The sequence below is a fragment of the Pseudoduganella sp. GW821-FHT12E03 genome (assembly GCF_058807115.1).
In genome coordinates this window covers 44,330-462,982 of record NZ_JBXAQJ010000007.1, presented here as the reverse complement: position 1 = coordinate 462,982, position 418,653 = coordinate 44,330, and the positions used below count along the sequence as shown (strand labels likewise).

At 62.5% G+C, this 418,653-nt stretch carries 349 protein-coding genes, 6 tRNA genes, 1 other RNA gene and 2 pseudogenes; 175 read left to right on the top strand and 183 right to left on the bottom strand.

Going from position 1 to position 418,653, the window contains the following annotated elements:
* From AC1RRC_RS20160 to cysC, 3 genes are all read right to left on the bottom strand, one after another.
* Positions 1 to 101, bottom strand: a 101-nt coding sequence (locus AC1RRC_RS20160) for an NAD-dependent epimerase/dehydratase family protein (protein ID WP_493057320.1), incomplete at its 3' end; no start/stop codon positions are given.
* A gap of 75 nt (positions 102 to 176) precedes the next feature.
* A complete protein-coding gene (gene cysQ, locus AC1RRC_RS20155) occupies positions 177 to 977 on the bottom strand; it encodes a 3'(2'),5'-bisphosphate nucleotidase CysQ (protein ID WP_493057303.1) in 801 nt (266 codons plus the stop codon).
* On the bottom strand, positions 974 to 1,591 hold the full coding sequence (gene cysC / locus AC1RRC_RS20150; protein WP_493057302.1) for an adenylyl-sulfate kinase: 618 nt from the start codon (positions 1,589 to 1,591) through the stop codon (positions 974 to 976). Before cysC ends, cysQ begins: the two co-directional genes overlap by 4 nt.
* A gap of 198 nt (positions 1,592 to 1,789) precedes the next feature.
* On the opposite strand from cysC, the gene AC1RRC_RS20145 reads away from it, so the two are divergent.
* Together AC1RRC_RS20145 and AC1RRC_RS20140 are read left to right on the top strand one after the other, a co-directional pair.
* Positions 1,790 to 3,163, top strand: a complete 1,374-nt coding sequence (locus tag AC1RRC_RS20145) for an FAD/NAD(P)-binding protein (protein WP_493057301.1) — start codon at positions 1,790 to 1,792, stop codon at positions 3,161 to 3,163.
* Positions 3,164 to 3,255: 92 nt separating this feature from the next.
* Complete coding sequence (locus AC1RRC_RS20140) at positions 3,256 to 4,299, top strand: phytanoyl-CoA dioxygenase family protein (RefSeq protein ID WP_493057300.1); 1,044 nt, start codon at positions 3,256 to 3,258, stop codon at positions 4,297 to 4,299.
* A 115-nt stretch (positions 4,300 to 4,414) separates the two neighbouring features.
* On the opposite strand, the gene AC1RRC_RS20135 is transcribed toward AC1RRC_RS20140, so the two are convergent.
* Positions 4,415 to 5,131, bottom strand: coding sequence for a pseudouridine synthase (locus AC1RRC_RS20135; protein WP_493057299.1), 717 nt, complete (start codon positions 5,129 to 5,131; stop codon positions 4,415 to 4,417).
* 127 nt (positions 5,132 to 5,258) lie between these two features.
* On the opposite strand from AC1RRC_RS20135, the gene AC1RRC_RS20130 reads away from it, so the two are divergent.
* Positions 5,259 to 5,546 (top strand): hypothetical protein, encoded by a 288-nt coding sequence (locus AC1RRC_RS20130; protein ID WP_493057298.1) that lies wholly within the window; start codon positions 5,259 to 5,261, stop codon positions 5,544 to 5,546.
* 175 nt (positions 5,547 to 5,721) lie between these two features.
* Here the strand turns inward: AC1RRC_RS20130 and AC1RRC_RS20125 are convergent, their stop codons facing one another.
* From AC1RRC_RS20125 to AC1RRC_RS20110, 4 genes are all read right to left on the bottom strand, one after another.
* Positions 5,722 to 6,783 carry a S49 family peptidase gene (locus AC1RRC_RS20125; protein ID WP_493057297.1) on the bottom strand — a complete coding sequence of 354 codons (1,062 nt, stop codon included), beginning with the start codon at positions 6,781 to 6,783 and terminating at the stop codon, positions 5,722 to 5,724.
* A gap of 10 nt (positions 6,784 to 6,793) precedes the next feature.
* Positions 6,794 to 7,168, bottom strand: a complete 375-nt coding sequence (locus AC1RRC_RS20120) for a Rieske (2Fe-2S) protein (RefSeq protein WP_493057296.1) — start codon at positions 7,166 to 7,168, stop codon at positions 6,794 to 6,796.
* Positions 7,168 to 7,827, bottom strand: coding sequence for an HAD-IIIA family hydrolase (locus AC1RRC_RS20115; protein ID WP_493057295.1), 660 nt, complete (start codon positions 7,825 to 7,827; stop codon positions 7,168 to 7,170). Before AC1RRC_RS20115 ends, AC1RRC_RS20120 begins: the two co-directional genes overlap by 1 nt.
* Before the next feature lie 74 nt (positions 7,828 to 7,901).
* The gene (locus AC1RRC_RS20110) at positions 7,902 to 8,891 is read right to left on the bottom strand and encodes an RluA family pseudouridine synthase (RefSeq protein WP_493057294.1); all 990 of its coding nucleotides are present in this window, start codon (positions 8,889 to 8,891) and stop codon (positions 7,902 to 7,904) included.
* Positions 8,892 to 9,495: 604 nt separating this feature from the next.
* On the opposite strand from AC1RRC_RS20110, the gene AC1RRC_RS20105 reads away from it, so the two are divergent.
* From AC1RRC_RS20105 to moeA, 5 genes are all read left to right on the top strand, one after another.
* The gene (locus tag AC1RRC_RS20105; protein ID WP_493057293.1) at positions 9,496 to 12,828 is read left to right on the top strand and encodes an Rne/Rng family ribonuclease; all 3,333 of its coding nucleotides are present in this window, start codon (positions 9,496 to 9,498) and stop codon (positions 12,826 to 12,828) included.
* 124 nt (positions 12,829 to 12,952) lie between these two features.
* Positions 12,953 to 13,417 carry a hypothetical protein gene (locus tag AC1RRC_RS20100; RefSeq protein ID WP_493057292.1) on the top strand — a complete coding sequence of 155 codons (465 nt, stop codon included), beginning with the start codon at positions 12,953 to 12,955 and terminating at the stop codon, positions 13,415 to 13,417.
* Between the two features lie 39 nt (positions 13,418 to 13,456).
* Positions 13,457 to 13,579: a hypothetical protein gene (locus AC1RRC_RS20095; protein ID WP_493057291.1), complete on the top strand. Its 123-nt coding sequence runs from the start codon at positions 13,457 to 13,459 to the stop codon at positions 13,577 to 13,579.
* A 142-nt stretch (positions 13,580 to 13,721) separates the two neighbouring features.
* A complete protein-coding gene (moaA, locus tag AC1RRC_RS20090) occupies positions 13,722 to 14,828 on the top strand; it encodes a GTP 3',8-cyclase MoaA (RefSeq protein WP_493057290.1) in 1,107 nt (368 codons plus the stop codon).
* A gap of 77 nt (positions 14,829 to 14,905) precedes the next feature.
* Positions 14,906 to 16,795 carry a molybdopterin molybdotransferase MoeA gene (moeA, locus tag AC1RRC_RS20085; protein WP_493057289.1) on the top strand — a complete coding sequence of 630 codons (1,890 nt, stop codon included), beginning with the start codon at positions 14,906 to 14,908 and terminating at the stop codon, positions 16,793 to 16,795.
* Positions 16,796 to 16,972: 177 nt separating this feature from the next.
* Here the strand turns inward: moeA and AC1RRC_RS20080 are convergent, their stop codons facing one another.
* The 3 genes from AC1RRC_RS20080 to AC1RRC_RS20070 are packed head-to-tail and all read right to left on the bottom strand — an operon-like array spanning position 16,973 to position 19,567.
* Positions 16,973 to 18,247 (bottom strand): DNA recombination protein RmuC, encoded by a 1,275-nt coding sequence (locus AC1RRC_RS20080; RefSeq protein ID WP_493057288.1) that lies wholly within the window; start codon positions 18,245 to 18,247, stop codon positions 16,973 to 16,975.
* A 12-nt stretch (positions 18,248 to 18,259) separates the two neighbouring features.
* Positions 18,260 to 18,646, bottom strand: coding sequence for a group II truncated hemoglobin (locus tag AC1RRC_RS20075; RefSeq protein WP_493057287.1), 387 nt, complete (start codon positions 18,644 to 18,646; stop codon positions 18,260 to 18,262).
* A gap of 27 nt (positions 18,647 to 18,673) precedes the next feature.
* Positions 18,674 to 19,567, bottom strand: coding sequence for a LysR family transcriptional regulator (locus AC1RRC_RS20070; RefSeq protein ID WP_493057286.1), 894 nt, complete (start codon positions 19,565 to 19,567; stop codon positions 18,674 to 18,676).
* A 100-nt stretch (positions 19,568 to 19,667) separates the two neighbouring features.
* Here AC1RRC_RS20070 and AC1RRC_RS20065 point away from each other — a divergent pair, with 100 nt between their 5' ends.
* Complete coding sequence (locus AC1RRC_RS20065) at positions 19,668 to 20,450, top strand: NAD(P)H-dependent oxidoreductase (protein ID WP_493057285.1); 783 nt, start codon at positions 19,668 to 19,670, stop codon at positions 20,448 to 20,450.
* A gap of 127 nt (positions 20,451 to 20,577) precedes the next feature.
* Here the strand turns inward: AC1RRC_RS20065 and AC1RRC_RS20060 are convergent, their stop codons facing one another.
* Positions 20,578 to 23,100, bottom strand: a complete 2,523-nt coding sequence (locus tag AC1RRC_RS20060) for an ABC transporter permease (RefSeq protein ID WP_493057284.1) — start codon at positions 23,098 to 23,100, stop codon at positions 20,578 to 20,580.
* Between the two features lie 124 nt (positions 23,101 to 23,224).
* The gene (locus AC1RRC_RS20055; protein ID WP_493057283.1) at positions 23,225 to 24,238 is read right to left on the bottom strand and encodes an adenosine deaminase; all 1,014 of its coding nucleotides are present in this window, start codon (positions 24,236 to 24,238) and stop codon (positions 23,225 to 23,227) included.
* A 476-nt stretch (positions 24,239 to 24,714) separates the two neighbouring features.
* On the opposite strand from AC1RRC_RS20055, the gene AC1RRC_RS20050 reads away from it, so the two are divergent.
* The 19 genes from AC1RRC_RS20050 (at position 24,715) to AC1RRC_RS19960 (ending at position 47,301) form a co-directional block, all read left to right on the top strand.
* Positions 24,715 to 26,637: a PrkA family serine protein kinase gene (locus AC1RRC_RS20050; RefSeq protein ID WP_493057282.1), complete on the top strand. Its 1,923-nt coding sequence runs from the start codon at positions 24,715 to 24,717 to the stop codon at positions 26,635 to 26,637.
* 119 nt (positions 26,638 to 26,756) lie between these two features.
* Positions 26,757 to 28,025 (top strand): YeaH/YhbH family protein, encoded by a 1,269-nt coding sequence (locus AC1RRC_RS20045; protein WP_493057281.1) that lies wholly within the window; start codon positions 26,757 to 26,759, stop codon positions 28,023 to 28,025.
* Between the two features lie 32 nt (positions 28,026 to 28,057).
* Entirely contained in the window at positions 28,058 to 29,587 is a 1,530-nt protein-coding gene (locus tag AC1RRC_RS20040; RefSeq protein ID WP_493057319.1) for a SpoVR family protein, read from the top strand.
* Positions 29,588 to 30,184: 597 nt separating this feature from the next.
* Positions 30,185 to 30,847: an energy transducer TonB gene (locus AC1RRC_RS20035; protein ID WP_493057280.1), complete on the top strand. Its 663-nt coding sequence runs from the start codon at positions 30,185 to 30,187 to the stop codon at positions 30,845 to 30,847.
* Between the two features lie 91 nt (positions 30,848 to 30,938).
* A complete protein-coding gene (locus AC1RRC_RS20030) occupies positions 30,939 to 31,850 on the top strand; it encodes a MotA/TolQ/ExbB proton channel family protein (RefSeq protein ID WP_493057279.1) in 912 nt (303 codons plus the stop codon).
* Positions 31,851 to 31,856: 6 nt separating this feature from the next.
* Entirely contained in the window at positions 31,857 to 32,285 is a 429-nt protein-coding gene (locus AC1RRC_RS20025; RefSeq protein WP_493057278.1) for an ExbD/TolR family protein, read from the top strand.
* 55 nt (positions 32,286 to 32,340) lie between these two features.
* Positions 32,341 to 32,772 (top strand): ExbD/TolR family protein, encoded by a 432-nt coding sequence (locus AC1RRC_RS20020; protein WP_493057277.1) that lies wholly within the window; start codon positions 32,341 to 32,343, stop codon positions 32,770 to 32,772.
* A 64-nt stretch (positions 32,773 to 32,836) separates the two neighbouring features.
* Positions 32,837 to 34,054, top strand: a complete 1,218-nt coding sequence (locus tag AC1RRC_RS20015; RefSeq protein WP_493057276.1) for a tetratricopeptide repeat protein — start codon at positions 32,837 to 32,839, stop codon at positions 34,052 to 34,054.
* A gap of 164 nt (positions 34,055 to 34,218) precedes the next feature.
* On the top strand, positions 34,219 to 35,190 hold the full coding sequence (locus AC1RRC_RS20010) for a bifunctional riboflavin kinase/FAD synthetase (protein ID WP_493057275.1): 972 nt from the start codon (positions 34,219 to 34,221) through the stop codon (positions 35,188 to 35,190).
* A gap of 81 nt (positions 35,191 to 35,271) precedes the next feature.
* The gene (gene ileS, locus AC1RRC_RS20005; RefSeq protein WP_493057274.1) at positions 35,272 to 38,130 is read left to right on the top strand and encodes an isoleucine--tRNA ligase; all 2,859 of its coding nucleotides are present in this window, start codon (positions 35,272 to 35,274) and stop codon (positions 38,128 to 38,130) included.
* Positions 38,131 to 38,267: 137 nt separating this feature from the next.
* Positions 38,268 to 38,780, top strand: a complete 513-nt coding sequence (gene lspA, locus AC1RRC_RS20000) for a signal peptidase II (RefSeq protein WP_493057273.1) — start codon at positions 38,268 to 38,270, stop codon at positions 38,778 to 38,780.
* A gap of 10 nt (positions 38,781 to 38,790) precedes the next feature.
* Positions 38,791 to 40,020 carry a bifunctional phosphopantothenoylcysteine decarboxylase/phosphopantothenate--cysteine ligase CoaBC gene (gene coaBC / locus AC1RRC_RS19995; RefSeq protein WP_493057272.1) on the top strand — a complete coding sequence of 410 codons (1,230 nt, stop codon included), beginning with the start codon at positions 38,791 to 38,793 and terminating at the stop codon, positions 40,018 to 40,020.
* 39 nt (positions 40,021 to 40,059) lie between these two features.
* A complete protein-coding gene (gene dut, locus AC1RRC_RS19990) occupies positions 40,060 to 40,509 on the top strand; it encodes a dUTP diphosphatase (RefSeq protein ID WP_493057271.1) in 450 nt (149 codons plus the stop codon).
* A gap of 12 nt (positions 40,510 to 40,521) precedes the next feature.
* Positions 40,522 to 41,625, top strand: a complete 1,104-nt coding sequence (locus AC1RRC_RS19985) for a M48 family metalloprotease (protein ID WP_493057270.1) — start codon at positions 40,522 to 40,524, stop codon at positions 41,623 to 41,625.
* Positions 41,625 to 42,047: a surface-adhesin E family protein gene (locus AC1RRC_RS19980; RefSeq protein WP_493057269.1), complete on the top strand. Its 423-nt coding sequence runs from the start codon at positions 41,625 to 41,627 to the stop codon at positions 42,045 to 42,047. The genes AC1RRC_RS19985 and AC1RRC_RS19980 overlap by 1 nt, the downstream gene beginning before the upstream one ends.
* Before the next feature lie 187 nt (positions 42,048 to 42,234).
* The gene (locus AC1RRC_RS19975) at positions 42,235 to 44,205 is read left to right on the top strand and encodes a DUF4214 domain-containing protein (protein ID WP_493057268.1); all 1,971 of its coding nucleotides are present in this window, start codon (positions 42,235 to 42,237) and stop codon (positions 44,203 to 44,205) included.
* Between the two features lie 77 nt (positions 44,206 to 44,282).
* Positions 44,283 to 45,299, top strand: coding sequence for an XdhC family protein (locus tag AC1RRC_RS19970; RefSeq protein WP_493057266.1), 1,017 nt, complete (start codon positions 44,283 to 44,285; stop codon positions 45,297 to 45,299).
* Between the two features lie 98 nt (positions 45,300 to 45,397).
* Positions 45,398 to 46,288 (top strand): DMT family transporter, encoded by an 891-nt coding sequence (locus tag AC1RRC_RS19965; protein ID WP_493057265.1) that lies wholly within the window; start codon positions 45,398 to 45,400, stop codon positions 46,286 to 46,288.
* A complete protein-coding gene (locus AC1RRC_RS19960) occupies positions 46,288 to 47,301 on the top strand; it encodes a DNA-3-methyladenine glycosylase family protein (protein ID WP_493057318.1) in 1,014 nt (337 codons plus the stop codon). Before AC1RRC_RS19965 ends, AC1RRC_RS19960 begins: the two co-directional genes overlap by 1 nt.
* 60 nt (positions 47,302 to 47,361) lie before the next feature.
* On the opposite strand, the gene AC1RRC_RS19955 is transcribed toward AC1RRC_RS19960, so the two are convergent.
* The 3 genes from AC1RRC_RS19955 to AC1RRC_RS19945 all read right to left on the bottom strand — a co-directional run bounded on the left by AC1RRC_RS19955 (position 47,362) and on the right by AC1RRC_RS19945 (position 50,574).
* Entirely contained in the window at positions 47,362 to 49,614 is a 2,253-nt protein-coding gene (locus AC1RRC_RS19955; protein WP_493057264.1) for a hypothetical protein, read from the bottom strand.
* Positions 49,611 to 50,369 (bottom strand): hypothetical protein, encoded by a 759-nt coding sequence (locus tag AC1RRC_RS19950; protein ID WP_493057263.1) that lies wholly within the window; start codon positions 50,367 to 50,369, stop codon positions 49,611 to 49,613. The genes AC1RRC_RS19955 and AC1RRC_RS19950 overlap by 4 nt, the downstream gene beginning before the upstream one ends.
* A 128-nt stretch (positions 50,370 to 50,497) precedes the next feature.
* Positions 50,498 to 50,574: transfer RNA gene (locus tag AC1RRC_RS19945), tRNA-Met, on the bottom strand.
* A gap of 174 nt (positions 50,575 to 50,748) precedes the next feature.
* Between AC1RRC_RS19945 and AC1RRC_RS19940 the strand changes: the two genes are divergently transcribed.
* The 5 genes from AC1RRC_RS19940 to AC1RRC_RS19920 all read left to right on the top strand — a co-directional run bounded on the left by AC1RRC_RS19940 (position 50,749) and on the right by AC1RRC_RS19920 (position 55,145).
* Positions 50,749 to 51,321, top strand: a complete 573-nt coding sequence (locus AC1RRC_RS19940) for an NUDIX hydrolase (protein ID WP_493057262.1) — start codon at positions 50,749 to 50,751, stop codon at positions 51,319 to 51,321.
* Between the two features lie 3 nt (positions 51,322 to 51,324).
* Positions 51,325 to 52,041 (top strand): leucyl/phenylalanyl-tRNA--protein transferase, encoded by a 717-nt coding sequence (gene aat / locus AC1RRC_RS19935; protein ID WP_493057261.1) that lies wholly within the window; start codon positions 51,325 to 51,327, stop codon positions 52,039 to 52,041.
* A 146-nt stretch (positions 52,042 to 52,187) separates the two neighbouring features.
* The gene (locus tag AC1RRC_RS19930; RefSeq protein ID WP_493057260.1) at positions 52,188 to 52,919 is read left to right on the top strand and encodes an arginyltransferase; all 732 of its coding nucleotides are present in this window, start codon (positions 52,188 to 52,190) and stop codon (positions 52,917 to 52,919) included.
* Between the two features lie 72 nt (positions 52,920 to 52,991).
* A complete protein-coding gene (locus AC1RRC_RS19925) occupies positions 52,992 to 54,035 on the top strand; it encodes a quinone-dependent dihydroorotate dehydrogenase (RefSeq protein ID WP_493057259.1) in 1,044 nt (347 codons plus the stop codon).
* A 63-nt stretch (positions 54,036 to 54,098) separates the two neighbouring features.
* Positions 54,099 to 55,145, top strand: coding sequence for an aldo/keto reductase (locus AC1RRC_RS19920; protein ID WP_493057258.1), 1,047 nt, complete (start codon positions 54,099 to 54,101; stop codon positions 55,143 to 55,145).
* A 10-nt stretch (positions 55,146 to 55,155) separates the two neighbouring features.
* Here the strand turns inward: AC1RRC_RS19920 and AC1RRC_RS19915 are convergent, their stop codons facing one another.
* The 9 genes from AC1RRC_RS19915 to AC1RRC_RS19875 form a co-directional block, all read right to left on the bottom strand.
* Positions 55,156 to 56,859 carry a methyl-accepting chemotaxis protein gene (locus AC1RRC_RS19915; protein WP_493057257.1) on the bottom strand — a complete coding sequence of 568 codons (1,704 nt, stop codon included), beginning with the start codon at positions 56,857 to 56,859 and terminating at the stop codon, positions 55,156 to 55,158.
* A gap of 147 nt (positions 56,860 to 57,006) precedes the next feature.
* Complete coding sequence (locus tag AC1RRC_RS19910; RefSeq protein ID WP_493057256.1) at positions 57,007 to 57,939, bottom strand: CysB family HTH-type transcriptional regulator; 933 nt, start codon at positions 57,937 to 57,939, stop codon at positions 57,007 to 57,009.
* Complete coding sequence (locus AC1RRC_RS19905) at positions 57,936 to 59,009, bottom strand: sulfate/molybdate ABC transporter ATP-binding protein (RefSeq protein ID WP_493057255.1); 1,074 nt, start codon at positions 59,007 to 59,009, stop codon at positions 57,936 to 57,938. The genes AC1RRC_RS19910 and AC1RRC_RS19905 overlap by 4 nt, the downstream gene beginning before the upstream one ends.
* Before the next feature lie 14 nt (positions 59,010 to 59,023).
* Entirely contained in the window at positions 59,024 to 59,911 is an 888-nt protein-coding gene (gene cysW, locus AC1RRC_RS19900) for a sulfate ABC transporter permease subunit CysW (protein WP_493057254.1), read from the bottom strand.
* A 1-nt stretch (position 59,912) separates the two neighbouring features.
* Positions 59,913 to 60,725, bottom strand: coding sequence for a sulfate ABC transporter permease subunit CysT (gene cysT / locus AC1RRC_RS19895; RefSeq protein WP_493057317.1), 813 nt, complete (start codon positions 60,723 to 60,725; stop codon positions 59,913 to 59,915).
* Between the two features lie 347 nt (positions 60,726 to 61,072).
* Positions 61,073 to 61,846, bottom strand: coding sequence for a sulfite exporter TauE/SafE family protein (locus AC1RRC_RS19890; RefSeq protein ID WP_493057253.1), 774 nt, complete (start codon positions 61,844 to 61,846; stop codon positions 61,073 to 61,075).
* Positions 61,847 to 61,994: 148 nt separating this feature from the next.
* A complete protein-coding gene (locus tag AC1RRC_RS19885; RefSeq protein WP_436264513.1) occupies positions 61,995 to 62,633 on the bottom strand; it encodes a peroxiredoxin in 639 nt (212 codons plus the stop codon).
* Positions 62,634 to 62,768: 135 nt separating this feature from the next.
* Entirely contained in the window at positions 62,769 to 63,782 is a 1,014-nt protein-coding gene (locus AC1RRC_RS19880) for a sulfate ABC transporter substrate-binding protein (protein ID WP_493057252.1), read from the bottom strand.
* A 109-nt stretch (positions 63,783 to 63,891) separates the two neighbouring features.
* A complete protein-coding gene (locus AC1RRC_RS19875; RefSeq protein ID WP_493057251.1) occupies positions 63,892 to 64,287 on the bottom strand; it encodes a diacylglycerol kinase in 396 nt (131 codons plus the stop codon).
* A 138-nt stretch (positions 64,288 to 64,425) separates the two neighbouring features.
* Here AC1RRC_RS19875 and AC1RRC_RS19870 point away from each other — a divergent pair, with 138 nt between their 5' ends.
* A complete protein-coding gene (locus tag AC1RRC_RS19870; protein WP_493057250.1) occupies positions 64,426 to 65,205 on the top strand; it encodes an IclR family transcriptional regulator in 780 nt (259 codons plus the stop codon).
* Between the two features lie 108 nt (positions 65,206 to 65,313).
* On the opposite strand, the gene AC1RRC_RS19865 is transcribed toward AC1RRC_RS19870, so the two are convergent.
* The 3 genes from AC1RRC_RS19865 to AC1RRC_RS19855 all read right to left on the bottom strand — a co-directional run bounded on the left by AC1RRC_RS19865 (position 65,314) and on the right by AC1RRC_RS19855 (position 68,118).
* Entirely contained in the window at positions 65,314 to 66,429 is a 1,116-nt protein-coding gene (locus tag AC1RRC_RS19865) for a serine hydrolase (protein ID WP_493057249.1), read from the bottom strand.
* Between the two features lie 117 nt (positions 66,430 to 66,546).
* Positions 66,547 to 67,242, bottom strand: coding sequence for a nitroreductase (locus AC1RRC_RS19860; protein ID WP_493057248.1), 696 nt, complete (start codon positions 67,240 to 67,242; stop codon positions 66,547 to 66,549).
* Between the two features lie 6 nt (positions 67,243 to 67,248).
* Positions 67,249 to 68,118 carry a DMT family transporter gene (locus AC1RRC_RS19855; RefSeq protein WP_493057247.1) on the bottom strand — a complete coding sequence of 290 codons (870 nt, stop codon included), beginning with the start codon at positions 68,116 to 68,118 and terminating at the stop codon, positions 67,249 to 67,251.
* 401 nt (positions 68,119 to 68,519) lie between these two features.
* Between AC1RRC_RS19855 and AC1RRC_RS19850 the strand changes: the two genes are divergently transcribed.
* Positions 68,520 to 69,077 carry a phasin family protein gene (locus AC1RRC_RS19850; RefSeq protein ID WP_493057246.1) on the top strand — a complete coding sequence of 186 codons (558 nt, stop codon included), beginning with the start codon at positions 68,520 to 68,522 and terminating at the stop codon, positions 69,075 to 69,077.
* Between the two features lie 159 nt (positions 69,078 to 69,236).
* Here the strand turns inward: AC1RRC_RS19850 and AC1RRC_RS19845 are convergent, their stop codons facing one another.
* From AC1RRC_RS19845 to AC1RRC_RS19810, 8 genes are all read right to left on the bottom strand, one after another.
* Positions 69,237 to 70,115 carry an alpha/beta fold hydrolase gene (locus AC1RRC_RS19845; protein WP_493057245.1) on the bottom strand — a complete coding sequence of 293 codons (879 nt, stop codon included), beginning with the start codon at positions 70,113 to 70,115 and terminating at the stop codon, positions 69,237 to 69,239.
* Complete coding sequence (locus AC1RRC_RS19840; RefSeq protein WP_493057244.1) at positions 70,112 to 71,137, bottom strand: M14 family zinc carboxypeptidase; 1,026 nt, start codon at positions 71,135 to 71,137, stop codon at positions 70,112 to 70,114. The genes AC1RRC_RS19845 and AC1RRC_RS19840 overlap by 4 nt, the downstream gene beginning before the upstream one ends.
* A 140-nt stretch (positions 71,138 to 71,277) precedes the next feature.
* On the bottom strand, positions 71,278 to 72,000 hold the full coding sequence (locus tag AC1RRC_RS19835) for an ABC transporter ATP-binding protein (RefSeq protein WP_493057243.1): 723 nt from the start codon (positions 71,998 to 72,000) through the stop codon (positions 71,278 to 71,280).
* Positions 72,000 to 72,782 (bottom strand): ABC transporter ATP-binding protein, encoded by a 783-nt coding sequence (locus AC1RRC_RS19830; protein ID WP_493057242.1) that lies wholly within the window; start codon positions 72,780 to 72,782, stop codon positions 72,000 to 72,002. Before AC1RRC_RS19830 ends, AC1RRC_RS19835 begins: the two co-directional genes overlap by 1 nt.
* A gap of 7 nt (positions 72,783 to 72,789) precedes the next feature.
* Positions 72,790 to 74,007, bottom strand: coding sequence for an ABC transporter permease subunit (locus AC1RRC_RS19825; protein WP_493057241.1), 1,218 nt, complete (start codon positions 74,005 to 74,007; stop codon positions 72,790 to 72,792).
* A 10-nt stretch (positions 74,008 to 74,017) separates the two neighbouring features.
* Positions 74,018 to 74,947, bottom strand: coding sequence for a branched-chain amino acid ABC transporter permease (locus AC1RRC_RS19820; protein ID WP_493057240.1), 930 nt, complete (start codon positions 74,945 to 74,947; stop codon positions 74,018 to 74,020).
* Between the two features lie 377 nt (positions 74,948 to 75,324).
* Positions 75,325 to 76,272, bottom strand: coding sequence for a 4-hydroxy-3-methylbut-2-enyl diphosphate reductase (gene ispH / locus AC1RRC_RS19815; RefSeq protein ID WP_493057239.1), 948 nt, complete (start codon positions 76,270 to 76,272; stop codon positions 75,325 to 75,327).
* Between the two features lie 9 nt (positions 76,273 to 76,281).
* A complete protein-coding gene (locus tag AC1RRC_RS19810) occupies positions 76,282 to 76,737 on the bottom strand; it encodes an FKBP-type peptidyl-prolyl cis-trans isomerase (protein ID WP_493057238.1) in 456 nt (151 codons plus the stop codon).
* Positions 76,738 to 76,916: 179 nt separating this feature from the next.
* Between AC1RRC_RS19810 and radC the strand changes: the two genes are divergently transcribed.
* The 3 genes from radC to rpmG all read left to right on the top strand — a co-directional run bounded on the left by radC (position 76,917) and on the right by rpmG (position 78,179).
* Positions 76,917 to 77,591 (top strand): RadC family protein, encoded by a 675-nt coding sequence (gene radC / locus AC1RRC_RS19805; protein ID WP_493057316.1) that lies wholly within the window; start codon positions 76,917 to 76,919, stop codon positions 77,589 to 77,591.
* Positions 77,592 to 77,760: 169 nt separating this feature from the next.
* Positions 77,761 to 77,997 carry a 50S ribosomal protein L28 gene (gene rpmB, locus AC1RRC_RS19800; RefSeq protein WP_093559101.1) on the top strand — a complete coding sequence of 79 codons (237 nt, stop codon included), beginning with the start codon at positions 77,761 to 77,763 and terminating at the stop codon, positions 77,995 to 77,997.
* Between the two features lie 14 nt (positions 77,998 to 78,011).
* On the top strand, positions 78,012 to 78,179 hold the full coding sequence (gene rpmG, locus AC1RRC_RS19795) for a 50S ribosomal protein L33 (protein ID WP_154371792.1): 168 nt from the start codon (positions 78,012 to 78,014) through the stop codon (positions 78,177 to 78,179).
* Between the two features lie 56 nt (positions 78,180 to 78,235).
* Here rpmG and AC1RRC_RS19790 read toward each other — a convergent pair whose 3' ends face one another.
* From AC1RRC_RS19790 to AC1RRC_RS19765, 6 genes are all read right to left on the bottom strand, one after another.
* On the bottom strand, positions 78,236 to 79,048 hold the full coding sequence (locus tag AC1RRC_RS19790) for an SPFH domain-containing protein (RefSeq protein ID WP_493057237.1): 813 nt from the start codon (positions 79,046 to 79,048) through the stop codon (positions 78,236 to 78,238).
* 209 nt (positions 79,049 to 79,257) lie between these two features.
* Positions 79,258 to 80,457 (bottom strand): DesA family fatty acid desaturase, encoded by a 1,200-nt coding sequence (locus AC1RRC_RS19785; RefSeq protein WP_493057315.1) that lies wholly within the window; start codon positions 80,455 to 80,457, stop codon positions 79,258 to 79,260.
* Between the two features lie 151 nt (positions 80,458 to 80,608).
* On the bottom strand, positions 80,609 to 81,925 hold the full coding sequence (locus tag AC1RRC_RS19780) for a mechanosensitive ion channel family protein (RefSeq protein WP_493057236.1): 1,317 nt from the start codon (positions 81,923 to 81,925) through the stop codon (positions 80,609 to 80,611).
* A gap of 55 nt (positions 81,926 to 81,980) precedes the next feature.
* The gene (locus tag AC1RRC_RS19775) at positions 81,981 to 83,288 is read right to left on the bottom strand and encodes an RsmB/NOP family class I SAM-dependent RNA methyltransferase (protein WP_493057235.1); all 1,308 of its coding nucleotides are present in this window, start codon (positions 83,286 to 83,288) and stop codon (positions 81,981 to 81,983) included.
* Positions 83,289 to 83,300: 12 nt separating this feature from the next.
* Complete coding sequence (gene purN / locus AC1RRC_RS19770; protein WP_493057234.1) at positions 83,301 to 83,909, bottom strand: phosphoribosylglycinamide formyltransferase; 609 nt, start codon at positions 83,907 to 83,909, stop codon at positions 83,301 to 83,303.
* An 80-nt stretch (positions 83,910 to 83,989) separates the two neighbouring features.
* The gene (locus tag AC1RRC_RS19765; protein WP_493057233.1) at positions 83,990 to 84,388 is read right to left on the bottom strand and encodes a barstar family protein; all 399 of its coding nucleotides are present in this window, start codon (positions 84,386 to 84,388) and stop codon (positions 83,990 to 83,992) included.
* Positions 84,389 to 84,654: 266 nt separating this feature from the next.
* Between AC1RRC_RS19765 and AC1RRC_RS19760 the strand changes: the two genes are divergently transcribed.
* The 4 genes from AC1RRC_RS19760 (at position 84,655) to AC1RRC_RS19745 (ending at position 88,012) form a co-directional block, all read left to right on the top strand.
* Entirely contained in the window at positions 84,655 to 85,170 is a 516-nt protein-coding gene (locus AC1RRC_RS19760) for a glycine zipper 2TM domain-containing protein (RefSeq protein WP_493057232.1), read from the top strand.
* A gap of 78 nt (positions 85,171 to 85,248) precedes the next feature.
* Complete coding sequence (locus AC1RRC_RS19755; RefSeq protein ID WP_493057231.1) at positions 85,249 to 86,085, top strand: spermine/spermidine synthase domain-containing protein; 837 nt, start codon at positions 85,249 to 85,251, stop codon at positions 86,083 to 86,085.
* A gap of 18 nt (positions 86,086 to 86,103) precedes the next feature.
* The gene (tfpB, locus tag AC1RRC_RS19750) at positions 86,104 to 87,873 is read left to right on the top strand and encodes a type IV pilus assembly ATPase TfpB (protein WP_493057230.1); all 1,770 of its coding nucleotides are present in this window, start codon (positions 86,104 to 86,106) and stop codon (positions 87,871 to 87,873) included.
* Positions 87,874 to 87,936: 63 nt separating this feature from the next.
* Positions 87,937 to 88,012 (top strand) — tRNA-Lys (locus AC1RRC_RS19745).
* A 59-nt stretch (positions 88,013 to 88,071) separates the two neighbouring features.
* On the opposite strand, the gene AC1RRC_RS19740 is transcribed toward AC1RRC_RS19745, so the two are convergent.
* The 3 genes from AC1RRC_RS19740 to AC1RRC_RS19730 all read right to left on the bottom strand — a co-directional run bounded on the left by AC1RRC_RS19740 (position 88,072) and on the right by AC1RRC_RS19730 (position 92,010).
* Positions 88,072 to 88,821 (bottom strand): substrate-binding periplasmic protein, encoded by a 750-nt coding sequence (locus tag AC1RRC_RS19740; RefSeq protein WP_493057229.1) that lies wholly within the window; start codon positions 88,819 to 88,821, stop codon positions 88,072 to 88,074.
* Between the two features lie 12 nt (positions 88,822 to 88,833).
* Complete coding sequence (locus AC1RRC_RS19735) at positions 88,834 to 91,098, bottom strand: TonB-dependent receptor (RefSeq protein ID WP_493057228.1); 2,265 nt, start codon at positions 91,096 to 91,098, stop codon at positions 88,834 to 88,836.
* Between the two features lie 147 nt (positions 91,099 to 91,245).
* Positions 91,246 to 92,010 carry a substrate-binding periplasmic protein gene (locus tag AC1RRC_RS19730; protein WP_493057227.1) on the bottom strand — a complete coding sequence of 255 codons (765 nt, stop codon included), beginning with the start codon at positions 92,008 to 92,010 and terminating at the stop codon, positions 91,246 to 91,248.
* 192 nt (positions 92,011 to 92,202) lie between these two features.
* On the opposite strand from AC1RRC_RS19730, the gene AC1RRC_RS19725 reads away from it, so the two are divergent.
* Positions 92,203 to 94,356: a dipeptidyl-peptidase 5 gene (locus tag AC1RRC_RS19725; RefSeq protein ID WP_493057226.1), complete on the top strand. Its 2,154-nt coding sequence runs from the start codon at positions 92,203 to 92,205 to the stop codon at positions 94,354 to 94,356.
* 10 nt (positions 94,357 to 94,366) lie between these two features.
* On the opposite strand, the gene AC1RRC_RS19720 is transcribed toward AC1RRC_RS19725, so the two are convergent.
* The 12 genes from AC1RRC_RS19720 to AC1RRC_RS19665 all read right to left on the bottom strand — a co-directional run bounded on the left by AC1RRC_RS19720 (position 94,367) and on the right by AC1RRC_RS19665 (position 110,494).
* Positions 94,367 to 95,524, bottom strand: coding sequence for an ABC transporter substrate-binding protein (locus AC1RRC_RS19720; RefSeq protein ID WP_493057225.1), 1,158 nt, complete (start codon positions 95,522 to 95,524; stop codon positions 94,367 to 94,369).
* A gap of 11 nt (positions 95,525 to 95,535) precedes the next feature.
* Entirely contained in the window at positions 95,536 to 98,433 is a 2,898-nt protein-coding gene (locus AC1RRC_RS19715) for an NHLP bacteriocin export ABC transporter permease/ATPase subunit (protein ID WP_493057224.1), read from the bottom strand.
* Positions 98,426 to 100,645, bottom strand: a complete 2,220-nt coding sequence (locus AC1RRC_RS19710; protein WP_493057223.1) for an NHLP family bacteriocin export ABC transporter peptidase/permease/ATPase subunit — start codon at positions 100,643 to 100,645, stop codon at positions 98,426 to 98,428. The genes AC1RRC_RS19715 and AC1RRC_RS19710 overlap by 8 nt, the downstream gene beginning before the upstream one ends.
* Before the next feature lie 3 nt (positions 100,646 to 100,648).
* The gene (locus tag AC1RRC_RS19705) at positions 100,649 to 101,917 is read right to left on the bottom strand and encodes an NHLP bacteriocin system secretion protein (RefSeq protein WP_493057222.1); all 1,269 of its coding nucleotides are present in this window, start codon (positions 101,915 to 101,917) and stop codon (positions 100,649 to 100,651) included.
* 27 nt (positions 101,918 to 101,944) lie between these two features.
* Positions 101,945 to 103,465, bottom strand: a complete 1,521-nt coding sequence (locus AC1RRC_RS19700; RefSeq protein ID WP_493057221.1) for a TolC family protein — start codon at positions 103,463 to 103,465, stop codon at positions 101,945 to 101,947.
* Positions 103,466 to 103,518: 53 nt separating this feature from the next.
* The gene (locus AC1RRC_RS19695) at positions 103,519 to 104,907 is read right to left on the bottom strand and encodes a radical SAM protein (RefSeq protein ID WP_493057220.1); all 1,389 of its coding nucleotides are present in this window, start codon (positions 104,905 to 104,907) and stop codon (positions 103,519 to 103,521) included.
* Between the two features lie 88 nt (positions 104,908 to 104,995).
* A complete protein-coding gene (locus AC1RRC_RS19690) occupies positions 104,996 to 105,172 on the bottom strand; it encodes a hypothetical protein (protein ID WP_493057219.1) in 177 nt (58 codons plus the stop codon).
* A 73-nt stretch (positions 105,173 to 105,245) separates the two neighbouring features.
* Positions 105,246 to 106,193 carry a YfgM family protein gene (locus AC1RRC_RS19685; RefSeq protein ID WP_493057218.1) on the bottom strand — a complete coding sequence of 316 codons (948 nt, stop codon included), beginning with the start codon at positions 106,191 to 106,193 and terminating at the stop codon, positions 105,246 to 105,248.
* 109 nt (positions 106,194 to 106,302) lie between these two features.
* On the bottom strand, positions 106,303 to 106,488 hold the full coding sequence (locus AC1RRC_RS19680) for a hypothetical protein (protein ID WP_493057217.1): 186 nt from the start codon (positions 106,486 to 106,488) through the stop codon (positions 106,303 to 106,305).
* An 87-nt stretch (positions 106,489 to 106,575) separates the two neighbouring features.
* Complete coding sequence (locus AC1RRC_RS19675; protein WP_493057215.1) at positions 106,576 to 107,595, bottom strand: ABC transporter substrate-binding protein; 1,020 nt, start codon at positions 107,593 to 107,595, stop codon at positions 106,576 to 106,578.
* A 23-nt stretch (positions 107,596 to 107,618) separates the two neighbouring features.
* Entirely contained in the window at positions 107,619 to 109,655 is a 2,037-nt protein-coding gene (locus tag AC1RRC_RS19670; protein WP_493057214.1) for an MFS transporter, read from the bottom strand.
* A complete protein-coding gene (locus AC1RRC_RS19665) occupies positions 109,652 to 110,494 on the bottom strand; it encodes a hypothetical protein (RefSeq protein WP_493057213.1) in 843 nt (280 codons plus the stop codon). Before AC1RRC_RS19665 ends, AC1RRC_RS19670 begins: the two co-directional genes overlap by 4 nt.
* 434 nt (positions 110,495 to 110,928) lie before the next feature.
* Between AC1RRC_RS19665 and AC1RRC_RS19660 the strand changes: the two are divergent.
* Together AC1RRC_RS19660 and AC1RRC_RS19655 are read left to right on the top strand one after the other, a co-directional pair.
* A pseudogene (locus AC1RRC_RS19660) lies at positions 110,929 to 111,313 on the top strand (IS1595-like element ISJsp4 family transposase); the annotation flags it as partial.
* A 117-nt stretch (positions 111,314 to 111,430) separates the two neighbouring features.
* On the top strand, positions 111,431 to 111,652 hold the full coding sequence (locus tag AC1RRC_RS19655) for a hypothetical protein (RefSeq protein ID WP_493057212.1): 222 nt from the start codon (positions 111,431 to 111,433) through the stop codon (positions 111,650 to 111,652).
* Positions 111,653 to 111,685: 33 nt separating this feature from the next.
* Here AC1RRC_RS19655 and AC1RRC_RS19650 read toward each other — a convergent pair whose 3' ends face one another.
* A complete protein-coding gene (locus AC1RRC_RS19650; protein WP_493057211.1) occupies positions 111,686 to 112,729 on the bottom strand; it encodes a lysozyme inhibitor LprI family protein in 1,044 nt (347 codons plus the stop codon).
* Between the two features lie 129 nt (positions 112,730 to 112,858).
* Between AC1RRC_RS19650 and AC1RRC_RS19645 the strand changes: the two genes are divergently transcribed.
* The gene (locus AC1RRC_RS19645; RefSeq protein WP_493057210.1) at positions 112,859 to 113,302 is read left to right on the top strand and encodes a hypothetical protein; all 444 of its coding nucleotides are present in this window, start codon (positions 112,859 to 112,861) and stop codon (positions 113,300 to 113,302) included.
* Positions 113,303 to 113,378: 76 nt separating this feature from the next.
* Here the strand turns inward: AC1RRC_RS19645 and AC1RRC_RS19640 are convergent, their stop codons facing one another.
* The 5 genes from AC1RRC_RS19640 to AC1RRC_RS19620 form a co-directional block, all read right to left on the bottom strand.
* The gene (locus AC1RRC_RS19640; protein WP_493057209.1) at positions 113,379 to 114,680 is read right to left on the bottom strand and encodes an MFS transporter; all 1,302 of its coding nucleotides are present in this window, start codon (positions 114,678 to 114,680) and stop codon (positions 113,379 to 113,381) included.
* Between the two features lie 148 nt (positions 114,681 to 114,828).
* On the bottom strand, positions 114,829 to 115,557 hold the full coding sequence (locus AC1RRC_RS19635; RefSeq protein ID WP_493057208.1) for a BON domain-containing protein: 729 nt from the start codon (positions 115,555 to 115,557) through the stop codon (positions 114,829 to 114,831).
* Positions 115,558 to 115,681: 124 nt separating this feature from the next.
* On the bottom strand, positions 115,682 to 116,368 hold the full coding sequence (locus AC1RRC_RS19630; RefSeq protein ID WP_493057207.1) for a hypothetical protein: 687 nt from the start codon (positions 116,366 to 116,368) through the stop codon (positions 115,682 to 115,684).
* A gap of 129 nt (positions 116,369 to 116,497) precedes the next feature.
* Entirely contained in the window at positions 116,498 to 118,198 is a 1,701-nt protein-coding gene (locus AC1RRC_RS19625; protein WP_493057206.1) for a dipeptidyl-peptidase 3 family protein, read from the bottom strand.
* 96 nt (positions 118,199 to 118,294) lie between these two features.
* On the bottom strand, positions 118,295 to 118,894 hold the full coding sequence (locus AC1RRC_RS19620) for a short chain dehydrogenase (RefSeq protein ID WP_493057205.1): 600 nt from the start codon (positions 118,892 to 118,894) through the stop codon (positions 118,295 to 118,297).
* Positions 118,895 to 118,997: 103 nt separating this feature from the next.
* On the opposite strand from AC1RRC_RS19620, the gene AC1RRC_RS19615 reads away from it, so the two are divergent.
* Positions 118,998 to 119,918 carry a LysR family transcriptional regulator gene (locus AC1RRC_RS19615; RefSeq protein WP_493057204.1) on the top strand — a complete coding sequence of 307 codons (921 nt, stop codon included), beginning with the start codon at positions 118,998 to 119,000 and terminating at the stop codon, positions 119,916 to 119,918.
* A gap of 13 nt (positions 119,919 to 119,931) precedes the next feature.
* On the opposite strand, the gene AC1RRC_RS19610 is transcribed toward AC1RRC_RS19615, so the two are convergent.
* Genes AC1RRC_RS19610 through AC1RRC_RS19600 form a run of 3 tightly spaced genes read right to left on the bottom strand, consistent with a single transcriptional unit; the run spans position 119,932 to position 124,230 of the window.
* Positions 119,932 to 121,386, bottom strand: coding sequence for an efflux transporter outer membrane subunit (locus tag AC1RRC_RS19610; protein WP_493057203.1), 1,455 nt, complete (start codon positions 121,384 to 121,386; stop codon positions 119,932 to 119,934).
* 18 nt (positions 121,387 to 121,404) lie between these two features.
* On the bottom strand, positions 121,405 to 123,000 hold the full coding sequence (locus AC1RRC_RS19605) for a DHA2 family efflux MFS transporter permease subunit (RefSeq protein WP_493057202.1): 1,596 nt from the start codon (positions 122,998 to 123,000) through the stop codon (positions 121,405 to 121,407).
* Positions 123,001 to 123,027: 27 nt separating this feature from the next.
* Positions 123,028 to 124,230, bottom strand: coding sequence for an HlyD family secretion protein (locus AC1RRC_RS19600; RefSeq protein ID WP_493057201.1), 1,203 nt, complete (start codon positions 124,228 to 124,230; stop codon positions 123,028 to 123,030).
* Between the two features lie 218 nt (positions 124,231 to 124,448).
* Here AC1RRC_RS19600 and AC1RRC_RS19595 point away from each other — a divergent pair, with 218 nt between their 5' ends.
* The 4 genes from AC1RRC_RS19595 (at position 124,449) to AC1RRC_RS19580 (ending at position 127,099) form a co-directional block, all read left to right on the top strand.
* The gene (locus AC1RRC_RS19595) at positions 124,449 to 125,108 is read left to right on the top strand and encodes a TetR/AcrR family transcriptional regulator (protein ID WP_493057200.1); all 660 of its coding nucleotides are present in this window, start codon (positions 124,449 to 124,451) and stop codon (positions 125,106 to 125,108) included.
* Positions 125,109 to 125,198: 90 nt separating this feature from the next.
* The gene (locus AC1RRC_RS19590; RefSeq protein WP_493057199.1) at positions 125,199 to 125,381 is read left to right on the top strand and encodes a hypothetical protein; all 183 of its coding nucleotides are present in this window, start codon (positions 125,199 to 125,201) and stop codon (positions 125,379 to 125,381) included.
* A 99-nt stretch (positions 125,382 to 125,480) separates the two neighbouring features.
* Positions 125,481 to 126,719 carry an RNA polymerase sigma factor gene (locus tag AC1RRC_RS19585; RefSeq protein ID WP_493057198.1) on the top strand — a complete coding sequence of 413 codons (1,239 nt, stop codon included), beginning with the start codon at positions 125,481 to 125,483 and terminating at the stop codon, positions 126,717 to 126,719.
* 86 nt (positions 126,720 to 126,805) lie between these two features.
* Entirely contained in the window at positions 126,806 to 127,099 is a 294-nt protein-coding gene (locus tag AC1RRC_RS19580) for a DUF3144 domain-containing protein (RefSeq protein WP_493057197.1), read from the top strand.
* 108 nt (positions 127,100 to 127,207) lie between these two features.
* On the opposite strand, the gene lpdA is transcribed toward AC1RRC_RS19580, so the two are convergent.
* The 3 genes from lpdA to aceE are packed head-to-tail and all read right to left on the bottom strand — an operon-like array spanning position 127,208 to position 133,387.
* Positions 127,208 to 128,980: a dihydrolipoyl dehydrogenase gene (lpdA, locus tag AC1RRC_RS19575; protein ID WP_493057196.1), complete on the bottom strand. Its 1,773-nt coding sequence runs from the start codon at positions 128,978 to 128,980 to the stop codon at positions 127,208 to 127,210.
* 10 nt (positions 128,981 to 128,990) lie between these two features.
* Positions 128,991 to 130,670, bottom strand: a complete 1,680-nt coding sequence (aceF, locus tag AC1RRC_RS19570) for a dihydrolipoyllysine-residue acetyltransferase (protein ID WP_493057195.1) — start codon at positions 130,668 to 130,670, stop codon at positions 128,991 to 128,993.
* A 20-nt stretch (positions 130,671 to 130,690) separates the two neighbouring features.
* Entirely contained in the window at positions 130,691 to 133,387 is a 2,697-nt protein-coding gene (gene aceE / locus AC1RRC_RS19565; RefSeq protein ID WP_493057194.1) for a pyruvate dehydrogenase (acetyl-transferring), homodimeric type, read from the bottom strand.
* Between the two features lie 241 nt (positions 133,388 to 133,628).
* On the opposite strand from aceE, the gene folD reads away from it, so the two are divergent.
* The 7 genes from folD (at position 133,629) to AC1RRC_RS19530 (ending at position 140,751) form a co-directional block, all read left to right on the top strand.
* Complete coding sequence (folD, locus tag AC1RRC_RS19560) at positions 133,629 to 134,474, top strand: bifunctional methylenetetrahydrofolate dehydrogenase/methenyltetrahydrofolate cyclohydrolase FolD (protein ID WP_493057193.1); 846 nt, start codon at positions 133,629 to 133,631, stop codon at positions 134,472 to 134,474.
* A gap of 67 nt (positions 134,475 to 134,541) precedes the next feature.
* The gene (locus tag AC1RRC_RS19555) at positions 134,542 to 136,626 is read left to right on the top strand and encodes a M3 family metallopeptidase (protein WP_493057192.1); all 2,085 of its coding nucleotides are present in this window, start codon (positions 134,542 to 134,544) and stop codon (positions 136,624 to 136,626) included.
* Positions 136,627 to 136,631: 5 nt separating this feature from the next.
* A complete protein-coding gene (locus tag AC1RRC_RS19550) occupies positions 136,632 to 137,258 on the top strand; it encodes a glutaredoxin family protein (RefSeq protein ID WP_493057191.1) in 627 nt (208 codons plus the stop codon).
* Positions 137,259 to 137,341: 83 nt separating this feature from the next.
* Positions 137,342 to 137,767 (top strand): DNA polymerase III subunit chi, encoded by a 426-nt coding sequence (locus AC1RRC_RS19545; RefSeq protein WP_493057190.1) that lies wholly within the window; start codon positions 137,342 to 137,344, stop codon positions 137,765 to 137,767.
* Complete coding sequence (locus AC1RRC_RS19540; protein ID WP_493057189.1) at positions 137,764 to 138,183, top strand: DUF2486 family protein; 420 nt, start codon at positions 137,764 to 137,766, stop codon at positions 138,181 to 138,183. The genes AC1RRC_RS19545 and AC1RRC_RS19540 overlap by 4 nt, the downstream gene beginning before the upstream one ends.
* Positions 138,184 to 138,362: 179 nt before the next feature.
* Positions 138,363 to 139,505 (top strand): branched-chain amino acid ABC transporter substrate-binding protein, encoded by a 1,143-nt coding sequence (locus AC1RRC_RS19535; RefSeq protein WP_493057188.1) that lies wholly within the window; start codon positions 138,363 to 138,365, stop codon positions 139,503 to 139,505.
* Positions 139,506 to 139,629: 124 nt separating this feature from the next.
* Entirely contained in the window at positions 139,630 to 140,751 is a 1,122-nt protein-coding gene (locus AC1RRC_RS19530; RefSeq protein WP_493057187.1) for a branched-chain amino acid ABC transporter substrate-binding protein, read from the top strand.
* A gap of 104 nt (positions 140,752 to 140,855) precedes the next feature.
* On the opposite strand, the gene AC1RRC_RS19525 is transcribed toward AC1RRC_RS19530, so the two are convergent.
* Positions 140,856 to 141,167 carry a c-type cytochrome gene (locus AC1RRC_RS19525; protein ID WP_493057186.1) on the bottom strand — a complete coding sequence of 104 codons (312 nt, stop codon included), beginning with the start codon at positions 141,165 to 141,167 and terminating at the stop codon, positions 140,856 to 140,858.
* Positions 141,168 to 141,307: 140 nt separating this feature from the next.
* Between AC1RRC_RS19525 and AC1RRC_RS19520 the strand changes: the two genes are divergently transcribed.
* The gene (locus AC1RRC_RS19520) at positions 141,308 to 141,529 is read left to right on the top strand and encodes a TIGR04438 family Trp-rich protein (protein WP_493057185.1); all 222 of its coding nucleotides are present in this window, start codon (positions 141,308 to 141,310) and stop codon (positions 141,527 to 141,529) included.
* Positions 141,530 to 141,572: 43 nt separating this feature from the next.
* On the opposite strand, the gene ilvD is transcribed toward AC1RRC_RS19520, so the two are convergent.
* A complete protein-coding gene (gene ilvD / locus AC1RRC_RS19515) occupies positions 141,573 to 143,435 on the bottom strand; it encodes a dihydroxy-acid dehydratase (protein ID WP_493057184.1) in 1,863 nt (620 codons plus the stop codon).
* 144 nt (positions 143,436 to 143,579) lie between these two features.
* Between ilvD and AC1RRC_RS19510 the strand changes: the two genes are divergently transcribed.
* Both AC1RRC_RS19510 and lgt read left to right on the top strand, forming a co-directional pair.
* Positions 143,580 to 144,467: a LysR family transcriptional regulator gene (locus tag AC1RRC_RS19510; protein ID WP_493057183.1), complete on the top strand. Its 888-nt coding sequence runs from the start codon at positions 143,580 to 143,582 to the stop codon at positions 144,465 to 144,467.
* Between the two features lie 15 nt (positions 144,468 to 144,482).
* Positions 144,483 to 145,289: a prolipoprotein diacylglyceryl transferase gene (gene lgt, locus AC1RRC_RS19505; protein ID WP_493057182.1), complete on the top strand. Its 807-nt coding sequence runs from the start codon at positions 144,483 to 144,485 to the stop codon at positions 145,287 to 145,289.
* Positions 145,290 to 145,407: 118 nt separating this feature from the next.
* On the opposite strand, the gene AC1RRC_RS19500 is transcribed toward lgt, so the two are convergent.
* The 5 genes from AC1RRC_RS19500 to AC1RRC_RS19480 form a co-directional block, all read right to left on the bottom strand.
* Positions 145,408 to 145,851, bottom strand: a complete 444-nt coding sequence (locus tag AC1RRC_RS19500; protein WP_493057314.1) for an EVE domain-containing protein — start codon at positions 145,849 to 145,851, stop codon at positions 145,408 to 145,410.
* Between the two features lie 85 nt (positions 145,852 to 145,936).
* Positions 145,937 to 146,115, bottom strand: a non-coding RNA gene (gene ssrS, locus AC1RRC_RS19495) — 6S RNA.
* A 47-nt stretch (positions 146,116 to 146,162) separates the two neighbouring features.
* Complete coding sequence (locus tag AC1RRC_RS19490; RefSeq protein WP_493057181.1) at positions 146,163 to 146,474, bottom strand: cell division protein ZapA; 312 nt, start codon at positions 146,472 to 146,474, stop codon at positions 146,163 to 146,165.
* Positions 146,471 to 146,704 carry a hypothetical protein gene (locus tag AC1RRC_RS19485; RefSeq protein ID WP_493057180.1) on the bottom strand — a complete coding sequence of 78 codons (234 nt, stop codon included), beginning with the start codon at positions 146,702 to 146,704 and terminating at the stop codon, positions 146,471 to 146,473. Before AC1RRC_RS19485 ends, AC1RRC_RS19490 begins: the two co-directional genes overlap by 4 nt.
* A 157-nt stretch (positions 146,705 to 146,861) precedes the next feature.
* Positions 146,862 to 151,763, bottom strand: coding sequence for a beta strand repeat-containing protein (locus AC1RRC_RS19480; RefSeq protein WP_493057179.1), 4,902 nt, complete (start codon positions 151,761 to 151,763; stop codon positions 146,862 to 146,864).
* Positions 151,764 to 151,904: 141 nt separating this feature from the next.
* On the opposite strand from AC1RRC_RS19480, the gene AC1RRC_RS19475 reads away from it, so the two are divergent.
* From AC1RRC_RS19475 to AC1RRC_RS19455, 5 genes are all read left to right on the top strand, one after another.
* Positions 151,905 to 152,585, top strand: a complete 681-nt coding sequence (locus tag AC1RRC_RS19475; RefSeq protein WP_493057178.1) for a response regulator transcription factor — start codon at positions 151,905 to 151,907, stop codon at positions 152,583 to 152,585.
* Positions 152,582 to 154,006 (top strand): sensor histidine kinase, encoded by a 1,425-nt coding sequence (locus AC1RRC_RS19470; RefSeq protein WP_493057177.1) that lies wholly within the window; start codon positions 152,582 to 152,584, stop codon positions 154,004 to 154,006. The genes AC1RRC_RS19475 and AC1RRC_RS19470 overlap by 4 nt, the downstream gene beginning before the upstream one ends.
* Positions 154,007 to 154,172: 166 nt before the next feature.
* Positions 154,173 to 154,463 (top strand): co-chaperone GroES, encoded by a 291-nt coding sequence (groES, locus tag AC1RRC_RS19465; RefSeq protein WP_056393686.1) that lies wholly within the window; start codon positions 154,173 to 154,175, stop codon positions 154,461 to 154,463.
* A 51-nt stretch (positions 154,464 to 154,514) separates the two neighbouring features.
* Positions 154,515 to 156,161, top strand: a complete 1,647-nt coding sequence (gene groL / locus AC1RRC_RS19460; RefSeq protein WP_493057176.1) for a chaperonin GroEL — start codon at positions 154,515 to 154,517, stop codon at positions 156,159 to 156,161.
* A gap of 138 nt (positions 156,162 to 156,299) precedes the next feature.
* Positions 156,300 to 156,842 (top strand): hypothetical protein, encoded by a 543-nt coding sequence (locus AC1RRC_RS19455; protein ID WP_493057175.1) that lies wholly within the window; start codon positions 156,300 to 156,302, stop codon positions 156,840 to 156,842.
* Positions 156,843 to 156,905: 63 nt separating this feature from the next.
* On the opposite strand, the gene AC1RRC_RS19450 is transcribed toward AC1RRC_RS19455, so the two are convergent.
* Together AC1RRC_RS19450 and AC1RRC_RS19445 are read right to left on the bottom strand one after the other, a co-directional pair.
* Positions 156,906 to 158,144 (bottom strand): MFS transporter, encoded by a 1,239-nt coding sequence (locus AC1RRC_RS19450; protein ID WP_493057174.1) that lies wholly within the window; start codon positions 158,142 to 158,144, stop codon positions 156,906 to 156,908.
* Positions 158,145 to 158,153: 9 nt separating this feature from the next.
* Complete coding sequence (locus tag AC1RRC_RS19445) at positions 158,154 to 158,690, bottom strand: PadR family transcriptional regulator (protein ID WP_493057173.1); 537 nt, start codon at positions 158,688 to 158,690, stop codon at positions 158,154 to 158,156.
* Between the two features lie 130 nt (positions 158,691 to 158,820).
* Between AC1RRC_RS19445 and AC1RRC_RS19440 the strand changes: the two genes are divergently transcribed.
* On the top strand, positions 158,821 to 159,561 hold the full coding sequence (locus tag AC1RRC_RS19440; protein ID WP_493057172.1) for a hypothetical protein: 741 nt from the start codon (positions 158,821 to 158,823) through the stop codon (positions 159,559 to 159,561).
* A gap of 5 nt (positions 159,562 to 159,566) precedes the next feature.
* Here the strand turns inward: AC1RRC_RS19440 and AC1RRC_RS19435 are convergent, their stop codons facing one another.
* From AC1RRC_RS19435 to AC1RRC_RS19405, 7 genes are all read right to left on the bottom strand, one after another.
* Positions 159,567 to 159,968 carry a nuclear transport factor 2 family protein gene (locus AC1RRC_RS19435; RefSeq protein WP_493057171.1) on the bottom strand — a complete coding sequence of 134 codons (402 nt, stop codon included), beginning with the start codon at positions 159,966 to 159,968 and terminating at the stop codon, positions 159,567 to 159,569.
* Positions 159,969 to 160,057: 89 nt separating this feature from the next.
* Positions 160,058 to 160,429 carry a hypothetical protein gene (locus tag AC1RRC_RS19430; RefSeq protein WP_493057170.1) on the bottom strand — a complete coding sequence of 124 codons (372 nt, stop codon included), beginning with the start codon at positions 160,427 to 160,429 and terminating at the stop codon, positions 160,058 to 160,060.
* A 9-nt stretch (positions 160,430 to 160,438) separates the two neighbouring features.
* On the bottom strand, positions 160,439 to 161,026 hold the full coding sequence (locus AC1RRC_RS19425; protein WP_493057169.1) for a GNAT family N-acetyltransferase: 588 nt from the start codon (positions 161,024 to 161,026) through the stop codon (positions 160,439 to 160,441).
* Complete coding sequence (locus tag AC1RRC_RS19420) at positions 161,010 to 161,615, bottom strand: MSMEG_1061 family FMN-dependent PPOX-type flavoprotein (protein ID WP_493057168.1); 606 nt, start codon at positions 161,613 to 161,615, stop codon at positions 161,010 to 161,012. The genes AC1RRC_RS19425 and AC1RRC_RS19420 overlap by 17 nt, the downstream gene beginning before the upstream one ends.
* A 125-nt stretch (positions 161,616 to 161,740) precedes the next feature.
* Positions 161,741 to 162,181, bottom strand: a complete 441-nt coding sequence (locus AC1RRC_RS19415; protein ID WP_493057167.1) for a hypothetical protein — start codon at positions 162,179 to 162,181, stop codon at positions 161,741 to 161,743.
* Positions 162,182 to 162,195: 14 nt separating this feature from the next.
* Complete coding sequence (locus tag AC1RRC_RS19410; protein WP_493057166.1) at positions 162,196 to 164,067, bottom strand: glucokinase; 1,872 nt, start codon at positions 164,065 to 164,067, stop codon at positions 162,196 to 162,198.
* A 237-nt stretch (positions 164,068 to 164,304) separates the two neighbouring features.
* Positions 164,305 to 165,927, bottom strand: a complete 1,623-nt coding sequence (locus AC1RRC_RS19405; protein WP_493057165.1) for an alpha-amylase family glycosyl hydrolase — start codon at positions 165,925 to 165,927, stop codon at positions 164,305 to 164,307.
* Positions 165,928 to 166,221: 294 nt separating this feature from the next.
* Between AC1RRC_RS19405 and AC1RRC_RS19400 the strand changes: the two genes are divergently transcribed.
* The 6 genes from AC1RRC_RS19400 to AC1RRC_RS19375 all read left to right on the top strand — a co-directional run bounded on the left by AC1RRC_RS19400 (position 166,222) and on the right by AC1RRC_RS19375 (position 173,815).
* Complete coding sequence (locus tag AC1RRC_RS19400; RefSeq protein WP_493057164.1) at positions 166,222 to 167,802, top strand: POT-type proton-dependent oligopeptide transporter; 1,581 nt, start codon at positions 166,222 to 166,224, stop codon at positions 167,800 to 167,802.
* A 165-nt stretch (positions 167,803 to 167,967) separates the two neighbouring features.
* Positions 167,968 to 168,939 (top strand): ABC transporter substrate-binding protein, encoded by a 972-nt coding sequence (locus tag AC1RRC_RS19395; RefSeq protein WP_493057163.1) that lies wholly within the window; start codon positions 167,968 to 167,970, stop codon positions 168,937 to 168,939.
* A 12-nt stretch (positions 168,940 to 168,951) separates the two neighbouring features.
* On the top strand, positions 168,952 to 169,770 hold the full coding sequence (locus AC1RRC_RS19390) for an ABC transporter permease (protein WP_493057162.1): 819 nt from the start codon (positions 168,952 to 168,954) through the stop codon (positions 169,768 to 169,770).
* 1 nt (position 169,771) lies between these two features.
* Positions 169,772 to 170,581 carry an ABC transporter ATP-binding protein gene (locus tag AC1RRC_RS19385; protein WP_493057161.1) on the top strand — a complete coding sequence of 270 codons (810 nt, stop codon included), beginning with the start codon at positions 169,772 to 169,774 and terminating at the stop codon, positions 170,579 to 170,581.
* Positions 170,582 to 170,654: 73 nt separating this feature from the next.
* Positions 170,655 to 172,409, top strand: a complete 1,755-nt coding sequence (locus tag AC1RRC_RS19380) for a sensor histidine kinase (RefSeq protein WP_493057160.1) — start codon at positions 170,655 to 170,657, stop codon at positions 172,407 to 172,409.
* Positions 172,406 to 173,815, top strand: coding sequence for a sigma-54-dependent transcriptional regulator (locus tag AC1RRC_RS19375; RefSeq protein ID WP_493057159.1), 1,410 nt, complete (start codon positions 172,406 to 172,408; stop codon positions 173,813 to 173,815). Before AC1RRC_RS19380 ends, AC1RRC_RS19375 begins: the two co-directional genes overlap by 4 nt.
* Positions 173,816 to 174,029: 214 nt before the next feature.
* Here AC1RRC_RS19375 and AC1RRC_RS19370 read toward each other — a convergent pair whose 3' ends face one another.
* Together AC1RRC_RS19370 and AC1RRC_RS19365 are read right to left on the bottom strand one after the other, a co-directional pair.
* Positions 174,030 to 174,335, bottom strand: a complete 306-nt coding sequence (locus AC1RRC_RS19370; RefSeq protein WP_493057158.1) for a HigA family addiction module antitoxin — start codon at positions 174,333 to 174,335, stop codon at positions 174,030 to 174,032.
* 47 nt (positions 174,336 to 174,382) lie between these two features.
* Positions 174,383 to 174,652, bottom strand: coding sequence for a type II toxin-antitoxin system RelE/ParE family toxin (locus AC1RRC_RS19365; protein WP_493057157.1), 270 nt, complete (start codon positions 174,650 to 174,652; stop codon positions 174,383 to 174,385).
* 241 nt (positions 174,653 to 174,893) lie between these two features.
* On the opposite strand from AC1RRC_RS19365, the gene AC1RRC_RS19360 reads away from it, so the two are divergent.
* Positions 174,894 to 177,638 carry an alpha-1,6-glucosidase domain-containing protein gene (locus AC1RRC_RS19360; RefSeq protein ID WP_493057156.1) on the top strand — a complete coding sequence of 915 codons (2,745 nt, stop codon included), beginning with the start codon at positions 174,894 to 174,896 and terminating at the stop codon, positions 177,636 to 177,638.
* Here the strand turns inward: AC1RRC_RS19360 and AC1RRC_RS19355 are convergent.
* Together AC1RRC_RS19355 and AC1RRC_RS19350 are read right to left on the bottom strand one after the other, a co-directional pair.
* Positions 177,635 to 178,276, bottom strand: coding sequence for a PEP-CTERM sorting domain-containing protein (locus AC1RRC_RS19355; RefSeq protein WP_493057155.1), 642 nt, complete (start codon positions 178,274 to 178,276; stop codon positions 177,635 to 177,637). The two genes, AC1RRC_RS19360 and AC1RRC_RS19355, sit on opposite strands and share 4 nt — an antisense overlap.
* A gap of 149 nt (positions 178,277 to 178,425) precedes the next feature.
* Positions 178,426 to 179,262, bottom strand: coding sequence for a DUF2306 domain-containing protein (locus tag AC1RRC_RS19350; protein ID WP_493057154.1), 837 nt, complete (start codon positions 179,260 to 179,262; stop codon positions 178,426 to 178,428).
* 143 nt (positions 179,263 to 179,405) lie between these two features.
* Here AC1RRC_RS19350 and AC1RRC_RS19345 point away from each other — a divergent pair, with 143 nt between their 5' ends.
* Complete coding sequence (locus AC1RRC_RS19345; protein ID WP_493057153.1) at positions 179,406 to 180,455, top strand: sensor histidine kinase; 1,050 nt, start codon at positions 179,406 to 179,408, stop codon at positions 180,453 to 180,455.
* Positions 180,428 to 181,201 carry a LytR/AlgR family response regulator transcription factor gene (locus tag AC1RRC_RS19340; RefSeq protein WP_493057152.1) on the top strand — a complete coding sequence of 258 codons (774 nt, stop codon included), beginning with the start codon at positions 180,428 to 180,430 and terminating at the stop codon, positions 181,199 to 181,201. The genes AC1RRC_RS19345 and AC1RRC_RS19340 overlap by 28 nt, the downstream gene beginning before the upstream one ends.
* Before the next feature lie 16 nt (positions 181,202 to 181,217).
* On the opposite strand, the gene AC1RRC_RS19335 is transcribed toward AC1RRC_RS19340, so the two are convergent.
* The 3 genes from AC1RRC_RS19335 to AC1RRC_RS19325 all read right to left on the bottom strand — a co-directional run bounded on the left by AC1RRC_RS19335 (position 181,218) and on the right by AC1RRC_RS19325 (position 186,034).
* Complete coding sequence (locus AC1RRC_RS19335) at positions 181,218 to 182,903, bottom strand: alpha-amylase family glycosyl hydrolase (protein ID WP_493057151.1); 1,686 nt, start codon at positions 182,901 to 182,903, stop codon at positions 181,218 to 181,220.
* A 19-nt stretch (positions 182,904 to 182,922) separates the two neighbouring features.
* Positions 182,923 to 184,566 (bottom strand): alpha-D-glucose phosphate-specific phosphoglucomutase, encoded by a 1,644-nt coding sequence (locus AC1RRC_RS19330; protein WP_493057150.1) that lies wholly within the window; start codon positions 184,564 to 184,566, stop codon positions 182,923 to 182,925.
* Positions 184,567 to 184,684: 118 nt separating this feature from the next.
* A complete protein-coding gene (locus AC1RRC_RS19325) occupies positions 184,685 to 186,034 on the bottom strand; it encodes an MFS transporter (RefSeq protein WP_493057149.1) in 1,350 nt (449 codons plus the stop codon).
* A 201-nt stretch (positions 186,035 to 186,235) separates the two neighbouring features.
* Between AC1RRC_RS19325 and AC1RRC_RS19320 the strand changes: the two genes are divergently transcribed.
* The 12 genes from AC1RRC_RS19320 (at position 186,236) to AC1RRC_RS19265 (ending at position 197,453) form a co-directional block, all read left to right on the top strand.
* The gene (locus AC1RRC_RS19320; protein ID WP_493057148.1) at positions 186,236 to 188,650 is read left to right on the top strand and encodes a glycoside hydrolase family 31 protein; all 2,415 of its coding nucleotides are present in this window, start codon (positions 186,236 to 186,238) and stop codon (positions 188,648 to 188,650) included.
* 13 nt (positions 188,651 to 188,663) lie between these two features.
* Positions 188,664 to 189,572, top strand: a complete 909-nt coding sequence (locus AC1RRC_RS19315; RefSeq protein ID WP_493057147.1) for an alpha/beta hydrolase — start codon at positions 188,664 to 188,666, stop codon at positions 189,570 to 189,572.
* Positions 189,573 to 189,702: 130 nt separating this feature from the next.
* Entirely contained in the window at positions 189,703 to 189,894 is a 192-nt protein-coding gene (locus AC1RRC_RS19310; RefSeq protein ID WP_493057146.1) for a hypothetical protein, read from the top strand.
* A 91-nt stretch (positions 189,895 to 189,985) separates the two neighbouring features.
* Positions 189,986 to 190,264, top strand: a complete 279-nt coding sequence (locus tag AC1RRC_RS19305; RefSeq protein WP_493057145.1) for a DUF3649 domain-containing protein — start codon at positions 189,986 to 189,988, stop codon at positions 190,262 to 190,264.
* Positions 190,261 to 191,823: a PepSY-associated TM helix domain-containing protein gene (locus AC1RRC_RS19300; RefSeq protein ID WP_493057144.1), complete on the top strand. Its 1,563-nt coding sequence runs from the start codon at positions 190,261 to 190,263 to the stop codon at positions 191,821 to 191,823. The genes AC1RRC_RS19305 and AC1RRC_RS19300 overlap by 4 nt, the downstream gene beginning before the upstream one ends.
* Complete coding sequence (locus tag AC1RRC_RS19295) at positions 191,820 to 192,161, top strand: DUF3325 domain-containing protein (RefSeq protein ID WP_493057143.1); 342 nt, start codon at positions 191,820 to 191,822, stop codon at positions 192,159 to 192,161. The genes AC1RRC_RS19300 and AC1RRC_RS19295 overlap by 4 nt, the downstream gene beginning before the upstream one ends.
* 85 nt (positions 192,162 to 192,246) lie before the next feature.
* A complete protein-coding gene (locus AC1RRC_RS19290) occupies positions 192,247 to 192,651 on the top strand; it encodes a GFA family protein (RefSeq protein WP_493057142.1) in 405 nt (134 codons plus the stop codon).
* Between the two features lie 78 nt (positions 192,652 to 192,729).
* Positions 192,730 to 194,580, top strand: coding sequence for a M2 family metallopeptidase (locus tag AC1RRC_RS19285; protein ID WP_493057141.1), 1,851 nt, complete (start codon positions 192,730 to 192,732; stop codon positions 194,578 to 194,580).
* A gap of 155 nt (positions 194,581 to 194,735) precedes the next feature.
* Complete coding sequence (locus tag AC1RRC_RS19280) at positions 194,736 to 195,578, top strand: hypothetical protein (protein WP_493057140.1); 843 nt, start codon at positions 194,736 to 194,738, stop codon at positions 195,576 to 195,578.
* 125 nt (positions 195,579 to 195,703) lie between these two features.
* Complete coding sequence (locus AC1RRC_RS19275; protein WP_493057139.1) at positions 195,704 to 196,138, top strand: hypothetical protein; 435 nt, start codon at positions 195,704 to 195,706, stop codon at positions 196,136 to 196,138.
* 196 nt (positions 196,139 to 196,334) lie between these two features.
* The gene (locus AC1RRC_RS19270) at positions 196,335 to 197,018 is read left to right on the top strand and encodes a PEP-CTERM sorting domain-containing protein (protein ID WP_493057138.1); all 684 of its coding nucleotides are present in this window, start codon (positions 196,335 to 196,337) and stop codon (positions 197,016 to 197,018) included.
* 45 nt (positions 197,019 to 197,063) lie between these two features.
* Positions 197,064 to 197,453 carry a hypothetical protein gene (locus AC1RRC_RS19265; protein WP_493057137.1) on the top strand — a complete coding sequence of 130 codons (390 nt, stop codon included), beginning with the start codon at positions 197,064 to 197,066 and terminating at the stop codon, positions 197,451 to 197,453.
* A 73-nt stretch (positions 197,454 to 197,526) separates the two neighbouring features.
* Here AC1RRC_RS19265 and AC1RRC_RS19260 read toward each other — a convergent pair whose 3' ends face one another.
* The 3 genes from AC1RRC_RS19260 to AC1RRC_RS19250 form a co-directional block, all read right to left on the bottom strand.
* Positions 197,527 to 200,253: a TonB-dependent receptor gene (locus tag AC1RRC_RS19260; RefSeq protein ID WP_493057136.1), complete on the bottom strand. Its 2,727-nt coding sequence runs from the start codon at positions 200,251 to 200,253 to the stop codon at positions 197,527 to 197,529.
* A 290-nt stretch (positions 200,254 to 200,543) separates the two neighbouring features.
* Entirely contained in the window at positions 200,544 to 201,515 is a 972-nt protein-coding gene (locus tag AC1RRC_RS19255) for an alpha/beta hydrolase (RefSeq protein WP_493057135.1), read from the bottom strand.
* A gap of 121 nt (positions 201,516 to 201,636) precedes the next feature.
* Entirely contained in the window at positions 201,637 to 202,749 is a 1,113-nt protein-coding gene (locus tag AC1RRC_RS19250) for an RNA-guided endonuclease InsQ/TnpB family protein (protein ID WP_493057134.1), read from the bottom strand.
* A gap of 122 nt (positions 202,750 to 202,871) precedes the next feature.
* Here AC1RRC_RS19250 and AC1RRC_RS19245 point away from each other — a divergent pair, with 122 nt between their 5' ends.
* Positions 202,872 to 205,484: an alpha-amylase family glycosyl hydrolase gene (locus tag AC1RRC_RS19245; protein ID WP_493057133.1), complete on the top strand. Its 2,613-nt coding sequence runs from the start codon at positions 202,872 to 202,874 to the stop codon at positions 205,482 to 205,484.
* A gap of 13 nt (positions 205,485 to 205,497) precedes the next feature.
* Here the strand turns inward: AC1RRC_RS19245 and AC1RRC_RS19240 are convergent, their stop codons facing one another.
* The 4 genes from AC1RRC_RS19240 to AC1RRC_RS19225 all read right to left on the bottom strand — a co-directional run bounded on the left by AC1RRC_RS19240 (position 205,498) and on the right by AC1RRC_RS19225 (position 209,094).
* Positions 205,498 to 207,099 (bottom strand): methyl-accepting chemotaxis protein, encoded by a 1,602-nt coding sequence (locus AC1RRC_RS19240; protein WP_493057132.1) that lies wholly within the window; start codon positions 207,097 to 207,099, stop codon positions 205,498 to 205,500.
* Positions 207,100 to 207,284: 185 nt separating this feature from the next.
* Positions 207,285 to 207,794 (bottom strand): GNAT family N-acetyltransferase, encoded by a 510-nt coding sequence (locus AC1RRC_RS19235; protein ID WP_493057131.1) that lies wholly within the window; start codon positions 207,792 to 207,794, stop codon positions 207,285 to 207,287.
* A gap of 32 nt (positions 207,795 to 207,826) precedes the next feature.
* Positions 207,827 to 208,585 (bottom strand): LytR/AlgR family response regulator transcription factor, encoded by a 759-nt coding sequence (locus tag AC1RRC_RS19230; RefSeq protein ID WP_493057130.1) that lies wholly within the window; start codon positions 208,583 to 208,585, stop codon positions 207,827 to 207,829.
* Positions 208,582 to 209,094 (bottom strand): sensor histidine kinase, encoded by a 513-nt coding sequence (locus AC1RRC_RS19225; protein ID WP_493057129.1) that lies wholly within the window; start codon positions 209,092 to 209,094, stop codon positions 208,582 to 208,584. The genes AC1RRC_RS19230 and AC1RRC_RS19225 overlap by 4 nt, the downstream gene beginning before the upstream one ends.
* Positions 209,095 to 209,115: 21 nt before the next feature.
* Here AC1RRC_RS19225 and AC1RRC_RS19220 point away from each other — a divergent pair, with 21 nt between their 5' ends.
* Both AC1RRC_RS19220 and AC1RRC_RS19215 read left to right on the top strand, forming a co-directional pair.
* A complete protein-coding gene (locus AC1RRC_RS19220) occupies positions 209,116 to 209,244 on the top strand; it encodes a hypothetical protein (RefSeq protein ID WP_493057128.1) in 129 nt (42 codons plus the stop codon).
* Between the two features lie 24 nt (positions 209,245 to 209,268).
* Positions 209,269 to 209,541 (top strand): hypothetical protein, encoded by a 273-nt coding sequence (locus tag AC1RRC_RS19215; RefSeq protein ID WP_493057127.1) that lies wholly within the window; start codon positions 209,269 to 209,271, stop codon positions 209,539 to 209,541.
* Positions 209,542 to 209,587: 46 nt separating this feature from the next.
* Here the strand turns inward: AC1RRC_RS19215 and AC1RRC_RS19210 are convergent, their stop codons facing one another.
* From AC1RRC_RS19210 to AC1RRC_RS19200, 3 genes are all read right to left on the bottom strand, one after another.
* Complete coding sequence (locus tag AC1RRC_RS19210) at positions 209,588 to 210,634, bottom strand: RNA-guided endonuclease InsQ/TnpB family protein (RefSeq protein ID WP_493057126.1); 1,047 nt, start codon at positions 210,632 to 210,634, stop codon at positions 209,588 to 209,590.
* Positions 210,635 to 210,712: 78 nt separating this feature from the next.
* A complete protein-coding gene (locus tag AC1RRC_RS19205) occupies positions 210,713 to 211,018 on the bottom strand; it encodes a hypothetical protein (protein ID WP_493057125.1) in 306 nt (101 codons plus the stop codon).
* Positions 211,019 to 211,138: 120 nt separating this feature from the next.
* Entirely contained in the window at positions 211,139 to 212,407 is a 1,269-nt protein-coding gene (locus tag AC1RRC_RS19200) for an amidohydrolase family protein (protein ID WP_493057313.1), read from the bottom strand.
* Positions 212,408 to 212,680: 273 nt separating this feature from the next.
* Between AC1RRC_RS19200 and phaP the strand changes: the two genes are divergently transcribed.
* The 4 genes from phaP (at position 212,681) to AC1RRC_RS19180 (ending at position 219,432) form a co-directional block, all read left to right on the top strand.
* Positions 212,681 to 213,355, top strand: coding sequence for a TIGR01841 family phasin (gene phaP / locus AC1RRC_RS19195; RefSeq protein WP_493057124.1), 675 nt, complete (start codon positions 212,681 to 212,683; stop codon positions 213,353 to 213,355).
* A 231-nt stretch (positions 213,356 to 213,586) separates the two neighbouring features.
* On the top strand, positions 213,587 to 215,356 hold the full coding sequence (locus AC1RRC_RS19190) for an ABC transporter ATP-binding protein (RefSeq protein WP_493057123.1): 1,770 nt from the start codon (positions 213,587 to 213,589) through the stop codon (positions 215,354 to 215,356).
* 22 nt (positions 215,357 to 215,378) lie between these two features.
* The gene (locus AC1RRC_RS19185; protein WP_493057312.1) at positions 215,379 to 217,139 is read left to right on the top strand and encodes an ABC transporter ATP-binding protein; all 1,761 of its coding nucleotides are present in this window, start codon (positions 215,379 to 215,381) and stop codon (positions 217,137 to 217,139) included.
* 220 nt (positions 217,140 to 217,359) lie between these two features.
* Positions 217,360 to 219,432 carry a tetratricopeptide repeat-containing diguanylate cyclase gene (locus AC1RRC_RS19180; RefSeq protein ID WP_493057122.1) on the top strand — a complete coding sequence of 691 codons (2,073 nt, stop codon included), beginning with the start codon at positions 217,360 to 217,362 and terminating at the stop codon, positions 219,430 to 219,432.
* Positions 219,433 to 219,489: 57 nt separating this feature from the next.
* Here the strand turns inward: AC1RRC_RS19180 and AC1RRC_RS19175 are convergent, their stop codons facing one another.
* Complete coding sequence (locus AC1RRC_RS19175; protein WP_493057121.1) at positions 219,490 to 219,843, bottom strand: apolipophorin; 354 nt, start codon at positions 219,841 to 219,843, stop codon at positions 219,490 to 219,492.
* A gap of 113 nt (positions 219,844 to 219,956) precedes the next feature.
* Here AC1RRC_RS19175 and AC1RRC_RS19170 point away from each other — a divergent pair, with 113 nt between their 5' ends.
* Positions 219,957 to 222,167 (top strand): molybdopterin-dependent oxidoreductase, encoded by a 2,211-nt coding sequence (locus AC1RRC_RS19170; protein WP_493057120.1) that lies wholly within the window; start codon positions 219,957 to 219,959, stop codon positions 222,165 to 222,167.
* Positions 222,168 to 222,176: 9 nt separating this feature from the next.
* Here the strand turns inward: AC1RRC_RS19170 and AC1RRC_RS19165 are convergent, their stop codons facing one another.
* Entirely contained in the window at positions 222,177 to 223,364 is a 1,188-nt protein-coding gene (locus tag AC1RRC_RS19165) for a DesA family fatty acid desaturase (protein ID WP_493057119.1), read from the bottom strand.
* 232 nt (positions 223,365 to 223,596) lie between these two features.
* On the opposite strand from AC1RRC_RS19165, the gene AC1RRC_RS19160 reads away from it, so the two are divergent.
* The 6 genes from AC1RRC_RS19160 (at position 223,597) to AC1RRC_RS19135 (ending at position 229,140) form a co-directional block, all read left to right on the top strand.
* On the top strand, positions 223,597 to 224,670 hold the full coding sequence (locus tag AC1RRC_RS19160; protein ID WP_493057118.1) for a GGDEF domain-containing protein: 1,074 nt from the start codon (positions 223,597 to 223,599) through the stop codon (positions 224,668 to 224,670).
* 148 nt (positions 224,671 to 224,818) lie between these two features.
* Complete coding sequence (locus AC1RRC_RS19155) at positions 224,819 to 225,169, top strand: DUF6404 family protein (RefSeq protein ID WP_493057117.1); 351 nt, start codon at positions 224,819 to 224,821, stop codon at positions 225,167 to 225,169.
* A gap of 3 nt (positions 225,170 to 225,172) precedes the next feature.
* Entirely contained in the window at positions 225,173 to 225,559 is a 387-nt protein-coding gene (locus tag AC1RRC_RS19150; RefSeq protein WP_493057116.1) for a GntR family transcriptional regulator, read from the top strand.
* Entirely contained in the window at positions 225,552 to 226,397 is an 846-nt protein-coding gene (locus AC1RRC_RS19145) for an ABC transporter ATP-binding protein (RefSeq protein WP_493057115.1), read from the top strand. The genes AC1RRC_RS19150 and AC1RRC_RS19145 overlap by 8 nt, the downstream gene beginning before the upstream one ends.
* 11 nt (positions 226,398 to 226,408) lie before the next feature.
* A complete protein-coding gene (locus AC1RRC_RS19140; protein WP_493057114.1) occupies positions 226,409 to 227,752 on the top strand; it encodes a hypothetical protein in 1,344 nt (447 codons plus the stop codon).
* A 17-nt stretch (positions 227,753 to 227,769) separates the two neighbouring features.
* Complete coding sequence (locus AC1RRC_RS19135; RefSeq protein WP_493057113.1) at positions 227,770 to 229,140, top strand: hypothetical protein; 1,371 nt, start codon at positions 227,770 to 227,772, stop codon at positions 229,138 to 229,140.
* On the opposite strand, the gene AC1RRC_RS19130 is transcribed toward AC1RRC_RS19135, so the two are convergent.
* The 8 genes from AC1RRC_RS19130 to AC1RRC_RS19095 form a co-directional block, all read right to left on the bottom strand.
* On the bottom strand, positions 229,124 to 229,834 hold the full coding sequence (locus tag AC1RRC_RS19130; RefSeq protein ID WP_493057112.1) for a hypothetical protein: 711 nt from the start codon (positions 229,832 to 229,834) through the stop codon (positions 229,124 to 229,126). The two genes, AC1RRC_RS19135 and AC1RRC_RS19130, sit on opposite strands and share 17 nt — an antisense overlap.
* A 10-nt stretch (positions 229,835 to 229,844) precedes the next feature.
* Complete coding sequence (locus AC1RRC_RS19125) at positions 229,845 to 231,407, bottom strand: hypothetical protein (protein WP_493057111.1); 1,563 nt, start codon at positions 231,405 to 231,407, stop codon at positions 229,845 to 229,847.
* 20 nt (positions 231,408 to 231,427) lie between these two features.
* The gene (locus AC1RRC_RS19120; RefSeq protein ID WP_493057110.1) at positions 231,428 to 235,156 is read right to left on the bottom strand and encodes a tubulin-like doman-containing protein; all 3,729 of its coding nucleotides are present in this window, start codon (positions 235,154 to 235,156) and stop codon (positions 231,428 to 231,430) included.
* A 14-nt stretch (positions 235,157 to 235,170) separates the two neighbouring features.
* A complete protein-coding gene (locus tag AC1RRC_RS19115) occupies positions 235,171 to 235,632 on the bottom strand; it encodes a hypothetical protein (protein ID WP_493057109.1) in 462 nt (153 codons plus the stop codon).
* Positions 235,633 to 235,651: 19 nt separating this feature from the next.
* Entirely contained in the window at positions 235,652 to 237,226 is a 1,575-nt protein-coding gene (locus tag AC1RRC_RS19110) for a hypothetical protein (RefSeq protein WP_493057108.1), read from the bottom strand.
* On the bottom strand, positions 237,223 to 238,890 hold the full coding sequence (locus AC1RRC_RS19105) for a hypothetical protein (protein ID WP_493057107.1): 1,668 nt from the start codon (positions 238,888 to 238,890) through the stop codon (positions 237,223 to 237,225). Before AC1RRC_RS19105 ends, AC1RRC_RS19110 begins: the two co-directional genes overlap by 4 nt.
* A gap of 215 nt (positions 238,891 to 239,105) precedes the next feature.
* Positions 239,106 to 239,588, bottom strand: coding sequence for a cache domain-containing protein (locus AC1RRC_RS19100; RefSeq protein WP_493057106.1), 483 nt, complete (start codon positions 239,586 to 239,588; stop codon positions 239,106 to 239,108).
* A 124-nt stretch (positions 239,589 to 239,712) separates the two neighbouring features.
* A complete protein-coding gene (locus AC1RRC_RS19095; RefSeq protein WP_493057105.1) occupies positions 239,713 to 240,171 on the bottom strand; it encodes a hypothetical protein in 459 nt (152 codons plus the stop codon).
* A gap of 186 nt (positions 240,172 to 240,357) precedes the next feature.
* On the opposite strand from AC1RRC_RS19095, the gene AC1RRC_RS19090 reads away from it, so the two are divergent.
* Entirely contained in the window at positions 240,358 to 241,416 is a 1,059-nt protein-coding gene (locus tag AC1RRC_RS19090; protein WP_493057104.1) for a M29 family metallopeptidase, read from the top strand.
* On the opposite strand, the gene AC1RRC_RS19085 is transcribed toward AC1RRC_RS19090, so the two are convergent.
* Positions 241,413 to 242,333 (bottom strand): LysR family transcriptional regulator, encoded by a 921-nt coding sequence (locus AC1RRC_RS19085; protein WP_493057103.1) that lies wholly within the window; start codon positions 242,331 to 242,333, stop codon positions 241,413 to 241,415. The two genes, AC1RRC_RS19090 and AC1RRC_RS19085, sit on opposite strands and share 4 nt — an antisense overlap.
* A gap of 109 nt (positions 242,334 to 242,442) precedes the next feature.
* On the opposite strand from AC1RRC_RS19085, the gene AC1RRC_RS19080 reads away from it, so the two are divergent.
* Positions 242,443 to 243,276, top strand: a complete 834-nt coding sequence (locus tag AC1RRC_RS19080) for a phytanoyl-CoA dioxygenase family protein (protein WP_493057102.1) — start codon at positions 242,443 to 242,445, stop codon at positions 243,274 to 243,276.
* Between the two features lie 5 nt (positions 243,277 to 243,281).
* Positions 243,282 to 244,109, top strand: coding sequence for a sugar phosphate isomerase/epimerase family protein (locus AC1RRC_RS19075; protein ID WP_493057101.1), 828 nt, complete (start codon positions 243,282 to 243,284; stop codon positions 244,107 to 244,109).
* Here the strand turns inward: AC1RRC_RS19075 and AC1RRC_RS19070 are convergent.
* The 3 genes from AC1RRC_RS19070 to AC1RRC_RS19060 all read right to left on the bottom strand — a co-directional run bounded on the left by AC1RRC_RS19070 (position 244,097) and on the right by AC1RRC_RS19060 (position 247,743).
* Positions 244,097 to 246,112 (bottom strand): CHASE domain-containing protein, encoded by a 2,016-nt coding sequence (locus tag AC1RRC_RS19070; protein WP_493057100.1) that lies wholly within the window; start codon positions 246,110 to 246,112, stop codon positions 244,097 to 244,099. The two genes, AC1RRC_RS19075 and AC1RRC_RS19070, sit on opposite strands and share 13 nt — an antisense overlap.
* 157 nt (positions 246,113 to 246,269) lie before the next feature.
* On the bottom strand, positions 246,270 to 247,364 hold the full coding sequence (locus tag AC1RRC_RS19065; RefSeq protein ID WP_493057099.1) for an HD-GYP domain-containing protein: 1,095 nt from the start codon (positions 247,362 to 247,364) through the stop codon (positions 246,270 to 246,272).
* A 97-nt stretch (positions 247,365 to 247,461) separates the two neighbouring features.
* Positions 247,462 to 247,743: a hypothetical protein gene (locus AC1RRC_RS19060; protein ID WP_493057098.1), complete on the bottom strand. Its 282-nt coding sequence runs from the start codon at positions 247,741 to 247,743 to the stop codon at positions 247,462 to 247,464.
* Between the two features lie 129 nt (positions 247,744 to 247,872).
* Here AC1RRC_RS19060 and AC1RRC_RS19055 point away from each other — a divergent pair, with 129 nt between their 5' ends.
* The 6 genes from AC1RRC_RS19055 to AC1RRC_RS19030 all read left to right on the top strand — a co-directional run bounded on the left by AC1RRC_RS19055 (position 247,873) and on the right by AC1RRC_RS19030 (position 252,752).
* The gene (locus tag AC1RRC_RS19055) at positions 247,873 to 248,346 is read left to right on the top strand and encodes a MarR family winged helix-turn-helix transcriptional regulator (RefSeq protein ID WP_493057097.1); all 474 of its coding nucleotides are present in this window, start codon (positions 247,873 to 247,875) and stop codon (positions 248,344 to 248,346) included.
* Positions 248,347 to 248,402: 56 nt separating this feature from the next.
* The gene (locus AC1RRC_RS19050; RefSeq protein WP_493057096.1) at positions 248,403 to 248,723 is read left to right on the top strand and encodes a hypothetical protein; all 321 of its coding nucleotides are present in this window, start codon (positions 248,403 to 248,405) and stop codon (positions 248,721 to 248,723) included.
* A gap of 86 nt (positions 248,724 to 248,809) precedes the next feature.
* Positions 248,810 to 249,541 carry a 2OG-Fe dioxygenase family protein gene (locus AC1RRC_RS19045; protein WP_493057095.1) on the top strand — a complete coding sequence of 244 codons (732 nt, stop codon included), beginning with the start codon at positions 248,810 to 248,812 and terminating at the stop codon, positions 249,539 to 249,541.
* Between the two features lie 105 nt (positions 249,542 to 249,646).
* Positions 249,647 to 250,999 (top strand): hybrid sensor histidine kinase/response regulator, encoded by a 1,353-nt coding sequence (locus tag AC1RRC_RS19040; RefSeq protein ID WP_493057094.1) that lies wholly within the window; start codon positions 249,647 to 249,649, stop codon positions 250,997 to 250,999.
* Between the two features lie 11 nt (positions 251,000 to 251,010).
* Positions 251,011 to 251,805 carry a response regulator gene (locus AC1RRC_RS19035; RefSeq protein ID WP_493057093.1) on the top strand — a complete coding sequence of 265 codons (795 nt, stop codon included), beginning with the start codon at positions 251,011 to 251,013 and terminating at the stop codon, positions 251,803 to 251,805.
* Between the two features lie 305 nt (positions 251,806 to 252,110).
* Entirely contained in the window at positions 252,111 to 252,752 is a 642-nt protein-coding gene (locus AC1RRC_RS19030) for a PEP-CTERM sorting domain-containing protein (protein WP_493057092.1), read from the top strand.
* 30 nt (positions 252,753 to 252,782) lie between these two features.
* Here the strand turns inward: AC1RRC_RS19030 and AC1RRC_RS19025 are convergent, their stop codons facing one another.
* The gene (locus tag AC1RRC_RS19025; protein WP_493057091.1) at positions 252,783 to 254,114 is read right to left on the bottom strand and encodes a DUF1501 domain-containing protein; all 1,332 of its coding nucleotides are present in this window, start codon (positions 254,112 to 254,114) and stop codon (positions 252,783 to 252,785) included.
* 2 nt (positions 254,115 to 254,116) lie between these two features.
* A complete protein-coding gene (locus AC1RRC_RS19020; RefSeq protein WP_493057090.1) occupies positions 254,117 to 255,520 on the bottom strand; it encodes a DUF1800 domain-containing protein in 1,404 nt (467 codons plus the stop codon).
* A gap of 198 nt (positions 255,521 to 255,718) precedes the next feature.
* On the opposite strand from AC1RRC_RS19020, the gene AC1RRC_RS19015 reads away from it, so the two are divergent.
* From AC1RRC_RS19015 to AC1RRC_RS18995, 5 genes are read left to right on the top strand one after another with little or no spacing between them, the layout of a single operon-like run.
* Positions 255,719 to 256,393, top strand: coding sequence for a TetR/AcrR family transcriptional regulator (locus tag AC1RRC_RS19015; protein ID WP_493057089.1), 675 nt, complete (start codon positions 255,719 to 255,721; stop codon positions 256,391 to 256,393).
* Positions 256,390 to 257,973 carry a TolC family protein gene (locus tag AC1RRC_RS19010; RefSeq protein WP_493057088.1) on the top strand — a complete coding sequence of 528 codons (1,584 nt, stop codon included), beginning with the start codon at positions 256,390 to 256,392 and terminating at the stop codon, positions 257,971 to 257,973. Before AC1RRC_RS19015 ends, AC1RRC_RS19010 begins: the two co-directional genes overlap by 4 nt.
* Before the next feature lie 15 nt (positions 257,974 to 257,988).
* The gene (locus AC1RRC_RS19005; protein ID WP_493057311.1) at positions 257,989 to 259,164 is read left to right on the top strand and encodes an efflux RND transporter periplasmic adaptor subunit; all 1,176 of its coding nucleotides are present in this window, start codon (positions 257,989 to 257,991) and stop codon (positions 259,162 to 259,164) included.
* 12 nt (positions 259,165 to 259,176) lie between these two features.
* Positions 259,177 to 262,311, top strand: coding sequence for an efflux RND transporter permease subunit (locus AC1RRC_RS19000; protein ID WP_493057087.1), 3,135 nt, complete (start codon positions 259,177 to 259,179; stop codon positions 262,309 to 262,311).
* A 9-nt stretch (positions 262,312 to 262,320) separates the two neighbouring features.
* On the top strand, positions 262,321 to 262,785 hold the full coding sequence (locus AC1RRC_RS18995) for an AraC family transcriptional regulator (protein WP_493057086.1): 465 nt from the start codon (positions 262,321 to 262,323) through the stop codon (positions 262,783 to 262,785).
* On the opposite strand, the gene AC1RRC_RS18990 is transcribed toward AC1RRC_RS18995, so the two are convergent.
* The 7 genes from AC1RRC_RS18990 to AC1RRC_RS18960 all read right to left on the bottom strand — a co-directional run bounded on the left by AC1RRC_RS18990 (position 262,778) and on the right by AC1RRC_RS18960 (position 274,180).
* Complete coding sequence (locus AC1RRC_RS18990) at positions 262,778 to 264,271, bottom strand: efflux transporter outer membrane subunit (RefSeq protein ID WP_493057085.1); 1,494 nt, start codon at positions 264,269 to 264,271, stop codon at positions 262,778 to 262,780. The genes AC1RRC_RS18995 and AC1RRC_RS18990 overlap by 8 nt on opposite strands.
* A complete protein-coding gene (locus AC1RRC_RS18985) occupies positions 264,268 to 265,461 on the bottom strand; it encodes an HlyD family secretion protein (RefSeq protein ID WP_493057084.1) in 1,194 nt (397 codons plus the stop codon). The genes AC1RRC_RS18990 and AC1RRC_RS18985 overlap by 4 nt, the downstream gene beginning before the upstream one ends.
* The gene (locus AC1RRC_RS18980) at positions 265,461 to 267,089 is read right to left on the bottom strand and encodes an MFS transporter (protein WP_493057083.1); all 1,629 of its coding nucleotides are present in this window, start codon (positions 267,087 to 267,089) and stop codon (positions 265,461 to 265,463) included. The genes AC1RRC_RS18985 and AC1RRC_RS18980 overlap by 1 nt, the downstream gene beginning before the upstream one ends.
* Positions 267,090 to 267,192: 103 nt before the next feature.
* Positions 267,193 to 269,484: a catalase gene (locus AC1RRC_RS18975; protein ID WP_493057082.1), complete on the bottom strand. Its 2,292-nt coding sequence runs from the start codon at positions 269,482 to 269,484 to the stop codon at positions 267,193 to 267,195.
* Between the two features lie 99 nt (positions 269,485 to 269,583).
* Complete coding sequence (locus AC1RRC_RS18970; RefSeq protein WP_493057081.1) at positions 269,584 to 270,687, bottom strand: hypothetical protein; 1,104 nt, start codon at positions 270,685 to 270,687, stop codon at positions 269,584 to 269,586.
* A 17-nt stretch (positions 270,688 to 270,704) separates the two neighbouring features.
* Positions 270,705 to 271,115 carry a hypothetical protein gene (locus AC1RRC_RS18965; RefSeq protein WP_493057080.1) on the bottom strand — a complete coding sequence of 137 codons (411 nt, stop codon included), beginning with the start codon at positions 271,113 to 271,115 and terminating at the stop codon, positions 270,705 to 270,707.
* Positions 271,116 to 271,294: 179 nt separating this feature from the next.
* Positions 271,295 to 274,180, bottom strand: a complete 2,886-nt coding sequence (locus AC1RRC_RS18960; RefSeq protein WP_493057310.1) for a glycosyl hydrolase 115 family protein — start codon at positions 274,178 to 274,180, stop codon at positions 271,295 to 271,297.
* 169 nt (positions 274,181 to 274,349) lie between these two features.
* Between AC1RRC_RS18960 and AC1RRC_RS18955 the strand changes: the two genes are divergently transcribed.
* The 4 genes from AC1RRC_RS18955 to AC1RRC_RS18940 all read left to right on the top strand — a co-directional run bounded on the left by AC1RRC_RS18955 (position 274,350) and on the right by AC1RRC_RS18940 (position 279,985).
* On the top strand, positions 274,350 to 276,836 hold the full coding sequence (locus AC1RRC_RS18955) for a coiled-coil domain-containing protein (RefSeq protein WP_493057079.1): 2,487 nt from the start codon (positions 274,350 to 274,352) through the stop codon (positions 276,834 to 276,836).
* Positions 276,837 to 276,968: 132 nt separating this feature from the next.
* On the top strand, positions 276,969 to 277,757 hold the full coding sequence (locus AC1RRC_RS18950; protein ID WP_493057078.1) for a substrate-binding periplasmic protein: 789 nt from the start codon (positions 276,969 to 276,971) through the stop codon (positions 277,755 to 277,757).
* 216 nt (positions 277,758 to 277,973) lie between these two features.
* Complete coding sequence (locus AC1RRC_RS18945; protein WP_493057077.1) at positions 277,974 to 278,570, top strand: PEP-CTERM sorting domain-containing protein; 597 nt, start codon at positions 277,974 to 277,976, stop codon at positions 278,568 to 278,570.
* A 284-nt stretch (positions 278,571 to 278,854) separates the two neighbouring features.
* Entirely contained in the window at positions 278,855 to 279,985 is a 1,131-nt protein-coding gene (locus tag AC1RRC_RS18940; protein WP_493057076.1) for a branched-chain amino acid ABC transporter substrate-binding protein, read from the top strand.
* Here AC1RRC_RS18940 and AC1RRC_RS18935 read toward each other — a convergent pair.
* From AC1RRC_RS18935 to pepN, 5 genes are all read right to left on the bottom strand, one after another.
* Positions 279,979 to 280,233 carry a hypothetical protein gene (locus AC1RRC_RS18935; protein ID WP_493057075.1) on the bottom strand — a complete coding sequence of 85 codons (255 nt, stop codon included), beginning with the start codon at positions 280,231 to 280,233 and terminating at the stop codon, positions 279,979 to 279,981. The genes AC1RRC_RS18940 and AC1RRC_RS18935 overlap by 7 nt on opposite strands.
* 358 nt (positions 280,234 to 280,591) lie before the next feature.
* Positions 280,592 to 281,380, bottom strand: coding sequence for a PEP-CTERM sorting domain-containing protein (locus AC1RRC_RS18930; RefSeq protein WP_493057074.1), 789 nt, complete (start codon positions 281,378 to 281,380; stop codon positions 280,592 to 280,594).
* Between the two features lie 230 nt (positions 281,381 to 281,610).
* A tRNA-Thr gene (locus tag AC1RRC_RS18925) sits at positions 281,611 to 281,686 on the bottom strand.
* Positions 281,687 to 281,808: 122 nt separating this feature from the next.
* Positions 281,809 to 282,810 (bottom strand): class 1 fructose-bisphosphatase, encoded by a 1,002-nt coding sequence (locus tag AC1RRC_RS18920; protein ID WP_493057073.1) that lies wholly within the window; start codon positions 282,808 to 282,810, stop codon positions 281,809 to 281,811.
* Positions 282,811 to 282,864: 54 nt separating this feature from the next.
* Complete coding sequence (pepN, locus tag AC1RRC_RS18915; RefSeq protein WP_493057072.1) at positions 282,865 to 285,510, bottom strand: aminopeptidase N; 2,646 nt, start codon at positions 285,508 to 285,510, stop codon at positions 282,865 to 282,867.
* Between the two features lie 226 nt (positions 285,511 to 285,736).
* Between pepN and AC1RRC_RS18910 the strand changes: the two genes are divergently transcribed.
* The gene (locus AC1RRC_RS18910) at positions 285,737 to 286,390 is read left to right on the top strand and encodes a DUF4136 domain-containing protein (RefSeq protein WP_493057071.1); all 654 of its coding nucleotides are present in this window, start codon (positions 285,737 to 285,739) and stop codon (positions 286,388 to 286,390) included.
* A 35-nt stretch (positions 286,391 to 286,425) separates the two neighbouring features.
* Here AC1RRC_RS18910 and AC1RRC_RS18905 read toward each other — a convergent pair whose 3' ends face one another.
* The 5 genes from AC1RRC_RS18905 to AC1RRC_RS18885 all read right to left on the bottom strand — a co-directional run bounded on the left by AC1RRC_RS18905 (position 286,426) and on the right by AC1RRC_RS18885 (position 290,575).
* On the bottom strand, positions 286,426 to 286,557 hold the full coding sequence (locus AC1RRC_RS18905; RefSeq protein WP_493057070.1) for a hypothetical protein: 132 nt from the start codon (positions 286,555 to 286,557) through the stop codon (positions 286,426 to 286,428).
* Positions 286,558 to 286,568: 11 nt separating this feature from the next.
* Complete coding sequence (locus AC1RRC_RS18900) at positions 286,569 to 287,543, bottom strand: quinone oxidoreductase family protein (protein WP_493057309.1); 975 nt, start codon at positions 287,541 to 287,543, stop codon at positions 286,569 to 286,571.
* Positions 287,544 to 287,571: 28 nt separating this feature from the next.
* Positions 287,572 to 289,176: an alpha/beta hydrolase family protein gene (locus tag AC1RRC_RS18895; protein ID WP_493057068.1), complete on the bottom strand. Its 1,605-nt coding sequence runs from the start codon at positions 289,174 to 289,176 to the stop codon at positions 287,572 to 287,574.
* 79 nt (positions 289,177 to 289,255) lie between these two features.
* Complete coding sequence (locus AC1RRC_RS18890) at positions 289,256 to 289,639, bottom strand: methylglyoxal synthase (protein WP_493057067.1); 384 nt, start codon at positions 289,637 to 289,639, stop codon at positions 289,256 to 289,258.
* Positions 289,640 to 289,666: 27 nt separating this feature from the next.
* On the bottom strand, positions 289,667 to 290,575 hold the full coding sequence (locus AC1RRC_RS18885) for a DMT family transporter (protein WP_493057066.1): 909 nt from the start codon (positions 290,573 to 290,575) through the stop codon (positions 289,667 to 289,669).
* 137 nt (positions 290,576 to 290,712) lie between these two features.
* On the opposite strand from AC1RRC_RS18885, the gene AC1RRC_RS18880 reads away from it, so the two are divergent.
* A complete protein-coding gene (locus tag AC1RRC_RS18880; RefSeq protein WP_493057065.1) occupies positions 290,713 to 292,959 on the top strand; it encodes a DUF4214 domain-containing protein in 2,247 nt (748 codons plus the stop codon).
* Between the two features lie 56 nt (positions 292,960 to 293,015).
* Here AC1RRC_RS18880 and AC1RRC_RS18875 read toward each other — a convergent pair whose 3' ends face one another.
* A complete protein-coding gene (locus tag AC1RRC_RS18875; protein ID WP_493057064.1) occupies positions 293,016 to 295,550 on the bottom strand; it encodes an alkaline phosphatase D family protein in 2,535 nt (844 codons plus the stop codon).
* A gap of 231 nt (positions 295,551 to 295,781) precedes the next feature.
* Between AC1RRC_RS18875 and AC1RRC_RS18870 the strand changes: the two genes are divergently transcribed.
* The 8 genes from AC1RRC_RS18870 to rng all read left to right on the top strand — a co-directional run bounded on the left by AC1RRC_RS18870 (position 295,782) and on the right by rng (position 303,060).
* Entirely contained in the window at positions 295,782 to 296,507 is a 726-nt protein-coding gene (locus AC1RRC_RS18870; protein ID WP_493057063.1) for a YebC/PmpR family DNA-binding transcriptional regulator, read from the top strand.
* Positions 296,508 to 296,578: 71 nt separating this feature from the next.
* A complete protein-coding gene (gene purD / locus AC1RRC_RS18865) occupies positions 296,579 to 297,847 on the top strand; it encodes a phosphoribosylamine--glycine ligase (RefSeq protein ID WP_493057062.1) in 1,269 nt (422 codons plus the stop codon).
* 158 nt (positions 297,848 to 298,005) lie between these two features.
* Positions 298,006 to 298,917 (top strand): oxygen-dependent coproporphyrinogen oxidase, encoded by a 912-nt coding sequence (hemF, locus tag AC1RRC_RS18860; protein ID WP_493057061.1) that lies wholly within the window; start codon positions 298,006 to 298,008, stop codon positions 298,915 to 298,917.
* Positions 298,914 to 299,555 carry a nicotinate-nucleotide adenylyltransferase gene (gene nadD / locus AC1RRC_RS18855; protein ID WP_493057308.1) on the top strand — a complete coding sequence of 214 codons (642 nt, stop codon included), beginning with the start codon at positions 298,914 to 298,916 and terminating at the stop codon, positions 299,553 to 299,555. The genes hemF and nadD overlap by 4 nt, the downstream gene beginning before the upstream one ends.
* 2 nt (positions 299,556 to 299,557) lie before the next feature.
* A complete protein-coding gene (gene rsfS, locus AC1RRC_RS18850; protein WP_493057060.1) occupies positions 299,558 to 300,307 on the top strand; it encodes a ribosome silencing factor in 750 nt (249 codons plus the stop codon).
* A gap of 18 nt (positions 300,308 to 300,325) precedes the next feature.
* On the top strand, positions 300,326 to 300,796 hold the full coding sequence (gene rlmH / locus AC1RRC_RS18845) for a 23S rRNA (pseudouridine(1915)-N(3))-methyltransferase RlmH (protein ID WP_493057059.1): 471 nt from the start codon (positions 300,326 to 300,328) through the stop codon (positions 300,794 to 300,796).
* Positions 300,797 to 300,847: 51 nt separating this feature from the next.
* Positions 300,848 to 301,468, top strand: a complete 621-nt coding sequence (locus AC1RRC_RS18840) for a Maf family protein (protein ID WP_493057058.1) — start codon at positions 300,848 to 300,850, stop codon at positions 301,466 to 301,468.
* A 128-nt stretch (positions 301,469 to 301,596) separates the two neighbouring features.
* Positions 301,597 to 303,060: a ribonuclease G gene (rng, locus tag AC1RRC_RS18835; protein ID WP_493057057.1), complete on the top strand. Its 1,464-nt coding sequence runs from the start codon at positions 301,597 to 301,599 to the stop codon at positions 303,058 to 303,060.
* Between the two features lie 19 nt (positions 303,061 to 303,079).
* Here rng and AC1RRC_RS18830 read toward each other — a convergent pair whose 3' ends face one another.
* On the bottom strand, positions 303,080 to 303,550 hold the full coding sequence (locus AC1RRC_RS18830) for a hypothetical protein (protein ID WP_493057056.1): 471 nt from the start codon (positions 303,548 to 303,550) through the stop codon (positions 303,080 to 303,082).
* 76 nt (positions 303,551 to 303,626) lie between these two features.
* Here AC1RRC_RS18830 and AC1RRC_RS18825 point away from each other — a divergent pair, with 76 nt between their 5' ends.
* Both AC1RRC_RS18825 and AC1RRC_RS18820 read left to right on the top strand, forming a co-directional pair.
* The gene (locus tag AC1RRC_RS18825) at positions 303,627 to 305,162 is read left to right on the top strand and encodes a helix-turn-helix transcriptional regulator (RefSeq protein WP_493057055.1); all 1,536 of its coding nucleotides are present in this window, start codon (positions 303,627 to 303,629) and stop codon (positions 305,160 to 305,162) included.
* A gap of 63 nt (positions 305,163 to 305,225) precedes the next feature.
* Positions 305,226 to 305,939 carry a pyridoxamine 5'-phosphate oxidase family protein gene (locus AC1RRC_RS18820; RefSeq protein WP_493057054.1) on the top strand — a complete coding sequence of 238 codons (714 nt, stop codon included), beginning with the start codon at positions 305,226 to 305,228 and terminating at the stop codon, positions 305,937 to 305,939.
* Between the two features lie 32 nt (positions 305,940 to 305,971).
* On the opposite strand, the gene AC1RRC_RS18815 is transcribed toward AC1RRC_RS18820, so the two are convergent.
* Entirely contained in the window at positions 305,972 to 307,534 is a 1,563-nt protein-coding gene (locus AC1RRC_RS18815) for a GGDEF domain-containing protein (protein ID WP_493057053.1), read from the bottom strand.
* Positions 307,535 to 307,594: 60 nt separating this feature from the next.
* Positions 307,595 to 308,635 (bottom strand): lipopolysaccharide heptosyltransferase II, encoded by a 1,041-nt coding sequence (waaF, locus tag AC1RRC_RS18810; protein ID WP_493057052.1) that lies wholly within the window; start codon positions 308,633 to 308,635, stop codon positions 307,595 to 307,597.
* A 131-nt stretch (positions 308,636 to 308,766) separates the two neighbouring features.
* Between waaF and AC1RRC_RS18805 the strand changes: the two genes are divergently transcribed.
* Positions 308,767 to 310,047: an O-antigen ligase family protein gene (locus tag AC1RRC_RS18805; protein WP_493057051.1), complete on the top strand. Its 1,281-nt coding sequence runs from the start codon at positions 308,767 to 308,769 to the stop codon at positions 310,045 to 310,047.
* 27 nt (positions 310,048 to 310,074) lie between these two features.
* Here the strand turns inward: AC1RRC_RS18805 and AC1RRC_RS18800 are convergent, their stop codons facing one another.
* Entirely contained in the window at positions 310,075 to 310,674 is a 600-nt protein-coding gene (locus tag AC1RRC_RS18800; protein WP_493057050.1) for a response regulator transcription factor, read from the bottom strand.
* A gap of 32 nt (positions 310,675 to 310,706) precedes the next feature.
* The gene (locus tag AC1RRC_RS18795; RefSeq protein WP_493057049.1) at positions 310,707 to 312,269 is read right to left on the bottom strand and encodes a sensor histidine kinase; all 1,563 of its coding nucleotides are present in this window, start codon (positions 312,267 to 312,269) and stop codon (positions 310,707 to 310,709) included.
* A gap of 134 nt (positions 312,270 to 312,403) precedes the next feature.
* Here AC1RRC_RS18795 and AC1RRC_RS18790 point away from each other — a divergent pair, with 134 nt between their 5' ends.
* Positions 312,404 to 313,357 carry a DUF535 family protein gene (locus AC1RRC_RS18790; RefSeq protein ID WP_493057048.1) on the top strand — a complete coding sequence of 318 codons (954 nt, stop codon included), beginning with the start codon at positions 312,404 to 312,406 and terminating at the stop codon, positions 313,355 to 313,357.
* Between the two features lie 106 nt (positions 313,358 to 313,463).
* The gene (locus AC1RRC_RS18785; RefSeq protein ID WP_493057047.1) at positions 313,464 to 313,694 is read left to right on the top strand and encodes a DUF6139 family protein; all 231 of its coding nucleotides are present in this window, start codon (positions 313,464 to 313,466) and stop codon (positions 313,692 to 313,694) included.
* Between the two features lie 42 nt (positions 313,695 to 313,736).
* Here AC1RRC_RS18785 and AC1RRC_RS18780 read toward each other — a convergent pair whose 3' ends face one another.
* Both AC1RRC_RS18780 and dnaE read right to left on the bottom strand, forming a co-directional pair.
* A complete protein-coding gene (locus AC1RRC_RS18780) occupies positions 313,737 to 316,151 on the bottom strand; it encodes an Ig-like domain-containing protein (RefSeq protein WP_493057046.1) in 2,415 nt (804 codons plus the stop codon).
* An 86-nt stretch (positions 316,152 to 316,237) separates the two neighbouring features.
* Positions 316,238 to 319,783 (bottom strand): DNA polymerase III subunit alpha, encoded by a 3,546-nt coding sequence (gene dnaE / locus AC1RRC_RS18775; protein WP_493057045.1) that lies wholly within the window; start codon positions 319,781 to 319,783, stop codon positions 316,238 to 316,240.
* Between the two features lie 142 nt (positions 319,784 to 319,925).
* Here dnaE and AC1RRC_RS18770 point away from each other — a divergent pair, with 142 nt between their 5' ends.
* From AC1RRC_RS18770 to AC1RRC_RS18740, 7 genes are all read left to right on the top strand, one after another.
* The gene (locus AC1RRC_RS18770; RefSeq protein ID WP_493057044.1) at positions 319,926 to 321,539 is read left to right on the top strand and encodes a hypothetical protein; all 1,614 of its coding nucleotides are present in this window, start codon (positions 319,926 to 319,928) and stop codon (positions 321,537 to 321,539) included.
* A 30-nt stretch (positions 321,540 to 321,569) separates the two neighbouring features.
* A complete protein-coding gene (locus AC1RRC_RS18765) occupies positions 321,570 to 322,385 on the top strand; it encodes a glycosyltransferase family 2 protein (protein ID WP_493057043.1) in 816 nt (271 codons plus the stop codon).
* A complete protein-coding gene (locus AC1RRC_RS18760; protein ID WP_493057042.1) occupies positions 322,382 to 323,248 on the top strand; it encodes a lysylphosphatidylglycerol synthase domain-containing protein in 867 nt (288 codons plus the stop codon). The genes AC1RRC_RS18765 and AC1RRC_RS18760 overlap by 4 nt, the downstream gene beginning before the upstream one ends.
* On the top strand, positions 323,248 to 324,717 hold the full coding sequence (locus AC1RRC_RS18755) for a hypothetical protein (RefSeq protein WP_493057041.1): 1,470 nt from the start codon (positions 323,248 to 323,250) through the stop codon (positions 324,715 to 324,717). The genes AC1RRC_RS18760 and AC1RRC_RS18755 overlap by 1 nt, the downstream gene beginning before the upstream one ends.
* On the top strand, positions 324,704 to 325,093 hold the full coding sequence (locus tag AC1RRC_RS18750) for an HAD family hydrolase (protein WP_493057040.1): 390 nt from the start codon (positions 324,704 to 324,706) through the stop codon (positions 325,091 to 325,093). Before AC1RRC_RS18755 ends, AC1RRC_RS18750 begins: the two co-directional genes overlap by 14 nt.
* A complete protein-coding gene (locus AC1RRC_RS18745; protein WP_493057039.1) occupies positions 325,090 to 325,839 on the top strand; it encodes a glycosyltransferase family 2 protein in 750 nt (249 codons plus the stop codon). The genes AC1RRC_RS18750 and AC1RRC_RS18745 overlap by 4 nt, the downstream gene beginning before the upstream one ends.
* A 100-nt stretch (positions 325,840 to 325,939) precedes the next feature.
* Positions 325,940 to 326,824 carry a sulfurtransferase gene (locus tag AC1RRC_RS18740; RefSeq protein ID WP_493057038.1) on the top strand — a complete coding sequence of 295 codons (885 nt, stop codon included), beginning with the start codon at positions 325,940 to 325,942 and terminating at the stop codon, positions 326,822 to 326,824.
* A gap of 51 nt (positions 326,825 to 326,875) precedes the next feature.
* Here AC1RRC_RS18740 and AC1RRC_RS18735 read toward each other — a convergent pair whose 3' ends face one another.
* The 8 genes from AC1RRC_RS18735 to AC1RRC_RS18700 form a co-directional block, all read right to left on the bottom strand.
* A complete protein-coding gene (locus AC1RRC_RS18735; RefSeq protein WP_493057037.1) occupies positions 326,876 to 328,009 on the bottom strand; it encodes an acyltransferase family protein in 1,134 nt (377 codons plus the stop codon).
* A complete protein-coding gene (locus AC1RRC_RS18730) occupies positions 328,006 to 328,212 on the bottom strand; it encodes a DUF6447 family protein (protein ID WP_493057036.1) in 207 nt (68 codons plus the stop codon). The genes AC1RRC_RS18735 and AC1RRC_RS18730 overlap by 4 nt, the downstream gene beginning before the upstream one ends.
* Complete coding sequence (locus tag AC1RRC_RS18725) at positions 328,212 to 329,546, bottom strand: TolC family outer membrane protein (protein ID WP_493057035.1); 1,335 nt, start codon at positions 329,544 to 329,546, stop codon at positions 328,212 to 328,214. Before AC1RRC_RS18725 ends, AC1RRC_RS18730 begins: the two co-directional genes overlap by 1 nt.
* Positions 329,547 to 329,550: 4 nt before the next feature.
* Positions 329,551 to 330,909, bottom strand: a complete 1,359-nt coding sequence (locus AC1RRC_RS18720; RefSeq protein WP_493057034.1) for an HlyD family type I secretion periplasmic adaptor subunit — start codon at positions 330,907 to 330,909, stop codon at positions 329,551 to 329,553.
* Between the two features lie 3 nt (positions 330,910 to 330,912).
* The gene (locus tag AC1RRC_RS18715; protein WP_493057033.1) at positions 330,913 to 332,838 is read right to left on the bottom strand and encodes a type I secretion system permease/ATPase; all 1,926 of its coding nucleotides are present in this window, start codon (positions 332,836 to 332,838) and stop codon (positions 330,913 to 330,915) included.
* Positions 332,839 to 333,076: 238 nt separating this feature from the next.
* Complete coding sequence (locus tag AC1RRC_RS18710) at positions 333,077 to 334,621, bottom strand: class I SAM-dependent methyltransferase (RefSeq protein ID WP_493057032.1); 1,545 nt, start codon at positions 334,619 to 334,621, stop codon at positions 333,077 to 333,079.
* A 201-nt stretch (positions 334,622 to 334,822) separates the two neighbouring features.
* Positions 334,823 to 338,998 carry a hypothetical protein gene (locus AC1RRC_RS18705; protein ID WP_493057031.1) on the bottom strand — a complete coding sequence of 1,392 codons (4,176 nt, stop codon included), beginning with the start codon at positions 338,996 to 338,998 and terminating at the stop codon, positions 334,823 to 334,825.
* A gap of 364 nt (positions 338,999 to 339,362) precedes the next feature.
* Positions 339,363 to 340,766, bottom strand: a complete 1,404-nt coding sequence (locus tag AC1RRC_RS18700) for a FecR family protein (protein ID WP_493057030.1) — start codon at positions 340,764 to 340,766, stop codon at positions 339,363 to 339,365.
* A 181-nt stretch (positions 340,767 to 340,947) separates the two neighbouring features.
* On the opposite strand from AC1RRC_RS18700, the gene AC1RRC_RS18695 reads away from it, so the two are divergent.
* From AC1RRC_RS18695 to AC1RRC_RS18640, 12 genes are all read left to right on the top strand, one after another.
* Positions 340,948 to 342,819 (top strand): CHASE2 domain-containing protein, encoded by a 1,872-nt coding sequence (locus tag AC1RRC_RS18695; RefSeq protein ID WP_493057029.1) that lies wholly within the window; start codon positions 340,948 to 340,950, stop codon positions 342,817 to 342,819.
* A complete protein-coding gene (locus AC1RRC_RS18690) occupies positions 342,816 to 344,048 on the top strand; it encodes a tetratricopeptide repeat protein (RefSeq protein WP_493057028.1) in 1,233 nt (410 codons plus the stop codon). The genes AC1RRC_RS18695 and AC1RRC_RS18690 overlap by 4 nt, the downstream gene beginning before the upstream one ends.
* A complete protein-coding gene (locus AC1RRC_RS18685; protein WP_493057027.1) occupies positions 344,045 to 344,413 on the top strand; it encodes a VanZ family protein in 369 nt (122 codons plus the stop codon). Before AC1RRC_RS18690 ends, AC1RRC_RS18685 begins: the two co-directional genes overlap by 4 nt.
* 40 nt (positions 344,414 to 344,453) lie before the next feature.
* Positions 344,454 to 345,200 (top strand): Crp/Fnr family transcriptional regulator, encoded by a 747-nt coding sequence (locus AC1RRC_RS18680; RefSeq protein WP_493057026.1) that lies wholly within the window; start codon positions 344,454 to 344,456, stop codon positions 345,198 to 345,200.
* A gap of 174 nt (positions 345,201 to 345,374) precedes the next feature.
* Positions 345,375 to 346,175, top strand: a complete 801-nt coding sequence (locus tag AC1RRC_RS18675; protein ID WP_493057025.1) for an ABC transporter permease — start codon at positions 345,375 to 345,377, stop codon at positions 346,173 to 346,175.
* The gene (locus AC1RRC_RS18670) at positions 346,175 to 347,398 is read left to right on the top strand and encodes an ABC transporter ATP-binding protein (protein ID WP_493057024.1); all 1,224 of its coding nucleotides are present in this window, start codon (positions 346,175 to 346,177) and stop codon (positions 347,396 to 347,398) included. Before AC1RRC_RS18675 ends, AC1RRC_RS18670 begins: the two co-directional genes overlap by 1 nt.
* Positions 347,399 to 347,413: 15 nt before the next feature.
* Entirely contained in the window at positions 347,414 to 348,751 is a 1,338-nt protein-coding gene (locus AC1RRC_RS18665) for an FkbM family methyltransferase (protein WP_493057023.1), read from the top strand.
* A gap of 2 nt (positions 348,752 to 348,753) precedes the next feature.
* Positions 348,754 to 353,124 (top strand): glycosyltransferase, encoded by a 4,371-nt coding sequence (locus AC1RRC_RS18660; protein WP_493057022.1) that lies wholly within the window; start codon positions 348,754 to 348,756, stop codon positions 353,122 to 353,124.
* A 31-nt stretch (positions 353,125 to 353,155) separates the two neighbouring features.
* The gene (locus AC1RRC_RS18655) at positions 353,156 to 354,622 is read left to right on the top strand and encodes a UbiA family prenyltransferase (RefSeq protein WP_493057021.1); all 1,467 of its coding nucleotides are present in this window, start codon (positions 353,156 to 353,158) and stop codon (positions 354,620 to 354,622) included.
* 10 nt (positions 354,623 to 354,632) lie between these two features.
* Positions 354,633 to 354,974 carry an SMR family transporter gene (locus AC1RRC_RS18650; protein WP_493057020.1) on the top strand — a complete coding sequence of 114 codons (342 nt, stop codon included), beginning with the start codon at positions 354,633 to 354,635 and terminating at the stop codon, positions 354,972 to 354,974.
* Between the two features lie 13 nt (positions 354,975 to 354,987).
* On the top strand, positions 354,988 to 356,925 hold the full coding sequence (locus AC1RRC_RS18645) for a hypothetical protein (protein WP_493057018.1): 1,938 nt from the start codon (positions 354,988 to 354,990) through the stop codon (positions 356,923 to 356,925).
* 59 nt (positions 356,926 to 356,984) lie between these two features.
* A complete protein-coding gene (locus tag AC1RRC_RS18640; protein ID WP_493057017.1) occupies positions 356,985 to 358,985 on the top strand; it encodes a hypothetical protein in 2,001 nt (666 codons plus the stop codon).
* Between the two features lie 122 nt (positions 358,986 to 359,107).
* Here AC1RRC_RS18640 and AC1RRC_RS18635 read toward each other — a convergent pair whose 3' ends face one another.
* A complete protein-coding gene (locus AC1RRC_RS18635) occupies positions 359,108 to 360,547 on the bottom strand; it encodes a DEAD/DEAH box helicase (protein WP_493057307.1) in 1,440 nt (479 codons plus the stop codon).
* 465 nt (positions 360,548 to 361,012) lie between these two features.
* On the opposite strand from AC1RRC_RS18635, the gene AC1RRC_RS18630 reads away from it, so the two are divergent.
* Positions 361,013 to 364,207 (top strand): diguanylate cyclase domain-containing protein, encoded by a 3,195-nt coding sequence (locus AC1RRC_RS18630; protein ID WP_493057016.1) that lies wholly within the window; start codon positions 361,013 to 361,015, stop codon positions 364,205 to 364,207.
* A complete protein-coding gene (locus AC1RRC_RS18625; RefSeq protein WP_493057015.1) occupies positions 364,204 to 364,395 on the top strand; it encodes an oxidoreductase-like domain-containing protein in 192 nt (63 codons plus the stop codon). Before AC1RRC_RS18630 ends, AC1RRC_RS18625 begins: the two co-directional genes overlap by 4 nt.
* A gap of 169 nt (positions 364,396 to 364,564) precedes the next feature.
* Here the strand turns inward: AC1RRC_RS18625 and AC1RRC_RS18620 are convergent, their stop codons facing one another.
* Complete coding sequence (locus AC1RRC_RS18620) at positions 364,565 to 366,301, bottom strand: methyl-accepting chemotaxis protein (protein ID WP_493057014.1); 1,737 nt, start codon at positions 366,299 to 366,301, stop codon at positions 364,565 to 364,567.
* Positions 366,302 to 366,447: 146 nt separating this feature from the next.
* On the opposite strand from AC1RRC_RS18620, the gene AC1RRC_RS18615 reads away from it, so the two are divergent.
* A complete protein-coding gene (locus AC1RRC_RS18615; RefSeq protein WP_493057013.1) occupies positions 366,448 to 367,746 on the top strand; it encodes an NRAMP family divalent metal transporter in 1,299 nt (432 codons plus the stop codon).
* Positions 367,747 to 367,806: 60 nt separating this feature from the next.
* Positions 367,807 to 368,121 (top strand): hypothetical protein, encoded by a 315-nt coding sequence (locus AC1RRC_RS18610; protein ID WP_493057012.1) that lies wholly within the window; start codon positions 367,807 to 367,809, stop codon positions 368,119 to 368,121.
* A 19-nt stretch (positions 368,122 to 368,140) separates the two neighbouring features.
* On the opposite strand, the gene lpxO is transcribed toward AC1RRC_RS18610, so the two are convergent.
* Complete coding sequence (lpxO, locus tag AC1RRC_RS18605; protein ID WP_493057011.1) at positions 368,141 to 369,040, bottom strand: lipid A hydroxylase LpxO; 900 nt, start codon at positions 369,038 to 369,040, stop codon at positions 368,141 to 368,143.
* 178 nt (positions 369,041 to 369,218) lie between these two features.
* Between lpxO and AC1RRC_RS18600 the strand changes: the two are divergent.
* Positions 369,219 to 369,482 (top strand): annotated as a pseudogene (locus tag AC1RRC_RS18600) (polyphosphate kinase 2); the annotation flags it as partial.
* 215 nt (positions 369,483 to 369,697) lie between these two features.
* On the opposite strand, the gene AC1RRC_RS18595 reads toward AC1RRC_RS18600, so the two are convergent.
* The 8 genes from AC1RRC_RS18595 to ybiB all read right to left on the bottom strand — a co-directional run bounded on the left by AC1RRC_RS18595 (position 369,698) and on the right by ybiB (position 378,774).
* A complete protein-coding gene (locus tag AC1RRC_RS18595; RefSeq protein ID WP_493057010.1) occupies positions 369,698 to 370,540 on the bottom strand; it encodes a nuclear transport factor 2 family protein in 843 nt (280 codons plus the stop codon).
* Between the two features lie 166 nt (positions 370,541 to 370,706).
* Positions 370,707 to 370,785 (bottom strand) — tRNA-Ile (locus AC1RRC_RS18590).
* A gap of 94 nt (positions 370,786 to 370,879) precedes the next feature.
* Entirely contained in the window at positions 370,880 to 373,069 is a 2,190-nt protein-coding gene (rpoD, locus tag AC1RRC_RS18585; RefSeq protein ID WP_493057009.1) for an RNA polymerase sigma factor RpoD, read from the bottom strand.
* A 478-nt stretch (positions 373,070 to 373,547) separates the two neighbouring features.
* Positions 373,548 to 375,347, bottom strand: coding sequence for a DNA primase (gene dnaG, locus AC1RRC_RS18580; RefSeq protein ID WP_493057008.1), 1,800 nt, complete (start codon positions 375,345 to 375,347; stop codon positions 373,548 to 373,550).
* 131 nt (positions 375,348 to 375,478) lie between these two features.
* Positions 375,479 to 375,928 carry a GatB/YqeY domain-containing protein gene (locus AC1RRC_RS18575; RefSeq protein WP_493057007.1) on the bottom strand — a complete coding sequence of 150 codons (450 nt, stop codon included), beginning with the start codon at positions 375,926 to 375,928 and terminating at the stop codon, positions 375,479 to 375,481.
* A gap of 138 nt (positions 375,929 to 376,066) precedes the next feature.
* Positions 376,067 to 376,279, bottom strand: a complete 213-nt coding sequence (gene rpsU, locus AC1RRC_RS18570) for a 30S ribosomal protein S21 (protein ID WP_005665410.1) — start codon at positions 376,277 to 376,279, stop codon at positions 376,067 to 376,069.
* A gap of 191 nt (positions 376,280 to 376,470) precedes the next feature.
* A complete protein-coding gene (locus AC1RRC_RS18565; protein WP_493057006.1) occupies positions 376,471 to 377,685 on the bottom strand; it encodes a BaiN/RdsA family NAD(P)/FAD-dependent oxidoreductase in 1,215 nt (404 codons plus the stop codon).
* A gap of 132 nt (positions 377,686 to 377,817) precedes the next feature.
* Entirely contained in the window at positions 377,818 to 378,774 is a 957-nt protein-coding gene (ybiB, locus tag AC1RRC_RS18560; RefSeq protein ID WP_493057005.1) for a DNA-binding protein YbiB, read from the bottom strand.
* A 108-nt stretch (positions 378,775 to 378,882) separates the two neighbouring features.
* Here ybiB and AC1RRC_RS18555 point away from each other — a divergent pair, with 108 nt between their 5' ends.
* Together AC1RRC_RS18555 and tsaD are read left to right on the top strand one after the other, a co-directional pair.
* The gene (locus AC1RRC_RS18555; RefSeq protein WP_493057004.1) at positions 378,883 to 379,941 is read left to right on the top strand and encodes a 3-deoxy-7-phosphoheptulonate synthase; all 1,059 of its coding nucleotides are present in this window, start codon (positions 378,883 to 378,885) and stop codon (positions 379,939 to 379,941) included.
* 146 nt (positions 379,942 to 380,087) lie between these two features.
* The gene (gene tsaD, locus AC1RRC_RS18550; RefSeq protein ID WP_493057003.1) at positions 380,088 to 381,128 is read left to right on the top strand and encodes a tRNA (adenosine(37)-N6)-threonylcarbamoyltransferase complex transferase subunit TsaD; all 1,041 of its coding nucleotides are present in this window, start codon (positions 380,088 to 380,090) and stop codon (positions 381,126 to 381,128) included.
* A 171-nt stretch (positions 381,129 to 381,299) separates the two neighbouring features.
* Here tsaD and AC1RRC_RS18545 read toward each other — a convergent pair whose 3' ends face one another.
* The 5 genes from AC1RRC_RS18545 to AC1RRC_RS18525 all read right to left on the bottom strand — a co-directional run bounded on the left by AC1RRC_RS18545 (position 381,300) and on the right by AC1RRC_RS18525 (position 386,308).
* Positions 381,300 to 382,100, bottom strand: coding sequence for an ABC transporter ATP-binding protein (locus AC1RRC_RS18545; RefSeq protein ID WP_493057002.1), 801 nt, complete (start codon positions 382,098 to 382,100; stop codon positions 381,300 to 381,302).
* Between the two features lie 3 nt (positions 382,101 to 382,103).
* Positions 382,104 to 383,024 (bottom strand): nitrate ABC transporter permease, encoded by a 921-nt coding sequence (gene ntrB, locus AC1RRC_RS18540; protein WP_493057306.1) that lies wholly within the window; start codon positions 383,022 to 383,024, stop codon positions 382,104 to 382,106.
* Positions 383,025 to 383,039: 15 nt separating this feature from the next.
* Positions 383,040 to 384,269: a CmpA/NrtA family ABC transporter substrate-binding protein gene (locus AC1RRC_RS18535; RefSeq protein WP_493057001.1), complete on the bottom strand. Its 1,230-nt coding sequence runs from the start codon at positions 384,267 to 384,269 to the stop codon at positions 383,040 to 383,042.
* A gap of 201 nt (positions 384,270 to 384,470) precedes the next feature.
* The gene (locus AC1RRC_RS18530; RefSeq protein ID WP_493057000.1) at positions 384,471 to 385,403 is read right to left on the bottom strand and encodes a LysR family transcriptional regulator; all 933 of its coding nucleotides are present in this window, start codon (positions 385,401 to 385,403) and stop codon (positions 384,471 to 384,473) included.
* Positions 385,385 to 386,308 carry a LysR family transcriptional regulator gene (locus AC1RRC_RS18525; protein WP_493056999.1) on the bottom strand — a complete coding sequence of 308 codons (924 nt, stop codon included), beginning with the start codon at positions 386,306 to 386,308 and terminating at the stop codon, positions 385,385 to 385,387. The genes AC1RRC_RS18530 and AC1RRC_RS18525 overlap by 19 nt, the downstream gene beginning before the upstream one ends.
* A gap of 113 nt (positions 386,309 to 386,421) precedes the next feature.
* Between AC1RRC_RS18525 and AC1RRC_RS18520 the strand changes: the two genes are divergently transcribed.
* Complete coding sequence (locus tag AC1RRC_RS18520; RefSeq protein ID WP_493056998.1) at positions 386,422 to 387,279, top strand: oxidoreductase; 858 nt, start codon at positions 386,422 to 386,424, stop codon at positions 387,277 to 387,279.
* Positions 387,280 to 387,286: 7 nt separating this feature from the next.
* Here AC1RRC_RS18520 and AC1RRC_RS18515 read toward each other — a convergent pair whose 3' ends face one another.
* From AC1RRC_RS18515 to ybaK, 7 genes are all read right to left on the bottom strand, one after another.
* Positions 387,287 to 388,198, bottom strand: coding sequence for an ion transporter (locus AC1RRC_RS18515; protein ID WP_493056997.1), 912 nt, complete (start codon positions 388,196 to 388,198; stop codon positions 387,287 to 387,289).
* Positions 388,199 to 388,352: 154 nt separating this feature from the next.
* Complete coding sequence (locus AC1RRC_RS18510) at positions 388,353 to 389,585, bottom strand: metal-dependent hydrolase (RefSeq protein WP_493056996.1); 1,233 nt, start codon at positions 389,583 to 389,585, stop codon at positions 388,353 to 388,355.
* Positions 389,586 to 389,707: 122 nt separating this feature from the next.
* Positions 389,708 to 390,649, bottom strand: a complete 942-nt coding sequence (locus tag AC1RRC_RS18505) for a GGDEF domain-containing protein (RefSeq protein WP_493056995.1) — start codon at positions 390,647 to 390,649, stop codon at positions 389,708 to 389,710.
* Between the two features lie 98 nt (positions 390,650 to 390,747).
* Entirely contained in the window at positions 390,748 to 391,800 is a 1,053-nt protein-coding gene (locus AC1RRC_RS18500) for a GGDEF domain-containing protein (protein WP_493056994.1), read from the bottom strand.
* A 95-nt stretch (positions 391,801 to 391,895) separates the two neighbouring features.
* Complete coding sequence (locus AC1RRC_RS18495) at positions 391,896 to 392,543, bottom strand: DsbA family oxidoreductase (protein ID WP_493056993.1); 648 nt, start codon at positions 392,541 to 392,543, stop codon at positions 391,896 to 391,898.
* A 74-nt stretch (positions 392,544 to 392,617) separates the two neighbouring features.
* Entirely contained in the window at positions 392,618 to 393,250 is a 633-nt protein-coding gene (gene plsY, locus AC1RRC_RS18490) for a glycerol-3-phosphate 1-O-acyltransferase PlsY (RefSeq protein WP_493056992.1), read from the bottom strand.
* 88 nt (positions 393,251 to 393,338) lie between these two features.
* Positions 393,339 to 393,830 (bottom strand): Cys-tRNA(Pro) deacylase, encoded by a 492-nt coding sequence (gene ybaK, locus AC1RRC_RS18485; protein ID WP_493056991.1) that lies wholly within the window; start codon positions 393,828 to 393,830, stop codon positions 393,339 to 393,341.
* Between the two features lie 142 nt (positions 393,831 to 393,972).
* Between ybaK and AC1RRC_RS18480 the strand changes: the two genes are divergently transcribed.
* Positions 393,973 to 394,962: an endonuclease/exonuclease/phosphatase family protein gene (locus AC1RRC_RS18480; RefSeq protein ID WP_493056990.1), complete on the top strand. Its 990-nt coding sequence runs from the start codon at positions 393,973 to 393,975 to the stop codon at positions 394,960 to 394,962.
* Positions 394,963 to 394,984: 22 nt separating this feature from the next.
* On the opposite strand, the gene AC1RRC_RS18475 is transcribed toward AC1RRC_RS18480, so the two are convergent.
* Complete coding sequence (locus AC1RRC_RS18475) at positions 394,985 to 397,069, bottom strand: putative bifunctional diguanylate cyclase/phosphodiesterase (RefSeq protein ID WP_493056989.1); 2,085 nt, start codon at positions 397,067 to 397,069, stop codon at positions 394,985 to 394,987.
* Positions 397,070 to 397,356: 287 nt separating this feature from the next.
* Here AC1RRC_RS18475 and AC1RRC_RS18470 point away from each other — a divergent pair, with 287 nt between their 5' ends.
* Entirely contained in the window at positions 397,357 to 398,595 is a 1,239-nt protein-coding gene (locus tag AC1RRC_RS18470) for an efflux RND transporter periplasmic adaptor subunit (protein WP_493056988.1), read from the top strand.
* Between the two features lie 3 nt (positions 398,596 to 398,598).
* Entirely contained in the window at positions 398,599 to 401,718 is a 3,120-nt protein-coding gene (locus tag AC1RRC_RS18465) for an efflux RND transporter permease subunit (RefSeq protein ID WP_493056987.1), read from the top strand.
* A gap of 139 nt (positions 401,719 to 401,857) precedes the next feature.
* On the opposite strand, the gene AC1RRC_RS18460 is transcribed toward AC1RRC_RS18465, so the two are convergent.
* The 4 genes from AC1RRC_RS18460 to AC1RRC_RS18445 all read right to left on the bottom strand — a co-directional run bounded on the left by AC1RRC_RS18460 (position 401,858) and on the right by AC1RRC_RS18445 (position 404,975).
* A complete protein-coding gene (locus tag AC1RRC_RS18460) occupies positions 401,858 to 402,037 on the bottom strand; it encodes a hypothetical protein (RefSeq protein ID WP_493056986.1) in 180 nt (59 codons plus the stop codon).
* A 61-nt stretch (positions 402,038 to 402,098) separates the two neighbouring features.
* Complete coding sequence (xerD, locus tag AC1RRC_RS18455) at positions 402,099 to 403,001, bottom strand: site-specific tyrosine recombinase XerD (protein WP_493056985.1); 903 nt, start codon at positions 402,999 to 403,001, stop codon at positions 402,099 to 402,101.
* Positions 402,977 to 403,438 (bottom strand): methylated-DNA--[protein]-cysteine S-methyltransferase, encoded by a 462-nt coding sequence (locus tag AC1RRC_RS18450; RefSeq protein ID WP_493056984.1) that lies wholly within the window; start codon positions 403,436 to 403,438, stop codon positions 402,977 to 402,979. Before AC1RRC_RS18450 ends, xerD begins: the two co-directional genes overlap by 25 nt.
* A gap of 541 nt (positions 403,439 to 403,979) precedes the next feature.
* Entirely contained in the window at positions 403,980 to 404,975 is a 996-nt protein-coding gene (locus AC1RRC_RS18445) for a TRAP transporter substrate-binding protein (RefSeq protein ID WP_493056983.1), read from the bottom strand.
* 125 nt (positions 404,976 to 405,100) lie between these two features.
* Between AC1RRC_RS18445 and AC1RRC_RS18440 the strand changes: the two genes are divergently transcribed.
* Both AC1RRC_RS18440 and AC1RRC_RS18435 read left to right on the top strand, forming a co-directional pair.
* Positions 405,101 to 407,092: a PAS domain S-box protein gene (locus tag AC1RRC_RS18440; RefSeq protein WP_493056982.1), complete on the top strand. Its 1,992-nt coding sequence runs from the start codon at positions 405,101 to 405,103 to the stop codon at positions 407,090 to 407,092.
* 11 nt (positions 407,093 to 407,103) lie between these two features.
* Positions 407,104 to 407,691, top strand: coding sequence for a response regulator transcription factor (locus tag AC1RRC_RS18435; RefSeq protein WP_493056981.1), 588 nt, complete (start codon positions 407,104 to 407,106; stop codon positions 407,689 to 407,691).
* A gap of 1 nt (position 407,692) precedes the next feature.
* On the opposite strand, the gene queG is transcribed toward AC1RRC_RS18435, so the two are convergent.
* Positions 407,693 to 408,790: a tRNA epoxyqueuosine(34) reductase QueG gene (gene queG / locus AC1RRC_RS18430; protein ID WP_493056980.1), complete on the bottom strand. Its 1,098-nt coding sequence runs from the start codon at positions 408,788 to 408,790 to the stop codon at positions 407,693 to 407,695.
* Positions 408,791 to 408,854: 64 nt separating this feature from the next.
* On the opposite strand from queG, the gene tsaE reads away from it, so the two are divergent.
* From tsaE to AC1RRC_RS18415, 3 genes are read left to right on the top strand one after another with little or no spacing between them, the layout of a single operon-like run.
* Entirely contained in the window at positions 408,855 to 409,340 is a 486-nt protein-coding gene (gene tsaE / locus AC1RRC_RS18425) for a tRNA (adenosine(37)-N6)-threonylcarbamoyltransferase complex ATPase subunit type 1 TsaE (RefSeq protein ID WP_493056979.1), read from the top strand.
* Positions 409,304 to 410,797 (top strand): N-acetylmuramoyl-L-alanine amidase, encoded by a 1,494-nt coding sequence (locus tag AC1RRC_RS18420; RefSeq protein ID WP_493056978.1) that lies wholly within the window; start codon positions 409,304 to 409,306, stop codon positions 410,795 to 410,797. Before tsaE ends, AC1RRC_RS18420 begins: the two co-directional genes overlap by 37 nt.
* Before the next feature lie 8 nt (positions 410,798 to 410,805).
* Positions 410,806 to 411,603: a D-hexose-6-phosphate mutarotase gene (locus AC1RRC_RS18415; RefSeq protein ID WP_493056977.1), complete on the top strand. Its 798-nt coding sequence runs from the start codon at positions 410,806 to 410,808 to the stop codon at positions 411,601 to 411,603.
* 306 nt (positions 411,604 to 411,909) lie between these two features.
* On the opposite strand, the gene AC1RRC_RS18410 is transcribed toward AC1RRC_RS18415, so the two are convergent.
* Both AC1RRC_RS18410 and AC1RRC_RS18405 read right to left on the bottom strand, forming a co-directional pair.
* Positions 411,910 to 412,989 (bottom strand): carbonic anhydrase, encoded by a 1,080-nt coding sequence (locus AC1RRC_RS18410; protein ID WP_493056976.1) that lies wholly within the window; start codon positions 412,987 to 412,989, stop codon positions 411,910 to 411,912.
* A gap of 124 nt (positions 412,990 to 413,113) precedes the next feature.
* The gene (locus tag AC1RRC_RS18405; protein WP_493056975.1) at positions 413,114 to 413,773 is read right to left on the bottom strand and encodes a VTT domain-containing protein; all 660 of its coding nucleotides are present in this window, start codon (positions 413,771 to 413,773) and stop codon (positions 413,114 to 413,116) included.
* An 89-nt stretch (positions 413,774 to 413,862) separates the two neighbouring features.
* Between AC1RRC_RS18405 and AC1RRC_RS18400 the strand changes: the two genes are divergently transcribed.
* The 3 genes from AC1RRC_RS18400 to miaA are packed head-to-tail and all read left to right on the top strand — an operon-like array spanning position 413,863 to position 417,868.
* On the top strand, positions 413,863 to 414,780 hold the full coding sequence (locus tag AC1RRC_RS18400) for a peptidylprolyl isomerase (protein WP_493056974.1): 918 nt from the start codon (positions 413,863 to 413,865) through the stop codon (positions 414,778 to 414,780).
* A 60-nt stretch (positions 414,781 to 414,840) separates the two neighbouring features.
* Positions 414,841 to 416,895: a DNA mismatch repair endonuclease MutL gene (gene mutL, locus AC1RRC_RS18395; RefSeq protein ID WP_493056973.1), complete on the top strand. Its 2,055-nt coding sequence runs from the start codon at positions 414,841 to 414,843 to the stop codon at positions 416,893 to 416,895.
* A gap of 10 nt (positions 416,896 to 416,905) precedes the next feature.
* Positions 416,906 to 417,868, top strand: a complete 963-nt coding sequence (gene miaA / locus AC1RRC_RS18390; RefSeq protein WP_493056972.1) for a tRNA (adenosine(37)-N6)-dimethylallyltransferase MiaA — start codon at positions 416,906 to 416,908, stop codon at positions 417,866 to 417,868.
* A 15-nt stretch (positions 417,869 to 417,883) separates the two neighbouring features.
* Here miaA and AC1RRC_RS18385 read toward each other — a convergent pair whose 3' ends face one another.
* A complete protein-coding gene (locus AC1RRC_RS18385; protein WP_493056971.1) occupies positions 417,884 to 418,309 on the bottom strand; it encodes a VOC family protein in 426 nt (141 codons plus the stop codon).
* A 132-nt stretch (positions 418,310 to 418,441) separates the two neighbouring features.
* On the opposite strand from AC1RRC_RS18385, the gene AC1RRC_RS18380 reads away from it, so the two are divergent.
* Both AC1RRC_RS18380 and AC1RRC_RS18375 read left to right on the top strand, forming a co-directional pair.
* Positions 418,442 to 418,518: transfer RNA gene (locus tag AC1RRC_RS18380), tRNA-Met, on the top strand.
* Between the two features lie 59 nt (positions 418,519 to 418,577).
* Positions 418,578 to 418,651 (top strand) — tRNA-Met (locus AC1RRC_RS18375).
* Positions 418,652 to 418,653 lie beyond the last annotated feature (2 nt).

Genomic DNA, 418,653 nt, shown 5'->3' with positions numbered 1-418,653 from the left:
GTCAGTTTGTCGTAATTTAAAACTGATTCGTCCGATTGCGCCAGCCAGTCGAGCACGAAATTCGAGCCGATAAAGCCAGCTCCGCCGGTCACAAAAATCATGTCATTCTCACCATATCAACCAACAAGGGATCTTATTTTAATGGAAATTATCAATACCAGTAAGAAATGTAAATATTAACTACATTGTTGCAAGAAATAATTCACATTTAGTTCATGACCGACCATGAAGTGGCTGTTAAGAATCGGCCGCGACACACCGTACCTCAAGGGCGAGCCATCCAACGCGACCACGACACCGCCAGCAAGGTTCACAACGCAATGCGCCGCAGCAGTGTCCCATTGGCTGGTCAGGCCAAAACGCGGATACACATGCGCCTTGCCTTCCGCAACACGGCAGAATTTCAGCGAGCTTCCTGCCGCAACGAATTCGCACGGCCCTGGCAGCTTACGAAGCCATCCATTCAATTCCTCCGCACCGTGCGAACGGCTCCCAATCACTTGCAACGCCATCGGCGGCTGCCATTGCGCCATTCTTAATTGGCAAAGCCCTTCACTATCGCGCCGCCACGCCCCCAAGCCCTCACCGGCATAATAAATGGCGGACAATGCGGGGGCGAAAACCACCCCGGCCACTGGCGCGCCATCAACAATCAGCGCAATGTTGACTGTGAACTCGCCATTGCGTTTAATGAACTCCTTGGTGCCGTCGAGTGGATCGACCAGGAAAAACACTGCGTCAGCCGCAGGGGGCTGCCCGGATGACCGCGACTCTTCCGACAAGATATAAACGTCGGGAAACGCACTTTCCAGGCGCGCCCGGATAACCGCATCCGCCCGCGTGTCGGCAACCGTCAGCGGGGATTGATCGGTTTTTTCGATTGCCTCGAAATCGCCCTCATACACATCCAAGATGGTGCGCCCCGCCTCTTCCGCAATGGCGCACAGCATGTCCAGCAACGCCTGGGTGACCTTCAATTCGCAAACTCCGGTACATTAACGACTTGACGCTCGTGCAATATGGCTAAAACGGTGCCGACACACTCATCCAGCGAAAGCATCCCCGTATCCACCACCAAATCCGCCGCGAAAGGCGCCTCGTAGGGTGAAGAAATGCCAGTGAAGTGAGGTATCTCGCCAGCCCGGGCCCGTTTGTACAAGCCTTTTACATCCCGCTGCTCACATACCTGCAGCGGGCACTTACAGTAAACCTCAATAAAATCTTCTTCCCCAACGAGTTTGCGCACGCGCTCGCGATCCCCTTCAAAAGGCGAAATAAACGCCGTCAACACCACCACGCCCGCTTCCACAAACAGTTTGGCAGCCTCGCCAACACGACGGATGTTTTCCGTACGCGCCTCATCGGAAAATCCCAGGTCCGCGCACAAGCCGTGGCGGACATTGTCGCCGTCCAGAACGAAGGTACGGCAAGCCGCCTGGTGCAACCGTTCTTCAACGGCATGCGCCAGCGTGGACTTGCCGGAGCCTGAAAGGCCCGTGAACCAGATGATGGCGCCTTTGTGCCCGTTGAGCTTTTCACGCCGGGCGCGGGTGACCGTCGCGCTATGCCACACAGTGTTGCTAGATTTCATATATTTGAGGAGCAGATGATTGCACGAATCGCAACCGCAACGGGGAATGATGACATAGCGGGCAGTCGATTACCAGAGAATAAGTGTTTTTCGTACTTGAAAAGCCTAAGATTCGGCAACTATGCCTGCCGGCCTACCCGGGGCGATTTGCCCATCATATAATTCAAAAAAGTAATAAACATATTCAGATAAAGCATAATGAAAACAATTCTGATCGTGGGCGCCGGCTTCTCCGGGGCTGTGACCGCCGCCCGCCTATTGCAACAGAATCAACATCCATCCTTGCGCATCATTCTCGCCAACGGCAGCGGCCGGGTCGCCAGGGGTATGGCCTATGGCACACAAAGTCCAGACCATACGCTGAATGTTCCTGCGGGCAACATGAGTGCTTTTGATGATGCCCCCGGGCACTTCCTCGAGTTCGCACGCAAACGTGATCCCGGCATTGATAGCGGCAGTTTTGTATCGCGCGGCATTTATGGCGATTACCTCGAATGGTTGCTCGCACATGCCGAACAGCTAGCCCGCCCGGGAACAACACTGGAGCGCCTGTACCAGCATGTCACCCGCATCACACCTGCCGGTTCATCTGTGATCGTGACATTGGGATGTGGAGAAACAATGCAAGTGGACAAGGTGGTACTGGCATTAGGCCATTTCCCATCAAGCAATCCACGCATTGCCGACACGGCTTTCTACGGCAGCCGGCATTACATCCGCGACCCATGGGATAACAGCAAGCTCGACAGTATTAACCCAGATGATCCTGTACTTCTATTAGGCACCGGCCTCACTGCCGTGGACATTGCGATGACGCTATTAAACCGCAATCCACAGCGCCCGATCACGGCACTCTCCCGGCGCGGGCTACTGCCCCAGCATCATCGCCATGGCGGACACCCGCCGGCGGCAGGGCAAGGGGCAGACGCCATCTGGGGCAACGCCTCAACAGTAAGGGAACACCTTAGGGGTTTTCGCAACTACAGCCGGCAACTGGCAGGGGATGGCAGGGACTGGCGCGAAGGCATGGCACTGCTACGCCCGGTGACAGCGGAAGTCTGGCTCGCTTATACGGAAAAAGAGCGCAAACGCTTCCTGCGCCACGTGCAGCCATATTGGGATACCCATCGCCATCGTCTCGCTCCTGCGGTCTTTGAAAAGTTCGACGCGGCATTGAAGGCAGGGACAATCCAGACCATCGCCGGGCGGCTGCGCGGCTTTGACGAAAGCAACACCGGTGTGATCGCCACCATACAGCCACGCGGCGTATTACAGACGAAAAATGTCCGCACGGCCTGGGTCGTCAATTGCACGGGGCCATGCGCGGACCCCTATGGCACAGGGAGTGCGCTGGTCAATCAACTGTTGAATGACGGCTTAATCCGCAGGGACAATTTAGGGCTGGGATTGGATATTGGGGAAGACTGCGCCGTCCTGGATGCGCATGGGAATACATCGGATGCGATTTACTATATCGGGCCATGGCTGAAGGCAAACTATTGGGAAGCCACCGCCGTACCCGACCTGAGGCGCTTTACCCAAGCGCTGGCAAATCGTTTACTGGCTTCATAACGGCTTGCAGCACAAAAAGTGCAACAGCCGTCGCGCAGTATTCGTGAAGGCAGTTACAATGCAGAACGATTAATGATTTACTACGCATTTCCATGAAGAATCTCCTGCCCGGCGTCCCGCACGTCGAGTCCCCTTTCTTCCAACAAATCTTCAGCGACCCGGCTATCGATGACCATACCCGCCGGATCGCCCTCGAACTGGCGGTCAAGGGTTATGCTGTCCTGGACTTCCCCGACCCGGATTTTGATAGCAAGGCCGAAGCCATCAAAGCCGACCTGCACCCGCACTATGACCTCGAAGGCTGGCGGCGAAGCGGCCATCAGCGCGGCATCAGCTTGCGCGTGCAGGATGCTTGGCAATTCAACGGCAACGTCAAGAGCATCGCCTGTAACCCGCAAATCCTTGACCTGCTCTGCAAACTGTACGGCCGCACGGCCTGGCCATTCCAGACCCTGAACTTCCCGGTAGGTACCCAACAGCATATCCATACCGACTCCATTCACTTCAGCTCCAATCCGGAACGCTTCATGTGCGGCGTCTGGGTGGCGATGGAAGACATCAACGACGAAAACGGTCCGCTGGTGTATTACCCTGGCAGCCACCGCTGGCCCATCTATACGAATGAACATATCGGCCGCTGTGTGGCGCTGATGGAGGGATCACCGACGCAAGGCTTGTATGAGGAAATGTGGCGCGCGCTGGTGGAGTCGCATGGCGCGCAACCCGAGTATTTCCATGCAAAGAAAGGCCAGGCCCTGATCTGGGCCGCCAACCTGATGCATGGCGGCTCGCGCCAGGCCAATCCGTTGCGCACCCGCTGGTCGCAAGTCACCCATTATTACTTTGACGATTGCTCCTACTACACGCCGATGGCGTCGGACCCGTTCTACGGCAAGATCGACTTCCGCAAACTGGTCGACATCGGGACAGGCAAAGAGAAAGCCCATCACTATGCGGGCAATCCGGTGCCGCAAGGATTCGTCGACACTTGCTCCGCCCAAGGCAGCCATAACTGGGACAATTTTGATGGCGCACTATACCTGGCGGCCAACCCCGACGTCGCAGCGGAAGGCCGTAACCCATATGAGCACTACCTGAAGCACGGCCGCAAGGAAAAACGCCGCCTGCGGCCGTAACCACGGAACATGTCCTGCCTGGGGTACCGCTGCCGGGACTGCCGCTTTCCCGGCGGATGGCCGACGATCCGGCGCTGCATGGCGGCGTAAGGGAGGAAGTTGCGGCCCTGCGTTGTTATGCCGGCGCCAGCAGGGCCAACTGTTCCTCATTCAAATAACACCATTCCCCTTCCGCCAATCCCAGCGACGCCAGCTCCAACCCGCCAATCGCCGACCGGTGCAGTGCGCTGCAATGATTGCCGGCGGCCGCCAGCATGCGCTTGACCTGGTGGTATTTACCCTGCTCCAGCACGATTTCCAGCAAGTGTTCGCCCTTCTGTTCGCACACCAGCGCCGCCAGCGGCGCCGGCTCATCGTGCAATTGCACGCCGGACAGTAGCTGGGCCACCAATTCCGGCGTCACCGGCTCGGCCGTGGTGGCCTGGTACACCTTGGGCACGTGGCGCTTGGGCGACGATTGCGCGTGGATGAACGGACCATCGTCGGACATCAGCAGCAGCCCGGTGGTGTCATGGTCGAGGCGCCCAACCGGCTGCACATCGCGCCACGTGCATTGTTCCGGCAGCAAGGTCAACACACCCGGGTGGTGGCTGGGCTTGCGCGAACATTCATAATTCGCCGGCTTGTACAGCGCGATATAGACGTGCTCGCGGACCACCCACTCTTCGTCGAATACCGTCAGCACCAGGCCGCCGGTTTCCAGGGTTTCCTTGTAATTGTCATGGACTACGCCAGCAATGCTGACTTCGCCATCTTCGATAAGGGCACGGCAATATTTGCGGGTGCCAAAGCCCTGCGATTGCAGGATGCGGTCTAAAGATAATTTGCTCATTCGCGAGACTTTACCAGATGCATCTTCCACAGGCCATTTGATATAGATCAACCATGACCCTACCCGCAGGATTACACTGAATTAATCGTAGGAATCCACCTAACCGCTGTAAGAATCAGGAGGGCACATGACCCAATCTGCATTCCACTTCATGGCGCAGCACACTGGCGAGCTGATCCTCATCCAGGCGCGCGCCAATCCCGATACAGCGCAGGCGGCATGGCGGCTGGCGACTCAAGGACAATTCCTGGACTGGCTGGGCGCTGGCGGCTTCCATTCGGAAGCCGAAGAACTGCATGCACAAAGCACAAATGAAAACAGCGGCACTGCTGCCGCCGTTCTCCAGTCCCATCCCGGGACTCAATGCGAGGAACTGAAATTCACTCGAGTCCGCATTCACGATGCGGTTAAGTAGTTCGTTTCTGACAGTGCAGACAACGAGTTAGGTTGTTTTGCGGCCTCCCTTGGAATGAACTACACCACCAATATAGTCCACCCCCGGGAGATTGCAAGGACCGAAAAGGCATAAATGCCAACATGGTTCTGTGCACGAGCGCACTGATGCGCAACAACTCTACTATATGTTTTTCCTAGCGAATTTCGCGTCCCGCATTGCGAACCGCCGCCTTCACCGCGCCCTCGCCCATGGCTGCGCCAAATTTCTTCAGCACCCGCTCCGGCAAGCCTTCATGTTGCGTGTAGTCCACAATGTCTTCCGCATGGATCACATCGCGCGCCACCGTGTCCACCGTGCCAAAGCCATCGGCCAGGCCCATCTTGATGGCGCGCTCGCCGGTCCAGAACAGGCCAGAGAACGTTTCCGGTGTTTCCTTCAGGCGTTTGCCACGCCCCGCGCGCACCACGTCGATGAATTGCTGGTGAATTTCATTGAGCATGGTTTGCGCATGCTGGCGGTGCTTGTCGGACAGCGGCAGGAACGGGTCCATGAACCCTTTATGTTCGCCCGCCGTCAGCAAGCGGCGTTCCACGCCGGCTTTCCCCATGATGCCGGTAAAGCCAAAGCCTTCCATCAACACGCCGATCGACCCCACCACACTGGCCTTGTTGACATAGATCTGGTCGGCCGCCGCGGCAATGTAATAGCCGCCGGACGCGCAAATCTCGTTGACCACCACATACAGTTGCTTGTTGGGATAACCTTTGCGCAAGCGGTGGATTTCGTCGACGATCATGCCGGCTTGCACCGGGCTGCCGCCCGGGCTGTTGATGTGCAACACCACCGCCACCGAGCCATTGTCGGCAAACGCTTTATTCAATGCGGGAATCACGACAGCCGCCGAACCACTGCCTTCGGACTCGATATTGCCGTCCACTTCGATCAGCGCCGTGTGACGCCCCAGCGCTTCGCCATCGCCGCCGGGCCATGAAATATCAAAATACGCGGCCACGGCAAAGAAAATCAGCACCAGGGTCAGCAGCTTGAAAAAGATGCCCCAGCGCCGGTGCGCGCGCCGTTCGCGCACGGTGGACAACACCAGTTTTTCCAGGACTTCCCGCTCCCAGTTCAGGCCGCCCACTTCACGCGGCGGCGCCGTTGGCGCTGAAGTCGGCGCCACGGTCGGCGCGGAGGTCGGAGCCGGCGTGGGCGGAAGGTCCGCGCCGGGCGTGCTATCGCTTGTGTTTTCGCTCATTGTTCGTTATTCAGGCGCGCGCCGGACGAATGAATTCATCCGGTTGCCAAAAGAGTTGCTGGTCGCGTTCCACCACCTTGATCGGACGCAGCCGGCCGCCACGGCACGGGCCGCCGGCGCAAAAGCCGCTGTCCGGCACGTAAATCGCGCCGTGGGTGGAACACATAATATAGAGTTTGCTGGACTCGAAAAATTCCCCCTGCACCCAGTCCAGCTCGATCGGCACATGGGCGCAGCGGTTCAGGTAGGCGTAGGCCACGCCGCCATGGCGCACGACAAATCCCGTTGCATCGTCGCCAAAAGCGGTCACCGGGAAACGCACGCCCCGGCCGCCCTCTTCCACGTCGGCCGCCGCGCAAATCAGGATGTCCTGCACTGCCTCCATCAGGCGTGCTCACTGAGCCACTGATGCAGTTCCTGCACGGTCTTGGCGGAATACATCGGGTTGCACGCGTGCAACTGATCGGCCGGATGGGCGCCATATTCCACGGCAACACCGGCCGCGCCGGCATTGTTCGCCATCAGGATATCGTGACTGGTATCACCGATCATCACCGTGCGCTTCATGTCCTGCCCCAGTTCGCGGGTCAGTTCCTGCAACATGGCGGGATGGGGTTTGGAGAACGTTTCATCGGCACAGCGGGTCGCATCGAACATCGACAGCAAGCCGGCTTCCGCCAGCGCGCGATTCAAGCCAACGCGGCTCTTGCCCGTTGCCACGCCAAGGAAGTAAGCGCTCGCTGACAACTCTTGCAACATCTCCGCCACACCGTCAAATAACGTCAATTCATGGTCTTTTGACAGGAAGTGGTAGCGATAGCGCTCCACCATGCGCGGATAATACTTCGGGTCGACATTCGGCAGCACCGCTTGCATGGCTTCATACAAGCCCAGGCCAATCACGTGTGACGCGGCATCTTCCCCTGGCACTGGCAAGCCCAGGTCGCGCGCTGACGCCTGGATACATTTGACGATCGTCGATGTGCTGTCCATCAACGTCCCGTCCCAGTCGAAGACAATCAGATCAAATTGCTTTCTTGGCATGACACCCGGCGCATTGGCGCCGGCTCCTCTATTAGAAACTTGGGTGCCGGGGCTTTAGGCCGGGCACCCACATATCAATTCACTGGTTTGCCCAAGCTTACCAAGAATCGCTCGCATTCGGCGGCCAATGGCGCCCGCAGGGTCATGACCTTGCCGGTTTCCGGATGGGTAAACGTAATCTGGTGCGCATGCAGGAACATCCGCTTCAGCGCGCCGCGTGTCGCGTCGGCTTTCTGCAGCGCCTTGTTCAACGCAAAATCGCCGTATTTGTCATCACCTGCAATAGGGAAGCCAGACGATGCCAGGTGAACACGAATCTGGTGCGTTCGCCCGGTTTTCAGTTCCGCTTCCAGCAAGGCAAAGTCCTGATACTTTTTCAGCAGCGAAAACACCGTGTGCGATGGCAAGCCATCTTCGGAAACCGATACGCGGCGCTCGCCATCCGGCGTGGAATATTTACGCAATGGCAATTTAACATGCTGACGGGCGTTCTTCCAATCACCCACTGCCAAGGTCAGGTATCGCTTATCCGTATGCCCGTCGCGCATTTGTTCATGCAAGTTGGTCAGCGCCGAGCGCTTCTTGGCCAGCAACAGCAAACCGGAGGTGTCGCGGTCCAGGCGGTGTACCAGTTCCAGGAACTTCGCGTCCGGGCGGGACGCCCGCAACTGTTCGATGACGCCAAATGACACACCGGAACCGCCATGCACGGCGACGCCGGCCGGCTTGTCGATCACCAATAATTGGGCATCCTCAAAAATAATATCGAATTCACACGGCGGCACGACGGATTCCGCTTTTTCCGCCAGGCGGATCGGCGGCACCCGCACGAGGTCCCCCTCCTTCAGGCGGTAAAGCTGGTCGATGCGGCCTTTATTGACGCGCACTTCTCCGGACCGCAAGATGCGGTAAATATGGCTTTTCGGCACCCCTTTGCAGATCCGCAACAGGTAGTTATCTATCCGTTGTCCGGCTTCTTCTTCGGCGATTGTCAGGAATTGTGCTTGCGGCAGGACCTGTGCGGGGGAAGCTTGCGGGCCATTTTCAGGCGTTTTCTTATTCATCTTCCCAGAAATCTCTCTAAGTCCTTCATTTTGAATATATAATCTTTTCGCTGCGGGTAACCCTGCTGCAGGTGTAAGAATAAAAGCACATTTTACACAGGGGCGTATCCACTGGCCTCGCCTGATTGCAAATTCAGTGGAAAAAAACGTATACGCACACTCGTGCGCATATCAGGGTGGCAACCGCTGTTGTCATCGGGTAGAGGGCACGGGTGTTGGGATTAGATTGGCTGGATAGTTAGGATGAGTCTGGCGAGCAAGCCCATAGTCGTTGCTCGCCGGTTTGATGAAGCTGATAACGCTGCCGTTTTCGCCAGGCGCTGTTGCGCTGGCTCGACGATTTGCGCACGCCTGCATGGCCCCGCCCCCTCCCCGCAGATTGCAACTGCCCGGAGCCGCGCGGATGAGCTTGCAGGCAGTGCGCGCACTCGGCATGACGATTGGTTTCATGCGCCCTTTGCGGCGGCCAGGGTCAACACGACCCCTGCTGCACCGCATGTCGAGGCATTTTCCACAGCCTCCTTACTCCCGCGTATATCCCATGTACTACGCCGTTCCCACGGGAGCGGCTTGATGGCCTATGGGGCCGCGGAGTTAATAAAAAATGAAACGCATGTTGTTTAATGCTACGCAGCAAGAGGAATTGCGGGTAGCGATTGTTGATGGTCAGAAGCTGATCGATATCGACATCGAAACCGCCGGCCGCGAGCAGCGTAAATCCAATATCTACAAAGGCGTCATCACCCGGATCGAACCCTCGCTCGAAGCCTGCTTCGTCAGCTACGGCGAAGACCGCCACGGTTTCCTGCCCTTCAAGGAAGTGGCGCGCAGCTACTTCCGCGAAGGTGTCGATGTGCGTAACGCGTCCGTCAAGGAAGCGCTGCGCGAAGGCCAGGAAATCATGGTGCAGGTGGAAAAGGAAGAGCGCGGCAATAAAGGCGCCGCCCTCACCTCGTTCATCTCGCTGGCCGGCCGCTACCTGGTCCTGATGCCGAACAACCCGCGCGGCGGCGGTGTATCGCGCCGCGTCGAAGGCGAAGAGCGCCAGGAATTGCGCGAAACCATGGACAAGCTGGACTTGCCGCAAGGCATGTCCGTGATTGCCCGCACCGCAGGCATCGGCCGCACGGTCGAAGAACTGCAGTGGGACTTGAATTACCTGATGCAACTGTGGCGTGCCATCGAAGGCGCGTCGAAAGGCGCATCGGGCGCGTTCCTGATTTACCAGGAATCGTCGCTGGTGATTCGCGCCATCCGCGATTACTTCCAGCCGGACATCGGCGAAATCCTGATCGACACCGACGACATCTACGAGCAGGCTCACCAGTTCATGAGCCACGTGATGCCGGACATGGTGCACCGCGTGAAACGCTACAGCGACGACGTGCCGCTGTTCTCCCGTTTCCAGATCGAACACCAGATCGAGACGGCCTACAGCCGTACCGTGCCGCTGCCATCGGGCGGCGCCATCGTGATCGACCATACCGAAGCACTGGTGTCGGTCGACGTCAACTCGGCCCGCGCCACCCGCGGTTCCGACATCGAGACCACCGCCTTTAATACCAACCTGGAAGCGGCCGAAGAAGTGGCGCGCCAGTTGCGCCTGCGCGACCTGGGCGGCCTGATCGTGATCGACTTCATCGACATGGAAGTGTCGAAGAACCAGCGCGAAGTGGAACAGCGCCTGAAGGACGCGCTGCACCACGACCGCGCCCGCGTTCAAATGGGCAAGATTTCCCGCTTCGGCCTGATGGAACTGTCGCGCCAGCGCCTGCGTCCGTCGCTGTCCGAAGGTTCGCACGTGACGTGCCCGCGCTGCTCCGGCACCGGCCACATCCGCGATACCGAATCGTCCGCCCTGCAGGTGCTGCGCATCATCCAGGAAGAAGCGATGAAGGAAAACTCGGCCACCATCCACGTGCAAGTGCCGGTGGATGTCGCTGCCTTCCTGCTGAACGAAAAACGCGGCGAAGTGCTGAAGATCGAGAACCGTCACCGCATCACCGTGATCCTGATCCCGAACAAGCACCTGGACACGCCGCACTACAAGCTGGAACGCATCAAGCACGACGATCCGCGCCTGGAAGACCACGCCGCCAGCTACACCCTGGCCGAGTCCGCCGAAACCGACATGGCTTATGCAAAACGCCAGAAGGAAGAAGCCAAGCCGCGCCAGGAAGCCGTGGTGAAAACCATTACGCCGGAACAGCCGGCGCCAATGGTGGACCGCAAGGCCGCCGAAGCGGCGAAACCGGCCGTCGCGCCGGTCGCCGCGCCAGCCCCTGCGCCAGCGGAAAAAGGCTTCTTTGCCCGCCTGTTCTCGTTCTTCTCCAGCAAGGAAGAAGCACCTGCGCCAGTGGCGCCGGTGGCGCCAACCATCGTCACGACGAAACCAGCGGGCGACCGCCAGGACCGCAATGCCCGTGGTCAACGCGGCCGCAATCGCAATGAACGCAACGAGCGCAATGGCAAGCCAGTCCGCGAAGAACGCGAACCCGGCGTGCGCGCCGCTGGTGACGAAGGCGCGAAACCGGCAGCCGATGCGCAAGGTCGTCCACCGCGTCCACCGCGTCCGCCACGCGAACCGCGTGAAGCCCGCGAAGGCGCGCCAGCGGAAGCGCAAGGCCAACGTCCGGAACGTGCTGAACGTCCCGAGCGTGCCGAGCGCCCAGAGCGTGCTGAACGTGGCGAGCGTCCGCAACGCCCACCGCGTGAACCGCGTGCCGACAAGGCGATTGAAGTCAAAACCGACGAGGCGGCGGCAGTCCTGGCCGCCGGCGCGGTCGCGCTGACGGCCGCCGCACCGGGCGCGCCAGCCCTGGCCCCGGTGGTCGAAGCTCCGCAGAAACTGGCGGCCAATGCCGGTCCGGAAGGCGATGACGAAGGTGCGGAAGGCGGCGACGAGCCGCGCCGCCGCCGCCGTCGTGGCGGCCGCAACCGCAACCGCCGCGAGCGTGAAGAGGGTGCCGAGGGTGTTGACGGCGCGGAAGGCGCGGAACGCAGCCCGGTGATCAGCTTCACCGTGGCGCCAGCGGAAGGTGCGGAAACCGCGCCGGCCGCCGTGGCGGCGCCGGTGGTTACCGAATCGGCGCCGGCTGCTGCCGCCGCGTCGCCTGTCGCGGAATCGGCTCCAGCCGCTCCTGCTGCCGCGCCAGTCACGGAAACCGCTGTTGTTGCCGTGGCGGCCGCTCCTGCTCCTGCCGAAGTGGCGCCAGCCGCTGCGGTGGACGTTGCGCCAGTTGCTGCTCAAGTTGAGGCCATGGCGCCGGTTGCGGAAATTGCACCGGTCGCTGAAGCCCCTGCCGCCGCGCCGGTGGCAGTAGCTGCCGCAGCTACCGCTGTTGCGCCGGCTGCTGAAGTTGCCGAAGTTGCACCGGTTGCTGCCGCGCCAATGGCGGAAGCCGCGCCTGCCGCCGAAGCAGCGCCAGCCGTTGTTGCTGAAGTGGCCGCTCCGGCTGCCGACGTGGCGCCAGCAGTCCAGGCGGCACCGGTCGCGGAAGCCGCTCCGGCGGTGGAAGCAGCCGCCCCTGCCGCTGCGCCTGCTTCGATCATCGAGCAAGCAGTTGCCGTGGCGCAAGCCGCACCAGTCGTACCGGAACCTGCTCCTGCAGCCGAGTACGCCTTCACGGCGCCGGCGGTTGAGCAAGCTGCCGCGGCAGTGGCAGCACCGGTGGCCGAGGCAGCGCCTGTTGCCGCTGCGCCAGTGGCGGAAACCGCACCGGTTGCAGCGCCAGCCCCGGCGGCAAAGTCGCCAGCGGACTTGAACGCGGTACTGGAAGCGGCCGGCCTGACCCTGGCGGCGACCGACCCGGCCAAGCTGCGCGCGGCCCAGGAAGCGGCGGCCCAGGTAACGGCGCCAGCCCGCGTGCCACGCGAACGCAAGCCGCTGCCACCGCAGTCGACTGAACCGCTGGTGCAAGTCAACACCCGCCGCTGATCCAACAGCGCGGTGACCAAAGAGGGAGGCTGCGGCCTCCCTCTTTGACGTTCAGCACATCATCGGCGGCAGCGCGATGGTATCAATACTGGGATGCAGCTTGCTCTTCTTCCCTGGCCTCGCGATGCCCGAACTCCTGTCCTCATTGCTTCAGTTCATAGTCAGCAATGCGCTATGGCTTTCCATCAACATTGCAGTGCCGGTATTACTTCCCTATTTGATGCTGTTACTGATCGCCATCGACCAGGCGACTCATACCGCAACGGGAAGCGGGGCCACCACATGGCGGACGCTGTTGCGCAAGTCGGTCGATACCGGGCAACTGTTCTGGACCGCCATTTCGATGCTTGCAGCCACGGCCTATGATGCCGTCGCCGCCTGGGATAAACATCCGGACTTGCACGCCAGCATAGGCTGGACTGTCGGCGTGTGTATCGTGATGGGATTCGTCTGCACGGTCCTGGTCGGGTTCAGCACGCTGCGGACCGCGACGAGCGGCACCACCAACTGGTACGTGATCGGCCTGTCGATCCTGATCACGCTGGGCCTTTGTGTGCTCTATCCCGCCGTGCACTTCAAGTTCGCCTAGTGTGCTACACTCATTCGCTAGGAAAACAGGAGTTCTATTATGTTGCAGTTAATGCAAACCATCACCAACGATGACGCCAAATTCGCCAAAGCCATGGTGTGTCTCGGCCTGGTATTTGCAGCTGCGCTCATCACAGGATTGACCATCGTTGCGACGCTTTAACGCGACTTGAAAGATACAGGCACGACCAATGACAGGCCGCACTTGCGGCCGTTTTTATTTCGCCGGCACTATGCACGCCGGCGTACAACGACAATCCACTCTGCCGCCGGCGAGGTGGCTGGCGTCGTGCTATCGTAGCTGTATGTCTGAGAAAATCATTGTGTTTACCGACCAGCGGGCCCAGGCTGCCTTTGTGCCCGACGTGTTGCAGGCCCCCACCGGCAGCCTGCGTGACCAGCTTGACCGTCCGCTGCACGACTTGCGCATTTCCGTCACCGATCGCTGCAACTTCCGTTGCGTGTATTGCATGCCCAAGGAAGTGTTCGACAAGGATTACAGCTACCTGCCCCACTCCTCCCTGCTGAGCTTTGAGGAAATCACCCGCATTGCGCAAATCTTTATCGAGCACGGCGTGGAAAAACTGCGGCTGACGGGTGGCGAGCCGCTGTTGCGCAAGAACATAGAAAAACTCATCGAGATGTTGTCGCGCCTGAAAACCGTGCACGGCAAGCCGCTTGACCTGACCCTGACCACCAATGGCTCGCTGCTGGCCCGCAAGGCGCAGGCGCTGAAAGATGCGGGTTTGCAGCGCGTCACCGTGTCGCTGGACGCGCTGGATGATACGGTGTTCAAGCGCATGAATGACGTGGATTTCGCCGTCAGCGACGTGCTCGACGGTCTCGCTGCCGCGCACCAAGTGGGCCTGGGGCCAATCAAGGTCAACATGGTCGTCAAAGGCGGCATGAATGACCAGGAAATCCTGCCGATGGCGCGCTATTTCAAGAACAGCCCGTTCATCCTGCGCTTCATTGAATACATGGACGTCGGCGCGTCGAATGGCTGGAAACTCGATGAAGTCGTGGCGTCAAGCGAAGTGGCGCGCCGTATCGGGGCCGAGATGCCGATTGAACCGGTGGCTGCCAATTACACCGGCGAAACCGCCGAACGCTGGCGCTATCTCGATGGCGGCGGGGAAATCGGCCTGATTTCCAGCGTGACGCAAGCGTTCTGCAAGGATTGTTCGCGCGCGCGCCTGTCCACCGAAGGCAAACTGTATACCTGCCTGTTTGCCACCCGGGGCCATGATTTGCGCGCGCTGCTGCGCAATGGCGCCACCGATGCGCAGATCAGCGGCGCCATCAGCCACCTGTGGCAGGGGCGTGGCGACCGCTACTCGGAATTGCGCACCAGCCAGACCACCCTGCCCGCCGCCGCGCGCAAAGTGGAAATGTCTTATATCGGCGGCTAATCCTTTTGCCGGATCGACATCCCCCGCGCCGCCGGATAGACTGGCAGCTTACCAGCGTGTAATTCAAGGGGGATGGTTTGACTTTCAAGCACAAGATGACCGGCATGATACTGGCCGGTGGCCGTGGCACCCGGATGGGCCGCGTCGACAAGGGGCTGCAACCATTCCGTGGCGGTCCGCTGGCCGCCCACGTCCTGCAGCGGCTGGCGCCGCAAGTGGCGCAGTTGGCCATCAACGCCAACCGCAACCACGCCGCCTATGCCTCCATTGCCGTGGCCGCCAATTCCGATGCGCCGGTCTGGCAAGATGACCTGGCAGGTTTCGAAGGTCCGCTGGCCGGCTTGCAGACCGGCTTGCGCCGCTGCGGCACGGACTGGCTGCTGACGGCGCCGTGCGACTCCCCCCTGCTGCCCGAAGACCTCGGCCAGCGCCTGGCCGAAGCGCTGCTGCGCGACGATGCCGACCTGGCCGTCGCCGTCACCATGGACGCCGATGAAAGCGGGGATGCGTACCGCCGCGTGCATCCGGTGTTCGCGCTGATGAGAAAATCCGTGCTGCCCAGGCTCGAGGCTTACATGGAAACCGGCGGGCGCCGCATGGACGGCTGGTATGGCGCCATCAAGGTTACCGAAGTCCTGTTCCAGGACGCCGGCGCATTTCGCAATATCAATACGCTGGCCGACCTGAAAGACATGGAAAAGCAGGCGGAACCCGGCGCCAGCGGCTTTGGCCGCAAGGCATCGCTGTCCGCCAGCGAAGCGCAGCGCATTATCCGCGACGCCATCACACCGGTGGCCGCCGTGGAAAAAGTCGCGCTGCGCCAGGCGCTCGAGCGCGTGCTGGCCAACGATGTGATTTCCCCGATCGACGTGCCGGCACATGACAACTCCGCCATGGACGGCTATGCCTTCCGTGGCGCCGACCTGGCGCCAAGCGCCCCCACCACCCTGCGCGTGGCCGCGACGGTCTATGCCGGCCGCCCGTCCGGCGTGCACATCGCACCGGGCGAATGCGTCCGCATCATGACGGGCGGCGTCATGCCGGACGGACTCGACACCGTGCTGCCGCACGAACTGGCGGCCGCCATCGGCGCCGACAGCGTCACCATCGCCCCCGGCGCCATCCAGACCGGCGCCAACCGCCGCTTCAAAGGCGAAGACCTGGCGGCCGGCAAACCCGCGCTACACCAGGGCAAAATCGTCACCCCCGCCGACCTCGGCCTGCTGGCGTCACTGGGCCTGGCGGAAGTGCCGGTGCGGCGCCGCCTGCGCGTGGCATTCTTTTCCACCGGCGATGAATTGCGCTCGATCGGCGAAGCACTGGAACCGGGCTGCATCTATGACAGCAACCGTTATACCTTGTACGGCATGCTGGTGCGGCTGGGCTGCGATGTGATCGACATGGGCGCCGTGCGCGATGACCGGGCCGCACTGGAAGAAGCGCTGCGCACGGCGTGCGGCAGCGCCGATGCCGTCATCACCAGCGGCGGCGTGTCGGCCGGCGCGGCCGATTACATCAAGTCCATCATGGCGGAGTTGGGCGACGTGGGTTTCTGGAACCTGGACATGCGCCCGGGACGCCCGATGGCGTTTGGCCGCATTGCCTCAGAAGGCCGGCAGTCATGGCTGTTTGGCTTGCCGGGCAATCCGGTCGCGGCCATGGTCGCGTTTTATTTCTTCGTGCGGCCGGGACTGATGAAAATGATGGGCGCCACGGCCAGCCATTTCACGGTGCGCGCCCGCAGTTCAGTGGCCCTGCGCAAGAAACCGGGCCGCACGGAATACCAGCGCGGCATCATTTATATCGCCCCCAGCGGCGAGCGCGAAGTGCGCATCACGGGATCGCAAGGGTCCGGCATTTTACGGTCGATGTCGGAAGCCAATTGCATGGTGATCCTGCCACATGAGCAGGGCGATGTGGCGGCGGGGGAACTGGTGGAAGTGGTGATGTTCGAGGGCCTGATTTAATACCGGTGGCCATGGCATGCGGCACGGTGGCACATGCATGGCGGCTCGTCAGCGATCCTCCCTACGCATTTCGGGATAACAGGACCAGCCAGTACGCCGGGCCGCAACGTAGCACAAGACCAGCGGCGTTATTCCGTAGGGGGGATTCGCGCAGCGAAACCACCAATGCATGCAGCATCACGCCGCGTCAGAGTCTTCCGTGCTGTCCGCCTGTCCCAGCAACTGCTGCGACGCCCCCTCCGGCAGCGCCTCGACCGATTTCAACTTGCGCGCCATTTGCCGGCTGCGCACTTCGGCGGTTTCGATATTGCGCGCCGCCTTTTCCAGGGTCAGGCGGGTGGTCGCCAGCACGTCGCCGAACTTGGCGAATTCCGTCTTGACGGCACCCAGCACTTGCCACACTTCCGACGAGCGCTTTTCCAGCGCCAGCGTACGGAAGCCCATCTGCAAACTGTTCAGCAACGCCATCAGGGTCGACGGGCCGGCGATGCTGATGCGGTGCACGCGCTGCAATTCATCGGCCAGGCCGGGACGGCGCATGACTTCCGCATACAGCCCTTCGGTCGGCAGGAACAGGATCGCGAAGTCGGTGGTGGCGGGCGGCGCCAGGTATTTGTCGGCGATGGTTTTGGCTTCGGTGCGCACGGCGCGTTCCAGTTCGCGCCCGGCCAGGGCGACGCCATCGGCATCGGCCCGCTCGGCCGCGTCGAGCAGGCGTTCGTATTGCTCTTTCGGGAATTTGGCGTCGATCGGCATCCACACGGGCACTTCGCCATCGCGCTGGCCCGGCAATTTCAATGCGAATTCCACGCGCGCATTCGAGCCCGCCACGGTTTCCACGTTTTTCGCATACTGGTCCGGCGTCAGCACTTGCTCCAGCAGCATTTCCAGCTGCACTTCGCCCCAGGTGCCACGGGTTTTCACGTTGGTCAGTACGCGTTTCAAGTCGCCCACGCCCAGCGCCAGCTGCTGCATTTCGCCCAGGCCCTGGTGCACCCGCTCCAGCCGTTCCGACACTTGCTGAAACGACGCGGACAGGCGCTGCTCGAGGGTCGCATGCAGTTTTTCGTCCACGGTCTTGCGCATTTCCTCCAGCCGCGCGCCATTGTCGGCTTGCAGTTCGCGCATTTTGACTTCCAGGGTGGCGCGCACTTCCAGCAGGCGGCGCGCGGACGTTTCCGTCAAGGTTTCAATCTGGCGCCGCATCACGTCCAGTTGCTGGACCGTGGCGGCATGGGATTGCGCCAGCAATTGCGCGTTTTCCTGGCGCGTCGCCTGCGCTGTCGCCTGCAATTGCAAGCGCACTTCGCGTTCGACCCGCTCCAGTCCGGCCGCCAGTTCCGCCATGCCTTTGTCTTGCTGCGGCGCGCGGGCGCGCAGCAGGCTGACCACCTGCAGCGCCAATACCGCGCCGCCCAGCGCCAGCAATACCCAGAATTCCATGGAGCCCATTAATGTGGATGCTTAGTGTGGATGATTCCGCATCCAGTCCGCCGTCTGGTAAAACGACTGCATCAGCCGTACCCGCAATTCTTCCTGGATGCCAACCTCCTCCATCGCCCACGCCATGGCGCGCAGCCACTGGTCGCGCTCCGTGGTGCCGATCGGGAATGGCAAGTGGCGCGCCCGCAGGCGCGGGTGGCCGAAGCGTTCGACAAACGCATCGGGCCCGCCCATCCAGCCGGACAGGAACCAGAACAGCTTGTCGCGCGAACCTTCGGTGGTGGGGGGATGCAGGGCGCGGATCACGGCAAATTCCGGCTCCAGCTCCATCAAGTCATAAAAGCGATCGACCATCTCGCGCAACTTGAGTTCGCCGCCGATGGCTTCATAAAGTGTTTGTTCAGTCATGATACCTGGCATGATACCACTGTGGATTCATACAGAGGCCGCAATGTGACCGCGCAGCCACTGGTGGGCGGGATCGCGGTGGCTGCGCTCATGCCAGACCATCACCATGTCATAGCCGCGCACGGCCACCGGCGGCGGAACCACGCGCAAGCCGGGAACGCCCCGCACCAGCCGCGCCGGCAACATCGCCACCAGATCGGTCGACAGCAGCGCGGCCCGCACGAACAGGAAATGCGGCACCGACAGCACCACCTTGCGCTGCAAGCCCTGCTGCGCCAGCGCCTCATCGGTCACGCCATAAAAAGCGCCGCCGGCCGTCGAAACGATCACATGTTCCAGCTTGCAAAACTGCGCCAGCGTTGGCGGACGCCGCAAGCGCGGATGGCCGCTGCGTCCCGCCAGCACATAGTGTTCGCTGAACAGGGTTTGCCGGTGCAGGCCGTCCGGCACGCCTTCGGCCGTATGCAGCGCGAGGTCGATCTCGCCCTGCTCCGCCAGTTTGCCGATGCGCGCCGGTTCCAGCTGCACCACGGCCAGCCGCGTGCCCGGCGCCGCCTGCCTTAGCCCAGCCAGCGCCGGCAACAGCACTGCGGTTTCGCCATAGTCGGCAGCGGCCACGCGCCATGTATGGTCGGCCGTGGCGGGATCGAACGCCTTGCTGGGCTGCACCGCCTGCGACAATGCTGCCAGCGCCTGGCGCAGCGGCGCCCGCAACTCTTCCGCACGGGCCGTCGGCTGCATGCCGCGCGGACCGGGCAACAGCAGCGGATCGCCAAAGATGCCCCGCAATTTCGCCAGGTGCACGCTGACCGACGGCTGCGAAAAATGCAGCCGCTGCGCGGCGCGCGTGACGTTGCGCTCGGCCAGCAAGACATCGAGCGTGACGAGCAAATTCAGGTCCAGCCGGCGCAAGTCATTCATCAGCAATTAACTTTCAATATACCTACAATTTCAACTATTCATTTCAACTATACCGCAGCATTGCCTATCCTGACGGCTCCACTTACCTTGCGAGCCACACATGAAGATCCTGATCGTCTACGCCCACCCGGAACCCAAGTCGCTGAACGGCGCCCTCAAGGACTTTGCCGTCCAGCGCTTGCAGGCGCAAGGCCATGCCGTGCAAGTGTCGGATTTATATGCGATGGACTGGAAAGCCCCGATCGATGCCGCCGACAGCATGGCCGCGCCGGTCGGCCCGCATTTCCACCCGTCGCTCGATTCGAAACACGCGTTTGCCCATGGCGTGCAAAGCGCCGACATCGCCGCCGAGCAGGACAAGCTGCGCTGGGCCGATGCCGTGATCCTGCAATTTCCGCTGTGGTGGTTTTCCATGCCGGCCATCCTCAAAGGGTGGATCGACCGGGTCTATGCCTATGGCTTTGCGTACGGCGTGGGGGAACATTCGGACCAGCGCTGGGGCGAACGCTATGGCCAGGGCGCAATGTCCGGCAAGCGCGCCATGCTGGTGGTGACCACCGGCGGCTGGGAATCCCATTACAGCGCGCGCGGCATCAATGGCCCGATCGATGATTTGCTGTTCCCGATCCAGCACGGCGTGCTGCACTACCCGGGCTTCGACGTGCTGCCGCCGTTCGTGGTGTACCGCACCAGCCGCATGGACGCGGCGCGCTTTGCGGATGTGCGGTCGGCGCTGGGACAGCGGCTCGACAGCCTGGCGGTGACGCCGCCGATCCCGTTCCGCAAGCAGAATTTGGGGGATTATGCGATCCCGGCGCTGACCTTGCGCGACGAGATCGCGCCGGGCCGGGAAGGCTTTGCGGTGCACCTGGACGTGGCATAAACCGTGCCGCGGCGCAAAATCCGTAGGGCGGTTTCCGCGCCAGCGGAAGCCGCCATGCATGCGCCGCCACCAGCACCAGCAGCACCTGCCTGCAAACACGGCGGCTTTATGCAAGCCGCCCTACGCCTCAAGCGTTGCGCAGGGTCTGCAATGGCGGGTGCTTCAATACGCCGCGCAAGCCCAGGTAGCCGCCTGCAATCGCGCACAGCGCGCCGGCCGCCAGGCCCGCGCCCCACACACCCGGATTAAACACCCAGTCGAACTTGAACTGATACGTCGCCAGCCCCCATCCCATGGCTGCCGCGCCAGTGGCCGCCAGCAAGCCGGCCAGTGCGCCCACCAGCAGGAATTCAATCAATTGCGCGCGCGACAGTTGCTGGCGCGTGGCGCCCAGTGCGCGCAGCAGGCCCGCTTCACGGGTACGTTCATCCTGCGACCCCATCAGCGCGGCATACAGCACCAGCACGCCGGAAATCAGGGTAAAACCAAACAGGAATTCCACCGCCACGATGACCTGGTCCAGCACAGCCTGCACCTGGCGCAGCACGGCGCCGACATCGACCACGGTCAAATTCGGATACGCGCGCGCCAAGGTATTGCCCATGGCCGCGTGCTGCTTCGGCAGGTGGAACGCCGTGATCCAGGTTTGCGGCGTGTCCGCCATGGCTTTCGGGTTGATGACGACAAAGAAATTCACGCGCATCGAGCCCCACTCCAGCTTGCGCAAGCTCGTGATCGTGGCCTCCACGGGCGACCCGGCGATATCGAAGCGCATGCGGTCGCCCAACTTCAGGCCCAGGGTTTTCGCGATGCCCTCTTCCACCGAGGCTTCCGGCTTGCCTTCCTCATCCGCATACCACTTGCCGGCCACGATCTTGTTTTCCGCGGGAATATCAGCCATGGTCGACAGGTTGAATTCCCGTTCCGCCAACCCTTTGGCCCGTTCCTCCGTGTACGTCGAAGATGTGATTGGCTTGTCGTTAATGGCGGTCAGGCGGCCCCGGATCATCGGATACATCGGCACGCTGGCGACGTCGGCCGCTTTCAGCCGGTCGGTAATCGGGTCTTTCTGGTCCGGCTGGATATTGATGATGAAACGGTTCGGCGCATCGTGCGGCGTGGCATTGCGCCATGCGGTCATCAAGTCGCCCCGCACCACCGTCAGCAGCAGCAACGCCATCAAGCCCAGCGCCAGCGACACCACTTGCACCACGGTGGCGCCCGGGCGCCGCTGCAGCGACGTGACGGCAAAGCGCCACGCCTGGTGGTTCACGGCGCCACGCAGCGGCTTCAATGCCTTCAGCCCCAGCCAGCCGATCAGCGCGAACAGGCCGAACGCGGCCAGGAAACCCAGCCCGGTCAGCGACGCCAGCTTCACATCGCGCGCCTGCCACAGCAGCAGGGCGAAGAAGCTGGCCAGGCCCAGGCCATAGGTCGCCAGCGCCATCGGTTGCGGCGCGGCCGCTTCGCGCCGGATCACGCGGTTGTGCGGGACATTGCGCAGTTGCAGCACGGGTGGCAAGGCAAAGCCCGCCAGCAACAGCAAACCGACCGCCAGGCCCTGCAGCGCCGGAGCGATGGTGGCTGGCGGCAAATCCGCCGCCACCAGCGCGCCCAGCGATTCCAGCAGCACGAAGTGGCTGACAAAACCCAGCGCCACGCCCAGCGCGCTGCCGACCAGGCCAACCAGGCCGAATTCAATCAGGTACAGCGTGGTCACCTGGTTTTGCGTCAAGCCCAGGCAGCGCAACATGGCGCACGCATCGAGGTTGCGCGCCATGAAACGGCGCGCCGCCATCGCCACGGCCACCGCCGCCAGCATGGCGGACAGCAAGCCCACCAGCGACAGGAAGCGGTCGGCGCGGTCCAGGGTGGCGCGCATTTCCGGGCGGCCCGCTTCCAGCGATTCCAGCCGCACATTGCGCACATTGCCGGTCTTGATGGCGGCTTGCAGCCAGTCATTGAAGGCTTGCACGGCTTTCATGTCGTCCCCCGCCACCAGCATGCGGTAGGTGATGCGCGCACCGGGCTGCACCAGTCCCGTGGCCGCCAGCTCGTCTTCCCGCAACATCACGCGCGGGGCGAAATTCATGAACGACGCGCCCCGGTCCGGCTCGGCCGCGATCAGGCGCGCAATGGTGAACGATTTGTCGCCCAGGCGGATCACGCCGCCCACCCGCGTATCGAGCGCCGGCAGCAAGCCGGCATCGACCCACACGGTACCGGCGGCGGGGATGCCGGCGGCCGGGTCGCCCAGGCCGTCATTGGCCTGGTCCGGCGAATTCGCCACGCGCACGCGGCCGCGCAGCGGATACGCGCTGGTGACGGCCTTGATCGACGCCAGCTGCGACAGCGACGCTTCGCCTTCGCCGGCCTGCGCCATGCTGGGGAACACCACGGTGGACGCTAGCCGCAAGCCGCGTTTGGCCGCTTCCTCGCGCCAGTTCGATGGCGCGGGCTGGTCGGCCGTGATCACCATGTCGGCGCCCAGCAACTGGTGGGCGTCGCGGTCCAGCGCGGCGCGCAGGCGGTCAATGAAAAAACCGGAAGCGGACAAGGCGGCCACCGCCACCACCAGCGCCACCAGCAGGAAACGCAACTGGCCGGCGCGCCAGTCGCGCAAAGTCATGCGGATTGCTTGTGCAAACATCGGGTTCCCTGGTGGACAAAGTTGACCAAGGTTAAAGCATGACGGGGATTTGTTAAGGGTGCCTTAATACTTGAATGGCATGCATGGACCATCCATGCATGCCATCGGCGGGACGACGGGGAACTTACGCCGGCAATGCCGCGAAATACGCGTCGACTTCCGCCAGGAATTTTTGCTTTTGCGCTTCCGGCAAGAATGCCGCCACAAAACTGTTGCGCGCCAGGCGCTGCGCATGCGACAAGCCCAGCGGCAGCGCTTCAAACACGGCCAGGAAGTTATCGTTCATGTAGCCGCCAAAGTAAGCCGGGTCATCCGAATTGACGGTCGCCACCAGCCCCGCGTCCAGCAATTGCACCAGGTTGTGGTCTTTCATCTGGTCAAACACGCGCAGCTTGGTATTGGACAGCGGGCACACCGTCAGCGCAATGCCTTCGCGCGCCGCGCGCTCCGTCAGCGCCTGGTCTTCCAGGATGCGCACGCCATGGTCGATGCGCTCGACTTTCAGCACATCGAGCGCGGATTGAATGTAGGCCGGCGGGCCTTCTTCGCCGGCGTGCGCGACAATGTGCAGCCCCAGGTCGCGGCAGCGGGCAAACACGCGGGCAAATTTTTCCGGCGGATGCCCCACTTCGGAAGAATCCAGGCCAACACCGATGAACTTGTCGCGGAACGGCAGCGCCTGCTCCAGGGTTTGCAGCGCATCCTCTTCGGACAAATGGCGCAGGAAGCACAGGATCAGGGTGGCGGACACCGGGCTGTCCTGGCATGCCTGGTAAATGCCGTTGATCACGGTGGCCATCGGCACGCCGCGTGCCGTATGGGTTTGCGGGTCAAAGAAAATCTCGGTATGGCGCACGTTATCCGCCGCGGCTTTTTTCAAATACGCCGCCGTCATGTCGTAGAAATCCTGCTCCTGCAACAGTACGCTGGCGCCCGCGTAATAGATGTCGAGGAACGATTGCAAATCCGTGAATGCATAGGCCTGGCGCAATGCCTCCACCGACGGGTACGCCAGCTGGACGCCATTGCGCTTGGCCAGCGAGAAGATCAGTTCGGGTTCCAGCGACCCTTCGATATGGATGTGCAGTTCGGCTTTCGGCATCGCTTGCACCACCGTGCGTAACTGATTGTTCATCATGGCTGTTCTTTCATGGTTGGACAGGATCCGCGCAGTTTATCGCACGCCTGTCATTCCATGCGTGCAGGCATGATTGGCTCAGCCATGCTAATGTGGCGAAAAGGCAGCGGCGAGGCCTTGAACAGCGTTGAAAAACACATCGGAAACTTATATTTTCCGATTTAAATTCAACGCCTTACAGAATCCTATTAACGATATTGCGACATATGTTTTGACTTCCTGAAGCAGTGGAGCAATAATTAATTTCATCTACGTAAGATGCGTTATACAGAGCGCAAAACTATGCCGGCAAACATCCTCCGCACGGCCCAACAACACAGCACCGCGGCACGGGCAATCCGTGCCTCCGCAGGTCGCTGGATGCACACCACAACAAGAACAATACGATAGGGAGAAACACACTCACCACAGCAAAGGCCAGCAGGCACCACTGCCGACCAAGTGACTAGCAGGTTTATTCATCAAAGGACATTCAAATGACCATTTTTGACAACTACGCAGCACGGTATGAACGCACCAGGGAAGAGGAAATGTCCATGTCCGAATACCTGGCGCTTTGCAAGAAGGATCGGCTCACTTACGCTTCCGCCGCGGAACGCATGCTGGCTGCCATTGGCGAACCTACGCTGGTCGATACGCGCAACGATACGCGCCTGTCCCGCATCTTCGCCAACAAGGTCATCAAGATCTACCCGGCATTCCGCGAGTTCTACGGTACCGAGGAAGTGATTGAACAAGTGGTGTCTTTCTTCCGTCATGCCGCGCAAGGCCTGGAAGAGCGCAAGCAAATCCTGTATCTGCTGGGCCCGGTCGGTGGCGGCAAATCGTCCATCGCTGAAAAACTCAAATCGCTGATGGAGCAAGTGCCGTTCTATTGCCTGAAAGGCTCGCCCGTCAATGAATCGCCGCTGGGCCTGTTCAATGAACAGGAAGACGGCACCATCCTCGAAGAAGACTACGGCATCCCCCGCCGCTACCTGCGCAATATCCCGAGCCCATGGGCCGTCAAGCGCCTGCATGAATTCAATGGCGACATCAACCAGTTCCGCGTGGTGCGCCGCTACCCGTCGATCCTGAAACAGGTCGCCATCTCGAAAACCGAACCGGGCGATGAAAACAACCAGGACATTTCGTCGCTGGTCGGCAAGGTCGATATCCGCAAACTCGAAGATTACGCGCAGGATGATCCGGATGCGTACAGCTACTCCGGCGGCCTGTGCCTGGCCAACCAGGGCCTGATGGAATTCGTCGAGATGTTCAAGGCCCCGATCAAAGTGCTGCACCCGCTGCTGACCGCCACGCAGGAAGGCAACTACAAGGGCACGGAAGGCTTTGGCGCGATTCCCTTCGACGGCATCATCCTGGCGCACTCGAATGAGTCGGAATGGAAAGCGTTCAAAAACAACCGCAACAATGAAGCATTCCTTGACCGGATCTACATCGTCAAAGTGCCGTATTGCCTGCGTGTGACCGACGAGATCAAGATTTACGACAAGCTGCTGGCCAACTCGTCGCTGGAAAAAGCGCCTTGCGCGCCGGGCACCTTGCGCATGATGGCGCAGTTCGCGATCCTGTCGCGCCTGAAAGATCCGGAAAACTCATCGCTGTTTTCCAAGATGCTGGTGTACGACGGCGACAACCTGAAGGACACCGATCCGAAAGCCAAGTCGATCCACGAGTATGTGGATTATGCCGGGGTCGATGAAGGCATGAACGGCTTGTCGACGCGCTTCGCGTTCAAGATCCTGTCCAAGGTCTTCAACTTCGACAATACCGAAGTGGCGGCCAATCCGGTCCACCTGCTGTATGTGCTGGAGCAGCAGGTCGAGCGCGAACAATTCCCGCCGGAGACGGAACAGAAATACCTGTCGTACATCAAGGAACACCTGGCGCAGCGCTATGTCGAGTTCATCGGCAAGGAAATCCAGACCGCCTACCTGGAAAGCTATTCCGAATATGGCCAGAACATCTTCGACCGCTATGTGACGTTCGCGGACTTCTGGATCCAGGACCAGGAATACCGTGATCCGGACACCGGTGAATCGTTCGACCGCGAATCGCTGAACAATGAGCTGGAAAAAATTGAAAAGCCGGCCGGCATCAGCAATCCGAAAGATTTCCGCAACGAGATCGTCAACTTCGGCTTGCGCGCGCGCGCCAATAACGGCGGCAAGAATCCGGCCTGGACCAGCTATGAAAAGTTCCGCACTGTGATCGAGAAGAAAATGTTCTCGAATACGGAAGAGCTGCTGCCGGTGATTTCGTTCAATGCGAAAGCCTCCGCCGAGGACGCCAACAAGCACGCGGACTTTGTGGCGCGCATGGTGGAGAAAGGCTATACGGCGAAACAGGTGCGGTTGCTGTGCGAATGGTACCTGCGCGTGAGGAAGTCATCGTAAGAGGTGCATAATCAGGCGTAGGGCGGTTTCGCCATGGCGGCTTGCGCACAGCGGAAACCGCCCTACGAAACCCGGCAGCCGTTCGCGGCAATAACGCCGGAATAGAAGCAGGAGGCACTTTGACTCACCTCATCGATCGTCGTTTGCAGGGTAAGAACAAGTCCGCGGTCAACCGCGAACGGTTCCTGCGGCGATACAAGGGCCAGATCAAGGATGCGGTAGGGCGCGCCATCAAGGGCCGCTCGATTACCGACGTCGAGAATGGCGAAAAAGTTTCAATTCCCGTCAAGGACGTGAACGAACCCACATTTGGCCACGCCCACGGCGGCGTATGGGAAGTCATCAATCCCGGCAACCAGGAATACCTGAAAGGCGACCAGATCAACCGCCCCAAGAGCGGCGGCGGTTCCGGCCGTGGCAAGGCCGGCAACAGCGACCAAACTTCGGAAGATGATTTCATCTTCGAGCTGTCGCGCGAAGAATTCATGAATTATTTCTTCGAAGACCTTGAATTGCCGCACATGGTCAAGACCCAGCTGACCGCCACCACGGAATTCAAAAACCAGCGCGCCGGCTATACCGTGTCCGGCACCCCATCGAATATCCACGTGCTGCGCTCGCTGCGCGGCGCACTGGGCCGGCGCATTGCCGTCGGCGGCAGTTCCCGCAAGCGCCTGACGGAAGCGGAACACGAAATGTCCGCCCTGCTGGAAGCCGGCGCCCCGCTGGATGATCCTTATGTGCTGGAATTAAAGAAGCTGATCCACCACTTGCACACCCGCCTGCTGGCGATCCCGTTTATCGATCCGTTCGACCTGCGCTACAGCAACCGGATCAAGGTACCGAAGCCCATGACGCAAGCTGTGATGTTTTGCATCATGGACGTGTCCGGGTCGATGGATGAAAGCCGCAAGGATACCGCCAAGCGCTTCTTCATCCTGCTGTACCTGTTCTTAAAACGTGTGTATGAAAAGATTGAAGTGGTGTTTATCCGCCACCATACCGCGGCGGCCGAAGTCGATGAAAACGAGTTCTTCCATTCGCGTGAGTCGGGCGGCACCGTGGTGTCGTCGGCGCTGCACTTGCTGAACAAGATCATCGACGAACGCTATGGCAGCGGGTCGTGGAACTCTTACGTGGCGCAAGCCTCGGACGGCGACAACTGGGATAACGATTCGGTGCTGTGCAAGCAATTGCTGATCAACAGCATCATGCCGAAAGTCCAGTACTACACCTACGTGGAAATCACGGACGGTCCACCGCAAAACCTGTGGGAACAATATGCGCTGGTGCCGGACCACCACCCGCACTTTGCGATGCAAAAGATCGTCACGCCGGCCGATATCTATCCGGTGTTCCGCGAACTGTTCAAAAAGCAGCCGAAGTAGGCAGCCTCTATATAGAGTGTCTTATGAACCAGATGACCAAACGCGTTCCCCACCCGCGCGCCCTGCCCGAACAATCCGAATGGACGTTCGAGCTGATCGAGCAGGCGCATGAAGAAATCCGCCGCGTGGCCGAAAGCTTCGGCCTGGACACGTATCCAAACCAGCTGGAAATCATCACGGCCGAGCAAATGATCGACGCCTACACGTCGGTTGGCATGCCCGTCTCCTATAACCACTGGACCTTCGGCAAGCACTTCCTCAGCACGGAAAAAGGCTATAAACGGGGCCAGATGGGCCTGGCGTATGAAATCGTCATCAATTCGAATCCCTGCATCGCCTATTTAATGGAAGAGAACAGCCTGACCATGCAGGCGCTGGTGATCGCGCATGCGGCGTATGGGCACAACTCTTTCTTCAAAGGCAACTACCTGTTCCGCACCTGGACCGATGCGGAAGCCATTATCGATTACATGGTGTTCGCCAAGAATTACATTACCGAGTGCGAACAGCGCCATGGCATCGATGCGGTGGAACTGTTATTGGACTCGTGCCACGCGATCCAGAACTATGGGGTGGACCGCTATAAACGCCCGGCCAAGCTGTCGCTGGCGCAGGAACAGTTGAAGCAAAAGGAACGGGAAGAATACCTGCAGTCGCAAATCAATGACCTGTGGCGCACCCTGCCACGCCGCGAGGAAGAGGAAATCGACCGCCCGCCGCCGCGCTTCCCGCAGGAGCCGGAAGAAAACCTGCTGTACTTTATAGAGAAGTACGCGCCGCTGCTGGAACCATGGCAGCGCGAGATGGTGCGCATCGTGCGCAAGATCAGCCAGTACTTCTACCCGCAGCGCCAAACCCAGGTGATGAACGAGGGCTGGGCCACGTTCTGGCACTACACGATCCTGAACCAGTTGTATGACGAGGGCGTGGTCGGTGATGGCTTCATGATGGAATTCCTGAAGAGCCATACCAACGTGGTGTTCCAGCCGCCAGTGCACAGCCCCTATTACAGTGGCATCAATCCGTACGCGCTGGGCTTCGCGATGATGCAGGACATCCGCCGCATCTGCGAAAACCCGACCCAGGAAGACAAGGAATGGTTCCCGGACATTGCCGGCAGCGACTGGCGCAAGACCCTGGACTTTGCCATGCGCAATTTCAAGGATGAGAGTTTCATTGCGCAATACCTGTCGCCCAAGCTGATCCGTGAATTCCACTTCTTTGCCGTGCTGGACGACGACAAGAATGAAAAGCTGGCGGTGTCCGCCATCCACGATGAACTGGGCTACCGCTACCTGCGCACGCAGTTGGCGGAACAGTACAACCTGGGCAACCGCGAACCGAATATCCAGGTCTGGTCCGTCAATACGCGCGACGACCGTGCGCTGACCTTGCGGCATACGCAATTCAACCGCCGGCCGCTGAACCAGCAAGCCAATGAAGTCTTGAAACATGTGGCGCGGCTGTGGGGCTTCGATGTCCACCTGGAAACCGTCGACCCGCACGGCAACGTGATCAATTCCATGGAGGTCAAGCGCGAAAAGCGCAATCGCGGCATTTGATGCCGCTTGCGGGCGGGCAGTCATCCTTCATCGTGATAAGGGTCATCGATTGCAGTGATGATGTCCACCCGGTTTAAGGCGGATTTCAGGTCCGTATGCATGAAAGAACTTTCCGCGACCGTAGGACGGGCCCTGAAACCCGCCGAAAACATGCCGGTTGCATAACATTAGAAGAAAATTCAGCCCTGGCCCGCGGGTCGTTGTCTGCGAAATTCTTCTATACTGCTTATATGGCAAGAGGCTTGCAGTTGCAGAGCAGCAACGGCAAACACCAAACTTTTGCGATGACAATGCCGCATCCGTCGTAATGAAATTCCGTTTTTTCGCGGCAAAGAAAACTTCATCAAGGAAGGCCTACTCAGCCATGCAAATTGCACCTGAAAAGCTTGCTTTTTGAACTAGAAAGGTGCAGGCCTCGCCCCCCAAAAGGGCCTAAGCACATGAAATTTAACCGGTTTTAGGAGCCAAATTTCTATGTAATTCTGAGAATTCGTATGTATAATTCCGCGACGTCCCGGATGCGGCCCAGTAGCTTTCACGGTCCGTCTTGACGGGGTTCAAGTAGTACAAAGAGAGTTGGTATTGGAGAAAGCAGGCATGAATTTCACGCATAACGAGAAAGATACCGGGAAGAACTACACAGGTATTACCATCGTCATCCTGTTGCACATCCTGATTGGCTATGGGATCGTAACGGGCTTGGGCAAGCGGCTGGTCGCTAAAATGATCGAGCCGGTTGAAACCAAGATCATCGAAGAAGTTGCACCACCTCCGCCTAAAGAGCTGCCACCACCACCACCACCACCAGAAATGAAGGCGCCACCACCGCCATTCATTCCTCCGGTTGAGGTGAACGTGCAGACCCCGCCGCCGGCGCAAAACGTTATTTCCAACGCGACTAACGTGAAGCCTGCAACGACGGAAATCCAGAAGGCTCCGCCAGCTGCCGCACCGCCGGCACCGCCAGCGCCTCCTGCAAAAGCGGCGCCAACCCTGGCAAAGGGTGACTTGGAAAAGTGCAAACCAGAATGGCCTAAATCGTCACTGCGTAACGAAGAGACCGGCACGGTTACCGTGGCGTTCCTGGTTGGCGTGGACGGCCGTGTGGTTGAAGCGCGCATTGATAAATCCAGTGGCTTCCGCGACTTGGACAAAGCAGCGCAAAATGGTCTGAGCAAGTGCCAGTTTAAACCTGCCACTGCAGACGGCCATCCGGTGCAAGAATGGACCAAAGTACAGTACGTCTGGACGCTGGAATAAAAACCGAGACAATTCATCGTCTCTATTAAGTAGTAGCATTTCGCTGAAATACAATCCAGCGAACTGATTATTTTATCAATTTGGAGGAAGCATGTTTAAGAATACCCGTTTGTCCGCTGTACTGGCCGCAGTGCTGTTCTCGCTGACCGCAGCCACCGCCCTGGTGAGCGCCCCGGCAATGGCTGACGCGCCTGCATCGGCTGCCGCTTCGGCACCTGCAGCGGCTCCGGCGGACGCAGCAGCTGCACCAGCAGCTGACGCTGCAGCACCAGCTCCTGCTGCACACGGTGGCAAAGCAATGGAAGAAGTGGAAAACCCATTCGGCTTCCAGGCTGTGTGGAATGGCGGCTTCGTGCCACGTGCAACCCTGATCATCCTGGCCCTGATGTCGATGGGTTCGTGGTACATCATCATCACCAAACTGATCGACCAGCAAAAGATCTTCAAGCAGTCGAAAGAAACCGCTGCCAAGTTCTGGAAAGCTTCCTCGATCGCTGCCGGTTCGTCGCAGCTGACCGAAGGTTCGCCATTCCGCTTCATCGCTGAAACCGGCACCAAGGCAACCGCCCACCACGACGGCGCCCTGCTGGAACAAATCGACCTGTCGACCTGGGTGACCATGTCGATCCAGCGCGCTGTTGAAAAAGTACAGTCCCGCCTGGCTGATGGCCTGTCGTTCCTGGCAACCGTTGGTTCGACCTCCCCGTTCATCGGTCTGTTCGGTACCGTTTGGGGTATTTACGGCGCGCTGACCAACATCGGTATGACCGGTAACGCATCGATCGACAAAGTTGCAGGTCCAGTGGGTGAAGCACTGATCATGACCGCGCTGGGTCTGCTGGTGGCAGTTCCTGCCGTTCTGGGTTACAACTGGCTGGTTCGCCGCAACAAAACCGCAATGGAAGACGTTCGTTCGTTCTCCGCTGACGTGCACTCCGTGCTGATTTCCGGCGCAATGTCGACCTCCCAGGCTGGCGCTGCTGCTGCTAAAAAGATTGGTTAATTAATCATGGGTATGTCCGTAGGCTCCGATAGCGGAGATGAAGACGCCGTCCTGTCAGAGATCAACACCACGCCCCTCGTGGACGTGATGCTGGTTCTGCTGATTATCTTCCTGGTGACCAGCCCGGTTGTGCTCAAACTGCAGCAGATTACACTGCCGAAAGAGACCAACCAGCCGATCCAGGCCAAGCCGGAAAACGTCAACATCGTTGTTAACAAGGATGGCGACATTTACTGGAATCAGAAACGGATGGCTGACACGAATGAGTTGTTCGATTTTCTGAAGGAACAGGCGGTGAAAGTGCCTCAGCCTGAGGTTCATGTGCGCGGCGATGGCGGTGCACGCTATGAATCGATCGGCAAGGTGATCTACACCACCCAGCGTGCTGGCATCCAGAAGGTCGGCTTCATTACCGAGCCGCCTGACAGGGGCTAACACCTCTTCGTCCGGATGGACTCCATCCGGACGAGTTTCTAGAAAGGAATAACTCATGGGTATGAATGTCGGTGGCGGTAGCGCCCCTAGCGCCGATCCGGAACCAATGATGGAAATGAACATGACGCCGCTGATCGACGTCATGCTGGTGCTGATCATCATGCTGATTATCACGATTCCAAAAGCTAACCACTCTGTGAACTTGAACATGCCGGTCGGCACCCCGCCGCCGCCAACCAAGGAACCAGTGGTGGTGACGATTGACGTGGACTTCGACGGCACGATTCTCTGGGATAACCAGGTCGTTCCTGACCGTGGCACGCTCGAAGCGAAGCTGATGAACGTGGCGGCGCAAGCCGACCAGCCTGAAGTTCACCTGCGTCCGAACAAGCTGGTGCAGTACGACGCAGTGGCAGGCGTGATGGCTTCGGCCCAACGCCTGGGCGTCACCAAGATTGGCCTGGTCGGTAACGAGCAGTTCCAGTAATCCGTACGTATCTACAATAGGCAGGTGATCCTGCCTATTGTTTTTTAAGAAAGAACACTTCCTTATGACCAAGTTTCGTCTCGCGCATCTCGGCCTGGTGATGGCCGCCATCGGCTTCAACGCCGCTGCTCCCATGGTCGGCATGTCGTCGGTCGCCTACGCTGCGGATGCGGTCCGTCCAGAAGTCGGCAAACCACTGCAGGAAGCACAGAAACTGGCGGGAGCTGGCAAGAATAAAGATGCGCTGGCCAAGCTGAGGGAAGCCGACGCAGTCGGCGGCAAAACCGATAACGAGAAATACCTGATCGAGCGCACCCGTGCCTCGGCCGCTGCAGCAGCCGGCGACAATGAAACCGCTGCCCGCGCCTTCGAAGCCGTGATCAACTCCGGCAAACTGTCCGCTGCGGAAGCACCAAAATTCACGCAATCCCTGGCCAGCCTGTATTACCAGGCCAAGGATTACCCAAAAGCCATCACCTGGATCCAGCGCGCGCTGAAAGACAATCCGGGCAACCAGCAGCTGCAGGAATTGCTGACCCAGACCTACTACGTGTCGGGCAAGTACGCCGAAGCGGCCAAGGAATTGCAAGCCAATGGCAGAGCATCCGAATCCCAGTTGCAAATGCTGGCCAACATCCAGCTGAAGCAAAACGACAAGGCAGGCTACGTCAACACCCTGGAACGCCTGGCCGGCAACTACCCGAAAACCAGCTACTGGGCTGACCTGCTGCAGCGCGTGGTGGCCAAGCCTGGCTTCTCGAGCACGCTGAACCTGGACATCCTGCGCCTGAAACTGGCGCTGGGCCTGCTGGCCAAGCCAAACGATTTCATGGAAATGGGCCAGCTGTCGCTGCAAACCGGCAATCCGGCTGAAGCGCTGAAGATCATTGACGAAGGCTACAAAAAAGGCGCACTGGGCCAGGGCACCGATGCGGAACGTCACAAGCGCCTGAAAGACCTGGCGCTGAAGAACGAAGCCGAATTCGCCGCCAAGCAAGCGACCACGCTGGCTGAAGCCGAGAAGAACAAGGACGCCGACGCCATGTTCAACCTGGGCTTTGCACTGGTTTCCGCCGGCAAGGCCGACCAGGGCCTGAAGCTGATGGACCAGGCCGTCAAACTGGGCACCGCCAAGCGTCCGGAAGAAATGAAGCTGCACTACGGTATCGGCCAGATCAACGCAGGCAAGAAAGCCGCCGGCGTATCGACCTTGAAATCCGTCAAAGGCACCAACGGTGAAGCCGATGTGGCCCGCTACTTCGTGCTGCAGAACCGCGGTTAATTTCATCCGGCTCTGTGAAAACGCTGCCCATCGGCAGCGTTTTTTCGTTTTGGCGTAGCGCAAAAATGGTGCGCTGCGGCCCGCTGTGGCCTTAACTTAGGTCAAATCCGCTGTCAGAACGTATAATCCTTCATTTAAGCCTAGTTTTTTAGCGCAAAACTCCTATGAAGGTATTTCGCGGACTTCCCAATGCTGCAGCGCGCGCGCCGTGCGCATTGACTATCGGCAACTTCGACGGTGTCCACCGTGGCCACCAGGCGTTGCTGGCGCGCGTACGGGCTGCCGCCGACCGGCTGGGCCTGGAAGCGGCCGTGATGACCTTTGAACCGCATCCGCGTGAATTCTTTGCGCAAAAGTCCGGTGACCTGTCGAAAGCGCCGGCGCGTATCGCGAACTTGCGCGACAAGCTGCAATCGCTGTCGAACAATGGCATCGACCGGGTCATCGTCGAACATTTCAATACGCCGTTTGCGTCCCTGAGCCCGCAGGCATTCACGGAAAACGTGCTGGTCGATGGCTTGCACGTCAAATGGCTGATGGTGGGCGGCGACTTTTGCTATGGCGCCCGGCGCGCCGGCAATGTCGAAATGCTGATGGAAGCCGGCCGCAAATATGGCTTTGAAGTCGACATCTTGCCAACCGTCATGAACGGCGACCACCGCATTTCCAGTTCCGCCGTGCGTGTCGCGCTGTCCAATGGCGACTTCGAACACGCGGAACAATTGCTGGGCCATCCCTATTCGATTTCCGGCCATGTGATCCACGGCGCCAAACTGGGCCGGACGATCGGCTTCCCAACCCTGAACTTGCGGGTGCCGCACCGCCCTGCCCTGGGCGGCATTTTTATCGTGCAGGTACATGGCCTGGCGGACCAGCCGCTGCCCGCCGTGGCCAGTCTCGGCGTACGTCCCACGGTGGAAGACGCCGGCCGTGTGCTGCTGGAAGTGCATATCTTCGACTTCAACCGCGCCTGCTACGGCGAGAACGTGCGGGTGGAATTCCTCAAGAAGATCCGCGACGAGGAAAAATTCATCGACTTGCCGACGCTGACGGCAGCCATCGAACAGGATGCCGTCGAAGCCCGCGCGTGGTTTGCCCAGCGCAGCGGCGCCGTCACGGCGACCGACCGAATTTGAGCGCTGTCACCGCCCTGCTGAATATCGGCGCCGCCTGCCAGGCCGGCGCCTGCCAAAACACCCAACATTAAAGAATGATCCATGTCTGATAACAAGAAGGCCCCCAGCAAGTATCCGGTCAATATGACTGAAACCCCATTCCCGATGCGCGGCGACCTCGCCAAGCGCGAACCGAACTGGGTCAAGGATTGGCAAGACAAGCAGATTTACCAGCGCATCCGCAAGGCGGCCAAAGGCCGTCCGAAATTCGTGCTGCATGACGGCCCGCCGTACGCCAACGGCGACATCCACATCGGCCATGCCGTCAACAAGATCCTCAAGGACATGGTGGTGAAATCGCGCACCATGGCCGGTTTCGACGCGCCGTATGTGCCGGGCTGGGATTGCCACGGCATGCCGATCGAAATCCAGATCGAAAAACTGCATGGCAAGAACTTGCCAACCGCCGACGTGCTGACCAAGGCGCGCGCCTATGCGCACGAGCAGGTCGAGCGCCAGAAGAAAGACTTCATCCGCCTCGGCGTACTGGGCGAGTGGGAAAACCCGTATCTGACGATGAACTTCGGCAACGAGGCGGACGAACTGCGCGCGCTCGGCAAGATGCTGGAAAAAGGGTATGTGTACCGTGGCCTGAAGCCGGTCAACTGGTGCTTCGATTGCGGTTCGGCGCTGGCCGAAGCGGAAGTCGAATACAAGGACAAGCGCGATCCGGCGATCGACGTCGGCTTTGCCTTTGCCGAGCACGACAAGCTGGCCGCCGCCTTTGATTTGCCGAAATTGCCGACCGAGAACGGCTTTATCGTGATCTGGACCACCACGCCATGGACCATCCCGTCCAACCAGGCGCTGAATGTGCACCCGGAAGTCAAATACGCGCTGGTGGAAACCAATCGCGATGGCCAGCCATTGCTGCTGATCCTGGCGCAAGACCTGGTGGAATCGTGCCTGGCGCGCTACAAGCTGGAAGGCACGACCATCGGCACCGCGACAGGCGCCGCGCTGGCCGGCATCCGCTTCAAACATCCGCTGCATGCGCGCGATGCCTTCTTTGACCGCTATTCGCCAATGTACCTGGCCGAATACGTGACCACCGAGAGCGGTACCGGCGTGGTGCACTCGGCGCCCGCCTACGGCCTGGACGACTTTATCTCGTGCAAGGCGCACGGCATGAAGGACGATGAAATCCTGAAACCCGTGATGGGCGACGGCAAATACGTGTCGACCCTGCCGCTGTTTGGCGGCATGACGATCTGGGAAGCGTCGAAACCGATCTGCGACGCGCTGCGCCAAGCCGGCGCGCTGTTCGAACTGAAAATGTTCGACCACAGCTATATGCACTGCTGGCGCCACAAGACCCCGATCGTCTACCGCGCCACCTCGCAATGGTTTGCCGGCATGGACGCGCATCCGAAAGACGGCGGCCCGACCTTGCGCCAGGCCGCGTTGAAAGGCGTGGACGCCACCCGCTTCTTCCCGGACTGGGGCCAGGCGCGCCTGCACGGCATGATCGCCAACCGTCCGGACTGGACCCTGTCGCGCCAGCGCCAGTGGGGTGTGCCGATGGCCTTCTTCATCCACAAGGAAACCGGCGAACTGCATCCACGCACGCCGGAATTGCTGGAACAGGTGGCACAGCTGATTGAAAAAGGCGGCATCGACGCCTGGCAGGCGCTCGACCCGGCCACCTTGCTCGGCGACGACGCGGCCCACTATGAAAAAAACAAGGACACGCTGGACGTGTGGTTCGATTCCGGCACCACGCACCAGACCGTGCTGCGCGGTTCGCACCAGGAACAAAGCCACTTCCCGGCCGACCTGTACCTGGAAGGTTCGGACCAGCACCGTGGCTGGTTCCACTCGTCGCTGCTGACCTCGGCCATGCTGAACGGCTCGGCGCCATATAAAGCGCTGCTGACGCACGGTTTTGTCGTCGATGGCGAAGGCAAGAAAATGTCCAAGTCGGTCGGCAACACCGTGTCGCCGCAAGATGTGTCGAACAAGCTGGGCGCCGACATCCTGCGCCTGTGGGTGGCCTCCACCGATTACACCGGCGAACTGTCGATCTCGGACGAGATCCTCAAGCGCGTGACGGAATCGTACCGCCGCATCCGCAATACCCTGCGCTTCCTGCTGGCCAACACCTCGGACTTCGACCACGCGAGCAACGCGGTGCCGGTGGCGGAACTGCTGGAAATCGACCGCTATGCGATGGCCGCGACTGATGCCTTGCAACAGGAAATCGCCGCGCATTACGAAAACTATGAATTCCACCCGGTGGTGTCCAAGCTGCAGAACTTCTGCTCGGAAGACCTGGGCGGCTTCTACCTCGACATCCTGAAAGACCGCCTGTACACGTCGGCGGTGGATTCGCACGCGCGCCGCTCGGCACAAACTGCCCTGTGGCACATCACGCAAAGCCTGCTGCGCGTGATGGCGCCGATGCTGTCGTTTACGGCCGAGGAAGCCTGGGCCGTCTTTGCCGGCAAGGATACCTTTGCCGCCAGCGATGAAACCATCTTCACGCAAACGTACTGGGAATTCCCGGCTGTTGCCGATGCGCAAGCACTGCTGGCCAAGTACGACGCGCTGCGCGCCGTGCGCGCCGACGTGACCAAGCAGCTGGAAGAAGTGCGTGGTTCCGGCGCGATCGGTTCGTCGCTGCAGGCGGAACTGTCGATCAAGGCGTCCGGCGACAAATACGCGCTGCTGGCCAGCCTGGATGACGACTTGAAGTTCGTCTTCATCACGTCGCAGGCAGAAGCCGTGCAAGTGGCGTCCGAAGCGGAAGAAACCGTGGAAGTGAAGGCGTCGGAAGCGGCCAAGTGCGAGCGTTGCTGGCACTACCGCGCCGATGTGGGTACCCACGCGGACCATCCGGGCCTGTGCGGCCGCTGCCACAGCAACCTGTTCGGCGCGGGCGAGCGGCGCAAATTCGCGTAGTTCCCCCCGGTCATTTCCACGTAGGGCGGGTTCTACGAACCCGCCTTGCATGCATCGCGGCGGCGCCTCGGCGGCTTTGACTCGGCGTCCCCGTCAAAGCCGCCCTACGTTGTCCGTACCACCTTATTTGGACGTTCATGGCTAAATCCAAACCAATCGCAATGAAATCATCCTCGTCCGGCGGCGGACTGGCCCCGTGGCTGGGCATTGCCACCATCATCATCTTGCTGGACCAGATCACGAAAATCACCGTCAACAAGACTTTCCGCTATGGCGAAGACTTGCTGGTGACGTCGTTCTTCAACCTCACGCTGGCTTATAACAAGGGCGCCGCGTTCAGCTTCCTGGGCAACGCCGGCGGCTGGCAACGCTACCTGTTTACCGGGATCGGCATTGCCGCCGCGCTGTTCATCATTTACCTGCTGCGCAAGCATTCCACCCAACGCCTGTTTTGCTGGTCCATGACCCTGATCCTGGGCGGCGCCGTCGGCAACGTGATCGACCGCCTGCTGTATGGCCACGTGGTGGACTTCCTGGATTTCCATTGGCCAGGCATCGGCCACTTCCCCGCGTTTAACATTGCCGATACGGCGATCTGCATTGGCGCGGGTCTGATGATCCTCGATGAACTGCGCCGCGTGAACAAATAAAGGAGCGCTGATGGAACTCGAAGGCAAAAAAATCGTCCTGGGCCTGTCCGGCGGCGTCGCCTGCTACAAGGCGGCGGAGCTGTGCCGTGCCCTGACGCGCGAAGGCGCCTCCGTGCAAGTGGTGATGACGGACGCGGCCGAACATTTCATTACGCCCGTGACCATGCAGGCGCTGTCGGGCAAGCAGGTCTACAGCAGTCAGTGGGACCCGCGCGTGGCCAACAACATGGCGCACATCGACGTGACCCGCAATGCGGACGCGATCCTGGTGGCGCCCTGCTCGGCCGACTTCATCTTCAAGCTGGCGCACGGCGCCTGCGACGATTTGCTGTCGACCATGTGCGTGGCGCGTCCGCGCCATGTGCCGCTGCTGGTGGCGCCCGCGATGAATGTGGAAATGTGGCAAAACCCGGCCACGCAACGCAACGTGCATCAACTAAGGGAAGATGGCATCGTCATCTTCGGTCCGGCGGCCGGCGAACAGGCCTGCGGCGAAGTGGGCCTGGGCCGCATGCTGGAAGCGGAACAGTTGCTGGCGGAACTGGTGGCGGCGTTCCAGCCGAAAGTCCTGGCGGGCAAGCGCATACTCGTGACAGCCGGCCCGACCTTTGAAGCGATCGATCCGGTGCGCGGCATTACCAACCTGTCGTCCGGCAAGATGGGCTATGCGGTGGCGCGCGCCGCGCGCGAAGCGGGGGCGGAAGTGGTGCTGGTGTCCGGCCCGACCGCATTGGCCACGCCGTTCGGCGTGCAGCGCATCAACGTGCAAAGCGCGCAGCAAATGTATGACGAAGTCATGCGCTCGGTGCACGGCCAGCACGTGTTCATTTCCGTCGCCGCCGTGGCGGACTGGCGCGTGGCCAACCCGAGCACGCAAAAGATGAAAAAGACCGGCGACGGCACCGTGCCGGATTTGAAGTTCGAACAAAATCCGGACATCCTCGCCACCGTGGCCCAGCGCACCAGCCTGGCCGGCTATCCGTATTGCGTGGGCTTTGCCGCGGAATCGGAAAACCTGCTGGAATACGGCGCCGCCAAGCGCGAAAAGAAAGGCATTCCGCTGCTGGTCGGTAACATCGGCCACCACACCTTCGGCCAGGACGACAACACCATCATCCTGTTCGATGAAAACGGCCACACCATCCTGCCGCGCGCCGACAAGCTGACCCTGGCGCGCGCCTTGATTTCGGAAATCTCCAAGCGGATCGAACAACACTCGCTGTTTTCACCGCAGTCGTAACCCATCAAACCTGTAAGTACAAGTAAGAATCGTAAGCACATGAAAACCGTAGACGTCAAAATCCTCGACCCGCGCATGCAAGAACTGCTGCCGGCCTATGCAACCCCGGGCAGCGCCGGCCTCGACCTGCGCGCCTGCATCGACGCGCCGCTGGTGATCGAGCCGGGCCAGACCGTGCTGGTGCCCACCGGCCTGGCCATCCACATTGCCGATCCGAGCTACGCCGCGATGATCTTGCCGCGCAGCGGCATGGGCCACAAGAACGGCATCGTGCTGGGGAATCTGGTAGGCTTGATTGACTCGGATTACCAGGGACAACTAATGGTTTCCACCTGGAACCGCGGACACAATACGTTTACGCTGAACCCAATGGAACGGCTGGCCCAGTTGATCATTGTGCCGGTGCTGCAAGTGGGCTTCAACGTGGTGCAAGAATTCGGCAATTCCGAACGCGGTGAAGGCGGCTTCGGGAGTACCGGCAAACATTAAGAGGACTGTGCAATGGCTGGCAAGGTAATGCGTTTGACGATGGTGTTCACTGCGGCAGGCGCCGCGACCTTGTTGGCAGGCTGTTCCACCATCTGGCCGGGCAAACCCGGCCCGGCCTCCACCGATGCGCCCGCGCCCTATGCGCCGGCGGCGCAGGAACCGCAGCCAGGCTTGTCCGCCCGCGCCGTCGCGGCGCAAGAAACCCTGAAGAACATGGTGGCGCTGCAAGACCGCCTGTCGCGCGTGTCCGCGCCCCTGTTGATCAATAATGCCGACCTGTGCCGCACACAGGCACGCAACCTGCTCGGTTTCACCGCGCAAAACCGTTACTCGTATCCCGGCGAATACAGCGAAGCGGCAGCCGCCGTGCTGGGCTATGGCGACCGCCTGCAAATCAGTTCGGTGCTGGCCGGTAGCGGCGCCGCCCGCGCCGGCTTGCGCAAGGGCGACAGCCTGATTGCCGTCGAAGACAAAGCCCTGCATGGCGGCCCGGACGCGGAAGCACAGGCGGCCGAAGTGCTGGGACCGCTGGTCGGCAACCGCGCCGCGCTGAACCTCACCATTGGCCGCAGCGGCCTGTCGCAGACCATGAGCGTGCCCGTCACGCGCGCCTGCGCGATCCGCATCCAGCTGGGCAACGCCGACAACATCAATTCCTATGCGGATGGCCACCGTGTCGCCATCACGCGCGGCATGATGAACTTCGCGCAAAGCGATGAAGCGATTGCCTACGTGCTGGCGCGCGATATCGCCCACAACGTGCTGGGCCACGCCGGCGCCATGCGCCAGACCAGTACCCAGGGCAGCATGATCGACAACCTGGTGCGCGCCAAACCCGACACGTCGCTGCTGATCGGCGGCGGCGGCATCAAACCGGTGCCGCAAGACCTCGACGCGGCAGCCGATACCCTGGCGATCTACATGTTGCAGCGGGCCGGCTATAACATCGACCGCGCCAAACCGTTCTGGCAGCGCCTGTCGAGCCAGTATCCGGCCACCGTCCTGAATGGCTATACAGCGTCGCACCCGGCGATTGCCGTGCGCATGGCGGCGCTGGACCGGGCCGTCACCGACGTCAAGGCCAAGCTGGCGGCGAAAAAACCGCTGGTGCCGTAATGCGCGCCATCTCTTCCGCACTGCTGCTGGCGGTATCGGCCAGCGCGCTGCCTGCGGCGCACGCGGCGGAATGGACCCGCATCGGCCGCGCCGCCAATCCCGCCGTGTACATCGACCTGGCGTCCGTGAAAGAAGATGAAGGCGGCCGCAGCGCCTGGGTCTTGCGCAGCTACAGCAAAGGGCAAACCGCGCCGGACGGCAAGCCTTACCGCTCGATGCGCGCGCAGCATTTATATGCGTGCAAAGACCACACCGCCACCTTGCGGGCCCAGGCGTTTTATCCGGAAGCGATGGGCCAAGGCGAAGCAGTCGGCAATTTCAAATACGAACAGTATGACGCGGAAAAAATCGCCGCCGGCAGCGTCATGGACAACGTGTCGAAGCGCGTGTGCCGTAAAAAATTGCGTCCATCGCGGCGCTGATGCAATGGCTGCCTTGCGATCCGGCAGCCTGGAAGACTGCGCCGCAGTGACGCGCCCCGGATATAACTTCTTGTTTTTCTTTACACTTTTTCTTTGCCAGCCGGCCGGGCCGCTTACCGGACACCAGCGCCAACTCAGCATTGCAATATAAGCAATAATTGTGCTTCATCCATCACATGGAGCCGCAATGACTTCTTCCACTTCTCCCTGGCCTCAACCGGGCGGACTTGCCCACGGCAGCGTGATGACCTTCGACTTTGGCATGCGCATTACGCCAGGTCCTGGCGCCATCAAGATCTTCAGCGATGACGCCAGCAATACGCTGCTCTACGTGTTCAACAAATCCACCCTGGTCTTTGGCGAGACGTCCGTGTCATTGACCCTGCCGGCCACGCTACCGTACGGAAAACAGTTCCAGCTGCAACTCGAGCGCACCCTCGTGATGGAAGAAGCAGCTTTTCCTCATGGTGCGGCCACCACGTATTTTGAACTGGAAGAGCGGCCCGCACCGGCGCCTGTCCAGTGGAGTGGCACGGTATCCGCCGATACCTTCCATGGCAGTAACGGCGTGGATTTGCTGCAAGGAGGCGACGGCGACGATGCGTTGTACGGACACGCCGGCAACGATGTCGTGCTGGGCGGCGCCAGTGGCGCGCGCGGCGATACCTTGTATGGCATGGATGGCAACGATGCGCTGTTCGGGCAGGAGGGGGCCGACACCCTGTATGGCGGCCATGGCAACGATTATCTCGATGGCGGCGAGGGCAATGACACGCTCGAAGGCAACGATGGCGACAATGAACTGCATGGCGGCAATGGCAACGATGCGCTGATGGCCATCGGCGGAACATACGATCTCCTGTACGGCGAGGATGGTTATGACAGCTTGTACCTGTGGGGCGGTGGCGGCGAGGCCTACGGCGGCAGCGGCCAGGATTACATCGGCATCCAGGCATCGAGGTTCGCGCCTGCCACGGCCCGCGTGATAGCCGATGGCGGCGATGGCAATGACTACATTCATGTTCAGGGCCGTCCGGATGCCGGCGGCGTGATGGTCAGCGGCGGCGCCGGCACGGATACGTATTCCACCTTCCTGTTCTTTGACGGCGAATACATGCCGTCGCAAATGATCGTCACGGATTTTGTTCCCGGCGCCGATGGCGATGTGATTTCCATCGCCGGCATGATTCCCGACGAGTATGCGGGCGGCAATCCGTTCGGGACGGATGGCATCCTGCGGCTGCTGCAGCAAGGCGCGGACACGCTGCTGCAGCTCGACCGCGACGGCCGTTCCGGTCCGGCGGGATACGACAACCTGATGGTGCTGCAAGGGGTGCGGCGTGCGGCGCTGACCGCGGCGAACTTCGGTGGCCTGGCGCCCGATGGCGGCCATGCCGGACTGCCCGGCGATGGCATCGGACCGTTTACAGGCACGCTGGCCGACGATATCCTGCGGGGCACCGCGGCCCCTGATCACTTGGCCGGCCTGAACGGTAACGACGTCCTGTACGGCGGCGAAGGCAACGATGAATTCAAGGGCGGCTATGGCGCCGACACGCTGTACGGCGGCGCAGGCACCGATACGGCACGCTATGATTTCTACATTGACAATCCCTACACAGTGACCGCCGGCGCCGGCGGCGTTATCGTGGCCGACAGCCGGCACCCGGACCACATCGACCGGCTCGACGGCGTGGAACGCATCCTGTTCACGCGCGACCATCGCATCACCACCGGGATCGCGCTCGATGTCGACGGTGCCGGCGGCGATGTTTTCCGCCTGTACCTGGCGGCGTTTGGCACGCAGCGGGACAGCGAGACCACCAAGCACGACCTCGGCCTGGCGCTCCACCAGACTGACCACGGCGCCTCACTCGGCGCACTGGCGCGCGGCATTGTCGCGTCCGGCGCATTTACCGAAACGTATGGCGCCCATCCCGGCAGCGCGGAACTGGTGGCGGCGCTGTACCGCAACGCCTTGCATCGCGAACCGGATGCGGCCGGACTGCAATACTGGACCGGCCTGCTGGACAGCAAGGCGATCGATGCGGGCGGCTTGCTGGCCTCGGTGGCCGGCAGCGCGGAACACCGTGCCATTGCGGCAACCATCATCGGATCGTCATTCGAGTACCTGGCTCCGTTCGCCCAGCAGTGGTAACACGGCAACGTAGCGCGCGATGACCGGTATATGCCGGCGCCGGAGCAGGGTTCCGCGCGCCGGTGTATAGTTTCGCGATGGACAGCATCGACCTCGAAGTACTGAAAACCAGCGCCGCCTGGATCGCCGCCGGCCACAAGGCCAAACTCGTCACCGTCATGAAAACCTGGGGCTCCAGTCCCCGCCCGATTGGCGCCACGCTGGCCATTTGCGACGATGGCACCGTCGTGGGCTCGGTTTCCGGCGGCTGCATCGAAGATGATTTGATTGCCCGCGTGCGCGACCATGGCATCACGCGCGACAAGCCGGAAGTGGTCAGCTATGGCATCACGGCCGATGAGGCGCACCGCTTTGGCCTGCCCTGCGGCGGCACCATCGAACTGGCGCTGGAACCACTGGGGCCGCACAGCCGCATCGCGGAATTGCTGGACATGCTGGAACAGCGCCGCCTGGTCGAACGGCGGCTGGACCTCGACACCGGCACCGTCACCCTGGCGCCGGCCGTGGCTGGCAATATCCTGGAACGGGTGGGCAATACCCTGGTGACCCAGCATGGTCCGCGCTGGCGTTTGCTGATCATCGGCGCGGGCCAGTTGTCGCGCTTCCTGGCGCAAATCGCCACCGCGATGGAATACCACGTGACGGTGTGCGACCCGCGCGAAGAATACCGGCAAGGTTGGCATGTCGACAATGTCCGGCTGGTGCATGCGATGCCGGACGACCTGGTGCTGGAAATGAAACTGGATCACCGCAGCGCCGTGGTCGCACTGACGCACGATCCCAAGCTCGATGACCTGGCGCTGATGGAAGCATTGAAATCCGATGCGTTTTATGTCGGGGCGATCGGCTCGCGCCTGAATAACAGCAAGCGGCGCGAACGGCTGGTGCAATTCGACGTCACACCTGAACAGATGGACCGCCTGCACGGTCCGATCGGCCTGTACATCGGCAGCAAGACACCGGCGGAAATCGCGATTTCCATCCTCGCGGAAATGACAGCCGTGAAAAACGGCGTGCCGTCCAGCATGCAGGTGAACCATGCCGCCGCGCCGCTGCCGCCGTCCGACAATGGCAGCACGTGCATGGTGCGCTGACGCCCGGGCAACTTAAAAGCAATTTGAAAGCAAGATTCGGCCTGCAGACATTGGCCGGCTCGGCCACAATAGCGGTTCAACTTGCCAAGTGACCCGCTATGAGCACCGCCAACCTGCTGCGTCTTATTTTGCTGGCCTCGATCTGGGGCGGCTCTTTCCTGTTCATGCGCATTGCCGCCCCCGTGCTCGGGCCGGCCGTGCTGATCGAATACCGGCTGGTGTTTGCCGCCGGCTTCCTGGCCGTGGTCGGCTTTGCCATGAAAAAGCCGCTGGACTGGCGCATCCACTGGAAGCATTACTTCATCCTCGGGCTGTTCAATTCCGCGATTCCCTTTGTGCTGTTTGCCTACGCGGCGCGCACCCTGCCCGCTTCCGTCCTGTCGGTGCTGAACGCCACCGCGCCGATGTGGGGCGCGCTGATCGGTGCGGTATGGCAGCGGCAAATGGTGTCCGGCCGCGTCCTGGCCGGGCTGGTGCTGGGTACTTGCGGCGTGGCGCTGCTGGTGGGACTCGACCACACCACCGCGCGCGCCGGCGCCGGCCTGGCGATTGCCGCCGCCCTGCTGGCGTCGTTCAACTATGGCATCGCCAGCACCTATGCGAAAACCGCGCAATCGGTGGAACCGTTTGCCAATGCGCACGGCAGCATGTGGGCGGCAGCACTGCTGACCTTGCCGCTGGTGCCCTTGATGCCCGCGCCCGGCACGCCGACACCCGGCATCATGGCGGCCGCCTTTGCGCTGGGCGTGCTGTGCAGTGGCGTTGCCTACCTGATTTACTACAAGCTGATCCGCGACGTTGGTGCCACTTCGGCCCTGACGGTGACGTTCCTCAGCCCCCTGTTCGGTATCCTGTGGGGCGTCCTGTTCCTCGGTGAAACGGTGGGCTGGCATACCCTCGCCGGTTCCGCCATCGTGATTGCCGGCACCGCCCTGGTAACGGGCTTCAAGCCGAACGTCGGCTGGCTGCGCCGCACGGAGTCCGCATGATGGCGCAACTGGAGTGGACCATTGCGCTGCCGGCAGGCTACCGGCTGGACGATGTGCTGACGTTTCACCGCCGTGATACGGAACACGTGGCCGAGCAGGTGACGCCAGATCGTTTGCGCAAAGCCGTGGTGCTGGCCGGTGTGCCGGTGTTGCTCGACATTGCGTTCGATGGCGCGGCTGGTGACTCGGCCGGTGGCACAGCAGGTGGCACCGTGGGTGGCGCTGTGGTTGGCACTGCTTGCGCCGCACCTGATGGCGCAGCGGATGGCGCAGCCCGTGGCGCCGTCGCCCACTGCACTGCCCTGGCGGACGGTCCGGCCACCGAAGCGCTGCGCGCCGCCATCCACGACGCACTGCTCAACGTGCTGGGCTTGCGTATCGACCCGCAGCCGTTTACCGCCTTGGTGGCCGGCGACGCATTGTTCGGCCCACTGGCGCGGCGCCAGCCCGGCTTGCGCATCGTGCAATCAGCCACCGTGTTTGAAGCGCTGACGTGGGCCATCATCGGCCAGCAAATCAATCTCGCCTTTGCCATTGCGCTGCGCCGCACGTTTATCCAGCTGGCCGATATCCGCCACAGCAGCGGCTTGTGGTGCTATCCGGACGCCGCCAATGCGGCGCGACTGGACGTCGACACGCTGCTGTCGCGTAAATTTTCACGCGCCAAGGCGGAAACCCTGCTGCGCTTTGCGCGCCTGGTCGACAGCGGCGAACTGGATTTGATGGTCTCCGGGCGCAACCCGATCGAGACCATCAGCGACGCGCTGCTGGCGGTCAAGGGCATCGGCCCGTGGACCGTCAATTACGGCTTGTTGCGCGGCTACGGCCATGCCGATTGTTCACTGCACGGCGACGTGGCGATCCGCGCCGCGTTGCAAGCGCTGCTGGGTGAAGACAGCAAGCCCGACATGCGCCGCACCGAACAATTCCTGCAGCGTTATGCGCCGCACCGGACCATGGCGGCGGCGCATCTGTGGGCCAGCTTGTCGCCCAAGGGCGATGGCAACGGCTGACGACTCGCTGCGCGCCGCAGGCCGGGATGTCCCTGCCGCCGCGTTGCGGGCCGCCATGCGTCAGAAATGGTACTTGGTCGCCTTCGCCCACTTGCTGCCAGGCCAGTTCTTGTGCAGCAGCGTGAACGCTTCCTTGGAATAACGGGCCCGCAATTGCTCCTTTTCTTCCTTGTCCGTGCCGTACGGGCACTCCATGCGCGTGGACGCCACCAGGAAGTGCAGCGCCTTCGGCGCTTCGTCATCGGCCGGTTTGGCTTTCGCCCACGCCAGCAGGGCCGGCGCCATGAATTCACTGCGCAGCGGCAGTTTTAAGAACGCTTGCTGCTCTTGCGCGGCCGCCGCCAGCTGCTCGGCGCCCAGGTAGCGTGGCGGCTGTGCCGGTGGCGGCGCCTCCTCCTTTTTCGCACCGTAGGCGCAGCCCCATTCACGGCTGGCGCCAAACGCATCATAGACTTTCGGATTGAGTTCCGGCGTATTCACCAGCAGCAGCGCGCCGGCCAGCTTGCGCTCGTCGCCCGGCTTGGCGTTGCGGTAGCGCGCATACAGGTGTTCGGTGGTCTTGCGGCCCCGGGCCAAGGCATCCATCAGTGACAAGGCTGTCGCTTCATCGTTCAGGATCAGCGCCCGCGCCAGCATGGTTTCCTGCAGCGGCGCTTTCCAGCGGGCCGGCAGGCGCGGATGCGCCTGCAGCGTTTTCAGTTCCGCCAGCGGCAGGTAGCGGAATACCGCCAGCGGGAAGTCGTCGTCCGTGTCCCCTTCCTGCGCCTTGGCGTCGATGGCGACACCCTGGTCGACGCCATCGGGCTTGCGCTGCGCCGCCTGGACGAATTCATCGAGCGAGCCGGCCGATGCCATTTTCAGGCCGAGAAAACGGTTATGGGTGGCGACCGACATCGATTTGCCATAAGTGGCCAGCAAGCGGTCGATGTCCTTGTCCGCCTGCGCGCCCTGTTTTTCCGCCAGCGCCAGCCGCGCCAGGTGGTATTGCACGGTCTGGTACAACGGATGTTTTGCCGGCACCGCGTGCGCCGCCTTGCGTTCCGCCTCGCTCAACTCGCCGGGCCCGGCCAGCACCACCAGCGGCGCCAGCCACATGGGATCGGCGGCGCCGGCCTTCAGCCAGCGCTGGCGCAAGCCATCGAGGCCATGCTTGCGCTGCTCGCGCACCTCGGGGCTGTGCGGGTCTTCATATACATCGGCCGGCACATTGGCCTGCATGGTGGCGATCCAGGCCGTCATGGGTTCTTTCGCGGCCAGCAGCGCAGTGCGCGGCTGCTTGTCCATCAACACCAGGTAATCGCTGAGCAGGCGCGGCGTTTCGGCTCCGAACGGTTCACTGTCAAGCTGGCGCGCCAGCGCGGCAATCCGCGCCAGCGGATCGATGCGCGCATCGACCAGCGGCAGCAACTGGCGCGCCGGCGCAAACGTGGGCGCCAGCGCTTCCAGTTCCTTGCGGGCCTGCTGCAGTTTGGCGGTCTTGGCGGCGCCCTTGCCCTCGTCATCGAGCGTCGCGCTGCGGACCAGGCAGCGCGCGGCCAGGTAGGCGCCCAGGTGTTTCCACGGCGATTTCGCATCCTGCGCCACGGCCTGGAATTGCTTGCGCGCCTGCTCGAAATTGCGCGCATAAAAATGCGCGGCGCCGGCCTGGTACGCATAATCGGCCTTCAGCCAGTCCGGCGCGTTGGCCGCCGGCGCCGGCGGCAATTGCGTGACCCGCTTCGGCAGCGGCTTGCCATACTCGTGCGGCGGTTCCGCGCAATTGGCAAACACCGCATCCTGGCCCTGCAGCCAGGCCTTGTGCCACGCATCGGGCTTGCCGCCCGCGCCCAGCGCGGCGCGCGCTTTCAACGTGACGGCGGCTTGTTTGAAGGCATCGATATGGCAATTGACGTAACTGGCGTTGTCGGTCTCGCCCATCACATCGAGCTTCATATCGACCGGCAAGCCCCATTGCTTCGCATACGCGGCGCGCTCCTTGAGCCAGCCGCCGCTGCCATTCAATTCCGCTTCATAGGCGTAATCCCAGGTGCTGCCTTTGCCGATGCGCCATTCATTCAGTTCCAGCGCCGCCAGTTGCTGCTGCGTCAGCGGCTTGCCTTTCGCCGCCTGGTACGCCAGGTAGTGGAACACGCGCCAGTAACTGCCCGCCACCACGCCGAGATTGCCGCCAGCGTATTGTTGCAGGAAGGCCGGCGCCACCTGGTATTCGGAAGCAAAGCGGTTGGCCATGAAGCCGTCGCCGCCGCTGCCGGACGCGGCAAATGGCAGGGCAAGCGGTAACGCAATCAATAACGCGGTCAGCGGTCGTTTCATGAAGTACTCCGGTCAAGGACGGCTTGCCAGCGTTCCGCCGTCCACGGTTTGGGGGAGAAATAATAGTTGCGCGGCGCATGCGAACGCAGCGCCGGTTCATCGGTGGCATGACCCATCGCCGCGCGGCAGTAGGGCCGCGCAAAACCATGGCCATCGAGCCGGTCGCGCAGCGCCTGTTCACCATCGCCCATGCGGAACGCCATCGGCACCACTTCATCGGCATGGCTGGCGGGCAGCCAGTGGTCATCCAGGCACCACGACGCCAGCGCCGTCATCGACAAGGCGAAATTGGGCGGCAACTGGCGGCGGATATCGGCCATCACCTGGCCCAGGAATGGCCGCTGCGAACGGCGCACTTCGAAATCAAGCTGCACCACGCGGCGGTTGCCGCGCTGGGCCACCCGCAGCATTTCGCGCACGATGCGCTGCTGCTGGGCGGCGGTCAGCTTGGGCGGCTTGCGCCACGAGACATCGACGTGCAGCACCGGCACCACGGCGGTGTAGTCCGGCACGAACAGCGGCGCGGTGCGGGACCGCACCAGCGCATCGTCCCCTTGCAGCATGATGGATGACGCCACGTAGGCAACGCCGATATCGGGCGGCAGCCACCTTAAATCTTCCGGCCGCTCCCAGGCCCATACCATGCGCGCAGGCAGGCGCGCCAGCGCGGGATGGCTGCCGGGCAAAGCCTCATCGCCGCACAGCGCCACGCCGGCGCCGAATGCCGCCAGTAACAAAAACAGGATGCGGATCATATTGCCAGCATAAAGGAAGCCGGAAAAAGTTGCCAACTTGCCACGTCTGGTGCGTCGCATTCGCCACAGGGGCCGGGCTGAAATGGAAAAAGCCGCTGAACCTTGCGATTCAGCGGCTTTTCGAATTCTGGTTGCGGGGACAGGATTTGAACCTGTGACCTTCGGGTTATGAGCCCGACGAGCTGCCAGACTGCTCCACCCCGCGTCTGATGTATGTATTATAGGACAGGTGCGGGGTTTAGGCAATATCAATCTTAAAAAGCCCAACAATAGAACTTATATATCTGGCACGATAAGTGCATAACGCTGGCGCGCGCTTCGCGCCAGCCATACATTAGGTGTAAAGTACAGTTCACGTTCCTGATCAATGCCGCCACCCATGAAATTCTGTTCCGAATGCGCCCATCCCGTCGAGTTGATGATCCCGGCGGGCGATAACCGGCCGCGCTACGTGTGCACGTCATGCACCACCATTCATTACCAGAACCCGAAAATGGTGCTGGGGTCGATTCCGGTATGGGAACAGGATGGGCAACTGCAAGTGTTGCTGTGCAAGCGCGCCATCGAGCCACGCTATGGCTACTGGACCCTGCCGGCGGGCTTCATGGAAAACAATGAAACCACCGGCGAAGCGGCGCTGCGCGAAACCGCGGAAGAAGCCGGCGCCAATATCGAACTCGGCCCCTTGTTTACGCTGATGAACGTGGCGCGCGTGCACCAGGTCCACATGTTTTACCTGGCCACCCTGCGCGACCTGGATTTCGCCCCGGGCGAAGAAAGCCTGGACGTGCAAATGTTTACCGAAGATCAGATTCCCTGGGAAGACCTGGCGTTCCCGACCATCCGCTCCACGCTGGAACTGTTCTTTGCCGACCGCGCCCGTATGCGCGACAGCGGCGGCACGTATGGCTTCCACACCATGGATATCGTCAAGCCGATGCGCGGCGGCTGAGTAATGATCCCCTGGCTGGACGCGCATACGCCCTTCCCCGACGTCGCCGAGGCGCTGACGGCCGATGCGCCAGGCCTGCTGGCGGCCGGCGCGGATTTATCGCCGCCGCGCCTGCTGGCCGCGTATCAGCGCGGCATCTTCCCCTGGTTTTCCGAAGGCCAACCCATCCTGTGGTGGAGCACCGATCCGCGCATGGTGTTGCTGACCAGCCGCTTCAAGGTCGCCGACAGCCTCAAAAAGTCCATCAAGAAGGTGCAGCGCAGCATGGCGGACAACGGCCCGTGGCAAGTGCGCTTCGACAGCGCCTTCGAACAGGTGATGCGCGGCTGTGCCGCGCCACGGCGCGACGGCCCCGGCACCTGGATTTCCGACGACATCATTGCCGGCTACACCGGCTTGCACCGTCTGGGCTATGCACATTCGTCGGAACTGTGGCATGACGGCGAACTGGTCGGGGGCGCATACGGTGTGTGCATCGGCCGCATGTTTTATGGCGAGTCCATGTTTGCCCGCGTGCCGGACGCGTCCAAGATCGCGCTGGCCTACCTGGTCCACTTCCTGCGCACCAACGGCGTCGAGATGATCGATTGCCAGCAAGAGACCGGCCACTTGAAATCACTGGGCGCGGCCCCGATTCCCCGCAGCGATTTCATCGCCCACCTGCGCCACGCCATCACCTTGCCCGCCATCCGCGACTGGCAGCCGTTGCCGCCGTATTGAAACACCGCAGGTGCGCTGCACCACAGTATCCCGCATGCGATTTCACATATTCCGCCAAGCCGCGTTATGATAGGGACACTCACTGATACGTGGGTGCCAGGCCTGGCGGCCCGGCTCCCAGAATCCGGCATTGATGGGATACGTGCATGACCCACTTGAATGACCTGCCTTTTGCGACGCTGCAGTTTTATACGACAGCGCCCTATCCTTGCAGCTACCTGGACGACCGCCAGGCCCGCTCGCAAGTCGCCACGCCGTCCCACCTGATCAACGCGGACGTCTATTCCGAACTGGTTCGCAACGGCTTCCGCCGCAGCGGCATCTTTACTTACCGACCCTATTGCGACGGGTGCCAAGCTTGCATCCCGGTGCGCGTGGTGGCGGGCGAGTTCATCCCGACGCGGGGCCAGCGGCGCGCCTGGATGAAGCACGGGAACCTGCAGGCGGGCGTGGCCACCTTGTCGTTCTCGGACGAACACTATGACCTCTACCTGCGCTACCAGAGCACGCGCCACGCGGGCGGCGGCATGGACCAGGACAGCCGCGACCAGTATGCGCAATTCCTGCTGCAAAGCCGCGTCAATACACGGCTGGTGGAATTCCGCGAACCGGACGGCACGCTGCGCATGATTTCCATTATCGATGTGCTATCGGATGGCTTGTCGTCGGTGTATACGTTCTTCGATCCGGACGTGCCGGGCGCCTCGTATGGCACCTACAACATCATGTGGCAAATTACACAAGCCCAGGAACTGGGACTGCCTTACGTGTACCTCGGCTACTGGATCAACGACAGCCAGAAGATGTCGTACAAGATCAACTTCCAGCCATTGGAAGCGCGCATCAAAGGCGCATGGGCTGTGATGCCACGGACGTAAGGCTTGCCGCGCAGGGTAAAATACGGGCAAATCTTATTTGCCCCATATTGACCCGTCTTTTCCGGCCCCTTCATGTCCAACAAATTCCTGTACTCCCTCGCCCGTCCCATGCTGTTTTCCATGGATGCGGAAGATGCCCACCATTTCACCCTGCCGGCACTGAAGCGCGCCGCATCGCTGGGCCTGACGCGTGCGTTCACGTGCCAGCCGAAAGCCGACCCGCGCACGGTGATGGGCCTGACGTTCAAGAATCCGGTCGGCCTGGCCGCCGGCCTGGACAAGGATGGCGCCTTCATCGATGCGCTGGCCGACCTGGGTTTCGGTTCGATCGAAGTGGGCACCGTCACGCCGCGCGCGCAACCCGGCAATCCCAAGCCGCGCATGTTCCGCCTGCCCGCCGCGCAAGGCATCATCAACCGCATGGGGTTCAATAATGGCGGCGTCGATGCCTTTGTCGCCAACGTGCAATCGTCGCGCTTTTACCAGAACAAGGAAGGCATCCTGGGCCTGAACATCGGCAAGAATGCCGATACGCCAATCGAGCGTGCGTCGGACGATTACCTGCACTGCCTGGAAAAAGTGTATCCGTACGCCAGCTATGTGACAGTCAATATCTCGTCGCCCAACACGAAAAACCTGCGCCAGTTGCAGGGTGGCTCGGAACTCGACGGCTTGCTGTCGCAACTGAAGGAAGCGCAGCAGCGCCTGGCCGACAAGCACAAGCGCTACGTACCGCTGGCCCTGAAGATCGCACCGGACATGGATGGCGACCAGGTGAAAAACATTGCCGACGCCCTGCTGCGTCACCGCATCGATGGCGTGATCGCCACCAATACCACGCTGTCGCGCGCCGCCGTGGAAGGCATGCAGCACGGCGCGGAAGCGGGCGGCCTGTCCGGCGCGCCGGTGTTTGAACTGTCGAACAACGTGATCCGCCTGCTCAAAGCGGAACTGGGCGATGCGCTGCCGATCATCGGTGTGGGCGGCATCATGAAAGGCGCCGACGCGAAAGTAAAAATGGACGCGGGCGCGCAGCTGGTGCAGTTGTACAGCGGCCTGATTTACGCGGGCCCCGCCCTGGTGCGCGACTGCGCGGACGCCATCCGCAAGGCTTGAAGCCCGGACTCATGAGCTCTGACTGCGCGGACGCCATCCGCAAAGGATAACCAAGGATAATCCATGGAATACACCACGCTCGGGACCAGCGGCCTGAAAGTCAGCAAGGTATGCCTCGGCACCATGACGTTCGGCGAGCAAAACAGCGAAGCGGATGCGCACCGCCAGCTCGATTACGCGCTCGAGCGTGGCATCAATTTCGTCGATACGGCGGAAATGTATCCGGTGATGCCCAGCCCCCATACGCAAGGCAGGACGGAAAGCTACCTCGGTTCGTGGCTGGCCAGGCCGGGCAACCGCGCCAGGGTGGTGCTGGCTTCCAAGGCGGCCGGCCCGAACCCGAACATGGTGTGGGTTCGCGGCGGCAAGCAGAATTTCGATGAAGCGAATTTGCGCGCGGCGGTCGAGAGCAGCCTGAAGCGGCTGCAGACCGACCATATCGATTTATACCAATTACACTGGCCCAGCCGCAACGTGCCGGTGTTCGGCGCGTCCGTGTTTGACCCGGCCAAGGAGCGCACGTCGGTGGCGATTGAAGACACGCTGGCGGCATTGGGCAAGCTGATCGACGAAGGCAAGATCGGCCACATCGGCGTGTCCAACGAAACGTCGTGGGGCGTCAGTGAATGCATCAAACAGGCGGAAGTAAAAGGCTTGCCGCGCATTGCGACGATCCAGAACCTGTACAACCTGAGCGCGCGCCATTTTGAAACGTCGCTGCTCGATGAAACCTGCTACCGCGACCAGGTCAGCCTGCTCGCGTACAGCCCGCTGGCGTTTGGCCAACTGTCCGCCAAATACGTGGACAACCCCAAGGCACATGGCCGGCTGACGATCTTCCCGGCCAACTGGAGTCCCCGTTATGTACGGCCAGGCGTGTTTGAAGCCGCCGCACGCTATGCGCAGCTGGCGCGCGCCGCCGGCATGACGCCGGCACGCATGGCGCTGGCCTGGTGCTATACGCGCTGGTTCGTGGCGTCCACCATCATTGGCGCCACCACCATGGCGCAATTAAAAGAAAACATCGACGCCTATGGCACGGTGCTGCCGCCGGACCTGGTGGCGGCCATCGACGCGGTGCATGCGCAGGGGCCGAATCCGGGCCAATAAGCCCGGCGCGTCAGAACTCTTCCCACCCATCGTCCTGCGTCGCCGGCGCTGTGCGCTTGGGGACGGCCTTCGGTTCCACTTTGACCAGCGCCCGCGCTGGCGCTCTTGCCACCGCAGCCCGCACCGGCGCCGCCACCTGCGCCACCTGATACTGATGCCCCGCGATCCGGAACACGCTGACCGCTTCGGCCAGCAATTGCGCCTGGTCGCGCAGCGATTGCGCGGCGGCGGCCGCTTCTTCCACCAGCGCCGCGTTTTGCTGCGTGGCGTCGTCGATCTGCACAATCGCTTCGTTCACTTGCGCAATGCCGGAACTCTGCTCCTGGCTCGCGGCGGAGATCTCCGTCATGATGTCCGCCACCTGCTTGACGGCGGTGACGATGCCATCCATCGTCGCACCCGCTTCATCCACCAGCCGCGCGCCGGTATCGACGGTTTCCACCGACTGGTTGATCAACGCCTTGATTTCCTTGGCGGCCGCCGCCGAGCGCTGCGCCAGCGCCCGCACTTCCGACGCCACCACCGCAAAGCCCCGGCCCTGCTCGCCGGCGCGCGCCGCTTCCACGGCCGCATTCAACGCCAGGATATTGGTCTGGAAAGCGATGCCGTCGATGACGGCAATGATGTCGACAATCTTGTTGGAACTTTCCTTGATGGCGCCCATGGTGGTCACCACTTCGCCCACCACCTTGCCGCCCTTGGTCGCGAAGTCCGATGCCGCCACCACCAGCGACGTGGCCTGGCGCGCATTGTCGGCGTTTTGCGTCACGGTGGACGTCAGCTCTTCCATCGATGACGCGGTCTCTTCCAGGCTGGAGGCCTGTGTCTCGGTGCGGCTCGACAAGTCCATATTACCGGACGCGATTTCATTGGTGGCGGTGTTGATGGTGTCCGAGCCGGAACGCACCCGTCCCACGGTATTGACCAGGCTTTCATTCATGTTGCGCAAGGCACGCAACAACTGGCCGGTTTCATCCTGCGTGTCGGACTCGATCTGCATGGTGAGGTCGCCCCCGGCCACCGCTTCCGCCACGCCCACGGCACGGTTCAGCGGCCCGGTGATGCTGCGCGAAATCCAGTACAGCACCAGCGACGCCAGCGCGGCGGCAATCACTGTCAAGGCAATCATCATGTTGCGCACCGACACATACGTCGCGTGGGCATCGGTGGCGGCCTTGTCCACCGCGCCGATCTGGTATTTCACCAGGTCCTGCAAGGCATTCATGTAGGCGGTCTGTTCCTTGCGCACCGTGGTAAGCAGGTACACCACATTGTCATCGCGCTTGTCCTGGTCCGCGGACTTGGTGATGAACATCGATTGCACCACCAGGTAGCGCTCTTTCGCGTCCAGCACGGCCTTGAGTTTCGCCTTGCTTTCCTGGTCTTCATCGTCGGCAATCAATTTCGACAATTTGCCCAAGTGGCCATCGATTTCCACCTTCTTGTCCTCGACCCGCTTCAATTCCTTCTTGACGGTCTCGGGGTCGGTCGACAGCATGGAATTGCGCATCGCGCGCGCAATGTCGTTGACGCCGCCAATCGCTTCATAGGCCCCGATCACCTTGGGCACCTTGTCGGTATCGAGGTCCCTTGTGGCCTCATCCACCTTGCCCAGGTTGGTAACGCCGATGACGGACATGCCGATCATGAACACCAGCGACAGCCCTAAACCGGCGGCCAGGCGCGCACCGATTTTCCAATTTCCAATGCCCATGTGACGCTCCTTCTTCGAAGAAAGATGTTGCGAGTCCGGGATGCAATGAAGATTACAAGATGGAATTCAGTATATGGCGGAATCGGCAATGTCATCAGGAAATTGTGGCGGACTGACATTTCCGCCACAGATGTCGTGGACAGTTTGTTAAGCCGCCTCTTCGCCCGCCAGTGTGCGTTCGATTTCCCGGCGGCTCAGTTCCGGCGCGAATTGCTGGATGAATTCCTGCGCATAGGCGCGCAGGTAGGCGCCACGGCGCACCGCCAGCCGCGTGGTGTTGGCGGCGAACAGGTGCGACGCCTCCACCGCGCGCAAGCCCTTGTCGCGGCCATGGTCAAAGGCCATCGATGCCACAATGCCAACGCCCAGGCCCATCGCCACGTATTGCTTGATGACGTCGGAATCCATTGCCGTCAAAACAATGTCTGGGCGCAGGCCGGCGCGTTCAAAGGCGGCATCGAGGTGGCCACGGCCGGTGAAGCCCACGTCATAAGTAATCAGCGGGAATTCCGCCAGGTCTTCCAGGTGGATCGGCGAACGCGACAGCAGCGGATGGTTGTCCGGCACCACGATCAGGTGGCTCCAGCGGTAGCACGGGAACGACACCAGGTCGGGGAATTGCGACAAGCCTTCAGTGGCGATGCCGATGTCGGCCTTGCCGGACAAGACCCATTCCGCAATATGTTCGGGCGAGCTTTGCTGCAAGGCGATGCGCACGTCCGGGAACGCGGTACGGAAGGTTTGCACCACTTTCGGCAAGGCATAACGCGCTTGCGTGTGGGTCGCGGCGATGGTCAGGGTGCCGCTGCTCTGGCCCGCGTATTCCAGGCTGGCCTGCTGCAGGTTTTCCGCTTCCACCAGCAAGCGTTCGACGATTTTCAAGATGCCCTTGCCCGGCTCGGTCAACCCCGTCAGGCGCTTGCCGTTGCGCTCAAAGATGACCACGCCGAGTTCGTCTTCCAGCTCGCGGATCTGGCGCGACACGCCAGGCTGCGACGTGTAGAGCGCGTTGGCGACTTCGGTCAGGTTGTAGTTGCGGCGGGCCGCTTCGCGGATCGAGCGTAATTGTTGGAAGTTCATATGGCGGTACCTTCATCGACAAACACATGCAAACGTTTCGGGCGCACCACCAGGGTTTCGCCATCCTTTAAACCCAACTGGCGGTAGCGCTCGTTGGGGATCACCGCCTCGATCAGTTCAGCGTTATCGGCGCGCTCCAGGTCCAGCTGGGCCAGCGGGCCGATCGCGTGCGCGCGGCGCAATTTCACGACGATGCCATCGGCGTCCGGCGTGTAGCGGTCAACATCGAGGTCGTGCGGGCGGACATAGGCGGTGCCTTTGCTGTCCTGCACCGCGCCGTGGGTTGGTATATCGAGCGCGATGTCGCCGCTGGTGATGACGCCTTCGTGCACGCGGCCGTGGAACACGTTGACGTTACCCAGGAAGCCGTAGACGAACGGCGATTGCGGGTGGTTGTAGACTTCGTCCGGCGCCCCCAATTGTTCGACTTTGCCCTTGTTCATCAAGACCACCTGGTCCGCCACTTCCAGCGCCTCTTCCTGGTCGTGCGTGACGAAAATCGACGTCACGTGCAATTCATCGTGCAGGCGGCGCAGCCAGCGGCGCAATTCCTTGCGCACTTTCGCGTCGAGCGCGCCAAATGGTTCGTCCAGCAACAGCACGCGCGGCTCGACTGCCAACGCGCGCGCCAGGGCGATACGCTGGCGCTGGCCGCCGGACAATTGCGGCGGATAGCGGTCGGCCAGCCAGTCCAGCTGCACCAGGCCCAGCAAGTCCATGACTTTCTTGCGGATTTGCGTTTCCGATGGACGCTCGGCGCGCGATTTCACGCGCAGGCCGAACGCCACGTTTTCAAACACGGTCATGTGCTTGAACAGCGCATAGTGCTGGAACACGAAGCCCACCTGGCGCTCGCGCACGTGGCGGTCCGACGCGTCGCTGCCGTCCAGCAGGACCTGGCCGGAATCCGGATGTTCCAGGCCGGCGATGCAGCGCAACAAGGTGGTTTTGCCGCAGCCCGACGGGCCCAGCAGCGCCGTCAGTTCACCGGTCGGGAAATCCAGCGACACGTTGTTCAGGGCGACGAAGTCGCCGAAGCGTTTGTTGATGTTTTTAACCGCGATGGTCATGGCTGTACTCCGTCTCAGTGTGCATTGTCCGCGCCGGCATAGTCTTCATGGAGACGCCACGCGATAAAGGATTTCAGGGCCAGGGTCACCAGCGCCAGCAAGGCCAGCAGCGAGGCGACGGCAAAGGCGGCCGCGAAGTTGTATTCGTTGTAAAGAATTTCCACCTGCAGCGGCACCGTATTGGTTTCACCGCGGATGTGGCCGGACACCACGGACACGGCGCCGAACTCGCCCATGGCGCGGGCGTTACACAAGATCACGCCATACAACAGGCCCCACTTGATGTTCGGCAGGGTCACGCGGAAGAAGGTTTGCCAGCCCGACGCGCCCAGCACGATGGCCGCCTCTTCTTCCTCACTGCCCTGCGCCTGCATCAGCGGGATCAGTTCGCGCGCCACGAACGGGAAGGTAACGAAGATGGTGGCCAGCACGATGCCCGGCACGGCAAACAGGATCTTGATGTCGTGTTCCTGCAGCCAGGGACCGAACCAGCCCTGGGCGCCAAACAGCAGCACGTAAATCAGGCCGGAAATCACGGGAGACACGGAAAACGGCAAGTCGATCAGGGTCAGCAGCAGGCTCTTTCCCGTGAATTCAAACTTGGCGATACACCACGAAGCGGCCACGCCAAAGATCAGGTTCAGCGGTACGGCAATGGCGGCGGTAATCAGGGTCAGCTTGATGGCGGCGATCGCATCGTCTTCGCGGATCGCCGTGAAATACGTTTCCCAGCCTTTTTTCAGCGCTTCGGTAAACACCGCCACCAACGGCACGAACAGGAACAGCGTCAAAAAGATCAGCGCCACGGTGATCAACGCCACCTTGACCCACGCGGGTTCCAGCGCATTGGTTTGCTGCGGCAGTTCGCCCCGGCGCACGGGTGTTACAGGTGCTCCACTCATCTTATTTCCCCTTGCCGGATTTGCCGCGGGCCCAGGCCTGCAACAGGTTAATGGCCAACAGCAGCACAAACGAAATCAACAGCATCACCACGGCAATCGCGGTGGCGCCCGCATAGTCGTACTGCTCCAGCTTGGTGATAATGAACAGCGGCGTGATTTCCGACACCATTGGCATGTTGCCGGCGATGAAGATGACCGAACCGTATTCACCGGTGGCGCGGGCAAACGCCAGGGCAAAACCGGTCAGCAGCGAGGGCAGCACGGTCGGGAACACCACGCGGGTAAAGGTTTGCCAGGCGCTGGCGCCCAGGCTGGCGGCGGCTTCTTCCAGTTCGCGCTCGGCATCTTCCAGCACCGGCTGGACAGTACGCACCACGAACGGCAAGCCGATGAAGGTCAGCGCCACCATGACACCGATCGGCGTAAAGGCGATTTTCAAACCCAACTTGGCTTCAAGGATGGAACCGAACCAGCCGTTAGCCGAATACAGCGCCGTCAAGGTGATGCCGGCCACGGCGGTGGGCAGGGCAAACGGCAAGTCCACCAGCGCGTCGACGATGCGTTTGCCGGGGAACTGGTAGCGCACCAGCACCCAGGCCACGATGAAGCCGAACACCGCATTGATGCTGGCGCCGATCAGCGAGGCGCCAAACGTCAGGCGGTACGACGCCATCACGCGGTCGGACGTCACGGTGCGGACGAAATGGTCCCAGTCCATCGTGAACGTTTTCAGGAACACGGCCGATAACGGGATCAGCACGATCAGGGTCAGGTACAGCAGGGTGAAGCCCAGCGACAGGTTAAAGCCCGGCATCACGCGGTATGGCGCCGGCCGCCTGGCCGGGTGTGGCGCCGCTGTGACCGCAGAGGTGGCCGCTGAGGAGGCCGATTGTGCGTAGGTTGCAGACATGGGTAAGCCCTTATTACAAATCCTTCTATGAGGGCGCCATATTCGCACCCATTCCGCATACGACAAACGAATGATTAATCATTTGCATAGTCGCTTACGCTATATAAGAATTGCCGAAAAGCAGGTCAATTGGGCTTTTCCCCAGTAGCGGCGCGGCTTGCACGGAAAAAGCAACAGGGCGGCGCGCCTTCCGGCACTGCCGCCCTGCATATATGGATATAACGAATATATTGGTACGCGCTGAGTGTCGGCTATGCGATCAGCTTGGCGGCGACACCCATCAGTGTCATGGCCAGCAAGGCGCGCAGGATGCGTTCCGGTACGGCGCGGGCAAACCACGAACCGATCGTGATGCCGGGCACCGAGCCGACCAGCAGGGTCACCAGCAGCATCCAGTCGATCGAACCGAGCCACCAGTGGCCGATGGCGGCAATCGCCGTCAGCGGCACGGCGTAGGCAATGTCGGTGCCCGCCACTTCGGCGGCGCTCAGGCGCGGATACATCATGACCAGCAGGGTGGCGCCAATGGCGCCGGCGCCGATCGACGACACCGTGACCAGCATGCCCAGCACGGCGCCGGCCACGATGGTGGAAATGTCGAGCGCGCGGCCCTGCAACTGGCGCTCAGGGTGGGCCGTGATCCAGTCCAGCATTTTGCGCTTGAACAGCAGCGCCACCACCGTCAGCATGACGGAGCCGGCAATCGAATAACGGATGATCTGGCCGATTTCCTTGTCCAGCGCGCCAAACTGCTTCAGTCCAATGGCGGCCACGACGGCGGCAGGCAACGCGCCATAGCACAGCAGGCGCACAATATCCCAGCGCACGGTGCCCCGTACGCGATGCGTCACGGTGCCGGCGGTTTTGGTAATGGAAGCGAAGGCCAGGTCGGTGCCCACGGCCACGGAAGGCGACACGCCAAACACCAGGGTCAGCAACGGCGTCATCAGCGAGCCCCCACCCACACCGGTCATACCCACCAGGATACCGACCGCGAAACCCGAAATGACAAACGATATATCCATGCAATTCTCCCCTAGAGTTCGCAAGGGTACGGGAGGTTGCATATACGCCAAACAACAGAGTGCTTATTTGCTTATGCGGAAGCGATGTATTTGGATATGCGGAAAATGACGATAGACAAAAAAAATGGGGCTTGCGCCCCATTTCCTGTTACTTGTTCGGCTGTGGCGTCACGCGCAGGTATGGGCGTTCGGCTTTGAAACCTTTAGGGTATTTCTGTTTCAGGACGTCCGGATCTTGCACGGTCAGCGGGATGATCACGTCATCGCCATCTTTCCAGTTGCCCGGGGTGGCCACGGTGTAGCCATCGGTCAGTTGCAAGGCGTCGATCACGCGCAGCACTTCGTCGAAGTTACGGCCGGTGCTCATCGGATAGGTGATGGACAGGCGGATTTTCTTGTTCGGGTCGATCACGAACAGGGTGCGCACGGTGGCGGTGGCCGACTGTTCCGGGTGGATCATGTCGTACAGGTTGGCGACTTTCTTGTCGGCGTCAGCGATGATCGGGAAACCCACCACGGTTTTCTGGGTTTCTTCGATATCCTTGATCCATGCCGTGTGCGATTCCACCGGGTCCACCGACAGCGCGATGGCTTTGACGTTGCGCTTGTCGAATTCCGGTTTCAGCTTGGCGGTCAGGCCCAGTTCGGTGGTGCAGACTGGCGTGAAATCGGCTGGATGGGAGAACAGGACCACCCACGAATTACCAGCCCACTCATGGAATTTGATCGGGCCGATGGAGGATTGCTGCTCGAAATCTGGGGCGGTGTCGCCCAGGCGCAGGGTCATACGTATCTCCTGAAAAGTTTAATCAATGATCATGTTGCCGAATGCGCATTGTGCGCCTGATCTGGCCGCATTGGCAACATGGTCATATTGTGACTGGTATGGGGAAGCCCGGCCCGCAGGCCAGGCGTCCCTGTGTTACTTGCCTGGCTGATAAATCTGATCGAACAGGCCGCCATCGGCGAAGTGCGTGTTATGCGCCTTGGCCCAGTCACCCGACACTTGCGCCAAGGTGAACAGTTTCACGCTCGGGAATTGTGCGGCATATTTCTTCGCTTCTTTTTCCACCGTTGGACGGTAGTAATTCTTCGCGATGATTTCCTGCGCTTCGTCGGTGTACAGGTAGTTCAGGTACGCCTCGGCCACTTTGCGGGTGCCGCGCTTGTCCGCGACTTTATCGACCACGGCCACTGGCGGTTCCGCCAGGATGGACACGGATGGCGCGATGATGTCGAACTTGCTTGGCCCCAGTTCCTTGACCGCCAGCAGTGCTTCGTTTTCCCACGCCAGCAGCACGTCGCCGATGCCGCGCTCAACGAACGTGGTGGTCGAACCGCGGGCGCCGGAATCGAGCACCGGCACGTTTTTGTACAGCTTGGTCAGGTAATCCTTGGCGGTGGCCGGGGTGCCGCCTGGCTGGCGCAGCGCGTAACCGTAAGCGGCCAGGTGGTTCCAGCGGGCGCCGCCGGAGGTTTTCGGATTCGGCGTAATCACCGACACGCCGGGTTTCACCAGGTCGCCCCAGTCCTTGATGCCTTTCGGGTTGCCCTTACGGACCAGGAACACGATGGTCGAGCTGTATGGGGTGCTGTTGTGGGTCAAGCGTTTTTGCCAGTCCTGGGCCAGCAGCTTGCGCTCGGCAATGGCGTCAATGTCATACGCCAGCGCCAGGGTCACGACGTCCGCTTCCAGGCCATCGATGACGGCGCGGCCCTGTTTGCCGGAACCGCCGTGCGATTGCTTGATTTTCACGGTATCGCCGGTCTTGGCCTGGTAATACTTGGCAAAGGCGGTGTTGACGTCCTGGTACAGTTCCCGGGTGGGGTCGTACGATACATTGAGCAAACTGAATTCTGCAGCCATTGCTGGTGCTACAGGAGCGATTGCGACAGCGGAAACAGCCAGTGCAGCGAAAAGTTTCTTGTACAGCATCTTATTAACCCCGTTTTGGTTGAACTTTGGAAGCTCTAGATTACGGGGCGCGCTTATACTTGAGAACTAAGCATTTCAAGCATCCATATGCATTGAAAGCATAAACGGCTTACGCGAACCGCTGTACCAGTATCGTGGCCCAGACGGCCGCTGCCAGCAGGCCAGCCAGCAATACAGCGGCGCTGCCAAAGTCCTTGGCGTTTTTCGACAATGGATGGCGCTCCAGTGAAACGCGGTCGACCACGGCTTCGATCGCGGAATTGATCAACTCGACAATCAGCATCAGCACAATCGAACCCAGCATGGCCAGCCGCTCAAAGGCCGACACCGGCAAGGCAAACGCCGCCACCGTCGCCGCCGCCAGCAACATCAATTCCTGGCGGAACGCATGTTCGGACTGCAACGCCGTCTTCAATCCATCAAACGAGTAAAACAATGCGGAGACGATCCGCTTGAAGCCGCTTTTGCTTTTGAATTCGCTGATGGGTTGATCCGGTTGGGCCATAGCACAAAATGATAGAAGAGTCACTGACACGGTGCGCCATTATGCCCGCTTCATAGCGCACGCGCGTGCCGGAATTCCCATTTTTTTCACATCATGGTATAAATTGGGTATCTGATACTGCATTGCACCAACCATAATATGAAAATCGAACCTATTCCAGAGCAAAAGACGACCATTCAGGTCATCGAGCGCATGGTGGCCTTGCTCGACGCGTTGGCCAAGTATCCGGACCCGGTGAGTTTGAAGGAACTCTCTAAAGTGTCCGGATTGCACCCCTCGACTGCCCACCGCATCCTCAACGACATGGTGATTACCCGCTTTGTCGACCGGATCGAGCCCGGCACTTACCGCCTCGGCATGCGCTTGCTGGAGTTGGGCAATGTGGTGAAAAGCCGCTTGTCGGTGCGCGAAGCGGCGCTGGACTTCATGCGCACCCTGCACAAGAAAACCCAGCAGACCATTAACCTGTCGGTGCGCCAGGGCGACGAGATCGTGTACATCGACCGCGCGTTTTCCGAACGCTCCGGCATGCAGGTGGTGCGCGCCATCGGCGGCCGTGGTCCACTGCACCTGACGTCGACCGGCAAGCTGTTCCTGTCGGTCGATGATCCGAAAGCCATCCGCGCCTATGCCACCCGCACCGGACTGGCCGGCCACAACAAGAATTCCATCACGGACCTGGCCAAGCTGGAACGCGAACTGAGCCTGGTGCGCGCCCGGGGCTATGCGCGGGACAACGAAGAACTGGAGCTCGGTGTGCGCTGCATGGCGGCCGGCATCCGCGACGATTCCGGCAAGCTGGTGGCCGGCCTGTCGATTTCCGCCCCGGCCGACCGGCTGCAAGATGAATGGCTGGAAGACCTGATTAGCACTGCCAACCAGATTTCCGCCACCTTGGGCTATACCCATCAAGAGTGATCCCCCGCATGTCACACCTTGGGGTCTGACCCCGGCGTGTGACATTGCATGAGATGACGCAAGTAAAAAGGCCGGCGAATTGCCGGCCTTGCTGTTTGCGGGTACAGGTTACATGCCCGACGAATACGCCTGGGGCGCCGCGGCGCCACTGCCGACCGAAGTGCTGGCGCCAATGATGCTGGACGGCTTGATGGCTTCCAGCCATTTGCGCACGCGGCCCGCATCCGCGGCGCGGGCCGCGGAACCTTTCGCATCGAGCAGCACCATGATGACGGCGCGGCCCTGGATCACCGCTTGCATCATCAGGCAGCGCCCCGCCTCATTAATAAAGCCGGTCTTTTGCAGCCCGATTTCCCAGCCCGGCGTGGCGATCAGGCGGTTGGTGGTGCCGAAGTGCATCGGACGGCCACTGGCTTCCACCACGGCTTTCGGCGCCGTCGAATATTCCCGCAACACCGGGTGCTGGTAAGCGGCCATCGCCAGTTTCGCCAGGTCGCGGGCGCTGGCCATGTTGCGCTTGGACAAGCCGCTGGAATCCACGTAATAGGTATCGGACATGCCCAGCGAACGGGCCTTGGCATTCATGGCATCGACAAACGCCGGCAAGCCGCCCGGATAATTGCGGCCCAGGGCCGAGGCGGCGCGGTTTTCCGAACTCATCAGCGCAAGTTGCAGCATCGATGCCCGCGTCAGCTGGGTGCCGACTTTCAGGCGCGAACCCGTGTGCTTTTCCTGGTCGATGTCGTCATCCGTGATGGCCAGCACTTCATCCATGTCCTGGTTGGCTTCCACCACCACCAGGCCGGTCATCATCTTGGTGATCGAGGCGATTGGCAAGGCCACATTGGCATTTTTTTCAAACAGCACTTCAGAATTGGCCTGGTCCAGCACGTACGCCACATTCGATTGCAGCGCCAGCGCGTCCGGCGTCAAGCCCAGCCCGGCCAGTTCACCCATGGTGGGCGACGCCAGCGCCGGGGCGGCGGTCAGGATGCGCTGGTACACGACCTTGCGCTTGCCATTGACGGTGATGACGCGGCGTACTTTACGTTCGGCGTCCGGTGCAGCGGCGACGCGCAGCGGCAGCCTGGCGGCCTTGGCTTTGCCTTCCCCCTTGACCTTCTTGACCGACGTTTTGCGCGCACCTTCCTTGGCCTGTACCGCCGTCACGGGTAACGTGACACACAAAGCCGTTAACAACGCGCCAATAGCAAATTTGTTCATTCCAATCCCCACAATGCAGTGTGACTACTCCCGTTGCAGTGTAGCAAAACGTTGGCCGCCCGCAAGCATCCGGCAGCGCATTTTTTCATTCTGCGCGGCCGGCAAACCACAGCTTGTCTAGTCCACAAATTTTACGAAGTTGGCTAACGATTCACGTTCAGTGACCAGCGTGTTTTCAATCTTATTATGGTCGGCGTAGCCCAGCGACATGCCACACACGACCATTTCATTATCCGGCAAATCCAGCACCGCACGAATAATAGTGTGGTATTGCGTAAACGCTGCTTGCGGACAGGTGTCCAGGCCCCGTCCGCGCGCCGCCACCATGATGTTTTGCAAGAACATGCCATAGTCCAGCCACGAGCCCTGCTCCATCACCCGGTCGATGGTAAACATCAGGCCGACCGGCGCATCGAAGAAGGCGTAATTGCGGCCGTGCTGGGCAGCCATGCCGGCCTTGTTGTCGCGGGCCAGGCCCAGCAACTTATATAAATCCCAACCGACTTTGCGGCGCCGGTCGATGTATGGCGACTGCCATTCCCGGGGGTAGTACGCATATTCTTCGGTGTGCTGCTGCGCCAGCGCCGGATCCGCATGGGCGGCCAGGATACGCGACGTCAGTTCCTGCTTTTTTTCGCCCGTCAGCACATACACTTTCCATGGCTGGGTATTGGTCCCGGAGGGGGCGCGCGCCGCCACATCGAGGATTTTTTCAATGTCTTCCCGTGCCACCGGAGTGGGCAGGAAAGCGCGGATCGAGCGGCGGGATGTGATGGCGGCATCCACCGCCTGCTGGTCGGGTGTGGAAATCATAGAGTTTTATTTAGTTTGTTTCACGACAAAGAACACCCCGGTCACGGCCAGCGCCATGCCGGCCACGCCCAGGACGCTGAACGCTTCGCCAAACATCAGCCAGGCCATCACGGCCGTGGTTGGCGGGGTCAGGTACAGCAGGCTGGTGACCTTGGTGGCGTCGCTGCGGCGGATCAGGGCAAACAGCAGGAAGATCGCGGCAATAGACAGCGCCAGCACGGCCCAGGCCAGCGCGCCCAGGAAGCGCGGCGTCCATTGTATGTCAGAGAATTCCTCAAAGTACACGGCAAACGGCCACACCACGATGAACGACGCGGCAAACTGGATGATGGTGCCGGTGCGTAAATCAAATTGCGGGCAAAAGCGGCGCTGGTACATGGTGCCGGCCGTGATCGACAGCAGTGCGAACACGCACAGCGCAATTGCGGCAAACGACAGCCCGATCATGGTGATCTTGGCATACACCACCAGCGCCACGCCAGCCAGGCCGAATACCAGCCCCAGCCACTGGCGCGGCCGCACCGATTCGCCGATCAGCCGCGCCGACACCGCCGTCAAAATCGGCTGCATGCCCACGATCAGCGCCGTGACGCCGGCCGGCATGCCCAGCTTAATGGCGACCCATACGCCCGACAAATAGCCGGCCTGCAACAAAATACCGGCCAGCGCCACATGGCCGACCTGGCCGGCCGGCCACGGCGCTTTCATGATCAGCACGGCCGGCCCCAGCAGCGCCAGCACACCGGTAAAGCGCAGCAGCAGGAACATCAGCGGCGGCGCATAGGGCAAACCAAACTTGGCGACAATGAAACCGGTGCTCCACAAGAACACGAAAAAGACGGGAATGGGCGAAAAGAAGGAGGCAGGCCGGGACATGTGCAACCAGGAGTGTGAAAAAGGACGATGCAGCGGGAATGACAACACCGGGGGGATGAGTCTAGCATGGGGGAAAAATCGGCGCGGATTGCCGCAGCAAACCACATTGCAACACAATCGTCATTTCCATGCTGCAAGTGCAGCATGACCGTTCTATTTTTTGCAACACCACATGGCGCCAAGGCCGCGCCATTGCTTGCACTCGGCAAGCTTCACGCCCTTAAAATTGTGCTCAGTAGATACCTTTGTGCAACGCACAAAAATCGCTTGACTTAAAAATTGAAGTCCGTAAAATCGGCCTTGTTGCGATGCACCATTCACTACCCCCGGCCTGAATCACCAGACGTAAAGTTGTTGACTACAGGTATAACCGCTTGATCCACTCAAAACTGGAGATTTACATGTTTGCTATTCCTGAGCAATTTTCCAATGCCACCAAAGCTAATTTCGAAAGCCAATTCGCGATCTTCTCGTCGCTGACCAACAAAGCGTTCGAAGGCGTGGAAAAACTGGTGGACCTGAACCTGAGCGCCGCCAAAGCGTCGCTGGAAGAGTCGTCGATCGCCGCCAAGCAACTGCTGGCCGCCAAAGATCCACAAGAATTCTTCTCCCTGACCGCTGCCCAAGCTCAGCCGACCGCTGAAAAAGCCATCGCTTACGGCCGTCACCTGGCAGCGATCGCTTCCGGCACCCAAGCTGAATTCACCAAAGCCGCTGAAACCCAAATCGCAGAAACCAACCGCAAAGTCATTTCGCTGGTTGACGAAGTGAGCAAGAACGCCCCAGCCGGCACCGAAAACGCGATCGCCCTGCTGAAATCGACCCTGGGCAACGCCAGCGCCGGTTACGAGCAGTTCACCAAAACCGCCAAGCAAGCTTCGGAAGCCATCGAAACCAACCTGAACGCCGCTGTGAACCAGTTCGCCGCTGCCGCCGCCAAGGTTACGCCGAAGAAGTAATTGAATGAAGCTTCCGGCCCCTGCCCTGCAGCAGGCGGCCGGATCCGCTGACGCAAGGTCTCCTCGGCATCCGTGGTGTCCTCTCAAGCGGATGTCCTTCACTGCCCCGGCTTCGTCCGGGGCTCTTTTTTTGTGCGCGCGGTTTTTGGTGGACGCCCGTCAGGGGACACCTTTCGCGGCCGCCATCCAGCCGGCCACCTGCTCCGCCACCCACGCTCCCTCATCAAGCGGCAAATCATGCCCGGCCTCCGGGTGCGACCGCAAGGTCACCTGCCATGCCTGCGCCAGCCGTTCCGAGCAACGCGGATCGACCAGCCGGTCGCGCGCGCCATTCAAGATCAATAACGGTCCCCCATTGCCCGTAACCGGCGCGCGATAGCGGCTGGCCGCCAGCAACTGGCGCAGCGCATTGACGCGCGTGACCGGGCACTCCCGCTGCCAGGCCTGCCATTGCCGCCGCAATGCCGCATCGTCGCCATGGCGCGCGCTGGTCAGGCGCAAAATCAGCGCTTCGCGGCTGGCAGGATCGCCGAACGCCAGTTCGCGCACGATGGCCGGGTAATTACGCCAGCGCAGGCGCTGATAGAACGGACTGAACGGACGCATGCTCGTGTTGATCAGTACGCAGTGGGCGATTTCCTCCGGATAACGTGCACGCCATTGCGTGGCCACCATGGCGCCCAGAGATAATGCCAGCACATTCACCGGGCCGCTGATACCACGAGCCTGCAAATCCGCGCGCAATGCCGCCACCATGCCATCGACCGTGGCCGGACTGATTTCATGACTGCGGCTGCCATTGCCGGGCAGATCCGGCGTGAGAATGACACTGCCCGGCAGCGCCGCCCGCAATTGCGCGGGAAAGCCACCCCAGTGGCGGCGTTCGCGCACCAGGCCGCGCAACAGCACCCAGACGTGCGCACTGCGCGCCCCGGCCTGCTGCGCGCCGGGATCATGCGGCATGCCGCGCACGGCGGCGCTGTCCGCCGGCATGCGGCCGGCGCCATCGGCCCGGGCCGGTCCAAGTGCGGTCGTCATCCGGCGCCCACCCCGTACCACCGCGCCAGGGCCCGCTTGCGCTGCGCCAACCGCCCCAGGTCATCGGGCAGCCAGCGCGCATGCGCCGCCACCGCCCGCATCAAGAACTCGAACCACATCAGGTGGCTGCGCAAGACCCGCTGCTGGCGGTGCAGCAAGGTGGGATTGAACGCGCCCAGCCGGGAAAACAGCTGGCGCGGATTCTTTTTCACCCACAGCCACGATCCCATTTCCAGGGTCAGCGGCAAGAACAGCGTTTCCGCCCGGCGCGCCGCTTTCAGGTACAGGTAATCCCACAAATCGCCATGAGTGCGGTATTGCAGGCTTTGCGGCTCGAACGTGTACGGATGGTGCGGATAGCTGCCGGTGAATAACTCTTCCAGCGCGGCGATTTCCGGCAAATGGGTGATCGGCGTGCGGGTATGGGCATGGGGGAACCAGATACGGTCGCGCAAGCCGAAGCCGGAATGGCAATCGAGCGTCAGGCTGAAGCGGCGCGGCAGCAATTCGCGCTCGACCACCGCACACACGGCGCGGCTCTCGGCTTCCATCCGCGCGCCAAAGCGGCCCCGGTACCACGGCAAGTGGGATGACAGGCGCTGCCCTCCCAACAGCATGGGCACCCGTTCGCTGGCCTGCACCGGCGAGTTGCGCATCAAGTCGACGCCTTGCGGATTGGCGCGCGTGGCCAGGTACATGCCGCCCGGGTTCACCAGCGGCATCAGCACCAGCCGGATTTCCGCCAATTGGCGCTGCAACACCTCATCCCAGCGCAGGCGCGCCACCAGCGATTGCAGGAAAGACAGGATGACCTGGGTGCCGATGCGCTCCAGGCCGTGGATGCCGCCAAACAGGCCCAGGGCGGGCGCGTTGGGATCGGTGCTGCCGAGCGTCAGCACATGGACGGGAAACTGCCGGCTGTCGGCGGCCACCGTGCAAGCGGTTTCCACCGTCAGCCATGGCCTGCCCTCGTCGATCAACTGTTCCAGCAAGTCCAGTTCGGGCAGGGATTTGACGGGCATGGCCGGCGCTTCTCCATCGGAGGGGAAGCGCCAGTATAGAGGAACCGCCGCCATTCCCGCACCGAACTTTGGGGCCTGGCCCCTTTAGCACTATCGTGCGATGTAGTGGCGATAGCAAAGAACCCGGATGAAAGCGTACTTTATTCGCCCAGGTAGGCGGCTTTCACGCGCGGGTCGTCCAGCATGTCTTTCGCGTTGCCCGTCATCGTCACCAAGCCCGATTCCATCACGTAGCCACGGTGCGCCGCCTGCAGCGCCAGCTTGGCGTTTTGCTCCACCAGCAGGATCGTGATGCCCTCTTTCGAGACATTGCGGATCACTTCGAAGATCTTGTCGACCATAATCGGCGACAAGCCCATCGACGGTTCATCGAGCAACAGCAGGGTTGGATGGCACATCAGCGCGCGCGCCATCGCCAGCATCTGCTGCTCGCCGCCGGACAAGGTGCCCGCCAGCTGGCCGGCACGCTCTTTCAGGCGCGGGAAGATGTCGAACCACTTGGCGATATCGGCCTCGATGCCCGCCTTGTCATCGCGGGTGTAGGCGCCCATCTGCAGGTTTTCCACGATGGTCATGCGGGTGAACACGCCGCGGCCTTCCGGCACCATCGCCAGCTTTTGCTCGACCAGGTGGAACGATTGCGTCCCCTTGAGTGACTTGCCCAGGTACGACACCGTGCCTTCGACCTTGCAGGCCGGCAGGGTGCCGGTAATGGCTTTCAGGGTGGTGGTCTTGCCGGCGCCGTTGGCGCCGATCAGGGTGACCAATTCCCCCTTGTTGACTTCCAGGTCGATGCCCTTGACGGCCTTGATGCCGCCATACGCCACCTTCAGGCCCGAAACCTTCAATACATTGTCCGACATCAGTGCGATCCTCCCAGGTAGGCGTCGATCACCGCCTGATTGCTTTGTATTTCCGCCGGCAAGCCTTCCGCAATGCGCTTGCCGTATTCCAGCACCGTGATGCGGTCACACAGGCTCATCATCATCTTGACGTCGTGCTCGATCAGCAGCACGGTCTTGCCCTGGGCCTTAATTTTCACCAGCAATTCCTTCAGCGCCAGCTTTTCCGTCGCATTCATGCCGGCCGCCGGTTCATCGAGCGCCAGCAATTGCGGGTCGGTCGCCAGCGCGCGGGCGATTTCCAGGCGGCGCTGGTCGCCATACGACAGGAACTTCGAGGTGCGGTTGGCAAACGCGCCGATGCCGACGAAGTCCAGCAATTCCTGGGCGCGGGCACGGATCGACGCTTCTTCCTCGCGCGCCGCCTTGTGGCGGAAAATCGCGCCAAACACGCCCTGATGCGAGCGCACGTGGCGGCCCACCATGACGTTTTCCAGCGCCGTCATTTCACCGAACAGGCGGATGTTCTGGAACGTGCGGGCGATGCCCGCTTTCGCCACTTCATGCGGCGCCGACGGCGAATACGGTTTGCCGGCCAGTTCAAAGGTGCCGGTGTCAGGCTGGTACAGGCCGGTGATCACGTTGAAGAACGTGGTCTTGCCGGCGCCGTTCGGGCCGATCAGGCCATAGATCTGGCCCTGCATGATCTTGATGCCGACATCGGTCAGCGCCTGCAGGCCGCCAAAGCGTTTATTCACGCCGGCGATATTCAACATTACTTGCTCATTGTTCTGCATGCTCATTACTTCCTCACGCTGGCATCACGCCGGACGATTGCTCTTTGGTGTCCGAATCGCCGTCCGGACGGTCTTCGTGCTTGGGCGACGGCCACAGGCCAGCCGGGCGCGTCAGCATGATCACCACCATGGCCAGGCCGTACAGCAGCTGGCGCAGCACTTCCGCTTCGATGATCACGTGGCCGAACAGCTTTTGCTGCAGCGGCTCCACCACGTGGCGCAAGACTTCCGGCAGCGCCGCCAGCAAGGCGCCACCCATGATCACGCCCGGGATGTGGCCGATACCGCCCAGCACCACCATCGCCAGCACGGCAATCGATTCGGTCAGCGAGAACGATTCCGGCGACACAAAGCCCTGGAACGAGGCAAACATCGCGCCGGCAATGCCGCCAAACGAGGCGCCCATCGAGAACGCCAGCAGTTTCACGTTGCGGGTATTGATGCCCATGGCCTTGGCCGCGATTTCATCTTCGCGGATCGCCACCCAGGCGCGGCCCAGGCGCGAATGCTGCAGGCGACTGGTCACGAACACGATTGCAATGGTCAGCACCAGGAACAGGAAGTAATACGCGTTCACGGACGGCATGCCGAAGCCGCCAATAAAGACCGTGGCGCGCGAGCCCGCCTCACCGGCCAGCGACACGCCGAACACGCGGATCGGGTCGATCAGGTTGATACCCTGCGGGCCGTTGGTGAAGTTGATCGGCTCATTCAGGTTATTCATGAAGATCCGGATGATTTCACCGAAGCCCAGGGTCACGATGGCCAGGTAGTCGCCGCGCAATTTCAGCGTCGGGGCGCCGAGGATGGCGCCAAACAGCGCCGCCAGCGCCGCGCCCAGCGGAACGATCACCCACACCGACAGGTGAATGCCGTTGGTGCGGATGTCCTCGCCGAACAGGGCGACCAGCGCATTGCCCAGCGGTTCATAGTTATTGATGACCGATTCCAGCAAGGTCGCAAATTGCGGCGACGCCAGCATGCCCGTCATGTAGGCTCCCACCGCGTAAAACGCGATGTAGCCCAGGTCCAGCAAGCCGGCAAAGCCGACCACGATGTTCAGGCCCAGCGCCAGCATGATGTACAGCAGCGCCAGGTCGACAATGCGCACCCACGAGTTGCCAAATGGGGCCGCCGCGAACGGGAACACGATCAGCAAGGCCAGCACGATGGCCATGCTGGTGTAGGCTTTTTTCGGATCTTTTTGTACGTCGAAATTCAACAGTGCCATGGTGTTCTCCTTACGCGCGGTCCGCCACGCGCTCACCCATGATGCCGGACGGACGCACCGTCAACACCAGGATCAGCACCACGAAGGCGAAGATATCCTGGTAATGCGACCCCAGGAATCCGCCGGTCAGGTCGCCGATGTAACCGGCGCCCAGGCTTTCAATAATGCCCAGCACAATGCCGCCGATCATGGCGCCATAAATATTGCCGATGCCGCCCAGCACCGCGGCCGAGAAGGCTTTCAGGCCCGGCACGAAGCCCATGGCAAACTGGATCGACGCGTAATTCGCGCCCCACATCACACCGGCCACGGCCGCCAGGCCGGCGCCGATGGCAAAGGTGGCGACAATCACGCGGTTCGAATCGACGCCCATCAAGCCCGCCACGCGGGGATTTTCCGCCACGGCGCGCATGGCGCGGCCCATCTTGGTTTTTTCCACCAGCATCACCAGGCCAAACATCGCGCAAGCCGCCAGCACCAGCAACAGCACCTGGGTGTGCGAAATCACGGCGCCGCCCAGCATGATCGGGTCGGACGACAGCATTTGCGGGAATGGCAGCGGGTTGCGGCCCCAGATCATCATGGCGAATGTTTGCAGCAGGATCGACACGCCGATGGCCGTGATCAGCGGCGCCAGGCGCGGCGCGTTGCGCAGGCGGCGGTACGCGACGCGCTCGATGACGATGTTGACGATCATGCAGACGGGAATCGCGCCCAGGATGGCAATGGCCAGCTTGACGAAGCCGGGCAGGTCAGGCGCCACATGGTTCAGCAGGTTCAGGATCGTCAAACCCGCCATGGCGCCGATCATCAGCACGTCGCCGTGAGCGAAGTTGATCAGGTTCAGGACACCGTACACCATGGTGTAGCCCAGCGCGACCAGCGCATACATGCTGCCCAGCACCAGGCCATTGATTATTTGTTGGATAAATGTATCCATCGGGGATTGCCTCTTTGTTCGCGTTATATGAGCATCTACTAAGGAGCCGCTACCTAAGTTGCCGCCTAAGCGCCGGCGCATAACAAAAACGGCACCCGGGGAAACAGTCCCCGCGTGCCGCCGTTGATCAGACGCTGTGCGTCTATCTACTGCGTATGCATGTTGCCAAGCGTCCGCAATGATAGCGATGTTTAACAAAAACTAATATCGGAAAAAAATTAAGTTCACAGAATTTAATTTATGTCCAGAGGCGAATCGCGCAAAAAATCACTCAAAAATTGGAAAGACAGCGATTTGCTGGTCCAATCCCTTGGAATTGACGCGGAAATCGGCATAAACGCGCCACGACGCGGCGCGCTTCGTTCCATTTTTTTACATTAAACTGTTGCGTTTTTACCACCTTCGAGCCCCTTGGGCAGAGGGAACGTCACCGCTTCCTGCACGCCATCGAGTGCCCGCACGCTTTTTACACCCAGTTCTTTCAAGCGGTCGATCACGGCTTGCACCAGCACTTCCGGTGCCGAAGCCCCCGCCGTCACGCCCACGCGCAGGCGGCCTTCCAGCCAGGCCGGATTGATGTGGGTGGCATTGTCGACCATGTACGCCGGGGTGCCCATCTTGTCCGCCACTTCGCGCAGGCGGTTCGAGTTCGAGCTGTTCGGGCTGCCGACCACGATCACCACTTCGACTTGCGGCGCCATGAATTTCACGGCTTCCTGGCGGTTGGTGGTGGCGTAGCAGATATCGCCCTTCTTCGGTTCGATAATGTTCGGGAAACGCAGTTTCAAGGCCGCGATGATGTCGGTTGTGTCATCCACCGACAAGGTGGTTTGCGTTACGTACGCCAGCGCATCCGGATTCCTGACCTGCAGCGTTTGCACGTCTTCCACGGTTTCCACCAGATACATGCCCTCTTCGGTCTGGCCCATGGTGCCTTCGACTTCCGGGTGGCCATCGTGGCCGATCATGATGATTTCGCAACCCTGCTTGCGCATCTTCGACACTTCCACGTGCACCTTGGTCACCAGTGGGCAGGTGGCGTCAAAAATCGACAGGCCGCGCGCTTCGGCTTCGGCGCGCACGGCTTTCGAGACGCCGTGGGCGGAAAACACCAGGGTGTTACCGGCCGGAACATCGTCCAGCTCTTCAATGAAAATCGCGCCCTTGCTGCGCAAATCGTTGACCACATACGCGTTATGCACAATTTCGTGGCGCACATAGATCGGGGCGCCAAACTGGGCCAGCGCGCGCTCGACGATTTCAATGGCGCGGTCAACACCCGCGCAAAAGCCACGCGGCTGCGCCAGTAACAGTTCTTTATCCATCTTGAGTCCTTACAGAACCGAAATTAATTTGACTTCAAATTTTACCGGCTGGCCGGCCAGCGGGTGGTTGAAGTCGAAAATCGCATCGTTGTCGCGCAATTCGCGCAAGACACCGGCAAAGCGGCCGCCGCCCGGCGCGGCGAAATCCACCAAGTCGCCGATCTTGTACTCTTCGCCTGGCGGCGAATTCGCTTCCAGGGTGGCGCGCGTTACGGGGCGCACCAATTCAGGATTGCGCGGACCGAAACCGACGCCCGGTTCCAGGTCAAAAGTCTTATGCGTTCCTTCCGGCATGCCCAGCAACAATTCTTCCAGCACAGGGGCCAGTTGCCCCTGGCCCAGCATCAGGGTGGCCGGCGTGCCGTTGAAGGTGGTGACGATATCGGTCCCCTCGACGGTGGCGAGGCGGTAGTGCAAGGTCAGGTAAGCCGACGGCGTAACTACGTTGGGTTGCTCGTTAGACATGATATTTCAAGGTGATTGCCAGGGAATCCGACATTGTAAGCCACCTTGGGCCGCAGCGCCCCGCCGCCGTGGTGGCCAACGCCCTTGCCGCCGCACGCGCCGCCGCGCTGATCTGCTGCAAGCCGGTGTGCGGCGGCGCTCGCCATAATGAAGGCCTTTCTCCCCGCGCGAGGTTCAGCATGGGCATTTCCAACTGGCCACTTCACCAGCGTCCCCGCGAACGGCTGATCCGCGAAGGCGCCCACACCCTGTCCGATGCCGAATTACTGGCTGTTTTCCTGCGCGTCGGCGTGCGCGGCAAGGACGCCATCGCGCTGGCCTATGACGCAGTGGGCCACTTCGGTTCGCTGCAAGGCTTGCTGTCGGCCGGCGTCGACGATTTTTCCGCCATCCACGGCCTCGGCGCCGCCCGTTTTGCCCAACTGCAAGCAGTGCTGGAATTATCACGCCGTGCACTGGTCGAGCAATTGCAAACCGGCATCGCCCTGCACTCCCCGCACGCCGTTAAACAATACCTGCGGCTATCGTTGTCGCACCAACCTTACGAATCGTTTCACGTCCTGTTCCTCGATGTGAAGAACCGCCTGATCGACGCCTGCGAACTGTTCCGGGGCACCCTGTCGCACACCAGCGTCTATCCGCGCGAAGTGGTGCGGGAAGCGCTGCAGCGCAATGCGGCCAGCGTGATGCTGGCCCACAACCATCCGTCCGGCGCGCCGGAACCCAGCGACGCGGATTTGCTGCTGACCCGCGCACTGGGCCAGGCGCTGGCGCTGGTCGATGTGCGCATCCTCGACCATTTTGTGGTGGCCGGCCACCAGGTGCATTCATTTGCTGAACATGGCCAGCTGTGAAGTTGCTTGTTCGTTAGGCAGTTTACCTATGTAAAACAAGAGCTTGCGCCAATTGTTAAATTTCTTAAAAATAGATGACACAGTTGTTTTACGCAAGTCGTTGAAAAACCTAAGTTTTTTCGCTATACTCTCGTTTTTCCAATTTTGGAAGTAACTCAAGGAGTGCGCCATGGCACGTGTTTGCCAAGTCACTGGGAAGAAGCCGATGGTCGGCAACAATGTTTCCCACGCTAACAACAAAACCAAGCGTCGTTTCCTGCCTAACCTGCAGAACCGCCGCATCTTCGTAGAATCTGAAAACCGTTACGTAACCCTGCGTCTTTCGAACGCCGGTCTGCGCACCATCGACAAGGTAGGCATCGACGCCGTCCTGGCCGACATGCGTGCTCGTGGCGAGAAAGTTTAATAGGGAGCTAGATCATGGCAAAAACCGGCCGCGACAAAATCAAACTGGAATCGACCGCAGGTACGGGTCACTTCTACACGACCGACAAGAACAAGCGCACCATGCCAGCTAAAATGGAGATCATGAAGTTCGATCCTAAAGCTCGCAAGCACGTTCTGTACAAAGAAACCAAGATCAAATAATTGATCCTTGTTTCAAAAAGAAAAGCCGCTCACTGAGCGGCTTTTTTATTTGCTACTTATTTACCGTTAGTATTCGCCGGCAAATTAATAAACGGCACCGCTCCACCAGCCATGGTATTCGGCAACTTCCCATCCCATTTCTCAATGGCTTTCGCCTGGTTTTCAATTTCCCGCAAGCGCAGCAACTCCGCTGTCACTTGCTGGCGTTGCATTGCCAGTGATTCGGCCTCGGCTTTGGCACGGGCGATTTTCTGCTGCGCCTCCACTTCAATCCGCTGCAAATCCCGCTCGGCTTTCATTTTCAATTGCTCCGCCGTGGTTTTCGCTTCAATCGCTTCATCAAACGTTTTACTGAAGTTGAAGCTGATAATCGAGAATTCATCGATGACCAGTCCGTGCCGCGCCATACGTTCACGCAATGCCGCCACGATATCGTCACGCACGCCGGCCCGCTTGGAAATCAATTCTTCCGCGGTATAACGGGCCGTCACGGCTTTGACTGCTTCCTGCACCGCTGGAACGATAATCCGTTCGCCAGGTTTATTACCGAGGTCGCGATACACATACACGACCGATTCCGGCTTGACGTGATAATTGATGGCAATGCGCGTGGTCACCCGCTGCAAATCACGGGAAGCCGCATCGCCCTCGCCTTCGCCTTTTTCAATGGCAACGCCAACCAAATGCATGGTTTGCGCCAATGGCCAGCGGAAGTGAATACCTTCGCTATAAACCTGTTCCGACGGTTTACCAAAGGTGGTTATGACACCGCGGTGGCCTGGAGGCACGATCGCAAACGGTGTCAGCATAAATAACACGGCGATCACCACCACGGCCAGCACCAGTTTTTTAATCCATCGGAATTGCATATCTTCTCCATTTCAAAAAAGGCAATGTCTTCATGGTAGCAGAACGATGCGCGCAGGCAATGGTAAAACACGAGGCGTTTAACCGTATTTTAAGTAAGAAATGAGCATGATCGCGCTAATAATTAGCTTAAACAAGGCGGTTGGCCAAATAAAAACGGCCCCGCAGGGCCGTTTTCAAGGAAGCGTTTTAACGCTCGGGGTTTTAATGCTCAGGCATAGCTGCGCAGGCGCAGTGAGAATTCCTGCAGCGATTTAATGCCGGATGCTTCGGCGCGGTCGCACCAGTCTTGCAGCTTGGCCAGTAATTGATCACGGGTGAAATGCGAACGTTCCCAAATCACACCCAGTTCCACCCGCATCGTGTGCATGGTTTCCAGGACTTTGCTGTGCTCAAACAATTCCACCAATTGCTGCTTTTGTGGCGCTTCCAGTTTAGCTGGTTCACGCTGCAGCAATTTACGGGACGATTTCAGGAAACGTGCCTCCAGTTCCGCCTTGTTCAAATGCTGCATTTCATCTTTCCATGCCGCCTTGATGGATTTAGCGTATTTCGCCATCACATCATAACGGTTGGCAATCACGGATTGCAGGGTTTCCAGATCCGCTTCCATTTTGCCTTTCTGGAATTTCGGCTCTGGCGCGACTTTCTTAACTTTTGCCAGGCCCAGGGTTTCCAGAATGCGGATATACATCCAGCCAATATCGAACTCATACCATTTCGACGACAGTTTTGCCGACGTGGCAAACGTGTGGTGATTATTGTGCAGTTCTTCGCCACCAATAATCAGGCCCAATGGAATGATATTGGTTGCCGCATCGGCGCAATCGTAATTACGATAGCCCCAGTAGTGACCAATGCCATTGATAATGCCGGCCGCCGTGACGGGAATCCAGATCATTTGAATGGCCCAGACGGTAATACCAATAACGCCGAACAGCATTACGTTTACTACCAGCAAAGCGGATACGCCCGCGGCGCTGTATTTGGTATACAGGTTACGCTCGATCCAGTCATTCGGCGTACCGTGGCCGTATTTCTCCAGCGTTTCCTTGTTTTTGGATTCAGCGCGATACAGTTCTGCGCCTTCCCAGAATACTTTTTTAATGCCGCGGGTAACCGGGCTGTGCGGATCTTCTTCGGTATCGCATTTCGCGTGATGCTTGCGGTGAATCGACGCCCATTCCTTGGTGACCTGGCCGGTCGTCAGCCACAGCCAGAAACGGAAGAAATGCGAAGGGATCGCATGCAATTCCAATGCACGGTGCGCCTGGTGGCGGTGCAAATAAATCGTGACGCTGGCAATGGTGATATGCGTCACTGCCATGGTATAGGCAAAAACTTGCCAACCGGACAGGCCCAACAGGCCCGAATCGAGGAAGGCCAGCACTGCTTGTAAACTAGGGATCATTACTGCTCCAGGTAGGGGGATATCGTTCGCGAACTGTTCCAATTGAACAGGCGCGACTTCTCATGTTGGGCGATATTGTACGCCGAAACCGCCCCCCTTGACGATGGATTGCCTGTCAGTACTGATTATTTTTTAGGCGACACGCACTCCATCATGACCCTTCCGGCAACCTTGCAGGACCGATAATGCGCATTTCCCGTTGCGGAAACGGGACGGATATCTGGTGTTCCTGCAACAATTTCCAGATTGCACGATTGACGTCGGAAATCACGCCACCCCGGCCATTTTCCGGATCGGAAATCCACCAGCTGACTTGCAAGTCCAGGCCGTCGGCGCCGAAATTCACCAGGTTGGCTGATGGCGCCTTGTCCTTGACGACCCGCTCCACCGTCAGGGCCGCCTGCTCCAGCAAGCCCAGCGCCAAGTCCAGGTCGGTGTCATAAGCAACAGAAACTTTTGCGCTGAGCAAGACGCTCTTGTTGGTCAGCGTGGAATTCTGCACCGCGCCGGACACCAGCATTTCATTCGGCACAATCGATTCCACGCCATCGAGGCCTTGCAGTACGGTGTAGCGGGTATTGATTTGCATCACGCGGCCACTGAACTTATCGACGGTAATCATGTCGCCGATGGTCAGGCTGCGGTCCAGCAAGATAATGAAACCGGAAACGTAATTGCTGGCAATTTTCTGCAAACCCAGGCCCAGGCCCACGCCCAGCGCCCCGCCAAACACCGACAACACCGTCAAATCGATGCCCACCGCGGACAGGCTCAGCAACACCGCCACGACAATCAGGACCGCGCGGCCAAAGCGCGCCATCACCACCCGCAAGCTCGAGTGCATGGATTCCACCTTCATCAGGCGGTCTTCCATCACGGCACCAACCCACAGCGCCAGCATCAGCATCAGCGCCACGGAGATGGCGGCGCCCAGCACGTCGGCAATCGATACTTTATGTTTGCCCAGCGGCACTTGCGTCTGGTCCAGGTATTGGTACAGGTCACCCCAGGTACCAGTGATGTACAGCACCATGCCGGCCCACACCAGCAACTGGAAAATCTTTTCAAACGTCAGCAAGGTCTGGCCGATCTGGCCATGGCGCGCAAAAATGCGGCGCAACAGTACAAAGGTGAAGCGGATCAGCGCCAGCGACATGAAAATCGGCACCGCCACCTTCAGCAAATGCACTTTTTGCCACTGCCCCAGCGTCCATTGCGCGCTGAACAGTACCGCCACGATGGCAAGCGGCCATACGACGCGCGAAAAGCTTTCCACGCCAAAGGTGGCCATTTCGCTGTCCGGCGCCGCATCCCCCATCCGGGCCGCGACGCGGGCCCGCAGCAGGCGGGAAATCAACCAGCCCAGCAGGATCGCAGTCACCAGCGCACCCAATTGCCACATCAGGCCAGGGTCGCGCATGTCATTGAATAAGTCGGAAATCAGGTTTTTTAGCGGTTCTTGCTTCATTGGCAATGATCAGGATAATAAAAAGGCCGGCTCCAGGCCGGCCTTGCAGGATAACTTATTCCGCGTCGTCCGATTCGTCCGACTCGTCCGCCTTGGCAGGTTTCACCATTTTCTTGCGCTCAAACACGGCGGCAAAGAAGCCGTCGGTCTGGTGCTTGTGCGGCAACAGTTTCAGGTAATCGCCCATTTCCAGCGCGATCTTCTGTTCCGCCAGGACTTTGCTCATCGGCACCAGCTCGAAGTCCGGGTGCGATGCCACGAACGCAGCGGCCACGTCGTCATTTTCTTCGTTCAAGAAGCTGCAGGTCGCATACACCAGGCGGCCGCCACCCTTGACCAGGCGCGACGCGCCGTCCAGGATCGCCAATTGCTTGTCGTGCATTTCCGCAATCGCGCTTTCTGGCTGGCGCCATTTGACGTCCGGGTTGCGGCGCAACGTGCCCATGCCGGAGCATGGCGCATCGACCAGCACGCGGTCGATCTTGCCGGCCAGGCGCTTGATCTTGGCATCGCGTTCATGCGCGATCAAGACTGGATGCACGTTCGACAGGCCGCTGCGCGCCAGGCGCGGCTTGAGTTTGGCCAACCGCTTTTCCGACACGTCGAACGCATACAAACGGCCGGTGTTGCGCATGTGCGCGCCCAGCGCGAGGGTCTTGCCGCCCGCGCCAGCACAAAAGTCCACCACCATTTCGCCGCGCTTGGCGCCGAGGATCTGGGCCAGCACCTGGCTGCCCTCGTCCTGCACTTCGATCGCGCCACTCTTGAACAGCGGCAGGTTTTGCAGCGCCGGCTTCTTGTGCACGCGCAGGCCCAGCGACGCGAACGGCGTCGGGCTGGCGTCGATCGGCGCTTGCGCCAGCTCCGCCACCACGTCGTCGCGGTCGGCCTTCATCGCATTGACGCGCAAGTCCAGCGGCGCCGGCGTATTCAGCGCGTCGGCCAGCGCCAGCGCTTCCTCTTCGCCAAACTGGGCCACCAGCTTTTCGTACAACCATTTCGGCATGTTCGAACGCATCGACTTGTGCAACAGCTTGCGGTCGATATTGACCGCGCGTTCCAGCCACGCGGTTTCTTCCGGCGTCAGGCTCGGCAATGCTTCCAGGCCGACGGCATCCATCATGCCCAGCAACACCAGGCGGCGCATGTCAGGACCGCTGCCCGACGCCGAGAAATCCGTGAAGAAGGCTTTGTTGCGCAGCACGGCGTACACGCACTCGGCGATGGCGCCGCGTTCACGGCCGCCCAGGCGCTGGCGGTCTTTAAAAAAGCGCGACAACGTGGTGTCGGCCGGCGCGGCAAAGCGCAAAATCTCGCGCAACACTTCTTCAGCGTTGGCGAGCACCATTGGTGGCAATCGCATAGTATTCCTTTATTAAGTCTGGTCGATCAAGACCTTGCCGTCTGCAATCGTCAGCCGGTCTTCAACAAACCAGCGGATCGCGCGCGGATATAACTGATGTTCCTGCACCAGCACGCGGGCTGCCAGCAGTTCGGGGGTATCGCCGTCCAGCACCGGGACCGTTGCCTGGCCCACCATCGGGCCGTGATCCAGTTGCGCCGTCACAAAGTGCACGGTGGCGCCGTGTTCTTTCACGCCGGCTTCCAGTGCCTGTTCATGCGTATGCAAGCCAGGGAACAGCGGCAGCAGCGACGGGTGAATGTTCAGCATGCGGCCTTCATAATGGTTCACGAAGCCCGGCGTCAGGATGCGCATGAAGCCGGCCAGCACCACCAGGTCCGGCTCGAAGCGGTCGATTTCCACTTGCAGCGCCGCGTCGAAAGCTTCGCGCGACGGGTAATCCTTGTTGGACACCACGGCGGTGGCAATGCCATGGCTGGCCGCAAATTGCAGGCCGCCCGCATCGGCACGATTGCTGATGACGGCGGCGATACGGGCTGGCCATTGTTCGGATTGGGCGGCGCGCACAACGGCTTCCATGTTGCTGCCACGGCCGGAAATAAGGATGACGATGTTTTTCATCGGGGTGCAGGGGAGGACATCAAAAACCCTCTATTGTACCGGTTTCGCACTCTACCGGCCACAGCAACCTCCGGCGGGGTTTACTCGAATGAATAAAATACGCGGAACGGCACGTTCTTTTCAGCCCAGTAATCGGCCGCATCGCGGAACACATCGAGCAGCGTTTCACGGGCTTCGCGGTCGAACTTTTGCGTGTTGGGCAATTGCTCGAGCACGGTGAGAAAACCCGTTTGCTGGCCTGCCTGCTCCATGGTATCGGTCAGGCACACGCGCAAGGCTTCGAAATTCTTGCCGCAAGGTTTAGGAAACAGGAACGATTCCGCAATGATGCCAAGCACTTGCTGTTTGGTGAGCCCGGCATTGCAGTGGGCATAGAGGAAATGCTGCCCAAGGCGGGCTGCCTCGTCTTGCAGGTCGGGCACCCGGAAAGCCCGGATCGACTGCACGAGATTGGGCGGCACAGTGGTCAACAAACTCATATATTTTTGGATAGCCCGCGGCAGTAAAGTTTCTCTCAGTCAATCTAATTCCATACACGTGTTAGGGTAACGTGTTGTATGTCTCTAATCAACTCGATTGTGGTTTCAGAGGGAGGATTTGTTAGAAATAGAACATTTCCTCTGGATTTATGCGCGCATGATAGGGACTGGTTACATTTTGTTGCCATCCGTTGCAACTATTAAGCGGAGGCGGGATTACCATGCTTCAATACAACGCGTATTTGACCAGATCAAGAGGTAACACTATGAACCTGCCAACCAAATTGATTGCATCCCTGCTGTGCCTCGGCGCCCTGCCGCTGGCGCAGGCACAGCGTCCCGACTTTGAAGATTTCGGCCGCGTGGTGCGGGTACAACCCCGGATCGAGCAAGTCAACCGCCCCCGCCAGGAATGCCGCACGGAATATGTGCAAGTCCAGCAGCCGTCGCAGCGCAGTGCGGGCGGCTCCATCGTCGGCGGCATCGTTGGCGCGATTGCCGGCAGCCAGATCGGCGGCGGCCACGGTAAAACCGCCGCCACCGCCGCCGGCGCGATTGCCGGCGCCGTGATTGGCGACCGCGTCGATAACCAGAATGTGCAAGCGGGCGCCGTGACGGAGCAAGCCGTCAAGCAATGCCGCATGGTCGACAACATTGAAGAACGCACCAACGGCTACGATGTGTCGTATGACTACCGTGGCCGTACTTACAACATTGTCATGCCCTACGATCCGGGCCAGCGGGTCCGCCTGCGCGTGCAGGCCGATCCAATCCTGAATTAAAGCCCCACCGCCCACGCCGGCTTGCCATGCAGGAAGCCGGCGCGGGATAATACGGCGTTCATCCCTCCGGCCGTATTCATGCTCATCAAACGCAAATCCATCGAAAAAGTCGAATCATCGCGCCCCGCCGCGGCGAAGTCGGCCAAAGGCGCGGCCGCTAAAGCGCCAGCCAAACCCCGCAAACCGAAATTCGCTCCCGTCACCCTGTCGGAACAGGAAGGCGTGCGTTACCTGCATTTCGGTACCGAATGGGTGCAGGGTGCGATGCGCCTGCGCAAGCCGGACTGGCCGGAACTGGAATATGCGCAGCAAATGAATGCCTGGCTGCTGTGGCTGGCCGAACCGCGCGGCATCGCGCAACTGGGCCTGGGCACGGCGACCCTGACCAAGTTTTGTTATAAACAGTTTCCGCAAGCCGATGTCACGGCGGTGGAACTGAATCCGCACGTGATCGCGATTTGCCAGTCCATGTTCAAGCTGCCGCCCGATGACGAGCGCCTGCAGGTGCTGGAAATGGATGCGATGGATTTCGTCAACGACAAAGCCAACTATGAAGCGCTCGACGTGCTGCAGGTGGATTTGTATGACGCCACGGCGCGCGGCCCGGTGCTCGACACGCCCGAGTTTTACCAGTCGTGCGCGGCCTGCCTGACGGACAACGGCATCATGACCGTCAACCTGTTCGGCGACCACCCCAGCTATGCGAAGAACATCAAGGCCATGAAGTTCGCTTTCGATCAGGTGGTGTGTCTGCCGCCGGTCCATGATGGCAATGTGGTGGCGATCGCGTTCAAGCAAAAGCGCGCGCTGGATATCCCGGCATTGAAGGAGCGCGCCGCGCAGATCGTCACCGACACCAAGTTGCCCGCCAAGTCGTGGGTCAAGGGTATAGAAGCCACCCTGAAAAAAGACTGACCAGGAGACCAGCGCCAGATGAATAAAGCACTCGACCTGCAACAAATCTTCACCTGGCTGCTGGCGGACGGCATGGTCGACAAGGCCCATGTCAAAGCCCACTTCGCGCAGGCGCAAGGCATCCTGCGCAACACGGTCGGCTCGATGCACCCGCTGTGCGCGGTGGCGCACTGCAAGCTGGTCTCCGTCAATGCGCCGCACAAGCACCTGACGCTGGACTACCTGACGGAGTGGCTGGCGGGCCATGTGCACTTGCCGTTCTACCGCATCGATCCGTTAAAGATCGACTTCACCCGCGTGGCCGACGTGATGTCGGCCAGCTATGCGGCGCGCTTCAATATCCTGCCGGTCGAGATGACGCTCGACACCCTGGTGGTGGCCACCGCCGATCCCTTCGCGCTGGAATGGGAAGCGGAAATCGCCAAGATTTCGCGGCGCGTAATCCGCCGCGTGATTGCCAATCCACTCGATATCGCGCAATACACGTCGCAATTCTTCAGCCTCGCCAAATCGATCAAGAAGGCCAATAAATCAACCGGCCAGGATCTCGCGCTGCGCAACAACTTCGAACAGCTGGTCGAACTGGGCAAGGCCAACCGCCAGGTCGACGCCAACGACCAGCACGTGATCAATATCGTCGACTGGCTGTGGCAATACGCGTTCGAACAGCGCGCCTCGGACATCCATCTGGAACCCAAGCGCGACATGGGCACCATCCGCTTCCGCATCGACGGCGTGCTGCACCAGGTATACCAGGTGCCCGCTGTCGTCATGATCGCCATGACGGCGCGCATCAAGCTGCTGGGGCGCATGGACGTGATTGAAAAGCGCCGCCCGCAGGATGGCCGCATCAAGACCCGCACCGCCGGCGGCCAGGAAATCGAATTGCGCTTATCGACCTTGCCGACCGCCTTTGGCGAAAAGCTCGTGATGCGTATCTTCGATCCGGAAGTGGTGGTGAAAACCCTGCCGGAACTGGGCTTCCCGGATGACGACGCCCTGCGCTGGGACATGCTGACCAACCGCCCGCACGGCATCATCCTCGTCACCGGCCCCACCGGTTCCGGCAAGACCACGACCTTGTACACCACCCTGAAAGCGCTGGCCACCTCGGAAGTCAACGTGTGCACGGTGGAAGACCCGATCGAGATGGTGGAAGCCTCGTTCAACCAGATGCAGGTGCAGCCCGGCATCGACCTGACCTTTGCCGATGGCGTGCGGGCGCTGATGCGGCAAGACCCGGACATCATCATGGTGGGCGAGATCCGCGACCTGGCCACGGCGGAGATGGCGATCCAGGCCGCGCTGACGGGCCACCTGGTGCTGTCCACCCTGCACACCAATGACGCGCCATCGGCAGTGATGCGCCTGCTGGAGCTCGGCGTGCCGTACTACCTGCTGGAAGCGACCCTGATCGGCATCATGGCGCAGCGCCTGGTGCGCACCCTGTGCCCGGATTGCAAGTCGCCCGATGGCGCCATCAGCGACGAAGTGTGGCAAGCCATCGTCGGCGGCTGGGACTTGCCCAAGCCTGCCACCGTGTACCGTCCAGTGGGTTGCCCCGAGTGCCGCCAGACCGGCTACCGTGGCCGCACCGGCATTTATGAACTGCTGACCGTGACGGAAGCCTTCAGCACGCTGGTGCAGGAAGAAACCGATATCGGCGCGCTGCGCCGCCAGAGCATCGCCGACGGCATGAAGCCGCTGCGCATCGCCGGCGCCCACAAGATCCGCGAGGGTTACACCAGCGCCGAGGAAGTCTTGAAGGTCACGTCCTCGTTAATATGACAGGAAGGTTTCAAAAAACACTTGGCAACCCCGTTTTGACCTGTATATAATACGGCCTCTTTCGGGTCGTTAGCTCAGCTGGTAGAGCAGCGGACTTTTAATCCGTTGGTCGCAGGTTCGAATCCCGCACGGCCTACCAAGTTTCATCAAAAACGCCATCCTTCGGGATGGCGTTTTTGTTTTGCCTGCCGGTTCATGTTACCTGCCCTGCTGCAGGGCGGCCCGTCGCACCAGTTCCAGCCGCTGCTCAAATGCCGCCTGGCGTTCGGCCAGATAACCGCTGCGCTGCATGGCCTGCAATACTGACGTCAGCAGCGGCACCAGGTCGGCATGCGCCTTGTGCACATAGTGGAACAGCGGCCAGCGCTGCATGACCTTCACTTCCCGCAAGCCCTTCAGCTCAACCAAATCCACTGCCAGCCATGCCGACGATGGCACCACCATCACGTCGCAGCGCCCCAGGCGCACCATGCGCATGATGTTTTCATACTGGCTGACGATGGAAACACGGCTCAGCTTTTCCGTGGCGCCTTCGATCGCCTTGATGCCGCGCCGGATGCACACCGTGTAGGGCTCCAGTTCAGTCCAGCCGGCCGGCGCCGGCTGGGGCCAGTCGCTGCGGGCAATCAGCGCGGCATCCGTATGGATGACCGGCACGGGAATGCGCAACAAATTCGTATAGCGCAACTCCAGCCCTGCGATATGCATGACGTCACCCGTGTACTCGCCCGCGTTCAGCGCCTGCACCGAACGCTCTCCCGGCAATGTCCGGTCGATCGCCTCGATGCCGATGCGCCGGTACGCTTCACGCACGATCTCAAAAGCCGCATCGATCAGCGGTTCGTTTTCCGTGCGCGCCAGCTCGGCAATCAGCGGCGCCGCCACGCTGCCGGCCGCCGATACGGCGACAGGCGCCAGCAACAGCAAACGGCGCAGGTGTCTGCTCATCCCACGTCCTCCTCAATACCGCACGCTGTACTGCACGCTGACCGCGCGCGGCGGCAAGGTCGCCACTTGCGGCAATGGCGTCTTGCCATCGGCTTCGAAGCGCAGGTAGCCCAGGTACCCAAGGTCGCCCAGGTTGACGCGCGCATCGCCCAGGTTCCGGATCTGCAGCGCCAGCTCCGAACGCTGCCAGCGCACGCCGAAGCGCGCGTTGACCAGCGTATAAGCGGGCCGCCGCAGCGCCTGCGTGGTGGCGTTCGACGAGATGCTGGCGCCGGTATGGCTGGCGTCCATGCTGGCAAAGCCCGTCATGCCGGGCGCCAGCAAGGTGCTGTAGGCGGCGCCCAGTGTGGCATTCCATTCCGGCACCTGCTTGATGCGTTCCCCCACCAACTGGCGTGACGAGCCCTGTTCCGTGATGCGCGCGTCGGTATAGCCTGCGCCAGCGCGCAGCGACAGCCCCTTGCCGATCCGTCCCGTCGCTTCCAGCTCGGCGCCACGGATGCGCGCGGCGCCCGCATTGCCCAGCAGGTAAAAGAAGCAGGTGGGAATGAAGGCCGGCTGCTGGATACGGTCCCAGTCCACCTGGTACAGCGCACCGGTCACCAGCAATCCCGTGTCCGGCATCAGCAGCTTGCCGCCCGCTTCAACACTCCACAGGGTATCGCTGTCGACCCGGGCCAGCCGGCGCGCATCGTCCGCCGAAACACAGCCGCCCAGCAACGGCGTCAGGTCGGCCTGCGCCCCGCCGGCGCGAAAGCCTTTGGCGGCCGAGACATACAGCATGCGGTTGCCATCGGGCTGATACGACAGCGCGATTTTCGGGCTGTTGCCGCTGGTTTTGTTCGAAGTCGCGGACCGTACCGGCACGCCATAAATCGCACCATCGAAGAAGGTGTCATCCTGTTGCGCCAGCCGGTACCAGCGCCCGCCCACGGTCAGCGTGAACTGGTGCGGCAGCTTGGCATACAGTTCGCCAAACAGCGACGTATCGCGCTGCCGGTTGCCATTGACGTACTCCCACAGCAGCACCTCGCCCGGCATGCCCAGCACATTGCGCCCCAACAGCGGCGGCGTATCGCGCAAGGTGCGCAGCGTCGAATAATGAATGCCGGCGATGCCGCTGAATGGACCGGCGCCATCGAACGCCACGCGGGTTTCATGGGTCCACTGGCGGCTGCGCCGGTGCGCGGTCCACGCGAACGGTTGCGGCGGCACCGGATAGCCATAGGTCGCCAGGTATTGCGCCGTGCCTTCCGTGCTGTCTTCCACATCTTGTGCCAGCCGCGTGAAATAACCGGTCGAACTGCTCAGACGCCAGCCCTGCCCCGCGTATGTCAACGCCAGCGTGCGCAAGGTCCAGCCGTCGGCCGCCATCGGCTGCACATTGGCCGTGCGCACCACGCCATCCGCCGGACGGAACGCCGGCAGCGGCGCATACACGGCGGCGATGCCATGATCACGCCGGTATTGGCGCAGCACGCGCAAGGTGACATCGAATTGCGGCGACAGCCGCAGCAGTGCGGTCGCGGAACCGCCGGCGCCGCGCTGTGCAGCCTGGCCACCCACGGTGACCAGCGGCGAAGCGGGCCGCGCGATATCGCTCAGATATGAACGCGCCAGGTAGCCGCCCTGGTCATCACCAAAGCCCGTGATCCGCAGCGCCGCCTGCCCCGGCGACAGGACGATATTGGCCGTCCCGGATACGCCCCAATCCGCGCCGGCCGCGCCCCGGGTATGCCCGGCATCCAGTTGCGCGCGCCCGCCACCAGCGTGCAAGTCCGGCGCATGGGACAGCAGCCGCACATTACCACCCATCGAACTCTCTCCATACAGGGTGCCTTGCGGTCCTTTCAGGACTTCGATGCCGCGCAAGGCCAGCACGCGCGCATCGATGGCGCCGGGCAGCGGCGTGTCGTCGATGTAATACGCCGTGGTGCGCGCGCCGGCCACGCCACGGATCGCAATGGTGCGGGCATTGGCCAGCCCGGTGCCGGTTTCCCCCGCGCTGGCGCCATTGCCATAGCCATACGACAGGCCGGGCACTTTGGCGGCATAGTCGGCAAAGTTGCGGATGCCGTAATCGGCCAGCGCCTGTTCATTGAACACGGTGACCGCCAGCGGCGCTTCGACAATGGTTTCATCGCGCTTGCGCGCCGTGACCTGCACCACCGGCACGGCAGCGGTGGCGGCCGGCTCGGATTCCACCTGGCCGGCTTCGCCACTGGCGGCGCCGGGCCCGCAGTGCACCGCCCCCATCAGGCTCAGCGCAACGGCCATGCAAGACTTTCCCGTCAGCTTCGCGCGCATCGGCAACTCCTGTCCGGCAGTGAGCTTTCCATGGTACGCCTGGGCCCGCGATGGCGCAGAAAAAAGCCCGGCGGCATGACGCCGACGCAACAATTGGCGGGAAAACTATCGGGGAAACTACCGGGGAATATGCCGCCCCATGATACGGGCGGCGGCGCCCTGTTGCTCCATGCGTTCGACGCCCCGGTCCAGCAGGCGCAGCAAGTCCCATGCGTAGGGCGCCTTGCGGCTGACGCCGACATGCATGCGGTACGTCGGCACCCACGACATCGGACGGTAGTCGAGTCCTTCGGCCAGCGCCTGGTCGCCCAACTGCTGCATGCCATGCAGCAGCTCCAGGTCATACAGCATCACCTGGCAACGCCCCGCGCGCAGCATGCTCATGGCGCCGGCCGCCGTGGATGGCGCCGAGGCGGGCACGCTGGCCGCCTCCAGGCCGGCGCCGGAATAATCCCAGCCCAGCACATCGCAGCGCGTCAATTGCGCCAGTTCCTTCGGCCCGGACAATGGTGGCGGCGGGCGGCGCCGGTCAAACAGGATAATCGGTGTCACCGAGTAATGCGAGCGGGCCAAGTGGAACTGCCGCTGGCGCTCCGGCGTGCCGGCGGCATCGAACACCAGGTCGAATTTGCCCCCCATGACATCGGCCAGGCAACGCTTCCACGGCAACCGCGTGACGCGCAGCGACCGTCCCGATGGCGCCAGCAATTCCCGCAGGTAGTCGGCGTTATAGCCCGCCACTTCCTTGCCGCCCCTGCGCGACGTGTAGGTATAGGGCGCGAATTCATTGACATCCGCACAGGCGCGCAACTGCTTTGGCACCTCGGCGGCGACGGCCGCCCCCGGCAACAAGACGGCAGCGGCATGCCACAACGAAAACAAGATCCAGCGCATCGGATGAATAATAAATATGGGTTTCCCGAGCCTATCATGGTTTAAGCGACAACTTGAATCGCCATGCGCGGCTGATACATTTGCATAACATATGGCCGATTGACATCTGGCAAGGTTTTATCCGACCATAATCGGCTTCGCATGACCGCATTACCGCTTAACCTTCCCCCACAGGCCACCATGAAACTGATTCCTTACTCCGTCACCGCCCTGCTGCTGACCGCTGCCACGGGCGCCATGGCCAACGGCGCCACCACGCCGGCCACTGCCGGAACCGCAGCAACGCCGGCCGCCAGCGCCAAGCATGCGATCACCCACGAAGACGTGTGGCTGATGAAGCGTGTCGGCGCGCCCTCAGTCAGCCCGGATGGCCGCTGGGCCGTGTTTTCCGTGACCGACCCGGCCTACGACAGCAAGGAACAATGGGCCGACCTGTGGATCAAATCCCTGCAGGATGACAGCGCGCCGCGCCGCCTGACGTATTCGAAAGGTGGTGAATCGGGTGTCAACTGGGCGCCGGACAGCAAATCGCTGGTGTTCGTGGCCAAGCGTGACGGCGACGACGCCGGCCAGATTTACCGCATCGATATCGCCGGCGGCGGCGAAGCACAACGCCTGACCACCCTGACCCTGGGCGCCCGTTCGCCCCGTTTCAGCCCGGATGGCAAGCAGTTGCTGTTCGTATCCGATATTTTCCCCGGCGCGGCCGACGAGGAAGCCATCAAGAAAGCGGCGAAGGAACGCAAGGACCGTAAATACACGGCGCGCGCCTATGAAACCTTCCCGCCGCGCTTCTTCGATAAATGGCTCGATGATAAAAAAGTGCGCCTGTTCGTCATGGACGCCCAGGCCGGCGCCGTGCCGCGCGATATCCTGGCGGGCTCCAAACTGGCGGCCATGCCGGGCTTCGGCGGCGGCCAGGGCGATGAAGGCCAGTCGCTCAACGCCATCTGGGCGCCGGACGGCAAGTCCGTGGTGTTCGCCGCATCGACCAACCGCGATGAACTGGCGCGCGCCTCCGCCTTCACGCAAATCTTCACGGTGCCGGCCACGGGCGGCGAAACGCAGCAATTGACGAAAGACACACACAGCTACGGCTCGCTGCAATTCGCGCCCGATGGCAAGACGCTGTTCGCGCTGACGCAGGATGAAACCCCGAACAAGGTGTATGACCTGGACCGCCTGGCCAGCTTTGCGTGGCCGTTCACGTCGCCACAGCGCAAGGTGCTGACCGCCACGCTGGACCGCTCGGTTTCCCGCTATGCGCTGCCGGCCGATGGCAAGCGCATTTACTTCACCTACGAGCACGCGGGCCTGGAACAGCTGCACTCGATGAATTACGCGGGCGGCGATGTGAAGACGGAAGCCAACCATGCGACCGGCAGCATCAATTCACTGTCGGTCGGCGGCAAGACGCTGGCGGGCGTGTGGGAATCGTCGGTCAATCCGCCGGAAATGCACACCTTTACCGCGCAGGGCCCGAAACGCCTGACGGCGTTCAACGTGGACAAGGCCGCCGCGATTGACTGGCAGGCGCCGGAACACTTCTGGTTCAAGACGCCGGACGGCCGCCAGATCCACAACATGGTCGTCAAGCCGGCCAACTTCGACCCGAATAAAAAGTACCCGCTGTTTGCCGTGATCCACGGCGGCGCCGCCAACATGTGGCGCGACCAGTTCGTACTGCGCTGGAATTACCACTTGCTGGCCAAGCCGGGCTACATCGTGCTGCTGACCGACTACAAAGGTTCGACCGGCTATGGCGAGGAATTCGCCCGTTCGATCCAGTTCGATCCACTCAAGGGCCCGGGCGATGAAGTCAACCAGGCGGTCGATGAAGCCATCAAAAAATACAGCTACATCGACGCCAACAAACTGGCGGCCGGTGGCGCCAGTTACGGCGGCCACCTGGCCAACTGGCTGCAAGCGACCACCACCCGCTATAAAGCCATCGTGTCGCACGCGGGCGAAATGGACCTCGTCATGCAATGGGGCACCAGCGACAGCATCCATGGCCGCGAAGTCAATGCCGGCGGTCCGGTGTGGAGCAACTTGCCGGTGTGGCGCGAGCAAAGCCCGGTGATGCAGGCCGGGAACCATGAAAAAGGCACCGGCTTCAAGACCCCGATCCTGATCACGGTGGGCGAACTCGATTACCGCGTCCCGGTCAACAATGCGCTGATGAATTTCGCGACCCAGCAGCGCCTCAATGTGCCGAGCAAGCTGGTGGTCTTCCCGGATGAAAACCACTGGATCCTGAAAGGGGAAAACAGCCGCTACTTCTACAACGAAGTGCACGGCTGGCTGGGCAAGTACCTGAACGACGGCCGCTGATCTCCCGCCGTCAGGTGCCTCCGCCTGGCAAATCGAAATACTCGAACTTGCCATGGCGGACCACGACCTTGGCCAGCCGCTTGGCAATCGGGTTGCCCTGCTCGTCAAAGGAATGGACGCCGGTCACGCCGCGCCAATCGCGCGTGGCGCGCAACTGCTGCGCAATCCTGGCGGGATCGGCGCTGCCGGCGCGTGTCATGCCGTGTACCAGCAATTTGAGCGTGTCATATCCTTGTGCCGCCGTGCTGTCGGGCAGCACGCCATGGCGGGCCCGGTAGCGCTCGCCGAAGGCATGCACTTCCGGACGCTGCTCGCCGGCGTTAAACAGGGAAAACACGACAGTGCCCTCCACGCTGTCGCCCCCCTTGCGTATCAGCTCCGGCGAGTCCAGCCCGGCGCCGCCAAACACCGGCACTGTCAACCCGGCGTTGCGCACCGCGCGCAGGATTTCCGGGCTTTCCGGCAGCGAACCGACCAGGAAAATGCTGTCGATATTCAGGAATGACGCCCAGTCGGCCAGGATTGCCGCATAGTTGTCGCCGCCCATGCTGTACGAACGGCGATCCGCGACGGTAATTCCCAGCTCCCTGGCCCGCTGTTCGAAGCAGTTGGCCAGGTCCACGCCATAGTCATTCTTGATGTAATAAATCGCCACATTGCGGTATCCGCGCGCCGCGGCATAGTCGCCGATCTGGCGCGCCTGCTCGCGGTTTTGCGGCAGGCTGCGGAACGTCAGTTTGCCGCCCTGCTCCGTCACCTTTTGTCCGCTGGCGCCCGGCGTCATCATCAACAAGCCGGCGCGCTCATAAATCTGCGCCGCCGGTGCGGCGATATACGAATTCAGGTGCCCGATCACGGCGGCCACTTGCGGATCATCGGCGAGCTCCTGCGCCACCATGCGGCCCGTATTCAGTGAGCCGGCGTCATCTTTCATGACCAGCCGTATCTTGCGGCCGCCCAGGATGCCGCCGGCGCGGTTGATTTCCTCGGCCGCCAGCTCGACGCCCTGCACCAGCGTCGCCTTGCTTGACTTGAGCGGCCATGCCACCGCAATCACCACGTCATCCCTGGTCGTGCGCTGGTATTCCGCGCGGCGCTCTGCCTGCGTACGGGTATCGCACGCACTGACCAGCAGCGTGGCGCACAGCGCCAGTATCCAACGATTCATTGTTCTCCCTTTCAAACCATCTGGCGCCGCGCCAGTTCGGCAAACAAGCCTTCCTGGCCGACCAGTTCCGTGTAAGTGCCGCTTTGCACCAGCTTGCCTTTGTCCAGCACGTAAATCCGGTCGGCATTGATGATCGTACTGAGACGGTGCGCAATCACCACCCGCGTCGCCTTGAGCTTTTCCATGCTGGCGCTGACGATGGCCTGGCTCTGGTTGTCCAGCGCACTAGTGGCTTCGTCGAAATACAGGATACGCGGCTGGTGCACGATGGCGCGGGCAATCAGCAGGCGCTGACGCTGCCCGCCCGACAAGCCGCCGCCGCCGTCACTGACCAGCGTGTGCATTCCCATCGGCATGGCCTTGATGTCCGCATCCAGCCCGCAAGCGGCAGCCGCTTCCCATGCCTGCGCCACGGTCAGCCCCGTCGAGCCGACGATATTCGAGTAGATATCACCGCTCATCAGCTTGCCGCTTTGCAGTACCACGCCCAGTTGGCGCCGCACCGCGCCGACATCGATTTCATCAAGGTGGTGTCCGTCGTAGTAAATGCCGCCCTGGCCGGGTTGTTCGAAGCCCAGCATCAGGCGCAGCAAGGTCGATTTACCGGAACCGGATGAACCAACCAGCGCCACGAATTCGCCCGCCCGGATCGACAGCGAAATGTCATCCAGCACCAGCGGCGTGGCGGGCGAGTAGGAAAACGACACATTGCTCAACTCGATCGCACCCGTCAGCGCGCCCGGGTGCGCCTTGCTCTGGTCGACTTCCGGCACCGCCTCCAGCAACGGCCTGGCCCGTTCATAGGTGGTCCGCACCGACGCCAGGCTGATCGCCGTCTGCACCAGCGCCAGCGCCGCGCCCAGGAAAATACTCCAGGCCGCGCAAAACGCAATGAACTCGCCGGTCGACATGCGCTCGGCGCCCGGCTGGCGCGCCAGCAAGGCGAACATCAGCGCATTGCCCAGCAAGGGCAAGACCGCGCCGGCGGCGGCGCTGGCGCCGGCCAGCACGTCGGAACGCATCGCCAGCCGGCGCTGCTCCGCATAGCCTCCGGCCCAGCGTGCAAAGGCGCGGGTTTCCGCCCCCGTCATGCGCAGCTTGGCAATACCGCTCAGGTATTCCAGCACGGCGCCGGTGATGGCGCCGTTCAATTCCGCCGTGGCGCGGTTCACGCGCGTCATGCGGTAACCCAGCAGCGCGTTCAAGCCCACCGCCAGCAACGTCACAGCGACCGCCGCCAGCGCCAGCCTGGCGCTGAAATAAAACAGCAGCAAGCCGTTCAACAGCGCAAACACATTGCTGACCAGCGAAACAATGACCGGCCCGGACAGCGCCTGGCGGATTTCATTGATGCCATTGATGCGCATGGCCAGGTCGCCCGCCGAATAGTCGCGGAAAAACGGCATCGGCAAGGCCAGCACGCGGTCCCACACCGCCGCCTGCAATTCACTGCCGGCCTTGCCTTCGATGCGCAGCATGGCCAGCCCCCGGGTGGCTTCGAACAGCAGCGTGGCGACGCTGGCAATGAACAGCACCGCGATCGTCTGCGCCATCTGCCCATGGTCGGCCGCAGGAAAGACGCTGTCGAACAAATGGCCGCTGGCCAGCGGAATCAGCAGCGCCAGCATGGCGCTCGCCAGCCCGGCCAGCAGCACCACCGCGATGTCGTTCCGGCACGCCGACGCAATAAAGGCGGCGATATCGGGCAGCCGCAGTGGCCGCGCCGGCAAGGGCCGATAAAACATCTGGCCAAATGGCCGCAGCGATTGCGCCACCTCCGCCGTGACGGTGGCGGCGTCGCCAGTGGCGGGATCGACCACCAGGTAGCCATCGCGTTGCGGCAACAATGCCACCGGCACGTTGTCGCGAAACCCCAGCAGCGGCCCGTTATCCTGGCGCCACCAGTTGCCCTTCAGCGCCACGGTGCGCGTCCGGACAGCAGACGCCTGGGCAATTTCCCGCACTGGATTGCCGCGTCCGCCGGCGGCGCTGGCATCCGGCGCGGCCTTGAACACGATCCCCTGCCGCTCACCAATCAGCTTGCAGGCGGCCAGCACGCCGCTCTGCCCCGCCGCCGCGCCCACGGCCTGGCGCGGCCCCAGCAACGCGGCAAAACGTCCCAGCGCATCGGCCATTGCAGAACGGCCCAGTTCGCTCTTAACGTTCAGCCGCAGCAGTTCGTCATGTTCATCCTGGCGGCAGCGTTCGATGATGCAGTCATGCATCATCGCCAGGTAGCGGTCATAAGCCCGCGCCATGGCATCGCCGCCTGCGTGCGCCAGCAACGCCGGACCATCGCTGCATGCCGCCACGCTGTCCGCCGCCAGCACAATCCACGTCCGGTCCGGCAGCGGCACCGGTTCCCCCTGCGCCAGCGGGGTCTGTCCGGCGTACAGGGCGCTGCCCCGCAATAGCGTGGCCCAGCAGCCGGCCGTGCCCGGCGCAAGATGCTGCGCGGCGTCCGTGCAGGCCAACTCCCTGCCGGGCAAGATTGCCGTGGCGCCGGCCGGCGCCGTACCCGGCAAACTGGCCGCCATCGCCCTGGCCTGCCGCTCCAGCAATGCGCTCGCCTCGCCATGCCAGGCGGGGTCGTCCAGCACACCGATCCAGTCCCGGCGCGCAATCGCCCGCCAGCCGGATTCCGGCGCCGGCGCGGCGGCCCACTGCCAGGGGCTGTCCAGCGGCGCCGTGGGGAACACCAGCAACTGGCCCGCGCAGGCCGTCATCACATGGCGGCGCGCGCCATCCAGTCGCCCCTGGCGGCCCGCCACCACGAACAGTTCGATACTGCCCTGCTCGACGTACCATACGCTGCCGTCCAATGGCGCCGGCGCCAATCCCTCGTCACGGCATGCGCCGCCCATTTGCGCCAGCCTGTCTTGCAGGCTCAGCTTGAGAATGTCATTCATTGGCAATCAGCCTTGCATATCTGCCGTCCAGCGCCATCAATTGCTGGTGCGAACCGCGTTCAATGACCTTGCCCTTGTCGAGCAGGATGATTTCATCGCAATCCCGGATGGAACTGAGACGGTGTGCGACGATCAGGCAACTACAGCCGCGCTTGCGCAAATTCGCATCGACGGTCTTTTCCGTCAGCGGATCGAGCGCACTGGTGGCTTCATCGAGCACCAGCAGGCGCGGGTTCATCGTCAAGGCACGGGCAATTTCCAGGCGCTGCCGCTGGCCGCCGCTGAAGTTCGCGCCGCCTTCCGCCACCACGCTGTCATAGCCGCCGGGACGCGCGGAAATAATGTCGTGCACGCACGCATCCCTGGCGGCATGCACCATCACGGCATGCGGTAGCGTGTTGTCCCACATGGCCAGGTTGTCGCGCACGCTGCCGGAAAACAGCGCGATATCCTGGTCCACCGAGGCCAGTGAATTGAGTAATTGACGCCGCGGCCATTCAGTGCGCGGTTTGCCGTCAAACAGCACGTCCCCCTGCCACGGTTCGTACAGCCCGGACACCAGCTTGGCAATGGTCGACTTGCCGCAGCCGGACGAGCCGACCAGCGCGATCCGCTTGCCCGGCGCCAAGGTCAGCGAGAAATTCTCCAGCAACGGCGCCTCCAGCCGGCTGTAGCCGAACGTCACGTTGCGCAACTCCAGATGGCCATCCAGCTTGGCCGCCGTGACGGGGGCATCGGCCTTTTCCAGCGCGGCGAGGTCTTCACAGGGATAGCGCATCACGTCGTCGAGCCGGTCCATGTCGCCCTGGAAACCCTGGATCTTGCCGCCCAGCGCCACCAGCGCGTTGACCGGCGTGACGAAACTGGCCACCAGCGCTTGGAAGGCCACCAGCGTTCCCATCGTCATTTCTCCCTGCATCACGCGCATGCCCCCCATGGCCAGGATGACCGTGCTGTTCAGCGCAGTGAGCAGGCGCGGCAGCAAATCCAGCGCGATCGATGCTTGGCTGGCCTGTTGCAGCGAATTCATCAGGCGTGCCTGGAACCCCGCCCAGCGCGTGAAGAAATCGGATTCCGCTCCAGCCGCCTTCAGCGATTCGATCAGCATCAGGCCGTTCATCGAGGTGCCGATTACCTTGCCGCGATCGATGGCCAGACGCTGATTGAGCTCGGTGCGCCGCGCCGACACCAGGACCAGCACCAGCACATTCACCCCGGCGATGGCGATCGTGGCCAGGCCCATGGCCCAGTCGTAAAACAGCATGACCAGCGCAAAAAATGCCGACGTGATCGTACTCAGCACCACCGCCGCCACGTCCGACGACAGGATGTTGGCGATACGCTCGTTGAGTCCGACCCGCGCACCGATGTCGCCGGGCGAGCGCTGCTGGAAAAACGATACCGGCAGGCGCAGTACGTGCCAAAAAAACGATGCCGACGTCGTCAATGCAATCCGCGTCTCCAGCTTCATCAGGTAATAGCGCTGCAGCCAGTTCAGCAGCGCCACCAGCGCCGCGGTTGCCACCATGCCGGTAATCAGCGGGACCGCCCAACTGTCCAGCCCGCCCACCAGCACACGGTCGATGAAGACCGAGGTGAACGCCGGAATGGCCAGGCCCGGCAGCACCAGCGCCAACCCCGCCAGCACCAGGTACGCCAGCGCCGTATGCGATCCTGTCAGCCTGCGCCGCAATCCCGCCACCAGGCTGGGCGGCTGGCCGGACGGCTGGAAACCCGCGCCCGGTGCGAAGGTCAGCACCACGCCGGTGAACGATTGATCGAATTCCTCGTCGGTCACGGCCCGCCGTCCCAGCGCGGGATCATTCAGCAAGACCTTGCCTTCGGAAAAACCGTCAACCACCAGGAAGTGGTTGAAGTTCCAGAACACGACAAACGGCAACCGCATTTGTTTCAGGTCGGCCGGTTCCTTGCGCAAGCCCTTCGCTTCCAGTCCGAATTCACGGGCCGCGCGCACCACGTTGAGCGCCTTGCTGCCATCGCGCGATACGCCGCAGGCAATTCGCAGCGCTTCGAGCGGGATGAACTTGCCGTAATGCGCGAGGATCATCGCCAGCGACGCGGCGCCGCACTCCACTGCTTCCATTTGCAGGATCAGCGGTGTCCCTGCGCGGCGCGCCGGCGCGGGCAGGCGCAACAGCGAGCGCAGGCGCGCCAGCACGGCGCGGGCAATGCGTTGGATGGATTCACGCATCGCTCAATCCAGCCCGATCAGTTTTTTCATGACCGGCAGCACCAGCTCGATCGGGCGCTGCTCCGACAAGGTGATCGAGGCCGAACAGGTGGTGCCGCTTTGCAGCGAAAACGGCGGGCCTTCGCGCGTCGACCACGCATAGCCGCTGCTGTTGGACGGCGAGGGTTTCAGCGATGCGCGCACCTGGATCGGAGCGGCGGCGCCGGATAACTGTTGCACCAGCTTGTCGTTGCCAAAGACGCGCATCAAGCCCTGGTCGGTGGACGGATAGTCCGCCACCGCCGCCACGAACGCCGGCATGAAGCCGAATTCCTCGCGCCGCGCCGTGCTGGGGCTGATTTCCATTTTCATGCCGCCATGGATTTTCTTGCCGTCCGCGGCCGGCAGATACACAAACGCCTCCAGCTCATTGACGTCCACCCCCGACGATTCGATGCTGACCAGCGCTGTGCCGCGTTCCACCAGTTGGCCCTCGCTGGCCTTCACTTCCAGCACGCGGCCGCTGTAAGGACTGACGATCGACGTGGAATTCTTGGCTTCGCGCGCCATCAGGCCGAGCTGGCGTTTGACGTCTTCCAGCTGATTGAGTGTGGCCTGCACTTCGTTATCGCTTTGCTTGCGGCGCTCCAGGCGGGACAACTCCAGCTGCTTGATCTGGCCCTTGACGTTTTCGCCCTCGAGCTGCACCGCAGCCAATTCCAGCTCCGAGCCGATCAGCGTCTGCCGCGTGATCAGGCCCTGGTCGTACAGCGCACGCTGGCTCTCGATCCGCTCCTTGAGCAACTTGCCGCGCTGTCCCGTGGACGCCAGTTGCGTGGCCAGGAAGCGCGCCTGCTGGTCACTGCTGGCATCGCCCAGCGACGCGCTGCGCGCGGCAACCTGCAGCGCCTGGTCATACTGGGCCTGGGCCTCGCGCTGGCGCGCCTCGCTGGTCTTGATCTTTTGCAGCAACTCGAATGGCTCGAGGCGGCCAATGATCTGCCCGCGCATGACGGTGTCGCCCGGCTCGACCGCCAGGTCGGACAAGCGGCCGCTGACCGACGACGTCATCGCATTGACGCCACCGTTCTTGACCAGGATGCATTGCTGCCCGGTCAGCTTGGTGGGCAGACGGCCCAGCACCGACCAGGCCAGCGCCGTGCCGATCAGCAGCAGCGCGCCACCCAGCGCGATCCAGCCACGCGGCGAGGTGACCCGCAGCAGCACGTCGAGTTCATCGGGCGACGACAGGCGGTTGACAGCGGTTTGCCGGAACAATTCCTTGTTTTTCATTTTCAGACTCCGAACATATCGCGCCGCCTACCGGCGGGAGGGGGCCAGCAGCGCGCGCAGCGGCCCCGGCCCAGCCAGTTCCCCCACGTCCAGCGCCAGGCGATCTTCCCCCCCAACGCCATCCGGCGAAGCGGGCAGCAAAGTGCCACTTTCATAACGCAGCCGCGCCAGCGCTTGCGCATACGCCAATTGCAGTTGCAGCACATTGATTTGCGCGCTGACGTACCGGCCCTCGACATTGATGACATCGATCAGCGTCGCAATGCCATTGCGCTGCTTGGTAATTTCCTGCCCGACGGCTTGCTCATACAGGGCCAACGCGGCTTTCGCATTCATGAACTGCGCCCCCGCGCGCGACAGGTTTTGCAACGCAACGCCAACGCCCGAACCGACGCCCGCCGTTAAATCGCTGCGCTGGACTTCCAGTTGCGTCAGCAGGGAACGACGCTCAAGCAACACACCTTTGGCCTGGCTGTTTTCAACAGGGAATTGAAAATTCAGGCTGGCCCGCACGGACGGCGAGGCAACCCGGCCATGCTCCCCCGGGAAGCCGAAGCGCGAGCCCCCCTCGGATGCTTTGGCGGTTCCCGCCCCCAGTTTCAAGTCCACCAGCGGCTTCAAGTCATCGCGCGCCGCATGGACCTGGCGCTCCGCGGCTTGCAGCTTCAGCGCCAACGCCTGCACATCGGGGCGCAACGCCAACGCAGCCTGCTGCAACGCCGTTGCGCGTTCCGGCGCGAGCGGGGCAAACGGCTCGACAGCGGGCAAGGCGTCGGCAGGCGCCGGCAACGCGGCGATCCCGGCCGCATCCAGGCCCAGCAAGCGTCCCAACTCCTGCCGCGCATCCGTTACGGCCACCGCCGCGGCTTCATAGGCCGCCTGTTTGTCGGCATGGTCGGCACTCAGCAGAACAAGGTCTCCCCGTGGCCGCTCTTGCGCGTCGACCAGCAACTGGATTGACTGCAGCAGGCGCGCACTACGCTCGACGCTGCTGGCGGCGACGCGTTCCAGCGCAATCCGGGATTCATAGCGCCAGTAAGCCTGGATCACTGACGAAAGCGTACGAGCCAGTTGATCCCGCAAATCAAGGTACGCAGCTTGCACACTCAATCGCGCAGCGTCTTCGTAGGCAGTCACCGCCTTGCCATCCCGTCCACGTGCGAGCGGAACGGTCAGCGCAAGGTCGAACCGGATCTTGTTTTGCTGTTCCGCAGCCTGGCTGGCATAGTCCTGCACTCCGGCGGCATCCGCTGTCACAACCGTACTCATGCCACTGCGCCATTGGCGGCCGGCACTCGCCTGATAACCAGCCGTTATGATGCGGACCGCATTGTCTTCCCTGCCAGCAAACGGCAGCGGCGTCACGGTCCTGTCGTATTTTGCCGCCGCCCCGGCCACCCAGTCGAATTGGCTCGCAGCTTGCAAATGCTGGCCTTTTGCCGCATCAACGCGCAAGCGCTGCAGGCTGACCTGGGCATTGCGCGACAGTGCGGCCTGGACTGCATCAGCAAGATACAGCTCCGCACCAGCGGCTTGCGTCGCAGCCAACAACGCCCCCCACCACGCATGGAGGCAAATATTCCTCATCATTGGCAGTGGCGTCAGGAGGCAACAGACAGGTCTGTTAATTGCGACGCAAAATTGCCGTCTTTATTGATCAGGTAATCCAGTATCAGCTTGTCCTTGATGTTGACCTTGTAAGAAGGACATGCCCATTCACCGTTGTACCATTGCTTGGGGCAACCGCCGCCGCACACCGGGAACAGGTTGCAGCTCTTGCATGGCGCAATGTCCGACTTGATGTCGACAAACCATTTCTTGGTCACTGCCGCATCATTGCGCACCTGGTCAATCGTGTCGACATGGCCGATCTGGTATTCGGGGCTTTCATATTTGGGCGTGTAGGGGTACTCATAGCAGGGATAAATGTTGCCCGCCACGTCATACACCTCGGAATCCGGTTTGACGACCATGCACGGCCCCATTTTCTTGTTGGGAACGACGCGGCCAAACTTGAATCCTTTTTTGATCGCATACATGATCCAGTCGATCTCGGCGGAGCCAAAGCGTTCCGCTGTCAGGCTGTTTTCCTGCGCATTATTACCGCCCCAATCGACGATCGGGGAAAAGTCAACCACAACCCGGCGCTCGTGCAGGCCGAGCTCAGCCAACCGGTCTATCAGTTTGAAGATCGTCTTGACGCTCTGGTGATTCACATTGATCCGCACCGTAATACGGCATTTGCGCGCCATGTATTCAGGCAGGCTGCTGACTTCCACAATGTTTTTCAGGATGATATCGAAAGTCTTCTTTCCTTCCTTCGTGATGCGCATCAGGTCATGCGTCTGCCCAAGGCCATCGAGCGTAATCTGATAATGCGTGATGTCTTGCTCGAGCAGCTTCTGGAAGACGGCCGGCTTAAAGCTGAGGCCATTGGTGATCATGCGGGCGTCATAGCCAATACCGTGTTCCTTGCAGAAGCCGGTCAGCCTTGTACTCATGTTCAGGATTTCGCTGAAAGCCATCAGCGGCTCGGCGCCAAACCATTCCACTGACAAGTGTTTATAGCCACCACGCAGCAAATTAGCGCCAATGCGATTGGTAATCTTGATACCGGTTTCCGTGTCGACATTTTTCTTGGCATGAACCTGGCCACAATAACCACAACCCAGCTGGCAATTGGCGGTCGGCTGTATGGTCACATCGAGCACCGTTGAATCCTGCAAGGCCAGTTCATTTTGCATCAGGACGGTTGAAAATTCATCTTCGTCCGCCGGGACGATCGCCTCCATTTTCATCAGGTTGGTCAAGTACGCGGCGTCGACCTGTGAAAATTCACTCTTTACCAGATGCTGATAAATCCGCTCTTTTAACAGTATGGAGATGCCTGAGCGCGTGGAGAAAAATATACGGGACGGATCGTTCGTTACCTGCGCGTCAATCAAATCAGTGACTACCACGTAGTTTGAGAGCTTGTATTTATTGTTCATTGCTATGGAGGTGTGTGCGTTTCAGGAATGACCTTGTCACGGTGCGGCCAGGGTTGCCAGCCGCACTGTTTCTTTTACAACCAGGTGCTTAGAACAGGCCGCACGCCATGCCTTTGCAGCCAGGCTCTGCCGCGTCCATGTCCATCATGACGCCGCCGGAAATAACGTTCAGCTCATCGTTGTTCAACGCCGCTTCGCCTTCAGCAGCCGGCACCTCGTTCTCAACGGCGTTGGCCAGCGCGTCCTTCAGGTTTGGGTTGGTCATTTTCTTCTCCTATAAATTAATTAACTCGTAGTTTTAAGACATCAAGCATTGATCGGTCTTATTTGATCCAACTTCACAGGTTCAAATTAAAATTCCTGAGGCGCTTGTATTCCCAATATCCAGAGCAGTATTGCTCAATGACATCCAGCTCCCCGGCAGACAATGGGTGCTTTGCCCTGTATGCCGTCAGCAGTAAATGCTGCAATGTAAAGGGCAGCTCGGGCAAAAGGACTTCGGCCATGAAATTTCGGTCCAGGTCCGCACTGCCATCAACCATGCCGTACCAGCGCATCCAGGCGTATTTGATGTCGTCGTTACGCCATGAGCCCATACCCGACCGGATACGTTCAAACATGCTGCCGATAATCGCGCGGTCCCCGGTTCCGAGTATCTTCATCAACAGGGCATCGAAGAAGAAATTCACAATGGAACGCCGCTCTACGGCGGTAAAAAACTGGTCCATGTCAATATTTCGGCCCCGCAGCCGGCCGTTTTGGCCCAGCAGAAAATCGATTGCTCCGAGGGTGACATCCAGCGCCTGGTTCAATTGTCCCCGCGCGACCAAGACGCGCACAATGTTCAATTGCTGGTCCACCATGGCCATCGCAACACGGTGAAAACCATCGTCATACAGCACATCGAAGGCATCCAGCGCGCGCTGCAAGCCAGCGATGGCTTCATCGAAATCGCCTTGCACATAGGCGCGGTATGCCACCACTGCCGAGTACAACCCGGCCATCCCGCTGATTGCCGCTTCGGATGTCAATTGCAGGGGCTTGCTGTCAATCGCGTTAAACAAATAGTCCGTCTGGGCCTGGCCCCCCTTGAGCATGGCCGACATGCATTTCTGGTACTGGTTGAAGGCGAACATCATGTCCATCCGTCCTTCGCTGGATTCTTTAACGCCGCAGTACTCCAGGATGGCGTGAAAAATATGCTGACGCTGAAACGGATCAGTCGGCCTTTGGGCTCCCCGTAATTGAACAATTACGGAAGCATCACTGGAATGCACTAAATTCATGAGTCGTCTCCGACGGTTTCGCTGTATTGAGTCGGGACAGGGGCACAACCTTGTGCACCTGTCTCCGGCGAACGGCAGGCGACTGCCGTTCGCATTCAATCGCCGTGCGTCAGAACACGCCGCAGGCCATGCCCTTGCAAGTTGGCTCAGCTGCGTCCATGTCCATCATCAAGCCGCCGGAAATCACTTCCAGCTCGTCAGCGCCCAGTTCATCTTTTTCAGCGACTTCGCTTTTCTTCACCAGGTTTTGCTCGATGGCATTGGTCAGAACTTCTTTCAAGTTTTCGTTGCTCATGTTTTCAACTCATTCCAAACAGGTTAATAGCTCCTAGTTTTAAGACATCAAGCAAACCATCGGTCTTTTTGCTGCAGCAAAGTCGAGTTATTCCCTGGCGTCGACAGCATCTTGTCCGCCGATCATTTCAGCGATCTTGACCACTGACAGGGGCGGATACACGCCCAGCTTTTTCGCCGCACGCATATTGACCAGATAAGTAAACCGGTTCAGCGATTCGACCGGGAGGCGCGCCGGCGACACTTTCTTGGTCAGTATCTGCACCGCCTTGTGGGCGGCCAGTTCACCGACATTGAAATACGTGCTTACCAGCCCGAGCAGTGCGCCGTCATTACGGATCGGCGCCTCAGTTGCGGCAAACACGGGAATGCGGGCCGCCTGCGCCGCCTGTACCACTTCGTACGCGTTCTTGATCAGGTAGGAATCCGAGGGCAGATAGATGAATTGCGGCTTTTGCGCCACCAGCTCTTGCATGGCCCCCACGACGCCGTCCGATGCCGGCTTGCCCTGTCCATCGAGGCGCAACGGCACAGCCTTCAGGGTCAGGTTAAACTTGGGCGCCAGCGCTTCAAGCTGCTGCACCGCCAGCATCGAGTTTTTTTCCTGCGGGTTGTAAACCACGCCCAGCGTCTGCACCTGACGCATGGTTTGCAGCGCCTGCAACTGGGCTGGCAATGGCACCAGGTGCGAAACGCCGGTCAGGTTGCGTTCCGACGATTTCAGGTCGCGCACCAGGTTGGCGCCGACCGGGTCGGCCACCACATTGAACACCACCGGAATGTCGGTGATGTGCTTGTCACGGTCGACATGCCCTAACTGGCCAACCACTTCCGCGGTGACCGTGGTGCCAAATGTGTAGATCAGGTCGGGTTTGAGTTCGCGTGCTTCCTTGACGAATTCGGCGACTTTGCTGCCATCGGCCTGCGCATCGCGGATGATGTATTCGACCGGCACCTTGTGCCGGCTCATGTAGTCGGTGAAACCTTTTTCCGCATCCGTGGCGCCACGGTACAACAGCATCATGATGCGGTAAGGCTTGGCCTCCGCCAGCGGGGCATGGATCGCGGCACACATGCCGGCGGCCAGGATCAGACTGCGCAAAAACATGGGAAATTTTTCCTTTCTCAGCGTTAGACGGAGGCGTTGGAAAGTCGTGTGCGCTCGAAGCGCACAAACATGACCGACAGCGTGCTGGCGCATACGAACGACAGGACACCGATTCCGAGAAACGCGCCTTTGAATCCAAACTGGGCGATCAGCAAGCCGGCCACCATCGGGCCAAGCACGTTGCCAAACCGCTCAATCAGTCGGAAGATGCCGGTTGCCGTTCCGGTCCCGACTTCCTGCATCACTTCCTTGCAAAAATCATTGATCAGCGACAGCTGCGGTGAGACGCCGATCGCATGGGCAACGCCCAGCAGTGTGATGCTGGCCAGTGTTCCCGCCGTGCTGTCAAATGCATAGATCACAAACATGGCCATAGCCGAAGCAAAACCGCCAATGCTGACAAACCAGCGCAACTGCCCCATACGATCGGCCAGGCGCGCCACAGAAGGCGAAAGCAGGATGATGGCCAACCCGTAGGCCATCATCACGCGGCCCGTCGTCGATTGGTTATTCCCCAGGAATTTGAGGTACAGCGGCGCGCTGTAATACAGGAAGCCGGTCAGCGCGATCTTTGCCGGCACAGCGGCGAGGAACGTGACGGCCACAAATTTGGGGTTCCGCAACAATAAGGAAAAGTCCTTCCAGCCCAGTGCTTTGCGCGCGCTGGCCGCCGTTGCCGAACGCAGGAAGCGCAACACGAACCAGGCCGCCGCCGCGCTCAGCAATGCCGACAACATGATGGTGGGGCTGTAGCCAAGCCGGTCCGCCAGGATGCCGCCGATCGCCGAACCGGACAGCGAGCCGGCAAAAAAGCTGGACAGGAATACCGCCATACCGCGTGTGCGTTGATCCGGCGGCGTGTTATTGGTCACATAGCCTTGTGCGGTAATGAAGACCAGGCCGTAACCAAGGGCAGTCAGCGAACGCCACAGCAGCAAGTCATACAGCGAATGGGCACAGGCTGTCAGTGCCAGTCCGGCGGTCGTCACGGCGGCGCCCACTGCAAACGCCTTGCGGTGGCCAATCCTGTCACTCCACATGCCGGCCCATGGCATGGACAGCGCCCAAGTGAACATGAAAATGGAAATCGGCAGGCCGATCGCCAGCGTGCGGGAAATGCCCATGCCGGGCTCATAGAACTGGCCGACGAACATGGGGAAGAACGACAGTGACAGCGAGTCGGAAAATACCAGCAGGAAGAACGGCCAGCGGATATGGTCAAGTGCAGCCCCATACAGGACGGTATGCTGTCCCGGCGTATGGAAACGGTACTGCCCGAGCCGCTCCCGGACCCGGGTGAGCGTGGCAGCGCCGCCGGCTGCGGCCAGGTTTTCCAGCGCGCGGTAACGCTGGTTGATGGCCGCCATGACCTGGTTGAAGCGCCCGCTCAGCTGGAAAATGCCGCCCAGTTGGTCGAACGGCAGGTAACAGCTGAAATCGCCCTGGCGCACCCGCATCAGGAAGGCGCGCGCCACCTCGACCGGCGTGGCGATCACGAAGGTCAGGACGAAGCGCATCAACTCCAGTGCGATCAAACACGCCACCACCAGCACGGTGATCACGTCATAACTCACTTCGCGCAACGTTTGCTCGACGAACGACACCGGTTGCCCCAGGTGCAAGGTGGCGACGCGGACATTACGGAACACCAGCGGCACACTGGTATTGAAATACGCGCCGGCCTGGGTGGTGCCCGGGCTACCCGACGCAGTAGTCAACAGCCGCTGCAATGCGGCATCCGCCTCCGCTGCTGCGTAGCCGCTCTGATATAGCATATGGCCATTCAGATCGGCAATCGCCATGTAGGCAACCGATGGATTGTCGCGCCGCACTGTACCCAGGAATTCTTCCACACCGACCATCTGTTCAAACGGCACGCCGTTCACATAGGCTTTCTCCAGCACGGCGCTGGCCGAGCGGCTGACCACGGCGACCGTTCGCGCCATTTCAGGCGGCAATTCTTCCTTGAAGTGGCGCAGGGCCAGGCCGGACAACAGCACCGCGGACAACACCAGCAGCGCCGCGACCAGCAAGACCAGGCGGGTTTGCAAGCGCTTCATGGCGTTTCCTTGCCGGCGGCTGCCTGGGCCGACACCACGTCGCGCTCGGCCAAGGCCAACTGCTCGGCAACCAGCGCGGCATGACGGGAAAACTCTTGCACGTCGGCCACCATGGCGCTATCGAACAGGCTGCCATCAGCGGCGCCGCCGGCCGGCGCTGCAGCAGCGTCATCCATTGCCAATGCCACGTTTTCCAGGGTCTGGGCAAAGCCACGCATCAACAGGTAGACCCCGCCCATCGCGCCCACCGCCAGGACAGCCAGCGTCAACAACATGTCCATGCCCAGCCTGGGCAACATTTGCTCTATGTGGTATTCGGCTTCCCGGCGATCATAGGCAATGATAATGGCGCCGGATTTAATACCAAAATTATTCGTGAATGGCACACCTAACTCGGCCACATCCGCATTCATTACCTGCCAGGGGGTATCGATGGAAGTTTTATCCAGTTGCGCATTCCATTTTATTTCGGCTTGCAATGGCATAACGCCATCACTGACGGCAACATCGCGCTCATCCAAGATGCCGATATAACGAATGCTTTTATCCTGGCTTAAAATCTCATTAATCATCGGCGCCAGCCGCGTATTCGCAGAAGGGCGCAAGCCGATATTCAAACCCGCTTCCACGCTCTGCCGCAGGTCTTTGCCGATGACCGAATAGCGGGAATGCGTCAGGTCCAGGAAAGTTTTCCGGTAGTTGGAGAAATTCAGAAAAGAGATCAGTAACAAAACAAAGGCCATCACCAGCACCAGCAAAATACCAATGCGCCACCAAAGCGTCGATGGTTTTTGCAATGTATCTGTTTCGCGTGTTTCAAATACAGCCAATGCGCTCATTTTCGTCTCTCCGTATAGCGCCTTAAAACAAGGAAATCCCGCATTGTTGGAAATCCAAGAAGCGCTCTTGCGTGCAACGAAATATATTGCGAAATATTAAATAAATGAACCCCTAAAAAATTTAACAATGTCCAAAATGAGACATTGACAAATTAAAAATACCACTCAAACCAGCATGTTTTCATTGGATTTCCATGAAAGCAATTTCAGCAAGCTAGCCACGTGGTAAGAATTTTTATTATTGAAATGTTGCTCAAAAAATACAATCACCGCTGAAGCAGCGCAGCAGCGACAGGAGCAGTGCGCTTTCCTGCCCTTGCGGCACGGCTATCATCGCCTGCTCAATGTCAAAAAACAGGAATGTCCATGGTCTGCCGCCTCGCCACAGCCGCCATGCCGATGCGCGGCTATGGCTGAAGGAACCCCTGATCGACGCGGCGGCGCGCCTTGGCGTGCACCGCAACACCAGCTTCCGCTGGCGCCACCGCTTCCTGGCGCTGCCCCGGACCGACCGCGCGCCGCTGCTGCATGGCATTGCCGAGGCCGATGAAATGTTCTTGCTGGAATCGCAGAAGGGATCGCGCCACCTGTCCCGGCCGGCGCGCCGGGCTGCGCACCCGTGGCACGCTGCATGTGCAAAACGTCAATGCTTACCACAGCCGCTTCCGCAATTGGCTGCATCGCTTCCACGGCGTCGCCACGCGCTACCTGTCAAACTACCTTGGCTGGCGCTGCGTGCTTGATGCGCGTCGTATCGATACGCCCGAAGGCATGCTTAAAGCAGCGATAGGACACTTTCCACGGTTCCTGGTGACATAGCCCAATATTATGGACAGGCCTATGTCCACCGGCTCGGGCAGCGCCTGCGCGTGCAAGTCAGCATTGTGGATACGCCGGGACCCGGCACCAAAGGTGGCGCGGTGCAAGGCCCCCCTGGTGTACACATTGCGCTGCCAGCAGTTCGAGGGCGACCATCAGGCCAAACGCACGGTCCTGATGCGGCAGGTCGCGCATGAAATGGCGCGCATCTGGCAACTGAGCGGCGACCATATCAGCGTCGATGACACCTTGCGCGAACGGAGCGTGCGCGAGCACCTGCCAATCGGCGCCGCTGTGTTCGGCGACGCGGTCAAGCAGCCGGGATTGTCGCAGCGCTGAGGCAGCGCAGCCCGGACTTGCGATCCAAGCTGGTTACGGCTCAAACTCCGCCAGCTGTTCGATCCGGCGCTGCGTCAGCAGCGCCTTCCACGCATGGGGCGCCGCGTTGGGATAACGGGCCGCCCCCAGCGCCACCCACGCATCGCGGTACGCTTGCCACGCCTGCTGCGTGGCGCGCAAACCGTCCTTGGTCACGGTGCCAAAGCCCACCAGGTGCGCCCCCGGCTTGCCCGCGCCGCGCGCCATCAGGCGTTCGAACAGCTCGCCCATCTTGCGTTCCAGCTGCTGGTATTGCTGCGGCGTGTAACGCGGCAGGCGGCCCTTTTCCGCTTCCTGCAAATCGCGTGCAAACTGGTCCAGTTCAAAGCTGCGCGCTTCGATCGCCAGCGCGGCGCGCAAGCCGCCGCTCATGTCGGTTTCCTGGTCGGCGCGGCTGGCGGCAAACACTTCCAGCGCCGCCTGCAATTTCGCCGCCACCGCTTGCTGCGCCGGCGGCCAGCCTTTGATCACGGCGCTGACCTTGCCATTGCGCTGGCGATTATCGAGGCGTTCCTGGATCGCGGCGCAATAGTTGCCCATATGGCTGCTGGTGACGTCGTCGCACTGGTCGAAAATCGCCGGGTCATGGCGGCCCACGCGCTCATTCAAGTGCGCCACGCGCGCATCCATTTCCGCCGGCGCGGCCGGCATCGAACAGGCAAATTTCAGCGCCAGTTCATCGTGGCGCGAGACGCCATAGCCATTCGCATACACCATCATCAGCACGGCCGAATCATGCTCTGCCAGCGCGCAATGGCGCACCTGGTCCCATGCGGCCGGACTGGCGGCCACGCGCTGGCGGGTATCGTAGTAACGGTCTTGTGCACCGCAGTTGCGCAACCCGTGCAGCGCACTGGCGGCCGGCAAATCCCGCGCGGGCGGCTGCACTTGCTGAACCGCCATGCACTGGCGGTACCATGTGGTACTGGTGTCGCCCATGCTGCCCATGGCGGAAGTATTCGGGTATTCGGGCGGCTGCGCCATGGCCGGCAACATCACCATCAAACCCGCCGCAGCACTGACCATCGCTCGCTTCATCGACACTCCCATTCGACACAAATTCGACACAATATTGACAGTATATAAGAACGCTACTGTTACAAAAAAAATACTTAGTTTCCGTACGGACAAGTTAGAATAACCACTCACTTATCCACGGGAGTCCTGATGAAGCAGGTATCTGTCTTGTTGTCCATTGCCTTCCTGTGCGGTTCGGCCATGGCAGCCGGGGCTGAAATCGACCCCAGGCAAAACGCAGAATGCCCGCAACCGGATTTCCCTTCCCGCTCGACGTCCACCGAGAGTGTACGCCGGGTTGAGAAATCGTTGAAAGCATGGCGCACGTGTTTCCGCGCCGCGGTGGGACAACAACAAAGTGTGGATGAGATGGTGGCGGCGTCGCGTGAATATCAGCAAGTCAAAGCCCGGCATGAAGCCTGGGTCGCCGCGACGATCCAATACAGCAATGGCCAGGCGTATGGCCGCCTGGCGTCGGCCCGCGTGGAGCGGGATTTTTGGGAAAACCTGATGGCGAAGAACGGCGGTGCACGCACCGCGGCCCGCCGCCCCGATGAGACGATCATTCAGCAAATGGCGGTCAGCGGCAATTAGTGGATGCCCGGACTGAATGCACGGCACCCAGGGCTATTATGTGGATGCCCGGCCTGAAGGCCCGGCACCCAACTTTTTAGGCGGCCTTGCGCTCCACGGTCGCCGCCTCCTCCCTGCGGCGCACCGCCAGCGCCAGCAACGCCGCCACCAGGCAAGCAGCGCCTGCCGCAAACAATGCCGGGTTATACGTGAACAGCAAGGTACGCACCTTGCCCGCGCCAAACGCCGCCACCGCCGCGCCCAATTGGTGGCTCGCGAATATCCAGCCAAACACCATGCCTGCCTTTTCCCGCCCGAACGTGGCAGCCGTCAGCCGCACCGTCGGTGGCACGGTGGCGATCCAGTCCAGCCCATAGAACATGGCAAACAGTGACAAGCCATACAAGGTGAATTCCGAATACGGCAGCCACAGCAGCGACAGGCCGCGCAAGCTGTAATACCAGAACAGCAGCTTGCGGTTGTCATAGCGGTCCGACAGCCAGCCGGACAAAATCGTTCCGACCAGGTCAAAGAGCCCCATCATGGCCAGCACCGATGCGGCCGGCACGGCAGCCAGTCCGGCATCGCCGCACAGGGAAATGAAGTGGGTCTGGATCAGGCCATTGGTGCTGAGGCCGCAAATGAAGAAGGTGCCGGCCAGCAGCCAGAACGTACGGTGCGCCGCCGCTTCCCTCAGCACGGCAAAGGGCGTGCCCAGGGTGAGGCGCACCGGCGCCGCCGGAACCGCCGCGGACGCCACATCGGGTGGCAAGCCGTACGGCGCCAGCCCGACGTCGGCAGGCCGGTCGCGCATCAGCAGGTAGGCCGCCATGGCCACCACCGCGCACGCCACAAACACCGGCCACACCGCCATGCGCCAGCCATACTGTTCGACCAGCCATGCGCCGACCGGCAGGAAGGCCAGCTGGCCGGTGGCGGCACTGGCAGTCAGCACCCCCACCACCAGGCCGCGCCGGGTTTCAAACCAGCGGTTCGACACCACCGCCGACAACACCAGCGCCGTCATGCCGGACGCCACGCCCAACATCACGCCCCACAGCGCCACCAGGTGCCAGAACGCGGTCATCCGCGTGGCCAGCAGCGAGCCGGTGGCGATCAGTCCCAGCGCCGTCACCACCACGTTGCGCAAGCCAAAGCGCTCCATCAGGATCGCCGCAAAGGGCCCCATCAAACCGAACAATGCAAAGCGTACCGCCAGTGCGGACGAAATCGCGTCCACGCTCCAGCCGAATTCCTTCGCCAGCGGCTGCAGCAGCGCGCCCGGCAAGCCCAGGGCGGCCGATGACGCCAGTCCGGTCATAAACGTCACGGCAACGATCACCCACGCGTAGTGGATACCCCGGCGTTCGAGCCGGCGGGACAATGAAGCAGACAACATGGCGCTCTCCAGGCTTAAAAGATGGAAAGCAGTTTAAATTATGAACATCATTTAAACAACCAAAATTTTGCCCCGTGCGAAACGGGGCAATGGAAGGCCCGCACAATGGCGGGCCTGGGTCAGGCTGCGGTAAGGCTTACTTCACCGCTTATTTCTTCACCTGGATCGAGCTTTTCACTTCCGTTACGCCTTTCACACCGCGTGCCAGTTGCACGGCTTTATCGGCTTCGGCTTTCGACGGTACGAAGCCGCTCAGCATGACCACGCCCTTGACGGTTTCCACGTGCACATCAAGCGCTTTGACACCGGGATCGGCGGCCAGGTCAGCCTTGACCTTGGTGGTGATGACGGTATCGCTCATCGCATCGCCAGTGGCGGCGGTGGCATTGCGCGTCGTGTCGGTGGCCGTGGCGGTGGCTGCCGTGGTGCGGTCACGGGTGGTATCGACCACTGCGGCGGTGCGTTCAGCCACAGTCGGGGTCGGGTCGGCCCGTTTTGCATCCGCAATCGCGGATTCCTTGGCCGCTTTGGCATCCAGCTTGCAGGCCTTTTTCGCATTGCCGCTCTGGTCGTCGCATTTTTCCTTGGCCAGGTCATACTCGGCCTTGGCGACATCTTCCCGGGCTTTGCGCAAGTCTTTGACATCGCCGGTTTTATGCTGAGCCACGGCATCGGCTTCGGTGCGGGCACGGGCGACTTTGGCTTCCTCGATGCAGATGTCCTCGGCATTGCCTTTCAACGTCTTGCACTGCGCTTTGGCGGCCTTGTAATCGGCAGCAGCCCGGTCTTTCGCGGCATCAAAGGCAGCCTTGTCATTGTCGGCGGCATAAGCATTGCTGAGAGCCCCGGCCAGTGCCAGGATCAGGAATTTGTTCATGGTGCGTCCTCCCTAAGTGATGGTGTACGCAGCCATTAAACGCCTGACAAGGAATACCCTCTGTACGCTACCCAACATATGCTTTGTCGGGTTCGCACAACAGCACATCAGCTCACTGCACAGCTCACTCGGCTGTCAGCATCGCCTTATTCCACAAGGAATTTGCTTGCTCAAATGGAGCATTTCCAACCAGCACGCGGCCATTGGCGGCCAGTTGCAGCCAAGCTTGCGTGTCATGCGACACATGGGTGTCCGGTTGCGCTGCACGCACCTGGTGCAGCCACTGGTAGACCGCACTGTAATCGGCGGGACGGCGTTGCTGTATCCACGCCAGCGCCGCCAGGTCGGCATACCCTTCTTCGCGCTGGGTGTCGCGTAATTGCCGGGTGATTTCGCGGGTGTCCGACGGTGCGGACGGGGCGGCGGCAGGTTCCTGAAAACCCGCCGGCGCCGCATGCCAGTTGCCCTGCGCATGGCGCCAGCAGTGGCCGATTTCATGCGCGGTCATGGCTTCGATCATCAGCGCCTGGCGTTCCGCCGGCACACCTTTCAGCACATCCTCAGCCGTGTCATTGCCACGCATGGAGAACACCAGCTTGCAGCGGCCGCCGTCAAAGCCCATTGCCAACGGCACCGCGCCAGGCGCCGCCTGCGGCTGCACCACGATATCCACCGGCAACTTCAACTGTCCCTTCGCGTAGGCCAGTACGGGCGCGCCGGCTTGCAGCCAGCGCGTTTCCATTTCCGTCAACTGCGCGGCCCCCGCAGGCGCGGCGATCGTGATCAACAACAGGGTAATGACTTTCGGCATGGCGTTCTCCTTGGAGAAACTATACATGCCTAGCGTTAAGATGTAACCAGATAGCCGGGGCTGTTACAAAATATTTCCTTGTAAAATCAATACTTTATAGAACAACCAACAACTTTCCGGCGCCATGATTTATCGCTTCAACAACGCCTCCGCCGTCGGAAATGACGGACGGATATCATTCGGCACGGTTTTCATCTTGTCCAGCGCCTTTTGCACTTCCGGACGGATCACCACATAGCGGGTCATCATGTCTTTCGCGCGCGCATAGTCACCGGTGGCTTCGATGGTCAGGAATTCACGGTCCAGGTCCAGCACCGCCTGCTTGATCTTCTTGAAATCGACCGAGAACACGCCATCGCCGTGCGCAATAAAACCGCCCTTGTCGAGCAGGTAATTGACCTGGATCGCCATGCCGCGCGCGTGCGAATCCGTCAGGCCGAAGTGCAGGGTGCGGAAGGCCGAGGCCAGGAACGTCGTGTGCAGCTTGCGCTCCGCCTCCTCGCCCTGCCCCAGCGAGTTTTTCAACTGGCCCTTGTCCATCATGTACATCAGCGCATACAGGCCGGTGATGTCGGCTTTGGCTTCTTCGATGGTGGAATACGCTTCCTTCAAATCCTGGCGCGGCGTCGATGGCTGGCCATTGACAGTGGTGGCGTGCGGGCCCAGGCCGTGCATGATTTCATGCGCGAGGATGTGGGTGAAGAAGGAATCGAAATCCAGGTCTTTCTGGTCTTGCGGGCGCAGCACCAGCTTGGAAATCGGCGTCAGCGTCGCCTTGAATTTTTCTTCCTGCACGTTCTTCAGCATCACGCGCTTGGAGCCGCGCTGGCTGATCACGCGCTCGTCGTTCGGCAAGTTATAGGCGGCGGTTTGCACGCCCATGTTGCCGTCGCCCGCGCCATACACCTGGTTGACCACCACCATCGGCGCCAGCGCGCCGACTTTCGGGTTGCGGTATTGCGCGTCGAGCGGCAGGTTGTCTTCCAGTTCCTGCATGTGCTGCGCAAAGAAATTCAGCTTGTCCGTTTCCTTCTGGTCGCGGATGCTGACGTACGCTTCAAACGCCGCCTTGTAGCCGAACAGTTCATCGTTGTACGTCTCATACGGGCCGATCGTCACATCGACCGGCGAATCGAGGTCCATCCACGCGAAATCGGAGGCCAGGTAATCGTTCGACAGGAAAGCGTCGGCGCGCAGGCCGAGGAATTTTTTCAGCGACGCGTTATCGGTGGCGGCCGCCGCCTCCTTCAACAGCTTGGCCAGCTTTTCCAGTTCCGGCCGGTATTCTTCCGAATACTTGACGGCCTTGAACTTCATGTCCGCGCCGGCACGGATGGTGGTGAAGAACCACTGCGCCTGCTCCTTATCCGCAGCCGGCAAGCCGTTGATCCACATTTCCAGCGCCTCTTTCGACACGCCGGCCGGGTAGAAATTCGCGCCTTCCGGCTTCTTGTCGGGAATCGCGATGCCGCCAACGTGCTGCGGCAGGAACGAGGTATGGCCATCGAGGATGGACCACGGCCCCTTGTTCAGCCAGAAGTAATCGAGGCGGGCCTTGCCCAGCGGCGTCTTGTCTTTTTGCAGCGCGCTCCACAGCGCTTCATTGCCGGCCCAGCGCTGGCGCAACTGCAGCACATCGATGACCTTGGCCGCTTCGATCAGTTTGGCGATGGCGCGCTTGTCGCCGGCCGACAGTTTCGCGGCATCCGCCTTCAGCGCCACGGGCGCGTAGCGTTTGGTCATCTTGTGCAATTCATCGACCGTGGCGAGGGCCGCGGTGGCGGCGTTACCCATCATGGCCAGCAGCAGGGGCAGCAGCAGTTTTTTCATTAGACGCCTTTCTTGTTAGAGGATCCCAGGTGCCGGGCCTTCAGGCCGGGCATCTCGTTCTGGAAAGGCGTCAATTGTGACATTGCCGTTTGCGCCTTACCAGACTTTATAGGTCTGGCCGGTCTGCGCCCCGTCCACGCTGCGGCTATAAGCCAACGCCACCCGCGAGGCCGGCGCGGTTTCAAAGCCGATAAAGTACTCGCCATACGTTTCCAGCGATTCCGTCAGCAGGGTCGGACTGACGACATTGATGCGGATGCCGCGCGCAAGTTCAATCGCGGCGCCACGCGCAAAACCGTCCAGCGCGGAATTCACCAGCGACGCGTTGACGCCATTGCGGATCGTCATCTCCGATACGCAGCCGCTGGTCAGCGTGATGGACCCGCCATCGTTCAACGCATGCTGCGCCACCAGCGCCACGTTGACCTGGCCCATCAGTTTGCTGTCCAGGCCGACGCGCATTTGCTCCGGGGTGAATTCCGCCAGCGGCGCAAACGCCAGCGCGCCGGCGGTGACCACCACCGCATCGGCCTTGCCGATGCGTTCGAACAGTGCGCGCACCTGGGCAATGTCCGAGATATCCGCCTGGTATTGGCCACTGTTGCTGCCAACGGTAATGATTTCATGGCGCTGGCCCAGTTGTTCCACGACGGCTTTGCCGATGGTGCCGGTGGCGCCGATCACGATGACTTTCATGCTGTTTCTCCTTGAGGGGTTAAAGTGCAGCCAGTATCGCTTCCGTCACAAAAAGAATAAATGCGCTAGGATTTACAACATTCCAAACTATGGATTAGTAATCATGGATAAATTGCGCAGCATGGAAATCTTTGTCGCCGTCGTCGATGCCGGCAGTTTTACGCAGGCGGCGGAAGCGTTCCGCATCTCGCCCGTGATGGTGGGCAAGCACATCAAGGCGCTGGAATCCTTGCTGGGCGCGCGGCTGCTGGCGCGCACCACGCGCCGCCAGAGCCTGACGGAAATCGGCCGCCAATACGCCGACCAGTGCCGCGCCATCCTGGCGCAGATACGGCAGGCGGAAAGCGGCGCGGAAGCCATGCGTGCCGCGCCCCGGGGCAAGCTGAAAATCACGGCGCCGGTGTCGTTCGGCAGCGAATGGGTCAGTCCCGCCATGACGGATTACTTGCGCGCGCACCCGGAAGTGAGCCTGGATTTGAATTTGAACGACCGCGTCGTCGACCTGGTCGAAGAAGGTTACGACGCCGCGATCCGCATCGGCGACCTGGAAGATTCCGCCATGGTGGCGCGGCCTTTGCGCCCGTATGCGATGGCGATTTGCGCCTCGCCGGCCTACCTGGAGCAGCATGGCGTGCCGCGCACGCCGGCCGACCTGGCGCACCACGAGTGCCTGGACTTCATGCAATGGACGCCGCAAATGCGCTGGCGCCTGCGCGAAGCCGATGGCGAGCGCAGCACCGCGCGGCCGCGCGAGAGCCGCTTCCGTTCCAGCAGCGGCCAGGCGTTGCGGACGGCGGCGCTGAACGGTTTTGGTCTGGTGCTGCAGGCGGAATTATTGCTGGCGCAAGATATCGCGGCGGGACGGCTGGTGCCGGTGCTGGCCGACTGCCTGCCCGTGCCCCGCCCCATGCATTTGATTTACCCGCGCGACCGCCAGCCGACACCGAAGCTGGCGACGTTTATCGACTTTATGCTGGAACGCTTCGGGCCTGCGGCGCCAGTGCCACAGGCCTCGCCAGCGTAACCTTTGTGATGCATTAACGCACCGCGGCCTGGCCCACTTGCGCCAGCGCCTGCGTCGGCTGCCATCCCGCGCCCAGCGCGCGCGCCACGGCGACAGTCGCCAGCAAACGCTGGGTGGTGATTTGCGCGGCGGCGCGGTCGGCGGCCAGCGCGCTGCGCTGCGCATCCGTCACGTCCAGGTAAGTCGACAGGCCACGCTCATAGCGTGCCCGCGCCACCTGGTAGGCGCGGGTGGCCGCTTCACGCGACTGCGCCTGCACCTGCTGCTGTTGCTGCTTTTGCTGCACGTCGGACAACGCGTCTTCCACTTCGCGCAGCGCGGTCAGCAAACGGCCTTCGTGGTTGGCCAGCGCTTCTTCATAGCGGGCCTTGGCCAGTTTCAAATTGGCGTCGTTGCGGCCGCTGTCGAAGACCGGCAGCGACAAGGCCAGGGGGCCGATGCTGAACTGGCGCGAGCCGCCTTTAGTCAAGTCACCGAGGCTTTCCGAGGCAAAGCCGAAATTGCCGGTCAGGCTGATCGATGGATAAAACGCCGCTTCCGCCACGCCGATCTGCGCATTCGACGCGCGCAATGCCGCCACGCTGCCGGCCAGGTCGGGGCGCTGCGACAGCAGGCTGGCCGGCAGGCCGACCGGGATCGCCGGCGGCTGCGGCAGCGCACTGCCGGCGGCAAGCAACCGCATCGACGATGGCGAGGCGCCCGTCAGCACGGCCAGCGCATGTTCCAGCGTATTCCTCTGGCGCACGGCTTCCTGCAAGTCCGCTTCCGCATTGGCGCGTTCGATGCGGGCGCGCGACGTATCGAGTTCATTCGACAGGCCCGCATTGAAGCGCGCGTTCACCAGTTGTTCCGATTCGCGGCGCGTATCGAGCGCGCCATTCAAGATCGCGATTTCCGTATCCAGGCCGCGCAGCTGCCAATAGTTGGACGCCACTTGCGCCGACAACAGCAGCAGTACGCCATCGCGGTCGGCTTCAGCGGCCTGTGCCTGGGCGTCGGTCGCTTCCACCAGGCGGCGCACGCGGCCCCACAAGTCGACTTCATACGACAGCGATGCGCCCACCGAGAAATTGTCTCCGTGAATCGAGCGATGGCCCAGTGCGAGGCCCTGCGAGGTGTTGGCCGAGGTGCGGGAATTCGAGACGCCGGTACTGACATTGACGGCCGGACCCTGGCTCGATTTCACCACGCCCAGTTGCGCCTGCGCCTGCAATAAACGCTGGGCGGCGGCTTTTACGGTCGGGCTGTCGCGCAAGGCGCTTTGTTCCAGGCGGTTCAGGGTGTCATCGCCATACACGCTCCACCATTGCGCCGGCAGGCGCGCTTCCGATGCGGCGCCCGGTGCATGGCGGAAGCTCGCTTCCGCCACATTGTTTGGCGCGGAAAATTCAGGGCCCACGGTGGCGCAACCTGTCAGCGCGAACATCGCGGCAGTGACAGCGGCAGCCAGAGTAATACGTTTGAACATGGTGCTATCCTTTTTCTATCAGTGTGCGCCGGCGCCGCCGCCGGAAGGGGATTTCACTTCGTCCGACAGCCACATCACAGCGATGCACGCCATCAGGATCGCGCTGACAATAAAGAAACCGTCGTTATAGGCCATCACATACGATTCGCGCCGCACAATGCTGTCGATGGCTTTCAGCGCTTTGTCGGCGGCATTGGCGGGATCGATGCCCTTGGCGATAAATGCCTGCGTCATGCTGGCCAGGCGTTCCTGCACCGCCGGCGAGAACGACGTGATGGCTTCGCCCAAGCGCTGCGAGTGGAAGTGTTCGCGCTGCGTCAGCGACGTGGCCAGCAGTGCGATGCCAACCGAACCACCGAGGTTGCGCGTCATGTTGAACAGGCTCGATGCGGACGGCATGTCTTGCGGCGCAATGCCCTGCATCGCGAAGTTCGACAGGGTCAGCATGACGAAAGGCTGGCCCAGTGCGCGCACCACTTGCGACAGCAGCAGCTGGTCATAGCCGGTCGATGCATCCATATACGCATTCATCAGGCACGACACGCCGAACATGAACAGGCCGAACGAGCACAGGATGCGGTTATCGACTTTCGACGACAGCTTGGCCACGAACGGCATGATGAACAGTTGCGGCAAGCCGGCCCACATGATGACTTCACCGATCTGCATCGGCGTGTAGCCGGCGATCTGGCCCAGGTACAGCGGCAGCAAGAATGACGAGCCGTACAGCGCCATGCCGAACACCGCGGACAAGGCGGTCGCCACCAGGAAATTGCGCTGGCCATACAGGCGCAGGTTGACAAACGGATCGGCGCGAGTGGCGCTGGTGACGATCCAGCCCAGCAGGCCGATCAGGGCCAGCGCGGCAAACGCCACGATGAAGCCGGAATCAAACCAATCCTTGCTATTGCCCTCTTCCAGGAAAATCGTCAGCGCGCCCAGGCCCAGCGCCATGAAACCGATGCCGATCCAGTCAGCCTGGAACAGCTGGTGCAGCTGGCTCTTTTCCTTGTCGAGACCATAGGCGATACCGCAGATCAGCAGGATGCCCGGCACCCAGTTGATGTAAAAGATCGAAGGCCAGCCATACAGTTCGCTCAGGTAGCCGCCCAGGGTTGGGCCCATCGACGGCGCCAGCGTGGCAGTCAGGCCGAACACCGCCATGCCGATCGCGCGCTTGGACGGCGGCAGTTTGGCCATCACCAGCGTCATCGCCATCGGAATCAAAGCGCCGCCGCTAAAGCCTTGCGCCATGCGGAACACGATCATGCTTTGCAGGTTCCACGCGGCGCCGCACAGGGTCGAGAAAAGCAGGAACAGCGCGGTAGTGCCGATCATGTAGCGGCGCGCGCCAAACACGCGGGTCAGCAGCGCGGTCAGCGGAATGACGATGATTTCCGCCACCAGGTAGGCGGTGGAAATCCACGACCCTTCTTCCTGCGTGGCGTTCAGGCTGCCGAGAATGTCTTTCAGCGACGCGTTGGTGATCTGGATGTCGAGCACCGCCATGAAGGCGCCCAGCATGCCGGCCGCCACCGCGATCCAGGTGCGGGCGTCGACCTTCTGGCCTTCCAAGGCCAGTTGCGGCGCCCTGTCGAGGGTTGCACTGCTCATTGCGGACTCCCTTGCGAAGCGGCCGGATTAATGGGCAGTTTTCTGCGCGTTGGCGTGCGCGGTGGCCTGCGCTTTTTCAGCGGCGGCCGTCTCTTTCAGCGACACTTCGGCGATCACCGACATGCCCGGCACCAGGCGGCCCTGCAGGGCTTTCAAGTCTTCCTGTTTAAAGGTGATTTTCACCGGCACGCGCTGCACGATCTTGGTGAAGTTGCCGGTCGCGTTATCGGCCGGCAACAGCGCGAATTGCGCACCCGACGCCGGCGCGAAACTATCCACACGGCCAACCAGTTCCTTGCCCGGCAAGGCGTCCACCGACAGGTGCACCGGCTGACCCACTTTCAGTTCCGCCAGCTGGGTTTCCTTGAAGTTCGCCGTGACCCACACGTTATCCTGCACGATGGCCGTCAATTGCTGGCCGGCCTGGACCCGCTGGCCGACTTCCAGCGTGCGCTTGCCGATCCGGCCCGTGACCGGCGCCGTGATGCGGTTATACGCCAGTTGCTGCTGCGCGTCCTTCAACTGCACTTTCAAGACATTGGCTTGCGCCTTCAGCACTTCACGCGCGGCGGTGGCGGAGCCGATTTGCGCCTTGGCGGCAATGGCGTTGTCCTTGCGGGCGGCCAGATCGGCCGTGGCGGCGGCGCGGGCCGCGTTGGCCGCGTCCAGTTCGGCTTTCGACACGGCTTTCATCTGGCTCGAATACAGCTGGCCGTAACGCTCGGCATCTTGCGACGCGCGCAGCAATTGCGCCTGCGACTGCGCCACTTGCGCGCCGGCGGCGGACGCCTGGGCATTGACTTGCGCGATTTGCGCATCGGCTTGCAACACTTGCTGTTCGATGGCGGCGATTTGCGCCTCGATCTGTTCCACGCGCACCCGCTGGTCGAAGGGATCGAATTCGGCGATCACGTCGCCTTCCTTGACCAGCTGGTTATCTTCGATCAGCACCTTGCTGACCACGCCGGCAATGCGGCTCGACACCGGATGCACGTGGCCGGCAACGTAAGCGTTTTCCGTCTCGACGAAGTTATGGCTGCGGTACCACATGCGGCCACCGGCGCCAACCGCCGCCAGGGCGATCAGGCCGGCGATCAGCAGCACGCGGGTATTCGAGGGCGGCGCACCGGCGGCTAGGGTCTGGGATGGGGACTGAGCCGGATGATCGGGGCTGTGGCTTGGGACGGCGCTGAGCACTTTTTGCTCTGCTTGGCTGTGCTGGGTCGGCATGTCGGCGCTCCAAATAATGAAATGGGATAGGTGCATTATTCGCCAAGCAATCGGCCAAGTCAAGAAATGAAACGATTGCATTTCATTTTATTTTGGACTAAAGTCCCCATCTGATAAGATGCCATCTGTCTTCCAGCCTGCACGCCATGTCGAAAACCATTACCCAGGAATTGCTTTCCAAACAAGACCTTAGCTTCCCCTGCCCGGGAGAGCACATATTGCCGTGCCAGCAAAAAACGCAGGGCCGGCCGAAAGCCGCCGACGCGGAAGCTCGCGTCCAGGAACTGGTGATCACGGCAGCCCAACTGTTCATGGACAAGGGCTACAACAAGGTCAGCCTGGAAATGATTGCCAAACAGGCGCGGGTGGCGGTGCGCACTATTTATGTGAAATTCGGCGGCAAGGCCGGCTTGTTTGCCGCCGTGATCGCGGCTGGACGCTCCCATTTCTTTGCCGACATGGACGACGTCGACACCACCACGCGGCCGCTGCGCGACGTGCTGTTCGACTTCGGCCTGCACTTGATGTCCCTGCTGACTTCGCCGGCGGCAATTGCCCTGCACCGCATGGTGATCGCGGAAGCGCAATCGAATCCGGAACTGGCGCAAGCGTTTTTTGACGTCGGCCCCGGCCAGACCCGCGCCCACCTGATCCGCCTGTTTTCCCGCCCCGACATCCGCGCCCAGTTGCGCGACGACGTGCCGCTGGACATGCTGACTGTGCAATTACTGAACTGTTTGATGGGCGACCAGATCCGGCGCTACCTGTTCCAGCCGGCAGGCTTGCCGCCCATGGAAGATATCCACCGCCAGCTCAACATCGGGCTCGACATGTTCCTCGGCGGCGCCCTGCGCCGTCCGGCCACCCCGGCCACTTGAGTTGCCCCGCCGACAGATTTAAATGTGCGGCACCGTACTGAGCATTCTCCCGTGCAGGCGCATCCTGTACCTTTCGATAAGGGAGGTTATATGAGCAAGGTGGATCGGCTCGAATGGAGCAGGAAGGTGGCCTCGCTGAATGAGCGTATCAAGGGTTTTCAATCCAACCCGACCGAGGAGCAGCTCGATGCAGCCATCAATGAATTACGCGCCTATGCCGAGGCGGCGCGATCGGGCGGGATTGAAATCCCGTCACGGTTCATCGCCAGCTAAGAACATGTCACGAACGCTGAAACCGGGCCACTGCCCGGTTTTTTGTTACCCTGACGCAAAGGTGTGTTTTCCACAGCGCAATCTGAGGTAAGCTGAGCCATGGGCCATCGCGAACATTCCATCAGCGACATCATCCATGCCACCCTGTCCGCCACGCGGCCGCAGGCGATGGCGGCGCTGTTACGGCATTTCCGCGACCTGGACCTGGCCGTCAACGCCCACAAGCAAGCCAGCCTCGGCGCCTTGCAGTTATGGCCGCGCACTGGCCTGCCGCGCGATCCGCTGGCCTGGCTGGTCACCACCGGACGCAATACCGGCCAGGAAGCGCTGGGCAGCCGCTATGCCGCGCTGGCCCTGCCCGATGCGGAATTGCTGTTTGGCGCTGGCGCCGACATGCTCGATCCCGACAGCCACATTCCCTACCGCGACGACACCCTGCGCCTGCTGTATATCTGCTGCCACCCGGACTTGCCGCCCTCGCACCAGATGGCGCTGGCCCTGCGCCTGGTGTCCGGCGTCCCGGTCGCCGCCATCGCCCATTCATTCCAGATCCGCGAAGCGGCGATGGTGCAGCGTATTTTGCGCGCCAAGCACCGCGTGTCGGAAGCCGCCACGCCGTTTGACGACATCCTTGAGCACCAGCGCGCCGAGCGCCTGGTGGCCGTGTCGACCCTGATTTATCAGCTGTTCAATGAAGGTTATTCGACCAGCAATGGCCGCCACGGCATCCGCTCGGAATTGTGCGACGAAGCCATCAAACTGGCGCGCTTGCTGGCGCGGCTCTATCCGTATGACAGTGGGACGCTGGGCCTGGCCGCCCTGCTGATGCTGCAACACGCGCGGGCCAATGCCCGGATCGATACCCATGGCGCGCTGGTGCCCCTGGCGCAGCAGGACCGCAGCCGCTGGGACCATGCACTGATCTCGGAAGCGCTGCCGCTGGCGCAGCGCTCCGCCAATTGCAAACCGCTGGGGCCGTACCAGATCCAAGCCTCGGTCGCCGTGGTGCATGCCCAGGCCGCCAGCGCGCGGCGCACCGACTGGGCGGAAATCGACCGTTTATATGGCGTGCTGGAAACCGTGCACCCCTCGCCCATCGTCACCCTGAACCGGGCCGTGGCGGTCGAACATTTGCGGGGACCGTCCGCCGCGCTGCGCATGCTGGAACCGCTGGAACACGACTTGGCCGGCTACGCGTATTACTTCAGCCTGCGCAGCCTGCTGTTCCGCCGCCTGGGCCGCAATACGGAAGCGCGTGCCGCCCTGCAAAAGGCCCGTTCGCTGGTGCGCAGCGCGCCGGTGGCCGATCAGATCGATATGACGCTCAATTTGATTTGAAGTGATTTGATAAAACAACAGCCAAGTTGTTACATCCACCGATTCATGGCAGGATGCCAATCTCACCAACCCAAGGCGTTTTAAATATGAGCACTACTCCTACCACCGACGAACAGTTCATGCAGCTGGTTGATACCTTCATCACCACCGCGAACGAAAAGGCCCAAAACATGGACCGCAACGTCATCGGCCCCGCACTGATGTTTGCGGCGACCCGCTTCAACGCCTACATGCTGGCCATGGCCACCCGCAACGTGGAAGAATTCACGGCGCAGTCCGAACCCGCCCGCAAGTACTACCTCGAGCAGCATGAAAAAATGCTGGCCGATAACTTCAAGGATTTCGAAGCCAACTTCGACAAATACCGCAGCGGTAACTAAGACTATCGCCTGCTAAGCGAACGATAGTACTTTTGGGGCCAGGCCCCGAAATGTCGAGTAAAAAAAAGCCCGGATGATTCCGGGCTTTTGCTTTTACAGCTTGCCTGCTTAACGCTTGCGCGGTGGCGGCAAGTCGGTGCAGACGCCTTCATAGGCTTCCGCCGCCATCCCGATCGATTCACCCAGGGTCGGGTGCGGGTGGATGGTTTTGCCGATGTCGACGCCATCGCAGCCCATCTCGATCGCCAGCGCGATTTCACCAATCATGTCGCCGGCATGCGTGCCGACAATGGTGCCGCCGATGATGCGGTGCGTTTCCGCATCGAACAGCAGCTTGGTGAAGCCTTCCGCGCGGCCATTGGCCACTGCGCGGCCCGACGCGGCCCATGGGAAGTGGCCCTTCTCGACCTTGATGCCCTTGGCTTTGGCTTCGTCTTCGGTGATACCGGCCCACGCCACTTCCGGATCCGTGTACGCGACGGATGGAATGATCTTGGCGTCAAAGTAGGCTTTCTCGCCGTGTGCCGCTTCCGCCGCCACGTGCGCTTCATGCACCGCCTTGTGCGCCAGCATCGGCTGGCCGACCAGGTCGCCGATGGCGAAGATGTTTGGCACGTTGGTGCGCATCTGGCTGTCGACGTTGATGAAGCCGCGATCGGTCACGATCACGCCGGCCTTGTCGGCGGCGAGTTTCTTGCCGTTCGGGCTGCGGCCAACGGCCACCAGCACCATGTCGTAGAGTTGCGGTTCCGGTGCGGTGACACCAGCTTCCGCCGCCTCGAACGTGACCTTGATGCCTTCCGGCAGGGCTTCGACGCCCACCGTCTTGGTCTTGGTCATGATGCGGTCGAAGCGTTTCTCGTTGAACTTCTGCCATACCTTGACAGCGTCACGGTCCGCGCCCTGCATCAGGCCGTCCAGCATTTCCACCACGTCGATGCGTGCGCCGAAGGTCGAGTACACCGTCGCCATTTCCAGGCCGATGATGCCGCCGCCAATGACCAGCATGCGCTTAGGAATCTGGCGCAGTTCCAGCGCGCCGGTCGAATCCACGATACGTGGATCTTCCGGCACGAATGGCAGTTTCACGACCGACGAACCGGCGGCGATGATGGCCTGCTTGAACTGCACCACTTTCTTGCTGCCATCCTTGGCCGTCACTTCGATGTGATTGGCGCTCAGGAACTGGCCGACGCCGACCACGATCTGCGTTTTGCGCGCCTTGGCCATACCGGCCAGACCGCCGGTCATGTTCTTGATCACGCCTTCCTTGTACTTGCGTACCTGGTCGATGTCGATCGTCGGCTTGGCGAAAGTGACGCCAGTGTTGGACATGTGCGCCGTTTCATCGATCACGGAGGCCACGTGCAACAGCGCCTTCGACGGAATGCAGCCCACGTTCAGGCACACGCCGCCCAACGTTTCGTAGCGCTCCACGATCACGGTATTCATGCCCAGGTCGGCAGCGCGGAAGGCAGCCGAATAGCCGCCAGGGCCACCGCCCAGCACCATCATGTCGCAATCGATGTCGATCTGGCCGCTGTAGCCGCCAGCGATCGGCGCCACGACAGGAGCGGCAGGCGCTGCGGCCGGAGCCGCGGCAGCCGGTGCAGGAGCGGCCGCTGCCGGAGCAGCAGCGCCGGCGCCCGCGCCTTCTTCGATCAGCAACACCAGCGAACCTTCGCCCACCTTGTCGCCCACTTTGACCTTCAATTCCTTGACCACGCCAGCGTGGCTGGAAGGAATTTCCATCGACGCCTTGTCGGATTCGACGGTCACCAGCGACTGGTCAACCTTGATGGTGTCACCCACCTTGACCATCACTTCGATGATCTCGACTTCCTTGAAGTCGCCGATATTCGGTACTTTAACTTCGGTCATCCAGGGCTCCTTACAGCAAGATCTTGCGCAGGTCGGCCAGCACTTCAGCCAGATAGGCGTTGAAGCGTGCACCCAGGGCGCCGTCGATCACACGGTGATCGAACGACAGCGACAGCGGCAGCATCAGGCGCGGCTGGAATTGCTTGCCATCCCACACCGGCTCGATGGTGGACTTCGACAGGCCCAGGATCGCGACTTCCGGCGCATTGACGATCGGCGTGAAGGCCGTACCGCCGATGCCGCCCAGCGACGAAATCGTGAACGTGGCGCCCTGCATGTCGGCGGGTTTCAGCTTGCCTTCGCGCGCTTGCAGCGACAGCTCACCCATTTCGCGGGCGATCTGCGACACGGATTTCTGGTCGGCGTTTTTCACCACCGGCACCACCAGGCCATTCGGCGTATCGGCGGCAAAACCAACGTTGAAGTACTTCTTGATGATCAGGTTTTCACCTTTTTCATCCAGCGACGAGTTCACCACAGGGAACTTCTTCAGCGCGGCCACGGAAGCCTTGATGACGAAGGCCAGCATGGTCAGCTTGGCGGCATCCTTGTTCTTCGCGTTGGCGGCGTTCGAGTCCACGCGGAACTGTTCCAGGTCCGTCACGTCGGCCTTGTCGAAGGTCGTCACGTGCGGGATCTGTACCCAGTTGCGGTGCAGGTTCGGGCCGGAAATCTTCTTGATACGCGCCAGCGGCAGCAATTCGGTTTCGCCGAATTTGCTGAAGTCCAGCGATGGCCATGGCAGCACACTGAAGTTGCCGCCACCGCCAACACCACCACCCGCAGCCACCGGGGCAGCGGCAGGCGCCGACAGCACGCCCTTGACGAAGGCCTGGATGTCCGCTTGCGTGATGCGGCCTTTCGGACCGGTACCGCCGACTTTGCCCAGGTCCACGCCCAGTTCACGGGCGAACTTGCGGATCGATGGCGAAGCGTGCGCCAGCTTGCCGGTTTGTACCGAGCTTTGCGACGCCGCAGGTGCGGCGGCAGCGGCTGGTGCGGCTGCGGCAGGAGCAGCGGCTACCGGAGCTGCAGCAGGCGCGGCAGCGGCGGCCGCTGGGGTAGCTGCAGCAGCTGGAGCGGCAGCGCCACCGGCAGCTTCAATCACCAGCACCAGCGAACCTTCAGCAACCTTGTCGCCGACCTTGACCTTGATTTCCTTGACCACACCGGCGTGGCTCGATGGAATTTCCATCGATGCCTTGTCCGATTCCACGGTGATCAGCGATTGCTCGACCTTGACGGTGTCGCCCACTTTGACCAGCAGTTCGATGACTTCGACTTCCTTGAAGTCGCCGATGTCCGGGACTTTGACGTCGACGGGGCCAGCGGAAACGGGGGCTGCGGGGGCCGCAGCTGGAGCCGCCGGAGCGGCAGCGGTTGGCGCCGGTGCGGCGGCGGCCGGAGCCGGCGCTGCGGCGGCGGGAGCGGCGACAGGCGCGGCGCCCGCGTTCGCATCTTCCACCAGCAGCAGCAGCGAACCTTCGGACACCTTGTCGCCGATCTTGATCTTGATTTCCTTGACCACGCCGGCATGGCTCGACGGGATTTCCATCGACGCCTTGTCCGATTCCACGGTCGCCAGCGACTGGTCCACCTTGATGGTGTCGCCAACCTTGACCAGCAATTCGATGACTTCGACTTCCTTGAAGTCACCGATGTCCGGTGTCTTAACTTCCACAATGCTCATAGCGTTCGCTCCGTATTCTCTCATTGGGTCACCGGATTAGGTTTGTTAGCGTCGATGCCGTATTTGGCAATCGCCTGCTCCACGGTGGCAACAGGTACTTTGCCTTCGTCGGCCAGCGCTTTCAGCGACGCTACGACGATATAGTAACGGTTCACTTCAAAGAACTCGCGCAGTTTCGCGCGGCTGTCGGAACGGCCGTAACCGTCGGTGCCCAATACCTTGTAGGTACGGTCTTTCGGGATGAACGCGCGGATCTGTTCCGCGAACGCTTTCATATAGTCGGTGGTTGCCACGATCGGACCGGTGGTGTCTTTCAGCAGGCCCGTGACGTACGGTACGCGCTGCTCTTTGGACGGGTTCACCAGGTTCCAGCGTTCGCAATCCTGGCCATCGCGCGCCACCAGGGTCAGCGATGGTGCGGACCAGACGTCGGCAGCGATGTTCCAGTCGTTCTTCAGCAGTTCCGCCGCGAAGATCGATTCACGCAGGATGGTGCCCGAGCCGACCAGCTGTACGCGCTGCTTGGCGGCTTTGTCGCCTTCCTGCAGCAGGTACATACCTTTCAGGATGCCCTCTTCCTGGCCGGCTTTCAGGCCTGGGTGGGCATAGTTCTCGTTCATGATGGTGATGTAGTAGTACACATCTTCCTGGTTGGTCACCATGCGGCGCAGGCCGTCATGGATGATCACTGCCACTTCGTGCGAGAAGGTCGGGTCGTACGGTACGCAGTTCGGGATGGTTGCCGCGATCAGGTGGCTGTGGCCATCTTCGTGCTGCAAGCCTTCGCCGTTCAGCGTGGTACGGCCGGCGGTACCAGCCATCAGGAAGCCGCGAGCGCGCATGTCGCCTGCCGCCCATGCCAGGTCGCCAACGCGCTGCAGGCCGAACATCGAGTAGTACGTGAAGAATGGAATCATCACGCGGTTGTTGGTCGAGTACGACGTTGCCGCCGCGATCCACGAGCTCATGCCGCCTGCTTCGTTGATACCCTCTTGCAGGATCTGGCCGGCCTTGTCTTCGCGGTAGTACATGACCTGGTCTTTGTCGACCGGCTCGTACAACTGGCCTTGCTGGTTGAAGATACCGATCTGGCGGAACAGGCCTTCCATACCGAAGGTACGGGATTCGTCGACCATGATCGGCACCAGGCGCTGGCCCAGCGACTGGTCGCGCAGCAGCGCGGTGATGATACGCACGTAGGCTTGCGTGGTCGAGATTTCACGGCCTTCCGGGGTTGGCTCCAGCGCGGCCTTGAACGTTTCCAGCGGTGGCACCACCAGGGTTTCATCGGCTTTCACGCGGCGCGACGGCAGGTAGCCGCCCAGCGCTTTGCGGCGCTCGTGCAGGTACTTGATTTCCGGTGCGTCGTCGGATGGCTTGTAGAACGGAATCTCGGCCAGCTTGTCGTCCGGGATAGGAATGCTGAAACGGTCGCGCATTTCGCGGATGGCTTCGTCGTCCAGTTTCTTGGTCTGGTGCGCGGTGTTGCGCGCTTCGCCGGATTTGCCCATGCCAAAACCTTTGACGGTTTTGACCAGCAGCACGGTCGGCTGGCCTTTGGACTCGTTGGCCAATTTGAATGCAGCGTAGATCTTGTGTGGATCGTGACCGCCACGGGTCAGGCGCCAGATGTCGTCGTCGGTCAGGTTGGCCACCATTTCCAGCAGCTTTGGATGCTTGCCGAAGAAGTGCTTGCGCACGAACGCGCCATCCTTGGCCTTGTAGTTCTGGTATTCGCCATCGACGGTTTCCATCATGACTTTTTGCAGGATGCCGTCTTTGTCTTTCTTCAGCAGCGCATCCCAGCCCGGGCCCCAGATCACTTTGATCACGTTCCAGCCGGCGCCGCGGAAGTCCGCTTCCAGTTCCTGGATGATCTTGCCGTTGCCGCGCACCGGACCGTCCAGGCGCTGCAGGTTACAGTTGACCACGATGACCAGGTTGTCCAGCGATTCACGCGCGGCCATGCCGATCGCGCCCATCGATTCCGGTTCATCCATCTCGCCGTCGCCGCAGAAGGCCCAGACTTTACGGCCGGTGGTGTCGGCAATGCCGCGTGCGTGCAGGTACTTCAGGAAACGCGCCTGGTAAATCGCCATCAGCGGGCCCAGGCCCATCGACACGGTCGGGAATTGCCAGAAGTCCGGCATCAGTTTCGGGTGCGGGTACGACGACAAGCCTTTGCCGTCGACTTCCTGGCGGAAGTTCAGCAACTGGTCTTCGGACAGGCGGCCTTCCAGGAACGCGCGCGCATAGATACCAGGCGACGAGTGGCCCTGGATGTACAGCAGGTCGCCACCGTGGTTTTCCGACGGGGCTTTCCAGAAGTGGTTGAAGCCGATGCCCAGCATGTTGGCCAGCGAAGCAAAGGAAGACAAATGGCCGCCCAGGTCGCCGTCCACGCGATTGGCCTTCACCACCATCGCCATCGCATTCCAGCGCATCCACGAACGCAGCTTCTCTTCGTACTCCAGGTTGCCCGGGCAGTGCGCTTCGATGTCAGCAGGGATGGTATTGATGTAAGCGGTGTTGGCGGAGAACGGGATGTCCGCGCCATTGCGGCGGGCCAGGTCGATCAGGCGCTCCAGCAGGTAGTGGGCACGATCCGAACCTTCGGTTTGCAGGACGGCTTCCAGCGCATCCAGCCATTCTTTGGTTTCCTGCGCGTCAGGATCGAGGGCGGTTAGTGCCGTGACCTGGTCGAGTTGAGCTGCCATTTATTGAGTCTCCTAGTGTGAGACGCCCACCCGATTCACCGATCGCGAGGGCGGTGCTGCGTGTTAATTTACTAAGACTTCGAAACTTGGACTTCTGGTGTTACTGAATTAGTGAAAGGATTCTAACAGTGTTTTCAGCGTTTTTCAAATTACGATAAAGCATTTCATATTGTGGAAATTACTTAATGCAGTGACGCTTTATAATGTGGTCTTTCTTCCCACCCTCCCCCCAAAAGCAATCATGTCTGCTCAATTGATCGACGGTATCGCCCTCTCCCAGAAACTGCGCACGGAAATCGCCGCGCGCGCCGCCACCCTGACCGCCCAGGGCAAACAGCCCGGTTTGGCTGTGATCCTGGTCGGCGAAGACCCGGCCAGCCAGGTCTACGTCCGCAACAAAGTCAAAGCGTGCGGCGACGTCGGCATTCATTCCGTGCTGGAGAAATACGAGGCCGACCTGACCGAGCAAGCGTTGCTGGACCGCATCACCGCACTGAACAACGACCCGGCCATCCACGGCATCCTGGTGCAAATGCCGCTGCCGAAGCACATCAACCCGCATAAAGTCATCGAAGCGATTGCCACCTCGAAAGACGTGGACGGTTACTCGGTGCTGTCGGCCGGTGAAATGATGACCGGCCTGGACGGCTTCCGCGCCTGCACGCCGTATGGCTGCATGAAACTGATCGAATCGACCGGCACCGACTTGCGCGGCAAGCACGCGGTGGTGATCGGCCGCAGCAACACGGTCGGCAAACCCATGGCGCTGCTGCTCTTGCAAGCCAACGCCACCGTCACCATCTGTCATAGCACCACCCCGGACCTGGGCGTGTTCACCCGCCAGGCGGATGTCGTGGTGGCCGCAGTCGGCCGCCGCAATACGCTGACTGCTGATATGGTGAAGCCTGGCGCGATCGTGATTGACGTGGGCATGAACCGCGACGACAACGGCAAGCTGTGCGGCGACGTCGATTTCCACGGCATCAAGGAAGTCGCTTCGCACATCACGCCGGTGCCAGGCGGCGTGGGCCCGATGACGATCACGATGCTGCTGATGAACACCATCGAATCGGCTGAGCGCAAGTAACTCATTTAAGATGAGGATGCCCGGCCTGAAGGCCCGGCACCCATTATTGATTAACACATTGGACAACATGACCCTCGACACCACCAACCCGCTGCTGGACTTTTCCGGACTGCCACGCTTTGACCTCATCAAGCCTGAACATGTCACTCCCGCCATCGACCAGTTGCTGGCAACCAGCAGCGAAGTGGTAGCGCAACTGGAAACACCTTCGGAATCGGTCACGTGGGACAACTTCGTGGCGCCGCTGGAAAGCGCCACGGAATTGCTGGGCCGCGCCTGGAGCATCGTCAGTCATTTGAACAATGTGGTCGATACGCCGGAATTGCGTGCCGCGTACAACGACAACCAGCCGAAGGTGACGGAATTCTGGACCGCGCTGGCCCAGAATGAAGCGCTGTTCGGCAAGTACAAGGCGCTGCGCGCCAGCAGTGGCTTTGACAGCCTGGCGCCGGCCCGCAAGCGCATCATCGACAATGCGGTGCGCGATTTCCGCATGGGTGGTGCGGAACTGCCGGACGACAAGAAAGCCCGCTTTGCCGATATCCAGGAAGAGCACGCGAAAGTGTCGACGCGCTTCTCTGAAAACGTGCTTGACGCCACCAATGACTATAAATTGACGGTGGAAAACGAAGCGGACCTGGCGGGTTTGCCGGACGACGTCAAACATGCCGCCAAATCGCTGGCTGACAAGGAAGGAAAAGCAGGCTGGATGTTCTCGCTGCACTTCCCGTCGTATTACCCGATTTTGCAATTCGCGGACAACCGCGCGCTGCGTGAAACCGTCTACCGCGCCAACGCCACCAAGGCGTCCGAACAGGGCGACGTGTTCAGCCAGCGCGACGAGTGGGACAACACGCAAAACATCGTGACCCTGCTGAAGCTGCGCGCGGAAGAAGCCGCCCTGCTTGGTTACAAGAATTTCGCCGAAGTATCGCTGGTGCCGAAAATGGCGCAATCGCCGGAACACGTGATTGCCTTCCTGGAAGACCTGGCGCAGCGCGCCCGCCCGTACGCGGAAAAGGACTACGCGGAATTGCGCGCCTTTGCCAAGGATGAACTGGGCCTGGACGATTTACAGGCGTGGGACTTGCCGTATGCCTCGGAAAAACTGCAGGAACGGCGCTATGCGTTTTCCGCGCAGGAAGTGAAGCAGTATTTCCCGGAACACAAAGTTGTCGATGGCTTGTTCCGCCTGATCCAGTCGCTGTTTTCCGTCACCATCGCCCAAGACGTGGCCCCCACCTGGCATCCCGATGTGCGCTTCTTCCGCATCGAGCGCGACGGTAAATTGATCGGCCAGTTTTACCTCGACCTGTACGCCCGCGCCGGCAAGAGCGGCGGCGCGTGGATGGATGACGCCCGTGGCCGCCGCCTGCGCGCCGACGGCGACGTGCAAACGCCGGTGGCTTACCTCACGTGCAACTTCACGGAACCGGCCACCATCGATGGCAAGGTGCAGTCATCGCTGTTCACCCACGATGAAGTCATCACCCTGTTCCACGAATTCGGCCACGGCTTGCACCACATGCTGACCCTGGTCGATGAAATCGGCGTGTCCGGCATTGCCGGCGTGGAGTGGGATGCGGTGGAATTGCCTTCGCAATTCATGGAAAACTTTTGCTGGGAATGGGATGTGCTGTCCCACATGACGGCGCACGTGGACAGCGGCGAACCGCTGCCGCGCGCACTGTACGACAAGATGCTGGCCGCGAAGAATTTCCAGTCCGGCATGCAGACCCTGCGCCAGGTGGAATTCTCGCTGCTCGACATGCATTTGCACTTCGACTTCGACCCGGCCGGGCCGCAGTCGGTGCAAGACATGATCGATGGCGTGCGCCGCAAGTTTTCCATCGTGGTGCCGCCCGCCTTCAACCGCTTCCAGAATTCGTTCGGCCACATCTTTGCCGGTGGTTACGCGGCAGGCTACTACAGCTACAAGTGGGCCGAGGTCCTGTCGGCCGACGCCTATGCCGCGTTTGAAGAAGCAGCGGCATTGGGCAACGGCGTGCTGTGCACGGAAACCGGCAAGCGCTTCCAGCAAGAGATCCTGGCCGTGGGCGGTTCCCGCCCGGCGCTGGAATCGTTCACGGCCTTCCGTGGCCGCGAACCGTCGATCGACGCGCTGCTGCGCCACAGCGGCATGGCGGCGTAAGCATCATGAAACCGCGCGCCGCCCTCCCGCTTTGGCTGATGCTGCTGATGCTGGCGGTGGGAACGGCCGGCGCGCAAGTCTACAAGTGGAAAGATGAAAAAGGCGTCACTCATTTCTCCGACACGCCCCCGCCCGCCACGGCCCGGCAAGCGGCCGAACTGAAAACCTATGCCACCGGCGCCGCCGCGCCGGTGCTGCCGGCCGAACTGCAAGCCGTCGTGCGCGACCATCCCGTCACCCTGTACACGACGGCCGAATGCGACGCCTGCAACCTGGGCCGGGCGCAATTGCGCAAGCGGGGCATCCCGTACAGCGAAAAAACCGTGCTGACCGCCGCCGACATGGAAGCGCTGAAGCGCGCCGGCAGCAACGGGCGCTTGCCGCTGCTGGTGATCGGCCGCGCGCGCCAGGTTGGCTATGACCAGGTGACGTGGGATGAGGCATTGAGCGCGGCCGGCTATCCGGCGCAAAACCTGCTGCCGCCGGGTTACGCGTATGGGGCGCCGGCATCGGCCGCGCCACCGCCTTCGCCCACCGATGCGGAGCGGGCCGCCGCGGCGGAAAACAGGACGCCTGCCGCCGAAGTGCGGCCCGCCCCCGCCGCCAACACGCCGCCCGGCTTCCGGTTCTGAAAAAGCGGCGCCGGTTTTTCCCGTCGCCCCACCGCAAGCAGCGGTTACAATAATGGCAGTTAGAACCGTTCCCCACTGCCAGCATGACCCGCGTCGATTTCCATACCAATGTGCCTGACAAACTTGCCTACGCGTGCCGCCTGGTGCGCAAGGCCAGCGCCGCCAATAACCGTATTGTGCTGCTGACGGACGACGCGGCGCAGCAGCAGGCGCTCGATGCGCAATTGTGGTCGTTCGTGCCCACTGAATTCCTGCCGCACGTGGCGGCGGGCGACGCGCTGGCGGCGCAAACGCCCATCATCCTGACCTGCGACGATGGCGCGCCGCTGCCACACACGGATTTGCTGGTCAACCTGTCGCGCCGCATGCCGGCCGGTGTCGAGCGCTTCAACCGCGTGATCGAAGTGGTGTCGGCGGAAGAAAACGACGCGGCGGCGGGCCGCCAGCGCTACAAAGCCTATAAGCAGCAGGACTATCAACCCACCCACTTCGTCGCGAATAAATCATGAGCCCCGCGCATCCCTTTGACGCTTCGATCCCCGTCCTGACGGAAGTCCTGCCCGAGGCCGCGCCGGAGGCGCCGGTCCTGCCTGCCGCCCCCACCGCGATACATCCTCAGCCGCAGCCGCACCACGCGCACTTCCCGGCCGCCGCCGCGCACCAGGCGGAAGACGGCCACGTGCTGGACGAGGCGCAATGGGCCGCGCTGGAGCGCCGCCTGTCGGAGCGGGTGCTGCAGCAATTGCAGTCGCGCGTGGATTTTGTGCTGGAACAGCGCATCCGCGATAGCATGGAAGAGGCGCTGAATCAAGCGATCAAGGGATTGACGTCGGAAATTCGCCACGGCTTGCATGAAGCGCTGGGCGCCATCGTCAGCCGTGCAGTTTCGCAGGAGTTGCTGCATCTGCAAGCGCAAAAGAAGTGAATTAATCCAAAAAGCCATACTGCGTCCCGTCTACCGGAACAGCTTCCCATACGTTTACTGAAAAAACCGCCAGCGACTGCTTTGCAGTGTTGTCATTTTGTTGTAACTTCACGCCGTGGCCTTTGTTAATGGCGCAGCAATGTTGCGCGCCGCCGTCATCAATTTTTCGGAGAACGTCTATGCAGTTCAACACCAAGCTGATCCCCTTCGCAATTGCCCTGGCCTTTGCCGGCAGCGCCAGCGCGCAGGACATCGTCAAGATCGGCCATGTCGGCCCAGTCTCCGGCCCTTCGTCCCACCTGGGCAAGGACAATGAAAACGGCGCCAACATGGCAATCGCCGACCTGAACGCCAAAGGCGTCAAGATCAACGGCAAGCCAGTCAAATTCGTCATCCAGCTGGAAGACGACGGCGGCGACCCGAAACAGGGCACGACGGTCGCGCAAAAGCTGGTCGATGCGCACGTCCAGGGCGTGGTTGGCCACCTGAATTCCGGCACCACCATCCCGGCCTCGAAAATCTACATGGACGCCGGCATCCCGCAGGTTTCTCCTGCCGCCACGTCGCCTGACTACACCAAGCAAGGCTTCAAGACCGCGTTCCGCGTGGTCGCCAATGACAACAAGCTGGGTGGCACGCTGGGCGCCTATGCCGTACAAAAATTGGGCGCGAAAAAGATCGCCGTGATCGATGACCGTACCGCGTACGGCCAGGGCGTGGCCACGGAATTCGTCAAGGGCGCGAAGAAAGCCGCACCGGGCGTGCAAGTGGTGGCCAAGGAATTCACCACCGACAAGGCCACCGACTTCAACGCGATCCTGACCTCGATTAAAGCCAAGAACCCGGACCTGGTCTTCTTCGGCGGCATGGACTCCGTCGGCGGTCCGCTGCTGCGCCAGATGAAGGCGCTGGGCATCAAGGCCAAGTACATGGGCGGCGACGGCCTGTGCACCGACGCGCTGCCGCGCCTGGCCGGCGATGCCGCCGCCAACGGCGTGGTGACTTGCGCGGAAGCGGGCGGCGTGACCGCCGACCTGCAAAAGAACATGGACGACTTCCGCGCCCGCTACAAGAAGCAGTACAACCAGGAAGTGCAGCTGTACGCGCCATACGTGTATGACGCGGTGATGGTGATCGCGCAAGCCATGATCGAAGCCAAGTCGTCCGATCCCGCCAAGTACCTGCCATTCCTGGCCAACATCAAGTACCAGGGCGTGACGGGTCCGATTTCGTTCGACTCCAAGGGCGACATCAAGGATGGCACGCTGACCCTGTTCACCTATACCGATGGTAAGAAAACCAAAATGGAAGTGGTCAAATAACCACTATCGGCCAACGCTGATATAAGCAAATAAACAAACAATCGCAGACTGCATAGCACGCAGATGAGATCATTCAAGGTCATCCGTTTTCCAGGATGACCTTTTTTATTTTGGAGCAGGCACGATGCATAAGAAGTTCATTCCTGTGGCGCTGGCCATGGCTTTCGCGGCCGCGGGCGCCCAGGCGCAGGAAATCGTCAAGATCGGCCACGTGGCCGCCACGTCCGGTCCTTCCGCCCACCTGGGCAAGGATGACGAAAATGGCGCCAAGATGGCGGTGGAAGACTTGAATGCGCAGGGATTCAAGATCAATGGCAAACCGGTCAAGTTCGTGCTCTTGCCGGAAGACGATGCGGCCGACCCGAAACAAGGTACGGCGGCGGCGCAAAAACTGGTCGACGCCAAAGTCAACGGCGTGATCGGCCACCAGAATTCGGGCACCACGATTCCCGCCTCGAAGATTTATTACGATGCGGGCATCCCGCAAATCTCGGCCTCGTCCACCAGCCCGGTATACACGCACCAGGGCTATAACACGGCCTTCCGCGTGGTCGCCAACGACAACAAGCTGGGCAGCGTGCTGGGCAAGTATGCCGTGCACAAGCTGGGCGCGAAGAAAATCGCCATCATCGATGACCGCACCGCCTATGGCCAGGGCGTGGCCACGGAATTCGCCAAAGGGTCGAAAGGCGCGCAAATCGTGGCCAAGGAATTCACCACCGACAAAGCCACCGACTTCAACGCCATCCTGACGTCGATTAAAGCGAAAAACCCGGACCTGGTGTTCTTTGGCGGCATGGACGGTGTCGGCGGCCCGCTGCTGCGCCAGATGCGCTCGCTGGGCATCAAGGCCAAGTACATGGGCGGCGACGGCATTTGCACTGAAGGCTTGCCGAAACTGGCGGGCGGCGCCGATGAATCGGTGACCTGCGCGGAAGCGGGCGGCGTTCCGGCGGCGCAGAAAAAACAGCTCGATGAATTCTCCGCGCGCTACAAGAAAAAGTTCAACATGGACGTGCAGATTTACGCACCGTACGTGTATGACGCCGTGATGGCCATGGCCACCGCCATGCAGCAGGCCAAGTCGGCGGAACCGGCCAAGTATTTGCCGTTCCTGGCCAAGGTGCACTACCAGGGCATCACGGGCACCATCGCGTTCGACAAGTTTGGCGACATCAAGGATGGCGCGCTGACCCTGTACACGTTCAAGGACAACCGCCGCGAAGTGCTGGAAATCGTCAAATAATCCGACACCATGTCACCCCCTGGGGTCAGACCCCCGAGTGTGACACCGCAGTAAATAAAAAAGGGGCCTTGCGGCCCCTTGATCGCTTTTGCAAGCGCGTTACATCATTTCTGCGTCAAGATCCATTTCACTAGGGTCTTGGCTTCCGCTTCGCTCACTTGCGGATTGGCTGGCATTGGGACCGCGCCCCAGGCGCCGGAGCCGCCCTTGACGACTTTGGTCGCTAGCTTGGCTTCCGCGTCTTTCTGGCCTGCGTATTTGGCCGCCACGTCCTTGAATGCCGGACCCACTACTTTATTGGCAACCGCGTGGCAAGCCATGCAATTCTTTGCTTTGGCCAGGTCGGCATTGGCCATGGCGCTTTGTGCTGCGAAGGCCGAAACGGCCGCGATACCAACCATCAAGATACGTTTCATCGTTTTCTCCATAGTAACTACAACTATTCTACCTCGTTCTTACAACGCGGGGATCATAGCCCTGGTTGACCCTCGCAACAATATCGTACCCGGTATAGGGCTTTCTTTTGTAAGATGATGTATCCGAGGGGGAACTGCTTATGCCGATTATTATCCTGATTGTTGCTTTAGTGGGACTACGCTACTTCGAAGTCTGGCGTTTTGCCGAAATTTCATGGTGGTACATCGTCGGCCTGATGGTGGCGGCGTTCGTCTGGTTCGAGTTCCTGGAACCGATGCTGGGCCTGGACAAGCGCAAGGCGCACAACGTCGATGAGCAGCGCCGCAAGGACCGCGTGAAGAAGAACTTCGACAAGAAATGAAAAAAGCCGGCAGATGCCGGCTTTTTTATTAAAACACTGGCAATCAGCGCTTCAGCTGCGACAGGTCGCGCACTGCGCCGCGGTCGGCCGACGTGGTCAGCGCGGCATACGCTTGCAGCGCCTGCGACACCACGCGCTCGCGGTTGACCGGCTGCCAGGCGTCAGGGCCTTTCGCTTCCATCGCCGCGCGGCGCGCCGCCAGCGTTTCGTCCGACACGCGCAGCGCGATGGTGCGGTTCGGGATGTCGATGTCGATCATGTCGCCCTCTTCCACCAGGCCGATCGCGCCGCCTTCCGCCGCTTCCGGCGAAGCGTGGCCGATCACCAGGCCCGACGAGCCGCCCGAGAAGCGGCCATCGGTGAACAGCGCGCACGCCTTGCCCAGCCCCTTGGATTTGATGTACGAGGTCGGGTACAGCATTTCCTGCATGCCCGGGCCGCCTTTCGGGCCTTCATAACGGATGATGACGACGTCGCCTTCATGCACGGTGTCGCCCAGGATGGCTTCCACCGCCGCGTCCTGGCTTTCAAACACGCGCGCCTTGCCGGAGAACTTCAGGATGCTTTCATCGACACCTGCCGTCTTGACGATGCAGCCCTTTTCCGCCAGGTTGCCGTACAAGACCGCCAGGCCGCCGTCTTTCGAATACGCGTGTTCCAGGTCGCGGATGCAGCCCGCGCTGCGGTCCAGGTCCAGCGCGTCATAGCGTTCCGCTTGCGAGAACGCGACCTGGGTCGCCACGCCGCCCGGCGCCGCGCGGAACAGCTGGTGCACGGCTGGGTCGTCGCTGCGCTTGACGTCGTTTTGTTCGATCGCGTCGCCCAAGGTTTTCGCATGGACCGACGACACCGAGGTGTCGAGCAGGCCGGCGCGCGCCAGTTCGCCCAGGATGCTGATGATGCCGCCGGCGCGGTGCACGTCTTCGATGTGGAACTTGTCGGTCATCGGCGCCACTTTGCACAGGCATGGCACCTTGCGCGAAATGCGGTCGATGTCGGCCATCGTAAACGGCACGCCCGCTTCGTGCGCCGCCGCCAGCAAGTGCAGCACGGTGTTGGTGGAGCCGCCCATCGAAACGTCCAGCGCCATCGCGTTTTCAAAGGCCGCCATGGTGGCGATATTGCGCGGCAGGATCGAGGCGTCGTCCTGTTCATAGTAACGCTTGGCCAGGTCGACGATCAGGCGGCCGGCGCGCAGGAACAGTTCCTTGCGGTCGGCGTGGGTCGCCACGATGGTGCCGTTGCCCGGCAGGGACAGGCCCAGCGCTTCGGTCAGGCAGTTCATCGAGTTGGCGGTGAACATGCCGGAGCACGAACCGCAGGTCGGGCAGGCCGAGCGCTCGATTTCCGCCACGTCGGCGTCGGACACGGTGGTGTCGCCGGCCTTGATCATGGCGTCCACCAGGTCCAGCTTGATGATTTTCTGGTTGCCGTTGACCACCTTGACGACCTTGCCCGCTTCCATCGGGCCGCCCGACACGAACACCACCGGGATGTTCAGGCGCATGGCGGCCATCAGCATGCCCGGCGTGATCTTGTCGCAGTTGGAGATGCAGACCATGGCGTCGGCGCAGTGCGCGTTGACCATGTATTCGACGGAGTCGGCAATCAGGTCGCGCGACGGCAGCGAATACAGCATGCCGCCGTGGCCCATGGCGATACCGTCATCGACCGCGATGGTGTTGAATTCCTTGGCAACGCCGCCCGCCGCTTCGATTTCACGGGCCACCAGCTGGCCCAGGTCTTTCAGGTGCACGTGGCCCGGCACGAATTGCGTGAACGAGTTCACCACGGCGATGATCGGCTTGTCGAAATCGCCATCTTTCATGCCGGTGGCGCGCCACAGCGCGCGCGCGCCGGCCATGTTGCGGCCGTGGGTGGTGGTACGGGAACGGTATTGCGGCATGATGGGCTCCTCTATTCTGAAATGCGGATAACTTTATGCGGATTACGCCAGAGTGCCTTTCCCATGCCCACAAGTCAAATATGGTTTTTACGCCCCTGTGATACGCTATACATATCACAGAACTAAATTGCGAACGATTCTCATATGAACCTGGAATTACGGCAGCTGCGCTACTTCGTCACGGTGGCGGAAGAGCTGCACTTCGGCAAAGCCGCACAGCGCCTGCACATGACGCAGCCGCCGCTGTCGCAAGCGATCGCCCAGCTGGAAGACTTGCTGGGCGCGCCCCTGTTCGACCGCAACCGCCGTGGCGTGGCGCTGACGCCCGGCGGCGCCGCGCTGTTGCCGGAAGCGCGCCGCCTGCTGTCCCAGGCGCAGGAATTGCCGGCCCTCGTGCAGCGCGCCGCCAGCGGTGAAAGCGGCCGCCTGGCGCTGGCCTTTGTGTCGTCGGCCGATTACAGCGTATTGCCGCCGTTCCTGCGCGCCTACCGCGCGGCCTACCCGCAAGTGCAAATCGTGCTGCAGGAAGCCACCTCGGACTTGCAGCTGGAAGACTTGCTGCACAACCGGATCGATGCCGGCCTCCTGATTCCGCCGTTGCCGGACAAGGCGAAAACCGGCCTCGATTATTTGCCGGTACTGAAGGAACCCCTGGTGCTGGCCGCGCCGCTGGGTTTAATCACGCGGCGGGGAAAGGTGGCGCTGAAAGACTTGCCTCCGCTGCCGCTGATCATCTTCCCGCGCGCGATTTCCCCCGGGCTGTACGACGCCATCCTGTCGGTATTCCGCGCGGCGGGACTGACGCCCGCGATCGGGCAGGAAGCGATCCAGATGCAAACCATCGTCAGCCTGGTCTCGGCTGGCATGGGCATCGCGCTTGTGCCACAATCCGTGTCGAATTTAATGCGCCCCGGCGTAGAATACCGGACGCTGGCCGACCCGACACCATTGGTCGAAACCGGCCTGGCCTGGCGCCGCGACAATCCGTCGCCCGTGCTGCAGGGCTTCCTGAATTTATTACGAAATTTCTAAGGACACTGACTCCCCATGCTGATACACCCGCTGCCCGATCCCGTCGCCTTCGCGCTGGGTCCAGTCAAGATCCACTGGTATGGCCTGATGTACGTGGCGGCGTTCGCGCTGTTCATCCTGCTGGGCCGGGTGCGCATCAGGCAGCCGCACATTGCCCGCCAGGGCTGGACCAACCAGCACCTGGACGACATGCTGTTCTACGGCATGCTGGGCGTGGTGCTGGGCGGTCGCCTGGGGGAAGTACTGTTTTACCGTCCCGAGTATTTCTTCCACAACCCGCTGCAAATCTTCGCGGTGTGGAATGGCGGCATGTCGTTCCACGGCGGCTTCCTCGGCGTGCTGTTCGCCATGTGGCTGTGGGCGCGCAAGCAAGGCTTCAATGTGCTGGACGTGTATGACTTCATCGCGCCGCTGGTGCCGCTCGGTTATGCGTGTGGCCGCCTGGGCAATTTCATCAACGCGGAATTGCCGGGCCGCCTGGCCAGTCCGGAGCTGCCGTGGGCCATGGTCTGGCCTGGCGTCGAAGGCCTGCGCCATCCGTCGCCGATTTACCAGATGGTGGTCGATGGCTTGCTGGTGTTTGCCATCGTGTGGCCCTTCGCCCGCAAGGCCCGCCCACGCCTGGCGGTCGGCGCGCTGTTCGTGCTGCTGTATGGCTGCGCGCGCTTCTTCACGGAATATTTCCGCACCCCGGACTGGAGCATCAACGTGGCGGGGTTGGACATCTCTTCGGGCCAAATGCTGTCCCTGCCGATGATCATCGGGGCGCTGCTAATGCTGGCGTGGTCATACAAAATCTACCCCGGGGCGGCTGGCAAATAAAGCCCCGACGCCATTCCGTAGGGCGGTTTCCGCAACGCGGAAGCCGCCATGCATGCAGGCCGATATGGCGGGCGCCGATGGCTACACACGCATGGCGGCAAGCCTCCGGCTTACCGCCCTACATCAGCAGCTTTTGCAAGGTCTTCCACTGCGCCGGCGTGACCGGCGTGATCGACAGGCGGCTGCCCTTTTGCAGCACCACCATGTCTTCCAGTTCCGGGACCGTGCGCAACTCCGCCAGCGACAGCAGGCGTGTCTTGCGCACCGCCTTGACGTCGACCATCAGCCAGCGCGGCTCTTCGCGCTTGGACTTCGCATCGTAGTAATGGCTGTTGGGATCGAATTGCGTGTCGTCCGGATACGCGGTGCTGGCCACTTCGGCCAGGCCGGCAATGCCCGGTTCAGGGCAGCTGGAGTGATAAAACAGAACGCCATCGCCGGTCTGCATGCCATCGCGCATGAAGTTGCGGGCCTGGTAGTTGCGCACCCCGAACCACGGCACGGTCTGATGGGGCGCCGCCAGCGCATCATCGATGCTGACTTCATCGGGTTCGGATTTCATCAACCAGTAAGCCACGTGTTTTCCTTCGGCTGAATTAAAAAAAGCGGAGGCGCATGAGAAATGCGCAACCGCTTTTTATCGGAATGAGTGCCCCGCCTGTGCCGCTATGCCGGCATCCCGAACCTAACGGCTCAGGTGGTCACAGTTAGTTCAATTTCGGGTTCATCGGGCTAGCGACGCTCACTCCCATCAAACAAATTCCCGCGACCGGTGCAAACAAATGGTTCAAGGAATATAAGGCATCCACGAACACCGCAGGGTGAGTCGCAGTTTACTCCTCCTTGCGTGTTCGGGAAAGAGGAAAAACGCGATCAGAACAGAATTTCTTGCGGCGTCAGTGCACTGTCGAGCACTTTATGCATGGCCGCGATCTTTTCCTGTACTTCCAGCATGGACATGGCCGACAGCGGGCCCGATGGCGCTTTGGACGACAGGAATTCCGCCGCCATGCTGAGCGCGGCCATCACGGCGATGCGGTCGTTACCTTTGACTTTACCTGCGTCGCGGATACCCGTCATCTTCTTGTCGAGGAAGGCTGCCGCCTCGCGCAGCGCACGCTCTTCCTCATCCTTGCACGCCAGCCGGTATGGCAGGCCCATGATGGTCACGTCAATCTGGATCACTGGGGTTCACCCTGGGGTTGCGGCGCGGCTTCGGCCGGATCGGGCGGAATTTGTTCCAACAATGCCGATACCCGGCGCGACGCCTCCGCCAGGCGCAACTGGTAAGCATGCGCCTCCGCCGCCAACGCCACATTACGCTGGCGCAGTTCCGCGTTTTCGCGGCGCAGCGCCATCGTCATTTCGGCCAGTTGGTCGATCTTATCGGAAAGTTCTTGGAATTCTGAAATCATCCCGCCACTATAGGACGCCTTGCAAAGCCGCGTCAACCGTCACACGTGCATGACGCGCATATTCGAACCTTCATTCGAATAACTAAGCAAAATGATAATGGAAAATGCACCACCCCGCCGGGGCGGGATGGTGCACCGTTCAACCGCAGCTGGTGATTTAGCTGCTGACGCCGACCAGCGCGACCCCGGCGGCGCCGCCGGTAATCGATGCCTGCAGCAGATCGGCGAACGTGTGCAGCCGGTCCACGGTCCACACCGACGCCATGTCATACGGGCTGCCGCCCTTGTCCGCCTGCGCGATCAAGTCCGCAAACGCCAGCGCGGCGACCTGTTTGCCGGAAGCGTCCACCAGGTCCAGTTCACTGAAACTGCCTTTCGCATAATCCTCGACCGTGAATTGTGCATACGACTTGCCGCCGCTGACGTAATTGATGACGAGGTTGCTGCCATCGATGTTCGCCTTCACATCCGCGGCGCTCATGGTCACGTTCGAGAACAGTTTGTTGGCGGTGAACTTCAGCACCTCGCCGCTGCCCGAGGTGTCATGGATCACGTCCTTGCCGTCGCCCATCGACATCACATAGGTATCCTTGCCGGCGCCGCCATGCAAGTCGTCATTGCCCATGCCGCTATACATGGTGTCGTCGCCCGCACCGCCCCACAGGCGGTTATTGCCCGCATATTTGTAACCCAGCGTATAGGCCAGGAAACCGGCGATGAAGAAGTCCGCGCCCTTGAACTCGGACAGGTGGGTATCGATGCCCAGGTATTTGCCCAGCCAGTTGATACCGCTGCCGCTGGCGTTCGATGCGGTCTTCAGCGCATCGCCCAGCCAGTCCACGGACGTGCCCAGGGCGCTGCCCACGTCCACGTCGGCCACATAATTCACGCCGCTGGTGACGCCATCGATCGCGGTGTTCAGGCCGGACTTGCCTTCCTTGAGGGCGGTCTTCAACGGCGAGGCGATGTCGAAGTCCGCCGACGACAGGCCGGTGGCGCCGGTAATCGCCGATACCGCCGAGTTGCCCGCATCGCTCATGCCGTCCACCAGCTTGCCGGCATTGGCCGTGGCCTTCGCCAGTTCCGACTTCATCGAAGCGGCAATGCCATTCCAGCCCTTGCTGATTTCATCGGTCATCGTGGTGTTCAGATACTGGGTAATGGCGTCAAAACCTTTGCCCGCATCGGTCCATGCCGCGTTCAAGGTATTGGCATTGCCGACCAGCAGATGGTCGATCACGCCCCAGCCCATGCCCATCATGATGTCATTGCCATTGCCGCCGCCCACATAGGTGCCGGCATTGGTGGCGAAGATGGTGTCGTTGCCGTCGCCGCCAACGATCACATTGCCCACCAGGTTCAGCTTCGACAAGTCGCCCTTGGCCAGCGCGTTGTATTGCGAACGGATGAAGTTCGCGTTCATGGCCGCGCCGACCCAGTCGCCTGCGGATTCATAGTCGTTCTCCACCAGCGCTTCGGCCGCGTTGAACACCGTGATTTCCGCCAGGCCGATGATGGTGTCATTGCCCGCGCCACCCACCGCGATATTGTTCTGGCCCGACGAGACGATCAGGTCGCTACCCGCGCCGCCCATGCCGATGGTGGTGGTGCCAGCCAGGATCATGGTGTCGTTGCCGTCGCCGGCGTGCACGAAGTTCATGCCGGTGTCGATGTTGACCTTGGTGCTGCTGGTGGTCTGCGACTTGTCCGAACCTTCGATGGCCTGGGTGGTGGTGCTGCTGTACGACAGCTTGCTGCCCGCGTTCACGACCACCAGGAAGTCATTGCCGCTGTCGGCCAGCACCACGTTGTGGTCGCCATAGACCACGGCCGTGTCGTTGCCCGCGCCGGTCCAGCCCACGTTCAGCTGCACGCTGCCGGTGGTGTTGCTGGTGGTGGTTTGCTGCGAACCTTCCGGCTGCGTGGTGGTGGTCTTGGTGTTGGAGCCGCCATACGACACCATCACCAGCACGTCCTTGCCGCCGCCGCTGATGACGCCATTGTCGACGCCGACCGTGGTGATGACGTTGTTGCCGTCACCGGCCACCACCAGGTTGCCGTTGGCATTGACCGACTTCGCGGCCGAGCCGAACGCCAGCGCGGTCAGCACATCGTCACCGCCGCCGCCCTCGATGATGTTGGCCTTGCCCAGCGCCGTCACCACGTTGTTGCCCTCGCCCGCCACGATCACGTCATAGGTGCCGATTGCCGTCACCACGTCGTTGCCCGCACCGCTGACGATGCCGGCCTTGCTGCCGACCGACGTCACCACGTCGTTCGACGCGCCAGTCACGATCAGGTTGTTGACGCCCAGCGCGGTGGCCGTGGTGGGGGCGCTGCCGCCCACCAGCACATTGTTCTTGCCAAACGCCGTCATGGTGTCGCGGCCGGTTTGCGTCGATGCCGCGCCGGACAGGCCTGCTTGCGACACCAGGTCGGTGGCGGCCACGCCGGCCGCGATGGAATCGACCAGGCCGACCGCGGTGGCGCCAACTTCCAGGTAATTACCAGACACCAGCAGGTTGTTCGCGCCCGCAGCGGTAATCGCATCGGCGCCCGCATCGCCCCACAGCACGTTGCGCGCGCCGATGGCGGTGATGACGTCATTGCCGGTACCGCTCCACACCACGTTGTTGGCGCCGATGGTGGTGGCCACGTCATTGCCGCCGCCGGTATACACCACGTTGGTCGAGCCGATGCCCGTCACCACGTCGTTGCCGGCCGTGTTGGCCAGCGTATTGCCGATGAACGTGGTCACGGCCTTGGTGGCGCCGCCCGCAGCGCTGCCCAGCTTGGCCGTGACATCGGCCACGCCTTCGCCCAGGCCCGTCACGAGGACGTTGTTGGAACCGGCCGCCGTCACCACGTTGCTGCCTGCCGTGTTGACGACGATGTTGTTGGCGCCGATCGCGGTGGTGATGTTGTCGCCGCCGTTGGCCAGCACGATGTTGTTGCCGCCCGCCGCCGTCACGATATCCTTGCCGGCGCCGGTGTAAATCACATTGTTGCCGCCTACGGCCACCACGGTGTCGGCGCCGGCGCCGCTATTGATGGCGGCGGTCAGCTTGGCGGTGGCATTGGTCACGGCCTTGGCCGCGTCCTTGCTTGGCATGACGTCGGCCAGCACTTTGCCGAGGCCGCCGGTGGCGGCCTTGACCATGCCGCCCAGTTCCGTCAGCACCACGTTGGCGCCGCCGACCGCGACGGTGGTGTTGCCGCCGATCGCGGTGGCGATCAGGTTGCCCGCGCCCAGGCCCAGCGTGGTGTTGCCGCTGCCATTGGCGATGACGATATTGTTCATGCCGACCGCAGCCTGCAGGTTGCCGCCCTGGTTGCTGATCAGCGCATTGGTGTTGCCCAGCGCGCCGATCTTGTTGTTCGCACCGCCGGTGTAGACAATGTTGACCGCGCCGCCCGCGACCACGGTGCTGCCGCCGCCGCCATCGACGATGACGTTGGCGCCGCCGCCGGCGATGATGGTGTCGTTGCCGTCATTGGCGTTGACGCCGTTGCCGCCGCCCAGCGCCAGCACGGTGTCGTTGCCATCGGCGGCATTAACCACGTTCAGGCCACCGATTGCCGTGACACTGTCGTTGCCTGCGCCGCTGTTGATGACATTCGAGCCGCCCTTGGCGTCAACCTGGTCGGCGCCATTGCCGGTGGTGACCACGTTGGACGCCGCCCCCACGCTCACATTGTTGTTGCCGTTGCCGACATTGATGACATTCGATGCCGCTTTGGCGACCACACGGTCGGCGCCGTCGCCGGCGTTGAGCACATTGCTGGCGCCGTTCAGGGTCACATTATTGGCGCCATGGCCGGCATTGATCTCGTTGGAGACGCCGTCAGCCGTGATGGTGTCGTCGTGGCCGCCAGCCGTGATCTTGTTGCGGCCGCCTTCAGCGTTGATGGTGTTGTTGCCGTCGCCGGCATTGATCTGGTTGTTCGCGGCCTTGACGGTAATGCGGTCCGCCCCGCCATTGGTATTGATGACGTTGCTCGCTCCATCCGCGGTGACGGTATCGTCCCAGTTGCCGGTGTTGATGACGTTCGACGCGCCGCCGGCGGTCACCGTGTTGTTGCCGTGGCCCGCATCGACGGTGTTGGCGCCGCCGTTGACCGTGAAGTTGTCATGGCCGTCGCCGTAGGCGGTGACTTTATTGTTGCCGCCGTTGGCGACCACGGTGTTGTTGCCGTCGCCGACATTGATCTGGTTGTTGGCGGCATTGACCGTGACGCGGTCATGGCCGCCGGCCGTGTTGATGATGTTGTTGACGCCATCGGCCGTCACGTTGTCGTCCCAGTTGCCGGTGCTGATGTTGTTCGACGCGCCGCCGGCATACACGGTGTTGTTCCCGTGGTCCGCATTGACGACGTTGGAGCCGCCTTTGACGGTGATGTTGTCATGGCCGTCGCCGGTGGTGGTGACCTTGTTGGAACCGCCGTTGGCGACCACGGTGTTGTTGCCGCCGCGCAGTTCGATATCGTTCCAGCCACCGTTGGCGGTGACGTTGTCGTTGCCGTTGCCGCCGTCGATCTCGTTGTAGGCCGAATTGACCGACAAGGTGTTGTTGCCTTCGCCCAGGTCGACGTCGGCTGCCGCGCCGGCGGCCACGGTGATATTGTCGTCGCCGCTACCGCCCGAGACCTTATTATAGATACCGACGTCAATCCGGATCGTATCGTTGCCGTTGCCGCCGTCCACCACGTTGTAGCCGCCCACCTTGATGGTCAGCGTGTCGTTGCCGTCGTCGCCGTAGATATTGTTGTAGGCGCCCGCAGTGACGCTGATATTGTCGTTGCCGCCATCGCCATGAATGATGTTGGCGCCAAGGGAACTGGCGGTGTAACCATTGTCGCCGTTGCCCAGGCTCTTCTTGGTATAGCCCAGTTCGGTAATTTTCTTGGCAGCGGCGGCCATGTCCTTGCCGACTTCCTCAAAGGCGCTGCCGATGCTGTTGAAGTCGTTGCCCATGTCCTTGACGGCATCCCCGACCTTGTCCACCACCTTTGCGATGGGTTTTACGACGTTTTTATTAATCCAGCTACCCAAGCCCATTGTTGTCTTCCTTTCCGAAGGTTTTAATACACTTGCATTAAAACAATCGAAAATGACAAGTAGCATTACAAGAAGATTACAGCTTTGTAATTTTTACCGGGTCACGTTGACGCCCCTCCCCCGCAACCGGACAATGTCGCAATGAAAGCCCTATTAATAGAAGATGAACAGCGCATCGCCAGCTTTGTCTGCGCCGGACTGCGCGAACACGGCTTCCTGGTCGACCACTGCGACGATGGCAACCAGGGCTACGACTGCGCGCTGAGCCGCGATTACGACGTGGTGCTGCTCGACATCATGCTGCCCGGCCGCGACGGCCTGTCGATCCTGAAAGCCATGCGCCGCGAAGGGCGCGACACGCCCGTGATCCTGCTGACCGCCCGCAATGAACTGGACGACCGCCTGCAAGGCTTGAACCTGGGCGCCGACGATTACCTGGCCAAGCCGTTTTATGTGGAAGAGTTACTGGCCCGCATCCACGCCCTGCTGCGCCGGGTCAGCGGCGAACGGCAAAACATGCTGGCCGTCGGCCCGGTGCGGCTGGACCGGCTGAGCCGCGTGGCCGAAGTCGATGGCCGTTCGGTCGAGCTGACCAGCCGCGAATTCAATTTAATGGAATACCTGATGCGCTCGCCGGGGCGCGTCTACACCCGCACGCAAATCCTCGAACACGTGTGGGGCTACGATTTCGAGCCGCAGACCAATATGGTCGACGTCTGCATCCAGCGGTTGCGCAAAAAGCTGGAATTGCCGGACGACGTGGCGATTGAAGCGGTGCGCGGTGTCGGCTACCGGCTGCGCAAGCCGGAAGGCGCGGCGTGACCGGAGCCGCGCGCGGCAGCCGGCTGGTCGCGCGCCTGCTGGCGCGCTGGCCGCAATTGCGCTCGTTCCGCCTGCGCATCGCGCTGGTCTCCACGGTCATCGCGCTGGTCGCCATCACCGCGCTGTACGCCTCGACCGGCTACATCATCGTGCACCGGCGCGCCGGCATCATCGACCGCATGCTGGCCGCCCAGCTCTCCGGCCCGCTGTTCCAGCTGCAATTGCAAGCGCCCTGGTCCGCCATCGATGCGCACGTCAACGCCAGTTTCAGCGGTTTCGCTCCGAAGGAATCCACCGAGGGCTTTGCCATCCTGCGCGTGCACCATGCGCAGGCGGGTGAACTGTACCGCAGCAGCGACTGGCCGCTGGAATTGACGCCCGGGCGGCTGCCGTCGCCGGCGCAAGGCTTGCAAACCCTGGAAAGCGTTGACCGCAGCTGGCGCGTTGGCGTGGTGGTCAACGGACCGGTCACGGTGTGGATCGGCGTCAACCGCAGCCTGTCCAATGTGCAGCTGCGCGCCACGTTCGGGCGATTCGCCGGCGCGCTGGTCATCATGGTGGCCCTGATCGGCATCCTGTCCTGGTATCTGGCGGGGGGCGCGATGCGTCCCGTGGAGCGGCTGACCCGCGTGATGGTGCGCATCAATGCCATGGACCTGGACCGGCGCGTGTCGACCCAGCAGGAAGACCGCGAATTCGCCGAACTGATCGCCGTGTTCAACGCCATGCTGGACCGGCTGCAGCGCAGCTACCAGCAAGCCGTGCGGTTTTCCGGCGACGCGGCGCATGAATTAAAAACCCCGCTGACGATCTTGCAGGGCGAGCTGGAGCGCAGCTTTGCCCGCGCCGCCAGCGACCCCGTGCTGGAACAGGGCCTGGCCAACATGCTCGACGAAGTGCGCCGCCTCGACTCGATTGTCCGCAAATTGCTGTTGCTGGCGCGGGCCGACGCGGGCCAGCTGCACATTCCGATGGCGCGTGTGAACCTCGGCCCGCAGCTGGAAGAACTGGCGGAAGATATCAGCCTGATGGACGACAGCCGCGCAGTGCGGCTGGACCTGCCGGCGCAGCTGGTGGTCAATGGCGATGCCGAATTACTGGGCCAGGTTTTGCACAACCTTGTCAGCAATGCCATCAAATATGGCACGGCGGGCGGCTGGATCGCACTGGCCGCCCGCACCGAAGGTCAATATTGGCAAATTGACATTTCCAATGCGTCGGATGGCATTGCCGCCGAGCATTGGGACCGTTTATTCGACCGCTTTTACCGCGCCGACCAGGCCCACAACCGCCGTGTTTCCGGCGTGGGACTGGGTTTGTCGCTGGCGCGCGACATCGCCCGCGCCCATGGCGGCGCGCTGGAATTGGCCGACCCTGGCCCCGGAAAAGTGTGCTTCCGCCTGACCTTGCCGACCGCATAAACAAAATACTTTTGTCATCGCGCCTTGAAATACCAAAACACCATCCCTATAATTGGCACTCGTTAGCCGAGAGTGCTAACAAGAATTTTGGGAACAGGGCCAGGCGCGTGCGCCGGCCACGGTTCCAAAAGCACCAAATCCATTGCCCTATCTAAAGGAGTTTTGTATGAATCTGCGTCCATTGCACGACCGCGTAATCGTTAAGCGTCTCGACCAGGAAACCAAGACCGCATCCGGTCTGATCATCCCTGATGCTGCCGCTGAAAAACCAGACCAGGGCGAAGTCCTGGCCGTGGGCAACGGCAAAGTGCTGGACGACGGCAAAGTACGTCCGCTGGAAGTGAAAGTGGGCGACCGCGTTCTGTTCGGCAAATACTCGGGCCAGGCTGTCAAAGTGGACGGCGATGAGCTGCTGGTAATGCGCGAAGAAGACATCATGGCTGTTGTCAATAAGTAATTAATTTACTTATACAACCCCCACATACTGAACTGAACACTGGAGAAACACATGGCAGCTAAAGACGTAGTATTCGGCGACGCAGCGCGCGCCAAGATGGTTGAAGGCGTTAACATCCTGGCCAACGCCGTTAAAGTCACCCTGGGCCCGAAAGGCCGCAACGTGGTGCTGGAGCGTTCGTTCGGCGCCCCAACCGTCACCAAAGACGGTGTATCGGTCGCGAAAGAGATCGAACTGAAAGACAAGCTGCAAAACATGGGCGCGCAAATGGTGAAGGAAGTTGCTTCCAAAACCAGCGACAACGCCGGTGACGGTACCACCACCGCAACCGTGCTGGCCCAGGCCATCGTGCGCGAAGGCATGAAGTTCGTTGCCGCCGGCATGAACCCAATGGACCTGAAGCGCGGTATCGACAAAGCGGTTGCTGCCACCGTTGAGCAGATCGCTACCCTGGCCCGTCCATGCACCACCACCAAGGAAATCGCCCAGGTTGGCGCGATCTCGGCCAACTCCGACTTCTCGATCGGCGAGCGTATCGCTGAAGCGATGGAAAAAGTCGGCAAGGAAGGCGTCATCACCGTGGAAGACGGCAAGTCGCTGAACGACGAGCTGGATATCGTTGAAGGTATGCAGTTCGACCGCGGCTACCTGTCGCCATACTTCATCAACAACCAAGAGAAACAAGTTGCAATCCTGGACAATCCATTCGTCCTGCTGTGCGACAAGAAAATCTCGAACATCCGTGACCTGCTGCCAGCCCTGGAGCAAGTAGCGAAAGCCGGCCGTCCACTGCTGATCATCGCCGAAGACATCGAAGGCGAAGCACTGGCGACCCTGGTGGTCAACAACATCCGCGGCATCCTGAAAACCTGCGCAGTGAAGGCACCTGGCTTCGGCGACCGCCGCAAAGCCATGCTGGAAGACATCGCCATCCTGACCGGCGGCCAGGTTGTTGCTGAAGAAGTCGGCCTGACCCTGGACAAAGTCACCCTGGCGGAACTGGGCCAAGCCAAGCGCATCGAAATCGGCAAAGAAAACACCATCGTGATCGATGGCGCCGGCGAAGCGTCGAACATCCAGGCGCGCGTTAAACAGATCCGCGTGCAGATCGAAGAAGCGACCTCGGACTACGACCGTGAAAAACTGCAAGAGCGCGTAGCCAAGCTGGCTGGTGGTGTTGCCGTGATCAAGGTTGGCGCTGCCACCGAAGTCGAAATGAAAGAAAAGAAAGCACGCGTTGAAGACGCGCTGCACGCGACCCGCGCTGCCGTGGAAGAAGGCATTGTGCCAGGCGGCGGCGTTGCCCTGCTGCGTGCCCGTGCTGCGATCAGCAACCTGAAAGGCGACAACCCGGACCAGGACGCAGGTATCAAGATCGTTCTGCGCGCCATGGAAGAGCCACTGCGCATGATCGTTCAAAACGCCGGCGAAGAATCGTCCGTCGTGGTGAACGCAGTGCTGGCCGGTTCCGGCAACTACGGCTACAACGCCGCCAACGGCACCTACGGCGACATGGTGGAAATGGGCGTTCTGGACCCAGCCAAAGTGACCCGTTCGGCCCTGCAAAACGCAGCGTCCGTGGCCAGCCTGATGCTGACCACCGACTGCATGGTGGCTGAAGTGGTGGAAGACAAGCCAGCCGGCGGCCACGGTATGGGCGGCATGGGTGGCATGGGCGGCATGGACGGCATGATGTAATAGCCGTCTAGCTTCCAAGCTGACAAAGCCTGCAAGGTTCGCCTTGCAGGCTTTTTTAATTTCAGCCCTGGATGCCGGGCCTTCAGGCCGGGCATCCACATGTTAGTATGCCCCCACCCTTAGCTAACAGGTTTTCCCATGGCAGCACGCAAGAATTCATCGACCTCCGCCGCAATTGCCGGCACCCTGGCCGGGCTGTTGGCCGCCGGGTTACTGGGGTATTACCTGTACTGGAACAAGCAGCCGGAACCGCAGGAGCGCCCCGCGCCCATGGCGGCCGTGCTGGCCGACGCGATGCAGGCCTCGGTCGCCGCCCAGGCCGCGGCCCACGCCACCCCGGCCCGCAAAGGTTCGCTGAGCCGTGACCAGGCGGTGGCCACCCTGATGGCCTTGCCGGAATTGCAGGCGTGGTCGAAGCAGATTGAAAAAGCATCCGGTGGCAAGGCGCACGGCGCCATCATGGAATACGACGACCAGTTGCGCGAACATGGCGGCAAGCGCTATTACCAGCTGAGCTTTATTGAAAACAGCGACGACGCGGCCCAGCGCTGGGAAAGTTTCCTGGTCGGCCAGTCCGATGGCGACATCCTGGTCGATGACGATATCGATGGCACGGTCTTGAGCCTGGCGCAGTGGCGCGAAACAAAAAAGCCGCTGCAACGCAGCGGCCCGGGCACTTAACATCTGAAAAACAGCGGTCAGCGAATACCGTAGGGCGGCATTGTCACTGCCGCCCTACGGGACTCAGGCAACTCCTTTAGCTGGCTGCGCGGCCGGCATGCCCTGTACCCTCCCCACCCACAGCAACGTCACCACCGACAACCCCGCCGCCACCCACCCGATCGTGCCATACCCTTCGATACGGCCCGCCGCGTCGGTCGACAGCATCAATCCCCCCAGCATGGCGCCGCAACCGGTGCCGATCTGCATCAGCGCCGCATTCGCACTGAGGAAGGCGCCACGGCGCGACGGATGCGGCACGGTGGTCAGTAGCGCCTGCAACGGTATGCCGCGCCCCGACACCACCATCATGAACAGCGGGAACAGCAGCACCAGTCCCCACAGCGGCCAGTGCGGCAAGTGCGTCAGCATCAGCATCGGCACGACGGCGAAGCCGGCCAGGCAGCGGTACACGTGGTGTTTGCCGGCGCGGTCCGACCAGGCGCCGATCACACGGGCCGACACCAGGGTCGCCAGGCCACCGGCCAGGTAGACCCACGTGACCTCGGCCGGCTTGACGCCATAGTTCGCCACCAGCACCGGCGAGATGAATGGGATGATCAACATGCCCGACACCATGTTCACGCCCGACAGCGCAAACGCCTTCAAATGCGCCGGCACACGGAACATGCCCACCAGTTCCGGCAATACTTGCGACAGTGGCGTCGGCACGGCCTTCAAATGGCCGGTCAGCGAAGGCAGCACGCTGGCCGCCACGAACCAGATCGGCACGGAAAACAGCACCAGCAAATAAAACGCGGTAGCCCAGCCGAAATGCGCCGACAGCATGACGCCGGCCGGCACCCCTGCCACGGCGGCCAGGCTGAAGGACGTCATCACGATGCCCGTCGCGGCGCCGCGGCGGTTCGGCGGCACCAGGTCGCTGATGATAGCCATGCCGATCGCGCCCAGCACGCCACCGCTCAGCCCGGCAAACGCGCGGGACAGCACCAGCACGTGGAAGTTCGGCGCCATGGCGCACGCCAGGTTGGACAGCGAAAACAGCGCGAACATCACCAGCATCAGGCGCTTGCGGTCAAAGCGGTCAATGTACGCCATGGCCAGCAAGCCGGAAGCACCGGCGCACCACGAATAGATCGACACGGCGCCCGACACCTTGGCGGGGCCAATCTGGAACGCCGCCATCATTTGCGGCGCCAGCGGCATCATGACCATGAAGTCCATGATGACGGTGAACTGGATCAGCGCCAGCAGCCACAGGATGATGCGCTCGCGCGCGGGAGTGAGTTCAGTGGTAGACATGGACCTCCTTTAATCGAGTGCATTGATATCGGCGGCGGCTTTGCGCAGGATAGCGCGGATCGCCTCGAGCCGTGTTTCCGTGACGGAGCCATCGCGTGCGCGGCCGATGACGGCTTCCTTCAGCGCATGCATCAAGGTGCGCAAATCCCCGCCCCCCTCGGCCGGCTCCGACAGCCGCGCCAGCACGGCATCGACCATTTGCCGGTTGTCATCGAGGAAGGCTTGCCCTTCCGGTGTGATCGTGTGCAGCTTTTTCGCGCCTTCATGGGAAATCGAGACGTGCCCCATGTCATACAGCATGGCCATCAGCGGATAGATCGCACCCGGGCTGGGCGTATAGCTGCCGCCGGTGCGGGTTTCCAGCTCCTTGATGATTTCATAGCCATGGCGGGGCTTTTCCGAAATCAATTGCAGGACGACGTAGCGCATGGCGCCGGAATCAAACATTTTCGGACCGCGCCCGCCTCCGCCGCGGTGATGGCCGAAAAAGCCATGGCCGTGCATGTGGGGATGGAAATGGCGGTGTCCTTTGAACAAGTGGAACATGGAAAGTCTCCATAAGATATATCGAAGTAAGATATATCTTAAACTATTTCATTCCTGTTTCAAGGACTTTTTTTCACTTTCTTCAGCTTGCCGTATCATGGTGATGATTCCACGCATGCTTTGATAACCGATGTTCAAGAAATTGCTCGCCCTGCTGGGTTTCAAGTCCACGCCGGCTGCCGCCGATAGTGGCGCGCCCACGCCTGCCCAGAATGGTCCGGCAAGCGCCGCCGCGCCCAGCGGGTGGACGCCCGCCCCCATCGCGCCCTATGCGCGCGAAGACCTGAACCTGGTCTACAACTTGCTGTTCTGCGACGACGCGGCACTGTTCAAGACCACCGATGACGCCACCCGCTCGTTGTTTGCCGATGGCACGGAACCAACCGTGGTGCGCGCCATTGCGGACGACCGCGACGAAGAAAGCCGCGTACGCATGCTGGCGTATAACTGGCTGCATGAAAACGCGCAGCCGGTGCCGCCGAAAGAAACCCTGGGCGTGGTGATCGAAGTGCCACTGGAACAGGGCCTCGACGTGCTGGCCGCCTATGCCGACGGCACGGTGCGCTACATCAACCACATGGGTTCGATCAGCGTGTATGAAAGCCACCCGGCGGAAATCGCCGCTCAAGCCAAGGAAATCGTGGAAACCGCGCAGGGCATGGTGAAACAGCAGCCGGTCGGCACCCGCCGCCGCCAGGCGCCGCCCACCCTGGGCGACGTGCGGCTGACGGCGCTGGTGTCCGATGGCCTGTATGTGGGTCAGGGCGCGTTTGAAGCAATTGCCACCGGCAAGCAGACCGCGCCCGTGCTGCAGGGCGCGCAGAAGCTGCTGGATCTGATCGTGCGCCAGGGGCGGCCGAAAGCGGATTAATAACGTTAATGGGCGACGCCGGACGGATCGTTCTGTTCAGGCGTCTCGGTATGGGCGGAAGCTACCCACCGGCCATCCTTCTTGACCCAGGTGGTGGTGTCATACACGACCATTTCATGGCGCTTGCCATCCATGGTGAACGATTGCTTTGCCTTGTAGGAAGCGATCGCCACTTCCGGGACAGGAAAAATGACCCGCTCGTCGAAGAATTCAAATGACGTAATGCGCGCAGTGTCCGATTGCGCCATCTCGCGGTATTCCTCCGGCTTGAAGTAATGAATACCGTGCGCGCCGGCAGCGCTGGATTGCTCATCCAGAAGAGACACAGCGGTATCGACATCCATGTCCACCATGGATTGCCAGAACTTGCGTTCCAGACTCATGATTTCAGCTTGCGTAGTCATCATGCACCTCTCGCTTGTGAAAAAGAGGAACGTAGCATGACGAGAATTTAAGCAGCGCCCGCCTGTGTGAAGAGTCCGACGTCGCCGCGATCTTATTCGTACTCGCGAATCTTGGTGGCCAGGAACGAAACGATATCCGACGGAATGCTTGTCCCATAGGTCAACAGCAGCTGAAGTATCTTCTCAATGTCAGGCTTCCCGTCGGCATGCAGCACCGGCGCCGCCTTATATTTCGATTTTGAAAAACTCTCCCCATCATCGACTTCATCGTGAACAAAGCCGCGTTCCGGTTTCCAGGTCAGTGCCCGTTCCCTGCGGCCTTTGTCATACGTGAATTGAAATCCCACGGGGATGCCGGACTCGCCACACCAGACGAATAGATCCAGTGTCGGCGAAGTAAACCACCGGCGGTGTGGTTCGCCGGGAAATTGGCGGACCTCAGGTATTTCGCGAAGCTTGGTCATCGTTAAATTTCAGGTATCAGGAATTACATACGGCAGCGAGCGGGTACGGAACAGTCCATGGCGCTTCTCGGAGAAATGCAAGGTCAACTCAACCAGTGTCCCCATTTGCGCGGACTGGGACAACCCGGAAACGTGAAAGCCCGCTTGCAGCTTGGCGATGATGACAGGGTTGTTCAGTACCGAGTGCTGTGACCGCATGGCCACCGCGCCATTGGCGCTGGCGTGGTCCCGCATGGCTGCCAGCAGCAATGAATAGATGCCCTTGCGCCGATGAGACGGCACCACGCCGCTATTGGCCATGTAGAAGACGTTACCCCGCTCCATCCAGCCGCACGACCATCCTATCAATTCTTCTCCCAGGTAAGCGCCAAGGCGATACATCGGCGGGTGGGCCAGGCCACCGGCGGCGCTGGCGGAGGCTTCCTCGGCAAGGATAGACGCAAGCTCGTCCGATGGCCGCTGGACGTCTGCGAAGACCACCCGGCTCAGCCGTGCAAAGTCGGGCTCAGGGAACTTCTCGACTTGACGAATGAGGATCGAATTCACGCTTAACGCCCGCTTGATGGAAGGCTCAGGCCACTCAGAGGTCAGGTGCATAGCGCATGGCCATCGCCTCCCGCGTTTCTGCGGGAGCGTCAATGCCGGTCTGATCGCTGATCATTTCCGAAGCGGAGGGAAGCGCCGAGCGGTCGACGAAGGAATCAGGCTCCCACAGCCTGGAACGCATGAATGCCTTGGCACAATGAAGGTAAGCAGCCTCCACCGATACCCGAACCACGAGCTTCGGCGCGCGCCGCTCGGTGGTGCAAGCGGCAATGTCTTCCGCAGTCATGGAAAGGATGGCCGATCCATTGACCCGCAGCGTTTCGTCAACGCCTGGGATCATGAACAGCAGTCCGACTTTCCGAGTGGAGACGATGTTTTCGAAGGAATCGAGCCGATTGTTGCCCGGCGAGTCTGGAATGAGCAAGGCGCCGCAGTCACTGACCTTGACGAATCCCGGCTCCCCTCCGCGGGGAGAAGCGTCCATGTTGTGCTCGTTATCAGACGTGGCAAGGATCAGAAAGGGCGACAGCGCAATGAACCGCTTGCAGTGGACGTCCAGATGCGGGATCTGCTTCTTGACTGCACGGTCCTTGGGTTCGGAATATAGCTGGCGCAATGCAGTGAGGGAATTGATGGTCATTGGATGAGGGCTATTAAGGTGCTTTGCGCAGCAGGACGTCAACCAAACTAGCATTAAGGAGTGGGCCGCCCCTTCATAACATGATCGACTACTTCGCTGCCGGCACGGCCGACTCGTGTGTCATGTCAGGACAGCGCGAGAACCGAATGTATGATCTTGTAGCCTAGCGTGCGGGCACTGGGCGAATCATAATAGGCAGAGATCTGCGCATATCCACGACTTGAAATGACATAGCCTGAAATAGAACGATATTCCGCATTGGCGCGCTCTGGATCAATTTCAGTTAGCTCATAGGTGAGGCGGGTGATAACGCCGCCCCGATCAATTTGCTCGTCGCTCCGATTATCGCTTGCACTGTTCAGTATCGCGTTAAGTTGTTGATCAACGGTAAGCTGATTATCGTTATTCCACACATTAATCCAGAACGTCAGCTCGGGTCTCCAAAGCACCAGGCTTCCGTCTTCGATACGGCGATTGAACTCTTCGGGCAATGAGACACGCCAACCGGTCGTCATAAGATAGTCCCCCGACACCACGGGGAAGTCAGGATGCAAATCAGCCGTCACAGCGTCTATTCCCTTTACAAATCCAGGTGCGAAATCAGCAAGCGCCGGCTATCCTGCACATCCCCCGCCTTGTGCTCCAGCACCAGCGACGCATTTTGCTCGTCGAGCGAAATCCCCACCGACAGGATGTCGATCAGCAGCAATTGCAGGATGCGGGAAATCATCGACAGGAAGGTCGAACTGTCTTCGCTATGATCGACCGCCAGGCACACGGTGGCTTTCTTGGCCAAGGCGGACTGGCTGGTGGTAATGGCGATCACGTCCGCGCCTGCGGCGCGGGCCGCGTCCACGGCCTCCAGCAATTCCGGCAACTTGCCGGAATTGGAAATCGCAATCACCACGTCGCCCGGTTTCAGCAACTCGGCCGCCAGGGTGAACAGGTGCGAATCGCCGTAGGCTGCGGTCGGGATGCGGAAGCGGAAGAATTTGTGCTGGCCGTCCAGCGCCACCACGCGTGAATTGCCCATCGCGTAAAACTCGATGCGCTTGGCTTTCGCCACCAGGGCAATTGCCTTGTCCAGCGAGCGCACGTCGAGCTGGTCGCGGAATTTCAAGATCGCCGACACGGTGTTGTCGATGACTTTCGCGCTCAGGTCGTGCGTGCTGTCGGACACCCGCACCTGGCTGTGGCGCACGGGAATCGCGCCGGTCAGGCTGCTGGCGAATTTGAGTTTGAAGTCGGCCAGGCCGGAAAAACCCATCGAGCGGCAGAAGCGGATCACGGTCGGCTGCGACACGTCGGCCAGGCGCGCGATGTCGGCAATCGGTTCGTTCAGCACCAGGCGCGGCTGCTCGATCACCAGGTGCGCGACGCGCTGCTCGGCCGGCGTCAATTCATGCTGCAAATGCTGCACGCGCTCCATCAGGGTATTGGCGCCGCTGCGGCCACGCAGGTGCTCGGACAAGATCGTCGCCACGCCATAGAACGCCGGGTTCGGCGTGGTGATGACATAGGTCGGGATTTCCGCCAGGTAGCTGGTGAAACGGCCCTTGGCTTCGAAGCGCGCGCGGAATGGGGATTGGGCGAACCATTCGCCCATGCGCGGCACGATACCGCCGCCGATAAAGATGCCGCCAAACGCGCCCAAGGTCACGGCCAGGTTGGCGCTGGCGCCGCCCAGCATGGCGCAGAAGCATTCCAGCACTTCCATGCACAGCGGGTCTTTGTCGGTCAGCGCGCCGGACATGATTTCCTGCGCATTCAAGTCGCGCACGTTGCGGCCGTTGCGCTTGGCCAGCGCCTTGTAGATGATTTCCATGCCGGGGCCGGAAATCAAACGCTCGGTCGAGACGTGCGGCCAGGTTTGCCAGGCATATTGCAGGATCGCGATTTCACGCTCGTCGGCCGGCGCGAAGTTGGTGTGACCACCTTCAGAACCCAGCGTGACGAAGCCGTCCACGGTCGGGATCACGCCCGACACGCCAAGGCCGGTACCCGGTCCCAGCACGCCGATCACGGAATTGCTGGCCGGCTTGCCGCTGCCCACCTGCATCAGGTCAGCAGGTTTGAGGCCCGGCAGGGACATCGCCAGCGCGGTAAAGTCATTGACCACCAGCAGCGTATGCAAGCCAAGGATACGGCGCACTTCGTCGGTGGAGAATTCCCAGTCGCGGTTGGTCATGCGGACGTAGTCGCCGCTGACCGGGTTGGCCACCGCCAGCGCCGCGTGGTTCAGGGTGATGCCCTGGTGGTCGGCCAGGTAAGTGCGCAGCAGCGGCACGATCCCGGTGAAATCGTCGCACTTCAGGACGCGTACGGCGCGGAACTCGGATGGCCCCGTCTGGAGAGCAAAACGCGCATGGGTGGCCCCGATATCGGCCAGCAGGCGCGGACCGTCGGCAAACGCGGTGCGGCTTGTTTTTTGGTCAGCTTCAGCTTGTTTCATCGTCTCGATTAGTTCTCATGCCGGGAATGCCCTTGAAGCCGGCAAGGATACCCGATTTATACGGCGGACAACATAGGGGTGCGGCATGAAGCCCCACGCCCCTCGCAAATCATCACGCGACCTACCTGGCGTAGGGCGGTTTCCACGCCAGTGGAAGCCGCCATGCATGCAGCCCGGTGTTGCCAGCGCTGGCGGCAACGCTGGCATGGCGGCTCGCAAGCGAACCGCCCTACGCACTTATTGCACGTAGCCGAACCAGGCGCCGTAGGCCGGCAAACTCACCGTACCGTCCGCCGCCACCGCCCCCGGCAAGCCCGGTTCGGTGATCGTTTGCGCCCCCGCCGCCTGCGGCAGCGGCAAGGTTACCGCATCGCGCCCCAGGTTGAACACCGCCAGCACGCTACGCTCGCCGTCCGCGTCGCGGCGCAGCGCCAGCACCGGTTCCGGCGCGTCGAAGAACGTGATGTCGCCGCGCGTCAGTTGCGGCATGGTGCGGCGCCAGGCGATGAAGTGACGGGCAAACGCCAGTGGCGATTGCGGGTCGCGTTCCTGCACCGACGCGGCGCGCGCAATATGTTTTTCATCGACCGGCAGCCATGGCTTGCCTTCCGTGAAACCGCCATTGGTGGCGGCGTCCCACGCGATCGGCGTGCGGCAGCCGTCGCGGCCCTTGAATTCCGGCCAGAACGTGATGCCATACGGGTCTTGCAGCAGCTCGAACGGCACGTCGCTTTCGGTAAACGCCAGTTCATCGCCCTGATACAGGCATGGCGTGCCTTTCAGCGACAACTGCATGGCCAGCACCAGCTTGGCGAATTCCGGGTTCGGCTGACCGCCGCCCCAGCGCGTCATGACGCGCACGGCGTCATGGTTGCCGACCGACCACGACGCCCAGCCATCCTTGACGCGGGCGCCGAATTGTTCGACCTGGGTGCGGATGTGTTTTGCCGAGCATTGCGGCGTCAGCAAATTGAAGCTGTAGGCCATGTGCAGCTTGTCGCCGCCTTCCGTGTATTCGGCCATCACGGCCAGCGAATCGTCGGCGCCGACTTCGCCAATGGCGACGGCGCCATATTCATCGAGCAGCTGGCGGATGCGCTTCAGGAACGCCACGTTTTCCGGGCGGGTCTTGTCGTAGATGTGCGCCTGCATGCCGTACGGATTGACGTCCGACACGGTGGCCGTGTCGCGCACCAGCGCCGGCGGGTTGCTGCGCAGTTCCTGGTCGTGGAAATGGAAATTGCACGCATCCATGCGCACGCCATCGACGCCGCGCTCGAGCCAGAAGCGCAGGCAATCGAGGTGCGCCTGCTGCACTTCCGGGTTGTGGAAGTTCAAGTCCGGCTGGCTGACCAGGAAGTTATGCAGGTAATACTGGCGGCGGCGCGTATCCCACTGCCACGACGAACCGCCAAACACCGACATCCAGTTGTTCGGCGGGTTGCCGTCCGGCGCCGGGTCGGCCCAGACATACCAGTCGGCTTTCGGGTTGTCGCGGCTCTTGCGGCTTTCCTCGAACCACGCGCACTGGTCGGAGGTATGCGACATCACCTGGTCGATCATGATTTTCAAGCCCAGGCTGTGCGCCTTGGCGATCATCGCGTCGAAGTCCGCCAGGGTGCCGAACAGCGGGTCGACGTCGCAGTAATCGGCAATGTCATAGCCGAAGTCTTTCATCGGCGACTTGAAGAACGGCGAAATCCAGACAATGTCCACGCCCAGTTGCGCGATGTAGTCGAGCTTGGCGGTAATGCCGGGGATATCCCCCACGCCATCGCCATTGGTATCGTTGAAGCTGCGCGGGTAAACCTGGTAGATGATCGCTTCGCGCCACCAGTTCGGGGACAGTTGTTTGGTCATGGGTCGTCCATAGAGTTGGGGTTTGTAGAGAATATACATCAATAATTTAGTTTATTCAAATCGGTTTGAATTCACTTAATTACATCTATATCTTTTGTTTTCAACGAGTTACATAACAAAACAAGTAAAGCACCGCTCTCCGACTAGTAGTCAAACTACACAAAAGCCACAAACCGTAGCGTTCCTGCAACTTGCATATACCGGTTGCCAACGGCAACCCATCCGGCATAGCATCGCGGTCAGTTGAAATATGGAGGTTATATGGCCAACCCTGCTGTACAAACAGCGCCCGCTATGGATCAAGAGTCCGGCAACGGACCGCTGCCCCGCCAAATCCCGTTCATCATCGCCAACGAGGCATGCGAACGGTTCAGTTTTTACGGGATGCGCAACATCCTGACCCCGTTCCTGGTCAGCACTTTATTACTGTTCCTGCCGCTGGCCGACCGCGCCAGCGAAGCCAAGCACGTGTTCCACACGTTCGTGATCGGCGTGTATTTCTTCCCGTTGCTGGGCGGCTGGCTGGCCGACCGCTTCTATGGCAAGTACAACACGATCTTCTGGATGAGTCTGATTTATGTGGCCGGCCACGCCTGCCTTGCCATCTTTGAAGACAACCTGAATGGCTTTTATTTCGGCCTGTTCCTGATCGCGCTCGGCGCGGGCGGCATCAAGCCGCTGGTGTCGGCCTTTGTCGGCGACCAGTTTGACAAGACCAACAAGAAGCGCGCCAAGGTGGTGTATGACGCGTTTTACTGGTCGATCAATTTCGGCTCGTTCTTCGCATCCCTCTTGATGCCGCTGTTCCTGAAGAATTACGGTCCGGCCGTGGCCTTCGGCATTCCCGGCCTGTTGATGGCGATTGCCGCCGTGATTTTCTGGGCCGGTAAAAACCGCTATGTGCACGTGCCGCCGGCCGCGCCAAATCCGGATTCGTTTACCCGCGTGGCGCGCACCGCGCTGCTGGCGCACAAGCCTGGCCAGGGCCGTCCCGGCCTGGTGGTGGCCGTGATCGGCGTGATCGGCGCGGTCGGTTCGCTGTGCATGGCGCCATCGTGGGGCTTCGTGATTTCCGCCTGCCTGGCCCTGGTGCTGCTGCTGGCGTTTGGCGGCATCGGCACCGGCATGCAGCTGGAACGGGCGCGCGGCCTGCATCCGGATGTCGCGGTGGAAGGCGTGCGCGCGGTATTGCGCATCCTGATCGTGTTTGCGCTGGTGACGCCATTCTGGTCGCTGTTCGACCAGAAGGCATCGACCTGGGTCTTGCAGGCAAAAGAGATGGTCAGCCCGATGCTGTCCGTGTTCGGCTTTGAATTCCAGCTGCTGCCGGCACAAATGCAGGCGGTCAATCCGATCCTCGTGATGCTGCTGATCCCGCTGAACAACGTCGTGCTGTACCCGATGCTGCGCAAGATCGGCATCGAACCGTCGCCGCTGCGCCGCATGACAGCCGGCATGGTGTTCAGTGGCGCCGCCTGGATCGTGATCGGCTGGGTGCAGCTGCAAATGGATGGCGGCACGCCGATGTCGATCCTGTGGCAATTGCTGCCCTACGCGCTGCTGACCATGGGTGAAGTGCTGGTCTCGGCCACCGGCCTGGAATTCGCGTACAGCCAGGCGCCGGCGTCGATGAAGGGCTCCATCATGAGCTTCTGGATCTTGACCACCACGGTTGGCAACCTGTGGGTGTTGATCGTCAACTCCAGCGTGAAGAACGACGTGGTGCTGGGCCATATCGCCAGCAGCGGCTTTGGCCTGATCACGTTCCAGATGTTCTTCTTTGCCGGCTTCGCGCTGCTGACGGCGCTGGTGTTCGGGTATTACGCGACCAAGTACAAGATGGTCGATAACTACCGGACGGAAAAGCTCGGGTAAACCGCGCCCTCGGCGGAAAACCGCACGCCTGATTCTGGTTTTCCGCCCTGCCCGCACCGTCCCTCCCGGTGCGGGTCTTTATAAATCAAAGACTTAACATTCCACACTGCGCTGGCACACTTGCTGCTCTAAGGCTGGTTATACCAACCACAAAAGGAGACCAGCATGTCACGCATTCGTCTTTCCCTCCTCGCGGCCGCCCTCGCCGCCACCGCCACCTCCGCCAGCGCGGAAGACGTGGTCCGCCTCGGCAACCTGAAGTTCGCGCATTACGGCGCCGTCTCCTATATCAAGGAAATCGCCCCCAAGTGCGGCATCAAGGTCGAAGAACACATCTTCGCCAAGGGCCCGGACGTGATGCAAGCGATCCTGGCCGGCGAGCTCGACGTCGGCGCCACCGCGTCGGAAGCGGCGATCCAGGGCCGCGCCAACGGCGCCCCGATCTACGTGGTGGCCGGATTCGCCAAGGGCGGCGCACGCCTGGTCGCGCGTCCCGACAGCAACATCAAATCCATCAAGGATTTGAAAGGGAAAAAAGTCGGCGTCACGCGCGGCGGCATCCATGAAGTCTTGCTGATCGCGGAACTGGCGCAGGCCGGCCTGTCCGCCTCCGACCAGCCGGGCAAGGACGTGCAACTGGTGTTCCTCGCGTTTGCGGACTTGAACCAGGCGCTGATGGGCAAGAACCTCGACGCCATCATGCAAAGCGAACCGCAATCGTCGCAAGCCATCAACAAGGGCTATGGCGTGGAAGTCATGAAACCGTACGACACGCCGATCGGCGAACCGGTGCGCACCATGGTCATGAGCGAAAAGTTTTATAAGGACCGCCGCGCCGTGGCGGCCCGTTTCATGAATTGCTTCGTGCTGGCCACCAAGACCTTCATCGACAGCAAACCGACCGCGGAAAAATACGTGCGCGAGACCCTGTTCAAGAACCAGATCACGTCCGACGATTTCCAGGATGCGATCGCCAACTCGCCTTACACGTATGACGTCACGGCGCAGCACATCCAGATCACCACCGACGTCATGGCCCGCTATGGCACAGGCAAGATGCGCCTGCCGCCCACCGCGAAAGACTGGGTCAAGCTGGACTTGCTGGACGAAGCCAAGAAAAGCCTCGGCATCAAATAAGGAGACGGGATCATGATCAAAGATTGGAAAGGTGTCGCCACCGGCACCGTGGCGCCGGTGGTCATCATCGCGCTGTGGCAGGCTGCCGCCACGCTGGGACTGGTCAATCCGCAAGTGCTGCCGTCGCCCCTGGCGGTGGTGCAAAAGTGGATCGAATACGCATTGCCGCTGCAAGCGTACGACGCCACGCAAAGCTCGTGGCTGATGTGGGCCGTGTCCGGCGAACTGTGGGCCGACACGCTGGGCAGCATGTACCGCGTGCTGCTGGGCTTTGCCATCGGCGCCGGCCTGGCGCTGCCGTTCGGCCTCGTGATGGGCGCCAGCAAGCGCGCCTATGCATGGTTCAACCCGCTGCTGCAAGTGCTGCGCCCGATTCCGCCGATCGCGTATATCCCGCTGTCGATCCTGTGGTTCGGCCTCGGTAACGCCCCGGCCGTGTTCCTGATTGCCATCGGCGCCTTCTTCCCGGTGCTGATGAACACCATTGCCGGTGTGCGCCAGGTGGACGGCATTTATATCCGGGCCGCGCGCAACCTCGGCGTCGGCCAGCGCGCCATGTTCGTGCGGGTGATGCTGCCGGCCGCCGTGCCCTATATCCTGTCCGGCGTGCGGATCGGCATTGGCACCGCCTTCATCGTGGTGATCGTGTCGGAAATGATCGCCGTGAACAATGGCCTGGGCTTCCGCATCCTCGAAGCGCGTGAATACTTCTGGTCCGACAAGATCATCGCCGGCATGATCAGCATCGGCTTGCTGGGATTGATGATCGATATCGGCATGAACAAATTGAACAACCATTTGCTGCGCTGGCACCGCGGCCTGGAGAACTGACATGAGCAAGATGGATTCCTTTAACCATATTCAGGTCCGTGGCGTGAATAAAGTGTTCTCGACCGGCGGCCGCGACGTGGTCGCGCTGAAAGACATCAACCTGGAAATCCCGCAGGGCCAGTTCGTCTGCCTGCTGGGGCCATCGGGCTGCGGCAAGTCCACGCTGCTCAACGCCATCGCCGGCTTCTCGCTGCCTTCGACCGGCGAAATCATGGCCGATGGCCAGCTGGTGACCGGTCCCGGTCCCGAGCGCGGCATGGTGTTCCAGGAGTACGCGCTGTTCCCCTGGATGACAGTGGAAAAGAACATCGCCTTCGGCCTGGAAATCAAGGGCATGGCGCCACAGCGCATCAACGACACCGTGGACCAGTTGCTGCGCATGCTGTCGCTGACGGACTTCCGCCACCGCTATCCGAAAGACCTGTCGGGCGGCATGCGCCAGCGGGTCGCGATTGCCCGCGTACTCGCGCTCGATTCGCCGATCATGCTGATGGATGAACCGTTTGGCGCGCTCGACGCGCTGACGCGGCGCAACCTGCAAGATGAATTGCTGCGCATCTGGGCGGAACTGAAAAAAACCATCATTTTTGTGACGCACAGTATCGAGGAAGCGATTTACCTGGCCGACCGGATCGTCGTCATGACCTACCGTCCCGGCACGGTCAAGCGCGACATGATGGTGGAGCTGCCGCGCCTGCGCGACCCGTCGTCGTCCGACTTCAATGCCTTGAAGCGCGAACTGGGCATGCTGGTGATGGAAGAACAGCAGCGCCACCACAACGATGAGATGCGAATGGCGGCGGTGGACTAAGGCGCGCGTTTTGCCCATGTACAATCAGCGCATGCGCACAAAATCGCACCTATCGCACATATCGCTCATCTCATTGACGCTCCTTGCCGCCCTGCTGCTGGTGGCGGGCGCGTATGCACTGGGCGCATTGCGGGCGCGCGCTGATTTGCTGGAACAGGGACGGCGCCAGCTGGAATTGATGGCGCCCGACCTGCAGTCGGCCATGGATAAATATGAAACCCTGCCCTTCGTGCTGGGTTTCCAGCCCGACCTGGCGGACGCCATTGCCCGCCCGTCGGACGCCGCGGTGATCACGCGCCTGAACCGCACCCTGCAAACCATCCAGCGCCAGTCGCAGGTCGGGGCGATTTATTTGATGGACCGTTCAGGCCTGACGCTGGGTTCCAGCAACTGGGACCAGCCGACTTCGTTCGTCGGCAAGAATTTTTCCTACCGCCCGTATTTCCGCGAAGCGCAGCAAGGACGGCCCGGCCTGTTTTACGGCATCGGCACGGCCACGGCGGAAGCAGGCTACTTCATTGCGCAGCCGGTGTACCGCGACAGCACCGACGGCGGCCCGGTGGCCGGGGTGGTGGCGGTGAAAATCAGCCTGGCGGAGTTTGAACAGACCTGGCGTTCCAGCGAACACACGATTGCCCTGGCGGACCGGCATGGCGTGATCTTCCTCAGCAACCAGCCGGACTGGCGCTACCGCAGCCTGCGCCCGCTCGATGCCGGCGCGCGGCAGGAACTGGCGCAAACGCAGCAATACACCGGGCGGCAGATCGCGCCGCTGGCCCAGGCGCTGCCGGAATACGCCATGCGCCCGGTCGGCAAGCTGGGATGGCAATTGATGCTGTTCCCGTCGCAAGTGCGGGTGCAGCGCGCCGCGTTGCTGTCGGCCGCCGGCATGGCGCTGTTGCTGGCCTGCGCAAGCGCCTTGTGGTGGGCGCTGCACCAGCGCCGCCGCCGCCTCGAAGAGCAGCGCGAATCGCGCGCGGCCTTGCGCCAGGCAGCCCATGAACTGGAGCAGCGCATTACCGAACGCACCGCGCAGCTGCAAGCAACCAATACCGACCTGGAAAACAAGTACGTGACCCTGCAGCAAACGGAGCACATGCTGCGCACCACGCAAAATGAACTGGTCCAGGCAGGCAAGCTGGCCATGCTGGGGCAAATGGCGGCCGGCATCACGCATGAACTGAACCAGCCGCTGGCCGCGATCCGCGCCTTTGCCGACAATGCCCGCACCTTCCTCGAACGCGGCCGCCCCGAGCAGGCCGAGGCCAACCTGGGCCACATCAGCGACGCCAGTGCGCGCATGGGCGCCATCATCGGCCAGTTGAAAGGCTTCGCGCGCAAGGACCAGGCGATCACCCAGGTCAACCTGGCGCGTTCGGTGCAGGCGTCGGCGCTGTTGGTGGAGAACGATTTCAAACGGCGTGGCGTGGTGCTGGATACCAGCGGCATCGGCGGCAGTGAACTTACTGTCGCGGGCGACGCCGTGCGCATTGAACAGGTGCTGATCAACCTCTTGCGCAATGCGCTGGACGCCGTGGCCGCGATGGACGAATCCCGTCCGCGCACCGTCACGGTGGCGCTGGAACGCCTGGAAGGCTGGGCCGAAGTGCGCATCAGCGACACCGGCCCCGGCATCCCGGAACAGGTGGCGGCGCATCTGTTCGAACCGTTTTATACGACCAAGCCGTCCGGCCAGGGTCTCGGCCTGGGGCTGGCGATTTCTTCCTCGATTGCGCAAGCCATGAATGGCCAGCTGGCGGCGCACAATCTCCCGCAGGGCGGCGCGCAATTCATTTTGCGCCTGCCGCTGCAGGCCAACGAACCATGACCATGCAAGCAATCCTGATAGAAGACGAAGCCGCGCTGCGGCTGGCGACACAGCAAACCCTGGAACTGGGCGGCTTCACCGTGCAAGCCGTGGCCAGCGCGGAAGCGGCGCAGCCGCTGCTGCGCGCCGATTACGACGGCGTGATCGTCACCGACGTGCGCCTGCCCGGCAAGTCCGGCCTCGACGTGCTGGCGCAAGTGACCGCGCTCGATGCGGAATTGCCGGTCATCGTGGTGACGGGCCATGGCGATGTCGAGATGGCGGTGGCGGCCATGCGCGCGGGCGCCTACGACTTCATTGAAAAACCGTTTGCCGCCGAGCGCCTGATGGATGCGGTGCGGCGCGCGCAAGAGCGGCGCAATCTGGTGCTGGACAACCGCCGCCTGCGCTCGGACCGCGCGCTGCATCCGGACACGCCGGACCTGATCGGCCGCTCAGCCGTCATGGAACGCCTGAAAACCCTGGTGCGCAATGTCGGCCCGGCCGGCGTCGATATCCTCATCAACGGCCAGACCGGCACTGGCAAGGAAGTATTGGCGCGCGTGCTGCACGCGGCCAGCGGCCGCAAGGGCAATTTCGTCGCCATCAATTGCGGCGCGCTGCCGGAATCCGTGTTTGAAAGTGAAATTTTCGGCCATGAAGCGGGCGCCTTCACCGGCGCGCAAAAACGCCGCATCGGCAAGCTGGAATATGCGCAGGGTGGCACGGTGTTCCTCGATGAAATCGAAACCATGCCGCTGGCGCTACAGGTCAAGTTGCTGCGGGTGCTGCAGGAGCGCAAGCTGGAACGCCTGGGCGGCAACGACGGTATCCCGCTCGACTGCCGCATCATCGCGGCCAGCAAGGCGGACTTGCTGGCGCTGTCAAGCCAGGGCTTGTTCCGCGAAGACTTGTATTACCGCATCGGCGTGGTGACATTGGACATGCCGCGCCTGCGCGACCGGCGCGACGACATCCCGCTGCTGCTGGCGCACTTCGTGCGGGAAGCGGCGCTGCGCTACCAGCGCCCGGCGCCCGACTGGTCGGCCGAACAGATGACGGCCTGGCAAGCGGCCGACTGGCCCGGCAATGTGCGCGAACTGCGCAACTTTGCGGAGCGGCTGGTACTGGGCGTGGTGCAAACCGTGCCGTCCGCACCGCTGGCGGCGCCGGCGTTTGTCACGGCGGGGTTGCCCTTCCCGGCCGCAGCCGGCAGCGCCGCGCCTGAACCGCCTGTTGCTGCGGAGGCTGGGGACCATGCAGCCACGTTGCCGCAACAAGTCGACGATTTCGAACGCGCCCTGATCGAACGGGCGCTGGCCACCGCCGGCCACAACGTGGCGCTGGCGGCGGACAACCTGGGCGTGCCGCGCAAGACGCTGTATGACAAGTTGAAGAAGTATCAGATCGGGACGGGACGGAAATAAAACTGACGGATATGAACCAAGTCGCACGACTAACCTTCATAGCGACGCCCATTCATGCTCGGCTCATCTTTTTTCCTCGATCTCAGTATGCATTCGGGCCAATTAAATCCCGGCACATGCCAGGAACGCTTTGCCAGAGATCGACTCGACATCCTTCCCCTTTCCGTCACTTATCTCGAAGCGCTTGTCGAAACTCTTCCTTTTTTTCCAAAACTCAAACTGCCATCGCGAGAGGTTTAATCTCTTTGGCGATTGCCTTCCCAACCGAGATCTCGGCGACACGAAGTTCATACGCGCTTTGCAAGTTCAGCCAGCCTTGAGCCTCACTACCAAAATAACGCTCGAGACGAAGAGCGGTATCAGCCGTAACGCCTCGCTCGCCCTTGGTAATCTCGCTGAGGCGTGAGTATGGGACGTTCAGGGCCAGAGCCACAGCGCGCACGCTGACGCCCATAGGCTTGATGTAGTCTTCCAGCAAGATTTCGCCGGGATGGACAGGACGCATTCCGTTTTTGAACATGATGCCCTCCGTGGCTGTTCATAGTTTCGAATTGGGCAAAGCCCGGTTCAGTGCGGGTCTTCTATCAGTACATCATAGGGACCATTCACACCCCACTTAAAGGTTAGCCGCCATTGATCGTTGATCCGCACATGCCAAGCACTGTCATACTCCTTCAGATCGTTGCCCGGTGGAGCCTTCATAAAGTTCACCGAGGGTGCCGCATCGAGTTGGGCCAGTTTACGCTCAGCTACGCCTTTAATGTTGACAAAGCGACGACTCTTACCCGTGGTAAAAAGGGCCTCAGTATCGGGGCAAGAAAAGGATTGGATTGGCATGCGCAGACATTATCCGTTAACCGGTTAACAGTCAACTATTTTGAATAGAGATTTATCGCGCTGAACGCAATCCTTGTACTGGCTGACATCCACTAGCACCGCGCAACTCATCGTACGATTGCCAAAGGGAAGAATACGACGCTCGTTAAAACGTAGTAAAGCTACACAAATTGATTTACCATATGACGAGAATTCCACGTGAATACTGGAAAATTTGTAGCAATACTACTAGGAGACACAGATGCCGGCATCCCCGCAGCGCGCCACCGCGCCCTTTTCCCGACTGACACTGGGCGCCGCGCTGGTGCTGTCCGCCTTTGGCGCGCAGGCGCAACAGCCGATCCCCCAGTCGGCCTGCGAGGCGCCGCACCAGACCGTGCTGCAGGCCGCCGCCGTCCAGTATGACGCGCGCGCCGTGTGGCTGGACCGCACGCTGCTGAAATGGCCGGGCGCCGATGCCGGCGCCACTTATCAACTGTATTACTCGGTGGCGGGCGCCGTGAACGCCACGGCGGGTGGCAAGATATCCGGCGCGGACGGCTCCGTGGCGCTGGCGCGCCACAGCGGCCAGCTCGACGCCACCACCGCGCAACGCTTCAAATATGTGGCCGATGGCGCGGTCCTCGCGCTGCCGGCCGGCGCCAACGCCGCCGACCTGCTCAAGCAGCAATTGGTGCTGGTGCAGCAGGGGCCGGACGGCACCGTGATTGATGCCACCACCATCCAGGCGGCCGGTGCGCTGGACGACCTGTATGCGGCGGCGGAAAAAGTCCCGGACCTGGGCGCCACGCCGGCGCGCGGCGCCACCCGCTTTAAAGTGTGGGCGCCCACCGCGCATAACGTGGCGGTCTGCACCTATGACAATGGCTATGCGAAAGCGTCCGCCATCGAACCGATGCGCTTCGATGCCGCCACCGGCGTGTGGAGCACCAGCCGCCATGCCGACCTGTCCGGCAAGTACTACACCTATGTGGTCGACGTGAACGTGCCGAATACCGGCCTGGTGCGCAATCTCGTCACCGACCCGTATGCCGTCAGCCTGACCACGGATTCGCTGCGCACGTACATTGCCAACCTGGACTCGCCCAAACTCAAACCCAATGGCTGGGACAAGGCCCAGCCGCCGAGGAAAGTCACGGCGCCGACCGACCTGACGGTCTATGAATTGCACGTGCGTGATTTCTCCATCAACGATGCCACCGTCAGCGCCGCCAACCGCGGCAAGTACCTGGCCTTCACCGAACACAAATCGAACGGCATGAAACACCTGGCGGCATTGAGCCAGGCCGGCATGACGGACATCCATTTGCTGCCGGTGTACGACATCGGTTCGGTGCCGGAAAAAGGCTGCGCCATGCCGCAGCCGTCCGGCGGCGCGGACAGCGACAGCCAGCAGGCGCTGGTCGGCAAGACCCGCTATACCGATTGCTACAACTGGGGCTATGATCCGTTCCACTACAGCGCGCCGGAAGGCAGCTACGCGTCCGATGCGGCGGACGGCGCGCGCCGCATTGTCGAATTCCGCCAGATGGTGATGGCGCTGCACAAGACCGGCCTGCGGGTCGGCATGGACGTGGTGTACAACCACACTTACCGCGCCGGCCAGGACAAGCAGTCGGTGCTGGACCGCATCGTGCCCGGCTATTACCACCGCCTCAGCGACAAAGGTGCGATCGAAGCGTCGACCTGCTGCTTCAACACGGCCACGGAAAACCGCATGATGGCCAAGCTGATGATCGATTCCACGGAATTGTGGACGCGCCATTACAAGATCGATTCATTCCGCTTCGACTTGATGGGCCACCAGCCGCGCGCCGCGATGGAAGCACTGCAGGCGCGCGTCAACAAGGCGGCGGGCCGCAATGTGCATTTGATCGGCGAAGGCTGGAATTTCGGCGAAGTGGAAAACGGCAAGCGCTTCGTGCAGGCGTCGCAGCTGTCGCTCAACGGCAGCGCCATCGGCACCTTCAGCGACCGTGGCCGCGACGCGGTGCGCGGCGGCGGCGCGGGCGACGGCGGCAAGGACATGTTTGCGCGCCAGGGTTACATCAATGGCCTGGTGTATGACCCGAATGCGGAAGCGCCGCAGCGTCCAAAAGAAGATCTCTTGCGCGCCGCCGACATGGTGCGGATTGGCCTGACGGGCACCTTGCGCAGCTATCCGCTGCCCACCTACCAGGACCGCACCGTGGAAGCGCAAGCGATCGATTACGCGGGCCAGCCGGCAGGCTACGCCAGCGAACCGTCGGAAGTGGTCAACTACGTGGAAAACCACGACAACCAGACGCTGTACGACGCCAACGCCTTCAAGCTGCCAGCGGTCACCACCAGCCTTGATCGCGCCCGCGTGCAAGTGCTGGGCGCCGCCATCAATGCCTTCAGCCAGGGCGTGGCCTACTTCCACGCGGGCCAGGACATCCTGCGCTCGAAGTCGCTGGACCGTAACAGCTTCGAATCGGGCGACTGGTTCAACCGCCTCGACTGGACTTACCAGGATAATTACTTCGGCACCGGCCTGCCGCCGCAGGAAGACAATGGCAAGGATTACGCGCTGTTGAAACCCGTGCTGGCCAATCCCGCCATCAAACCGTCGCCGGCCGACATCGCGTTTGCGCGCGACGCCTTCCGCGATTTGCTGAAGATCCGCTCCGGTTCAACGCTGTTCCGCATGCGCACCGCGCAAGACATCAAGCAGCGCCTGCACTTCTTCAATACCGGATCAAAGCAGGTGCCGACCGTGATCGCCGCCCGCCTCGATGGCGCAGGTTATCCGGGCGCGGGCTTCAAGACCGTCACGTACCTGATCAACGTGGACAAGGTGGAACAATCCGTGACGGCGGAATCCGAGAAGGGCAAGCGCTACAGACTGCACCCGGTGCAGGCGGCGCCGGGTGCGGCGGATGCCCGCGCGAAGGAAGCCCGCTACGACGCGGCCACCGGTCAATTCACCGTGCCGCCGCGTACTGCCGTGGTGTTCGTGGATTAACGTCCGCGCGCCGCCTGGCGGCGGCGCACTCCCAGCAAGCCGGTGGCGCCGAGCGCCAGCAGCGCGAGTCCCCCCGGTTCAGGAACCCGTGCCGGCTCAGGGGTGTAGCCTGGCACGATATGGGCGGTTTCAATCGCCTGACCCGATTCCAGATATGCGGCCAGGTTCTGATCGAGCATACCCTCCGACACGAACCCGCTGGTGATGGTCCGGTATCCAGGTGCGCCGTACAACCACTCCGGCTCCATCTGCGGCGACTGGCTGTTCCAGCCTTCCACCCCGTAAGTCCCGGCAGTGGATGTCGTGCGGAAGCTGACACCCAGGTTATAAATGATCGTGTCCTGGTTATTGAAGGCGGTAAAGTTCGTCGGGCCCGCTCCCATGAAATGCGTGGAAGAGGAATCGATATTGCTAAATATCGTCGAGGGGTAGAACTGGGCCCCATGCATACCGCCCCCCGCAACATTCACCTGGAAATACGCAATGGACTTGTCGCCGGTATTCTGTACGAAGTAGCCAGTCAGCGATCCGCCGTCGGAAAACGTCACGCCTGAAAAGTCGTACTGGATAAATCCCGCCTGTGCGCTGACGCACATCATTGCCGCAAGCAGTCCGGCTACCAGTTTGGATTGTCGCATGACCCTGCACCTCCCTGAAGTTTGGAAACATGCGGATAAGCAATATATGAGCCAAGCGGAAAGTTTTCTTATTTTTCAATAACTTGCATTATTAGAAATTATAAATTCGACATCTTATGTAAAAAACCTCGACAGTTGGCCCCGGAGAATTACAGGCGCGGCAGCCACATCACCATCGCCGCCATGCCGATACCGACCGCCATCGCGCCCGTCAACACCAGCAGCAGGCCTGCCACAGTCAGGCGCGCCGCCACGCCACCGCGCTCCCGCACCCGCATCGTCAGTTCCAATATCGCCAACGGCGCCAGGTATTGCGCAAACGCCAGGAAATTCAGGAACGGCCCGGTAAAGGACTTCGGATCGAAACCCACCGGCCCCTGGTTCACGGCAATCCAGAACATCAGCCCCACGCGGAAAAACCAGACCGCGCCCACCACCAGGAACAGCCGCAGCGCCCAGCGGCGGTGTTCCGTGAATTGGCGCTGGCGCGCATGGCGCACCGCCATCACGGCGCACAGCAGGATCAAGGCCGCCGCGATCGTGATGCCGATATCCTGCACCAGACGGCTGCCATCGCCACGGAACCACACCATGTACAGGCCGGTCAGGCTGGCCACCACGGCCAGGGTAACGTAGACACGGCCCGTCCAGCGGTGCAGGCGTGGCGCGGCAAGGCGCAGGCGCGGCAGCAATTGCAGCGCACCGCACGCCATGATCACAGCGGCAAACAGCACATGGGTGCCCAGGGCGGCATTGCTTGCCGTTTCACCTGGGGTATAGCCATGCGGCAGTACCTTGTTCCAGTCGCCGGGCGTCCCCCGCAGCAGCGCACCGCCATAAAAAACCGCCACATACAGTGCAAACAGCAACTGGCCGGCAATGGCTGCGCCGCACCAGAGCGCGATGGCGCCATGCAGGGCGCGGTTGGCCAATTGCAGCGGCGCATAGGCGACAGCCGGCTGGCCGGGTGAAAGGACGCTGGACATGCTCGATCTCCGTAAGTGAGTAAATGAATGTATGGAAATCATAGGCAGCCCTCCCGGGCAGGCGGGCGGCGGGGGCGGTTCGGTGCGACGAACGGCGGGTTTTGATGCTTGAATGACGGCCACCGTGCGGTTATTCTTGCCGCATGCTACGCGCCTACCTTCCCACCTGGCGGCAACTTGCCGCTGTCGAGCTGTACACGGTCTTGCTGGTGTGGGGCCTGACGGCGTTGACCCGCCAGCCGTTCGTGGAAGCCTTGTTCCACGTGGTCCCCGTCAGCCTGGTCCAGCTTGCCGCCTATTGCGCGGCGGGCCCGCTGCATCCGCGCTGGATACCATTGTCGCTGGCACGCATGGCCGCCGTGGGTTTAAGCGCTCCATTCGCGGCCGTCGCGATGATCGCCCTCCCGCACCATCGCCATTCACCGGCTTATCTCACCACCAGGGAAGGCGCCGCCAGCGCGTTCGCGCTGACCGTGATCACCGTGGTGTTTGGTTTGTGGTTTACCGGCGCGGCGCTGTATTGGCAGCGCAAGGAACGCGAGCGCCAGGCCGAGCGCGAGCGGCTGGCGCTCGAACGCGATTTGCTCGACGCGCGCCTGCGCCTGCTGCAGGCGCAGATCGAACCGCATTTCCTGTTCAACACCCTGGCCAACGTGCTGGCGCTGGTGGAATCCGGTTCGGCCCAGGCCGCGCCCGTGCTGCGCCACCTGATCGCCTACTTGCGCGCCGCCATGCCGCGCCTGGCCGACGCCGACGCCACCCTGGACACGGAATTGCAACTGGTGCGCGCCTACCTGGAACTGATGCGCATGCGCATGCCGGACCGGCTGCAATTCGAGCTGGCGGTGGCGCCGGAACTGGGCCGCCTACGCTTCCCCGCCATGACCCTGCTGACACTGGTGGAAAACGCCGTCAAGCACGGCATTGATCCCGCCACGACGGGCGGGCGGATCGATGTGGGCGGGCGGCGCGAACAGGACGGCGTGGTGTTATGGGTCGAGGACAGCGGTGTCGGCCTGGCCGAATCGGCCGGTCCCGGCACCGGACTGGCCAACGTCAAGGCGCGCCTGCAAGGCTGCTACGGCAACAGCGCGCGGATCGAAATGCATGAGGCAGCGCCGCATGGCTTGCGGGTCGAGCTGCATTTTCACTGTGAGGACAAAGAATGCACACCCAGCCCGTCACCGCCTTGATCGCCGACGATGAACCGCTGCTGCGCGAGCACTTGCGCAGCCATCTGGCGCGCCTGTGGCCGGAGTTGGCGCTGACACCGGATGCGCGCAACGGCATGGAAGTGCTCGAGCTGTTCGATGCGCATCAGCCGCACATCGTGTTCCTGGACGTGCGCATGCCGGGTATGGACGGCATCGCGGCCGCGCGTGCGCTGGCGCGGCGGGCGCACATCGTCTTCATCACCGCATACGAGCAATACGCGGTGCAGGCGTTCGAACAGGGCGCCATCGATTACCTGCTCAAGCCGCTGGAACCGGAACGGCTGTCGGACACCATCGCGCGCTTGCAGGAGCGCCTGCGCGCGCCATTTGCCAACAATGCCGCACTGGACGCGCTGTTGGAGCAGTTGACTGCCGGGCGCGCCGCCCCGGCGCCGCGCAAATGGCTGCAATGGATCAAGGCCTCGGTCGGCAGCGGCGTGCGCCTGATCCCGGTGGAGGAAGTGGCGTTCCTGCGGGCCGAAGACAAGTACACGCTAGTGGCGTGGGAAGGCGGCGAAGCGTTGATCCGCAAGGGCATCAAAGAATTGGCAGAGGAGCTCGACCCGGATGCCTTTGTACAGGTTCACCGTTCCGCCATCGTCAACCTGCATTACGTGCAGGAAGTGGTGCGCGGGGTGAATGAAACCGCGGAAGTGCACTTGCGGGGACACAAGGAAGTGCTGCCGGTCAGCCGCAGCTACCTGCACCACTTCCGGCAAATGTAAGGCTTACGCTTCGGACTTACTTCGCGATCAGCGCCACGCCGCCTTTGACGCGCAAGGTCACGGCGCCGTTTTTCACCACGGCGCTGGCGCCCGAATAGTAATCCTTCACCGTCACGCCATCGGCAAAGGCGCCACCCACCTTGATGGTGGCGTTGGCATCGGCCGGCACATCGAGCGCCACCACGACCTTATCGCTGATACCGTTTTTCTCGTAGGTGCGTTTAAACGTGTAGGGGCCATCGGCGATCTTTTCGTGAACGCCCGCGCCAACCGCCGGGTGCGCGCTGCGGAACAGGCCCAGCTTGCTGTAGTGCGCGCGCACGTCGGCAATCTTGTGGCCTTCGCGCCGCGCGTTCTTTGCCAGCTCGTCCCAGTTCATATAGGAACGCAACTTGGCGTCGCCCTGCGCATCGCTCCAGTTCAACAGGCGCGAGGTCTCATCGCCGTAATAGATTTGCGCGGCGCCCGGCGCCAGCAACAGCTTGGTCGCGGTTTCCAGTGGCTTGACGCGCGCCGGGTCGAACGGATAGCCGTCATCGTGCGACGCGGTGTAATTCATGACCGAGAGGCCCGCCAGCGGGCCGCGCAGCGCCGCGTCATATTTGCTGAACAGCGTTTCATAATCGTGCTTCGCATCCCACACCAGGCCGAAGTTGATCAGGCTGTCGAATCCGTACTGGTAGTAATCCACCTTGTCGCCACTGCCCAGATCAAACTGGCGGCCATGGGCGATGTTGTAGCCATAGAGCTCGCCCACCATGAAGAACTTGCCGTCGCCCAGCACCTTGGCGGGATTCGCACGCTTCCAGCCATCATGGGCGGCCTCCGCCACCGTGCGCAACTCCTTCCACACCGACGGTTCGACGTGCTTGATGGTGTCGGCGCGGAAGCCGTCGATGCCGAACTTGCGCACCCAGTCCGCATGCCACTTCATCAGGTAGTAGCGCGGTGCGCGCGGGAAGCCGGTGCGGGCAAAGAATTCGTCCAGTTCCGTCACTTCCCGCTCATAGCGCCCTTCGGCCTTCCACTTCGCCGTTAAGAACGCCGGCAGCGCCACGTTGGCGTTGCTGTTGGTGAGCACATCATTCAAGCCGGGCACCAATGTGCAATCCACATTGGTGGCCAGGCTTTTGAACGTGCAGGCCGGTTCCATGCGCACCCAGTCCGCAGGCCAGGTCCCCGGCGCGGCGGCGGCCGAAGGTTCAGTATGGTTCATCACGACATCGAGCAGCACGCGCATGCCGCGCGCATGGGCCGCGTCCACCATGTCACGGAAATCCTGTTCCGTGCCGAGGTTGCCATCGACCGACGTCCAGTCGTGCGTCCAGTAGCCATGGAAGCCATACGAACGGCCCGTGCCCTCATCGGTGCTGCCATGCGCCTGTTCCACGGGGGGCGTCAGCCACAGCACATCGATGCCCAGGCTGTCGAAATAGCCGGCCTTGATTTTCTCCGTCACGCCTTTCAAGTCACCGCCCATGTAGCCGCGCAGCGGCGCCGCATCGGCCTTGCGGCCATAGGCCAGGTCATTGCGCTTGTCGCCGTTCTGGAAGCGGTCCGTCACCAGGAAGTACACCGTTGCGTTCTCCCACAGGAATGGCTTGGCCGCCGCGGTCTTTGCCGGCGCGGCCGCCACTGCGGGACCGGCAATGGCGGCGCCCAGCAGCAAGGCCAGGGACAGGGCGATGGGAGTACGCTTCATAAACTACCTTTCTATTGGTTTATGTAATGACGGACGGGCTGGAACGCCCGGTCTGCAGGGTAATGGAAGCAACGCTGTCGGCCGCCGCAATCAGCGACGCCAGCGCTTGCTGTACCGGCCGGCGCTGCCGCGCCGGGTCGGGTTCATATAATTCGAAATACACGCGCAGGGTGGCGCCTTCGGTACCGGTGCCGGACAGGCGGAACACGATGCGCGAACCATCGGTCATGACGATGCGGATGCCCTGCTGGTGCGCGGTCGAGCCATCGACCGGATCGGTGTACGAAAAATCGTCGGCCACTTCCACCGTATGGCCATTCAGGTTTTGGCCGGCCAGGGCGGGCAGCTTGATGCGCAAATCGTCCATCAGCAAGTTCGCCGCGGCCGCATCGATCGCTTCATAGTCGTGGCGCGAATAATAGTGGCGGCCAAAGCGGGTCCAGTGCGCGGCCACGATTTCTTCCACGCTGTTGCCGCTGGCGGCCAGCAGGTTCAGCCAGAACAGCACGGCCCATACGCCATCTTTTTCCCGCACATGGTTCGACCCGGTGCCATAGCTTTCTTCACCGCACAAGGTCGCCATGCCCGCGTCCAGCAGGGTACCGAAATACTTCCAGCCGGTCGGGGTTTCATGGCATGGGATGCCCAGCGCCTGCGCCACCTTGTCGGCCGCGCGCGAGGTCGGCATCGAGCGGGCGATGCCTTGCAGTCCGGCGCGGTAGCCCGGCGCCACGGTGGCGTTGGCGGCCAGCACGGCCAGGCTGTCCGATGGCGTCACGTCGAACTTGCGGCCCACGATCATGTTGCGGTCGCCATCGCCATCGGAAGCGGCGCCAAAATCCGACGCATCGGGCCGCGCCATCAGCGCGATCAGTTCAGCGGCATTGACCGGGTTCGGGTCCGGGTGACCGCCGCCGAAATCTTCCAGCGGCACGCCATTGATGACGGTGCCTTGCGGCGCGCCCAGCATGCCTTCCAGGATCGCCTTGGCATACGGGCCGGATACCGCGTGCATGCCGTCAAAGCGCATCGTGAAACCGCGTGCAAACAGCTGGCGGATCGCATCGAAGTCGAACAGGCGCGCCATCAGTTCCGCATAGTCGGCCACCGGGTCGATCACTTCCACCCGCATGCCGTCCAGCTCATGGATACCGATGCTGTCGATATCGATGTCCGGCGCATCGCTGATGCGGTATTGCGTGATGCTTTCCGTCCGCTTGTAAATCGCGTCGGTCACGCTTTCCGGCGCCGGGCCGCCCGCCGCGATGTTGTACTTGATGCCAAAGTCGCCGTCCGCGCCGCCGGGATTATGGCTGGCCGACAGGATCAGGCCGCCGGCCGCGCCGCGCTTGCGGATCACGCAACTGGCGGCCGGGGTCGACAGGATGCCGCCCTGCCCCACCAGCACGGCCGCATAGCCATGCGCCGCCGCCATTTTTAAAATCGTCTGGATCGCCGCACGGTTGTGGTAGCGGCCATCGCCGCCCAGCACCAGCGTTTTGCCAGGGGTGTGGTCAGGATCGTCACCGAGCGTGTCGAACACGCTTTGCACGAAATTTTCAAGGTAATGCGGCTGGCAAAATACCGCCGTTTTCTTCCGCAAACCGGAAGTACCGGGTTTTTGGCCCGCAATGGGCCGGGTTGCAACCGTCTGGATCGCCATGCTCAACTCCGCGTAAGTGTAGGTTGCCGCCGGTGCTTAACACCCGGCGGCGTGCTGCCTTTTTAGCATGTTTGCAGGCGTAGCGGCGTCCCGGTGGGCGCCGCCATTGCAGGAGAAATTACGAGGCTTGTTGCAACGCTTCCGGCATGGCGCTGCGGCGCGCCAGCGGTTCGCGCACCAGCAGCGACAGCAGGCCGCCGATGATCATGCAGGCGCCGCCCAGCGCCAGCGTGCTGGCCGCATGGCCGTTGAAGAAGTGCTTGGTGACATAGCCCAGCAGCAAGCCGGAGGCAATTTGCGGGAGTACGATGAAGAAATTGAAGACGCCCATGTAGAAGCCCATGCGGTGCGCCGGCAGCACCGCCGCCAGGATCGCGTACGGCATGGTCAGGATCGAAGCCCAGGCAATGCCGACGCCGATCATCGGCACCATCAGCATGTTGATGCTGTGGATGTACATGATGCTCATCAAGGAAACGCCGCCGATGATCAGGCACACCATGTGCACGAAACGGCGGCTGGTGTAGCGGGCGAAGACCGGCAGGATGAAGGCGGCCAGCGCCGACACGCCGCTGTAGACGGCAAACATCTTGCCGATCCAGTTGCCCGCTTCCTGGTACGCCGCCGATTGCGCATCGGTGGTGCCGAACACATTGTCGGCCACGGCGCCCGTGGTGTAGATCCACATGGCGAACAGCGCGATCCACGTGAAGAATTGGACGAACGCCAGCTGCACCATGGTCTTCGGCATACGGAACAAGCCGCCAACGATTTCCGTCAGCGCGTGGCCGACGCCCAACTGGCGCTCTGCGCGGAATTTTTCCAGGTCGTCCGGCGGGATTTCCGTGGTGGTGAAGGTGGTCCACAACACGGCAATCGCATATGCCGCGCCGCCGACATAGAATGAATAGCGCACGGTGTCCGGAATCGAACCATTGACCGGTACATTGGAGACGCCGACGATGTCGGCAAAGATGGCCGGCAGCAGCGAGGCAATCACGGCGCCGCAGCCAATGAAGAAGGTTTGCATGGCAAAGCCGGTGGTCTGCTGCGATTCATCGAGCTTGTCGCCGACAAAGGCGCGGAACGGTTCCATCGACACGTTGATCGACGCATCCATCATCCACAGCACGGCAAACGCCGCCCACAGCGCGGTACAGTTAGGCAGCAGGAACAGGGCAATGGCGGCCAGCACGGCGCCAATGAAGAAGAACGGACGGCGGCGGCCCCAGCGCGGATGCCAAGTGTTGTCGCTCAGGTAGCCAATCACCGGCTGCACCAGCAAGCCCGTGACCGGCGCAGCCAGCCAGAACAGCGGCAAGTCTTCCAGGCCCGCGCCAAGGGTGGAGAAAATACGGCTGGTGTTCGTGTTTTGCAGCGCAAAACCGAACTGGATGCCGAAAAAGCCGAAGCTCATGTTCCAGAGTTGCCAGAACGTCAGCCTGGGCTTGGTGGAAGTCGTTTGCATGCTGCCTGTCCCCGCTTATAAGAATACGATTTGTAGTAAAGTAACATGCTGATTTAGGGGTGTCAATGGCAAAATTCCCCGCAAATTATGTACAAATATACAAAAATGTAGTCGAACAACATAAAATCGTGTTTTTCCGGCCAGCCAGGATTACAATGGCCACGTTATATTTATAAACGCCCACCCAGCCGCTGAAACCATATGACATTCCCTGCCCGCTTTGCCCCGCACTTCCCCTTGCTGCTGCTCCTGATTGCCACCCCGCCAGCCATGGCCCAGCAAGGCCGCACCTTTGAGTCGGCCGCCATCAACAATGGCCGCCTGGAAGTCGCCACCTCCGATGGCGCTTACCTGATCCGCTCCTATACACCGCAGATCCTGGAAACGACTTTCGTGCCGAAAGGCGAAGCGTTTGATCCCGCATCGCACGCGGTGGTGCTGGCGCCGGCCAACCAGGCCGCCGCGCTGAAGGACGACGGCAAGCAACTGACCTATGAAACCGGCGGCGTCACCGTCACCATCACCAAGGCGCCGTTCCGCATCGCGTATGCATACAAGGGCAAGTCACTGGTGGCGGAAAAGCAGGGCTATGTGAAAAAGGACGGCGCGGAAACCATTAACTTCGAATTGGACAAGGACGAAGCGCTGTATGGCGCCGGCGCCCGCGCCACCGGCATGAACCGCCGCGGCAACCGTTTCACGCTCTATAACCGCGCGCACTACGGCTACGGGGACCGCTCGGAACTGTTGAACTTCACCCTGCCGATCGCCATGTCGTCGAAGCTGTATGCGCTGCACTTCGATAACGCCGCCATCGGCCACCTGGATTTCGACAGCAAGAAAGACAACACACTGGCCTATGAAACCATCAGCGGGCGCAAGACGTACCAGGTCATCGCGGGCGACAACTGGGACGAGATCGTCGCCAGCTACACCAGCCTGACGGGCCGCCAGCCGCTGCCGCCGCGCTGGGCCTTCGGCAATTTCGCCAGCCGCTTCGGCTACCACAGCGAGCAGGAAGCGCGCGACGTGGTCAACAAGTTCAAGGCGGAGAAAATCCCGGTCGACGCCATCGTGTTCGACCTGTACTGGTTCGGCAAGGACATCAAGGGCACCATGGGCAACCTGGCGTGGGACAAGGATAACTTCCCGACGCCTAAGAAAATGGTGGCCGACTTCGCGGCGCAAGGCGTGAAGACCGTGCTGATCACGGAACCGTTCGTCCTGACCTCGTCGTCCAAATGGCAGGAAGCCGTGGACCGCAAAGCCCTGGCCACCGATGGCCAAGGCGCGCCGGCCAAGTATGATTTTTACTTCGGCAACACCGGCATCGTCGACCTGTACAAGGCGGAAGGACGCGACTGGTTCTGGAACATTTATAAAAACCTGCGCAACGAATATGGCGTGGCCGGATGGTGGGGCGACCTGGGCGAGCCGGAAGTGCATCCGTCGTGGGTGCGCCATGGCGCCAACGGCGCGCTCGGCGCCGACCAGGTCCACAATATTTATGGCCATGACTGGGCGCGCCTGATCCATGAAGGCTACCGCAAGGACTTCCCCAACGAGCGTCCGTTCATCCTGATGCGCGCCGGCTACTCCGGTTCGCAGCGTTTCGGCCTGATCCCATGGTCGGGTGACGTCGACCGAAGCTGGGGCGGCTTGAAGTCGCAGCCGGAAATCGCGCTGCAAATGGGCATGCAGGGCATCGGCTACATGCACTCGGACCTGGGCGGCTTTGCCAATGCCTACCTGGACGATGAGTTGTATACGCGCTGGCTGCAATATGGCGTATTCCAGCCGATGTTCCGTCCCCACGCGCAGCAGGAAGTCGCGTCGGAACCCGTGTTCCGCGAGGAAGCCACGAAAAACCTGGCGCGCGCCGCGATCCGCCTGCGTTACAGCCTGCTGCCGTATAACTACACGGCCGCCTTCGACAACAGCCAGACCGGCGCGCCGCTGATGCGTTCCATGCTGTTCGAAGAACCGGGCAACGAGAACGCCCGCACCAATGCCGCGTCTTACCTGTGGGGCCGCGACTTCCTGGTCGCGCCCATCACCGAGCCGGGCGCGCGCCGCAAGGAAGTGACGTTGCCGGCCACCAGCGCGGCGTGGTTTGATTTCCATAGCGGCCGCCGTTACGACGGCGGCATCACGGCCGTGGTGCCGGTGACGCTGGACCATATCCCCGTGTTCGTGCGCGGCGGCGCCTTTATTCCAATGGTGCAGCCGGTGCAAAGCACGCGCGACTACTCGACCCGCAAGCTCGACCTGCACTACTGGCACGACGCCGCCATCACGGCCGGTCACGGCAAGCTGTATGACGACGATGGCGCGACGCCGGACGCGTATGCCAAGGGGCGGTATGAAATCGTGCGCTTCACCAGCGCCTTGAAGGGCAAGGAACTGGCGATCGGCGTGGCGTCGGAAACCGGGGCGCACTACCAGCGGGTGGAGCGCAGCGTGGCGCTGACCGTGCATAACATTGCGGCAAAACCTGCGCGCGTGCTGGTCGATGGCCAGCCGGCGAAATCCGTGTGGGACGCGAAGACGCGCCATCTCACCATCGATATCGGCATGGGCAAGCGCGCCAATGCCGCGATCGCCATCACCCTGTAACGGAGACATGCCGATGCTGAAACCTTTATTGCTGTCGGCCGCCCTGCTGGCGGCCCTGCCCTCCTATGCGGCTGAAGCGCTGAAAGTCGATTCCGGCCGGATCGAACGGCTGGAACAATTCCCGTCGCGCTTCATCGATGCGCGCCATGTCGATGTATGGCTGCCCGCCGGCTACGATGCCACCGCCAAGGACAAGCGCTACAAGGTCTTGTACATGCACGATGGCCAGATGCTGTTCGACGCGGCCACCACCTGGAACAAGCAGGAATGGCAAGTCGATGAAGTGCTGGGCAAGCTGATCCGCGAAGGCAAGGTGCCAGACACCATCGTGGTCGGCGTATGGAACAGTGAAAAATACCGCCATCCCGAATACTTCCCGCAAAAGGCGCTGGACTTCATGCCGGCCGAGGCGCGCAAGATCATCAATGAACGCGCGCTCGGCAACAAGCCGCGCGCCGATGATTACCTGCGCTTCCTGGTGCAGGAACTGAAACCCGCGATCGACAAGAAATACGCCACGCGCACCGGCCGCGATGACACCGCCATCATGGGCTCTTCCATGGGCGGCCTGATTTCGCTGTACGCGATCAGCGAATACCCGGACGTGTTTGGCGCGGCGGGCTGCGTCTCGACGCACTGGCCCGGCGCCGGCCCGCAAAACGCCGTGATGCCGCTGGGCTTCTTCAATTACATGCAGGCGAAGCTGCCAGACCCGAAGACCCATCGCATCTACATGGACCACGGCGACCAGGGCGTCGATTCACATTACGGCGTGCACCAGGCGTTTGCCAATATCCTGGTGCGCGAACGCGGCTACGACGACCAGCACTTCCTCAGCAAGGCGTATCCGGGCACCGACCACAGCGAGAAATCGTGGGCGGCGCGGCTGGCGACGCCGCTGGAGTTTTTATTGGGGCGGTGAATTATTTCCATTAGTCAACAAAAAGCGGAGGACAGGAAGGTTCCTACACCACACCAGTCCCCATTCCGACATGGCATACTACCGGCTCGCGTTAAGCTTTCCGTACCTTGATCTACACGAGGGAAATGCCATGGTTGACTCGAAGAAACCTCAGCCTGCCCACAGCAGCGGAGACGCCAACCGCCGCCACCGCACATCGGAAAAAGCCGATGAGAAAGCCAACGGCGGCGCCATCGGCGAGACCGACCGTCACCAGCGCTTGCCGCGCGATGACGACGATGCTGCTTACGGTACCGGCAAGCAGCGCCGCCTCGACCACTAAGCGAGGTTGTTTTGCAACATCACACGGGCAGCCAGCGCTGCCCGTTGCTGTTCTGACTACCCCTCGCTAGAATCCGCGGCATGACTAGCTAATGAATACTATGCCGCGTTCCCCTCTCTTCACTGCCGCGTCGCGCACCTGCGCGGCGATTGCCGGCGGTTATGCCTTTGCCGCTGCGGCGGCCGCCTTGCTGGCGGTATGCCTGCCCTTGCCGCGCACCGACGCCGTCGTGACGGCCACCCTGCTGTCCTTTGCGCTGTATGCCGCCGCCGCGCTGCGCGCCTTTGCCACGCCCAGCGCGTGGCGCGCGTGGGCGGAATTGCTGCTGCCCGCCGTGGCGATGGCGCTGGCCGCCAGGGGGTTGGCATGAACGGTTCGTTCCGCCTTCGCATGGCATCGCTGCATACCTGGGCCGGTTTGCTGGTGTGCTGGCTGCTGCTGTTGATGTTCACGTCCGGCACCGCCAGCTATTTCCGCGATGAGGTCAACCTGTGGATGAAACCGGAACTGCACGGCGCCGCCATGCGGCCGGCGTCCGCCACGCAAGCCGGCGAAGCCGCCGTGCGGGTGCTGCAGCAGCGCGCCGCGCAGGCCAAACACTGGTTCGTCACCCTGCCCACCGAGCGCACGCCCTATCTCCGCGCCACCTGGAGCGGGCCGGATGGCAAACTCAATACCGCGCTGATCGATCCCGCCACGGCTGCGGAATTGCCAGCCGCGCGCGATACCCACGCCGGCGCCTTCCTCAGCCCCCTGCACTTCGACCTGTATTACGTGCCGCCGCAAACGGGCCGCTGGATCGCCGGCCTGTGCGCGATGGCGCTGCTGGTGTCGCTGGTGTCCGGCGTCATCATCCACCGCCGCATCTTCCGCGACTTCTTCACGTTCCGCCCCGGCAAAGGCGCGCGTTCATGGCAAGATGCGCACAACGCCGTCGGTGTGTTTGCCCTGCCCTTCCACCTGATGATCACGTACACGGGGCTGGTGACCTTGATGTTCATGTACATGCCGTCCGCCGGACAGGCCGTCTACAAGGACGATAAAGGCGCGCTGCTGTCCGATATCTACCCCAGCGTCGGCAAGCCGGCCAAGGCGGCCGGCGTCCAGGCGCCGCTGGCGCCGATCGGCCCGATCCTGGAACAGGCGCAACGCCACTGGCACGGCCGCGCGGCCGGCACCATTGGCATCGCCAATCCGAACGACGTCAACGCCCGCATTTCCGTCACGCGCGCGGCGGGGGGTGACCTGTCGAACAAGCAGCCGGCCATGCAATTCGACGGCGCCAGCGGAGCACTGTTGGCAAGCAGCGGCGACAACACAAGCGGCGCGCTGGCCACGCACGGCGTGCTGTATGGCTTGCACATTGCACGCTTTGCGGAACCGCTGCTGCGCTGGCTGTTCTTTATTTCCGGCCTGGCGGGAACCGCGATGGTGGCGACCGGCGCGCTGCTGTGGGCCGCCAAGCGCCAGCGCCAAAGCGGCTTTGGCGCGCGCCTGGTGCATGGGCTGAACATCGGCTGCATCGCGGGTTTGCCGATTGCTTACGGCGCGTACTTCTGGGCCAATCGCCTGTTGCCGCTGGACCTGGCGCAGCGCGCCGACCGTGAAGTGGCCGTGTTCTTTGCCGCCTGGGGCGCCGCCCTGCTGCTGGCGCAATGGCGCCCGGGCCGCGCGATGTGGCGCTGGCAACTGGCGGGCGGCGCGCTACTGCTGGGCGGCTTGCCGCTCCTGAATGCCGTCACGACTTCCACCCATGCACTGTCCGTGCTGTTCATGCATAACGCCCCACTGTCCGTGGCGGCGTTCGATATGACGGTACTGGCGCTTGGCGCATTGCTGGCAGTGGCCGCAGTGCGGCTGGGACGCAAGCCAAAACGCAAACCGGAAACGCTGGCGCCACTGTCGGCCATGCGGGAGGCTGCGAAATGAATGCATTGGCCATATTTGCCCTTGCCTACACGGGACTGAGCGCCATGAGCCAGTCGATGGCGCGCCACCATGCGGCGCTGGTGGCGTACAAAGTGCCGCGCTCGCCGCGATTACGCATTGCACTGCGGCTTGGCGCCGTGGCGTGCTGGCTGGTGGCGCTGGCTGCCGCCATGCGCCATGCCGGCGTGGCGCAGGGTGTACTGCTGTGGATCGGCGCGCTGGCGGTGACGGCGCCGGCCGTGATGCTGCAGTTGACCTATGCGCCACGCACCTTGCGTCCCTGCACCGGGGCTGCCAGTGCGGCGGGGCTGCTGTTTGCGCTTCTGGGCGCAATCTGACGGGGTATCCGCTGGCGCCGCACCCGTGCGCCAACCGCAATGGATTTGGCTACACTGGCGCTCTCACCCACCCGAGGAGACCAATGTGCTGAAAACCTACCATGGCAGTTGCCACTGCGGCGCGGTGCGCTTTGAGGCGGATATCGACCTGGCTGCCGGCACCGGCAAATGCAATTGCTCGATCTGCCAAAAAACCCGCAACTGGAGCGTCACCATCAAGCCAGATGCTTTCCGCTTGCTGAGCGATGAAAACACGCTGTCGGACTACCAGTTCGCCACGAAAAGCGGCCACCACCTGTTTTGCCGCACCTGCGGCGTGCGTTCATTCGGGCGCGGCTACGTGGAACAGATCGGCGGCGACTACGTCGCGATACAAGTCTCTTGCCTGGATGACGCGACACCCGACGAACTGGCCAATGCGCCCGTCAAATACTCGGACGGGCGGCACAATAATTGGTGGAACGCGCCGGAAGAAACACGGCATTTGTAACACTGAACTATTTTCAAGAGGGAATTCTGCAGGGGCCGGTGTATATTACGCGCTTCATAAAACCATAAGGAGACCGCGGTGACCAAACCCCTGTACCAGAAAGCTCTCCCGATCGCCGTGATGGTGGCCATGGGCGCTTTCCAAGTTGCCCATGCCGCCGAAGCGGCGAACGCGACGAAACCGGCCGCTACAAGCAAGGCCGGCAAGCCGACCGTGGCGGAAGCGGAACGCTTCCTCAACGAGACGGAAGCGAAGATGGAAAAACTGAACCTCGACGGCGCCCGCGCGCAGTGGGTGGCGCAGAACTTCATTACCGACGACACGGAAGCGCTGGCCACGTACTTCGGCGAGAAGCAGCTGTCGCTGTCCGGCGAAGCCGCCCTGGCGGCGCGCCGCTACAACGGCCTGAAGCTGAAAGACGATTACGCGCGCAAGCTGAAGTTCCTGCAGCTGACCCTGATGCTGCCGGACCCGAAAGAGCGTGAAGCCTACGCCGCCAAGCAGGCGTCGCTGAACGCGGCCTATGGCAAAGGCAAATACTGCCCGCCAGGCCAGGAATGCATGCCGCTGGGCGAACTGGAAAAAACCCTGGCCACAAGCCGCGATCCGGCCAAGCTGAAGGAAATCTGGACCGGCTGGCATGCGCAATCGCCGGCCTACAAACAGATGTACGTCGATTACGTGGCGCTGTCCAACAAGGGCGCGCGTGAAATGGGCTTTGCCGACACCGGCGCGCTGTGGCGCTCCCAGTACGACATGGCGCCGGACGCCTTTGCCGCCGAGATGGAACGCATCTGGCAACAGGTCAAGCCGCTGTACGACTCGCTGCACACCTATACCCGCCACAAGCTGCGCCAGGCTTACGGCCCGGACGTGGTGCCGGCCACCGGCCCGATCCCGGCCCATCTGTTCGGCAACATGTGGAGCCAGAGCTGGGAAAACATTTACCCGCTGCTGAAGCCTGCCGCCAATGCCGGCAACTATGACTTGACCAAGGTGCTGGAAGAGCGCAAGACCGACGCCAAGCAGATGACGCAGTATGCGGAAAAGTTCTACACGTCGCTGGGCATGCGCAAGCTGCCGGACTCGTTCTATGAGCGTTCGCTGCTGACCAAGCCGCGCGACCGTGAAGTGGTGTGCCACGCCTCGGCCTGGACCATGGACGGCAAGGACGACGTGCGCATCAAGATGTGCATCCGCCCGACCGACGAGGAATTCAAGGTCATCCACCACGAGCTGGGCCACATCTATTACGACCTGGCCTACAACAAGCAATCGTTCCTGTTCCAGGGCGGCGCCAATGACGGCTTCCATGAAGCCATCGGCGACACCGTGGCGCTGTCGATCACGCCGGATTACCTGAAGAAAATCGGCCTGATGGAGCAAAACCAGCAAGCCGGCGACGACGTGTCCGAACTGATGCAGCGCGCGCTGGCAAAAGTCGCGTTCCTGCCGTTCGCCTACATGGTCGACAAGTGGCGCTGGGACGTCTATGCCGGCAAGGTGCAGCCGGCCGACTACGACAAGACCTGGTGGCAGTTGCGCGAACAGTACATGGGCATGTCCCGTCCGGGCGGCATCACCGCCAATGGCTTTGACGCCGGCGCCAAGTATCACGTGGCGGCGGACGTGCCGTACGCGCGCTACTTCCTGGCCCACATGCTGCAGTTCCAGTTCCACCGCGCCCTGTGCAAGGAAGCGGGTTATACCGGCCCGCTGCACCGCTGCTCGATCTATGGCAACGAAAAGGCCGGCGCCAAGTTCCAGAAGATGCTGGAAATGGGCGCCAGCAAGCCATGGCCGGAAGCCCTGAAAGCCATCTCCGGTGAAGACCGTATCGATGGCCAGGCACTGGTGGATTATTTCGCACCGCTGAAGAAGTGGCTCGATGAGCAGAACCGCCAGCTGGCGGCGGCTGACAAGAAGTAATCGTGTGATTCAAGCGGGCCGCAAGGCCCGCTTTTCATTTATAGGGAGTAGAAGCTGTCGGCTGCCCTTCAGCGCACATTGGCGCTATAGATGCGCTGTGATATTGTCCGTCGAAGAAGAAACAATACGTCACAAAGTCACAAGACAACAAAATTATGAAGCTATTTAGCAGTTTAGGCGTCGCGGTATGCGGCTTAGCTACGTCAGTACTGGTTGCAGTCGCCAACACCGCCCTGGCCCATTACTCCGGTTTCAACTTGTTTACGTTGTCAATCTGGGTCATCGTTCCGTTAGGCGCCATGATTACGGGCGCAGCGGCCGCAGGTGGATACTACGTGGGCGCTGTCTATTTCCAATCGCCACCTGGCAAAGCCTTGATACTGCAAATGGTCGTCATTGCCGGGTTTACGCAATTGCTGATTTATTGGCTGGGCTACATGACGGCAGTACTGGGAGACGGCACCAGACTGTCCGACTTTGCGCCATTCAGTCAGTACCTGGACATCATACTGACCAAGGGGCACTATCGTGCCACCAAGGCTATGTTCGACATGGGGGAAGTTGGCAAATTCGGCTATTTCCTGGCGTTGCTGCAGTTTGCCGGTTTCATGCTTGGGGGTGGATTCGTCGCCATCGTTTTGAAAGCCAAACCTGCATGCGCAGAATGCAAGCTTTACCTGCGGCGCTTCGCAAAAAAGGAAAAACGCTTTTACAACGCGCAGGCGGCCGGCCTCTATTACAACGACTTATTTAAGTTGCCGATTGATGGTCCCGAATTCGCCAAGCTCATCCGAAGTAAGGCCGAGATCAATTCGGTTTCCAGCGGTGCGATGAAGGTGACGACTTGTCTGCTGGGCTGCCCCAAGTGCAGTCGGCAACAGATCAACGAAGATGTGAAGCGTGCCATCAGCAAGCTGGAGTGGGAGAACCAGCCTGACCTGGCGCGCAGCGTCGCGGTTCCCGCCGGTATCGACCTGAGGCCAGTATTTCGCAGTTAAGAAATTGGCGGCGGCTGATAAGACTTGATGAATTAATGTAAGCGGGCCGCAAGGCCCGTTTACATTAGAGTTCGATCCCGACTGATTTCTCACCAACCAATCGCTTTGAAAAGGAATAATCGCTCATGCCGATCACCAGCACTTGCTACTATAAAGATGTAAAAACAGGGGAGTGGAAAGAAGGCGGGGATGGCGAAGCCGCACTGGGTGACTCAACCCATGCGGAAATCACCGCCTACAATAAGACCAGGCTCAAATCCGGCGACGCGAAAGAATTCCGTTTCGAACAAAACGCATTCCCTTGTGCTGAATGTACGACGAAATTCGCACGGGACGGCGTGATGGGAGGCCGGGAATTTGAGTTTATTTGCACCAATACCGGTTCCTACGCGGTGGAATGCGGCTACCTTCCGCCTAGCCACGCTGGCAAATTCAGCGCTACGACCGCCGGCACCTTAACCATTTCGCGGGGCGACGCCATAGGCCTGAACGGAAGAGTCACGAATTTTTTCACGGCGGCTCCGAAGGAAGAAAAAAAGACGGGAAAGAAGAAGCGCTAACCGGGCAATGCGACTTTCACCACCGCTAACATCTTGCTGGTCACTTGCTTGTTGTTACTCATGCTTTCTTCCCAGGCAAAGCCATGGGAGTGTGTCTTTTTTGAAATGACGAAAAAGACACACTCCATTAAATTACCATCCATCCTGTCAATTTGCTTGCGATAAAATTTCGACAATATTAGTCGGAGATTACGCCATGCAAATTGCCACCCTGCTGAAAACCTCCCTGCCAGCGGCACTGCTGTGCCTTGCCGCCCACGCATCGGCGGCCACCGTCGCCACGTTCGACAACCTGCCGCTGCAACCGGCGATCGACCTCGGCACCGGCATCCAGTACACCAATCCTGGCAACAACCTCGACTACGCGGGTGTCACGTGGGATGCGCGCTTTTCCGTGTTTGGCGACCAGTACCGCGTCGGCGGCCCGTCCGGCCCCACGTTCGGCATCGCGCATTCCGGCCATTATTTCGTCACCAACCAGGATGGCGGCTCCGGCCTCACCATCACCACCAATCAAGTACTGACCGGCGCCTGGTTCGGGCGCAACCAGTACTATGGCTTCAGCGAAGGCGGCGCCGACCAGGTCACCATTGTCGCGCTGGGCGGCGCCGTGGAACTGGCCTCGGTCGTGTTCAATTTGCCGGAAAGCCATCCGGGCCTGGCGGAACCGCTGTCCTTTGTCGACACCAGCAGCTTTGCTTCACTGTCCGGCATCACCGGCTACCGCATCGACCGGCACGAACTGGGCACCTTGAGCGGCCACTGGGTGGCCGACGATTTCCAGTTCACGGCGGTATCGAATGTGCCGGAACCATCGACGTGGGCGATGCTGGCGGCGGGGCTGGGATTGCTGGGGTGGCGCCAGCGCCGCCGGGGATAAGCAGCAGCTTGGGCGCGGCGGCGCTGCACTGCTACACTCGCGCCCATGAATACTCCACGCTACAAACTCGCCGCCGCCGCCGCGTTCGCCGCGCTCAGCACAGTGGCCTGCAACGAGTGGCGCACGCCAGCCACCGATCCCAATCCCAACCCGGTTAACGCCAACCGCCTGCGCGCTCAGGAAGTGTTGCGCAGCGTGTGCCCTGTCTCGCGCGATGCGGAACAGGTGCGCAAGATCGGCGCGAACATGGCCGCGCATGAAACGGCGCGCACACTGATCTGGTCCGGCCCGCAACTGCTGTATGCCAGCGATCCCGCCTTCACGGCGCCCGCGCCCCTGCTGACGGGCGCACAACGCGCGGAGCCGGGCTGGGTCGGCTGGGCCGAAGTGGATTTGCCGTGCGGCTTGTCGGTGCAGCGATTCCAGAAAAAGTAAAAAAACCCGCCACTTGCGTGGCGGGTTTTTCGCACATTATCCGTTGGGAGTAACGGAGGGGGAGAAACTCAGCTTAGAACTTGTAGTTCGCGCCCACCAGGATGGTGCGGCCGTACTTCTGGTATTCCAGCTGCTGGCTGCGGGAACCGGCATAGGTTTCGTAGGCGGCGTTGCGCAGGTTGTTCACCTGTGCGACCAGGCCCAGGCCTTTCAGTGCGCCTTGCGTGAAGTTGTAGCCGACCTGGAAGTCGATCACGTTTTCACCGACCACGTAACGCAGGGTACGGTCGTTGGAGAAGTTGCCGATCTCACCCACGAAGTCCGAACGCTTGCGCTGGTTCACACGGGCTTCGAAGCCAGCCTTCTCATAGTAGAAGGTCAGGTTGGTCACGTGCTTCGACAGGCCTGGCAGCGGGATGTTGGTGCCGATATTGCTCGAAGGATCTTCGATCGCAATCGTGCTGTCGCTGTAGGTGTGCGATGCCTGTACGCCGAAACCGTCCAGGGTCTTGGTGACCATGCCCAGTGGCAGCGATGCCGACAGTTCCAGGCCTTTCAAGGTGCCGCCATTGCCGTTATACGGTGCGCTGTAGTTGCCGATCGCCTGCTTCGCCTTGGTGCCAGGGATGAACTTCGAGAAGTCGTAATCCTTGGTCTGGGTGAAGATGTAGGTGTTCAGCTTCTTGTAGAACGCCGCCACTGCAACGTAGGCCTTCTTGTCGAAGTACTTCTCATACGACAAGTCGAAGGCATTGGCGCGCCATGGGTCCAGCTTGGCGTTACCGCCGCTGCCGCCTGGTTTGAAGTCGGTGTCGGACACGCCAAAGTCCAGGGCCGAGCGCAGCTGGTCCACGCGTGGGCGGGCGATCTGCTTGGCGGCGCCAACGCGAACCGTCTGGCCATCGTCAAAGCCAAACACCAGGTTCACGTTCGGCAGGTAGTCGGTGTACTTCTTGCCATCATGCACAGGCTTGACTTGCTGGCCGGCCGGGGCGGTGCCGTCCCAGTAGTTGGCATCCGACGACTGGTCGGTGTGCTGCGCCTGGACACCGAAGTTACCGCGCAGGGTGGCCCAGCCCAGTTCCGTATCGATGTTGCCCTTGATGTAGGTGGTCGTGATTTTCTCGTTCACGTCCCAACCCTTGGCGATCAGGTAGTTCAGGTTGTCGACCGGGTTGAAGGTCATGTACTTGGCCACGACGCCAGGCACGTTCCAGGTCGGGATCATGCCGGCGCCGGCAAAGCCCAGGTCGGTCAAGCCATATTGCAGGTCATCCGAGATGGTCGATGGCGCGCCCTTCAGGTTGATGTTGCCTTCAGGCTGGCGTTTTTTCTTCGAGCGGTCGCTGTAGTTGATACCGAAGTCGACACCGGAAACGAATTTCTCGATCGCGTCAGGCACCGGCGCGTTGAACGCCAGCTTGTAGCTCTTCAGCTCGTCTTCCACCTTCGGGGTCTTGCCGTAGCCGGAACCGTAAATCGTGTTACGCACATACAGCTTGGACGCGTCGCTGTAATTGCGGCCCGGGGTCATTTGCGTAAAGCCGCCATTGCCGATGCCGAAACGCACCGCGTCCAGGTAGGGATTGCCGGCCGCATCGCTGATTTGCAGGTTGTTTTCCAGGCTCAGCTCGTTACGCTTGGCTTTCGAGAAGCTGATGTCGCCCACAACGGTCCAGCCGCCATTCTTGTACTGGTTGTTCCAGCCCAGCGCCTTGATGGTGTCCTTGCGGTCGTTGTACATACCGCGCACCAGCGGGTACACGTTGTTTGCCACGCCGCCGGTGAAGGCGCCGCCTGCAGTGGTGATGTTGGTGAATTGCAGGCCTGGCTCGTAGTTGCCGTTATAGCCGCCGACGTGGATTTCAATCTGGTTCTTGGTGTCGGTTTGGCGGAATTCGGACGCATACATGTCCACGATGGACGTGAATTGCTTGTTTGGACGGAACTGCAGCACGCCCATCACGCCATCACGCTTGTTGACGCCGCTGCGCGCCACGGCTTTCATGCCGTCCATCACGTAGGTGCCACCCGGCACACCTGGGCGGGAATCTTTTTTCCATGGCTCGTACAGACCGGTCTCCTGGTACAGCATCGGCGATTCCAGGTGCGCAAAGCCCAGCGCGACACCGATCGTGCGGTTGGCAAACTGGTCGATGTACGACGCGGAGAAGCGGTTGCCGGTGTCTTTCGCGTTAGCGATCTTGCCCAGCGAATTCTTTTCCATACGGGCATTCATTGCCACGGTACGGGAACCGAACGCCAGCGGACGCACGGTCTGCATGTCGATGGTGCCGGACAGGCCCTGGCCGATGATGGCGGCGTCCGGGGTTTTGTAGATGGTCACGCCCGACAGCAGTTCCGATGGATACTGGTCGAATTCCACGCTGCGGTTGTCGCCGGTCGATACTTGTTCACGGCCATTCAACAGGGTGGTGGCGAAGTCCGGCGACAGGCCGCGCACGGAAATCACCTGGGCACGGCCGCCAACGCGCTGGGCAGCCAGGCCTGGCAGGCGGGCGATGGATTCCGCGATCGACACGTCCGGCAGCTTGCCGATGTCTTCCGCCGAAATGGCTTCCACGATGGAGGTCGAATCTTTCTTTACCGAGATCGCGTCTTCGATACCGCGGCGGATACCCGACACGGTCACTTGCTGGACTGCGTCGGCGGCTGGCGCGGCGCTGGTCTGCGCCTGGACGTTACCGGCCAGGGCGGAAACAAACACGGCGCACGCTGCGGCGACCGGGCTCAGTTGCAGGGCTGCGCGCTGGCTGCGCTCAGTTGCGAAATTCTTCATCAGGTGTCCCCTCTTCATCACAAGTAAAAATTCCCGCAACTGCAACCTGTCGACGCTTTATTTCGACTACACGGGATCCGGGAAAGCAAACGTTCTATCAGACGTCCTGAACAGAATTTTGTATTAAAACTAGATCCAGTGTCAATCAAAGTTGTTCAATACTACGGAACAACACTGTTTTAGATCCTTGATTTCTCAACGGAACAGCCGCTGACGTTGTATTTCGGGTACAGGCTTAGGGGAGGAGGATTGTAGTGGGACTACAGACTTTGCAAAAAAGTTACGAAATGCTAGCCGCCTGCATTTGGCAACAAAAACCGCAGCGGAATATCGACCCGGCTACGCCATGCGGCTTCGCTGTGGTCGGCGCCGGGGTAAGCCTTGGTCACCACATCGATGCCCTGGCGATAACCCTTGACCCGCAAGATGGCATCCATTTGCTGCTGGTACGGCGCATACAAGGCGTCGAGCGTGGCGTCGCCATGGTCAAAATACAACTTCAGTCCGCCGGCGCGCGGCAGGGCCTTGCCCAGCCAGTCAAACCAGGCCGAGGCGATGCGCACCGGGCGCATGTCGTCCTTGTCGAACAGCATGTTGAAATTCGTGGTGACCGGCCAGTGCGTAGACAGGCAGGCCGCGCCGCCGAACACTTCCGGGTGGCGCGCCACCGCATACAGGGAAATCAGGCCGCCCATCGACGAACCAGCGATCAACGTGCCGGCGCGCTCTTTCTGCGTGCGGAAGCGGCTGTCGATGGCCGGCTTTAACTCTTCCACCAGGAAGCGCAGGTACTGGTCCGATAACGGCGGCAGGCCGCCGGGCGTGGGCGGCTCTCCCAGCAGGGCCGCGCGCAAGTCCGGCGCCAGCCGCTCCACCGCCGCGGCCGGACCATATTCACGGGCCCGGTCGCGGTTGCTCCAGATACCGACAATGATGGCGGGCCGGGCGGCGCCGGACGCGATCAGCGACGCCAGCACCCTGTGCACTTCCCACGCCTGGCCACCCATCGCGGTGTTCGGGTCGAACAGATTTTGGCCATCATGCATATACAGCACGGGATAGCGCTGCGTGGCGCCGTCATAGCCGGGCGGCAGCCACACCACGACCTTGCGCGGGGCGACATGGCGGGACGGAAACGCATCGAGCGTGACGAAGGTTCCGTCTCCGCCTTGCGCCAGCACCGGCGCCGCCGCCGCCACCGCCACCAGCGCACTGCACGCCATTGCCGCCTTTAATACCACCCGCCTACCCCGAACCACCATGAATATCCTTCCAAACCGCAAAGCCACAGCATAGCGCGGCTCTTGCAACATCCCGACAATGTACCTAAACTAGATTGTTAAATCCGTTGCGTATGCACCAACTTCCTTTCATACTAAGGAGTTATAAACAATCGTGTAGCACAACTACCATAAGAAATGTTGGAGATCGCTTGACGTCCTCCCCTCCCGAAAGAGAGGGGATTCCTGCTACCAGCGTCGCACGTCCGCGACGGAGAATGTTTATTGCCGCATTGAGATCACGATCGTGTACCGCACCGCAATCACTACACTGCCATTCTCTTATTCCAAGGTCTGCGATACCTCTCGGCCGCGAGTCAGGCATCGCGCCGCAACTCGAGCAGATCTGGGTAGTGAATCGTTCATTCACTTCTTCAAATATGGCGCCATGCTTAACGGCCTTGTACGCCAGTTGAGTACGAAGTGTCGACCAGCACGCGTCCAGTACCGACTTCGCCATGCTGGTTTTGGCGAGCCCTGCCGCGTTCACGTTGCCGACCACGATATGGTCGAACTCGCGCACCAGGCGGGTGGACAGTTTGTGAAGAAAGTCATGCCGACGGTTGGCAACCTTGGCGTGGATGGCTTGCACGCGCCGTTTCTTATGCGCCCGCTGCGCAATGGCCAGCGTCGGCTCGGCTTCGCGGTAAAAGTTGGGGGCAGGAATCCGTTTACCACTCGACAGCGTAGCCAGATCGTGCAAGCCCAGGTCAATGCCAACCCGCTGTACGGGTACCTTGCCCGGAGGCGCCGCCAACTCAAGCACAATATTCAGGAACCAGTTGCCGCGACGGTCACGGGAAAAGTTGGTGCCATCGACAATTTTCCCTTCCGGCAGAGGACGCGAGTGAAACACGCGGAAAGTATTGCCCGCAAAGCGAAACGCATTACCCTCCCGCTTGAGCTCGCGTCCCTTCAAGGGCACCCAGCCCAGCGATTTGCGGCCACGGTAACGCAGGTAGGGCTTGTTGAATTGATTGCGCGACTTGGCGTATTGCTGGCAGACGTCGTTGATCGTGCTGGAATGCAGCCCAAGCTCCTTGCTGCAGCCAGTGGTCAGGTTAATCAAGTCAAATCCCGTGTGCCAACGGCGATTGAAACGCAACGCATCCTTCTGCCTGTCATTGCAGAAATTCCAGACGAGATTCACCTTCCGAGCCTGCTGATTCAGCAGGCCGGTCAGGGATTTCACGCGGTATCGGTAGACCAGGTTCATACCCCTTTGACTAAGCGGGTCGGAATTGGTTCCCCATTTAATCGAAAGTGTGTTCGGCGGCTGCGCCGCCGGCTCCTTTCCCTCCCCGCCCTAAAGGGCGGGGTTTCCCGGAGCAAAACCTGATGAAACGAACCGCGCTGGCAGTGTTAACCGCGGCCGCCTGCCTGGCGGCAAATGCCCAGGATTACCGCATCGAGCACATGGAACCAGCGTTCTGGTGGGCCGGCATGCAGCACAAGACGCTGCAGTTGATGGTGCACGGAAAAAACATCGCGGACCTGGCGCCCAGCCTGAATTACGCCGGCGTGCAGATCACCGCCGTGAAACGCGTCGCCAACCGTAATTACCTGTTTGTCGACCTCACCATCGATGCCTCGGCCCGGCCCGGCAAGTTTGATATCGCGTTTGCCGCACCCGGCAAAGGCTCGGTGATTGTCAACTACGAGTTGCAGGCGCGCGCCGCCGGTTCCGCCCAGCGCAAGGGGTTTTCCAGCGCCGATGCGATTTACCAGGTGATGCCGGACCGCTTCGCCAACGGCAATCCCGCCAACGACACGGTCAGCGGCCTGACGGACAAACTGGACCGCAAGAACGTGTCCGGCCGCCATGGCGGCGATTTGCAGGGCATGACCAATGCGCTCGGCTATATCGCCGACATGGGCTACACCATGGTGTGGCCGACGCCGCTGGTGGAAAACAATATGCCGGCGTATTCGTACCACGGCTATTCCGGCACCGACCTGTACAAGATTGATGCGCGCTATGGCAGCAACGACGATTTCCGCACCTTCTCGCTGAAGGCGCGCGAAAAAGGCATTGGCGTGATCCAGGACGTGGTGCTCAACCACATCGGCTTGCAGCACTGGTGGATGCGCGATTTGCCGATGCCGGACTGGATTTCGCACAACGGCAAATTTGCGCCGACCCAGCACCACCGCATGGCCGTGCAGGATCCCTATGCGTCGCAGGCGGACCGCAAGGATTTCACCACGGGCTGGTTCTCGCCCAACATGCCGGACATGAACCAGGCCAATCCATACATGGCGACGTACCTGATCCAGAACAGCATCTGGTGGATCGAGTATGCGGGGCTGGCCGGGTTGCGCGTGGACACCTACGGCTATTCGAACAAGGCCTTCCTGGCGGACTGGTCGCGCCGCATCCTGGCGGAATACCCGAACCTGAACCTGGTGGGCGAAGAATGGAGCCCGCATATCGCGGTGGTCGCGCACTGGCTGAAGAACAAGCAGAATTTCGATGGCTATGTGTCGCACATGCCGAGCATGATGGACTTCCCGCTCAACGACACGCTGCGTAAAGTGCTGGCCGGTGACGAAGGCTACAGCCTGAAATCCCTGTATGAAGCCGCGGCGCAGGATTACCAGTATCCGGACGCGGCCAACATGACCCTGTTCGAAGGGAACCATGACATGGCCCGCATCTTCAGCGTGGCCAACCACGACGACGCGCTGTTCCGCATCGCCATGGCCTATACACTGACAATGCCACGCATTCCGCAGCTGTACTACGGTACGGAAATCCAGATGACCAGCACCACCAAGGGCCGCGACGATCCATCGTACCGCCAGGATTTCCCCGGCGGCTGGGCTGGCGACAAGGTCAACGCCTTTACCGGACAGGGGCTGACGAAGCAGCAACTGGCGGCGCAGGCTTACCTGAAAAAGCTGCTGAACTGGCGCAAGGCGCAAAGTGTCATCCATCACGGCAAGCTGATGCACTTCGGCCCGGAAAACGATACCTATGTGTACTTCCGCTATGACGGCTCAGGTGTGGGCGCCAGGAAGGTGATGGTCGCCATCAATATGAACCAGAAAGCCATGCCGGTGAAAACCGCCCGCTTCGGCGAAATGCTGGCCGGCGTGGCCGAAGGCCGCGACGTCATCAGCGGCCAGCGTTACGGCTTGAAAGACGAAGTCACCCTGCCGGCCCGTTCGGCGCTGATCCTGGAACTGGAGCAGCCGCGCGGCGCCGTGCGCATCCTCGACGAGATCGACTCGCCGCAATTGGGTAACCGCCGCACATTGCGGGTGTACCTGCCGCCCAGCTATGCCACGCGCCCCGACTTGCGCTACCCGGTGCTGTACATGCACGACGGGCAAAACCTGTTCGATGCGAAGAGCGCCGCGTATGGGGTCGAATGGGGCATCGATGAAACCATGGACCGCCTGATCTCGGAAGGAAAAATGGCGGAAACCATCGTGGTCGGCATCGACAATACGCCGGACCGGATCGCCGAATACACGCCATGCTGCGACCCGCAGCATGGCGGCGGCAAGATCGACCTGTACGGGCGTTTTATCACGGACACCGTGAAGCCGTACATCGACCGCACCTTGCGCACCCGCACCGGGCCGCAGGATACCGCCATCATGGGCTCGTCACTGGGCGGCATCGCCTCGGTCCACCTTGCCGCGCAGCGGCCGGACGTGTTCAGCAAGGCCGGCGGTGTGTCGAGTTCCTTCTGGTGGGGTCAAGGCAGCCTGATAGCCAAGCCGCCGGCGCCGGGCGGCGTGCGGTTTTATATCGACGCGGGCACCGACAAGGATGGCGTGGAGGAGACGCGCCGCATGCGCGACGCGATGGTCGCCAGCGGTTTTACGCTGGGCGGCAACCTGTATTACCACGAAGCGCAGGGCGGCATCCACAACGAGAAGTCATGGGCGGAGCGGGTGCATTTGCCGCTGCAGTGGTTCTTTCCCGCTGTCGCGCCGTAATTTCGCGCCGTAGTTAGTTGAGCAGCGGGCGCCGGGTGGCGCCCTGCCCTTGCAGCTTGAAGATACTGACCGCGTCGGTCAGGCTGTGCGCCTGCTGTTGCAGCGCATCGGCCGCGGCGGACGCCTGCTCCACCAGCGCGGCGTTTTGCTGGGTCACACCCTCCATCTGGTTGATGGCTTCACCGACCTGCGCAATGCCATCCTGTTGTTCCGTGCTGGCGACCGCGATGTCATGAATGATGGCCACCACCCGCTCGACGCTGGCCACCACTTCCGTCATGGTCTCCCCCGCGCGCGATACCAGCTGACTGCCCTGGTCCACCCGCGCGACGGAATCGTCAATCAAACCCTTGATTTCCCGGGCCGCCGCGCCCGAGCGGTGCGCCAGGTTGCGCACTTCCGTCGCCACCACGGCAAAGCCCCTGCCCTGCTCGCCGGCGCGGGCCGCTTCCACCGCGGCATTGAGCGCCAGGATATTGGTCTGGAACGCGATACCGTCAATCACGCTGATGATGTCAACGATCTTGCGCGACGATTCATTGATCTGTCCCATCGTCCGCACCACTTCCGACACGGTCTCGCCGCCCTTTTGCGCCACGTGCGACGCATCTTCCGCCAGCCGCTGCGCCTGTTCCGCGTTTTCATGGTTTTGGCGCACGGTCGTGGTCAGCTGCACCATGGACGCCGCCGTCTCTTCCAACGAACTGGCTTGCTGCTCCGTGCGCGTCGACAAATCCAGGTTGCCCGATGCGATTTCCGTACTGGCGGTGGCAATGGTATCGGTCCCTTGCCGCACTTCCCCCACGATGCGCGACAGGTTGCCGGTCATCTGGTCCAAGGCCCGCAGCAATTCGCCGATTTCATCGCGGCGCGCCGAGGCCGTATCACACCGCAAATCCCCGGCCGCCACGGTCTGCGCAATCGTGATCGCCTGCGCCAGGGGCTGGGTAATGCTGCGTGTCAGCCACACCATCAACGCACTGCCGGCCGCCAGGGCGAGCGCCACCATCACGCCCGCCTGCAACAGGGTGCGTTGATAGGCCGCCTCATTGTCGGCCACCATGTCCTTGACTTCACTGGCGGAGTGCTTGCCGATATACGCCACGATGTCATCGATCTTGGCGGTCGGCGCCCGGTCCATGCCTTTGACCAGGCCATCGACCACCTTGTAGCTTTCCGGGTTGGCGGAATCGAATTGCTTCAGCGCTTTCAGGTAATTGGCGCCCAGCTCTTCGTGCATGCGCAAGGCCTCATCGACCAGCGGGGTCGACAGGTTCAGCTTGTCCAGTAAAGCCTTCAGCCGGCCCAAATCGCCGTTCACCTGTTTGCCGGTCTTCACGAACGCCTGGCTATATTTGTCGAGGTTGGCCGGATCATGGCCGCGCACCAGGATGTTTTTCCATTCCTGCACCTGGATCTTGAATTCCACTTGCGAGCTGCGCGCCACATCGACCGCCTGCGTCAGCAAGGCGGCACGCTGCATGCCTTCCGCATTGCGCGCCTTGATGGTGGCCAGCGTATACCAGCCAGTGGCGCCGACCGCCAGCAATGCAATAAGAAAGAAGCCGCCAAGCAGGCCGAGCCGCACGCCGATTTTCAGGTCTGCGAGTTTCATTGTGTTACCCCAAGAAAAGAATCGAATTACCGGATGGTCTGACGCCACGGGTTTTCGGGGGCGGACGCTTGCATAAAGAAACTATCACTATGCCAACACACATCTTGCGCCCCGCCCCGGCAAAAGCCAAGCGAGGGGCGCGATTGTGTCAGGAGTTTTGCGGGTACGCAACAATCCTTGATCACTTAAAAATCCAGGCGATACACATTGCTGTCGCCCTCGTAGCCCGGGAGTTGCTTGCGCTCCACAAATTGCAGGCCCAGCTCTTCCAGCAGCGCAATCGACACCTGGTTGTCCGGGTGGGTAATGGCCACCAGGCAAGGCAGCTTCAACGTCTCGCGCGCATAGGCCAACACGGCGCCGGCCGCTTCGCGCGCATAGCCATGGCCCCAGTAGCGGGGCGCCAGCGCGTAGCCGATATCCGTGCCTGGCAAGAAGTCGCGTTTCAGCAGGCCACACAAGCCCAGCGGCGCCCCATCGCTGCGCCGCTCCACCAGGTACAAGGAATAACCGAGCCGCAAGTGCATCGCCACCGGCCCTTCCAGCAAGGCCGTACGGGCCGCTTCCACAGTCCGGATGCCGCGGTCGCCGATATTGGCGATCCAGGACGGGTCATTGATCAGTTCCAGGTAAAACGGTGCATCGTCGGCATTCACGGTGCGCAGGTTCAAGCGTTCGGTGGACAGGATCAGCATGGTGTTCGTAAAGAAAATGAAGAGCAGCCATGTTACCGCGAGAAACGATCCGCCACACCGGCTTGCCGATGTTGCAGTGCGCTCATCAGCGCCGGCATGTAGGTGCGGCTGACGCGCATCGCCGAACCGTCTCGCAAGCGCAACAAGGCGTCGCGGTTGGTCAGCGCGCGCAGTTCGCTGACGCGGTCCAGGCGCACAATGGCGCCCCGGTGGATGCGCTGGAAGTGCGCGGGATCGAGGCGCGACGCCAGCGCATGCAAGCGCTCCCGCAACAGGTAGGCCTTGCCCGCCACATGCAGGGTCGCATAGTCGCCATCGGCTTCGATCCAGTCGATGTCCGCGCTGTCCACGATGACCGTGCGGGCGCCCACCTTGACGGTGAAGGCGCGCGGCGGCTCCGCCGGCTGCGCATCGCCTTGCCGGCGCTGGTAAGCATAGTTGCGCTGCGCGCGTTCCAGCGCTTCGTCAAAGCGATCATCGTCGACCGGCTTCAGCAGGTAATCCAGCGCCGCCAGCGCGAAGGCCTGGACCGCGAAATTGTCGTAGGCGGTCAGCAAGATGGCCATCGGCCGCATTGCCGGCGGCAGCCCGGCCAGCACGTCGAGGCCGCTCTTGCCCGGCATGTCCACGTCCAGGAAGACCAGGTCCGGACGCGACACCGGCAATCCTGCCGCCGCTTCATCGCCGTAGCCATATTCCGCCACGATGGCAAATGCCGGCCGCGCTTCCAGGCGCACCCGGACGGCCAGCCGGGCCAGCGGTTCGTCATCGATGAGCGCGACCCGGGTCATGCGTTAGCCTGGCCCACAGGGCTCGACGGGCTCACCGGCGCCACTGCGCGCAGTGGCAACGCCAGTTGCACATGGAAGCGGCCGTCGTCGCGCCAGCCGGCGTCGATCCGATGCATCGTGCCATACATGCCGCGCAGGCGCTCCGCCACGTTCGGCAAACCGATCCCGCCGCTGGCGGGCGCCGCCGGCGCCGCGCCATCATTGCGCACGTCCACCAGCAATTGCCCGCCATCGCGCGTCACACCGATATCGAGCTGTCCGCCGCCCTGGCACGGCACAATGCCATGCCGGATAGCATTCTCGGCCAGCGGCTGCAACAGCAGGTAGGGCACGGCCGCATCGAGCACGTCGGGACCGATGCGGGTCGACACGCGCAAACGCGGGCCCAGCCGTACTTTTTCAATGTCCAGGTAGGCTTCCAGCAACGCCAATTCTTCGACCAGCGCATGTTCGTGGCGGCCGTCATGCGCCAGCGTGGCGCGCAGGAAATCGGACACGCGGCCCAGCATGCGGTTTGCATCGCGGTTTTCATGGGCCGCCACCAGCGCCAGCCAGCAGCCATCGAGGCGCGCAGCAAGCCGCCGTCGTGGCGCGTCTCCAGTCCCAGCGCCATGGCCAGCCGCTGGCCCAGCAAGTTGTTCAACACCGACATGGCGTAGCTGACCGCCAGCAATGCCGGCGCCATGACCAGCCAGCTGCAGCGGCGGCGCCACAGCGCGCGCTGCAACAGCGCCAGCGGCAAAATCCACGCCATGCAGGCGACGAAATACAGGAGGCGGAATTCGGCGGCATATTGCAAACCGATCGCGGGCAACCCCAGGATCACCATGCAGACCGACACCGGCAATGCGGCCAGCACGGGCACCAGCAGTGGCGTTTCGTCTTTAGCGTCCAGCATGGGATGGATCGATTATCAAAAGCACCATTGTAGTGACCACGGGGCCGGTGCTGGTTGAAACAAAGTCGGCAAACTCTTTCCATGTCGTTGACGTCCTCTCCGCCCTAAAGGACGGAGATTCCTGCAGCCAGCGTCGCACGTCCGCGACGGAGAATGTTTATCGCAGCATTGAGATCACGATCATGGAACGCACCGCAATCACTACACTGCCATTCTCTTATTCCAAGGTCTGCGATACCTTTCGGCCGCGAATCGGGCTTGGCGCCACAGTTCGAGCAGATCTGGGTGGTGAAGCGTTCATTCACTTCCTCAAATATGGCGCCATGCTTAACGGCCTTGTACGCCAGTTGCGTGCGAAGTGTCGACCAGCCCGCGTCCAGTACCGACTTCGCCATGCTGGTTTTGGCGAGACCCGCCGCGTTCACGTTGCCGACCACGATTTGGTCGAACTCGCGCACCAGGCGGGTGGACAGTTTGTGCAGAAAGTCATGCCGGCGGTTGGCCGTCTTGGCATGGATGGCTTGAACACGCCGCTTCTTGTGCGCCCGCTGGGCCATGGCCAGCGCCGGCTCGGCCTCGCGGTAAAAGCTGGGCGCAGGTATCCGTTCGCCCGTCGTCAGTTTGGCCAGATCGTGCAACCCCAGGTCAATGCCAACCCGCTGTACGGGCACCCTGGCCGGAGGCTCCGCCAACTCAAGCACAATGTTCAGGAACCAGTTGCCGCGACGGTCACGGGAAAAGTTGGTGCCATCGACAATTTTCCCTTCCGGCAGAGGACGCGAGTGAAACACGCGAAACGTATTGCCTGCGAAGCGAAACGCATTTCCCTCCCGCTTCAGCTCGCGTCCCTTCAATGGCACCCAGCCCAGCGATTTGCGGCCACGGTAACGCAGGTAGGGCTTGTTGGATTGCTTGCGCGACTTTGCGTATTGCTGGCAAACATCGTTGATCGTACCGGAATGCAGCCCAAGCTCCTTGCTGCAACCGGTGGTCAGGTTGATCAAATCAAATCCGGTGTGCCAGCGGCGATTGAAACGCAACGCATCCTTCTGCCTGTCATTGCAGAAATTCCAGACGAGATTCACTTTCCGTGCCTGCTGATTCAGCAAGCCGGTCAGGGATTTCACGCGGTATCGATAGACCAAGTTCATCCCCCTTTGACTATGCGGGTCGGAATTGGTTCCCCATTTAATCGAAAGTGTGTTCGGCGGCTGCGCCGCCGGCTCCTTTCACTCCCCGCCCTGAAGGGCAGGGTTTCTCGGAGCAAAATCTGATGAATAGACCTTGACCGCCTTCGGGTTGCGGGCCTTGGCTTTCGCATACTCGGCATCATCGAGCACCGTCAGCCAGCTGTTGTGCTCCGCCAGGAACAGGCTGCCCAGGGTTTTACCATCCTTCGCGATGAGGGCGGCCTGGAATTGCCGGACCACGTCCTGGATCGCGGCCACGTCGCCAGGCGCGGCAGGTGTGGCGGAAAAAGCCGGCGCTGACAGGCACAGCGCGCAGCACAGCATGAGGGAGCGGATCGGGCGCATACAGGGTCTCCATTGAAAAAAACCTCACGGTACGCGCTACCCGGCCCGCCGTCGCTCCCGATGCGCCGAACCGTGCATGGAATGCGGCAAAGCGATGCCGGCCATGGACGACAAGTGGCGTTACAAGCGGAAATCCACGCTGGCCGGCCGTCCCGGCAAGTGCAGGGTCGCCCCCGTGCGCGGCATTTCACTGATGACCTTGCCGCGCCGCATGACCAGGAGGCGCGCCGCGCGCAGCCGGATCGCCTCCACCGGGCCGGCCGCATCGAGCAACACCAGGTCGGCATAACAGCCGGGCGCCACGCCATAGCCTTCGAGGCCCAGGATGCGGGCCGGGGTGGCCGTCACCGCCGTGAAGCACGCGCGCATCGCGTCCTGTCCCGTCATTTGCGCCACGTGTAAGCCCATGTGCGCCACTTCCAGCATGTCGCCCGAGCCCAGGCTGTACCACGGGTCCATCACACAATCGTGGCCGAACGCCACATCAATGCCGGCCGCCAGCAATTCCGGCACGCGCGTCATGCCGCGCCGCTTCGGATACGTGTCATGGCGGCCCTGCAAGGTGATGTTAATGAGCGGATTGGCTATCGCCGCCACGCCCGCTTCACGCATCAGCGGCAGCAATTTGCTGACATAGTAATTGTCCATCGAATGCATCGAGGTCAGGTGCGATCCCGCCACCCGCCCATGCAAGCCCAGCCGATGCGTTTCACTGGCCAGGGTTTCAATGTGGCGCGACAGCGGGTCATCCGATTCGTCGCAATGCATATCGACCCGTAAGCCCTGGTCGGCCGCGAATTCGCACAGGATGCGCACCGATTGCGCGCCATCGGCCATGGTGCGTTCGAAATGCGGGATACCGCCGACCACATCGACACCCATCGCGATGGCCCGTTTCACATTGGCCAGCGCGGTCGGGCTGCGCAACACGCCATCCTGCGGAAACGCCACCAGTTGCATGTCCAGGTAAGGCGCCACCTTGCGCTTGACGTCCAGCAGCGCTTCGACCGCCAGCAAGCGGTCGTCGCACACATCGACGTGGGTGCGGATGGCCAGCAAGCCGCGGGCGACAGCCCAGTCGCAATAACGCAACGCGCGCTCCACCAGCGCTTCCTGCGTCAAATGGGGTTTTAACTCCCCCCACAACGCAATCCCTTCCAGCAAGGTGCCGGACTGGTTCACGCGCGGCAAACCGTAGCTGAGCGTGGCATCCATATGGAAGTGCGCATCGACGAACGGCGGCGAGACCAGGTCGCCGCCCGCATCGATTTCCCGCGCGCCGCGCAGCGCCAGCGCCGGCCCGACTTCCACGATGTGCTCGCCCCGCACAGCGATATCGACGCCGCGCCGGCCGTCCGGCAAGCTGGCGTTGCGCACCACCACATCCACGTTCACAGCATCCATGCGGTTCCCTCCTGTCCTGGTTGATTTGATTGTAAAGGCAACAACCAGCACAAGCGGACTCGAAAGTAAAATGTTGTTGCTTTGCTGCACTGCATTATGATCATTCCGCATATGCTTGCTGCAACGCCGCAGGCACGCGCATGCTTGTATGGTGCAAGCCGCGACGGTAGTGGAAAAAATAACTTTTCACCGCTTTAAATCACCGCTAGAATGATTTTTATTGCAGCGCAATATAAACGTTTCCCAGGAGAAGTATTGATGAACGCATTCACCGATCAGTTTTCCGCAGCCACTGCGACCGCCAAGTCGCAACTCGAATCCCAACTGAACCTCGCCAGCCACTACGCCAATACCGCCTTCGAAGGTGTGCAGCAAGTGATCGCGCTGAATTTCAGCACGACCCGCGCGTCGGTGGAAAAATCGTCCGCCGTCGCCAAGCAATTCCTGGAAGCCCGTGATCCGCGTGACTTCGTGGTGCAGGCGCCGGACCTGGAAAACCTGCTGTCGTATAGCCGCGAGCTGTACAACATCGCCAGCAAAACCCAGGCGGAATTGCTGGAACTGGTGAAAGACCAGTTCAAGGAAGCCGCCGCAACGGCCGTGTCGGTCGCCGCCAAGCCACTGGCGCTGGCCGCCAAAGTCGCCAACCAGCCTGCGCCGGCCGTCTTTGCAGCCCCTGCCGCACGCAACGAACCGGCCGAAGCGGAAATCGTCGATGCACCGGCAGCCGCACCAAAAACCGCGAAGGTTGAAGCCAAACCGGAAGTCAAAGCGGAAGCCAAAGGCAAGCCTGCCGCCAAACCTCTGGCGGAAGCCGTTGCTGAACTGAGCGGCCACAGCGCGGAAGAAGACAAGCCGGTTGCCGCCGCGGTGGCGGCCGAGCCGACTGAAGCCAAGCCGGTCGTGCTGAAGTCGGTGGCGCCGAAGAAGTAATTCTTTCCACGCTGCTCCCCTCGTAGGGCGGTTTTGCCGAAGGCAAAGCCGCCGTGCGTGCGGTAACGTGGCGCGGTGGTTCCCCGGGCCGCATGCATGGCGGGTTTAAAAAACCCGCCCTACGTGTCCCGGTCATTCCCCCCACGCCCCTCCCCGCCGGATTTGTCCCGCCCCGGCACCAAATTCCCTCCTGATGTATCCTACCGGGCTCGACACAGTCCGAGGTTACCAATGAGTTTATCGAGGCTACTTGCCGGCTTTGTGCGACAGCACTGGCCGGCTTATGCCGCTGCGGCCGCCATGCTTACCGGTGTGGCGCTGATCAGTATCTGGATACCCCGCCAGATCGGCTTGATGATTGACGGCCTGGCCGCGCACACGCTCGACGCGCAAGGCTTGATGCGGCAGCTCGGGCTGCTGCTGTTGCTGGGCGTCGGCAATTACCTGCTGCGCGCGCGCTGGCGCATGACGCTGTATGCGGTCGCCTACAAGCTGGGCGTGGAGTTGCGCACGCGCTTTTATGCGCGGCTGACGCGCCAGGGCCCCGCGTTTTACCAGAACCAGAGTACCGGCGACCTGATGGCGCTGGCCACCAACGATATCGACGCGATTGAAATGACGGCCGGCGAAGCCATGCTGGCGGGATTCGACGGTGCGCTGACGCTGGTGACCGTACTGGGCATCATGATGCTGGGCGTCGACTGGCGCCTGGCCTGCATTGCGCTGCTGCCGTTCCCGCTGATGGCCTGGGCGTTCTGGCACATTTCCAACCACATCCATACCGCATCGGCGGATTCACTGCGGCGCTTTGCCGCGCTGAACGGCCACGTGCAGGAAACCCTGTCGGGCGTGCGCACCCTGCGCGCGCTGGGCCTGGAACAGCGCAGCGCCAAACAATTTGGCGCATTGGCGCACGACGCCCAAAAAGCCAGCCTGTCCGCGCAAGTGTGGGAAGCCGCGTATGAACCGGCGGTCGGTCTGACCCTGACCGCCGCCACCGGCCTGACCCTGGGCCTGGGCGGCTACCTGGTATGGCAAGGCGAACTGACAATCGGCGCCCTGACCAGCTTTTCCATGTACCTGGGCCAGTTGATCTGGCCGATGTTTGCCGCCGGCTGGGTGCTGTCCCTGATCGAACGGGGGCGTGCCGCCTATGCGCGCCTGCAGCCGATGCTGGAAGCGCCGCTGGCCATTGCGGACCAGGGCAAGCTGGAGCAGCCGCCCAAAGGCGATTTGGTGCTCGATGGCGTCCGTTACGCGTATCCGGGCGCGGCCACGGGCGTGCACGCGCTGATTGATATCCGCCTGCGCCTGAAACCGGGCCAGACCCTGGGGCTGGTCGGCGCGACCGGCTCCGGAAAAACCACCTTGCTGCGCGTCTTGCTACGCCAGCTGACGCCGCAGCAGGGCCAGGTGCAGTGGGGCCAGCACGCCATCAGCGATTACACTTTGCGCACCCTGCGCGGCGCGATCAGCTGGGTGCCGCAGGAATCGTTTTTGTTTTCCGCCTCGATTGCCGACAACATCGCGCTGGCCAAGCCGGGCGCGACCCGCGCGGAAATCGAACATGCGGCGACGTTGGCCGCCATCCACGACGACATTTTGCTGTTCCCGCAGGGCTACGAAACCGAAGTCGGTGAAAAGGGCATCACCCTGTCAGGCGGCCAGCGCCAGCGCGTGGCGATCGCCCGCGCGCTACTGGCCAACAATGGCCTGCTGCTGCTCGACGATGCGCTGTCCGCCGTCGACACCGGCACGGAAACCCGCATCCTGGAACACCTGGAAGCGTTACGGGTCGCCGGCCACCAGAGCGGCGCCGAGCGCAGCGCCATCATTGCCAGCCACCGCCTCAGCGCGGTGGTCAACGCGGACCTGATTATCGTGTTGCGCGATGGCCGCATCGTTGAAACCGGCAACCATGCCGACTTGCTTGCGCAGGATGGCTGGTATGCCAGCCAGTGGCGCTACCAGCAACTGGAGGCCAGCATTGAAGCATCCTGACCACGTCTCGTCCTCCGGCCAAATGCGCCAAGCCGCCGGCTTGTTGCACCAGGCCGCCCGGCCCGACCTCGGCCGCCTGCACTGGGCGCTGCTGTGGCTGATGGTGGCGGCCTTCCTGGAAGTGCTGGGTCCGATCGCGGGCAAGGCGCTGATTGACGAGCACCTGTTGCCGCGCCACCTCGACTGGCCACGCATGTGGCTGCTACTGGGTGCGGTCCTCGGCACCGGATGGATCGCCACCGCCCTGCGCTACTGGCAACTGGTCAGCCTGTCCGGGCTGGCCATGCGCTCGGTGCAGCGCTTGCGCGAGCAAGTGTATGGCCACGTGCTGCGCCTGCCGATGGCGTTCTTTGACCGCGCGATTACCGGGCAGTTGGTCTCGCGCGTGACCAACGATACCGAGGCGGTGAAAAACCTGTATGTGCAAGTCTTGTTCGTCATGCTCGACAGCACCATCGTGCTGGTCGGCACGGTGATTGCCATGGCCTGGCTGGACTGGCGCATGATGCTGATCGTGCTGGCGCTGCTGCCGGCCGTGCTGGGGATCGTGTGGTTGTACCAGCGCTGGAGTGCGCCGGCAGTGACCCGGGCGCGCCAGCTGCGCAGTGAAATCAATGGCCAGATGGCGGAATCCATCAGCGGCATGCCGGTACTGCAGGCGAACAATGCGGAAACCCGCTTTGCCGAGCGCTTCAGCAACACCAATGTGGAACACTACACGCAGCGCGTGGCGGAAATCCGCGCCAATGCCTGGCTGCTGCGTCCCGCGCTGGATTTGCTGAACGTGATCTTGCTGGCCGCCGTGATTTACATGTTCGGCCAGCGCGCCATGAGCGCGGCGGAGGTCGGCGTGCTGTATGCATTCATCAGCTATATCGCGCGCGTGATCGAGCCGCTGATCCAGATCACCATGCAATTTTCACAGTTGCAGCAATCGGTGGTGGCGGCATCGCGCGTGGCGACGCTGCTGGAAGAACCGCTGTCGCCCGAGCACCAGGCCGGCGCCATGCAAGGCGGGCCGGCGCCTGCCGTTGCCGGCGCTGTTGTCAACGCCCCCGCCGTCGCCATCGAGCACCTGGCGTTCGCCTATGTCGACAATCAGCCGGTGCTGCACGACCTGTCGCTGGAGATCCCGGCCGGGGCCTTTATCGGCATTGTCGGCCACACCGGCAGCGGCAAATCCACCTTGCTGTCGCTGCTGCTGCGCTATTACCCCGTCAGCACCGGCAGCATCCGCCTGCATGGCGAAGCGCTGGCGTCGATTCCCAACGAACGCTTCCGCAATGAAGTGGGACTGGTGCCGCAGGAACCGTTCCTGCTGGCCGCCTCCGCCCGTGACAATATCGACATGGGCCGTGGTTTGCCGCTGGCGGAAATCGAAGCGGCGGCGCGCGCAGCCCATGCGCACGGTTTTATCGCTGCGCTCGAGCACGGTTACGACACCCCATTGGGCGAAGGCGGTTCGCGCCTGTCGAGCGGCCAGAAGCAATTGATCGCGATTGCCCGCGCACTGGCAGGCAAGCCCCGCATCCTGCTGCTCGATGAAGCGACTTCGCGCATCGATAGCCAGACCGAACAGATCGTGCAAACCGCGCTGCACGAATTGCGCGGCCAGGTCACCATCATCGCCATTGCCCACCGGCTGTCGACCATCCGCGAAGCGGACCGCATCATCGTGCTCAATCACGGCCGCATCAGTGAATCCGGTCCGCATGACACGCTGATGCAAATCGACGGTGGTCTGTATCAGCGCTTGTATCTGTTGCAACAATTGGCGACATGAGCGCATGAACCAATGAAATGTCACGAAAGGCGTTTAACTTCTCACAAAATTGCTTGATTGTCACTGTGGCGGTTTTGTCGAAAATCCGCATCTCCTTGGATTTCTTACCTGCAACAAGAATATAATTGTCTAGACACTTTGCGCGGCTTCCGCGCAAAGACATGCAAAGGACAATCAGTTGGCAGGCTCTCGGGATCGGACATTTACGCGTGGCATGCGGATGCTGGTGGCTGCCTGTGTCTTGTCGCCGGCACTGGCCTGGGGCCAGAATGTCTCCGTCCTTGACGCCGGCATCGCGGAAATCCGCGACCAGGTGCGCTATGTGCCGGAAAAAGCGCTGGTACAACTGCAAAAAATGGAAGGCGCGGCCCGTTCGGCGCCGCCCGCCACCAAAGCGGAATTCCTCGCCCAACTGAGCGGCGCACGGCTGAAACTGGGCCAGAAAGACATCGCGCTGCAACTGGCGGAAGAGTTGATCGCGTTCGGCCGTGCCCAGGGCAATACCGCCATCCTCGCGAAGGGCATGCTGGTCAAGGCGTATACGCTGTCGGGCATGGCCGACGCCAAGAATGCCCACGAGCTGGCATTTGAAGCGGAAAAGCTGGCCGGCCAGACCCAGGACATCCCCTTGCGCGTGCAAGCCACTATCACGTCCGGCCAATCGTACGCCGAACAGGGTAATTACCCCGTCGCGCTGCTGAAACTGCAAACCGCGGTGGAAACCGCGCGCCAGCTGGAAGACCTGTTGCCGCTGGCCACGGCGCTCAATGCGCTGGCCGTGCAGTATGACCGCATGAAGGAGTTCGACAAGGGCTGGGCGGTGCTGGAAGAGTGCGTGCAAGTGGCGGAAAAGCTGAACTCGCCGGGACGCATCGCGCAGGCGCGCCAGACTGAATATGTGCTGGCCATGGATTCGGAACAGCCGCGCCGCGCGCTGGCCGCGCTGCAATCGGGACTGGAAATGGCGCGCAAGATGGGCGCCAAATCGCTGATCGCCGATACCCTGGTCAATATGTCCGACAATTACCTGAAGGAGCACGATTACCAGCGCGTGGTGCGCTATGGCACCGAGTCGCTGGAAGTGGCGCGGGAAATCGGCGACCGCGACACCGAAGCGATTGCCCTGATCAATATCGGCCAGGCGTACATGGGTATGGGCAAGACCGCGGAAGGTAAAAAGCATTTCGAAGCGGGCATGTCGTACTACGAAAAAACCAACAACAAGCCGGAACTGCAAGCCGTGCTGCTGGAATATGGCCAGGCGCTGGAGCGCGCGGGGGATTTTTCCGGCGCGATTGCCGCCTACCACCGCGAACGCGACATCACCAGCGCCCTGTTTGAAAAACAGCGCCAGAAAGCCATCTGGGAATTGCAGGAAAAGTACGAGATGGAAAAGAAGCAGCGCCGCATCGAGCTGCTGAGCCGTGAAAACCAGGTCAAGAGCGCGGAAATCGATAACCGCCGCTTGCAGCAGCGCGTGTGGTGGCTGCTGGCGCTGGTGTTTGCGCTGGCTTCCGCCGTGGTGGGCCTGTTGTACCGGAAGGTGCGCCACGCCAATGCCCAGCTGGAAGTCAAAAACCTGGAACTGAAAGCCCAGAGCTCGCTCGATCCACTGACCTCGCTGTATAACCGCCGCCACTTCCAGGAATACATGCGCGCCCACAATCATGTGGAGCGCCGTGGCCAGGGGGGTGAAGATATCGTGGGCGCGCTGTTCCTGCTGGACGTGGACCACTTCAAGAACGTCAACGACACCTATGGCCATGCAGCCGGCGACCTGGTGCTGAAAATGATCGCGGAAAACCTGCGCGTCGCGCTGCGGGAAACCGACATGATCGTGCGCTGGGGCGGCGAAGAATTCCTGGCCTTCCTGCCGGCCATTCCCCGCAACGGCGTCGATGAAGTGGCGCGCCGCATCCTCAACACGATTTCCTCGCAACAGATCGAGTACCAGAACCATACCTTCAGCGTCAACGTCTCGGTCGGCTTCGCGCCCTTCCCGCTGATCCCCGCCGATACGCCGCTGCCGTGGGAACGGGCGGTCAACCTGGTGGACATGGCGCTGTACCTGGCCAAGGCGCATGGCCGCAACCGCGCCTATGGCGTGCGCGGCTTCGACAACTTCAAGGAAACCTCGATGGAAGCCATCGAGCAAGACCTGGAACGCGCATGGCGCGCCGGATATGTCGAACTGTCCGTGGTACTGGGCGGCACGCCCGATGGCGCGCCACCGGCCGGCACGCATGGCAGCAATGTGGTGCCGCTGAAGCCGGCGTTCAAAGCGGGCAACTGAATTCCCTAAAAACCATCACCGCCGCGCGCCCGTCAATGGCAGCGGTTCCGGTCCAGCTCACTTCTTTTTCGCTTCTTCCTTGGCCTCGCGGGCGGATTCCTGCATTTTTTCGCCCGCTTTTTCCAGCTTCTGGCCCGCCGTTTCCGTCGCGTCATTGATCTTGTCGCGCGTAATGGCTGCGGCTTCCTTCAATTCCCGGCCCGCTTCATGCGCCGCGTCCTTGAGTTCGGCGCCAGCCTGCTTGAGTTCCGTGCCGGCCTGCTTCAGCTCGGCATTGGCCTGCTGCGTGGCTTGATCAATCTTCCGCCCCGCCTCTTCCGCAGGTCCCGCTTCGCGCCGCTGGCAGCCGGATAACACCGCCGCCAACATGGCAATCGCCAGGGCGGCATAAAAGAAATTTGCTGGTTTCATGATTCGTCTCCTGTGGTTTCAAGCATACACCTGAGCTGACGTAATACGATTGACATCGGTGTAACAAAAATTGACAATAGAACGACCGTTCACTTTTATCCCAGGAGCTTGCCATGGCTGCTTGTGCCCACCGTATCTGCCCATTTTGCGAGGCCGCCTGCGGCCTGGAAATCGAACACGACGATGGCAAGGTGAAAAAGATCAAGGGGGACGATGCGGACGTATTCAGCGCCGGCTTCCTGTGCCCAAAAGCCGTCAGCCTGAAGGATTTGCATGAAGACGGCGACCGCTTGCGCACGCCGCTGATCAAGCGCAATGGCCGCTTTGAAAGCGCCACCTGGGACGAAGCGTATGCGGAAATCGCGCGCCGCCTGCCGCCCATCATCAAGCGCGACGGGCCCGATGCGGTGGCCACCGTGCTGGGCAACCCGGTTGCCCACAAAATGAGCCTGATGCTGTATTTCCCCCGGCTGGCCAAGGCGCTGGGCACGAAAAACATGTATTCCGCTTCCAGTGTCGACCAGGTGCCGAAAATGCTGTCGTGCGGCTTGATGTATGGCGGCTGGCTGTCGGTGCCGGTGCCCGATATCGAACGCGGCGATTACCTGCTGATCCTCGGCGCCAATCCGATGGTGTCGAATGGCAGCCTGTGGACCGTGCCGGATTTCCGTGGCAAGGCCAAGGCGCTGCGGGCCCGGGGCGGGCGCATCGTCGTCATCGATCCGCGCCGCACCGAAACCGCCGGCATCGCCGATGAACACCATTTCATCCGTCCCGGCGCCGACGTGTTCCTGTTGCTCGGCATGGCGCATGCGCTGTTCGACGAAAACCTCGTGATGCCGGGCCGCCTGGCGGACCACCTTAACGGGCTGGAAGCGCTGCAGGAAGCCGTGCAACCGTATGCGCCGGAAAGCGTGGCGTCCCGCTGCGGCATCGATGCCGCCACCATCCGCAATCTGGCGCGCGACCTGGCGGGCGCCCAGCATGGCGCCATTTATGGCCGCATCGGCACTTGCACACAGCAATATGGCACCCTGGCGTCGTGGCTGATCGATGTGCTGAACATTCTCACCGGCCACCTCGACGAAACCGGCGGCATGATGTTCCCGAAAGCCGCCGCCTTTGCCGGCAACACGCGCGGCAAGCCCGGCATTGGACGCGGCGTCGCGTATGGCCGCTACCGCAGCCGCGTGTCCGGCGCGCCGGAAGTGGCGGGCGAATTGCCGGTCACCTGCCTGGCCGAGGAAATCGACACCCCCGGCCCGGGACAAGTAAAAGCGCTGATCGCGATTGCCGGCAATCCAGTGCTGTCCGCCCCCAACGGCGCACGGCTGGCGCAGGCGCTCGACGGCCTGGAATTCATGGTCAGCATGGACATCTACCTCAATGAAACCTCGCGCCACGCCGACGTGATTTTGCCCGGCGTGTCGCCGCTGGAAGACGCGCATTACGACGTCACGTTCACGCAATTCTCGCACCGCAACCATGCGCGCTACAGCCCGCCCGTCTTGCCCCGCACGGCGGGCACTCCGGACGAGTGGGAAAGCTTGCTGCGTCTGACCGCCATCGTGCAGGGCCTGGGCCCGGATGCCGATATCGCGCAGCTCGATGATGCGCTGCTGCGCGAAGACCTCGATAAAAGCGTCGGCCCGCTGGCCGCTACCGTGATGGAGATGCTGGCGCCGCAGCGCGGCGTGGAACGGGTGCTGGACCTGGGCTTGCGCAGCGGTCCGTATGGCGACCAGTTCGGCCGTCATCCGGACGGCTTGAATTTGCAAAAGGTGCGCGCCGCGCCGTCCGGTATCGACCTCGGCGCCATGACGCCACGCATCCCGGAAATGCTGCGCACCCAATCCGGCAAGATCGAACTGGCGCCACAGGTGCTGCTCGACGACCTGGCCCGCGTGGCCGCCGCGATGAACGAACCGGCGCCGGAACTGGTGGTCATCGGTCGCCGCCAGCTGCGCTCGAATAACAGCTGGATGCATAATTTGCCGGTGCTGGCCAAGGGCGCTTATCGCTGCACGGCGCTGGTCCATTCGCACGATGCGGCGCGCCTGGGCCTGGCCAACGGCGGCAGCGCGCACCTGCGTAACGGCGGGCGCGCCATCACGGTGCAGGTGGAAATCGACGATGGCATGATGCCGGGCGTGGTCAGCCTGCCGCATGGCTGGGGCCACGATTTGCCGGGCACGCAAATGGCGGTGGCGGCGGAACGCCCCGGCGTCAACCTGAACGCGATCCTCGATGAAAACCTGCGCGATCCGCTGTCGGGCAATGCGGTGTTGTCGGGCATCGCCGTGACGCTGGTCCCCGCCGCCTGAACGGCGACGTCAACCGTACGCATGCAAGCCAAGTGAGAAGTTGCGCAGCGCCTGTATCCCGGACCGTTCCGCCCGGTCGCACCAGTCCACCAGGCAGTCCAGCAACTCCTGCGGCGACGCCAGCTTGGCTTCCCATACCTGGCTTAGTTCCACGCGCATGCGCTGCACATGGGCCAGCCACGCGTACCGGCCAACCAGTGCGGCCAGTGCCTGTTTTTCGGCATCGGAAAGATAGGCCGGTTCGCGCCGCAACAGGCGCTCCGCCTGGCGCCGGGCGCGCGGGTCAATGCGGACGGTGGACTCGCCACGGAGTTCCTCTCGCAAGGTGCGCACCACCATGATGCCAAAACTGCGCATGATATGGTGGCGGCAGGCGCCGACACCGGCAACGGTCTTGCCGGTCAGCGGCAATTGGCGCACCGCCACCGGCGGCCTGGGCAACACGGCCCGTACCCGCGCCAGGCCGAGCGCCTGCAACAGGCGGATATAGCACCAGCCGATATCGAGTTCAAACCAGCGTGCGGCCATCCTGGCCGAAGTCGGGAAGGTATGGTGGTTATTGTGCAGCTCTTCGCCGCCGATGAGTATGCCAACCGGCACGATATTGGTGGCGGCGTGTGGGCCGTCGAAGTTGCGGTAACCGATGTAATGGCCGAGGCCGTTGATGATGCCGGCCGCGCAGACCGGGATCCACAGCATCTGCACGCTCCAGACCGTGGCGCCGATCACGCCAAACATCAGCAAATCGGCCACCAGCAGCAGGCCAACGCCTTGCCACGTGTAGCGGGAATAAACGTGGCGCTCCATCCAGTCGTCCGGCGTACCGGCGCCATAGCGTTGCAGCGTGGCCGCGACGCGCGCTTCGTGACGGTACAGTTCCGCGCCATGGAGCAAGACCTGCCGGATCCCGAACAGTTGCGGGCTGTGCGGATCACCAGCCTTTTCGCAGTACGCGTGATGCTTGCGATGGACCGCGACCCACTCGCGCGTGACCATGCCGGTGGATAGCCATAACCAGAAGCGGAAGACATGGGCCATGGCGGGGTGCAACTCGAGCGCGCGATGGGCCTGGCATCGGTGCAGGTAGACCGTGACCGCGATAATCGAGAGATGCGTGGCCAGCACGGTGTAGCCGATGATCTGCCAGGCATTCCATTGGAAGAGACCGCCGTCGAGCAGTTGGAAGATAGACCCCATCCGCTGCGCCCCCGAAAATTTTCGCCGCAGGCAGTCAGCTGCCCGTCACCACGAGTGTATGCGAGATCGGTACGGTACGTCGAAGCATTGGCGCGCGGCATTCAACCGATCGTGCTAGGTGAAGCGACGCCATGCGAGTACCGTTAACGATACCGACGCAAAGCCGCCCGCGATGATGCGAGGAACGCGCCGTGGCTCTCAGCGGCCCGGCAACGGACAACGGAGGCAAACCATGAGGAAGCAGCAAGTGGAAGCGCAACAACTCGGCCCCGGCCAGATGCGCATCCTGTTGACCCTGTCGCGCGACCTGCTGCAGACCGACGAACCGGTTGGTTCACTCGAACTGGTCGGCAGGGCCCTGGTCGAGCTCATCCGGCCTGACTCGGCCCTGCTGCTGTTGCGCGCCGATCAGCTCACGATCGTCGGGTTCGACCGGCACGGCCTCCCCCATCCAGCCGGGACGGACCATCCGCTGTATCAAACCGGCATGCACCTATTCTCCGGTACCGCGTCCTCCACGGATGACCAGTTGCATGGCGGCCAGCAGTGCGAACATAGCGGGCCGCGCACGCTGGCCCTGGCAGTGCCGGCGCACGCAGCGATTGCCGTCCTGGCCGCTGGATGGGAGCATGACCTGAACCCCTCGGAGCTGAACGGGCACAAACAGACCCTGTCGTATTTCCTGCAGCTGGCGGCGGCAGCGCTGGGCAAGATCGAGGCCCACACCTCATTGGAACGGCTGGTGTGTGACCAGCGCGAAGCCATGACCAACACGTCCGTGGCACATGCCGCGGAACTGAAGCGGCGCGACGAAGCGACAACGGAAATGCGGATGCTGTCGCTCACCGACGTACTGACGGGACTGTATAACCGGCGCGGCTTTTTCCTGCAGGCGGAACACAGCTACAAACTGGCGCGGCGCAAGCACGCGCCCAGCGCCGTGATCTTCGCGGACATCGATGGCTTAAAGCGCGTGAACGATGGCCTCGGCCACGATGCCGGGGACCGCCTGATACAGGACGCCGCACTGGTGTTCCGTCAATCGTTTCGCCACGCCGATGTGGTGGCGCGTCTTGGCGGAGATGAATTCGTCGCCTATACCCTCGACGATGAACAGCCAGGCGTCATCCTGGAGCGCATCAAAGCTAACCTGCACGCATTCAACCTGATGCAGGAACGGCCGTACACCGTGGCGATCAGCGCCGGGGTGGTGCAGTGCGACTCCGGCAGCGAACAGACGCTGGCCCACTACGTGCTGCTGGCGGATGAACAAATGTATGCCCAGAAGCGCAGCCGCATGCACTAGGGCGGTGGTGGCTGGTTAGCCTGACGTTGACGAGGTGCGCCCGTGATCAGCGGGCCGGCGAATGACGTTGCAAGTGTATTATTGTAGTGATACACTGATTCACATAGCAATACACCTGCTAATACACCACCGACGCCCGAGGACACACATGAGCACCACCAAACGCGACGCCGCCCTGGCCATCATGGCCAACACCGGTATCTGGGAAAGCAATTACTATCCGCCAATCGTGCGCCTGCTGTGGCGCATGGGTGTCGCCATTCCCTTACCCCACTTCATCAGCTTTGGCCGCGTGGCGCTGGCCAGCGGCGGCTTTTTCGGGTCGGCATGGGGCTTGCTGATGTGGTTCGCCGTCTGGCGCGGCCAGCTCCCGCCCATGGCGGCACTGGCCACCACGCTGGTGACCGGCGCGGCGTTCGGGCTGTTTCTGGCGGCCTATTACGCCTACGGCCGCCGCAAGCACAAGCTGCCGCTGTGGCAAGACTTGCCGGGTAGCTAAGGTATGGATTTTGAAATCGCCCCGGCGTCGCCGGTGCCGATTTACCGCCAGATCGTCGAGCAGGTGCGGCGCCTGGTGGCCGGCGGCCAGTTGAAACCGGGCGAGGAATTACCGTCGGTGCGGGCCGTCGCCCAGCAGCACGCCATCAACCCCATGACCGTCAGCAAGGCCTACAGCATGCTGGAGCTGGAAGGCATCCTGACGCGCCGGCGCGGCGTCGGCATGGCGGTGGCCGATGTGCAAACCGAAGCGGCGCCGGTCGACAAGGCCGCGCTGCTGCGTCCCGCACTGCAGGCGGCGGCACAGACCGCGCATCAGCTGGGCATAGGAACAAAGGAAGCCCTGCAACTCTTTGAAGAATACCTCGACAGGAAAAATGCACATGAATGACTTCACCATCCGCGCCAGCCAGCTGACCTTGCGCCACAACGACGTCAAGGTACTGGACGGTGTATCGCTCGATATTCCCGCCGGCGCCGTGGTCGGACTGGCCGGGCGCAATGGCGCCGGCAAATCCACCTTGCTGCGCTGTCTGGCGGGTCTGGCCGCACCGGACAGCGGCAGCGCATCCCTGCTCGGCTGCCCGTCGCTGCAACTGACTGACCCGGTGCGCGAACGCATCGGCTATGTGGCGCAGACGCCCGACCTGTTTGAATGGATGACAGTGGAAGAACACTTGTTCACCATCGGCCGCGCCTACCCTCGCTGGGACCAGCAGCGCTGCCTGGCGCTGGCCGCGCGCCTGGACTTGCCGCTCAATGCGCGCGTCACCGCGCTGTCCGGCGGCGACCAGCAAAAGCTGTCGGTGGTGCTGGCGCTGGCGCACGATCCGGATGTCTTGCTGTTCGATGAACCGGTGGCCAGCCTGGACCCGATGACGCGCCGCGAATTCATGCGCGCCATCTTCAGCGGCGAGCGTGCCGACGCACCTGGCAACGAACGCACCGTCATCATTTCCAGCCACATCCTGTCCGACCTGGAACGCGTGGTGACGCACGTGGCGTTTATCCGCGAAGGCAAGCTGCAATTGCTCGACAGCTGGGATGCGATGCTGGAATGCTATCGCCTGATTCCGCAGGCGATAACCAACGGCCCTGTGCCGCCGGAAGCCGTGGTGCATGTCACGCGCAGCGGCCAGCGCCTGGTCGATACGCGCCGCGCGCCGGCGCTGGCGGAAACCGGCCGCCCGCTGACGCTGGATGAATTGTTTGTGGAATTGAACTCGTGAACACGGCCGCCATGTCTGCTCCGCTGCCACTGTACCCGCTGAATTTCATCCGGCTCGGCAAAGCCGGTGTGGGGCTGGTCTGCGTGCTGTGCGCCAGCATCCTGATTGGACTGCTGCTCATCGGCAAATCGCAGAGCACGGCCCTGCTCGATGGCATGGTGCTGCTGGCTTGCATCGTCCAACTGTTCGCCGTCGCGCTGCAGGGGCAGACGCTGGGCCGCAGCATCAGCGTCCTGCAAGCGCAGCGGGCGCCGGCCGCGTTGTGGCAAGCGTGGCTGCGCCAGTGGCTGCTGTCGGTGACGCGTTATTGGGCCCTGCTCAGCATCGCCATCGCCTCGTTGATGCTCGCTCCCGGATCGCCCCAGCACTGGCTGACGGCGCCGGCCCTGCTGTCGCTGCTGCTGTGCTGCGGCATATCCGCCGCCCTGGCCCGGGCCGGCTTGCTGCCACGCCGGATGGGCATCGTCCTGGAAGTCACACTGCTGGCGCTGGTGCTGTTGCTCGCCGCCACCCAGCAAATGATGCACAGCCTCCATCGCTTCGCCGCCTTGCCTGCATGGCTGCTGGCGGCGTGTGCAATGGCCTGGCCCGTCAAGGCTTGCTGGATCATGCATGCGCAGGCCGATGCGCTGCGTACCGTCAGTGGCGCGCAATCGAATGTGCTGCGCCGTATCCGCGACGCCATTGCCCGCTGGGCGGGCCGGTTCCAGCCGCTGCGCGACAGCGCGTCGAACGCCGCTGCGCAGCCGCTCAACCGGCGCACGCTGCTGGTGCTGGCCATCATGCAAAACGCCATATTCTTTGCACAGCTGGTGCCGGTGCAATGGGGAGAACAAGCCACCAGCCTCCGCCTGTCGCGGCTGGCGATGATCTGCATCATTTGCTCCAACGCACTACTGGTACGTGACTTGCACTGGCGCGCGCTGCTGCTGCCCGGAGGAACCCAATTACACCGCCTTGGCGCCCGTATTGTGCTGTCGACCATGATGTTCCAGGCCCCGCTGATACTGGTCTTTACTGCGGGCAGCGCGCTGATGTCGCCACCGCAAACGTGGGCTCTGGAGACACTGGCGTCGATGGCGGTGCCATTACTGGAACTGGCGTGCTGCACGGCGCTGATGACGCTGATGCGCGCATTGCCGCGCCGCTTGCAATTCGGCGCCTACATGACCCTGGGGATACCCATGTTGTATTTCGCTCTCTGGTCGATGTTCAAACAGGACTTGCCACAACTGGCGTGGCAAATCGGTCCGGCCTACCTGGTGCTGCTGGTGGGCCTGACCGGTGCGGCGCTGGCCGTCGCAAACCGTTGCTGGACGCCGAAACGCCTGCTGAGCACGCTCAGTTATTCCTGAAGTGCATGGAGCCAACTTTGAACCGCATCTCCCACCTGATCCAGGCGCTGCGCACCGATCCATGGCGCGCCTTCCCGTTTGCCGCGATTGCCGGCGCAGGCCTGCTGACCTTGAAGCTGCCGCCGGCATCGCACGGCAACGCGGCGCTGTACCTGCTGCAAGCCGCTGCCTTGTTCATGCTATTCCTATCCAGCAGCGCGTCCACCCGCTTGGCGCAGACTGCGCAAATCCTCACGCAGCGGCGGGTCCCGGCAGCACTGTGGCGCGGCAGCGTCACGCTGCGCCTGGCCAGCGTGTGGGCGAACGGCATCGTGCTGCTGGCCGCGCTGGCCGTGACCTGGCTGCTCGGCGCCGCCGCACCGGCCCCGGTACTGGCGAGTGTCGCCATGCTGTCATTGGCGGCTTGCGCCGGCACGCTGTTTTCCACGTTGCGCTCGGGACTGCTGCCGCGCCAGCGCAACCATGCCGTGTATGGCGTCGCGCTGGCGGCATTGATCGCGTTTTTCTCGTATGGCCATGCGGCATTGACCGCTTTCGCACAAGTCCCCGCGGCGGTCTTGCTGGTGGTGGCGGCAAGCTGGCCGCTGATGGCGTTCGCGCTGCGGCGGCACTGGCGCCAGATGCCACGATTGATGCCGCGCTCGCAGCCACCCGCTCCAGCCAGTGCCATACCGGCGTGGAGAACCATGATCCTGCGCTATACCGTGTTGCAGCCGCGCTTCCTGCAAGACAACAAATTGCAATTCAGCGTGGTGAGTGGCTTGCGGATGGGGCCGATATCGTTGTGCTGGAGCCTGATGCCACCGCTGGCCTTGGGCGGTACGCTGACCGTGGGTCACCTGCTGGCGTTCATCCCATGGATACCGGCAGCCATGACGCTGATGACCATCCGTGACCTGCACTGGCGCACGGTGCTGGCGCCAGCCGGGAGCGGCGCGCCTGCGCTGGCCCTGCGGATCTACCGGCCCTCCTTGAAATTGGCAATCTTCCTGCTGCTGGTCCTGATGCTGGGACAGGCACTGCTTGACGCGATCTTGGGCGGCAGCACGGCGGGCATCCTGAGCAATATGGAAAAGTGGGCGGTCTTCGGCATGCAGGTGCCGCTGCTGGTCGCCGTCAATGTGCTGCTGTGCGCGCTGCCGAATCCGCGCAGGACGATGTGGGGCGCATTCATCGTCGCGTTCCTGGCGCTGACTGTGACGCATATGGGCAGCCTGTTCAGCGTGCCGATTAAAGGTTTGCAGGCGGGCCCCGCATATATGGCGGGCATCGCCGCGTTGTCCGGCCTGGTCCTGCTCGCGGCCAAGCGGCTATGGACGCAAAGCAGGCTGCTGCCCTACCTGCCGGAGCGCCCGGTCAGCCTGGCCGCCCTCAGCGCTGCGCGATAAACACTGCGCGGCCGTCGCCATTGGCGTCGAACGCCACCTGGAACATGGCGGAACGGCGCGCCACTTCGCGGCCATCGAGCAGCAGTACCGATTGCACCGTGTACTGCCCCTGCTCCATGCCACGCGGGATTTTATAAACACCCACGGCGCGGTACTGCCCCGCGCCATCGATTTTTTCCACGCGGGCGATCTGCGGCGTGTCCGACGCCTTTTCACCATTGGCCTTATACAGCGTCATGCTTTGCACCACTTCCGGCACCCGCGTGGCCTGGCCATACAGCTTGATTTCTCCCACCACCTTGACCGGTTCGCCGCCGCTGCGCACCGTACCGGCGGTGGAATACACCTGGTAATCCTTGAGGCGGATTTCATTGCGGGGCACCGTTAACCCTTCCCGCTGCGCTTCCGCGTTGACGGCCTGTGCCGGCGCGACTTTTTCCGAATACGTGGTCCAGCCAATGGCGGCGCCCAGCGCCGCGCCGACCGCCGCGCCTTCCGCGCATTTCTTGCCGAGCGCCTTGGCCAGCACGCAGCCCGCCACCGCGCCGACGGCGGCCCCGGCGGCGGCATTGCCCGCCTGGCTGCCGCCCTGCTCGCGCGCCGGTTCGCCACGGCCCGTGTTTTGATAGCCGCCCGGTGCGGCGCAGCCTGCCAGCATGGCGGCGATCACGCCGCCGCATAGTGTTCGTTTCATGGGATTCTCCTTACTGGCAGCGGTCGTCGATCCATTCGCGGCCGGACGCCACGCAATTCATCAAGTCGCGGTTCATGCGTTCAGCCCGGTTCTTCAGGGCCGTGCATTCGCGGTTGCCTTCATCAATCATGGTGGCACAGATATTGGCCTTGTCCATGGCGGCCTTGTAATTGCCTTGACGGAGTTCACGCTCCGCCTCGGCCAGCAGCTTGCGGGCCTGCTGGGATTGCTGCGACGGCTGGGTTTGCTGGGCTGGAGGGGATTGCTGGCCCGATGGATTTGACGGGACCGGCTTCGCTGGCTGGCTCGGCTGGGCGCGCGAGGCCGATTGGGCCGATTGATCCGCGCGTGCCGGTGCGGTCGGCGTGACTGATGGCGCGGCCTGGGCGGCATCGCCCTGCCCCAGCACCGTGCGCACCAGCAGTTGCGACAGCGCTTCACGCAGTACTTCAATGCGGGGCTTCAATTCATTGCGCTGCAATTTTTCCGCCGCCTGCAATTTGCTTTCCGCGCAGGCACGGTCGGAACGCTTGATACAGGCGTCCACGTCATTCAACAGGCGTTCGCCCTTGCGCACATCGATGCGGCCATCCATCTCGCGGGTTTCGTCGTCGGCGCCCCAGGTCTTGGTGAAGGCGGCCAGGCGGCGGTCGGCCAGGTCGACGGAACCGCTTTGCAGCGCGCTGTCGAGTTGTGGACGCAATTCCGTCCACGCCTTGGCGCGGTTGCGCTTGGCGTCGCATTTTTTCGCATTGGCGTTGATGGTGTCCTGCAATTGCTTCAACTGGGCGGCGCTGGCCTTGTCGGTTTTCAGCGAGGTGTAAGCATTGCGCGCCAGGTCGATCTTGCAATCCTGCGCCTGTTCCACCGCTTCATCGACGCGGGCTTGCAACTTCTTCGCCGGGTCGGAGGGACGCGCCAGGATCCAGATCAGGCCCAGCACGATCGCCACCGAGATCCAGGTGGATTTGCCGATGGGTTTGCGTAACGGCGGCCGCGATGGCGGGGCGCCATTGCCCTGGGGCTTAAAAGGGTTATGGGGCGGCACGGACGACGTTGACGGCGCCGCCGGTTTGCCGGCGCCACGTAATTTGTTCAGGCGGTCCAGCGTGGATTGCAGATTCGGCGACAGCGGGTCCGGCGGCTGCTGCGCAGCGCCCCCGGCTTGGGCGCCACCGGCGCTGCGTGCCTGCGCCAGCGCTTCGGCACGCGCAGCATCCGATCGCGCTTGCTCGTCCGCACGGCGTTTCTCATCGGCCCTGGCTTTTTCATCGGCCCGGGCTTGCTCGTCCGCCCTGGCCCGCGCTTCAGCCTGGACCCGCTCGTCAAGACGGGCCTGTGCCGCATCGGCTTTGGCGGCTGCCAGCGCAGCGGCGCTTGCCACCGCATCCGCTGCGGCGTCTGCCGCTGCGGCCTGCTTGCGCTCATGGTCAGCCGCGCCAACGCCGCTATCGGCCCAGCGGCTGCCCGCCGCCTGGGCGGACGGCGTCCCCTGCCGCGTGCCGCAAAACGGGCAAAAGTTCACCTTGCGCGGAAAATCCTTGCCGCACATTTCTGCTACACACCGGTACATCGCTGCTTCCACTGCTGTCCTTATTCCGGATCGGGGATATCGTCATGCGGGTCGGGAATCGCCGCCGACAACAGCGGCGCAATGTCCGCCATCTCGCTGGCGAGCTTCCACTGGTCTACCCGTGGCACCCACTGCATGTTCCACACTTTGGTGGCGCCCGTGACTTCGCCCAGCGCAATGCGATGCGCCAGCTCGTGCAGGCTGAATGGGCCTTGCTGCGTCTTGTTGACGAACACCTTGTACAGCGGTCCCGCCACCTGTGCCGCGGTGGCCGCGGGTGCGGCAGCCACCGCAGGCGCCACATAAACGGCGGCAACCGGCACGGCTTGCACCGGCGCGGCGACAGGCGCCATGGCAGACGCCACTACGGTTGCCGCAGGCTGCGCCGCAGCCGCTCCCGCCGCAAACACCGACGCCGCCAGCGCCTCGTTGACCAGGTATTCCCCTTTCAGTACGCGTTTTTCCGCCAACTGCTGCACTTCCCAGCTATACGCATCCGTCGAGGAACCCGGCACCGGCTCACTCCATTGCGGCAGCACCGCCAGCGCGCGTTCGACAAACGCTTCCGGCAACGCACTGGCCGCCGCCTGCGCGCGCTTGACCCACGCATCGTGCAAGCGCTTGGCCGTGATGTTCGGCAGCGATGGCGATGGCAATTCCGCGCCGGTTTCATCGACTTCCAGCTTGGGCTGGTACACGCGCAGCTGGTAGTGCCGCATCAACGCGGCCAGCAATGCAAACTGGTGCGGCCCCATCGTGCCTAACCGCAGGCGCACGGCGGCGATCACCTGGTCGCGGTAATACGGCGGCAAGCCGTTCGAGCGGATCGCATATTCGTTACCGATCTGCAGCCACTCGCCGGAACCCGGCTCCACTTCAAACAGGTATTGTCCCTTCGGCTGGAACAGCGCCTCGCGGTCCGCCAGATCGGCCTTGCGTTTCACCACGCCCAATGCGATCGCTTGCAGGAACCATTCGTAATCGTCGGCCAGCCGGTTCAACTCATCCATCGATGGTGCGATCGGATGGCGGAAGCGCGTGGAGTCAAAATGCAAATGGGTCGGAATCTTCGGGTTTTCAATCTGGTACGAGGTGCGCCACGTCGGCAAGCCGCGCAGCACCGTCATCGGCACGCCGGACAGTTCGATGTAGCACACCGCGCGCCCGCTGATGCCGGTGTTGACGATCGACACCAGGTCGCCGTGGAAGAAACCGGTCGGCACCGCCGCCTTGATTTCATGCTCGACTTTTTTCCACGCGTTGACGTCGCCCACGCCGATGAAGCATTTGAACTGGTCCGCGTTCGGCGTGAATTCCGCCGAGAAGCGCGCATTCACCCACGGCATCGCACTCTTGACCCATTCATTGAACAGGTGCTGGCGCTCCTGCGGCGACATGGCCATCAAGCGCTCCAGCAGCGGATCGACCGGCTGCGCTTCCTGCAAACCTTCGCTGCTCAACTGGGTCTGCGCCCGGCGGAACAGTTTCAACAGCAAGGAGGCGCGCAACTTGTCGTCGCCCAGTTGCGGGAACAGGCGCGCCGAGCCGCCGAATTCCAGCAACACTTCTTCGCTCCACGACGACACGTCGCCCGTCAGTTTCACGGCTTCCGGCGGCCCTTCGCTGGCCAGTTTCATGTAAGTCGCATGCTCGTGCTGCGCATCGGCGCGCAATTGCGCGATGCGCTGGTCGACCGCGCCCAGCATGGCTTCCACGCAGCGCCGGCCTTCCTGGAATTCACCGGCGATGCCGCTCCAGACCGGCTGGCCCTTGTCATCGACCGACAGCGTATCGCCCAGCCACGCCGACATGGCTTTTAACACGTCCTCGGCCTGTCCGGCCGCCACGGCCAGCAAGTGGAAGCGCAGGTAATCGGCGATGTCGCGCTTCAAATGCGCCATCACTTCGCGCGCCTGCGCATCCTTGCCAAACAATTTATTGGCGGCCTGCGACAGGTTGTTCAGCGATTCTTCGACCTGGCGCGTGCGCAGCGCATCACGGATATCGCGGTAACGCTTGCCGTTGCGCTCCATGTGGCCCAGGTCGCGCTGGGCGATGCGGGCCTTGATCTGTTCCAGCAGCGACAGCACGAATTCCAGGCCGCCCTGCTTGCGGTCGTCCAGCAGCGCATACAGCTGGTCGCGCGCGCGGCCTTTGAGTTTCACCACCAGTTCGGCGGTATGGCGCTTCAAGCGGTCTTCGCTGGTTTCCGCCGTGGCGCCCGCTTCGCGGATCGCATCACGCTCCAACTGCGGCAACAGTTCCGCGACTTTTTCGCGCCACTGCTTCAAATCGTAGTCCGCCATGATGCGGTCGATTTCCAGCTGCACCTTGGATTCCACCCGCTCCAGCAGCGAGCGCTCATCCTTGTCCAGCAACAGGCGGTCGGTCAGCGCATATTCCTGGAACGGCGCCACATCGACCGTGCCCTTGCGGAAGTCGGGGAATTCCGCAAACGGCCGTTCGGCCAGCGCCATCTGCTCGCGCATGAACGCGTCGCGCTCCTGGTCGCCGGCACGGCGCGCCGGCGCGCCATCGCTGCCAAGGATGCCGAAGAACGCCTTAACCATCAGGCCCGCCAGTTCGTAGGCGCGGATATCGTCGCGCAAGCCCTGCTGCGTATCGAGCACGGCCTGGCCAAACGCGGAATACACCTTCGAGTACGACAGGCGCATGTCGCCGAACCGGTTTTCCGGCACGCGCGGATTGAACGGGCCCAGCTTGTGCTGCTGCTGGTTGACCGCCACCGAGCGCTTGCGGTTGGCAAAGTCGGCCGAGGCGAAATCCTCGAACAGCGAATCGGCCACCATCTGGTACACGTCCTTGACGTCGTTGGTGGCTTTGTTTGCGAGGTTGGCGGTGTCGACGAAATACACATCGTCAAATGGCGCGCCACGGCCCACCAAGCTGTCCGGATCGGCCCAGCGCACCTGCGCATTCATGTCGCGCATCGACGTTTCCAGTTCCATCAAGGTCGCATAGGCGTTGGCCTCGGTGCGCTCCTTGTTCGCCTTGGCGTAGCCCGACGGCATGAACATCACCAGGTCCACCTGGCTGTCCGACACTTCCTGGCGCGCGATGGCCTTGGCGATCCAGCCCAGGTCGATCGACGTGCCGGCGCCGGTGCCGCCCGCGTTGGAACCGATGACGACAATGCGGAACTTGGAGGTATCGACCTGCAGGCCCAGGCGCTGGTAATTTTCCTTGCGCTCGTTGCCGGCATTACTGCTGAGGAAATTCAGCGCACCCTTGATGCGGCCCCGCAGCTTCGGATATTTATCGAACAGGTACAGACGCGCCACGGCGCGGATCTGGCCCGCGCCTTTCGACGGGTCGATGCCCAGCGAGCGCAGTTTTTTCGGACGCAGCGGCATCCAGTTTTCAATCAGGGGGAAGCGCGCCAGGCTGTCGTCCGACTCGTGGTATTGCGTCAGGTCGATCGATTCCACCAGCCGTTCTTCGTCGGACAGTTTCACCAGCTCGTACCATGGGTCGGTGCGCTGCGATTTACCCTCGTCGATGACGGCGCCATTATCGAGGTCCACGTGCAGGAAACGCGCGACCGGGAACTGGCCGATCGATTCGACCCGCGTCGGGTGGTGCCGGTTCCACACGGCCGACAGGATGCGGCGCCGGATGCGCATCATGACTTCCATGCCGGTGCCGCCCGCGCCGATGAACAGCGTGGGGCGCAAATCGACTTTGAGTTCCGCTTTCTTTTCCGTGCCGGTGTTCGGGAAGTCCGCCATGATTGCTCCTTGAATTACCGGCGGCCGGTGAAGAAAGCGCCCGCCAGCGCGCCGACGCCGGCCAGCAGCAACGTGCCGGTGACGGCCAGGCTGAGGAATTTGCTGGAATTGATGATCGCCAGCACCAGCGCGCCGGACAGGAACGACAGGCCAAAGAACATCAGCCAGCCCGCCGTATCGGCCGACGACGGCGCCACGCGGCGGCGCACCAGGTGGTTCGCATAGGCGTTGCGCGCAAAGAAGAACACAACCAGCAAGATCAGGAAAATCGCACCGCCCACCGCCACGTCGCGCGTGGACGTGTCGGTGGCCGGGGCGCCCTGCACCGGCGCCACTTCCATCGGCGTGCCGGGTTGCGCCGGCGGCGGCGTATCCGTCAAAGTTGGACCACTGGCCGGCTTTTGCTCGTTGCCCGGGATTTTGAAGCCCGGATCGGTATTGGCTTGTGCCAGCTGGATGTCGTTGTATTCTTTCATGTTCCTCTGCTTTTTCCTGTTATTTTCCCAGGCGGACTTGCGCGCCTTGCCGCAAGTCCGTCAATGTGGCGCCAAACATCGACGTGTTCAAGTCCGCGACCTTGTTGCCGGCCCGGTCGTGCAGCGGCTGCACCGTGCCCGGCTTGGCGTGCACCACGCGCGGTTCGCCCTCGACCGTTACCCAGACCTTGCGCGCGCGCGTGGCGGCGATGCCCAGCGCGGCGGCGGCGGCCAGCAATGCGGCAGCGCCGCCCAGCACCCCGATCAGCGGCGCCACGCCGTAACGGATGCGCACTTCCAGCGGCAGGGTGGCGCGCGAACCCTGCACTTGTTCCGGCGGCGTGAAAATGTCCGGCAATGGATCGCCGGGGAACAAGTTGGCCATGCGCTGGCGGAACGCCTGCGACAGTTCCAGCTTTTGTTCCGACAATTTCACTTCGATCGCGCCCGGCAGCACCGCGGCGGAACCGGCCGCCTTGACGGCTTCCAGCGACCACTTGCCAGGCAAGTGTGCGACCGGCAATTGCATGGCGGACGACAGCGGCTGCGGCTTGCCGGGCGCCAGGCCCGTGACCGCATCGGCGCCCAGCAGGATCGGCGTCTGCGCCCCGGCCAACAGCGAGCGCGCTTCCAGCCGCGCGCTGGTGATGGTGTACGGATACACCGTGTTTTCCAGGCGCCAGCCGATGCGCGCGGCATTGCTGGACTGTTCGCGGTTGGCCTTGGCCGCCTGCGTGCCGGCATCGATATCGGCGCGCAGCACGCCATTGGCTTGCGTGGAGAACGCCACGCCGGGCACGTTTTCCACTTTCACCGGCGTCAGGCGCACCGTGTCCTGGTCCAGCGGTTTTAAACGCGCCGGCATTTCCGTCACCACCTTTTGCAGGCGGCCGGAGCGCATCAGCTGGTCCAGGTCGCGCGCGCCTTCGTCGCCGATGGCAAACACGTAAATCATCAACCCATTGGCGCTGTAGCGGCCTTTGACCGGCATATGCAGCGGGAACGCCAGCGCTTTTTTGATGGTGGCGCCGTGGTGGATCAGTTCATAAAATTCGCGGTTGCGCTGGGCCGTGGCCTGGTCGTTGTTCGGGCTGTTTTTATTGTTGGTGAACAGCCAGACCAGGCCCGGTTTGTTGCCCAGCGCGGTACCGATCGCGCCGCTGACGGCTTCGCCCAGGTCGGTGTCGGCCAGCGCCGCGCCGCCGGGCTTTTTCGCCACCGTCAGCGGGGACAAGGCGCCTTGCACTGCCGCGCGCTGGCTGGCCTGTTCGACCTTGGCGGCCAGCAGTGCCTTGGGCGACGGAGCGCCGGGCAGCGACTGGTTGAACGAGGCCAGCACCAGCGCGTCGCCCGGTTGCACGGCGGCCAGCACCACTTCCGTCACCAGCGGTTTGTATTGGGAGGCGGGGTCCGTGTAGAACGGTTCCATCCAGCCGGAGTTTTGTACCAGGAAGACGTGGGAGGCGGAGTAGGCGCTTGTGCTTGCCGCCAGCAGCAGTGCTGCGATGGCTGCCTGGCGCGCACGCTTGGTGGCAAGCCTGCGGCTTACCACCCTACGGGGTTCAGGCCAACGCATATTCATAGGGCGGGTCATGATTGGGGTTCCAGGCGCCAGCCGCGCACATCATTCCAGGACGGATGATGCAGCCACAGGCAGTTATCGTAGACAAACGGCTGGCAATCGGCGGGCTGTTTCAGGCGCACGGCTTCGTCGAGGATCACGTTGCGCTGGCCGACCCACTCGATCAGCACGCGTTGCAGGACGGCGTCTTCCAGCGCCGCTTCGGCCTTGCCGGAATACGCTTCCACCCGCAGCACCAGGCCGGTCGGCTGGGCCCGCGTGGAACTGGCGTTTTCCAGCAGCGGCAGCACCAGTTCATCGGCGCCACCCTGGTCTTCCACGTTTTCCACCGCCCACGGTTCATCCTTGACCTGGTGGCCACGGCGGAACAGCAAGGTGCAAAAGCCCAGGCGCGCGCCATCGAGCGGCTGGATTTGCGCGCGCACCGCGCCCAGTTCACGGTAGGAATAGCGCTGGCCATCATGGCCGATCAGCCACAGGCGGCCATCGCGGCTGCGTACCGGGCCGCCGAATCGCAGGCGCGGCGTCCAGCCGGCCGGCCACGGCAGCCATTGCGGCGCGCTGCCGGGGCGCCACCAGATTTCCCCCAGCGCATGCAGCCAGACCAATTTGCCGTCGTAGCACACCGGACGCGACCAGCCGCCGGCGGGGATGGGGGTTGGCGCAATGGCGTGCATTGCGGCATCCGCGCCCGGCGCCGTGCCGGAAAATGCCGGGGAACTGCGGCTGTCGGCACCGGCATTTGCGCTTGCCGCACCGCCTTCGTCGTCCGGGTCGGGAATATCCCCCGCCGTGGCATGCGCCCGGCTGGCTGCGCCCTGCGCGGCGGCGACATGGATCTCCAGCGTTTCCCCGTCCGCGCCATCGCCATTGGCGGTCCACAGCCGCACCCCGGCCGGGGTCGCCAGCAGGCACGCGATGCGTCCCGCCGCCATGCCGGGCGCGCTGGCCAGCGGCGCGGACAGCACGGTCTCGGTGCGGTAACTTTCATTGACGGGGTTGATGATCAACCGGACCAGCCCCTGCGCGCCGGGCACGATGCCGACTTCGCCGCGCGGACCAAACGCGGCCGGCAACCAAGCGTAATCGGACGCCGTAAACGACAAATCCGCCGCCGGTCCTTCGGCCGCCATCAAATGCCAGCGCCGCGCCAGCGGGTCCCAGTATTGCAATACATTGCGGGTGGTCGCCAGCGCCAGCAGGCGCTGTACCGCATAGCCGAAATTGCCCGCCGCGAATACGCACACCGCGTTCGGCGGCGCGGGGATTTTTTCATCGGGTGCGCCGACTTCCGGTTCCGGCGCACGGGTTTCCAGGGCCGCGGCCAGCGGTTGCGCCGTCAGCGGCAAGCCCAGCGGCAGATACTTCGGCAAGGGATGCGCATCGGCGGGCAACGGCGCGGTGGACGGGCCCCACCACGGCGGCGGGTGGTCGGCGCCATGCATTTGCAGCGGCGCGCCGCATTCGGGGCAATACACAAACCCTTCGGGATAAATGTCGCCGTGGCCGCAAGTGGGCCGCGATGCACCCAGCAATTGCGCCACGTCGGGCAGGCGGCCGCGTGCGTGGGCTTGCCACTCGATGCGGCTGATGCCCCGGCTTTGCGCCAGTTCGAATTGTCCCTTGCGTTCATCCTCCAGCCAGACGCTGTCGGAAGTCTCCCATCTGTATGCCATGTATGCGCTCGTTCAGGTCTTGCCAGCCACGCGCCCGTCGAACGCGGGCTCGTGTTGCACTTTCCATCATAACCGATGCCACTGGCCGCCGGGGTGATCGCAGGCTGGAAACAAGCGGGAATCAGGATGAATTGCTGAATAGAAGGTATGAACGGCGATCAAGCAAGCGCCATGATCGCCGTCATAAAAAACCGCGCCGGGACCGGCGCGCGAACTTATTTGTACACGCCCACGCCAATCAGCACGTCGCCTACTTTTTCAATGTACGTCGATTTGTCTTCCATGTTCTTGCTGATGGAATTGGGCCACTTGTACGACACCCAGCCCTTGCCCGCCGGGCTGTTGGCGATTTTCAGGAATTCCTTGATCGGGAACACGCCACCGGCGTTCAGTTCCATCAGGTTCTTGTTGACCATTTTCGGGTTCTGGCCATGCGCCAGCGCCACGCCCTGCTGGTCACCCGTGGTGCCAAACATGAAGACGTACAAATCACCCTTGATAAACTCGCCCTTGGGATCATTGAAAGCGGCGACAGCCTTGTCGCGGCCATTTTTTTCCAGGTAGGCGCTGGCTTTCTTGACCATCGCCACGGCTTCGTCGGCCGTGCCACGGTGGGTATCCTGCGCCAGCGCGGTGGAAGCGGCGGCGGCCAGGCACAGGGTGAGGAAAGCGGCAAACAGGGTACGAAGCTGCTTCATGTGAATCTCTCCAAGGTAAGTGACGGAAAGTCAATTTTCCGTTAGGAAAACCTTAACACATGCCTTGGAGCAACTCATCATTTTGTCACTGCTCAAGCAGGGCAGTTGACGCAAATCAAACACTTTAATCGTCGGCAACGATTTTTTTCGGTGGCGGAGCCGGCGCCCATTCGATGACTTCCGATTCCGGCGCCGTGTCCAGCGCATCGGACTGCTCCAGCCAGCCGCGCAGCTTTTCCATGCGGCGGATCGTGATGCCCTTGTTGCTGATGTAGCCGATTTGCTCGAAGTGGTCCATTTTCCCCGTCATCTTCGAGGTGGTGGGCAAGTTGTCGAACAGGCGCTCGAACGCCTTGCGGGCCTTATGTTCCCACTTGACCAGCGTGACTTCATTAAAACGGTTGCTTTCGTAATAAATCGTCAGGGTCCGGTCATGGTTGCCAAAGCCAACAATGGCGGCGCCTTTGCGCACCATGTTCAAGACATCTTCCTTGATCGCGGCCGTTGGAACGAACAGGGCGGCGCGGCCGTCCGGCTCGTCGGGCCGCTCCAGTGGCAAATCCTGCCCCTTCTGTACTGTCATCACTCCCTCCACGCGGTCTGGTCAGTGCCGAATCTGGCTTATATGGAAAATGCAAATGTTTCCGTTCGGCTATATCCCACCGATTCTACAGCGCCCATTTGCACCGTACAAGAATAAACGCCCGAGTCCGCCGGGGATGCGACAGCCGCCACTTATAATGACGGGATTCTTCTTGGAAAAAGCAACATGACTGAGGGTATTACTTATCAATCCGGCATCCCGCCCGAGCTTCCGCCCCATGCCGCCGACATGGCGGCGCGCAACGTGGCCGACACCGTCCACCTGGCGCTGGAACACGGCCCCGCACACCGGGCGCTGGTGGTCTATGACCGCCGGACGGACTTGAGCCGCACCTTGGAAAGCGCTTACCGGCGTGCACTGCCGGAAGCCTGTTTCATGGATTTCGACACGGTGGCGCCGGACGAAGTGCTGGCGGCGTTCGCGCAACTGGCGGCGCGCGACCTGGTGGTCCTGGTGCAATCGACCAGCTTCCGGCTGGAAGCGTACCGGCTGCGCATCGAACTGTTCAAGCGCGGACTGAAAGTCATCGAGCATATCCACCTGTCGCGCATGCCCGGCGAACAGGGCTTGCATTACATCGCCGCGCTGGCGTACGACCCGGCGTATTACCGTGGCGTGGGCCGCGCGCTGCAAGCGCGCATCAATGCCGCGCCGTACGCCGTGGTCGACAGCGGCAATGGCGCCCTGCTGCGTTTCGACAGCCCGCTGGAAGGCGCCAAGGTCAATATCGGCGACTACAGCGGCATGAACAATATCGGCGGCCAGTTCCCGATCGGCGAAGTGTTCACCGAAGCGCAAGACCTGGAAGCCGTCAACGGTACGGTGCGCGTGTTCGTGTTTGGCGACACCCAGTTCCTCGTCAACAAGCCGGAACACCCGATCACCATGATCGTGGAACAGGGCCGCGTCACCGGCGCGATCGATTCCACGCCGGCCTTCGACAACATGCTGGCCATCATCCGCGAACATGAAGGCGAAGTCTGGCTGCGCGAACTGGGCTTCGGCATGAACCGCGCGTTTTCCCGCGATTGCATGGTCAACGACATCGGCACCTATGAACGCATGTGCGGCATCCATTTATCGCTGGGCGCCAAGCATGGCCAGTACCAGAAGCCGCAATTCAAGCGCAAGGATGCGCGCTATCACGTCGATGTGTTTGCGGTGACGGAAGCGGTATACCTGGGCGAACAGGCCGTCTACCGCGACGGTGCGTGGCGCCCTTAAACGTCCGCCAGCGCCTGGTCCCACGGCGGCACCGGCTGGTATTCGGCCACCAGGAAATCAATCAGCGCCCGCACCTTCGGGCTGGGCTGGCGGCTGGCCGGATACAGCGCGCTCAGGTGATTGAGCGGCAATTGCCAGTCACCCAGCACCCGCACCAGCGAACCGTCGAGCAGCGCCTGCCACGCCAGGAAGGTGGTGCTGTAGACGATCCCCAGCCCTTGCAGCGCGGCCTGGTGCAGCACCAGGCCGTTATTGGCGGTGAAGGCCGCATTGATGCGCACCGCGCGCTGCACCCCGCCGCGTTCGAAGCGCCAGGTGGCGCCATCGGTCAAATGGCTGAAATGCAGGCAGCGGTGGCGATGCAAGTCTTCCGGGTCGTGCGGGCGGCCCATTTTTGCCAGGTAAGCCGGACTGGCGCACAGCACGCCATGACACGGCGCCAGGGGCCGCAGCGACAGTGCGTGGCTGTCGGGAATGCCGCCAACCCGGATCGTCAAGTCAAAGCCGTGCGCGATCGGATCGAGCAGCGCATCGTCGACATACAGCATCGGCGTCAGTTGCGGGTGCGGCGCGGCAAAGCGCGCCACCGCATCGGCCAGCCACAGGCTGCCGAAACTCGACGGCGCCTGGATCCGCAACGGCCCCGCCAAATCCAGTCCCGCGTGCGACACCACCCGCGCCGCTTCCCTTGCCTGCGCGACCGCCGCCATGCACGGCTCCAGGTAAGCCTGCCCGACATCGGTCAGGCTGACTTCCCGGGTCGAACGGTGCAGCAGGCGCGCCTGCAATTTCTCTTCGAGCAGCAAGACTTGTTTGCTGACCATCGCGCGCGTCAGTCCCAGCTTGCGCGCCGCAGCACTGAAGCTGCGCAGGCGCGCCACTTCGGTAAAGATTTCCATGGCTTTCAATTGGTCCATGCATTGATTGTCAACAGTTTGACGACAATGTGTCAACCGTTTGGCGGTATTCGTGGCGGCCGCGCCGTCCTACAATGGTGTCATTGACTCATCAGAGGAGCACCTTGCCATGCTGACCACGGAACAAAAACAGCAATTCCAGCGCGACGGCTATGTCGTCGTCCCCAACTTCAAAACCCTGGACGAGATTGCCCGCCTGCGGGAACGGGCCGCGCAGATTGTCAACGAATTCGATCCAGCAGTGGCGCAAGGGGTGTTTTCCACGAAAAACCAGGCGGCCGACGATTACTTCCTGCGCTCCGACAACACCATCCGCTGCTTCTTTGAAGAAGAAGCGTTCGATGCGGAAGGCCAGCTGAAGCAGGACAAATCGCTGTCGATCAACAAGATCGGCCACGCGATGCACGACCTCGACCCGGTGTTCCGCGCGTTTTCCACCGATGCGCGGCTGGCCGCCGTGGCGCAGGACGTCGGCCTGGAGCGGCCGCAAGTGTGGCAATCGATGTATATCTTCAAGCAGCCCGGCATTGGCGGCGAAGTGCGCTGGCACCAGGACGCCACCTACTTCGACACCACGCCCATCAGCGTCACCACGTTCTGGTTCGCGCTGGAAGACGCCACCCTCGACAACGGTTGCCTGTGGGCGGAGCCGGGCGGCCACCGCTCGCCGCTGCGCGAACGCTTCCTGCGCAATGGCAACGAGATCCGCATGGAAAAACTCGACAGCACGCCGTGGCCGGATGACGCCACGGCCGTGCCGCTCGAGTGCAAGGCGGGCAGCCTGGTGTGCTTCCACGGCTTGCTGCCGCACTACAGCGCGCCCAACCGCTCGCCGGTGTCGCGCCACGCCTACACCCTGCACGTGACCGATGGGCGCACCGCCTATTCGCCGCAAAACTGGATCCAGCGCGATGCGGCGTTCCCGGTGCGGGGGTTTATCTGATGGCCATGGACGTCAAAATCTTCGCTCCGCAATGGGGCAGCAACGAGTTGCCGGCCAGCGAGTTCGTAGCGAAAGTCAAGGCGGCCGGCTTTGACGGCATTGAAATGTCGGTGCCGATGGAGGCCGGCGTGCGCGCCGAGTGGGCCGCCCGCATGGCCGACGCCGGCTTGCTGCTGATCGCGGCGCAATGGGAAACCGTGTTCCACCCGCAGTTCGATGCGCACAAGGCGGCGCTCGAGCGCTTGCTGCGCAATGCGTGCGAAGCCCGGCCGGTGCTGGTGAATTCGCATACCGGCAAGGATTGGTACACGCAAGAACAAAACCTGGAATTGCTGGCGCTGGCCGACGCCATTGCCACGGAATACGGCGTGCCGGTGGTGCATGAAATCCACCGCAGCCGCTTTTCCGGCCACCCGATGCTGCTGCTGCCTTACCTGCGCGCACGGCCGCAGCTGGCATTGACGGCCGACTTGTCGCACTGGTGCTGCGCCTGCGAGTCACTGCTGGAAGACCAGCCGGAAACGCTGGCCGCCACCTTGCCGCATGTGCGCCACATCCATGCCCGCGTCGGTCACCCGCAGGGACCGCAAGTGGCCGATTTCCGCGCGCCGGAACATGCCGATGCGCTGGCCGCGCATTTGCACTGGTGGGACCGCGTGGTGGAGTTGCGCCGCACGGCAGGCGCCGCATGGACGACCATCACGCCGGAATTCGGCCCGGCGCCCTACACGCCGACCCTGCCCTACACGCAGCAGCCGGTCAGCAACGCGTGGGAACTCAATGTCGCGATGAAGGACTTGCTGCGGGCCCGCTACGGCCATCAAGGCAAATGAAGTGCTTCCTCCGGTTCCGCGGCGCGCGCCGGCGCCACCATCGGCATCACGATTGACACGATGGTGCCGTGTTCCGGTTCCGACTGGATCGAGATCGAACCGCGCAGCACGCCGGTGACGATGTTGTAGACGATGTTCATACCCAGGCCGGAACCGCCCTGCCCCATCTTGGTGGTAAAGAATGGATCAAAAATCTGGTGCAGGGTGCGCGGCGCCATGCCGATGCCGTCGTCGGCAAATTCCAGCGCAACCTGGCGCCCATGTCCTGGCTCGGGTTCCAGTTCATAGGCGCGGATGCCCAGCTTGCCGCCATGGCGGCCATCGAATGCGTGCAGCAGCGCATTGCTGATCAAGTTCGACAACACCTGGCTGATACTGCCCGGATACGAATCGAATTCCAGGTTCTCCGGGATCTCGATCGATGTTTCGCAATTGGCGCGCCGCAGTTGCGCCGCATACGTCGCCACCGTATCGCGCACCACGCCGGCCAGGTTGAAATGGCGCCGGTGGCCGCTGGTCTGGTCCACCGCCACCTGCTTGAACGAGGTGATCAGTTCCGCCGCGCGGTTCAGCGAACCGGCCAGGATCGAGCACGCATGGCGCGTGTCATGCAGGTGCGCATCGAGCGCCGAACGCTTGATGCCGCCGCCCTCCGCCAGTTTGCGCTCGAACCCCACCACCATGTCGTCCAGCGCGGAAGCCGTCAGCAGGCTGTTGCCGATCGGGGTATTGAGTTCGTGCGCAATGCCCGCCACCAGCGCCCCCAGCGACGCCATTTTTTCGGACGTGATCAGATTGGTCTGGGCTTGCTTCAAGGTGGCCAGCACCAGGGTCAGATCGCGGTGCGCCAGTTCCGCGCTGGCTTTTTGCGCCGCCACTTCATCCAGGCTGCGCTCCAGTCCGCGCTGGGTTTCCACCAGCGCCGCCTCCGCCTGTTCGCGCACCTTGATATCGCGCTGCAATTGTTCCGCCAGTGCGCGCCGGTTCAGCGCCGTGACCAGCAACATGGCGATCAGCGCGCTGATCAGGGTGCCCGCCGCGCCGATCCAGGCCACGTACATGGTGCCGTCCGGATAGCGGGAGCCCGCATGGCCTTCGAAATGCATGACCCAGCGCCGTTCGCCGACGGACAGGCCGATGTCGGATGTCAGGCCCGGCAACACGGCCGGCCGCGGCGTATTGCCGACCTTGCCGGCGCTGTCAAACATCAGGTTATCCAGCGATGGCGGCGCCGGCGTCTTGTCCTGCTCGTAACCGGCATCATTGATGCGGATCGTCATGTGCGCCAGCAGCGGCGTATCCACCACTTCGCGCATCAGGTTATGGACGCGGAACACGATCGCGACGAAGCCGACCAGGGCGGCGCGCCGCTCCTCGACCGTGCCAAGCGGCGCGCCCGGACGGTACACCGGCGCGCGGGCGACAAAGCCGGGCTGGCCGCTGGTGTCCTGTACCAGCGTGATGCGCTCGGTGGCGACGATGCGGTTGAGGTCGCGCCCCATCTCCAGCGCACGCCGGTGCGGCGGCAGCGCGCCCAGGTCCAGGCCGAAGGCGTTTTCATTGCCCGCCATCGGCTCGTTGTATTCAATGATGTAATGCAGGTCGCGCGTGGCGGCCGGATGGATATTGAATTGCGGGTAGCCGCCAGGCACCAGGCTGGCATCGGCCTTGATGGCGGCCGCGTACTGCGCCAGGTTAGTGGCCGGCACCATGCGCACGAACTGGATCGCCTGGAAGCCGGGATAGCGCTCGGTCAGGCGCAATTCATGCACGTAGCGGGAAAACCCGACACGGCTCACATTGTTGACCGCATGCAAACCCTTCATGCTGAGCAGCATGTCGAAATAGGTTTGCAGGCGGACCGAGGTATCACGCGCGATTTTATCGGCGTCGCGCTGGAAATTCGCGCGCACATTTTGCTGCTGGGTATCTGCGACAAACAGGCAGACCCACACAGTGACGCAGAGTCCAAGGATGAACGCCAGGTAACCGTGTATCCGCATGCCCGCTCCACGATGGCAGGACGGCGTTGCGCCGTCTCATGCGACGACTATAGCATAGTGACGTACGGTTGATACAAGTCAACTACCGTGGCTACAACACTGCCAGTAACTTGGCTGCGCGTGTCAGGGCGGTGTCAGTAATGAAGGGGAAATTCGCTCAGGCCGGGTCCTGGAACTCGGCCGCGATCGCCATGAATTGCTCTTCCACCATCAGCATGGCATCCACCACGTCCGGGTCGAAATGTTCGCCGCTGCCCTGACGGATCAGCTCGATCGCGGTTTCATGGGTAAAGGCTGGTTTGTAGACCCGCTTGGAAATCAGCGCGTCATACACGTCCGCCACCGCCATCAGGCGCGCCGAAACCGGAATGGCTTCCCCGGTCAATCCTTGCGGATAGCCGGAGCCATCGTATTTTTCCTGGTGCGAAAATGCGATTTCCCGGGCAAAGCGCAGGAAATTATTGGAAAAGCCCAGGTGCTGTTCCACGTCGGCGATGGCATTGCGGCCATACACCGTGTGCAACTTCATTTGCGCGAATTCTTCTTCCGTCAGGCGGCCCGGCTTCAGCAGGATCGCATCGGGAATGCCAACCTTGCCAATGTCGTGCAACGGCGCGGCCTGGTACAGGAAGCCGATGTTGCGGTTGGACAATTCGTGCGAAAAGCGCGGATGGATTTGCAGCTGGCGCGCCAGCGCCGTGATGTAATGCTGGACGCGGCGCAAATGGTTGGCGGTTTCGTAATCGCGGGTTTCCGCCAGCGACGCCATGGCCCACACCACGGCATCAATCATTTGCGTCAATTCCTGCGTGGTTTCCGTCACCAGTTCTTCCAGGTGCAGGCGCTGGTGGCGCAGCAATTCGCCCGACCGGCACAGCTGCAAATGCGTGGCCACGCGCGCCAGCACGGTTTCCGGCACCAGTGGCGTATGCAGCACGTCGGTCGCCCCCGCCGCCAGGCTGTACTGTTCATCGGCCGCCTCTCCCTGCGGGATCGCCAGCAATACGGGAATCGCGGCGGTATCGGGATTGCGTTTGAGTTGCCGGCACACTTCGCGGCCATCGAGTTCCGGCAGGGCGGCATCGAGCAGCAACAGGTCGGGACGCGGCACCTCTTGCGCAATGCGCAGCACGGCATGGCCATCGGCGGCCAGTTTGACGTCATAGTGGTCGTGCAGCAAACTGCTGAGCCACAGCAGGTTGTCCGGCACGGCATCGGCGATCAACACGATCGCCTTCTGATGGTCATTCATCACGGTTCCCGTTATCCCATTAGTTACCAGACAGCATCATACCGCAAGGTAGCGCACGGTACCGCCAGGGATGGTCCGGGCATCGGCCACATCGGCCTTATTCGCACAGGGCCGGCGAGCCATCTTCCAGCAGCGCGCCAAAGCAGCGCGTGCAGTGGTAGCAAAACAGGTGGGCGACCCTGACGTTATCCTGGCGTAAAACCAGTTGCAACTGGCCCTTGCGGCAGCCCGGGCAGAATTCACGCATCACGCCGCACGAGACGACATCCTGCGCCAGGTAAGTGTCATCGAAGCGCTCGCCATCGATAACGGATTGTGGATCGAGTTCAACAAGCATCAGCGGCGGCGCTTCGCCCCTGTGTTCTGGCGTCCATTTCATGTCACGGAATCCCAATGTTGTCTTGCGTCGAGACAGACCTGCTTCAACGATAGACAAATTAACATCAACTGGCAAGCGTTTTCTTGGCGCGAGCTTGCAATTTAATAGTGCACTACCTATACTGCGGACATGGAAAACACCCCCGCCACTTCGCCAGGTTTGCCGGCCCTGGGACAGGTCCCCCGGCTCGATGCGCAACTGTGTTTTGCGTTGTATTCCACGTCGCTGGCCATGAACAAGCTGTACCGCAAGCTGCTGCGCCGCCTGAACCTCACCTATTCCCAATACCTGGTCATGATGGTGCTGTGGGAAAAGAATGAACAAACCGTTTCGGAAGTCGGCGAGCGCCTGTTCCTCGATTCCGCCACGCTGACGCCGCTGCTGAAGCGCATGGAACAGGCGGATCTCATTACCCGCACGCGCTGCCCCAACGATGAGCGGCAAGTCATCATCGCATTGACGGCGCACGGCGACGCGCTGCGCCAGGAAGCGGCCAAGCTGCCGGAAGCGATTATCAGCGCCACCCAGTGCACGCTGGACCAGGTAGTGGGTATGAAAGAGCAACTCAATACCCTGCGTGACAGCCTCATGAAAAACGCCTGAAAAAAAACCGCATTTTCACGCTATGATGAAGGAATTCAACAGCTTGGGAGTGCACGATGGAACCGTCTGTCTACCCTGACGATAACGAGCCAGCGCTGGCGCGCTTTGGCGTCGCCCCCGGCATCGTCGCCCTGCATGTGGAGGCCGCCCGCCAGGTGCTGCGCGAACACCAGCACGCGCTGCGGCGCGGCCAGGAAATCATCCCCGCCACCGCCAGCCACGTGGGCCAGCCGGGCCAGGCCGGCCAGCTGGTGCTGCGCGTCGAGGGCGATGCCCGCACCATCTTCGAATTGAATTTCGCCCTGGAAGCCAAGGAAGCGCAACTGGGCATCGCCAAAGATGCGCCGTTCGACATCGTCTTTTCAGAGCAGGCATGAACCTGCGGTCGCCATAGCGCCACGCCGCCCGGCAAGGGGACCGCAGCCGTCGTAGAATAGGGGCATCACTGAACGGCCCCATCAACATGACGACTTACGCCCCGATTTACACCCATCCACTGAGTGTCACCGAAGCGCTGCGCAGCGAAGGCTATGCGCTGATCCATCCGCAGGACGTGGCCGCCCTTGCCGGCTGCACCCTGGCCGGCCTGAATGCGCTGATTCCCAGCTGGGATCACCTTGAGCTCGACAATTACCTGAAGGATGGCGGCCGCTACCGCCGCCGCCGCCACTCGTGCTTCATCCAGGAAGAAGCCAAGCTGACGCAAAGCCCCCACCGCGCCCACTGGCAGCCGCTGGAATACAACGCGCTGCACGGCGGCATGCACCGCCTGTTCGAGCCGGTGCAGCCGGAAACGGCAACCGACCCGGCCTGGCGCGGCCTGCTGTCGTCGATCGCCGGCATCTGTTCCGGCGTGCGCGGCAGGCAGCCGTGGTACATCGAAGCGCACCAGTTCCGCATCGACACCACCGATGGCATCGGGCGCCCCACGCCGGAAGGCGCGCACCGTGACGGCGTCGATTACGTGGCGGTGCTGCTGATCGGCCGGCATGGCATCAAGGGCGGCGAAACCCGCATCTTTGAAGCGGCCGGTCCGAACGGCAAACGCTTCACGATGACCGAACCGTGGACCATGCTGCTGCTGGACGACGCCACCGTCATCCATGAATCCACGCCAATCCAGCCCATGGACCAGCATGGCCACCGCGACACGCTGGTGCTGACCTATCGCAGCGGCGGTTTCCAGGGGGAGTAATTCAACCGCGTCCACTGCCACGGCCCGCTCGACGATTCGACCAAAAGTTTCCTGCGATTTAATCAAATCCGATATAGTCACGTGAAAACTAATGGGAGGCTGTCAGTGGATTCGAGTTACGAAATCGAACCTGGTGAAATAGAAATCCTGATCGTCGAGGACAGCCCGACGCAGGCGGAGCGGCTGCGCCGGCTGATCCAGTCGGTGCGCTACAAGGCGCGCGTGGCCGGCAACGGGCGCCTGGCGCTGGAAGCGATCCGCGAGCGCAAGCCTCACCTGGTGCTGTCGGATATCGTCATGCCGGAAATGGATGGCTATGAACTGTGCCGCGCCATCAAGTCCGACCCCGCGCTGCGCGACGTTCCCGTCATCCTCGTCACGTCGCTGACCGACCCCAAAGACATCATCAAAGGCATCGAGTGCGGCGCCGATAACTTCATCCGCAAGCCGTATGCGGAAGATTACCTGCTCAACCGTATCGGCCACATGCTGGTCAACCAGAAGCTGCGCCGCAACCAAAACATGGAAGTCGGCATTGCCCTGTACCTAGGCGACCAGAAGCACTTCATCAATGCCGAGCGCCAGCAAATCCTCGACTTGCTGATCTCGACCTACGAGCAGGCGGTGCAGGTCAACAGCGAGTTGCAGGCGCGCGAACGGCAAGTGATCGAACTGAATATGCGGCTGGCGCACCATGCGGGCGAACTGGAAACCATCAACCGCGAAATCGCCCTGAAAAACCTGGAACTGGCGGAAGCATCGCGCATGAAGTCCGCGTTCATCGCCAACATGTCGCATGAATTGCGCACGCCGCTCAATGCCATCATCGGCTTCACCGGCGCCTTGCTGATGAAGCTGCCCGGCCCGCTGACCACCGAGCAGGACAAGCAACTCAACACCATCCGCAACAGCGCGCGCCACTTGCTGTCGCTGATCAATGACATCCTCGATGTGGCCAAGATCGAAGCCGGCAAAGTCACACTGTCGATGGAAGACGTGCGCTGCCAGGACTTGCTGGCCGAAGTGGCCGACACCCTGCGCCCGCTGGCCCAGCAAAAGGGCCTGGCGCTGGAAGTGGAGGTGGCGCCGCAACCGGTCGTCCTGCACACGGACCGCCGCGCACTGACGCAAATCCTGATCAACCTGGCCAACAATGCCATCAAATTCACGGAAAAAGGCAAGGTGCGGATCAGCTTGTCGCAGCGCGCCGATGGCAATGGCGTGGTGACGGAATTCGCCGTGGCCGACAGCGGCGCCGGTATCCGCGAAGAAGACCAGGCCAAGCTGTTCCAGGCGTTTTCCCAGCTCGACGCAACATCGACCCGCCACGCGGAAGGCGCGGGACTGGGCCTGTACCTGTGCCAGAACCTGGCCAACCTGATTGGCGGCTCGCTGTTCTTCAGCAGTGATTTCGGCCATGGCAGCACCTTCACCCTGGCGCTGAAAAACAAGCAGTAGCGGGAGCCCGCATGGCGCGTGTACTCATCATTGAAGACAACCAACCGAACATGGATTTGCTGGCCTACCTGCTGTCCGCGTTCGGCCACCAGCCGCTGTGCGCCTATGACGGCGTGGAGGGCGTGGAACTGGCGCGCGACGCGCTGCCGGACCTGATCGTGTGCGACCTGCATTTGCCGCGCCTCGATGGCTATGGCGTGGTGCGCGCCCTGAAGGCGGATGCGGCCACCCGTGCGATTCCAGTGCTGGCCGCCAGCGCGCTGCCGGTCACCGATGGCGGCGCCGCGCTGCGCGCGGCGGGGTTCGACGGCCACTTGCCCAAATCGCTGGAACCGGACGCCCTGATCCCGTCGCTCGAAGCGTGGCTGGCGCCGCACCAGCGCGGCATGGCCCCGGACAGCCATGACAGCAGCGGCGCCGGCACGGGTGCCGCCCCCCCGCCCGGCGCGCGCCTGCTGCTGCTCGACGCCGCCCCGGACAATTGCGGCCTGGCCGCCAGCATAGTCAACCACCTCGGCTATCAGGTCACCACGGCCAGCACCCCCGCCCAGGCCGATGCGTGCGCGGGCCAGTCATTCGATGTGCTGCTGTGCGACCTGGACGGCCCCACAGTCCACGCCGGCGCCCTGCTGGACGCCGCGCTGCGCCACTGGCCAGGATTGCCCATGGTGGCCATCCGCACCGCCGACAGCGACACGGTCGAGCCCGGGCTGGCGGCGCGCACGCCGGCGCCGGTATTGCTCGCCCATCCGCTCGAACCGGAACGGCTGGCCGCCGCGCTGGCGGCGGCATTGCCGGTGCAATAACCCCGCGCCAGCCTGATCAGGCCGGTGAGCAATTCACTTATCGTAGTTCTACGGTATTGCAATGCGTCATGGGCGTACCTATATTGAATCAGTCTCCTCCAAACGTTCTCGGAACATTGGATTTGCCCGCACCTTGATGCGGGCATTTTTTTTGCCTGTCGGATAGTTTTACATATTTTAAAAATGTAAATATTTCCAAAAAGCTAGCTGCTTGATCTTTATCATTTAAGAATTGTTGGTATAGAATTTGCTTTTTAAATTTGCAACACCCCTCGGCAGCGCTGGTGAAAAAAATGGAGAAAAATATGAAGAAGACCCTATGGGCAGCAGCCGCACTGGCGCTGGCCGGCTGGATCGGCGGCGCGGCGCAGGCCGCACCGGTGGTGGCGTTCGGTTCGGGCTATTCCGTGTATATCCAGGGCGAAGACAGCGGCAATACGCAACACCTGGCCAATACCTATGATGGCTCGACGGAATTCTTCACCCGGGCCGGCGAAACCCTGTTTGTCAACGAGACGGAAACCGACCTGGGCGCGGGCGTCCACCGCATCTTCGTCAATGTGGACGCCACTGGCGACCTGCTCCCGGTTCCCGGTGAAGCCGGCCACTCCGGCATCGGCATCGATGGCGATGGTTTCGATTTGCCGGGTAATGTCTTCCTCGAAGACGCGTTCATTCACTATTACATCAACGGGACGGAAGTCTTCACCAGCACCGACCTGGCCGACGATTACCGTGCGCTGTTCCTGGGCGCCTGGAATGGCAGGTTTGCCGACACCAACCTGGCGTTTTCCGTGGGTGGCCTGGGCGGCGCCAACGTCAATGGTTTCGGGTTGGAATTCGTTGTATCGGAGATCCCGGACGGCACCGTACCGGAACCCGGCACCCTGGCGCTGGCCGGCGCCGCGCTGATGGCCATGCTGGCCACGCGCCGCCGCCGCAACTGATCCTTTGCCGCACCCCGGCGGCTGGCGCTGTCAACGCCACAGCGCCAGCCGCCCACCTGCGGGCAAGTCTGGAAATACATGCGCCAGGCGAGCCGGATCGAGCCGCAAATGCTGCTCCGCCACCTGCGCCAGCACGGTGCGAAAGTCGGTCGTCACCGGCAGATCGCGCCCGTCATGCAGCGCCCCGCCCGACAAGCCGCGCCAGTCCCCCAGCACCTTGCCGCCCGCAACGCCACCACCCATGAGCCACATGGCGTTACCATGGCCGTGGTCGGTGCCGCGGTTGCCATTTTCACGCACGGTGCGGCCGAATTCCGACAGCACCACCACCACGGTATCGTCCAACATCGGCCCCAGCCGTTTGGCCAACAGCGCCAGGCCTTGCGCCAGCGGCGCCAGCCGGTTGGCCAGCTGACCAGTCCCCGCGCCCTGCCCGGCGTGCGTGTCCCAGCCACCCAGTGCAAAGAAAGCCAGCTGAATATGCGGATCGCTGCGCATCAGCGAGGCCAGCCGGGCCGCATCGTCGGGAAACCCGGCCGGTAACGGCGCGCCGTTATTGGCCGCCAGCATTTCCTGCTGCAGGCTGCGCTGCATGCCGGGCTGGCTATTGGGTTGCATGCCGGACTCCTGCGGCACGCCCGGTTGCGCACCCCGTATTTCGGACGGCCCCTGCGCATCGATTGCCGCCGCCAGGATTTCACGCCTGGCCTCGCGCCCATCCCGGTACGCCTTGCCGAAGCGCGGATGTTCCTGGTACATCCGGTCAAAGCCGCCCGCCAGCGCCGGCCGCTCCAGCACGCCCGCCTTGCCGGCTGATGCCAGGCTGGCCAGGTTCACCGCCGGCGCCGCGCCGGCCAGGATACGCGGCAGGACCGGCCCGATACTGAGCGTACGGGTCGGCGTGGCCATCCCGGGCAAAGCTGCCGCCAGCCGGTTCATCCAGCCATCCGGGGTATTTTTCACGCCGGGCGTGGCGGACTCCATGTAGTCTTGCGCATCGAAGTGCGAACGGGTCGGATCGGGCGAACCGCAGGCATGGACGAAGGCCAGCTTGCGCTCGCGCCACAACGGCATCAATGGCATCAGCGCCGGATGCAAGCCAAAGTAGCCATCCAGGTCCAGCGCCCCCTCCTCCTTGCCCGGCGCCGCCAGCGCAATGGTCGGACGCAGCTGCGCATAGTCCGGGTCCGCCACCGGCGCGACAATATTCAAGCCGTCGGCGGCGCCCCGCAGCATCACGACCACCAGCTTGCGCCGCGTATCCTGTGAAGCGGGCGCCGCCGCGGCCCAGGCGGACTGGCCCAGCGGCGTCATGGCTCCGGCGCCCGCCGCCAGCATCGCCAGAAAATCGCGTCGTTCCATGATCAGCGCTCCATAAAGTCAGGACTGCCCAGCAATAAAGCCGCCTGCACGCGCGGCGCCCCGGCATCGACGGTCTGCCACGTCGCCGGCGTGATCGCGGGGCCCAGCGCAGCCCGCAAGGTTGCCGCGTCCAACTCATTGCCCAGCTGTACCGCATAGCCGATGCGCAGCGCCAGCGCGTCCGGATTCAGCCACGCCTGCTGGGTTTGTTTGTAGCCGTCCGGCGTCTGGCACCCGTACAGCGGCATGCCCAGCCGGTTCAGCGCGGCCAGCGCCGCCTTCGTACTGTCCGGCGGCGCGCCTGCCGCCCGCAGGGCCGACACCACGTACTGATACGGCGTCTTGAACTTAGCGCCGCGCGCCGCCGGCGCCATGAATTCACTGCTGGCAAACAGCGTTTGCAGCACGGCGCGGATATCGCCGCCACTGTCGCTGAAACGTTGCGCCAGCCGCGCCACCAGCGCCGGCGGCGGCTGGTCTTGCACGAAGTACCGGGCCAGCTTGTCGGCGATATGGCGCGCCGTGGCGGGATGGGCGGCCAGCACGTCGAGCGCCATGTCCCCTTCCGCCTGGCCGGCCGCCGTCACCGTCCGGCCCAGCCATTGCTTGATGCGGGTGTCATGCCGGCGGCTGTCGAAATAAAACGTTTCATTGTCCGCCACCAGGCGGCGCGGCACATAGGTCCACCCGGTCAGCATGCGCGCCAGTTCCGTGACATCGCGCTGCGTGTAGCCGCCATCGACGCCCAGCGTATGCAATTCCATCAACTCGCGCGCATAGTTTTCATTCAGGCCGCCAGCCTTCGACAGCCAGTTATCGAGGTAATACAGCATGGCCGGATGTTGTGCCGTGGCGCCCAGCAGCGCGCGGAAATTGCCCAGCGCATGGGGCCGGATCGCATCGCGCTCATAGCTGGCCACCAGCGCCCGGTCCTGGCCCTTGCCGGCGAAGACATTGAAATGGTTGAACCAGAAGTCCACCATGACTTCTTCCAGCTGGCGCGGACTGGCGACGGCGCGCAACAGGCGCGCCTCGGCGGTTTCCCGCGTGATGCGGGCCAGGACCATGCGCCGCCGCTCTTTGGCGTCATCGGCCTCGTCGCGTACCGCCTGCTGCGCCGCCTGGAGCTGGTCCAGCACGGCGCCGGCCGGCATCTGCACCGTCGACAGCGCCGCCAGCCTGGCCGCCAGCGGGTCCGGCAACGGCAGCGATTCCGGCTGCAGCTGGCTGGCAATCCAGCGCTGGATCCCGATGCGCAGCACCAGGTCGATATCGCCGGGTCCCGGACCATAGCCGAGCCGGTTCAGCACGTGCAGCGCGGAGGCCCGCTCGTCCGAGGTGCTTTCCAGCGGTTCCGGCGCCTCGGCCAGCGCGGCCCCCGCCACAAACCACAATAAGAGTAACAACCTGCGCCATGCTCGCATCTTTGCCCTCCCTGGTGTCGGCATAACATTGGCAATCCGGCACTCAGTGTAGTCCCAACCCCTGCCCTAACCGCATCCACCATGTTTCGACCGTAAGCAAATGTTACGTACAGAAGAATAACTAATCAAACGATCGATTAACTTATATCAATCGTTTGAATCTTATGGTTAAATATCAATATGAACGACCGAAACAAAGTCAAGAAATCGCGCTCCGACGGCGAACAATCCCGCGAGCGGCTGTTGCTGGCCGCGATGCGCCTGTTTGCCGAGCAGGGTTACGCCAAAGCTTCCACCCGCGAAATTGCCCTGGCAGCGGGCGCCAATGTGGCTGCGATCAGTTATTACTTTGGCGACAAGGCCGGCCTGTACCGGGCCGCCTTTGCCGCCATGTCGCTGGACCCCTACCAGAACATCGCTTTGTATGACCAGCCCGACCTCACGCTGCGCCAGTCACTGGAAATCTTTTTCACCCAGATGCTGGCGCCGCTGCGGGAAGGCGACATCTCGCAGCTGTGCAGCCGCCTGTGGTTCCGTGAAATGCTGGAACCGACCGGACTGTGGACCAATGAAATCGAAAACAATATCCGGCCCGAACACGAAGCGATGGCGCGCATCGTCAGCCGCCATCTCGGCCTGGCCGAACCCGATGATGAAATCCACCGGCTGACTTTTTGCGTCGCCTCGCAAGCGCTGCTGCTGATGGTGGGCAGCGACGTGGTGAGCACGCTCACGCCGCAACTGCTGAGCGGACCGAATGCCATCGGCCTGTGGATCGAACGGTTCACCGGCAATGCCGAAGCGATGATCGCGGCTGAAAAAATAGCACGTACCCCCCAAAAGGAATCCGAATGAATCCAACTCCCCCCACGGCGGCCCCGGCCCGGCGTACCACGCTGGCCCTGGCCGCCGCCCTTGCGCTGGCAGGCTGTTCCCTGACAGCGCCGTCGGCCAAGGTTGATGCGCCCATTCCCGCGCAATGGCAGGCCGCCCTGCCCCACAATGGCGACGTGACGGACTTGAACACCTGGTGGCGCAACCAGGGCGACCCGCTGCTGGCGCAACTGGTCGATGCGGCGCAGGCGGCCAGTCCGACCCTGGCGCAAGCGTCGGCGCGCATCGCGCAATCGCGCGCCGAGCGCGTGGCGGCCGGTTCCGCCCTGGCGCCCAATGTCGATTTTGCCGCCAGCGTCCAGCGCATGAGCCAGCAGTCGTCGGTCCCGCTCGGCAGCACGGTACAGGGCGCGTTGCAGGCATCCTGGGAAATCGACGTGTTCGGCGCCGGACGTGCGGCCCGTAATGCCGCGCAGGCGCGCCTGGAAGGCGCCCGCGCCGGCTGGCACGAAGCGCGCGTGTCGGTGGCGGCGGAAACCGCCAACCAGTATTACAGCTTGCGCGCCTGCGAACAATTGCAGACCGTCGCGCTGCAGGACGCCGGATCCCGCGCCCATACCGCGCGCCTGACGGAACTCAGTTCCAAGGCCGGCTTTGTCTCGCCCGCCGACGCCGCCATGGCGCGGGCCAGCGCGGCCGACGGCCGCAGCCGCGCCACGCAACAGCGCGCCACCTGCCAGATCGCCGTCAAAGGCTTGTCGGCGCTGACCGCGATTCCTGAAGCGGAATTGCGCACCCGGCTGGCCGATGGCGCCACCACCGCGTATGCCGCCGCGCAGGCCGGACTGCCGGCCGCCGTGCGCAACGCCGCCGTTGCGGGTACGGCTGCCGGCGCGGCCGGTGCCACGCCAGCGCCAGTGGCCCCGGCAATGGCCGGCGCGGCCCCCGCGATTGCCATTGCCGCGCTGCCGGCCCAGGTATTGAACCAGCGCCCGGACGTCTACACGGCCGAGCGCGACGTCGCCGCCGCCAGCTACGACGTCGGCGGCGCGCAGGCGCAGCGCTATCCGCGCCTGTCCCTGTCCGGCTCCATCGGCGCGGCGAATTTCCGCACCGGCGGCGAAAATACCCAGCTCGACACCTGGACCGTGGGCCCGTTGGCGCTGCAACTGCCGGTGTTCGACGCGGGCCGCCGCCGCGCCAATGTCGACGCGGCGCAGGCGCGCTATGACGCCACCGTGGTGGCTTACCGCGCCACCATCCGCAACGCCGTGCGCGAAGTGGAACAGGCGCTGGTGACGTTGAACGCCACCAGCGAGCGTGCCGCCGACGCCCAGACCGCGCTGGCCGGCTACCGCGCCGCCTTCACCGCCACCGAAGACCGCCACAAGAATGGCATGGCCAGCCTGCTGGAACTGGAAGATGCGCGCCGCATGCGCCTGGCCGCTGAAAACACGGTGATCGCGCTGCAGCAGGAACGCAGCGCAGCCTGGGTCGCGCTGTACCGCGCGGCCGGCGGCGGCTGGCATCCCGACGCCGCGGCCAGCACCGCCAATACCGCCAATGCCGCGAACACCGCCGCCACCGCGAACAACCGATAACGGAACCGACAAATGATGAAACCTCTGCAAACCCGCCTCCGCCCACTGCTGGTGCTGATGGCCGCCGCCTTCGCCCTGCACGCCGCGCTGGCGCCTTCCGCCCAGGCCGACGACAAGGCCGCCCAGTCGGCGCCCAAGGCAGCACTGACCGTCACGGTCGCCAAACCGTCGACCAACCGTCTGCCGATCGCCATCGGCGCCAACGGCAATATCACCGCCTGGCAAGAAGCATCGATCGGCAGCGAGTCGAACGGCCTGCGCCTGCTCGACGTGAAAGCCAATGTGGGCGACGTGGTCGACAAGGGCGAAGTGCTGGCCACGTTCGCCAGCGAAGCCGTAAACGCCGACCTGGCGCAGGCCAAAGCCGCGCTGATGGAAGCCGAAGCCAATGCCGCCGAAGCGGCCGCCAACGCGCAGCGCGCCCGCGCGCTGGACACCTCGGGCGCGCTGTCGGCGCAGCAGATCAGCCAATACCTGACGGCCGAGCAAATGGCCAAGGCGCGCGTGGCGTCGGCCAGGGCGGTCGTATCGAGCCAGCAGTTGCGCCTCAAGTACACGCAAGTGACGGCGCCGGACAGCGGCGTGATTTCCGCCCGCATGGCGACTGTCGGCGCCGTCGCAGGCCCCGGCACGGAACTGTTCCGCATGATCCGCCAAGGGCGCCTGGAATGGCGCGCCGAAGTCACCGCAACCGATTTGCCGAAGATCCGCGCCGGCGGCACAGCCATCGTCAAGGCCGCCAACGGTGCGGAACTGACCGGCAAGGTGCGCATGGTGGCGCCGACGGTCGATCCGCAAAGCCGCTTTGCGCTGGTCTACGTGGACTTGCCGGCGGCCAAGGCAAAAGACGCCGCCGCGTTCAAGGCCGGCATGTTTGCCAGCGGCCGCTTTGAACTGGGCAACAGTGAAGCGCTGACCCTGCCTCAGCAAGCCGTGGTGGTGCGCGACGGCTTCAGCTATGTGTTCCGCGTCAACCCCGACAAGAAAGTGTCGCGCGTCAAAGTGACCGCCGGCCGCCGCATCGGCGAGCAGGTGGAAGTCGTGTCGGGCATCGACGCCGCCTCGCAAGTGGTGGTCAGCGGCGCCGGCTTCCTCAATGACGGCGACCTGGTCAACGTGGTGGCGGCGGCGGCCCCATCGCCGGCCCCGGCTCCGGCAGGCAGCGCGGCCAAAGCCGCCAAAGCGCGCTAACCAGGAGCCACCGTGAATTTATCTTCGTTATCCATCAAGCATCCGATCCCCGCGATCATGCTGTTCTTCCTGCTGTCATTTGCAGGATTGCTGGCCTATAAGGCCAACCCGGTGCAGGACTTCCCCGATATCCAGCTGCCGGTGGTGATCGTCACCGCCAGCCTGCCGGGCGCCGCCCCGGCCCAGCTGGAAACCGAAGTGGCGCGCAAGATCGAAGATGCGATCGCGCCGCTGCAGGGCGTGAAAAACATTCACACCTCCGTGCTCGACGGCGCCGCCACCCTGACGGTGGAATTCAACCTGGAGAAAAACGTCTCCGACGCGGTCAATGAAATCCGCGACGCCATCGCCCAGGTGCGGGCCGACATGCCGGGCGAATTGCGCGATCCGGTGGTCAACAAGGTGCCGACGGCGGGCCGCTCGGTGCTGACCTATACGGCGATGGGCAAGGCCGGCAAACCGGTCGACCTGCAGGAATTGAGCTGGTATGTCGACAATGACGTAACCAAGCGCCTGCTGACCGTCAAGGGCGTGGGCCAGGTCAAGCGCATCGGCGGCGCCGCGCGCGAAATCCGCGTCGAACTGGACGATAACCGCATGGCGGCCTTGAAGGTGTCGGCGCTGGACGTCTCGCGCCAGCTGCGCATGGTGCAGCGCGAAGCCCCGGGCGGACGCGGCGACGTGTCCGGCGCCGAGCAGTCGGTACGCACCATCGGCACCGTGAAAAGCGCGGCCGAACTGGCGGCCATCGATATCCCGTTGCCGGAAGGCCGCCACATCCGCCTGGACCAGGTGGCCACCGTGACCGACACCACGGCCGAGCGCCGCGCCGTGGCGGAGCAGGATGGCAAGCCGGTGGTGGCGTTTGAAGTGTTCCGCACCAAGGGCGCCAGTGAAACGCAGGTCGCCAACGACGTGAAAGCCGCGATCGAGGAGATGCGCAAGGCGCACCCGGCCTTCGAGTTGCACATGTCGATCGACAATGCCGCGCCGATCCAGGAAAACTTCGAAGGATCGATGGAATTACTGTACGAAGGCGCGCTGCTGGCCGTGCTGGTGGTGTGGTGGTTCCTGCGCGACTGGCGCGCCACGCTGGTGGCGGCCGCCGCGCTGCCGCTGTCGGTGCTGCCTGCCTTCCTCGGCATTTACCTGTTCGGCTATACGCTCAACACGGTGACCCTGCTGTCGCTGGCGCTGGTGGTGGGCGTGCTGGTGGACGACGCCATCGTGGAAATCGAAAACATTTCGCGCCACCTGCGCATGGGGAAAACGCCGTATGAAGCGGCGATGGAAGCGGCCGACGAAATCGGCATGGCGGTGATCGCCACCACGTTCGCGCTGGTGGCCGTGTTCCTGCCCACCGCGTTCATGGGCGGCATTCCCGGCCTGTTCTTCAAGCAGTTCGGCTGGACCGCCGTGCTGGCCGTGCTGGCATCGCTGGTGGTGGCCCGTTTGCTGACGCCGATGATGGCGGCTTACCTGATGAAGCCGGTCGCGCATGGTGAGGAAGCCGATGGCCCGATCATGAAGCGCTACATGCGCGTGATGCAGTGGTGCCTGAAACACCGTTTGATTACCGCCATCGGGTCGGGCGCCTTCTTTATCGGCTCCATCATGCTGGTGCCGCTGCTGCCGACCGGCTTCGTGCCGCCGGCCGACCGTGGCCAGACCCAGATCACGGTGGAACTGCCGCCGGGTTCGACCTTGCAGGAGACCCGCGCCATTGCCGAACAGGCGCGCCTGGCGGCGATGGACGTCAAGGGCGTGGTCAGCGTCTTCAGTTCGATTGGCGGCGGCTCGTCCGGCGACGCCTTCGCGCCGGGCGCGGCGGCCGAAGCGCGCCGCGCCATACTGACCCTGACCGCCGCGCACCGCAGCGACCGTTCGGAAAGCATGGCGGAAGTGGAAGAGAAAATCCGCGTCAAGCTCAATAACCTGCCGGGCGCCCGCTTCACGGTCGGCCCGCAGGATACCGGCGTGAAAATGCAGTTGGTGCTGCAAAGCGAAAACCCGCAAGCGTTGATCGAATCGGCGCAAAAGGTGGAACGCGAATTGCGCACGCTCAAAGGCATCGGCAACGTCAATTCCAGCGCGTCGCTGGTGCGTCCTGAAATCATCGTGCGTCCCGACTTCGCCCGCGCGGCGGACCTGGGCGTGACGGCGGCCGCCATCGGCGAAACCGTGCGCGTGGCCACCGCCGGCGACTATGACTTCGACATGACGAAGATGAACTTGCCGGAGCGGCAGGTGCCGATCCGCGTCAAGCTGCCCGATGCGGTGCGCGCCGACCTGGACGCCATCGGCCGCCTGACGGTGCCGGGCAAGAACGGTCCCGTGATGCTGTCCACCGTGGCCGACATTTCCATGGAATCGGGCCCGGCGCAAATCAACCGGCTGAACCGTTCGCGCAACGTGACCCTGGAAGTGGAATTGAATGGCCGCTCGCTCGGTGAAGTCAACGACGAGGCGCGCGCGCTGCCGTCCATGAAAGCGCTGCCGCCCTCGGTGAAGATCGCCGAACTGGGCGATGCGCAGGAAATGCAGGCGCTGTTCGCCAGCTTCGGCATTGCCATGCTGATCGGCGTAATCTGCATCTATTGCGTGCTGGTGCTGCTGTTCCAGGACTTCATGCAGCCGGCCACGATCCTGGCGGCGCTGCCGCTGTCGATCGGCGGCGCGTTCGTCGCGCTGTTGATCACGCGCAGCGCGCTGTCGATGCCATCGATGATCGGCTTGATCATGCTGATGGGGATCGTGACGAAAAACTCAATCCTGCTGGTCGATTACGCCATCATTGCGCGGCGCGAAGGCATGAAGCGTTTCGATGCGCTGGTCGATGCCTGCCACAAGCGTTCGCGCCCGATCCTGATGACCACCATCGCGATGGGCGCCGGCATGATGCCGCTGGCGCTGGGCTGGGGCGCCGACCCGAGCTTCCGCGCCCCGATGGCGCGCGCCGTGATTGGCGGGTTGATCACCTCGACCCTGCTGTCCTTGCTGGTGGTGCCGGCCGTGTTCACCTACGTCGACGACCTGGAACACTTGATGAAGCGCTGCATGGGCATGCTGCGCAAGACCAGGCGTCCGGCTACGGCGCGCCATGAAACGCCAAAGGCGGTGGAGAATGAAACCGCCCCATCCAAATAAGGAGACGGTATGGAACCACGCGTGATGGAATTGCCGCCAGTGACCCTGGCTTACCTGCGCCACACGGGGCCGTTCGGTCCCGCGCTGGGCGTGTTCTGGCGCGATGTCTTCAATCCGTGGCGCGCCGCCCACGGATTGATGAACCGCACCACGTACGGCATAGCCCAGGACGACCCGTCGAACACGCCGCCGGAGCAGTGCCGCTACGACGCCTGTGTGGAAGTGCCCGATGATTACGTGGCGCCGGCGCCGGCCGCCGTCACGCGCTTCCCCGGCGGGCGCTTTGCCGCCGTGCGCTATCGCGGGCCCGCGGCCGACATCGGCAATGCCTGGATGACATTCTACGGCAAGGTGCTGCCGGCATCCGGCTTGCAGCCTGCCCCGGGGCCGTGCTTTGAACGCTATGACGCGAGTTACACGGAAGATGCGGCGACCGGCGTGTTCGAATGCGACCTGTGCATCCCGGTCAGGTAGGCCCCCACCCTCCGCCCAGCGCACGGTATAAATCCACCGTCGCCACCAGCAGGCGCGCCTTCAATTGCAGGCGCGCCACATCCGCGGCGTACAAGGTGCGCTGCGCATCCAATTCCTCCAGGTAGGGCGCATAGCCATTGCGGTAACGGTTGCGCGCAATGCGCAACGTTTCCGCCGCCTGCGCGCGGCGTTCCTCATTGACGGCCAGTTGTTCGCGCAAGCGGACAATCGCGCCCAGCGCGTTATCGGTTTCCGCAAAGGCGGCGCGCACCGTGTTTTCATAGGCAATCAGCGCCTGGTCGCGCTGGAAGGCGGCGGCGTCCGTTTGCGCCTGCACCCGGCCGCCATCGAACACCGGCGCGGCCACAATACCGGCCAGTTTCCATAAATGCGCCGGGTCGCCAAGCAGCGCGTGCAAGGTGGACGATTGCAAGCCGCCCTGCACTGTCAGTCGGAAAGAAGGCAGCAACTGGTCGCGCGTGGCGGCCAACTGGGCCAGGCTGGCCTGCACCGCGCTGGCGGCGCGCGCGATATCGGGGCGGCGCTGCAATAATTCCGACGGCAATCCGGCCCTCACCTGCGGCGGCGCCAGGTCCGCCAGCGCGACACCGCGTGCAATGGGCCCGGGGTTGCCGCCGGCCAGCACGGCCAGCGCATTTTCCTGTTCCAACACCTGGCGCTGCAACTGCGGCACCTGTTCGCTGGCCGCCAGGAATTCCGATTGCGCCTGCAGCCACTCCAGCTTTGAACTGTAGCCCACTTCAAACTGGCGGCGCGCCAGGCCGCGCGAGCGTTCGCGCACCTGCAACGTGGCCCGGGCCAGCTCCAGTTGCGCATCGAGCCCGCGCAAATTCAGGTAGCCCGCCGCCACGGTGGCGGCAATCGACAGCCTGGCGGCATCGAGGCCGGCCTGTTCCGCCATGTAGCTGGCGCGCGCCGCATCGGTTTGCCGCTGCAATCGGCCCCAGACGTCAATTTCATAGGCCGCCTGGAATTCCGCAATAAACGCGTTGGCGGTGCGCGGCGCGCCGGTGGCGGTCGGCGCACGGGCGCGGGCCGGCGCGCCATCGGCACTGACGACCGGCTGCTGCGCGGCGTGCGCCAGCGCCACCAGGGCGCGGTATTCCGCCACGCGGGCCTGGGCGACCCGCAGGTCGCCGTTGTGTTCCAGCGCCTGGCCAACCAGCGATGACAACGCCGGGTCGCCATAGGATCGCCACCAGCGGGTGTCGACTGGCGTGGCAACGCCGGGAAGATCGGCAGCGGCCGGTGCGGTGGCTGGCGCCGCAGCCGAGCCCGCGTCAGCAGTACTGCTGGCAGTGCCGGCCGCCGTTGCAGAGCGCCATGCATCGGGCACCTGCAGCGCGGCAGGAGGCGCTGGCGGCACCTTGGCGGCGCAGCCGGCCAGCACCGCCGCCAGCACGAGCACGGAGCCAGCGCCCCCCATGCCGTGGCGCGGGCCATGCCGCCCAGCGGCCGCACTCATTGGTGCACTCCCGCTTCATCCTTCGGTACCGACGAGGTATCAATACTGACCACCACCGACATGCCGGGCCGCAGCCGTTCCGCCTCGCCCTGTCCCAGGTCGATGCGGATGCGCACCGGAATGCGCTGCGCAATCTTCACGTAATTGCCGGTCGCGTTATCGGCCGGCAGCACGGCGAATTCCGAACCGGTGGCGGGTGAGATGCGCTCGACCTGCCCCGTCATTTGCGTCCCATCGAGCGCATCGACGCGGAACGTCACGCTCTGGCCGACCCGCACATTGTTCATCTGCGTTTCCTTCAGGTTCGCCACCACCCACAACTGGCGCGGCACCAGTCCCATCAGCTGCGCCCCGGTATTCACATACGCGCCCTGGCGCACCATGACTTGCCCCAGCTGGCCGTCGGCCGGCGCCGTGATGTGAGTATTGTCGAGGTCCACCTGCGCGGCCTTCAATGCCGCTTCCGCATTGGCGACCGCCGCCTGCAGCGATTGGCGGTTGATGGTGACGGCCTGCGCCTGCTCCCTGGCGATGTCCAGCGCGGCGCGGGCCTGCGCCACCGCGGCCGTGCTTTGCGCGCGGGCGGCTTTTTGCGCATCCTGTTCACGCACCGACAGCGAACCATCGGCCACCAGCGCATCCACGCGCGCCAGGTCGGCCTGCGCGCGGACCGCCTGCGCCTGCGCATTGGCCAGCGCCGCTGCATTCAGCGCGACGGTGGCATGGGCGCCACGGCGCGACTGGTCCCAGTTGGCCAGCGCCGCCTGCTGCGCCGCCAGTTGCGCCTGCGCCTGTTCCACCCGCTGGCGGACGATGCGGTCATCCAGCTGCACCAGTAAATCGCCGGCCTTCACGTGCTGGAAATCCTGCACTTTCACGGCCGTCACATAGCCGGGCAACTGGGTACCGATCAAGGTCACCTGGCCCCGCACCAGCGCATTTTCCGTGGTCACGATCGGGGTGGAAAAAGGCGGCAGCCGCCACGCATACAAGACCACCAGCACGCCGATGATGGCCACCAGCAGGAAGCCGGCTATCGCGATGCGCTCCGGGCGGGTGTCGGCTGACGCCGGCGCTGCCGGTGGTGCTTCGGATGATGCCGCCGGTACTGGCGCGGCTGCCGGTGCTGCTGCGGCATCGGCGTCCGGCGCGGCGCCGTGCCCGGCGGGGTTGGGGGGTGTTTTACTCATCACGACGATCCCGAATTGTTAAGGGCGACATGGGCAAGTCCCGCCTGCGCATCGGGCGCGGGCGCGGGTTTGCAGGCGGTGCAGAGATTCCACAGGTAATGCAGCAGCATCCATGCGATGGTCGCCAGCGCCACCACGCCGATCGCCAGGAACACATCATTCCAAGCCAGGATATTGGCTTCGCGTGTGGCGGCGGCCCCCAGCGACGCGATGCCTTGCGCGCTGCGCGCGGCGGGGTCGCCCAGTGTCCCGCCCAGCGCCGAGGCGCCGCCCTGGATGCGGGCGGCCACTTGCGGATCGAGCAGGGTCAGGTGCTCGACCAGCTGGCTGGAATGGTATTTTTCACGCACCACCTGGACCGAATTGACCAGCGCGGAACCCAGCAAGCCGCCCAGGTTTTGCGCGATGGTGAACATCAGTGAAAAACTGATCAGGTTGCGCGGCGCCGCGATCACCGCGCCAAAGCCGGACACGAAGGTGGGGCCCAGGAAGAAGGTGCCGCCAAACGCCAGCAGGAACTGGCTGGCCAGCATTTGCTCGGGCCGCACCAGGCTGGTGGCGCGGCTGTCCATGAACGCACCGGCCGCCATCAGCGCCAGTGCGAATATCAGCGATGGCTGGATACGGGCGGGCGAAATGGTCAGCGCGCTGGCGGCAATGCCGGCCACGCTGCCGGCCAGGGTGACCATCCACAAGGTCTGCATCTGGTCATTGTTCATGCCCAGCGATTGCAGCAAGCCCACCGTGGCCGAGGCTTCGGTCTGCACGATGCGGATCAGCAGCACGGACAGCGCCAGCCGCAGCATGCTGGCGGTGCTGAGCCAGCGGGTATTCAACAGCGGCGACTTGCGGTGGTGCTCGATCAGCAGCGCCCCCGTCATCAGCACGATGGCGCCCGCCAGGCACCAGCCCAGCCAGGGCGCTTCCAGCCACCAGACGATGCGGCCCAGCGCCAGCACGGCGCACAGCAGCGCGATACCGGGCGCGAACAGGGCAAAGGTGGCGAAATCGAGTTTTTCAAAGGCGCGCACCCGGTCGCCGGGCGGCAGCGGCAACAGCAAGACACACCCCAGCGCCAGCAGCGCCATGCCCAGCTCAAAGAAATACAGGCCGCGCCATTCGCCGATTTCCAGCAATTCCGATGAAAACAGCCGCGCCAGCGGCAAGGCCAGCTGCGCGAAGCCGATGCCGATGACGACGCCCTTGAGGCGGTGTTCCTTCGGGAACGCTTGCAGCACGTAATACAGGCCCAGCACTGTCAGCGCGGCGCCGCTCATGCCATGCGCGGCCCGCACCGCGATCGCGGACGCCAGCCCGTGCACGAACAAATGCGCGACGGTGGCCACCACATACAGCAGTAAAAACAGTTCGGTGAACAGGCGCAGCCCATATTGCTGGCGGAATTTCACCAGCAGCAAATTCATCGACACATTGGCCATCACATAGGCGGCCGGCAGCCACGCGATTTCCGCCGCATAGACGCCCAGTGAACCTTGCAGGTACGGCAAATTGACGGTGACCAGCGCATTGCCCAATCCCCCCGTCAGCGCAACGATCAATCCGACCAGCAGGTAGGCCGCCCGGCGCGGCGCCGGGTGATCGGGCGTGGACGGAGAGCCCGGCAACATCGGGCGCTCGTGGGGAAGCCATGTTTGCGGGGCATAGACGTCCATCCCGGCAGGATAGCACTATGCCGCCGCTGCCGCGCAATCGGTCGGGGAGCCGGGCCGTTCACACCGCTGGCGGATCGGTTTCCCGCACCCATGCGCGGCCATCGGCCAGCGCCTGCTTGAAGGCGGCCAGCGCATCGGGCAAGTCGGCCGGTTCGGTGCCGATCAGGCCGGGATCGGGCGAGCCGTCGGGCAATTGCGCGGGAATCTGCGCCCTGGCCAGCAGCAGGATGCCCTTGCCCACGGCCAGGATCGGTTTGCAATGGCGGTATTGCAGCCGTACGAAATCCAGCGCCTGCGCCATGCCCGCCAGCGTTTGCGCGGCCTGTTCGCCGCACGGGATCGCCACCGCGTCGAACAGCACGCCCGGTGCATTTTCCAGGGTCCGTTCCACGGCGATCGGTGCGCCGTCCGCCGCCACCACCAGGCCCAGCCACAACCCCACGATATGGGGCACGGCGCCATCCTGTGTCAGCGCCGCCTGGATCGCCCGCACGCCTTCGCCATCGACGCCATCGGCCACCAGGATCGCCACTTGGCGTGTCGCAATGCCCTGCTGCCCGGGGCGCGCCATCAGCGACAGCGCCGGCGATGGCGGATACGAAGGCAGCGGCAGGCTGGTCGCCAGCGGCTGCGGCGCCGGCACCGGCAAGCCCAGTCCCGCCGCCACCGCCGACACCAGCGCATCATCGACATTGGCCAGCATCGACAGCATGCGCACGCGGATGCCAGGGGCCGTCACCTTGCTCAATTCAAAGCGGAAGCCATTGATGATGTGCTGCTGCTCGTGGCGCGTCTGGCTTTGCCAGAACAGGCGCGCCTGCGAATAGTGGTCGGCAAACAGTTCCGGCTTGCCGCGCACCTTGTCTTCCCGCGCCTCTTGCGCGCGGACACTGGTGAAACCCGCCATGCCCGCCTGGTACGGGCAGCCGCCGCCCAGCGAATTGGGTTCATACGCGACCTTGCCCCGGTTAATGGTTTGCCGGTGCATGCCGTCGCGCTGGTTGTTGTGCACCGGGCCGATCGGCGCGTTGATCGGGATTTCATGGAAATTCGCGCCGCCCAGGCGGCTGATCTGGGTATCCATATACGAATGGATACGCCCTTGAAGCAGCGGGTCGTTGGTAAAATCGATACCGGGAATGATGTGCGCGGCGCAAAACGCCACCTGTTCGGTCTCGGCAAAGAAATTGTCCGGATTGCGGTTCAAGGTCATGCGCCCGACGACTTTCAACGGCGCCAGTTCTTCCGGCACCAGCTTGGTGGCGTCCAGCACGTCGAACGGGAATTGCGCGGACTGTTCTTCCGTGAAGGTTTGCAGCGCCAGTTCCCATTGCGGATAGTTGCCCGACTCGATGGCGTCCCACAGGTCGCGCCGGTGGAAGTCCGGGTCGGCGCCAATGACTTTTGCCGCTTCATCCCACACCAGCGAATGGGTGCCGGCCAGCGGCTGCCAATGGAATTTCACGAACACGGAATCGCCCTCCGCATTCACCAGCCGGAACGTGTGCACGCCGAAGCCTTGCATCATGCGGTAGCTGCGGGGAATCGCGCGGTCCGACATGGCCCACATCAGCATGTGCATCGATTCCGGCATCAGCGACGCGAAATCCCAGAAGGTGTCGTGCGCGCTGGCGGCCTGCGGTATCGCGTTGTGCGGCTCCGGCTTGACGGCGTGCACCAGGTCCGGGAACTTCATCGCATCCTGGATAAAGAACACGGGAATGTTATTGCCGACCAGGTCCCAGTTGCCTTCATCCGTATAAAACTTGACCGCAAAGCCGCGCACGTCGCGCACGGTATCGGCCGAACCGCGCTCGCCGGCCACCGTGGAAAAGCGCACGAACACGGGGGTGCGCTTGCCCGCCCCGGCAAAGGGTGCGGCGCGGGTCAGGCTGGACAAATCCTCATACGATTCGAAGTAGCCATGCGCCGCCGATCCGCGCGCATGCACGACGCGCTCGGGAATGCGCTCATGGTCGAAATGCGTGATTTTTTCGCGCAGGATGAAGTCTTCCATCAGGGTCGGGCCCCGCAGGCTGGACTTCAGCGAATTCTGGTTGTCGGCCACCGGCACGCCCTGGTTGGTGGTCAGGCGCTGGCCGCCGTCATCGGCGCGCACGCGCCGCAGGTTGCCATCATTGGGATTGACGCCCGGGGCGGGCGGTGCGCCGGTCTTGGGCGATGCCTGGTGTTCGGACTGGGTGCCGGCGGTGGCGCCAGGCGCCGCCGGCAAATGATGGCCTTCCGGTGGCGTACGCGATGGCTCGCCATGTTCGGCGGCCTTGTTGGGGTTGTGGGTGACAGTGTTGGCCAGGTCAAGGGCGCTGGCGGCGGGGTCGGGTCGGGTCATTGAAGTCCTCAGGAATCAGCGCAGCAGCGCGATCAAAATGATGATGGGGAGCGGAACACCCAGCAGCCAAAGCAGGATGGAGCGCATCGCGGTTCTCCTTTAATAAGTGCGCGGCGGGGAAGCGAGGTCGCGCTGCCGGCCGCCAAAGGTCGCAGCCAGGCTGGCGGAAAATGCGCCCAGCAACAGTGCGATAAACATCCACAGGGCGGAATACGCGCCGGCTTTACGCGCGGCATCGGCGGCGGCCAGGGCGTTTGCCTGGGCCGCTGCGCGGGCCTGCTGCAGCCGGGCCACCACCTCATCGGTCCGGCGTTCGGCGTCGGAAGGTTCCAGGCCGGTACGCTTGGCCACCATGCGCGCCACATACTGGCGGTCTTCGTCGGACAGGCCGCCGGGATGGGCATCAAGCAGGCGCACCAGTTCCGCGCGCAGCGCGGCGCCGGTGACGTCCGGCAGCGGCATGGTGTCGGAACGCAGCAGCAGGTCCGCGTAATAAGCGGTGGCCGATGCGCTGGACGGGGTGCCCGGCGCGGCGCCCGATGCACCGGACGCCGGTGCCGCGCCATCGGCGGCGTCGTGCGCCGCACCGCCGGCACCGGCGCCGCCTCCGTTCGCGGCGCCGGTGCTGCGGGCGATGGCGGCCAGCGCATCGCCGCCGGGCAAGGTCCGGCCGGACTCGGCCCTGGCAGCCTCGCCGGACGCGGGTCCGCCCGGCCGGCCGGCATGCGCCGCCGCAGGCCCGGCAGCGGCCAACTCGGCCGCGCCGCCCAGCACCGATCGCACGGCGCCGGCCATCAGCGCCGCCGCCAGCAAGGTCGCGCCGGCCCACGCCAGCAAGCCGTGGGCCGTGTCGCGGAAATACACTTCGTCGCCGTGCACGCCATACCAGCGCACCCGCAACCGGCCCGCCATGTAGCCACCCACGGCGCTCGACGCCAGTTGCATCAGCGACAGCCATACGATAGCCGCCTTGCCCAGCGGTGCGCTGCTGTACGACCACGGCGACACCGCCGCCAGTCCCAGCCCGACGCCCAGCACCAGCAAGATGAACGACAATGCCGCCGCCGCCACCGCTCCCGCCGCCACCGCGCTCCACGAGACGGCCGCGTAGCTCGGTTGCGCCGCCGGCACCGACGTGACGCCGGCCTCGCCAGCGCCGGCAAGGGGTGGGCCTGCGGGAACCGAGGGAACCGGGGTTCGCATGGCGCGGGCCAACGTGGTTATTTACGCGAGCTCAGCAGCTTAGACAAGCCGTAGCCTGCCGCCATTGCCAGCAGCACCGATACAGCCGGACTGCTGCGCACATAGCCTCGCCCCTGCTCCGCATATTGCTTATAGGTGGCGCTGAGTTTTTCGCCTTTAACGGCCAGCTTATCGCTTACCTTGCTGGCGGTATCGGCGATCTTGTCGGTGGCGCTGTGGGCGGCCGACGCCAGCTTGTCGGCAGCGGGCTGTACTTTTTCAGCCACGCGGTCAACGGCCGCGTGGGCCGAACTGGCCAGGCGGTCCGCGGTCGGCTGCGCCTTGTCGGCGGCCTGGTCAATCGCACCGTGCGCATCTTTCGAAAGGTCGCGGCCGATCGACGTTACGGTATCGCTGGATTTGTTGGTGCCGGAAGAAATGTTGTCCATGGTCGAGTCCTCGTCATGTAGTGGAATGGGCTGGATTGCCAGTACACGATAGGACGATCGCTTGCTATGTACAGTGCGGCACATAACAGAGGCGCGGGAGGGCCGACCAGATCACTGTTCCTGTCCGCAATGTCACACCCCGGGGTCAGACCCCGGGGTGTGACATTGCGATGGTACAACTAGGGCGCTTTCGGGCTTTCCTGGGGACCCAGCAGCGTTGGCTTCAGGCTGCCGGTATCGACCACCAGCCGCTGCAACACCAGTCCCGGATCGACCGACCAGAACTTCAGCACATGCGGGCCGGGACGGTCCACCGTATGCGTGGTGAGGAACACCGCGGCGTTATCCTGCACCGCCGTGGTCCAGGAAGCCGCGTGCGCCGCATCGTGGATATCGACCAGTTGCGGCGCCTCGTCGTCCATCGACACCGCATAGCGCAAGCCCTGCCCCGGCAGGAATGCATGGGTCGGCGACAGTACCGCCTGCACCGTCACCTTGCCCTTGGTCGCCAGGTGGAGATCGTATTCAAGGCGCAGATCGGCCAGCTTCGGCGCGGGCGGCTCCGGCGCCGGTGCGGGGACGGGTTCCGGTTCGGAAACCGCCGCCGGCGCCGGCACTGCGGAAAAGACACCTGGCGCCGCACCAGCCACTTCAACGGCGGCGCCCGTTGCGGCGGCAGAAGCGGCCGGTGCAGAGGCGGCGTTGGCGGCGGCATCGGCGGCCCCCGTAGCGGCCGCTTCCGCCCCATCGGACGGCGCCACCACGGGCGCCGCCGGCTTCACTTCGACCGGCTTGGGCGGCGGCGGTGGCGGTGGCGGTGGCGGCGGCGCCACCACCGGCAGCGCCGTCATGCCGGACAAGGTCCGTCCCAGCCCCGGAATCTTCAGCCACTGCCGCCCTTCCGGCGCCAGCGCCCGCGCATAGTGCTCGGCCTCCACCGTGACCGCGCCCTGCGATTCCAGGTAGCTGCCGGCCGCCGGCTTCACGCCCGCCGACGGCGGCCGCAACGGTACCTGCACCGTGGCCTTGGCGCCATCCGGCCCCAGGATCGCCAGCACCGCCACCTCGGCGCCGGCCGGCACATCGGTCCAGCGCACCTCGACCGTGATGCGTTGCGACTTGGCCACCGTGCCGCTCGACCGGCTCAGGGTGATCCAGGGCGCGCTGGCGGCGATGGTGAATTTGAACGGGTTCTGGCCCCGGTTGAAAATGTCGACGTGGCGCTGCTGCTTGCCGCCCGCATCCATCCGTGGCAGGGCCAGCTTGTCGCTGCCCGCATCCGGCCAGACGGTGGCGCTGCCTTCCACCGCCACGCCCATGTCGGCGGCGCGGCTGGGCTGCACTTCGGCCACCGCCGGCATCACATTGCGCGCCGTGCCGCCACCGAGGTGGACTTGCGCCATCAGCCGGTTCCATTTGCCGCCGCTGATGTCTTCGTGGTACACCCGCGCCAGTTCGGCGTCCTGCTTGAACAGGTCGCGCACCTTGGTGGCCAGGTCATTGGCGGCCACCCTGCCCTGCCCGGCCTGCAGGCGGTTTTGCGCGGCGGCCGTCAGCATGTCGGCCACCACGGCGCTGCCCTGCGCCGGATACAGCACCAGCTGGTAAAACGCATCGCGCAAATCCGACGGCAAGCCGCCATCGATTTTCTCGGCCTTGCCGGACACCGCGCGGTACTCGCCCACCACCCGTCCCGCCTCGTCGCCGTGCAGCAGGCTGTAGTCGCCGGGCGCCAGCAATTCCGGCGCGCGGCGCGCGTTGTATTGCGCGGTCTTGCCGACGATCTCGGCCACGTCATCGGCATACTGCGGCCCGAATTCCCGGCCCGCCCACAGCTTCAGGTAGTCCGGCAACCGCTCGGCAGGCCAGGCTTCAGGATTCCATGCATAGGTGAGGAAAAATTCCGCCGGCACCTCAAACGGCTTCAGTGGCCCGACATGCGCGATCCACATGCGGTCGGCGCCATGGCGCCACGCCAGGTGCAATTGCTCCCACAGTTTGGGCAGCGGCGCCGCGTTGACCCATGAACGCTGCGGCGCGTCGCGCGCAATGTGGTATTCGATCCCCGCGCCGCCGGCCCGCTTGCGTTCGTCATGGGTCGGCAGACGGCGCAGGTAGCCGGCGCCATCGTCGCACATCAGCAGCAGCGCCTCGTCCGCCGGGGGCTTGCCCTCGTTGCCGCAGACGGCCACCAGCTGCGGCCCTTTCCACAGCCGCCTGGCCTTGCCGTCGGTCGGCGGCGCGCCCACCATCACGCCATAGTCTTCCGCGCGCTGCGCGTTTTGCTTGTCGTCGGCCAGGAAGGCGGCTTCGCCGGTGGCCGGCCACAGGGTATTGCCGCGCAACCGCAGCAGCAATTCATAAACGCGCTCATAAAACTTCGCGTTGTAGCCGCCAAACGATTGCTTTGCCCACGCCGACAGCCCGGGCGCTTCGCCATCGAGCGCCATGCCACGGTACCGCACCGCCGGCGCCTCCGCCACCTTGACCCCGGCGTCCACGGTCAGTTGCCGGTGGCGCTGCGGCGGCACGTCGGCCCACCAGTGCCATGGCGACACGCCGATCTGCTCCGATAATTCATAGATGCCATACAGCGTGCCGCGCCGGTCGCTGCCCGCGATCACCAGCGCACGCTCGACGCCGGGCAGCGGGCGCACCAGCACCTGCACCTGCCACGCTTCCCATTTCCCCTTGATGGCCGCGACATCGAGCGTCCCGGAGCGGGCCAGCCGGTCGATCACGGCGCTCTTGCCCAGCGTACCGATAATCACCACGTCGGCGCCGGATGGCGTGCCCTTGCCCAGTGCGGGGCGGCGCGCGCTGACGCGCTCGATGTCAGCCTGCAAATCCGCCACCGCCCGCAGCACGGCCGGATACTCGCCGCTGTCGGCATACAGCGGCGCGGCGTCGCTGCCCCGCACCAGGCCGAACGCGGCAGGCGAGGCCTGGTCATAGCCGACAAAGCGCTTTTGTCCCAGTGCGTGCGCGGGCGCCGCCAGCAGCAGACAGGCCAAACCCGCGGCCACACTAGCGGCTACACTGCCGGCCAGCGCCAGCCTCTGCATCAAAGTCACGCGATACTCCTGATTTATTTCAAAGGGTCAATTATCGCCCCAACAACGCGGCGCCGCTGCGCACCGTTGACTTGCATTCCCATAATGTGGGGCAGCCCACAGACACCCGCCCGGCACACGCGCATGCTGACCGGGACAACCCGTGCCTGAAGGTGCCATCATGCTGCCTGTAACCAACCCTGTCGACGCGGCATCCACTGTCGCCCCGCTCACCCCAGCCCTTTCCGCGTCCGCCGCCGCTGCCCTGGCGGCGGGTCGTGCCCTGGCCGACAACGCGTCCGCCGTGGACTTTTCCGGCCTGGCGCAATTCCTGTCCACGGTCGCGCTGACGCGCCGCCAGCTGGACCAATTGCAGGGTGGCACGGCCAGCACCCCGACCGTCGCCGACATCATGCTGCTGAACGTGGCGGCCACCAACCTGACCCAGTCGTTCAACCAGTTGCCACCTTCCGCCCTCGATACCTTGCCGCCGCTGCCGGACAGCCAGGGCGGCACGCTGGGCGAACGGCTGGCGCTGGTGCTGCAACAACTGGGCGCCACGGCGGGACGGGGCGGTCCGATTTCCAGCAGCACCCTGGCCGGGGTCGGCATTACGCTCGATCCGCTGGCCCCGGCGTCCAGCGCCGATCTGCTCAATGTGGAAGCGCCTCTACTGCGCGCCGCGTTCGCCGCCGACCGCGACGGCACGCTGGCGCTGCTGACCCGCACCACCGAACAATTCAATGCGCTGGGTGTCGCCGTGGCGCAAGCGGAAGCGGCCTCCGCCACAACGCCGGCGCCCGCCACCGCCCCGCCGGCCGCGCCTGGTTCAGACGCCACGCTGGCCGGCCTGGCGCTGAATGACGCGCTGGCGGGCACGCCGGCCGAGGTATTGCGCCAGCAACAACTGGCCGTGGCGCGCGAGGCCGCTGCGGAGGCATCGCGCACGCAACAGGAAACCCAGGCCGACCGGCTGGCGGCGGACCGGGCCGCCGAACGGCGCCAGCTGGACGTCTCGGCACAGGAAGATGCCGCCGCCACCGCGCTGGCGCAACGCATGGCGGCCCGGCAAAGCACCGACCTTGCCCAGCGCGCCGCCGCCTTGCGGCAAGAACTGGATCAGGTGCAATCGGCCCTGGAATTACAGGCGCAACAACAGTTGCAAGCCAACCTGGACCTGGCGACCGGCAGCGATGCGCGCTTGCGTGTCCAGCAAGAAGCCACTACACGCGCCGCGCAGCAAAGCGGACAGCAGGAAGCGCAGCAGCGTTTATCCGCGCAACAGGCACAACAGGCGCAGCAAGCGCAACAACGGGCGCAGCAGGATGCCCAGCAGCAAAGCGTCGTCCGCAATGACGCCGCCCGCAGTGAAACCGATCGCGCCACCGCGCGGCGCAATACCGCCGCCATTGCGGAAGCGCGCGATGAAGCCACCTTGGCCGCGCGCATGGCCGCACAGCGGCAAACTTCGGCGCAAGCTGCCCAGCAGACGCGGCAGGCCAACCCGCCGTTGCAGCCGGATCAGGTACAGCCGGATCAGGTGCAGGCGGAACAGCAGACAGCGCAAGCCCGGCAACGCCTGGCGCAACAGGCACGCCTGACCGCGCAGCAGGAGCAGGCGGCACGGGCGCAATCCCGGCAAACGCAGGCTGCGCAAAACGCCACGGCGCAGCCTGCGGCAAGCAGCGGCGCGCAAGCCGAACGCGACGCCGAGGCCGACGCACAGCTCACCGGGGACAATCGCCTCCAGGCCCAGCGCCGCGAGCAGGCAGCGCAACAGGCCGCCCGCACCGCCACGGAAGCACAGCAAGACCGCGCCATCGCCGACCGCGCCGACAATGTCCGCCTCACCACTGCGGGCCAGGCCAATTTGCGTGCACAAACCAGCGCGCTGGCGGAACAGATGGACGAACAGCGCGAAACGGCCCGCCAGCAAGCCGTGCAACAGCAGGCACGCCAAAACGCCGCCGTGGAAAGCGAACGCACCGTCCAGCGCACCGGCGCCGAGCGCCGCACCCTGGCGGCGCTTGCGCAAGCCCAGGCGGACCAAGCCAGCCAGGCGGAAGCCGCACAGCAGACCAACACCGGCGCCGCCACGCAAACCGCAGCGGCACGGCAGGAGCGGCAAGCCACCGAACGCACCGCGGCCACCCGCGCAGCCGAACAACGGGTGGCCGAACAACAGGCCGCCGAGCTCCAAGGCGCACGGCCGGAAGCCCAGGGCGCCGCCGCCATGGCGGCGGCGCAGCGCACGGCGGAGCAGCGCCTGGCACTGGAACAGCAAGCCGCCCGGGGCCGCGCCAACGCGCAGGCGCAGCGGGAGCGCCAACTGACCGAAGCCGCCGCCGCGGCACGGCAAGTCCGCGCCGAACAGCAAGCGGACGTGCTGGCCAATGCGGCGGCCCAGGCGGAGCAGGCACGGCAGGCTGCCCAGGCCGCCAACGCGCAACGCCCCCCCAATGCCGCCGATCCCGCCCAGGCGGCCGCCATCGCCGCCTACAGCGGTCACGCGATGGCCGCCGCCGGCGCACGCCCGCCTGTGCCACCGGCCCAGGCGGCAAGAGTCCCCACCGCAGCCCCCATTCCGCCCGTGCGGCCGGTCCCACCTGCCGATGAGGCGGCTGGTGGCGGCGTGAATCCGGACAGTACGGCGCGGACGCAACGCTAAAATAATCTATTGGCATCAAACAGATGACCAATGGCGGTTATTTGCACCTTAATGCACCATCTCTGTAATAATTAACCGTCGCCGCCACTCTTCCGCCAGCACCGGAGTGGCGGCTTTATATTCGGATATCTGATGGCATCCCAACGCAAGCGCACATTGATAACGGCGTGCGGACTGGCTGCCGGCATGCTGGCACTGGGCCCGGCACTGGCCCACGCCGCACCGCCGCAACCGGTCACGCTCTTGCTGGGCGACGCGCTCGATGCGCAAGGCCGGCAAAAGCCGCTCAAGCCCTGGCGGCGTAAATTGTTCGACTACCTCGAGCAAGAGCTCAACATCACCTTCAACATCAAGAGTTATCCGTGGCCGCGCGCCGAACGCAACGCCCGCACCGGCGCGGGCCTGATCTTCGGTTTACCAAAGACCGGCGAGCGCCTGCGCGAGCTGCACTATTCCGATATCGTGGGCAGCAATACACTGTGGCTGGTCACGCGCAGCGACGCCACCTTTCCGTTCACCTCCCTCGATGATTTACAGGGCAAGACGGTGGGCGCAGTGCGCGGCTATACCTATGGCGATGAATTCGAACGCCGCCGCAACAAGCTGTTTCGGGTGGAAGACGACATCGCTTCGCGCGCGGCGCGTCTGCAGCGGCTGCTGTTGAAACGGGTCGACGCGGTCTTGCTGGTGCAGCCCGCCGGGGAATCCGCCCAAGACATCGAGATGGAGTTGCGCGCGTTCATTGCCCCGTATCTCAAAGACATGAACCTGGCGCCGGACGTCAGCCTGTCGGTGTTGCCGCAACCGGTACAAACCGACAATGGCGAACACTTTGCCATTGCCTATGGCCAAGACAACGGCCTGATCGACCGCATCAATGCCGCGCTGGCGCGCCAGCGTCGCCGCACGGCGCAACGCTGAATGTTCTTGCGGCCGGCGCGGCCCACCGAAGGCGCCGCCTGCGGCCGGATTATCGTTACCAATCAGCAACATCACAGTGTCGGATTTTTTTACACTTGTGTCGGCTCAAGAAATGTCAACGGTGCAACTCATTGATTTTACGACAGTAATATTGATGGCATGCAAATTGCTAAAAGTAGCACTGAAGTAACTTAACTTTCCTATAGGCCAACAATCATGAAAAAAGCGCTTCTTGCCGCCGCCCTGCTGACCGCCACCCAATTCGCCCAGGCTGCCGTGATCAGCCATTCCACCACCGGCCTGTCGTCGCCTACGTCTACCATCACCTTTGACGAGCATGTGCTCGGCGGCAGCGCCAGCGTCACCACCGAATGGGCGGCGGAAGGCGTGAGTTTTACGCCATTCCTGCGTTATTCGCCCCAGGAAGGCTTCCCCAACATCACCGGCGCCACGCTGGGCAATTTTCAGCCGGGTCCGTCTCCAACCACGTTCGAGCTGAATTTCACCAACGTGCAATCGGGGGCGGCGTTTGCCATGGCGTCCAACTCTTCGGTATGGACATTTGAAGCGCTGCTGGGCAATACCGTGCTGGACTCGTTTACGACCGAAGTTGGCCTCGGCGACGATAACTTCTACGGCTTCTCCGGCTTTAACTTCGACGCCATTCGCGTGATCGGCGACGACTACATGTTGCTCGACAACGTGCAACTGAACACCGCGCAATCGAGCAATGTTCCCGAGCCGGCCTCCATGATGCTGTTTGGCCTGGGCCTGGCAGGCCTGGCGGCTGCCCGCCGCCGCAAGCAAGCCTGATATCCCTCCAAGTGCGCATGGATTCCCATGCGCACTTCATCGTCATGCCCCCCCCCCGCACGCATGGTTTGCGCTTGCCCCGCCTGCCAGCGCAGCCGCACAGCGCAACGCTGAAACCTGGCCGCACCGGCGGTTTTCCGCACGTTTTTACATATTTCCGCATAACCGTACAAGCAGCGCCCGCCCGCCCCGCAAGATACCGCGCCGGCGCCGCAGTTTGCGCTTGCCCTGCCATTTCGCCTTGGGGATAATGCACGCGCATCGACCCTCACCAAGGAGACACAATGAAGTTCCAACGCACCATGGGCGCACTCGCCCTGCTGGGCGCCATCAGCGCCATGAACACCGCAGCGGCCCAGGAAACCGTCAAGATTGGCCACACCGGTCCCCTGTCCGGCGCGCAGGCGTTTTCCGGCAAAGACAATGAAAACGGCGCCCGCCTGGCGATCGAAGAATTGAACGCCAAACCGATCACCGTGGGCGGCAAGAAAATCAAGTTCGAACTGCTGTCGGAAGATGACCAGGGCGATCCCAAAGCCGGCGTGCAAGTCGCGCAAAAATTCATCGACAGCGGCGTGCGTTACGTGGTCGGTCCTTACAATTCCGGCGTCGCCATCCCGGCTTCCCGCGCCTACAACGATGCCGGCACCCTGATCGCCACCGTCGCCACCAACCCGAAAGTCACGCAGCAAGGCTATAAGGGCGTGTTCCGCGTGAACGCCAGCGATACCCAGTTGGGCTCGAAAATGGCGCTGTATGCCGCCAAGGAATTGAAGGCCAAAACCGTGGCCGTGATCGATGACCGCACCGCGTTTGGCCAAGGCCTGGCGGAAGAATTCAAAAAGCAGGCCAAGGCGTCCGGCCTGGCGGTCGCGGGTCACGAATACACCACCGACAAGGCCGTGGATTTCACCGCCATCCTGACCAAGCTGAAAGCCAAGAATGTCGAAGCGATCTTCTTCGGCGGCTATGCGCCACAAGCCGCGCCGATGGCGCGCCAAATGAAACAGTTGGGCATCAATGCCAAGCTGCTGGGCGGCGACACCATTTGTACCGCGGAAATGGGCAAGCTGGGCGGCGACGCCGTGGGCGACAACGTGCTGTGCTCGCAAGGCGGCGCGATCCTCGACAAGGCGGCGGCCGGCCCGCAATTCAAGGCCGCCTTCAAGAAGCGCTATAACCGGGAACCGGATGTGTACGCGGCGACCTATTATGACGCCACCATGATGTACGCCAGCGCCATGCAAAAGGTGAACTCGACCGACCCGGCCAAGGTTGGCCCGTCCATCAGCGGCGGCGCCTACAAGGGCGTGATGGGCACCTATTCGTTCGACGCCAAGGGTGACATGAAGGAATCGCTGGTGACCATCTTCAACTTCAAGAACGGCGCGCCGGCGCCAATTTCCAGCTATTGATCCAGCCGCTGATCCAGTAACGGCGCCAGCAACATGCGGGTGCCGTTGCGCCGGTCCGGCGACGGCAGCAACAGGGTGGAATACTCCCGCAAGCGCCCCAGCGGGCGGGCCAGGATGTCATTGATCAGCCGGGCTGGAATCCCAGCCAGCTCAGCGTACGTGTATGCGGTACCCTCGCCAAAGGCGGCGCGGGTCAGCAAAGCTACTGCCACTTTCTCGGCAGTGTAATCATCAAGTCGGCGCGTCATGGCGCCAGTCTAATCCAGCGGCCGGGACGGTGGCGCAGGATACCGTCAAGCAAAGTGCCCGGATCCGGGCAATGCTGCCCTGCAGCGGGCAACCGCCGCCGGCCACGGCCAGCCGGCCATGGCGTCCAAGTGGTTGAAATATCACGGCATTTCGCTACCGGGTGCGGGTGGCACGGCGATTGCAATGACGTCCGCATGTTCAACCCGCAACCAACTGATATGGCTCAAGCGCCAACAGCATCAGCGCCACGGCGTTGTGGTTATTACATGGAAATGAATTGGCTCCATGTAAATCTCACCCAATAAAAAAGCAGTCCCGCAGGACTGCTTTTTATTCCGGCAAAAAACCGGCTACCGCTTATGCTTTTTTGCCGCGGCGGCGCGCTGCCACCAAGCCGCCCAAGCCCAGCAGCATCAGCGCCCCGGTTGCCGGCTCAGGTACGTCGACCGGTGGGACACGGGAACCGAAGCCATCGATATAGGCGTAGCCAAAGTGGCCGGTCGGATCGCAATCCGCCACCAGCAGCGACAGCGTGAAATCGTGGCCAGCCAGCAATGCGTCGATGGCCAGCTGTTCGATTTGCCAGTCGGCGGTATAGAACACGCCATTGAGCTCGGTGAAGCGGGTATCCACACCGCCACCGCCGGCGCCGGCGTTGTAGACACGGCTGATCAGCTGGGTATTGGTGGTGTCGTCATGCAAAGACACGACCACTTCGGCGGAATTGTCTTCCGCGTGGCCGCCATTTTCCAGTACGGCTTTCCAGGCAAAGAAGATGTTCGCGTCGGTGTAGTTCAACACTTTCTGGCTGATCACCGAAGCATAGCCGCCGAAGAACAAGTCTTCGGTGCGGAACGAGTAATTACCGGAATAAACCGTGCTGCCCAGTGCGGCGCCGAGGTTGCCGTCCACGGTGCCAACGGTATTGATCGTCGAGCGGTTGGCGGCGTTGTCGTACAGGCTGCCACCTGGCAGGAAGTCGCTTGGCGCGATGGCCGAATTCGGAATGCCGCCGCGGTAGCCGCCGCCGGTGGTCCAGCCATTGGTGGTGCCATCTTCAAAGCCGCCGTTCACGAACGGCATGGCGCTGGCGGCGTTGGCGAGCAGGAACAATGCTGCTGCGGACAATACTTTATGGAGTTTCATGGGCTAGGTCCCTAGTTGATTTGTGGAAAAAATTATAATGTTGCCATTTAACCCTTAGCACGAACCATGCCACAAACTTAAGTATTTGAAAACAATGTGAAAAAATTATTATCGCCGAGATAATGTTAATTTTTCCGACACTATGCTTGCATGGTGATAGTTGTCGACGGAAATAAAAAAAAGGGTTACAGACCGAAGTCTGTAACCCTTTTCCGTGTACTGCCGAATTGTGGTGCCGGAGATAGGAGTCGAACCTACGACCTTCGCATTACGAATGCGCTGCTCTACCAACTGAGCTACACCGGCGAAACCTGTCTACGCAAGTTGCGGCTCATCACTGAAGCCCGCTGCGTAAGAGGCTCGCATTCTAACAAACAATTTTCAGAATGCGCAAGAGTGATTTTTTATTTATGCAACAACGGGCGAAATTACTCGCCGTGGTAACCCGTCACCACCGCCACTTCATCGCGCGAACCCAGGAATACCGGGACGCGCTGGTGCAATTTGGATGGCTGGATGTCCAGGATGCGCTGCTTGCCGTCGGTGGCGGCGCCGCCGGCCTGCTCCACGATGAGAGCCATCGGGTTCGCTTCATACATCAGACGCAGCTTGCCTGGCTGAGATGGATCGCGCAGGTCGGCCGGGTACATGAAGACGCCGCCGCGGTTCAGGATACGGTGCACGTCGGCCACCATCGACGCGATCCAGCGCATGTTGAAATTCTTGCCGCGCGGACCGGTGTCGCCGGCCAGCAATTCGTCGATGTAGCGCTTGACCGGGGCATGCCAGTGGCGCGAATTCGACATGTTGATGGCGAATTCCTTGGTGGCGGCAGGAATTTGCATGCCGCGCTGGGTCAGCACCCACGAACCCATTTCGCGGTCCAGGGTGAAGCAGTTGACGCCGTTGCCGGTGGTGAGCACCAGCTGGGTTTGCGGGCCGTACACGGCATAGCCGGCGGCGACCTGCTTGCTGCCCGGTTGCAGGAAATCCTGCTCGGACGGATCTTTCATACCTTCCGGTGCTTTCAGCACGGAGAAGATGGTGCCGATCGACACGTTGACGTCGATGTTCGACGAACCGTCCAGCGGATCGAACACCAGCAGGTATTCGCCCATCGGGTAGCGGTTTGGAATGCGGTGGATGGTTTCCATTTCTTCGGACGCCATGGCCGCCAGGTGGCCGCCCCACTCATTCGCTTCCAGCAGGATTTCGTTGGAAATCACGTCCAGCTTCTTTTGCACTTCGCCCTGCACGTTTTCCGATTCCAGCGCGCCCAGCACGTCGCCCAGGGCGCCTTTGCCGACGCTGTGGCTGATGGTTTTGCAGGAGCGGGCCACCACTTCGATCAACAGGCGCAGTTCGGCCGGGATCGAGCTGTGCAGACGTTGTTCTTCGACCAGGTATTGGGTCAGGCTGATGCGTTTCATGGATTCCCTTGCTGTGGTAATAGGTAAAAATGGGTAAATCAAAAACTCGTTGTCTTAGTTGGCGAGCGCCTTGCTGACCACTTCATTGACGTCATTCGACAAGCCCACGCTGGAGGCGACTTTTTCCAGGGCGCGGCGCATTTGGTCCTGCAAATCCGGCACATAGCGGCGCCAGCGGTCCAGGCTACGCGCCAGGCGCGCGGCCACCTGCGGGTTGATAGAATTGAGCAAGATGACATTTTCCGCCCACAGTGCATAGCCGCTGCCGTCGTGCGCATGGAATTGCGCCGGGTTGGCGTTGCAATAGCTGAACAGCAGGCTGCGTGCGCGGTTTGGATTCTTGACGTTGAAGGCGGGATGCTGCATCAGCTCACGCACCTTGCCGATGCCGGTGTGCGGGCTGGCGCCCTGCATCGCAAACCATTTGTCGATCACCAGCGCCTCGTTCTCGAACTCGTCATAGAAACGCTGCAGGAACGGCGCCGCATCGGAACCGCTGTGGATCAGCGACACCAGCGCGGCCGAACGGTCCGTCATGTTGGTGGCGTCGTCAAACTGCTGCTGCGCCAGCTTCAGTTCGGCCGGCCCCGGATCGATCATCAGGTAAGCCAGCGCCAGGTTTTTCAGGCCGCGCTTGCCGGCCGACAGCGCATCGGGGCTGTACGGCCCCGGCGTCAGGTTCGCTTCATACTGCGCCAGCAATTCCGGCGCCAATTCGCGCGCCAGGGTGCGGCGCATGAACTGGCGCGCCGCGTGAATCGCTTGCGGATCGACCACGTCCATGTTTTCCGCAATGATGGTTTCCGATGGCAGGATCAAGGCCTGTTCGCGGAACGCCGGATCCAGGGTGGCGTCGCTCAGCACGGCGCGCTGGGCCGCGATGAAGGTGTCGTCCAAGGTCAGTTCGGCGCCGGCCGCGGCGGCGTTGGCCAGCTTGCGCAACCGCTCCATGGCCAGGCGCTGGCCCGCTTCCCAGCGGTTCACCGCGTCGCTGTCGTAACGGAACAGGTGCAGCAATTCCTCGTCCGTGTAATCGTATTCCAGCACCACCGGCGCGGAAAAATCGCGCAAGATCGACGGCACCGGCTTTTCCTTGACGTTGGTGAAGCGGAAAGTCTGCTCGGCTGCCGTGAAATCGAGCACGGCCGTGGTGGCGCCCACCACTTTGCCGTCCACCGCCAGCGCAATGTCATGGCCTTCGCTGTCGAGCAGGCCGATCGCCACCGGAATGTGGAACGGCAGCTTGTCGGTCTGTCCCGGCGTGTCCGGGCAGCGCTGGCGCAGGGTGATTTCATAGGTCTGGTCGGCGGCATCGTAGGTCGTCACCGCCGTCACGACCGGGGTGCCGGCCTGGCTGTACCAGCGCTCGAACTGGGTCAGGTCGACGCCATTCGCATCCGCCATCGCGGCGCGGAAATCATCGCACTGCACGGCTTGGCCGTCATGGCGCTCGAAGTACAGGTCCATGCCTTTGCGGAAACCTTCGCGGCCCAGCAGGGTCTGGTACATGCGCACCACTTCCGCGCCTTTTTCGTACACGGTGACCGTGTAGAAGTTATTGATCTCGACAAACGAGTCGGGACGCACGGGGTGCGCCATCGGCCCCGCGTCCTCCGGGAATTGCGCCTGGCGCAGGGTGCGGACCTGATCGATCCGGGTCACGGCGCGCCCGCTGGCGGTACCGATCATGTCGGCCGAAAATTCCTGGTCGCGGAAGACCGTCAAGCCTTCCTTCAGCGACAGCTGGAACCAGTCGCGGCAGGTGACGCGGTTGCCGGTCCAGTTGTGGAAGTATTCGTGGCCGACCACGGCTTCGATGCCGGAGTAGTCAATATCGGTGGCGGTGCGCGGATTGGCCAGCACGAACTTGGTATTAAAGATGTTTAATCCCTTGTTTTCCATCGCGCCCATGTTGAAGTCGCCGACCGCGACAATCATGAACCGGTCCAGGTCCAGTTCCAGGCCGAAGCGTTCCTCGTCCCAGCGGATACTGTTTTTCAGCGATTGCATCGCATAGTCGGTCTTGTCGAGATTGCCCTCTTCCACCCACACTTGCAGCAGCACTTCGCGGCCCGACTTCAGCGTGTACGTCTCTTCCTGGCACACCAGTTTGGCGGCCACCAGGGCAAACAGGTAAGCCGGCTTCTTGAACGGATCTTCCCACTTGGCGTAGTGGCGGCCATCGCCGAGGTCGCCCTGTTCCAGCAAATTGCCGTTCGACAGCAGCACCGGATAGCGCGCCTTGTCGGCGCGCAGCATGACCGTGTACTTCGCCATCACGTCCGGACGGTCCGGGAAATACGTGATGCGGCGGAAGCCTTCCGCTTCGCATTGCGTGTAAAAACTGCCGTTCGACACATACAGGCCGGACAAGGTGGTGTTATCCACCGGTGCGCACAAGGTTTCGATTTCCAGCGTCACTTCCTGCGGCGCCTTGGGGATCGTCAGGGTATTCGCGCCCAGCAGGTACTGGCCGGGCCGCAGGGTCTTGCCATTCATGCGCAAGGCGACCAGTTCGATCTCTTCACCGTGGAACACGATGTTACGGCTCTTGCTTTCCGGATTGCGGCTGAGGGTGACGCGGTTGGCCACGATGGTGCGGGCCGGGTCCAGATCGAAACCCAGTTCTACCGTGTGCACCAGGTAGCTGGGAGGAGTGTAGTCTTTACGGAAGATCGTCTGTGGGCTGTCTGTGCGCATAGGAATTTCGATCGGACATGGGTGGAAAAGGCTATTTTACCAACTGCAGCCCCGGACGACGCGCGCCAGCGCCAATACCACTTAGCGGCAAGGGCTTTCCAGTCAACATGGTGAGTGAATCCGCACCGAATTTTGCTGCTCTTCTCGTGGCCGTAACAAACTGTAATAATCGTGCGCAACAATGCGTGCCGCCATACACTGAAATATCCATCGGGAGCGAACCATCATGAAAACTTTCGCGATACTGGCTGCGGCGGCCAGTTTGCTGCTGACCGGATGCGCCACCACCATCCGTAGCGACGTGACCACTTTCCAGCAATGGCCGGCCACCGGCGTGCCGGATAAATCCTATGTGTTTGAAAATCCGCCGGCGGCGGACAACACGCTGGAACTGAAGACCTACCAGAACATGGTCAGTGCCGAACTGGCCAAGCTGGGCTTCACCCAAGTACCGGACAATGCCCATCCGAAGCTGAAAGTGGGCGTTCACTTCAGCACCATCGAGCGCCCCGTCAAAGTCTTGCACGCTTCCGATCCGTTCTGGATGGGACCGTCGCATTACTGGGGCCCCCGCTACGTCGGGCGCGGCTTTTACCGCCCTTACTGGGGCCCGTACCGCTGGGGCGGCTTCGGTCCGTTCTATGACCCGTTCTGGTATGGCCCGCTGGAAGTCCAGGAAACCATCCGCTATCACTATGAACGGCAATTGCGGGTCGCCATCAATACCATCGACGGGCAGAAACTGTTCGACGTGACGGTGCAAAACAGCAGCCGCCGCAAGTCGACCCCGGCCATCATGCCGACTTTGGTGCAGAGTGCGTTTAGCGGGTTCCCGGGGGAGAATGGGAAGGTCAAGCAGGTGGAGGTGCAGGTCGAGTGACTTGCTCGCGCCCGAGGCGGGCCACCCGGTCCGCCTCAGCTGTAATACGCCTCACTGGCAAACGTAATCGCCACCACCACCAACACCGCCAGCACCAGCACAATCAATAAACGGCCGAATTTCGGATTGCCGTCGTCTTCCGGTTGCTGCTGGCTGGTATCGTTCATGTCTTAAGTAATCAAGGAATCAGGATAGTCGACCCGGTGGTCTTGCGCGCTTCCAGGTCGATGTGGGCTTGCGCCACGTCGGCCAGATTATAGCGCTGCTTGACGGGTACCTGGACCTCGCCGCTGCCCACCACGCCAAACAGCGATTGCGCCATGGCTTCCAAATCCGCCCGTTTCGCCGTATGCGTCATCAGGGTTGGCCGGGTAATGGACAGCGAACCGCGCGATTGCAATTCATTGAGACTGAACGGCGGCACCGGGCCGGAGGCATTGCCGAAGCTGACCATGGTGCCCAGCGGGCGCAGGCAGTCGAGCGAACCGGTAAAGGTGTCCTTGCCGATCGAGTCATAGACCACGGCCACGCCTTCGCCGCCGGTGAGCGCTTTCACCCGCTCAACGAAGTTTTCCTGGTTGTAGTTGATCACGTGCCGCGCGCCGTTTTCAATCGCCAGCGCCGCCTTTTCCTCGGAACCTACGGTGCCGATCAGGTTCAGCCCCATGACCTTGGCCCATTGGCACGCGATCAACCCGACGCCGCCGGCCGCCGCATGGAACAAGATGGTGTCGCCCGCCTTCAACGGCACGGTGCGGTGGAACAGGTATTGCACGGTCAAGCCTTGCAGCATCATGGCGGCGCCGGTCTCGAAATCGATCTTGTCCGGCAACACCAGTAATTGCGCCGCCGGCATATTGCGCGCTTCGGCATAGGCGCCGTTCGGGCGGCCGGCGTACGCCACGCGGTCGCCGACCTTGACTTCCGTGACACCCTCGCCCACCGCTTCCACGACACCCGCGCCTTCCATGCCCAGCCCGGCCGGCAGCGGCTGGGGATACAGGCCGGTGCGGAAATACACGTCAATGAAATTGAGGCCGATGGCCTGATGGCGAACCGTGGCTTCGCCGGGGCCCGGCGGCCCCAGTTCCACATCCACATAGTCCATCACTTCCGGCCCGCCAGTGCGGGACATGCGTATCGCCTTCACCATCATGCTCATCATGCTTCCTTTCTCGTTGCTATTTAACGAAACCGCGCTCGCGCAGCCATTGCGTCATGCGCGGGTAATGGTCGCGCGCCCAGTGCGTGGAATTGATGTACGCATTGCCGCCATCGATATCGGTTTCCCACAGCCCGTGCGCCGCGCGCGGCAGCATCCAGACCTGGTGGTCTTTATGCCCCGCCTTGTCCAGCGTGTCCTTAAACAGCACGGCGCTCTTGTGCACCGGCACGAACGCATCCTTCTCGCCCAGGATATAGACCACCGGGACTTTCAGGTGTTTCAGGTCCGGCAGCGGGTCATAGCTGTAAAACGCCGTGGTTTCCGCGCGCGGCTTGTCGCGCAAGGTGTCGGGCATGATTTCCACGTGGCTGGCCCAGCGCGCATTGTCATTGGCGCGTGCCGACGCCAGCAATTCCGCGCGGTTGGCGCCCGCACTGGTCACCCAGCGCATCAGTTTTTCCTGGTATGCGGCGCCCGCCCTGACTTCGTCATCGCTGAATCCATGCGCGCGCAACGCGTTTTCGATACGGTAAACCTCTTGCTCGGCCGGTGTCACACCGGACGCCGCCTGGGCAATCACGAACGCCACCTTTTGCGAGCGGGTGGCCGCCAGCGGCGCCAGCCAGCCGCCCTGGCTGTGGCCCCAGGTGCCGATGGCCTTGGCATTGATGTCAGACCGCTTGCCCAGCAACTCGATGCCGGCCACCGCGTCGTCGGCCAGCGTTTCCATGGTGGATTTATTGAATTCGCCGGTGGACTTGCCCACGCCGCGCTTGTCATACATCAGCGCCGCCATGCCGTGCGCGGCAAAGTAATACGCCTGCAGCGCATAGGCGCCGCGCGGCGCCGGGCTCGACATTTGCGTCAGCACGATGGCGGGGAATGGTCCCTTCCCTTCCGGCAGCACCAGAGTGCCGGACAGGGTCACGTCGCCATTCTTGAACGTCACTTCTTCGGAGCGGAATTGCAGGCGGCGCGCCGTCTGCTGCTGGCCATTTTGTGTCCACACCATGCGTGCGACCTGGCCGGTTTTATCCTTTTCAAAGCGCATCGTGGTTTCACGCACGGCCGGATTCAGGTTGCCTTTACCCGCGTAATACGTGCTGTCGCTCTCGGCGAACATCGATGCGTAGCGCCCGCTGCTCATGTCGCTGTAAAACATTTGCGGGAAGTCGCCCCATTCGGACAGCACGACAATGCGCTTGTCGGGGAACTGGTAGGCGCCCAGCAGCGGCTGGTGGCGCTGCGGGTCGTCCGATAACGTACGGCGGAAGGCGAACTTGCCGTCCTTGCCGTTCAAGCTCACTTTCCCCGCCAGCAAGTCGCCCTGCACCTTGCCGTCAAATTGCAGTACGCCGTCCGGGCCGGGCAGCGCGAAGCGCACATTGCCCTGCTCTTGCTTGAAGCCGTCCAGTGGCACGTCCTTTTTTTCAAACGAGGGCAAATCGACAGTGGCCTTGCCGTCCGCGCTGAAATGGGGACGCAGGAAATTGATGTCCGAGCCGACTTCATAGGTGCCGACCCAATAGCCCGGCAAGCCCTGCTGGACAGGCGCCACCGGTGCGGCATGCGCCAGGGTGGAAAATGCGATGGCGGCAGCGCCGCCCAGGATGGTTTTCATGTCTCTCCCCGTGTTTTTAATGTAAGGGCGCTACATTGCCAGCGCGCAAGGCGCTGGCCTACATCCGTGCGACAGACTGCTATTTTGCGTGACCAGCCTGCAATTGAGACAGCACAAGGTGGGCTGACGACAAATTGGTAGCGCAGGCAACATTATGCACGTCACAAGAACGCACCAGCGCGTTGATATCCGGTTCGTGCGGCTGCGGCGTCATCGGATCGCGCAGGAAAATCACGGCATCGATTTGCCCTTCCACCAGCAGGGAACCGATTTGCAGGTCGCCGCCCATCGGGCCGGACAGTTTGCGGTCCACCACCAGGCCCACTTCCGCGATCAAGCGCCCGCCGGTGGTGCCGGTGGCGCACAGTTTGCAGCCGAGCAAGAAGTCCTTGTATTCGCGCGCCAGCGCAACCATGTCGTCTTTTTTCTTGTCGTGGGCAATCAGGGCAATGCGGTAAGTCATGTCAGGATTCCAAAGTTAAGAGTGGGACTACTTCTTTTGCGACAGCAAATAAATCCCGGCCAGCACCAGCCCGGTGCCGGCCAGTTGCCAATTGGTGATCGGCTCGCCCAGCACCAGCGCGCCGAGGAACAGGGTCGATACCGGGCCGATCATGCCGGCCTGCGACGCCGTGCCGGCGCCGATGCGCTGCACCGCCATCATCGTCATCAATACCGGCATCACCGTGCAGAAGATGCCGTTGACCAGCGACAGGCCATACACCGGCAACGGCTGCAGCAGCAAGTGCGCGGGACGCAGCACGAAAAACTGGCCGATGCAGGCCACACTGGACACGCACATCGCATACGACACCAGCCGCAGCGAGCCGAGCCGCTGCACCATTTCACCGGACAGCAGCAGGTACGCGGCATACGCCATCGCCGAGCCCAGCACCAGGGTCGATCCCAGCGCCACATCGGCGTTGCCGCCTTGCAAGTCGTGCAGGAACACCAGCACGATGCCCGCATAGGAAATCGCCAGCGCCAGCCACTGCCGGCGGCTGATGTGATGTTTGAGGAACAGGGTGGAAATCAGCAGGACGAAGGTGGGTGTCAGGAACAGGATCAGCCGTTCCAGGCCGACGGAGATGTATTGCAGCCCAAGGAAATCCAGGAAGCTCGACAGGTAATAACCAACCAGTCCCATGGCCAGGATGCGCCAGCGGTCCGCTTTGGACAGCGGCGCTTCCGTGCGCATCTTCCATACCGCGATGGTGGCGAACAGCGGCAGTGAAAACAGCATGCGGAACGCAATCACCGTAACGGCGTCGAGCTGGTACCGGTACAGCAATTTGGCGACCACGGCCTTGGTGGAAAACAGCACCGCCCCGCCAATGGCGATTGCCAGGCCGCCGAGATAGGCGCTGCGGGGCAATGGGGGTGTTGCACTGTTATCCATATGAAAGATTGTAAAGCCAAACCGGTTTTACTGCTGGCTGCCACGAATTTACTTTAGAGCAAGTGTTTAATTGACAAAGCCATGCCGGGCGGGTAGCCTGCCCTTCCTTATTCATTTGGCAATTCAATAAATAAAGCATGGCAATCATTCAGTGGGATGGCGCGCAAACCAAGTCGGAAGTCTTTACACCGGGCGACGTTATTGAAATCTCCGCCGTTTCAGTTGGTTACTGGGAAATGCTGGTCGGGAGCAGCGAGATCGTCCTGCACGCGAGCCGCGAAGGCAGCCTGACCCTGCGGTCTGCGGACGGTTCGCCACTAACGCCGGCCCAGTTGGCTATCAACCTGGCCGACAATGGCAAATTTCATTATGTTGTCGACAACACAGCCGTCACCGGCGGCGACGGCAACGACCTCATGCAGGGTAGCGCGCATGACAATACGCTGGACGGCGGCGCCGGCGACGATTTCCTGCAGGGCAACGAAGGCAACGATACGCTGGCCGACGATGACGGCGACAACTATCTGTTTGGAAATGGGGGAGACGACCGTCTCACCGGCGGCTCTGGTAATGACATCCTCAATGGAGGCGGCGGCAATGACACGCTGGACAGCGGCGGCGGCACCGACAACTTCCTGCTGGACGATGCGGGCGATGACCGCTACCTTATCCGCAGCCGGGGCGATATCATCTTCGACAATGGCGGCAATGACAGCGGCATCATTTATGCCGACTGGTATAAACCGTCGCCGCAGATCGAGCACTGGGAATGGGCGCCAGGCATCCAAAAGCTGCCGTACTGGATCGATGCGCTGCACTGGCACCATTCCGCCTTCGCCCCCAACGCGCTGCAGGAAGACCCCGTCGTGTACTACAGCTTCGCGCAACTGGCGACGGACTACTCGTCCGAGCGCGACCAGACCGGTTTCCAGCCTTTCACCCCATCGCAAATAACATATGCGCGCAAGGCGCTCGATTACATCAGCACCCTCATCGATGTGCGCTTCGAGGAAACCCTCGATACCACCGAGTCGTTTAACATCGTCATGGGCAATAATGAGCAGGAAGACAGCGGTGGTTACGCGTCCCCCATCTGGCAGGGCGGCGGCTCCGGCTTGCTGGTGGATAATGAGCCGAGCGCAAAATTCCCCGGCCGCGACGGTGGCGCCTACCTGAACGCCTTGCTGCTGCATGAATTGGGGCATTCGCTGGGCTTGCGGCATCCGTTCAGCCACCCGGATGCCGGCGACCGCGTGGAAGAACCACCATACCTTCCTGATGCGGAAGACAATACGTGGGCGACGCAAATGAGTTACACGGGTGACCAATACATGCCCGACCTGGCCTACAGCCCGCTCGACATCGCCGCCCTGCAATACCTGTGGGGCGTCTCGCCACAAGCCCGTGCGGACGACAGCCGCTATGTGCTGAGCGCCGATGCGGCGCAAATGATCTGGGATGGTGGCGGCACCGACACCATCGATGGCGCCGCCCTGCAGGCCGACCTGACCTTGTACCTGGACCCGGGTTACTGGAGCCATGCAGGCCAGAAGGCCACTCTCATCACGGCAGCCGGCCAGTACACCATCAACTTCGGCACGCAAATCGAACATGCGGTGGGCGGCGCGGGCGACGACCGGATCATCGGCAATGTGCTCGACAACCAGCTCACCGGCGGCGCCGGCAATGACATCGTGGATGGCGGCGCGGGCAACGATACGCTGACGGGCGGTACCGGCCACGACACCTTGGCCGGCGGCGCCGGCGATGACAGCCTGGCTGGCAATGAAGGCAATGACGTGCTGACGGGCGGCGGCGGCAATGACCGTCTGGCCGGTGGTGACGGCATGGACACCGCCGTTTTCAGCGGCGCATTCACGGCGCACACCATCAGCAGCACCCAGGATGGCTGGAGCGTCACCGGTGCGGACGGCAGCGATACGCTGGCCGGCATCGAGCGCTTGCGCTTTACCGACGCCATCGTGGCCTTCGACACCGGCAAGGATGGCGTGGCCGGGCAAGTGTACCGGCTGTACCAGGCGGCATTCGACCGCAAACCCGATGCCGGCGGCCTGGCGTACTGGATGGGACAAGCCGACAAGGGCACGGCCGTCACCAGCATTGCCGACAGCTTCCTGCGCAGCGAGGAATTCAGCAAACTGTATGGCGGCGCCAATCCCACGCCGGAAACCTATCTCGCGCAACTGTACAGCAACGTGCTGCACCGTCCGTACGACCAGGCGGGTTACGATTACTGGCTGGGGGTCATGAAACAGGGCGTGGCGCGCACCGACGTGCTGCTGTCGTTTGCCGCCAGCGATGAAAATGTCGAGGCGGTGGCGAAGGTGATCGGCAAGGGCTTCGACTACACCTATTCGGGTTAACAAAAACGGGGCCGGGACGCTTGCGCGCCCGGCCCCGTGTATCAATCATCCAGCGCTTAGTTGACGATCACCGAAGGCGAACCCGCCAGCACCGTGGCATAGGTGACGTTGGCGATGGTCGCCGAAGGCGCATTGCCGCCCACCAGCTTGTTGACCTGCTTGAACTGGGCCGCCACGCTGCCCGGGGTCAAGGTCACCACCGTATAGCCCTGCGCATCCGTGTTCACATGCTTGAGCCACGGATTGCTGTTCAGCGACGCCAGCTGCTGCGCCAGCGGCACCAGCTGGCCGGTGAAGGCGGCATTGGTTTTCAGGCCGTTTTGCAGGGCCGCCACCGTCGCGTCGAGCTGCGCTTCCGGCACGCCTTTGGAGGCCAGCACGCCGCGCAGGCGCACCTTGATTTGCTCCAGCAGGCTGTCCACGGTCGGCGCAGGCTTGCCCAGGGTGTAGTCGAGCAGGTTGACGTCGATATTGACCGTGCCCAGGTTCGGCACCGGCAGCGCCAGCGGGTACGACACCAGGGTCGCCAGGTCGCCCAGGCTGGCCGCCGCGTCGCGCAGGTAGACAAAGAAGGAATCCGAGCTGACGCCGGCCGACACCAGGTCCACCATCACCGGCGTGCCGCCATTGGCCGCATCGTAATCGTCGCTGACGGTACCGGCGAAGAACGAGTGGATGTCGCCCGTCAGCGCCACCACGTTGCCGATATTGTTGGTCTTCAGGTGCGACATCAGCGCCTTGCGTTCGCTGTTATAGCCATCCCACTGGTCGCAGTTGACCAGGAAGCGGCGGAAGTACGGGCCCAGCGCGGCCGCCTTGCCGGACGCCACCACGAATGGCGACTCGACTTTCTTGGCCAGGATGTCCGGCTTGATCCAGCCAAACGCGATGATCTGTGCGCCGGCCACGGCTGCCGCTTGGGCCGCCGCCGCGGCGCCGCCTGCGGCATTGGCCGCCAGCGCATCTTTCGCGGCGCCATAGGTGCCGACAGCAATCCGCGCCTGCGCCTCGGACAGGCCGGCCGCAATCGCGGCGGCGCCCTGCACGATCTGGCTCAAGCCGGCGCCGGCAATCGCCTGGGCGGCAGCTTGCGCCACGGCCGGCGAGGCGCCCGACGTGGCGCCCGATACGATCGCGGCGGCCAATGGCACATTGCCGCCGGTCGATGCGGCGGTGGTGCCGATGGTGGTGGCCAGGGTGCCGATCGCGCTCAACGCCAGCAAGGTCGACACCGCATCCACGCCGGACATGCCCATGCGCAGCAGCGATACTTCATTGCCCCACAGTTTCCAGGTGGTGGTGGCCGACTTCATCTTGTCTTTCCACCAGTCGCGCTGGGTATTGCCCAGCATCGACACCGGTGTCAGCGCATCGGCGCCGGCCTTGGTGGCGGCCGCCATTTTTTGCGCTTCCACCGCGTTGAACAAGTCTTGCGGCACCAGGTAGCGCGAACCGATCGAACCGATCGGCTTGCCGTCGGCCGGATTCGGCGATGCTTCCGGGATCACGTGGTCGGAACGGTACAGGCGCTGGTCCGTCATCACCAGCGACATCAGCGAGCCAAACTGGAAATCACGGTAAATCTTGATGTTCTGGAAGCTCGCGTTGGCCGAATCGAACGACACGTCGGCCGGCATGAATTCAAACCAGGCCTGGTTGGCGTTGCGGCGGCGCTGGGTGGCCTTGGTGTTGCCGCCATCGGCCGTGTTGTCGCCGTCGTACGTCTGCGCATCTTGCCACGCATCGTCGGTGAATTCGTGGTCGTCCCAGATGGAGATGAACGCGAAGCGTTCGTGCACCGATTGCAGGCGCGTATCGGTGCGGTATTTCTTGTACAGGTAACGGTAGTCGGCCAGGGTCGACGCGTATTTCGCGCCGGACGTGCCATGCTTGAACACGCCATCGGGCAGTGTCAACGCATCGTGGCGCGACTCCACCGCGCCGGCCTGGAACGCTTCGCCCACGGTTTCGTAGATGTAATCGCCGAGGTGGATGATGAAGTCCAGGTCTTCGTTGGCGGCAATGTGCGCCAGCGCGCCCCAGTGGTTGATGCTCCAGTCCTGGCAAGTCAGGTAAGCAAAGCGCAACTGGTTGACCGCGGTACCGGCAGCCGGCGCGGTCTTGAAGCGGCCGATATTGGTTCGGATATCGCCTGCGGTGAACTGATAGTAATACGTGGTGTTCGGCTGCAGGCCCGTCAACTTGTGGCGGATCGTGTTGTCGAATTGCGCCTGGGCGGAAATCACGGTGTCGGCCACCATGGTGCCGGCCAGCGCGGCATTGCTGCCCGGCGTGTTGGTATCGGTCGTCACGCGCAATTGCACGCCGACGCTGCTGTTGGTGACCGGGACGGTCGCCACGGTGTCGAGCGCCGCCGGCACCACCCGCGTCCACAGCAGGATACTGTCGGCGCGCGGGTCGCCCGAGGCGACGCTTTGCGGGAATTTCCAGTCTTTGCCAGTCACGGCGGGAATGCTGGGCGAGGTTACAGCGGATCCTGCACCATCGCTGCCGCCGCAGCCGGCCAGGCCGCCCGTGGCCGCCGAAACGGTGATGAATCCGCCAAACTTAATAAATTGCCTTCTATCCATTTTTGTGCCCGCCTATCAAAAAAAGTACGATCGGAAGATATTAACGAATTCACATTTCAACCAGATAACAAATTCCATGTTTTTCGCATGACTTTGGAAGCCATACAACACATTCCCAACACATTCCCCCTGCATTTCCCCTCTCAAAGCCCCGGCGCGGGGCGGCAAAACCGGCATGTCCTTATGCTAAAATACCGGCCTCACTGGCATACCGTCGAAGGAAGATTGAACATGGCTGGACACAGCAAATGGGCCAATATCAAGCATAAAAAGGCTGCATCGGACGCGAAACGCGGAAAAATCTGGACGCGCCTGATCAAGGAAATCACTGTTGCGGCGCGCATGGGCGGCGGCGACGCCAGCGCCAACCCGCGCCTGCGCCTGGCCATCGACAAAGCCGCCGACGCGAATATGCCGAAAGACAACGTGCAGCGCGCCATCACGCGCGGCACCGGTGGCGAAGACGGCGCCAACTATGAGGAAGTGCGCTACGAAGGCTACGGCATCGGCGGCGCGGCCATCATTGTGGACTGCATGACCGACAACCGCGTGCGCACGGTGGCGGAAGTGCGCCACGCGTTCAACAAATACGGCGGCAACATGGGCACGGAAGGTTCCGTGGCCTTCATGTTCAAGCATTGCGGCCAGTTCCTGTTCGCGCCTGGCGTGGATGAGGACAAGCTGATGGAAGCGGCGCTGGAAGCCGGCGCGGAAGACGTGATCGCCGACGAAGAAGGCGGCTTTGAAGTGCTGTGCGGACCGAACGATTTCGCCGCCGTCAAGGATGCGCTCGAGGGCGCGGGCTTCAAGGCGGAAGTGGCGGAAATCATCATGAAGCCGGCCACCGACACCACGCTCACCGGCGACGACGCGATCAAGATGCAAAAGATCCTGGACGCGCTGGAAAACCTGGATGACGTGCAGGAAGTCTATACCAACGCAGTCATCGAAGACTGACCGGCAGCTTCGGCTGACCTCTGCGGCGGCCAGTATGCCGCCTACCGAATTTCTTAATCTATCGAGTCCTCATGAAAATTTTGGTAGTCGGCTCCGGCGGCCGCGAACACGCGCTGGCATGGAAATTGGCGCAATCGGAAAAAGTGCAAATGGTCTACGTTGCCCCCGGCAACGGCGGCACCGCACGCGATGCGCGCCTGCAAAACATCAACATCACCGACCTGAACACGCTGGCCGCGTTCGTCGAGCGCGAACACATTGCGCTGACCGTGGTCGGCCCTGAAACCCCGCTGGCTGGCGGCATCGTCAACCTGTTCCGCGCCAAGGGCCTGAAGGTGTTCGGCCCAACGAAAGAGGCGGCACAACTGGAATCGTCCAAGGATTTCGCCAAGGCCTTCATGAAACGCCATGGCATTCCGACCGCGGAATACGAGACCTTCTCGGACGTCACCCAGGCGCATGCCTACGTCGACGCCAAAGGCGCCCCGATCGTGATTAAAGCCGACGGCCTGGCGGCCGGCAAGGGCGTGGTGGTGGCCATGTCGCTGGAAGAAGCACACCAGGCGGTGGACCACATGCTGAGCGATAACCGCTTCGGCGACGCCGGCGCCCGTATCGTCATCGAAGAATTCCTGGCCGGTGAGGAAGCCTCGTTCATCGTCATGTGCGATGGCAAAAACATCCTGCCGCTGGCGACGTCGCAAGACCACAAGCGCCTGCAAGACAATGACCAGGGCCCGAACACGGGCGGCATGGGCGCCTATTCCCCTGCCCCGATCGTGACGCCGGCCATGCACGCGCGCGTGATGCGTGAAATCATCAACCCGACCATCGCCGGCATGCACAAGGATGGCATTCCCTTCACCGGCTTCCTGTACGCGGGCCTGATGATCGATGCGGCGGGCAATCCAAAGACGCTGGAATTCAATTGCCGCATGGGCGATCCGGAAACCCAGCCGATCATGTCGCGCCTGAAGACCGACCTGGTGTCCGTTATGGAACACGCGGTCAACGGCACGCTCGATGCGATCGAACTGGAATGGGACCGCCGCACGGCGGTCGGCGTGGTGCTGGCGGCTGCCGGTTACCCGGACGATCCAAAGAAGGGCGACGTGATTGCCGGCATTCCCGCCGAGACGCCGGAATCGGTGACCTTCCACGCCGGCACCACCGAAGCCGATGGCAAGCTGCTGACCAGCGGCGGCCGCGTGCTGTGCGTGGTGGGCCTGGGCGACAACATCAAGATGGCGCAAAAAGTCGCGTATGACGCGGTCGAGAAAATCCATTTCGACGGCGCGCAGTATCGCCGCGATATTGGCTGGCGCGGCTTGAAACACTGATCGGGCATGGCGGCTTCCGCGTAGCGGAAACCGCCCTACCATGCGCGCAATCCGGGGCGGATCATGTTGGCTATGCCGACTTGATCCGCCTCTGTCATTGTGCCCCGTGCTACAATCGCCCCCTCACTCGTTCCACTTCGCCGTTTACTTCGCCCCGCATGAGCGCTATCCCCTCTCCTACCGACGTCAAGCAATACCTGATCGGCCTGCAGCAACGCATCGTTGAAGCGCTCGAAGCGCTGGACGGCCAGGCGTTCCTGCGCGATGAATGGCAGCGTCCGGAAGGCGGCGGCGGCATTTCGCGGCTGGTGGAAGAAGGCACTGTGCTGGAACGGGGCGGCTGTAATTTCTCGCATGTGACGGGCGCGGCCTTGCCGCCTTCCGCCGCGGCGGCCCGGCCGGAACTGGGTGGCCGTCCGTGGGAAGCCATGGGCGTGTCGCTGGTGCTGCATCCGCGCAATCCATACGCGCCGACCGTGCACATGAACGTGCGTTTCTTCAGCACGACGACCAGCGACGGGACGCCCGTGTGGTGGTTTGGCGGCGGCATGGACCTGACCCCGTACTATGGCAACCTGGATGATGCGAAGCATTTCCATGCCACTTGCCGCGCGGCGCTGGATCCGTTCGGCACGGAACTGCACCCGCGTTTTAAACGCTGGTGCGACGAGTATTTTTACCTGAAACACCGGAAGGAAGCGCGCGGCGTGGGCGGCATCTTCTTTGATGACTTCAACGCCGCCGGTTTCGAGCAAAGTTTTGCCATGGTGCGCAGCGTGGGCGATGCTTTCCTGGATGCCTACCTGCCGATCCTGGAACGCCGCAAGGACACCCCATACGGTGAACGCGAGCGTGATTTCCAGGCTTACCGCCGTGGCCGCTATGTCGAATTCAACCTGGTCTTCGACCGTGGCACCCTGTTCGGCCTGCAGTCCGGCGGCCGCACGGAAGCGATCCTGATGTCGATGCCACCGGTCGTCAAATGGCGCTACGACTGGCACCCCGAACCAGGCACCCCGGAAGCCGCGTTGTATACGGACTTCCTGCCGCACCGCGACTGGCTGGCATAGCAGTGCGCTGCGTTGCCCTGCTGGGCGGCACATTCGATCCGGTTCACCTTGGCCACGTGGCGCTGGCGTCACACTGGATGCCATTGCTGGGCGCCGATGAATTGCGCGTGCTGCCGGCGCTGCCGTGGCAAAAAGCCTCCCTGGGCGCCACAGCCGAACAGCGGGCCGAGATGGCGCAACTGGCTTTTACAGGGCAGCCTTACCCGGTGGTCATCGACCGCCAGGAACTCGAACGGGGTACGCCGACCTTCACCGTCGACACCCTGCGTAATTTACGGAGAGAACTGGGCAATGAGGTATCGCTGGCGTTCCTGATGGGCGCCGACCAGTTGCAAAAGCTCGATACCTGGCGTGACTGGCGCGCCCTGTTCGGCCTGGCGCACCTCTGCGTGGCAGCCCGTCCCGGCTTTGCGCTGGACCAGTTGTCGCAGCCTGTGCAAGAAGAATTACATGGCCGCATGGCCACCCCGGAACGGGTACGCACCACGCCGGCAGGCTGCATTTGCCTGGCGCCCGATCTGGCGGTGGACATGTCGTCCAGCGGCATACGTGCTGCATTACAACGGGGGGAACAGCCAGACTCGCTTATCTCCCCGGTGGTGCTAGACTATATTGAACAACATAATCTTTACAAATAATAATGGATATTAAAAAACTGCAAACCACCGTCGTCAGCGCCCTGGAAGACGTCAAAGGCCAGGACATCGCCCTGTTCGACACCACTCACCTGACCAGCCTGTTTGACCGCATCGCGATCGTCTCCGGTACCTCGAACCGCCAGACCAAAGCCTTGGCCGCGTCGGTGCGCGACAAGGTGAAGGACGCCGGCGGCGACGTGATTGGCATGGAAGGCGAAGATACCGGCGAATGGGTACTGGTCGACCTGGGCGACATGATCGTCCACATCATGCAGGCGCCGATCCGCGCTTACTACCGCCTGGAAGAACTGTGGGGCGACAAGCCGGTGAAACTGGGCGCCGCCAAGCGCAAGTCGACCCCGGAAGCGGTCGACGCCGCACCGAAGAAAACCAGCAGCCACATGGCCGCCGGCAAGAAAGAAAAAGCTGCCGAGCCAGTGATTGAAAAGAAAGTCGCGGCGCGCAAGCCGGGCGTGTCCAAGGCCAAGGTCAAGGCAGCCGACGACGCCGTGGTGGCGAAAAAGCCGGCCGCACGCAAGTCCGCCGCCAAGAAAGCCATCGAGCCGGTGATCCCGGAAGGCATGGTGGTCCCGGAAGGCAAAAAGGTCAAAGTCACGGCTACCAAAACGCTGACCGCTTCGACCAAAGCCAACCGCGAAGAAAAAGCCAAGGTCGCCGCCAAGGTCAAGGCCGCCGCCGAAGCCCCGGCCAAGACCGTGATCAAGCGTATCCGCAAAGCCGCTGCCGAATAATCGAGCCGGCACGCCAGTATGCAGTTGATCATTGCCGCGGTCGGCCACAAAATGCCGGCCTGGATTGAAAGCGGTTATGCCGAGTACGTGAAACGCATGCCGCCGGAATTGCGCATCGTGCTGAAGGAAATCAAGCCGGTCGAGCGTTCCGGCAGCAAAACGGCGGCCACCGCCATGGCGCTGGAACGCGAGCGCATCGAGGCGGCGCTGCCGAAGTCGGTGCGCATCATTGCGCTCGATGAACGGGGCAAGGATGTCACCAGCGTCGGCCTGTCGCAGATGCTGGAAACGTGGCAACAGGATGGCCGTGACACGGCGTTCCTGATTGGTGGCGCGGACGGGCTCGATCCTGCCCTGAAAGCGCGTGCCGAAGGCATGATCCGCATTTCCAGCTTGACGCTGCCGCACGGGATGGTGCGCGTCATGCTGGCGGAACAGTTATACCGTGCGTGGACCATCACGCAAAACCATCCTTATCACCGCGTATGATATGTGGATGCCCGGCCTGAAGGCCCGGCACACCAATTAAATAAAAAAATCATGAAACCGGTCGACAAGAAAATCTACCTGGCCTCGAAAAGTCCGCGCCGCCGCGAATTGCTGCGGCAAATCGGCGTGGACTTCGAGTTGCTGCTGTTGCGCAGCGACGGCCCGCGCGGCGCCGACGTCACGGAAGACGTCATTCCGAGCGAAGGCGCCTATGAATATGTCGGCCGCGTGGCGCTGGAAAAGGCCACGTGCGCATGGGACATGCTGCAGCGCCGCCACCTGGTGCCGCGCCCCGTGCTGGCCGCCGACACCACCGTCACCATCGACGGCGCCATCCTCGGCAAGCCGGCCAATACGGCGGAAGCCATCGCCATGCTGGAAAAGCTGTCAGGCCGCACCCACCAGGTCATGACGGCCATCGCGGTGCGTCACAACAAGTTCGAAGCACAAATCACGCAAGTGTCCGACGTGCGCTTTGGCGAGCTGACGCCGGCATCGATCCAGGCCTATTGCGCCACCGGCGAACCGTACGACAAGGCGGGCGGCTATGGCATCCAGGGCCTGGCGTCGGTGTTCATCGAACATATCGAAGGCAGCCATTCCGGCATCATGGGCTTGCCCATTTATGAAACCGCGCGCCTGCTGCGCCAGGCGGGACTGCCACTGCCATAACGGTACCATTGCGCTGCCATGGCGGCGCGATCGGTATTTCGTGACGCCATATGTGCGTGCTGTTTGGTAACAAGGTTGCAATGTGTGTATGATCGTCCTTCAAGAAACAGGCGGCATACATACACATAATGAACGAAGACATACTGATTAACATCACCCCGCAGGAGACGCGGGTGGCCCTGATCGTGCAGGGCGCGGTGCAAGAATTGCATATCGAGCGCACACTGACGCGCGGGCTGGCGGGCAACGTCTATTCCGGCAAGGTGGTGCGCGTACTGCCCGGCATGCAGTCAGCCTTCATCGACATCGGCCTGGAACGGGCCGCTTTCCTGCACGTGGCCGACATCTGGGAAGCCCGTCCGCACGACGGCCAGAACGCCGCCCCCACCCCGATTGAAAAAATCCTGTTCGATGGCCAAGTACTGACCGTACAAGTCATCAAAGATCCGATCGGTACCAAAGGGGCCCGCCTGTCGACGCAAATTTCGATTGCGGGCCGCATGCTGGTCTACCTGCCGCAAGATAACCATATCGGCATCTCGCAAAAGATTGAAAAGGAAGCCGAGCGCGAGCAATTGCGCACGCGCCTGCAAAGCCTGCTGCCACCGGAAGAAAAAGGCGGCTACATCGTCCGCACGCAGGCCGAGGACGCCACCGACACCGACCTGGCGGCCGACGTTGAATACCTGCGCAAAACCTGGGGCGCCATCACGCACGGCGCCCGCACGCTGCCGGCCACCAGCCTGCTGCACCAGGACTTGAGCCTGGCCCAGCGCGTGCTGCGCGACTTCGTGCATGACGAGACTGCCAGCATCCAGGTTGATTCCCGCGAAAACTTCATCAACCTGACGGAATTCGGCAAGACCTATACGCCGAGCGTACTGCCGCGCCTGCACCATTACACGGGAGAACGCCCGCTGTTCGACCTGTATGGCGTGGAAGAGGAAATCCTGCGCGCGCTGGGCCGCCGCGTGGACTTGAAATCGGGCGGCTACCTGATCGTCGACCAGACCGAGGCGATGACCACCATCGACGTCAACACCGGCGGCTTTGTCGGCGGACGCAATTTCGCCGATACGATCTTTAAAACCAACCTGGAAGCGGCGCATGCCATCGCGCGCCAGCTGCGCTTGCGCAATCTCGGCGGTATCATCATCCTCGACTTCATCGACATGGAAAACAACGAGCACCGCAACGCGGTGCTGGCCGAGTTGAAGAAGACGTTATCGCGCGACCGCACCAAGGTGTCGGTGTCCGGTTTCTCCGCGCTGGGGCTGGTGGAAATGACGCGCAAGCGCACCCGCGAATCGCTGGCCCATATCCTGTGCGAACCCTGCCCCGCCTGCAGCGGCAAGGGCCAGGTCAAAACCTCGCGCACCATTTGCTATGAAATCCTGCGCGAACTGCTGCGCGAAGCAAAGCAATTCAACCCGCGCGAATTCCGCATCCTCGCGTCGCAGGAAGTGGTGGATTTGTTCCTGGAAGAAGAATCCCAGCACCTGGCGATGCTGGGCGATTTCATCGGGAAGAAGATTTCACTGCAGGTGGAAAATTCGTATCACCAGGAACAGTACGACGTGATTTTGATGTGATCCTGATGTAGTACCTTCTTCAGCGGGCCGCCGCCAGCCGCCCGCGCCGCAGGAATTGCCACATGGCGCCCGCCACGAACAACACCAGCAACGCCGCATTGGCATTCTGCACCGCCGGCGATTCCGGCGTCAGCTGGCCGAAGGCCGGCACCCGTGTCAGCGTTTCCGTCACGGCCGGCACCCAGTGGAACAGGTACGTCGCGCTCCAGGCCAACATGGCGGCGGTGGGCTTGCCGAAGCGCTGCGCCAGGGCGGCGATTGCCATGGTGGCCAGCGTGATCAGGGCCAGCGCATGGGGCACGCCGAAGCCGCCGTGGTGGAAGATGGCCAGCGCACTGACGCTGGTCACCAGGGTCAACCCCGCATACAGCTTGCCGCTGCCCGAGTCCGGGCGGATCGCGCCATCGCGCAGCAGCGAACGGGCGCCTGCCGTCAGTGCGCCCAGGCCAATGACAGTGTGGAACGCGCCAAACAATGTGATACCGGACATGATGATCTCCTTGGGATAAATGTTTGCAACCGATGCGTTACTATAGGCAGGCATCCCAGGCCCCGCCATCGGATGAATGACCGATCCCGACCTTGCCGCCATGTCCGATACCGTCGCTCACCTCACCGTTCCCCTGTCCACCGCGCTCACCCTGCTGGCCCGCATGGGCGACCTCAGCATGGGGCAGCCGCTCGATCATTCAGAACAAGCCGCCGCCTGCGCCGCATGGCTGGCGCGGGAAGCCGGAGCGGACGTCGCCACCTGTATGCAGACGGCGCTGCTGCGCTGGGTCGGCTGCACAGCCAATGCGGACGATATCGCGGCCCTGATGGAGGACGACGTCAAGGGACGGCGCGCCATGCTGATGCTGCGGCCGGACAAGATGGGACTGCGCCTGCCGCTGGACGAAGCGCAGCAGGCGGGCAAACTGGCCAGCGGTATCCACTGCGAAGTGGCGTCGCTGGTGGCCAGCATGCTGAGCCTGCCGCCGGAAACCGCTGTGGCATTGGGCAGCGTTTTTGAACGGTGGGATGGCGGCGGCTACTCGCGCCTCGGCGGCGGCGCGGCGATCCCGCTGGCCACGCGCGTGGCGGTGCTGGCCAGCGACATGGAAATCCTGTCGCGTGAATATGGCGGGGAACTCGGCATCGCCATGTTGCGCACCCATGGCGCCGGCGTCCATGATCCGGCGCTGCTGGCGCTGCTCGAACGCGGCTGGCGGGCCATCCGGCAACCGCATGAACCAGGGGAACCTCGGGAAGCGCTGCCACGGCCGCCCGGCATGCGCGATCCCGGCGCGCCCGGCGACGGCCGGCCGGAAGCAGAACGTCTGCCCGATGCACAGCGCCCGGTGCCGCTGGCGCTGGTGGCGGACTTGTGCGACTTGAAGCTGCCATGGCTGGCGGGCCATTCCCGCGCCATGGCGCGCAGCGCCGCGCTGGCAGCGCAAGCAATGGACATCGCCCCCGCGCCCGTGGCGCGCGCCGCGCTGCTACAGGGACTGGGACGGGTCGCGATCCCGCAGCGGGTATGGAATGCCGGCGGGACGCTGACGCCGGCGCAATGGGAACAAGTGCGGCTGTATCCCTACCGCACGGCGCGCGGGCTGGGCGCCCTCCCCGGGCTGGCGCAAGAAGCGGAGCTGGCGTCACACATTGGCGAACGCCTCGATGGTTCCGGCTATTACCGGGGAGCGGGCGGCGCGGCCACGCTGGCGGCGCGCATCTTGCCGGCCGCGTCATGCTGGCACGCGTTGCGGGCAACGCGGCCATGGCGCACGGCATTCGACGCCGATGCGGCGGCGGCGCAGTTGCATGCCGATGTGCAGGCCGGACGGCTTGACGGGCAAGTGGTGGCCGCCATGCTGGGCCAGGCGGCGCCGGCCGCGCCTTCGCCTGCGCGCACGGGCAGCCTGCTCAGTCCCCGCGAAACCGACGTGCTGGCCGTGATCGCGCGCGGCATGAGCAACAAGGAAGCGGCGCGGCTGCTGGGCCTGAGCCCGTCGACAGTACGCACCCATATGGAAAACCTGTTCCGCAAACTGGAGTGCAACAGCCGCGCGGCGGCCACCTTGAAAGCCGCCCAACTGGGATTGATTGCACCGATTGATTGACCGAAATGATTGCATAAAGGACAATGCCAGATTCTTGCCGAAAGAATCAACTCCCAAAAAAAAATGCCAGATTCCAAGCACTTTGAAACACGCCCCGAACACCGCGTCAAACGCATCGCCGAGCGTGCCGCCTATGACCATGGCAGCGTCAACGCCATCCTCGATGCCGGCTATTTCTGCCATATCGGCTTTGTTGCCGATGGCAAGCCGGTGGTGATCCCCATGACTTACTGGCGCGACAACGACTACCTGTATTTTCATTCCGCGAATAAAGGCCGCTTTGCCGACGCCTGCGCCAGCAGTGAAATCTGCATCACCGTCACGCATTTCGACGGCCTGGTGCTGGGTCACAGTGCAATGAATCATTCCTACAACTACCGGTCGGTAGTGATGCATGGACGGCCCGAAATAGTCCGCGACCACGACGCCAAAACCGCCGCCATGCGCGCCTTTGTGGAACATGTGATCCCTGGCCGCTGGGAATTGCTGCGCCCAATCAAGGACAACGAAATCAAGGCCATCACCCTGCTACGGCTCAAACTGGACCAGGTCTCGGCCAAGGTGCGCGATGAATGGCCCGACGAAGAAACCGAAGATCCCAACTGGCCGGTGTGGGTTGGCGTGCTGCCGGCCGCCACCGCCTTTGCGCCACCGCTGCCCGACCCCATCCGCAACCACCAGCCCGCGCCGGACCACGTGCAGCGGCACCGCGGCCGTGACCAGCATCAGCCACGCTATCTGGCCGGCCATCCCTCAATCCAGCAATCCGGCAGTTAGCCCGGATGCCGCGCCGCGCGGTGTGACGGCGCCTAGATATGGAAACCGACGCACGGCAAGCCTGGCGCATCATCGGCCTGGCCGTGCGCGCAGACCCGGTTGCGGCCCCGTGACTTGGCCGCATACAGCGCCTTGTCCGCCATCTCCACCAGCATGGCGGATGTCTCTTCGCCACGGCGCGGCGTCATCGCGGCCACGCCGGCGCTGATGGTCAGCATGCCGTGCGGGCTGCCGGCGTGGGGAAACAGCATGTCCGCCACGGCGCGCCGCACGCGCTCCCCGACCGCCATCGCCCCGTCCAGGTCGGTATTCGGCAGCAGGATGCCGATTTCCTCGCCGCCGTAGCGGGCCGCCAGGTCGCCGGGCCGTTTCGGCGTCACCATGCGGATGGTCTTGCTGACGGCGCGCAGGCAGTCATCGCCTGCCGCGTGACCATACAGGTCGTTGTACTGCTTGAAGCAATCGACGTCGATCATGATGAAAGCCAGCGAGGTCCCGGCCCGCACGGCGCGATTGAATTCATTGCCGAGCGTGACGTCGAACTGGCGCCGGTTGGCCAGTCCCGTCAAGCCATCCTGCAGCGCCAGTTTTTCCAGCGTTTCATTGAGGCTGGCCAGCGCATCGCGCGCCTGCAGCAATTCCTTCTCGGCCTGCAGCCGCAACTGGATCTGGCGGATCAGCCGGCGCCCGAACAGCGCCAGCAGGCCGGCCAGCACCAGCACGCCGAACGAATGCAGCAAGGTGTCGCGCCACCACCCTTCCAGCAATTCTTCGCGCGACAGCGCGGCCGAGACAAACAGGGGATAGCGCGTCAGCGTGCGGTAACTGTTGAGCCGCAGTTCGTCATCCTGGGTGGAAGGGAAGTAACCGGTGCCGGTGTCGCCGGAGCGGACATACGCGTGGTACAGCGGGCTGTTGACGATCGAAGTGCCGATGCGCTTGTCGTCGTAGGGACTGCGCAGCACCAGCACGCCGTTGTTGAGAATCAGCCCGACCGCGCCGCGCTGGCCGACATCGAGGCTGTCATAAAAGTCCTTGAAATAATCCAGGTCGATGGTGGCCAGCGCCACCCCGGCAAAGCTGCCATCCTGGTGGTTCAGGCGGCGCGACACCGGCAGGATCCACTTGCCGGTCGAACGGCTGACAACGGGCAGGCCGATGTGCGCGCCCCGGTCGGTATGGTTCAGGTGATAGACGAAATATTCGCGGTCCGCGTTATTCAGGCCCCGGTTCATGGTGGGACGGGAGTTGACCACCCAGCGCCCGGTGGCGTCATAGACGAACAGCCCCTGCAACTGCGCCACCTGGCGCACCTGTTCTTCCATCACCGCATGCATGCGTTGCAGCGCCGGCGGCCCGGTGCCATCCGTTTCAATCCGTTCCACCACATCGGCCAGCGCAATGTCGGCCGCCTTGATGGTGTCGTCCGCGTGCTGCGCCATCGATCGCGCCAGGTTGACCGTGGCGCGTTCCGCCGACACCAGCAGCTCGGTGCGGGCATTCAGGCTGCGCCAGGCATCGATCGCCACCAGCGACAGGCAGACGATGGCCACAAACACGGTGGCCCAGAACGTGACGGGGAGCCGTTTCAGCATAGTCGGGTCAAGGGGGAGGTAGCAAACTTATACCGCATTTCCGCCCCGCTTGCCGATATTTCAGGTGCGCACCGCCAGCATCGGTTGCAAGGTTTGCCACACTTGCTGCGGCGCGATCTTTTGCATGCAGTCCTGGTGCCCCAGCGGACATTCGCGCTGCTTGCACGGGGCACAGGCCAGCCGCAATGAAATCGATGCGGCCAGGTCGGAAAACGGCGGCGCGTGGCCGGGATCGGTCGGTCCGTAAATCGCGATCACGGGCCGGTTCAGCGCCGACGCGATATGCAGCAAGCCGGAATCGTTGCTGACCACCGCGCCGGCATGGGCAATCAGCGCCACCGCCTCGCCCAGCGACGTGGCGCCGGCCAGGTTGAACACGCCGTCCGGCGCCCCGGCCGCCTGCAGCACTTCCTCGCAGGTGTCGCGGTCCTTGGGAGAACCCAGCAAAGCCACCTGCGCTTGCGGCATCGCGGCCAGCACTTCCCGCGCCAGCTGGCCGAAATGGCCGGGCGGCCAGCGCTTGGCGGTGCCGAATTCCGCGCCGGGGGCAAACGCGACCAACGGCCGCGCCGGGTCCAGCCCGGCCTTGGCGCAGGCGGCGTTGATTTGTTCCTGGCTGGCCACCAGGCGCGGACGCGGCACGGCGGCGCGCTGGGCATCCGGCAGCGGCGCCACAGGCGGCAGCGCCAGCGCCGCATAAAACGGCACCATCGGACGCGGCGGCGCGTCGTCATGGTGCATCAGATTGATCAGCCCATAGCGGCTCTCGCCCTTGTAGCCGACCCGGCGTGCAATCCCGGCCAGCCACGGTATCAGCGCAAATTTCAGCGTATTGGGCAAGACATAGGCATCGGCGTAGCCGCGCTGGCGCAGTTCGCGCGCATAGCGCCAGCGTTCCTTCAATTGCAGCGCGCCGTGACGGAAGGGAGTCACCATCACCTCATCGACTTCCGCCATCTGGCGCCACACCGGCGCCACCGGCGGCGGCGCCAGCACGTCGATAGGGCGTTCCGGGTGGGCTGCTTTCAGTAATTGCAACAAAGGTTGCGCCATCACGGCGTCGCCAATCCAGTTGGGAGAAATCACCAGGGTACGCATCATGCCGTCATTTTCCTTTTCGACCGCATTATCGCTGATGACAGTGCGGCAAACAACACACAGTATAATCACGCCACCCAAAGGGCGGCCCGGCGCCGTGACGCCGCCGCACCTCGCCATCTCCACGACATGCCATGACCGCTTCAAATCCCACAGCGCGCGTTAAATCCGAGCGCATTGCCCAAACCTTCCTCCTGCTCGCGCTGGGTTGTGTTGCATTCTCAACATTTTTCACCAACATCTTCGTCGGCTGTTGCTATCTCTTCTTTGCCGCGGCCCTGTTCCAGGACCGCGCTTTGCGCGGCAACCTGTGGTTCGCGCCGTCCCTGTTTGCGTTTGCGCTGCTGGGGTTGTTCATTCTGGGCGCGAGCTGGTCGGTCGGGCCACCGAACGAAATCGCGCAAGGGTTGAGAAAATATTCCAAGTTGCTGATCCTGCCGATCGCCATTGCCCTTGGCTGGCGCGATGCCACGCTGTCGAAACGCGCCTTACCCGCCTATATGCTGGGGGCCGCATGGCTGGCGCTGTCCTGTTACCTGGTATGGTTCCACCTGATGCCCACCAGCAGGCTTGACTGGTGGCGCGTCGGCGATGCAAAGGATGCGTTCGCGTACAAAAACCACATTACCGTGGGCATCATGCTGGGCTTTGCCACGCTGATTTGCCTGCTCAAGGCCAGCTACGCGGACCAGGCGCGCACGCGCCTGGCCGCGCTGGCGGGCGCCACGCTGTTCGCCTTTCCAATCCTGTTCCTGACCCAGGGGCGCACCGGCTACGTCGTCCTGTTCATCGGTCTCGTCACGTTGCTGCTGGTGCGCGTGGGCGCCCACCGGGTGCGTCTGGCCGGCGGCGTCCTGGGCATTGCCGTGCTGTTTGTCAGCCTGTATTTTGCCTCGGCCAATTTCAAATCCCGCACCGATCAATTGATTTCTGACGTCCAGGGTTATGCCAATGCGGATGCGCGCTCGCCAAACGGCATGCGCCTGAGCTTCTTCCAGGTCGGCGCCAGCGCCATCGCCGAACACCCGTGGGCCGGCAACGGCACCGGCTCCTTCGCGGAACTCTATGCGCCGACGGCCCGCGCCATCTGGCCGGCCGACTCCCCGCACCACAATGTGCGCATCCATCCCCACAGTGAATTCCTCGGCGTGGCGGTGCAACTCGGCCTGCTTGGCTTCATGGTCTATCTCGGCCTGCTGGCGAGCCTCGGCCGGGTGGCGCTCGGCCCGCGTTCTTTCGAGGCGGACAGCATGCTGCTGCTATGGGTCATTTACGTATCGACGTCGCTCTATAACAGCATGTTATGGGACCCGGCCGAAGCCTACTGGTTCCTGCTGCTGGCCGGATGCCTGTACTCGGGCAACCTGCGCCGGTTGGGCATGCGGCAGCCGGCCGGGGCGCTGCGCGCCGCGTAATCGGCCGGAGCGTAATCAGCCGGGGCCTTATTCGCCCAGCATGGAAATCCGCACCAGATCGGCCACGTTGCCGACGCCCAGCTTGCTCATCAGGCGCGCCTTGTGCACTTCCACCGTGCGCACGCTGATGCCCAGTTCCGGGGCGATTTCCCGGTTATGGCGGCCCAGCACCACCAGCCGCATCACTTCGCGCTCGCGCGGTGTCAATTCCCGCAGCAAGTTGCGGCCATCTTCACGCTGCTGCAATTCTTCGCGCTGGCGCCGCTCGCACGAAAACGCTTCTTCGATGGCCGCCACCAGCTTGGCGTCATCGAACGGCTTTTCCAGGAAATCAATCGCGTTGGCCTTGAACGCGGCGCGGGCAGTGGACACGTCGCCATGGCCGGTCACGATCACCACCGGAATCCGGTTGCCGATGTCAGCCAGCCTTTTTTGCACTTCCAGCCCGTCCATGCCGCCCATGCGGATATCGATCAGCAGGCAGCCGGCCCACTCGGGCTGCCAGGCCTGCAGCAGTGCTTCACCGCTGGAAAACACCGCGGTGCGGTAGCCGCGTACGCCCAGCAGCAACCCCAGCGCATCGCGCACCGATGGGTCGTCGTCCACGATAAAAACAGTTAATGCCATTGCCACGCTTTTCTCCCCTAATCCCCCGGCAGTTACTCCGCCTCGAGGGCTGGCAGTATAAATCGGAATATACCGTAGTCGGCAACTTCCGCCCACAATTCGCCGCCATGGGCTTCCACGATGGCGCGGCTCAGCACCAGCCCCAGACCCAGTCCGCTGGCCTTGGACGACACAAACGGCTCGAACAGCCGGGACGCCAGCGCGGCGGACACCCCGGTGCCGCTGTCTTCCACCGTGATCCGCAATCGCCCGTCGGCCATGGCCTGCGCCGACACCGTGATGCGGCGCAGGCCGGCCGGTTGCGCCGCCACTGAATCGAGCCCATTGGCAACCAGATTGCGCAGCACCAGCTCGAGCTGGATACGGTCGGCCAGCACCACCTTGTCGGGCGCCGGCGCGACCGACAATTCCACACCCTGCTCGCGGCACTGGCTGTTGAATTGCAGCGACACGCACGACAGCAAGGCGGCCGCCCGCACCGGTTCCAGCCGCAAGGCGCCGGTGCGGAAAAAATCCCGCAGGCGGCGCACCACTTCCGTGGCCCGGTGCGATTCGGCCAACATGCGCTGGATCGCCCCCTTCAACAAATCCCCGGTCTCGCCCCGGTCCAGCAAGTGCTCACAGGCCTTGCCATAGGCCGTCAGCGCCGTGATCGGCTGATTCAATTCATGCGCCAGCGCGGCCGCCATTTCACCGGCAGCGGCGAGGCGCAGCGTGTGTTTCAATTCATCGGCCGCCTGTTTGCGCTCATCGACCACGATGCCGATGAAAAACCCCACCAGCGCCAGCACCGCGTCAAGCATCTGCAACTCCGCCACTTCGAGATCGACCGCGTTGTTCCATTTGACCAGGGTCACGATCGCCAGCTGCACCGTAAACACGATCGCGGCGGCGCCATACACGCCCTGGCGCGCGGCCGCCCAGATCACGGGCAGGAACACGAAATAGAAATGCTTGAATTCGGAACTGGCGATATAGCCGAACACGGCCCACAGCACCACGCACGCCAGCGCCAGGCAGCCCACGCTTTCCCAGCGCCACACGGCTTCCCGCAACCGTTCGCGGCTGTCCGCGCTGGCCAGCATCCACAGCAGCGGCATCGATACCACAACGCCCACCGCATCGCCAATGGCAAAGCGCCACACCGCCAGCGCCCACTGCCCGGCCGGGATTTGCCCGGACATCGACAGCACGCAGATATACGCCACGCTGTTGAGCAGGATGCCGGCCGCCACCACGGACAGCCACAAGGTGAAGCGGCTGCGGGTGTCGATGATGCCCCGGATCGTGAAATTACGCCGCAAGCCCTCGCCCAGCACGCCATAGCCCAGGGTCAGCGCCGCCGCCCCCAGCACAGTAAACAACGGCCCGGCCGACATGCCCCGCACCAGGACCTCGCCCGCCAGCAAGGCAATGAACCAGGGCAGCGCCGCGCGGCGCCCGAAACGCAGCCAGTACACCAGTCCCAGCGCGGTATCGGGATTCCACGGCGTGATGTTCAAGCCGTACAGCGGATCGATGTAAGTCGCCCAGTCCAGCAACAGGTAAAGCGCGGGGAACCAATACAGATGGGTGCGCGACAGGGTTGGGATCATAGGTGTTTCACGTAAGCCGTTCCGCGAATTGTGCCGATACACAATTCCTATCCATAATATTGCTGATTGTAACGCATTGTTTCCTAGCCAAATCTTCGCCAGGCCCTCATTCCCTCTTCCGGAAACTTTTCATCATGCACCAGATTACCCTCCGTGCCGGCCTGGAACGGAAATCGTTTGCTTCGCGCACCTGCGCGGCAATCAAATTGCACGCCCGTGCGCTGGCCTCCCCGTGGCTGACCCAAGGCTGGCTGGACGTGCTGAACTCCCATCCGGCGCTGGCCACCCTCGCGGACTTGCAGCCGCGCCTGCTCCATAAAATTTACCGCCCCTACCTCAGCAGCCGCCTCAACCGCCGTGAACGGCTGGCCGCGCTGGCGTCCCATTACCGTTTCATCGTGCAGCACGGCCTGGCGGCGCTGACGGCGCAAGCCATCGCTGGCGGCGTCGAACTGGCCGCCTTCAGCGGCAAGTCGGGCGCGCAGTACACCGTCATGCTGCATGCGATCGTGCCGATGGAGCGCGAAGGCGAACTGGTGTTGCAGTTGCGCTGTAACAACGCCCTGGTGCAATCCGTGGCCTTTTCTTTCCTGCTCGACGGCGTGCACGCCAGTGTCGGCATCGGTTGCCTGCAAGGCCCGCAATGCGGCGCCGGGCTGGAACTGGCCCGCGCCGCCACCCGCGACTTGTATGGCTTGCGTCCGAAAAACCTGCTGGTGCGCCTGGTGCATCAATTGGGCTTCGCTTACGGTTGCTGCCAAATGTTAATGGTTGGCAATGATAACCGTCCCGTGCGCAAACAGTTGCGTAAAGGCAGGGTTCATGCCGACTATGACGCGTTCTGGCGGGAAATGGGCGCGCTCCAGCGCGGCGATGGCGATTATGCGCTGCGTTGCCTGCCGCTTCAGCAGCCCGACCTGGAACAGATCCCGTCAAAAAAACGGGCGGAAGCGCGCCGCCGCCATGATTTACTGTGCGGCGTCGTGACCATGGTGCTGGACAGCATGGCGCGGCCGCGCACGGCCGTGGCCACCGTGGCGCCCGTGCTGGTGGCCGCAGCCAACAACGCCGAACTGGCAGCCGCCTGAGCCCGCCATCGGTCCGCTGGCAAAAACATGACATAAACGCCATTGCGACCCGATGCGGGGTAGAATTCCCGTGCAAGCCTTGTTTAATCCCACAGGAGGAAACGCAATGCGCCTTGATATCTACCAACGAGCCGAGCACGATGGCATTCTGTCCTATCTGGCGGTGCCGGAAGGAAAACCGATCCCCCAGGAAGCGATCAACACAGACTGGCAACCGGCCATCCGGGCCCTGGAAGTCGATGATGGCACCACGATCCTCCCCCAGTACCACATTGAACGGCCGATGCAGCAAATCGGCGACAAAGGCTATGCGATTACCGGGCTGAAAGACATGTAAGCCGGACCGGGTGGATGACGCGGCGCGAATGTCCCCTGCCGCTCACCCCACCCACGGCGTGTAATCGAAACCGTTGGTGATACTGCCATTCACCAGCAGCTTGTTTTCGTCGCCTTCGCTGAAGAACGCCAGCACTTCGTTGCGCGTGGCGCCCCCGCTGTTCATGACACCCACCCAGTAATCAAGTCCGGCCTGCTCCGGCGCGCGGTGCAGCACGTTGTTGTACAGCTTGGTGACATACGCCAGGTTGGTGGGATTGGCGCCATACAGGTCGGCAAATTCCTTGCTGGCGACAAAGCTGGTCGCCACGTCGCGCTGGCTGATGCCTTTGTCCATCTGGCTGATCCAGTAGCCCAGGCCCGCCAGGTCCGGCGTGCGGTCAAAAGCGGCCTGATAGACGCGATAGGCCTGGCCGCCGACGCCGTCGATATCGAGCCCCACCATCTTGTCGCCAAACTTCAGGCGTTCCACATTGACCAGCTGGTCGGCGCCGCCCGTGCCCACGGTATCGGTGACAGTAAAGCCTGTGCTGGTTTTCGCCACGCTGAAATTGGCGCGGTTGCCGCTGAACACCACGGTATCACTCCCCACACCGCCATCGATGTAGTTGTTGCCGCTGCTGGCCGTCAGTATGTCCGTGCCAATCGTTCCGCTCAGGTTCAGCGAGCTGGCAATCGTCACGGATTTTGCCGCCGACGCCGCCGACGCATTGCCGGCCGCATCGGTGGCCTTGGCGGTGATGCTGTGGCTGCCGTTGGCCAGCAAGGCCGGTGTCAGGGTCCAGGCGCCGCTGCCCGTGGCGGTGGCCGTGCCCAGGCTGGCCGTGCCATCGAAGACTTCGACTTTCGCACCGGCTTCGGTGGTGCCGGAAAACACCGGGCGGTTGGTTGCGGCGCCGTTCGCCACATTCAGGGTGGGCACGGCGGGCGGCGTGGTATCGGTGGACGCAATCGTCACAGATTGCGAGGACGAGGCGACCGAGGTATTGCCCGCCGCATCGGTGGCCTTGGCGGTGATGGTGTGCGCGCCATCGGTCAGCGCGGCCGGCGTCAGGGTCCACGCGCCGCTGCTGTTGGCGGTGGCGGTGCCCAGGCTGACCGTGCCCGCACTCGTCACATCAAAGACTTCGACTTTGGCGGACGCTTCCGTGGTGCCGGAAAACACCGGGCGATTGCTGGCCGCGCCGGCGGCCACGGCCAGGGTCGGCACCACGGGCGGCGTGGCGTCCACTGTCACGGATTTCGAGGTGGAGGCGGCCGACGTGTTGCCGGACGCATCGGTGGCCTTGGCCGTGATGGTGTGCGTGCCGTCGGCCAGGGCAGCCGGCGTCAGGGTCCAGGCGCCACTGCTGTTGGCGGTGGCGGTGCCCAGGCTGACCGTGCCGTCAAACACCTCGACCTTGGCGGACGCTTCGGTGGTGCCGGAAAACACGGGACGGGCGTTCGAGGAGCCGGTGCCGACCGTCAGGGTCGGCACGGTTGGCGGCGTGGTGTCGGCCGTCAGGCTGGACAAGGAAATCGTGCCATCCGTAAAACGCAGCATTTCCATGTTGGTCAGCGTATCGGTGCCTTCCGCCCCGGCCACGGTCCAGGTGCTCGCGCTCACCTGCGTCATGGTATAGGCGCTGCGCGCGCCGTTGTAGTACGCGGTATCGGTGCCGGTTCCGCCATTCAGGATGTCATTGCCGCCGTCGCCTTCCAGGGTATCGTTGGCGCTGGTCCCGGTCAGGGTGTCGATCGCGCTGGTCCCCGCCAGCCAGCGCGCGCCGGTGGTGGAATTGACGCCCAGCGTACCGGCCAGGCCATCGCCGCCATACAGCCACTTCAGGGCGGCGATGTCATATTCCTGGAACACGGATTTGTCACCGCCGGCATGGGTGTAGGACATCAGCGTGTAATTCGTGGTGTCGACGGCGGTCGGCAAGTTCGGGCTGTCGTCAAACGGGTGCTTCAGGCCCAGCATGTGGCCCAGTTCGTGCAGCAGGGTTTCATAGCCTTGCCCGCCCGCCGTCAGGTCCGCGTTGTCGCTGCCCCACTCGACGTTGTCCATATAGACATAGGCACTGGCCTCGTATTCCGTCACAACATTGTTCTGGTTATACGAATAACTGAAGCTGGAACTGCACAGGCCGGCCACCTGGGCGCCGTCGATATTGGCATTGGCAAAATGCACCTGCGCCAGCGATGTGTTGGTGGTTTCCGTGAACGTGATGCCCGTCAGTTGCGCAATGTACGCCATCGCCGCCCGGGTGGCGGTTTGCTGCGAGCTGCTGAATGCCAGCGGCGCTCCGAGGATGTCGGTATTGCCAACTTCATTATTGCCGGCCACCGAAAAGGTGTAATAGACCGTGTTGGTGCCCGGCGTCAGGTAATTCCAGTTGGGGGAAGTACTGAGCAGCGCATCGATATGCGTCTGGCTGGAAGTGGTGATGCTGGTGACTTGGGAAACGGTGGCCATGGCGGGAATCACTGAGGAGTGTCAAGGTCTCCTCAGTATTTCCCTGAGTCATGCCAAAGTCAATCGCAGAAGATTAATACTCGCCGTTAATATTCGATCGCGACTTCACGCGCTCCCAGCACTTGCTCCAATGACAGCTTCAACGCATCGGATGGCGCCACCCGCCAGTCATCCCCCAATTGCAACACACAATCGACACCTTGCGGCTGCACCCGCATCGCCACCGGCAAGCCGTTGGCGTCGCGGTACGGTTCCAGCACTTCGCGCAATTTGCTTGAGGTCACCGTGGTTGGCAGCGAGCAGGCGAACTGGTGGCCGAACTGGCTGCGCGCGGTGATGATGTCATACACCTTTTCCGCGGAAATGCGCAGGCCGCCGGAGAAGCGGTCTTCCGACACCTTGCCGACCACGGCCAGGAATTCGTCATCCTTGAACATGCGCTTGTTTTCATCGAACACTTCGCTGTACACCGTGACTTCCACCACCGCGCTCTTGTCGTCCAGCGTGATGATGTACAACTTGCCACGCTGGGTCATCTGCGGACGAATCCCCGTGATGACACCGCACAGCATGCGCGGTTCGCGCGACGGCTCCAGGTCGGACAGCTTGGTGCGCGCAAAGCGGCGCGCTTCCGGCGCGTACGAATCAAACATGTGGCCGGACAGGTAAAAGCCGAGCGCCGTCTTTTCTTCCGCCAGTTTCTGGCGGTCGGTGAACGGCGTGGCCTTGACGTATTCCGGCGGCGCCACCAGGTCGGAATCATCGCCACCAAACAGGCTGACCTGGTTGGCGGCCTTGGCTTCCTGTTCCGCGCATTCCATGGCGAAGCTGACCGACGCCAGCAAAATCGCGCGATCGATATTCAGGCAGTCAAACGCGCCGCTCTTGATCAGCGCTTCGATGGTGCGGCGGTTGATCTGTTTTTTATCGACGCGCTTGCAGAAGTCGAACAGGCTGACAAACGGGCCGCCCGATTCGCGCGCCGCGATGATCGCTTCGATCGCATTCTGGCCGGCGCCCTTGACGCCGCCCAGGCCATAGCGGATTTGCGTGACTTTCTTGCCGGTGACGGACGGCGGCGGGCCATCCGGACGGAAGCGGTACGACGACTGGTTGACGTCCGGCGGCAAGATGGTCAGCCCGCAAATCTCGATCGAATCCTCGACCAGGATTTTCACCTTTTCCGTATCGTCCATGGCCAGCGACATGTTGGCCGCCATGAACGCGGCAGGATGGTGCGCCTTCAGGTACGCGGTGTGGTACGACAGCAAGGCGTAGGCGGCGGCGTGCGACTTGTTAAAGCCGTAGCCCGCGAACTTTTCCATCAAGTCGAAAATCTCGTCGGCCTTTTGCGTCGTCAAGCCATCCTTGGCGGCGCCGGCACGGAAGATTTCGCGGTGTTCCGCCATCTCTTCCGCTTTCTTTTTACCCATCGCGCGGCGCAGCATGTCCGCGCCGCCCAGCGAGTAGCCGCCGACGATCTGCGCCATCTGCATCACCTGCTCCTGATACACCATGATGCCGTAGGTTTCCGACAAAATGGATTCGGTGCGCGGATCCGGATACTCGAATTTCTCGCCGTGCTTACGCTTGCAGAAGTCCGGGATCAGGTCCATCGGGCCCGGACGGTACAGCGCCACCAGCGCGATAATGTCTTCGAAGCGGTCGGGACGGGCGTCTTTCAGCATGCCCTGCATGCCGCGCGACTCCAGCTGGAACACGGCGACGGTTTTCGCCTTGGTCAGCAATTCGTATGACGGACGGTCGGTCAGCGGCAGCGCCGCCAGATCGAAGTCCTTCATGGCGGGATCGAGGTCCTTGATGTAGGTGACCGCGCGGTCGAGAATCGTCAGCGTGGTCAGGCCCAAAAAGTCGAACTTCACCAGGCCGACGGCTTCGACGTCGTCCTTGTCGTACTGCGACACCACGCCGGTATCGCCGGACTGGGTGTAGAGCGGGCAAAAGTCGGTCAGCTTGCCCGGGGCGATCAGCACGCCGCCGGCGTGCATGCCGATGTTACGGGTGATGCCTTCCACCTGTTGCGCCAGGTCCAGCAACTGGCGCACTTCCTCTTCGTTTTCCTGGCGCTCCTTGAGCATCGGTTCTTCTTCGATCGCATCGGCAATCGAGACCGGCTTGCCCGGCTTGAACGGAATCAGTTTCGACACGCCGTCGCAGAACATGTAGCCGAAGTCCATCACGCGGCCGACGTCGCGGATCGCGCCTTTCGCAGCCATGGTGCCGAAGGTGGCGATCTGCGACACCGCTTCGCGGCCATACAGGTCCTTCACGTGCTGGATCACCAGCTCGCGCTTTTCCTGGCAAAAGTCAATGTCAAAGTCGGGCATCGAAACCCGCTCGGGGTTCAGGAAACGCTCGAACAGCAAGTTGTATTTCAGCGGATCCAGGTCGGTAATTTTGAGGGCATACGCCACCAGCGAACCCGCGCCGGAACCCCGGCCCGGCCCGATCGGCACGCCATTGTTCTTGCCCCACTGGATAAACTCCGCAACGATCAGGAAGTAGCCCGGGAACTTCATGTTGATGATGGTTTCGTTCTCGAACTTCAACCGTGCTTCATAGCGCGGCCGTTCCTTCTCGCGTTTTTCCGGGTCGGGGAACAGTTGCAGCAAGCGCTCTTCCAGGCCCTTTTGCGTCTCGGACCACAGGAAATCATCGATGGTCATGCCCGGCGTCGGGAAGTTCGGCAACTGCGGCTTGCCCAGGGTCAGGGTCAAATTGCAGCGCTTGGCGATTTCCACCGTGTTTTGCAACGCCCCCGGCAGGTCGTGGAACAGTTCGCGCATTTCCGCCTGGGTCAGGAAGCGCATCTGTTCATTGAAGCGTTTCACGCGCTTGGCGTTGGCGATCATTTCGCCTTCTGCGATACAGATGCGGGCTTCGTGCGCGATGTATTCTTCCCGCGACATGAATTGCACCGGGTGCGTGGCCACCACCGGCAAGCCCAGGCGGCCCGCCAGCGCCACCGACTGGCGCACCTGCATTTCCTGGTTGGCCTGGCCCGCGCGCTGGATCTCGATATAGAAATGGCCGGGGAACATGTCCGACCATTTGCGCGCATGGGCTTCGGCCTGCTCGATATTGCCATTCTCGATGGCCTGGCCAATGTCCCCGAAATGCGCACCGGACAGGACGATCAGCGCGTTGCGCGGGTCCACGCCCGGCAGCAGCGGGTATTCTTTGTTGGGCAAATCACGCAGCCACTCGGTGCGGATTTCCGCGCGGCCTTTATAGGTGTTGTTCAGCCACGCTTCCGACAGCAATTCGCACAGCTGCAAATAGCCCATGCGGTTTTTCGCATACAGCATGACGCGGTGTGGCTTGTCGCGGTTGTCATCGTTGGTGATCCAGGCATCCACCCCGACCAGCGGCTTGACGCCCTTGCCGCGCGCCGCCTTGTAGAAGCGCACCATGCAAAACAGGTTGGCCAGGTCGGTAATGGCCAGCGCGCCCTGCTTGTCCTTGGCGGCCGCCTTGACGACATCGTCGATCCGCACCAGGCCATCGACAATCGAATATTCCGAGTGCACCCGCAGGTGGACGAAGTCCGGACCTGGCGGGGGCGCCACGACGACATCCATACGGTTTTCCTGCTCGACTGCCATGTTCATGTGCGACTCGCTCTTCGATAAAACTTCAACAAAATAGTCCGCTATTTTAACGCCTGCCGCCCTCGCCCAGCCATTTGCCCGGAAAAGCCGTTCCGGACAAGCGCTAATTTATAATGCTGCAACTTTTTTCACGTATACCCGCATGAAGAGCGACAAAATCAAACTGGCGGCGGCCTGGCTGGTGCTGGCTGCGGCGGTGTCCCTGCTGCGTTTCAAGACCGCGTTGCAATCCGACGCCCTGTTCCTGGACGCGCTGGCATCCGACCTGTTCACCCACGGCGGCCATTGGGCCGACTGGAAATTCCCCCGCGCGCCCTCGTTCGCGCCGGACATGCTGCTGTATTTTGCCGCCTATCCGCTGCTGCCGGATGCCGCCAGCCGGATCTTTGCCGTGTCGGCGGCCCAGGCTGTCCTGCTGGCGGGGACGTGCCTGTGGTTTGCCCGGCAACTTCACCCGCAACTGAGCCGGCTGGCATGCACGGTCATCGTCCTGCTGCTGGCGTTCATTACTCTGGTGGCGGCCCGCTCGGAGATGTGGCTGTATTTTTACAGCACCAACAACCACATTGCCACCGTGTTGCTGGGCCTGCCGGCGCTGGTGCTGTGCCTGCGCTACCTGGAAACAGGCGCGCCGCGCACCGGCCTGGCGCTGTCCGGCATCGGCGCCATGGCGGCGCTGTCGACCGGCCTGTACGCGCTCAGCGTCAGCGCGCCACTGCTGGTGCTGGCCGGCGGCGCCTGGCTGGCGCTGAAGGGGCAGCCGGTACTGCGCGGCCGGGTGCTGCGGCTGGGCGGCTGGCTGCTGTCCGCCCACCTGCTGGCCGCATTACTGGGCAAGGCCTTGATCCGCCATTTGCCGGTGGAAGGCAATACCCACAGCCGGCCCGACACCATCGCCAACGCACTGAAACTGTTCCTGGAAGCGACCCAGGCCGCCTTTGCGCGCGACAACCGCCTGACGCAGGCGCTGTCGGCCGGCGTGGCGCTGGCCTGCATTTTCCTGCTGGCGCGGCTGGCGCAAGCCATCCGGCTCGATGGCCACGGCCTGCACCTCGCCTGCAGCCGGCGCGAGCGCGTGACCGGCATTGCCGCCTTCCTTGCCGTCAGCACGCCGCTGACCTTGCTGGGGGCGATCTTTTCCGCCTCGTTCGTCGATCCCTATTGCTACCGCTATTTCATGCTGCCGGTCGCGCTGGCGCTGTTGCTGGCCATCGTGGTGGCGGACCGCCGTTACGGCCAGCGCGCCGCGCCGGCGGGTATGCTGTTGCTGCCGCTGGCGACACTGGGACTGGCGTTTGGCATCGTGCGCGCCAGCCAGCAGCCAGTGCGCAAGGAGGACGCCGGAAAAGCCGTCGCCGCCTGCCTGCAAGCAATCGAGCGCAATGGCTTTATGCTGCAGGCGGGCACCGCCGATTACTGGTATGCGCGCGGCGTCAGCGCCTACCTGCCACGCCATAATCCGATTTTTGCAACCTACAATACGCTGGAACCGTTTTTCTGGGTATCGAGCATCGGCCCCGTAACCCGCCCCGGGGACTACCCGGAATATCAGTATAATTTCGCCATTTTGCGCGTCCCCGCCGCCGGCGGCCAGTTCCACTACACGCCGGAGACCGTCGGCAAGGCACTGCCGCCACCTTCGCAAGTGCAGGATTGCCCGGCGGCCCAGGCGCAGGTCTGGCTATACCGGGGAACGGAACTGCACCAGGCCATGCAAGCCAGGGCGGCCACATGGCGCCAGGCGCACCACCGATAACCACTCCAGCACATGATGAGCAAGCCCTGAATGATGAGCAAGCCCCGTATCCTCGTTTTTATTCCCGCCTACCGCTGCGAACGCCAGGTGGTCCGTGTCATCGACCAGTTCGACCAGCGCGTGCAAGCGTGGATCGATACCGTGATGGTGGTCGACAACCGCTCGCCGGACCAGACCTTGCAGGCGGCGATCGGCCGCGCGCAACAGCGCCTGACCGGCTGCAACTTCATCGCTTGGCGCAACGACGACAACTATGGCCTGGGCGGCTCGCACAAGGCGGCGCTGGCCTATGCCGCACGGGAAGGATACGATTACGTGGTGGTGCTGCACGGCGACGACCAGGGCAACATCCACGACTTGCTGCCGCAGCTGGAGGCCGGCGCGCACCTGGACGTCGATTGCCTGCTGGGCGCGCGCTTCATGCCGGGCAGCCGCCTGCAAGGCTATTCGCGCCTGCGCACGTTCGGCAACCGGGTATACAACCTGCTGTTTTCCGCCGCCGCCATGCACCGCATCTACGACCTCGGGTCCGGCCTGAACGTGTATTCGATGGCGGCCTACCGCAACGCGTTTTACCACACCTTCCCGGACGACCTCACCTTCAACTACATGATGCTGATGGGCGCCTACCACGCCGGCCAAAAGGTGCGCTTTTTCCCGATCAGCTGGCGCGAAGACGACCAGGTATCGAACGTGCGCCTGTTCAGCCAGGCCTTCAAGGTGCTGCGCCTGCTGGGCGGCTACGTTGTCCGCCGTGGCGCCTTCCTGCGTGAAGACATGCGCGCACGCCGGTTCGGCGCCTATACGGGCGAGATCGTGCACCAGCACGCCCCGGTCACATCATGAACCGCATGATGGGCGCCTACCTGGCCCTGCTCTGCGCACTGGTGCTGGGCTGGGGATGGCGCTATGCCGGGCCGCTGGCCGCGCTGCTGCACAACGTGGACAAGGCGCTGCTGCTGGGCGCCACCGCGCTGTACGGCATGTCACATTTGCTGCGCATGCTGCGCCTGGTGCTGTTGACGCTGGACCAGCGCGACAAGGCATTCGCCGTCAGCGCCGCCCACGCATTGACCGCCTTTCCCAGCAGTTTTTTACCGTTCAAGATCGGCGAAGTGCTGCGCCTTGCCGTGCTGTTCCGCGTGTTCGGCTACCGCCGCAAGGCGGCAGCCGTGTGGCTGGCCGAGCGCTTCGGTGACATCGTCGTGATTGCCTGTTTCATTCTCGGCCTGTACCTGCTAAAGGCCGATGTGCCGCCCGCCATGCGCACCGTGTTCGTGCTCTTCGTGCTGGCCAGTTTATTCAGCCTGCTGGCCCTGTTCGCCGTCGCCAAGACCTTCGTCTATTTGAACCGCCACCTGGTGCTGAACAGCCACAGCCGGCACGGCTTGCGGATATTGAAGCTGATCCACGCGCTGCGCCAGCTGGAGCGCGATATCCAGCGTTCCGTCGAAGGGCGGCTGACGGGCGTGCTGCTGCTGTCGCTGCTGATCTGGCTGCTGGAATTGGGTGCGCTGACGATGTTCATCAACCTGACCGCCGGCCACGGCGCCGACATTGCCGCGGTGTTCGGCAATATCCTGCTGACCGGCTTGTCCGGCGGCGGCTCTTCCTTTGGCTTGCTGCAATCGCTCGCGCTGGTGGCCCTGACGCTGCTGTTCCTGGCGGCGCTGTGCCTGGCGGCGCGTTTTAAATTTGTGAGGTCGTGATGACAGGTCCGGAACACAATGTGCTGCTGGTAATCGACGACCGTGAACTCACGGCCGAAGCGGTGCGCGGCATTGTCGGTACACGCCGTTATGGCGACATCATTTTCCGGCGCCGCGCGCTGATCGAACACCTGCGCGCCAGCGTGCCGCCATGGACGCTGCGCCACCTGGTGCACGTGCGCAGCGCGGAAGACTTGCCGGCGCTGCGCGCCACGCTGGAAGCGTGCGGCGCGGAAGCGTCGGTGTGCGTGATCGCCGCGCGCGCCGGCTTCACGGAGCCGGAACGCCTGCGCCAGCTGGTCGAACGGCTGCCCTATGCGGAAGAGGATTTTACCGACCGCCCCTATAAACCGCTGCTGGTGTTCCTGCACAACGCGCACCGGCTGGTGGCCGACTGGCCCGCATTCGAAGCGGCGCCGTTGCATACCTGGGAACGGGCATGGCACGACAGCCAGACCGTGCAATCGGTGCAGCCGCTGGACCTGGCGCGCATCCGCGACCTGCTGTCGTTCACCGCCGGCTCCACCGCCGCGCGCCACTTCAACCAGGTCAGCGCGGACGCGTACTACTACACCAAGAGTTCCACCGATACGCGCAAGATGCGCGCCGAGTTTGCGTTTTATGGACTGGCACCGCAATCCATGCAGCCATGGCTGGTGCAGCCGTTCGATTTCCAGGAACAGGACGGGCGCGCATCGTACAAGATGATGCGCTACTACCTGCCCGACGCGGCGCTGCAATGGGTGCACGGCGCGTTCGATGAAGAGGGTTTCGACGCCTTCATCGGCCGGCTGCTGTTCTTTATCGCGCAGCGCCCGCGCCGCGCCTGTGGCAAAGGCGAATCGGCCGCCATGGCGCGCGCCCTGTTCATCGACAAGCTCGAGCAGCGCGTCGAACAGTTCCTGGCGCTGCCGGAAGGCCAGCGCATCAACACCCTGGCGGCCAGCGCCACGCCGGCGCTCGACGTGCGGCAACAGCTGGCGCGTTTCCAGCGGCTGTATGCGCGCCGTGAAAACGGCTTTGCCAGCGACCACCTGACCATCGGCCACGGCGACCCCTGCTTTTCCAATATCCTCTACGACGCCAGCCGCCACCTGCTGCAGCTGATCGATCCCAGGGGGGCGCTGGGCGAAGAGGAATTGTGGACCCACCCGCTGTACGACATCTGCAAGATTTCGCACAGCGTGCTGGGCGACTATGACTTCATCAACAATGGCCAGTATTCGGTCGGCTTCGACGACGCCAACGCGATACTGCTGCACATCCGGCACAGCAATCATGGCCGCCTGAAAAACCAGTTCCTGCACCATCTGCGCGCCCTGAAGGTCGATCCCGCCATCGTGCGGCTGGGCGAAGCATCGCTGTTCCTGTCGATGCTGGCGCTGCACATCGACGTGCCGAACAAGGTCATCGCCTTCATGCTGAAGGCCCATCACATACTCGACGAGGTGGAATTTGAACGAATCTGAAGGCATGCTGGTCGTCGACATCGACGGCACGCTGTGCGACATCAAAAGCGCCGGGCAGTCTTACGCCGACCTGGCGCCACGCCCGGAAATGCTGGCCAGGCTGCGCGAATACCAGGCGCGCGGCTATACCATCTGCCTGTTCACCGCCCGCAACATGCGCACCCACAGCCAGAACCTGGGCCTGATCAACAAGCATACCGCCCCGGTCCTGCTGGACTGGCTGGCCAAATGGGACGTGCCCTACGACGAACTGTTGTTCGGCAAGCCCTGGCCGCGCCAGAAGGGTTTTTATATCGATGACCGCGCCGTGCGGCCCGATGAATTCCTGCGCATGTCGGAGGAAGAAATCCACCGGATGCTGGGGCAAGCGGAATGAATATCGTCATCACCATGGCTGGCCGCGGCGCGCGTTTCCGCGATGCCGGCTACCAGGAACCGAAATATGAAATCATGGCGCACGGCCGCAGCCTGTTCGACTGGTCGATGCGTTCGCTGCGGCACTTCCTGCCGGGCAGCCGCGTGATTTTTGTCTGCCTGAAAGAAAACGGTTCACGCGATTACGTCCTGGCGCGCTGCGCGCAGCTGGGCATCGACGACGCGCATGTGCTGGAACTCGATACGCTGACGGATGGCCAGGCCACCAGCGCTTACCTGTCGCGCCATTTGTGGCGTCCTGACGCGCCGCTGCTGGTGTACAACATCGATACCCACGTGCGCCCGGACGCGCTGCGCCCCGCGCAGATACGTCCCGGCGCGGACGGCTGGGTGCCCTGTTTCCAGGCGCCGGGCGACCATTGGAGCTTCGTCCAGCTGGGCGACGACGGCTGGGCCGTGGACCTGGCGGAAAAGCAGCGCATTTCCGCCCATGCCTCGGTCGGCTTGTACTGGTTTGCCAGCGCCGCCGCCTATGCCGACGCCTATCGGCGTTTCTTCGCCGATCCCGCCACGCTGGTGCGGGGCGAGCGCTATATCGCCCCGCTATACAAACAGTTGCTGCGCGACGGGGGCAAAGTCTGCCTCAGCGACTTGCCGCCCGATGCGGTGCACGTACTGGGCACGCCGGCCGAACTGGCCGCCTTCCTGGCGTTGCCGCCCGCGCTGTTGCAAGACACTCAAGCTTGACTGCCCGGCATCGCCTTGCCTTTTTTTTAGGCAAGGACACGGCAAAGGACATGCGAAGCGCATATAATATCGGATTCGGTTTTTTACTCATCCCAACGCAATGCACGCAACCACCAATCATGCGCCCGTGGCACCAGGCGCAGCGCCGGCCGTTTACGTCAATATCGCCGCCTACAAGTTCATCACGCTCGACAACCTGGAAGAATTGCGCCTGCAATACCAGGACATCGTGGCGCGCCTGGGCCTGAAAGGCACCATCCTGCTGACGCCGGAAGGCATCAACATGTTCCTGTCCGGCACCCGCGCCAACATCGACGAATACCTGGCGTGGGTGCGCGGCGATGCGCGCCTGGCCGACCTGGAATGGAAGGAAAGCCTGTCGGCCGAACAGTCGCACAAGCGCATGCTGGTGAAAATCAAAAAAGAAATCATCACCATGCGCATGCCGCTGATCAAGCCTGAGCTGGGGCGCGCGCCCGACGTGGACGCGAAGACGTTAAAGCGCTGGCTGGACCAGGGCCATGACGACAATGGCAAGCCGGTGGTGATGGTCGACACCCGCAATGATTTTGAAGTGGATGTCGGCACGTTCGACAACACGGTCGATTACCGCATCAAGAAATTCACCGAATTCCCGGACGTGATCGCCTCCCACAAGGCCGACTTTGACGGCAAGACCGTGGTGACCTTCTGCACCGGCGGCATCCGCTGTGAAAAGGCGGCGATCCACATGCAGAATATCGGCTACGACAATGTCTACCAGCTGGAAGGCGGCATCCTGAAATACTTCGAAGAAGTCGGCGGCGACCACTACACGGGCGACTGCTTCGTGTTTGACTACCGCACCGCGCTGAACCCGAAACTGGAGCCGACTGAAACCGTGCAGTGCTTCGCGTGCCGCGCCGTCGTCACGCCGCGCCAGCAACTGGCGCCGGAATACGTGTATGGCGTGTCCTGCCCGCATTGCGCCGGCAAGCAGCACTGAGCGCGCATTACCCCTGAAGAAAAAACCAGCGTGATGAACGCTGGTTTTTTTTCATCCGTGCTTGCGCGCGGCGCCCGCCACCTCGGGCCCCTCCGCCAGCACGGCATGGCTGCCATAGCCACGGCGCATGCGCAGGAATGGTTCTTCGATGGCGCTGTAGCACAGCGCGGAAACCGCCCAGGTCGCACCATATACCAGCGGCAGCAGCACCAGCGCATCGATCGCCTTGTTACCCGTCACGGCGGGCAAGCCAAACGACACGGCCAGCAAATGGATCATCGCCATGTGCAGCAGATAGAACGAAAAACTGATCTTGCCGCCATGGTCCAGCGTCTTTTCCAGCCAGCCGGGCAGGCGCATGGAAGCAGACGTCCACGCAACGATCAGGCAGCTCCAGCCGGCCGCTTCCAGCATCGACCACCAGATCCAGAACGGCGCATGGGTCGCGGGATCGAATTTGGCCATCTTGCTTTGCAGCGCGCTGTTGAAAATCACCAGCAGCACCGCCAGCAAGGTCAGCACGCCCGCGTGGCGCCGCAGCGTGGCGGCATAGCGATGCGCCAGCAGCGCGGCCAGCATGCCGATCAGGAACTGGTCGAAACGTCCCACCAGCGTACTGAAATACATCAGCGTACTCTTGGGGTTGACGGTGTACGCGGCCAGCTTGAAGAACACCATCAGCACCAGCAATTGCAGCAGGTAGCGCGCGCCGCGCTCCAGCGTAAAGCGGGCCAGGAACGGGAAGACCAGGTAAAACGTGAATTCAACCGAGATGCTCCAGGCGGCGCCCGTCACCGGGGTGTACGAGGTGGGCGCCAGGCCCAGGTTGGTGCTCAGCAGATACAGCAAATCCTGCGGCGCGAATTTATCGCGTCCGATGGCCGTGGCCAGCATGAAAATGGTGAGGAACAGCGGCAGGATGCGCAGGCAGCGGTTGCGCATGAAATCGCGGTAATGAATTTCACGCTGGTGCATGGCGATCTGCATGAACAGGAAGCCGGACAGCGCAAAAAACAGGCCCACGCCGGTATGCCCTTCCGTTACCAGGCCGAACCAGTTGGACAGCAATGGCGCACCACCCTGTCCACGGTATTCCAGGTAATAGTGGAACAGGAACACCAGGGTCGCCGCCAGCCAGCGCAACTGGTCGATACGGGCGTTATAGGGCAGGTTCAGCGATTTCATTGGATCGAACGGGGCAGGGCCTGGCGCAGCGCATTTTCATAGGCGATCCGCGCGGTGGTATACACCGCCACGCGCGCATGGAGCGCAGTCAGCTCCGCCTCGACAAATTTGAGGTTGTTCACCTGCGTCCGCGCCTCGTCATTCAAAGACGCCACCTTGTAGGCGACGCCATCGACCGTGACTTCTTCTTCGTCGTCCATCATTAACGGAAATATGCCGCCATTTCGCGGATATCGGACCCCGCCAGCTGGCCTGACGCCGCGCGCAGCTTCAGGTAAGCCAGGATGTAGGTATAGCGTGCCTGGGCCAGGTCGCGCTCGGTGATACTGAGCTGGCGCTGGGCATCGAGCAAGTCCAGGTTGATACGTACACCGCCTTTGATACTTTGCTCGGTCGCGGTGACCAGCAGCTTGCCGGAATCGACCGCCTTGGACAGCGCATCGATACGGGGCACGGCGCTGGCCAGCTGGTCGTAATCCTTGCGCAATTCCACCATGGCGCGGTCGACTTCCGATTGCAAATCCGCCTTCGCCTTCTCGCGCCCCGCCACCGCCTGGCGCGTTGCCGCATTCACGGAGCCGCCGGCATACAGCGGAATGCTCAGCTGGAAGCCCACGGCACGCGTGGTGTAATCCGTATTAATCGTATTCACGGATTCCGACAGGCTCCTGGAATACGTTGCCGTCACATCCAGGCGCGGATAATGGCCGGCGCGCTGTTTGTTGACTTCCTGCTGGCTGATATCGACATTGATGCGGCGCGTACGGACTTCGTGGTTGTTGTCGAGCGCGACACGCTTCCATTCGTCAAAGCTTTTCGTTTCCATCGGACGGCTGCGGAACTGTGGCGCCAGCCGGTCCAATTCACCCACCGGGCCGCCGACGATACCTTCCAGCGTGGTGCGGGCCGCGTTCATCTGGTCTTGCGCATCCAGCACGGCGGCTTCCGCCACATCGAGGCGGGCGCGGGTTTCCAGCATGTCGGTGCGGGTGCCCTCGCCTTTCGCATACATGCGGTCGTTGACCTTCATGCGTTCGATATAGGTGTCACGCTCGCTTTTGGCCACGGCCAGCTGGTCCAGGCGGAACAGCGCTTCGACATAGGCGCCCACCACGCGCAGCCCGACTTGCTGCGTTTCGCTCAGCAGCGACGATTCCGCGGCCTGTTCCTGCAGCACGCCTTGCTTGTAGCGCGCCAGCGCATCGAAGTTCACCACGGTCTGGCGCAATTGGACCACGCGCGACTTGCTGTTGTAATCCTGCTGGCGCGACGGCTGGCTGCCCTGGATGATGTCACTTTGATTCTTGCCGCCGCCGACGCTGGCCGACAGGTTGGGCAACAGTCCGGCGCGCGCGATGATCTTGTTTTCCTTGCCGCTTTCCGAGGCGTAGAACGCTGAGCGGTAGGCGGGATCGTTTTTCAGTGCCGCTTCGTACGCCTGCATCAGGCCCATGGCCGATGCACCGGCGCCAGGCAACAGGAAAGCGGCGCCCAGTGCAGCGGCCATCGGGCCGCGTTTGGATCGCAGAAAACTCACTATATTATTCCTCCGTCATCGAAGTTTTGGCACGGTCGAGCAGCGGCTTCAACAAGTAGTTCATCATCGTGCGCTCACCCATCTTCACGAACAATTCCGCCGGCATACCCGGGCGCACTTCCAGCTTGAGACGCTGCATGGTCTTCACCCCTTCAGGCGATACGCTGGCCACCACGGTATAGTAAGGCTGGCCCGTGCGCTCGTCCATCAGGCGGTCGGCCGACACTTTGGTCACCTTGCCGGGAATATGCGGCGTCGTGTGGGTGTTAAACGCGGAGAAGATGACCTCTACCGGCATGCCGGCATGGACTTTGTCGATCAGGTTGACCGGCAGCCGGCCTTCCACCACCAGCGCATCGTCCACCGGCACGATGTCCATCATCTTGAAGCCCGGCGCCACCACGCCGCCCTTGGTGAAGACAGCCATGCCAATCACGGTGCCGTCCACCGGCGCCGTCACATCGGTGTGCTTGAGGTTGTAATCTTCCGCCACGAAGCGGTTGGACAGCGCCTCGGATTCCTTCTGCACGTCGGCCAGCTGGGTGCGCACTTCCTTCTGGTAGTCCTGCAGACGCTGGGCGCGGCGCAGGGTCAGTTCGGAAATCTGACGCTGGATGCGGCCAATGGACCCTACCTCTTCCGCCAGCGCGCCTTTGGTCTGCACGTAGGTACGTTCAACATCGAGCAGGCGGGAACGCGCCACATAGCCATCGCGCGCCAGCTCGCGCAGGTTGTCCACCTGTTCTTTCAAGATGACCAGTTGTTCCTTTTTGCTGTCACGCGACAACAATACGCCGTCCAGTTGCAGCTTCATGCCCGAAATATTTTCTTCGATAGCGCCCACTTCATTTTTCAACGAAGACTGGCGCGACATGAACAGCTGGTTTTGCAGCGCAATGTTTTCCGCCACGCGCGGGTCATCCTTGAACTGCGTCAAGTCGCTCGGGAAGGCCGGTTCGCTTTTGCCATCACGCTCCGCGATCAGGCGCGCCTCGGCCGCGCGGTTGGTGAACAGCTGCACTTTCGTCATTTCCGATTGCGCGTTCGCCTGCACATTGTTCATGCGCACCAGCACCTGGCCCTTTTTGACGATTTCACCTTCCTTGACCAGGATGTCCTGCACCACGCCGCCGGTCAAATGCTGCACGGCTTTACGGTTGCCTTCCTTGGCCACTTCGCCCGTCATCGGCACCCCCTTGTCCAGCGGCGCCAGGAACGCCCATACCAGGAAGCCGATCACGCCAAACAGCACGATCAGCCAGCCCAGGCGGCTGTAAGCGCTGGCGTCCGTATGCACGGTCGCCGGCGTCACGTCGCGCGCCACCACGTCGGTGGCCAGCGCCTTGGTATCAATCAATTTCATTGCTTACTCCTGTTCCGTGGTGGCTTTGCCATCCTGCGCGGCGGCGGCAGCAGCTTTGGCGGCCGCCGCCTGGGCTTGCGCCTGTTCTTGTTGTGCCTGGGCCTGGGCTTGAGCCTGCGCTTGGGCCTGGGCTTGCGTCTGGGCTTGTTGCTGCATGGCCAGTTGCTGTGCCTGTTGCTGTGCCTGTTGCTGTGCCTGTTGTTGCGCGGCTTGCTGCTGCGCCAGCGCTTGCTGCTGCGCTTGCTGATTCTGCTGTTGCAAAGCCTGCAGCACCTGTTCCGTCGGGCCAAACATTTCCGCCATGCCTTCACGCATCAACAGCAATTTGTTGGTCGCGCCGATGGCGGCCGTGCGGTGCGTGATCAGCACGATGGTTTTGCCCTGCTGACGCAAGTCCGCCACGGCGCGCAGCAGCGCCTGCTCGCCGACATCGTCCAGGTTTGAATTCGGTTCATCGAGCACGATCAGGGCCGGATCGTCATACATGGCGCGGGCCAGGCCGAGGCGCTGGCGCTGGCCGCCGGACAAGCCGGCGCCGCCATCACCGAGCTTATGGTCATAGCCGTCGGGCATGCGCAGGATCATTTCGTGCACACCGGCACGCTGTGCGGCGCGTACTACTTTTTCCGGATCCACCTCGCTGAAGCGGGCAATGTTTTCCGCCACGGTGCCGCCAAACAATTCGATGTCCTGTGGAAGGTAGCCGATCGACGGGCCCAGTTCCGCCTTGTTCCAGTGATAGATATCGGCGCCATCGAGGCGCACCTTGCCGCTCTGCGCCGGCCACACGCCGACCAGCAAGCGCGCCAGGGTCGATTTACCGGAACCGCTCGGGCCGATAATGCCCAGCACGTCGCCCGGGTTGATGGCAAACGTCACGTTCTTCAGCAGCGCGGCCTTGGCGCCAGGCGGCGCGGCAATCACGCTTTCCACCGACAGCTTGCCGACCGGTTTCGGCAGCGCCATGCCCTCCTCGCGCGCTGGATTGGCTTCCAACAGCAAGCTCAGGCGCTCATACGAGCTGCGCGTGCTGGCAAAGCTTTTCCACACGCCGATCAATTGCTGCACGGGCCCCATGGCCTTGCCCAGCAAGATCGAGGCGGCAATCATCATCCCCGGCGTAATCTTATGGTCCAGCACCAGCAACGCGCCCAGGCCCAGCACCAGCGATTGCACCGACACTTGCACGAACTTGGTCACCGCGCCCACCAGGCCGGCTTTTTCGCTGGCTTCCGCCTGCAGGTGCAGGAATTTGCCGTGCATGACGAACCAGCGCTTCATCAGGTTGGGCAGCATGCCCATCGATTCGATGACTTCCGCATTGCGCAAGTTGTTGGTGGCCAGGTTGCCCGCCTGGATCGCCATCGAATTGGCTTCGCCCAGCGGCTTGCGCGACACCTTGTCGTTCACGTACGCCAGCACGATGAGAATGGCCGTACTGACCAGCGCAAACCATCCCAGGGTTGGTTCGAACAGGAAGATCACCAGCAGGTAGAACGGGAACCATGGCGCATCGAACAAGGCAAACAGCGCGTTGCCGGTCAAGAACTGGCGCAGGCTGGTCAAATCGCTCAGCGCCTGGCCGGCATTGCCACCCGCCGATTTCAAGTTTTGTTCAAATGCCGCCGTGTACACGCGGCGGTTCAATTCCATGTCGAACTTGGCGCCCACGCGCACCAGCACGAAACTGCGGATCAGTTCCAGCGCGCCCATGAACAGGAACGCGCCCAGGATCAGCATGGTCAGCATCAGCAGCGTGATTTCATTCTGGCTCTGCAACACGCGGTCATACACTTGCAGCATGTACAGCGATGGCGCCAGCATCAGCATGTTGATGATCGCGCTGAAGAAACCCACTGTATAGAACGTGCTCTTGAACCGCAGCAGCACCTGCTCGATTTCGTTTTTGGGATTGAGTAATTTTTTCATGTGTTAGGCCTGCCTGATACAGCGGAAGACGCATGAATAAGCAGCTGCGCGCCACGGTGATGGCGATGCTCATGCGACCGGAGGGCGCGCGAGCGCACCCATTAAAAATTCAGAGACGTGACATTATCGCCGAAAAGCGGCAGAAAATGTGATGTGCATCACATTTTATTGAATAGAGGCAGGAGGATATGTTGTATCAAAAAGTAACGGGCCAGGATTCCCGGGCCCGCGCCGCATCTTACAGCATATTGAGCTTGCGCCAGACCGGCAACTGCTGTTGCAGCACTTTGCCGATATGCGATGCCAGTTCCGCCAGGTTGTCATTCTCGTCTTCCAGGCGGACACCCTCTTTCACCATATGCCGTCCCTGCGCCTGCATCAGCGGCCACGCCGCCCTGGTCAACGCATGGACATCGGCCTCGACACCCTGGGAAGCCAGCAGCCAATAGACCAGCCGCGCAATGAACGGCGCCGGCAACGCTCCGCCGGACACGGCTGAACACAGCGTACGGAAGTCATCGCCGTAGCGGCTTTTTTCCGCCACCGCCACGTTCATTGCCTTCGCGGCCGAACCCGGGGCTTCCTGACACCCGGGGTTGCACAGCACCGCCTGCCTGGAGGCCACCAGCAGCGCAGCCAGTTGCGCCACATCTTCGAAACTGCGCCCTTGCAACGCAGGTAATTCGGCCAGCTCCCCCAGCGTGTGGGGACGGCGCGCCAGCGCATCGGCCACCGGCAGGCACAATTCCGCCTTGGCGGAGACCTCGCCGATGCCGAGCTTCATTTTCAGCTCCAGGTCGTCGCGCGGCACCACCAGCGCCACGCCGACGCGGCGCAGCAACTCCAGCCGGCGCAGCGGTTCCAGGCGGCGTGCGCCGCGGGCATACACGTCTTTGCGGAAGCTGGTGTTTTTGCAGTAATCCTTGATGGTTTCCTGCATGGCGGGATCGGCAAACGTGGCCACCATGCGCTGCTGTTCGTCGTTCAGATACAGCTTCGGATAGGCTTCCGGCAAGTCGGCCGAACCGATGAAGTCGAGCTTGGCTTCCGCCAGGTCACGTGCCACGTCGGCATGGAACATCGGTTGCCAGTGCTTGTGCATGTATTCATGCACCAGGTAGCTACGGCTGTATTTTTGCAAGCCATCCACGCGGGTTTGCAGCATGGCGCCGCCGCCGCTGAAATATGCCGCTCCGCTGGCCGCCAGCTTTTGCACGAATTCCGTGGCTTGGCCGATCTGCACATCGCTGCGGTTGGGGAAGGCGTCGCCAAATTCCACCAGCAGCCGCTGCAGCGGCAAGCTCGAGGTCCAGCCCGGCAAGGCGTTGTAACTGATATAGACCGTGCCGCCCGGCTTCAGGTAGCGCCCAATGAAATCCACGATGCAGCGCCGGTTTTCCGCCGTCACCCAGGTGTAAATGCCGTGCAGTGTGACGTAGTCGAACTGCGGCAAATCGACCGTGCCCGCCGCCAGGTCGGCAAAGCTGTTTTCCAGCAGGATCAGGTTGGTCAGGCCGGCGCTGTCGGCCAGCGCCTGCGCGCCGGCCACGTGGGCCGGATTAAAATCGGCCGCATAGAAACGGCCATGGGGGTTGGCCGCGGCCAGCAGGTTGACTGTTTCGCCACGGCCAAACCCGAGCTCGAAATACGTGTACGGCTTGTCCAGCGGAACTGGCTCAAAACCGTTCAACAGAGCGACAAAATTCAGCAGCGCCGGACTTTGCTCCGGATAAAAACCTGCCGTGTATTCAATATCCGATACATAACCACTGGTCCAGCTCATGCTCCCTCCAAAGTTGCATAAAAAGAAATCCTATCGGATTCTAACGCAACATCATGGCGCTTGGAATGCATTTACGTCTCAGGCGCCACACGGAGTTGGTTGCTTCACTTCGCTCGCGCACAAAAAAAAACCGGACGGCGAACCGTCCGGTTTTTTTTTGTGCTAAGGATAGCGGCGAGCCGCTATCCATTAACTTGGGAATTAACCCAGGGTGATGATGCCGGTTGCAACGGTCGAGCCCGAAGCAACGTGGTGACCAACCAGCACAATGCTTTCAAACGCGGTGGTGCCCGCAGCGTCGGTATCGTAGGTAACGATCGAATCGGCGCCGTTGGCAGCGAACGTGAAGGTACCAGCTGCGGCGTCGTACGTACCGTAGGTGATCACGATGGCGTTGTTCGTACCTTGGAAGGTCGAGCTGCCGATCGTTGCGGTAGCTGCACCAGCCACGGCAGCGATGCCGGACAGGTCGATCATGTCGCCAGCAACAGCACCTTTAACGATATCCAGGTTGGTGGTGATCACCGAAGTCTGGGTTACGGTTGCGTTGTTGGAGCCGGAGTCGAGAGCTGCCACAACCACTTTCGAGGTTTTGCCCGACAGGGTGATAACGTCAGCACCGGTACCGCCGGTGATGATGTCGTCGCCAGCGCCGCCAACGATGGTGTCAGCACCTGCACCGCCGTTGATGGTGTCGTTGCCAGCACCGCCGGTGATGACGTCAGCGCCTGCACCTGCGTTCACGGTGTTGTTGCCAGCACCGGTCACGATGGTGTCAACACCAGCACCGCCGGTGATGGTGTCGTTGCCAGCGCCGGTGGTGATGCTGTTGGCGTTGGTAGCGGTCGTCACGCTGGACAGGTTCACGGTGGTAGCCGTTGCGCCGCCCACGAAGGTGGTAGCCACGTCAGCAGCGGTCGTCACGGACACAGCACCTTTGGTTACAGCCGAGGTGTTGATGTTGTTCAGAACGGTGCTGCCGGTCAGGGTCACGGTCGCGCCAGCATCGCCCGAAACAACCAGTTTGGTTGCTTTGTCAGCGGTGATGGTCGCGGTGTGAGCGATGCCGGTTGGGGTGGTTGCGGTGTCGTCGGACAGCAGGTTGATGGTTTCAACGTCGGACACGGTGATGGTGCCGCCAGCAACAGCAGCTGCGCCGGTCAGTTTGATGTTGAATACATCGCTGGAGCCGGTGGTTGCGCCGGATACGCCAACGGTGGTGGTTACCAGGGCAGCGGTTGCTTCCAGGGTGCCGCCAGTGGTGAAGCCGTTCAGAACCAGGTTACCGGTGCCAGCTGCGCCAGCCGAAACAACGTAGTTGGCGTTGCCCAGGTTAGCCAGATTGATGGTGTCGGTCTGAGCGGTTGCCACTTGGCCGATACGCACTTTTTCGAAGCCGGTGATAGCGGCGCCGAAGGTGGTGGTAGCGGATGCGGTTTCAGCGTCAGCTGCGTTCGTGAAGAACAGGGTGTCAGCCGTACCAGCGCCGCCATCCAGTTTGCCGCCGGTGCCCAGAGCCGACACGCCCACTTCAACCAGGTCGTCGCCAGCGCCCAGAGCGATGGTTTTGGTGGTTGCGCCAACCAGGATCGAGTCAGCACCTGCACCACCGGTGAAGGTCACTGCATTACCCAGCACGGTGCCCAGGGTCACGCCAGCGGTGTTGGTGACAACGATGTCGGTCGCTGCGGTCAGGGTTTGAGCGGTCAGTTTCACAGCTGCGTCACCGCTGATGTTCACCTTGGTCGCGCCTGCGGCGGACAGGGAAGCAATGGTCGACGCGGTGGTGGACGACTTCAGGTTCAGAGTCTTGTAGTCGGTGTCCACGGTCACTGCGCCGGTGGTGGTCAGGCCAGCAACGTTCAGGTCCAGCGAGGTAACAACCGGGGTGGTCAGCGCGCCAGCGGTCACGGTCAGGTCAGCACCGGTGCCAGACAGGGTCAGCGAGGTCAGCGCGCCCGAGTTCACGGACGATGCGGCGCCGAAGCTGCTGATGGTTGCCGAAGCGATGGTACCGGCTTTGGTGGTGCTTGCCGAGTTTGCATCAGCGATCACAACTTGACCGTTAGCCACGCCCGAAACAGCGGCAGCAGCAGCCACTGCGGCGGTCTGGGTTACGGAAACCGACTTGGTGTCAGCGGAGCCGTTCACGGTGATAATGCCACCGGTGATCAGGTTGTTCACTGCGCCAGCCAGGTTTGCCGTCACGTTTACCGACGTACCGCCGGTCACGTTGATGGCAGCAGCGGTGCTGGTGGTTGCGTCGGATTTCTCGCTCACGGTCACAACAACTGCGCCTTTAGCCGCAGTTACGGTGCCCACGTTCACGGTAGCAGTGCCGGTCACGCCGCCAACTGCCAGGGTCACGTCTTTACCGCCTTGCACAGCAACGGTACCAGTAGCGATGGTGCCGGTGGTAGCAACCACGTTGGTGGTGGTAGCAGCAGTCACGGACAGCGCGCCAACGCCGTTAGCCGACAGGGTGGTCAGGCCGGTCCAGTCGGTGGTGTTGGTGGTTACGGTAGCAGCGCTTACCAGGTTTGCGGTTTCGATGTTCTTCACAACAGTGTTCACTGCGGTGGTCGTATCGATTGCGCCGGTGAGCGTGATGTTCAGCGTGTCGTTGCCAGCGCCGCCATCGACGATGTCCAGCGAGGTCAGGCCCATCGTGTTGGTGGAGGTGTTGCCGATGATGGTGTCTTCACCTGCAGAGCCCACGAACGCGGCGCCGGTGTCAGGACCAGCGGTCAGGGTGATGGTCTTGGCAACGAAGTTAGCTGGCAGCAGGTCAGCAGCTGCTTTAGCGGCGTTGGCTGCAGACACTGCGGTACCAGCGGCGGTAACGGCGGCGGTAGCAGCAACCAGTGCGTCAGCGGCAGCTTTGTCGTCGGTCGTGACGGCGGTTGCTTTGGCGGCAGCGTCGTATGCGGTAGCAACGACCAGAGCGGCATCAGCAGCGGTTTTCGCAGCAGCGGCAGCGGTCACTTCCGCAGCAGCAGCAGCGATAGCGTCGTTAGCGGTTGCGATCGAGGTGGTTGCAGCAATTTTCGCAGCGGCAGCAGCGTGAGCATCGGTAGCGGCAGTTGCAGCGGTGGCAGCAGCAGCAGCAGCAGCAGCGTAAGAAGCAACGCTGTTGATCACGGTAACGGTGCCTTGTGCGTCAGCAGCTTTAGCAACAGCGGTGGTTGCAGCAGCAGCAGCGGTAACAGCAGCAGCGTCGTCAGCGGTCGAAGCGGTCTTGGCGGCAGCAGCGGTGAATGCGTCAGCAGCGGTCTTAGCAGCGGTAGCGGCAGCGGTGGCAGCGTTGGCAGCGACAGCAGCGTCAGCAACAGCCTTGGTCAGGTTGGTTGCGGCGGTCGCAGCAGCGGTGTCGTCCGTAGCAGCGGCAGCAGCAGCAGCTTTAGCAGCGGTTTCTGCAGCAACGGCGGCATCAGCGGCAGCGGTGGTGAAGGCCAGTTTGGCGTTAGCGGCGGCCAGCTTGGTTACAGCGGCGTTGTAAGCAGCTTCGTCGTTGGCTTTGGCAGCAGCATCGCGCTCAGCGGTTGCAGTGGTAACGGCTGCAGCAGCTTCGGTTTTCGCGGTGTTGGCAGCGGTAGCGGCGGCGATAGCCGTATCAGCATCGGCAGCCAGTTGGGTTGCATCGGTCTTGGCGGCCAGGGTGTTCGCAGCAGCCAGAGCGGTTTCTGCGGTTGCAACAGCGGCAGCAGCGGTAGCGGCGGCGGCAACTTTAGTGGTTGCTTCAGTGTTGGCGGTGGCAACAGCGGCTTGAGCGGCAGCCGATGCTTTCACGTCCGGACCTTGCAGTTCAGCGTAGGTGTTGTTCAGGTTAGCGATTGCGGTAGCCGCGGTCGCTTCGCTGGTAACACTAGCCAGGTAGGCCTTGGCCACTGCCAGGGCTGCGGAACCGGAGTAGGCCAGGATGCCGCCTTCGGTCAGCAGAATCTTGTTGGTGAACTCGCCAGCGGCGCTCACTTTGGCGTTGTAGGCGTCCAGGTCGGTGGTGCGGGCGCCGGCAGCGATCACCTTAACGATGTCAGCCAGGGTTGCTTGCTTGTTCAGCAGCACGTTTGCCCAGTACAGCAGACCGCCGGAGTCAGCGTTGTGACCGAACAGGTTCAGGTAGATCTTGTTGATGATGACTTCTGGAGCCAGCTCTTTACCCGTTGCATCCTGGTAGTTCTGACGGTATTCCAGGGAAGCCGCGCCACCGAAGCCGGTTTTAGCGATTTCGTCAACGATAACTGCAACGCTTACGCCTTTGGCGACAGCGGCTTCGATGACGCCGTTCCAATATTGCAGGCCAATTGGGTCCGCCGGACGGTTGTAGTAAGCAACATACAGTGCTTGAATTTGTGCGTTGTACGCAGTAGTAGCCATTCTAACTAACTCCTAAGGGATGTTGAATAAGGTTATTTGCAGAACACAACGGCGGCCGCTGCAATCTAACGTACCGAATAATCGCAGAGGAACACGCCGCTCGATGTGACAGCCATCACAAAAATGTTCACTTTCCTCTGTTTGATAGTAAATATTTCACCAACAATTTAAACGGCGGGTCATTATCTTGGAAGATAGCTTGAGATGCAAGGATGAGGCGCGGCGTTGACCAAAAGAAAATTTGCGGCCAATTTCCCTTATCTTGCCGCCATCTTTTCATTTACAGCCATCTTTACAAAACCATCCGCCAAATGAAAACGGCCCGGATGAGAAAACCATCCGGGCCGTTTATAACACAGCAAGTTTATCTGGCTGCGCCCGCTAGGCGATTCCAGTAGGTAATGCCATTCACGGTGCGCCCACCCCCAAGGCTGGCATCGAACATATAGGCCGCGCTGCCGCCATTGGCATTGCTGAGCACACCCGTGACCAGCATGTTGTTCGGTGCGACCCAGATCGCATCTCCGGCAAAACGTCCGTCACTGAGCACGGTGCCGGTTGATTGCATGCGGAAGCGGTCGCTCGGGCTGACCAGATCGAAATTCGACGCATAAGTCCGGTTGTCAAAATTAAACTGCAGCGTTCCGTTTTCCACTTTGGCGATCACCGTCTGTATTGCAGGATCGGAATTGCGGATGGTTCCCTCACCTCCCGCCAGCGTAAACGCCACCTCGCCGCGCTCCGGCACCACATAATTCTCACCTGCGGTCCGCATCAGCGCATAATCCCGGCCGCGCTGGACCAGTTCGCTATTTTTCGCCAGTTCGTTGGCGACATTCACCGTCACCGTCTGTCCGGCCAGCGATGCCCAACGCCCCCACACAATGGCGCTGACAGGCTTAGGCGGATCCACCGGCAGCACTGGGTCTGGCTTGGGTTGCACTTCCGTCACCGGCGGCACCGTCACAATCGGTTCGTCTGGCGTGTCCGTCCCTTTCCCCCCGGGGTTCAGGTTGGCAGCCGCCTTCTGTTGTAAATCCGCAGTCTTTTGCGCATCCAGGCTGGGCTGTGCCGGCAAGGTCGAGGTGGAACCACCCTGCTTGGCAGGCTCATCCGGGCGGGGTGGTGCGATGGCATCCGGCGTTGGATTGTTCGCTTCCGGCAACAACTGTGGCGTAGCCTGGCCACGGCGGTATTGCAGCAGCATACCTTTTTGGTTAGCAAACAGTTCACGTGCCGCCGAACCTTCGCAAGGACCGGCGCCATCCGGACGGCAGGCGCCATCAAAGCCGCTCAGCGTGACACCACCGGACAACACCGTCACACGCGTGCTTTCCTGGTCGGCCGCCACCACGAAATCCGTTCCGCGCACGCCGATGGCAGCCACCGGCGTATTGAAGCGGAAATTCTGGCGCGCCATTTTGACGGCCTCCCCCGACTGGCTGCGCGCCACGCCGCTCAACAATTCCAGTTTGACACGGGTATTGGCGGGATTCTTCTTATCTATATAGTAGGTGGCGATGCGGGCCTTGGTGGACGGCCGCAAAATGAACAGGCCATTGTCGGCTGTCTGGATATAGATAAACCCGTCCTTGCCGGTGACCAGCATGTCGCCTTCCTGCACGGGCGCGTTCAGGATGGCGGCGCGGTCGGAAACCTGCGCCGAACCGGCAACATAAATGATCCTGCCCGCTTCCGCGGCATGAGCAATGTTCATGGCAAGCGCGGCCAGCGACATGGCGGCTGCAGCGTAGATGTGACGTAACATGGTCTTCCCCTTTTGCGGCAATTGTCCGTTAAGTGACAGACAAACTCCGTGATAGCTATCACATTCTCACCGAAAACATTTACCTCCGCCGAGGTCGTTACACTTTGTAGCAAAGGGTGCCTGCCGTCAGGCAACCAGCTATACTGTCAGATCATTTGCATTTCTTTAATTTAATTCCACCTTGAAGCAAGCGCTCGCATTCCTGGCCAATCGCTTACCTGCCTTGCCGCCCGCCGCTGTCCGGGGCGCCATCGCAGTGGCGGCGCTGGGCCTGGCGCTGTGGACCCAATGGCTGGTGGTGCCGGGCGCGTCAATGCTGGCCGATGAATGGCTGCGCGACCACTATATACAATGGCAGCGCAGCGATGCGCCGGAGCCGCGCATCCTGGTGGTGGACGTCGATGAAGCCAGCATGGCCGAACTGGGGCCATGGCCATGGCCACGCGCCCGCCTCGCCGATTTGGTGGAAACCTTGTTAACCACCTATTCCGCACGCGGCGTGGCGCTCGATATTGTGTTGCCCAACCCGGGCGATGCCGAAGGCGACACCCGGCTGGGCATGCTGGCCCGCCATGGCCCGCTGGTGCTGGCGCAAGCGTTTGACTACAGCCCCAGCCGCCCCTGGCTGTTGCGCGAAGGCCAGCTGGGTGGCGCGCTGTCCGGCGCCGACGCCCGCCGGCAAGTGGCGTTTGCCACCGGTTACCTGGCCAACCAGGCCGCCTGGGGCGACGCGCCGCACGTCGGCAACATTGGTTTTATTCCCGATCCGGATGGCGCCCTGCGCCGCGTGCCCCTGTTGACGGCCTACCAGGGCAAAATCTATCCGGCGCTGGGCCTGGCGCTACTCAATTGCTGTGGCGGCGGCTTGCCGCAAGCGCCGGACGGCTTGCTCCGGGTTGGCTACCAGCGCGACTGGACCGCGTATACCGTGGTGTCGGCGGCGGATATCCTGGCCGAACGCATCGTGCCGGACAGCGCGGCGGGACGCCTGGTGCTGGTCGGCTCGTCATCGCTGGGGCTGGGCGACCGCGTCACCACGCCATTTGCCGCCAACCGGCCCGGCCTGGGCGTACAGGCCGCCATCCTGTCGACCTTATTGGACATCAAGGACGGCGCCGCCCCCGCGCAGTGGCCGGGGCGCTGGATCGGCAGTTTATATGCGCTGCTGTGCGTGGGCATGGCCGCATGGGCATTGCCGCGTCTGCCTGCGGTGCTGGGCGTCGGCATGCTGGCCGCGCTGACCGCGGCCTGGCTGGTGCTGGCGTATTTCATCGCTCCGCACGACAGCCGTTTTTCCACCACCGGCCCGGTGGCCACCAACTTGTTCCTGCTGGCGGTCGCCGTCCCCTACCATTGGCAACTGACCCAGCGCAAATCGCGCCATCTGCTCGACACGCTGCGCCAGTACGTTGCTCCCGCCGTGGTCGAACAATTGCTGCGCAGTGATATCGAGGATCCGCTGGCGCCGCGTCAACTGGAAGTCACCACCCTGATTGCCGACATGGAAGGATATACCACGCAAGTGGAATCCTTGCCGGTGGCCGACGCCGCCAAACTCACGCGTGATTTCCTGGAGTGCCTGACCGGCCCCGTGATGGCCACCGGCGGCACGCTGGATAAATACACGGGCGATGGCCTGGTGGCCTTCTGGGGCGCGCCACTGCCCAATACCGCCCATGCCGACTTGGCGCTCGATGCGGCGGCCGCCATCGTGCAGCAGGTCCGGCAATTCAGCCGCATGCGTGAAGCGTCGGGCTTCCCCCCGCTACGGGTCCGCATCGGCATCGACAGCGGTCCGGCATTTGCCGGCGACTTTGGCACCGGATTCCGCAGCATCTATACGGCGGTCGGCGACAGCGTCAACACGGCGTCGCGGCTGGAACAGGCGGCCCGCGACTATCCGTACGACATTATCATTGGTGAAGGCACGGTGACCCACGCCCGCCGCCACGAATTCCTGTCGCTGGGCGAACGCCGGCTGCGGGGCAAGGAAAAATTGACTACTTTGTACACTCTGGACGCCCATATCGCCCCGCCGGAGGTGGCAGCGTGAGCCACAACCGCCTATCCTCGCGCAATGCGACGGCAATTGCCGCCATGCTGGGCGCATTGACTTGCTTACCAGCATATGCCGAGCAGCAAACCACCGCGGTCAGCGAAGCCGATGTGTTATATGACCAGGCGCTGCAATCGATCGCGGAAGGCCGCAAGAACGACGCCAACGCCACCTTGCAGCGCGTGATCGATATGGCGCCGTCGCATGCCGGCGCCTGGCTGGAACTGGCGCTGCTGCAATGCAGCCTGGGCAACCAGGCGCAAGCGGAACGTTTATTTTCCGTCATTGAATTGCGCTTCGACCCGCCGCCCGGCATTGTCCAGCTGATCGCCAACACCCGCACCGCCGGCTGCGCCGGTGCGCAGCCAGTAAGCCAGTTCGGCATCACGATATCGCGCGGCATCGACCAGAATGTCAATCAAGGTTCGACCCGCGACCTCGGCGTGGCCCTGGACCTGTCGCCCGAATTCCGCCCGCAGCACGACCAGTACACCATGTTGTCCGGCGAATACCTGCGCGACCTGAGCGCCAATGGCACCATGGGTTTCGTGCAATTCCAAGGCCGCCACAATGATTCGCTGCACAAATACGACAGCGGCGCCCTGTTTGCCGGCGCGGAAGCGCCGTGGCGCCTGGGCGACTGGAGCGTGCGCGGCACCGCGCTGGCCGGCTTTATCACGCTGGGCGGCAAGTTTTACCAGCGCCAGTACCAAGTGCAGGCACGGGTCGGCCCACCCGTGCCGTTGCCTTACAGCCTGCAATTCCACGTGCTGGGCGGCTTGACGCACGCCAGTTACGTCACCCTGCAAAATTTCGATTCCACCACAGGTGAATTGCGGGGTATGCTGAGCAGGCGCAGCGGCAACACGTCCGTCAACGCCAGTGTTGGTGTGCAGCAGGACCAGGCCGCCGGCGACCGGCCCGGCGGCAACCGCCGGGGCTGGTCGTCCAGCCTGCAGTGGCGGCATCGTTATGGCAGCGGCATCACTGCCGACCTGGGCTATAACGTGCAAGCGTGGAAAAGCAACCTGCCCTACGCGCCAAGCGTGATCGAGCAAGTGCGCGACCAGACCACGCACGTGCTGCGCGCCACCTTTATCTATCCGGTGACGCGTAACCAGAACGTGGTGCTGGAAGCACGGCAAGTCATCAACAAGGAAAACATCCCGATCTTTCAGTACAATAACCGCCAATTGCAATTAAGCTGGCAGTGGCAGGGTCTGTGAACGGTATCACCGGCAGCGCACCGGCGATCGGAATAGACACCATGGAATTAATCGTATTTATCGGCGCCACGCTGGCCCTCGTGGCCGGCTGCCTGGTGCCCAACAGCTGGCTGCCAGCCCGCATGCCCAACGACAAGTTGATGCATTTCGCAGCCTTTTTCGTACTGTCCCTGCTGGCGCTGCAAATCGCATCCGACCGCAGGGAAAGCGCACTCTGGCTGGGTGGTCTGCTGGTGGCCGGCTGGCTGATTGAAGTTTTGCAAAAATTACTGCCCGACCGGGGCTTTTCGTGGCGGGACATCGCAGCCAATGCAGCCGGCATCGCGACTGCGGCCTTGTGCTCCGCAGTGATTGGCACCATCTGAGATACCATTACGGTATTCCTACTCCCTTTTCTTGGATCGCATGAAGTTGACCAGCTCCACTCTCAATGATAGTTCCGATGCAGCGGCCGCAGCAGCAACGCCCGCATCGGAAGAGCGTACGCTGCAGATCCACTTGCGCAAAATTCCGCTGCTGGCCGAACTGACGGATGAGGAAGTCACGCGCGTCAAAGCCGAAATCCGCATCCGCCAATACGCCAAACGCGAAGTCGTGCTGCACAAGGGTGGCAGCGGCGACGGTTTGCTGTTCCTGCTGGCCGGGCAATTGCAAGTGATCGACGTGACCGAAGACGGCCGCGCCATCGGCTTGCGCATGCTGGCGCCGGGCGATTTCTTCGGCGAGATCGCCCTGATCAATAACACCACGCGCTCCGCCTCGGTGGTGGCGCTGACCGACGTGCTGGTCGCCTTCCTGCCGGCCCCGACGGCCATGCATTTGTTTTCGCACTGTCCGTCGGTGGCGCGCCAGATGCTGCAGCACTTGGCGCAAAAGATCCAGCGCGACTCGGAATTCCGGGCACTGCTCAGTATCAACAATACGGCCAAGCGGATTTACACCTACCTGGTATTGATGCAGAAAAAGAACCCGGATGGCACTGTGGTGGAAAACCTGCCGACCCACCAGGATATTGCCAATATGATCAATACCAGCCGCGAAACCGTGACGCGCGCGCTGCTGACCCTGGTGCAGCAGGGGATCGTGCAAAAGGAACCGCACCGGCTGGTGATTAAGAATCCTGAAGCGCTGCAAAAGCTGGTGCAGGGCTAGCCCCGAAATTTCCATATAGCAACTTGTTACATCTGTAGCAAGTCCCGCCAGTGCAGTACGGTATAATGCCGCCTCCTACCAGTTTTCCAGACTGCGCCGCTTGATCCGCGTCGCATCAGTATTTCAAATGACAGTTTCAGCAGCAGGCTTGCCGCCCGCATCGCGGGAGGGGGCATGATTTCGGGCATGATGATGCGGGCGCTATGGTCGTACCGTGGTTTTGTCATGGGCAGCGTCCGCCGTGAATTCCAGGCCAAATACCGCAATACCATGCTGGGCGCCGCCTGGACCGTCCTCAGCCCGCTGGCGATGATCCTGGTCTATACGCTGATCTTTTCGCAAGTGATGAAAAGCCGCCTGCCGGGCGACACCAGCCAGTATGGCTACAGCATTTATTTGTGCGCCGGCATCCTGACCTGGGGCTTGTTTTCGGAAATCCTCGCGCGCGGCCAAAACATGTTCCTCGAGCATGCCAACCTGCTCAAGAAAATCAGCTTCCCGCGCATTTGCCTGCCTGTCATCGTGGTGCTCAATGCGCTGTCGAACTTTGGCATTATCTTCGGCCTGTTCACCGTCTTCCTGCTGGCCTCCGGCCAGTTCCCCGGCGCGGTCTTCCTGCTGCTGATCCCCGTGATCATCCTGATGATGCTGCTGGCGATCGGCCTCGGCATGGTGCTGGGCGTGCTGAACGTGTTCTTCCGCGACGTCGGCCAGTTCTTCACGATCTTCCTGCAATTCTGGTTCTGGCTGACGCCGATCGTGTACCCATCGTCCATCATTCCGGACGGCGTGCGCGACGCCATGGCGTACAACCCGATGGCCGCGCCAATCAAGGCGTGCCAGGACATCCTGGTCACGGGCCAGGCGCCGCAGTGGGCGTCGCTGGCCGGTCCCACCGTGCTGGCCGTGCTGCTGTGCGTACTGGGTCTGGCGCTGTTCCGCCGCCGCGCGGGTGAAATGGTGGATGAACTCTGATGGGATCGATTACTGTCGCCAACCTGGGCAAGGCCTATAAACAATACCCGGCCCGCTCGTCGCGCCTGCGCGAATGGCTGCTGCCGTTCCAGGGGCCGCAGCACAAGCTGAAGTGGATCCTGCAAGACATCAATTTCCACGTCGCGCCGGGGGAAGCCGTGGGCCTGATCGGCATTAACGGCGCCGGCAAAAGCACGTTATTGAAACTCATCACCGGCACCACCCAGCCGACCACGGGTTCGGTCTACATGGAAGGCCGGGTCGCGGCCCTGCTGGAACTGGGCATGGGTTTCCATCCCGATTTCACGGGCCGCCAGAACGTCTACATGGCCGGCCAGCTGCTGGGCATGAGCGTCGATGAAATCACCGCGCTGATGCCGGAAATCGAAGCGTTTGCCGAAGTCGGCGAATACATGGACCAGCCAGTGCGCGTGTATTCGTCCGGCATGCAAATGCGCGTGGCGTTTTCCGTCGCCACCGCGCGCCGCCCCGATATCCTGATCGTCGATGAAGCGCTGTCGGTGGGCGACACGTATTTCCAGCACAAGAGTTTCGAGCGCATCCGCCAATTCCGCCGCGCCGGCACCACCCTGCTGCTGGTGTCGCACGACAAGCAGGCCATCCAGTCGGTGTGCGACCGCGCCATCCTGCTCGACGGCGGCCGCCTGTCGCGCGAAGGGCCGCCGGAAGAAATCATGGATTACTACAATGCGCTGATTGCCGACCGCGAAAACAGCAATCTGCAATTGCTGTCGCGCGATGACGGCAAGGTGCAGGTGGTGTCGGGCACCGGCGAAGCCACCGTGTCGCATATCGCGCTGTTGGACGAAAACGAACAGCCGGTCGAAGTGATCGACGTGGGCGCCACCGTGACCTTGCAGGTGACGGTGCTGGCCAATGCGCACATTCCGCGCATGGTGCTGGGCTACATGATCAAGGACCGGCTGGGCCAGCCGATGTACGGCACCAATACCGACTTGCAGCAATTGCCGCTCGACGATGTGCAGCCGGGCGAGTCGAGCGTGTACCGCTTCCGCTTCAACGCCAACCTGGGCGCCGGCACCTATTCCGTGGCGACCGCCATCGTCAGCACGGAAACCCACCTGGTCAACAATTATGAATGGCGCGACCTGGCGCTGGTGTTCACGGTCGTGAACATGCGCCGCCCCTACTTCGAAGGATCGGCGTGGATCGAGCCGACCATTGAAATCAACCGCGCCTGAACCTAGAGCATTGCCATGACCTTCATTTCTTATTCGCAGAATTTCGAAGACGTGCTGCTGTGGCGCGCGCTCGGCCACGTTCCCAACGGCTTTTATATCGACGTCGGCGCCAACGACCCGGAACTGCATTCCGTGACCAAGGCGTTTTATGACGCCGGCTGGCATGGCGTCAATGTCGAACCGATGCCGTCGTACCGCCAGCCGTTTGTCGAGCAGCGTCCACGCGACATCAACCTGACCTGCGCCGCCGGCGCCGAACAGGGTGAAATCACCTTGTTCGACGTGCCTTCGATGAATGGCTGGGCATCGACCGACGCCGCCGTCGCGAAGGAACACCGGGCCGAGGGTTACGACGTCACGGAAGTCAAGGTTCCGCTGCGCACGCTGGCCGAGATTTGCGCGGAACACGTGACCGGTGAAATCCACTTCCTGAAAATCGACGTGGAAGGCTTTGAAGGCGAAGTCCTGAAAGGCATGGATTTCCAGCGCTGGCGCCCGTGGGTGCTGGTGATTGAAGCGACGTTGCCAGGCCAGCGCACCACCAACCACGGCACCTGGGAACACCTGGTGCTGCCGCACGGCTACCGTTACGCGTACTTCGACGGTTTGAACCGCTATTACGTGGCGGACGAGCACGCGGAGTTGCTGGCCGCACTCGACATCCAGCCCAATGTGTTCGATGCCTTCATCACGCACCACCTGGACAAGGCGTGGGCCAAAGGGAAAGACCTGTCGCAGCAAGTCCAGGATGGCTGGCGCCGTATCGACCAGCTCGACGGCTATGCCAAGGAACTGGCCGGCAATCTGGACCAGTCGCAGCAAGACAATGCAACGCTGCAAAACACGCTGGCGGCCGAGCAGGCCCACAGCGCCAAAGTCGCGGACGAACTGCTGCAAACGCAAGTCAGGCTGCACGCGCTGGAAGCGCGCACCGAAGCGTTGCAGGCCACGTTGAACAGCACCGACGCGTGGGGCAAGGACCTGGAACAGCGCCTGCTGGCCGTCTATGCCAGCACCTCGTGGCGTATCACCGCGCCGATGCGCTTCATCATGCGGCGCGGCGACAACAGCCCGGCCAACCTGGTCAAGCGCAAGGCCAAGGGCGCGCTGCGGCGCGGCTTGAAATGGCTGACGTCGCGCGAACTGCTGCGCCGTGCACTGTTGCCGGTGATCGTCCGCTCACCGTGGCTGCAACAGCGCGTGGCAGCCACCCTGGCCGCAGCCAAGAGCGCCGCGGCGCCCGATGCGCACGCGGCGCCGGACGTGCCGGAATTGCTGCGCGAAATGCCGCAATCGGCGCGCAACGTCCTGGCCGACCTGCAACGCGCCTTTGAACAACCAGCGAAACACTGAACATGCGCATCGTCATTGATTTACAAGGCTGCCAACTGGATGCGGCCATCGCTTCCGCTTCTGCCACTTCCGCCGCCGCAGCCCCGGCATTGGCGCTGGTCAGGGCACTGGCCAGCGCCGCCGCGCAGGCCGGCCACTGCATCATTGCCGCGCTCGATGGCCGCCATGCCGACAGCATCGATGTGCTGCGCAGCGCGCTGAAAGCCGAACTGGGCGACTTGTTGCCGGCTGCGCGCGTGGTGACGTATACGCTGCCGGGCGGCGGCAGCGGCAACTGGCCGCGCCATGCGGCGCGTGAAGTGCGCGCGGGCTTTTTCGCGTCACTCGGCGCCGATGCCGTGGTGCTGCCGCTGCGCCCCGATGGCGCGTATGACCACGCGCTGCTGGACCCGGTGCCGGGCGTTGTCAATAGCGTGTGGCTGTATCGCGGCGAAGGCGCCGCCCGCCATGCGCCGCGCCTGCAAACAGTCGTCAACGGTGCACAGTTGGCGCTGGCCGCCGACGAGACGGCGCAAGCCACCCTGGCGGCGCTGGGCGCCGATGCGGTACTGGCCATGGCCAATGCGGATGGCGCGGCGGTGCTGCTGCATCAACTGCATCAACTGCATACTCAACCGCAGGCACAAACCGGCATCACGGCGCAACCTGCGAGCCGCCCGCGCCTGGCCTATATCTCGCCGCTGCCGCCCGAACATTCCGGCATCGCCGATTACAGCGCGGAAGTGCTGGCGGAAATCGAACAGCATTACGATATCGAACTGGTGACGACGCCGGGCGCGGGCCCGGACGCTGCGCTGCGGCGTTTCCCGCAGCGCAGCGCGGAATGGTTCGACCAGCACGCCGCGGAATACGACCGCATCGTCTACCACTTCGGCAACTCCAACATGCACAAGCACATGTTCGGACTGCTGAAGCGCCATCCCGGCGTGGTGGTGTTGCACGACTTTTATTTGTCCGGCGTGCTCGACAACATGGAGCGCGACGGCGACCAGGCCAATGCCTTCATGGATGCGCTGTATGCGTCGCATGGCCACAGCGGCCTGCACTATCACAGCCAGCACGGCCGCAATCCATCGATCTGGCAATTCCCGTGCAACAAGGAAGTGCTGGACCATGCGGCCGGCGTCATCGTGCACAGCGATTTCTCGAAACGCCTGGCCGAGCAATGGTATGGCCCCGGCGCCGCCGACGGCTGGCGCACCTTGCCGCTGCTGCGCGGCCAGGGCGCCGCTAACGATCCAATCGAAGCGCGCCGCGCGGCCCGCCAGGCGCTGGGCGTGGCCGACGATGAATATATCGTCAGCACGTTCGGCATGCTGGGCAGCACCAAGCTGAATGACCGCCTGCTGGAAGCGTTCCTCGCGTCGAACCTGGCGCGGGATACCAAATGCCGCCTGGTGTTCGTCGGCGCCAATGATCCGGGCCCGTACGGCTTCGACCTGCAAAAGCGCATTGCCGACAGTGGCCTGGGCAACCGCATCCGCATCACCGGCTTTGCCACCGCGGCTGATTATGCGCACTGGCTGGCGGCCAGCGACACCTCGGTGCAGCTGCGCACCAAAACGCGTGGCGAAACCTCGGCATCGGTCCTCGATTGCTTGTTGCACGGCATCCCGACCATCATCAATGCCCACGGCGCGTCGGCCGATTTGCCGGCGGACGTGCTGGTCAAGCTAGAAGACGAGTTCACGACCGACGAGATGGTGCGGGCGCTGGAGTCCTTGCATGGCGAGCCCGAACGCCGCGCGCAACTGTCGCAGGCGGCGCGCGCCTTCATCCGCGCGGAACACAGCCCGGCCCACGTCGGCCGTCAGTACGTGGAAGCGATCGAACACTTTGCGCAGCGCAGCGGCCCGGCCGTCTACCGGAACATGGTGACGGCGCTGGCCGCGCCCGGCGCGCCACGCCCACCATCGCAAGCCGCACTGCTGGACCTGGCCGCCGCCATCGCGCACAACCGCACCCAGGCCGGCCAGGGCCGCCGCCAGTTGCTGGTCGATATCTCCGCGCTGGTGCAGGCCGACTTTAAAACCGGCATCCAGCGCGTGGTGCGCAGCATCGTGCTGGCCCTGCTGAAAAACCCGCCAGCCGGCTACCGCGTGGAGCCGGTATACAGCCAGGGGCTGATGCGCCCTTACCGCTACGCGCGCCGCTTTACGTCCGGCATGCTGGGCGGCCAGTTCGCGCCGCAGGCGGCGGACTATGGCAAGACGCTGGAAGATGCGCCGGTCGATACCGGCGCCGGCGACATGTTCCTGGGCTTGGACCTGGCCGCCAATTCGAATATGCAAAACGAGGCGCTGCTGCTGGACATGCGCCGCCGTGGCGTGGCGATCTGGTTCGTGGTGTACGACTTGCTGCCGCTGCTGCGCCCCGAATGCTTCACCTATGGCACCGACAAGCACTACGGCGACTACATCAAGAGCATGACCACGGTGGTCGATGGCATCGCCTCGATTTCCCGCGCGGTGTCCGATGAAGTGGCCGCATGGCTGGCCAGCCATCCGAACCGCCGCGCCGCGCCGGTGCAGCTGGGCTATTTCCACCTCGGCGCCGATATCGACGCCAGCGCCCCGTCGGCCGGCCTGCCGGCCAATGCCGAGCGCGTGATGCAGGCGGTGCAATCGGCCCCTACCCTGTTGATGGTCGGCACCCTGGAGCCGCGCAAAGGCCACAGCCAGGCACTGGCCGCGTTTGAATTGCTGTGGCAGCAGGGCGTCGACGTCAACCTCGTCATCGTCGGCAAGAATGGCTGGCTGGTCGAACAACTGGTCAAGCGCCTGGAACAGCACCCGCAGCGTGAACAAAAGCTGTTCTGGCTGCCGGGCGTGTCCGATGAAATGCTGGTCAAGCTGTATGACGCGTGCGCCGCGCTGCTGGCACCCTCCGAAGGCGAAGGCTTTGGCTTGCCGCTGATCGAAGCGGCGCAAAAACACTTGCCAATCATTGCGCGCGGCATCCCGGTGTTCCACGAAGTGGCGGGCGAACACGCTTACTACTTCGACGGCAAGGAACCGCAGGCGCTGGCTTCCGCCATCCATCAATGGCTGGACCTGCATCGCGCGGGCAAGGCGCCGCAATCGTCCTCGATGCCATGGCTGACGTGGGAGCAAAGCGCGCAGCAATTGATGGACGTGACGGTGCACGGCAACCACCACGGCAGCCACGAAGTGGGCGAGGTCGCACCGCAATTGCTGGTCGATGTGTCGGCCGTGGCGCGCGACGACCTGAAAACCGGTATCCAGCGCGTGGTGCGCGCGCAATTGTCGGAATTGCTGCGCACCCGCACCACCGCGTATCAGGTGTTTCCGGTGTACCTGACCGATGAAGGCGGCCGCTGGCACTACCGCTATGCGCGCCGCTACATCCACCAGATGCTGGGCACCGACAGCCATGGCGTGATCGACGAGGAAGTCAAAGTCTCCAGCGGCGACGTGTTTTACAGCCCGGACTTTTTCCCGCGCGCCGTGATCGAAGCAGCCCGCAACGGCGTGTATGAACGCTGGCGCGCCCAGGGCGTGCGCGTGCATTTCCTGATCCATGACATCTTGCCGGTGTTGCGCCCGGAATTCTTCCCGCCGCGCACCGACAGCGAATTCGGCCAGTGGCTTGCCACCGTCAGCGCCAATGCCGACCGCCTGATCTGCATCAGCGGCGCCGTCGCCGACGAAACGCGCAACTGGCTGCAACAGGCCGCGCCGCAAGCCACAGTGCCGCCGATGGCGGTGGTGCACCATGGCGCCGACATTACCGCGTCGGCGCCGTCCACCGGCTTGCCGGACGATGCCGCCGCCGTGCTGGCCAACCTGTCCGCCGCGCCATCGTTCCTGATGGTCGGCACCATCGAGCCGCGCAAGGGCCACTTGCAGGCGCTCGATGCGTTCGAACAGCTGTGGGCGGCCGGCCTTGACGTGCGCCTGGTGATCGTCGGCGGCGAAGGCTGGAAGGGCTTGCCGGACGGACAGCGCCGCACCATCCCGGCCATCATTGAGCGGCTGTCCGGCCATCAGGAACTGGGCAAGCGCCTGCACTGGCTGCCTGGCATCAGCGACGAATACCTGGACCAGGTCTATGGCGCTTCGGCCTGCCTGCTGGTGCCGAGCGAAGGCGAAGGCTTTGGCTTGCCGCTGATCGAAGCGGCGCGCCACGGCTTGCCGCTGATCGCACGCGACATCCCGGTCTTCCGCGAAGTGGCGCGGGAACATGCGCTGTACTTCAGCGGCAATGGCGGCGCGCAGTTGGCGGCGGCCGTGCAAGAATGGCTACAATTACAACAATCCGGCCAGGTGGCGGGCAGCACCGGCATGCCGTGGCAAACCTGGGCGCAAAATGTGGCGGTGCTGACGGAAACGCTGTTTCCCAAGGCCGCCTGACACATTGCAGCCTGAACAAGAAGAGTAACTTATGTCCGACGCCTACCCTCAACTGACAATGCAGCAGCAGCAGCGCGGCGCCAGCCGCGCCGGCGAACCGCCGCTGGTGGTCGACCTGGACGGCACGCTGATCTACAGCGACATGCTGTGGGAATCGCTGCTGCTGTTCTTGCGCATGCATTTCTGGCAAGCGTGGCGCCTGCCCGTGTGGCTGTTCCTGGGCAAAGCCGGCTTCAAGGCCCGCATTGCCGCCATGGTGCAGCCGCATCCGGCCCACCTGCCCTATGACCGCGAATTGCTGGCCGACATCTCCGCGCAATACAGCGACGGCCGCCGCATTGTGCTGGCCACCGGCAGCCAGCGCGCGCTGGCCGAAGGCATTGCCGCCCACCTGCAAGTGTTCGACGAAGTGCACGCCACCGACGGCGCCATCAACCTCACCTCCAGCAACAAGGCGGGTGCGCTGGTCGAACGCTATGGCGCGCGCGGCTATGATTACATCGGCAATTCGCACGTCGACATTCCCGTGTGGGAAGCGGCGCGCCACGCGTATTCCGTCACCACCCGCCCGTTTACGCTGGGCGACGGACGCAGCACCGTGCGCATGGGCGCCGAGCGCAGCGAGCCTTTGATGGCGCTGGCCAAGGCCATGCGTCCGCGCCAGTGGCTGAAAAACCTGCTGGTCTTGCTGCCGATGCTGGGCGCGCATGCGCTCAACCTGGAAACCCTCACCCAATCGCTGCTGGCCTTTATCGCGTTTTCCCTGTGCGCCTCCAGCGCTTACCTGTTGAACGATGCGCTCGATGCGCAGGACGACCGCCAGCACCCGATCAAACGCAAACGCCCGATCGCGTCCGGCAAATTGCCGCTGCCGCTGGCGATGGCGGCCAGCCCGCTGCTGGCCATCGCCGCCATTGGCCTGTGCGTGGCCTTCGATCCGGTGCTGCTGGCGGTGGTGCTGGTGTACTTTGCCAGCACGCTGGCGTACTCGTTTTACCTGAAACGCATCATGATGGTCGATATCGTGGCGCTGTCGCTGCTGTACACCATCCGCGTGCTGGGCGGCAGCGCCGCCACCGGCATCACGCCGTCGTTCTGGCTGCTGGCGTTTTCCTTCTTTATTTTCCTCAGCCTGGCACTGCTGAAACGCTACAGCGAACTGTATAACCTGAAGCGGCGCGGCAAGGAAAAAACCAGCGGCCGGGGCTATACCGTCGAAGACAAGGCGCCGATCGCCATGATGGGCATTAACGCCGGCTTTTTGTCGGTGGTGATCTTCATGCTGTACTTTAATTCCAACGATGTACTGGCGCGCTATCAGACGCCGCCGCTGTTACTGGGGATCGTGCCGCTGCTGGTGTTCTGGCTCGGCCGCCTGTGGACCCTGGCCTTCCGTGGCCAAGTCAACGAAGACCCGGTCCTGTACGTCAGCAAAGACCCGGTCAGCCTGGCCACCATCGCCCTGTCGGCGCTGTTGCTGGTGGCCGCCACTTATTGAGCAACTTTTTATGAATCCTTCCGTCATCGGTTTCCTGTGGTGCGCCGGCGCCGCGTTCGCCAGCGCCCTGTCGACGTACCTGATCAAACTGTCCGGCCAGGCCGGCGCCGACTGGAACGTGGTCCGCCTGGCGTGGCTGGGCAGCGCTTGCGCCAGTTATGGCCTGGGCTTCGTGTGCTATTCGATCGCCCTGCAAAAAATGCAAATCAGCCTGGCCTACCCCGTCATGACCGCCATCACGCTGACCCTGGTGACCCTGACCGGCTACGCGGCGCTGCAGGAACCCATGTCGGCCGCCAAGGTGGCCGGCATCGTGCTGGTGGGCGCTGGCGCCTTCCTGCTGGCGCGTTGACCGGGGAACCGTGTTGACGACCCTGCCTCCGGCCATCGCGCCGCAATCATTGATGCAACAGCGTTCCGGCTGGCGCACGCTGCTGCTGGTGCTGGCCGTCGCGCTGCTGGTGCTGATGGGGGTCCGCAAGGGCCGCCTGATGGGCGACTCCACCGAATACCTGCTGATGACCGCCGCCATGGCGTCGCACGGCAGCGTCGACATCCGCCAAACCGATATTGCCCAGGTGCGCGGCCCCATGGGGGCGCATATGAAGGTGCACCTCGATGCGCTGGAACAGGGCTTGAACGATCCGGCCATCGCCGTGCCATTGCCGGGCTTTTACCGTGGCCTGGACGGCAAGGTCTATGCGATTCACTTCTCCGCCTATTCCGTGCTGGCGGCCGCGCCCTATAAATTGTTCCAGCTGACCGGCATCAATCCCGTCAAGTGCTACCAGGTGGTGAACCTGGCGCTGGTGTTCGTGCTGGGGCTGGCGCTGATGCGGCTGTTCGGCAGCGCGCCCGCCGCGCTGGCCGGCGTGGCGCTCTATATGCTGAGCGGCGGTATCCTGTACTGGAACTGGAGCAGCCCTGAATGCATGAGCGCCGCCGCCCTGCTGGCCGGCTTCGCCTGGTATTGCAGCGGCGCGCCGATCCGCGCCGGCCTGATGATCGGCCTGGCGTCGCTGCAAAATCCCAGCATCGTCCTGACCCTGGCCGCACTGCCCGTCCTGGCGTGGTGCTTGCAACCCGGCATGACGCTGCTGGACGGTATCAAAGCCACATTGCGTCCGCGCACGCTGGCCGGCTTGCTGCTCGGGGGCGCCTTGTTCGCCATACCGCTGGCCTATAACCTGCACACGTTCGGCGTCACCAGCATCATTGCCAAAGTCGGCACCTCGAAGGAATTGATCGGAAGCGGCCGCCTGCACTCCCTGTTTTTCGACCTGAACCAGGGCATGATCATCGCCATCCCGGCCGTGGCGGCCATGCTGCTGTTGTGGGGCTGGTTCGCCATGGACCGCGCGCAGCGCAACCGCAATGCACTGGCGCTGTTGCTGTGCAGCGTGCTGGCGGTGGCGTACTCGATTCCCGCGATGATGGTGCATAACTGGAATTCCGGCGCGGCCGGCGTGATGCGCTACGCGTTCTGGTGCGCGATGCCGTTCATCTTCCTGCTGCTGTGGCGCCTGCGCCAGGCGGCGCGCTGGCCGCGAGCGCTGCTCGCTGTTGTCCTGCTGGTGCAGACCGCCGCCATGGTTGCGGCATCGCGCTACCACGAAGTCGAGTTCGGTCCCATTGCTTCGTTTGTGATGCGCCATGCGCCGCGCTGGTACAACCCGGAACCGGAAATCTTTGCGGAGCGCGCCAGCGGCAAGGAAGACTACAATGTCGACCGCCAGCAAGTGTATGCCTACCGTGTCGATGGCGTTGCCATGAAAGTCTTGTACCACGCCAGCCTGCCCGATGTTGCGGCCGGGCTGTGCGGCAAGGGGCAGGCCGCTGCCGGCGGCGCCGGACTACAGCGCGGCAAGGACGGGTGGATGTATATGAATGGCCCGGTGCGTTGTGTGGCCCGGGTCAACGTCACGCCGGAGCATTTCACCAGCGGCACGGTGGTCATCAAGGGCCACGGCTGGAGCGTGCTGGAACAGGCGCCCGGTCAGCCCGGCGGCATGTGGAGCGTGGGCGACTCATCCGGCTTGCAGGTCGCCTATCCGCAGCCGGGCGCCTACACCCAACTGGTGATCCGAGGCCATTATTTCGAAGGCAACCAGCGCACCCGCGTCATCATCAATGGCCAGGACACCGGCTGGCATAACTTGCAGGACGGCGCCCCGGTCACGATCCCCGATGCCGCCCGCACCAATACGCTGCAAGTGGAATTGCGCCACCAGGCGCCGCGCAGTCCGGGCGCAAACGATGGCCGCAAACTGGCGCTGTTCCTGCAGCAGACCGGGGTGCAGTAAGCCGCCGTGACCGCCGGCGGCGGCCCTGGTACGACCTCCCCCATGAACGGAATTTTTATTTGAGCACTTTGCCTCCATCCCTCAGCCTGCCAACTCCGTCCCGCGCGGGCGCGCGCCACCTGCTGCTGGTCCTGGTCCTTGCCATACTGGCCCTGCTGGCGGGACGGCGCGCCAACTTGACGGGCGATTTTGCGGAATACCTGCAAATGACGGTATCGGCCGCGTCGCACGGCAGCACGGAAGTCCGCGCCGACGATATCGCCGCCATGCGCGGCTTGTTGCCGCCTGAGCTGACGGCGCACCTGGACCAGCTGGAAGCGTACCGGCGCGATCCGGTCAATACGCCGATGGTGCCCGGTTTTTACCGTAGCCTGGACGGCAAGGTCTATGCCATCCACTTCCCCGCCTATTCCATGCTGGCGGCCGTGCCGTTCAAAGTGTTCCAGTGGACCGGCCTGCCGCTGTTGAAATGCTACCAGGCGGCCAACCTGGCCATACTGCCCGTGCTGGCGATGGCATTGCTGCACCTGTTCGCATCCGCGCCGGCCGGCGGCGGCGCCTTGCCGCGTAGCGGCCATGGCGCCGTACCGCGTAGCGGGAATGGCGCTGCGCTCAGGGCCGGAACCGGCGTGGTGCTGTTCATGCTGTGTGGCGGCTCGCTTTACTGGAACTGGATGGGCCCGGAATTCATCAGCGCCGCCGCGCTGCTGGCCGGCCTGGCCTGGTATTGCAGCGGCGCCCCGCTGCGCGGCGGGGCGCTGGTCGGCCTGGCCGCCATGCAAAACCCCAGCATCATCCTCACCCTGGGCATCATGCCGGTGCTGGCCTGGAGTTTGCAGCCGGGACTCGGCCTGCGCCAGGGGGTGCTCAATACACTGCGCCCGCGCACCTTCGGCGGCTTGCTGCTGGGCGGTGCGCTGGCGGCCACGCCGGTGCTGTTCAACCTGCACGTGTTCGGCACCCCCAGCATCATTGCCAGCATCAGTACGGCCGCCAGCATGATGAACCCGGGCCGCCTGCATTCGCTGTTTTTTGATTTCAACCAGGGCATGATCGTGGCCATTCCCGCTGTCGCCGCCATGCTGTTGCTGTGGGGCTGGCGCGGCATGGCGCGGCAGGAACGCCGCCGCCGCGCGCTGGCGCTGCTGCTGTGCGCCGTGCTGACGGTGGCGTACGCGATCCCGGCGCTGACCGTGCATAACTGGAATTCCGGCGCGGCCGGGGTGATGCGCTACGCCTACTGGAGCGCCATGCCGTTTGTCTTCTTGCTGCTGTGGCGCCTGCGCAGCGAGGCGCGCTGGCCGCGCGTACTGCTGGGCGGTGTGATGGCGCTGCAGGCGGTGGCCATGGCGGCCGGCACGACCTACAGTGCCGTGGAATTAAGCCCGGCGGCGAAATTCGTGCTGCACCGGATGCCGAGGCTGTACAACCCGGAACCGGAGATTTTTGCCGAGCGCGTCTCGCTCCGCGACGACTTCCACGCCGTCAGCATGAACGTGTATGCACTGCGCGACGACCACCGCATCTGGAAGGCCATGTACCACGACACCAATCCCAACCCGCTGGGCAAGCTGTGTGGCGCCGGTGAAACGCTGAGCGGCGCTGGCGCCACGCGCCGCCGGGGCGACTGGATCTACATGGATGGTCCGATGCGCTGCGTCACACGCACCACCGTCACGGTGGATCAATTGTCCGCCGGGCCCTATGTGTCGGCCGGCAGTGGCTGGAGCGTGCTGGAACCGGCCAGCGGCGAGTCGCCGGGCGGCATGTGGAGCACCGGCCCCGTATCGCGCCTGACGGTCGCTTACGCGCAGCCCGGCATGCATGCGCATATTGCCCTCCGCGGCCGCTACTTCGACGGCAACCGCCGCACACGCGTGGTCATCAACGGCGCCGACATGGGTTACGCCGACCTGCAGGCGGGCGAAACCGTGGCGATTCCCAACGCCACCACCACCAGCGGCCTGCAAATCGAATTGCATCATGAAGCGCCGCGCAGTCCGGGGGCACAGGATGGCCGCAAGCTGGCCCTGTTCCTGCAACAGGTCAGCCTGCAATGACACGCCCTGCGCCAGGGTATAAAAAAAAACCGCGTCCAGTTCACACTGCGACGCGGTTTTTTTATCACTGCTGTCTGAGATCCGGCTGCCAGGCCTGAAGGCCCGGCACCCCGGTTATCGGATTAGTGCTTGCGCAAGCCACCCAGCAAGGCGGCCAGCTGGCGCTTCGGCTTGACCGGCGCCGGTGCCTGCGCGGCCTGGACCGTTGCACTGCTCTTGCTTGGCTCATACGGCTTGAGGAACCATGGATCGACTTTTTCACGGCGCACCGGGCCGGACGGACGGCGTTCGCCCATGCGCTGTTCGCCACGCTCGCCACGGCCTTCGAAGTCGCGGCGTGGAGCGGCACTGGCGCTGGCGCCGGCGCTGCTGGCGGCACGGCGCTCGCCGTGGCGGTCATCGCGGCCCACGCGGGTCGACGGCGGCGTGAAGCCGGACACGTCGCCGCGCGGAATGGTTTGCTTGATCAGCTTTTCGATGTCGACCAGCAGGCGCTCGTCCTTGTCCGAATAAATCGAAATCGCATCGCCCGAGGCGCCGGCGCGGCCGGTACGGCCGATACGGTGCACATAGTCTTCCGCGTTGTACGGCAAGTCGAAGTTGATCACGCACGGCAAGTCGGAGATATCGAGGCCGCGCGCCGCGACGTCGGTCGCCACCAGGACATCGATTTCGCCTTTCTTGAACGCTTCCAGCGCGGCCATGCGTTCCTGCTGCGTCTTGTCGCCGTGGATGGCGGACGCTTTCATGCCTTCCTGCTCCAGGCCGCGCGCCAGGCGCGACGCGCCGATCTTGGTGTTCGAGAACACGATCACCTGCTTCAACTCGCGCTGGCGCAGCACGTGCGCCACGAAGTCACGCTTGTAGTCTTCCTGGACTTTATAGACCACCTGCGTCACGCGGTCGGCGGTGGCATTGCTGCGCGCCACTTCGATGGTGGTGGGGTTGTTCAGGAAGCTGCCAGCCAGTTTCTTGATCTCCTGCGAGAACGTGGCCGAGAACATCAGGTTCTGGCGCTGCTTCGGCAACAGGTTGATGATGCGCTGCAAGTCCGGCAGGAAGCCCATGTCGAGCATGCGGTCCGCTTCGTCCATCACCAGCATCTGCACTTGCGCCAGGCTGATGTTCTTTTGCTCGACGTGGTCGAGCAGGCGGCCCGGTGTGGCAATCACGATTTCCACGCCACGGCGCAGCGTTTCGGTTTGCGGTTTCATGTCCATGCCGCCAAACACCACGCAGGCGCGCAGCGGTGTGAACTGGCAATAGGCTTGCACGTTTTCCGCCACCTGCACCGCCAGTTCGCGGGTCGGCGTCAGGATCAGCGCGCGCACCGGATGGCGTGCCGGCGACATGCTGGAGTTGGCATGCGCCAGCAACAGCTGGATGATCGGCAGCGAGAAGCCGGCGGTCTTGCCGGTACCGGTCTGCGCGGCTCCCATCACATCGCGGCCTTGCAGCACCACCGGGATGGCTTGCGCCTGGATCGGGGTCGGATGCACATAGCCTTGCGCCGTCAGCGCACGCAGGATATCGGGCGACAGGCCGAAATCGGCAAAGCACACCTGCGCTGACGCGGCAGCGGGAACTTCAGCGGCCGGCGCGACAGGCGCAGATGCGGGAGCCGCATCGGCTGCGGTAACAGGAGCCTCGGCAGGCGCCGATTCTGGCGCTGAAACTGGCGCCGACACCTCAGCCGCAACAGGCGCCTCGACAGGGGCGGCAACGGACGGTTCAACAGTGGTCACGGGCGTTTCAACTGGTGCGGCGGAAGTATTCTGGAGTTCGGACATAAAATTATTCACAATGTTTCCGTGCGGGATACTATCATCCTGGACTCACCGTTCCTGGCAGACGTCGCCGGAAACGGGGGCATGGCGGGAAGGTGCGCTAATTGCAGGCTCTCAGCCGGAGCGCCCGCGCGGAAGGACACAAATTCAGCGGCCTACACGATACCCTAAATTTCGGCAACTGTACACGAGAACAGCATTTTTTCCAGAGAAAGTATTGCTCAACGTATAATAACAGGGATGGCCAACTTATCTTTCAACCCGCTGCAACGACGCAGCGTCCCGGGATTTGCCCTGGGTTTGACCCTGTTATCCGCCCTGTCCCAGCCGCTGACGACCGCCATCGCGTCAGCCCCGCCTGCCACGGCGGTCACGGCCCCGGTGACAGGCGCCGCGACCGCCGGCGCGGCAGCCGCGACCGACGCGCCCTCGCTGCGCTTCCGCAAACTGGGCCCGCTCGGCAATAACGAACCGTCCATGCTGGCATTGCTGCAGGACCGGCAAGGCTTCGTCTGGATCGGTACGCACAGCAATGGCTTGTACCGCTATAACGGTTACCACGCCGTCAAATTCGCGCACCAGCAAGATAAACCGGGCGCCTTGCCGCACGACCGCGTGGCCGCGCTGTTCGAAGATGCCGCCGGGCGGCTGTGGGCCGGCACGTCGAACGGCCTGGCCCGCTATAACCCGGAAAGCAACGATTTCACGCCATTCCTGCCGGAAGACGGGCCGCCCAACAAGGGCATCGTCAAGAACATCGTGGGTGACGGCAAGGGCGGCATGTGGGTCGGCACCTGGGGCGGCCTGCAGCATTTCGATCCGGCCGCCGGCAAGTTCAGCGCCACCTACCAGCACGATCCGCAACAGCCGGACAGCCTGGCCAGCAATGACTTGAATGCGCTGGCCGTCGACAGCCAGGGCGGCGTGTGGGCCGGCACCTGGCCGGGCGGCCTCGATTACCTGGCGCCCGGCGCCACCGGTTTCCGCCATTACAGGGTGGACCGTATCGACCGCGCGGACAAGCCGGACACCCGCCTCAACATCGTGCGCGCACTGCAATTCGACGGCCAGCACCGGCTGTGGATCGGCACGGAAGCGGGCGTGGTGGTGTGGGATACGCGCCAGCCATGGGAGCAGCGCCAACTGGCCGCTTCGCCAGCCAGCCGGGTCACGGGCTTTTATATCGACCGCGATCGCGCGCTGTGGGCCACCACCCTGTCGGCCGGCCTGCTGCGCTGGAATGAGGGCAGTCAACGCTTCGACCAGTACCAGCACCAGCCGGGCGATCCGCACTCGCTGCCCGGTAATAACCTGCGCGCCATGATGCAAGACCGGGGCGGCATGCTGTGGGTCGCGTCGTTTACGGACGGTGTCAGCCTGGCCAACCTGAACACGGCGGGATTCCGCCGCCATGTGCCGCACCGGCTCGACAACCGCGACCAGGCCGCCTCGAATGCCCTGCTCAGCCTGGCGCCGGCGCCGGGCGGCAAGGTCTGGCTTGGCGGCAACCTGGGCCTGAGCCTGTATGACCCGGCGACGGGGAAGGTGCAGCAACGCTGGCAAGGCGAGCCGGGCAAGACCGGCAAACTCAGTAATAACATCGCCTACAGTCTGCACCAGGATGACGCGGGCGGCCCGCTGTGGGTGGGCACCCCGACCGGATTGAACCGCCTCGACCAGGCCGGCGTGCAAGTGGTCCGCTTCGGCAATACCGCCAGCGATTACATCAACGCGATTACCCCCGGCAAGCAGGGCGTGCTGTGGCTGGGCACCGGAAACAGTCTGGTGCGCTACGACCCGCGCAGCGGCCAGCACCGGCTGTATTTCAATGACCCGGCCGATCCGCACAGCCGCGCGGTCAACGGCACCTCGGCCGTGCTGGAAGACCGCGCCGGCCGGGTGTGGGCCGGTTCCGAATGGAATGGCGGCGGGCTCGACATGCTCGATCCCGCCACCGGCCGCTTCCGCCACTTCCGCCACGTGGCGGGCGACGCCATGTCGCTGCTGGACGATAACGTCGCCAGCCTGCATGAAGATGCGCGGGGCGCCTTGTGGGTCGGCACCGCCAAGGGCTTGAACCAGGTGACGGTTGGCGGCGATGGCAAGGTCACGCTGCGCTCATGGGCGAAGGCGGTCAACAACGCCAAAGTGCTGGCGCTGCGCAGCGACCACGCGGGCCGGATCTGGGCCAGCACCATTGCCGGCCTGTACCGGATCGATCCGGCCAGCGGCCAGTCCATGCTGTACACGCCGTCCGACGGGCTGACCGATGGCTACACCATCAATTCCGTCGCCAGTGCGCCGGACGGGACGCTGTACTTTGGCGGCGTGCACGGCATGACCGCCGTGACGCCGGATGCGGTGCGCAGCATGTCGGTGGCGCCGCAAGTGGCGATCACGGACGTGACGGTCTTTAACCGTTCGCTGGGCGACAGCGTGCATGACGATGGCATCCGGCTGGAAGGCCCGCTGACGGCGCCGCGTGCGCTGACGCTGTCTTCGCAAGCCTCGGTGTTCTCGATTGAATTCGCCGCGCTGCATTACACGGAGCCGCTGCAAAACCGCTATGCCTACCAGCTGGTGGGCTTCGATCCGGACTGGGTGTATACCGATGCGGCGCACCGCAGCGCCAGCTATACCAACCTCAATCCCGGCACTTACACTTTCCGGGTGCGCGCCGCCAACCACCGTGGCGTCTGGAGTACCGAACCGGCCACCTTGTCGATCACGATCACGCCACCGTTCTGGCAGCGCTGGTGGTTCCGGCTGTCCGCCGCACTGCTGGTGCTGGGCGCGCTGGCCGGCGCCTACCGCTGGCGCATCCGCCGCCTGAAGCACCAGCAAGCATTGCTGGAACAGCTGGTCGCGGCCCGCACCGCGCAGCTGGAAGAATCGAACCGCAAACTGGAAGCGCTCAGCACCACCGATGGCTTGACGGGCGTGCGCAACCGGCGCGGCTTCGATGCGGCGCTGACGGCGGAATGGCGGCGCGCGGCGCGCACCGGGCAAACGCTGGCGCTGATGATGCTCGATGTCGACCACTTCAAGAAATACAACGACCTGTATGGCCACCAGGCCGGCGACGCCAGCCTGCGCCGGGTGGCACAACTGATCACATCGCACGGACGCCGCACCACGGACCTGGTGGCGCGCTATGGCGGTGAAGAATTTGTCTTGCTGTCCGCCAGCACCAACGCGGCCGACGCGTATGGCACGGCGGCCGCCATCTGCACCGAACTGCAGCGCCTGGCGCTGCCCCATGCGGCGTCGCCGTTCGGCGTGATCACGGTCAGCGTCGGCGTGGCCGTGCTGGCGCCCAATGAAAACAACACGCCGGAAGCCCTGGTGCAACTGGCGGATGAAGCGCTGTACCGCGCTAAACAAAAAGGCCGCAACCAGGCGTTGCTGGCCATGGACGATGCGGAAGCTGCATGAACCCGACCACACAACCTTTAACGACGGACCTGGACCCGCGCCCCGAACCACCGGAAGCGCCGCAACCGGGCGATTGCTGCCACAGCGGCTGCACTTATTGCGTGGAGGATTTGTATACCGAAGCGCTGTATAAATACCGGGAAGAGTTGGCTGCCTGGCTGGGCCGGCATCCGGATGCTTCCGCATGACGGACCGCGCACTCACGATGCGCCGGGACGCGTGCTCCGTAGGGCGGCTTTTACAAAGCCGCCTGCTTGTGTCAACGCGCCACATGCATGGCGGCTTCCGCTACGCGGAAACCGCCCTACGCAATGCCGCAACGTCAGGGTGTTGCGTCCCCGGGCTGCTTAGGCCGCATTAGAACTCTTCCCACTCGTCCGCGGTCGGCGCATTGGCGCGCTTGCGCGCCGTTGGCTGCGGCGCGGCTTCGGGCTCGGGTTTCGCCACGGACTTCGCCGCCGGCTTGGCCAGCGCCACCGCCCGCGTCGGGGCGGCGGGAACCGCCTTCGGTGCAGGCGCCTGCGCCGCACCCCGCGCCATCGCGCTGGCATCGAGCTTGAAGGCGCTGACCACCTCGCTCAAATGCGCCGCCTGTTCCATCATGGCTTCCGCGGCGGCCGCGGCCTGCTCCACCAGCGCCGCGTTTTGCTGCGTGGACTGATCCATGTCCGTGATGGCTTCATTGACTTGCGCAATGCCGCCGCTTTGCTCCTGGCTGGCCGCCGTGATTTCCGACATGATGTCAGTCACACGCGTAATGCTGGCCACGATTTCATTCATGGTGGCGCCCGCCTCATCGACCAGTTTCGATCCGGCTTCCACCTTGTCGACCGAGTCGCCAATCAGTGTTTTGATGTCCTTGGCGGCGGCCGCCGAGCGCTGCGCCAGCGAACGCACTTCGGACGCCACCACGGCAAAGCCCCGGCCCTGTTCTCCGGCTCTCGCCGCTTCCACCGCCGCATTGAGCGCCAGGATATTGGTCTGGAACGCAATGCCATCGATGACGGCAATGATGTCGACGATCTTGCGCGACGATTCATTGATCGACGCCATCGTGCCGACCACCTGGCTGACCACGTCGCCGCCTTTGACGGCAATGCCGGAAGCCGATTGCGCCAGCTGGTTGGCCTGGCGCGCATTATCGGCATTTTGCTTGACGGTCGACGTCAGCTGTTCCATCGACGACGCGGTTTCTTCCAGCGAGCCGGCCTGCTGCTCTGTGCGCGATGACAAGTCCAGGTTGCCCGACGCGATTTGCGTGGAAGCGGTGGCGATGGTATCGGTGCCGGTGCGCACTTGCGCCACCAGCAATTGCAGGCTGGCCAGCATGTCTTTGAGCGCCTGCATCAGGTCGCCGGTTTCACATTTGCTCTTGACGTCGATTGCGACCGTCAGGTCGCCCGCCGCCACCTTGCGCGCCACCGACACGGCTTCCTGCAGCGGCTTCGACACGATGCTGGCCAGCCACAGTTGCATGATGATGGCGATGACCATATTGGCCGCCACCAGCAGGCCGATCGACCACATCGAACGGTCAAACACCAAGTCGGCCGCCTTGTTGGCCGCCGCGCCCCCTTCGGCATTGAGCTTGACCAGCTTGTCGAGCGCGTCCGTCACTTGCACCAGTTTTTGCGTGGAAGCGCCGGTCGCCAGCGCCCGCGCGTCATCCTTGGCGCCCTGGCGCGACAAGGCCACCAGCTTGTCGTGTTCGACCATGAATTCCTGCCAGGCTTTCTTGAACTGGTCGTACAGCGCCTGCTCGTCCTTGCCGGAAATCAGCTTGGTATAGGCATTGATGTCCTGCATGAGATCGGCCTGCGTCGCGGCCATGCGCTTTTCATAGTCGGCATAGGCGGTGTCGCTGGCGGCGATCATGTGCGCCAGTTCCCAGCGGCGGAAATCGCCGACATTGGTGCGCATGTCCATGGCCGCCTGCACGCTCGGCATCCAGTCCGTGGCCTGCTCTTCCGATGCACTGTGGATGCGGCTCATGGCCATGATGGCATTGATGCCGAGGAACAGGGTCAACAGCTGGACGACCCCGAAGGTGAGATTAAGCTTCCTTGCGATCCGCAAGTTGTAGAACCACTTCATAATCTCTCCCTGTTGTTTGGATGAGTATGCAGAACGGCAACTACAGGTTTACATCATGGGCCACGCCTCGCCACAAAGCAAGAGCATGGGCACAACAATGTTCGCGCCCTAACTGACGAGCCGGCGGTCCGGCCCCAGCATGCGTCATGGACAGCCTATCTTCCCCCTCCCCTCCACGCGCCGCGCGAGGCGTGCAGCATGGATCTTGGACCAGCAAACTTGGTCCCGGCCTGGTGGCCGGCGCGGCCGACGACGATCCCAGCGGCATCGCCACCTATTCCCAGGCCGGTGCGCAATTCGGTTTCGGCATGCTATGGACTGTGCTGCTGACCTATCCGCTGATGGTGGGCATCCAGATGACCAGCGCGCGCATTGGCCGCGTGACCGGGCGCGGGCTGGCGTCCAATATCCGCCGCCATTGCCCGGCGCCGCTGCTGTACGCGATCGTGTTGCTGCTGCTGGTCGCCAACACCATCAATATCGCGGCCGACATGGCGGCCATGGGCCAGGCAGTGCAATTGCTGGCCGGCGGACCGGCGCCGCTGTATGCGGCGGGATTCGGCGTGCTGTCGCTGCTGCTGCAAATCTTTATTCCCTACCAGCGCTACGTGCACATCCTCAAATGGCTGACGCTGGCGCTGCTGGCGTATGTCGCCACCCTGCTGGTGGTGCGCGTGCCTTGGCTGCGCGTGCTGCACGACACCATGCTGCCCCAGTTGCAATGGACACCGGCGTGGCTGACCACCGTGGTGGCCGTGCTGGGCACCACCATCAGCCCGTACATGTTTTTCTGGCAGTCATCGCAGGAAGTGGAAGAGTTGCACGCCAACCCGCAAGCGGAAGCGCTGAAGCGGGCGCCGGACCAGGCGGAAGAAGAATACCGCCGCATCAAGCTCGATACGCTGACCGGCATGGGCTTTTCCAACCTGGTGGCGTTTTGCATCATGCTGACCGCGGCCATCACCTTGCACGCCCATGGCGTGCGCGAGATTGCCACGTCGGCGCAGGCGGCGTCCGCCCTGCGGCCGGTGGCGGGGGATTTTGCGTTCACCCTGTTTACGATCGGCATCATCGGCACGGGATTGCTGGCGATTCCCGTGCTGGCCGGTTCCGCCGCCTATGCGGTCGCCGGGGCATTCCACTGGCGCAGCAGCCTCGAGCTGGCGCCATCGGCCGCGCGCAAGTTTTACGGCATCATTGCCGCCTCCACCCTGGCAGGCGTGGCGCTGGGCTTTGCCCGGTTCGATCCGATCCAGGCGCTGTACTGGAGCGCGGTCATCAACGGCGTGATTGCCGTGCCGGTGATGGCGGTCATGATGCACCTGGGCGGAATGCCGTCCGTGATGGGAAAGCAAGTGCTGCCGGGCTGGCTGAAGGCGCTGGGCTGGGCGTGCACCGGGGCGATGGCGGCGGCTGTGGCGGCCATGCTGGTCACGATGGCATAACGATGGCATAACGATGGCGTAGCGATTGCGGCGCGGCGGCCACTCCGGTAAGCTGGAACGATGCGCCCCCTGACCGCCCTCGCCGCCGCCGCGGCTGCCGCACTGGCACTGCTGACGACCTTACCCGCGTTCGCGGAGCGGCCGTTTCCGCCCAACGCCAAACGGGGCGTGATGACGCCCGCCTACCATCCCGACATCATCATCGATGGCAAGACCCGCCGCCTGGCGCCGGCCGCCCGCATCTTCAACCAGGACAACCTGATCGAAGTCCCGGCCAGCCTGCGCGGCAGGAATATCGTGGTGAAGTATGAAGAAGACCGGGAAGGATTGATCGTCAACGTGTGGATGCTGACGCCGGAAGAAGCCGGCCGGTGAGTGCCGGCCGGGGATGACGTCACAGGAAGATAATTGCCGCCGCCAGACCGATAATCAGGCCAAACTTGGTGGCCTTATACGCGGTCTTGTTCCACGCCTTGAAGCGGCGGCGGTACTGCCCCATGTAAAACGAAATCTTGAACAGTTTCGAGACCAGCCCGGTCTGGTCGCCGGTTTCATTCGGCGAGCTGGCCGCCGTCATCATGGTGCGGCCCAGGAACCGGTTGATGGCCTGCGCCCAGCCGAAGCGCATTGGACGCTCGACGTCGCAGAACAAAATAATGCGGTCGCTGTCACTGCCATTGATGGCCCAGTGAATATAAGTTTCATCGAACATCACGCCCTGGCCGTCGCGCCAGCTGTGGCGCTCGCCATCGACATCGATAAAGCAGCGGTCATCGTTCGGCGTCGCCAGGCCCAGGTGGTAGCGCAGCGAACCGGCGAACGGGTCGCGGTGCGGGTTCAGCTTGCCGCCCGGCGGCAATTCCGCAAACATCGCGGCTTTCACGGACGGGATGCTTTTCAGCAGCGCATAGGTCTGCGGGCACAACTGCTCGGCCGACGGGTGGCTGGCGTCATACCATTTCAGGTAAAAACGCTTCCAGCCATTCTTGAAGAAGGAATTGAAGCCGGCATCGTCATTTTGCTCGGCCGCCTTGATCTTTTGCAGCGCCCGCAATGCTTCCGCTTCGGCCCGGATCACTTGCCAGTTGGCGGCCAGCGGTTCCAGTTCCTTGAACTGCTCCAGCGACAGATATGGCTTCGATGGCACGCGGGAAAACGTGTGCATGAACCAGTTGATCGGCGCCATGAATGACGAATGGTCAAACAACTGGCGCATGAAGGGCAGGCGCACCTTGCCACGGAAGTGAATGTGGAAAACAGACAGTAAATAAATCGAAACCAGCGCCAGCTTCATGAAGCCTCCAGCATTTGAGCAATCGGTAATGATACCGTCAAATACCAGCCCCTGCCCGATTTCGTTGCCATAACGATATCAACAAGTCAATATTGCCGGTCTATTCCGTGACCTGTAGTCATCACCACGCCACACACCCGCTGTATCGTCCCGGGGCGCACTGCAGGGAGCTCAACATGAAGGACAGCATGCGTGCTTCCTCAGCCGTATTTACGATCCGCTGAAGCAGTGGAAACTCAGCCCGATGGACCTGGAATCGCGCCGCCGCCGGGAAGAGTACACCAAGGCCAAGGAAGCCATGCTGGAGCGGACCCACCTGCTGCGGCAAGTGCCGTACACGGACGTGCCGCAAGCGGTGATCCAGTTGCCGGAACGCGAGTACCACGACGACGATGAGCGCCGTCCAGTCCCGGCGGACATGTCCGTGCCGGAGCGCTACTGAGCTTACCCATCCGTCCCGTCACCACGGGATAAACATCAGCAGCAACACGAACATCAATAATGCAATCAGCACACTGGCAAAGTGGCGGCCGCGGCGCGGCTGTATGCCTCCGGGGAGTCGCATGATGGTCTCCATCGTGGGTAGCGATGGAGCCAGTCTAGGCTGGCCTCACGCTGCTGTATGTTCTGCGGCGCACACAGCCATGCATGCCGCGTTTATTGCCGGGTGCCTTCATCGACCGGCGCGCCGTTTTCCAGCACCACGAAGCCGGGTGACTTGCCATTGGCGGCGGTTTTAAAATCCACCACGATATCGCGTTCTTTCATGAAGAACTGCGTGGCCGACATCGGATACAGGGTCACGGCGTTGCCGCCCACATCCACCGACAAATTGCCGCCGGCGCGCTGGAACACCAGCACCGGCTGGATCTTGGCGGCATAGCGGCCCGCATAGCTGTCCAGGTCCGCAGCACTCAACTGGATCACTTTGCGCTCGCCGTCCTGCGCGACCGGCTGATGGTCATAGCTCACCACGCGCGACAGCTTCCAGCCTTTATCCTGCTTGACCCACAACGCGGAAAAGCGCGCGTTATCGGTCGGCACCGCCGCGCCGTTGGCTTTCATCACGCGGAAGAAGTAGTGCTGTCCCGTGACCAGCGCGCCATACACTTCATTGCCCCGGCGCAGCAGGAAGGCCTGGGTCTCTTCCGGGGCCGCATCGCGGCGGATGGTGGCATCCGTGTGCGAGCAGATATTGTTACGCACGGAACCGGTCAGGTCGGCCCGGCCATGCGTGATGCCGCCCAGGTCGTGATAGAACTCGACATCTTCCGCTGTCAGCGCATCGAGCGCCTTGTAGTCGCAGCTGTTATACGCCTTCCAATACGCTGCATCGGCCGCCTTGATTTCCGCCTTGATTTCCGCCTTGATTTCCGCCTTGATTTCCGCCTGGATGACCGTGGTGTCCGCCGATGCCGTGTGCGGCAACGCGAAGATCGTCACCGCACCGATTGCTGCGACCGCGGCCGAGCATGTGGCCAGAGTCCGAACCTTTTTCATGAGTGCCTTCCTTGTTGGTTGAGAAGGGTTTCAGTCTAGGTTCGCTGCATGAAGAGTTGATGAAGGGTGGGTGAAGGATTGCTGAAGGTTCAGGCGCGTTCGGCGGTAGTGCAATGTAAAAAGGGACTTAGAAATATACCCTAAGTCCCTGATTACAATACGAATTTGGTAGGCCCTCCCAGAGTCGAACTGGGCACCAAAGGATTATGAGTCCTCTGCTCTAACCAAGCATGAGCTAAGGGCCCTGAGGGGTACTGCATCAGGCAACGGCACACACCGCCCCTGATCCGAAAATTCCGGACACAGGAGCATAGGTGCAACACCGCAGCCCGTCAAGACTTAATTACCTTCCAGGAAGCTCTTCAGCTTGTCGGAACGCGAGGGGTGGCGCAGCTTGCGCAGCGCTTTGGCTTCGATCTGGCGGATCCGTTCGCGGGTCACGTCAAACTGCTTGCCGACCTCTTCCAGCGTGTGGTCGGTCGACATTTCGATACCGAAGCGCATGCGCAGCACCTTCGCTTCGCGCGGCGTCAGCGAATCCAGCACATCCTTCACCACCCCGCGCATCGAGGCATGCAACGCCGCGTCCGATGGCGCCAGCGTGTTGTTGTCTTCGATGAAGTCGCCCAGGTGGGAATCGTCGTCGTCACCGATCGGCGTTTCCATGGAGATCGGCTCTTTCGCGATCTTCATGATCTTGCGGATCTTATCTTCCGGCATTTCCATCTTGATCGCCAACGTGGCCGGATCCGGCTCGGCGCCGGTTTCCTGCAAGATCTGGCGCGAGATGCGGTTCATCTTGTTGATGGTCTCGATCATGTGCACCGGAATCCGGATGGTGCGCGCCTGGTCGGCGATCGAGCGGGTGATGGCCTGGCGGATCCACCACGTGGCGTAGGTCGAGAATTTGTAGCCGCGGCGGTATTCGAATTTATCCACCGCCTTCATCAAGCCGATATTGCCTTCCTGGATCAGGTCCAGGAATTGCAGGCCGCGGTTGGTGTATTTCTTCGCGATGGAAATCACCAGGCGCAAGTTCGCTTCCGTCATTTCCCGCTTGGCCTTGCGCGCCTTCATTTCACCGGCCGCCATCTGGCGGTTGATGTTGCGCAAGTCCGGCAGCGGCAGCACGACGCGCGCCTGCAAGTCGATCAGGCGCTGCTGCAATTCCTTGATGGTCGGGATGTTACGGCCCAGGATCGCGCTGTACGCGTGACCGGCCGCCACTTCGCCATCGACCCATTCCAGGTTGGTTTCGTTGCCCGGGAAGACCTTGATGAAGTGGGCGCGCGGCATGCCGCACTTGTTCACGGCCACGTCGAGGATTTGCTTCTCGATGTGACGCACTTCATCGACCTGGCCACGCAGGGTGTCGCACAGTTTTTCCACGACCTTGGCGGTGAAGCGGATCCCCAGCAATTCATTGGAAATCGCTTCCTGCGCTTTGACGTAGGCTTTCGAGTTGTAGCCGTCTTTCTCGAAGGCGCGGCGCATCTTGTCGAATTGCTGCGAGATGAGGTCGAATTTTTCCAGCGCCGTGTTTTTCAACTGCTCCAGCTGCTCGGCCGAATAACCGGCGGCGGCGGCGGCCGGGCTGGCCTCTTCTTCCTCTTCTTCTTCCTCTTCTTCCTCGTCCTCGTCCTCGTCGTCTTCATCGGACGCGGCGGCGGCAGGCGCTGGCTGGTCGTCGTTGTCGTCTACCAGGCCGTCGACGATTTCATCGATCTTGATTTCATCGTTGCGGATACGGTCGGAGGCGGCAATGATTTCCGCGATGGTGACCGGGCAGGCGGAAATCGCCTGGATCATGTCTTTCAAGCCGTCTTCAATCCGCTTAGCGATTTCGATTTCGCCTTCGCGCGTCAGCAGCTCGACCGAACCCATTTCCCGCATGTACATGCGGACTGGATCGGTGGTGCGGCCAAAGTCGGAATCCACGGTCGACAGTGCCGCCTCGGCCGCCGCTTCCGCTTCATCGTCGCTGGCCACATTGGCCACGCTATCGGACAGTAACAGGGTTTCCGCATCGGGCGCATGCTCGTAGACGGCAATGCCCATGTCGTTGAAGGTGCCGATAATGCCTTCGATCGCTTCCGGATCGACGATATTTTCTGGCAGGTGGTCGTTGATTTCAGCGTAGGTCAGGAAACCGCGTTCCTTGCCGAACTTGATGAGGGTCTTGAGTTTTTGGCGGCGGCGCTCGAGTTCTTCCTCGGTCGCTTCCGTGTCGGACGAAAACGCGTCCTTCAGCAACGCCTTTTCCTTGGCCTTGCGATCCTTGGCCTTCGCTTTGTCCACGGCTTTCAGCTCGGCACGCTCGACCGCATTCAATGCGGCGATTTCTTCGTTTTCCGGCGTGAATTCCTTGGGCTTGCGTCCCCGCCGCCCCGGCACCTTCACGGACGGCAAGACATAGCCGGAAGTGTCGATGGCAGCCAGGGCTGCGGCATCCGTGGTCTGGCTGACTGCCGGTGGCGCATTGGTGCGCGCTTCCGATTTGTCGGCCGACTTCGCGGCCTTGGCAGTCACTTTGCTGGGCTTGTCAGCCGCTTGGGATTCAGGTTTCTTTGTTGGCACAGGCGCTTTCGATTACACAACGACTTGCTTTACGGGTTAGGATAAAGTTCTTGCAACAATGCTACTACTTATACCTTCCAGCTCCTAACCGTGCTGAGCACAGCAGGAATCACCACCCCATGACCTCAACCCTAGGTCATGCTTGGCAGAAATTCTACTGTATGACAGCGCGTGGGGGCTAGAGCCTGACAGGCACCGGAAAAGGTACTGTTGCTGCCGCACCGTCCGTGCCCGAAGTCTGGCCCTGGCCGCCGGCTACCAACCTGCTGTGCCGATCAAGAGCCTAACTTACTGAAATCAAACCAAATTTTGCCTAAACAAAGCTAAGCGAAAAGTCAACACTTAGCGTTTTATTATAGCACGCCACTTTACAAATTCCAGAGGGAACGCCCCGGGTTCCCCCTATACGCGACGGACTATAATTCACCCTTTACCGGCCGGGTAATCCCACCTCGGCTTCCCTGCGCAACTGGTCTTGCATGGCGGAGATTTCACGGAAGCGGTCACTGATCTCCGCCGCTGATTTTCCGCACGTAAACAACTGGTCCAGTTCCGCTTTCAGCGCATCAAGCTTGATCTGGCGGATCGCGCTGGCCACATATTGCTTCACGGCGTCAAATTCCGATTCCGCGCTTTCCGACGAGATTTCCGTGATGATCGCGTCGTACTCGTTACCCTGCTCCTTCAGGTGCATCGCCAGCGAAGCAAAGTTGCCTTGCGGCCCCAGCGCCCGCGCTGCCGACACCAGCTGGCGCAGCCGCTCCGCCCGTTCCGGCCCGAAGCTGTCAAACGCCGCCAGGCCCGAGTCATCAATCTCGAGCGCCAGCGCCGGGTGCGCCACCAGGTGCCGCACGATCTGCAATTCCAGGCCCACCGGCTCCGGCCGCGACGACCTCGGCGGCGCGCGGCGCACTTCCGCCACCGGCTTGCTCAATTCGCACAGCGCCTCGATTTCACCGGGACTGCTCTGCGTCATGGCGGCCAGCCCGCGCACGATCTGCAACCGCAACGCCGACGGCGTCATGGCCTGCAACATCGGCTTGGCGTCAAATTGCACACGCGCACGGCCTTCCGGCTCACTCAAATCAAAGTCCGCCGCCACTTCCCGCAACAGGAATTGCGACAGCGGCATGGCTTCGTGGACCTGCTGCTCGAAGGCGGCAGTACCGTTTTCACGGATATAGCTGTCCGGATCGTGCTCGGCTGGCAGGAACAGGAATTTGATGGTCTTGTTGTCCGACACATGCGGCAGGCAAGCTTCCAGCGCGCGCCGCGCGGCGCGGCGGCCGGCCTTGTCGCCGTCGAAACTGAAGATCACATTGTCTGTTTGACGCAACAGCTTTTGCACGTGGGTGGTGGTGCAAGCCGTACCCAGGGTCGCCACGGCTTGTGGGAAACCCATCTGGGCCAGCGCCACCACATCCATATAGCCTTCCGTCACCAGCACATAACCCGCATCGCGGATTGCCTGCCGGGCTTCGAACAAGCCATACAACTCGTGGCCCTTGGAAAATAGGGGCGTCTCGGGAGAATTCAAGTACTTGGGCTCGCCTTGCTCCATGATCCGGCCGCCGAAGGCAATCACTTGCCCCTTGGTATTGCGAATCGGGAACATCACCCGCTCGCGGAAGCGGTCATAGCGCTTGTTGCGGTTGCCTTCCTCATCGACCTTGTCGATGACCAGGCCCGCCTCGACCAGCGCCGGCGCGTCGTAATCACGGAATACGCTGCGCAAGTTGTCCCAACCGCCTGGCGCATAGCCGAGGGCAAAGCGGGCCGCAATTTCGCCCGTCAGGCCACGGCCTTTCAGATAGCCAATCGCGGCGGGCGCCTGGCGCAACTGCAGCTTGTAGTAGTCGGCGGCCTGGGTCATCGCATCGGACAACGCGAGGCTTTGCGCCTGCATTTGCGCGCGCTGCGCGGGTGGAATGCGGTCATCCTGCTCCGGCACCACCATGCCCACGCCTTGCGCCAGGTCTTTGACGGCATCGACAAAGCCCATGCCGGAATACTCGATCAGGAAACCGATCGACGTGCCATGGGCGCCGCAACCGAAGCAGTGATAAAACTGCTTGGTGGGACTGACGGTGAAGCTGGGGGATTTTTCGCTGTGGAATGGGCACAGGCCCATGTAATTGGCGCCGCCCTTTTTCAGCTGGACGTAACGGCCGACCACGTCAACGATATCAACGCGGTTGAGCAGATCGGAAATGAAGGATTGAGGGATCATCGGCGATCGGTCTGCTTAAAACGATTTCAATAAAGGCGGATAAGGCCTGGCCGTCATCCGCCATAGCCGGCATCACGCCGGCGTCAGCACCGTAGGGCGGTTTTCGCGTAGCGAAAGCCGCCATGCCGGCATCACGCCGGCGTCAGCGCCTTCTTCACCAGCGCGGACACCACGGTCATGTCGGCGCGGCCAGCCAGCTTCGGCTTCACGATGGCCATGACCTTGCCCATGTCCTGCGGACCGGCAGCACCGGAAGCCGCCACGGCCGCCGCCACTTCAGCCGCCACTTCCTCGTCGGACAGCCCGGCCGGCATGTACGCCACCAGCACCGCCAATTCGGCTTTTTCAATGTCCGCCAGGTCGGCACGGCCGCCGGCTTCGAATTGCGTGATCGAATCCTTGCGCTGCTTGAGCATTTTTTCCACGATGGCAACAACTTGCGCATCGTTCAACTCGATCTGCTCATCGACTTCCTTGCGCTTGATTTCCGCCAGCAACAGGCGGATGGTGCCCAGCTTGCCCGCTTCCTTGGCGCGCATCGCGGCTTTCATGTCATCGGAGATCTGTGTTTTCAAAGTCATGTCGGTATCCTGAAAGAGGCGCTGGAACAAAGCGCAAAAAACGAAAACCCGCTGCGGAACAAACCGGAGCGGGCATTCAACTGCACAGGTGAGCCCGCGGCGCGATGCCGTACTGCCGGGCCATCCTGAATGGCAGAATTAGTACAGTTTCTTAGGCAGTTGCTGGCTGCGGATGCGCTTGTAGTGGCGCTTCACTGCAGCTGCCAGCTTGCGCTTGCGCTCAGCCGTTGGCTTTTCGTAGAACTCGCGTGCGCGCAGTTCGGTCAGCAGGCCGGTTTTTTCGATGGTGCGTTTGAAGCGACGCATTGCGACTTCGAACGGCTCGTTTTCTTTGAGGCGAATGGTGGTCATGTAAAAATTCAAACCGTTAGATTTAGGAAGAAGAAGATAGTAGCAGCTTTTGGCCCAATTGGGAAGAGCTTTGGACGCCGAACCGGCTCAACAGGCCAGTTTCATGGTGAAACTGTCTGATTTGAGCAATCTTTTCGTCCTGCCAATATCGGTTCCCGGTCTGTTGCTTCCTGACCGGGATGACAAGTATATCAGACCGCCTGTCCGGCTGCCACTCCCGAAGCCCAGGCCCACTGGAAGTTGTAGCCTCCCAGCCACCCCGTCACATCGACCGATTCACCAATGAAATACAGCCCCGGCACTTTATTCGCCATCATGGTTTGCTGCGACAATTCCCGCGTATCGACCCCGCCGCGCGTGACTTCCGCCTTGCGATATCCCTCGGAACCGTTGGGCGTGATGGTCCACTGGTTCAGCAACTGGCCCAGCTTGCGCAATTGCGCATCGGGCATGTCGGCCAGCCGGACTTCGCTGTTAAAACTGTGCGCCAGCAGCAAGCCATCGGCCAGGCGCGCCGGCAGCCATTGCGACAGCACGTTGCCCAGCTGCTTTTTCGTCGAATGCTTGGCGTCGATCAACTCTTGCACCACATCCATTTCCGGCAACAGGTTGATGGTGATCGGGTTACCGGCTTGCCAGAACGACGAGATTTGCAGGATCGCCGGGCCGGACAGGCCGCGGTGCGTGAACAGCAAGTCTTCGCGGAAGCGCGCACCGTCGGCATTGCGGCCTTTCAGCGACCCGGTTTCCACGTCCACTTCCAGGGAAATCCCGGCCAGCGGCACGAACGGCGCCCATTCCTGGGCATCAAAGGTCAGCGGCACCAGCGCGGGGCGGGTGTCCACCAGTTTCAGGCCGAATTGTTTGGCAATGCGGTAGCCGAAATCCGTGGCGCCGATTTTCGGGATCGACAGGCCGCCGGTGGCGATCACCACGCTTTGCACATTGACCACGCCGGTATCGGTATAGATGGTGAAACCACCCTCGCCCGGCGCGCCCGGCTCGATGCTGTCGACCTTGGCGGGCATGCGCCAGTGCACGTTACCGACCGCGCATTCGGCTTTCAGCATGTTGATGATGTCGTCGGCCGAACTATCGCAGAACAACTGGCCTTTGTGCTTTTCGTGGTGGGCGATGCGATGCTTTTTCACCAGCGCGAGGAAATCCTGCGGGGTGTAGCGCGACAGCGCGCTTTTACAGAAGTGCGGGTTTTGCGACAGGAAATTCGCCGGACTCGCATTGACGTTGGTGAAATTACAGCGTCCACCGCCGGAAATGCGGATTTTCTCGGCCAGCTTGTCCGCATGGTCGATCAACACCACGCGCCGCCCGCGCTTGCCCGCTTCCGCCGCGCACATCATGCCGGCCGCGCCCGCGCCGATCACTGCCACATCAAACTGCTTCATATCCGCCTCGGAACGTAAAACCCGCCATTGTAAGCCCGGGGCAGCCATTGCCCGGATTTGTCCGAATATTTGCCCGAATGCAAAAAGCTACTCGACATTTCAGGGCCTGGCCCCATATTGTCGAGTAGATGATCACAGGGCGCGGGCGGCTTTCGCGCATTGCGCCACCTGTTCCGCAATCGACGCGGGAACCGGAACCTCGCCGCGCAGTACCGAGGCGATCCACGCGGCCGTGGCGGTGGCGCTTTTATCGTCCGGCAGCACCACGTCTTCTTCCGCTTCCTGCGCCTTTTCCACCAGCACCGTGCGTTCATGCTGGTGGAACCAGTCGATCTTTTGTCCCTTGTTGGCATTGGCCACCGTCTCGCCTTCCGTGCCACGCATCAGGAAGGCATCGCCGCGCGCCGGGTCCACCGCCGTGGTGAAGTATTCGCCCAGCATTTCCAGGTACTCCGGGTGCGTATACGACACCAGCCGCAGCGCGGGGCCCGCGAACGGCTGCATGATCTTCACCAGCGTATGGGTCGAATTGCGCACGCCGAGGCGGCGCCGCAGCGACAGCATATGGGCCAGCTTCGGCGCCAGCGCGTCGATCGTGATGAAGGCCGGTTTGCCGTCGGCCAGCAGCGCTTCCGCTTCGGCATGGTTGCCGGCCGGCGCAATGCCCAGTTCCGCCAGCACTTCCGCCGTCGCCACGCGGCCCGGGTCGTGCGGCACGCCGTGCACCAGCACCGGCACGCCTTCGCGCGCCAGCAGCAGCGCCAGCAGCGCCGTCAGGTTGGCCATCTTGCGGGCGCCGTTATAGCTGGGGATGATCACCGGCGCGCAGGCGCCTGCCGGCGCGCGCAGCGGCGTGAAGGACGCTTCCGCCGCATCGAGGAAACCGGCGATTTCCTCGACGGATTCGCCCTTGATGCGCATCGCCAGCAAAATGCCGCCCAGTTCCAGGTCGCTGACGCGGCCATCGAGCATGGCGGCATACAGGTCGCGGGCGTCACTGCGCGCCATGCTGCGCGCGCCTTTCTTGCCACGGCCGATCTCTTTGATGATGTGGGCGGCGGCGTATGGATTCGGGTGTGGTGTCGTCATAGGGCGCAAGCTTACTACATCAAGACAAGCGGCAGCGGGCAGAGCTGCGTCAATTCAGCTACACTTGTCAGTTCCCCCATGATCAGCAAAGAGTTGTCCGAGAGAATTATGATTTCGCCAGATATCGAAAACATTAACGTTACCAACTTCGCGTCCATGCCGACCCCGGCGGAATTGCACGCGAAGCTGCCGCTGACCGATGCCGCATCGGAAACCGTGATGAAAGGCCGCGCCGACCTGCGCAATATCCTCGACCGCAAGGACAAGCGCCTGTTCGTCGTCGTGGGCCCCTGCTCGATCCACGATCCGGAAGCCGGTCTCGACTATGCGCGCCGCCTGAAAGCACTGCAGGCGGAAGTCGCCGACACCATGCTGCTGGTCATGCGCGTGTATTTCGAAAAGCCGCGCACCACCACCGGCTGGAAAGGCTATATCAACGATCCGTTCATGGATGACTCGTTCCGCGTCGATGCCGGCATGGAAAAAGCCCGCCAGTTCCTGCTGGACGTGTGCGAACTGGGCTTGCCGACCGCCACCGAAGCGCTGGACCCGATTTCCCCGCAATACCTGGGCGACCTGATCGCCTGGACCGCGATTGGCGCGCGCACCACGGAATCGCAGACGCACCGCGAAATGTCGTCCGGCCTGTCGACCCCGGTGGGCTTCAAGAATGGCACCGACGGCGACATCAGCATCGCCATCAACGCCATCCTGTCGGCCGCCAATCCGCACGCCTTCCTCGGCATTAACGGCGAAGGCAATGTCTCCATCGTGCGCACCCGCGGCAACGCCTATGGCCACGTGGTGCTGCGTGGCGGCGACGGCCGTCCGAATTACGATTCCGTATCGGTGGCGATTGCCGCCCAGGCGCTGGAAAAAGCCAAGTTGCCGGCCAATGTGGTGGTCGACTGCTCGCACGCCAACAGCTATAAAAAACCGGAACTGCAACCGCTGGTGATGGCCGACGTGGTCAACCAGATCACGCACGGCAACCAGTCGGTGGTCGGCGTGATGATTGAATCGAACATCGTGGGCGGCAACCAGAAGATCCCGCAAAACCTGGCGGAACTGAAATACGGCTGCTCCGTCACCGACGGCTGCATCGACTGGGACACCACGGCCGACATGCTGCGCGCGGCGCACAAGGAATTGCTGGCGCGTCCTTGAAGTAACGGTTGCTGTTGTCACCCGTAGGGCGGTTTCTCGCCAGCGAAGCTGTGCGGAAACCGCCCTACATGCCTTCCGTTCGCCATAGGGGATCGCTGCGGCATCCATTACAATGGCGGATTCCCCTATACTTTCCAGCACTCCCCATGATCGTTCTCGGCGTTGAATCCTCCTGTGACGAAACCGGCCTGGCCCTGTATGACACAGAGCGCGGCCTGCTGTCGCATGCCCTGTATTCGCAGGTGGCCATGCACGAGGAATATGGCGGCGTGGTGCCGGAACTGGCGTCACGCGACCATATCCGCCGCGCCATCCCGCTGCTGCAACAGGTGCTGGAACAGTCCGGCGTGGCCAAGCACGACATCGACGCCATCGCCTACACGCAAGGCCCCGGCCTGGCCGGTGCGCTGCTGGTCGGCTCCTCCATCGCCTGCAGCCTGGGCCTGGCGCTGGACAAGCCGGTGCTGGGCGTGCACCACCTGGAAGGCCATTTGCTGTCGCCGCTGCTGGCGTCCAAACCGCCGGAATTCCCGTTCATCGCGCTGCTGGTGTCCGGTGGTCACACGCAGCTGATGCGCGTCGACGGCGTCGGCCAGTACACCCTGCTGGGTGAAACGCTGGACGATGCGGCCGGTGAAGCGTTCGACAAATCCGCCAAGCTGCTGGGCCTCGGTTATCCGGGCGGCCCCGCGATTTCGCGCCTGGCCGATTTCGGCGATCCGCTGGCCTATAAACTGCCGCGCCCGATGATGCACTCCAAGGATTTCAACTTCAGCTTTTCCGGGTTGAAGACCGCCGTGCTGACGGTGGTGAAGAACCATCCCGCGCACGGGATTGCCAATATCTGCGAACAGGACAAGGCCAATATCGCGCGCGGCTTTGTCGATGCGATCGTCGAAGTGCTGACAGCCAAGTGCGTGTCTGCATTGAAGCATACCGGCTTGAAGCGCCTGGTGATTGCCGGCGGCGTCGGCGCCAACGCGCAACTGCGCGCGTCGCTGAACGCGGCGGCCGCCAAGAAGCGTTTCCAGGTGTATTACCCGGAACTGGAATTCTGCACCGACAACGGCGCCATGATCGCCTTCGCCGGCGCCATGCGCCTGCAAATCAACCCGGATGCGGCCAAGAAGGATTACTCGTTCAACGTGCGGCCGCGCTGGCCGCTCGATGAGTTGCGGGTGATCTGACGGCCCGCCGGCCGCCAACCTGCCTCCGGCCTTAAATGCGTAGGGCGGTTTTGCGTCAGCAAAGCCGCCATGCAGGCAGGCCGGCACGACATGCGCTGGTGGCCGTGCACGCGTGGCGGCTTTGCCTTCGGCAAAACCGCCCTACGGAGTTTGCGCATCCGGCTTCGATCCTTACGCGGCCTTGGCCGGCCGCCCCTGGCGGTGATACAGGAATTCCAGCACCCGCGTGCGGTACTCGATGTACAGCGGATCCTGCGCCAGCGCGAGACGGTCGCGCGGACGCGGCAGTCGCACGTGCACGATGTCGCCAATGGTGGCGGCCGGGCCGTTGGTCATCATGACGATGCGGTCCGACAGCAACACCGCTTCATCCACATCGTGCGTCACCATCACCACGGTCGCCCCGGTGGCCGCCACGATGCGCAGCAACTCATCCTGCAAATGGGCCCGGGTCAGCGCATCGAGCGCGCCGAACGGTTCATCCATCAACAGCACTTTCGGCTCCATCGACAGCGCCCGCGCAATCCCCACCCGCTGCTTCATGCCGCCGGAGATTTCATGCGGCCGTTTATTGGCCGCGTGCGACAAGCCCACCAGCTCCAGCGCCGCCGTGGTGCGCTCCTGCAGTTTCGCCGTGCTTTCCTTGGCGCCAAACACCCTCTCCACCGCCAGGTAAATGTTTTCATGGCAGGTCAGCCACGGCAGCAGCGAATGGTTCTGGAATACCACGGCGCGCTCCGGCGCCGGTCCCGCGATTTCACGGCCATTGCAAATCAGGACGCCGCCGGTGGCGCGCGTCAGTCCCGCGATCAGGTTCAGCAAAGTGGACTTGCCGCAGCCCGAGTGGCCGATCAGGGTAATGAACTCGCCCTGCTCCACCTTCAGGTTGACATCGGACAGCGCGTGGAAGCGCCCCGCCTTGGTATTGAACACCATGTCCGCATGGCTGATATCGATGAAATTCGTGCTCATGGCTCAAGCCTCCTCATACGTGAACGCCTTCGCCAGCGACACCAGCGCCAGTTCCAGCAGCAAGCCCACCACGCCGATCACCGCGATGGCAATCAGGATGTGCGGCACATTCAGGTTGTTCCATTCATCCCAGACCCAGAAACCGATCCCCACGCCGCCGGTCAGCATTTCCGCCGCCACGATCACCAGCCAGGCGGTGCCGATAGCCAGGCGCACCCCGGTCAGCATGTACGGCAGCACCGACGGCAACAGGATCTTCGTGAAAATCTTCCATTCGGACAGCGACAGCACCCGCGCCACGTTCATGTAATCCTGCGGCACGCGCTGCACGCCGACCGCCGTGTTGATGATCATTGGCCAGATCGAGCAGATAAAGATCGACCAGATCGCGGCGGGGTTGGCGGCCTTGAACACCAGCAGGCCGATCGGCAGCCATGCCAGCGGCGACACGGGTTTCAGCAGGCTGATGATGGGACCGAACATGCCGTACATGAATTTAAAGCGGCCGATAATGAAGCCCAGCGGTATGCCAACCGCCGCCGCCAGGCCGAAGCCGATGGCCACCCGCTGCAGCGACGCCAGCACGTTCCAGCCGATGCCCTGGTCGTTCGGTCCTTTGCGGTAAAACGGGTCCGAGAACAGGTGCACCGCTTCATGCCAGGTTTCCAGCGGTGTCGGGAAACCGCTGTTTTTTGCCGCCAGGATTTGCCACACCAGCACCAGCAGCGCCAGGCCCGCCAGCGGCGGCAGGAATTTCAACACCAGCGCGTGCAGGTGCATGCTGCCTGACGCCAGCGAGACGCCCTTGGCGGCAATGCGTTCGCTGCGGGCGGGCCGCTCGAGCGGCGCGGCGGCGGCAGGCGCCATCTCTGCAACAGGTGCGGCGACCGGTACGGCGGCGACGGTTTTCAACACTGCATTCATCATGTTCTCCCGGGGTCAGGCTTTGATCTTGAACGACTCGGCAAACGCTTTCGGGTTCTTGCCATCGAAGGTGGCGCCATCGAGCATCTTGATGGTGCGCATATTGGTTTTCGGCAGCGACACCTTGGCCATGCCAGCCGCATCCTTGTAGACATCGATCTGGTTGATTTGCGTGGCGACCGCCAGGTAATCCGGTTCGCTCTTCAGCAAACCCCAGCGTTTTTGCTGCGTCAGGAACCACATCCCGTCCGACAGGAACGGATAGTTGACCAGGCCGTCGTTGAAGAAGCGCATCGGGTTCGGGTCATCCCAGGTCTTGCCCAGGCCATTCTGGTAGCGGCCCAGGATGCGCTGGTTGATCACATCGACCGTGGTGTTGACGTACGATTTATCGGCAATGGTTTCCGCCATTTTGAGTTTGTTCGACAGCGACGCATCGATCCAGCGGCCCGCATCGAGCACCGCCGCCACCAGGGCGCGCGCCGTGTTCGGATACTTCTTGACCCATTCGGCGCTGGTGCCCAGCACTTTTTCCGGGTGGTCGCGCCAGATATCCTGGGTGGTGGTGGCGGTAATGCCGACGCCATCGACAATCGCGCGGTGATTCCATGGTTCGCCGACGCAATAGCCATCCATATTCCCGATGCGCATATTGGCCACCATTTGCGGCGGCGGCACCGTGATGACCTTGGCGTCCTTCATCGGATTGATGCCGTGCGTGGCGAGCCAGTAATACAGCCACATGGCGTGGGTACCGGTCGGGAAGGTCTGGGCAAACGTGTATTCGCGCGGCTCCGCTTTCATCAGCTTGGCCAGCGACGCGCCATCGACCGCGCCCTTGTCCGCCAGCTTTTTCGACAGGGTGATGGCCTGGCCGTTATGGTTCAGGTTCATCAGCACCGCCATGTCTTTCTTCGGACCGCCCGCGCCCAGGTGCACGCCATAGACCAGGCCATACAGCACGTGCGCGGCATCGAGTTCGCCATTGACCAGCTTGTCGCGCACGCCGGGCCACGAAGCCTCCTTGCTGAGCACGATCTTAATTCCATACTTCTTGTCGAATCCCAGCACCGACGCCATGATGACGGAAGCGCAATCGGTCAGTGGAATGAAGCCGACTTTGACTTCTTCCTTTTCCGGCTTGTCCGAGCCGGCGGCCCACACACCTTGCGTGGACAGTCCGGAGATTGCCGTGGCGGCGCCGGCCTTGAGCAGGGTACGGCGGGTGAGTTTGTAGTTGTCCATCCTGTAGGGTCCCCGTAGCGAATGACAGGCGGCTGCCTGCCCTGCCTGATGCTTTGCAAGTGGCGTGCCAGCGGCAAAAATCGGGCAAACATGGGGCAAACGTGGGAAAAACAGTGGCTTCGGGCCGTGCATTCGGCACATGCGCGGCACCGTCTTTGTGCGACGCACCAACTTTAGCGCACTGTTTTCAGGCAGTGCTATTTAACGGGGCGTGGCGCCGAATAGAGTGTGTTCGGACTGCAGGAACGCATCGGCGCGCAAGCGCGCCACCATCAAATCCACGAAGCTGCGGATGCGCGCGGAGCCTTGCCGGCTGTCGCGGTGCACGATATGGATCGGCACCGGCGCCGTCGCGTACTCTTCCAGCACCAGTTGCAAGTCCCCGGCCGCCAGCGCGGCCGCCGCCTGGTACGACAGCAGGCGGGCGATGCCCAGGCCCAGCTTGGCGGCGTCGATCACGGCATCATTGGAATTGACTTGCAGGCGCGGCGCCATGCGCATGGTGCGCACGGCGCCGTCCTGCAGGAAGCGCCAGTCCGGTCCCACGTTGGAACCGTTCGCGCCGATGATGGTATGCGCCGCCAGTTCCTGCGGCGTGCGCGGCGCGCCATGCCGGGCCAGGTAGGCGGGCGACGCCACAAAGACGCGCCGCACCTGGCCCACCGGCGCCGCGCGCATGGTCGAATCCGGCAAGTCGCCGATGCGCACCGCCACGTCGATGCCCTCTTCCACCAGGTTCACCACCCGGTCGACAAACAGCGCCGACACTTCCATTTGCGGGTAGCGCTGCAAATAGTCGACGATGCCCGGCGTCACGTACAGGCGGCCGAACAGCATCGGCGCCGTTACCGACAAATGGCCGCGCGGCGCGGCGCCGCTGCCGGCCGCCGCGTCATCGGCTTCATCGAGTTCGGCCACGATGCGGCGCGCATCGTCCAGGTAGCGCCGTCCCGCTTCCGTGACGCGCACGTGACGGGTGGTGCGCTCCAGCAGGCGCACGCCGAGCCGCTCCTCGAGCTTTGTCACCGCGCGCGTCACGGCCGGGGGCGACATGCCGAGCCGGCGCGCGCCGGCGGCAAAGCTTTGTTCTTCGGCGACGGCGATATACACGGTGATCAGGTGGAGCCGGTCCATGGGCCTCCCGCAAACTGTGCGGGCGCATGCTCGACCGCGTAATCAATGAATTCCCGTACCCGCTGCGGCATCTGGGTGCGCTGCTGGTAATACATATACACGCCGCCATACGACGCCGTGGTGTGCGGCAGCAGGTGCCGCAGGCGGCCGGCGCGGAGGTCGTCCGCCACCATGTACCAGCCCAGTTGCCCGATCGCCATGCCGGCCAGCACGGCGGCCACTTCCGCTTCGGCGGTATTGAAGCTGGCCACCGAGGGGATATCGCGGTACACCGTGGCGCCATCGACGCGGAATTCCCATGGCACCATGCGTCCGGTATTCGGCTGGCGGAACCCCGTGCAGCGGTGCTCGCGCAGCGCGTCGATGCCATCCGGGGCGCCATGCAGTTCTATATAGCGGGGCGCCGCGCACACCACCAGCCACAAATCGCCAATCCGGCGCGATACCAGGTTGCGTTCAGGCGGATTGCCGGCCCGGAAGCCGACATCAATGCGCGCTTCCACCAGGTCGGTGAACTGGTCTTCCAGCACCAGGTCAAAGCGCACGCCCGGATAACGTTCCTGGAAATCACGGATCAGCGGCACCACGACGTGCTGGCCAAACGAGGTCGGCGCCGCGATGCGGATCACGCCATCCATGTCGCGCCGGCTGTTTTGCACGGTGTCGAGGGCTTCGTCGAGCAGGCGCATGCCGGGATTGGCCAGTTCGAACAGGCGCTCCCCCTCTTCGGTCAGGGTCAGGCTGCGCGTGGTGCGGTGAAACAGGCGCACGCCCAGGTGGTCTTCCAGCTGGCGCACCGCCTTGCTGACGGCTTGCGGCGACAAGCCCGCTTCCTGCGCCGCCTGGCTGAAGCTGCCGGCGCGCACCACGCCAATGAACAGGGTCAGGACCCGGGATTTATCCATGTATTTACAACCAAAGGTTGATAATCAAACGCCTTTACCATATCTAGTGTAGCAGGTTGGCGCGCCCTACACTGCTCTCCATCAACCACCCGATGTATCCCAAGGAGACTGACATGAGCAAAGTATGGTTTATCACCGGCGCCTCCCGTGGCTTTGGCCTGCTGATTGCAAAAGACGCGCTGGCGCGCGGCGACCAGGTGGTCGCCACCGCCCGCAACCCGGACACCGTGACCGCGGCGCTGGGCCAGCATGAAAACCTGCTGGCGCTGCGCCTGGACGTGACGCAGGAAGCGCCCGCCATCCTGGCCGCCCACGCGGCGATCGAGCGCTTCGGCCGCATTGACGTGCTGGTCAATAATGCCGGTTATGGGCTGCTGGCGTCCGTGGAAGAAGCCACCGATGCGGAAATCCGCGCCCAGTACGACACCAATGTATTCGGCCTGCTGAACGTGACACGCGCCGTGCTGCCCCATATGCGCGCCCGCCGTGCCGGCCACATCATCAATATTTCATCGGTGGGCGGCTATCAATCCTACGCCGGCTGGGGCATCTACACCTCGACCAAGTTTGCCGTGGAAGCCTTGTCGGAATCGCTGGCGATGGAACTGGCGCCACTGGGCATCCACGCCACCACGGTGGAACCCGGTTTCTTCCGCACCGATTTCCTCGATGCCTCATCCATGAAAAACGCGGCGCGGCCGATCGCGGAATACGAGGCGACCGTGGGAGCCATGCGCACCCTGATGGCCGGGGTCAATCACCAGCAGCCGGGCGATCCACAAAAACTGTCGCTGGCCATCCTGCAACTGGCCGACGCGCCCCGGCCGCCGGTGCGCCTGCCGCTGGGGTCCGACACGGTGGCCGGCATCCGCGAGAAAAACGCGTTTGTCGAACAGGAACTGGCGCAGTGGATGACGGTGGCGATGTCGACCGATCACGACGATGTCGCGGCATTGCCGCGCGCGGCATAAGCCGCCTTCAAGCGCGGCCGTCGCCCTCGCCCAGCGCCGCGCCGCAATCCTTGCAGTATTTGGCCGCCGTCTCATGCCCGTCGCTGCCACAGGACGGGCAAGTGCGGCGATACGCGTAGGCGCCGCCGCGCTGATGGGTGATTTCCGAACTGATAATGCCGGTGGGCACCGCCAGGATGCCCCAGCCCAACAGCATCATCAGCGACGCCACCGTGCGCCCCAGGTCCGTCTTCGGCACCAGATCGCCAAAGCCCACGGTGGTCACGGTGCTGATGGCCCAGTACACGGCGGTCGGGATGCTGGTATAGCCGTGGGCCGGCCCTTCCACCACATACATGACGGTCCCCAGCAGGAACACGATCAGCATCACCACCGATAAAAAGATCAGGATCTTGCGGCGGCTGGCCAGCAAGGCGCGGCCCAGCATGCCGTATTCGTCGATATACAAGGTCAGCTTGAGGATCCGGAACATGCGCAGCAAGCGCAGGATGCGGATGTCGAGCAGCACGTGCGCTTGCGGGATGAACAGGGAAATATAGCTGGGTAACACCGACAGTAAATCAATCACGCCGAAGAAACTGCGCGCATAGCGGTCCGGGCGTTTGACGCACAGCAGGCGGCCGATGTATTCAATGGTAAACAAGATGGTAAACAGCCATTCGGCCGCCAGCAGCCATGATCCGTACTTGCGCGCGACCGGGGCAATGCTGGACAGCACCACGGCGGCCACGCTGAGCACGATGGCGCCGATCAGCGCCAGGTCGAACCAGCGGCCGGCGCGCGTATCCGATTCAAAAATCACCGCATACAGGCGGGCGCGCCAGCCGCCATCAGGCTTGCCGTAACGCTGGTGCGGGTCGCTGGACGCGGCTGGCGGCGCCGGCGCCCGCGCTGTCGTCGATTCAATCGGTTTGGCCATGGAAAGCTCCCGGAGGCGGCGGATTGCGCCATCTTAGCCCGGCGGCACGGCGCCAGGCGCAAAACTGGGCGGCACGGCGCCCATCGGCCCGGGCCATGCCGGCGCAGCGCCGGTGCACTGGCAACGAGGTGGCGGGACAGCGTCAGGCCGGCCGCTAGGCGCCTCCCAGCAAATCCTTGCGCGGATAGTCCCACTTCGGCACACCGCCCGGACACGCCGTGCCGTCCGTCCGCGCCACCGGCATGGTGCTGAAATTGCCGCGCGGGGTGGTGGCGAAGCGCAAGTCCGTGGCGACGCCGTTTTCCACCACCGGCGCGCGGGCAAAGCGCAGCCAGTCGTCAAACCAGCAATTGCTCTCCTTCAGCTGGCGCAGTGCCGCCAAGCTGCCTTGTACCTGCTTATATTGGCGCACATCGGCGGCGCCGTTCAGCGCCACCGACGGCATCGGGTCGGCCAGCCCGGCCGGACACGACGCGGCCGGCAACAGCGGCAATACACTGACCAGCCCGCGCCGCAGGGTGTAGCGGTCTTGCGCGGCATTGGACTCCACCGACACAAAAATCCAGCACAGCGGCTGCGCGGGAAACGCCGTCATCGACACATCCAGTACGCGCGTGCCGCCATCGAGCGCGCGCAAGGTGCTTTCCACCCGCGCCCGCCCCATCGCGGAAGCCGCCCCTTGCACGCCGACAAACGCCACGCTGGCCAACAACGCCAGCGCCATCGCCCAGCGGCTGTGCGCCCGCACGCCGCGCAAGGCCGCCAGCCCGATTCCCAGCGCCAGCAGCACACTGAACGACACCAGGGTCAGATAATCCTTGCGCAGGAAATACAGCAAGGCCGCCGCCAGCCCCGCCATCAAGACCCAGCGCGGCGCCCTGTTTGGGACCGCCATGATCAGCGGCACGCCGAACGCCACCCAGAACACGGGTTCGATAATGAACACCATGTCGCCATAAAACCAGCGCCCGTCAAACGGATAAAACGGGTGCACGCCATAGGAATTCAAAAAGTCCATGCCGAGATGCAGCGCAAAACCGAACAGCACCGCCAGCGCCAGTCCCAGCCGGGCATGGCCGCTGCGTTTGAGCAGTGCGCGCGCGGCCGGCCAGCACACCCACAGCAGCGCCACCAGCAGCAACGCCTGTGGCAGCGCATACAGCAATGTGTGCGTGTGCCCCCGGTGGTTCAGCAGGTAACCCAGCGGCGCCGGCAGCAGGTGGGTCAAAAACAGGTCGAGGTCGGGGAAGTTGCCGGCCAGCGCGCACGCGGCCAGCAATAGCCGGTGGCGCGTGCGCTGGCTGGCGTCATCCGGTTCGGGAGGCAGGCTGCGCTGCACCAGTTCGCCGACTCCGAGGCCGACGACAGAATGGGTAATGTTGTCCATGCTGGCATGCTAACCCAGGCGCACGGCGCTGCGCAGACGCTTAAGCCGGGCTTCAGGATGCCGGACGCCTCACCGGCCCGCGACATCCCCCACGCGGCCGCGCGCACGGGACGGCGCCGGCATCAGGCCCAGCGCACGCAATCACGGCCGGCTGTTTTTGCCGCGTACAGCGCATCGTCGGCGCGCTCCAGCAGGGATTCCAGCGCATCGTCGGCGCGCAACTGCGCTTCGCCGATGGAAATCGACAGTGCCGGCAAGCCCAGCATATGGCGCGACGCGGGATTCGACACGGCGCGGCGAAGCCGCTCCGCGATCGACAGCGACGGCTCCAGGCTGGTTTCGGGTAACAGCAGCGCAAACTCTTCGCCGCCAAAACGGGCCAGCAAATCGCCGGGGCGGATATTGTCGTTGAGGGTCATCGCCACCGCGCGCAGCGCGCGGTCGCCCGCCAAATGGCCATAGGTATCGTTGAAGCGCTTGAAGTGGTCGATGTCGAGCATCAGCACCGCCAGCGGCTTGCCATCGCGCTGGCCCCGCTCCACCTGGCGGCGGAACGCCTGGTCCAGCCAGCGGCGGTTGTGCAAGCCCGTCAAGCCATCGACAAAGGCCAGGCTTTCAAATTCACTCTGGCGGTGGATACTGTCGCGCACCGCGTCATTGCCCTGGCGTACACGGCCGGACAAGGTGATGAGCATATTGCGCGCCAGCGCGTGGGAAGCGTTAATCAGCGACCACATGGTGTCGCGCGACAGCACCAGCATGCGGCTGGCGGAGCTGACCACCACATAGGCGGACGGTTCGCAGGCTTCGATCAGCGACATTTCGCCGACACATTCGCCCTGTCCCAGCCGCAGGTTATATGGCTGGTCGGGCGTGGTCAGGTGCACATCGACCTGGCCTTCCAGCAGCACGTACAAATTATCGTTGGACTTGCCCGGTTCGATCAGCACCACGCCTTGCGGCACTTCCACCACGCTGCAATGCTCCAGCAACCGCTCGATGGCGTCAAAACTCACGCCTGTGAACAACCGGGTCTGGGCAACTTCTTCGTGAAGGCGGGTCAACAGCATGGCATGGGTAACACGATGGGCCGGTAATTGTTACAGATTATAAACGTTTAACGCACGCCCAGCCTCACACATACCGCCGCAGCTGCCGATGCCTACCCTTCGATGCGGTTGCGGCCGTTGGCCTTGGCCCGGCGCAGCGCCTGCGCCGCCTGCTCCAGCATGGCGTCGCCATCGCTGATTTCCATGTGGTTGAAGTTGCCGATGCCGATACTGACGGTGACCGGCGCCAGGCGGCCCGCTTCGCGGTGAATCAGCGCGGCGATTTTCACGCGCAGGTTTTCCGCCAGTTTCAGCGCCCCTTCGCGCGGCGTGCTGGGCAACAGCACGCACAGTTCATCGCCGCCATAACGGCCCGCCACGTCGATCACGCGCACGCTGTCCTGCACCACGCGGGCGATATTGGCCAGCACCGTATCCCCGGCCGCTTCGCCGTGGCGCTGGTTGATGTCGCGGAACTGGTCGATGCCGATCACCAGCGCGGTCAGCGGGGTGCGGAAGCGGCGCGTGCGGGCCACTTCGAAATGCAATTTCGACAATAGCGAGCGCCGGTTGTGCAAACCGGTCTGGGCATCGGTCGTGGTCAGTTCATCGAGTTCGGCGCGGGCGGCGGCCAGCGCGCGTTCGCGGCCATGGGCGGTAATCAGCGCCATCACTTGCCCGGCCAGGCCGTGCAGCAGCGCGCGCTGTTCATGGTCGAGGCGGCCCGGTTTCGTGTCCGCCACCGTCAACGCGCCGATGGTGCAGCCATCGTGCGTGACCAGGGGCGCGGAACTGGCCATGCGCAGCCGCGGTTCAGCGGAGGTATACGGCATGAACGCGGTGCGGCCATCGGCGCGCAAGTCATCGATTTCCCACGCGCCGGCCCGGACCGCCAGCGCGCTGCAGCTGTGTTCCGCCGGCAGTTCGCGCGGCAGCACGCCAGCTTCCATACCGGCCAGCCCATGCAGGTGGACCGACTCCGCCCCCACCAGCGCAATCCACGCATACGGCACGCCGCACACGCGGCTGGCCAATCCGCTCAGAAAAGCGAACTGGGCGCCATCGGCCACCTCCAGCGCGCCGCTACGCAGCAAGGTCGCGGCCCGGCGTGCATCGTCCTCAGGCTGGTGGGACGTGAGCGGATGGACATTGTGTGCGGCGAGCATGGACTTCCCTTCGGCAGCGGTGGATAGACGGTGTTGACTGGACAAGTTTAGCGCATAATCAAACTTGCAAGCCAGTCCGAAACCGCCGCTGCGGCCTACCCCTCCGCGAGAATCTGGCGCAGCGCCCGCTCGAAGACCTCGGCCGGCTGGCCGCCGGAAATCAGGTGGCGGTCATTGATGATGACTGCCGGAACCGAGCTGATGCCGAGGCGGCGGTAATGTTCCTCGTCATGGCGCACCTGGTCAGCATAGCGGTTTGATGCCAGCACTTGCGCGGCCTGTCCGCCATCGAGTCCGGCTTTCACGGCGGCGGCCTGCAATACCGCGTGCGCGCTGGGATCATCGCCCAAGGTGAAATAGGCTTCGAACAGCGCGTGCTTGAGTTCGCGCTGGCGGCCCTGTTCACCGGCCCAGTGCAGCAAGCGATGCGCGTCGAAGGTGTTGTAGATGCGGCTGCGCTTACCCATGGCGAAATCAAAGCCGACCTCCTGGCCGCGCTGGCGGATCATGGCGCGCGTCTGTTCCTGCTGCTCGGCCGTGGCGCCATATTTTTGCTGCAAGTGTTCGGTGATGTCCTGTCCTTCGGGCCCCATGTTCGGATTCAGTTCGAACGGCTGGAATTGCAGGGGAAGAACGGCGTCATCGCCGATGCGGGCCAGCGCCTGTTCCAGCGCATTGAGCCCGATCGCGCACCAGGGGCACGACACATCGGAAACGAAATCGATTTTGAGGGGAGTGGCCATGGCGCGGTCCTGTTCGGGGGAATCCAGGACAGATGGGGCTTGGCGGCTGCGCTTCAAGCCCCGTGGCCGGCGGGTTACTTCTTCTGCGCGCCTTTGCTCTTGCTGCCGATGCGGCTTTCCTTGCCCGCCACCAGGTTGGCAATGTTCTGGCTGTGGCGCAGCACCAGCAGGATACTCATCACGATCACCGCGCCCAGTTGCGGCTCGGTGCCGAACAGCAAGCCATAATAAAACGGGGCGAACAGCGCCGCCGCCAGTGCCGCCAGCGACGAATAGCGGAAGGCATAGGCCACCACCAGCCACGTCACCAGGGTGGCCACACCCAGCCACACATTCAAGCCCAGCAGTACGCCGGCCGCGGTGGCCACGCCTTTGCCGCCCACGAAGTTGAAGAACACCGGCCACAGGTGGCCAATGAACACGGCGATCGCGATCAGCGCGATATCGAGGTCGGCGAGACCGTATTTATCCTGCAACAGTACCGCCAGGAACACCGGCAGCCAGCCCTTGGCGGCATCCCCGATCAAGGTCACGATCGCGGCTTTCTTGTTGCCACTTCGCAACACATTGGTGGCGCCCGGGTTTTTCGAACCATAGGTGCGCGGGTCGGCCAGGCCGAACAGCTTGCTCGACACCACGGCAAACGAGATCGATCCTATCAAGTAAGCGGCCACGGTCAGCGCCACTGTCATCAGTGCAGAATTCATGCTTATCCTTCTATTCAGGGGAGCGCCCGCGCTAAGCGGGCCGCAGGACTATACACCAGCGGCGGGCGATCGGGCAAAGCCCGCCGGGTCAGTCCGCCAATGCGCAATGCACCGGTTTGGCCCCCAGCAAGGCCGTCAGCACGGCGGGCGCAATACCGACCAGGTAGCCGCGCCGGCCGCCATTGATATAAATGGTTTCCAGCGCGAGGATGGAGGCTTCCACATAGACCGGCATGGCTTTCTTGGTGCCGAACGGCGACGTGCCGCCCACCAGGTAGCCGGAATGGCGCTGCGCCACGTCCGGTTTGCACGGTTCCACCGACTTGCAGCCGATGCCGCGCGCCAGGTTCTTGGTCGACACCTTGCAATCGCCGTGCATCAGGACGATCAGCGGCTTGGCCGCCTCATCCTGCATCACCAGGGTTTTCACGACGTGGTGTTCCGCCACGCCCAGTTCACGCGACGACACCGAGGTGCCGCCGTGTTCTTCGTAGTCGTACGGGTGTTCGGAAAACACCACCTTGTGCTTGCGCAGCAGCTGGGTGGCGGGGGTCTCGGAAATATGTTCTTTCTTGGCCATGGGGCGAGGTGCAATGCGATCGGTGCGTCATTGTACCGGTTCAGGCGAAATTTACTTTCGGCGGGCCGAGCCGCCATGTTCAGCAACTATGTTCAATGATGGCGATGGCGTGATAGGCTAGCCCCACAGGAGGATCAGCCGGATGACGCCGCTGGAAATACGCTTTGCCACATTCAACGTTTGCAACCTGGCGCCCGCCGGTGCGCAACTGTACGACAACCTGGCTCCGCTCACGGCCGACGAATACGAGGCCAAAGCCAACTGGACCGCGCGGCAAATCGACTTGCTCGATGCCGATGTGATCGGGTTCCAGGAAATCTTTTCCCAGGCCGCGCTGCGCGATGTGCTGTCCCGCACGCTGCGCTACCGCGACGCCGTGCACGCCGGATTCGACCCGGACCCGAATGCAACCCGTCTGACCCCCAACGTGGCGCTGGTATCGCGCCTGCCCCTGGCGGCGGAACCCGTGGTCTATGCCGACTTCCCGCAAGGCGTCTCGTCGGATTCGGGCAACCCCGACGCCGACCGCTTTGCCCGTGCGCCGCTGCATGTGCAAGTGCTGCTACCCAACGGCGTGATCGCCGACGTGGTGGTGGTGCACCTGAAATCGCGCCGCCCGGATTACCGCAATGGCGACGGCAATGCCGATCCGCTGCAATATGCGCTGGCCAATTTGCGTTCGCTGGTGTGGCGCGGGACGGAAGCGGTGGCGCTGCGGGTGCTGCTGTCGAACCTGATGAAAGACCAGGACCGGCCATGCGTGGCGATGGGCGATTTCAACGACACGGCCGACGCGGTCACCACCACCATTGTGATGGGCGCAGGGGCCGCCTGTGAACCGGGCGGAGAACTGCGCGGCCGACTGTTCGACAGTGCGCAAATCCAGCTGCGGCAGGATTTATTGCGGCACGTGGCGTATACCACCTTGCATGAAGGGCGCTACAACACCATCGACCATATATTGGTGTCGGAACATTTCCACCCGCAGTCGGCACGGGCCATGGCCGATGTGATGGATGTCACCTACCTGAATGACCATTTGGCGGATGTCCGGCCGGAGGCCTCCGACCATGGTCAAGTCCGCGCACGCTTGCGCATGCGCGTACTTGACCCGGGGCATAGTGGAGAATAAATGCGCCAAAGTGAAATTACAACTACGACGCCCGTAGGCTTGCCAGCAGGCGGCCGTCGATTTGCTGCTCGGCCAGCAAGCCCTGGTAATGATCGCAGCCATGGTTGCGCAGCAAGTCCAGCTGCGCCGGGGTTTCCACGCCTTCCGCCGTCACTTGCATATGCAGGCTGCGCGCCATGGCGATGGTGGCAGCAATCACCGCGCCGTCGTGCGCGCCGGTGAAGGAGCGGTCGATCTTCAATTTGCCGACCGGGTAATCCTTCAACAGCGCCAGCCGCGAATACCCGGTGCCGAAATCATCGATGGCCAACCGCACTCCCAGTCCGTGCAGCGCTTGCAGCACGGACTGGGCATCCGGGGTTTTCATCAGCAAGTCTTCCGTTAATTCCAGTTCCAGCCCGGCGGGCGGCAAACCGGTGGCGGCCAGCGCGTCGGCCACCATGTGCGGCCATTGCGCAAACTGGACTTGCGACACATTGACCGCCACCACCAGGTCCTGGCGCGCCGCGCGCCAGCGCTGCGCGGTGCTGCACGCCTCGCGCAGCACCCACTGGCTGATGGCCGGCATCAGGCCGGCCGCTTCCGCCACCGCCAGGAACTGGCCCGGTCCCTGCTCGCCCCGCAGCGGGTCGCGCCAGCGCAGCAGCGCTTCCATCGCGACCGGCTGCCCCGAGCGCAGATCGACTTCCGGCTGGTAGTGCAAGGCAAATTGCCCCGCCTCCAGCGCGGCGCGCAGGCGCTGTTCCAGGCCTGCCCGTTCGTTCGCTTGCGCGTGCATGTCGGGATTGAAAAACTGGAAGCTGTTACGGCCACCTTGCTTGGCATGGTACATGGCCACGTCGGCCCGCTCGATCAAGTCGGCCATGCTGTCGCCATCATTCGGATACATGCTGATGCCGATCGATGCGCTGAGCGGCACCTGGTGGCCGTCGATCATGCACGGCTGCGCCAGCGCCCGCAAAATCGCCCCCGCCACATGGGCCGCCTGTTCGCTGCCGCCGACGTCGGCCAGCAACACCAGGAATTCATCGCCGCCATTGCGGCTGACCGTGTCGGCGCCGCGCACGCAGCGCACCAGGCGCGCCGCCACTTCCTTCAGCAACGCATCGCCCGCATGGTGCCCCAGGGTATCGTTGACTTGCTTGAAGTGGTCCAGGTCGATGTACAGGATGGCCAGCATCGCGTGGTGGCGGCGCGCCGTGGCCAGCGCCAGCGACAGCCGGTCCTGCAGCAGGACGCGGTTGGGCAAGTCCGTCAGGTAATCATGTTCCGCCAGGTGGCGCAATTGCGCCTCGCTTTTTTTGCGGTCGGAAATATCGGACAGAATGCCCATGTAATTGACGACCTGGCCCTGGGCATCGCGGATCGCCGTCAGCGCCAGCCAGCCGGGGAACGGGTCGCCGCCCGCGCGGCGCGACGCGACTTCGCCCTGCCAGTGGCCATAGCCATCCACGTCGCGCCATATCTGGTGGTACAGCACCGCGTCATCAAAGCCGCTTTGCGTACTGATGAAGTCATGGCCCACCATTTGCAGCCCGCTGCGGCCCGTCACCTGCGCATAGGCGCGGTTGACGGCGATGATGCGGCGCCGCTGGTCGGTCAGCACGATCGCGTCCCGGCTGTATTCAAACACCTGGGACGCCAGGTGTAATTGCTGCTCCAACTGCTTGCGGGCCGTGACGTCCACATCCATGCAAAACACTTGCCCGACAGCATCGCCATGCAACAGGGGAAACATGGTGGAATACACCCATACGTCGCGCCCGTCCGCGGTGCGCACGCGCCAGTCGGCGGCCGGACTGGGCTGGCCGGTTTGCCATACCTGTTCCAGCATGGCGTCACGCCGGTCCTGGTCATCGAATACCAGCAGCCTGGACAGGGGCTGGCCCAGTGCGCCATCGCCATCGATTCCATATAGCAAGCCGCAACTGTCATTCCAGAACCGCACATTGCGGGCATGGTCCATGCAATGGACCGCCACCAGCGGCGTCAACTCCATCGCACCGACCAGGTGGGAAATCAAGTCCAGCGCGTCCTGCGCCGGATGGTTAACAGGGATTGACACTTTATCCACGACATCCTCGCAGGTGGTAACGGTTCGTCCCATGATCCGCCCCGTAGCATTGGCGCTGTTGAGGCCCGTCAGTGTGGCGCAAGGAACGCCGAACATTTTAAAAAAATCAATTTTTTGAGTGATTCAGCGCAATCCATCCCCGGTTTTCTGCATTCCAGCCGCCCGATCCCACGCTTTATCGCACTGCCGTGGTGCGGGGGCTTGGAATTTTCTACAGTGTCACCATCCAAAAAGCCACGTCGACGGGCATGGCGCGTTTATGAGATGCCCCGCATCGTCCCGCTAATCCGCCGGCAGCGGCACCAAACCGAGAAAATATAATGAAACTGGAAACTCTGCCCCTGTCCCAGAAATCCCCCTCCCCTGCCAGCCGCCGCTGGAAAAAACCAGCTATCGCGCTGGTGGTGCTGGCCCTGGCGGGTGGCGGCTGGACGGTGATGCAGTCGAAAAAGGCCCCGGCCCCGGCAGTGGAAAAAACCGCGGAGAAGAAGGGGCCCGGCACCTTTGAACTGGCGGCCGCCGACGTCGCCGCCATCGATGCGCGCGCGCTGTCGGTCAGCCTGCCCCTGTCCGGCTCGCTGGCGCCGATCGCCCAAGCCACGATCAAGGCCAAAGTGTCGGGCGAAGTGCGGGAAACCACCGTACGCGAAGGCATGACCGTGACCGCGGGGCAAGTCCTGGCCCGCCTCGACCAGGCGGACTGGCAAGCCCGCGCCGCCCAGCAGCAGGCCGCCGTGGACGAGGCGCAGGCGCGCCTGGCCATGGCCAATCGCAACCACGCCAACAGCGCCGCCCTGCTGAAACAGAATTTCATTTCCCAGACCCAGTTCGACACCACCGCCAACGCGGTCGAACTGGCGCGCGCCTCCGTCAAGGCGGCGCAAGCCCAGCTGGACCTGGCCCGCATCGCCTTGAATGACAGTGTGATCCGCGCGCCATTTTCTGGCATGGTTTCCAAACGTCATGTGCAGGCGGGCGAAAAAGTCGCGCCTGACATGCCCGTCTTCACCATCGTCAACCTGTCCGAACTGACGCTCGAAGCGCAAGTGCCGGCGTCCGACATCCCCCGCGTCAAAGTGGGCCAGGAAGTCGCGTTCAAGGTCGATGGTTTCCAGCAACGTGAATTTTCCGGCAAAGTGGCCCGCATCAATCCGGCCGCGGAAGCCGGCTCGCGCGCCATGCTGGTCTACATTTCCGTCGCGAACCAGGACGGGGTCTTGCTGGGCGGCATGTTCGCCAAAGGCGGCATCGTCACGGCCCGTTCGCAAGTGATGCCGCTGGTGCCGCTGGCCGCCGTGCGCGAGGAACAGGGCAAGCAGGTGGTGTATGCGATCGACCATGGCAACGTGGTGGCGCGGCCCGTGAAACTGGGCTTGCGCAATGAAGACCAGGGTTACGCCGAAGTCACCGAAGGCCTGGCGCCCGGCGCGCAAGTGATTGTCGCCAACCTCGCAGGCGTGAAACCGGGCGTCAAGGTGAAAGCGCCAGCGGTCACTCCGGCGCCGCAGCAGCCGTCATCCGAAGCACAATCGGCCGCCACCCTGGCGCAGCGGGGTTAAGCCATGTGGATCACTAAAGTCAGTATCAAACACCCGGTCTTCGCCACCATGGTCATGGTGGCGCTGATGGTGCTGGGCTTGTCCTCGTACAAGCGCCTGGGCGTGGAAAGCATGCCCAACGTGCAGGTGCCGTATGCCGTGATTGAAATCAATTACCCGGGCGCGTCGCCGGAACAGGTGGAAAACGACATCACCCGCCCGGTCGAAGACATCGTCAACACCGTGTCCGGCGTGAAAACCATCCGCGCCAATTCGTGGGAAGGCCGCGCCGGCATTTTCCTGGAATTCCAGCTCTCCACCAGCATGGACCGCGCGATGCAGGAGTTGCGCGACAAGGTGGCGCTGGTGCGTCCGCGCTTCCCGAAGGAAGCCAAGGACCCGTTCATTGCGCGCGACGAAGGCGATAACGCGCAGCCCATCGTGACGATGGCGCTGACCTCGTCGCAGCGCGGCTTGCGCGAACTGTCGACCATGACGGACCAGATCATTGCGAAACGCTTCAAGGGCGTGCCGGGTGTGGGCCAGGTGCGCGTGACGGGCACCACCAAACGCCAGGTGTGGATCAGCCTGCGCCCGGACGACATGCGGGCGCAGGCGGTTGGTGTCGATGAAGTGATCCGCGCGATCCAGAACACCAACGCCAACCTGCCGGCCGGTAACGTCAGCCAGGGCGTGACGGAACAACTGATCCGCGTCGAAGGCAAGATCAAGGAGGCGCGCGAATTCAACAAGATCATCGTGGCGCGCCGCGCCGCGGGCCCGGTCTACCTGGAACAGGTGGCCGGCGTCATCGATGGCGAAGAGGAGGCGCAATCGTATTCGCGCATCAATGGCCAGCCGGGCGTGACCCTGGAAGTCACCAAGGTGCAGGACGCCAACGTGGTGGAAGTGGGCACCGGCATCGCCAAGGTAGCGCAAGAGCTGAAAAAATCGCTGCCGGCCGACATCGAGCTGCGCATCCTGGATTCGCAGTCGGATCGCGTGCAAGGCCAGCTCGACAACGTGAAACACACGATCGTGGAAGGCGCCGTGCTGACCATGGTGATCGTGTTCTTCTTCCTGAAATCGTGGCGTTCCACCATCATCACCGGCCTGACCCTGCCGATCGCGGTGCTGGCCAGCTTCATCGCGATGAAAGCCTTTGGCTTCACCCTGAACTTCCTGACCTTGATGGCGCTGTCGCTGTGCATCGGCCTGCTGATTGACGATGCGATTGTCGTGCGGGAAAACATCGTGCGCCACTTCGGCATGGGCAAGGACCACCACCAGTCGGCCGAAGACGGCACCAATGAAATCGGCCTAGCGGTGATGGCCACCACGTTCGCGATTGTCGCCGTGTTCGTGCCGGTCGCCTTCATGGACGGCATCATTGGCCGCTTCTTCCTGCAGTTCGGTATCACCGTGACGGTGGCGGTGCTGATTTCCCTGTTCGTGTCGTTCACGCTCGATCCGATGCTGTCGTCGGTCTGGCCGGACCCGGAACAGGACCGTTTCAAATACGCGCCTTGGCTGGGCCGCTTCATGGACTTCGTCGAGCGCGGTGTCGACGTGCTGCACGTGTGGTACGGCAAAGTGCTGGCCGTCGCGCTGAACTGGCGCAAGACCACGCTGGCGCTGACGGCCGTGATCTTTGCTGGCAGCCTGGCGCTGGTGCCGATGATCGGCGGCGAAATGTTCCCGGAAACGGACGATGGCAAGATCTTCATGCAATTCAAGACTCCGGTCGGTTCCAGCCTGGAATACACGGACAGCAAAGTCAAACAGGTGGAAGAGGCGCTCAAGCCCTTCAAGGAAATCGACACCATCGTGGCCAATATCGGCACCCACGACGGCCGCAACACGTCCAACGTGATCATCAAGCTGACGGACGTGAAAAAGACCCACCGCCGCACGCAGAAAGAGATGGAAAAAGCCATCCGCGAGCGGCTGGCGCCGATTGCCGGCATCCAGCTGTCGGTGGGCGGCATGAAGCCGATCTTCATTGCCATCCTGGGCACCGATGAAGCCAAACTGGAAGCGGTGGCGCAGCGCCTGATGGGCAAGATGCGCAACATCAAGGGCGTCGCCGACCTGGAGTACAGCCAGGAAGGCGCCAACCCGTCGACCCGCATCAAGATCAACAATGAACTGGCCAGCGACCTCGGCCTGACCACGCAGCAGATCGGTTCCGCGCTGCGTCCATTCGTGGCCGGCGAAACCGTCAGCCACTGGCTAGCGGCCGATGGCCAGAACTATGACATCAATGTGCAACTGCCGAAATCCGGCCGCCAGCGCGTGGCGGACTTGTCCGACCTGTCGATCGCCTCGTCCAAGGTGGCAGCCAACGGCGCGCCAGTCATGGTACCGCTGCGCCAAGTGGTGGAATTCATTCCATCGTCCAGCCCGCAAGTGCTGAAACGCCAGGCCTTGCAGCGCCGCGTGGCGATCTATGCCGGCGTCGAAGGCCGCCCTGCCGGCGACGTCGACAAGGATGTCAAGAAAGCCATGGATTCGATCGAGCTGCCGGCCGGCGTGCGCTTCGACGTGGCCGGCAATGCCCAGCAAATGGAAGAAACCATGGGCGGCGCCATGACGGCGCTGGGCGTGGCGGTGATCTTCATCTACCTGGTGCTGGCGTCGCAGTTCGGCAGCTTCTTGCAGCCGATCGCCATCATGATGTCGCTGCCGCTGTCGCTGATCGGCGTGCTGGCCGCGCTGCTGGTGACGGGATCGACCTTGAACATCTTCTCGGTGATCGGCTTCATCATGCTGATGGGCCTGGTGACGAAAAATGCGATCTTGCTGGTGGACTTCACCAACCACGGCCAGCGCCATGGGCTGGACCAGCGCACCGCGATCCTGGAAGCGGGCCAGGTGCGCCTGCGTCCGATCCTGATGACGACCCTGGCGATGATCTTCGGCATGCTGCCGATGGCGATCGGCATGGGCGATGGCGGTGAACTCCAGGCGCCGATGGGCCGCGCCGTGATTGGCGGCGTGATCACCTCGACCCTGCTGACCCTGGTGGTGGTGCCGGTGGCCTATACCTACCTGGACAGCCTGGGCAAACGTTGCGCACGCTGGTTCAGCGGCAAGCATGCCAAGGCGGAGGCGGCCTCCATCAATGAAAGAAAGACGGCTTGAATCCCGTAGGGCGGCTTTTATAAAGCCGCCTGCTGGCAGCCCGGCGGCGCATGCATGGCGGGTTCACAGAACCCGCCCTACGCAGCGACCGCAACAGCATGACTGACATTCCGGGGTTGCCGGCATTTCCAGCGTTACATCAGGGCGGGCCCGCAGGGTCCGCCCTTTCTTCATCCGGCGTGTCATCGCCCGGCTCACCGTCGGGGTGGCTCCTCTCCTCCAGCTTGCGGCGGGCCTTTTCTTCGGCTTTCTGCTCCGCTTTTTTCTTTTTCTCCAGCTCGCGCTGGCGTTTCTCGTACTGGAAATTCGTCTTTGCCATACCACACCTCCACCCGGGGGATTCCGATCCCCCATTATGAACCTGTTTCAAGCTCAAGAGCTCAGCCGCGCGGATGATGCACTGCGTGCAATTGTTTCAGGCGCTCACGCGCCACGTGCGTATAGATTTGCGTGGTCGAGATATCGGCGTGGCCCAGCAACAGCTGCACCACGCGCAAATCCGCGCCATGGTTCAGCAAGTGGGTGGCAAAAGCATGGCGCAAGGTATGCGGCGACAGTGGATTGGCGATGCCGGCGCGCAGCGCCTGCTTCTTGATGACGACCCAAAACATTTGCCGCGTCATGGCCCCGCCCCGGCTGGTGACGAACAGCGCGTCATCTTGCTGGCCGTTTAAAATCGCGCCCCGCGCCTCGGCCAGGTAGCGCCGCAGCCACTGGTGCGCCTGCTCCCCGAACGGCACCAGGCGCGTCTTGCCGCCCTTGCCGGTCAGGCGCACCGTGCCCTCGTTCAGGCTGACTTCCACGGTTTTCAAGTCCACCAGTTCCGATACCCGCAAGCCGCTGGCATACATGAGTTCCAGCATGGTCCGGTCGCGCAAGCCCAGCGGCGTGCGCACGTCCGGCGCGGCCAGCAATGCGTCGACCTGCGCTTCACTCAGGGTCTTGACCAGCCGTGTGGCCTGTTTGGCGCCGGCGATTTTCAGGCACGGATCGTCCGCCATCAGGCGCTGGCGCAGCGCGTACTGGTAGAAGCGCTTCAAGACCGACAGGCGCCGGTTGGCGGAACTGGGCTTGGTGTCCGCATGGCGCGCACTGAAGTAGCCGCTGACGTGATGCCCTTGCACCGCATGCAGGCTGGCCACGCCGGGATGCTGGTTTTCCAGCCATTGCGCGAATTGCCGCAGGTCGCGCCGGTACGCTTCCAGCGAGTTTTTCGCCAGTCCGTCTTCCAGCCACAGCGCGTCGCAAAATGCGTCGATCAGAGCAAGGTTGTCTGCCGCCATTGGTATTCCAGATGCCCTTCGTGCGCCAGCAGCCAGCGCTTGACGTTCAACAGGTAGCCGTTGGCGTCGTCGCTGTGCGAGAAACCGCCCAGGCCGCTGGCGCTGGTGACACGGTGGCACGGCACGGCCAGCGGGAACCAGTTGTCGCCGCATGCCTGGCCGATCGCGCGCGGCGCCGACTCCAGGTATTTCGCCAGTTCGCCATAGGTACGCACCTGGCCACGGGGAATGCTGCGAATCGCCTCCCACACGCGGCGCTGGAACGCGCTGCCGACCACGGCCAGCGGCAACGTGAAGGGGAAGTCGGCATCGGCGCAATAGCGCAACACCTGCTGCGCCGCCAGTTCCGCCACCGCGTCCTGTGCCGCCTTGTCGGGCGTGTCAGGCGGCAGGTAGGCCATTTGCGTCACCAGCCCGCCGGCGGTCCGAATACCCATGGCGCCAAATGGTGTTGGCACAATGGCATTAAAAATATCGAAATTCCGTTGTATTTCCATCACAACATATTTTAGAGTTGTTGTACTACGGCCACATTGCATTTTGGCTATATTGGCGCCATATCCACTCCGGCCCCGCGCCAAACGCATGCTGGAAGATGACAGCATACAAAAAAAAAGCGCACCGTGAAGGTGCGCTTTCAATCTTTGTCACAGCACCGGTCGTTTGGCGCCTCCGTAGCAAGCTTGTGGCTGCCTCCGGTGGTCTTCCAACGACATACTGTATGCCGTGTGTCTCCTCAAGTATTTTCGCGGTATTGGCTACCGTTGTTATGTACTCTCCCCACTAAACCTGTCCTGCTTGAATTCTTTGCTACCAGGGCACATATCGTTATGCGTCACTGCTGGAGCGACGCCATCATAACTGAAGCAACAAAATTTTTGCTGTTTTTTTTGCAGCGAGAAAATTTTTAATTCAGTGATAAAATAACATGCGCATCGCGCACCAAAATATGGTAAACGCACCGTTCAGGTGCATATCCTATTTGGCCGCTTCCTTGTTGATGGCGGAAATCAAGTCTTTGCCGATGCGCGCTTCCATTGCTTTTTGCACCGGCATCAGCACGCGGCGCCATTCCGCCTGTTCTTTCACGCTGGGCACATAGACTTCGGTTTTGCCGGACTTTTTGATGGCTTCCAGCGCCAGGTCGTTATCGCGCTGCGCGATGGCTTTTTCAAACGTGGTGGCTTCCTTCATGGCTTTTTCCAGCGCGCTGCGGATATCGGCCGGCAAGCCATCCCAGAACTTCTTGTGCACGATCACCGCATACCCCAGGTAGCCGTGGTTGGTCACCGTCACATACTTTTGCACTTCGTGCATCTTTTGCGTATACATGTTGGAGGGCGGGTTTTCCGTGCCATCGACCACCCCGGTCTTCAACGCCTGCGTGACTTCGGAAAACGCCAGCACTTGCGGAGTCGCGCCCAGCGCGCGCATTTGCACCTCCAGGACGCTGGACAGCTGGATCCGCATTTTCAGCCCCTTGGCGTCGCCTGGCATGCGCAGCGGCTTGTTGGCCGACATCACCTTGAAGCCATTGTCCCAATACGCCAGGCCCGTGATGCCGCGGCTTTCCAGCTTCTTCAGCAAATTCTTGCCGATCTCCCCTTCCGTCACGTTATACAGCGCGGTCTTGGACGGGAAGATGTAGGGCAAATCGAAGGCTTCGAACTCCCGCACGCCCAGCCGGCCGAACTTGGCCAGCGAGGGCGCCAGCATTTGCACGGCGCCCAGCTGCAGCGCTTCCATTTCGTCATTGTCTTTATATAGCTGGCTGTTGGGATAGACCTCGACCTTGACGCGGCCATTGGTGAGCTTTTCCGCCACCTGCTTGAAGCGTTCCGCCGCCTGGCCTTTCGGCGTCTCCGGCGCCACCACGTGGCTGAACTTGATGACAATCGGCGGTGGAGCCGAAGCCTGGGCGCTGGCGGCGATGGCGGCAGTGGCCAATGCAGCGGCCAGGAATTTCAATTTCATTCACGCGTCTCCGGAAGGAAGTACATTATTATGGCTACGTTACCCATTCTGGCCATGCCGTGCAAGCCGGTGCAACTGTGGAAAGCCACAATGGCCGCCAGCCGCCGAGCCGCTACGCTGCCTTGATGAAAACAGCCGCCACCACCACCCTTCGCCCCCTCGCCACCAGCCCGGTGCGCTGGCTGTTGCCGGTCATGCTGGTGCTGCTGTTCCTGGCGATTCTGATCTGGCTGCCGTGGCAGGCGCGCCAGATGGAAAGCAGCGAACGGCAGGAACAATTGATTGCCGACACGCTGTGGGTGGAACAAACCATCCGCTTCCAGCTGGGCCGCCATGAAGACGCCGCGCAGGCGCTGGCCGCCGACCTGGCCGCCGGCCGCATCACGCACGAACAATTGCAGGAGCGGATGAGCCGCATGCTGCAAACCGGCCGCGAGTTGCGCGGCGTGCGCTGGGTCGATGCGCAAGGCCGCCTGGTGGCGGGCTCCGATACCCAGGCCGGGCCGCTCGATGCGGCCGGCATGCTGGTGGCCGACCATGCACGCCGCGCGCGGCGCGGCGTCTACAGCCAGCCGCTGCTCGATGCGGGCGGCGCCACCATCCTGGAATACCACTACCCCGTGTTTGACGGCGAGCGCCACCTGGGCAGCATTGTGGCGTCGTTCAGTGCCGCCGCCATCCTCGATGAAATGGTGCCATGGTGGTTCGCCCAGGATAACCAGATCTCCTTGCTGGACCACGACGACAAGGTGCTGGCGCGCCGCACCGCGGCCGGTCCCGGCCACGGCGTTTACACGCACAAGCGCGCACTGGACTTGCCCGGCGCGGTGGTGACCCTGATGACGGACAGCGTGAAAAGCGAACCGAAGCTGCTGCCGAACTTGCTGGTGGGTTCCGTGATTGCGCTGTCGCTGGGACTGCTGTGGAGCCTGATGGCGCTGTGGATCCACATCTCGCGCCGGCTGCAGGCCGAAGGCGCGCTGCGCCAGCAAATGCTGTTCCGCACCGCGATGGAAAATTCACTGGTGACAGGCTTGCGCGCGCGCGACATGGAAGGCTTGATCACCTATGTGAATCCGGCTTTTTGCCAGATCGTCGGCTATCCGGCGGAGGAACTGGTGGGCCGCAAGCCGCCGATGCCCTACTGGGCGCCGGAAGCCATCGGCGAATACCAGCACCGCTTTGCCGCCATCCTGGCCGGCAACGTGGAACCGCAAGTGGAAACCGTGTTCGTGCGGCCGGACGGCGCCCGCGTGCCGGTGCTGATCTTTGAAGCGCCGCTGGTCGACGGCGATGGCAAACAGACCGGCTGGATGGGGTCCATCCTCGACATTTCCGACCGCAAGCGCGTGGAGGAATTGAACCGGCAACAGGAAGAAAAACTGCAGAGCAGCGCGCGCCTGGCCACTATGGGCGAACTGGCCTCGATGCTGGCGCATGAATTGAACCAGCCGCTGGCGGCCATTTCCAGCTACACCACCGGCGCGCTGAACATGATGGCGCGTGCCGATGGCAAGGGCGAGGCGCTTGATTGCAAGGTGCTGAAACCCGCGCTGGAGCAGGCCGGCGCACAGGCCCAGCGGGCCGGCCAGATCATCCGCAGCGTGCACGAGTTCGTGAAGAAACGCGAACCGCAGCGGCAGGAAGTGGGCGTGCAATCGCTGCTCGACAGTATCGGCGCCCTGATCGAACTGCAGACCCGCAACAAGCATGTGACCTTGCACGTGGTGATTCCGCTGGATTTGCCGCCGGTGCTGGCCGACCGCGTGATGGTCGAACAAGTGTTGCTGAACCTGACCCGCAACGCGATTGAAGCGATGGCGCAAGTGCCGCCCGAACGGCGCACCTTGCACATCGAGGCCTCGTATGATGCGCCGTCGGGCCTGGTCGCGGTACAAATTATGGACCAGGGCCACGGCATTCCGGACGACGTGGCCGAACGGCTGTTTTCGCCATTCTTTTCCACCAAGGCCGAAGGCATGGGCATGGGCTTGAATGTCTGCCGCACGGCGATCGAATTCCATGGCGGCACCCTGACGCACCGCGCCAATCCGGGCGGCGGCACCATCTTCACCTTTACGCTGCCGGCCGCCGCCCCGGCCGCAGCGGCCAACTGAAAGGATTTACCATGCTGCACATCGTTGATGATGAAGCCGTTGTACGCGATTCACTGTCGTGGCTGGCGTCATCGCGCGCGATTCCGGCCAAAGCGTATGGCACCGTCGCGGAATTCCTGGCCTGGGCCGACAAAGGCGATTTCGACCCGCAGGGCGATTGCCTGCTGCTCGATGTGCGCATGCCGGAAATGAACGGCATCGCCGTGTTCGACCTGCTGGCGGCGCGCAATATCACGCAGCGCCTGCCGGTGATTTTCCTGACGGGCCATGGCGACGTGCCGATGGCGGTCGATACGCTCAAGCGCGGCGCGTTTGATTTCTTTGAAAAACCGTTCAACGACAACCAGTTGATGGACCGGGTCGAAGAAGGCCTGGCCAACTCCCGCCAGGCCAGCGAAACGGCCGCCGTCCATGCGCGCCTGGCCACCTTGTCGCAGCGCGAACGGGAAGTGCTGGACTTGATTTTGGCCGGCAAGATGAACAAGGTGGTGGCCGATGAACTGGGCATCAGCATGCGCACGGTGGAAGTGCACCGCGCGCATATCTTTGACAAGATGCAGGTGAAAACCGCAGTGGAACTGGCCGGGCTGCTGAAATAATTTATTGGTGCCGCGCGAGCGCCCACGCCACGTGCTCGCGCACCAGTTCCGAAGGATGGTCCGCCCGCGCTTCCAGCGCCGCCACAATCCGCTCATCCCCTTTGGCCCCCATCGCGGCGGCATTGCCCAACCCCACCGCAATATTGCGCAGCCAGCGCTCATGGCCGATGCGCCGGATCGGCGAGCCTTCCATCCGCTGGTTGAATTCCGCTTCGCTCCACGCGAATAAGTCCACCATGCCGGCACTGCCCAGTCCATGCCGCTCATCGAAATCCGGCAACACGGCGCGCTGGGCGAACTTGTTCCACGGGCACGCGGTCTGGCAATCGTCGCAGCCGTACACGCGGTTGCCGATCAGGGGCCGCAAGGCTTCAGGAATCGCGGTCTTCAGTTCGATCGTCAGGTAGGAAATACAGCGCCGCGCATCGAGCCGGCCCGGGCCCAGGATCGCTTGCGTGGGACACGCGGTGATGCACGCGCTGCACTGGCCGCAGCGCGCGTCGGTCGGCGCGTCGACCGGCAACGGCAAGTCAACCAGGATTTCGCCCATGAAAAACATCGACCCGGCGCTGCGGTTGAGCAGCAAGGTATGCTTGCCGCGCCAGCCCAGGCCGGACTTTTCCGCCAGCGGCAATTCCATGACAGGGGCGGAATCCGTGAAGACGCGGAAGCCAAACGGACCAATGGCCTGGGCAATGCGGTCCGCCAATTGCTGCAGGCGGGCCCGCAACACCTTGTGGTAGTCGCGGCCGCGCGCATACACGGAAATCACCGCCGCCTGCGGGTCTTGCGTGCGGGCCAGTTCGCGGGCGCGCCAGTCTTCATCTTGTGAAGCCGGCAAGTAATCCATGCGGGCGGTAATCACGCGCACCGTGCCCGGCACCAGTTCCGCCGGGCGGGCCCGCTTCATGCCGTGGCTGGCCATGTAATCCATGTCGCCGTGCATGCCGGCATCGAGCCAGGCTTGCAACCCGGCTTCCGCATGCGACAAGTCGATGTCGGCAATGCGCAACTCGGCAAAGCCCAGCGCAGCGCCCCATTCCTTGATGGAACTTGCCAGTTCGTCTAAATTGTAAGAATCGGAAATTGCAGCGGACATTGGTTTTAAAATTGCGGTGCTCGGGGACGATCCCCTCCATTTTACAGATTGATCGACTAAGTCTATGCAGCACTTCAAATCCCACCTCCACGACGAAGCCGGCACGGCCGCACTGGGCGCCGCACTGTCGCGCGCCATTGCGCCGGGCATGGCGATTTACCTGCACGGCGACCTTGGCGCCGGCAAAACCGCCCTGACCCGCGCGCTATTGCATGCCGCCGGCCATACCGGCAATGTGAAGAGCCCGACCTACACGCTGTCCGAACCGTACAGCGTGAGCATGGACGGGCGCGACGTCCAGGTCATCCATTTCGACCTGTACCGCATGAGCAGCCCGGAAGAATTCCTCGACGCTGGCTTCCGTGAAGAGTTCAACGGCAGCAATGTTTGCATTGTGGAATGGCCGGAAAAAGCCGGTTCCGTGCTGCCGCCGGCCGATCTCAGCATTTTCCTGGCTGTGGCAGGCGATGGACGTGATGTAGAATTGCAAGCGTCCTCTGCCTTAGGTTTGTCATGCCTGGAACGCCTCAAATTCGCCCCGAACCTCTGACCGGGTCCCCAGCCACACCCCGCCGCCGTTCCGCCCATCGCCGCACCGTGTTGAAAGCGGGCGGCGCCCTGCTGCTGTCCGTGTTTTCGCCATTGCCGGCGCTGGCCGCGCAAATCCTCGCGGTGCGCGTATGGCCGGCGGAGGATTACACCCGCGTCACCCTGGAAAACGATTCGAACCTGAAGGCGACGCACCTGATCGTCAAGGATCCGTACCGGCTGGTGGTCGACATCGAGGGCTTGCAGCTGACGCCGACCCTGAAAAGCCTGGTGGCGAAAATCCAGCCGAACGACCCGTATATCCGCCAGGTGCGAGTGGGCCAGTTCACGCCGACCGTGGTGCGGCTGGTGTTTGACCTGAAAGCGGAAATCAAGCCGCAAGTATTTACGCTGGCCCCGGCCGGCCAGTACAAGCACCGCCTGATTTTCGACCTGTACCCGGTGCAGGAAGCCGACCCGATCGCCGCCATGATAGAAAAAGGCGACTGGAGCGACATGCCTGGCAGCGCGCCGGCCCATCCGTCCCAGCCTGCGCCCGCCGTGGCCATGCCCGGCACGGCGGTGCAGGCCGGACAGGCCACCCAGGCGGCGCAATCGCCGGTGCTGCTGAAACCGGAACCGGCGCCGGCGCCTTCGGCACCAGTGCCGGAGGTGCCGGCCAAACCCGACGCGCTGGCGCACCGTCCCGCGCCGGAGCGGGATAAGGACAAGGACAGGGACAAACCGGCCGACAAGCCGGCGAAGGTGATGCGCATGATTACCGTGGCGCTGGACCCCGGACATGGCGGCGAAGATCCCGGCGCGATCGGCGCCACCGGGCTGCGCGAGAAAGACGTGGTGCTGGCCATCGCCAAGCGCCTCAAGGCGCGCATTGAACAGCACCCGAACATGCGCGTGATGCTGACGCGCGATGGCGATTACTTCGTGCCGCTCGGCACCCGCGTGGAAAAAGCGCGCAAGGTGCAGGCCGACCTGTTTGTATCGATCCACGCGGACGCCTTCGTGCAGCCGTCGGCGCGCGGTTCGTCGGTGTTCGTGCTGTCGGAAAAAGGCGCCAGCTCGAGCGCCGCACGCTGGCTGGCCAACAAGGAAAACGAAGCCGACAACATCGGCGGCGTTAACGTGCCGCGCCATGATCCGCAAGTGGCCAGCGTCTTGCTGGACTTGTCGACCACCGCGCAAATCACCGACAGCCTGAAACTGGGCAAGGCGGTGCTGGGGGAAATCGGCGGCATCAACCGCCTGCACAAAGGCGCGGTGGAACAGGCCGGCTTTGCCGTGCTGAAGGCGCCGGACATTCCTTCGATCCTGATTGAAACCGCGTTCATCTCGAATCCGGAAGAAGAAGCCAAGCTGCGCAACCTCGATTACCAGGACAAGCTGGCCGATGCGGTAATGACCGGCATCCGCCACTACTTCGCGAAAAACCCGCCGCTCGCCAAGAGCCGCATTGTTTAAGGAATTCCATGATCAGCACTGAAACCATTGGCGCCCTGCCCGCCATCCGCATCACCGCGCCGGACGGCGCGCAAGCCCTGGTGGCGCTGTATGGTGCGCATTTGCTGTCATGGAAAACGCCCGATGGCCGCGAGCGGCTGTTCATGTCGGAACGCTCGCCGCTGGACGGCAGCGCCGCCATCCGTGGCGGCGTGCCGGTGATCTTCCCGCAATTTTCCACCCGCGGCGATGGCCAGCGCCATGGCGTGGCGCGCCTGTCCACCTGGCGCCTGGGCAGCACCGGCAATGAAGGCAACCAGGTGTCCGCTGAATTCCTGCTGACGCAGGACGACGTGCCGGCCACACTGGCACAAGGCTGGCCGCACCGCTTCGCCCTGAGCCTGAGCTTTACGCTCGATGGCGACACCCTGCGCATGGATTACCAGGTCCACAACACCAGCGACGCCAGCTGGGACTTCGCCTGCGCGCTGCACACGTATTTCGCGGTGGGCGAGTTCACGCAAACGTCGCTGCATGGCCTGGCGGCGGGCACGATCGACTTTGCCGGCGCACTGGACGATATCCATCCTGCCACCGCATCGCTGGAACTGCGGACAGCCGATGCGCGCCTGCGCTTGCAGCAACAGGGCTATACGGAATGGGTGGTGTGGAATCCGGGCGCGCAAGGCGCGGCGGCGATTGCCGACATGGCGGACCACGAACACAGCGCCTTCCTGTGCATCGAACCGGCCCGCGTGGACAAACAGCCGCTGGCGGCCGGCGCGGAATGGCAAGGTACGCACAGCGTAACGGTGTTGCCCCGCTAACCCTGGGACAATGAATTCGTAGGGCGGTTTCCGCATGGCGGAAGCCGCCATGCATGCGCCGCGTTGACGCATGCTGGCGGGTTTGTAAAACCCGCCCTACGCAGATACGGCAACACCGGGAGGAATGTCCCGGGGCCGCGATTTACATCGACGCCTTGATCATGCGGCCCGACGTGGGCTGCTTACTGGCCATGCCGGGCCACAGGCCGGTCCAGCCCACTCCGTTACATCGATTCTTTGATCATGCGGCCCGACGTGGGCTGCTTACTGGCCATGCCGGGCCGCAGGCCGGTCCGGCCCACGCCGTTACATCGACTCTTTGATCATGCGGCCCGACGTGGGCTGGATCGGCCGCGAATTCAGCGGATACAAGCGCGAGAACAGCGCCATTTGCGCCGGCGAGGCCTGCAACGGTTCTTTCATCACCAGCCACAGCACGTTTTCCGTGCACGGCGGCGTGGTCAGGGACCCCATGAACGTGAAGTAATCGCGCCGCTGCGGCAGTAAATCGTTGGGGTCCAGCACGATCGATGGCGCCGACACGTCGCCTTTTTCCAGCGGCAGGTTGTTCCACACGGTCTGGATCGCCGGTTGCGGCTTGCCGCGCTCGAGCATCAGCGCCAGCACCGCATGGCGGCCCTCGCCATCCTTGTGCACCAGGTGCACCACCATTTCAAAGCCCTTGCCGTTAATGCGCTCTTCCGATGGACGGTGGAAGTGGAATTGCACCAGTTCATAGGCGCGGTTGCCGACCGTGATGAAATTGCCGCCACCCATGGTCACTTGCACGGTATGGCCGTTGTCTTGCACGTTGAAGGCGGACGGATGGTAATCAAAGACGATCTGTTCCAGCTCGACTTTCATGCCGTCGCGGATATCGATCGGCGACTGGCGGTTGCCGGTGCTGCACTTGATCCAGTCCGAATTGATCTTGTGCCAGTTGGCCGGGCCGATCTCGCCTTCATAGCCCCAATGGGTGCCATTGGCGCGCGGCGGCGGCATCAGGGCCAGCACCTTGGCGCGCGCGTCCGCTTCTTTTTTTGCCTTGGCCGCGGCCGCGGCGCGGGCCGCCTGCTGTGCTTTCATCGCCGCGACTTTTTCCGCAATCCGGGCCTGCAATTCCGCTTCGGCCTGCTCTTCCTTTTCACGTTCCGTCAACGGGCGCGCCTTCTTGCCCTTGTCGGCGCCTTTTTCGTCCGCACTGCCACGGGCGGACGCATTGCCGCCGCCACCGCCCAGCTTCATCGGGCTGACCGGACGGATATTGTCGATGTTGGCTTTAAACCTGTTTGCATTGAGCGACGCATACGAGTTATCGGCAGCGCTGGCCACCGATACCAGGTGAGCCGCACACCAGCAGGCAATCAGGGCGATGAGGTTACGCATGGGATTCCGGGAATGAAATGCTTACCCCGGTATACGGTTGCATAGAAGGAAAACTTGAGCTGTGCAGGACGAAATTAGTGTCCTGTAGGGAAAGAAGGCGGCGCCGCGCCGCCTCCTGGTGCGATCAGCGGCCGGCGGCGCGGCGGTTGCGCATGCGGCGGCCCAGCTTCCACAGCCCACCCAGCGCCAGCGGCCCCAACGCCACGGCCACGCCGATCATGACTATGGTGGTCAAATGGTCACGCACAATCGGCACGTTGCCAAAGATATAACCGGCCACCGTCAGCGACACCACCCACGTCACGGCGCCCGTGATGTTGAACATCTGGAAGCGCGAGAAACCCATGTCCGACACCCCCGCCACGAACGGTGCGAAAGTCCGCACCACGGGCACGAATCGGGCCAGGATAATGGTTTTGCCGCCGTGCTTGTCGAAGAACGCGTGGGTGCGGTTCAGCGCATCCTTGTCGATCCAGCGGTAATTGTGGGTAAACACGCGCTGCCCGATGGCCTTGCCAATCCAGTAATTCGTGGTATTGCCGGTGACCGCCGCGGTAATCAACAGGGCAATCAGGATCGGCAAGTTCATCTGGCCCGTCGCGCACAGGGCGCCGGCAATGAACAACAGGGTATCTCCCGGGAAGAAGAACAGGACAACCACCCCTGTTTCTGCAAAGATAATGAAGAACAGCACCAGGTAAATCAACGTCCCGTACTGCGTGATCAACAGGTCCAGCGTTTTGTCGACATGCACGAGCATGTCCAATACTTGCATGAAATCCATAAAATTCCCGAAAGGTAGCGCCGGAATCATACACCACACTGAGCTGTGATTTACAATCCAGACACACTAAAAACCCGGAGACCCCCTGCATGCACGCGAACACCCCCGCCTTGCTTGCCGCGCTCGCGCTGACCAGCGCCATCGCACAAGCCGCTGAACCTGCCAAAGCCACGCCCCCCAACAAACTGTCCGCCAGCGATGTCATCAAGGCATCCCAGCCGTCCGAATGGCGGCCGCTGGACCCTGCCAATACGCTCTATATGGATTTGCCCGCAGGACGCGTGGTGATCGAGCTAGCGCCGGAATTCGCGCCCAAGCATGCCGCCAACATCCGCACGCTGGTAAAAGAACGCTATTTTGACGGCCTGGTGGTGCTGCGCTCGCATGATAACTATGTGGCGCAGTGGGGCGATGCGGATGAGAAAAATCCCCGTCCGCTCGGTTCCGCGCAGCCCAAACTGGCGGCCGAGTTCACGGTGCCGATGTCGAACGACAAACATTTCGTGCGCCTGCCGGACCATGACGGCTATGCGCCGCAAGTGGGCCACTCGAACGGCTTTCCGGCCGGCCGCGATCCGAAAGCCAAGACCACGTGGCTGGCGCACTGCTATGGCATGGTCGGCGTGGGCCGCGATACGGATGCCGACAGCGGCAACGGCACCTCGCTGTACGCGGTAAACGGCCACGCGCCGCGCCACCTGGACCGCAATGTCACGCTGGTGGGCCGGGTGGTGTCGGGCATGACATTGTTATCGAGCCTGCCACGCGGCACGGGTCCGCTGGGCTTCTATGAAAAACCGGAACAGAACGTGCCGATCAAATCCATACGGCTGGCCGCCGACGTGCCGGAAGCGGAACGCTCGCGCCTGGAAGTCATGCGCACGGATTCGGCCAGTTTCAAGGCCGTGGCGGAATCGCAGCGCAACCGCCCCGGCCCATGGGCCAAGGTCCCGGCCGGTTATATCGAGCTGTGCAATGTCACCATCCCGGTGCGCGAACAGAAATAACGCCCGCCGCTCGCGCAAGCGGCATCGGAGTGGCCGGGGGCGGTGTTTTATAATGGCGGGATGAACGCTCCCGCCCCGTCCCCTGCCCATGAGAACGCCGAATCGCACGCCACCCTGCGCCCGATCCAGGCCCTGCCCGACCAGCTGATTTCCCAGATTGCCGCCGGCGAAGTCGTCGAGCGGCCATCCGCCGTCGTCAAGGAATTGCTGGAAAACGCGCTGGACGCGGGTTCCACGCAAATCACGGTGCGGCTGGAAGAGGGCGGCGTCAAGCGCATCGCCATCACCGATAACGGACGCGGCATTCCGCCCGACCAGATGCCGCTGGCGCTGGCGCGCCACGCCACCTCGAAAATCGCATCGCTCGACGACCTGGAGCACGTCGGCACGCTCGGCTTCCGGGGCGAGGCACTGGCCTCGATTGCCTCCGTGGCCTATGTCACCCTGACCACCCGCACCGCCGATGCGCCGCATGCTTGGGAATTGACGGGTTCGCACCTGGGCACGGTGACCCCGTCGTCCGGCCCCACCGGCACCACTATCGACGTGCGCGACCTGTATTACAACACCCCCGCGCGCCGCAAGTTCCTGAAATCCGAACAAACCGAATACGGCCATTGCGCGGAAATCGTGCGCCGCATTGCATTGGCCCGCCCGGATGTGGCGTTCACCCTGACCCACAACGGCCGCACGGTCGAACACTGGAACGTCAGTGAAATCGCCCGCCGCAGCGCGCAAATCCTGGGCGACGGCTTTGCCGGCGCGCGCCTGCCGCTTGATGAAACCGTGGGTCCGCTGCGCATCCGTGGCTATGTCGGCTTGCCGACCGCCTCCAAAGCCCGCGCCGATGGCCAGTTCTTCTATGTGAATGGCCGCTTCGTGCGCGACAAGGTGCTGATGCACGCGGTGCGCGCCGCCTATGAAGACGTGCTGCACGGCGACCGGTTCCCGTCGTACGTGCTGTCGCTCGACATGGACCCGGCGCTGGTGGACGTCAACGTGCACCCGTCGAAAATCGAAGTGCGCTTCCGCGACAGCCGCGCCGTGCACCAGTGCGTGTTCCACGCGGTGCAGCGCGCGCTGGCCGCCACCTCGGCCACGGCGCATGGCAATTCGCCGTCGCCACTGCCGGCCGCCGGCGCGCTGGAAGCATCCGCTCCGGCCATGCGCCCGCACCAGCAGGCGTCGTTCGGGTCCATCCTGACACCGGACTATCCGGCCACCTTCTCCCCCTCGCCGTTCGGCGCGCGCCAGGACGAGCGGCGCCATGGCAACCTGCCGGGCGTGGCGCAAAGCACGGAGCGCTATGGCGCGCTGTTCCGCCATGACGGCGCGGCCGGCGGCGATGGCGGCGCGGGCTATGCGCCGGCCTATGGCGCTGGTTCCGGCGATGGCGCCGCTACGGCCGGCGACACGACCGGCAGCTTTGCCGCCTCGTCCCAGGCGGGCCGCAGCACGTCATTTACGATCCCGGAAGCCAAGCCGTTCATCGCCTCGTCCGCCGCCATGGCGCAGGAGGAATTCCCGCTCGGCTTCGCGCTGGCGCAGCTGCACGGCATTTACATCCTGGCGCAAAACGCCAAGGGCCTGGTGCTGGTCGACATGCATGCGGCGCACGAGCGCATCCTGTATGAACAATTGAAAAATGCACTCGATGCGCACATCGATGGCCAGGCCATGCAAGTGCAGCAATTGCTGATCCCCGTGACCTTCTATGCCGATGGGGTGGAAGTGGGCACCGTGCATGAACAGCAAGACACCCTGAAAGCGCTAGGCTTTGATATCGCCGCGTTGTCGCCGACCACCCTGGCGGTGCGCACCGTGCCGGCCCTGCTGAAAAACGCCGACGTGCAAACCCTGGCGCGTGACGTGCTGCGCGACGTGCGCGAATATGGCGGCTCGCGCGTGCTGATCGAACGCCGCAATGAATTGCTGGGCACCCTGGCCTGCCACACCGCCGTGCGCGCCAACCGCATCCTGGCGGTGCAGGAAATGAACGCGCTGCTGCGCCAGATGGAAAGCACCGAACGCGCCGACCAGTGCAATCATGGCCGCCCGACCTGGGTGCAGGTGGAAATCAGCGCGCTCGACAAGCTGTTCCTGCGCGGCCAATAAGACTCCCGTTATGACTGATCCCAACAAGCGGCCGCTGGCCGTGTCCATCATGGGCCCGACCGCCTCCGGCAAGACGGCGGCGGCGCTGGCCATTGCCCAGCGCATTCCCTCTGAAATCATTTCCGTCGATTCCGCGCTGGTGTACCGGGGCATGGATATCGGCACGGCGAAACCCACGCGCGAAGAACTGGCGGCCGCGCCGCACCACCTGATCGACATCCTCGATCCGCTGGATGCGTATTCGGTCGCGCAATTCCGCATCGATACCCTGCGCCTGGTCGGCGAGATCGCCGCGCGCGGCAAGCTGCCGCTGCTGGTGGGCGGCACCATGCTGTATTTCAAGGGCCTGGCCGATGGCCTCGATGATTTGCCGGGCGCCGATCCCGCCGTGCGCGCCGCGCTCGATGCGGAAGCGGCGCGCGATGGCTGGCCCGCTTTGCATGCGCGCCTGGCGCAGCTGGACCCGCCCACGGCGGCGCGCTTGAAACCCAACGATGCGCAGCGCGTCCAGCGCGCGCTGGAAATCATTACGCTGTCCGGCCAGCCGATGTCGGCGCTGCTGGCGCAAAAGGAAAAAACCGCGCTGCCGTTTGACGTGCTGCCGCTGGCGCTGGAGCCGTCCGAGCGCGGCGTGCTGCACGAACGCATCGCGCTACGCTTTGACAAGATGCTGGCCGACAGCCCGGATGGCAATTTGATCACGGAAGTCGAAGCCCTGCGCAAGCGCGGCGACCTGCACCTGGGCTTGCCGTCGATCCGCTGCGTCGGCTACCGCCAGGCGTGGGAATACCTGGACGGCACGATCGACTACGCCGCCATGCGCGAAACCGGCATCATCGCCACGCGCCAGTTGTGCAAGCGCCAACTGACCTGGCTGCGCTCGATGCCGGAGCGGGTGGTGATCGATTGCCTGCGGCCGGACGCGGCGGGCGCCGTGCTCGACGCCATCACCGGGACCGGCCGGATCGGGTAACGGCCGCCGGCAGGCTTATTGCTGCGGAGGCGCCGACGCGCCGACCGCGGCCGCATCCATCCACATGATTTCCCAGATGTGCCCGTCGAGGTCCTGGTATGCGCGGCCATACATGAAGCCATAATCCTGCGCCGGGCGCGGCTCCGTGCCGCCCGCATCGAGCGCCTTGTTCACCAGCGCATCGACCGCGTCACGGCTGTCCTGCGACAGGCAAATCAACACTTCCGTCTGCTTTTTCGCATCGGCGATTTCCGTGGTGGGAATGAAGCTCTTGAACTTGTCATGGGTCAGCAGCATCGCGTAGATCGTGTCGGAGATGATCATGCACGTGGCGGTCTCATCAGTGAACTGCTGGTTGAATGTGTAGCCCAGTTTAGTGAAGAAGGTGATGGATTGCTGCAAGTCGGCAACCGGCAAGTTGACGAAGATATTGGTGGCCATGCGGATGTCTCCTGTTATGTAAATGACACGAGGGACGCCAGCATAACAAACCCTGCCCAATTGTGCTGGCAGAAAAATGCGCGTGCCGCCTTGACAGTGGGCAGCATGAGCAACGATAATGCTGGCCGTCTTGGTGATATAGCTCAGTTGGTTAGAGCATCGCATTCATAATGCGGGGGTCGCTGGTTCAAGTCCAGCTATCACCACCATAGATTACATAGTCCCGTCCTTGACAGCCCTCGCAAGAGGCTGCATAATGCGTGGCTCTGGTGATATAGCTCAGTTGGTTAGAGCATCGCATTCATAATGCGGGGGTCGCTGGTTCAAGTCCAGCTATCACCACC

Bases quoted from the DNA above. Each gene is read 5' to 3' on its own strand.
- AC1RRC_RS19675 (WP_493057215.1), bottom strand. From the start codon at position 107,595: ATGTTTTTGCGCAGTCTGATCCTGGCCGCCGGCATGTGTGCCGCGATC.
- aat (WP_493057261.1), top strand. From the start codon at position 51,325: ATGATCCCCTGGCTGGACGCGCATACGCCCTTCCCCGACGTCGCCGAG.
- AC1RRC_RS19255 (WP_493057135.1), bottom strand. From the start codon at position 201,515: ATGGTGGTTCGGGGTAGGCGGGTGGTATTAAAGGCGGCAATGGCGTGC.
- AC1RRC_RS18440 (WP_493056982.1), top strand. From the start codon at position 405,101: ATGAAAACAGCCGCCACCACCACCCTTCGCCCCCTCGCCACCAGCCCG.
- AC1RRC_RS18575 (WP_493057007.1), bottom strand. From the start codon at position 375,928: ATGACTTTGAAAACACAGATCTCCGATGACATGAAAGCCGCGATGCGC.
- AC1RRC_RS19665 (WP_493057213.1), bottom strand. From the start codon at position 110,494: ATGAGCGCATTGGCTGTATTTGAAACACGCGAAACAGATACATTGCAA.
- AC1RRC_RS19385 (WP_493057161.1), top strand. From the start codon at position 169,772: ATGAGCAAGATGGATTCCTTTAACCATATTCAGGTCCGTGGCGTGAAT.
- AC1RRC_RS18475 (WP_493056989.1), bottom strand. From the start codon at position 397,069: ATGGGACGAACCGTTACCACCTGCGAGGATGTCGTGGATAAAGTGTCA.
- AC1RRC_RS19850 (WP_493057246.1), top strand. From the start codon at position 68,520: ATGTTTGCTATTCCTGAGCAATTTTCCAATGCCACCAAAGCTAATTTC.
- AC1RRC_RS18555 (WP_493057004.1), top strand. From the start codon at position 378,883: ATGATTTCGCCAGATATCGAAAACATTAACGTTACCAACTTCGCGTCC.
- AC1RRC_RS18965 (WP_493057080.1), bottom strand. From the start codon at position 271,115: ATGGACAACATTTCTTCCGGCACCAACAAATCCAGCGATACCGTAACG.
- AC1RRC_RS18765 (WP_493057043.1), top strand. From the start codon at position 321,570: ATGATGAGCAAGCCCCGTATCCTCGTTTTTATTCCCGCCTACCGCTGC.
- AC1RRC_RS19315 (WP_493057147.1), top strand. From the start codon at position 188,664: ATGCTGAAACCTTTATTGCTGTCGGCCGCCCTGCTGGCGGCCCTGCCC.
- rpmB (WP_093559101.1), top strand. From the start codon at position 77,761: ATGGCACGTGTTTGCCAAGTCACTGGGAAGAAGCCGATGGTCGGCAAC.
- AC1RRC_RS19445 (WP_493057173.1), bottom strand. From the start codon at position 158,690: ATGTTCCACTTGTTCAAAGGACACCGCCATTTCCATCCCCACATGCAC.
- AC1RRC_RS18515 (WP_493056997.1), bottom strand. From the start codon at position 388,198: ATGGCCAAACCGATTGAATCGACGACAGCGCGGGCGCCGGCGCCGCCA.
- AC1RRC_RS19275 (WP_493057139.1), top strand. From the start codon at position 195,704: ATGCCGATCACCAGCACTTGCTACTATAAAGATGTAAAAACAGGGGAG.
- AC1RRC_RS18675 (WP_493057025.1), top strand. From the start codon at position 345,375: ATGATTTCGGGCATGATGATGCGGGCGCTATGGTCGTACCGTGGTTTT.
- AC1RRC_RS19765 (WP_493057233.1), bottom strand. From the start codon at position 84,388: ATGAGTTTGTTGACCACTGTGCCGCCCAATCTCGTGCAGTCGATCCGG.
- AC1RRC_RS19705 (WP_493057222.1), bottom strand. From the start codon at position 101,917: ATGAAAAACAAGGAATTGTTCCGGCAAACCGCTGTCAACCGCCTGTCG.
- rsfS (WP_493057060.1), top strand. From the start codon at position 299,558: ATGGATATTAAAAAACTGCAAACCACCGTCGTCAGCGCCCTGGAAGAC.
- AC1RRC_RS18920 (WP_493057073.1), bottom strand. From the start codon at position 282,810: ATGAAACGCATCAGCCTGACCCAATACCTGGTCGAAGAACAACGTCTG.
- AC1RRC_RS18785 (WP_493057047.1), top strand. From the start codon at position 313,464: ATGCGCCTTGATATCTACCAACGAGCCGAGCACGATGGCATTCTGTCC.
- purN (WP_493057234.1), bottom strand. From the start codon at position 83,909: ATGAAAAACATCGTCATCCTTATTTCCGGCCGTGGCAGCAACATGGAA.
- AC1RRC_RS19270 (WP_493057138.1), top strand. From the start codon at position 196,335: ATGCAAATTGCCACCCTGCTGAAAACCTCCCTGCCAGCGGCACTGCTG.
- ileS (WP_493057274.1), top strand. From the start codon at position 35,272: ATGTCTGATAACAAGAAGGCCCCCAGCAAGTATCCGGTCAATATGACT.
- AC1RRC_RS19035 (WP_493057093.1), top strand. From the start codon at position 251,011: ATGGCGCGTGTACTCATCATTGAAGACAACCAACCGAACATGGATTTG.
- AC1RRC_RS18805 (WP_493057051.1), top strand. From the start codon at position 308,767: ATGACCGCTTCAAATCCCACAGCGCGCGTTAAATCCGAGCGCATTGCC.
- AC1RRC_RS19840 (WP_493057244.1), bottom strand. From the start codon at position 71,137: ATGCCCGTCAAATCCCTGCCCGAACTGGACTTGCTGGAACAGTTGATC.
- AC1RRC_RS19755 (WP_493057231.1), top strand. From the start codon at position 85,249: ATGCTCATCAAACGCAAATCCATCGAAAAAGTCGAATCATCGCGCCCC.
- dnaG (WP_493057008.1), bottom strand. From the start codon at position 375,347: ATGATCCCTCAATCCTTCATTTCCGATCTGCTCAACCGCGTTGATATC.
- lpxO (WP_493057011.1), bottom strand. From the start codon at position 369,040: ATGAAGCTGGCGCTGGTTTCGATTTATTTACTGTCTGTTTTCCACATT.
- AC1RRC_RS19055 (WP_493057097.1), top strand. From the start codon at position 247,873: ATGGAAAACACCCCCGCCACTTCGCCAGGTTTGCCGGCCCTGGGACAG.
- AC1RRC_RS19030 (WP_493057092.1), top strand. From the start codon at position 252,111: ATGAAGAAGACCCTATGGGCAGCAGCCGCACTGGCGCTGGCCGGCTGG.
- aceE (WP_493057194.1), bottom strand. From the start codon at position 133,387: ATGGCAGCTCAACTCGACCAGGTCACGGCACTAACCGCCCTCGATCCT.
- AC1RRC_RS19680 (WP_493057217.1), bottom strand. From the start codon at position 106,488: ATGAGCAACGAAAACTTGAAAGAAGTTCTGACCAATGCCATCGAGCAA.
- rng (WP_493057057.1), top strand. From the start codon at position 301,597: ATGAACGAAGACATACTGATTAACATCACCCCGCAGGAGACGCGGGTG.
- AC1RRC_RS19480 (WP_493057179.1), bottom strand. From the start codon at position 151,763: ATGGGCTTGGGTAGCTGGATTAATAAAAACGTCGTAAAACCCATCGCA.
- AC1RRC_RS18995 (WP_493057086.1), top strand. From the start codon at position 262,321: ATGGAACCACGCGTGATGGAATTGCCGCCAGTGACCCTGGCTTACCTG.
- queG (WP_493056980.1), bottom strand. From the start codon at position 408,790: ATGTCCGCTGCAATTTCCGATTCTTACAATTTAGACGAACTGGCAAGT.
- AC1RRC_RS18840 (WP_493057058.1), top strand. From the start codon at position 300,848: ATGAAACCGGTCGACAAGAAAATCTACCTGGCCTCGAAAAGTCCGCGC.
- AC1RRC_RS19500 (WP_493057314.1), bottom strand. From the start codon at position 145,851: ATGAAATCCGAACCCGATGAAGTCAGCATCGATGATGCGCTGGCGGCG.
- AC1RRC_RS19475 (WP_493057178.1), top strand. From the start codon at position 151,905: ATGAAAGCCCTATTAATAGAAGATGAACAGCGCATCGCCAGCTTTGTC.
- AC1RRC_RS19070 (WP_493057100.1), bottom strand. From the start codon at position 246,112: ATGCGGATACACGGTTACCTGGCGTTCATCCTTGGACTCTGCGTCACT.
- AC1RRC_RS18990 (WP_493057085.1), bottom strand. From the start codon at position 264,271: ATGAGTGCGGCCGCTGGGCGGCATGGCCCGCGCCACGGCATGGGGGGC.
- AC1RRC_RS19550 (WP_493057191.1), top strand. From the start codon at position 136,632: ATGAAACCGCGCGCCGCCCTCCCGCTTTGGCTGATGCTGCTGATGCTG.
- AC1RRC_RS19865 (WP_493057249.1), bottom strand. From the start codon at position 66,429: ATGAACAAATTTGCTATTGGCGCGTTGTTAACGGCTTTGTGTGTCACG.
- AC1RRC_RS19640 (WP_493057209.1), bottom strand. From the start codon at position 114,680: ATGTTGTCTGCTTCATTGTCCCGCCGGCTCGAACGCCGGGGTATCCAC.
- groL (WP_493057176.1), top strand. From the start codon at position 154,515: ATGGCAGCTAAAGACGTAGTATTCGGCGACGCAGCGCGCGCCAAGATG.
- AC1RRC_RS19045 (WP_493057095.1), top strand. From the start codon at position 248,810: ATGACGACTTACGCCCCGATTTACACCCATCCACTGAGTGTCACCGAA.
- AC1RRC_RS18910 (WP_493057071.1), top strand. From the start codon at position 285,737: ATGAAAACTTTCGCGATACTGGCTGCGGCGGCCAGTTTGCTGCTGACC.
- AC1RRC_RS19455 (WP_493057175.1), top strand. From the start codon at position 156,300: ATGGCAGCACGCAAGAATTCATCGACCTCCGCCGCAATTGCCGGCACC.
- AC1RRC_RS18510 (WP_493056996.1), bottom strand. From the start codon at position 389,585: ATGGACAACATTACCCATTCTGTCGTCGGCCTCGGAGTCGGCGAACTG.
- AC1RRC_RS20145 (WP_493057301.1), top strand. From the start codon at position 1,790: ATGAAAACAATTCTGATCGTGGGCGCCGGCTTCTCCGGGGCTGTGACC.
- AC1RRC_RS19240 (WP_493057132.1), bottom strand. From the start codon at position 207,099: ATGAAACTCGCAGACCTGAAAATCGGCGTGCGGCTCGGCCTGCTTGGC.
- AC1RRC_RS19890 (WP_493057253.1), bottom strand. From the start codon at position 61,846: ATGGATATATCGTTTGTCATTTCGGGTTTCGCGGTCGGTATCCTGGTG.
- AC1RRC_RS18890 (WP_493057067.1), bottom strand. From the start codon at position 289,639: ATGACTTACCGCATTGCCCTGATTGCCCACGACAAGAAAAAAGACGAC.
- AC1RRC_RS19410 (WP_493057166.1), bottom strand. From the start codon at position 164,067: ATGAAACAAGCTGAAGCTGACCAAAAAACAAGCCGCACCGCGTTTGCC.
- AC1RRC_RS18795 (WP_493057049.1), bottom strand. From the start codon at position 312,269: ATGATCCCAACCCTGTCGCGCACCCATCTGTATTGGTTCCCCGCGCTT.
- aceF (WP_493057195.1), bottom strand. From the start codon at position 130,670: ATGAGCATTGTGGAAGTTAAGACACCGGACATCGGTGACTTCAAGGAA.
- pepN (WP_493057072.1), bottom strand. From the start codon at position 285,510: ATGCGCACAGACAGCCCACAGACGATCTTCCGTAAAGACTACACTCCT.
- AC1RRC_RS19115 (WP_493057109.1), bottom strand. From the start codon at position 235,632: ATGAAAGAATACAACGACATCCAGCTGGCACAAGCCAATACCGATCCG.
- lgt (WP_493057182.1), top strand. From the start codon at position 144,483: ATGCTGATACACCCGCTGCCCGATCCCGTCGCCTTCGCGCTGGGTCCA.
- AC1RRC_RS19105 (WP_493057107.1), bottom strand. From the start codon at position 238,890: ATGGCATACAGATGGGAGACTTCCGACAGCGTCTGGCTGGAGGATGAA.
- AC1RRC_RS19320 (WP_493057148.1), top strand. From the start codon at position 186,236: ATGACATTCCCTGCCCGCTTTGCCCCGCACTTCCCCTTGCTGCTGCTC.
- coaBC (WP_493057272.1), top strand. From the start codon at position 38,791: ATGGAACTCGAAGGCAAAAAAATCGTCCTGGGCCTGTCCGGCGGCGTC.
- AC1RRC_RS18825 (WP_493057055.1), top strand. From the start codon at position 303,627: ATGACCGATCCCGACCTTGCCGCCATGTCCGATACCGTCGCTCACCTC.
- AC1RRC_RS19975 (WP_493057268.1), top strand. From the start codon at position 42,235: ATGACTTCTTCCACTTCTCCCTGGCCTCAACCGGGCGGACTTGCCCAC.
- AC1RRC_RS18465 (WP_493056987.1), top strand. From the start codon at position 398,599: ATGTGGATCACTAAAGTCAGTATCAAACACCCGGTCTTCGCCACCATG.
- moaA (WP_493057290.1), top strand. From the start codon at position 13,722: ATGTCTGAGAAAATCATTGTGTTTACCGACCAGCGGGCCCAGGCTGCC.
- hemF (WP_493057061.1), top strand. From the start codon at position 298,006: ATGAGCGCTATCCCCTCTCCTACCGACGTCAAGCAATACCTGATCGGC.
- rlmH (WP_493057059.1), top strand. From the start codon at position 300,326: ATGCAGTTGATCATTGCCGCGGTCGGCCACAAAATGCCGGCCTGGATT.
- AC1RRC_RS18415 (WP_493056977.1), top strand. From the start codon at position 410,806: ATGATCAGCACTGAAACCATTGGCGCCCTGCCCGCCATCCGCATCACC.
- AC1RRC_RS19250 (WP_493057134.1), bottom strand. From the start codon at position 202,749: ATGAACCTGGTCTACCGATACCGCGTGAAATCCCTGACCGGCCTGCTG.
- AC1RRC_RS19790 (WP_493057237.1), bottom strand. From the start codon at position 79,048: ATGCAATTCCGATGGATTAAAAAACTGGTGCTGGCCGTGGTGGTGATC.
- AC1RRC_RS20105 (WP_493057293.1), top strand. From the start codon at position 9,496: ATGAAACGCATGTTGTTTAATGCTACGCAGCAAGAGGAATTGCGGGTA.
- AC1RRC_RS20075 (WP_493057287.1), bottom strand. From the start codon at position 18,646: ATGACTGAACAAACACTTTATGAAGCCATCGGCGGCGAACTCAAGTTG.
- AC1RRC_RS18480 (WP_493056990.1), top strand. From the start codon at position 393,973: ATGACGCCGCTGGAAATACGCTTTGCCACATTCAACGTTTGCAACCTG.
- AC1RRC_RS19085 (WP_493057103.1), bottom strand. From the start codon at position 242,333: ATGGACCAATTGAAAGCCATGGAAATCTTTACCGAAGTGGCGCGCCTG.
- AC1RRC_RS18955 (WP_493057079.1), top strand. From the start codon at position 274,350: ATGCTGCCTGTAACCAACCCTGTCGACGCGGCATCCACTGTCGCCCCG.
- AC1RRC_RS19905 (WP_493057255.1), bottom strand. From the start codon at position 59,009: ATGACCATCGCGGTTAAAAACATCAACAAACGCTTCGGCGACTTCGTC.
- AC1RRC_RS19175 (WP_493057121.1), bottom strand. From the start codon at position 219,843: ATGAAACCAGCAAATTTCTTTTATGCCGCCCTGGCGATTGCCATGTTG.
- AC1RRC_RS19155 (WP_493057117.1), top strand. From the start codon at position 224,819: ATGAGCACCACCAAACGCGACGCCGCCCTGGCCATCATGGCCAACACC.
- AC1RRC_RS19650 (WP_493057211.1), bottom strand. From the start codon at position 112,729: ATGAAGCGAGCGATGGTCAGTGCTGCGGCGGGTTTGATGGTGATGTTG.
- rpmG (WP_154371792.1), top strand. From the start codon at position 78,012: ATGGCAAAAACCGGCCGCGACAAAATCAAACTGGAATCGACCGCAGGT.
- AC1RRC_RS20140 (WP_493057300.1), top strand. From the start codon at position 3,256: ATGAAGAATCTCCTGCCCGGCGTCCCGCACGTCGAGTCCCCTTTCTTC.
- AC1RRC_RS19915 (WP_493057257.1), bottom strand. From the start codon at position 56,859: ATGGGCATTGGAAATTGGAAAATCGGTGCGCGCCTGGCCGCCGGTTTA.
- AC1RRC_RS18525 (WP_493056999.1), bottom strand. From the start codon at position 386,308: ATGGATAAATCCCGGGTCCTGACCCTGTTCATTGGCGTGGTGCGCGCC.
- AC1RRC_RS19860 (WP_493057248.1), bottom strand. From the start codon at position 67,242: ATGATTTCCACACCCGACCAGCAGGCGGTGGATGCCGCCATCACATCC.
- AC1RRC_RS19395 (WP_493057163.1), top strand. From the start codon at position 167,968: ATGTCACGCATTCGTCTTTCCCTCCTCGCGGCCGCCCTCGCCGCCACC.
- AC1RRC_RS18895 (WP_493057068.1), bottom strand. From the start codon at position 289,176: ATGAAAACCATCCTGGGCGGCGCTGCCGCCATCGCATTTTCCACCCTG.
- AC1RRC_RS19430 (WP_493057170.1), bottom strand. From the start codon at position 160,429: ATGACCAAGCTTCGCGAAATACCTGAGGTCCGCCAATTTCCCGGCGAA.
- AC1RRC_RS18905 (WP_493057070.1), bottom strand. From the start codon at position 286,557: ATGAACGATACCAGCCAGCAGCAACCGGAAGACGACGGCAATCCGAAA.
- AC1RRC_RS18680 (WP_493057026.1), top strand. From the start codon at position 344,454: ATGAAGTTGACCAGCTCCACTCTCAATGATAGTTCCGATGCAGCGGCC.
- AC1RRC_RS18730 (WP_493057036.1), bottom strand. From the start codon at position 328,212: ATGATGGACGACGAAGAAGAAGTCACGGTCGATGGCGTCGCCTACAAG.
- AC1RRC_RS19345 (WP_493057153.1), top strand. From the start codon at position 179,406: ATGCTACGCGCCTACCTTCCCACCTGGCGGCAACTTGCCGCTGTCGAG.
- AC1RRC_RS18960 (WP_493057310.1), bottom strand. From the start codon at position 274,180: ATGCAGAGGCTGGCGCTGGCCGGCAGTGTAGCCGCTAGTGTGGCCGCG.
- AC1RRC_RS19165 (WP_493057119.1), bottom strand. From the start codon at position 223,364: ATGGGGTCTATCTTCCAACTGCTCGACGGCGGTCTCTTCCAATGGAAT.
- AC1RRC_RS20030 (WP_493057279.1), top strand. From the start codon at position 30,939: ATGTTTAAGAATACCCGTTTGTCCGCTGTACTGGCCGCAGTGCTGTTC.
- AC1RRC_RS18780 (WP_493057046.1), bottom strand. From the start codon at position 316,151: ATGGCCACCGTTTCCCAAGTCACCAGCATCACCACTTCCAGCCAGACG.
- AC1RRC_RS19160 (WP_493057118.1), top strand. From the start codon at position 223,597: ATGAGGAAGCAGCAAGTGGAAGCGCAACAACTCGGCCCCGGCCAGATG.
- AC1RRC_RS18820 (WP_493057054.1), top strand. From the start codon at position 305,226: ATGCCAGATTCCAAGCACTTTGAAACACGCCCCGAACACCGCGTCAAA.
- AC1RRC_RS19760 (WP_493057232.1), top strand. From the start codon at position 84,655: ATGAACCTGCCAACCAAATTGATTGCATCCCTGCTGTGCCTCGGCGCC.
- AC1RRC_RS20025 (WP_493057278.1), top strand. From the start codon at position 31,857: ATGGGTATGTCCGTAGGCTCCGATAGCGGAGATGAAGACGCCGTCCTG.
- AC1RRC_RS19600 (WP_493057201.1), bottom strand. From the start codon at position 124,230: ATGCCGACCCAGCACAGCCAAGCAGAGCAAAAAGTGCTCAGCGCCGTC.
- ilvD (WP_493057184.1), bottom strand. From the start codon at position 143,435: ATGCCGCAATACCGTTCCCGTACCACCACCCACGGCCGCAACATGGCC.
- AC1RRC_RS20080 (WP_493057288.1), bottom strand. From the start codon at position 18,247: ATGGGCTCCATGGAATTCTGGGTATTGCTGGCGCTGGGCGGCGCGGTA.
- xerD (WP_493056985.1), bottom strand. From the start codon at position 403,001: ATGGCGGCAGACAACCTTGCTCTGATCGACGCATTTTGCGACGCGCTG.
- AC1RRC_RS20100 (WP_493057292.1), top strand. From the start codon at position 12,953: ATGCCCGAACTCCTGTCCTCATTGCTTCAGTTCATAGTCAGCAATGCG.
- AC1RRC_RS18530 (WP_493057000.1), bottom strand. From the start codon at position 385,403: ATGGACCGGCTCCACCTGATCACCGTGTATATCGCCGTCGCCGAAGAA.
- AC1RRC_RS19260 (WP_493057136.1), bottom strand. From the start codon at position 200,253: ATGAAGAATTTCGCAACTGAGCGCAGCCAGCGCGCAGCCCTGCAACTG.
- AC1RRC_RS19120 (WP_493057110.1), bottom strand. From the start codon at position 235,156: ATGGCGGACTTCCCGAACACCGGCACGGAAAAGAAAGCGGAACTCAAA.
- AC1RRC_RS19940 (WP_493057262.1), top strand. From the start codon at position 50,749: ATGAAATTCTGTTCCGAATGCGCCCATCCCGTCGAGTTGATGATCCCG.
- AC1RRC_RS19780 (WP_493057236.1), bottom strand. From the start codon at position 81,925: ATGAAGCAAGAACCGCTAAAAAACCTGATTTCCGACTTATTCAATGAC.
- AC1RRC_RS18650 (WP_493057020.1), top strand. From the start codon at position 354,633: ATGAATCCTTCCGTCATCGGTTTCCTGTGGTGCGCCGGCGCCGCGTTC.
- AC1RRC_RS18930 (WP_493057074.1), bottom strand. From the start codon at position 281,380: ATGAAACTCCATAAAGTATTGTCCGCAGCAGCATTGTTCCTGCTCGCC.
- AC1RRC_RS19510 (WP_493057183.1), top strand. From the start codon at position 143,580: ATGAACCTGGAATTACGGCAGCTGCGCTACTTCGTCACGGTGGCGGAA.
- AC1RRC_RS18900 (WP_493057309.1), bottom strand. From the start codon at position 287,543: ATGGTGAAGGCGATACGCATGTCCCGCACTGGCGGGCCGGAAGTGATG.
- AC1RRC_RS18500 (WP_493056994.1), bottom strand. From the start codon at position 391,800: ATGCTCGCCGCACACAATGTCCATCCGCTCACGTCCCACCAGCCTGAG.
- AC1RRC_RS19950 (WP_493057263.1), bottom strand. From the start codon at position 50,369: ATGATCCGCATCCTGTTTTTGTTACTGGCGGCATTCGGCGCCGGCGTG.
- AC1RRC_RS18615 (WP_493057013.1), top strand. From the start codon at position 366,448: ATGGACAGCCTATCTTCCCCCTCCCCTCCACGCGCCGCGCGAGGCGTG.
- AC1RRC_RS18470 (WP_493056988.1), top strand. From the start codon at position 397,357: ATGAAACTGGAAACTCTGCCCCTGTCCCAGAAATCCCCCTCCCCTGCC.
- AC1RRC_RS19340 (WP_493057152.1), top strand. From the start codon at position 180,428: ATGCACACCCAGCCCGTCACCGCCTTGATCGCCGACGATGAACCGCTG.
- dnaE (WP_493057045.1), bottom strand. From the start codon at position 319,783: ATGAACATGGCAGTCGAGCAGGAAAACCGTATGGATGTCGTCGTGGCG.
- AC1RRC_RS19785 (WP_493057315.1), bottom strand. From the start codon at position 80,457: ATGATCCCTAGTTTACAAGCAGTGCTGGCCTTCCTCGATTCGGGCCTG.
- cysC (WP_493057302.1), bottom strand. From the start codon at position 1,591: ATGAAATCTAGCAACACTGTGTGGCATAGCGCGACGGTCACCCGCGCC.
- AC1RRC_RS18420 (WP_493056978.1), top strand. From the start codon at position 409,304: ATGCCTGGAACGCCTCAAATTCGCCCCGAACCTCTGACCGGGTCCCCA.
- AC1RRC_RS19810 (WP_493057238.1), bottom strand. From the start codon at position 76,737: ATGTCTAACGAGCAACCCAACGTAGTTACGCCGTCGGCTTACCTGACC.
- AC1RRC_RS19370 (WP_493057158.1), bottom strand. From the start codon at position 174,335: ATGTTCAAAAACGGAATGCGTCCTGTCCATCCCGGCGAAATCTTGCTG.
- AC1RRC_RS18460 (WP_493056986.1), bottom strand. From the start codon at position 402,037: ATGGCAAAGACGAATTTCCAGTACGAGAAACGCCAGCGCGAGCTGGAG.
- AC1RRC_RS19060 (WP_493057098.1), bottom strand. From the start codon at position 247,743: ATGAAATGGACGCCAGAACACAGGGGCGAAGCGCCGCCGCTGATGCTT.
- AC1RRC_RS18985 (WP_493057084.1), bottom strand. From the start codon at position 265,461: ATGAGTAAAACACCCCCCAACCCCGCCGGGCACGGCGCCGCGCCGGAC.
- AC1RRC_RS19130 (WP_493057112.1), bottom strand. From the start codon at position 229,834: ATGAAACGAACACTATGCGGCGGCGTGATCGCCGCCATGCTGGCAGGC.
- AC1RRC_RS20040 (WP_493057319.1), top strand. From the start codon at position 28,058: ATGACCAAACGCGTTCCCCACCCGCGCGCCCTGCCCGAACAATCCGAA.
- AC1RRC_RS18880 (WP_493057065.1), top strand. From the start codon at position 290,713: ATGGCAATCATTCAGTGGGATGGCGCGCAAACCAAGTCGGAAGTCTTT.
- AC1RRC_RS19635 (WP_493057208.1), bottom strand. From the start codon at position 115,557: ATGAACAAATTCCTGATCCTGGCACTGGCCGGGGCTCTCAGCAATGCT.
- AC1RRC_RS20095 (WP_493057291.1), top strand. From the start codon at position 13,457: ATGTTGCAGTTAATGCAAACCATCACCAACGATGACGCCAAATTCGCC.
- AC1RRC_RS18935 (WP_493057075.1), bottom strand. From the start codon at position 280,233: ATGACGCGCCGACTTGATGATTACACTGCCGAGAAAGTGGCAGTAGCT.
- AC1RRC_RS19325 (WP_493057149.1), bottom strand. From the start codon at position 186,034: ATGCAAACGACTTCCACCAAGCCCAGGCTGACGTTCTGGCAACTCTGG.
- AC1RRC_RS19955 (WP_493057264.1), bottom strand. From the start codon at position 49,614: ATGAAACGACCGCTGACCGCGTTATTGATTGCGTTACCGCTTGCCCTG.
- AC1RRC_RS19585 (WP_493057198.1), top strand. From the start codon at position 125,481: ATGGGCCATCGCGAACATTCCATCAGCGACATCATCCATGCCACCCTG.
- AC1RRC_RS19145 (WP_493057115.1), top strand. From the start codon at position 225,552: ATGAATGACTTCACCATCCGCGCCAGCCAGCTGACCTTGCGCCACAAC.
- AC1RRC_RS19855 (WP_493057247.1), bottom strand. From the start codon at position 68,118: ATGTCCCGGCCTGCCTCCTTCTTTTCGCCCATTCCCGTCTTTTTCGTG.
- AC1RRC_RS18620 (WP_493057014.1), bottom strand. From the start codon at position 366,301: ATGAAGTGGTTCTACAACTTGCGGATCGCAAGGAAGCTTAATCTCACC.
- AC1RRC_RS19825 (WP_493057241.1), bottom strand. From the start codon at position 74,007: ATGGCACTGTTGAATTTCGACGTACAAAAAGATCCGAAAAAAGCCTAC.
- AC1RRC_RS19205 (WP_493057125.1), bottom strand. From the start codon at position 211,018: ATGCGCCCGATCCGCTCCCTCATGCTGTGCTGCGCGCTGTGCCTGTCA.
- AC1RRC_RS18720 (WP_493057034.1), bottom strand. From the start codon at position 330,909: ATGAAATTGATTGATACCAAGGCGCTGGCCACCGACGTGGTGGCGCGC.
- AC1RRC_RS18745 (WP_493057039.1), top strand. From the start codon at position 325,090: ATGAATATCGTCATCACCATGGCTGGCCGCGGCGCGCGTTTCCGCGAT.
- AC1RRC_RS20060 (WP_493057284.1), bottom strand. From the start codon at position 23,100: ATGTTTGCACAAGCAATCCGCATGACTTTGCGCGACTGGCGCGCCGGC.
- AC1RRC_RS19735 (WP_493057228.1), bottom strand. From the start codon at position 91,098: ATGGCCGTTGCGCTGAGCCTGATGGGGGCGGTGCACTGCGGGCCCGGC.
- AC1RRC_RS18790 (WP_493057048.1), top strand. From the start codon at position 312,404: ATGCACCAGATTACCCTCCGTGCCGGCCTGGAACGGAAATCGTTTGCT.
- AC1RRC_RS19065 (WP_493057099.1), bottom strand. From the start codon at position 247,364: ATGAATGACCATCAGAAGGCGATCGTGTTGATCGCCGATGCCGTGCCG.
- AC1RRC_RS19235 (WP_493057131.1), bottom strand. From the start codon at position 207,794: ATGCTGATCCTGTCCACCGAACGCTTGAACCTGCGCACCGTGAATGCC.
- AC1RRC_RS19830 (WP_493057242.1), bottom strand. From the start codon at position 72,782: ATGAGCATGCAGAACAATGAGCAAGTAATGTTGAATATCGCCGGCGTG.
- AC1RRC_RS20020 (WP_493057277.1), top strand. From the start codon at position 32,341: ATGGGTATGAATGTCGGTGGCGGTAGCGCCCCTAGCGCCGATCCGGAA.
- AC1RRC_RS19710 (WP_493057223.1), bottom strand. From the start codon at position 100,645: ATGCGTGAATCCATCCAACGCATTGCCCGCGCCGTGCTGGCGCGCCTG.
- AC1RRC_RS19350 (WP_493057154.1), bottom strand. From the start codon at position 179,262: ATGTCCAGCGTCCTTTCACCCGGCCAGCCGGCTGTCGCCTATGCGCCG.
- AC1RRC_RS18760 (WP_493057042.1), top strand. From the start codon at position 322,382: ATGAACCGCATGATGGGCGCCTACCTGGCCCTGCTCTGCGCACTGGTG.
- ybaK (WP_493056991.1), bottom strand. From the start codon at position 393,830: ATGGCCAAGAAAGAACATATTTCCGAGACCCCCGCCACCCAGCTGCTG.
- dut (WP_493057271.1), top strand. From the start codon at position 40,060: ATGAAAACCGTAGACGTCAAAATCCTCGACCCGCGCATGCAAGAACTG.
- AC1RRC_RS19140 (WP_493057114.1), top strand. From the start codon at position 226,409: ATGTCTGCTCCGCTGCCACTGTACCCGCTGAATTTCATCCGGCTCGGC.
- AC1RRC_RS18940 (WP_493057076.1), top strand. From the start codon at position 278,855: ATGAAGTTCCAACGCACCATGGGCGCACTCGCCCTGCTGGGCGCCATC.
- AC1RRC_RS19910 (WP_493057256.1), bottom strand. From the start codon at position 57,939: ATGAACTTCCAACAATTACGCTCGATCCGCGAAGCGGCCCGCCGCAAC.
- AC1RRC_RS19280 (WP_493057140.1), top strand. From the start codon at position 194,736: ATGAAGCTATTTAGCAGTTTAGGCGTCGCGGTATGCGGCTTAGCTACG.
- AC1RRC_RS19925 (WP_493057259.1), top strand. From the start codon at position 52,992: ATGTCCAACAAATTCCTGTACTCCCTCGCCCGTCCCATGCTGTTTTCC.
- rpsU (WP_005665410.1), bottom strand. From the start codon at position 376,279: ATGACCACCATTCGCCTCAAAGAAAACGAGCCGTTCGAAGTCGCAATG.
- AC1RRC_RS19095 (WP_493057105.1), bottom strand. From the start codon at position 240,171: ATGACAGTACAGAAGGGGCAGGATTTGCCACTGGAGCGGCCCGACGAG.
- AC1RRC_RS18740 (WP_493057038.1), top strand. From the start codon at position 325,940: ATGCACGCAACCACCAATCATGCGCCCGTGGCACCAGGCGCAGCGCCG.
- AC1RRC_RS20110 (WP_493057294.1), bottom strand. From the start codon at position 8,891: ATGAATAAGAAAACGCCTGAAAATGGCCCGCAAGCTTCCCCCGCACAG.
- AC1RRC_RS19185 (WP_493057312.1), top strand. From the start codon at position 215,379: ATGCGCCAAGCCGCCGGCTTGTTGCACCAGGCCGCCCGGCCCGACCTC.
- AC1RRC_RS19435 (WP_493057171.1), bottom strand. From the start codon at position 159,968: ATGATGACTACGCAAGCTGAAATCATGAGTCTGGAACGCAAGTTCTGG.
- AC1RRC_RS19335 (WP_493057151.1), bottom strand. From the start codon at position 182,903: ATGAAGCGTACTCCCATCGCCCTGTCCCTGGCCTTGCTGCTGGGCGCC.
- AC1RRC_RS19375 (WP_493057159.1), top strand. From the start codon at position 172,406: ATGACCATGCAAGCAATCCTGATAGAAGACGAAGCCGCGCTGCGGCTG.
- AC1RRC_RS18535 (WP_493057001.1), bottom strand. From the start codon at position 384,269: ATGGACAACTACAAACTCACCCGCCGTACCCTGCTCAAGGCCGGCGCC.
- AC1RRC_RS19245 (WP_493057133.1), top strand. From the start codon at position 202,872: ATGAAACGAACCGCGCTGGCAGTGTTAACCGCGGCCGCCTGCCTGGCG.
- AC1RRC_RS19740 (WP_493057229.1), bottom strand. From the start codon at position 88,821: ATGAGCAGACACCTGCGCCGTTTGCTGTTGCTGGCGCCTGTCGCCGTA.
- AC1RRC_RS19190 (WP_493057123.1), top strand. From the start codon at position 213,587: ATGAGTTTATCGAGGCTACTTGCCGGCTTTGTGCGACAGCACTGGCCG.
- AC1RRC_RS18735 (WP_493057037.1), bottom strand. From the start codon at position 328,009: ATGAAATCGCTGAACCTGCCCTATAACGCCCGTATCGACCAGTTGCGC.
- purD (WP_493057062.1), top strand. From the start codon at position 296,579: ATGAAAATTTTGGTAGTCGGCTCCGGCGGCCGCGAACACGCGCTGGCA.
- plsY (WP_493056992.1), bottom strand. From the start codon at position 393,250: ATGAATTCTGCACTGATGACAGTGGCGCTGACCGTGGCCGCTTACTTG.
- AC1RRC_RS18980 (WP_493057083.1), bottom strand. From the start codon at position 267,089: ATGTTGCCGGGCTCTCCGTCCACGCCCGATCACCCGGCGCCGCGCCGG.
- mutL (WP_493056973.1), top strand. From the start codon at position 414,841: ATGAACGCTCCCGCCCCGTCCCCTGCCCATGAGAACGCCGAATCGCAC.
- AC1RRC_RS19425 (WP_493057169.1), bottom strand. From the start codon at position 161,026: ATGCACCTGACCTCTGAGTGGCCTGAGCCTTCCATCAAGCGGGCGTTA.
- AC1RRC_RS20070 (WP_493057286.1), bottom strand. From the start codon at position 19,567: ATGAATGACTTGCGCCGGCTGGACCTGAATTTGCTCGTCACGCTCGAT.
- AC1RRC_RS18450 (WP_493056984.1), bottom strand. From the start codon at position 403,438: ATGGGTATTCGGACCGCCGGCGGGCTGGTGACGCAAATGGCCTACCTG.
- AC1RRC_RS18710 (WP_493057032.1), bottom strand. From the start codon at position 334,621: ATGAGCTGGACCAGTGGTTATGTATCGGATATTGAATACACGGCAGGT.
- AC1RRC_RS20125 (WP_493057297.1), bottom strand. From the start codon at position 6,783: ATGAGCGAAAACACAAGCGATAGCACGCCCGGCGCGGACCTTCCGCCC.
- AC1RRC_RS19715 (WP_493057224.1), bottom strand. From the start codon at position 98,433: ATGAATGACATTCTCAAGCTGAGCCTGCAAGACAGGCTGGCGCAAATG.
- AC1RRC_RS19555 (WP_493057192.1), top strand. From the start codon at position 134,542: ATGACCCTCGACACCACCAACCCGCTGCTGGACTTTTCCGGACTGCCA.
- AC1RRC_RS18975 (WP_493057082.1), bottom strand. From the start codon at position 269,484: ATGACCCGACCCGACCCCGCCGCCAGCGCCCTTGACCTGGCCAACACT.
- AC1RRC_RS19295 (WP_493057143.1), top strand. From the start codon at position 191,820: ATGAATGCATTGGCCATATTTGCCCTTGCCTACACGGGACTGAGCGCC.
- AC1RRC_RS18670 (WP_493057024.1), top strand. From the start codon at position 346,175: ATGGGATCGATTACTGTCGCCAACCTGGGCAAGGCCTATAAACAATAC.
- AC1RRC_RS20130 (WP_493057298.1), top strand. From the start codon at position 5,259: ATGACCCAATCTGCATTCCACTTCATGGCGCAGCACACTGGCGAGCTG.
- AC1RRC_RS18885 (WP_493057066.1), bottom strand. From the start codon at position 290,575: ATGGATAACAGTGCAACACCCCCATTGCCCCGCAGCGCCTATCTCGGC.
- cysT (WP_493057317.1), bottom strand. From the start codon at position 60,725: ATGCCGGGCTTTAACCTGTCGCTGGGCTTCACCCTGCTGTACCTGACC.
- tsaD (WP_493057003.1), top strand. From the start codon at position 380,088: ATGATCGTTCTCGGCGTTGAATCCTCCTGTGACGAAACCGGCCTGGCC.
- AC1RRC_RS19215 (WP_493057127.1), top strand. From the start codon at position 209,269: ATGACCAGCCAGCTGCAGCGGCGGCGCCACAGCGCGCGCTGCAACAGC.
- AC1RRC_RS19075 (WP_493057101.1), top strand. From the start codon at position 243,282: ATGGACGTCAAAATCTTCGCTCCGCAATGGGGCAGCAACGAGTTGCCG.
- AC1RRC_RS18830 (WP_493057056.1), bottom strand. From the start codon at position 303,550: ATGTCCGGTATCACATTGTTTGGCGCGTTCCACACTGTCATTGGCCTG.
- AC1RRC_RS19220 (WP_493057128.1), top strand. From the start codon at position 209,116: ATGGGCCGCCACCAGCGCCAGCCAGCAGCCATCGAGGCGCGCAGCAAG.
- lspA (WP_493057273.1), top strand. From the start codon at position 38,268: ATGGCTAAATCCAAACCAATCGCAATGAAATCATCCTCGTCCGGCGGC.
- AC1RRC_RS19100 (WP_493057106.1), bottom strand. From the start codon at position 239,588: ATGAAGCAGCTTCGTACCCTGTTTGCCGCTTTCCTCACCCTGTGCCTG.
- ybiB (WP_493057005.1), bottom strand. From the start codon at position 378,774: ATGACGACACCACACCCGAATCCATACGCCGCCGCCCACATCATCAAA.
- AC1RRC_RS18610 (WP_493057012.1), top strand. From the start codon at position 367,807: ATGCGCCCCCTGACCGCCCTCGCCGCCGCCGCGGCTGCCGCACTGGCA.
- AC1RRC_RS19845 (WP_493057245.1), bottom strand. From the start codon at position 70,115: ATGACGACCGCACTTGGACCGGCCCGGGCCGATGGCGCCGGCCGCATG.
- AC1RRC_RS19300 (WP_493057144.1), top strand. From the start codon at position 190,261: ATGAACGGTTCGTTCCGCCTTCGCATGGCATCGCTGCATACCTGGGCC.
- AC1RRC_RS20010 (WP_493057275.1), top strand. From the start codon at position 34,219: ATGAAGGTATTTCGCGGACTTCCCAATGCTGCAGCGCGCGCGCCGTGC.
- AC1RRC_RS18970 (WP_493057081.1), bottom strand. From the start codon at position 270,687: ATGCGAACCCCGGTTCCCTCGGTTCCCGCAGGCCCACCCCTTGCCGGC.
- AC1RRC_RS19820 (WP_493057240.1), bottom strand. From the start codon at position 74,947: ATGGATACATTTATCCAACAAATAATCAATGGCCTGGTGCTGGGCAGC.
- AC1RRC_RS18945 (WP_493057077.1), top strand. From the start codon at position 277,974: ATGAAAAAAGCGCTTCTTGCCGCCGCCCTGCTGACCGCCACCCAATTC.
- AC1RRC_RS19050 (WP_493057096.1), top strand. From the start codon at position 248,403: ATGGAACCGTCTGTCTACCCTGACGATAACGAGCCAGCGCTGGCGCGC.
- AC1RRC_RS19970 (WP_493057266.1), top strand. From the start codon at position 44,283: ATGGACAGCATCGACCTCGAAGTACTGAAAACCAGCGCCGCCTGGATC.
- AC1RRC_RS19405 (WP_493057165.1), bottom strand. From the start codon at position 165,927: ATGACCAAACAACTGTCCCCGAACTGGTGGCGCGAAGCGATCATCTAC.
- AC1RRC_RS19365 (WP_493057157.1), bottom strand. From the start codon at position 174,652: ATGCCAATCCAATCCTTTTCTTGCCCCGATACTGAGGCCCTTTTTACC.
- AC1RRC_RS19725 (WP_493057226.1), top strand. From the start codon at position 92,203: ATGAAACTGATTCCTTACTCCGTCACCGCCCTGCTGCTGACCGCTGCC.
- AC1RRC_RS19330 (WP_493057150.1), bottom strand. From the start codon at position 184,566: ATGGCGATCCAGACGGTTGCAACCCGGCCCATTGCGGGCCAAAAACCC.
- AC1RRC_RS19310 (WP_493057146.1), top strand. From the start codon at position 189,703: ATGGTTGACTCGAAGAAACCTCAGCCTGCCCACAGCAGCGGAGACGCC.
- waaF (WP_493057052.1), bottom strand. From the start codon at position 308,635: ATGATGCGTACCCTGGTGATTTCTCCCAACTGGATTGGCGACGCCGTG.
- AC1RRC_RS19985 (WP_493057270.1), top strand. From the start codon at position 40,522: ATGGCTGGCAAGGTAATGCGTTTGACGATGGTGTTCACTGCGGCAGGC.
- AC1RRC_RS19210 (WP_493057126.1), bottom strand. From the start codon at position 210,634: ATGAACTTGGTCTATCGATACCGCGTGAAATCCCTGACCGGCTTGCTG.
- AC1RRC_RS18770 (WP_493057044.1), top strand. From the start codon at position 319,926: ATGAAGAGCGACAAAATCAAACTGGCGGCGGCCTGGCTGGTGCTGGCT.
- AC1RRC_RS19440 (WP_493057172.1), top strand. From the start codon at position 158,821: ATGTTCAAGAAATTGCTCGCCCTGCTGGGTTTCAAGTCCACGCCGGCT.
- radC (WP_493057316.1), top strand. From the start codon at position 76,917: ATGGGCATTTCCAACTGGCCACTTCACCAGCGTCCCCGCGAACGGCTG.
- AC1RRC_RS19670 (WP_493057214.1), bottom strand. From the start codon at position 109,655: ATGAAGCGCTTGCAAACCCGCCTGGTCTTGCTGGTCGCGGCGCTGCTG.
- folD (WP_493057193.1), top strand. From the start codon at position 133,629: ATGTCTGCTCAATTGATCGACGGTATCGCCCTCTCCCAGAAACTGCGC.
- AC1RRC_RS19450 (WP_493057174.1), bottom strand. From the start codon at position 158,144: ATGTCTACCACTGAACTCACTCCCGCGCGCGAGCGCATCATCCTGTGG.
- AC1RRC_RS19355 (WP_493057155.1), bottom strand. From the start codon at position 178,276: ATGCGACAATCCAAACTGGTAGCCGGACTGCTTGCGGCAATGATGTGC.
- AC1RRC_RS19960 (WP_493057318.1), top strand. From the start codon at position 46,288: ATGGCGCAACTGGAGTGGACCATTGCGCTGCCGGCAGGCTACCGGCTG.
- AC1RRC_RS19695 (WP_493057220.1), bottom strand. From the start codon at position 104,907: ATGAACAATAAATACAAGCTCTCAAACTACGTGGTAGTCACTGATTTG.
- AC1RRC_RS19610 (WP_493057203.1), bottom strand. From the start codon at position 121,386: ATGTTCAAACGTATTACTCTGGCTGCCGCTGTCACTGCCGCGATGTTC.
- AC1RRC_RS19090 (WP_493057104.1), top strand. From the start codon at position 240,358: ATGACTGAGGGTATTACTTATCAATCCGGCATCCCGCCCGAGCTTCCG.
- AC1RRC_RS19525 (WP_493057186.1), bottom strand. From the start codon at position 141,167: ATGAAACGTATCTTGATGGTTGGTATCGCGGCCGTTTCGGCCTTCGCA.
- AC1RRC_RS20055 (WP_493057283.1), bottom strand. From the start codon at position 24,238: ATGATGAACAATCAGTTACGCACGGTGGTGCAAGCGATGCCGAAAGCC.
- AC1RRC_RS19540 (WP_493057189.1), top strand. From the start codon at position 137,764: ATGAGCCCCGCGCATCCCTTTGACGCTTCGATCCCCGTCCTGACGGAA.
- AC1RRC_RS19420 (WP_493057168.1), bottom strand. From the start codon at position 161,615: ATGACCATCAATTCCCTCACTGCATTGCGCCAGCTATATTCCGAACCC.
- AC1RRC_RS19545 (WP_493057190.1), top strand. From the start codon at position 137,342: ATGACCCGCGTCGATTTCCATACCAATGTGCCTGACAAACTTGCCTAC.
- AC1RRC_RS19390 (WP_493057162.1), top strand. From the start codon at position 168,952: ATGATCAAAGATTGGAAAGGTGTCGCCACCGGCACCGTGGCGCCGGTG.
- AC1RRC_RS18875 (WP_493057064.1), bottom strand. From the start codon at position 295,550: ATGGATAGAAGGCAATTTATTAAGTTTGGCGGATTCATCACCGTTTCG.
- AC1RRC_RS19870 (WP_493057250.1), top strand. From the start codon at position 64,426: ATGAAAATCGAACCTATTCCAGAGCAAAAGACGACCATTCAGGTCATC.
- AC1RRC_RS18700 (WP_493057030.1), bottom strand. From the start codon at position 340,766: ATGTTACGTCACATCTACGCTGCAGCCGCCATGTCGCTGGCCGCGCTT.
- AC1RRC_RS18705 (WP_493057031.1), bottom strand. From the start codon at position 338,998: ATGGCTACTACTGCGTACAACGCACAAATTCAAGCACTGTATGTTGCT.
- AC1RRC_RS18545 (WP_493057002.1), bottom strand. From the start codon at position 382,100: ATGAGCACGAATTTCATCGATATCAGCCATGCGGACATGGTGTTCAAT.
- AC1RRC_RS18520 (WP_493056998.1), top strand. From the start codon at position 386,422: ATGAGCAAAGTATGGTTTATCACCGGCGCCTCCCGTGGCTTTGGCCTG.
- AC1RRC_RS18665 (WP_493057023.1), top strand. From the start codon at position 347,414: ATGACCTTCATTTCTTATTCGCAGAATTTCGAAGACGTGCTGCTGTGG.
- AC1RRC_RS18715 (WP_493057033.1), bottom strand. From the start codon at position 332,838: ATGAAAAAATTACTCAATCCCAAAAACGAAATCGAGCAGGTGCTGCTG.
- AC1RRC_RS18630 (WP_493057016.1), top strand. From the start codon at position 361,013: ATGGCCAACTTATCTTTCAACCCGCTGCAACGACGCAGCGTCCCGGGA.
- AC1RRC_RS19230 (WP_493057130.1), bottom strand. From the start codon at position 208,585: ATGACCCGGGTCGCGCTCATCGATGACGAACCGCTGGCCCGGCTGGCC.
- AC1RRC_RS19615 (WP_493057204.1), top strand. From the start codon at position 118,998: ATGGATAAATTGCGCAGCATGGAAATCTTTGTCGCCGTCGTCGATGCC.
- AC1RRC_RS19875 (WP_493057251.1), bottom strand. From the start codon at position 64,287: ATGGCCCAACCGGATCAACCCATCAGCGAATTCAAAAGCAAAAGCGGC.
- AC1RRC_RS19125 (WP_493057111.1), bottom strand. From the start codon at position 231,407: ATGTACCGGTGTGTAGCAGAAATGTGCGGCAAGGATTTTCCGCGCAAG.
- AC1RRC_RS20015 (WP_493057276.1), top strand. From the start codon at position 32,837: ATGACCAAGTTTCGTCTCGCGCATCTCGGCCTGGTGATGGCCGCCATC.
- AC1RRC_RS19620 (WP_493057205.1), bottom strand. From the start codon at position 118,894: ATGAAAGTCATCGTGATCGGCGCCACCGGCACCATCGGCAAAGCCGTC.
- AC1RRC_RS18655 (WP_493057021.1), top strand. From the start codon at position 353,156: ATGTCCGACGCCTACCCTCAACTGACAATGCAGCAGCAGCAGCGCGGC.
- lpdA (WP_493057196.1), bottom strand. From the start codon at position 128,980: ATGACCGAAGTTAAAGTACCGAATATCGGCGACTTCAAGGAAGTCGAG.
- AC1RRC_RS19005 (WP_493057311.1), top strand. From the start codon at position 257,989: ATGAAACCTCTGCAAACCCGCCTCCGCCCACTGCTGGTGCTGATGGCC.
- AC1RRC_RS19835 (WP_493057243.1), bottom strand. From the start codon at position 72,000: ATGTCGGACAATGTATTGAAGGTTTCGGGCCTGAAGGTGGCGTATGGC.
- AC1RRC_RS19485 (WP_493057180.1), bottom strand. From the start codon at position 146,704: ATGATTTCAGAATTCCAAGAACTTTCCGATAAGATCGACCAACTGGCC.
- AC1RRC_RS19645 (WP_493057210.1), top strand. From the start codon at position 112,859: ATGAAGCAGGTATCTGTCTTGTTGTCCATTGCCTTCCTGTGCGGTTCG.
- AC1RRC_RS19265 (WP_493057137.1), top strand. From the start codon at position 197,064: ATGAATACTCCACGCTACAAACTCGCCGCCGCCGCCGCGTTCGCCGCG.
- AC1RRC_RS19980 (WP_493057269.1), top strand. From the start codon at position 41,625: ATGCGCGCCATCTCTTCCGCACTGCTGCTGGCGGTATCGGCCAGCGCG.
- AC1RRC_RS18625 (WP_493057015.1), top strand. From the start codon at position 364,204: ATGAACCCGACCACACAACCTTTAACGACGGACCTGGACCCGCGCCCC.
- AC1RRC_RS19930 (WP_493057260.1), top strand. From the start codon at position 52,188: ATGACCCACTTGAATGACCTGCCTTTTGCGACGCTGCAGTTTTATACG.
- AC1RRC_RS19400 (WP_493057164.1), top strand. From the start codon at position 166,222: ATGGATCAAGAGTCCGGCAACGGACCGCTGCCCCGCCAAATCCCGTTC.
- AC1RRC_RS18595 (WP_493057010.1), bottom strand. From the start codon at position 370,540: ATGAAAAAGGTTCGGACTCTGGCCACATGCTCGGCCGCGGTCGCAGCA.
- groES (WP_056393686.1), top strand. From the start codon at position 154,173: ATGAATCTGCGTCCATTGCACGACCGCGTAATCGTTAAGCGTCTCGAC.
- AC1RRC_RS19625 (WP_493057206.1), bottom strand. From the start codon at position 118,198: ATGAAAAAACTGCTGCTGCCCCTGCTGCTGGCCATGATGGGTAACGCC.
- AC1RRC_RS20120 (WP_493057296.1), bottom strand. From the start codon at position 7,168: ATGGAGGCAGTGCAGGACATCCTGATTTGCGCGGCGGCCGACGTGGAA.
- AC1RRC_RS19010 (WP_493057088.1), top strand. From the start codon at position 256,390: ATGAATCCAACTCCCCCCACGGCGGCCCCGGCCCGGCGTACCACGCTG.
- AC1RRC_RS19170 (WP_493057120.1), top strand. From the start codon at position 219,957: ATGGCTGCTTGTGCCCACCGTATCTGCCCATTTTGCGAGGCCGCCTGC.
- AC1RRC_RS18410 (WP_493056976.1), bottom strand. From the start codon at position 412,989: ATGCGTAACCTCATCGCCCTGATTGCCTGCTGGTGTGCGGCTCACCTG.
- AC1RRC_RS19025 (WP_493057091.1), bottom strand. From the start codon at position 254,114: ATGGAACGACGCGATTTTCTGGCGATGCTGGCGGCGGGCGCCGGAGCC.
- AC1RRC_RS18660 (WP_493057022.1), top strand. From the start codon at position 348,754: ATGCGCATCGTCATTGATTTACAAGGCTGCCAACTGGATGCGGCCATC.
- AC1RRC_RS19360 (WP_493057156.1), top strand. From the start codon at position 174,894: ATGCCGGCATCCCCGCAGCGCGCCACCGCGCCCTTTTCCCGACTGACA.
- AC1RRC_RS19180 (WP_493057122.1), top strand. From the start codon at position 217,360: ATGCTGGTGGCTGCCTGTGTCTTGTCGCCGGCACTGGCCTGGGGCCAG.
- AC1RRC_RS19535 (WP_493057188.1), top strand. From the start codon at position 138,363: ATGCAGTTCAACACCAAGCTGATCCCCTTCGCAATTGCCCTGGCCTTT.
- AC1RRC_RS18565 (WP_493057006.1), bottom strand. From the start codon at position 377,685: ATGAAGCAGTTTGATGTGGCAGTGATCGGCGCGGGCGCGGCCGGCATG.
- AC1RRC_RS19520 (WP_493057185.1), top strand. From the start codon at position 141,308: ATGCCGATTATTATCCTGATTGTTGCTTTAGTGGGACTACGCTACTTC.
- AC1RRC_RS19150 (WP_493057116.1), top strand. From the start codon at position 225,173: ATGGATTTTGAAATCGCCCCGGCGTCGCCGGTGCCGATTTACCGCCAG.
- ntrB (WP_493057306.1), bottom strand. From the start codon at position 383,024: ATGAATGCAGTGTTGAAAACCGTCGCCGCCGTACCGGTCGCCGCACCT.
- AC1RRC_RS18755 (WP_493057041.1), top strand. From the start codon at position 323,248: ATGACAGGTCCGGAACACAATGTGCTGCTGGTAATCGACGACCGTGAA.
- AC1RRC_RS19605 (WP_493057202.1), bottom strand. From the start codon at position 123,000: ATGAGCAGTGCAACCCTCGACAGGGCGCCGCAACTGGCCTTGGAAGGC.
- AC1RRC_RS20050 (WP_493057282.1), top strand. From the start codon at position 24,715: ATGACCATTTTTGACAACTACGCAGCACGGTATGAACGCACCAGGGAA.
- miaA (WP_493056972.1), top strand. From the start codon at position 416,906: ATGACTGATCCCAACAAGCGGCCGCTGGCCGTGTCCATCATGGGCCCG.
- AC1RRC_RS19225 (WP_493057129.1), bottom strand. From the start codon at position 209,094: ATGCTGGGCCGCGTGTCCGATTTCCTGCGCGCCACGCTGGCGCATGAC.
- AC1RRC_RS19685 (WP_493057218.1), bottom strand. From the start codon at position 106,193: ATGAATTTAGTGCATTCCAGTGATGCTTCCGTAATTGTTCAATTACGG.
- AC1RRC_RS18870 (WP_493057063.1), top strand. From the start codon at position 295,782: ATGGCTGGACACAGCAAATGGGCCAATATCAAGCATAAAAAGGCTGCA.
- AC1RRC_RS19590 (WP_493057199.1), top strand. From the start codon at position 125,199: ATGAGCAAGGTGGATCGGCTCGAATGGAGCAGGAAGGTGGCCTCGCTG.
- AC1RRC_RS20115 (WP_493057295.1), bottom strand. From the start codon at position 7,827: ATGCCAAGAAAGCAATTTGATCTGATTGTCTTCGACTGGGACGGGACG.
- AC1RRC_RS18400 (WP_493056974.1), top strand. From the start codon at position 413,863: ATGCACGCGAACACCCCCGCCTTGCTTGCCGCGCTCGCGCTGACCAGC.
- tsaE (WP_493056979.1), top strand. From the start codon at position 408,855: ATGCAGCACTTCAAATCCCACCTCCACGACGAAGCCGGCACGGCCGCA.
- AC1RRC_RS19580 (WP_493057197.1), top strand. From the start codon at position 126,806: ATGAGCACTACTCCTACCACCGACGAACAGTTCATGCAGCTGGTTGAT.
- AC1RRC_RS18800 (WP_493057050.1), bottom strand. From the start codon at position 310,674: ATGGCATTAACTGTTTTTATCGTGGACGACGACCCATCGGTGCGCGAT.
- AC1RRC_RS19920 (WP_493057258.1), top strand. From the start codon at position 54,099: ATGGAATACACCACGCTCGGGACCAGCGGCCTGAAAGTCAGCAAGGTA.
- ispH (WP_493057239.1), bottom strand. From the start codon at position 76,272: ATGGATAAAGAACTGTTACTGGCGCAGCCGCGTGGCTTTTGCGCGGGT.
- AC1RRC_RS19110 (WP_493057108.1), bottom strand. From the start codon at position 237,226: ATGACCCGCCCTATGAATATGCGTTGGCCTGAACCCCGTAGGGTGGTA.
- AC1RRC_RS19880 (WP_493057252.1), bottom strand. From the start codon at position 63,782: ATGCTGTACAAGAAACTTTTCGCTGCACTGGCTGTTTCCGCTGTCGCA.
- AC1RRC_RS18815 (WP_493057053.1), bottom strand. From the start codon at position 307,534: ATGCTGAAACGGCTCCCCGTCACGTTCTGGGCCACCGTGTTTGTGGCC.
- AC1RRC_RS19305 (WP_493057145.1), top strand. From the start codon at position 189,986: ATGAATACTATGCCGCGTTCCCCTCTCTTCACTGCCGCGTCGCGCACC.
- AC1RRC_RS18435 (WP_493056981.1), top strand. From the start codon at position 407,104: ATGCTGCACATCGTTGATGATGAAGCCGTTGTACGCGATTCACTGTCG.
- AC1RRC_RS20135 (WP_493057299.1), bottom strand. From the start codon at position 5,131: ATGAGCAAATTATCTTTAGACCGCATCCTGCAATCGCAGGGCTTTGGC.
- AC1RRC_RS18950 (WP_493057078.1), top strand. From the start codon at position 276,969: ATGGCATCCCAACGCAAGCGCACATTGATAACGGCGTGCGGACTGGCT.
- AC1RRC_RS20065 (WP_493057285.1), top strand. From the start codon at position 19,668: ATGAAGATCCTGATCGTCTACGCCCACCCGGAACCCAAGTCGCTGAAC.
- phaP (WP_493057124.1), top strand. From the start codon at position 212,681: ATGAACGCATTCACCGATCAGTTTTCCGCAGCCACTGCGACCGCCAAG.
- cysW (WP_493057254.1), bottom strand. From the start codon at position 59,911: ATGAGTGGAGCACCTGTAACACCCGTGCGCCGGGGCGAACTGCCGCAG.
- AC1RRC_RS18445 (WP_493056983.1), bottom strand. From the start codon at position 404,975: ATGAAATTGAAATTCCTGGCCGCTGCATTGGCCACTGCCGCCATCGCC.
- tfpB (WP_493057230.1), top strand. From the start codon at position 86,104: ATGAATAAAGCACTCGACCTGCAACAAATCTTCACCTGGCTGCTGGCG.
- AC1RRC_RS18495 (WP_493056993.1), bottom strand. From the start codon at position 392,543: ATGGCCACTCCCCTCAAAATCGATTTCGTTTCCGATGTGTCGTGCCCC.
- AC1RRC_RS19775 (WP_493057235.1), bottom strand. From the start codon at position 83,288: ATGCGATTGCCACCAATGGTGCTCGCCAACGCTGAAGAAGTGTTGCGC.
- AC1RRC_RS20035 (WP_493057280.1), top strand. From the start codon at position 30,185: ATGAATTTCACGCATAACGAGAAAGATACCGGGAAGAACTACACAGGT.
- AC1RRC_RS18405 (WP_493056975.1), bottom strand. From the start codon at position 413,773: ATGGATTTCATGCAAGTATTGGACATGCTCGTGCATGTCGACAAAACG.
- AC1RRC_RS19885 (WP_436264513.1), bottom strand. From the start codon at position 62,633: ATGACCCTGCGCCTGGGCGACACCGCCCCAGATTTCGAGCAGCAATCC.
- AC1RRC_RS19720 (WP_493057225.1), bottom strand. From the start codon at position 95,524: ATGAATCGTTGGATACTGGCGCTGTGCGCCACGCTGCTGGTCAGTGCG.
- AC1RRC_RS19080 (WP_493057102.1), top strand. From the start codon at position 242,443: ATGCTGACCACGGAACAAAAACAGCAATTCCAGCGCGACGGCTATGTC.
- AC1RRC_RS19530 (WP_493057187.1), top strand. From the start codon at position 139,630: ATGCATAAGAAGTTCATTCCTGTGGCGCTGGCCATGGCTTTCGCGGCC.
- AC1RRC_RS19965 (WP_493057265.1), top strand. From the start codon at position 45,398: ATGAGCACCGCCAACCTGCTGCGTCTTATTTTGCTGGCCTCGATCTGG.
- AC1RRC_RS18385 (WP_493056971.1), bottom strand. From the start codon at position 418,309: ATGGCCACCAATATCTTCGTCAACTTGCCGGTTGCCGACTTGCAGCAA.
- AC1RRC_RS19630 (WP_493057207.1), bottom strand. From the start codon at position 116,368: ATGCCGAAAGTCATTACCCTGTTGTTGATCACGATCGCCGCGCCTGCG.
- AC1RRC_RS19015 (WP_493057089.1), top strand. From the start codon at position 255,719: ATGAACGACCGAAACAAAGTCAAGAAATCGCGCTCCGACGGCGAACAA.
- AC1RRC_RS19690 (WP_493057219.1), bottom strand. From the start codon at position 105,172: ATGACCAACCCAAACCTGAAGGACGCGCTGGCCAACGCCGTTGAGAAC.